We start from the raw sequence: 461,373 nt of genomic DNA on the forward strand, positions 1-461,373 counted from the left end.
CCTCCAAAATGAGCGGAGCGCTGTAGGGAATATTGCCTGCCCAATCCTCCAGAACTGAACCTTCCTCGCGACCTGGAGTGGGAATACGGAACCTCCGAATCGCCCAGCGGAATAGCACATAATACACCAGCCCATACGCCACACCTAACGGAATCAACAACCAGGCATTATGTGACAGATGGAAATTGAGTACGTAATCTATAAAACCCGCTGAATATGAAAAACCGTGATGAATATCCAGTTCAAAGGTAAGCCACATAGCCAGACCGGACATGACTGCATGAACAAGGAACAAATAAGGAGCAGCAAACAAAAAGGCAAACTCGATTTGTTCCGATACACCGGTAAAAAAACAGACCAGGGCAGCAGTCAAAAATGTCTTTTGCACCTTTGGCTTCAAGTCTTCACGTGCTTCCTGAATAATCGCCAGCGCAATGGCTGGAATCGCAAACATCATGATTGGAAACAACCCTGACATAAAATAGCCCGCCGTCGGATCGCCAGCAAAAAATCGGGGTAAGTCTCCCTGCACTATGTTGCCTGACGGTGTTTTATATGTACCCAGTTGAAACCAGAATATATTATTAAGCAGATGATGGAGGCCAAAAGCCGCCAGCACCCGATACAAAATACCATAAATAAACAATCCGAAGCCGCCCAAGCTCAATTCCAGACCTGCTATAAACTGCAATCCTCTCTGAATGAGTGGAGCCACAATCAGCATCAGTCCTGCGAACACGGCGGAGAACAAGCCAATTAGCAGTAAAACAAATCGAGTCCCTCCAAAAAATTGGAGTACCTCGGGCAGCTTAATGCTTTTGAAGCGGTTATACGCCACCCCTGAAATGACACCTAAAATGATGCCAATGAGCGTCGCCGGATGAATGAGTCCGTTTCCAAATCTCAATGTGACCTGATCATATATTGCCATACCAGCCAATGCCGCCAATCCCGCCTGACCTGCCTGATTTGACATGCCGAGTGCTACACCAACCGCAAACAAATACGGCAAAAAATAAAAAATACCGTTCCCTGCCGCATTAGCCATATCAGACACCATTGGAAATCCCCAAGTGAACCAGGGAAGGCTACCGAGACTTAGTAATATAGCAGCAGCCGGTAACACCATCGTCGGGAGCATGACAGCACGACCAAGCTGTTGTAAGGATCCGAGCCAATTCATGGCATTCCTCTCCTTTCTATCCCTGATGGTAAGCCGAATAGATACTTTTGTCAAAGCGATTCTCTTGCTTGATTAAAAATACTTATATACGCTTTAAAGGTCTGGACAACTCCATTAAATGGCCTATTTAAGTTATATTTTGCTTGTTTATCAGCTTGGACCAAGCTATCCTGAAACAAAGGGGGATGGAGCAGCGATTCCATTACCATAACCAATAAAATAAGCGAATTCACCAAGATAATATCATCATAATGGCATACATACATTATATGAATTCCTGTAAGTATAATATACAGTTCCTGACTAAACTTAACCAAGCAACTGAGTGAAAAAAAGTAAAGCCAAATATAGTTTAATTCCACACTAAAAACCTTCTTCCCCGTATTTCATCGGGGCGAAGGTTTTTCTTCATGTCCAGATTATCCTTTGCGTACAGCTTGGGTTACGGAATCCTCTACCTTAATGCAGCGATCCATAATAACCGTCATTCCATGCTCCTGCGCGATGTCAGCGGCTTCCTGGCTGATAATGCCCTGTTGAAGCCACAAAACCCTGGCACCAATGGCAGCTGCCTCACGAGCAACCTCCGCGCAGTACTCACTGCGACGGAATACATTGACCAGTTCCACAGGCTCAGGTACTTCTTCGAGACTTGCATAGCAAGTTTCTCCTAAAATCGTTTGCCCCGCTGCTGCAGGATTAACCGGAATAATCCGGTATCCCCGCTTTTGCATAGCATAAGACACCATATACGAGGTCCGGTCCGATTTATCAGACAAACCCACAACCGCAATGTTGCCTACTTGTTCCAAAATGCTTTTGATCTCTTCTCTTGACGGATTTTCAAAAGCCATCCTGTCCCCTCCTGTTCACTTCTAAAGCTTACTATTATTTTACCCACTCTACAGAGGCGCCAAGCGTCGTCAGATGGTCAAAATATTGCGGATATGATTTGGCAACATGATGCGCATCCTTGATCACCAGCGGTTTCTGGGCCCGTAGACCGACTACCGTCAAAGCCATAATAACACGGTGATCAAAATGCGCGTTGATTTCAACGCCGCCTTCGACCCCCTCCGGTCGGCCATGTACGATAATTTCAGCCTGACGTTCCTCCACGCGAGCTCCGGCCTTGGTCAGTTCGTTCAAATAATCGGTAATGCGATCACATTCCTTGTACCGCAAATTTTCCACATTATAAAAACGGGATGTGCCGTCAGCAAATACAGCGGCAGCCACCATGGCCAGCACAGCATCGGTTGCAGCATCGCCGTCAAACTCGATTGCCTTCAAACGTCCATTCCCCTTCACGACAACTGTGTCGTTCTTGTGCGTCAGCGGTACTTCCATCATACGAAGCACATCTACAATAGCACGTTCTCCCTGCTTGCTCTGTTCCTTTAGCCGATGGATGGTGACATCCGAGTTCGTTACGGCAGCCGCTGCCAGCACCGCGGCACTGCCCGGGTAATCCCCCTGCACTGTATACGTGCGCGGCTGATAAAATTGTCGTCCCGGAACACGGAAAGACATATAATCGTCACTTGCATGAATGATTATACCTGCCTCTTGGAGCACCTCCAGCGTCTGACCAATAACCACCTTGGATTTCAGATCATGCAGCACCTCGATTTCGCTGTCTTCCTCCAGTAAAGGTGTAAGGAATAGCAAAGCGCTCAAATATTGTGAGCTAACCGAACCGGACACCTGAATTTTGCCGCCCTTAGCTTGACCGCCCTGGATACGAATTGGCAACTTACCTTCGCGATGGTCCACTCTCACACCCAATTGGCCCAGCGCATCAATTAGATCATCATGTGGTCGTTTACCCAATGAGTCAGGATATGTATTAACGAAAGTAACATCCGGACATAAGGATGTAATTCCCATCAAAAAACGGAGCACCGCTCCGGCATTCCCCACATTTAACTCCTTCACAGCACGAGGATGGCTACCAAAACCCGTAATGACAATTTTTTCGTCATCCTCTTCCAGCACTGCCCCCAGATCAGCGATACAACGACGCATAGCATCACTATCCTCACTGTGTGCCGGAAAATAAATGGTACTTTCTCCATCGGCAAGCGCTGCTGTGAGCAGATAGCGTGTAGTGTAGTTTTTGGAGGACAAGGCCCCAATCTCTCCCTGCAAGGAAGGGGTAGGTCTAACGATAACATCCATATTGTACATGCTCCTTTTCGATTCAAACCATCCTAGTTTACGTTAATTATACAAGCTGTAGCGTTCATTTCTCTACCCAAAAAAATATACAATATTCATCTAGGTCTTTCGGAGTTTAATCCAGCAGGTTGATTAGTCTCTATCTTTCTTTAGGATTAACCCAATTGACAGCTTAGAGATAGCTTCGCTATCATACATAGAGAGTGTGATGTTTTGCACACGTCAATAACACACGCAGCACCCATTATACATTAGAAAAGAGGTCCAGCCATGACGCAAATCGCCCTGATTGAACCTTCTGAGCTTCGCGCACGCCTGCAAGCAGGAGAGCAACTGCAATTGATCGACGTTCGCGAGGCAGAAGAAGTAGCGGAAGGCATGATTGACGGTGCCAAGCATATTCCGCTCGGACAGATTCCGAGTCGTCTTGAGGAAATTGAACGTACCGGTGAAATTATCTTTATTTGCCGGAGCGGTTATCGCAGCGAACGAGCCTGCGAATATTTACAACAGCTCGGTTATGAAGGCTGCACTAACATGACTGGCGGTATGCTGCAATGGTCACAAGAGCAGTAAAATGCTGCTCACCACAAGAGACGGGATCTTCCCGTCTTTTTGTTACAACCCAAAGCTTAGACGCGGTAATGCGTTAAAATATCTTGTCGTTATCATACCACAGCGCCAAAAGATTACACAATCCTCTAGCTTCATCCTCATCCAATCAACTATCCACGAAAATCAAAAAACGGAAGCTTCTTCTACCACAAGGGTAAAAAAAGCTTCCGCTGTATTACATCGATGCTATCCTTACATATCCATCAATTTATTAGAACCACTGGTGATGGAACACGCCTTCTTTGTCCACACGTTTGAACGTATGCGCACCGAAGTAGTCACGTTGCGCTTGCAGCAAGTTTGCTGGCAGACGCTCAGTACGATAGCTGTCATAGTATGCGAGCGCGCTGGAGAAGCCCGGCACTGGAATACCTTGAGATACAGCCACGGAAATCACCTGACGCCATGCGTTTTGGTAAGTTTCTACTACATTTTTGAAGTAGGAATCCAGCAACAGGTTTTTCAGAGCAGGATCGCGGTCATACGCATCCTTGATGTTTTGCAGGAATTGCGAACGGATAATGCAACCGCCGCGGAAGATCATAGCAATTTTTCCGTATTTCAAATCCCAATCGTATTCATCGGAAGCTGCACGCATTTGAGCAAACCCTTGAGCATAAGACACAATTTTACTTGCGAACAATGCTTTACGTACGCTTTCGATAAATTCTTTTTTGTCTCCGCTGAAGGATTCAGCATTAGGACCGCTCAGCACTTTGCTTGCCGCAATGCGCTCGTCTTTCATAGCAGACAGGAAGCGGGAAAATACGGATTCGGTGATCATAGACAGTGGCACGCCCAGATCCAGCGCGCTTTGGCTTGTCCATTTACCAGTACCTTTTTGACCTGCTGCATCCAGAATAACGTCTACCATTGGTTTGCCTGTTTCGGAATCATATTGGGAGAAGATGTCAGCCGTGATTTCGATCAGGTAGCTGTCCAGCTCGCCTTTATTCCATTCTGTGAAGATTTCATGAAGCTCTTCCGCATTCACATTCAGGACCGATTTCAACAGGTGATAAGCCTCACCAATCAATTGCATGTCGCCGTACTCGATACCGTTATGCACCATTTTTACATAGTGACCAGCACCGTCGGGACCGATATATGTACAACAAGGGTCGCCTTCTACTTTTGCAGAGATTGCTGTCAGAATCGGCTCTACCAGCTTGTAGGCACTTTCTTGTCCACCTGGCATAATTGCAGGACCGTTCAAGGCACCTTCTTCGCCACCGGATACGCCTGTACCAATAAAGCGAAATCCTTTTTCCTCCAGCTCCTTACTGCGGCGCTGTGTATCAGGGAAGTAGGCATTGCCGCCGTCTATAATAATGTCGCCCTTGTCCAGATGAGGCACAAGCTGCTCAATCGTGGCATCCGTTGCTTTACCAGCTTGAACCATGATCAGGATTTTACGGGGCGATTCCAGTGAGTTCACAAATTCTTCAATGGAGAAAGTACCCGTCAATTTCTTACCTTCTGCTTCTTTGATAAGATCGTGCGTTTTTTCGGGAGAGCGGTTAAATACCGAGACGGTGAAGCCTCTGCTCTCAATATTAAGGGCCAAATTCTTACCCATTACCGCCAGGCCGATCACACCAATCTGCTGTTTTGCCATCTGGTTCCTCATCCTTTGCAACATATTTTTTATTCTATATCGCCGCTTTACCGCATTACACTTTATGTGAATCGGAACACGTGCAATTCTATTTTAACGTTTTTGGTGTCAGAAGTGAACCCCTGTCTATTCGCAGATCAAAACACCCCATTTTCATGAGGTGTTCAATTATACTAAATCTACATCATTATGCTTCCATCATCAGCAGTTGGCGGGATAGCGCTTGCAGGCGTTCATGGCAGTTCTCGGCTCTGGTCGTATCTCCCTCTGTCATTGCCGTGAAAAGCTTCTCCAATTCATCATCCACTTGCATTCTGAGCAGCAGCAGTCGGGTCTCTCCCTCATTGGAAATATACATTTCCTCCATCTCCTGCACTGACAGCACTGGTCCCTTCTGATAAATAACGCGTTGCTTAAAACCAGTAACCTCAACCAGACGAATGACCTCACCGAACAAAATATTTTCCACCAAAATATGATGGTCCTTGACTCTTTTGACAATGGCATGGCCTCGGGTGCTTCCAATCAGCTTTTCCAACCACTCCGCCAACTTGGCGTCGCGGATCACATAATCTCCGGCCAACTTGTAGTGCCCTGTACGCAATTGTTGAAAACGAAGCTTCACCAGCTTGCGTCCGGTCCTTACCGACAGCACCAGGTACGACTCATCCTCGCTCCAGTACAGCGAATATCCTTCCGATATCAAATCCTTGATCAGATTATGGATATGCCGACGGCTAAACCGGAGCTCCAAATTACAATATTCTACCTCGCAGCCCTTGTTCACGGCATTCCCTCCTTTTTCAAGTCCGATTCAAGAAGTCCGGCTACAGCAAGCCTGCGGCTTTCCCGCTTGATCTTCCCTTGCTCTATTTTATACTTCATTTTATGTAAGGGTACTTGGTTATTTGACCTATTTTTATGAGTAACAACGCACAATCCTACTTTTGCCTTATACTCTTGTCCCAAACCCGGCCTAAAGTCGGTCAAGCCTGATGGCATTATGCTATAATCGGACATATTACGCCACACGAAATGGCTTAACCCAGTTACAGGAGGAAAAGGTATGACATTCAGTGGATTTACTGCAAAGGACTTTGATGTTTTTGGAATACCGGGGCTGGAGCCTCGCATGGAGGTACTGATTGAACAGGTTCGACCCAAACTGGAAGCGATTGGTGCGGAGTTGGCTCCTTTCCTGACGGACTTGTGCGGCGAGCCTATGCACGTTCATGTTGCAAAGCATGCACGACGCAAAGTAAACCCACCCAAGGATTCTTGGGTAGCTTGGGCGGCGAACAAGCGTGGATACAAGGCGTTACCGCATTTTGAGGTAGGTATGTTTGCTTCACATCTATTCGTCATTTTTGCAATTATTTATGAAAGTCCGAATAAAACTACGTTTGCCCAGGCACTCAAAGCCAACCTGAGCAATGTACGCTCTAACATACCGGATCATTTTTACTGGTCCATGGACCATATGGCTCCGGAAGGTACAGAGCAAAAACAAATGGACGAGAAGGATTTTCAAACGATCATCGACAAGCTACAGCAGGTAAAAAAATCCGAGGTCATGTGTGGTATCCGTATCGACCGGGACGATCCACTCGCCAGTGACGGAGCTGCATTGCTACAGACAGTGCGTTCTACTTTTGAGCGTTTGCTGCCGCTGTACCAAATTGCCTTCTCGAAAGAGTAACCAGCATTAGCTAATCAAGCTGCTATTCAGGCTTTGGCCGTCTTTCTGCGCGGATTACGCGCCAAAGCCAAATGACAGCCGAACATAAGCAGCATTACAACTCCGCTGATGATAAATGGAGCTGTGTGTCCAGCGCGGTCCCACAGCACTCCTGAAACGAGTGGACCGATGACCATGCCGGAGCCTTGGAGTGTCAGAAAAAAGCCCCATACCGTCGCTCGTTCGCTTTCCGGGATCAATTTAGCGAGGAAGGTATTCCATGCAGGTAAAATAAGCGCATAGCCCAAGCCAATGAGCGCTACGGATACGAACACAAGCGGAATGGATCGGACGGCGGAAAAGAAAAACAGCGTAATCCCGGCAAGCAAAAAACCGGCGTGCAGAAAATACTCTGTTCCCAGCCGATCCACCAGCTTTCCGCAAGGAATAAGCGCCAGCACCGTCACCCCGCCGCCCGCGATCAAAAATACACTGTACAGATTCGGCGAAATGCCGAGGTCTGTCCGGGCGTACAGTGTCAATACTGGGCTGATCAAACCGATAACAAACGACTGCAAAAACAGCGCCGGGTAAATTAACGGGTTTACATCAAGTTTTGTTTTGAGAGAGTTGAACGTTTCCTTGATTCCTCCCAGTAGCTGCTTCTTTTGCTTCGCGAGACCGTCGGAGGACACCAAGGCGCTCCGTTGCAGCGCTCCTTTGTCAGCAGATTTTTTGCGTCCGGGCAGCATAAGGGAGACCAGCAATAACAAAATGCTGCATCCTGTCAAAATCATAAACACCATTCCGTAGGAATGACCATAATGTGCCATAGCGAAATTCATAACAAGCGGCCCCATTCCTGTTCCGCCCATGGACGCAATTTCCAATGTGCCCATCGCCGCACCATTGCTGTTATTAGGCCCGGACATTTCAGTCGTTCCAGTCATGACACAAGGCCAGAGCGGAGAAGTGCCCAGACCGAGCAGCAGACAGGCGACTACGAGCCACACTGGCTCTGTCAGCACGCTTAGCATGATCACCGCTACAAGTGTGAACAGCAACGCGGTCGACATCGTTCCCCGGTAGCCGAGCCGTTCAGCTATCCAGCCCGCCGGTGCCCGGAACGCATTGTCACCAAAATACTGGAGCGAAAAGGCCAGACCGATGATTCCGGCTGACAGTCCGAGCGTTTCTCCCATATATACCGGCAGGATAGCTACCAGAAGAGATCCCTTCATAAATTCAACCAGAAATACCAGTACCCATAATTCCGCAAAAAAGGGAGACCATAACCGCCGAGGATTTTTTTCTCTTCCGATTTGTTTCATCTGTCCCACATCCTCTACCTTCGTTTTTTCGTCATAAAGTCCGGGTTGTCTCCATGCTCCTCTCATTCACAAATAAAAGCACCGTCAACCGCTTGCATTCCTACTTCAAACTGCTATACTCAATTTTGTTCTATTATCACTTGCCAGGATTGTCGAAATCCTGCACGAAAGGTTGTGACAACACTAATGAATCAAAGCAACACCCCGCTTTTTACTGCTTTGAAAAAGCACGCTCAGAGCAACCCGGTTCAATTTCACATCCCAGGTCATAAAAAGGGAGTGGGGGCAGATCCGGAATTTCGCGAATTTATGGGGGATAATGCCTTTTCCATAGATATGATCAACATCGCTCCATTGGACGATCTGCATCAACCTACGGGTGTCATCGAAGAAGCCCAAAAGCTTGCGGCAGAAGCCTATGGAGCAGATTATACTTACTACAGTGTACAGGGTACAAGTGGAGCTATCATTACTATGATTATGTCCATCTGCTTGCCAGGTGATAAAATTATTGTACCCCGAAATGTACACAAATCTATAATGTCTGCCATTATATTGTCTGGAGCAAAGCCTGTATTCGTATCTCCGGTCAGTGATGAAAATCTTGGTATTCACCACGGGATTACAACCAAGTCCGTACGCCGGGCACTGGAACGCCATCCTGACGCCAAGGGCGTCCTCGTCATCAACCCGACATATTACGGTGTGTGCGCCGATTTGAAAGAAATAGTTGATCTCGCTCACAGCTATAATGTGCCGGTCCTGGTCGATGAGGCCCACGGTGTACTCATTCATTTTCATCCTGATCTGCCGATGTCCGCCATGGAAGCGGGAGCAGATATGTCAGCTACAAGCGTCCATAAGCTAGGCGGTTCCTTGACACAAAGCTCGATTCTGAATGTGAATACCAAAAACGGATACGTCAATCCGCAGCGTGTGCAGACGATTTTCAGTATGCTGACAACGACTTCCACTTCCTATATCCTGCTGGCTTCTCTGGACACATCACGCCGCAATCTGGCTCTCAATGGCTATGAAATAGCGCAACGTGCGCTTGATTTGGCCGAATACTGCCGTGCAGAGGTCAACAAGATTGAAGGATTATATTGCTTTGGCAGTGAAATTCTCGGTACAGAGGCAACCTATAATTATGACGCGACCAAAATCACCATTCATATTCGTCATCTAGGCCTTACTGGGTACGACGTGGAAAATTGGCTGAGAGAAAACTACAATATCGAGGTTGAGCTTAGCGATATGTACAATATTCTCTGTCTGGTGACCCCCGGGGATACGAAAGAGGACATTGAGATTTTATTGAAGGCTCTGCGTGAGCTGGCTGCTATTCATTATTCTACAGGTCAGCAGCATGAACTGGATGTAAAAATACAGGAAATCCCCCAGCTCTCCCTGATTCCGAGAGACGCTTTTTACGGAGATACGGAAGTGGTACCATTCAAGGAATCTGCTGGACGCATTATTGCAGAATTCATTTATGTATATCCGCCAGGTATTCCGATCCTGCTGCCGGGCGAAGTGATCTCACAGGACAATATTGATTATATTGTCGATCATGTGGAAGTAGGCCTGCCTGTTAAAGGGCCTGAGGATCGAACGGTACATCAAGTGAAGGTTATCGTCGAAACGGACGCCATTTCCTAAGCCTCCTGAGCCGTAACAAGCTTGAAAAATCTTATAAGCATCTTAAATGCTTAACAAAAAAAGCCCCCGATTGGGGGCTTTTTCATCAGCTTACAAAGTTGTAGCAGCCGATAGATCCAAGGTTATTCGTATTGGGCAACCAGCTCGCTGTATGCCTCTTCTACACGTTTCCATTCATCTTCGTCCTCGATATTGTAAAGCACCATTTCTTCGTTTTCTTCTTCCATACGAAGAATAATGCCGTCTGCTTCAGGATTGCCGCGCTCCAGCAGGAGAGCGTAAACGTGATTTTCTACGTCAAAGGTCTCTACCAGCACCATTTCTACATCTTTGCCATTTTCATCAGTTAGCGTAAGAACCATTTCTTCATGTTCGTGGTCATGATCGTGGTTGCAGGCTTCACCGTGTTCATGTTTGTGATCACTCATGGAAATACCTACCTTCAAATTGTTTTATTTTCCCCAGTATCGTAACATGATCAAGGGTACAGGTCAATTTGTGGTATGCCTAATTTATCGCTGTAATGACTTTTTCGGACACCAGTGTATAGCTGCTGTCTTTACTTTCTTTAATGTAGAAACCAACCCGGTAATTCCCTGCTGTTTTAAAATCATACGTAAAGTCGTTGGTACGGAACCAAAAGTTATCCTTTTGTGCTCCGCTGATATCCTGGGACTGAATATCTTTCACGTTACCCGCCGGGTCAGTAATCGCTACCTTCACTCCGGAGATATCCGCTTTCAACGTATCAATCTGACTGAATACATTGAATTTCACTTTGTTGCCTTTATTCACGTTACCGAACACCGTATCGCCCTTAAACAAGAACATGTGTACATTTGGTTGGTCGAAAACAACTTTTCCACCGGACGGATCAAAACTGACAATCCCGTTAAAATCCCGAATGGGCACATACGTTTTGCCATCAATGACAACCGCGCCATCCTTCGACACCTCACCGTTAATAATCAACTTCACTTGGTCCTTGGCGGATTCCGCCGAAATAACGGTCCCTCCCATTATCGAAAAGGCCATCACTAGGGCCATAACTTTTCTCCACTTCATCGCTAGATATCCCTCCATCATTATCTGTTAAATAACTTCTGTCTTACATTTATACCTAGCTCAGTTCCACAAGTTGCGCTAGGCATCACAAATTGTCCAAAGTTTTTGATATGGCGTAAAATCTTTAATTTCTAACAGCATCGATGGTAAGATACGACTGAAGAGGATTTATACACATTTAGCCTGGAGGGTGAAATACGAATGAGCCTGACCATACAAATGCTAGGCACAGGCAGTGCCTTTGCCAAAAACTATTACAACAATAACGCACTGCTGGACAGTGGAGAAGGCAAGCTGCTAATCGACTGTGGAACAACCGCTTCGCTGGCTCTGCACCAAATGGGTGTCCCATTGCCCGAAATTGACGCCATTCTAATCACCCACATTCACGCCGATCATGTCGGGGGTCTGGAAGAGTTTGGCTTTCAAATGAATATCCTACATGGTCGCAAACCTGTGCTTTGTATCGCAGAACCGCTAATTCATCCATTATGGGAAAATACGCTCAAGGGCGGCATGTCACAGCAAGGAATGATTGGCAAGCTGGAGGATGTGTTTGAGGTAAACGTGCTGACGCCTGGTGAACCCACCAGCTTAGTATCCGGCATCGAAGTTGAACTCATTCCTACCCGTCATATCCCCGGTAAAGACAGCTACTCCCTGTTCATTAATGACCGTCTTTTTTATAGTGCGGATATGACCTTTGATCCAGATCTGCTGAATCAACTGGTACACGAGCGAGGCTGTCGCAGCATTTTGCATGAGGTTCAATTACAGGGTGCAGGAGAAGTCCATACGACGTTGGACGAGCTGCTCAGCTTGCCAATCCAGCTTCAAGAGCGGATTCGTCTCATGCACTATAGTGACGACATGGAGCAATTCAAGGAAAAAGCTGGAGTCATGTCCTTTCTGGAGCAGCAGCGCGTATACAACATTGTGGAGCTGGAACGCACAGAGCAAAAATAATACTGGATACAAAGTGAGAAAGCAAAAAGCCGCCGGGTTTCCAACTGGAAAAAGAGCCCGGCGACTTTGGCATATACTTGCGTGTAGTTATGTGCTTAGTGATAGATGCTTGAAATGAACGTCAGAACAACGGCAACTGATCCAAATTATTCGTAGGATCTCCATCAGCATCTCCGCGAATCCGGTTGCTTCCGTCCTTGGCTTTGAAAACATTGACCCCGGCAATCGAGCCTGCTTCAATTTCATTTAGAGCCTGACTGTAATCCAAAACCCGTCCGGTAGATGTCTGAAATGACGTCAGATCACCATCACCGTTTTTACGTACTGCCGTAATTTGTTCCCGTTCTACATTAGCCATGCTGCATCGCTCCTTATCCATAGTGTAGTGGAGGAACTTTTACTAGCATGCACCCTATGCAGAATTATATGCATCTTCGGGCTGCCGGCTACAGCTTTTTGCGCATGCGCACATGTGGAATCCCGGCATCGTCAAAAGGTTCTTCCGAAATCGTCTCGTAACCGAGCTTCTCGTAAAACTTTTCAGCTTGACATTGAGCATCCAGCAGCGAATGCCGCAGCCCCAGCTCACGTGCGCGTTCCTCCAGAGCCAGCAGCAATATACGTCCGTACCCCCCGGAGCGATGCTCCTTGAGAACCGCAATACGTTGCATTTTAGCTGTATCTTCCTCATAATAGGTCAAGCGTCCCGTTGCCACCATCTCACCATGATCAGAGATTAGCAAGTGATGTGCAGTATCCCCCAGCTTGTCAAAATGGTCAATTTCTAGATTGAGAGGAACTTTTTGCTCCTCGACAAACACCTTGGTACGGATCAATATCGCTGCCTGTAGCTGTTCTTCTGTCGTCACACTAATAATTTCTGCGGCCATCATCCGCTCCCCCTTATCACTGCTTCAATTTGCAAACCCACTAAATTTGAATTATATATATAAATGGTAATGAAGTACAAGCTTATTTCTATTTTTCTACTTTACATTTATGGTTAATACATGATATTATCTAATAACCGAAGGACGGTAGCTCAGCGGGAGAGCATTATCTTGACAGGGTAAGGGTCATGGGTTCGATCCCCATCCGTCCTATACGTCAAAAAGCCTTGATACTCAAGGCTTTTTTGTTTGCCTGAAAATAAAAAAGTCTCATAGTTAGAACTCCAAGTGACTTATTGTGTATATCCCCCTCTCTCTTCTTCATTCACTTTATCCACCCGTTATAAAAATCTCTTCCTATCTATGGAATGGAATGAAATAAATTCTATTCCTGATTGAAAGACCCATCCAGCTCCATAGTAGCTTCGCTATGACAAAACTTACATTTAATAAAAATTATTGAAAATATAATGAAAATTAAATGTATTTTTCAGATAACAATGATTGAAAAATATTTTCATTTTCATAAATTTTCTTATGTAAACACTTATATAACCATTTTTCACACAACATACTTGTTCACTTGGTTTAAAATAAGGCGTATACTGGTTCACGAATTGTTCAAGGTTTAACTAAATGTAATTTTCTAGAAAGAAGGAATTAGAAATGCGTGCTTTCCAATTGACTGAAGATGGTTCTATTGAAACCAAATTAACCGGAAAGGAATTGCTGGCTAATCCACTACTGAATAAAGGAGTGGCTTTTACTCTTGAAGAACGGCAGCAGCTTGGACTTGACGGTCTCCTTCCTCCTACCATATTGACTATTGAGGAACAGGTTCAACGGGTTTACGAGCAATTTCAGAGCCAACCGGATAATTTGCGTAAAAATATCGCGTTAAACGATCTGTTTAACCGGAATACAGTCCTTTACTATCGCTTGCTCTCCGAGCACCTAAACGAAATGCTTCCGATTGTTTATACTCCGACGGTCGGTCAGGCTATACAGGAATACAGTCATGAATACCACAAACCCGGCGGTATGTATTTATCTATTGGTAACCTTTCCGCCATTGAAGAAGCTTTTAAAAATTTGAGCCTGGACCCTGAGGATATTGACCTCATCGTAGCCACGGATTCCGAAAGTATTCTGGGAATCGGGGACTGGGGAGTTGGTGGAATTAATATCTCCATCGGTAAGCTTGCCGTGTATACCGCTGCTGCCGGAATTGATCCTAGCCGGGTGCTGGCAGTTGTTCTTGATGCAGGTACGAACAACGAAAAACTGCTGGAAGATCCTTTATACATGGGGAACCGTCACAAACGTGTTCGCGGAGAACAATATGACCAATTTATTGACACCTATGTTCAAACTGCACTGTCTTACTTTCCGAATGCGCTACTGCACTGGGAAGACCTGGGCAATGTCAACGCCCGGAACATTATCAATAAATACGGAAGCAGTATTCTGACATTTAATGATGATATCCAAGGCACTGGTGCAGTTACGCTCGCAGGTGTTATGTCTGGTGTTAAACTGTCCGGAGTCCCACTAAGCAAGCATCGAGTTTTGGTCTTTGGTCCAGGAGCCGCCGGTATCGGTAATGCAGATCAAATTAGTGCAGCCATGATGCTGGAAGGACTATCGGAAACCGAAGCAAGAAGTAACTTCTGGGCTTATGATTACCGCGGCCTGCTTACTAATGAAACAGAAGGACTTTTCCCATTCCAGGTTCCTTATGTACGGGATGCCGCAGAATGTCGTGATTGGGAACGTGCGGAGGACGGCAAAATTCCACTTTTGGAAGTTATTCGCCGGGTGAAACCGACCATTATGATCGGAACCTCCGGTGTTACCGGAGCATTTAGTGAGGAAATCGTTAAAGAAATGGCCAAGCATACAGAACGTCCTATTATTATGCCTATGTCTAATCCAACTCCACTGGCTGAAGCAACTCCGGAAGACTTGATCCGCTGGACTGAAGGAAAAGCATTGATTGCAACAGGCAGCCCTTTTGAACCAGTAACCTATAATAATGTTAAGTTTGAAATTGGACAATCCAATAATGCTTTCGTGTTCCCTGGTCTTGGACTTGGCGCGATTGTAGTGAAATCCAAAATCATCACAGACAGCATGTTCGCCGCCGCTGCCCATGCAGTAGCCGATATGGTCGATTTGTCACAGCCTGGAGCTTCCCTGCTGCCGAAAATCAGCGAGTTGCGTGAAGTATCTGAAGCAGTAGCTGTAGCAGTTGCAGAGGCTGCCGTTCAGGATGGCGTAGCACGTCACCAGCCCGATGATATCCGCCAAGCGGTTCGGGATGCAATGTGGGACTGCAAGTATAGACCAATCAAACAGAATGGCAAAGAAACGGTCCTGGTTTAAGATTAGCGAACAACGTCAGGTTGTACTTGCATACAAACAAAGTAATTATTGATTCCCCGATGTCCGCCATCCATTTGGCGGACATCTTCATTATTGGAGGCGACATCATGGCTACAGGTCATATTTTTATCATTTTAATTCCTATTTTCTTTGTTATTTTAATTGGTTATGTTGCAGGTTTGTTCAAAGCATTTAACCCTGCTTCTTGGGATTATCGGCTTTTATATCGTATTGCTCGTAGGATATCGCTTAATTGCCAAAAAAGCTCTGACCGAATCCTCCATGTTCGCTTTGAATTCAACTCAGCCTTCTTTTGCGTTTATGGGAATACCGGTTCTCGGCAGCTTATTCGGAAGCGCTGCTGTCGCCATTCCGACTGCGATCACTGGCATCGTCGTTAATGCGATTCTTGATCCACTTGCAAGTATTTTAGGAACGGTCGGTCAGCGCAACTCAGAAACGAAGGAACAAGGCAACTTGTTTAAAGTTACTATGAAATCAGTCCTTCACGGACTCAGCGAGCCACTTGCCTGTGTACCGTTGATCGGCGTCATACTCACCCTTTGTGGATTTCAGGCTCCGAAGTTGCTGCAATCCATGTTTGATCAAATCGGCAACGTCACTTCTGGTACAGCCTTGTTTGCCATCGGGGTAACCATCGGAATCAAAAAGATTACGTTCAGTCCCAAAGCAATTAGCATTGCTGTACTGAAAGCCATCGTCATGCCTATAGTCATGCTAGGCATCGCTGTACTCGTAGGACTGTCCCATGAAGATATAACCAAAGCTGTACTGCTTGTTGCATTTCCAGGCTCGGCGGTAGCCGCTATAATTGCTACCCGCTATGAAACGCTGGAAACGGAAGCCGCATCTGCATTTGTCATCAGCTCAGTATTGTCGCTTATTTCCCTCCCCTTGCTCATTTCATTGCTTATATAAGGGGCAGGATTTTCTATAAGCCTCGACGTGATGCAGACATATACATGATCTTAGGGTGCTCGTCTGTTCCTTAATATCTTATTTTTTAAATATTGTCCAAACAATAAAATGAATTATTCATGCCGACAAGCGGTCGTTCCACAACGTTCTTTCGTTGTAAGCCACCGTTGTTATTATGTAGCCTCCCATTTCCTTTTCTCCTCCAAACCCCATTTTTCCCATATGAAAGTGAAAAGAATCTTTGTCGGTTTTTGTCACTATATTTCACCAATATGTAACCGATATTCTCCAAATTTAATAAATATCTAACATTTAGAAAGCTAATTGACGAAATATATAAGGTATAGGTTGTATATTAAAAATATAGTTCAACTTAAAGGAGAAGAAGCACGTGAAAAACTTGAAGTGGAGTACTATGTCCTTTTTTGGTAAAAATCTATTGATTTCATTCCTTAACATCGTATTGATCGGTACGATTCTCATCACATCCAGCTACATACTTCAAAAGAACATTCTGACCACACAGTTGCAAGACCAGGTTAAGGTGTTAACCAAAAAATGGGCAAATGATGTCGATAAAACGAAAGTAGAGCAAGCCTTGACCGAGAAAGATTATAATGGCTCTGTTCAACAGGATTTACGCAAATTTCTCGACTCCATTCACACCTTTTATCCTAATGTTGCCCAAGCTTACATATTTGGTACAGAGTTAAAAGAAGGAGACCAAACCTCCATCATTGGCGTTCCCACAAATCTGGTTCAATCGTTCCAAGATTCCAAAATGAACATAGGGGATATGTATGCTCTTCCTATTGAAAACGTAAACGCCGTAAATGAAATGCTAAAATCGAAAGAATCGGCGTTGAGCAGCTTTTATTCCGACGATTATGGCACATGGACTACCATTGTTTATCCCATTACTGATGCAAGCGGTAAAATTACGAGCGCCATCTACTTTGACGTAGACGCAAGCTCAGTGCCTGCCGGACTTCATAAACTGCTTTTATACGGTGTATCCCTGCTCATTCTGTTCCTTGCTATTTTCTTAACCATTCAATATTTGCTGGTAAAACGTACCCTTTCCCCGATTCGCAGCTTGATGAAGGGCATCGAGGAAGTGAGCGAGGGCAATCTGAATGTTAGCATCAAAACAGGCCAGGATGATCTTGGCATTATCAATCAAAAGTTTAATACCATGATCAAACGTATTAACGATACGATGGTAAAAGTACAGGATACGACGCAAGAGGTTACAGGATCAGCTCAGGAATTGCTAAGTATTAGCGAGAAAAACAGTGAGAATACGAACATCATTAATAGCAATATTCAGGAAATAACCCAAGGACTTGAATCCCAGGATCAAGCTGCGCTTGAAAGCTCCCGGGCTATGAATGAAATGTCTACGGTTATCCAAACCATTGCCGAAAGCTCATCTTCCGTATCAGATCAAGCTTATTCCATGGAAAAACGCTCGGTAGAAGGCAACCAGGTAGCCCAGAAGCTATCTACTCAAATGGATTCTATCTCTACTACAATAGAAAGAACAGTTGATTCCGTTAATGCGCTACAGAACCGATCTAACGAAATCAGTAATATCGTAAGCATCATTACAGGCATTGCCAGCCAAACCAATCTGCTCGCACTGAATGCCTCCATTGAGGCCGCCAGAGTAGGTGAGGAAGGTAAAGGCTTTGCAGTAGTAGCAGGGGAAGTGCGTAATTTGGCTGAGCAATCTCAAGAATCCGCTAGACAAATTGCCGAGCTTATTGGGGAAATTCAAAAGGAAATTGAACAAACGGTAGAAGGAATGAGTCTAGGCGCGAAGGAAGTTCAAGTCGGGCTGGAAGTCACACGTCAGACGGGCGAAATGTTCTCGGAGATTTTGAATGCGGCCAATAATGTATCGTCACAAATTCAGGAGGTATCCAGTGCGACGCAGCAGATTTCAGCCAGTACGCAGGAAATGTCAGCAACCTCTGACGAGCTGTCTTCCACAGTAAGCAAAACAGCAGACAGCAGCAAACAAATTGAGCACACCATTGGAGAACAGGCTGAGTCGATGGCTTCTATCGTCAAAGCTTCCGACAAGCTTACCATGATGTCCGGGGAGTTAGGAGAGCTTATTTCATTCTTCAAGGTAAACCGGAAATCCTAACGATCTACCTTCAATAAACCAACGAAAACAAAGAACCTCTATTCTGCACATTGTGCGGATTAGAGGTTCTTTGACATACTCGTCACGTACTCTAGTTTATAAAGCCTTCCAGCGCTGAGGTTGGCTTACCGTCAGCCTGCCAAGCACCTTTGTTATAGCCCTGATTATAACCTGGGGTTGCAGCCGGCTCCCAATAAAATACTCCCAAGCCTTTGCCGCCCGTGATACTACGAACCTTCGTTTTGATGTCTGCAATAAATGCCTTTGAGGTTGCAGGTTCATTATATTCCATTCCGATTTCACTGATAACAATACCTTTGCCGTATTTTGCAATGAGATCATTGGTATTGGTAATCGTCTGGTTCACTTTTCCCTGCCAGTTCGAAGGAGACGGATACAGAGAAAACCCGATGAGGTCAAACTGAGCTCCATTGTCAATTAAGCCGCCAATATTCCAGGCTAAGGTGGAGCCACTATCCCCGTTTGCCAGGTGTACGATCGTTTTAGTACTGCTGCTTACCGATTTTACAGCATTATTCCCTGTATTGACGAGCCAGGCGTAGTTTTTCATGTTCACTGAGGCTTTGCCGTCTTCCCAGAGCATTCCATTGTTCGTTTCATTGCCGATTTGCACCCAATCCGGTGTTACCCCCTTGCTTTTCATCGTGTTCATAACATAAACCGTATGAGACCAGACCGCATCCATAAGTTGCGTAAATGTAAGATTTCGCCACGCATAAGGTTTGTTCTGCTGCCCGGGATCAGCCCATGAATCGCTGTAGTGCAGCGTCAGCATGACGCTCATACCCAATTTTTTAGCTCGCTGCGCCAGTTCTGCTGCCTTTTCGGCATTCATGTATCCGCTTCCATAATCCTTCATGTCAGGGTTTACCCACACCCGGATACGCACCGAGTTGATCTGATAATCGTCCCGCAAAATTTGCAGCACATCTCCGCGAACCCCTTTTTTATCCTTCCAGGTCCTACCTTGCGCTTCCATTCCTGCTACCCAGCTTATATCTGCTCCTTTGGCAAAAGCAGGGGCGGCCGAGGCCGCACCTAATCCCGCAGAGCCAAATGGATACAAAAAGCTGGATAACAAGATCAACATCACAAATACCATAGTCCGTTTACTTGTTTTCATAAGTCATCCCCCATCTGAATTGTGTACCCCTCATTGTCTCTGACAAATCTACCCAGATCCCTCATTCGGGAAAACGTCAGCCATCACACTCTATACTATTTCCGATTTACTCCGCTCTGTCTTTAGTACCTTAACAGCATAGGCATCCAATAGAACCTTGCCGTCTTCCACCACATGATTTTCGAGCATATCCGCATAAATTCGTCCATCCAGCCTAATCTCTTGCGGCTCATGAGTGAAATTCAGCATGAAAATATAATCATGGACTCCATCGGTACGAATCGCCGTATTCACTCCATGCGGCAACTGAACATCGAGTGCTTTACTAATTCCTGCGCCATCAATCAAACTTCTGTAAAAATGACTGTTGAACGATCCGGTGTTGCGTGAGGCGATATAATAAGCTTTTCCCTGTCCCAAGCGGTTCACCGTCAAGGCTGGGCGTCCTGCATAAAAGTCTGAACCGTATACAGCCAGTACCTCTGCACCTTCCGTATGAATGAGATCGCACAGTTCTACAGCCTCATATTCGCCATGCAGATCCAACTCATTGCCTTCAACTGGCAAAATATGATTACGGTCGTGATCATGCAGCCCGTCAATCTCTTCCGACCAGATCCCAAGCGTCTTACGAAGCGGCCCCGGAAAGCCTCCAAGGAAGCACAAATCATGTTCATCCACAATACCGGACCAATAGGTTGCTACAAAAATGCCACCGCTTTCAACAAACTTTTGTATTCGCTCACCTACACCGCTGCGCACCATATATAGCATTGGAGCTACCACAAGTTTGTATTTGGAGAAATCTGCATCCATATGAATGACATCTACAGGCACACCCTGCTCCCACAAAGCCAAATAATGTGCTTCGGCTGTCTCCTCATATTTTACACCTTTATTACGTGGCCCTTGTGAGTCGTTGACCGCCCAGCGATTCTCCCAATCAAAAATAACTGCCGCCTCTGCTGGTACAGATGTGCCGATAACCTCCTCCAGTTTTTCCAGCGCGTTGCCCACATTTGTCACATCCCCAAACACCCGAGTATGCTCATGCCCCACATGATCGACGACTGCACCATGCAATTTTTCACTCGAACCGCGGCTTTTCCGCCACTGGAAATACTGGACTGTATCTGATCCGTGTGCCACAGCCTGTAAAGACGATAGCAGATGCATACCCGGCCGCTTCAGCTTGCTAATCTCCTGCCAATTCGTCAAGCTTGGCGTACTCTCCATCAGCATCCAAGGCTTCCCGCCCTTGATTGAACGGATAATATCATGCATCATGGCCACTTTGGCAGCCTGACGGCTATCATCTCCCCCACGGTCATGCCACGTTGGATAGCTGTCCCAGGATACAACATCGAGCAGATCGGCAAACTTCCAGTAATTCAATCCTTCAAAAAACTCCATCAGATTTGTGGTGACCGGAAGCGCCGGGTTTGCAGCTTTGAGCGGTATAATCTCATTTTTGATAAAATCTGCGGTCTGATCAGTTACAAAGCGTCTCCAGTCCAAATTCATAGCATGGACCTGCGTTTCACCGTGAGGGGCCGGAGATTCGATTTGACTCCAATCCGTAACCGTATGACTCCAAAAGGTCGTCCACCATGCGTGATTAAGCTTATCCAACGTGCCGTATTTATCCTTCACCCAAACGCGAAATGCCTCCTGACAATAATCACAGTGGCAATCCCCACCAAATTCATTGGAAATATGCCAACCAATGACAGCCGGATGATTTGCATAACGCTCGGCCAGCTTCGTATTCATGATACGTACTTTTTCCCCGTAGACAGGCGACGTAGAACAGTGATTATGACGAAACCCGTGCAAGTTACGGACACGGTTAGCCTCCACACGCAATACCTCTGGATATTTCTGCGACATCCAGGCCGGTCTTGCTCCACTAGGAGTAGCCAAAAACGCATAGATCCCGTTTTCAGCAAACGAATCCAGGATACGGTCCAGCCATTCGAACGTGAATACACCCTCCTCAGGCTCCAATGAAACCCATGAGAATATGCCGACGGACATCACATTACATTTAGCCTGCTTCATCAGCCGAATATCCTCATTTAGCACCTCGGGATAATGCTGCCATTGCTCCGGGTTATAATCCGCCCCATGCAGCATACGTGGAACTCGCTCACTGATTGGCGGGTATTTGATTATGTTTTGCTGTGACACTATAAATCATCTCCTTTTAATCAATGCTGTTTACTCCTTGACAGAACCAAGCGTCATACCTTTAACAAAATACTTTTGTAAAAATGGATATACAATCAGAATAGGGGCTGCACCAATAAAAATTTGCGCTGCATTCACTGTCGTTTGCGAAAGCAACTCCATCTCTTTGGGACTCATACTCATGGAGCTCATATCCTTCTGAATGATTACCGTTTGCAGGAATGTAGCCAATGGATAATCCTTGGCATTGCTCAAATAAAGCAGGCCATCAAACCATGAGTTCCAGTGAAATACCATACTAAACAACGCAATCGTCGCAATAGATGGCATGGATATCGGCAAAAATATACTAAACAAGGTCCGAAAATGACCTGCCCCGTCAATCAGTGCGGCCTCCTCCATCTCTTTGGGTATTCCTCTAAAAAAGTTCAACATGAGGATTACCAGAAATGTATTGACCGCTCCTGGCAAAACAAGTACCCAAAAGCTGTCCATTAGATGAATCTTTTGAATAACCATATAGAATGGAACCAGGCCACCGTTAAAAATCATACTGAATACAAACAGCCATGAATATACGTTTCGGCTACGGAACACAGATGTTTCCTTTGAAAGTGGATAAGCAGCTAAGAAGGTAATGAGCAGCGTCAAACCAGTTCCCAGCACGGTCCGGAGAACAGAAATCCAGATAGAGTGCAGAAAAATAGGATTATTCATCGTCTTCTTGTAGGCTTCTAATGAAAATTGCACCGGCCACAGTCCAACCAGATTGGCGTCTGCTGCTGATTTGGCACTAAATGATACCGCCAATACATGAATCAGCGGAACGATACACAGGATGGATAAAAACACAAGCAAACAAATATTAAACACATTGAAGATGCGATATGCCGTTGTTTTATGATACATGACTCTCCCTCTTTCAGCCTCGTAGAATCAAAATATGCGGTAACCTGCCCATTTGTAAGCAAGTCGATAAGATATCAGAATGAGAACCATACTAATAACGGATTTGAATAACCCAATGGCGGTAGCAAAGCCCATTTCCCCATTAATTAAGGCTGTCCGGTAGACGAAGGTGTCAATAATATCGCCTTTTTGGTATACCAACGGATTATAAAGGTTAAAAATCTGGTCAAAACCGGCATTCAGGACATTGCCGAGTGCAAGCGTACCGACAACCACCACCATAGGAATCAACGAAGGTACAGTGATGTGTAGCGTCTGTCTCCAGCGGCTTGCCCCATCCATCTCGGATGCTTCGTACAACGAAGGATTAATGCCCGCCAGTGCGGCGAGAAATACGATGGTGTTGTAGCCAAACTCCTTCCATATATCCGACACAATGACAGTAAAGCGAAACCAGTTATTATCTCCCAGAAAGAAAATGGGCTGGATCCCGAAACTTCCGAGAATACGGTTCATAAATCCATCTGTAGCCAACAGGTCAACCAGAATTCCGCCCAAGATTACCCACGACAGAAAGTGTGGCAGGTAGACCAGTGTCTGAATGGAACGCTGAAGTCCAACCTTGCGGATTTCATTGAGCAGTATAGCAAAAACAAACGGAATCAGCAGATTGAAAAACATCTTTAATACCGCGATAATGAGCGTATTCCAGACGACCTGAAGACTGTCTTCCCGTTGAAACAAAAAGCGGAAATTGTCCAGTCCAACCCACTCGGAACCGGTTATGCCGAGCCAAGGCTTGTAATTTTGAAAGGCCATCACAATGCCGCCCATCGGAATGTAGCTAAATACAATTAAGAAAATGATGGCTGGCAGTAGCATAATATGAAATGGCCACGTACGTTGCAGACTTCTCATTGCAGTTCCTCCTGTAACTCTCATGTTATACTTCAATTATAAAGACGATTCTACTCTCCCAACAGTTCAAAAAACCAACATACATGGCACAAAAGCAATCATTTTTTAGTCTCACCCGGTGAATGAAAGTCTATCTCGCAAGCATCATTATAATGCATTCATTTCCAATTCATTCTGATAATCTGTATTAAAAAGGCTGCCCGTTTGGGACAGCCTGTTAACCCGTTTTAACTGTTATTACTTTTCAACACTTTTATACCATTCGTTCACTTCATTTGTAATTTGTTCGCCTCCGGCAGTCTTCCACGTCTGCACGAAGGTGTCAAAGGCCGAAATCGGCTGTTTACCATAAATAATTTCATTGAAGGTCTGGTTTTCAATCTTGTCCAGATAGTCCTTTTTAGCCTTCATCGTTGGCGTAGTAGGCCCCGTGAACTGATCCTTCATGGAGATGTCCTTTTGTTCCATCAACACCTTGGCAGCCGCAGGAGTGCCTTTCCCGTAATTAACCATTACATCCTTCTCCAGACGGGTCTTCGCTTCCCCGCCGTTAGCCAAGCTTAACAAAGCTTTCATTTGGGCATCAGGTATACGCGCACCATCACGAACCAGCAAATAACGAACAGAGTTTACATAACCTCCTGCTATTTTGTCGATCGGCAACAGCTTTCCGCCCGCATCCAAATCATAGTCGTAGCCCTTAAACATCCCGTTCGCCAAATCCCCTTCCGATTTGGCATTTGCAAAGTGATCAAACAGGTAATTTTGATAGGTGAAAAAAGCTTCAGGATGCTGCATTTGTTTGTTGATCAGTACGACACCATTGGTGTATTGCGTACCGTGCCGCATGGCTTTACCGTCAGGCCCTGCCGGAATCTTGATCGGCTTCCATACGGCGCCCGGCGCATTTTTGACCGTGTCCTGAAGCGGCCAGCCGCTCATCCAGTATGGGCCCGGGATCATACCTGCTGTTCCCGCGACTGTGGGTTCTGCCGTCTTATTCTCATCCCACAATGCTGCTTCCTGCGGAATATATCCCTTTTTGAGCCACTCGCTAAGCTTTTGTAAACCCGGCTTCATGCCAGGCTGCACGGAGCCATATTCCAGACTGCCGTTCGTACCTTTGTTCCACTGTTGCGGGAGTGTACCGTATGCCCCAAAAATCCAGGACGGGTCACCCATCCAAGTGTTCATGGACGTTTTGAAACCGATGCTGAGCGGAATAACTTTGTCCGGAGACAATCCGTCCGGATTTTTGTTTTTAAAAGCATCCATCACTTTTTCCAGCTCATCCATCGTCTGAGGGGCCTTCATGCCCAGCTTGTCCAGCCAATCCTGTCGTACCCACAACACATAGTCATGATTATAGGCGAAATCCAGCACAGGAATACCCATTTTTTTGCCATCCCGACTATATTGGTTCCATACGTTCGAATCCTGATTCATCGCTTGCTTCCAGGAATCCGAAGCATACTTATCGAACAACGGACCCGCTTCTGCAAACATACCGGAATCGATCATATCCTGTGCCAGTTGCTCATTCTCCGTCCCCAGTACAACGACGTCCGGCATCTCCTGACCTGAGGACATAGCCAAACGCAGCTTGGTGGCAAATGCACCATTCGTATCCGTGACAGACCAGAGTGATTTTACATTAATCCCGAATTTCTCTTTAGCCCACTTCGTCGCAACGTTATTTTCGATAGATTCGCCATTTTTAAATTTTAAGGCGGGATCTACACCCCATACTGTGGAAATTGTGACTTCCGGATTGTATTTTTCTTTGTATACGTTTTCAGTTTTAGCTGTGCTAGCCGCATTTCCATCATTCCCCGACCCTGAGCAGCCCACAAGGCCAACTCCTATTACCATAGTTGCGGCGAGCAACGACAACAGCTTTTTTTTCGAATGAACTCGCATATTGTTCCCCCTTAAAAAAATCATTTTCTACTCTTTTAATTATAAGAGGGCTTTTCTACGCAGCCTATGTCACAAAATAAATATTTCTGCACCTTTCCCAACTGATCTTTACTATTCTCTTCTTGGTCTCATCTTTACTGGTCCCGAAATTCATGCGGAGTCATTCCGTAATGCTTTTTGAACATCTTACTGAAATATTGGGGATTCTGATAGCCCAATTCAGTTGTAATTTCATATATTTTTTTGTTGGAATACTTGAGCAAATAAAGAGCCCGCTCCATTCTCATTCGGATGATATAATCTCCCAGACCTTCTCCGGTTTCAGCTTTATATATTTTCGACAAATAGACCGGATGAAGATAAACCTGATCAGCAAGCGTCTTAACAGACAGCTCCTGACCTTTATCCTGGGAGATGAGCTCCTGAACCTGTTTGACCACATAGCTTTTGGCGCTTTGCTCACTTGCAGACCATTCCGATTTAAGCTTGTTCATCATGGAAAATATCCATTCCTTAAGGTTGGAGAACGATTGAACCATTTTCTGCGCATGCAACGGGTCGAAGCCCGTTTGATCCATCTGCGTAATGAAGCGCCCTTGCTTGTGTGCCGTGTACATAAAGGCGCTCGTAACCGAGATAAACAGCTCATATAAATGTTCGCGGGTATATCCTGCTTCTTCTATCTTCCCAAATACACGGTTCAACTTCGCTTCAGCTTCCTCCCATTGCCTAGACTCCAGTAGATGAGTAAGCGTAGGAGGCATATATATTCCCTCCAGCGACTTGACTGACCTGTGTGACTGTTCTGTCTGCTCATCCACAAATAGCAACGTATCCGCCTCCTCCCGGTGGTTCCAGTATAAGGATCTTATCGCTGTCTGATATGCCTTAGGCAGCTCCTCCGGGAACATAAACCAACCAGTTACCGTGACGTAAATTTCCCCTTTCAAGTAATTGCTCACATTTTTCCGAAAGGTTTCGATACTCGCCCGCAAAATACTACTATGCTCGTCCATACTAATTTCTGTTATTCGCTTCATTTCATGCTGTTCTGGGACATCATCTGATTCTTCCTTATGATGTATACCATGCTTTTCCAGATTGTTATTCCAATTTGATTCTATTAATACAATTAAGCAGTCATGTGGTGCTTTACAGTGCCAGACGTGAAAATCGGGTGCGAACACTTCTTCAGCAATATTTCCAATCGCATACTCGATTAAGGATACTGAATGATAATCCATATCAGAAAAATGCTTGCCCATCTGAATAAGCAGCATACCTGCGGGTTGTCCCGTACGTAACATGATTTCGTACTGGGATAACTTGTCCTCTATCATCTGTACAGACAAATCGCGTCCAAGTACCAAATCGTGCATTAAGTGGGTGCGCAGCACACCAAAATCCGTCCTGCGGTTATACTGTAATTGATGAACCTTATTAAAAGCTTCCCATTCTTCCTTTAGCGAATCGATGGCAGCTGATACACATTTCATAAACTCTTCATCATCCACCGGTTTTAAAATATAATCAAAAGCCTTAAGCTGAAGTGCCTTTTTAGCATAATCAAAATCGGCATAGCCTGTTAGTAGCAAACATCGGATATGCGGCCATCGTTCGTTTACCTCAACAATCAACTCCAACCCTGTCATGCCAGGCATACGAATATCCGTAACCAGAATATCAATATCATACGCTTCCAGCACATCCACTGCTGCTAATGCGGAAGCCGCTTGATGAACCCTCTCAATGCCCAGCGCCTCCCATGGAATCGTAGCCACCAGGCTTTCTGTTACATAGCTCTCATCATCTACCAGTAATATCTGAACCATCAGGTCCCTCCATTTTAACCATATTCGAATTTGACGAAGGTTTGAGCTTGATCAAGCTATTCGCCTGCTCTTCTTCTGTTAACAGCGGCCATTTTAAAACCGCGCGCAGTCCCCCCAAAGGTGACAATGAGAAGTCCAGTCCAGCGTCTTCCCCAAAATGTAATCGCATTCGTTGATGCACATTCCATAAACCATAGCCGCTTTCCTCTTCTACAGGCTTGTCAAGTGCTGATCTCAGGGATGTTATAGCCTCCCTGCCCAAACCGAGTCCGTTATCATCCACAATCAAGCACATATATAGCCCGATCTGTTCCGTTGTAATGCGGATTATACCATCCTCTGCTTGAGGTTCTATCCCATGCAGCACCGCATTTTCTATTAGTGGTTGCACTACAAGCAACGGAATCAGCAGACTGTTAGCCTGTGAAGAAACATGAATTGAAAACGTTAGCCGCGGCATACGCATCTGCTGAATTTTCAAATAATAATGAACAAACTCGATTTCCTCCGATAAAGGTACCAAATCCCGTTCCTGTCTTGTCGTATATCGATAATACTTGGACAAATTATGAGCCATTGCCACGACCGCCTCATGATTACGCAGCTTCGCCATACTTGTAATAAAAGAAAAACAATTATAGAAAAAGTGTGGATTAATTTGTGACTGGAGCTGTTTTAGACGTGCTTCCTTCACATGTAGCTTCTCAACATAAACCTTTTCAAACAGCTCCTGAATCTGTCCGACCATCAAATTAAATTGACGAGATAGGAAAGCAAATTCATGACTCCCCTTCGGACTCAATCGAACAGCATAGTCCCCATCCTTTAATCTCCGAAATGCCCGCACAAGCTGAAGAATCGGCACTTGCACCTGTGAATGAAGCAGATAAGCACCAATGAAGCCTACCAGCAGCAAGCCAACAACGGTTATATAAAATAGTCGATTAGATGTGTAAATCGGAGACATCATATCGGACAAAGGCATGTAGTCAATCAAATACCAGCCCGTCGTTTGCGAAAGAACAGCGTGAACAAGGTAACTCTCTTCTCCAACTTTCACGGTCAGATTATCAACTTCATGCAATCCCATCTTCTCCAGTTTCGTAATCAGCTTGCCTGACAGCTCTTCATTCGCAGTACGATTATAGATCACTCCTACGCCTTTTTTATAATAAAAAGGTTCCTTCCGTCCATCGCCTTTGAAACGGTCAAGCATGTCCTGAATATTGCTGCTGTCAAATTCGACCTTAATAATCGTGTTAGCGGTTTCCGGATTACCAAGTGAAGAAAACGGGGATAATGTATACAACGAAAATATGAACTGATCCTTCCCGTACATCCTTTTTTTAGATACCTGCCAGCCGTTTTTAATCATTTGCTTTAATTCTTTCTGATCATAAAAACCGGCTCCTTTTTCTGATACAACACGTCCAAGCGAAGGTGAATAAATATTCAGACCCGTTCTCCAATTCGATGAGCTTTCTTGAAGTCCAAGCTTGGTTTGGATCCGTTTGACAAGGTTAATGCCATCCAGATTGAGAGTCTTATCCTTTAAAAAAATCGCTTGAAAACTGGCTACGTCAGGATCATGAATCAGCAGATGCGGCCAGGAGGATATCATTTCAATATTCGTATTCACCTGATTTTGGAAAAAAGTCAACTGGTTATAATTAGACTGATTCAGCTCCTTACGTAACACATCTGTCGTTGTCTGGTTCGAATACACATACAGGATTAGCACAGGAATAAGCAATACGATAACGATAGAGACGATTTTAGTATAAAAATTAAGTCTTAACATGTGTTCTACACATCCTCTGCACAAAAAACAGGCATACATAAATGGTATGCCAGAGCCCTGACCTTCGTTGCCATCAGAACATACTATACATTATTAATGGTTGGCGGTGATAAAATGTTTGATGCTAAGCAAATGGAATGGTTCAATCAACTATCCGCTGAAGATCTGGCGATATTAGGTGCCGGCTTCACTACACTAGGTGATTTTTTTGCTTTTTTGGCATTGATTAGAGCCAAACAGGAGCCTAAGGAAAATAATTTTGTGGCTCTGGTTAGGGCCAAACAGGAGCCTACTAAGGGGAAAAAAAAGTAACGATACGATCTCATAACATATTATTTGACGACAAATTTTACGCGAGTTCCATCCTCATACTCATCCAATTGGTGACTGACCCATGATCCTGCCCCACGATTATCCTTAGGAGCTATGTATTTGACATTTGCACCTTTTCCACCTTCTGAGCACATAGCCATCGGCCATTCGTCACGATCGTATCCTTTACGAGTGGGAACTCCTGTAAGCGAATGCTTGCGATTCTGCTCGGCTCCTTCACGGTCAATTGTGCATATGGATGATTTCCCCGCTTGAATGGCTTCCTTGATATGCTGCGCCGTTTCAGGATAACGACCTGACGGAAATTGCAACGTAACCTGAGCCGATGAAGGCGGGTTCTCTCCTGTCGTTTTCGTAAGAAGATTGGCACCTTCAAACCAATACACGCCAGTAGCTAGCAGCACTAGAGTTATAAAACTTAACAACTTTTTCTTCAATTTTCCTCTTCCCTTCAAGCTATTCCAGTGGACAACCTTCAATCAAGGAAATCCCCGAACTTTATTTTCTATAACCCGACTCAATGAGATATCCAGCGGACAAACCCAAAGAAGGCACACCACAGGAAAAGACTGATCAATATTCCCCAAAATAAACCTTTAAAAAGCTTCATACCGCACTGACAACCTTTCCGACTGGGCTTTGCCCTATTATAACATGCCAGAAAGACTGTTGTCGCAACATGCCACGCATATATCTTAACCATAAATATTTTAATTTTAAAACATAATAATCTGAAGATAAATTGGAATCATTCCGGAAATAAGTTCATCCTATTGGAAATGACAATTGTGATATAAAAAAAATCACATTTTAATCAAAGTTTAATGAAAGTTTTCCGAAAATGATGTATAATTATTGACATAATAAAACGTACGAGGTGATCATCATGGCATTATTAAACAGAGTACAGGAGTTAAAATTGCAACTACCTAGCGAGCATCATAGCATTTCACAATACGTGGAACATGCGCTGCATTCAATTGACAGCTTTGTTGAGCAACATCGTCAATTTATAGCCGCTCAGGCTTTGTATGGTGAAAAAAATTAACGGCACGGAAGAAAGACTGTTCCGAGATACCATTTCCGAGATTAAAGCTCAACTGGTGGCCACGCTGGAAAAGACGGTTGAAGACTTCTCACACAAAGGCGACAAACACTGGAAGAACCATTATCAGGACGGCGTAGAATAAGTTGAAAAATAACCCCTGGTCATTGACCGGGGTTATTTTTGCATAAGCGATCATGAAGATTATTTTAACACTCTGACAGAGGTAGCTACAGTCTTACCTTTATAAACCACTTTAATACTGGAATTTCCGTAAGCCAATGCCTTCACCTGTCCTCCGCTAACCTGTACGATAGAAGGCTTGGAGGAAGTCCATACCGCTGAACTTGTCACATTGGTAATTGTGCCTGTGTCATAAACCGCATTCACACTCAGCACATGAGAGGAACCATTAGGAAGCTTCAAGTTCTTGTTACTCAAAACCAGCTTGAGCAGCTTAGGTGTAACCTTGACCTCAATGTTAAACGACTTATTCTGGTATGTGCCCGTAATCGTCGCTGTTCCAATCCCAACCGCTTTGATGGCTGAGCCTTTTACAATCGCCACGGAAGCATTGGATGTTGTCCATTTCACTTTGTTGCTGAGCGTAACTTTTTTACCATCTGTATATGCACCGATGACCTTGACGGATTGACTCCCTTTCAAATTCATTTCAGCGCTTGAAAGGCTTGGCGTCAACGTAGAAATCGTTCCTTCTACGATGACAGGCACTTTCACATATTTATTCAAATACATGGCCTTGATTCCGGAGTTACCGCCGCTTACTGCTTTTACCTTGCCATTTCCCACTGTTACGGCCGCAGTAGTAGCCACCCAGCTTACCTGATTCGTAACATCGAGCGTTCCACCACCAGCCATTTGTGCTTTTACCGTGGGAACACTCACTTCTTGTCCTGCTACCAGCACATACTTTTTCTCGGAAGCGGTCAGCTTGAGCACTTTGTATTGCACAGTTACCGGGATATCCAGCTTGATGGCACCCAATGTAGCTGTCAATGTTGCGCTACCCGGATTCACTGCAACCAGCTTACCGTCTGCGATTTTGACAACACTTTCATTGCTCAGGCTCCACTTTATATCGGATTGTACTGCTTTTTTGGCTCCATTGACCAAGTAAGCAGATATGCTCGGAAGAGCCGTTTTGCTTCCTGTTTCGAGCGATAAGCTCGCTTTGCTTGATACCAGCTTTTCAATGGTCGGCAATACGTTGACCTTCAAGGTCTTGCTCAAGCCGTGATAGGACACAGTAATTACCGAATTTCCTGCGTCCAATGGGCTAATTTTCCCTTGCTCCACTGTGGCAACCAGCGGATTGGAGGAAGTCCATTCTGCAGTGCTGGTGACATCAGTTTTACCTCCGGTAAGGTTCACATCGGTCGCTTTGATCTGAATTGGTGAACTACCCAGAAAGACCGATTGGGAAGCGGATGGACTCAATATTAATGCCTGGGAAGAGGAACGTACATACACGATCGTTTGTGCTTTGAGTTCATCTTTGCTTGCTTTAATGTAAGTCATGCCCTTGGCAAGAGGACGAACCAGACCATCTTCCACTGTAGCCACGGACGGATTCGTGGATGTCCATTCCACATCGGATACTTTTTCTGTACCGCCCGCTGTAAGCGTACCTTGGGCAGTCAATTTCTTCGAATCTCCGCTCACCACCAGATTGATGGGACCAGATGGATCGATTTGCAGCTTGCTGTAAGGCGATTTAACCGTAATCGTTGTGCTTACCGTTTGCTGTTCATATGTGGCAACAACCTTAATTTGCCCTTTTGACACTGGAGTAATAAGTCCCTTATCTACCTTTAATATGCTTGAGTCTCCAGAGATCCATTCTGCCTTTTGTGTAACATCTTCTTTGCCCTTTTCTGTCAATGACCACACTTTTAATTGAGCGGGGTTTCCACCCAGATTAACTGCAGTCGGATTTTGACTGTCCCACTGTACCGTAGAGGTCTTGCTCTCCTCTGCCGCCTGGATCAAACCCGCTGGCAATGCTGCAAATAAAAACATCAGCACAGCAAGTAAGAAGGTACTCCGTTTGCTCATACGTTTCATACGTTCCATTCGTTTCTCTCCCTTAGTTTCAGCTCTATGAAATAGGATATAATTAACAATCCTATTACTTTATCGGTAAACAGCTACTTGATTTGAACCCTTAGGAAGAAAAAAAGGTGGATTATAACAGTTAAAGTTCTCCGTGTAGCGACCTGACCACGAACAGATGACCCTCCTTGGACAAGGTTTGTCCATCATCCAGAACGACATCGTAATCCGTGTGACTGGTCAATTTTGTGTTGTAGGCAATCAGCTGGTCTTCTTTCCAAACGGTCACCGCCGATTGAAAAAGAATGGCATTATCAAACTGCAATGGAACGCTCATCACATAACCGATAGAATTTAGCTTCGCCGGATGACGGCTTCTGCGCTCACGCCCGGGAGGGAGCATCGTAATATACGTTATATTTTCAAAAGGAATAGACAACATCTTCGGGCCTAAAATAACGCACTTGTGCGTGTCATCCCATTTTTCAATCGTGCCGCGCACCTTTTGGGTATGACCGTTGTTGCCGTGATATAAAATGACCTGACGTCCCTTCCATTGACGCATGTCCTCACCTCCAGTGCTAGCGGTTAGGAATCTCCCACCGAATCGGTTCCATTCCATGCTCCAGCAAAAATGCATTGGTTTGCGAAAAAGGCTTGCTGCCGAAAAAGCCCCTATGAGCCGCCAAAGGACTCGGATGGACGGATTTCAAAACCAAATGCTTGCTCGTATTCACAAAGCTTGCTTTCTTTTGAGCATGGCTTCCCCACAAAATGAACACTACCGGCTGCTCACGTTCATTAATCGCCTCAATAACGGCATCCGTGAAACGTTCCCAGCCTATTCCCTGATGAGATTGCGGTTGTCCTTCACGCACGGTCAGCACATTGTTCAGCAGCAGCACTCCCTGCTCTGCCCAAGGAACAAGGTAGCCCTGATTGGGAATGGGGGTGCCGAGATCATCGCGCAGCTCTTTATATATATTTTGCAGAGACGGCGGTGTACGCACACCTGGTCTTACGGAAAAGCTCAAGCCGTGGGCTTGCCCCTCTCCATGATAGGGGTCCTGCCCCAATATAACCGCTTTGGTAAGATGATATGGTGTTAATTTAAGTGCAGAAAACAAATCTTCCTTTGGAGGGTAGACTTTATGTATCTTGTATTCACGTGCTAATGTATACCTCAATTCATTGAAATAAGACTTTTCTACCTCTTCTCGTAAAACTTCATCCCAATCATTACCAAACATAACTCCCGTCTCCTCTCGATATATGGGTCCCGAAATGTTTAAACGTTTTATTCACAAAAAAATAAGCTGGTCTCCCTCATCCGGAGCCAGCTTATTTATTCGTTACCTGTGTTACATGCCGAAGGACCAGGATAGAAACCATACGATAATCAGCTACCGTTGGATCTAAATTCGATTTCCTTATTATAGCATTAACGATAATGGTGTCAAGTAACTGTAAGCCCAAATCCACACGGTACCTCATAAAAATCAAGAGGTTGGCCCAGAATAGTCGGTTAAGCCTTATGAGCTGTTAGATATTCTAGCGCGTTATACAACATAACGGCTGCTTCCGCACGTGTAATCTCACTTTTTGGATTAAACTTTTTACTTGCATCCAAGGTATTGACCTTGTATATCAGCGAACGCTGAATGCTGCCTTGATACGAAGGCTCCAACTTGCTATCATCGGCAATCGTTGCAGGTGCAATTTTGATCATCGGCAGGCTGCCTGATTTTTCCATGCCCTGAATCAGCATATGGGTGAACTCTTCCTTGGTCAGAGTTTTTGAAGGATCGATATTTTGGGGAATCTCCACGCCATTATAATGCGCGTTGATAAAGGCTTCGGCATACCATGCTGTATCCTTAACATGGGTGAACAGTCCGCTGGCCTGTGGCGCCTTATTAAAATCAATAGCGGCCAAACTAAGCTGAAATCCGCCGGAGATTAACTGAATGCCTTGGGCAGCAGTCACTTTAGAGGCGGGGAGAAACTGCGTATCAGAGACCCCTTTGAGCAAACCCTGATTTTGAAGGGAGATGATTTTATCTTTACCGCTTACGCTGTCCAAATCCTTGAACGGATTGCTCGCCGCAAACATTTGACCCCCAAAAGAGAAGGAAAGAAGTGATACTGTGGTCATGGCTGCGAATGCACTTTTTCTCATGTTCATGTCAAGTTCCACCTTGTAGTTGAATTAGGCCGCCCGGCCATTAACAACCTCTTTGACGTAGTACAGGTTGGAAAGGTTGCAAGCGATCTAACAGAGATTCGGATGAAGATTGCGGAATGATCAATTCTTATCTTTTCACACCAATCAGGATGACATCCCCCTCAAAATTATGCATATCGATAACCGTTACATTGTCCTGGAACGCTACCGAAGCTGCTGCAAATCGGCGGTATTCCAGGTCGATAATTGTAAACTTGTATTCTCTAAGATCGGCGTCTAGCTTCAGGACCGTGTTTACAGGCACGTAAATAGCAATTTTTTCGAAGCCTCTGGTTGAGGCAACTCGAATCTCTTCCGTGTTCTTAAGTACTATGTTCCAAGGTTGCAAATCTATCAATCCGTACATCTGAAACAGCCACTTCGCAAATCCATAATCCCACGCTCCCTCAAATTTAAGGGCAGCCTGCCACTCATAGGGGCTGTCAAAACCTTCCCCGGTAACTCCGAAGCGTTTCCCTTTTTTGTGCCAGCTCCATATTCCATGTGCTCCGTAGGTTACGCCGGCTCCCGCACCGGACAAAAGACTTTGCCATGCAGCTTTACGCACGTCGGCACGGCCGAAACGACCGTATTCTCTCCGGCTGTAACCCATCATCTCGTAGCAAGGTTCCGAGTTCAGCACAGGCCGTGTTACCCGCTTGTTGTAGAAGTCCAACGCCAAGGCGTAAGCCTTGGACTGAAACTGCGAATTGTGACCTGATTGGTACATGTAAAAGTCCAAATTAGGATCGTTAATGAACTCATCCGGCACCTCCGCCAGTCTCCCCTGAATGTGCAGAGTAGTCAAGCACTCCGGACTATGCGTCTTCACAACGTGAAGTGCAGTGCGATAATACTCGTTCGCTCGCTTTGACGGGAAGTCGGTATCCCCGCTCACGATATAGATAGGGTGGTACTTTGAGAATCGGTCTGCTGCATAACGCACATACGGTTCCACCGCCTCCAGAGGCATGTTTTTCTCATCACGAAGCTTGGCCGCCCAAGTATCCGGGATATAATTACACCAAAGCAAGACCAGCGCGGGTACAAATCCCTTGCTCACTGCCATCTCGACCATAGTCTCCGCCCTGTCAAAATAGTCTGGATTCAGTGAATAAAAATCGTAGCTCCCGTCCTCAATCTGTGCGAACGGTTCGTGATCCAGATCACTGCCGCTGGCATCCCACTGACGCAACAAATTGATTTGCAGAACATTAAACCCCTGGCTGCTTCTGTAGTCAAGATAATCAGCCCATTCCTCCAGTGAGATATTGGTAAATGCGCTCCAGACGGTATCCGCCAGATAAAAAAATGGAACTCCTTCATTGACAAAGTAACGTTTGTTCTCCGCTATGCCAAGCTTGATCATACGGCTTCCCCCTTATTGCTGTAATGACAGAAAACGGCGAACAGTTCGCCGCTTTCCGTTTTATTGCTCATTTATGAAGTAACGATACTTGCTTGGGCTCCAGCCGTTCCCTCCTGTTCTGACTTCTCCTGTGCTTCGCGTTCCCTGTTCAACGCTTGTTTATCAAGCGTTCTAAAGAACGGATAGTAAATCAACATACAAACGGGAATGAGCAAAAGCTGTGCAGCAGCAAGTCTCCAGCTCCCCTCAATAAAGCCCAGAACAAAAATCGGAGTGCCAAATGCCGGGTAAATTCCGATGGGTGCAGGCAGCAAGCCCGCAGTTGTCGCAAAATAACCGAGGACGGCGCAGACGATAGGAGAAATGATAAACGGAATAGCCAGGAGCGGATTCAAAACAACTGGAATTCCGAAATTGAGTGGCTCGTGAATCGAGAAGAAAGTCCCCGGAAGGCCGAGCTTGCCAATCGTGCGTAATTGCTTGCTCTTGGCCAAGAAGACCAGCAGGAGAGCGAAGCCCAGCATCGGCGCATAGTTTGAGAAGATATACCAAAAAGCCAGCCCGATAATGTTCGGTAGCGGAGCTCCCGCCTGGAAAGCGTCGAGATTGGCAAGATCCAGGCTCATCCAGATCGGTTTGACGATGGCAAGCGTTACGATTGCACCGTGGATTCCGAACATCCAGAGCACCTGCATAATGATGAGGGCGACAATCATAGCCCCCAGTGATCCACCCAGTCCTTCCAGTGGCACTTGCAGATAGGTATAAATAAACTCATGGACCGTACCGAATGACGTATGCATGAACAGACCGGAAACAATAACGAATACCATAGCTACGAGTATCGCCGGAATTAATCCTGAGAATGTTTTGACAACGGTGGGCGGTACTCCTTCGGGCATTTTAATGGTCCAGTTGCGATCGACAATCCAGATATACAATCGGGAAGCCAGCAAGCCAACCAACATAGCAACAAACAAACCCTGCGCACCGAGCCACTGAAGTGGAAGCGCCCGGACTTTATCGAATGTTTGAATCGGCGTCAAAATAAGAAACGAGAGCAGTGCCGTTGCTGCGGGAATCAGCGGGTCCTTGTCAAAAGCTTGCGCCAGTCTGTAGGCGATGAAGAAGACTGCATAAAGGGCGATGATGCCAGTTGTCATCGTCGATCCTAATCCGATAATACCCTTGATCGGTGCAATGAGGTTCTGGTAAGGCTCCCAGGCAAGTGCGGAAAAAAGGGTCGAAAATGCCCCGATAACCAAAAAGGAAGGGTGGACATTAGTCCATTTGAAATAGCGCTCATATAGCGATTTTGCTGAATTTTCCCAGCGTATCTTTGCAACTTATGCGATAGTTTTTTTTCGTTAGCCATTTTCCTTCAACTCCTGCTTTAGACTTTCATCTGTTGAACAATAATATAGAGAGCGCTTCCATTTAAGGAAATCACATTTTTTTACCCATGGAAACTTGTGAATATGGCAATGTCTTCCTTTATAGATTTAACGCTTCGGCAAGTACCTTTTCGCCATTCATCATGCCATAATCCATTCTGTCAATTACGCTTACTTTGATGCCTTTAGGCTCGTATCTGGTTTTAAAATCGTCTTCCAGGTAGCCGACCTGCGGTCCAATTAGGAGTACATCCGTTTTGTCCGCATACTCTTTAAAGGAGCTTTCGGAAGTAGCTCTGATCTCAACCTCAACATTTTGAGCCTGTGCGGCCTTCTGCATTTTCTGTACCAGCATACTTGTAGACATTCCTGCTGCGCATACGAGCGTAATTTGTTTCATTTGTTATTCCTCCCCGATAATGGTGTGATGGATACTGCTGCTTCGTAACGGTTCAATCTGCTGTAAAGTTCCACGATATGCCCCGCCAGATCCTTTGTCGTAATGGCTGACATGAGATGGTCTTGTGCATGCACCATTAGCAGTGTCACTTCATGAGTTGTCCCACCCGCTTCCTGCTGGATCAGTCGCGTCTGTGATTTATGCGCTTGGACCAGCTCGTTTTTGCATTCTTCAAGACATTCTGCTGCCTGCTCCGCATTACCCTTCTCGGCAAAGCTGATGGCTTCCATAGCTTTACTCTTCGCAATACCCGAATTTGTTATAAGTCCCATTATGATTTCCTGATACTCATCCATTGAATTCACCTCATGCATTTCATCTCTTTAGCTTACAGATTCAGTGTATACGATTCTTGCCGACTTCTAAACGCAACTCTTTTCCACTAGAAGCGGAAATGCTTACAATGAAAAAAATAGAAAAACTCCGCACGATGCTTGTCCAGAATCCAAGCAGATGTCGTGCAGAGCTTTATTTTAATACAGTTTATGTTTGACGATAATTTGAGCAAAATCTCCATAGGTTTTGCATTCCAGCATCTGCTGGATAATATCGGAGTCGTCAACCAATCCCATCAGATGCTTATACATTTTCGCCGGGGGCTCGTCACCGTTTTTGTTAATACTGAGCAGGCAGACGAGCTGCACAGGCTTGCCAGACCAATCTATGGGAGATTTCAGTGCACAGACCGCCCATACCGTCCGATTGCTTTGCGGAATAATGGGATGAGGAATGGCTACCAGATTTCCGTAAGCTGTAGGAGCAGCATTTTCTCTTTCCAGCACCAGTCCGATGAATCCCTCGGAAGAGCGGATCAATCCGGAAGCATGCATTCTTTCTCCCAAAAAAGTAATGATCTCTTCCTTTGTGGTGAAGTTCTGTCTTAGAAATACAAGCTCTTCCATAATATAGCGGAAAGTATACTCCCCTTCACCCGTCAGCAGCTCTTCAATCTTATCGATGTCACCGCCGCCAAGCAGAGTCTGGACTACCACGACCGGAACGGATAATGTCTGCGGGATTGGAACTGTGCTTACCACAAAATCAATGTCATGCAGAGGAACCTGCTGCAACTTGTAATACTCGGTCGTGCCAGCAACCTCAAGCCTTTCACCGAACTTGCTACGCAACTTGTAATACAGCAAGCGGGCACTTCCAACACCCGAAGTGCACACGACAAGGCAGCGTTTAGGTCTGTTGTTCATCTGCTGCCTTTCCATGGCGGCTCCGATATGAATCGCCAAATAACCCATTTCTGTCTCTGGTATAGCCATATTCAACTTGCTCTCGATCAGCTTGGCACCTATGACCCCCGCCTGAAAAGCCAAAGGATAATTATTCTTTACATGATCCAGCATCGGATTACGGATATTCATCCCATATTTTACGCGATTCAGTGCCGACTTCAGGTGAAGACATATGCCCATTAACAGTTCTTGATCCCGGCTGATATTCAGGTTAAAGCCCTTGTCAATTTCATCCAGCATTTCTCTGCCAAGCTCATAAATTCCCCGATCCAAGAGCTTCTGAGGCCCCGCCTCTACCGTCTGTTGCTCCGTAATTCCCTCAAACCACTTGTTCCCGGCCAGATGCATGGCGATATAAGCAACTTCATCTTCCGGAAAGGTCAAATCCATTTCCTTTTCAATGTGGCAAACAATATGCTCAGCGGCTCGAAATTCCTCGGTAGCCCGAAAACCTCCCTTTTCATCGGAAAGCATCGCGACCCGGTTCCCATTACGAATGCGCTTGCAAGCTATAGCGATATGAATGGACAGGTTGTTGAAGGCAACATCCGACAAGGCGACCCCGTGGTTCTGGATTTGCTCCATAATAATATCGCGAATCAGTGTCATTTCCCATGGAGATACCATCCTCGACGCAGCCTCCACACCCCCAGTCCTTTCTTCAGAACGGTTGACGATGAATTCAGACATGCAGAAACGTAAGCGAACCTCGTCGCCCCTCAGCTTGACACCGTAATTCGGGCGCTTATCAATGCCGATTCCGTATGCCTGCAGCATATGCTTAACCTCTTTGAAATCATTTTGTACGGTGGATTTGCTAATGTATAACTCATCCGCCAACTCTTCCAGCTTCAAATAATTTTCTGTAAACAGGAGGCGCGAGATTAAATAACGCTGTCGGTATTCAGGAGAATTGGGATCATCCGGTTCGTTATACAGGAACAACTGCTGTAGGAGCGTACGAAAGCTGCGGTCGTCCGTGATTTTCAGTTCATACCCCCTTGAACGAACAGGCTGAATCGATGCTCCATGCTTGGGCCAGAAATTCATCCAGTTCTCTGATATCGCTACGTACGGTACGTGAAGTAACCTGGATCAATTTTGCCAGATGCTCGCTCTTGACAGGAGTGTCCGCAGCCAGCAAATGCTGTAGAATCGAAACCATTCGCGTATTCATTCAAAGTGACCCCCTCCCGTTCTTTTGTCCAAATCTGTCCTCTACTCAGACCTGCTCGATTACCTCGCCTTTAGATACGAAAGTGGCAGGAGCAGCACAGGAATTGCGCTCTACAAATTTCGTATCCACTGTGATTTTTGCCGTAACCTGCGTTCCCTGCTCAATAGTATCGGTCAGGAGATCGACAGCAAGAACGGCCATTCTTTCTTTTTCTACATGAATGGTCGTTAGCTCCGGCGTGACAATGACCGATTCCGTAATGTTGTCAAAGCCGATAATTGAAGTATCCTGCGGCACCCGGATACCAAGCTCGCTCATGGTCTTCATAGCACTGATAGCAATATAGTCGCATTCGCAAAACCAGACCGTCGGTAAAGTTTTTCCGCTCTCCATATAAACAGTTAGCTGCCGATTCAGATCCTGCTGCGATGTAAGAATGGTTGGAGCTACCGCCAGCATTAGTGTCTCCGGAATCTTCAGCCCCCGTTCCATGAGTGCCGCCAAAAATCCGCGTTTACGTTCCTCAAAATTATGAATCCGTACATTAGAAGCAATATATCCGATTGAGGTATGGCCCATGTCGCATAAATAAGCTCCTGCCTGATAAGCACCCATAACATTATTAATCTGGATAAATTGTACGGGAAGCGTATCAAAGCAGGTATCCAGCACAATCAGATTCGGCAGCTTGGCATGAATATCACTGATTTGCTCACGGGTCAGATTGGTCCCCAGAACGATAGTCCCTGCACTGCGTTTCTCCTCTGCAACCATCTGGATATCCCTCTGGAAAAATTCTACGTCGACCGTCGAAAAGATCAAAGAATACCCTTTTTGTCGGCAACGCTCCTCAATAAACTGGATTAATTCTTTAAAAAATGGCTGTTGATAGTATTCCTCAAGGACAATACCCGAATTGGTACACACGAGAAAAAGCAAGGACTTATCACTTCTCGTAGCCGTTATCGTCTTACTTTTGGGACTGTATCCTGCCTCGTGGGCTACCTGGAGAATACGTTCACGCGTATCTGGACCAATTCCCGGCTTGCCACTGAAGGCCAGTGAAACAGCTGATTTGGATACGTTGGGCCAGCTTAGCGATGTCTTCCATTTTCATGCCCTAATTCTCCATTCTCAATAAGATGAACACAGCAGTGAAGTGAATAACTGAAGTTTACACCGAAGTGAGATACGATGCAATATTTAGCTGAATTTATTCATATTTGTTTAGTTATTAGTTTAGTTATACAACTAAATATCACTAAATAGTTCATTGACACCGCTTTAATTCGATGTTACTATGGCTTCGACATAGAAATAGTCATCGAATTTAGTTTTTTTCAACTAAACTTATTACTTTAATTTAGTTAATTCATTTTATTTTGTTCAGCAAATGTTGTTTATTCGAGTACAGAGGAGACATGATCATGAAGAAATTAAAGTTGGGTTATGCTCCGACGCGCCGATTTACGTTCAGCGCCGACGATGCCTTTAAGTACAAAGTGGAAATTCGCAAGAAAATTGAGAGCTTTGGCATGGATATCGACATTGTAGACCTGGAGGGCCTTAATGAGGAAGGCTTGCTGTATGACGACCATATAAACGCGGATTTAATTGCAAAGCGATTCAAAGAGGAAGAAGTCGACGCTGTTTTTTTCCCACATTGCAACTTTGGTACAGAAGATACTGTAGCCCGTGTAGGCAAAGCGCTCGGCAAGCCCGTCCTGTTGTGGGGACCGCGGGATGAAGCGCCGCTCGCGGACGGCATGCGCCTTCGCGACACCCAATGCGGTATTTTCGCCACAGGTAAAGTGTTGCGAAGATTCGACGTTCCCTTCACTTATGTAACGAACAGTTGGGTGAATGATCCGGTTTTTGAAAGGGGCTTTACCAACTTTGTGGCTGCCGCCAACGTTGTGCGTCAGTTCAAGAGCTTGCGCATTCTCCAAATTGGCCCCCGCCCCGCTTCGTTCTGGACGATGATGTGCAATGAAGGTGAGCTGCTCGAACGCTTCGGCATTGAGATTCACCCCATTACCCTTGTCGACATTCAACTGAGAACCAAAAAAATCGCCTCCAGCAACAGCTCTGAGCTTCTGGAAACGATGGATTACATTAAAGAAAAACTCGATTACAGCGAAGTGACCGAAGATGACGTAAAACGGATAGCTGCTTTAAAGGTTGCCATGAAATCTTTCGCCCGTGAGACAGGAAGCAGCGCTATCGCGATCCAGTGCTGGTCCTCTTTACAGGATGCCCTATCTATTATGCCATGTCTTGCCAACGCTATCCTGACTGACGAGCAAATTCCAGTTACTTGTGAAACAGATATCCATGGAGCCATTACTTCCATTATGGTGCAGGCCGCCGCCATGAACACATTGCCGACCTTCTTCGCGGATATTACTGTTCGACATCCCGAGAATGATAACGGCGAACTTCTCTTCCACTGTGGCAATTTCCCGGTCTCGCTCTCCGTAGAGAACAAACCGAAATTGCGTAAGCATTTTCTCTTCGACGACCATTCGCCCGGAACGCATGAAGGCGAAATCCGCGGTGGCGGTATGACTATTGCCCGATTCGACGGCGACCACGGTGAGTACTCCATGTTCCTCGGGCGTGCCCGGGGTATTGAAGGTCCTTATACCCGCGGCTCCTACGTATGGGTGGAAGTAAACGATTGGCCGCTGTGGGAGGAAAAACTCGTAAAAGGGCCTTACGTCCATCATTCCGTAGGTATCCACGCCAATGTGATCCCGGCCATTTATGAGGCCTGCAATTATATACCCGGCCTGACGCCTGATCCGGTCGATCCCACGGAACAGGAAATTCAAAGCTGGCTTAGAGGATCCGATCTCGCCCGTAATAAGCGCCCGAACATTCACGTTTGAGACGTCTAAAGTGACAAAGCCCATCCCTATAATATCTATCTTGAGGAGGACATTATGGAAATCCAGGAACTGAAAGTCAAAGCCGCACAAATCCGCATGGACCTGCTAACCATCATTCACCGCGCCAAAACGGGACATACGGGGGGATCGCTGAGCAATACAGACATTTTAACGGCTTTATATTATGAAATCATGAACGTTGACCCTGCCAATCCAAAATGGGATGACCGTGATCGCTTTATCGCCAGCAAAGGGCATTCCGTAGAATCTCTGTGGTGTATTCTGGCCGACCTGGGCTTTTTTCCAAAAGAAGAGCTGGAGACCTACAGCCAGTTCGGTACCCGACTCATTGGCCACCCGAACAACAAGGTTCCAGGGATTGAAATGAACACCGGGGCCCTCGGCCACGGCCTGCCCATTTCCGTCGGCATGGCATTAGCGGCCAAGCGGGATGACCGTCCTTACCGTGTATTTTGTCTAATGGGAGATGGCGAGCAGGCCGAAGGCTCCAACTGGGAAGCCGCTATGGCAGGCTCTCATTATAAGCTGGATAACCTGATCGGCATTATCGACCGCAACCGACTCCAGATCAGCGGTGCTACCGAAGAAGTCATGGGACTGGAGCCGCTGGAAGAGAAGTGGGCTGCCTTCGGCTGGAACGTCGTCTCTATCAACGGCAACAATATGGAAGAATTGCTTAAGGCATTCAGAGCCGCCCCTGAAGTAGCGGGAAAGCCAACGCTAATTATGGCCAATACCACCAAGGGCAAAGGCGTATCGTTCGCCGAAAATGTCCCGGCATGGCATCACCATGTGCCTAATGATAAAGAGTTGGAGCTGGCTCTCATAGAGCTAAAGGCAACGATCGAAGAATTGACGCAGAAAGGGCAGGTGCATTAAGCATGAATAAAATTCCTAATCGCCAAGTAATCTGTGACACATTGCTGGAGTTGGCCAAAGACGACCGTGATATCATGGTACTGGCCAGCGATTCGCGTGGTTCTGCTGCAATGGCTCCCTTTGCCAATACGTTCCCGGAGCAGTTCGTCGAGGTCGGCATTGCCGAACAGAATATCGTAGGCATGTCCGCAGGCCTGGCCCACAGCGGCAAAAAGCCGTTTGTGACTTCACCAGCCTGCTTTCTCAGTATGCGCAGTATTGAACAAGTCAAAGTTGACGTTGCTTATTCGCGGACAAATGTGAAGCTCATCGGCATTAGCGGAGGCGTCAGCTACGGGGCGCTTGGCATGTCACACCACTCCGTGCAGGATATCGCAGTAGCCCGGGCAATTCCGGGACTGGCGATTGTAATGCCTGCTGATCGGCACGAAACGAAGAAACTGACCGAAGCGCTTGTAAAATATGACGGCGGCGTATACGTGCGAATCGGGCGTAATCCCGTTGAAGACGTTTACGAAACCGATGATTACCCATTTGAAATAGGCAAGGCCATCACTGTGAGAGAAGGCAACGACGTTACAATTATTGGTGTCGGTGAAACCGTGCGAATCGCACTCGATGCCGCCAAGGCACTCAACGACGAAGGCATATCCGCCCGGGTAATCAACATGCATACAATCAAGCCGCTGGATGAAGAGGCGATCATCACCGCTGCACGTGAAACTGGACGCATCATTACCGTTGAGGAACATAGCATTTACGGCGGTCTCGGCGCAGCCGTGGCAGAAGTTGTTGTGCAGAATCACCCGGTTCCTATGAGAGTGCTCGGCATCCCTGATGAGCCAGCGATTGCCGGTAAATCGGCGGAAGTTTTCCACCACTACGGCATTACGGGTGACAATATCAAACAAATTGCATTCGAATTGATTAATAAGTAGAGGGCGAAGCATATGGAGCACAATCAACAATATATATTGGCCATCGACCAGAGCACTTCAGGCACCAAAGCACTCCTTGTAGACCATCAGGGTGCAGTAATCGCCCGCAGCGGGATGGAGCATAAGCAATATTACCCCCATCCCGGCTGGGTAGAGCATGATCCGCTCGAAATTTATGAAAATGTCAAAATAACTGCCCGCAGCGTATTGGAGCAGGCTTGCGTACATCCATCCGCACTGGCTGCGCTGACAATCACCAATCAACGCGAAACGGCACTGGTGTGGGATAAGACGACTGGTCAGCCAATATATAATGCTGTTGTCTGGCAGTGCCAGCGTACGGCGGACCTGTGCGCCGAGCTGAAGCAAGCCGGCCACGAAAGCACCATCCACGCCAAAACAGGGCTTATGCTTGACCCTTATTTCTCCGCTGCCAAGTTCAAATGGATCATTGAACATACGGAAGGAGCTGCCAACCTGCTGGCTGAAGGGAGGCTGCTTGCAGGGAACATGGACAGTTGGCTGGTCTGGAAGCTTACCGGCGGTAAAAATCATGCAACCGACTATACAAATGCCAGTCGTACATCGCTGTTCAATATCCACACGCTGGAGTGGGATGAAGAGCTTGCCCGGCTGTTCTCCGTTCCTTCTTCCCTGCTGCCCGAGGTTAAACCATCTGACGCTGTATTCGGATATACGGCAGATTGCGACCTTTTCAATGAGAAAATACCGATTTCAGGCGTCATCGGGGATTCACAAGGCGCATTGTATGGGCATCTGTGTTTCAAGCCCGGAACAGCCAAAGCAACCTTTGGCACGGGCACCTCTGTATTAATGAACGTAGGGAATCATCCGGTGGATGGCGGTGACGGACTTGTAACCGCTATCGCCTGGGGGGCCGGCGGAACTGTTACGTATGCGCTTGAAGCCATCATCCGGACAACAGGTGACAGCATCAAATGGACGCAGGACAATTTAGGGCTGTTCTCTACCTTTGAGGAGATGCAGCACTTAGTCGAAAGCGTTCCTGCAAACGATGGCGTCTATCTTGTACCTGCCTTTGTCGGAATGGGCGCTCCCTATTGGAATCCCTATGCCCGAGCGGCAATTATCGGTATGAACCGTGGAACTGGCAAAGGACACATTGTCCGGGCTGCGTTGGAGAGCATCGCTTACCAAGTACGGGATGCTATAGAGTTTATTCAGGAACAGTCCGGGATTGAGTTGGTCGGCCTGCGCACGGACGGTGGGGCTTCCTCCAACACTTGGCTGATGCAATTTCAGGCCGATATTCTGGGCAACCTTGTGACCCGATCCACATGTGCCGAGCTGTCCGCCATGGGTTCGGTCTATCTCGGTGGGCTCGGCACAGGCTTTTGGTCCGATTCAGATCAAATCGCTTCCAATCTTAAAATGTATGAAGCATATGAACCAAAGATGGATGATGCTACCAGAGAGAAATATTATACTGGCTGGCAGCGGGCTGTTCAGTCTGTAGTGCAACAACAGCATGAATCTCCCGTTTTATAAATAATCTCTATACTTCATTCCTCATATCTCCCCAAAACAATCCATACAAAAAGGGCCCTTGCTTTTGCAAAGGCCCTGTTATTAAATTACTCACTCGAACGATATAGCTGACTCAACACTTTTACAAACTCACGGGCTGCCGGGGTCGCTTCATCAAAGGAATGCGCGATAATTCCGATATCCCGCGAAATTTGGGGAATGATCTCTTTAACGATTAGTGAATGGGACACCGAGGAAAGCGTAAACTTCGATATAATGCCAATGCCCAGCTTTTTTTGGACCATATGGACTAAGGTTTCAGCCGTTTGGACTGTGAGACTCTCCTGGAAAGGAATTTGCTGCTCATGCAAGGTGTTTAATACAGCAGATTCATGTCCTCCTTTACAGAAGATAAGGTCGTTCCTGTTCTGTTCCAGAGAAACCTCATGTTCTGCTTGCAATGGATGATTCTCCGGTATGATCGCAACCATGGAATCGTGTTCAAGAATATGGACGTCATAATGATCGAATGGAGAAGCTACTATTCCAATTTCAACAGTGCGATCCTCCACCCATTGTTTAATTTGATTCGAGTTTCCTTCCATCAGTTCAATAGTGACATCGGGGTATTGGGAGCGGAATAAGCAGATCGCTTCTGGAAGCAAGTTCGTAGAGGCTGCCGGGAAGGAGCCTATTTTTACTTTACCGCGTAAAAGCTTATTCTCCTGACACGCAAGCTGAACCATTTTATCTTCGATTTCCTTCATTTGTCTGGCCAGACTCAGCATTTCTTTTCCCACTTCGGTCAGTACGAGTCCATTCTGCTTGTCGCGAATAAACAATTTTACCTGCAAAGTATTTTCAAATTGGATCAAAGCCTTGCTAACCGCAGGCTGGGAAATAAACAGCGCTTTGGCAGCCTCCGTCATATTCATTTTCTCCGCAACCTTCATAAACACTTCAAGATGATTCATATTCACAGACATACACCCATTATAACCGTACGGTTATTCCCTCTATGAAATAATAGTATTTCAGTTATATCAAAACATACCTTATGATAAAAAACAACTCCTGCTCCTTATGAGCAGATGTAATGCTTGATAGAAGGGGATTGGAATATGAATTCAAATCTGAATTTTACCGCACGCACTACCAGAGATACAGCTTCATCTAAAGGACTTCCATGGGGCGGGTTACTGGCGCTTGCTATGACCGGATTTATTTGTATTCTCACCGAAACGCTTCCCGCTGGTCTATTGCCACAAATCAGCAAAGGACTGGGAATATCGGAAGCTTTGGCTGGCCAATTGGTCACGTTGTATGCTCTAGGTTCGCTCGCTGCCGCAATCCCGTTGACTGCCGCAACACGGGGCTGGCGACGACGGCCTTTATTATTGCTCTGTATCATTGGCTTTCTCATATTTAACACCATTACGGCACTGTCTTCTTACTATATCTTGACGCTGGCTGCCCGTTTCCTTGCAGGCGTAGCCGCTGGTGTGTTATGGGGGATGCTTGCTGGCTATGCCCGGCGAATGGTGCCGGATGCATTAAAAGGACGCGCCATGGCTATCGCCATGTCAGGAACCCCGCTGGCTCTTGCCCTTGGCGTTCCGTTAGGAACGTTCCTCGGTGCGCTTGTTGGCTGGAGAACGGTTTTTGGTACCATGTCCTTTCTCGCGGTAGTCTTAGTCTTCTGGGTACTCTGGAAACTTCCGGATTTTCCCGGACAGGCTACCCAACAGCGACTCCCACTGAGTAAGGTTTTCACGATTGCCGGTGTACGTCCCATTTTACTTGTCGTTTTGGTTTGGGTGCTGGCGCATAATATTCTGTACACCTATATCGCTCCTTATTTGAATCAGGCTGGACTGTCCTCCCGAACGGATGTGGTGCTGCTTATTTTCGGGATAACTTCGGTTGCCGGAATTGGATTGATCGGTGCATTGATCGACCGCTGGCTGCGTCTATTGGTACTCATGAGTACCCTTGGCTTTGCTGTAACTGCTGTAGCACTAGGAATCGGAAGTCACCAACCTGCTATCGTGTATTTAAGTGTTGCCCTGTGGGGACTGACCTTTGGCGGTGCTGCTACCTTATTACAGACCGCCTTGGCCGAAACGGCAGGCGAGAGCGCAGATGTAGCTCAGTCTATGCTTGTAACTGCTTGGAATTTGGCCATTGGCGGGGGCGGCTTGCTTGGCGGAATTCTTTTAGAGACGCTTGGGGTTCGCTCTTTCCCGTGGACGTTGCTTATCCTTATGCTTCTTGCCTTCGTCGTTTCGTGGGGGGCCAAGGAACACGGGTTCTCTACAAGAAGATATGTGTAGACCTGAAACTCAAGAAACGATATAGAAGGAGAAATTTTGTTTAGAGGTCAGCAGGTGATGGTAGCTTGAAAGTTGCATCATGAGATATGCAGAAGCTAAATGAAACATGGGTTAAGTTAGAAAGAACCTTCCATTCCATCTTGATGGATTGGAAGGTTCTTTTACCAGGACCGACTCCTCTAATATAGCACCTTCTCCAAGCAGCGTGCCAATTCATCATCGGGTAGCGGCTTGCGATGCGTATTCTCCAGGTAGATATGTTTCTCTGTTTCCGCCATTACATATTGTTTGTACCACAGGAACATATCGGGACTATCTCCCTGAATCCGCAGAAATCTCCGCACTGTGTCCGCATGAGAAATGGTGTTATCGAGATTAGTCAACCAATCCGCCCGGTAGAAATGCTCCCATCTTCCAGTCCCTGCGAGCGAGAGCATTTCTCTACCCGTCTGGTAGCTCCAAACGGCTTGCGAAGCTTGTATAAATGCTCGTGGATAATCTCCTTCAAGAAATAACCCGTAAGCGATGCAGATGTTAGCCAGCCCGCGACAACCGCTTAGATGCAATTCAATCTGTACAAGAAGCTGATTATATAGTCTGCGATATTCATCTTCAGGTAATTGTTTCATAATTTGTAGACACCGCTCTCGCAGTTCAACCCAGCCCGGGATAGCCGACTCGGCTTTTTCCTTGAACCAGCGTACCTGCTCAGCAAAAGGTCTTTCTCCAGCAGCCCAGCACAGCCGTTGATCACTTCCTTCTTTGCCTTGCAACCAAAAGCCCATCATTTGCCGCGCTGGATGGTGATAGAATTCCTCCCCCGCCCGATCATCCTTATGCGGGCCATAAACAATAGTACAACGGGAATAATCCCGGTATAATTGGAAAATCTCTTGATGCTGACGACTGTACAACCGCCCGATAAAGTCAGTAAGCTGCTGTTCAGCATCCACGTTACCATACGTCCATAAATTCGCTGCCAAATCCAGAGTATATAAATGTGGCAAAATATTACCTGAATTGACCAACAGATACTCGTCTGCTCCTGCGACAAATGCTGCCGTTAATTCGTCCACAATCAGCTCGGCTGAGGAGGGAAATTGAGTAAGATGGTTCGACGCCTGCAAGTCGTGGAAGGTCACATGATAATATACACCGTTCTTGCCTTCATCCTCCACCTCGGGCAATGCGGGTACACGATGATTGAGATTCCCATGGCGCCGGGATACCATTTTACCGTAACCATTGTCCGCCCATATTTTAATCACCCCTTCGGGGACTTCAATATGACCCTGCTTGTATAACTCGGCAATCTCGCCATACATCGCCATACTGCACACAGGCTGCTCTACAAATTCACTGATCATACTGTACTGCTTGCGAACCACATACGATATTAATTGTCCACGCTTCTCCGGCGTATTAAAGGAAGGATCATTTTCCCAAAAAGGCTTGTCTCCCTGCCCACGAAAAGACAATACCCATACAATTTTCTCTCCCTTTTGCCGTTCAATCGCTTCCTGCCATAGCTGCTCAAACAGCTCGGGATGCTCCTTGTAGCTGGCCTGTTTCCCCGGAAAAGCACGCAAAAACATCTCTGCACCCAGCGGCTCGGCATGATGATGTGTAATCCATAATCCCATTTCTACTGCAAGCTTATGATGAATACCCGTGCGTGGTAAATCCGTTCCCGGTATCACCATGTTGCCACCACAGCGTAGTAACGCTTCAAAAACGGGCTCCCACACCTGCTCCGTTGGCGGATAATCATCCTTCCAGCCAATCAGGCATACCTCATCATTGACGAACCAGCCCCGATAGCGAACCTTGGACGGTATACTGTCATAATCCTGGCTCGACAGGACTATTGTATCCCGCTTGGTCGGAGGGAGTTCCGCCCAGAACCAGAACGGCTCCACACCAAGCACGAAGCGACTGTAATGAAGCAACCCATAAATGATCCCCAGCTCATCACGGCCAATGATATGAAGTACCGTTCCCTTGCCACCTGCAACAAAACGAAGACAATAGCCCTCTGGCCACTGTGGACATCCTTCCTCTTCCTGCGCATAACGGATAATTATCGAGGCCTCTTCTTCTGCTTGCAAGGGCTCTCTGCCAAACACTTGCTTATGATCTCGCGCAATCATTCTCCAAGCGTGGGCAACTGGCACACTTCCGACAGCTTGAAGATTGTATCCGCTTTCAGATGAAATGATCAGAGGTTCAAAGGCTTTCATTTATTGTCATCTCCTATTCAACGATGAAGACTCTTCTTACCTTCATTTTATAGGTTGGTGGCATACTAAGCCCAACGGGACATGAAGATTTGCTAGAGATAAAATGTCCAAGAAAGAGAAATAATTACTATAATCACTTGATAATAGTTGCTATAACAGTATGATAAAAATATCAATGAACCAACGACTAGGGGGCTTATTAGTGAACAAAAGGGAATTTGTAATTCACGATTTATTGAGCAAAATCTACCAAAATCATTATCCTGACTGGAAACTGCCGACGGAAAGAGAACTCGCGAAGCAGTATAATGTTTCAAGGTACACCATTCATGAATCAATCAAAAAATTAAAATACATGGGCCTGGTTAAAGTCGTTCAGGGATCAGGCATCTTCATTGGAAAGAATATTCAGACCAGTCCGCTCATCTATAACTCTTTAACTGAGAACCCATACTCCAACATAAAATCCAAAGTAATCGAGTTGCAAAAGCAACCCGCTACTCCCGAGGACCAACAGATTTTTGGAATAACAAGTAGCGATGAGGTATGGGTATATCAACGTCTAAGAATCGTTAACTATCAAACGATGCAATTAGAGTTGTCCCGATTACCTGTTATTTTGTTTCCAATCCTTACGCACACGGATGCCGAACACTCCATTCAATCCTACGTGAAAAAACATAAATATACGATTTCGCATTACCTAAATACCTATGAGGCAATCGCCCTTAATAAAGAACAGGCTATGCTCTTGCAACAAAAGAGAAAGAGCCCAGCGATGAAAATATCAAGCCGCGGCATTCTTAATAATGGGATTATCTTTGAGATAAGCGAAATCGTAGCCATTGACTATAAATGTACGTATTTGACAGCCTTCAATAACGAGCATCACAAAAGAAGAAGCTTATAGAAGCATTCAACTAAACAGGCAGCTTCTCCAGCATAAGGGTCCCTATATGCTGGAGTATTTTTGTTTTAAGGGGTCATCAGTGTTCCATCTGGCAATCTCGCCTGCGTCCATTCGTGCATCCTGTATTCCACTGGATAATTTTTCGCCCGTTCTTCATTGAATTCCACGCCGATGCCCGGAAGTTCAAGAGGGTAAATGTATCCGTCTTTAGCGTCTATGATGGGCGTAAAGATGCTGCGTGTGTTCTCCTTAATCGGAATATTCTCTTGGATCGCGGCACTGTGCAGGTGAATATTAAGATGAGTGTTAACGGCGATTCCAATAGGAGTAATGTCTGACGGTGTATGCCAAGCAATTCTAACTCCGAATGCCTCGCATAAGGCTCCGAGCTTAAGAGCAGGCGTGATCCCTCCAATTTGAGATACATGGCAGCGAATAAAATCAATCTGCCTGTTGACAATAAGGCTTCTCCATTCTAAAGGATTATTGAACAGTTCCCCGGTGGCTATTGCAGTTGAAGTTTGGGAGCGTATCTGACTTAACCATTCATTTTGATCCGGCGGTAAAATGTCCTCAACAAAGTACGGTTTATAGCATTCGAGGTCTTTTGCAAACTGTACGGCTTGATTCGGGAAAAGTCGTTCATGCACGTCATGCAGGATATGAAACTGGTCATTATATTTTGACCTTAATAGAGCAAACATCTTGGTGGTTGTTCGCATATACTCGTCCTGGTCATAATAGGAACCCTGGGTAGGGTAATCCGGAGCGTGCAAATGCGAAGGATTCCCTCCATAAAAGCCAAGTTGGCACCGGATATGTTTATATCCTTGCTCAAGAATACCATTAATCTCTCGGTATAAATCCTCGATGTTGTCTGCAACTGCATGAGTATATGCAGGTATCGCATCCCTCGATTTGCCTCCAAACAGCTGGTACAAGGGCATATCGGCAATTTTACCCTTAATGTCCCACAAAGCCATATCCACCCCAGAAATAGCGTTATTCAGTACAGGTCCATTACGCCAATAAGAGTTGACCATCATCATATGCCATAAGTCCTCAATATTGTTGGCGTCTCTTCCAATCAATATAGGTTTAAGGTACTCCTCGACGAGGAGTTGAACGGCTTTCGGGCGCTGCTGAAAAGTGGCGCAACCATATCCCGTAATTTTATTATCTGTAGTTACTCTGACGACCACCAGATTATGTCGATCAGGTTTAAGCACAAAACATTCCACATTAGTGATGATGGAAGGGTTCATATGTCTCCTCTTTTCTAAGAATTTCTAGGTTTATTGAAACATGTTTGAAATGCAGAATCAATTTGGCTGGGTAAATTGTCGAATTGTTTAAAAAAACCAATCCAATTTATCATAAAAATCTCAAAAAAAACCTTATGTATCAAGGTTTTTTTATAAAACAAAGCTTATTTTGGACTGCTTTTATTCACCAGACCTTTGTGATACCATTCAGAATGTAAACGGAACCAATACTTTATATTCCTAGGACAGGAGAATTTTAATGAACAAAGTGAAAGCGGTACAAGACATGATTTATGGGGTCGGAGGAGAAAGCAATATTCAAAACGCTTGGCATTGCATGACCAGACTCAGGTTTGATTTAAAAGATAAAAACAAAGTGGACATAGAGAAAATTAAGGAATTGGACCCGGTTTTGGGCGCGCAGTTTAATAATGACCAATTCCAAATCATTCTTGGTCCTAAAGTCGCGGAATATTTTAATATTTTGGCCAGTGAATTAAAGCTAACGGATGTTCAAAAGGAAGATGAGGCAAGCTCTGAAAAAAAGAAGGGGTTTGTTACACTCTTCATGAATATTGTATCCGGCGTGTTTGGGCCTATCGTTCCAGCTATTGCCGGGGCAGGATTGATCAAGGGACTTATCGCAGGGCTGACCGCCCTCCATATCATCTCGGATCAAAGCGAAACCATTCAGATCATTAACATGATGGCGAGCGGAGTATTTACGTTTTTACCGTTTTTCCTGGCAGCATCGGCGGCTAAAATTTTCAAAACCAACGAATATTTAGCGATAGCAATCGCTGCTACCATTATGTTTCCAACGATGGTGGATGCGGCCAAGGCCGGGAACTTTCCTCGTTTCAGTTTTTAGGCTTTATACCTATCCCAGTGTTTAACTACACCGGTACAGTAATCCCGATTATCTTTGCCGTATGGGCGATGAGCCATATTCATAAAATCGTCAACAGGTTTATTCCAGAAGTGTTAAAAACCGTAGTTACGCCAACGTTAACCTTGTTTATTTCGGGCTTCCTTGCATTATCCGTTATCGGTCCCATTGGCATTCACCTAGGCAATGGCTTGGCTTGGCTTGTTCAAGGCTTATTCGGTATCTCTCCCATCCTTGCTGGCGTTGTTGTTGGTGCGATTCGACCTTTGGCCGTCTTTACTGGCATGCATCATGCAATGACTCCGATTGCTTTGCAGAATTTTGCAACACAAGGTTACGATATGTTAATGCCTATGATGTGTATGGCTAACTTTTCAATCGTAGGCGCAACATTTGCAGTGTATTACAAGGTAAACACACCTAAAGAAAAATCTATTATTGTTTCAGCCGCCGTCTCCGGTCTTTTGGGAATTACTGAACCCGCTTTATTCGGTGTTCTAGCTAAGTACAAAAAAGCTTTTCTAGCCGCCATCATCGCAAGTTCAGTTGCTTCGGCTTTTATCAGCTTTTTCGGTGTCCGATTGTATGGATATGTGTTATCGAGTATATTTAGCATTCCCGCTTACTTCGGGCCTTACTTTATCTATGCCATTTCCGGAATGATCATTGCTGTCGCACTCTCCTTTACAATCTGTTATCTGTTTCTAAGCAAAGTAGATGTTGCGAGAGCAAATGAACCTACGCAGCTCAAATAATCGTTTGTCATGGCTTCCAAGCTTTTTTAAGATCAATAAATCGTTTTAAAGTATCTAAGATTATGAGTGGAGCCTGACCTACTGTATAAGTGTTGTCAGGCCCTTCAGTTACTTTCTTTGTTGCCCGTATTCGGCTTTTTGCACCCTCCAGTGGACGTGTGCCAGTATCCAGCGTCACGAACATGGCCGTGTAGTTCGAAGCTCAACAAACGTTTTTCGTTAGGTACAGCTAATATCACAGTCAGCACATCAACATCGACCGAACTGCTGGCCCTCTGTCTTTTGTTTCTTTACAGTAACCAGATGGTTATTAAATAATTGTCGCCTATCGGTCCCGTTGCCCGCGTTCGGATTAATACACCGTAATCTTGACAAAACAAAAAACGCCCCTCCGGATAGTAACGGTGAGGCGTTTCGTTGGCCCTGTATACCTATAACGGAACATTCCGCAGATATACAGGACCTCTTGTTATTTTCGTACATTTAACTCTGATGTGACCGTGGTAAAGCATACTAATGCCGAGGACCGGGATCGAACCGGTACGGTAGTCACCTACCGCAGGATTTTAAGTCCTGTGCGTCTGCCAATTCCGCCACCCCGGCATAAATTTAGGAACGCTATTTTTCATACTTACTTGACTTATAAGTATCGGAGAAACATCCAGCTTATGTACAAAATGGTTCTCGCTATGTAAATACCGTTTTATTGGGCACCAACATATAATACGACAATTTCATCGAGTTGTAAAGTGTTTTTTTCTAAAACAATAAAATTTCTTTTTTGTATAACTTGGGCCCATTTGAATTACAATAATAAACGTCTTTCCAAACTACCAGAAGGGGTGTTACGAATGCGTGAAGGTATGATTCCAGCTGTTCTTGGAACGGTAGTATCGGCTTCAGGCGCTGTGTTGCTGAGCAGTAAGTACAAGCTTGCGGCTACAGGCATTCTCGGTTTCGGACTGGCTCATGTTGTTCTGGGAGCGATTGATCTGATTGAGCATCGCTAGTCGTTTGGGAAGTGCCGGGCGGGAGCTATTTCCTCCCCGGCTTTATTATTATAGCCGCTTTAGCTGCCTTGAGCGTTAACGTTTATATAAAGCGTACAATATGCTTGCACTCGTAAAGGAGCGTGTGATGTATTATGAAAGAAAACATTAGGGAAGAAAAGAATCGCACCGTCGATCAGGTCGAACATGAACAGTCGTTAGATCAGCGCGAGCCAGGCTTTAATCGTATTCCTGACATCAATGCCGATACTCCTGCTGCTACAGATATGATTGATGAAGCTATAAACCGTGGCCTGGACAAGCTTCGTAACGATTTTACAGATTAAAACCTGGGTCATAGGGCACGGGTTACTTAAGTAGCATTTAACTAAACAGCCTTATATAGTGATTCCTAGAGATCACTTGAAAATAAGCATAAACCAGCCAATAATCGAGACCCAAAGCACAACACTAATCAGGATTCCCCATACGATACCTACTGAGAAATTCCCTTCACTCTTCGGTACAGCATGGCCCAAATTTCATTCTAAGCTTCATTTGATTCCAGTTCATAGAACCCCCTCCTTAAGTTCTATTTCGGAATATGAAGCTCATTTATGTAGATCAATAGTCATGTTTTTCAAAAAAATAAAAAAGGGTTTTTTGTCCTATCATCCAGATCGGGGAAAAAGTATTACGGCTATTCCGACCAAGCAAATCAAGCCACCCACGATATCGTACAAATCAGGTGTCTTTTTATCAATCCACCATCCCCATGCAATGGAAAGGACTATAAAGACACCCCCGTATGCTGCATACACACGCCCAAAGGAGGAGAAAACCTGAAAGGTCGCAATGACTCCGTAGACAGCCAAAATCACCCCGCCGCAAAGTCCGACATACCATGTCTTCCCTTCACGCAGCCACTGCCAGATCAAGTACCCTCCCCCAATTTCGGCTATGCCAGCCAGCATAAAAAGTAACGCTGCCTTTAACACCACTTCACACCCCTGTTCTTCTAATCTTCTTGGTTTTATTTTTAGATGTTATCCTTAGAGCACTCGACCTAAAATAATAATCAACGCAATCACGCCAACCAGAATAAGCAGATTGCTGACCTGACGCCATAAGCCAGAGGCTCCCTCAGAGTGAAGCTTCCGCTGGTTCGCATCAAAATTCGCTTTGGCTCCTTCAGCATCTACAGGGCTAGAAAACGGTCGGTTATCTTCATTCATGTGAATGGCCCCCTTATCAATATCACCTTAATGATACCAAACTTTCCCGCTGATTTCGCGTTGATTTTATACTCATGCTTACTGTATATTTCCCACTTCTCCTGCATATTTATGAAGTGTACAACTATGTGTCAATATTTCACTGAATATAGAGTACGATGGCGAATCAAGGCAGAGTAGGTATTTTGACACCTTTTATTGCAGGACGGTAGTTATGGTATAATTTAGTCAACTTAATTAGATTGTAACGAGAGTACAACTACTTGCCTACCTATATTGAATTCACATTCATGAATCCGCACCCGGTTACAACCTGCATATTCTGATTGTAATTTAGGAGGAGGATACCGATGTCCCCAATCATTTTAGCTACTTTAATGTTAACGGGCATGTTTTTATTTCAGGTAGCCATCGTTCTGGGCATCATACACTGGATTTCCAAGTGTAGCCGCCGTCCAGCGCAAACCAAAATGGTTCTTACCATGGGTTTGCTTGCGTTGATTTTCGGCTTCCTTCTGCTGGAAAGCTGGATATATTCACAGGAACCGAACTGGTTGGTTTTCTCCTGTTTGCTAATAATCCTCATTAGCGCATGTATCCAGCTGAGAAAGCGCAAAGAAAACTTGTAATTTCATCATGATGTCATCAAAGGAGGAGCGCCATGAAATCTCACTCAATACGCTTTTGGTTGCAAAGGGTGCTACTGCTACTACTTGTTTTACTATTCAGTGTCTTACAGCAATCGTTCATTATAGCTGATGCCGCTCCGCCTGTTAATTCCCAGGCCTCTGCCAAAGCCAGGCAACTACTCACCTACCTTTCCAATGTGCCGGGGGGTACGCTAATTTCCGGGCAGCATGATTATTTGGAGGCACCGGATGAACAAAATAACAAGCTACAACAAATCAGCGGACAATATGCAGGACTCCATGGCTATGAGTTTGGAGGATTAGCCAATCAGTCCCACGCAGCCTTACAAGAGCAACGTCTGCGTGTTGTGGACAGTGCGATCAGTGGAGCCAGTCTGGCGGGATTGTAGCGATCACCTTTCATCAGGCGTTACCAGGTAAACCGAAAACGTGGAAAAACGTGCAAACCAAGCTCAGTCAGGCGGAATTTAATCGTTACATCACACCGGGTACCCCGCAATATCAACAGCTGATTGCAGATATTGATGAGGTTGCACTCTCCCTCAAAACCTTGCGGGATGCAGATGTGCCTGTTTTGTGGAGACCCTATCATGAAATGAACGGTAACTGGTTCTGGTGGGGGAACAAACAAAATTACGCCAAACTGTGGAATGTGATGTATGACCGATTCGTTAATGTTCATCATCTAGATAATCTGTTATGGGTATGGAGTCCGAATGCACCGAACGTATACAGCACACCGTACAGTCGAACTTTTCCAGGCATAAACAGAGTGGATATTCTCGCAGCTGACATATACAATAATGATTACAAAGCCTCTTATTACACCGGACTGCTCAAGCTTGCACAAGGCAAGCCGATTGGAATTGGAGAAAGTAATATTCTGCCGAGCGCCAATGTACTAAAAAATCAACCCGCCTGGGCTTATGCCATGACTTGGGGAAAGGAACTATCCACAACCAATTCGCAATCAGCGATCAGAACATTTATGAATCAAAATAATATTATCACACGGGACCTTCTCAACGAGGCTCTGCGCTGAAATAACAAAAAAAGCTTCAACTTCGCTCTATGAGTGAAATTGAAGCTTTTTTGAGTCTAACCAAGCGCTTAACTATTTCTAATCACTTCTTCCAGATCAATATCGGCATACGCCTCTTCACCGAGATGCACAGATACAATGGTATAGATCCGCTTGGTCAATCTCGACATCAGTCGATCTCCCGGCGCTACTGAATATTCTTCCCGATAATCTCCAATTTTATGAAAACCGCTGGACATATGGATGTACAAACTGCCTCTTCGTGTTTTACCATGTACCAACATCAAATCTCCTCCTGCTGTAACCATTCCTAATTTCATCTGTTACATGTATATCGGTCAGAATAAGATATGATATAAGTCCGCGTTTAAACCAAACGGGCCTGCCAGTAATATGACAGACCCGTTTTTGCAAAAGATATTTTCGTTCTTTAGGGAAAAACTATCCCTGATAGGATTCTGCAATCGCATTTGCCGCAATGATGGCGTTGTACACGTCAGCAGGACTGACCGGAAACGGCATATTGACCATCGTGTCATTCGATGCACAGGCAGCTTCGGCTACTTGACGCCATTCAGCCTCGACAAACTCCTCTACACCCAGATCACGAAGCGTCAATGGAAGACCTACATCCTTAACCAGTTTGATGACCGTTTCCAGTTCCTCTTTCGGTGCATTTTCCAGCACCAGCTGAGTTAGCAAGCCGAATGTGACCTTCTCGCCATGCTGTGCTTTATGCAGTAAAGGAACAGCCGTCATGCCATTATGAATCGCATGAGCTGCTGCCAAACCACCTGATTCCGCACCAACACCACTCAGATAAATTGTCGCTTCAATGGTATCTTCCACCGCACGAGTATATACTTTACGATCCACCGCAAGCTTGGCTTTCACGGCATTTTCCAGCAATGTATCATAACAGAGACGGGCAAGCCCCAGCCCTGTGGTGGAAGGCTTGTTCAGCACGAGGTTGTCCCCATTGGACTGATAACAAGCCCGCGCTTCAAAATAAGTAGCCAGCGCATCGCCGATGCCAGCTGCGAAGAAACGTGCAGGCGCCGCTGCCAGAATGCCCGTATCTGCGAGTACAACGTCGGGATTGGTTGGCAGGAACAAATACTCATCAAAGGAGCCATCTTTCTTGTAGATAACCGCAAGGGCTGTACAAGGGGCATCCGTAGAAGCAATCGTCGGGAAAATAACGACAGGCAGCTTTTCATAGTAAGCCGTTGCCTTAGCGGTATCCAGCGTTTTCCCGCCGCCGATTCCTATAATGATGTTAGCGCTATGTTTGCGCACCAATTCCCGGTTACGCTCAATTTCTTCTTTAGTACATTCATATTGAAATTTCTCGAAAATGGCCTGATTGCCAGCCGCTTCAATAGAAGCGCCAGCCTCCCTTTGAGCCCTTTCAAGTATAAACTCATCGCAAATAATAAAGGCTTTATCGCCATAATCCTTAATGTAGTCATTTAACGACGAGAGCAGATTTTGGCCAGAAATAAATTTCTTGGGTGAAGTGACGGACCTTACAACGTTTGTCATGTAAATTCCTCCTTAGCTTTGACTCACACCGAAAACACTATGTATCTCAGTATGTGACAACTTAACTATAGACCTCTTTTGACCCTGTTAAAAGACTGTTTATGGAATATTTTATGAACAAATTGTGTATCTCTCAAACTTTAACGCTTTCATTCCATTCGGAATACAGCATCCCCATCATAATACGGTCGTAACTGTTGCCATCACGAAGAACAGCCGAACGAACCCTGCCCTCAAGCTGGAAACCCGCCTTTTCGTAGGTTCGAATGGCCTGTTCATTGTACTCAATAACATCCAGACCGACCCGATTCAAATTTAATTCGTAAAAAGCATAACGAAGAATGAGACGCACCGCTTCCGCACCGTATCCCTTCCCACGGTAGTCCGTATTGCCTATGCCAATCGCCAACTGGCCGATCCGATTATTCCACTCAATCCCGTGAATGGCCACAAATCCGATCAGGACATCATCTGCTAACGTTCTCAACCGGAAATAGACCTCATTCGAACTGGGTGAACCTTCCGATTCCATTTGCTTCAGCGTATAAGGAAGTGCCAAGTCCGTATCCACATTTCGCAGATACTCCGCATCCTCTCCCCATTTGAACATCGTTTCGGCATCTTCTTCCCTGACAGCGGATAGTTTAATCCGGTCCCCATAAAATAAATTTTCGATTGTCATGACACTCCATCTCCTGTTTTATGTTGTCCCATTTTCGCTCTAGCTATTATGCTATTAAACGTCCGCAATATAAGCCCCCTCAGGAATTCAATGTATAAACTTTACAAAACAATCGGACAAAACACAAACAAATAGCCATAAACTATCCATTCATCCTTTTTTATAGAAAAATATCCCTGATTCTGATAGACTATAATCAGTCTAATCCCCTACATATTTGTATAAAGGACCGGGACTATAGTCATGAACAGAAAGGAAGAGTAAGGATGAACAAACAATCCAAAATCATCTCCATCGCACTGGCATCGGCTCTAGTATTCAGCGTTTCTCTTCAATTCGCCCCCACCGTGGAGGCCAAAAAATCAAAAAAATCCCATAAATCAGCTACGCAAAGTTCCGTCTATTACAAAAACTGTACAGCTGTTAAAAAGGCAGGTAAGGCACCTCTCTACAAAGGTGATCCCGGCTACCGCTTAGCACTCGACCGTGATCATGACGGAATTGCCTGCGAAAAATAATCTCTCATTACAATTGAATGGGTATAATGCACAAAAAGACCCTGCGGCCGCAAGGTCTTTTTCATATTCCTTAATATTTAAACAGCATAGCAACCAGCTGATATCCGGCTCCAATTGTCCAGAACAGCACATAATCACCGCGGCGGATGCGACCGGATTCAATCCCTTCATACAAGGCAATGAACGGGCTGCTGGTACCCGTGTAGCCATAGCGATCACCCACATAGATCATTTGGGCATCCTCCAGCTTCAAGTGCTCCTGAATCTTCAACACATTTGCCAGCGAAAACTGGGACAGGCAATAAGCCCGTATATCCTGAGGCGCCAGTCCGTTCTTCTTCAAAATGCGTTCAAGCAGCTCAAATGTAGGGGGCAAGGCCATATTAGCGTCAAACGGAAGCCACTGAATATATTTTCCCGGAGCATCTGCTTGGAGTGTTGCCGCTAATCCCTGAGCCGGGTACAAAATTTTATCTATGTTGACCGGGTCCGTAAAATACATAGAATCCATAAAACCTGTATCCTCTTCTGTACGCTCCAAAATAACCGCACAAGCGGCATCCCCATAATTGGCATAAGTAATTTCATCCTCAGGGCCAGAAACAAGTGAATTATAATCCGAACCAATGATAAGTGCTGTCCTCACGTCAGGACTAGACAGCATGGATCGGCTGGCTTGATCGACAGCCACCGTCATGCCTGCACAATTCGCGTTAGAATCCATGACAACCACGTCATGTCTGGCCTCAATCGCTTGATGAATAAATAGGGCATTCATAGGGAACAGTGACTCTGGGACTTGGGTGGAAAACACGATCATGTCCACATCACGGCCTGTCATTTGAGCCTGATCCAGCGCTTTCTTGGCAGCCGCGATCCCCATCGCCAAACCGTTCTCGTCCGGGTGATCAATAATGTAACGCTTTTTCCTGCCCATATGCTCCATGAAGCGCCGAATATCTTTGCCCTGTTTGCCAAAATGACGGATATAATATTCGTTATCTACTGAATGAGGCGGATGATACACACCCAATGCCTTTATTCTAATATGGCTCATCAGCAGGTTCCCCCTTACACATTCATCTCGCTGTTTGTCACCGCTTCAGAACATTATTGTACGACGATATCTACGTTGTTTAATCCCGCTTCACGTGCTACACGACCGAGTTGCATTTTAATAATCGTTTGTTGAAGGCTGATAACAAAAATCACTTTGGCAAATCCGGTCTCTTTATACCGTACAAAAGAACCTTTCAGTTTTTCTACTTCTCCTGGGCCCAGCAGTGCCAATTGGGTACAGTCTACTTTGAGCGTAAAGCTGGAAGCCTGAATAGAGGAAGTCTTGGATACATACTCATTGACAAAACTATCATACTCAGTCGGGCTAAACACACCGTTCACCGCCATATGTACCGTTTTAATGGTTTGATCCACTTCGATGCTGTAAGGATTTTGACTCATTTCAGTAAGACTCCTTTGAAATCATATTTTTTACTATTAATAGTATCGGAAAAATATGTAGAAATTTTAATATTAAAATAGAGAAATCGACACTAATATATTACAAATTTGTGAATATGCAAAAAAAGCCGCCACTGCTCCTGGCTACAGGGAGCAACTGACGACTAACGAGTTACGTGTTCTTACGTTGAATTAATTTGTAAACGTATGGCGGCCGAGTGAAATGACAGCCGGACGGCTCTTGCTCCACTTGGCTGTGGCAATGGCCGGATTGTAATAAAACAGGGACCCGTTCGTCGGATCAGCACCATTAAGAGCCTGTCTTGCCGCACGATACGCGGTCTTGTTCGGTTTCAGGCGGTATTGACCATCCTGTACAGCGGTGAACTGGCCTGGCTGCAAAATAACGTCCGGAATCGAGCTTGGAAATTCATTGGACTGCACACGATTTAATACGACCGCCCCCACGGCTACCTGCCCTTGAAAAGATTCCCCGCGTGCCTCGGCATAAATAATCCGGGCCAACTGCTCCAGGGCGGTTAAACGCACCTTCCCGAAGGAATCCAGCTTGGCTTGCGTTGTCGCTCCGGCTACACCGTCGGGCGTAAGGCCGTAGTCCCGTTGGAAACGGGCAACTGCTTTACTGGTCAAGGATCCGTAATACCCGGTAAAACCGGCTTTAAAATAACCGAGCGAATGAAGCTGCTGTTGAAGCTCCAGCACCTGCTCACTCTGAGCCCCTTTCGTCAGCGTTGACGATTGCGCTTGTACTTGTCCTGGAGCAACCGACAACACAGCACCCAGCATACATGCACAGGACAGGATCAACATAGAACATTTTTTCATATTCCAGACAACCTCCTCTTTCTTGTTCTGTCCGGTACAACCATTCCGGCCTGTACAACTCAGGGGCGTTTATCCGATGATGTTTCTTGGGCTATAGCTTATGCCTAGCTGCGGAAATGACGCGTTGCTACATACGGAATCGGACAAAGATGCTCTCACACGTCCGTTGCAGTATACCACAAGCCGCATTTACGTATCATCCGGCTCTGGTCCTATGACTGCGCATACAAATAACGTAGCCTTAGCGGACTGACGAGTGCCCCTATCCCTTGCACACAACATTGGGCGAATGCATAGGGTAGCTGTACGATCATCAAATTTTAAATAGCAGAAAGGCAGGAACGACGCGTGGATTCATATATGGATTACACCTCTCCCTCCGCACAATTTACTTATGATTTAAAAGACAATGTTTTATTTCAAAAGGATGCTCAAAACTACATCAACGAGCTTTCGATCCAGCAACTAAATACGTTGGCGAATATATCGCTGCTGGATATTTACCTCAGCACAGCCAACGTCGTAGAGCCTCATTACCACCAAAATGCAGCAGAACTGGTATACTGCGTCTCTGGAGCAGTGACCGTGTCACTAATTAACCCTTTCACCCGCGAGTTGCACCATTTCCCGCTCATACCTGGTCAGGTCGCTAATGTTCCCCAGGGATGGTGGCACTACGAGGTCGCCACAATGGATCATACTCATTTGATAGCGATTTTTAATGCTCCCACCCCTGAATTCATCCTCGGCTCCGACATCTTGCGATTAACGCCAAGCAATATTCTGGCTCATACCTACTGCCTGAATGAGAATAAAATTCAGGAAGCGCTCGCTCCTATCAAAAAGCCTGTGATCATCGGTCCGCCTAATGACTGCAAGCACCAGCAGGCCAAAAAAAACGGGAATACATGTGAGACTTGCCGATACTCCCCCATACCAACAGGTCGCCCCGGAAAGAAACTATGCCCCTACAAACGGATATCCCGGCTTCGCCTTTAACCCTTATCATGAATGGACCTGACCCTGATAAGATCATAAATCCGTGGGAATGCCCTCTCCCTGTATATTAGCCGTTACCGTTACATCATTCCTCTCATAAAATGCGAATGTACAAGAGGGGGTGATTGAATGGACGCTTATTACAACTGCTTGGGCTGTATGAACAGACGGGTACGTGTTTTGACTATGGACGGACAACAGCACGAAGGAACCATCGTGAAGGTGGATCGCAATAATGTGTACTTAAAAGCGGAATCAAACGGGCGTGTTCAAACCTCTGCATTTTATCCTGGCTATGGATATGGTAATCAAATCTTAACCTTGAGCCTGTTCACCCTATTAGCGATTGCTTTAATTTAGTCCACTGCACCCGTCAAGCCCTGTCTACCAAACCGATTGACACCTCATATGACAGCTACCACCCCCGACACTCATCCGTCAGGGAGTGGTAACTGCTATTTGGGGTGTTTTACAATCCAAACAAGTCACTTGAATCCCTTAAAATGCTAAATCCCCCACCAGCTATACACCGGTGAGGGATTTAATACACTCAATTCAAATTAGATCCATAACGACTTGGTGATGATGACCAGCAGAATGAACAGTACCAGGATAGCCCCTGTTGATGTCCAAACTCCGCCTGGGTATCCTTGACCGCCGCCACAACCTCTTTCGCATTCACTCATGGTAAGTTCCTCCTTCAATTCAAGGTACATCATAGCTTATGTATAGAGGCTTCCTATGGACCGGGCTTATCGGCAATGATGTGAATCTTTCCGTCGATTGGGCATCCGCCTACACCCTTTCTGGGCAGGAGCATAAGATATCACAATTAATCCTGAAGGAGTGAAGCAATTGAATCCAAATCAAGCGCTTAATTACAGTACGAACCAACCTTTTCCCCATCACCACCATACCCCTCATCACATCATGGTAACCCCTGTAGACCCGTATGTGGTAGAAACATTAAAATCGGTCATTGGCAAATATGTTGTACTGGAGACCACTCGTGGCAGAATTGACGGTTGTGTAGTGGATTGTAAACCTGATCATGTTATTTTGGATGTGTACGGAAAGAAATTCTTTGTCCGGATCTGTGAAATCGTATGGATTATGCCCAATTAGACGATTAGACGCCAAAAATCCTCGCCGATCCTATGCCAGATTCGCGAGGATTTACTATTGTCATAAGCTTCTGCTATTCAATATCTCCCGCCAGCGAAGAACGGAGTTCATCTATCGTTCCATTGAATTCATTCAAATCCACATTACCACGGATACCCGGAACACTACCTGTGCTACTGTACTGCCAGGCCCACCAGTTATCCCAGGCTGGAACTGCAGTCGGTTTTTGAGTGGTGCTGTATCTGGCTACCCACAATTTATACATAGAAAGTGTAGGATCAAACTTGGAAGCGAAGACATTTCCCGTGTACACGATTGGCAGACGTCCGGTAAGCTTCTCCGTTTCATCCAAAAATGCATGAGCCACTTCACTAATTTGCGCAGGAGTAAGACCTTTTGGGTTATTTTCATAATCCATCACTGGTGGAAGATCCAGACTGCCCCCTGCTGATTCTATAGCCCTGGCAAAATTAGCAGCTTCCTGACGAGCACCATCCGTAGTTGTAGCGTTCAAAAAGTGATAAGCACCGACCAGTATGTTGGCATCCCTCGCACCCTGAACATTTGCTAAAAATTGATTATCTTGATATGCTGTCCCCTCAGTAGCCTTGATGAAAGCAAATGTCTTGCCTGCGGCCGCAACCTGCTGCCAATCTATATTGCCATTATAGTGAGAGACATCGATCCCTTGAGCATGTCCGTCGGAAGAGATGACAGGCTCAGGGACGATTGTATCAGGAGCTATAGTAGATGTAACAGGCTCAGTAGATGTTGACTCCAGTGTTTCTTCTGAATCCTGATTCAAAGAAACACTACTTCCGCTTGAGACAGGTGGGGAAGTCAGAAACACCGTTTTTAACTTGCTGCTCCATGTCACATCAAGCCCTGTCTGTTCAGATACAAAGCGAAGCGGAACATAAGTCGTTCCGTCTTTAAGCAATGGAGCTACCATCAACCCCATTTGATGACCATCGACTGACGCTATGGGGCTATTTACCTGGAGGCTGAGGTTATGATCTCGATCCTGTATCGTTACCGTACTTGTCTTGGGCTCCCAATTGACCTTATAACCCAATTCCTCCACAATGAGACGAAGTGGGACCAACACATTACCTTTTATTTCCTGGATCTGAATTCCCTTCGCAGTACTTAAATCTTTACCATCCAGCTCAATATGTGAACTTGAAGACGTAGCGTGAGTTTCCCCTGGAAATACCCATAAAAACAGAAATAAAAAAGCCAAAAAACAAATTTTCTTCATTATGTACCCTACCATTCTATAAATTTTCACTTATGAAAATCGTGCAATCTAGTATCCTCAGTACCCGCCATTTTGATAGACGCCAATAATATGTAAAAAGTTACGGATAAGTCATCACATATCTCAAGTTTATCATTTACAGCACTAAAAAGTCTCTACCAGCTACATAGCGAGCAGAGACTTCTTTTGTATCCTTATTCACACGGTTAAAAATGTTAAGCCTGCAAGAATGACCGAGGTGATGGACAGCACCAGTAAAGGAAGCACCGCTTTCTCCCGCAAGGTCTTAAAGCTCACATTCAGCCCCATGCCTACCATTGCCATCGTTAGCATAAATGTGGTGATGTGAGAAAGTCCGTTCATCAGACTAGAAGGAACTACGATATATTTTCCCAAAACATAGCTACCGATCAAACTTGTTATGACAAATCCAATGAGAAACCAGGGGAACTCCATTTTCGCATCCGAGTGGATCTTTCCGGTTCGCTTCATCCAGTACATGATCATAAAGCTAAGCGGTATTAGCAAAAAGACACGGCCCAGCTTGGCTAGTAAGCCAATCGCGAGAGCATCCTGTCCGGCAGGTTCAGCAGCTAAGGCCACATGTGCAATTTCATGCAAACTGATGCCTGACCATATTCCATATTGCATATCCGTCAAAGGAAGCCAGGATCGAAGGACAGTAAACAAAATGGCAAATACAGTTCCGACCAAAGCAATGAGCCCTACTCCTATAGCCGTATCCTCATCCTTGGATTTCAACAGGGGAGAGACAGCCGCAATCGCAGCCGCACCGCAGACACCTGTCCCAATACCGAGAAGAAGCGAGAGCGAAGCATCTGCCTTAAAGCGCTTGGCCAGCCACATCGTAAACAGGATGGAAAATACGACGGTACCCATATCACGCAGGAGCAAGCCCATACCGTGATGAATAACAACATCCATATTGAGCTTTAGTCCGTATAATACGATAGCCCCTCTCAGCAATTTTTTAGCCGAAAACTCAACCCCTGAGTGTAAAGCTTCGGGATATCCCCATAGCTGTCGGTATAAGACTGCGAGAAACATGGCGCAAGCCAAAGGGCCTACATAATGAAAGCCAGGTATTTCGTTCAGACCATACCCCACGGATGCAAATATCATGGTCAGTCCAATGCCTAAGATACGCTGGATAAAGCGATTTCGGTTAGAGTGTGGGGAACGCTTTTGTGATAAACCGGAACTTAGTGAACATTTCATGCGCTTTATGTGACTGCTCATGGTGAATACCTCCAATTCTGTCTTCATAAAGCTTAATGCGTATTTTGTCATAAGGAAAATAAATCATTATAATAGTATTCATAAGTAAATACATATGATGAAAATGGAGGAGTTGGCTTTGGATCAATCTTTAATCGTATTTGTTATGGCAGCGGAGAAACAAAACTTCACAAGAACAGCCGAAGAGTTACACATGACCCAGCCTGCCGTAAGTCAATACATTCAAACGCTGGAGCGTACGATGGGAGCCCGGCTTTTGGAGCGAAGTAATAAATATGTGCGTTTAACCAAAGCCGGTGAAATTGTATATCATCATGCCCAGGAAATTATCCGCCTCCACACCCGAATGCAGTATTTAGTGGACGAGCTGATGAATACAGCAAAAGGCAATCTGTCCATTGGCGCAAGCTACACGTACGGAGAGTACGTACTTCCTCATGTGATTGCGCAAATGAGAAGTCAATATCCGCTCATTCAGCCCTCCATTAGCATCGGCAACACTCAGGAAATTGAAAGATTGGTGATCGGCAATCAACTGGATGTGGGGATTATTGAAGGAGAATTTCAGCATGACCATTTGTACATTGAACCGTTTGCAGAAGATGAAATGTATATTGTCGTTCCACATCATCATCGTTTGGCTGGTAAAGCTCAAGTGGGATTAAGTGAGCTACAAGAGGACATTTGGATTCTGCGCGAAGAAGGCTCTGGAACCCGGGAAGCGGCGGAAAAGATGTTTGCACGATTTCAGTTTGCCCCTGCTCATATTATGGATTTTGGCAGCACTCAGATTATTAAAGAGTCTGTAGAAGCAGGCTTGGGCATTTCTTTGCTGTCACAGTGGACAATTCAAAAGGAACTCACCTTGGGCACTTTAAAAGTGTTGGATATAAGCGGCTTCCCGGTCGTTCGAAAATTCTCTTTTCTGACCCCTTCTGCGGTATTTGAAACGAAAGCGGCTACCGTTTTTTTAGAGGTTTTACGAGGTTATAACGTGAAAAGGTGAACCGCCTACTCCGTTTTTATGAAAAAGATCCAAAAGCCCCTTGCTTGAAAGCAAGGGGCAGCAAATCCTGCTCCTTCAATTCCATCGGATGACTGCGGTTGCTTAAACAACATGTGTTGCACTTATATGTTATAGCGGCGGCCCGCCTGCTGCAATCATCAAAAAGACAAAATGTTGGATAGACAACACACTCGTTATATTTTTGTTTTAAGAGGATAGATGGTCTTGCCCATGATACAAAAAGTGGCTAAAATCGGCGTAGCTGCCTTGAAATTGTTGCATGTCGTGGGCGGCAATCCCTACAAAATTCCCTGTAAATCCACCTGATAAAAAGCTGATATTTTGCTTTTCAAAAAGTGGAGTCCAGGTGGGTTCATTCCCGAGATGGTAATAAAATCGTCCTTGGGTTGCATGGACTTCTACGGCCAAATGTATAGGAAGATCCTCCTGAAGTATAATCGCATGGGGAACTAATGTGAATGTATCTGCTTCACATCGCATCATGCGCAGTACTTTCCCTTGTCCCTCTTCATAGCTGACATAGGCATATAGATAATTTTCATCATTTAGATACAGCAGGAGCCCCGCCATTTGCAAATAGCTGACAGGTTGATATTCCAGTGCCGTTTCCACCCGAAAATGATGATCGGTTTGCCGGATGGCAAGCACATGATGATGAAACAGACTTTGAATGGATTCTCCAGCCAGAATTCGAAGATAGCCCGGACGCTGGCTCAGTGAGCACCAACGGTCATCCGCCAGTATGCGCAATGTGTTCCACGTTTTATTTAAAACGGGCCCCTCGAAAAAGTCTTCGAATATAAAGCTGTGCTTCTGCCCTGCCGAGAAATTGGTTCCGATAGGTGCAGGCACTTCGAATTGCGGCGTATGGCCCCCGCCGGTTAATCGCAGCCAGCCTTCATCATTCCAGTACACGTGCTGCAAGGCTGTTTCTCGCCCTAAAATGGCATACTTCCCTTCCAATGGACGAGTACATAAATGAGCCATATACCAATCGCCATCTGGCGTCTGTACAAGACTGCCATGTCCTGCACATTGTAAAGGGAATTCAGGACGATCGCGTGACGTAAGCATCGGGTTATGCGGGTCTACTTCATAAGGCCCGGATAGCTGCTTCGAACGGGCTACGGTTACCGCATGTCCCGTACCCGTTCCACCTTCCGCTGTAATAAGGTAATAATATCCGTTTTGCTTGTAGATATGAGGGGCTTCTGTCTTTTTCAAAGGCGTGCAATCAAAAATTTTCACAGGCTCGCCAATAAGTCGTTGCTGCCTGCTATCGTATTCCTGCATAACAATACCTGAAGATTTATTGCTGTCCAACATGCGGTAATCCCACAATGCATTCAATAGCCATTTACGTCCATCCTCGTCGTGAAATAAAGACGGATCGAATCCACTACTGTTGAGATAAACCGGGTCTGACCATGGGCCATGAATCGCAGGCGCCGTCATCACAAAATTATGAACGTCCTTAAACGGACGTCTGGTGCTCTTCACATCCGTATAGAGCAGATAAAAAAGGTTATCCGCGTAGCTCAGCTGCGGCGCCCAAATGCTGCAATTTTTCGGGTTTCCTTTTAAATCAACCTGATCGGTCAAAATATCTGTACAGTGCTCCCAATGAGCCAAATCTGTGGACTGATACACCCGTACTCCCGGCAGCCACTCAAACGATGACACGACAATATAGTAAGTATCCTCGACTCGTACAATACACGGATCGGGATTAAAGCCTTTTAATATGGGATTTTGGATCATCATGAGAAATTGCTCCTCCTTGCTTCCAAAAAGTGTCTCCAACAAAAACCTGCTCCTTGCTCCACACTTCTGCTCCTGTTTCAAAACAACCCGCCCACCGAACACGCTGCCTACGCAACGAGGCAACATCGGATACACCATACTCCTGATAGCAAACTGTTTTCTCATTTGCAGCATCGTCCCAATTGTCCCAACCCCGTGGATCAATATGTTCGCCCATTTTACAATCCACAAATACGGTCTTGGCATACTCACGCCACGGACGCCCCAAAAATACCGGGGTAATATCAGGCTCTGCGGTTAAGTAGCAATGATTGAATACATAGCCATACGCTTGTCCGTGGGGAGTGGAGGCGGCTGTAACGTAGCTCGTTTGGTTCTCATGATGGCGCAAACTGCGAATTTCGCAATGTTCAAAATAAGCGGTAGCCCCACCAAAAATGAAGTCTACCGTTCCCTCGATATAACATTGCTGATAAAGCTGGCGATAGTGGGCATGATGTTCTTTCAAATGAATGCCGCCAAACTTTAGCCGTTCTTTCGGTGCCGGAGGCAAGGGGCCTGTAAATAATGTATCCTGATGCCCGCGAAAGGTGCAGTTTCTAAAAACCGTTTTATCACAGTGAGCATATACGGCAACAGCCTGTCCAATGGCTTCCCCCTGTCCCGCCGTGTTGGAAATCGTGAGATTTTCCAAAATCAGATGGCTACCGCCTAAAAATAAAGTGGGAGTCGCAAAGGTTCCTATTTCCTCGCCTGCCTCATCCAGCTCCCTGGCATACCGATGCATTCGAATGTCTACCTGTCCGATGCCTATGATATGAAGACACGAACGGTAGATCCGCACCTCCTCCTCGTAGGTACCCGATAAAATATACAGCGTTTCCATTTCGTTAGAAGGCGACTGCTCCAATACAGCAATCGCCTCCTGAATCGTATGAAAATCACAAAAGGATTCTTTCCCTACCAGCATGGTTGCCCCAATCCTTTCATTGGAATTACAGATGTTCTGCTAAAAATGACTGCCACGCCATTCGCATTTCCAAGGTCTCCATATGCCCGCCACCTGCGATCACAGGCTGCCAATGTTCAGGGTGACCTGCTTCCTGGTAAGCTTCCAGCAGTCCTTTCGCCAGATGCTCGACTCCTTCAATAGGACACATTCGGTCATTTTGACCTGTTATGCTCATTCGTGGACGGGGAACAATCCGCTTTTGAATATCCAACGTGGTAAAATGCTTTAGCAAGCCGGGGACATAGGAATAGAAGCCATGGTGATCCAGTCCCCTTTTGGCGATCAGCGTATGGGCATCTACCTGTCCGCAAATATCAATGGTGACCTGTATCCGCTCATCTAACGCTGCCAGCCACCACGCCATCAGACCTCCCATCGACATGCCAATCGTTGCGATGCGGGAAGCATCAACACTCTCTCGCTGGCACATATAGTCCACCAAACGACGGTTATCGTACAGCATCATGCCCCACAGCACCTGGCCCTGCCAGAGCATCTCCTTTACCAGCTCACTTTCGGTTTTGCCCCCACGTTCATTAAAGCCCCACATGTCAATACAACAAGCGCAATAGCCCATGTCTGTCAGGGTTTTGGCAAACGAGGGCTGCTGCAAGTAAGAGCTGCTATGGATAAATTCCTTGCGTCCATTCGTATAATTGCCCCCATGCGAATGGTTGAAAATGACCAATGGAAACGGACTGTTTCCTTGTAGTGGTGTGGCTATATAAGCTGGCACAGGCTCGATTCCGTTTATGTCCAGCAGGAGAGATTCCAGTTGGTATCCCTCTTGCTCCTCTTGCTTTAGCACGGTAGCTGTAACGGGTCGATCTGCCGGAAGATCTCCCAATAATGCTTGCAGCTTATCCACGTGTTCCCTCCTTCCATGCCCCTCCTAAATCAGGATTTTTGCAAAATCCTCAATTAAAAACATTTTGTTCAGAAGGTTGTATCGTCACTTGTTCGATCAGCTTTTCAGGCTGGTTTGTATTTTTCGAATGACAACGGTTGACTTCAACGCCTTCCCCGTTTTCAATATAAAAAGCAGGGCCTTCATGATTCTCAATGGTCACCTGTTGAAAACGGATATCTCTAACATTGCCTAGATAAAAACCACGGTTGTTCATATCTTCGATCCCTGTCATCATGGCAGGACGGCCGGGAATCGCATTTTTCGCCATAGAAATATCAATATTGGAAAATGTAATTTCAGCAATATATTGTTCTGCAAGTCCGTATAAGAATCCAGCAGCCGCATGAACCTGTCGTGCCGTGATATCGGAAAAATGAATCCGTCTAAAGCAAGGCGTTTCATCGGTAATTGGATAGGGATTTTTGTCCCAGACATATTTGTCTTTGCCCCGAGGTCCGCAGAAATAATAGAGATTCAGAATAAATGGACAAATCACATCTTCCATCACAATATTGCTAACGCGAATATCCTCGATGATTCCGCCACGTCCCCGTCTTGATTTCAGGCGGATGCCCCGATCCGTTTGCTTGAACACACAATTGCTGATCGTGACATTACGGATATCTCCACTCATCTCGCTTCCCAGTACGACAGCGCCATGTCCATGCACCATCGTACAGTTGGTAATCGTTATATTTTCACAAGGAATCCTCTCCTGTGTATCTTCGGTTCCTGCTTTGATCGCAATACAATCATCGCCCACATCAATATTGCAGTTACTAATACGAACATTGGAACAGGATTCGGGATTAATGCCATCCGTATTGGGGGAATCCGCCGGGTTAAGAATGGACACATTGTCAATCGTAACGTTATAACAAGCGATAGGGTTTACAGTCCAACTGGGGGAATTTTTCAACATGATATCTTTAATGGTGACCCGCTGACAACGGTCAAAGCTGATTAATTTGGGTCTCGGGTACTGTAACTCCTCGGGATGATTCCGATGCTTTTCCCACCACGGTTGACCATTTCCGTCCAGCGTTCCGCTGCCTGTAACTGAAATATTCTCTAGGTTCTGCCCATAAATACACGACGCATGTACTTCTCGCTGAATGCCTTCCCATCTGGATTCTACTACAGGATAATCAACCAAATCCGTACTGAAGGAAAGAATTGCACCGGGGCTTAAATGCAGCTCAATGTTACTTTTCAGAAAGATTGCGCCTGTCAGATACGTACCCGAGGGAACAAATACCGTTCCTCCCCCGGCATTACTGGCCGCTTCGATCGCAGCCGCAATCGCCCCTGTTGCCAACGTCGTACCATCCTGAGGTGCTCCATAATCTACAATGTTATACATTTGCATCTCGTTCTCTCCTGTCTTCATTTTTTGTGAATACGAAAATGATGTATAGGCTGAACTTAAAAATACACTGGAAAACGGAGTAGGCGGAATGGTGCTGAACAAGCGTCAGCGATGGTAAGCACCATCCGCCTGCGTAGTGGCACTTCATGTACACTGATGTTCAACCTATATCTATATCCTTATTTTTTCGATTTCTTATACGCTTCTTCGTATTCAGTAATAATCTGTGATCCACCGGAATTTTTCCAGTTTTCTACCGCTGCTTTAAATCCGGCTTCATCGGTCTCACCCATAATAAATTTGAACGTAGCATCGGTAATAATTTTTTCGAGCTCAGTTCCTTTTTCATTGGCAGTTACAGAATCCAGAGGAACGGTTGGGTCCAAAACGGCAAATTCGTTATTTTCCTTGATTAATTGATTGGCCAGTTCCTTTTCAGGGTTGGCATCTTTTAACGTGTAAGTTACTTCACTCGGTCTGGAGCTTGCAAACGGCTGTACATCTGCTTGCCACAAATCGGTGTTAATAATTCTGAAAGCTCCTTCATTATCAATGTCATAATGAGTTCCCTTGATACCACCTGTCATGTCCATAAATACTTCTTCATCAATCAAATCATTGACAAATTGAAGTAATCTCTTCAATTGAGCTTCCGTCTTCACCTCGGATTTAGGAAATGCCAGCAAACCGCCAACTCCGCTGCCCTCGGACCAAATGTGATATTTACCGTCTCCATTGGAGATTTTATTTACAGGCACCAATTCAAGCCCCTTTTGCAAGCCTTGTGACAGATTTCTCAAGTTGGTGATATCCACCATTCCCGTATAAATTCCGGTTTTCCCTTGAGCAAATTGCTGCTGCTGATCGGTTTTAGCGGTTACGGCGAAATCCTTCGATATATACCCGTTCTTATATAATTTATTGGAATACTTTATCGTTTCCAAATATTGAGGTGTATCAAATTCCGGCGTAAACTTGCCATTCTCATCTACTTTCCAGCCATTAGGTGTGCCAAAATAAGAGCTTAAGGTTTTAAAGCTGCTGTAGCGCAGATCAGATCTGTCGCCAAAGCCTGTCGTATCCTTTTTGCCATTACCGTCCGGATCATCTTCTGTAAACGCTCTCGCAACTTCGTAAAGCTCATCCAGGGTCGTAGGTACTTTAAGTCCTAAACGATCCAGCCAATCTTTGCGAATAACCAAGCCTGCTCGTGCCAAATTTTTCTGGAATGGAACTCCATACAGAACTCCCTCGATGGAGGCTGCATTTCTAACTTCGGGAGGTATCTTTTTTAAATTGTCATAATCGTCCAAATAACTCCCTACATCCCAGAATAGACCTGATTTCAATGAACTTCGAACTGAAGAATTTGTCATCATCGTAAGAGTCACGATATCCGCCAATTCACCAGACGCCAGCGCTGTAGTGATTCTCTCTTCTTTCGATGCATCAGGAACCCAGTTGAACGTAATCTTGGAATTCGTGTATTTTTCAATTTTGTCCTTAATCGTGTCTGTAGGTGGAGAGGCTGTGTGCAATACATTTAACCAGGTTAATTCCAGCTTTGAATTCGGATCATAGGTTTGGCTGCCTTGATCCTCTGCCCCCTTGTCACCGCAAGCAGCTAAAAAAACACTCATGACCATAAGTACGGCAAGAAGGCCCGATACTCCCTTTTTCATCGATATCCCTTTTTTCATTGTGTTTGCTCCTTTTCTGATCGTATATTCATGCCATATCTTCCTCTTTCACCAGAACCTCTCGCTCTATTTTGCTAAACACCTGATGCGTCATCCACATCACGAGATAACCGATGATACTGGCTCCGGCAAAAGTCAGAATTCCTGGGTACAAGCCTAGAATCAATGTAAAAAGCGCGACAATCGCAACAAAAAGAACAAGTGTATATTGTAAATACGAAAACCCAATCACCACGGACATTCTGATTTTCAGCTTGATCCCTTTCCAATCATAATGAGCCAGTAACGGGAAAATGTACGCCAACGAGATGAGATACAAAAAGGCTCCAATAAGCGTCACTACGCGAACATACCAGGATGAGACATTGACGATATCCACATAGAGCACGTAGCCCACGAGGCTGTAAATCGCTCCAATGATCGCCGCTTCTTTAAAACTTTCTCTAAAGTAACGTACAAACGTGGAGAAAATGGCGACCTCCTCATTCCCCCGAATCCATTGCCTTAAAATACTGAGCATAGCGACAGTAGCAGGTCCCACGCCTATAAATCCCAAGCCCAGGATCGTCGCAACCGTCCATAGCAAATTAAGGTAAACCAGCCGGAGCAAGCGCATGCACCATTTGTTCATGTTTTCTACAAACCGTACCATTCCGCATCCTTCCCGTCGTCATTAGTAAACGCCGTCTTCACCAAATTTCTTGGCCAGTCGATTGGAACCCATGATCAGGATTAATCCCACCACGCCTTTAAAAAGTCCTACCGTCGTACTGAAGCTTAATTGTCCATTCTTTAAGCCTGCTGTATAAATGTAGGTGTCAAATATTTCGGCAACCTCGCGGTTTAATGAGTTCAATAGCAGATACATATGCTCAAAGCCCAAATCCAGCGTGCTGCCGATTTTCAGAATTAACAACGTAATAATGACTGGGCGAATCGCAGGCAAGGTAACATGCCATGTTTTTCGGAGACGTCCGGCACCGTCCATTTCTGCTGCCTCATACAGTTGCGTATCCACGACTGTAATCGCCGATAAATAAATGATGGTAGACCAGCCGAGTTCCTTCCAGATCACTTGCCCCATATAAACGGTACGCAACCATTCCGGGGAAGTTAAGAAGCTGATCTTCTCACCGCCTAGTGCAGCAATCATTTCATTCAGTACCCCGCCGTCTACGGTTAAAAATACATAAGAAATCGAAACAATGATGACCCATGACATAAAGTGCGGGATGTAGATAATCGTTTGGATGATATTTTTAAAAACAAGCTTCCTTACCTCATTCAGCATCAATGCCAAAATGATCGGTAATGGAAAGAAGATCACAATGTTGAGCGCAAACAAAACCAGGGTGTTACGTAATAGCATGAAAAACGTGGGCTCGGTAAATAAACGAATGAAATGCTTCATTCCTACCCACGAGCTGCCCGTGATTCCCAAAAAGGCTTGATAATCCTGAAACGCAATGACCAAGCCGCCCATAGGGAAATACTTAAAAATAATGAAGTACACCAGCCCGGGTAAAACCATCAGATACAGCAACTTATGTTTTTGCATACGTAAAAGATTTTCCGTCGTTCTGTTGTTCTTTTTCTTTTTCATATTCGGTTTCATGTTCGGTGCGGGGACACTTGAAACTTTCATTAGCTCGACCTCCTTCAAACGTTCCTGTATACGTTTTCAAGAGTACGTGATTTTTGGCATTACGCATATAATCATCAAATGATAGCGTTTACAAAACCTTATATACCGCCTATTTTCCGGATTTTCACCTTACCTAATGATTACTACACAACCTAATGATTACCCTCTTTTTTCCATGCTTAGGAGAACACCTCAAGATTTGATTATATACGGAATTCCGCCCTCTTGGTACAGTTTACATGTAAACGATTACGAGGAGGTCAATCACTTGGTGCAAAAATCACTAAAAAAAGAATCGCTGGGCAGTCGTATTTTTACCATCGTAAATAGTACATTATTAATTCTCATTGCCCTCACTTGTCTCTTGCCTTTTCTGAATATCATCGCCAGCTCTTTTGCCTCAACCCAAGAAGTGGTAGCTAAAAAATTCATTTTGTTCCCTGTCACTTTTTCCCTGGATGCATATCGGTATATCCTGTCGACCCCAACGATTTTCAGAGGACTAGGGGTTTCGATCGGAGTGACTGTAGTCGGTACCGTGGTGAGTATGATCTTTACTGCTTTTATGGCGTACGGATTATCCCGAAGATATCTGCTTGGCCGAAATACGATTAACTTCATTGTCGTGTTTTCCATGTTGTTTAGCGGGGGGATGATTCCAACTTTCCTGGTTGTAAAAAGCATGGGGCTCATCAATTCGTATTGGTCTCTGATCCTTCCCGTGGCCATTAATGCATTTAACCTGATTATTATGCGTAACTTTTTTCAGGCGCTACCGGATGATCTGGAGGAATCGGCCAAGATGGATGGGTGTAACGATTTTGGCATCTTCTTTAAAATTATGCTGCCGTTAGCTATGCCCTCTATTGCAACTATTTCACTTTTCTACGCGGTAGCCTACTGGAATACGTATATGCATGCCATTCTCTATATTAATGATTCCGCCAAATGGCCTATTCAGGTCTTGCTTCGCCAAATTGTAATCGTTTCCAGTGGTATGCAGGCAGAAGGAACCTCTGTGGATGTCATCCCACCTGCGCAGACGATTAAGATGGCGGTCATTGTGGTTGCAACCGTTCCTATGCTAATCGTGTATCCATTTGTGCAAAAACACTTTGTCAAAGGAGCATTATTAGGGGCGGTAAAAGGATAAACTGCCCCTTGATTGCTAGTGAAGTTCATTTTAATTCGCTTGCTTCATCTTACGGTATGCTCCGGGCGTGACCTGCTCCTTCTTCCGAAACGAGCGGATAAAGTTCTGCGGATTATGATATTGCAATCGCTCGGCGATTTCTTTAATCGTCATATCCGTCTCAATGAGCCACTTTTTGCCCATTTGCAGCCGGTAGCCCATTAGATACTCACTGAACGTCGTACCGTATTCTTTTTTGAAAATACTGCTTAAATAATTGGGATTGTAATGAAGACGGTCCCCAATGAGCTCCAGTGACAATTCCTGGTCATATTCAGCCCGGATAATGGCGGCAATTTTCTCGGAGAGACAGCGGAATTGCTGGTTCGTCTTCTCCTTCATACTTTTTACCATAGGGGAAATGACTTGCTCCACCAGCATACGCTCGATCTCTTCCGGATTACGAATGTCCAGCAGACGATGGTACAACGCATGATTGTTCTGCGTCAGCAACACTTCGATCCCTAGCAGCTGCTCCAATTGAATGAGGTTATTCACAAACCGCACCAACAGCACCTCAAAGTTCATGGAATGATTGTTCTTTGTCATTATTTCAGTCAATAAGGAATGTACGGTAAGTCGTACTCGCTCTTCATCTCCTATTCGAATGGCGTCAAACAGCTGCGATTCCATTTCCGTCGGATAATGAAGCAGCACCGGGCCTGAAATGACTGTGGAAATGTCTTCGTAAAATATAATGGATTCTTTGCCTAAGTTTAAACGGTGGTGCAAGGCTTGCTTACTCATCTCACAGGCTTCCTTGCTTTCTAACAAATTGTCATACGATTTACTAATGCCGATACTGATGGATACATTCAAATACTCTTTTACGGTTCGAATCAAAAGGGTGGCATCATCCAGCACTTGCTTGTTTATTTCCTGTTCATTCTTTCCTGTAAACATTAAAATGGTCGCCTGGATGTCATCGTTCAAAATGATGGGAAGCATTCGCTGCTGCTCTGGAATGGTTTCTTCTACGATTTTGTTAATAGCCAGCAGTAAAATGTCCTTATCCGAGGGCTCCCGATCTCCCAGATTATCCAGTTGAATCAACAGGGTAATATACATTTGGTTCTCCAGTTGCGGATAGCCCAAACGTGGCATTTTTCGTGCCAATTCCTCGGCTGAAATCCGCCTGCGAAACAGGTTAAGGATCAATTGGGTTTCAAGCTGTGGCATTTCGGACTGAATGAGGCTTTCCAGGCTTTCCTTTTCCGTTACAATGCTGTCAATGGAATCAATAATCCAGTCAATTTCATTTTTGGAAGGCTCATTTTTGAACGAAAAATTAGGATTTTTAGGCAGGCTGCGTTTAATTTGCTGGAATGGCTTTGTAAAATAGACGGCTATGATATACGCCACCACCACAATCAAGAGTGTGAGTACAAGTACCATCGTGATGATCCCGAATTTGGTCGTTTGGAATGCATTCGAAATCTCCTTTTTATCTAATATCGTTAAATACGTCCAGTTGTTATAAGCAGACTTGGCATAAATGACTTGCTGAGCAGGCTGATGCTTCGTTTTTTCCAGTGTCAACATGCCTGAATTGTCGGGTGTAGCCGTAGCCTCTGAAATGTGCTGGAGCTGCTGGGTGGTCAATAATTGTTCAACGGGCTCGGTTTCGTACATTAAATCGCCTTGTTTATTCAGAATAAAAACGGCCATGTGATCCTCTGCTTGAATTGTACGATTTAACGTTTGCAACGAAATATCCGACAGCGCAATGGCTTGCTTCTTTTTGGAGAATACAGGCAAAGTATTTACAAAGCGGATTCCCTTGTCTGTTTTAATCCAGAATAGCCCCTTATCCTGATGGTCGATATAGGTTTTAAATAGCTTCTCCCGTTCTGTTTTCGTCAAATAGGACAGGCTTCCATTGGATATTTTCCAATTCTGATCCAGGCTAATCAGTGAGTATTCCGTTCCTTCTAATCCCATCGTAGCAATATAATTGAGTTGCGAATTCACATTCCGATACGCTACAAAATCTTTTTCTGTAATGGGATGTTTTACGACTTCATCAAATGAACTGGTCGTACTATACGTATTAAAAGCATATTCAATCGTTTGGATTTTCTGCTCCAGACTGTTTTTGATCTGCGTCATGTAGCTTTGTTTACTGTTGGAAACTCTTTCCACAACTGAGCTAATTGTTGTAAAATAGATGTAGCTGCCGAAGCTGGCCACCAACCCTATTCCCAAAACCAGAATCGTAATAAAAATGGTATAGAACATCCTGCCTTTTTTCATTGCGCTCCCCCTTTGGTTCTTTGCATCATACCAAAATTATAGCGCTTTCATAACAAGGTTTAAATCATTTTTTTCACGTGTGCATTTATTTAAAAAACAAACCTGAGCTTAAGCCCACTCTTCAAACAGAAATGTTAAATACCATTACATCCGTCCCATCCCGTTTTATGTTCATCTGGATTAGCTTGCAGAATTTAAAAAAGGAATTTGGAGGTACCTTATGTTACACGTTGTTAGTCATAAAGAACAGATTGTAAAAAAAGAATTTCCGGCAGACACTTCCTTTCTCTCCCTCTATCCAGCAGTGGCCCATGAAGCTCGGCCTTTTATATTGGTACTGCCCGGCGGTGGCTACGAGCACTTGGCTTCACATGAGGGAGAACCCATAGCTCGGTGGTTGAATGATTTAGGTATTCATGCAGGTGTGCTGCATTATCAAGTCGGAGACTTTGAGGTCGATTCCTTGTTGGAGGATGTGGAACATGCCCTGAGGTGGATTCGACAAACGCCCAAAGACTGGCAAGTGATCCCGGAGCAAGTCGGTCTGGTTGGATTTTCAGCAGGCGGGCACTTGGCCTCCATCGTCGCCACCAGAGGGGCGGAAAAACCCGATCTTCTGCTGTTGGGCTACCCCGTGATTTCGTTTCATGATGCTTATACGCATATCGGAAGCCGCACTCATTTTTTAGGTGAACAGCCGACACAGGAGCAACTTGACGCCTTTTCATCCGATCAACAAGTGACTTCACAGACCCCTCCAACTTTTATTTGGACAACAGCTAATGACGCCACTGTTCCGGTCGAAAACAGCTTGTTGCTAGCTTCCGCATTATCCAGAGAAGGCATTTCATTTGAGCTGCATGTGTTTGAGGAAGGGCGCCACGGCTTGGGACTGGCTGAAGATAACCGCGAATGCCAGCAATGGCTCGCTCTTGCGGAAAAGTGGCTCCAAAAACATAGCTATGTTACGGAAGGACAGCGGATCACATCCAGGCTGTTTATCGCTGGTGACTCCACCGCAGCCCAAAAAGGAGCTACCGAAAAACCGATGACAGGCTGGGGCGAACACTTGCAGAGTTATTTTGACCCGTCTGTTCAAGTGAACAATCGTGCGGTTAATGGACGAAGCACTAAATCTTTTATAGCGGAAGGTCGATTGTCTCATATTGAAAAGGATTTTCGAGCCGGCGATTATCTGTTTATTCAATTTGGACACAACGATGAGAAGAAAGAAGATCCCACCCGCTATACCGATCCTGACGGGGACTACCGTCAAAACCTAATTCAATGTATCGAGTCTGCTCGGGAGCGTGGTGGAATCCCAGTACTGTTAACCTCTGTAAGCCGCCGCCGCTTTACCGCAAACGGAGAACCCGATCCGCTTGCTGTGGGTGCTTATCCCGCAGCGATGAGACGAGTAGCCGAGGAAACACGGACACCCCTGCTCGATATTTTTAAAGCCTCTCAGCAGCTTTATCGTACCCTGGGAGAAGAAGAATCCAAGCAGCTATTTATGCATTTACCTGAAAAAGTGCATCCGAATTACCCCGCTGGCGTAACGGATAATACTCATTTTTCTGATGAAGGAGCGCGTCAGATCGCTAAATTGGTCGCTGAAGCAATTAGCCAATGTGCGGAATTGCACGCCTTAAAGCAGCTCATGCGCATGAAAGGAACGAATCAAGACAGCGGTGAGAGACTTGCACACCAACTTGTCAACTGATATCAAGTACTAAAAAGATACAAACACGAAAAACGGACTTAGGGCTAATCACTCTGACGTCCGTTTTTTATTCCGTGTGGGTCAAAGACTATACAGCTATGGAGAATAGTTCAAAAGTACGGTAAGTTAAAAAGCAAATACTTGAATTGTTATATTTTAATTCTTTTGTATTTTATAGGGCTTTAGAATCGTTTTATTGTATTATTTTGACAACATTTTTCGAATGAAGTGAAATCAACAATTTTACATGGTATATTTTAGGAGCTCATATCATACATCAGGAGGAATTTTTATGAATACTAAGAAAATATTATTATCAACGGTCATGTCTTTGGGGCTCATTGGTAGTATCATCGTCCCTAGTGCGTCCGCAGCAGTAGGTCCTTCACCGATAATTACGCCTATTGTAGAAGCTAACGGAGTATACTACAGAACTGCTACGTTACCGCGAAATTATTCCTATGCGCTGTCAAATTATCCGGGGGATACTTATAAAGTGGCAAGTGGAAATGTGACAGTCTCCGCTTCTGGCGTGGTAACAACCACTACTGCAACAACCGCAAGAGTCGAAATTTATGGCGGTAACGGTAAATTGAGAATGGTGTACACTGTTAAGGTGCTCTAAGATTGGAGTAAGTGTTCCTGGGAATGTAGAATCAACGATCATTATCAAAAATGGTGAATCAGTGGGGAGTATTTAAGGCCCTTTTTAAGCGATTTTGAAAATATCAAAAGAAGCACTGTCCGTTTATTAGGGCAGTGCTTCTTTAATGGGGCAATAAGAACTCATATTCTATTTTATCAGTGGAACCCTTTATTAGTTTTCATTGAACTCACAGACTCATGAGAAGTTTTATTTAAATACTCCTCGAATTGAGTGCCACATGCTCAAACGTCCTCTTTTCTAAACTTTCGTGAGATCAATAAAAATACTCCGAATGTCCACTGGCTCCAACAATATTTATTATGTACGGACAGATATAATTTCTTCTAGCTTTACCCAACTGAAATCATCCTCATTCCTCCAATTTCCAACATTTGCTGCGGTGGTTGATGAGATACATACCGTTAAGCTGTCCGTTCTCAACGGAAGCGACCTATGATAAGCTTAGCTTATCATAATTTACTAAATAATAGATATTGGATATTTCATTAAAGGGCAGGATTGTTGAATGGAAAGGATGATCATTTATGAGCGATTTTAAAATAATAGAGGGGCATTTCAACTCTTTTCAAAACTTCGTAAATGCTATAAACGAAAAATCTAAAAAGCAATCTACTTTGCTGATTGGGATAGATGGTTGTGGTGGTTCTGGTAAAAGTACATTCGCATACAAGTTAAAAGAAGAACTAACTAACTCAACTATTGTTCACAAGGATAATTTTTATCTCTCCTCCTCTAACATTTTAAATACACATCCCTCAAAAAAACCTATCGGTGCTGATTATGATTGGAGACGTCTTTTAAATCAGGTACTGGAGCCAATAAGAAATGAAAAGGATGGGCATTATCAACGGTATGATTGGGAGACGGATAAGCTAGCGGAATGGCATACTGTTCCTGCTGGTGGCATTGTCATAATCGAAGGAGTATATTCCATTCGAAAGGAACTGGAGGATAAATATGACTTCAAAATTTGGGTTGATTGTCCACGAGAAATTAGGCTTTCAAGAGGTCTTGAAAGAGACGGAGAGTGTGCTCGTGGGATGTGGGAAGATAATTGGATGATTTCAGAAGACATTTATGTAGAAGCTCATAAACCCTTTAAAAGAGCAGACCTCGTTATTAGTGGAGCTTTATAAATTTCTTATTCAAAGAATGAAACAGGGCACCTCCATACATAAAGGTTCTCTTGTTTCTTAGTTTAACGATCATCACAGGCTAAGTTTTAAGGCGAAGAATTTACGTCATTATAAATGAGCTTATAGATAGTGTCCTATCTGCTCAGCGAAAGAAGATATAAAACAACAAAAAAACCCTTGCTACGCAAGGGTTTTTGAGGAAATGGGCCCTGAGGGACTCGAACCCCCGACCAATCGGTTATGAGCCGACCGCTCTAACCAACTGAGCTAAGGGCCCTCAAAAAAATATGTATATTCACGCTACATTTACATAAAACAGCGGCGTTAATTAATATACAACATTTTCTTGTGTTTCGTCAATAGTTTCTCAAAAAAATATTTTTTTCGGATTCATTTTTCATAAAAAACTAAGGAATAAATCGAACTCCGTAACGTCCTTTACGCGAGCGGTACACCTCCACTGCGCGAGGATCGTTGTAGCCGTACATCCAGCCGTCGTGCTCCAGCCTTTTTGCCAGACAACCTGCCTGAAATTTGGTCGTGTACAGTCTGCCGTAGTAAATCCAATACATCCGAACTCCCTCTTTTCACATGATGGTAGAAGTTAGTGTAACCGGATCGAATTCGAATTACACGGCCTGCATCATAACAATCTGCAACGAGTATGAGTCGCTTTAATAAATGGCCCCGTTACACTTTATATGCTAAGCCTTATTTGCCAAAGGAGGCCGGGTCCTGACGCCACGAACGCAGCAGCTCCAGTTCTTCCTCCTGAATCGTTCCCTCACGCAAGGCAACGTCCATCAGGGCCGTGTAATTGGACAAGCTTTGCAGCTTCACACCTGCTTCTGCAAAGGCTTGAGTCGCTTTATCAAGCTGGTAGCTGAAAATAGCGAGTACAGCTAACGGCTGGGCGCCTGCTTGCTCTACGGCCTGCGCTGCTTTGATGGAGCTGCCACCAGTAGAGATGAGATCCTCGATAACAATAACCTTTTGTCCCTCACTAATCCGACCTTCGATCTGGTTCTCTTTGCCGTGTCCTTTGGCTTTGTCCCTTACATACGCCATCGGCAGATTAAGCTTTTGCGCCACCCAGGCAGCATGAGGAATCCCCGCTGTAGCCGTGCCTGCTATGACTTCGGTTTCAGGGTATTGCTCACGGATCACAGCAGCGAACGAATCAGCGATCAGCTCGCGCACCTCCGGATAGGACATAGTCAGGCGATTGTCACAGTAGATAGGTGATTTAATGCCGGATGTCCATGTAAAAGGCTGCTGCGGACGCAGCGCTACCGCCTGAATTCGTAACAGATGGGATGCAATTTGCTCGGGGATATTATTTAATGTAGTCATACTTGGTTCATCTCCTCAATAATGTGTTCCGCTGCGGCACGCGGGTCTAATGCAGCCGTAATGGGGCGTCCAACGACGATGTAGCTGCTACCTTGGGCGATGGCTTGCCCAGGTGTCACTACACGTGACTGGTCGCCTGTAGCGCTGCCTGCCGGACGTATGCCAGGGGTAATCGTCTTGAAGTCCGCCCCGCATACAGCGCGGATCGCAGGCACTTCCAACGGGGATGCCACTACTCCGTCCAATCCTGCCTCACGGGTCAGTTGTGCGTATCGAACGACCACATCCTGTACTGTACCGGGAATGCCTATCTCCTTATTCATGGTTGTCTGGTCCATACTGGTCAACTGTGTAACTGCTATAATGAGCGGCATAGCAAGTGAACTGTCTGCCAAAACAGCGGCTTCGGCCCCAGCCTTGGCGGCTGCCATCATATTTCGCCCTCCGGCAGCATGTACGTTGAACATATCCACACCCAGGCGGGTGATGCTCTCCGCACCTCCCCGTACGGTGTTGGGGATATCATGCATTTTCAAATCCAGAAATACGGAGTATCCTCTCGACTTTAGCTGCTCTACAAAAGCTGGCCCTGCGCTATAAAACAGCTGCATGCCTACTTTTATATAACAGGGAATACCCTCCAGCTGTTGAATGAGCCGCTCCGCCTGCTGCGCATCCGGATAATCTAACGCGACCATCAGCCGTCCTGCCATCTGCTGAAATGCTTCGTTCATCGTCCTGCATCCCCTTTTCACGTCAATTCGGGTATATTTGCCCGTGATAAAGGACATCCGTCAGCCGAAGCTGATGAATGTCCTTTCCTGTACTACTTATTTCTCATCTTCTATTCGTATCGCGTTAGTGGCTCAAAACCGGCATGGATTCGGATGTAAAGTTAATCGTCTCCAGCATTCTCAGCAAAGCGCGTACGGTATCCAGCGAGGTCATGCAGACGATGCCGTTCTCAACCGCTTCACGGCGGATACGGAATCCATCACGCTCTGGCGTTTTCCCCTTGGTCAGCGTATTAAAGACGAAGTTGGCTTCACCCGTGCGGATCATATCCAGGATGTTCGGGGTACCCTCGCTCAGCTTGTTGATCGTCTTCACTGGAATGTTAGCCTGCTCCAGCGCAGCTGCCGTTCCACCTGTTGCAATAATTTTGTAGCCCAGTCTGTAAAAGCCCTGCATCAGCTCGACTGCTTCTTCTTTGTCCTTATCCGCCACCGTGATGATGATCGCTCCGGTAGATGGGATTTTCATACCAGCACCCACGAGTCCTTTGTACAGCGCTTTGGCGTACTGAATGTCGCGTCCCATCACTTCACCCGTCGATTTCATTTCCGGCCCCAGTGTCGGCTCTACACGGCGCAGCTTGGCAAAAGAGAATACCGGAACCTTGACCGAGACATAATTACTTTCAGGCCATAGCCCTTCTGTATAGCCCGCATCCTTGAGCTTGCCGCCCAAAATGGCCTGTGTTGCCAGATTCGCCATCGGGATATTCGTGACTTTGCTCAGGAAAGGAACCGTCCGCGAGGAACGCGGGTTGACCTCGATCACATACACCTCATCTTGATGAATGACGAACTGGATGTTTACCAGACCAATCGTTTTCAATTCCTTGGCGATGCTGATCGTGATTTCCACGATTTTTTGCTTCAACTCGTCGGACAAGTGCTGCGGCGGATACACCGCGATAGAGTCACCTGAGTGAACCCCAGCCCGTTCCACATGCTCCATAATGCCCGGCACCAGTACCGTATCGCCGTCACAGATGGCGTCAACCTCAACTTCTTTGCCCAGCATGTAACGATCGATCAGCACCGGGTGTTCAGGGTTGATTTTAACGGCTTCTTCCATGTAGCGCAGCAATTCCGCATCGGAGTATACAATCTCCATCGCACGTCCGCCGAGGACGTAGGATGGACGCACCAGCACCGGGTAGCCCAGCGCCTGCGCAGTTCCTACCGCTTCATCTACCGAGATGACCGTGTTGCCTTTAGGCTGTGCAATAGCCAGACGTGATAGCAACCGCTCAAACTTTTTCCGATCTTCCGCTTCGTCGATACTTTCCAGACTCGTACCCAAAATGTTCACGCCTGCCGCACTAAGCGGAGCAGCGAGATTAATGGCCGTTTGACCGCCGAACTGGACGATAACGCCAATCGGTTTTTCCTGCTCGATGACATTCATAACATCCTCGAAGAAAAGCGGCTCAAAGTAGAGACGGTCGGATGTGTTAAAATCCGTAGATACCGTTTCTGGGTTGTTATTGATAATTACTGCTTCGTAGCCCGCTTTTTGAATGGCCCATACCGCATGTACAGTGGAGTAATCAAATTCAATCCCTTGCCCGATCCGAATCGGCCCGGAGCCGAGCACGATGACTTTCTCTTTATTGGATGGAATCACTTCGTTTTCCACCTCATAAGAGGAGTAGTAGTACGGCGTTGTAGCTTCAAACTCGGCTGCGCATGTATCTACCATTTTATAGACCGGGCGCAGGTTGTGACTCAGACGGAACTCACGTACCTCGCGCTCGGTTGTCATGCTGCCACCCGGTTGGCCCAGACTGCGAACCTCGGCGATGGAGCGGTCCGTAAAGCCATTACGTTTGGCCTGATAGAGTGTTTCGTAGGTCAGTTCAGACTCTTCAGCCATTTTAGCTTCGAACTTGACGATGCCCTCTACCTTGTCAAGGAACCACCAGTCAATTTTCGTTAAATCCTGAATTTCCTGCTGCTCCCAGCCACGACGGAATGCCTCAGCTACCAGGAACAAGCGCTCATCATCTGCTTTAATCAGGCGCTCCGTGAGCACCTCATCCGACAGTTGATCGGCTCCCTTAAGATGCAGACGGTGTACACCGATTTCCAGCGACCGTACCGCTTTGTGGATGGACTCTTCGAACGTGCGACCGATAGCCATCACTTCGCCAGTTGCTTTCATTTGCGTGCCCAGCTTGCGATTGGCAGAAATGAATTTATCGAACGGCCAGCGCGGTATTTTGCTCACGATGTAATCCAGTGTCGGCTCAAAGCAAGCATACGTTTGTCCCGTTACCGGGTTCACGATTTCATCCAGCGTGTAGCCCAGCGCGATTTTGGCAGCCATTTTGGCAATTGGATATCCAGTCGCCTTGGATGCCAGCGCTGAGGAACGACTCACCCGCGGATTTACTTCAATGACATAGTATTGATAGCTGTGTGGATCAAGCGCAAACTGCACATTACATCCGCCTTCAATATTGAGAGCGCGGATAATTTTCAGGGAAGCGGAGCGCAGCATCTGGTACTCTCGATCTGACAGCGTCTGACTCGGCGCTACAACGATACTGTCGCCAGTATGTACGCCGACCGGATCAAAGTTTTCCATGTTGCAGACAACGATACAGTTATCATTGCCGTCACGCATGACTTCATACTCGACTTCCTTCATGCCTGCGATGCTCTTTTCCACCAAACATTGTCCAATTGGACTGTAACGCAAGCCAGAGCTTACCGTCTCACGCAGTTCTTCTTCGTTCACACAGATCCCGCCGCCTGTTCCACCCAGCGTATAAGCCGGGCGAACAATAATCGGATAACCGATTTCGTTAGCAAAATCCAGCGATTCCTCTAACGTTGTAACAATGACGCTCTGAGGTACAGGCTGTTCCAGCTCACGCATCAAATCGCGGAACAAGTCACGGTCTTCGGCTTTTTCAATCGAAGTCAGCTGTGTTCCCAGCAGCTTGACGTTTTCACGCTCCAGCACTCCGGCACGAGCCAGCTCCACCGCCATATTCAGTCCTGTTTGTCCTCCCAGTGTAGGAAGCAGGCCATCCGGACGCTCTTGACGGATAATTTGTGTTACAAAATCAAGTGTAATCGGCTCGATGTATACTTTGTCCGCCATGTTCGTGTCTGTCATGATGGTTGCCGGGTTACTGTTGATCAGCACTACCTCGACGCCTTCTTCTTTGAGCGCTTGACAGGCTTGTGTACCAGCGTAGTCGAATTCCGCAGCCTGACCAATCACGATAGGACCGGAACCAATTACGAGTATTTTTTTAAGTTCTGTATTTTTCGGCATATTAGCGCTCTCCTCTCACTGCGGCGGCGATAGCAGCCTGACGCGGTTGCTTTGGATGATTTCTTTTGTGCTCACGGATCATGTCCAGAAAGCGGTCAAACAAGTAGCCGTTATCGTAAGGTCCAGGCGCAGCCTCCGGATGATATTGCACCGAAAACGCGGGATACTTGGTATGCTTAAGACCTTCAATCGTTTTATCGTTGTTATTAATATGCGTCACTTCAAGCTCGGTTCCTTTGATCGAACCCTCATTCACGGTGTAGCCGTGATTTTGTGAAGTGATGAAGCAGCGTCCGCTCTCCAGTTCCTTCACAGGATGGTTACCGCCACGATGACCGAATTTCAGTTTCTCCGTATCCGCTCCCGAAGCTAAGGCAAACAGCTGGTGTCCCAAGCAAATTCCGAAGATCGGATATTCCCCTAGCAGTTCAGCCACCGTGCGTACGGCATGCGGTACGTCTTTGGGATCTCCAGGGCCATTGGACAACTGAATTCCGTCCGGGTCCAAGCGGCGAATTTCCTCTGCCGTTGTATCATGCGGAACCACTACTACGTCGCAATCCCTTTTATTCAGTTCACGCAAGATACCGCTCTTAGCGCCATAGTCAATCAGTACGATTCGCTCCCCGTTGCCAGGGCTGCTATACGGATGAGGCGTTGAGGTCAATGGAACCTGATTACGCAGTTCTTCAATCGTCAGGTCAGCCATCATTTCTTTCAGTTCTTCCACAGGCTGAGTGCCCGTCGTCAAAATGCCCTTCATCGTGCCGTGATGGCGAATAATCCGGGTAAGCATGCGGGTATCGATGTCGCTAATGCCAATGATGCCATATTCCTTCAGCAAATCGTCCACGCTGTATTGGGCACGCCAGTTACTTGGCACCGGCTCGTAACGTCGAACAGCAAAGCCATGCACATAAGGCCGTACCGATTCAAAGTCATCCCGAGTAATTCCGTAATTGCCAATCAGCGGGTAAGTCATCGTTACGATTTGTCCGCAATAAGAGGGATCGGTCAGCACCTCTTGGTAGCCTGTAATCCCTGTGTTGAAAACGACCTCGCCTGTTTTTTCACCGTCCGCACCAAATGCTGTGCCTGTAAACAGCGTGCCGTCCTGAAGCAACAATCTTGCCTGCATCCCGTCTCACTCCTCTGTATGATTTCCTGCTATAAGGTTCTATTTTTTTAGTGGTTTATATTTATTTCACTTCGTCAGCAGACCATACCAGTCTGCCGTCTACCCAAGTTTTCACAGGCCAGCCTTTAAGTTTCCAGCCTGTAAAAGGAGTGTTGCGTCCTTTGCTGGCAAATGTTTGCGGATCAACCGCCTGCTCCTGCTCCAGATCAATCATGGTCAGGTCAGCGGGTGCTCCTTCTTCTAGACGCCCTGTGTCGAGGCGGAAGACACGTGCCGGGTCAGCAGTCATGCGCCGTACCAGAAAGTCGAGCGTCCATTGTCCAGTAGCTACAAATTTCGTGTACAGCAGCGGAAAAGCCGTTTCGAAGCCAACAATACCAAAAGGCGCCAGTTCCAATCCTTTTGCCTTCTCTTCTTCGCTGTGTGCCGCATGGTCGGTTACGATGATGTCGATCGTCCCGTCCTCCAGTCCCTCGATGCAGGCCTGCACATCACGCGGGGAGCGCAGCGGAGGATTCATTTTCCAATTCGCGTCCAGCCCCGGAATGTCTTCATCCGACAATACCAAATGGTGGGGACATACCTCAGCCGTTACCTTGATGCCAAAAGATTTCGCGTGGCGGATCAACCGCACTGACTGCTCCGTGCTAACATGGCATACATGATAGTGTGCCCCGGTTGCCTCGGATAGTAAAATGTCCCGTCCGACGTGAATCGCTTCGGATTCGTTCGGAATGCCTTTAAGTCCGTGACGCTTGGCAAATTCGCCGTCTGTCACCGCTGCTCCTTCAACAAGCGTGTTATCTTCGCAGTGAGCAATAACCGGCATATCCAGCGCTTTGGCCCGCGCCATGGCGTCCTTCATCATTTGCGCGCTTTGCACTCCGACACCGTCGTCAGTAAAACCAATTGCGCCTGCTGCTTTGAGCGCTTCAAAGTCCGTCAGCTCCCGTCCCAGCTCGTTTTTCGTAATGGCTGCGTAAGGAAGTACCTTGGCAAGCCCGGTGTCCTGCCCCTTTTTCAGTACCAGCTGAACCGTATCCGCATTGTCTGTCACCGGGCGTGTGTTCGGCATGCAGGCAATCGTCGTAAATCCACCTTTCACCGCCGCACGGCTGCCCGTTTCAATCGTTTCTTTATATTCAAAGCCAGGTTCTCTCAGATGCACATGCATGTCGATCAAACCGGGAATTACCAGCTTGCCTTGGGCATCGATTTTTTCGACTTGGCTCTCCTGCTCGGATGTCCCTTCTTCCACGAGTAGACTAACTCCAGCGTCCGCATTTACGATTGCTAGGATTTTTCCGTCCGCGATCAGAATAGATTTCAGTTCAGCTTCGCCCTGCTCGTTCAATACGCTTGCGTTCATAATTAATTGGTTCATGTAAAAAGTTCCTCCGCTCAGGTTTTCTGCAACTTTAGCCGCTGCTTGTTATGCTTTGCTTTAACCGTTACCAATGCTAATTCCGTGATCCTGCTGACAGTTTCTACAGCTTCATTGCCCGTTCCATAACCGCCATGCGGATTGGAACCCCGTTTGCCATCTGCGGGAAAATCCGTGATTGCTCGCTTTCCACGACTGCACTGTCGATTTCCACATTCCGGTTCACTGGAGCCGGATGCATAATGATCGTTCCGGGTTTAAGATTAGCTGCTCTTTGCTCTGTCAAGCCGTACTGCTCGCGATACTCATCCGCTGAGCGCAGCATTCCTTCGGCGTGCCGTTCCAGCTGTACCCGAAGCATCATAACCACGTCTGCCTGCAATGCCTCTTGCATAGGTACATATGGAGCGTGCGCCGCAAGATCAGATGCCTGCATATTGTCCGGCGCGCAGAAGCTAACCTGAGCTCCAAATTTTTGCAAGGCCCACAGATTCGAGCGAGCCACACGGCTGTGCAGAATGTCTCCAATGATGGATACCCGCAAGCCTTTTAGCTCGCCGAAAGTTTTGCGCATCGTGTATAGGTCCAGCAACGCCTGCGTAGGATGCTCGTTGTTGCCATCACCGGCGTTCACCAGTGGAACACTGACCTTCTCAGCAAGCTCTTGCAGCACTCCGGCCGGCTTAAGCCGAATGACTCCTGCGTCGATTCCCATGGATTCAAGCGTGCGTACCGTGTCGTAGATGGATTCCCCTTTTTCTACACTGGAGGCCGCAGCGGAAAAGTTCAAAACCTGAGCGCCTAAGCGTTTTTCCGCCATTTCAAAAGAAAAGCGGGTGCGGGTGCTGTTTTCAAAAAACATGTTAGCCGCAAAGCGTGATTGTAGCACTGGAACCAGCTTTTCCGGCTGTGATTCCCAATAATGAGCACGATCCAGAATGGACTCGATTTCATTTCGGCTAAGTTCTTTTAATCCGAGCAGGCTACGTTCTCTAAGTTGACTGGTTGTTGTAATCATGCCTGTTCCCCCCGGTTCTGATTGATCGTCACTTCGTCCTTACCGTCCGTCTCCTGAAGCGCAACTACGATTTCCTCGGATTTGGAGGTCGGGATGTTCTTGCCGATGTAATCTGGACGAATCGGAAGCTCACGGTGTCCGCGATCTGCCAGCACCGCCAGCTGGATCATTTGCGGTCGTCCGCAGTGCATCAATGCGTCCATCGCCGCGCGAATGGTACGGCCTGTGTACAGCACATCGTCGAAGAGAATGACTTTCTTATCATGAACCGATACGTCAGCGGGATTCATCAAAAGCTCTTTTCCATTTCCCTTGGCTTCGGCATTGTTCCCCCGGTCATCACGGTAAGCTGTGACATCCAGCTCCCCCCATGGAATCGGAGCGCCCTCAATTTCAGCGATTTTTGCAGCGAGACGCTGCGCCAGATGAACCCCTCGCGTTCGAATCCCTACCAGCACACAATTGTCAATGCCTTTGTTTTTTTCCAAAATTTCATGTGCAATCCGTGTCAAAGCCCGGCGAATCGCAATTTCATCCATCAGTACATGTGTTTCATGACTCATGCTTCCAGCCTCCTCAGGTTATGTTCCCTTCAGACCTGGTCCCGTGTTCGGATACAAAAAAGACTCCTTGCCCAAGTTTGGCAAGGAGTCTCGTATGAACAGTCTTCCACCGTTCTCCGATCTCTCGGATACACTGAAGACATGCCGCCGCAGCGGATGCACTGATCAGTGATCCATTCACGTTACCTTGCCAGCCTCACGGGACTGATTTAAAGGTGCTATTCAGGATTTCCTTTATCCGGCTTCTCATAGTACAAGATGGCAATCCATCTTTTGGACAAAGTTCATCGCAACTACAAGAAGTATGACAGATTGAAAATCACGTGTCAACACCTGTTCAACCGGAGCCACCGGAAGCACTTAAATAATTATACAACTTTAATGTATAATTATCCATAGTTGTTTTTACATATACCATGCTCAATAACAAAAATAACCGCCAATCAGGCGGTTATGCTTAATCATTATTCAGGTTTGTGAATATCAAATGCAATTTATCATTGTTTACCGACTGCGTAAGGATGCCAGTACATCTTCCATATCGGGAGGAATCGGTCTGCTGAACTCCATGTACTCTCCAGTGGTGGGATGCTTAAAGCCCAATACCGCGGCATGCAGTGCCTGACCGTCCATACGGACTCCTTTGCTACGTCCATACATCGGATCACCGACCAACGGGTGCCCAATAAATTTCATATGCACACGGATTTGATGCGTGCGCCCTGTTTCCAGTTGAAGTTCCAGCAAGGTATAATCCCCCAAACGCTCAATCACGAGAAAATGGGTAACTGCATGCTTGCTGTTACGCTCTGTCACCGTGAACAATTTGCGATCCCCCGAATCACGCCCGATGGGAGCATCTACCGTTCCCTGATCATGACTTAGATGGCCGTGAACCAGCGCTATATATTTACGAGTGACGCTGTGGTCCTTGAGCTGCGCTGCGAGCGAGGCGTGAGCCTGATCATTTTTGGCCGCCATCAGCAGTCCTGATGTATCCTTATCAATACGATGGACGATACCTGGACGCAATTCTCCGTTAATGCCGGAAAGATCATGACAGTGGTACATGAGTGCGTTGACCAGTGTTCCCGAAGAGTGTCCCGGTGCAGGATGTACAACCAGACCACGTTGCTTGTTAATGACAATGACGTCCGAATCCTCGTAAACAACATCCAGCGGAATATTTTCCGGTACAATATCTACACTCTCCGGCTCAGGTACGGATAATGAAATTCGATCACCTTCAGCCAGCTTGTAATTCGCCTTGATCGCTGTCCCGTTCACCAGCACCCGACTGTTCCCGATCCACAATTGAATCTGGGAACGGGACACATCCCTCATTTCTTCGGCGATATATTTGTCTATACGTGTTTTGGCATCCCCGGATTCCGCTGTCCATTCCAGAAATTCACCCTCCAGTTCGTCCTCATAAGACAAACCTGTGGCTTCGCCGTTTTCGTTTACTTCTTTCATGCTATGACTTCCCTTCAATGCTATCACTGCCATTACCTTTGTTCCGACGCGATTCCAATAATGTATCCAAAATAATCAGTGCTACACCAATGACAATCGCCGAATCTGCCACATTAAAAATCGGAAACGTATAGCTTCCAAAATTGAATTGAGCAAAATCAACCACTTCCCCTGAAATAGCCCGATCCAAAAAGTTACCGACCGCGCCTCCAAGTACCAAACTTAATGCAACTGGAAGCAATTTCTGCCCGGCCTTTACCGTTTTCCGCAAGTACCATATGATACCGATCACCACCACAATCGTAATCACGATAAACAGCCAACGCTGGCCTTCCAAAATCCCAAAAGCGGCTCCCCGGTTACGATGGGACGTGATTAGAAAGAAATTGCCGATGACTGGTATCTGCTCGTACAATTCCATGCGCGTAGCCACCAAATATTTGACTCCCTGATCAATCAAAAAAATAATTAGCGCAATACCAAAATAAATCACAGTCCTTCGTCACTCCGATCTGCTTATATCCGTTGTCGAACCCATTTATTGTAGCATAAGCCTTCTCAGATCGTCCACGAATCCCCAAGCTATTGGGCCTGGATTACGAATGAAATCAACTCCAGCGCATTTGATCAGAATTTCCTATGTAAAAGAGGTCTTTCCGGTGCAAACTACAAGGAGCATAACCGACAAAACGTACGCGCAGGTTAAACCTAGAATAAGGAGTGGATTCCATGTCCCCATTGACGGAGCAACAATTGCAGGGATTGCGTAACGAACTGCTGGAACGTAAAAAGGAGATTGAACATCGTTTGCAGGACAACGATCATTATGGACTCGGCGATTCCCAACGCGATCAGACCGGCGAGCTTTCCCCTATTGATAATCATCCAGGTGATTTGGCTACCGAAACGTATGAGCGAGCCAAGGACATTTCCCTATTGGAGCACGACGAATTTCAATTAGAACGTATCGAATCAGCCTTAATGGCAATGGATAAGGGAACCTATGGCATTTGTGTAGCCAGCGGCAAACCAATTCCTTATGAGCGTCTGCTAGCTGTTCCCTATACCATTTACTGCAAAGAATACAGCCCTGAAACGGAAGTTTCCAACCGACGCCCGGTGGAGGAGGAATTCCTCGCTCCCGCATTCGGCAGAACAAGTCTGGATGAGCGTGAAGATCAAAACGGCTTTGACGGCGAGGACGCCTGGCAAATCGTTGAAAGCTGGGGTACATCGAATACACCTGCTATGGCCGAAAGTGGAGAAATTCATAGCTACGATGATATGGAAATTGAAGCCAACGATGATAATATGGGCTTCGTAGAGCCTTACGAAAGCTTTGTAGCCACAGACATATATGGAAAAAATATATCTGTTGTCCGCAGTTCCATTTATCAGCGTTATCTGGATGATGGCGAGGGCGAAGGTCTGCTGGATCCGGATACGCACGAAGAATAGTTAAACCAAATCCTAACAGGTAAACAAGTACCTAGTAGGTGTTTAGCTGCAGTTGTCGTTGCACAATCCGTACAATATCAGCAATATAATCACCGATGATCGGCAAATTCAGCGCTCCCAACACTTGCAACACATAGATAATGGTCGCCGCGAAAAAAGTAAATCCAAGCGCGATACCGAGCCCCCGAGACAGACCTGATATTAAGTTTAGCCATAGCAATCGCCAAGGCTTGTTGAGCAACAGGGCATAATCAGCAATGCGGCTGCGTTCCAGCTGCTGCGACACGGAACGCACCAGCTTTTCTACACGGCTTAGCTGGTCAGCCTGATCACCTGCTGTACCTAGATTTGTGACTACAGCCCCTGTACTTCCTCCGTTCATGCCTTGGCGGCTTCTGCCCTGTCTGCGCCTTGATCGTGCGGTCATGCACAATCCCCCTTTTCCCATACTGCCCTGAACGCAGCAAACGAGCCGAAGCATGTAACGGAGATCATCCATCCGTTTCCAATGCTTAGGCTCGTTTTTTATATGCTGCCTGTTATTGTATTATGGGACAGGGGTCTTGTAATTATTCCCCAATATGCACGCCGATAGTTTTACCGTTCACTTCTACGCGTTCCACAGGCTCGGCTTGACCAAATGTCACTGTCGTTACCAATACGTTCTCACGCAACACCGAATCGAAGTTTTGAATCGCCTGACGTAGCTCACTATCTACATCCAGCGTAAGTGCCACATACTTTTCAATCGGCAGATCCAGCTTCTTACGGTAATCCTGCACCGCACGAACAACCTCACGTACCCAGCCCTCTTGCTCCAGCTCAGGCGTAATGTCCGTGTTCAATGCTACGGTTAAACCATAGCCGGAAGCGGAAGCAAAGCCTTTCTTAGCTTTTTTCTCCACCAGCAATTCCTCGGCTGTAACCTGCAACTCTTCCCCTTCTGGAGAAGCCACGTTCAGCACTCCTTTTTCCACAACCGACCGGGTATCTTCAGCAGACATTCCTTTGAAAAAGTTTTGCAGGAAGCCGACATTTTTGCCGTATTTCTTGCCCGCTACCTTCAAATTCAGCTTCAGCGTGAAGTCTACAAAGCCGCTATCGTCCGTTTCAACATGAATATTTTTCACATTGATCTCATCCTTGATGATTTCCTCATAACCACTCAGATCAAAATCCTGATCCATGGACAAAATCAATTCGGATAACGGCTGACGCGTTTTCAGCCCCGTTTCGTTACGGACATTGCGCGCCAGTTCTACTACGCGGCGAGCCGTCTCCATGTCACGTTCCAGTTCCAGATCAATCAGGGCTTCATTTGCAGTTGGATAATCATCCAGATGAACGCTTTCTCCGTTGCTCAGGTTCAGGTAAATATCCTCAGCCAGCATCGGCGTGAACGGCGCAAGCAGCTTCGCTGTGGTCAACAACACCTCAGTCAGTGTACGGTACGCATCCAATTTATCTTCTGTAAGGCCATTGCCCCAGAACCGATCACGCGAACGGCGGATATACCAATTGCTCAGTTCATCCACGAACGACTCAATCGCTTTGGACGAGTTCAGGAAATCGTTCACAGCCAGTGCTTTGTCCACCACCAGAATCAAGCTGTTGAGACGGGACAAAATCCAGCGATCCAGCTTGTGTGCCGATGGCTTGAACGGATGCTGCGCCGGTTCAAAACCGTCGATATCCGCATACAAGGTCAGGAAAGCGTGTGTATTTACGAGCGTATCTACCAGCTTCGATTTGGCTTCGCCTACAATGCCCTTGGAAAAACGTTTGCTATTCCACGGTGCACTATCGGACAACAAAGCCCAACGGAAAGCATCTGTACCATACTCGTCAATCACTTCCCATGGATCAATCACATTTCCCTTGGATTTGGACATTTTCTGCCCCTGCTCATCCAGTACGTGGCCTGTCGCCATAACTGCTTTGTAAGGAGCTTTCCCTGTAAGCATGGTCGAAACAGCAAGCAAGCTGTAGAACCAGCCACGAGTCTGGTCAATACCTTCACAGATCATGTCTGCCGGGAATTGCTGCTCGAATGTTTCATTATTTTCAAACGGATAATGATGTTGGGCAAAAGGCATGGAGCCGCTGTCGAACCATACGTCGATCACTTCCGGTGTACGGGTCATTTCGTATTTACCGCATGTACTGCGAACCTTGACTTCATCTACATATGGCTTGTGCAGCTCAATGTCAGCTGGTACGTCACCAATCGCACGTTCCCGTAGTTCAGCAATACTATGCGGAGCGAACTGCTCTCCGGTTTCCTCACAAACCCAGATATTCAGCGGTGTGCCCCAATAGCGATCACGGCTGATGTTCCAGTCCACCAATTCCTCCAAAAACTTGCCGAAGCGTCCTTCGCGTATATGACCCGGATACCATTCAACTTCGTTATTGTTGGCAATCAGTTGATCCTTGATGGCGGTTGTTTTGATAAACCAGCTATCCATGGCATAGTACAATAGCGGAGTATCACAGCGCCAGCAGAACGGATAACTATGCTCGTATTTTTCCTTGCTGTACAGCAAGCCTTTTTCCGACAGCATTTTAACAATATCCACATCACAGTCCTTTACAAAACGGCCTGCAAAATCAGTGATTTCCTCTACATAGTTACCCTGGAGATCCACCACATTGATGAATCCAACGCCATTTTCACGGCATACCCGGTAATCATCCTCGCCATACGCCGGAGCCATATGAACAATACCTGTACCGCTGGAGTCGGTTACGAACTTCGCACCCAGAATCTGATTGCCCTTCTCGACTTGGAAATACGTAAATGGCGGAGTATACGTTTGACCTACCAGTTCCGAGCCAGACAACGTGCCAATCACTTCATGATCGCCTTTAATCACGTCTCCGACGAGGTTTTTGGCAACGATGTATACACCGTCTTCCTGTTTTACACGAGCGTATTCCAGATCAGGATTGACGGCAAGTGCCACGTGACTCGGCAAGGTCCAAGGTGTTGTCGTCCAGGCCAGCACATATTCACCACTGCTATGCAGCTTAAATTTGGCCGTGGCACTCAGGTCTTTTACGTCTTTGTAGCCCTGTGCCACTTCATGGGAACTCAACGTTGTTTGACAATCTGGACAATACGGACTTACGCGATGACCGCGATACAGCAGACCCTTTTCGTGAATCGTCGCCAGAATGTTCCACACACTCTCGATATAGTTATTATCCAGCGTAATGTATGGATTATCTAGGTCTGTCCAGTAACCGATAGCTTCGGTCAGATCACGCCATTGCTGCTCATACTCAAACACGCTGGCTTTACATTTTTTGATAAACTTTTCAACGCCGTATTCCTCAATTTCAGGCTTATGGGAAATGCCCAGTTGCTTCTGTACACCCAATTCTACTGGTAGCCCATGGGTATCCCAACCCGCCTTACGTACGACACGGTACCCCTTCATCGTTTGGTAACGGCCAACAAAATCCTTAATCACACGGCCCAGCATGTGACCGATATGCGGTTTACCGTTGGCTGTTGGCGGACCTTCATAAAATACAAAGTTTGGCTTACCCTCACGATGCGTGATCGTTTTGCGGAACGTGTCCTCCTGCTTCCATTTGCTCAGGATGCGCAGGTCGCGGGACCGTGCCTTTTCTTTGACATCTACTCTGTTCATAATGTCATTCTTCCTCTCTGTTCATCAGTTTCTGTAGCATTCTCTGAAAAAAAGCAACAAAAAAGCCCCGTCCCTGTAAAGGGACGAGACTGTGCTCGCGTTACCACCCTGATTCCGTAAACAGACCATTTTCAAAAAGACTGGTCCCGTCACGGCTCTCCGAGCCCTACTCAACTACAGCAGGGCGCCATTGTAACGTATGGCACACGGTGATAGCTTACACACGCCGGATAAAACTCAAGCGCTTCAGCTCACTTCTCAGGGAGGATCTTCGGTCATGTTCTGAACGTTGGCTTGCACCGGAAAAAGGCCAACTCTCTGAGGGACAAAAACATGACGTACTCATTCCCATCAACGAATTACAAATGTTAAATTCATCGGGATATTAAATCAGCAGCTTCGCTGCCCTGAATAACAACCCATTACCCAACGGATAACGTGATATTCAGTATAGTATTTACAGTTATAGCCTGTTTGAAGATAAAAGTCAACCCTGACGAGACCCAATCATCGCTGTCAGAAATGACGATTAATAAATCTCTTTCATTTCACGCTCACGCTCCAGCACTTCGCGTTCACGATTTTCAAGAGCTTCCCATCCGTCCTGACTTAACAAGTCAAGCTGCGCCTCCACCAATGTACGAAAACGTGCCCGGTAAATCGAAGCCTGCTTCTTCAGTTCCTCGACCTCCAACGCAATTTTGCGGGATTTGGACAACGCTTCATTCACAATGCGGTCCGCATTTTTTTCCGCTTCCTTCACGATGAGCTGCGATTCTTTCTTGGCATTGTTACGGACTTCATCAGCCGCTTCTTGCGCCACGATAATCGTCTTGCTCAACGTATCCTCAATGGTCGAAAAATGATCGAGCTTTTCCTGAACATTCAACAGCTGTGTACTCAGTTCTTTATTTTCACGGATAACGCCCTCGTAATCCTTGATCACCTGATCCAAAAATTCATTGACCTGATCTTCGTCATAACCGCGAAGCCGGCGGGCAAATTCCTTGTTATGTATATCCAATGGCGTTAATGGCATGCCGTCCACCTCCTATAAGATTGACAAAAAAACATTTTCCGCGTCACGACGCTCACTATCATCTATCGGTCATCATACCCCGTTTTGTGAATGCTGTACAGAGCAAAATCGTTCCAGTTCTCCGCTATAGCTTAATTCTTTCGACAGAAAGCTCGTGATTCCTGCCTCCAGCTATATAAACTTGCCAATTTTGACACGGAATCTTCCTTTTTTTGTCATTCCATCTGTTTCCAGCACTTTGAAACGCCCAAACCCCTGCATGGAAATAACGTCCCCCGCTTTAAGTGAAGTGGATGGATTCTCCTCCACCTTCCAATTCACCCGGCAACGTCCGGCCCGGATCGGAGTTAAAATCTTGCTCCGGCTGAGCTTGTACACATCACTGGCAATGCCATCCAGACGCAAAGAAGCCACCGTCAGGTCCAGCGGCTCCAATGCAACATCCTTCGTCCGCAGATTTTCTGGAGGCAACAGTTCGGTCCACACATGAACACGATGAACCTGCTGTAAATGCATTGTAATAAAATCGCTGATCTCTGAAGCCACCAATACATGGCACCCATCGTCCAGCACATGAATATCCCCGATTTTTCCACGCTTGATTCCAAGTCCCAATATCGCACCCAAGTAATCACCGTGCTCCAACGTATTAATTTTATGATCATCGGACAAAACGGAAAGAACCTGAATCCCCATATTCTCCTCGTCCAAATACGAATAATCGGGCGCAATCAGCGCCCGCTTTCGTTCCGATGCCTCATAGCCGCCATCTATCCTAATCGTGACCTTGTCTTCCTTCGAAGCAAGCGTCTCCAATATGTACAGTTGACGCGGGTCCAAAAAATCAGTCAGCTTCTGCTCATGATAAGCCCCCGCATGACTGATCCATTCGGAAGCGCGATCTACATAATCCCGTTCATCCGGGTGAAAATGCTCATAAATCTCGGTTCGCATAAGTCCTCCTAGACGAAATTGCTAATTAAAGACATCAAACCGTACGACGCAAAACGCAGAGCAATCAGCGCAACGATGGGTGAAATATCAATCATCCCGAAGATTGGCGGTATAAATCTGCGAAAAGGAGACAAATACGGCTCCACAAACTTGGCAAGTAAATCACCGATTACACTTTCTCTTGCATTAGGAAGCCATGACATCAGGACATATGCAATGATCATGTAAGAATAAATCTGAAATAGCCAACCGATTACCTCGATCAAGAAAAGCTCACCTCATTCTGTTAAGTTCTTGTTCAGTGTCAGCTAGTATTTCCGTAATGGAGCCTTGAATTTCAACCGTATCCGGTGTACACAGGAAAATATTATTGCCCACCTTGGAAATCCCCCCGCCCAACGCATATACAGTACCACTTAAAAAATCAATGATGCGCAACGCCTGATCCTTACGGATGCGTTGCAAATTGACCACGACTGTACGATGGGAACGAATGTGGTCGGCAATTTCCTGTGCTTCATCATAAGAACGCGGCTCATACAGGACAACTTTCACATTTTTCTGTGAATGGATGCTGACAACATTATTGCCCTTCTGGTTCTTACGTTTATCAAAGCTTGGGGTTTCAATTTCTTGATCTTCCGGCGTATTCATAACCTCTCGCTCTACAACTTCCTCTTCTTCCTGAAGTCCCAGGAAGTTCATGAACTTATTCATTACGCCCAATGGAAATCCTCCTCTCGTCCGACCAGTACAGAACCAAGCCGTAACCAGGTCGCTCCTTCTTCAACCGCCACCTCAAAATCATTAGACATGCCCATCGACAGGTGAACAATAGGTTCTCTCGTTAAAGCTTGTCCATTTAACGCATCACGCAGTTCACGTAGCCCCCGAAATACAGGCCGGGTATTCTCCGGGTCTTCCTCATGGGGAGCCATTGTCATCAAGCCGATCACGTCCACATGCTCCAGATCGCGAATTTGTTTCAGAAAAGGTACCACCGCCTCAGAAGAAAGGCCATATTTCGAAGTTTCCCCTGAAATATTAACTTGCACAAAGGCTTTGATCCTTAGTCCAAGAGCAGCCGCCTTCTTGTCCAATTCCTGAGCCAGCGACAACCGATCAAGCGAGTGTATAAATTCAAATTTTCCAATAACATCTTTAACCTTATTGGTTTGCAGATGACCGATAAAATGCCATGTTCCCCGGTCACCCAGCTTGCTCCATTTATCCGCAGCATCCTGCCAGCGATTTTCGCCAACATGCTCCAAGCCATTGTCTAATACGGATGCCATCGCCACTGCTGAAACATATTTCGTGACAGCAATCACATTTACTTCTTCACGCAAACGTCCGCTGCGGGCACATGCCGCTTCCACACGGGCGTTCACTTCTTTAATTCGTTCCTCCAAAGACACGGGAGGACTCACCTCTCTTCCAGACCAATCCAGCTCGCCATTCTCCCTGTGACGCCGCCTTCCTTGCGATACGAAAAAAACAAATCGCTGCGGCTACTCGTGCATAAGGTAGTACATTCGATACGGCTCGGCAATATTCCTGCTTTCATCATAATGTGTCGATTGCATTGTTTCAAGTCAAGGAGCGTTTTTCCGCCGCCTAACGGGAAATAGACAGTACCTTCCCATTTATCATTACCCGGGCAATCATGCTCCAAAACCCGAATTTGGCTCATAACATGCTCATCCACCTCGTATGACTCAGAACCAATGGAAGGGCCAATGGCTGCAAGCAAATCGGACGGCTGAGATCCATATTCGGTCTGCATCGTTTGCACCATTTTCAGCGCAATCTCCGCAACTGTTCCTTTCCAGCCCGCATGCGCCAGCCCAACCACACGCCGCACCGGATCACAAAAATATAACGGCACGCAATCCGCATAAAAGGATGTCAGTAAAATGCCTGGTGCATCGGTCAACAGTCCGTCTGTATCCTGAAAAGCGGATACACGATCCACAAAGCCACGCCCGCGGTCAGCAGCCTTTACAACAGCAACGTGATTACCGTGTACCTGCTCTCCACAGGTCCAGGCTTCAGGCATAAATCCGAGCTGCTCCGCAATAAGCTGCCGATTGCGAATAACTTTCTCCGGGTCATCCCCTACATGAAACGCACAATTCAGACTTTCATAAGGCACTTCACTGACACCGCCATGGCGTCCGGTAAAGCCTGCTGTCAATCCGCGAACCTGTTTCTCCCAGGATTGAATATATAACAACTCCGGCAAAGGATGCGTGCCATCTGCCGTTGACGCGACACCCGTTGCCCCGGTATTTACTACAAACGGTTCCATTCGTTCTCACCTCTACTGCCCAGTGTACCAAAAAGCCGCCGCCGTGTCTTCACATAGCTGTCAAATGCACATATTCCTAAAGCTCAAAATCACTGTTCAAAATCCCCGTCGATCATTTCGTTCCTGGCGCTCAATATATACTTTTTCCTCACCATCACCCTGCGGCTCATGCAGTCCCTCCAATCGTACAAGTACCACATCCGAGCCAATTTTCACAATGTTGCGCCAAGGAATGACCAGTTCACTTCCCCCTCCAAACCAGCCCATAAAACGGCTGCTGCCAGGGACAACAATGGCCTCGATTTTGCCCTGCCGTACATCAATCTCCAAATCACTGATTTGTCCCAATCGTCGCCCATCTACAATGTTAATGACATCCTTTGTTTGAAACTCGGAAATTTTCATGGCCCTTACCGACGTTTCCGGCGTACTCACACGCATCACATCCTTTATTTCACTATATGAGCGAGAGAACCCAAAAAATGTCCTTTAAACGCAAAAACGATCCACACAGGATCGTTTTTATCAGTGTGCCTTCCAAGCTTCTCTTCCCTTAAAACTAAGACTTCACATGCTTTTGCATTTGCTGTATAGCCGACTTCTCTAATCTCGAAACCTGGGCTTGAGAGATACCGATTTCGTCGGCAACCTCCATCTGCGTCTTTCCTTCATAAAAACGCATGGACAATATCATCTTTTCACGCTGGCCCAGGCGATGCATCGCTTCCCGCAGAGCGATTTCCTCAATCCATGAGACGTCCTTATTTCTGTCATCACTGATCTGATCCATCACATAGATTGGGTCGCCCCCGTCGTGATATATCGGCTCGAACAGCGAAACCGGGTCCTGAATCGCATCTAATGCGAACACAACATCTTCCTTAGGCACGTTCAGCGCCTCAGAAATTTCAAAAATCGTCGGTTCCCGCGAATTCAGATTTGTCAGACTATCCCGCACTTGAAGCGCCTTATATGCAATATCTCGCAGCGAACGGGATACACGGATCGGATTGTTGTCCCGCAAATACCGGCGTATCTCACCGATAATCATCGGCACCGCATAAGTGGAAAACTTCACGTTTTGCGAAAGGTCAAAATTATCAATCGCCTTCATCAGGCCGATGCATCCTACCTGAAACAAATCGTCAACAAACTCTCCCCGATTGTTAAAGCGCTGAATCACACTCAGGACGAGCCGTAAATTGCCGTTAACCAATTTTTCTCTGGCTGATCGTTCATTATTTTGCTGAAGTGATGTGAACAGCTCGCGCATTTCCGCATTGGTTAGCACCGGCAGTTTGGCGGTATCCACACCGCAAATTTCCACTTTGTTTCGGGTCATCGTGTCTTACCTCCCAAGGAGCAACATTAATGTACATTATCTCCTGAGGGTGTTTTTTTATTCGCCGTTTCCATCGCTTCCGAATATACCCAAACGTCACACCATTTTGTTGAACTCTTTCCGTAAGCGCTTTATAATACGTTTTTCCAGACGCGAAATATAGGATTGCGAGATGCCTAACAGGTCAGCAACATCCTTCTGTGTCTTCTCTTCCCCGTCCTGCAAGCCAAAACGCAGCTCCATAATCAGACGTTCCCGATCCGTCAGCTTATCCAGCGCCTTATGCAATAATTTGCGGTCCACCTGCTCCTCAATATTGCGGTAAATGGTATCATTTTCCGTCCCCATCACATCGGAAAGTAGCAACTCATTCCCATCCCAATCAATATTCAAAGGCTCGTCAAAAGAAACTTCCGTTCTCGTTTTACTATTTCGGCGCAAATACATTAAAATTTCATTTTCGATGCATCGGGAAGCATAGGTAGCGAGCTTGATTTTTTTCTCGGGATCAAAGGTGTTAACTGCCTTGATAAGTCCAATCGCCCCTATGGATACGAGATCCTCAATGTTGATTCCTGTGTTCTCAAACTTACGTGCAATGTACACCACCAGCCGCAAATTCCGTTCAATCAACATGGAGCGTACTGCTGCATCACCGGAAGAGAGTTTTCCAAGCAAATACTCTTCCTCATCCCTCGTCAGCGGCGGGGGGGAGCGCCTCGCTGCCGCCGATATAATAAATCTCTTCACTTTTTAACCCGAATAAAAATAAAATACGATAATATTGCAACTGTAAAGTCAACCTGATTTTCATCTTGAATTTCATCTGTTCCCACATGTCATTCTCCCCCTTCTGAAAATGGTGCTAAATCTCGCTGCATCCCTTCGTCCGTTACAGCAATAGCCTGATTGCCTTCAGACCTGATCGTGTGTCCACGACCATCGTCCTGCGCTTCAAAGCTTGCTTCCTGCTTATGATCCTCCGGCTCAGCAGCCCCCTCCGCGTGTGCCGTCACATCTGGATGAATGATCGCGCGGTATTTTCCCTCTGCTGACAGCTTCCCCCCATCCAAGCCGATCAGCACCCGATGATGCACATAACGAGCCCCATTCATCACCACCTCTACGCGATCCGGTTTGAGTGCGAGCATAAAGGAGTGGTTACGGTTAATGCCACGATAGGGAACAAGACGAACTCGATCCTGCCAGTTGAACGATTCGTCTCCCAACTCCATCACCAGTTGATCCGCATTTCCCTCAGATAGCTTTTGGAGCCAGGAAGAGGGTAAATATGCCTCCCACAAGGCAGCCTCCATGACCATCACTGGTGACCTGGTCAAAGGATCATGAAGTTGGTTCCCCGTATCCAACAAGCCTGTACACTCAATATGATCCTGTCCGATCCATACCTGCACCTCACCCAGAAATCCACTCATCCTTTCCGCGCGATGCTTTGAAGATTGCACAATACGAAAGAAAAGCATCACTCCGCCAAATGTGCATAAGATAAACCAGAATGCAATTTTCAGCTCAAAGGACATTCCACCTGAAGCCGTGTACCAGATGCCATTAAACAATTCCCCCGTACTCTGGAGTAAATAATGCATCCCCAGAATTCCTCCCGCTGCTACAAAATTGATCATATAAAAAGCACCCATCGTACGAAGATACTTTTGCATGCTGCCAAATCCAAAAGCCACCAACAGCATAATGACCGATAATGCCAGCTTAATCAGGAATGTAAATAAAAAGGACAGCTCCGGCACAAACATCATGACCACATACATCGCACCGATAACAGCCGAAGCAAGCAGCCGCCACCACACCAGACGAATTTTTCTCATCCAGGCGGTAGCCATCAGCAGTACAGCATCAATGAACAAATTGGCCAAAAAAATTAAGTCGATGTAAACAACCAAAGGTTCACCCGCCCAGCGTTTGCAGGATAGGCTTAAGTATAGTAGTCATGCTGTTCAAAGTCTGTCTAACGATGGGGACGGTGACCGACTAATTTTGTCGGAAAGGGGAGAAGCACGGGAAATGGTAAAAATGGAGTTCTTACAATGGAATCAGCCAACGAATCGAATACGAGATACAGAAAATAGAAAGAAGCCCGCATCTCCAAGGAGAATACGGGCTATCCGATTTCAATCTAGTTATCGTTATTATTATTGCGTGAACGGTTACGTAAAAATGTCGGAATATCGAGTTGATCACTGCTCTGAGTGTTGCCGAACGGACGCAAGTTAGGAGAACCCTTCTCCGCCGATTCAGGTGCCGCCGGGTTAGCAGTCGGTTTACGCCCAGGTGCCGGTTGGCTTGGTTTACCTTCAAAGCCAGTTGCAATGACGGTAACCTTAATCTCTTCTTTCAACTCTTCGTCAATGATGGCACCGAAGATCATATTGACCTCCGGATCGGAAGCCGAGGTTACAATTTCAGCTGCTTCATTCACTTCGTATAAAGACAGATTGTTGCCGCCAGTGATGTTCATAATCACACCCCGTGCGCCTTCAATGGATGTTTCCAACAACGGGCTCATAATAGCCTTGCGTGCTGCTTCAGCCGCCCGATTCTCACCAGTTGCTTCGCCAATCCCCATCAAAGCGGAGCCACGCTCCGTCATAATCGTTTTCACGTCAGCAAAGTCGAGGTTGATCAAACCCGGTACAGCGATCAAATCAGAAATACCTTGTACCGCCTGACGAAGAACATTGTCCGCTTCGCGGAATGCTTCCAGCATAGGGGTCTTTTTATCCACAATTTCAAGCAGGCGATCATTTGGGATAACAATTAAAGTGTCTACCTTTTCTTTTAATCCCTCAATGCCCAGCTCGGCTTGATTGGAGCGCTTACGCCCTTCAAATGTGAATGGTCGTGTTACAACGCCTACAGTCAGCGCGCCGCATTCCTTGGCAATTTCAGCAATGACAGGAGCTGCTCCAGTACCTGTACCGCCACCCATTCCCGCCGTCACGAATACCATATCCGCACCTTTGAGTGTGTTCATAATGAGTTCACGCGACTCCTCAGCCGCTTTTTTACCCACATCCGGATTAGCTCCGGCACCCAAACCACGAGTCAGCTTATCACCAATTTGAAGCTTATGCTCAGACTTCGCTAAATGAAGCGCCTGAGCATCTGTGTTGACGGTGATAAACTCCACACCCTGAACACCATTTTCGATCATTCGGTTAACCGCATTGCTGCCGCCGCCTCCGACGCCGATCACTTTAATTTGAGCCAAGCTCTCCATTTCAAAATCAAATTCCAACATACTATTCCATCTCCCCCTCAATGTGCATGGATGGCCCGTCCATGATTGGCATAATTAGCAATGAACGTTATATAAACTCACTGAACATGTTTTTTAAGCGTTCAATCAACCCCTGCTTTTGCTCGCCTTCCGCAACGGGACTGCTCTTGGTTCGGTTGGTCGGCTTCTTGGAACTTCCACCGCTGTTGCTGCTAACGCTGGTCGATCTTCCGCGATAGTAGCGAATGGCATTATGCAAGATGCCGACTCCGCTTGTGTAACCCGGATCCCTTACACCGATAAAGTCTGGTACGGCGATCCTTACAGAAGCGGCCAGTTCGCTTTGTGCCACCTGAAGTACACCAGGCATGGAGACGGTGCCTCCGGTAAGTATATAACCCCCCGGAAGCTCTGTGTAACCCAAGCGCTTAACTTCCGCCTGAATGAGTTGAAAAATTTCCTGCACCCTCGGCTCAATAATGGCAGCCAAGTCCTGCTGATTGAATTCCTTATCGACATTACTGCCGATGCGGGTCACTTTAAAGACGACATCGGCTGCCGCATCATCATACCATGCGCAGCCGTATTTAAGCTTTACTTTTTCGGCTTGATCGGTAAGGGTTCTCAGTCCGTAGGCAATATCATTGGTTACAAATTCTCCGCCGATGGGAAGTGTAGATGTGGCAACAATCGTTCCTTCCTGGAAAATAGCAACATTTGTAGAGCCTGCACCAATATCCACCAGCACCGAACCCATCACCTTTTCATCCTTCGAAAGTGACAATTGTCCGGCGCCCAGAGGTAGCAGCACCAAATCTTTGATTCTCAAGCCGCCCTTCTCAACGCAGCGCAACAGATTATGTATCGGCGTCTTGCCTCCCGTAACAATCGTAGCCTCTACTTCCAGACGAACTCCGATCATACCGCGAGGGTCTTGAATACCTTCAAGGCCATCCACGACATACTGCTTGGCTACCACGTCAATAATTTCTCTCTCTGGTGGTACTGCAATAACTTCAGCTGCCTTGAGCACACGCTCAATGTCCTCCTCACCGATTTCACGGTCCTCGTTGGACACGGCTACTACGCCATGACTATTTTGCAGGCCAATATGGTTGCCTGAAATCCCCACATACACTTCTGTTATTTGAATACCAACCATGCGCTCTGCGTGATCCACGGCGTTACGGATTGATTGCACGGTTTGATCGATGTCTACAATTGCACCTTTGCGAATCCCTTCCGAGTCGGCAGATCCAACTCCAATAATATTAAAGGTTCCATTGTTCATTTCCCCAATAATAGCCCGAACTTTGGATGTACCGATGTCCAAACTAACAATGATGTCATTGTTGCTCAAGTCTGTGGCACCTCCTGACTCCAAAATGAATTTCGTTCTTTGAACACACTCTGTACATATTCAACATACTCCATGCTTTCCCTCTTTTTTCTACAAATTTTTTAGAAGCCAATTTATGGTTGCAGTCACATAAAAATTTGAAGAAAAAAGAAGGAGGCAAGTCTATTACCCATAAAATCAATTCTAGCATTTTTTCACATCACTGAGTAGTATCTTTTTCTTGGGGCTCTTCGCTCGTATCCTGTTTGAACGGAACGTAGGAATCTGCCTCCAGCATTGTGATCAAACCAGGCTCTTCTGTTTCCAGCACCTGATTCAAATAACTGATTTTAGAGCTCAGCAGAGAAACCGTCGTAATAACCTCAAATTGAGAGCGTGTATACATTTTGATGCGGTCTGGAAAAGAGGGTATCGGCGCGGGAATGATTTCCGATATGTCGGCTGTCCATTCCCCCGGAATCCGAGATAACGCATCACATAGCTTTGCTTTGTAGGGATCATCCGATTTCCATTTGGTTAAAATAGGCTTCTCAACCGCAATTCCGCTACTGCCCACGCCTACGCTGGTCCCATTCGCAAGAATGGCGCGCAGGCTCCCATCACTCTGCAACTCGTAAGCAACCGTAGCAAACTCTTTAATATGAACAGCAATGACTCCCGGAAACTGCTTGTCCACTGTTACTTGTTGAATCGACTGAATCTCTCGCAGCTTCTCGGAAATGCCCGAAGAACTGACTCCGAAATACTGATCACCGATAGCCAGACCACTTCGATTAAGCAACTGTTCCTGGGTCGAAAATACATTGCCGTCAAAACGGATTTCAGAAACCCGGCTTAATGAGGAACGGAAAAAGAGAACAGCAAGCAGTACGATAAACAACAAAATGAGCAGTATGGCAATCTTCCGACTTGTTCTTTTCTTCATTCTGTTCTGTTTAAGAACAGGTATTTGAGCGTTTGGCATAGCTTCTCTCCACAAAAGCCTTTGGTCCCTCCGCTAACGGAGGGACATTACAGGCATTAATTTACGAAATCCAACTGCTCCGGCACCGGAGACTGACGGCTCATTCGGGCACCCAGTCCCTGGAAAAGACGCTCGATCCGGTCATACCCTCTGTCAATATGGTGTACCTGCTCGACAATGGTAAGTCCTTGAGCGGCCAGACCCGCTATAACCAGCGCAGCCCCTGCGCGTAGATCGGTAGCCTCTACCGTGGCCCCGTACAGACGGGGAACTCCCCGTATAAAAGCTGCATTCGCATCAACTGTAATATCGGCACCCATCACATTCAATTCATCCACATGTTTGAATCGGCTTTCGAAGACCGTCTCTTTCATCACACTAAAGCCATCTGCCAGAGAAAGCAGAACCATGACTTGAGACTGCAAGTCCGTCGGAAAAGACGGGTAAGGGGAGGTAACAATCCTCTCCACTGCTTTGGGGCGGCTCATGCAACTTACGGTCATTATATCATTCAAGATACCGATTTGAACACCAGCCCGCCTGAGGACATGAATCAGAGCGGACAAATGGGAGGGATTACAGTGTGTCAACGACACACTGCCGCGTGTGGCCGCAGCCGCGATCATAACGGTCCCAGCTACGATGCGATCGGGAATAACCTCATACGTACACGGATTCAAACAGTTGACTCCCGTAATTGTAATCGTATCCGTCCCCGCTCCGATAATACGAGCTCCCATCGCATTCAGGAAGTTTTGAAGATCCTGAATCTCAGGTTCCCTCGCTGCGTTGGTAATCGTCGTTCGTCCTTCAGCCAACGCAGCGGCCATCATAATATTTTCGGTGGCCCCTACGCTCGGGAAATCCAAATGGATATCCGTTCCAGTCAGCTTGCGAGCCCGAAACGTAATTTGTTCTTCTTTTTCCACGATCTCCGCTCCAAGAGCCTTCAGGCCCTCCAAGTGAAGATCAATTTTGCGCTCGCCTATGGCACAGCCTCCCGGCTGGTAAATGGAAACTTCTCCATATCTGGCGAGCAGCGGTCCCATCAGAAAAATAGACGAGCGCATCTGCTTCATCAAATCTTCCGGAATCTGGAACGTTCGGACGGACGACGTATCCACGTATACCGTTTCCTCTTCATGTCGGCATGTACAGCCAAGTCTCTCAAGGATGTGCAGCATGACCTTAATGTCTAATAGATGGGGCACATTCCGAATTTCTACTTTTCCTTGTGCAAGCAAGCTTGCCGCAAGAATGGGTAGTGCCGCGTTTTTTGCCCCATGGATACGTATGGTGCCTGACAAGGGACGGCCTCCCTCAATCACCAATTTGTCCAATGTATCACCTCCGAGTTTACCGCTCACCCACTACGAAAACCTCCGGAACTAGCTTGATGCCGGTTTGAGATGATATTGTACTTTGAATATGCTTCATTAGGGTAAGCACGTCCTCTGCTGTCGCTTGACCGGTATTAACAATGAAATTGGCATGCTGTACGGAAACCTCAGCGCCTCCCGCTTTTAAGCCCTTGAGACCTGCATTTTCAATGAGACGGGCCGCATAGTCTCCTGGCGGATTGCGAAACACACTTCCCGCACAAGCCAGTTGTAACGGCTGAGTCAGCCTACGACGATCTTTGAAAGCCGCAAGAGCCGCCGAAATTTCCTCACGGTTACCCTGCTTCATCCGAAACACCGCCTCTGTCACCATTCCACGCTGCTCATGCAGCACGGAGTGACGATAGCTGAAATGCATTTGTTCGGCATCATACACAGCCAATTCCCCTGTATCCAGCACAATCTCAGCGGACTGGAATATTTGTGACACATCAGACCCATGGGCACCAGCGTTCATGTAGACAGCCCCGCCAACCGATCCTGGGATACCTCCCGCAAATTCGAGGCCGGATAGCCCCTGCTTGCTGGCCATAACACACAGTTTGACTAGTGACACGCCTCCACCGGCGACGATCCGTTCATCTTCAAAACGGACATAATCAAATCCCGGTCCCAGCTTGATCACGAGGCCCCGGATTCCTTTATCAGAAACGAGCATGTTCGAGCCCCGTCCCAACTGCATCCACGGGATTCCGTGCTCGCCAGCCAGCCGCAGTAAAGTTGCTAGCTGCTCCTTGGTATCCGGGATGACAAGAGCATCCGCCGGACCTCCAATCTTCCACGTCGTATATTTGGAAAGCGGCTCATGCTCCAGTACTTTTCCGATATCATGCTCCGCTAATAATGGCATCCATTGCTGCATTGTACTGAAACCTCCTTGTTGCTTGCCCCGCAGGGTTATAAGGCTCTCACCTGACAACCGGCAGCCTGAGTGATGGTCACAATGTATAGGGTATCTTATGTCAATACCATCCGGTGTGTGACAACCGCCCAGTCTGCGCTACGGTCTAACTTTTACGGGCAAGACGCTCCATTTCTTTTACTAAAATATCGGCTGAATCAGGTTTGCCAAGCGCTGACGCTGATTCAGCCATCCGGCTGCGCAATGCCTCATCCTCCATAATCTCCGCAATAGATTGAAACAAGGACGCACCAGTCAAGTCCTTCTCCACAATCATGACAGAAGCCCCTGCCTTTTCGAGTGTACGGGCATTGGCCTCCTGATGGTTGTTCGTCACATTGGGGGATGGAATTAGAATGGATGGAATACCCAACGATGTGATTTCAGCCAAGAAGGACGCGCCAGCGCGATTAACGATTAAAGAGGTACAAGCCAGCACCTCTGGCATATTGTGAATATAGGGAAGCACATGCAGATGATTGGGCAATGATCCGATCTGATTCCGTATGCTGTCCAACGTCTGCTCATAGTAAGATTCACCAGTCACATATACAAATTGGACGTCTTTCAGTTGCGAAAGTTGCGGAGCCATTGCAATCATGGCATCATTGATGGCCTTTGCTCCCCTGCTGCCACCGACCACAAGCACGACCGAGCTGTTCATTGGAACCCCGATGGTAGCAAAGCCCCGGTCCCTGTTAGCCTGACGAACCGTTGTAGCGCGCGGATTCCCGGTGTACAGTACATTTTTGGCTTTGGGGAAAGCTCCTTCCGAGCCCTCAAAGCTGACAGCCACCGTATCCACGTAACGGCTCAGAAACGCATTGGTCAGGCCCGGAATTGCGTTTTGCTCATGAATAATGCTGGGTATCCCCAACTTGGAAGCTGCATAGACGACAGGGCCGCATACATAACCCCCCGTGCCGATAACGATATCCGGCTTGAATTTTTTCAATAATGCTTTGGATCTGCGGACCCCTTTGAAGAAGCGCATAATCGTTTTTATATTTTCCACAGACAGGCTGCGACGGAATCCTGTAATATCAATAGCCTCGAATGGAATTTTTTCCTGGGGAACCAGCTTGCTTTCCAGTCCCCGCTGACCGCCAATGTATAAAAATTCAGCGTCCGGATCAATCTCTTCGCACTGTCTGGCTACGGCGAGCGCCGGATAAATGTGCCCCCCGGTACCGCCGCCGCTCAACACGACGCGCATAAACGTTCACCTCGCATAACGTGATAAATTTAGTAAAATGCCCAGCGCTGTTAGCATCAACGTCAGAGAAGAGCCTCCGTAGCTGATTAAGGGCAGTGTTATTCCTGTCACCGGCATTAAGCCGATTACGACACCTATGTTAATGACCACCTGTACGGCAACCATTCCCACAATGCCTACAGCAAGCAAACTGCCGTAAGTATCCGGGATGGTAATAGCGATGCGCATTCCTCTCCACACGAGAACCAGAAAGAGCGCCAGCACTGTCATTCCACCGATAAAGCCAAGCTCCTCCGCCAAAATCGAAAAAATAAAGTCCGTCTGCGGCTCGGGAACATAGCTGTATTTCTGGCGGCTCATGCCAAGCCCCAAGCCTGCCAGCCCACCAGGTCCAATGGCATACAGCGATTGAATAATTTGATAACCTGCGCCAAGCGGATCGGACCATGGGTCCAAAAACGCAGTGATCCGCTGGAGCCGATAAGGGGCTGCCGCAATCAGGGCCGCAAATCCCGCCGCTCCCGTTAATGCCAGCAAGCCCAGATGCTTCATGCGTGCGCCTGCCGTAAATACGATTAGCATGGACGCCCCCATCATCACCGTGCCTGTACCCAAATCGGGCTGGAGCATAATCAGGCCAAAGGCCAGTCCCATGAGTCCAAGCGGGGGCAACAGGCCGCGAGTAAAGGAATTAATATCATAATCCGGGCGGCTGAGCCAGCGGGCGAGAAAAAGAATCATACCCAGCTTCATAAACTCGGATGGCTGAATGCCAAAAGAGCTGATACCGAGCCAGCTTCGTGCCCCGCCTCTTACTACACCAATGCCTGGAATGAGTACGCCAACCAGCAACGCGAGACAAATCAGCAGCACGACCTTGGCATACTTCTGCCAGATCCGATAGTCTGTTCGGGCAGTGAAGTACATCGCCACAAGACCTAACCCGGCGAACAGCAACTGCCGCTTTACAAAATAGTAGGAGTCCCCGTACTCGTGAAAAGCGAGGACGGCGCCCGCACTGTATACCATAACCATGCCGATGGCTAACAAGCTCAAAATACAGACGAAAAGCCATATATCCGGCGCCGGACGAGATTGCTTCATCAGGAGGCCACCCCTTGCATAAAAGTAGGGGCTTATCCAACCCCCCTACTTACAATTTATGCGCCGCCTCTTTAAAAATACGTCCACGCTCTTCATAGGACCGGAACATATCCCAGCTTGCACACGCGGGTGAGAGCAATACAACATCTCCCAGCTCAGCAAGTTTAGCTGCCTTGTTCACAGCCTCCACGAGCGTAGCGGCGGCGTCCTCCCCATTATCGACGACCTCGACACGCTCTATTCCGGCCTGACGTGCCCGATCTGCAAGCTTATGCCGAGTCTCGCCCAGCAGCACAACAGCCTTTACACCCTCTTGCAAGGAGGGTACAAGCTCGGCATAATCCGAACCACGATCCAGTCCTCCAGCTATTAGTACAATGGGTTGCTTGAAGGAAGACAACGCCATCATCGTCGCTTTGGAATTGGTGGCTTTGGAATTGTTGTAATAAGCTGCTCCGGCATGTTCTCCAACATATTCGAGCCGATGTTCCACTCCACGAAAAGCGCTTAGCGGTTCAGCCAATCCAGACGGTTCCGCTCCTGCGGCAATTGCAATTGCGCAAGCGGCGAGGGCATTTTCCACATTAAAGCGGCCCGGAAGGCCAATTTCGGCCACGCCTATAATTGGATGCACCACACCACTGGCATCGCGATATACGATGCTGCGTTCAATGTCATCCGTCACATCCGGTATGTATGGCGGGTCAGCGAACAACCCTTCCTGCAAACGTTCTGTCATCGAGAACGGAAGCAGTTTCGCTTTGGTATAGGGCACAAGCTCCCGGCAAACAGGATCATCCCAGTTCAATACCGCAGTATCAGCCGCCGTTTGATTGGCGAACAGACGCGCCTTGGACGCAACATAGTCCTTCATGTCCCCATGATAGTCCAGATGGGTTTCAGCCACGTTCAGCAAGCAGGCTACAGCAGGTTTGAAATCCTTTGTTCCTTTTAACTGAAAACTGCTCAGTTCCACCACCATCCACTCGTCCGACCTGGCATCCACAGCGGCCTCACATAATGGCGTGCCGATATTACCAGCCACGATCGGCTTCATACCGGATGCCTCTAACAGCTTACCTACCCAAGTGGTTGTGGTCGTTTTCCCATTCGAGCCAGTAATCCCGATCATCGGCGCTTTGCATAGATGATAGGCGACCTCGACCTCGGTCACGACCTCAATGCCCAGTTCGACAGCTTTTTGCACTGGCGGGGCCGTATAAGGAATACCCGGATTTTTGACAACCAGCTTCACTCCCGGATGGATTAGCCCTTCCGGGTGACTGCCACATAAAACGGAAATTCCCAAAGCCTCTAATTCAGAAGCTTCGGGACATTGTTCCCTGTCTTTTTTATCATTGACTGTCAGCTTGGCCCCGGCCTGATGCAGTACCTTGGCGACTTGCACGCCACTTTTGGCCAGGCCTATAATGATGACCTCTTGATCTCGGTATGTGTCTGGATGGTTCATTTGTCTACAACCCCTTGTTGAGATAAAGTCCGAGTCCTGCCAGCAGCAGTCCTACAGCCCAGAATGTAATAACAACTCGCCATTCGGACCAGCCGGACAGCTCGAAGTGATGATGAATCGGGCTCATTTTGAAAATGCGTTTGCCACGTGTTTTAAAGGAAGCTACTTGCAAAACTACGGACAGCATTTCAATTACAAATACACCACCAATAATAATGAACAAAATTTCGCTTTTGGTGACGATAGCGATGGCACCTATAGCGCCTCCGATTCCCAGCGAGCCTGTATCGCCCATAAATACCTTGGCCGGATGCGCGTTATATACAAGAAAGCCAAGTACAGCACCAATCATGGCCGCTGAGCAAACCGCAGCCGGAAGCGAGGTTGCTTGAATCGCTACGATGGCATAAGCACCGAAGGCAATCGCACTGGTACCGGACAGCAGCCCGTCCAGTCCATCTGTGAAATTGACGGCGTTGCTAATCGCCAGCATCATAATGACGATGAACGGATAATAGAACCAGCCGCTCCAATCAAACGACCAGGAAGTTCCCGGAATGCCAATGGCAGTGCTATGATCGTTACTAATCAGAAGCCAGCACATGATTCCACTGAACAGCAATTGCCCGAATAGCTTTTGACGGGCAGTCAGTCCGAGCGAACGCTTGAAAACAATTTTGATATAGTCGTCCAGGAAGCCGATCAGCCCAAAACCAAGCGTAGCGACCAGCAGGACGTAAAAGTCCGTATTTTTTATCGCCGAAAATTTAAGAAAGGTCAGCGTAAAAGCCACCAGAATAACGATTCCGCCCATAGTAGGCGTACCCGTCTTTTTAAGATGGCTTTGCGGCCCGTCATCCCGGACCTGCTGGCCGAATTTCATTCGCCGCAGCAGCGGAATGAGTATTGGAGCGGCAATGACCGCCAGTATAAACGATACGACGATCGTCAGCAGTAATAATTGAATATCCATGGGAGTCTCCCTCTCGTCAACATCATTTCTGTAGCGGACCGTTTTTCAGCGCATCCACAATTTCTTCCAGTCGCATCCCTCGGGATGCCTTAACCAGCACGATATCATCGGCACGGAGGTAAGCTTGCAGATCTTGAATCAGTTTTTGCTTATCCTCATAAGCATGTACGTCATCAGACGGCATGGACGCTTGCGCCCCATGCGCAATGGACGCCCCCCAACACACCGTAGGTGAACAGCATATCTACGTCATGTTTCGCTGCAAAAAGCCCAATTTCCTCGTGGAATTGCTTTTCCTCGGGACCCAGCTCCAGCATATCGCCAAGCACGGCGATTTTACGTCCCTTTGTTTCGTAACCGGATAACGTCTGAATTGCAGCTTTCATTGAAGCCGGACTGGCGTTATAAGCATCGTTCAGCAGGGTAAGCCCATTGGTGCAGCTCACGACCTCAATGCGCATGCCTGTCAATTTCAAAGCCGACAGCCCTTGGCGCACATGGTCTGCATCCACCCCAAAATGGTGCGCTACCGCCAGTGCTGCCAAACCGTTCACAACATTGTGCTGCCCAAGCAGCGGAAGCCGGAAAGCATCCTTGCCGGATTGGGCCGTCGTGAACAAACTGCCTTCTCCATCCGTAGTTATTCCAGTTGGATAATCATCGTTATCCGCAGACATACCGAACGTGAACAGCTTCAAGCCGTCAGGCTTAACCGTTTCGGGCTCCGCAAGCACTTGCGGCAATAGCGGTTCATCTCCATTGTAAATCAGCAAGCCGCCGGGTTTGAGACCGCTGACGATTTCCAGCTTTGCACGTGCAATTTCCGCACGGGAACCGAGCTGGAGCAAATGCGCTTCGCCAATGTTCGTAATGACCGCTACATCAGGCTGGGCAATATCAGTCAGCAGGCGGATTTCCCCGCGTCCACTCATTCCCATCTCCAAAATCAGGATGTCCGTATCCTGCGGCATGGACAGCACGGTTAAAGGCAAACCGATATGGTTGTTATAATTCCCTTCGGTTTTGTGTACTTTAAAGGTCGTGCCCAACAGAGCGTTGACGATGTCTTTTGTCGTCGTTTTGCCGTTGCTTCCAGTAATCCCTACGACAGATGCACCCGTCTCCCGCAAATATGCGGTCGCAAGACGCTGGAGGGCCGCCAAAGTATCCTCTACTTCAATCGCATTCCCTGCCGGAGGTGCACCGTGATCCTTTTGCCATAAAAAAGCAGCTGCGCCTTCTCCGCTCACAATCTGCTGCACATAATCATGCCCGTCAAACCGTTCACCCGTGAGTGGAACGAACAGCCCCTGGGACTGCGGCTTGCGTGAATCTGTAAAAACGCCCTCAACCATTCGTCCGGCGTCCGCCTCTATGTGAAGCGTTCCCCCGCTCATGGAGGCGATTTGACCGATTGTTCTTTTCATCACTTGGATAAACCCCTTATCGCTTCTTTGGCTACGATGCGGTCATCGAATTCATGCACCGTTTTTCCGATCAACTGGTAGGTCTCATGACCTTTTCCCGCAATCAATACTACATCGTCAGGGCTTGCCATTTCAACAGCTTTATGAATAGCAGCTCTACGATCTACGATCAACTCGTAGCGTTCTGCGGGTATACCTTCGTCAATCAGCCCTTGCTTGATGTCTTTCAAAATGGCTTCCGGGTCCTCTGTCCGCGGATTATCCGAGGTAATAAAAGCATGATCGCTGTATTGAGCAGCAATTTTCCCCATCAAAGGACGTTTCGTACGATCCCGGTCCCCGCCGCACCCGAATACACACCATACTTTGCCAACTGCAAACTCCTTAACGGTGCGAAGCACATTTTCCAGTCCATCCGGTGTATGGGCATAGTCTACGATAACCGCAAATGGCTGACCTGCGTCTACAGGCTCTACCCGCCCATCTACGCCTGCTATGGACTCCAGACTGTGCTTGATATCAGCCAGAGCCACTCCTTCCAGCAAAGCGGCCGTGATGGCTGCCAATGCGTTATACACATTGAACTTGCCCACCATTCGCAGCTCAATATCGGTATCTCCTTTAAAAGTAGAGACATGGAAGGATGTTCCCTTGGCACCTACAGCGATATGGGATGCCTGCACATCCGACTTCTTTTCCACGCCGTATGTAATCACTTGGGCGGCAGTTATGGCCTGAAAATAGGATGAGGCCGGGTCATCCTCATTCAGAACAGCATATTTACTATCCGACGCATCCCGCGAGAAGGTATTCCCCAATCGGGAAAATAACAGCCCTTTAGCCGCACGGTACTCCTCCATCGTGTTATGGTAGTCCAGATGATCCTGCGTCAGGTTCGTAAAAATAGCGGTGCGAAAATCAGTTCCTTTCACGCGCCCTTGCTCCAGTGCATGTGAAGATACCTCCATTGCACAGCATTGGACCCCTTGCTCCGCCATATTGCCAAGATAGCGTTGCAGTTCCACCGCCTCGGGTGTGGTACCGGACATAGGGTAGGACTGACCACCGTAACGCATTTGAATAGTGCCGATCAGTCCAGTGTTCACTCCGGCATCGTTCAAGATTTTTTCAATTAGATAAGTTATGGTTGTTTTGCCATTCGTTCCGGTTACGCCGATCATGCGCATGCGGCGGCTCGGTGAATCAAACATATAATCCGCCAAAATCGCCATTGCGTACCGGGCATCCTTGACTATAAGTTGTGGCACAGGTACATTCAATTCCCGTTCCACAACCAAAGCCGCCGCCCCGGACGCAACTGCCTGCTGCGCATAATCGTGTCCGTCAACCGTAAAACCGGGCAGACACAGAAATAAATCTCCCTGCTGTACCCGGCGTGAGTCCGCCCCGATTCCTCGGCAGTCCACTGTACCGTCCCCCACAATGCGGGAGGCAGCCAGCAGTGAAGCCAATTGTTGAAGCTGCATCTTTCATTCCTCCATTGCTCTCTCGTTAATCATAGTATGGGTATAAAAAGAACCTATCAATCCCCCATATATATACGGATTGTTGATCCCCGCTCCAGCCGGGAGCCTGGCTTTGGTGCCTGACTGACAACCGTCTTGCCTGACCCGGATTTTACGAGCATAAAGTTCATATTCATATCTTCGTATAAATCAGCCACAGTGGCACCTACCAAATCCGGCACCGTATCAATTCGATTTTCCCCGTACTTGTATTCCTTGGCAATCTGATTGGTACGAGGTGGTATTTTCAGAGCAAGCAGCGAATCCCGCAAAATATTTTGCACGATTGGCGCAGCGACTACCCCGCCGAATTGAATGCCCTTTGGGTTATCCACAGCGGTATAGACAACAATTTGTGGATCATCCGCCGGGGCAAAACCGATAAAGGATACAATATGCTCCGAGGATGAATAACGTCCGTTGATCACCTTTTGCGCTGTGCCTGTTTTGCCTCCCACCCGGTAACCCTCAATAAAAGCGGGACGGCCTGTGCCTTTCGCAACGACGCTCTCGAGCGCTTCCCTCACCTGTCGGGAGGTATCCTCTGAAATGACTCTGTGCACCAGTTCAGGCTCTACTTTTTCCAGCACCTTGCCTGTCTCTGGTTGAACCCAGCCTTTTGTAATGTGAGGTTTATACAGATTGCCGCCATTGATCGCAGCCGACACAGCCGTCACCTGCTGAATCGGAGTGACAGATACCCCTTGACCAAAGGCAGTTGTCGCCAGCTCTACCGGTCCTACCTGGGGTAACTTAAATAAAATACCATTCCCCTCACCAATCATGTCAATGCCCGTTTTGCTGCCGAACCCAAAATTGCGAATATACTTGAACAGCGATTCCTTACCTAGACGCTGACCCAGTGTCACAAAGCCTGGATTACAGGAGTTTTCCACGACTTGAAGGAAGGTCTGGCTGCCGTGGCCTCCTTTTTTCCAGCAGCGCAGGCGAGCCCCGCCAACTTCAATGTAACCCGGATCGAAAAAGTGATCGTTTTTGAGATTGACCTTCTTTTCTTCCAATGCAGCGGCCAAAGTAATAATTTTAAAAGTAGAGCCTGGTTCATATGTCATCCAAATCGGCAGATTTCGATTGTAAATTTCAGGTGCATATTGTTTGTATAGCGCAGGCTCATAGCCTGGTCGCCCGGCCATGCCCAATATCTCCCCATTCTTGGGGTTCATTGCGATGGCCAACGCGGAATTAGCCTGGAATTTGACCATAGCCTGGTCAAGCTCCCGTTCCATGATAGACTGTACAGACTTATCAATGGTCAGTTGCAAGTTCAGACCATCCTTTGGTTCAACGTACTTCTCAGAAGAACCGGGCATCAGGCGACCGCCTGCATCGGATAGATACGCAATGCTTCCGTCAATACCGCGAAGCTTGCTGTTGTTCTTTTTCTCTACCCCCGTCAACCCCTGATTATCAATTCCCGTAAACCCGAGAATATGAGCTGCCAAATCGCCATAAGGATAATAACGTTTGTTGTCTTCAGCAACAACGATACCCGGCAGCTTCAAATCACGAATTTGCTGCGCTTTCTCCATCGTAATTTTTCGTCCGCCGGGCTGAAGTTTTTGGCTTGCTGTTCGTTTGGTAATCAGCTTGAGCACTTTATCCTCGCTCATGTCAAGCAAGGGCGCCAGCCTGCGCGCCGTTTCTTCCGGCTCCTTGATCTGCACCGGTATCGCCATGACTGTCGGCGAAGTGACATTATAGGTCAGCGCCGTACCTTGCCGATCCAAAATTTCGCCGCGTTTGGCGGCAAAAGGTATATTCCGGCGCCACGATTCCTCGGCCTTGGCCGAGAGTTCGCCCCCTTTACCCAATTGAACATAGGCGAGCCGGACCGACAAGGCTGCAAACAGTACAAACAATCCCAGCAGCCCCCATACCAGCCTGCGCCGCATGGTCACGTTAGATTTCTTCAAACGCGCTCCCCTCCGTTCCTCCAAATACTCATGACATGTCTTACCTCATGAATATTCAAAAAAACGGACGTTAGAACAAGCTATCAGTTATCCTCACCTTTAATTGCAGCCGCACTTTTTTCATCGGCTACAGCGGAGCTCCCACCCTTGGAAGTCTCCCTGCTTGAGCTTGCACTCGCAGTGGTATCGGTTTTTGAATCGGTACTCGTTTTCGCTGTACTGCCTTTTTGGTTAGATGCTACGTCGGTAGTTGAGTCCGGTGTTTCCTCCGGCTTTACTCCGGTCACGGTTTCTTTAGCCGGCTGGAGCGTCACATTGACGATCCGCTTGCCACTCACCATTTGTGCCTTTTGCGAGACAACATAACCTTCGCCGCTTACCTGAACGCCCACCTTCATGAGCGTCAACACTTGCAGCGTGTCACGCAACGAGACGCCTGTAAAGTCTGGAATGGTCATGTTGGCACTATCTTCAGTCAGCAAATAAATGCGTTGTCCCGGCTTCATTTTGACGCCTGCCTCCGGATACTGGCGGACAATTTTGGAGCCTTTGCCGACCGTTTCATAGGCAATCCCCTGTTTGAGCAATGCGTTTTGCGCATCCTTCTTCACCTGACCGGTTAATTGTGGCACTGTCGGCAGATTCACCGTTTTCACAGCAGCACTGTCTGATTTATTCGCTTTGGCTCCTGTTTTGGGAACTCCCATATATTGCAGCGACTGGGATACGATTTTTTTGAACACAGGGGCTGCTGCCGTACCTCCACCTACCGATTTGTTAGGTTCATCCATAACAACCAGAACAGCTATTTTCGGATCATTCACGGGTGCAAAGCCGATAAAGGACACGACATCCTTCGAATGGTCATACACTTTGCCCACAACTTTCGTCGCTGTACCTGTTTTACCAGCAACACGGTACCCATCAATATAAGCAAGACGCCCGGTTCCAATTTCTTGGTCAGACACGACCTGCTCCAGATAGCTGCTGGTCTGTAATGCCGATTCCTGCGAAATCACCTGGCGGACTTCCTTCGGTTGAATCGTCTGTACTTCCCCTGTATCCGGGTTCGTAATTTCCTTCACCAGATGAGGTTGCATCAACTTACCACCGTTAGCAATTGCCGAGATAGCCGCTACCTGCTGGATTGGCGTTACCTGAACACGTCCGTGTCCATATGCAGCCGTTGCGACTTCGGATTTGTATTGGGTGTGGAACGTAATGGCTCCGCTAGACTCACTCGGAAGATCAATACCTGTTTTCACACCAAATCCGAAGTTGTTAATATATTTCCTCAACCTTTCGCCGCCCAGCTTATCCAGCCCCAGATGGACGAAACCGACGTTACTTGAACGCTTGACCCCTTGAAGATAGGTTAACGTTCCCCAATTTCGACTCACGTCACGAATATCCCATCCCCCGACTCGGATCATACCAGACTGATAGGTTTCATTTGGATTGAACACCTTTTCCTGAACTGCGGCAGCCAAGGTTACAATCTTAAACGTGGAGCCTGGCTCATAGATGGACTGAGTCGCATTATTACGGAAATATTCCATTGAAGATGTGCTCCCGTATGTATTGGGATTGAAATTGGGGTAACTTGCCATACCGAGAACGTCCATCGTTTTGGGATCTGCGGCTACAACCGTCATCGTTTTAGGATTGTATGTTGCAATAGCTTCCTGCATAGCGCCCTCTATATAATACTGAATTGTGTCATCAATCGTCAGCTTTAAATTCTTACCATTTTGTGCCGGTTCATAGATGCTCTCCGATCCCTGAAGAGGAACTCCCTTTCGATCCCGCTGATAAAGAAGCTTTCCGGCCGTGCCCGAGAGCTCTTTATTATAATAGGCTTCCAACCCCATGCCTGCTGTACCATCTTTACGGTAATAGCCAAGAACATGAGAAGCCAGCTTATTTTCCGGATAATAGCGTTTGGATTCCTGAACCGTGTCCACAGCTCCAATCACTTCGTACTTATCCTTTAAATATTCTTTGAACGTATCCACCTGTGCTTTGAGCTCAGGATCTACCTTCCAACCTCCGTTACGGATCTCGCGGTTTTTTAAATATTTACCGTCTTTGTCCTTGGCCGAGAGATGCTTTCTCAGTTCGTCCTCAGGTGTTTTTAGCAGCTGATGCAGTTTGGCTACGACCTCGTTTTCCAGATCATATTCCTGAATGATGCTCGGGTTGACCACTACCGTATAAGCAGGGGCATCTGCAGCCAGTACATTTCCCTTGCGATCCGTAATCGTTCCGCGCTTGGGCTGGATCACCTGGTCTCTTTCCACCTGCGTAACTACCTGATTATGCCAGTATTCCCCGCTCACGACCTGAATCCAAAATACCTTAAGTAGCAGAACAAGAAAAAAGAGGGTAATACATCCCCCTATCAGCAGTGTGCGAAGCTTTATTCTTTTGACCATAGCTCAAACCTCTCTGCGAAAAAATGTACGTCAGAGCATAGCTTGATGCTATGCTCCTAACTAACTATTTGGCAGCCTGCTTTTCCACACGAATTGGCTCTCTTGTCGGCTCGATATATCCCTGTTCCTTTGCCGTAGGTACAATCTGATTTTCCAGCCGTTCCTTCTGAATTTTCAGTTGGGCGATATTGGTCTGTAATTTGGAAATGTCCTTGCTCGCTGTATTAATCGAATAATTGATTTGATAAATGTGCGCGTACCTGCCAATCAGCATACCAGCAATGACAATGCACGCTACAAGTGTCAAAAGATACAGCAGCTTTTCCCGAATCGGCAGCTCTCTGCGGCGTGTAACGACTTTGGTGGTTTCACGATACCGTTGTTGCTGAACCTGTTCCTGACGGGCTCTTTCTTTTACAGCCAAATTACCGCGTGTATAAGCCATGTCGCCTCTCCTTCTCCATTAAATTTACAATTTCTCGGCAACTCTCAGCTTGGCTGACCGGGACCGTGGATTAAGCTCCAATTCCTGCTCTGATGCCACAATCGGCTTACGATTCACCAGCTTCAGATCGCCTATCATTTTGTCCTCCAAAATAGGCAAATCAGATGGATATATGCTTCTCGCCAAATACTCCTTGAAAATATGCTTGCATATCCGATCCTCCAGAGAATGGAACGTAATGACCGAAATTCTGCCCCCTGGAGCCAGGCATTTTACTGCCTGATGCAAAGTATCTTCCAGTGCACCCAACTCATCGTTTACAGCGATCCGCAAAGCCTGAAAGCTGCGTTTGGCCGGATGTCCCCCGGTTCTGCGTGCCGCAGCCGGAATTCCTTCTTTGATAATATCGACAAGTTCCCCTGTTGTGTGAATAGGCTTGTTCTTTCGACGTTCAACCATAATCTTTGCGATCCGGCGTGAAAACTTCTCTTCTCCGTAGTGAAACAAAATACGCGCAATCTCTGCTTCTGGCCATTCATTGACAATCTCGTAAGCCGTCAGCGAGCTACTCTGATCCATCCGCATATCAAGCGGCGCATCATGATTGTAGCTGAATCCCCGTTCCCCCTCATCGAACTGGGGCGAGGACACACCCAGATCGAACAAAATACCCTGGACCTGCGGGACGCCGTCTTTTTCGGGCAATCCCAGTTCGGCCAGCCTGTCCTGCAAGTGGCGAAAGTTGGATTTCACCAATGAAATCTTTCCTTCGTAGGCCGACAGCTTCTCGCGCGCATTGTTCAATGCCCAGTCATCCTGATCAAAGGCAATCAGCCTTCCCTCAGGGCCAAGCTGTGACGCAATGACGGAACTGTGTCCTGCCCCTCCCAACGTGCAGTCCACATAGATCCCGTCCTGCCTGATGTTTAGTGCCTGTGTTGCTTCTTCCTTGAGTACGGTAATGTGGTGAAACAAACGGCTGACCTCCTAAATTACAATTCAAAGTTGAAATCAACCAATTTCTCAGCAATGTCGTTAAATGCTTCTTCTGATTGGCTGAAATATTGCTCCCAAGTGTGCTTGCTCCAAATCTCTACCCGGGTGGACACTCCCAATACGACGCACTCTTTGCTAAGCTTGGCGTATTCGCACAAATTCCCCGGTAAATTTACCCTGCCCTGTTTGTCCAATTCGCATTCAGTCGCGCCCGAGAAAAAAAAACGGGTAAACGCCCGGGCATCGGCCTTCATCAAAGGCAGTGCTTTAAGTTTTTTCTCCATGACAGCCCACTCATCCATGGGATACACGAAGAGGCATTGGTCCAGCCCGCGGGTAACCACGAACAAGGCACCGAGAAGTTCACGAAACTTGGCCGGAACAGTAAGCCGACCCTTCTCATCAATGCTATGTTGGAACTCCCCCATAAACATTGGTTTCGTCACCCCTTACCCCATTCTCCCACTTTGGCCCACTTTCCACCACCTAAGCATAATAGATTCGCTTTAAAAAATCAAAGACCTTCTTTACATTTCCAAAAAGTGATAAACGACAAATCCATACGGTGATGTCTGTTATTGTTGCCACGTATCATAACACGCCAAAAAGCCCCTTATTCCATGAAGACGAACTCCCGACAATATGCATCAGGTTTCGAAACAACATGAAAATAAAGGGCTTAGTCTCATTCATCAAACCAACCTATACAGACACCTGTGTTACACGTTAAAACCTTTGAACCCGGGCATCGTGATCGGCAATGCTCAAGTTATGCATTCCAGCTATCCAGATAGACCTTTTGGTCCTCTGTTAAAGAATCAATTTGGATTCCCAGGCTATCCAGCTTGAAGCGGGCTACCTGCTCATCAATTTCATAAGGTACATTAATTACGGCTTTGCCCAGCTCATTATAACGATCGTTCACATATTTCAAGCCAAGCGCCTGAAGTGCAAACGTGGTATCCATAATTTCCGCAGGATGACCATCCGCCGCAGCCAAATTCACGAGGCGTCCTTCTGCCAGCAAATACATTTTACGTCCATCCTTGAAGCGGTACTCCTCAATGTTGCGACGCACCGTCCTAATGGATTCGGAACGTTTGGCAAGCTCAGGCTTACTAACCTCCACATCAAAATGCCCCGCATTGCACAGCACAGCCCCGTCCTTCATGACATCAAAGTGCTCTCCGGTAATTACAGCTTTGTTGCCAGTCACCGTAATGAAGAAGTCACCCAGCTTGGCTGCTTCCACCATCGGCATCACATGGAAACCATCCATATGTGCTTCTACTGCCTTGATTGGATCAACTTCGGTGACGACCACGTTGGCTCCCAGCCCTTTCGCACGCATCGCAACCCCTTTACCACACCAGCCATAACCCACCACGACGACCGTGCTACCTGCCACAACCAGATTGGTTGTGCGAATAATGCCGTCGAATGCTGACTGTCCAGTACCATAACGATTGTCGAACAAATATTTGCAGTAAGCATCATTAACGGCCACCATCGGGAAGTGGAGTTGACCCTCTTTTTCGAGCGCCTTCAAGCGGATAATCCCGGTAGTCGTTTCCTCCGCCCCACCACGGATGGTAGAAATCAGATCAGGGCGTTCGGATTGCAAGAGGGTAACCAGGTCACCCCCGTCATCAATAATAAGGTCCGGCTTTGTTTCCAGCGCCTTAATTTGCAAGCTTTTAAACTCAGCAGGGTCCGGATTGTATTTAGCCAAAACCGTAACTCCATCTTCAACCAATGCTGCGCAAACATCATCTTGAGTGGACAACGGATTACTACCCGTAATTGTAACCTCAGCCCCGCCCGCCTGTACTACTTTAGCCAGATAGGCCGTTTTGGCCTCCAGATGCAGACAAATGGTTACCTTCAGACCCTTAAAAGGCTGCTCCTGCTCGAACTGTTGACGTATACGGTTCAATACCGGCATATGGGCTTCCACCCAATCAATTTTCAGATGACCCTCAGGCGCCAGTTTAAGATCGTGAACAATGCTGTTTTGCAAAGAATGGGAAGTCATATTTGTTCCTCCTTCATATTTGTTGTAGTTGTTAACATGCTAAATCATACATAAATGACACGATGCGTACCCGTCAGATCGGTCGGCACATCCATAATCATATCGATCAGGCTGAGGCCGTAACGGTTTAGAAAATGATAGATAGTATACACCCGTTCCTGCGGCTGTCCGAACGGAAAAAGTGACCACTCGATGCGATCCCATTGACGAAGCGCTGTTTCATTTTGCCGGAACAGTGCTTCCTGAACTTTTGCTTCCAGATAGGCAATCTGCTCCAGAATCTTCTCACGATTGGTTTCCCCAAGCCGGAGTAAACCTTTTTCAATCAAGCCTGACTGCTGTATCAGCGGTTCGTATATACGGACAAAAGCTTCCTTGGCCCCGGCAAACTGCTCCTGCATTCCAAGCTGATCGTGGGTGACAATCCATTGCTTTTTCCGTTCCTCAAGCCCGTCTCTAACTTCGCCAAAGCTCAATTCATACTTCAACATATGCTTTTCCACACCTGGCTCTACCAACGTAAAGGACATCCGTGGCAGCAGTAATGGCATCTGCATCCCCAGCACGCCAAAGGCATCCCGTGTAATCGCCCAGTAGGCAATTTCTCCTAGTCCCAGCACAGAGGCCAGCACCGGAAATAGTGAGTCCTGCATAAGAGGACGGGTTAGGACATTGTTACTAAAACGTTCCGGGTGCCTGTCTGTCTCTTCGAGCAGTTCTTCGATTGTAAATGCCACCTGACCGCGGCGATCCGTGAACAGCCCGTTTTGCTTGAACAGCAGCAAGCGTTCTTCTTCATGGATATAAAAGAGATTCGCGCCGCCTTCATGGACATCTGCTTGCAAATGATAGCCGTAATCTGCAATCCGTGCAGCAGTCGCCCGGTAAGCTTGCTCCAGTTCATCATTGTGCTGAACCAACCGACGGAAAACAGATGCCTCCAGCTTGCGCAACGAAGGATCAGCAGAATCCAGCAGCACTAATCCGTAGGCGCCGAAAAGAAGTCCCAGCAACTTGGCGAAGCCTTCACTTAATCCGTAAGAATCATTGAAACCATGCTTAATCATGCGTAAAATATCAGCCTTATGCTCTGAGTCAGGCAAGCTTTGCTCTATTTCAGCCATAGCTTTCTTCCACTCTGCGGCATCGACCTTAATCGCACTAACCGAAGAACGACGTTCCGGCTGCTTATTCAGCTTGATTTTGACTGCTTGCGGGTCATTCGCCATTACATATGTATGATTGACCTCATCCCAGTCATGATCCTCACCCGCAATCCAGAAAACGGGAATAACTGGACGCCCCAGCCGTTTCTCCGCTTCCCTGGCCGCCTTAATAATCGTAGCAGCTTTGTAAACGACCAGCATCGGACCTGTGAACAGTCCACTTTGCTGCCCGCCAACTACCACCAGAGCGTCTGGCTGCTCCAGCCGATCCAATGAAGCATGAACCGCCTCGTGTGCGTTGTATTGCTCATTGTATATACGGAGACATGCTACGACATCCTTACGGTTTAATCGCAGATGCTCCGTCTCATCCAGTCGCTTTGCTCGTTGGGCATAAGCATCGGCATGCAGAACATTATATTCATACAAATCGCGTGCGCGTCCTGTACCCTGTATGTAATCTTCTGCCAAAGCCGACCCTCCGCGAAGCTCTTCCGGAATTATTCTCATGGGTCTGCCTCCTGTCTCCACCAAAACCTTACTGCTTGATTGTACCGAAAGCCCTTGTCCGCGTCAAAGCTTCTCACAAAAAAAACCGCCAAGCAAACTCGGCGGTTGGTGCATAAAACAACATCAGGCGTAAGGCTCAGCTACAAAATGTCCTTTGGACACTTCGATCAGCTTGGCATTTTCCAGGTTATAGGCTCCTGACTTATTGCCGGATGCATCATTTGTATGAATTGGGCCAGCTTGATCACCAGGCATAATAATCCGTTTTTTGTTGGCTTCCACTTCCGGATCGGGAATTGGAATCGCCGACAGAAGCATTTTCGTATAAGGATGGATCGGGTTTGCATACAACTCCGCGCTTTCTGCAAGCTCAACCATTTTACCCATATACATTACGGCTACCCGGTCACTGATATGCTTGACCATTGACAGATCATGCGCAATGAACAGGTATGTCAGACCAAGACGCTCTTGAAGCTCTTTTAACAGGTTGACAACCTGAGCCTGAATAGACACATCAAGAGCCGAAATCGGCTCATCACAAATGATGAATTTAGGGTTAACTGCCAGCGCACGGGCAATACCGATACGTTGGCGCTGACCACCGGAAAATTCATGCGGATAACGGGTTGCATGATCCGGGTTCAAACCTACCAGATCCAACAACTCTTCAATCCGCTTTTTGCGCTCTGCACGGCTACCTGCCATGTTGTGAATATCCAGTGCCTCACCGATAATATCAGAAACCGTAAAACGCGGGTTCAAGGATGCATACGGATCTTGGAAGATCATCTGCATATCACGGCGCATAGCTTTCATTTTACCTGATGATAATTTGTAGATATCCGTACCGTTAAAGCGCACGCTACCTGCTGTAGGCTCATATAAGCGAAGAATGGTACGGCCCGCTGTAGATTTACCACAACCTGATTCACCAACCATACCTAGTGTTTCGCCTTCGCGAATATAAAAATTCAGGTTGTCCACCGCTTTGAGCACACGGTTTTTGCCAACATTAAAATACTTTTTAAGACCTTCAACCTCAATTAAATTGTTGCTACTCACCATGATCTCACCTCCTATTTCTTCAGCTTCGGATCAAGCGCATCACGCAATCCATCACCAAAAAGGTTGAACGCAAGCATAATCAAACTGATCAAACCTGCCGGGAAAAGCATACGCCAAGGATAGTACATCCATCCTGTCAGAGCTGATTCAATCATCGAACCCAACGACGCTTGAGGAGCCTGTACCCCTAATCCCAAGAAGCTCAGAAAAGCCTCGGAAAAAATAGCACTTGGAACCGTCAAAGTCAGTGTGACGATAATCGGACCCACAGCGTTAGGCAACAGGTGACGGAACAGCAGGCGGCCTGCACCAGCTCCCATCGAGCGGGAAGCAAGCACAAATTCCCGATTTTTCAGCTGTAGCATTTCACCACGCACAATCCACGACATGTTAATCCACCCGGTCACACAGAGCGCAATAATAATCGTCGTGATACTTGGCTCCAGTACAACGAGCAGCAGGATCGTAACAAGCAGATATGGAATGGAATACAGAATTTCAGAAAATTTATTCATGATTTCATCTACACGGCCACCAAAGTAACCCATAATTCCACCATAAATAACACCAATCAACAAGTCAATCATTGCTGCGGCCAAACCGATAATCAAGGAAATTCGGGCACCCATCCATGTACGGACAAACATATCACGCCCCAGATCATCTGTTCCGAACCAATGCTCCGCCGAAGGAGGAAGATTGGTGCTCAACAAATCATTCGTGCGGTCGTCGTATGGCGAAAGCATCGGACCAACTATCGAAGCAAGTACAATAAAAATCAGAACGCTCAGGCTTGTCATTGCCAGTTTATTTTTACGAAGCCGTTCCCAAGCATCACGCCAAGCGGATAAGCTTTCACGCTGAATAACTTCAGACTGCTTCTCATCCGCTCCGATTTTCTGAAAGTCTTCCGGTTTTACCTGAAGCTTCTCCAAATTCACAGCATTGTCTTTCACAGACATAAAGTTATCCCTCCTTCCCGCCGGTCAGCTTAATCCGTGGATCAATAAAACCGTATGCAATATCAGTAATAAAACGTGCCACCATTAGCAAAATGCCGTAAAAAATAGTAACTCCCATAATCATGGTATAGTCACGGGTCGTAATACTGTCTACGAACACTTTACCGATACCACCAATCCCGAAAATACGTTCAATAACGACGGAACCGGTAATAATATTTGCTGTCATAGGCCCCACATAGGTAACAACCGGCAAAATGGCGTTACGTACAACGTGTTTGAACATTACCGTAACAGGCTTCAAACCTTTAGCCTTGGCAGTCTTGATATAATCCGCATGAAGTACTTCCAGCATGCTGGAACGCGTTAGTCGAGCGATAAACGCAATTGGCGAAGCGGATAAAGCGACAACAGGTAGGACGTAATCCATTGGACCATCAAAGCCCATGACATTAAACCAACCTAACTCCTGTGCAAAGAAGAACTGAATCAACGATGCCAGGACAAAGCTGGGAACCGCAATCCCCATAATCGCTAAAATCATCGCTACGTTGTCAATAAGCCTGCGATGGTATAAAGCTGCGAGCATACCTAGCAAGAGTCCGACAATAATCGACACAATTATGGCGACAAAGCCCAATTTAAGTGATACCGAAAAAGTTTGTCCAATAATGTCTGTAACACTTTGGTTCAACTTTTTCATAGAAATACCAAAATCACCTGAAGCAATATCACCTAAGTATTTAAAATATTGGACATATACAGGCTTATCCAGCCCATATTGCTCCATTAACCGGGCTTGAATCTCAGGAGAAGTCGCTTTTTCACTCATGAAGGGGTTACCCGGAATTGCTTTCATGAGAAAAAACGTCGCAGAGATCAGAATGAACAAAGAAAGCAGCATATAGAAAAATTTACTGATCAAATAACGCGTCATTGCCCGTTTACACCCCCCATAAATTTTTTTCGACACCATTCGATTTTATCGAAATAGAATTGGAATGTCCAACCTACTTATTTGCATGGTTACATGATAATGGAAAAGACCATGACACACAAAAAAACGGGATATATATGGTTGTATCCACATATATATCCCGAAGTAACTATCAAACTTCAGAATTAAGCTTTAGTTACTGTGTAATATACGCTCTTGTGAAATCAATCGCTCCACTAAAGTCAAGAGCTATGTCTTTTACATTCGGTTTCGTTAAAGAAACATTTGAATAGTAATAGACCGGCAGCATAACCATATCGTCTTGAACCAGAATTTTCTCTGCTTTTGCGAAATCTTCCATGCGTTTTGCTGGATCGGTTTCTGTCTTAGCTGCTTCAATCAAAGCATCATATGCAGGATTAGCGTAGCCAGAATTATTATTAGTGTTGCCTGTTGTCCACATATCTAGGAATGTCATTGGATCATTGTAGTCGGCAGACCAACCACCACGAGCAATTTGGAAATTCAGCTTGTTACGTGTTTGAATAAATACGCCCCACTCTTGGTTTTGGGTTTTGATGTCCACACCAAGGTTTTTCTTCCACATATCAGCGACTGCCAAAGCAATCTTTTGGTGACTTTCACTGGAGTTATACAGCAAAGTTACCGGAGGAAGTGTAGTTACGCCTTCTTCTTTCATACCTTCTTGAAGTAATTTTTTCGCTTCAGTAAAATCTTCTTTGAAGAAATCATCTTTGTTCTCGGTACGGAACTCCTGAGAAACTCCTTTGATACCTGGAGGTACAAAGCCGTAAGCAGGAATTTGACCACCCAATGTTACTCTCTCAACAATCGGTTGGCGTTGAATAGCCATCGCAAATGCTTTGCGGATTTTAACATTATTAAATGGTTTTTCAGTTACGTTAAATAGATAGTAATACGTACTTGCAATCCCTTTAGCCTTAAACTCATTCGGCAGTTCTTTTTTCACAGCCGGAATTTGGTCTGTAGGAATTTCACCGCTTGGCATACCTGCATAATCAAGTTGTCCACTTCTATAAGAAGCCAGCTCTGTTGCACCGCTGTTTACAAGAGACATCGTGATTTTGTTCAGCTTGATTTGGTCTTTACCCCAATAGTTTTCACTCTTGGAAACTTCGATCTTTTGACCGCTGTCCCACGTTGTTAAAGTGTAAGGTCCATTGGTGATCATGCTGTCTTTCTGAACCGCCCACTTGTCATTTCCTTTAATAGAAGAATGTACAGGGTAGAAGGTGTAGAAAGAAGTCAAGCCCAGGAAGTAAGGAGTTGGGTGATCCAGCTCTACTTGCAATGTATGGTCATCAACTGCTTTGACACCTACATCTTTAAAGTCTGTAATTTTAGTGCCTTTAAAAGATTTGGAAGTGCTCAGGTTGTAGCCCTCAGCATTTTTTATATAGTACAATTGGTAAGCATATGGAGGTGCTGGAGCCGTAGAAGGATCCAATACCCGTTGCCAAGCAAATACGAAGTCACTTGCTTTGACTGGGTCGCCATTACTCCATTTTGCAGTATCACGAAGCTTGAACGTATAGGTTTTGCCGTCATCGGAAATTTTCCAGGATTCAGCTACGCCAGGAATTTCTTTGCCATCAGGACCCATACGTACAAGACCTTCATACAAAGTTTTGAGAACCGTGTTCGTTTGACTATCCTGAGCCTGTGCCGGGTCAAATGTTGGCGGCTCGGATGCCAGATTAATGCGCAAAATCTGTTTGTCGGCCGGAGCCGGTGTAGTTGAGGTATTTTCTTGCGCGCCCTTGCCATTGTTTTCGTTCTTGCTGCTGGAGCCACAACCTGCGAGCAGTGCGCCAACTGCAAGAACGAGTGTCAAAAGGACTAAAAAGCTTTTCCTTTTCATCTAGCGTTTTCCCCCTAGTTCTAAAGTGGTATATGTTTATAGATTATACAACCAGCGGTCAAAAAAATCTACATCACATTTCTTTAAATTGAGCTTTTTTTTTCAAAAAAACATGATTAATTCATATTTTTTTAGGTTTTCATGTCATGTTATATCACATGTTATTGAATATATTTTTAAAAATGCCAACAATAGTTAATAGAATATAGGCTAATGTCATGGCTATAAAAGTTAATCTCCACACTGCTCTACATAATCTTTTCCCATCGACCTTACCCTTTATTCGATTTTGGGCTCCTCCAATTAAACCCAGCGCCAAAAGTAGCAGCAGTAATATCAAATAAAAACCGAATCTTGATGCAAAAATGACATTAAAGAGCGCCGCGACGGATAGTATCAGAAAAGCCGTGGTAATGTCCATAGATATAAGCAACGACTTCTTTTTTTCCAGTTTAAGTAGGTAGCGGCAAACCGCAAACACGATCAGAAACGGAAAAAAGGGAAGAATACTAAATGTGATGATGGTACCTTGTATGAGACTCAACTGATCACCCCTCTTTTAGCCGCATGCCCTCAATTAATTGCCATAATACCGCATGGGTTGGTGCAGTAACCCCCGCTTGCTCTGCCATCTGCACCAGTTGTCCATTAATGGAAGCAACCTCTGTCATGGAATGTGCAAGCACATCGGCCAGCATAGACGACTGATTCTCTGCCGTTGCCCGGCAAATCTTCATAATCTGATCCCACCATGCGCTGTCACACCGAATACCATTGGCTTCGTACACTTGAATGCCTTCTTCGTATAGCTTGCGCATCATATGTATACGGCCCGGATCGGAAAGCAGCTCTCCATTGGGGATTCGCCATATTGCTGTCAGCGGATTAATCACAGCGTTGATTAGCAACTTGCGGTATATACCGTTCTCGATTTCTTTCGACAAGCAAACGTCAAATCCTGCTGTAAGCAGCCGATTTAGCACATATTGTTCGAAACTCCCGACCTGTTTCTCCTCCAGCTCATCCGGACAGCCAATCTCCGTAGCCCCCAGCCCGGCATACACGACGGATGCTACTCCCATTCTCTTGGCTCCTTCGGTCGTTACCGCAGGGTATACCACCGCTTCAGGATAGGCTTGTCTAATTCGTTCTATATGTCCGATTCCGTTCTGTAAGCAAACAATTCCGATATCGCTTTCTGTATTAGCCGCAGATTTAATCTGCTCCAGCACTTCCCCAATCGCCCCCTGTTTAGTCATTATCAAAATCCACCGTGCCGGAACCTGTGAATTCAAGCGTTGCCAATCTGCCAACGGCGCTACCTTCAATGTATCTCCAATCACATGAACAGCAACCTGTCCCTCTTTTTCAAGCACAGTAATCCCCTCACATGCAATGATACGTGCCTGCTCAAGCGTTCGTGTCCATAGCCTTACTTTTGTACCTGAGGCTGCCAGCCTTCCAGCGAACAACAATCCGAGCGAACCTGCTCCAATAATATCAATCACCTATGTATCGTCTCGCTTCCATCTTTTTTTCTACTATATCATATGCACTCTAGAGAAATACAAAAAACGCCAACTACGGCAAAGCGTGAGTTGACGTTCTATTTAATATTTGCTGCTGTAATTTTGCTACTCAATGCGCTCCAGGTTCCCATTGGCGTCCATTTTGAATCTGGATTTAAGCTCTTCCTCATCCTCAGTGATTAAAGCCAAACGGCGGGCCCGGTCCATAATCTGAATCAAGGCTTTGTAATCATCATTCACGACGCGATAGTCGGTTTGCACCTCATTAACCTCTTTGGACAACCGATCATTAATGGAGCGAAGTTGATTTAACTCCTCTTCCTTTTCACGTAAATCTTTTTCCAGCATCTTGATCTGTCGATTGGTTTCCTGTACAGATCCCTTCCATTGACGCAAAAAACGGATCACTGCGTCGATGGACAACGTATCCTCACTCGTTCCATCCGCTCTGTATAGCCCTTCAGCCGTATCAAGTGTGGCAAAAGCTGCCACCTGAGATACACCAACCGGACTCTGCTTGCGAATATAACTGCGTTTTTGACGTTGCGCTTTAGCAATGCTGATGGCTTCATCATAACGCTTGCGCACGCAACTGTTCCAGCGGAAGCCGCATGCTGCGGAGGTTCTTCCTATTTTTTGCCCAACCTCTTCAAATGCAGCGAGCTGTGTTCCACCTTCCCGGATATGACGCAATGTCACCTCCGCCAGTATCAGATCATCTTCAACACTCCATGCATCTTGTCTTATTGCAGTCATGCCTCTAGCCCTCCTAACAACATCCTGAAATAACCGTCTTCATGAACCGGCCTTACCGGTATTTGAATAGGGTATAAAAGCTGTTTATTCATTTCTATGCCTCTCGTAGAGTTCATAGAATCTATTTGATACTAAATTGTATTTCCATTTCTATAAGAACTCATACGTGGACAAATATAGTTTCGGGTTTCAAGCATCCTCTGGCTGCTGTACAATAAATGAAATGGTTAAAGAATAAGAAAGGCACATATATATTACTGTTAGACTTTTTTCGGTAATACACAAAAGGGGAAAACCAATGATCAGACCCACTCTAAAAATGATAAGTTGTGTTCTGCTGACCATCATTATGATTTGGACCTCCATGTCAGCACATCCTGTTCTGGGAGCTCCTTCAGAAGAGGCAAACCGGATTTTGCAGGATAGTCTGTCAATCGTCGAGATTGATCATGAAATTGAGCGGATCAGCCATGAACAGCAGATGCTTTTACAACGTCAGCAGGAACTCAGGAGCAATCTTGCCACTCAGCAGGAACAGATGACTATGCAAAGGAAACGCGCGGGTTCTGTGCTGCGCTCCTATTATATGGGTGAAAGGGACAAGCTGCTCAGTGTAGTACTGGGTGCCAAAAGTCTAAAACAGCTTCTCTCCCTGTACGATTACTACTTGTTGCTGATTAGCCACGATCAGGATGTACTTCAAGAATACGAGTCCAATTATCGGAATATGCGAAAAACAGAAGAACAGGTCACCCGGGCTTCATCAGATTTGGAAACCGTCAAAACAAACCTGCTGGAACAACGTAAGCGTATTGTCCTGCTTCAGGCGCGTGTAAATGACGGTGTTAACGCCAGCAAGGACCCGGATACTCTACGCAAGCTGATTGGCGAAATGACAGCTTATTGGGAGAATGTAGGCGTCTACGAGGTGAACAAGCATTTTAAAGCGCTGGCTCAAGCGATGCAGGATTTGCCTCAATTTATTCAACAACAGCAAGGAGCCATGATTACAAACGGCAAAGTCATTACGATAAGCATACGTGAGGATGATTTTAACCGTTTTCTGAAATCGGAAAATGAATTATTTAATCACTTCAACTTTTCCTTCGGGCAGGATCGTATTGTTGTAGAAGGCCAACAGGGCACCATGAAATTAAGGGTAGAGGGGCACTACACGGTAGAGAATGAACCACAAAATGCAATTTTATTCCATGTGGATCGCCTGGTCTTTAACGGGCTGGAGCTACCAGATACGACCCGTAACAAGCTGGAAAAGGATTTTGATCTAGGCTTCTATCCGCAGCAACTCATTTCTTATGTCAAAGCTACAGAGGTACGCACCATAGCCGGAGTACTTGAGGTTAAGCTCGAATTGAGCCTGAAGTAAGGCTTTGACACCCTTGTATTGCTATCATAAATAATACATGGACAAAAATAAGAGACCCCGGGATGTTCCCGAGGTCTTCTTATTTACAACAAATACTACGCAGTATATAAACATCCTTATCATGGGGTAGTGATATGAGCTTCTACAGCAGATCGGCTGCCAACTGCGCCAGCTTGGAGCGCTCTCCTTTTTCCAGCATGATATGCCCGCTAATCCCTTCCTGCTTGAAGCGTTCTACTACATACGTCAAGCCGTTACTGGCAGCATCCAGATAGGGGTGATCAATTTGCTCCGGGTCTCCCATCAAGATGATTTTACTCCCCTCACCTACACGGGACACGATTGTTTTGATTTCATGCCGCGACAAATTCTGTGCCTCATCAATAATAATAAATTGTCCAGGTATTGAACGCCCGCGAATATAAGTGAGCGCCTCCACCTGAATGCTGCCCAAGCCCATCAAAATTTTATCAATATCGCCTGATTTTTTGGTATCAAACAAATATTCCAGATTGTCGTAAATCGGTTGCATCCACGGACGAAGCTTTTCTTCCTTTTCTCCCGGTAAATAACCGATATCCTTGCCCATAGGAACGACAGGACGGGCGATTAGCAGCTTCTTGAAGCGATGTTCATCCTCTACCTTGAGCAGACCAGCAGCGAGCGCCAGCAACGTTTTGCCTGTACCTGCTTTTCCGGTAATCGTCACCAGCGGTATATCGTCATTAAGCAATAGCTCCAGCGCCATCCGCTGTTGGGCATTACGCGCACTGATCCCCCACACAGGTTCATTGCTTAAATACAGAGGCTCTAATCGGTCTGCTTCCTGGTTTACTTTCAGCAATGCTGATTTTCCAGTCCCCATCTCGTCCTTTAGAATAACGAATTCATGAGGATATAGCGTATAAGACAGCTCCAATGGCTTAATCGGTAAAAAACGATTGGAATAAAACTCATCTATGATGGACGGATGCACCTGAATTGCCGAGTACCCGGGATATAGCTCACTCAGATCACCGGTTCTGTCGGATAAATAGTCTTCGGTCAGCAGTCCCAACACATCTGCCTTGATTCTCACCAGCACATCTTTACTAACCAGCACCACCGAACGCGGTTCAGGCAGTTCCTGCTCCTCCAACTGATAATTCAAGGCGACCGCCAAAATTCGATTATCGTTCGAAACTTCCCCGAACATCTCCTGAACTTTCAAAAAGCTCCGATGATTTAATTCAACCTTGAGCCTCCCACCTTGCGGAAGCGGAACACCGCTGTGCAGATGTCCTACTTTCCTCAACCCGTCCAGCAATCGTGATACGTTGCGGGCATTCCGTCCAATCTCATCCGCGTTGCGTTTTTTGGAGTCGATTTCTTCCAGAACAACAGCTGGAATAACCACTTCATGTTCTTTGAAGGTAAAGATGGCTTTCGGATCATGCAGTAGCACATTCGTATCCAGCACAAAAATTTTCTTCATTTAGATCCCCTCCAAAGCGGCGTGGACAATCTCGTGTTTCATACCTATACCTATTCACCGGGTAGCCAATACTTGCTGATTCCCTGAAAAAAGACCCCAGCAGCAGCGTTAAACAACGAAAAGTTGGTAGGTAATTAGAGCCTTAGAGCCTGTACACCTTTGGATCAGACACAAAAGGCCCAGTGATCACTCACTGGACCTTACTTATTTCATTCATTTCATTACAGAAAAAGCTAACAACCTTAGACAGCAAACGGGTATGAATGTCAAAACCATATACTTGGCGTGCTACCCATTCAGACATACCTCAACCCCCCTTATGCAATAGAGCTTTTACTCGCTGCGAGTATAACATAAGAGGGAAGAAAGATACACACTCAAGAATTGGAAGAAGAGACAGTATTATTGTCGCTCGCTTTTTTTGATAGCTCCTCTTGCAAGGATTGTCTGGCCAGTTCAAGCTGTTTCTCATCAATATAGACATAAGGACTGCGCCATGTTCCTGCTACCGGATTGTATTTCACATTTTGCTTGGAAATATTCCAATAGGTCTGTACGAGATTTTTCATTTGCTGAGATTCAATATCTGTCATCAAATTCTTATCAACAGATTTAATAATTGCACTGAATTTACTTAGAGCACTGAAGGACTGCATTTGGTCAATTAAGGAATGAAGCACCTGATTTTGTCGACGGTTGCGATCAAAATCATCAGATTCAGCTGTTCTCGGGCGACAGTTTGATTTACGGTAACGAACAAAATCAAGGGCCTGATCACCGTTCAAATGTTGTGCTCCAGCCTTCAAGTTAATGTTAGTACCATCTGCACTGTCACGGTAACACATATTTTTGTCGACCGTAACATCTACGCCACCTAAATTATCCACAACATCTCTGAAGCCCTGGAAGTTAATAACCGTCACATAATCGATGTCAATATTCAAATATTTGCCGACCATCTTCTTCATTTGCTCTTCAGCGACTTCACCAGACTCTTTCTCTCTGGCCTTGAACACCGGATAGTACTCATTCAGCTTACGAGGTTTATATCCATCCAGTTCCAGTCGCGTATCCCTCGGCAACGACACGATTGTAGATGACTTGGTATTCGGATTCAGTGTAGCTACCATAATAACGTCCGACAAATAAGTTGGATGATCAGGGCGGTAATCCGTTCCAAGCAACAAAATGGTCAAAGGCTTGGCCTCGGCCAATTGTGTTTTGGGCACTTCCTTATTGATCCCCGTATCCAAAACTTCCTCTACCTGATTGTATAGGTAATAGGCATAACCGCCAGCCGCCAAGATACCTATAATGAGCAGAAACAGAACAAACTTCATAAACGATCTGAAAAAGCTTTTTTTCTTTTTCGTTTTTTTCGGTTTGGCGGATTTTTTCCCGCTTTGTGTCCGGGGAGGCAATCCGTTAGAAAGATTACTCATGCTTCAACACCTTTTCCTGCGTTTTTAGAAATAAAACTTTCTCCAAGTTTACAATCCTAAAACAGATACAGCGGCGCATCCCGTTGCCGGGCGTCGCCGCTGTGGCCAAAACCAATCCAATCAATTACGAATTTGCTTGTGCTGTTTTACGCTGTTTTTCTGCACGCTCGCGCTCACTTTTGTTCAAAATCTTTTTGCGCAAACGAATAGCATTAGGTGTAACTTCACAATACTCATCATCATTCAAATACTCGAGCGCCTGTTCCAAAGAGAAGATACGAGGCGTTTTAAGTTTTACGGTATCGTCTTTTGTTGCGGAGCGGACGTTCGTCAATTGCTTCTCTTTACAAATGTTAACAACGATATCGTTATCACGTGTATGCTCTCCGACGACCATACCTTCATAAATCTCAGTACCCGGCTCCAGGAACAGAATACCGCGATCCTCTACACCCATCATTCCATAGAATGTAGTGCTTCCATTTTCCGTCGAAATAAGTACGCCTTGATGACGTCCACCGACTTGACCACCAACAAATGGACCATAGCTGTCAAACGCATGGTTCATTACGCCATAGCCACGAGTCAAAGTCAGGAAGTTCGTAGTGTAACCAATCAGACCACGTGCAGGAATCAGGAATTCCAGACGAACCTGTCCGGTGCCGTTGTTGATCATGTTGACCATTTCAGCTTTGCGGGAACCCAGACTTTCCATAACTGCGCCCATGCTTTCTTCAGGAATATCAATGAGGAGACGTTCGATTGGCTCCATTTTCTTGCCATCGATTTCCTTCACGATTACTTCCGGTTTGGACACTTGCAGTTCATAACCTTCACGACGCATGTTTTCAATCAGGATACCCAGATGCAACTCACCACGTCCGGATACGATAAATGCGTCAGGACTGTCGGTTTCATCGACACGCAAGCTGACATCAGTTTCGAGTTCTTTCAGAAGACGTTCGCGGAGTTTACGGGATGTGATCCATTTACCTTCGCGACCTGCGAATGGGCTGTTATTAACCAGGAAGGTCATTTGCAGCGTTGGCTCATCAATCTTGAGTACAGGTAAAGCTTCAGGATGGTTTGGATCGGCAATCGTTTCTCCGATGTTAATATCCTTGATCCCTGCAATAGCCACAATGTCACCAGCGCCCGCTTGATCGGTTTCAATCCGTTTCAGACCTTGGAAACCGAACAGCTTCTCAATACGCGCTGATTTGCTGCTGCCGTCACGCTGCATAACCGTAACCGCTTGTCCCTGCTTGATAATACCGCGGTTTACACGACCAACTGCAATGCGGCCAAGATATTCGTTATAGTCCATCAGTGTTACGAGGAATTGAAGAGGCTCATCTATTTTCTCCGTTGGAGCTGGGATGTGATCCACAACGGTTTCGTACAATGCCTGCATGTTATCATCTTGCTTTTCGGCGTCCAAACTGGATGTTCCGTTCAGTGCTGAAGCATAAACAACAGGGAATTCCAACTGCTCATCACTCGCACCCAACTCGATGAACAGATCGAGTACTTCGTCAATAACTTCGGCTGGACGAGCTGCCGGACGGTCAATTTTGTTAACAACAACGATTGGCGTCAGGTTTTGCTCCAACGCTTTACGCAGTACGAATTTAGTCTGCGGCATACAACCTTCGTAAGCATCAACGACGAGCAAAACACCGTCAACCATTTTCATAATCCGTTCCACTTCGCCGCCAAAGTCGGCGTGTCCCGGTGTATCCACAATGTTAATCAGATAATCTTTGTACGTAATAGCTGTATTTTTTGCCAAAATCGTAATACCGCGTTCACGCTCCAGATCGTTGGAGTCCATGGCGCGCTCCTGAACAGCCTCGTGGTCTCTAAATGTTCCGGACTGTTGAAGAAGCTTGTCGACAAGCGTCGTTTTGCCGTGGTCGACGTGGGCAATAATTGCAATATTGCGAATGTTCTCTCTTGCATGCATGGTTTGTATCCATATCCTTTCCGTATATCAAAATAGTGTCTCTATCCTGAAAGTAATGCTTATCCAAGGCTAACAATCGTTCTTCAGGCCCGCTCCCTGCTAACCCTCTGTATATTTCAGGCTTTGTGCAGGCAGCTTCTCTTTCCGATTCGCGTGAAAACCTTAAAATAAGCGTCAGAAAACATTCCGACGCTCTTATCATATCCATTATATTATAGTTGAAATATGTCATAAAGCAAGACATTATTGGCTGTTCCGTAATTTACCGCCATAAATTTTGCACTGCTTGTCGTTTCACCATTTACGTTTGGTACGATTGTTAACCATCAGCCATATCCCTGCACCGATCAATACAACTGCAACAACATAAATCATTCCGGTCCTCAACATGCTAATAATCAGTAGAAGTACCGAAACGAGTCCCAAAATCATGCTCCCTGTATATACAGTGCGAGGCAGCGTTATATCATTAATAGCGTATTCCCATAATCCAACTGCCACACCCAGCAGTAACAAAGGCCATAGATAGGCCATCAGATGCCAGCCCCATGTATTACAGAGAAAAAATAAAAAACCGTACACCGACAAAATCCCGGCCGGCAGCAGCATAATGGGAGAAACCTTACGCATCATGTACATCGCATGCAATATAATACCAGGTATTAAAATCAGCAAGGGCCAGAAGTTTTGTCCCAAAAAGGAGAAGACCCCCAGTTTTCCCAACAAAATAATCAGTCCTACGGCAATGATGCCCAATCCGATCATACGCTCTTTTCCGGAATTCATCGTGGTCTCCTTTATTTGCTGGATTTTATAGTGTTACAAAAACCGAGTAGATTCCCCGGCGTTTGCAAAAGCTCTATGTCTAGTTTAGCCGATGTTTTCCAAAAAAACTACGTTCAAATACGGCGGGCTTGCAACTGCTGGAATATTCCTGCAATTACAACTGCGGCGGCCAGCAATCCCGGCAACCATGAATGTAAAACTTCCCCAGGCCCGGCTAACCACGCTCCCAGTCTGGGATCACGCAGTAGCATTTCACCTGCCGTGAAAGCCAATATTGCAGATCCGAGTAAAACAAGTACAGGGAAACGGTGAAGCCAGACTGCAATAACGTTGCTCCCCCACACCACAATTGGAATGCTAATTGCAATACCGATGACAATGATGGCAATATCCCCATTTGCAAGTGCTGCAATAGCCAATACATTATCCAGACTCATCACAAAATCCGCTACCAGAATCACCTGTATAGCCTTCCATATGCTTGTTTCTGCTCTTACTCCCACATTATCGTTATTCTCATAAAGCAGCTTAAACGCAATCCATAACAGAAGCAGACCGCCCGCCGCCTGAATAAAGGGTATGCCTAGCAAAAGGACAGCTGCAAAAGTCAACACACAGCGCAGGACAACTGCGGCGAGCGCTCCCCACCATATTGCTTGGCTCCGCTGCCTTGCAGGCAAGTTTTTGCTCGCCATGGCTATAACAACCGCATTATCACCGCTTAACACCAAATTGATCATTAATATTTTCAACAGCAAAATGATATGCTCCATGTGTACAAACACCCCCATGCTACTTGTATGCGAAATAGGACGAGGCTATGCTGTGTACTTGGAATCTAATCATTTCATTCATCAATAGCCATAATTTATTAAAAATCAATACCAGATTTGTTGAGCATAATCCTTGAAATCAGTAGCAAACAGCAATATAATGAATCGTATTTCCGAAAAACGGGTATTAATCATAAACAGAGCATACTGAACTTAGGTTGTTTAATCAGGGAGATGAGAACGATTGACATGTCCGGATTTCAGTTTTTTGGGCTACTGCTTAATGTGATATTTATTGACCTTCTGCTTGCAGGAGATAACGCTATTGTAATTGGACTTGCCGCCCGAAAGCTTCCGCCCGAAACGCAAAAAAAAGCGATACTGTATGGTACCGGAGGTGCTCTACTCATTCGTATAGCCGCCACGATTGTGGTGCTTTGGCTGCTTCAAGTGCCGTGGCTGTTACTCGTCGGGGGTGTAATGCTGATCTGGATCGCATATAAGCTGCTGGTAGATCAGGAGGATCACGCCGAAGTCAAAGCCGGCACGACTTTATGGGGGGCTATCCGCACCATCGTTGTAGCCGATGCAGCCATGGGGCTGGACAACGTAATTGCCGTCGCAGGCGCTGCCCAACAGCATTTGATACTGGTGGTACTCGGTCTGCTGATCAGCGTGCCGATTGTCGTATGGGGAAGTACTCTTTTCATCAAGCTTATTAACAAATTTCCCTGGATCATCTATTTGGGCTCGGCTGTGCTTGGCTATACTGCCTCCAATATGATTACCGAGGAACGCAAGCTGGAGCCATACTTTACCGAGCACCCCGCACTGCGTATCCTGTTTGTTGCCACAGTGATGGCTGGTATTCTGCTCACAGGCTATCTTCAAAACCGCAGAGCCATATCCAGCCGAAAAAAAGCGGTTTTGAAATAATTTTAAGAAAAAACTCATACATCTATAGACAAGGCAGACCCGACTTTAGTCGATGGATCTGCCTTTTTATATACCGCTAAGCGTAGCATCTTAAAAGATTTTAAAACCAATCCTCTTGCACAACTTCCTCTTTACGTCCCTCTATAGCCCCATCTGCCTCAAGAACAACAGTCTCCGTTATAGCCACGGCCTGCTCAATCAAAGTATTTAAATCCCGAATAGAGGCTTCGATCTTTTGAACAACCCATAAATTAGGATTGGTCGTTGGGGATTTGGGAACAAACAATGTGCAGCAATCCTCATACGGCAGGATAGATAGATCGTATGTGCCGATTTGCTTGGCTATTTCCGTAATTTCCTGTTTATCCATCATCACCAGAGGACGCAGCAACGGTAATTCCGTCGAACGCCCAATCACATTCATGCTCGATAAAGTTTGGCTGGCTACTTGGCCGAGACTGTCACCCGTCACAAGCGCCGGCGCGCCTTCACGCTCCGCCAGCATCGTAGCAATACGCAGCATGGACCGTCTCATCAGCGTGATGATTAGATTATCCTGTCCAGTGCGTGTAAAAGCCGTCTGCACCTCCGTAAAAGGTACGAGATGAATCTTGATGCGTCCCGCGTAACCCGCCAATACCCTCGCCAAGTCAATAACCTTTTCTTTCGCACGCTCGCTCGTAAACGGATAGCTGTAAAAATGGACGCATTCGATTTCCAATCCTCTGCGCATGGAGGACCATCCCGCTACCGGACTGTCGATTCCGCCCGAGAGCAGCAGCATAGCTTTGCCGTTTGTACCTAACGGATAGCCTCCTACAGCCGTAATAATATCGCTAAATATATAAGCCGCCTGCTCTCTGACTTCCACCCGTAGCTCGATATCCGGTTGACGGACATCGACCTTTAACACTGGAAACCCGCGCAGTATCGGCGAACCAATCAAATGATTCATCTCATGAGAGGAATGGGCAAATCCTTTCCACACCCTGCGAGCATTTACCTTGAAAGTCGTTCCTTCCGTCGGATTCAACTCACGCATCAAGGCTACAGCGGTCTCAATAATCGTGTCAAGCTCAACAGGAGCCATTTTAACAGGACTGATGGTTGTGATACCAAACACCTTTTGCAATACTTGGATGATCTGCTCATAAGACTCTCCCCCAAGAACTACATAAATCCGTCCAAATTCCTTACGCAGAGAAGCGCCGGGAAACGGCTTGAGCAACAGTTTCACGTGATTCAGTACCGCTTTTTCAAAACGGGCGCGGTTTTTCCCTTTCAATGTAAATTCGCCAAAGCGAAGCAACAGCATATCATAGTGCATTTTAACGTTTCCACCTTTCAAGGGATTCCAATTGCGCCACAGCCTGACGGAGCGCGAGAATAAGCTCGTCAATATCCTGTTCTGTATGTTCATCGCCGAAGCTGATCCGAATACCGCCGGACGCCTCCGCCTCATTGCGACCCATCGCCAGTAATACCCGGCTAGGCTCGGCCAATTTGGAGGAACAAGCCGATTTGGTCGATACTGCCACGCCCAATTGCTCCAGCGTATGCAGCAGCACCTCTGCCTTCATACCCGGATACGAAAAATGGACAATGTGCGGCGCTTCCTGCCCGCTATTCAGTCGCAATTGCGGAATCGTCTTCACTTCTGCGGCTACCCGATCTCTCCACGCAGTCATACGCTGCGCCGCCTCTGCTTGCCGTTCTCCTGCCAGCCGGACCGCCTTGGACATACCGACAAGCAGCGGAACATTTTCCGTACCTGCACGAAATCCCTGCTCCTGGGAACCTCCGCTAAGCAGCGAGAAAAGCTCCAGACCTTCCCGAACAAAAAGCAGTCCGGCTCCTTTGGGACCGCGCAGCTTATGTGCGGACAGGCTGTACAGATCAGCCTTCCAGCCCCGGATATTCACCGGAAGCTTTCCATAGCCCTGCACACCATCAACATGGAACAGTACACGTGGGAACTGTTCCTTCAACGCAACTCCGATATCATGCAACGGCTGTACCCTTCCCGTCTCATTATTGACATGCATAATGCTGACTAAAATCGTGTCTTTACGGATAGCTGCACATACCTGCTTGGCACTGACATGCCCTTCCGCATCAACGGGCAGAGATGTGACCTCAAAGCCCATTTCTGCCAACTGTCTGCAAGCTTCATACACCGACGGATGCTCCGTTGACACCGTAACGATATGCTTGCCTCTGGCCTGATACTGCAAGGCCACTCCCTTAATAGCGAGATTGTTGCTTTCCGTTGCCCCGGATGTGAACACAATCTCCGCCGGATGCACCCCCAAAGCTGTAGCACAAACCTCCCGGGAACGCTTAAGCAGCTTATCCGCATCTTCCCCGTACCGATGCATTGAGGACGGATTGCCGTAGTGGAGTCTCATCACCTCAGCAATCGTCGTAATCACCTCTTCAAAAGGCGGAGTTGTCGCTGCATAATCAAAATATTTCATGAAACTCCCCTTTCTGCCCTGCAACCTCTACAACAAAAAAAGACCAAAACAGGGAAAGGCCACTGTATTACACAGTGACACCCTTTCCCCATATTGATCCCACCTGCGGACCTGTCTGATTAAAATTTTGTTTTTTTCTTTATAAGCTACAGGGCTTAAAACGTATATTTTTCACGTGCATTCTGAATTTTGGCAATATACTTTTGCGTTTCTACCGGAAGCATGTTCAGCACAGCCATCAACTGCTCGTCACTATTCACGCCCAATCGCTGTACCCGTCCGGGGCCTGCATTATAAGCTGCCAAGGCCATATTTTCCTGTCCATTAAAACGCTTAATCTGGTAAGACAAATAACGAACTCCGGCATCAATATTTTGTGCAGGGTCATACGCATCGCTAACTCCCAATCCTTGGGCCGTAGCATCCATAAGCTGCATAAGCCCTTTGGCTCCAGCTGAAGAAGTGACAAGCGGGTTAAACGAAGATTCTGTATCAATGACTGCTTTAATCAGCGACACCGGAACTCCGTATTTATTGCTGGCCTCGTTAATGAAATCATCATAAGCTGTAGGTTTGGTCGGCCCATCGGTTGCTGTGCCGGAAGCAGGATATACCGCCAATGGCGAAGTCGTTCCCCTCGATGGTCCCAATTGAAGCCAGAGCAACCCATTTTCATCCCTTGTAACGTCCCCTGAATTTACACGAGCTGCAGCATCATCTGTCTCCAACTGCCCTGCCTGCTCAAGTAATCCGGAAAAAGCGTCCGTTGTACCCGTTTGTGCTGTGGAACCTATATTACTCAACAACTGCGTATCTATTATGGCCTTGGACACGCGCGGATCTATTTGCATGTGGCATTCCCAACTTTCTTTAGTTGTTATATCCCAAACAGCCTATCATTACTGCTTATGATACAACGTTTTGATATGTACTGCCATACTTTTTAAGGAAAAAAGCTCCGCATCTGTCGAATTGACAGCGGAGCTTCATGGTACTGGGTCAATACAGAATAGATCGCTTATAATTTTACTCGAACAGAGCAAGCGATCACCTGGCTTTTCGTGCCTTCACGAGATCAACGAACAAACGGAATAAAAGCAAAGTAACTTAATGTCGCCAGCGCACCCAGTCCAATCGACCAAATACCTGTTGTTTTGTTACCATTTACATAAGCAAAAAAGCCCAACACTGCAGCAATAGGCCCCAGCACAATAGACCACATAAACAGTGCAGCAATTCCTGCGGCTAGACCGATATAGCCAGAGATACGTCCACTTTGGCTTATGACATGCTGCTCATCCTTGTCCTCATGCCGAGTCACGGCTGGTGAGCCTGGAGCTACCTCAGCCGCATATTCCTCCCGGTGATTGCGACGCTTGGCAGACCGCTCTTGAGTGCGACGGGGGTAGTCCACACGCTCACGGCTAAAATGCTCTTGGTCTTGATGCTTATCAGTTTTATGATCCTCCATAATACACTGCACCTCCAAATACGTAATGATTCGCGGTATGAATTTTTACAGGGACTTTGGTTTAAAAGTGTGGCAACAGGTTGCAGCAGATGTTGCAGCCTGGTCACGTTCAACTGAGCTGAAGCTTTCACCCGCATATTCTTCATCAAATTTTTTTCCTGCATGACTGTCAATTTCTATCATGATCAAATCTGCCTTGCACAAGTTGTTTTCTCCCCAATAATGACAATTGGCTACGCTGCATTTGACTATTGGCTTGGCCTCTTGGCTCATGATTATCACCTCGGATTCATTGTCTCCCCCGTAGCGTTCACCTATGCGCCACGGCATATGGCAGTTGGTGACATACGAAAAAAGCCGTTTCCGGCACCTCCTCCAAACTGGCAGGAAGCAAACAGGAAACGGCTTGCTTGTCTCATATGTTTTTGTTTTCAATTAAAAAAATCTCTGGCTAGATGCTTACGCATGTGTACGGCGAGTCTGCATCCGGCGCTGAGTCAAATAATCACTTTCATAATAAGCAAGATCATCGCGCAATTCTTCAAAATTTTTCGTAATGTCCATGATCACTTCGCGGGCGGGCGTTACTGGCGTTTTACGGAAGCGTATAGCATCTTGTCCCGTATAAGCGTAGCGTCCATCCTCTGCGTAAGATTCATTTTTGGGATAAAAAAAGCTGTTCACGCAGTCATGGTAAACGTTATACAATGCCTTTTCCGCAAAATCGACGTCAAAGTTGGCACGGCGCAAAGCCACACCCAGCTTTTCATAAGATATTTCGGAAAAAACAAGGACATGGCGGAGATCCGACAAAAAGCCTTTGTAAAAGAGTACGGACTCCTCACTGCGATCCACAGCCAGCTCCGGCAGTGCATGCTCATTAAGGAATGCTTCCACCCGTTCCACGGCAGATTTCAGTTTCTCCTGCGCCGACTCACATAATTTTTGTACGTTGACTGCTGACATTAATGCAGCTCCCCCTTATTTGTTGCTTCTTCATCAATTTGGTTACCCGAAAATAGATCCTTCTTAACCGAAAGAGCTATAATTTTCAGTATTTATCCTAACACAAATAAGGATTGAAAGGTATAAAAACATGCCAACCTTCTCACGCTAAACCATAAATTCATAAACTCCCAAGGAGGACGGTCCCATGTCTCGGCAAAAATGGTTAAAACCCCTGATCGGAGCAGCCGCCGGGGTGCTTATCATCACCCTGATGCTGCCTTCCCGAGATCACCGCCACACACCACAGCCCGAATATACGGCAAAAGTGGTGCCACAGCAGGAAAAGCAGCTCAAAAAAGGAATGTTGGCTTTGGACTTGTCCGCTACGGATACCATCACTCGCATGGATGCGAGGCAGGATATTGAATACGTAATGCGAGAACTGAATGATAAAACTAATGATCAGAAAAAGCATTTTGCCCGCAAGCTTCAGCAGTCGCACAGTCATCTTCACACACTGCAATGGATCAATACACGTGACGGGAAGAGCACTACCTACACAGGCAGCAAGGCACAACCTCGTCTGCTTAATCACATTCAAGTCAAAAACAGCCTGGCTGCGGCTCGCCGTTCCGTCCTGCAAAACAAATCTTACGAGTCCGCTGCTTTTCAGGCAGAGGATGGAAAATATTTTGTCATGGCAGAGCCATCGACTGACGGGACATACGGCGTTGCCGCGCTGGTCAGCCAGCAAGTGCTTCGTGACGTGGAAAAGCATCAGCGTAAAAACCTGCGCCTGATCCCATACCCGAAGGAAGGCAGCTACAAAATCGAATCTGTACATCCCGACACACTGCATGATATTACTGTCAAGACGGGACATGACAATGAAAATGCGAGCCATTATTTTGAAAATGAAATCGTCGTTCGCTTCCGCCAAAATCCTGATCAACGGCAATTACGCGATATTGCAGCAGATTTGAACTGTGAGCCAGGCCGAAAGCTCGGTTATACGTATGTGTTCCATTCGAATAACATGAACTTCAAAGAGCTAAAGCAATATTTCTCGCAGAAGTGGAACCCGATATATGCAGAACCTCACTACATGTATCTGACTAATGAAAAAACACCCGTAAAAGCGTCGGATGTCTCTATTCCGAATGACCTGCTCTTTTCCCGCTATCAGTGGAATCTGCCGGCCACTGAAACCAACCGGGGCTGGGCGCTATCCAAAGGCAGCAAAAACGTAGTCGTAGCCGTCGTGGATACGGGAGTAGATATGGACCATCCTGATCTAAAGGGCCAAATCCTAGCGGGACACAACGTAGTCAGCCCGAAGGAAAAGCCTTACGATGACGTCGGTCACGGAACGCATGTTGCCGGCATTATTTCCGCGCTTGTGAACAACGGCGAGGGTGTTGCTGGCATGACATGGTACAACAAGGTTATGCCAGTCAAGGTACTCGATCAGTCCGGCTCCGGTACCACATATTCCGTGGCAGAGGGCATTATATGGGCCGCAGACCATGGAGCCAAGGTCATTAATTTGAGCCTCGGCAATTATGCGCAAGCTGAATTTTTGCACGATGCGATTAAATATGCCTATGACAAGGATATTGTATTAGTCGCGGCCACGGGAAATGATAATACGGAACGGCCTGGCTATCCCGCTGCCTATCCTGAAGTATTTGCCGTATCTGCCACAGACGCGTCCATGCACCGTGCTTCCTTTTCCAACTACGGAGATTATGTTGACGTTATGGCCCCCGGCGCAAGCATAGCAAGCACGTATCCGGGGAACCAATACGCTGCCCTCTCAGGCACTTCAATGGCCAGTCCGCATGTATCAGCGCTTGCGGCCCTCGTTCGTTCCATCAACCCCGACCTGACGAACAAAGAGGTCATGGAATTGATGAGAAACAGCGTGATTGATTTGGGTACACCGGGGCATGACAAATATTTCGGATATGGCCAAATCGATGTATATAAGGCGTTGAAAGCAGCTCAACGTCCGTATGTTCCTTTGCAGTTTTATCCACAGCATTTGGGTGACAAGATAAAATCTCTCTTGAAGATGCTGGAAACGTAAAAAAGTTTCCGTTTGGGCAAAAAGCAGCCATGTACGCTCCATGGCTGCTTTTTTGTAATCCCTTAGCGCTTAGAGCTGCTACGTACCTGACGCTTGCCATTACTGCGAGTATGACTGCGGGTATGACAGCAAGGATCAGAAGGGTCTTTTACAGTCACTGGGAATACATGGTGTGGTACAGGTATAATGTGCGCTTGGTTGATAATTTCAATCGGATGAATAACAGGCACCACTTGTGGGAAAAATTGATGATTTACAAATTGGATCGGCGGGCACACGATCGGTTCGTTAGGGCAATGACTCATAATGTGCAACTCCTTTCGGTGAATTAGTACAGCATATTGCGAAGGGGCTCCCTGTGATTGGATGATTACCCCCTATTACAAATATCCTTACAAAATAGGCCTTCGTTCCATGATGACCGAGCGGTCAAGCAGTTCTCCCAGCAAGCGGCATAACTTGCGCAATCCTGCTTCGAGTGTGTCCTTGGCCGTGTATGAAAAGGAAATACGAATATGATTACTTTCCATACCACCTGCATAACATACCCCGCCGGGTAAAAAAGATATGCCTTCCCGATCAGCTAATCGTCCCAGCTCTGCGATATCAACAACAGGCGGGAGTTTTATCCATATATTAAGACCACCCTCAGGTGCTTGCCAGGTGACTTCTGCAGGGGCAAAGCGTTGGAGTGTGTGCAAAGCAGTTGTCAGACGGTCCTGCATTTGATCTCTTAACGAGACAAGATGGTTATCCAGCCGATGCCTGATGAAAGGTAACAATGCTTTTTGCGTCAACAGAGGGCTTCCCAGATCCGTAGTTGACTTGGCTGCCACAAGGCGGTCCAGCACACTTCCTGTAGCCACTACACAAGCGATGCGACAGCCGGGAGCGACGGTTTTACTGAAGCTTTTAATATAAATCACATGTCCGGACAAATCATGCGCCTTGATGGAAAGCGGCGGCTTTGTTTTGTAGTACAGATCAGAAAACGGATCATCTTCGACGATCAGACAATGATAACTTTGCGCCAGATCCAGAAGTTGCATGCGTCTGACCGTCGTTAAGGTTGTTCCAGTGGGATTATGAAAGGTAGGTATCGTATAGATCAGCTTTGGAGGATGAGTGTCACAGAGGCGTGTCAGGATATCCATGCGCATGCCCTGCTCATCCATCGGAATCATGACCACCTTGGCACCTCGGCTGGTGAATACATCAATCGCACCCGTATACGTAGGAGCCTCCATATAGACGACGTCACCAGGGCCAACGAACGTACGCGCCACAAGATCAATCCCCTGTTGGGCACCGCTTGTCACAAGCAGATGTTCTGCTTCAGTACGGACTCCACGTTCGCTCAGGTGAACTGCAAATACTTCCCTCAGTTCTACATCCCCTTCGAAGGTGCCGTAAACAGCCATCGCATCGGGATCTTCGGAGGATAAACGTCGGGTATCGTCAATGATTTCACGAGTGGGAAGAAGCTCTGGCTGAACTGCCGCAATATGAAATGAATAGGGAACCTGACGGCTATGATTAAAGTTTCTCCACAACTGTGCACGCGGCAAGTAATCAATCAGCGACATTTGCCATGATAAATCCAGCGCTTCCTCACGATGCAATGACACAGAAGGTTCGGCTACATAGCATCCCTTTCCCTGTGTACACACCACAAGATGTATGGATTCCAGCTCCGCATACGCCTTGCTTACAGTTACAGGGCTAACGGAAAGCAGACTGGACAAATGGCGGACAGAGGGAAGCTTTGTACCCTGAGGCAGCAGTCCTGACTGGATACGGTCCGCCAATGTTTTGGCAATCTGTAAATATAATTTAACACTGCTATTGCGGCTGAGTTCAATATGCATCGGAATCGTCCCTCCAGGATCTTGACCATTGGCTTCCATTGTAACATTCAATCACTTGATAGACGACGCGAATCGGCCGAACGAGCTTCTTTTTCCCAGATCATCGATCCCATTCAATGTATTCCCGTCATGGATGCTTCTTTTATTCCATATTTTCTCGAATTGACTTTTTACCCGGGCATCATTATTATCTTATAGTATAAGATAAAAGTTAGAAGGTGTTGTGACCATTGGATTATAAGATATTAGCGAAAGAACTGTTCGAGTATGTTGTCAAATCGCGCAAACCGGCATTAGAGGAACGAGGACACTTCTCACGTGGTGAAATGGGGATTCTCATCTGTCTGAATTTCAATCAGGACGGGGTTACCTCGGGCCACTTGAGCGAATACTTGTCCGTCAGTACGGGACGGGTAGCAACGGCGCTGAAGAGCCTGGAGAAGAAAGGTCTGGTTGTACGCCATACCGATGTCACCGACAAACGTAAGGTGATTGTATTCATTACGGATTCAGGCAAGCAATTTATGATTGACAAGTATAATGAAGGAATCGCATGGACCGAGAGCATTCTCCGCAAGCTGGATGAACAGGATGCCAAAGAATTTATCCGACTCATTAAGCTTATTGTCTCTAAAAGTTGAATTCATATGTAAATTGCACCAAACACCTAAGATTTTCAGATAAAAGGAGAGCAACAGAATGCTGAAGATATTCAAATATCTCAAGAAAAATGAATGGATGCTCGTGCTTTGCAGCCTGGCTTTCATTGTTGTGCAGGTATGGCTTGATCTGAAGCTGCCTGATTATATGGCGGAAATTACGACCAAGCTGCAAACGGAAGGAACGCCTATGTCGGAACTGCTGATTCCCGGCAGTTACATGCTGTTGTGTGCCGTCGGCAGTATGATTGCATCTATTATTGTCGGCTATTTCGCGGCGAAGGTGGCGGCAGGGCTGGCCATGCGTCTGCGTGCGATGGTCTTTGATAAGACCCTATCCTTTTCGATGGAAGAGATGAACAGCTTTTCGACGGCAAGCCTCATCACCCGCTCCACGAACGATGTTACCCAGATTCAAACGGTGGTTGCGCTGGGGCTGCAGGTGATCATCAAGGCACCGATACTGGCCGTGTGGGCCATTGTGAAGATTGCGGATAAAAACTGGCAGTGGACCGCCTCTACTGGAGCGGCCGTGGCTGCCCTGATCCTGATGCTGAGTGTCATTGTTATTTTCGCTCTCCCAAGTTTCCAGAGAATCCAGCGTCTCACCGATAATCTGAACAAGGTAACACGTGAGCATCTGACCGGACTTCGGGTGGTGCGCGCTTATAATGCAGATCAGTATCAGGAGCAGAAGTTCGAGCAGGCCAACGTCGAATTGACGAATACAAACCTGTTTGCGAACCGGTTAATGACGATGATTGGCCCGGGTATGACCTTTATTATGTCGGGTCTGAGTGTCTCTATCTATTGGATCGGCGCTTACCTCATTAACGGCGCGGCCGTGCCGGACCGCATTACGCTGTTCTCCAATATGGTCGTATTCTCCTCATATGCGATGCAGGTGGTCATGGCCTTTATGATGGTAAGTATGATATTCATCCTGATGCCTCGCGCTTCGATCTCTGCCAAACGGATCATGGAGATATTGAATACCGAATCCAGCATCGTTAACGGGCATGAGACGGCTGGAGAAGAGGGCGTTATGGGTCAGGTTGAATTCCGTAATGTCAGCTTCAAATATCCGGACGCGGATGAGCCTGTGCTTCGCAACATTAGCTTTACGGCGAAACGGGGCGAGACGGTTGCCTTTATTGGCGCAACAGGCAGCGGCAAAACCAGCGTAATCAATTTGATTCCCCGTTTCTACGATGTGACCGAGGGAGAGGTGCTTGTGGATGGTGTGAATGTCAGAAACTATAAGCAGCAGGCACTCCATAACAAAATCGGGTATGTCCCTCAAAGAGCCGTGCTTTTCAGCGGTACGGTGGCATCCAACGTTTCGTATGGCAATAACGGAAAAGAAGGAGCTTCGGAAAAACTCGTTAAAGCAGCCATAGGGATTGCCCAAAGCACGGAGTTTGTCGAAAAAATGGACGGTCAGTATCAGGGACGGATTTCACAAGGTGGAGCTAACGTGTCCGGTGGTCAAAAGCAGCGTCTGTCCATTGCGCGTGCCATCTACCGTCAGCCGGAGATTTATATCTTCGATGATTCCTTTTCAGCACTGGACTACAAAACAGACCGGATTCTGCGCTCGGCTCTCAAAAAAGAAACTGACCATGCTACCACACTCATTGTTGCTCAGCGCATAGGCACCATTAAAGACGCTGACCGAATTATCGTACTGGAACAGGGTGAGGTTGTAGGAAGCGGCACACATGATGAGCTGATGGCGAACTGCAGCACCTATCAGGAGATCGCTTATTCGCAGCTTTCGAAGGAGGAACTCGTACATGGATAAGAATGAACACACCGTCGACAGCCAGCATATGAAAACGAAACAGCGAGGTCCCATGGGTGGAGGTCCTGCGGGGGGCATGGGTGCTGGTGGAAAAGCTAATGATTTTAAAAAGACCATCAGCCAGCTTTTATCCTACATCAAGGCCTATGTGCCCATCATTATACTCTCTATGGTGCTGGCCCTAGTCGGTTCCGCCTTCAACGTCATTGGTCCGAGTAAGCTCAGCGATATTGCCAACCTGATCCAGGAAGGAATCGTAACAGGCGTTGATGTGAGTGCTATCCAGAAAATTGTTCTTGTTTTGGTACTTTTGTATGGTCTTGGTCTTATCTTTAACTATTTCCAAGGCTTCATTACGGCGACTGTGTCACAGCGTCTTACAAAGAAGATGCGGACAGAGCTGTCCCGAAAAATCAATCATATGCCTTTAAAATATTTTGATGCTACGAGCTATGGTAATGTGCTCAGCCGTGTGACCAACGATGTCGATACCATCGGACAAACGTTAAACAACAGTCTCGGCACGCTTGTCAGCGCGCTGGCAACCTTCGTAGGCGCCTTGATTATGATGCTGTATACAAACTGGATCATGACCGTTACCGGGATTGTAGCTACGCTGATCGGTTTTTCCCTGATGACCGTGATTATGAAGCATTCACAGAAATATTTTGTAGCACAGCAAGCGGAACTTGGGCCAGATCAACGGTCATATCGAAGAAACCTATGCCGGTCATAACGTAGTCAAGGTATATAACGGAGAAAAAGCAGCCAAGGAAGAGTTCCATGGCATTAACAGCCGCTTATATACAAATGCATGGAAGTCCCAGTTCATGTCTGGCCTGATGATGCCGGTTATGATGTTCATCGGGAATTTCGGTTATGTCGCGGTCTGTGTCGTGGGCGCTTTGCTGGTAAACCAACATGCTATAACGATCGGAACCATTGTGGCCTTCATGGTGTATATTCGTCTGTTTACACAGCCCTTGTCACAGTTGGCACAGGCCGCAACCAATCTGCAATCGGCGGCTGCCGCCAGTGAACGTGTATTCGAATTTCTGGGTGAAGAAGAATTGGCGGATGAGAGCGACAAGACCAAGAAGCTGGACAACGCCAAAGGGGATGTCGAATTCAAACATGTCCGTTTCGGTTATAACGAAGACCGTATGATTATCAAAGACTTCTCCATGAAAGCTGAAGCCGGTCAGAAAATTGCCATTGTTGGTCCGACAGGCGCCGGTAAGACGACGCTCGTGAATTTACTCATGCGGTTCTATGAGCTGAACGGCGGAGAAATCTATATTGACGGAACCCCGATCAGCCAATTAACACGTGAGAATATTCATGAATTATTCTGTATGGTGCTGCAGGATACCTGGCTGTTTGAAGGAACGATCCGTGAGAATATCGCCTTTTCCAAAGAGCATGTTACCGATGAACAGGTGGAAGCCGCATGTAGAGCGGTGGGGCTGCACAGCTTCCTTAAAACACTGCCGCAGGGCTATAATACGGTGCTGGACGACAAAGCCAATCTCTCTGCTGGTCAAAAGCAATTGATTACCATTGCAAGAGCCATGATTGAAGATGCACCCATGCTCATTCTAGATGAGGCCACAAGCTCGGTCGATACGCGTACGGAATTGCTGATTCAACAAGCGATGGACCGGCTTACCGTAGGGAAAACCTCCTTTGTGATTGCCCACCGCCTCTCGACGATCAAGAACGCCGATATGATTCTGGTCATGAAGGACGGTGACATTATCGAAACAGGTAACCATAAGGAATTGCTGGCTAAAGGCGGCTTCTATGCCGATCTATACAACAGTCAGTTTGAACATGCATCCTAATAATAACCAGTCCTTATTGAAAAACAGGGTAGTAGCCACTAATAGCATATCAAGGTAAAAGAGAGACGTGTCTGGATGATCGCTGCGAAGGGCGATCCAGACACGTTTTTGGTGTGCTCAAAAGCTGTCAAGCATTTCAAGCTTGCGCTGAATAATTGCAAGATTTAGTGATAGTGATTTGTATGGTCGAATTTTTTCTTGGGATCAGGATTTTTTCAGCTTTCCATTAGACCAATTAACTGTTATATTCAGACGTTTACTGTTATACTTCATTATTGTTATAATACAATAAATTTCATAGTACAGTATAGAACACAGGAGATGATTGGATTGGAATACAAATTTTCGGGTATGGCTCGTACTCAGGGCTCGTCCATCGTTAGGGACATTTTGAAGCTGACACAGGGAACAGAAGTGTTATCCCTGGCAGGTGGTCTTCCGGCCGATGCCTTTTTTCCCATCGAAGCCGTTGCTCAAGCCTATGAGCGGGTATTCCGTCTCGGCGGTACTACCGCGCTTCAATACGGTCTAACCGATGGATATATTCCTCTACGGGAACGCCTTACAACCATAATGGCATCCCAAGGCATCTCCGTCACCAGAGATAACATCATCATGACGACGGGCTCACAGCAGACTATCGATCTGGTTTCGCGTGTGCTGCTTGATCCACAGAATACTGTATTGGTGGAGTCCCCTACTTATTTGGCAGCTCTTCAGGTGTTTAAGTCCTATGGCGCCAACATTGTAAGTGTAAATACAGACTCCAACGGTATGCAATTAGATGATCTTGAAGCCAAGCTCAAGGACTATCAGCCTAAATTCGTGTATGTCATCCCAACTTTCTCCAACCCGGCGGGGAGTGTATGGAGCATGGACCGCAGAGTAGGCGTTGTTGAGCTATGCCGTAAATACGGAACTTTGATTTTTGAGGATGATCCTTACGGACGTCTCAAATTTGACGAAAACCTTAACTTCCCTACCCTTTTATCCATTGACCAGCAGCAAGGTGGAGATAGTCATGTCATGTACACCTCTACGTTCTCCAAAACCGTTGCTCCTGGTGTTCGTTCTGGATGGCTGGTTGCTGATCAAGCGATTGTCAATAAAGTCTCGAAGGCCAAACAATCTGCTGATCTGCACTCCAGCAGTATCGATCAACGTGCTTTAAATGAGCTCTTGGACTTTTTTGATTTGGATGGACATATTCGTACCGTATCCAGCGAATATCACTCTCGTATGCTACGCCTCACAACACTGATGAAAGAACGTCAATGGGAAGGCATTACGTGGAATGATGCACTTGGCGGCATGTTTATGTGGGTCACTTTACCCGAAGGTTTCCGTTCCGATCGCTTGCTGGAACTGGCCATTCAGGAAGGCGTCGCATTTGTGCCAGGACAAGTATTTTATGCTGATCTGAGCGGCAGTAACCATATGCGGATCAACTTTACGCATACCGATCCTTCACTGCTTCCTGAAGCGGTTAACCGTTTGGATCGGGCATTGAAGATGTATACAGAAGAAAGATTGGAAAAAAGCGTGCGCTGATGAAGGTTGGCAGGCAGGCACGCGAGAACGCTTCGCGAATCATTTGATCTTACGATCGCTGCGCTTCTCCGGATTCAAATGCTCCGCTACGCTGACTACGTGCCTCATCCCCGGACGTTTTTACGATAGAGGGAATGAGTAGATAAAAAAACAGAATGAAATAGACCTAAACATACACGTACGATGCGTAAAATACGGTATACAAAAAAAGGTTCAAGCCTGATTCCCAAAGGAATATGGCTTGAACCTTTTTTTTGTAATTCATTAAATACATTTGGATTCCAAGTTTTCATGCAAACAGTCATTTAAAAGGTTAACATCATACATTTTAAGGTGTTGCAGTGTGGAAAGTTTTCCGTAAGCCGGGTTCTGTGCTATTCGTGGTTCAGACGGGAACTACCCTCCCACTACAAGCGACAATCATCTATCTAGGCCGAATATTGCTATCCGGCTCCAGCGACCAACCTAGACACGCCTCGGGCTAAGGCCGCTTCGCGAAGAAGCTGTGTCCCATTAGGTCTTGCTCCAGATGGGGTTTACCAGGAACGAAGTCACCAGCGTTCCTCGGGGTCTCTTACACCTCGGTTCCATCCTTGCCTGTGCCGCAAGCGGCCATCGGCGGTCCATTTCTGTGGCACTATCCTTCAACTCGCGCTGACTGGACGTTATCCAGCATCCTGCCCTATGGAGCCCGGACTTTCCTCTCGCGGTTCACACCGCCAGCGATTGTCTGTTAAACTTTCCGAACAACATTACATAGTATACAGGGAACGCACGCTCGACACAACCCTAAAAATATTGTAAATTAGTAAGCTTCCTTTATTTGTTCAAATAAAACGGGTGTACCCTCTTTTGTAATGTATCATCTGCCACAAAATAAGTAGAGCGACCCACGTATAACGGAATATGAAGCTTGCTAAATTCAGGTATGCCTTCATCCAGAAAGAGTTCATCGTCCCGGTAAGTTTGCTGTATCTCACCGACAATCCAATCATGATCTCCATAGGTATGACTATCCACCACTTTACACTCATAAGCAAGATAAGCATCCAGCAATACAGGGACATCCACAGAAATTCCGTCCTCATATGCAATCTCGAAATGCTGAAACTTATCTATATCTCTACCGCTAAAGGTACCTACAGCCTGAATCCATTCCGATCTGTGGGCGGGCAAAAATTGAACACCGAAGCCTCCGCTTTTTTCAATCAGACCATGCGAATACGTTTCCTTCCGCAACGAAATGCCATACATGCCCGGTGATGATCCGATATATGTATGCCAGCCAGAAGCCATTACATTCTGAACGCCGTTATGACGGGAAGTAACAATAGCAACCATCCCCGGATAGGCATGGATCGCAGGATCAGCAATTAAAGTTCGCATACAACCTCTCCCCTATGAACTAAAAGTAATGAAACACTTTCATCTTCTCATAGAAGTTAAGCTTTTACAAAAATTGAAAAGGCTCTGTATTCACCTCAGATACATGTACTTCCGTAGAGTATCGGCCTTCTTCCAACCGTTTGCGCATCCATTCTGCGGTTTTAGGCTTCATAATCTTCTCTGCGTTATGACCAGGGTCAATGATGGCAATGCCAGCCATAAGGGCATCCTGAGCCGTGTGATAGTCGATATCACCCGTAACTAAGACGTCAGCTCCTTTGAAAATCGACTTGTTTACATAGCGGCTGCCAGAGCCTCCGAGCACGGCTGCTTTTTTAATTGTACGGCCCAAGTCGCCCACTACACGTACATGCTCGACGTTGAAGCCTTCTTTCACATCATTGACAAACTCGCGTAACGTGCGGGCTTCCTTGAGCTTACCCACCCGTCCCAGGCCAAATGTGCGGCCCTGCAAATCTATATGGTACAGGTCATAGGCCACCTCTTCATAAGGATGAGCTTTGAGCATCGCCTGGACAACTTTGTTGCGCACACCCTGTGGTACAACCGTCTCTATGCGTACCTCTTCGCTGCGTTCCATTTTACCTGGCTCACCCAAAAACGGCTGTGTGCCTTCACCCGGCACGAAAGTTCCATAGCCATCAATGTTAAAGCTGCAATGGCTGTAATTGCCGATATGTCCGGCTCCCGCACCCAGCACAGCGTCCAACACCTGTTGATGATGTGTTTTCGGTACGAAAACGACGAGCTTGAACAATTGCTCCGTGTGGACATCCTCCAGCGTACCTTCACTTTCAATGCCCAATGCTTCCGCCATCCAGTCGTTCATACCATCCTCTGCCGTATCCAGATTCGTGTGACTGATGTAAACCGCTATATCGTTCTTAATCAGCTTTTCATACAATCTGCCTGCAGGCTGATCCGTATTCAATGCTTTGAGTGGACGGAATATGATAGCATGATGGGCGATAATGAGGTCGGCCTTTACTCGGATCGCCTCTTCAACAACCTCATCATTGACATCCAGAGCTACCAGTATGTTTTTGATTTCCTTTTGCAGGCTGCCAAGCTGAAGCCCGATTCTGTCGTCCGGAACTGCCAAATATTTTGGAGCCAGCTGTTCCATATAGCTAATTACCGTTTGTCCTTTGGCAAACATGCAAGTACCTCCTCTAGCTGTTCAATTTGCTTGCGTAATTGTTCCTGCTTTTGCTGCGCCGATTCCTGCTCTGATCGCGCCAACTGCGCAAGCACATTTTGGAGCTTATGAATTTCCAGCTTCCATTTACGGAAAAAGACTTCGTTGGGCTCTCTGACCAGCAACGGTCCAAGCTGTTCCAGCCAATTCTGCGTCAATACTAGCGAGCTACCGGTAAGGGCTAACGGTCGGTATAGCTTTTCCTGCTTCACAGGACTATCCGACACGGGTACAGCCGTCAAAACTTCATATATCTTTCCGTCTTCTTCCATAATATGCTCGCCTGTCAATACCCATTGATGCTCGATCAGCCATCGGCGCAAAATATCCTCGCCTACGTTTGGCTGTAAAATAAGACTCTTCACTGAATCCAACTTGTCTTTCCCCTGCTCCAAAATGGAAGCGATTAAGGCACCGCCCATGCCTGCTATCGTAATAACATCAACCTCATCGGCTGTAATTACGGCCAAGCCGTCGCCTTTTCTAACGGTTATGCGGTCAGTAAGACCTGCTTCGGCGACCTGCTTTTGAGCCGCTCGCAACGGCCCATCATTGACTTCGCCCGCCACAGCTTGCGTTACCCGACCACTGCGCATCGCAGCCACAGGCAAAAGCCCATGGTCAGAGCCAATATCCGCTAATCTGCTCCCGGCAGGAATTTGTTCCATAATATATTGTAATCGTTGAGAAAGCTTCATGACGTCACCCACGTAATCCATTTTTTTCGAGTCCAAAATAAAATTCCTACAACAATAGCCAACTTCAATAAGGCGTACAATACAACATCTCCCGGCGCTTGATGGCGCAGCACGATCATGTCTGCTTCAGGCATGAAAACCAGTGTCATTCCGATAGCAAAATAGACCGAAGCCAGACGTGAAAAGCGACGGTGTACCCACCAGCTTAACCATACCAGCAATGCTACATGTAAAATCCAAAATCCCTCCAGCATTACGTGAGAAGCCGTAGGCCAGTAGCGGCCTATAAGTACTGCGTACACCAGAAGCAGCGCAATAAAGCCACAGTAGTGAAGCAAGCTGATACGCAGAGTTAAGCCCACAAGGCACCATACCAGTCCGCACAGACCGACCAGAACAAGAAACCAAAATTTAGGCTCACCTTGGTGAAGCTGAATAATCCACACACCTGAACCCAGCATAATCACACTGCCCAAGGTACTCAGCATGGCGCTCATGCTCTGCTCTGAAGAACGCCAAACAGCGGCTACTCCATAGCAGATCGCGATTACTGCACATGCCGAGAATATTTGCATTGCCAACGGAAAAGCGGTAAAATAAAAACCGATCAAACAAATGCAGGAAATAATGACAAAACCAAGAAGCCAGGCGATTCCATGCCCGTTTCGAAGATATGTAAGCAGCCCGGTCCCAGTGTGACTTCGGCTTTGTGATGGATTATCGTCCTCTCGATAGAGGTTAGACAAAAAATCACAATATTGCTCAGGGAGAAGCCGACTTCGCCGCCAATGCTCAATTTCATGTAACAGTATTGCCCGTTTTTTCTCTTGGTCCAAGCTTTTCCCCTCCACCAAGGCTGCCATGGGATAAAAAAAGACCCTCTGCGCGCTCCAAGCCGCAGAAGGTCCGCAATGTTACGCTTCTATTCGAGGAAATCCTTCAGTCGCTTACTGCGGCTTGGATGGCGCAGCTTACGCAGCGCTTTAGCCTCAATCTGACGAATACGTTCGCGTGTTACACCGAATACTTTACCCACTTCCTCAAGGGTCCTGGTTCTACCGTCGTCCAAACCAAAACGGAGACGCAATACGTTCTCTTCCCGTTCGGTCAACGTATCCAGCACATCCTCAAGCTGTTCCTTCAGAAGTTCATAGGCAGCCGCATCCGCAGGCGCCAGCGCTTCCTGGTCCTCAATGAAATCCCCCAAATGTGAATCATCTTCTTCACCAATTGGCGTTTCCAATGAAACCGGTTCTTGGGCAATTTTCATAATTTCCCGTACTTTCTCCACGCTTAGCTCCATCTCCGCAGCCACTTCTTCCGGCGTAGGTTCACGCCCCAGCTCTTGCAACAATTGACGAGATACCCGAATCAACTTGTTGATCGTTTCCACCATGTGCACAGGAATACGGATTGTTCTTGCCTGATCAGCTATAGCGCGCGTAATGGCCTGACGAATCCACCAGGTTGCATACGTACTGAATTTAAATCCTTTTTCGTAATCAAATTTTTCTACTGCCTTAATCAGACCCATGTTACCTTCCTGAATCAGATCCAGGAAAAGCATTCCACGGCCAACATAACGCTTGGCAATACTTACAACCAGACGCAAATTCGCTTCTGCGAGTCGACGTTTGGCTTCTTCATCACCATTGTTGATCCGTTTCGCCAGCTCCACCTCATCATCAGCAGAAAGAAGCGGTACACGGCCGATTTCCTTCAAGTACATCCGGACCGGATCATTGATTTTAATACCGGGAGGCAGGCTCAGATCGTCATCGTAGTTAAAGTCATCCCCGTCGTTGTTTTCCGGGTCGTCGTTTTGACGCAATCTGGTAACTTCTTCGTCGTTATCGTTTACAACCTCAATCCCCAAGTCACCCAGCTGCTCATAAAACTCATCCATTTGCTCGGGGTCCTGATCAAACGACGATAGTTTTTCCATGATATCTTTGTAGTTCAGAGAGGAACTTTTTTTACCCAACTCAATCAATTGATCCTTAACCTGATCCAGTGTCAGTTCCGTCTCCAGTTCAGTATGCTGATCATTCGCCATCTTTCGACTCCCTCCTCCCTAGAAACATCCGACCTCTGTGTGTTCATTGTCTCTCTAGGGCTATAATCTCACTTGCAATTTGTGCTGCACGCAAAAAGTCACCTAAGCGCTCAGCGGCTCTCATCTCTTCCCTCTTCAAATCCAGTTGCTCCTGCAATGGAAATTTGCGCACCTGATGAATATAATCGTCCAAAATGTGCGGTGCCCATACGCCTGGAGCATCCATCATCATGATCGAGCTTACGTTTTTCTCCAGCCCATCATCTTGCAAAGATGAAATAAAGCGGCTTGTATCTGGTAACTTTCCTTGTGCGTAATAGGCGTATAGATAAGCAGCAATTGCTGCATGATCCTCAATATTAAAGGCGTCCCCCAGATGCTGTTCTACATACTGTGCAGCTTCTAAATCCTGCATCATCCAGTGAAGCAATCTGCGTTCCGCCACATGGTAAGCCGGCAGCAAATTTGGTGTAACGACCTGCCCTTTTTTATGCCTACCATTATTCCACCGATTTTCGTTATTATCCCCAAAGTCCTGTTTTTTTTGCAGGGACTGGCGGAGTAAATTACATTCTTGCTTTAAGGTTTCAAAATCCACCTTGACTTCGGCTGACACTTCGCGCAAATACACTTCCCGCTCGGTCGGGGATGACAGAGGTGCAATGACATTTAATGCTTCGCGGGAATACGCGATTCTTCCTTCTTCCTCTTGCAGTATATGGTTTTTTTTCAGATATATAAGCTTAAATTTCACCGTTGAAACGGCACTTTCGATAATTTGGCGCTGAAACCTTTCCCCGCCGTATTGCCGGATAAAATCATCCGGGTCCATACCGTCGCTGACCAGCGCTACTTTAACGTGAAGCCCCGCATTTTCCAGCAACGGAAAATTCTTAAGCGCAGCAGCTTGTCCTGCCCGGTCACCATCATAGCAAATAATGACCTCGTCGCACAGTCCCTTTAACATCGTAGCATGATGCTCCGTCAAAGCTGTGCCCATAGCGGCCACCCCGTTCTGCACACCTGCTTCCCAAGCTGAGATAACATCGCCGTATCCTTCAAAAAGGACACTCTGACGAAGCTTGCGAATCGAGGTCTTTGCATGGTGGAGGTTGTACAGTGTCCGGCTCTTGTTGAACAGTTTGGTTTCCGGTGAATTCAAATACTTGGGCTGTCCTTCACCAAGAATGCGGCCCGCAAAGGCAATTATTTTTCCATTTCGGTTCCAAATAGGAAACATAATGCGATCCCTGAACCGATCCACATACCCATCATCCTCATGTCGGGGAGAGATAAGCCCGCCCTTTTCCATCTCAACAGGATCGAAAGAACGCTTCTCCAGAAACTGGACAATCGTATCCCATCGGTTAGGTGCATAGCCAATTTGAAATTGATCAATGATCTTGTCAGTAAATCCCCGTGACCGCAAATACTCCATAGCCGGTTTGCCATGCTCCGTATTCTTAAGGAGAAAATGGTACATCTTAGATGTTAGCTCGTACGCTTGCAACAACCTGTCCAACTCAGGATGCTGATGCGTTGACTCACGTCCCTGCCATTCGCCGAGAGGGATATGACTTTCTTCCGCCATTGTTCTGACAGCTTCGGGAAAGGATAGTCCTTCGATTTCCATCATAAATTTGATGGCATTGCCTCCCGCGCCGCAGCCGTAGCAGTAAAAAATCTGACGATCCGGTGTCACGGTGAATGAAGGGGTTTTTTCGGAATGAAAAGGACAGAGGCCTTTCATATACTTCCCCTGCTTGGTCAAATGCACGTACTTGCTTACCGTATCTACGATATCATGATGTTGTAAAACCGACTCAATGATATCGTCCGGTATGTTGCCTTGTCCAGCACTCATGTTAACCACCTTCATCTCTTTAGCACGTAAATATAATTCGATACCGTTATTCATTCTCCTGCAAGAAGAGTAAAAGTTTTGTCAGTTTATGTTGAAAAACTTCACGATCCTCTGATGTAAACGGTTTGGGACCCTTTCCATAACGTCCTTTTTTCCTTTCCTTGGCAGAAGTATGACGGCGATCGAGCATAAAATCAATCGAATCGTTTCGATACATCGTTCCGCGAAATGACATAACCTCACAGCCTTTAGCCAAAGCGAGTGCCGCAAGACCGTAATCGTTGGTGGTTACAATATCCCCTCGACGGATATGATTAGCAATATAGAGATCAGCGCTTTGGTCGCTCCGGTCCACTTTTACGACGGTCACGCCTCCGCTGCCCTGGATAAGATGATCATATGAAGATACCATAATAACCTGAACATGAAAACGGGTAGCTGTATCCGCAATTTCGCTTTTGACAGGACAAGCGTCTCCGTCAACAACGATCCGCACATCCGATAAACCTCCGGATATTCCCACAAGCATCCCCCTTCTCCATACGGATTCGAGTAAAATACGGAACGGCTGCAAGATCGCTCTTACACCGTTCCGTATATTTATACCCATTTTTTCAAGTTATTCATACTATTACAGCTACGATTAGCCCACGAGTTTGGAAAAATCGGCAAAACGCTTCAGCTCTCTATCAATGGCGGCCAGCAATGCCAAACGGTTATTACGGATCGCATCATCCTCAGCCATAACCATTACGGAATCAAAGAACGCTGTCACCGCAGGAGTAATGGACGAGGCAAGTGCTAAAGCTCGCGTAGCATCGCCTTCCTGCAAGGCTGTATGATAAGATTCATAAACGCCGTACCATGTTTCATAGAGCGTTTTTTCGCCCTGTTCCGTAAATTCACCCGTATTAACTGATGCATGAACAGCTTTTGCAGCCAAATTGCCTACACGGTTAAACGACTCTACCGTTGCTTTAAAGGTATCTCCCGTTTGTACCGCATTCATCAGGGCTGCTCCGCGATCAACGACAGAAGCAACATCATCAAATCCGGCAGCAAGCACAGCGTCTACGACGTCATAACGAAGCGTCTCGGACAACAGTTTTTTCACACGCAAACCAAAGAATTCATGTAACTCTTTACGAATTTCATCGGCAGAACGTTTCATATTTCCAAGGTTGTCGTGTACGTCAAGTGCAATATTGAACACATCAGACAAAGTTGCCGAAAGATTACGATCCAGTAAAATTTGCACAATACCTGCGGCCTGACGGCGAAGCGCATAAGGGTCTTGCGAGCCTGTCGGAATAATACCGATGGAGAAACAGCCGGTGATCGTATCAATTTTGTCAGCAATACTCACAATAGCTCCAGCGTTCGTAGAAGGAACCGTTTCTCCGGCAAAACGCGGCTGATAATGCTCAAATACCGCTCTCGCCACTTCTTCCTTCTCTCCAGCCTTACGGGCATAATCCTCACCCATAACCCCTTGCAGTTCCGGGAATTCATATACCATTTGCGTTACCAGATCAAACTTACAAATATCTGCTGCCCGACTAACCGACTCCAGTGTATCCGGGGAAACCCGCAGCTTCTCAGCTAAAGCATCGGCAATGCGACGAATCCGACGTACCTTGTCTCCAACCGATCCCAATTCCTCGTGGAAAACGATACTTTCCAGCTTGGAGAGCGCATCCTTGATTTCCAGTCTCTGATCTTCTTCATAAAAGAATTTGGCATCAGATAGCCGTGCGCGCAATACTTTTTCGTTCCCTTTGGAAATGACATCCAGCGATTGACTTCCACCGTTACGTACAGTAACAAAGTATGGCAGCAGCTCTCCCGCACGATCCAGCACCGGGAAATAGCGTTGATGCTCACGCATGGAAGTAATCAGCACATCCTTCGGAATGTTGAGGAACGATGGATCAAAACCTCCAAACAGTACCGTCGGCGTTTCGACCAGATACAGTACTTCTTCCAGCAGATCATCCTTAACCGCGATCGTCCAGTCTTTTTCGGCTGCCAATGCTTCAATCTGCTTCACAATAATGGACTGGCGTTCGGCAATATCCACAATGACATGCTGTTTACGAAGCGCCTCAACATAGTCTGCCGGACTTTCCACAACAGTATCCTGCCCGAGAAAACGATGTCCTCTTGTCACATTCCCGGATTGAACCCCGGCAATTTCCAGGTTAACAATATCGTTACCAAACAAGGCGATCAACCAGCGAATTGGACGAACAAACTTAAAGTCATAGCTGGCCCAACGCATAAATTTAGGGAAAGTCATGGCATGCAAAATGTGCAATAAGCCTTCGGACAGCACTTCCGCTGTCGGTACACCTATACTGCTCTTGGTCGCGTAAATATACTCCACGCCTCCAAGCTCCTTGAATGTAAACTGTTCAGGATCAACACTTTGGCTACGGGCAAAGCCGAGAGCTGCCTTGCTCCAATTGCCGGCTTCATCAAGTGCGATTTTGCGGGAAGGACCCTTCACTTCTTCGTTAATATCCTCCTGCTTTTCGGCTACTTCCTTAACCAGCACCGCCAGACGACGAGGGGTAGCATAAGCTTCTACATCACCATGAGCAATACGTGAGCTGTCCAGCCAAGCAGTCATACGCTCCTTCAACTGCTGAATCGCAGCAGGGATAAAACGGGCGGGCACTTCTTCCAAACCGATTTCAAACAGCAAATCCTTAGACATGTGCCGCACCTCCTTTCTTCAACAGCGGGAAGCCGAGCTTCTCGCGTTCCTCCAGATAAGTTGCAGCCACCTGACGGGCCAAATTCCGTACACGCATAATAAATCCGGTTCGTTCCGTTACACTGATTGCACCGCGGGCATCCAACAAGTTGAACGCATGAGAGCATTTCAATACATAATCGTAGGCTGGAAATACAAGATGCTGCGCCATGGCTTTATTCGCTTCTTCTTCATACATATTAAAAAGGGTGAAAAGCATTTTGACATCAGATACTTCAAACGTATATTTAGAATGCTCAAATTCAGGCTGGTGGAAAACATCACCATACGTGATGCCATTAACCCACTCGAGATCGAATACGTTCTCCTTGTCCTGAATGTAGGACGCAAGACGCTCCATACCATACGTAATTTCAACCGCAACCGGACTGGCATCGATGCCGCCCACTTGCTGAAAATACGTGAATTGGGTAATTTCCATACCGTCCAGCCATACTTCCCAGCCTAATCCCCATGCTCCCAGCGTTGGCGCTTCCCAGTTATCTTCAACGAAGCGAATATCATGCTCCAGAGGATTAATACCAAGGCGGTTCAAGCTCTCCAGATACAACTCCTGAATGTTATCAGGCGATGGCTTCAAAACAACCTGAAACTGGTGATGCTGATACAGACGATTTGGATTCTCTCCATAACGTCCATCTGCGGGCCGGCGGGACGGCTCGACATAAGCTACGTTCCACGGCTCAGGTCCAATCGAACGCAAATACGTCATCGGGTTCATTGTGCCTGCCCCTTTTTCCGTGTCATACGGTTGTACAATAATACAGTTGTGCTCAGCCCAAAATTGTTGCAGTGTCAAAATCATCTGCTGAAAATTCATGGTACACACTTCCCTTCCAAATTACCTCAAATGGTGGTGATCATTCTTCGTAAAGCTTCTATGTACAGGGCCGCCGACTTCCAACAAGCCTCGCCAGAGACAGCAAAAAACCCCCGCCTCTACGCCTGTACAGACGTAGGGACGAGAGCTGACTCCCGCGGTTCCACCCTACTTGATTGCAGTCCTCCATCACCAGCCAGACCGTAATCCTCTTTTCCGTGTCCAATCAGATGCTCCCGAGTGCCTTGTTCACGAAGATTTCCCGCCGGGCTTACACCATCCCCGACTCGCTTACTCTAGAGAATAAACTCCGCTACTTTCTCGTTCAATGCCTCTGCTCCCGAAGGAGATATATAGTAAAATACTACACGTTTTCAGCAGCACAGTCAAGGGAGCAGGAGGTTTCACATATCATACTTGTCGAGCTGGTCCAGAAAATTGCGGGATTTCAGCTTGACCTCCAGCTGCGTATCCATGAACTGACGCATGACATGTTTGATTTCCAGCTTGGTCGAGTCCTTCACATCGATGTTGCCAAGCCGGTTTAAATCCATTCTCGCGAACAAACGTAACAACTTCAACGTACGCGGTGTGACACTCAATGCAGCCGGATCAAAATGCTTATAGCCTCGACACAAAACTCCGCCCAGCTTCGGACTGATAAACATATCTTCATCAGCACACTGTTGTCCGCTGGAAATACAGGCATCAAGCTGGGGAGCATATCCGGCCGCCTGCAATATTTTAAATTCATAAATGCTCATGACGATCAGCGGATCTTTGCCGCTCTCCAACGCTTCCAGACATGCTTTAAGCTGCTTAAACCAGAAGGTGCCCGTTTCTTCATCATGTAGTACCCGGTCGAGCAATTCACAGGCATATGAGGCGTAAGCGGCCTTGGTAATATCCTCGCGCAGTGTATGGTGGGATTGGATAATTTCACCGGCATTCAACGTGCCTAAGCCGGTATTTCGAAAAAAAACAAATTCACCATACGTAAACGGCTGCGTTAAAGCGGCATGACGACTTTTGGGCTTCTTGGCTCCTCTGACCAGCACGCCTGTCTTACCGCCGCTTTCGGTGCAAAGCGTAATAATTTTGTTCCCCTCACCGTAATCCATGCTGCGGATGACGATTCCTTCCACCCTGTAAAGCATGCCTCTTCCCCCAAACATTCGCGAAGAAGCCAGTGACTCGCGCTATTCACGGGCTTCTTCATGCTCGTCCGACTCTCCTTCATCCGTGTCTTGCTCCCTTGTCACGGCGCTCTCCCTGTATAACAGATACGCACCGACATCCCCAGTCATCGCAAAATACTTCCACGAAAAATCTCGCAATCGTATTCATCCTTTCTTCGGAAATGACGTTTGCATCTCAAAATTAGAATGATGCGAAGAGAGGTGAAGTATGCGATGAAATAAATGGATTGCGTTAAAAAAGGCTGCTGTATGCGGGGTGGGCCGCCGCTCCGCTACAGCGTGCATACAGTTACACTACCTTTTTTAAAGCATTCATTTTTTCAGTGCTGGAAATGAGGGTAAGGGAAGTGCAAGAGTTAAGCGCCGCAAAGGCCCGGCGCTTGAATTACCAAAGACACTTTACCTTCTGCCTGTGGTAGTGAATAGACAGTCGGGACGGCTTTTTTTATGGTGCCTAAAAGACTAAACATACTTGGTTTAACTAATTTAAAACTCAATTTTAAGGTCCCTTAAGGAACTAAAGCGTGAAATATAACATGCTTTTTAAGCGTCGCGGTGGAAGCCGAGGTCACGCAGTACACGATCCTGGTTACGCCAGTCTTTTTTGACCTTTACCCACAGTTCCAGAAAAATTTTAGATCCCAGCAGGTTTTGGATATCTACACGTGCCTGTTTGCCCACTTCCTTGAGCATAGCTCCCTGCTTACCGATAATAATTCCCTTCTGGGAATCCCGCTCTACAAAGATGACTGCCATAATATGCACTACGCCGTTGTCCTGTACCTTCATGTCTTCAATCATGACTGCAATCGAATGCGGTACTTCCTCACGAGTCATATGCAAAATCTTTTCCCGTACCAGCTCGGCAATGACGAACTGCTCCGGATGGTCGGTAATTTGGTCATCCGGGTAATATTGTGGACCTTCAGGCAAGTATTTCTGAACCTGCTCCAGCAAACGGTTCACATTGTTGCCCATTTTAGCCGAGATCGGCACAATTTCTGCAAAGTCGTACAGCTTGCGATACTGCTCAATCAGGGGCAGCAGTGCTTCCGGCTCAATACGGTCAATTTTATTTAAAACCAGAATAACTGGCGTTTTTACCTGTTTCAGCTGCTCGGCAATAAAACGGTCGCCTCCGCCTAATCCTTCAGCGGCATCAATAAGAAAAAGTACAGCCTCAACTTCGCCCAACGTATTAAAGGCTGTCTGATTCATGTAGTCGCCCAGTTTAGACTGGCGCTTATGAATGCCCGGTGTGTCCAAAAATACAATTTGCGTGTCCTCTGTAGTGAATACCCCATGTATTTTGTTACGTGTGGTTTGGGGCTTGTCCGACATGATGGCGATTTTCTGGCCGATGACATGGTTCATCAGAGTTGATTTCCCTACATTGGGTCTGCCGACAATCGCAACAAAGCCTGATTTAAAGTGTTTCTTAGCCATTTCGTTTCCTCCAGCACTATTAAGCGCCTATTTTTTTGGTTTTTGGGTTAGGTCTTTTCTATAGTATATGATTACAAAAATGTGTTTTTCCATTAAAAAAGCTGACTAATCAAGGTCAACAACGGCCTGTAAAACACAAATATACCAATAATTACAGCAAAAACCGCTGCCAGGAGCACAGCTCCGGCGGCGGTGTCTTTAGCCGCTTTGGCCAGCGGATGGATATCAGGCGAGATTAAATCTATCGCCGCTTCAACAGCGGTATTGATCAGCTCGGCTACGATTACCATGGCAATCGCCACAGAGACGAATAACCAGTCGAGCCGGGAGATGCGCAGGCTTAAGCCTGCTGCGATGACGAGAAACGCCAAGACCACATGTATCCGCATATTTATTTGCGTGCGCAGAGCATACATCACGCCTTCTGCGGCATAACGAAAAGTCATTCTCCAAGGCTGACGTCTCATTACCGTGTCAACCCCACTTGAGCCAGTACCGCCTCTTGCTTGCCCATCATTTCAGCCTCACTAGCTTCATCCTGATGATCATAGCCCAGCAAATGCAGAAAGCCGTGAACAAACAAAAATCCGATTTCACGCTCAATGGAATGACCGTACTCCTCACTTTGAGCCTGAGCTGTCTGAACGGAAATAATAATATCCCCCAGCACATCCGGCACATCATTCAGCGGTCCTTCGTCATCCGGCTCATAGATGATTTCAAGCTCTTCATCCAGTGTTTCCTTCATGGCAAATGACAGCACATCGGTTGGACGGTCGATTCCCCGATAATCCCTGTTTAATTCATGAATTTGCTCATCATTCACGAAGGTGAGGGCAACCTCACCGTCCGTCACCCCTTCCACCTTGCCTGCTTCCTCCAATAGAGTGTTCAGCAAACCAATCAAGGATTCATTAATTACCATATCGTTTTGTTCATTATTCCAAGCTAATTGAAGGCTCATGCCAACCGCTCCTTTTAATTCTAATGCTCCGCCGCACTTCATGCACAAGCCTATTATGCTATGTTTTCCCGCTCTCAGGCTTTGGTCTTTCTTCGGGATACTCAATCCGGGAATGGAAAGTTCCCATCACGGTTTCTTTAAGAGTTTGAGCCACAATATCAAGCTCCCGCATCGTTAGCTCACAATCGTTGAACTGGTGATCATCAAGACGACTTTTAATAATTTTTTCAATCATCGACTCCACCTGTTCCACTGTTGGTTTCCGCAGGGAACGGACGGCTGCTTCCACACTATCAGCAATCCCGACTACAGCGGCTTCCTTGGACTGGGCTTTTGGCCCAGGATAACGAAAATCATCCTCGGTAAAGTCTGGCTCTACGCCCTGTTCTTCCGCCTCACGCAGCGCCTTATGATAAAAATAGTGCAGAAATGTCGTTCCGTGATGCTGCTCGGCAATATCGCGAATCGGCTTGGGCAGCTTGTAATCCAATTGCATTTCCACACCATCACGGGCATGGGCAATAATGATGGACTTACTCAGCTTTGGCTCTATCGTATCATGCGGATTATCCATACCGTTCTGATTTTCAATGAAGTACGAAGGCCGTTTTGTTTTACCAATGTCATGATAATACGAACCGACCCGGCACAACAAGCCGTTAGCACCTATAGCCTCCGCTGCTGCCTCTGACAGATTACCTACCATTACGCTGTGGTGATACGTACCCGGTGTCTCTGTAAGCAGCTTGCGCAGTAGCGGATGATTCGGGTTAGACAGCTCAACCAGCTTCAGCGCTGACAAAATGCCAAAGGTAGACTCAAAAAATGGCATTAGCCCAATAACAAGTATCGCTGTAATCAAACCGCCCGCAAAAGCAAAAGCTACCGCATAGAGCGTCGTCGTTTGAGTCCAGTTGCTTTGGTCGATCAGCGCCAGAGTGAAGACCGACACGGTGCCGAACAAGCATACCATAATTGCTCCCTTGAACAGCGTTGAACGCTGACTGGCTCGATGCGTTGAGAAAATCGACGCAAGACAAACCACAAGGGCAAAAAATCCGAAGTTAAAATCAAAAATTTGTCCTTGTCGGACATTCAAAATGACACTTGCCAATATACTGAATATAACGGCACAAACGAAGGCCAGTGACATATCGAGTAACAACGTTACGAGCATGGCTCCAAGCGCGATAGGCGCCAGATAGCCGAGATAAGACCGTTCACTGTCCTGCAATATGGCGGTTAACATCATTGCGCCTACCGTGATCACAAAAATCAACACCAGCATGAGCAACTGCGCATTGTTATACTTAAAACGGCGTGTTCGTGATTGGAACTGGCGAATATACATAAACAGGCCCAAGGCCAGCATCGCAGACAGCATCAACAGGCCAAATTGCGGCCAATAGTTGATCTTGTCCTTTAGCAGCTCGTTCTCATCCAGTAAGGTATAGATTTCCTGGGTAATAATCTCGCCTTTCTTGACGAGCACTTCACCCTGTTTGATGTAGACTGTCGGTGTATCTTCACGAGCCTGTACCCTAGCGTCCTTCGTAGCTGTATCATCATAAAACTTGTTGGCCGTAATCACAAGCCTTGCAAGCTCCTGAACGACTTCACGAGAGGTGCGCTTGGTAAGCGTACTCGTACTGACCCGCTCGGCCACCTTGGCTCGGGCTGTTTGTGCATCTGTAATCTGATCGTTCATCAATCCGGTCACGATTTCACGGGCAACCGGCCGCATCTCTGCAATATCCTCAGACGTGAGACGCGGAATTTTGATAAAGGTTTCCTCTGGAATCCGGTATGTCTGCTCTTTTGTTTTTTGCAGCACTTCGTCCAATAGCTTTTCCGGGTAGGCATCGGCATTACGGCTATTGTTTACAAAATTTTGCACAAATTCTCGCGCACGCTGAGGAATCTCGTCTTTGTAAATGGAAATTTTATCGGATCTGGAAACCTGGTCATCCTGATTAAGCCGTTCAATTCGGTCCAGAATACCAGTAATCAGGTTATCGTTGCGAATCGGTACAATCGTATACATCGGCTGTACCCGTTCTGCAGACTCTTCCTGAGCCTTTAACGTCGCTTTGCTGTTGGGAAGTTGCATCGGAGCAACAATTTCCTTTTCACTTGGCTGGTTTACCCGAATGTCATAGCGCTCGGGAAGCAGCTTTGAGGCTAAACCGACGTAAAAAAGAACCACTAAAAATAAAAACAGAAGATAGCGTGTTGCCACGCTATACTTCCATCCACTCATTCTATGCTGGAACGTTTTGCCCTTAGACAATTCCTTCGAGGTCATCTGAAACAATCCCTCTCCATCATCTTTTTCAAGACAGCTACGCTGCTTATTTTCATACTTCTGATAGCTCCACTTTCGTGATATGAAGGCTTATCCCTGATTTTCGGCAACCTGGTCGTAAGCCACGATGATTTTCTGAACCAGGGAATGACGGACAACATCCTCTTGTGCAAAATGTACGAAACCTATTTCCTCAATTCCCTGTAAAATCGCATTTGCTTCAATCAGACCGGATTTTTTGCCACGAGGCAAATCAATTTGCGTAACATCGCCGGTGATGACCATTTTGGAGCCAAAGCCAAGTCGGGTCAAAAACATTTTCATTTGCTCCGGCGTGGTGTTTTGCGCTTCATCCAAAATAATGAATGAATCATCCAGCGTCCGTCCCCGCATATAGGCCAGCGGCGCGATTTCAATCAACCCTCGCTCCAGTGCCTTTGCTGTCTGCTCAGGTCCCATAACATCGTACAACGCGTCATACAATGGACGCAGATACGGATCAACCTTTTCCTGCAAATCCCCTGGCAAAAAGCCCAGATTCTCGCCTGCTTCCACCGCAGGACGGGTTAATACAATACGCTTGACCGAACCTTCCTTCAGGGCAGCTACCGCCAGCACCACGGCCAAATACGTTTTACCCGTACCCGCCGGGCCAATTCCAAATACGATATCGCGTTTTTTTATCGTGGTTACATAGTGCTTTTGTCCAATTGTTTTGACACGGATCGGCTTGCCCCGGAAGGTGGTCGTGATTTCTCCCTTGAACAGATCAAGCAATTGATCGGCGCGTAAATCTTTTGCCAACTCAATCGCATAATGGACGTCTCTTTCGGTCAGGATATATCCATTACGAATTAACTGAAGTAGTACATCGAATAATTGTTCGAGCACTTCCACCTCATGTGCGTTGCCAAAAATATTGATTTCCGCCTCACGGGAATCCATTTTTGCGGGAACAGCTGCTTCAATCAATTTTAAAAAGGAATCCTGCGGGCCGAACAGCGCCTGTCCTTCTCCCGCATTGTTCAATGCAATTTGTATGCTGCGTTGTTGTTCTGCCAAATAGCCTCATTCTCCTTGGTTATGAACTAGCGGAAGTTCTTCCGCAATATTCTGTTCCACTTCAAAAAGCACTTTCATATAAACTTTACCATTCTCTCTCTTCTCATGCAAAATTTTTTGGCTCATTATTTTGGTTCCTTTGCCGTATTTGGCTAAAATATTGGCTCGCGCCCCTTCTATTCCCCTATTTTGGGCTTCTGCTTCCGTAAGCTTATCCTCATGTATCTTTGTCTCCCTCACGTTTTCGGTCATCCAACCGACTGGAAGACGGAAGGAGCGCCACGTCAGCGGGTCATGCTCAACTGTGGTTTTATGTGCGGAATAAGGGATTTTCCCATATCCCCATAGCTGCACCGCACGGTTGCCCAGCACAAGATACAGGCGTTCGTGACTGTTTCCAGTATATGTGCTGCTGCGTCGTACCGTCGGACTGCTGATTTCGTACTCATGCCACACGAGGCCCTTAATCTCCCCCTTGGCTACAACCTGCTGCTGATTCTCTTCATCCCCGAGCGTTCCCGAGATAAGAATGGCTCCTTTTTTGACACGTGTATTTTTATGCACGACAGGACGACCTTGCTCGGCAAAAATTTCAGTGACTACCGCATCTGCCTTGCTGATGAGATGACGTGGACTGTAGAGCGGCTCTGGAGTAGGCTGTGAGGCTTCAACGACTTGAATCGTCACCGAGGTACCATGCTTCTCCACACCGATCCAGGATGCCTCAGGGAGCTTCTGCATGAGCGCACGCGAAAGCTTGTCCTGACTGGAAACGCGGAAGCTCCATTGAAAAGGATACAACCCCTCCTGACGGGCAGCCTTGAGTACAGCTTCCGTTGAGAGCTTGTCATTTCCCTTTACTTCAACGTCCCAGATGAGCGAAGACATCAGGAACAGGCCTACCCAGAATACAGCCAGTCCAACCAGAAAAAATTTGCGTTTGGCAAGCCGCGCAACGGTAAAGGGAATTCCCTGTCGTTTCAAAATATGCATTTTGCAGCCTGTCCTTCTCAAAAACGGACGCAGCAGGAAGACGTGCGGGAGCAGAAGGTTCATTTCTGCATGTCTTGTACCCATCGGCCGCACGTTCCAAACAGGTATTTGATGCTCAGTGAGCAGATTAATGAAAGCTTCCACGCTCTCGCCCTTGACAGCAAGGGTAACCGTGCCACGCAACTTTGTTAAAGCGGGATGTTTCATGAGCCTTCCTCCGTTCCTTCCAATTGGATATCCGTAATGTGTCCTTCCACACTTACCTGCTCGGGCACAATAGACGTAATGACAAGCCCATGCCCCGTCACCCGCAACCTGCCTTGCGCCAGCGCAAGTACTAGCCGATCCGGCGTGAAGTCCACGACGCCCCGGTGATTCTCCACATAAAGCTGGCTGCTGCCAATGAGAGTTAACCGCGGCAGGTCAAATAGAATGTCCTGCGGAAGTTCCAGCGTCTCACTGGCCCACTTTCGCAGTTTGCGGCTCATCCGGCTCATACGAGGGAATCTCCTTTCCTGTCATGAAAAAAAATTTGTTTTCAAACGGCTAATAATTGTTTTTATGGCAGCTACGCTGCTGATTTTCGTCTCCTGTTATTGCCATCCGGTGGATCATAGTCATTTTCATGGCAGCTACGATGCTTTTTTAACCAATGCCGATGCCGCTTAGATATGGGCGTCATTACACCAGCGCCACAGATATCTGTACTGTACACTTTATGATCCAGCCGCCATATTTATGAAACGAAACTAACAATTCATCGTAGCTCTGATTTTGCATAGCAAGAGTCTGGATACTTGCAAAATGAAAAATGAAAAAGACAACCCCAATTCAAGCATCGATACGAGATTGTCTTTTCCTGATTTTATAGAGCCATTCTGTTATTTTTCGGAATCATGATTCAAAAGAGAGTTTTTTCTGGAATATAGAAAATAAACGGCCAGACCTATAACGAGCCAAATCAGAAAACGGATAAACGTTTGGCTATGTAAATTCAGGATGAGCGCCCCACACGAAATAATAGCCAAAATCGGAATATACGGAACACCCGGACATCGGAAGGCCCTGGGCAGATCCGGCTGCGTTCTTCGCATCACAATCACAGCGACAGAAATCAGTATAAAGGCTGAAAGAGTGCCGATGTTCACCAAACTCGCCAATTCATCCAGCGGAATCAACCCGCCCATTAATGCAGATAATGTACCAAAAAACAATGTGTTAATATACGGAGTTTTGTATTTAGGATGAACCTTGGACAATACTTTTGGTACCAGACCATCACGCGACATGGCAAACATAATACGGGTTTGGCCATAGAGCATGACCAGCATAACTGTGGTCATCCCTAAAATGGCCCCCACATCCACAATCCCTGCAACCCAGTTCTGACCTGCAACCTGCAAGACGAGTGACACCGGATGGGAAATACCTTCAAACTGCATAAACGGGACAATCCCTGTCATAATCCCGCTGACAATGACGTATAGAAGCGTACATATAATAAGTGAAAAAATAATGCCGCGCGGTAAATCACGAGCCGGATTTTTGGTTTCTTCTGCGGCAGACGAAACAGCATCAAAGCCGATAAAAGCAAAGAATACCAGCGCTGCGGCTCCAAGCACTCCACTGAACCCAAATGGCATAAAAGGCGTCCAGTTATCCGGTTTTACATATTTAAAAGCAACGAAAATAAATAATAAAATCACAGCAATTTTTACAATAACCATAATGTTGTTCATACGTTTCGATTCTTTGATTCCAAAGTAGAGCAAGGAGGTAATCCCCATCAAAATCAAAAAAGCAGGAAGATTAAAATAGGTGGTTTGATCTTTTAAAGCCCCTGGTGCCGCAGTGAATTCAAGGGGGATATGGATACCAAGTCCATTCAAAAATGATACAAAATAACCCGACCAGCCTGCGGAAACTGCACTGGCAGCAAGCATATATTCCAAAATCAAATCCCATCCGATAATAAAAGCCAGAAGTTCCCCCATCGTTGCATATGTAAAAGTATAAACAGAACCGGATACCGGAACGGTGGATGCAAACTCTGCATAAGCCAGTGCTGCAAATAGACAGGCAAGCCCCGCAACCACAAAAGAAATAATCAAACCCGGACCAGCCGTAACCGCTCCCGTGCCAGTCAACACAAAAATCCCCGTTCCGATTATAGCTCCAATGCCAAGCATCGTTAAATCAAAGGCACCAAGCTCTTTTTGAAGTGCTTTTTCACCCCGCGTTGCAGCAAGTAGCTGATCAATGCTCTTTTTTCTGAATAAGCTATTATTCATCCATCCCATCTCCCTAGACATGTAATATATACTTTTATACCTGGGTCACCTCACCTCGAAATTACGTTTATTTTCTCTAAATTTGGAGTAAATTTCCAGAAACACTATCTTTGAGAACATTATATATAAAAACAAATAAATGAAAACCGTTTTCGGAAAGCTCCATTCTTTTTCTTACATTCGATCATTTTGCCTCTGTATTTTTTTCGAAAGTTCAGTATTAAACTAGACACAATGACAGATTTTTTGCTTACAAATGACGTAAGAAAACCTTGCTACTACTGGGTTTATGACATCTTATGTAAGTTCATAAGAGTATTTCTGCTAAACTGATTTCTATTCTGGACTGGCCTATGTATTAGCAAAAAAATAGTCCGCCACCAGCTAAAGCCGGGGCGGACTAAACCATTCATGCAAACTGCTCAAATTGAACGATAACAGCTCTTGTCTTTTTAACGTCTTCCTCCACCCATATAACGCTTGGAACGCGGAGGACCCAGTATTTCTGCCCAGATCACGCCTCTCCGCAGGTCAGCCGCAGTTACTGTACTACGCTCCTGCGGAGCTCCCTCTGAGGCATCTGTAATCTCTCCCGACTCCCTTGCATTGGATATGCGGTCGAGACGTGCCAAAACCGATCTACGCTCTTCTTCCATGGCCCGGATTCGATCCTCCAGAGTAGAACCGTTATCCAGGGAATCCCGATTCGTCTGTTGCTCTGTTTCCGTCCAATCATTCATTTGTTCTTCCATACGCCGAGCTTCCATAACTACACGTCGTTCATCAGGAAACTGACGCTGCAATTCTCCGGCAGTATCCTGCCTTTGCGGCTGACGTTGCTCCTGTCTGTGTTCCGTAGAGAAAGGTCCGGAGGGTGATGAAGGACCGCGAGAGCCGTGGTCGCCACCAAACGTAGGCATGCCCTTTCGCGGCGGCGCTTTTCTCTCTGTGCTTTTCATGCTTTTGCCCAAAAAAGACACCAACGCAAAGCCGATCACAATCAGGATATACAAATGCTCAAAAATCCAGCTCATAAAGTTCATAACTCACCGCCTTACTGCCGTAATTCATCGGCTATATCCCGTTGTTAATCCCGGTTTTTGTTGTCATTTCCCGAGTTTTCATTCGGTTTGCCCAAGGAGCCGCGCATTTGCGTATCTGCCTCAATATTTTTCAAATTCATATAATCCATAACGCCAAGTTTTCCGCCACGCAGCGCCTCAGCCATCGCCAGTGGCACTTCGGATTCGGATTCAACCACACGCGCTCTCATCTCTACGACACGCGCCTTCATTTCCTGCTCCTGCGCCACGGCCATTGCACGCCGTTCTTCCGCTTTCGCCTGCGCAATCCGTTTATCAGCTTCCGCCTGCTCGGTCTGCAGGAAGGCACCAATGTTTTTACCTACATCGACGTCCGCAATATCAATGGACAAGATTTCAAACGCCGTCCCGGCATCCAAACCTTTGGATAGTACCGTTCTCGAAATGGAATCCGGGTTCTCCAGCACGTCCTTATGCGAATTACTGGAGCCGACAGTCGTAACAATACCTTCACCGACCCGCGCAATAATCGTTTCTTCTCCGGCACCCCCGACGAGTCGATCAATGTTAGCACGCACTGTAACACGAGCCTTAACCTTCACTTCGATACCATCCTTGGCTACCGCAGCGACAGTAGGTGTCTCAATGACACGCGGATTAACGCTCATTTGGACCGCTTGCAGAACATCCCGACCCGCAAGGTCAATCGCAGCTGCGCGTTCAAATTCGAGCGGAATGTTGGCCCGCTGCGCAGCAATCAGCGCATTGATCACTCGGTCAACATTACCACCCGCCAGAAAATGACTTTCCAGCTGGTTGATGTTTAAGCCCAGACCAGCCTTGGTAGCCTTAATCAGCGGATTCACAATCCGGCTTGGCGTTACACGCCGTAATCGCATAGCCACCAGTGTAATGATGCCAATCCGCACCCCCGAAGCCAATGCCGAAATCCACAGCATCACCGGGAAAAAACTAAAAAATACACTTAACACAATAATGGCTACAACGGCAATCAGCAAAACGCTGACAATACCCGATTCGAACACTCGCATCATCCTCCATTAATCTAATTCTTCGTTTGTTAGCATGTTTCAGACGCTGGTGTCCGACTTGACCACAATGCGTCCTCCTTCTACTTTGGATACGATAATGGGCATATCCGTAGCGATAAACTCGCCGTTCGTCACGACGTCCACACGTTCGTCAGCGATAAGCACGGTTCCTGCTGGACGAAGCGGTGTCAGACTCACACCTCGCTGTCCCAATAGCACTTCCCGGTTCACAACCGAAGAAAAGCCCTGGTCAGCCGTCAAGCTTTCTTTAAGTATAAAACGGTTCCATATTCCCCGATCCTTGAAAGCAATCCCTATGATTGCCACCACAGCAACGGCAGCAGCAAAGGCTATACCCAATGATATAAAAGCATGCTGCATGTTGTAGGCCGCGCGAACAACTCCGGCGACAAGACTGATGGAACCTAAAATACCCAGAATACCAAAGCTTGGAATGAACATTTCAAGTATAAGCAAAGCCAGACCGATGATAAACAACAGCCACGTCTCGGAACCTGCAAAGCCAGCAATATAATTGCCGAAAAAGTACAAACCAAATCCGAGCACACCTAAAATTCCTGGCACTCCAAAGCCAGGTACGAGTAGTTCAATGACAACCCCTGCGATACCGATAAATAAAAGCAATGTCTGTACAATCGGGTTGGTCAATATCTCGGCTGCTTTTTCAGCCCATGTCCGCTCCACGTGAAATACATCATCCGTGCTATAGCCCATCCACTGGATAACTTCTTGTTCTGAAGAGGCGATGTGATCCGCATAGCCCAGTTTAAGCGCTTCCTCGCTGGTTAAAGAAATGATCTGACCTTTTTCTTTATTAAAGTTCAGCTCCGGTATAGCTACAGCAATTTTGGAGTCTACCATACCTCTCGCAATATCCGGGTTACGTCCGCCGGATTCTGCAGCAGATGCCATGCTGCTCTTCCACCAAGCCACCGTTTTCGGGTCAGTGATAGCTTGCCCTTTGCCGTCCACCAGTGCTGCTGCTCCAATGATGCTGCCCGGCTTCATAACAATTTTGTTTGCGCTTAACGCAATATAGCTCCCCGCAGAGGCCGCTTCGCCTCTTACATAAGCTACGGTCGGAATCGTGCTGTCCTTAATCAGCTTGCCCAGCTTTTCCGCCGTGTCTACACGTCCGCCTGGCGTATTAATATCCAACACAATGAGGCCCGCTTTGGACTCCGCCGCTTCTGTAAAGCCGCGTTCCATAAAACTGCCCAGTCCCTGCTCAATTTCCTGATCCACCGGTATAACAAACACAGCACCGCCTTTCACAGCGGCCGCCGCTGATCCCGAATGGAATAATGGCAACAGCAAAACGGATATCATAATCCACATGGTCCAAAAGATCATTTTGCGGCTGGAGTGGTGATGTTCTCTATGCATTACTCTCCCCCCTTTCGATCTTTCTATGTTATAGCATATCAAATTTTGTCAGGTAAACCATACAGTTTTCAGGATTTATTGTGAAATTCTTGAGTATGTTGCTAATCCTGATGGCTGTCATGTACTTTACGTACCCGATGGACATCACGTTTCAAATGATTATAGATAACGCTTACAAAAAAGGCCCTCTTTATAATAACAGCAGCCTAAAACAAGCGCGGCAGATACAGAAATAACACCCTCTGTAAACAGAGGGTGTTGCGCTTTCCTGTTTGTCGCAGGTTTATTGCAGAAATTGCTGAACCGCTTGGTTCACGAGCTTACCGTCAGCGCGGCCTTTTACCTTAGGCATCAAGGCCGTCATTACTTTCCCCATCTCGGCTTTCGAAGAAGCACCGGTTTCCTGGATGGTCTGCTGTACAATAACTTTAATTTCTTCTTCAGAAAGTTGTTCGGGAAGGTACTGAGCGATGATCTCTATTTCTGCTTTAGTGCTTGTCGCAAGTTCATCACGACCGGCTTTTTCAAATTCATGGAGGGCATCTTTTCGCTGTTTGATCTCACGACTCAGAATATCAAGCACTTCGTTGTCGTCCAAATCCCGTTTCAAATCTATTTCAAGATTTTTAATCGTAGAACGAACCATTCGAATGGTGGAGAGTTTGAACTTGTCCTTACTCTTCATTGCTTGCTTCATATCTTCGTTCAATCGTTCGCTCAAATTCATGATTGCTTAGATCCTCCTAGAACTTTCTCTTACGAGCAGCCTCGGACTTTTTCTTGCGCTTTACGCTTGGCTTTTCATAATGCTTGCGTTTCTTCACCTCAGCCAATACGCCATCCTTAGCAATGGAACGTTTAAAGCGACGAAGTGCAGCATCAATTGTCTCGTTTTTGCGAACTTTAGTTTCAGACACCAGTTTTCCCTCCCTCCGACCAGACCGTCCAAGAGCAATAACACGGTTCATCAAATTTTATTATAGGTGAAACGGAAACCGGGTGTCAACCTATAAGAAAAAATGAATAAATAAAGGATACATATTTCTCCATTCACGCCGTATTACCGAAAGACAAGCACTGTCATTTTTAAGAATGTGAGTCCGAAATACCCGTCAAGGCACCTAATGGGGCACCGCCCAGTAGATGATAATGCAGATGTCCCACCGCTTGCCCGCTATCCGGACCGCAGTTGTTAATCAACCGATAACCGGATTCAGCGATACCCAGTTTTTTCGCCACCTCAACCGCAACACGATGAATCTCCGCAATCAGAGGAAGATCCTCTTCCGTCACAGCATTCATTGAAGGAATATATTTCTTCGGAATAATGAGCACGTGTACTGGCGCCGCAGGCTGGATGTCATGAAATGCAAGCACATTGTCGGTTTCCAGCACTTTTTTGCTGGGGATCGTTCCATCCACAATTTTCAAAAACAAATCGTCCATTCAAAACCCTCCTTTGGCAGTGAGCCGATCGTCAGGTTCGAAAGTGCAGAACCCATGCTCTCGGCATTCAAAGTTATGTATTTCCCACAACCGAATTAAACATATACAGTTATGGTTTGTTATACCTATGTTTCTATATGTATCATAACGGAAAAAGGGGCTTAATACCAGTTCCCTCTTCCCGCTTCTTCTATAATAGCTTTTACCCCTTCATCAATTTGATCCGGCTGAGCACGCGAAATACTGATGCGTAAAAACTTTTCGTGTTCCTTATAATCGGATAAGTAAAATCCTTTACCGGATACCACCAGCACCTTCCTCGCGGCAAGACGCTGTACCAAACGCTCCATGTTCACCGTCCGGGGTAGCTTCAACTGCATATACACTCCCGAGCTTACAGCCGACACTTCAATCACCCCGTCCTGATTATATCGCTCCACTGCCTGGTTTAAAATGCGAATGCGTTCCGCATACAGGCTGCATATCGTGTGCTTGTGGCGTTCATACATTCCATTTTTAATATAAATATCAAGTGCGGCTTGAGATAAGATGGAGGTGTCGACGTATCTTTTGTATGCGCTGAACGTCTTTAAAAGGGTTTCCGGCAAAACCGCCACGCCTAAGCGCAAGCCGGGGAAAATGATTTTCGAGAAGCTTTTCAAATAAATAACACGGTCTGTCTGATCGTACGCATATATAGGATCAAACAGGTGGTCGATTCCCAAATCAGCCATGTAATCATCCTCCACGATGAACACATCGTATTTGGCAGCTAATGCGGCTATAGCCTTGCGTTCCTCTGTGTTGTAGGAGGTCCCCAGTGGATTATGATATCTTGACATGGTATAAAAAAACTTGATGCTCCCGTTCTTAAATTGGTTCTCCAATTCCTGCAAATCCATACCTGCCGCTGTTCTGGCGATGGTGCTGACGGGTATACTCTCTCCCTCCAGAAAACGCAAATAAATATCGTAGCTCGGCTGCTCCACCAAAACCGTCTTTTTGCCGTTTGGAAACGGCATTTTTGCAAGGATTTCCAACGCCTGCTGAACACCAGAAGTGACGATAATCCGCTCCATTTTTGCAAATACCTGATTATCGGCCAAGTGAGAAACAAGCGTATGACGCAATGTCTCCAGTCCTTGCGAATCTCCGTAGGTGAACAGATGATATTTGTACGTATCAATGGCCTGATTCAGACAGTGCTGAAAGTCCAGATACGGAAATACGTTTAAATCCGGGGAGGCCGAAGCGAAATCAATCGAGGCCTGAATATGGCTACGGCTATGACGCAAATCTCCGGAGTTCTCCACCACATAATATCCGCTTTGCGGAATGGAATAGATGGCGTGTTTTTTTTCAAGTTCGGCGTATGCCCGCAAAATCGTGCTTTTGCTGCACCCGTACAACTCTGAAGCATCTCGGATAGAAGGCAGCTTCTGACCCGAGATGTATTGCCCCTCGCGGATTTTAAGCTCTATATCCGATAAAATCGAAAAATATTTTTTCACAATGATCCTCCTGCCTGTTTATTTCACTTCCTACTTCTTTATACGGTTGATATTAACATGCTTTATGGATAACAAGGATGCCCCATTTTATAAAATTGTACCGATACAGTTATGATAATTTGATATCCCACAGGCTCGTCCATTGTTGTACCTTTAGTTCATCGGAGAGGACGTTCGCAAACATGGTCCCGAAGCATGAAAGAGAGGTAGGCAACTTATGGACACCCAAACAAAAGGATTAAAACTGGCTTATTTTTTTGCGGTGCTGAATGCTGCAATTATTGGATTTTCGTTTTTATTTACTAAAATGGCACTGGTGCATGCCCATCCCATCGATACGCTGACTTATCGGTTTGCGGCTTCTTTTATAGTTCTGTCGATTCCGGTGGCCTTGGGGTGGGTCAAGTTATCTTATCGGGGCAAACCCATATTTAAAGCGCTGCTGCTGGCTTTGATGTACCCGTTGGGATTTTTCACGCTACAAGCATTTGGATTACAACACGCAACTTCCGCTGAGGGAGGTATTATGTATGCCTTCACACCCGTTGTAACGATGATCATTGCTTCCCTATTTTTAAAAGAAACAACGACCCTTTTACAGAAGCTGTCGATCTTTTTATCTGTGTTCGGCGTTGTGTTCATCTTTATCATGAAAGGGAGCAGCTTTAACTTGTCCAATTTGGGCGGGCTCTCCATGCTGTTCCTGACGTGTGTAGCTTTTGCCGGATACAGCGTTTTGGCACGCTCTCTGTCGAAGCATTTTAGTCCGGCGGAAATCAGTTATTTTATGATGGGCATCGGGTTTATTACGTTTTTGGCCGTATCGCTCACGAAACATATTCAAGGTGGAACGCTGAGCCAGTTTGTCGCATTGTCCGGCAACGGCACTTTCGTATTGTCCATTATATATCTTGGCGTGGTGGCCTCGCTTATCACTTCACTGACTGCAAATTATGCTTTGTCCAAAATAGAGGCATCGAAAATGAGCGTATTTACCAATCTGTCGACCATCGTGTCTATCGCAGCCGGGGCTTTGGTTATTGGCGAAGAAATAACAGTGTACCATCTGATTGGCTCGTTACTGATCATAGCCGGGGTGATCGGAACCAATTATTTGGGCCGGAAAAAGACAGTACCGCTTCGTGCAGACACGCTTAAGACGTAATCGCTCATAGAGAAGTGAGCTGGAAAAGAATGATTGTCGAGATAGCTGAGGGCATGTTATGAGGTAGGTGGCAGGCTGAGATTAGATTTGGAATGACATAGATCAGGATTTTGCAAAATCCTCAGGTAAAAAAAGAGGCTGTTTCTTCTTGGCGGAAGAAGCAGCCTTAAGTATGTCATGATGACCACACTATGGCGATTAAAAAGGCAGGGGTTTAATAATAAGGGAGCAGGCTGATTGCGGTCAGCGCAGCAAGCGGCAGGATCAGACGGTTAAAGCGCCGACGTCCATATGGGAAACCATATCCGTAGCCTATGCCGGGTACCGGGGCTGGGTACGGATATGGCGGGTAGGATGCAAAGCCGCCGTAAGCACGGGAACCGCAGCCGCAGTTGTTAGGCGGATAAGGAAGATTTACGTTCTCTGCTTCACCCACGGGAACTGCCAAATATAATTTTTCATCATCCACATGCTCCACAATTCCATCATACATCGTTCCATCCTTCACCCATACGCATACGTAGCGGTGCATATGCTGTTGACATAGCGTTTTAGCATCCATTTTTTCTGGTGCAGTCCCTTTTTCGTTGGTCATGCTTTTTTCCATGGTTGTTTCCTCCTAGGCTCTTGCATGTATACCGTATGTTATTCAAAAATGGGCTATGTGCTACATCAAATTGGGCGAATTCCGGCTTGCAAACAAAAAAAGAAGCACCCCGGAGGCTCTTGGTAGAGCCCCTCTGAACGGACGTATGACGGGAAGTTTCCTTCCGCAGCATACGTCCGCCGGGGTGCTGTATGATTAACTTGTCGGCTTAGCTGTATTATAACAACACTTTGAAACTGTATCTGTGATCTGTATCACGTCGCTTCAAAATGTTTCCATAACCACGCGGGAGCCGCCTCCAGCCTGCTCTGCGGGAAGAACGACCAGCTTGCGCGGCAGACGGGCCCGCAGCTCGGGCACATGGCTGATCACGCCGACTGACAGTTGATCGTGATGCAGCTTTTCCAGCGAGGTGATCACCGTGTCCAGCAGTTCAGGGTCCAGCGTTCCAAAGCCTTCATCCAGAAAGAAAAATTGCAGCGGGTATTGGCCGCGCAATTGAATCTGGGCCGACAGCGCGAGTGCGAGCGACAAGGAGGTCAGGAACGTTTCACCGCCGGACAAGGTCGATACCGGACGCTTGACTCCGCCGTTGGCATCGTCACTAATGACAAAGCCACCGCTGGAGTCTACCTCTAGCGCATAACGCTGCTTGGTCAGAAAACGTAAACGGCGTGAAGCCGACTGACTGACTTGCATTAACTGCTCCTCGGCAATGTATTCCACGAAAGCGTTGCCCCGGAAAACGGACTGGAGCTTGGACATCTTTTCTGCCTCGCTGCGCAAATGAGCGCGATTGGACTCCAGCTCCATCCAGCGGACATGCCGATGCTGCAAATCCTCCAAATCACGCTCAGCCTTGGCACGATTTTGAAGCGCCTCTTCGTCACGTGTACGGCAATCACGCAGCTGGGCTGCGGCCGTTTCCCACTGTTCCTCGGTCACTGTTGCTCCATCCAGCTGTTCTTCCACATGCTTTAAACGGGAGGACAGCTCTTTTTCACGTTCCCGGTGCAGACTCGCTGCACGTTCATAACGTGCAGCTTCCTCCGGCCCGAGACAGCATTCCACGACCTCTGCTTCGGTAGCAAAAGGGGAGGCTTCCAGACGACTGCTCCAGCGGGACTCCGATACCTGCCGTCTTTCTTCTGCCGAATCAGATGCCTGCCGGGCAATCAGCGAAGCATGAACGGCTTGCTGCTTGCGTTCCTCCGCTTCAGCGCGGCGGCGTGCGGCGGCTTCGGCTCCGTTTCTCAGCCCTCGAAGGCGCGAGTTCGCTTCTTCCAGCAAGGAAGCCGCAGGGTCTTCTCCAACCCACTTACGAAGCTGGACCATTTTTTCGCGCAGCGAGTCATCTTTATTCTGAAGTCCGGTACGACGGGCAATAATGATTTTGTCTTCCTCGATGATGCTCTGCTGGATCTGCTGAACACGCGCCGCCTTCTCTTCGAGGAAGGTCACGCTCGTCTCCAACCGGGACCGCAGCTCTTCCGCACGCGTATCGCGCTCCTGCATGGCGCGATAACGCTCCGCGGCTTCGCCCAGCGCCACGTCCGGCAGCTGCGCTGCCCATTCGGCGCGTAATGCCCCGCTGCGCGTGGTGCATGCCTCGCGCTTGCTCCGCGCCTGCGTCAGCGCTGCGACAGCCGCCTCTTGCTCGGCAGCTGCGCGGATACGCCGCTGCTGTCCGGCGGCGTCCGCCTCGCGTAACGCGTGCGCCTCCGCAGGCAGCGCACGCGCACGGGCGGCCAGCTCGGCGGCCGCCTGCTCCAGCGCCGCGCAGCGCTCCGCCCAAGCGGCGGCACCACGCGGCGGCGCTGGAGCGGCGGTGGGCGCGGCCGGCTCGCCCGTGGCGGCCGCGCCGCTGGCGTCTGCGGCGGCGGGCTGCGCCAGTAGGCTACGCTGCTCGTGCAGCTGCTGGCGCAGCGTAAGGCGCAGCTCCTGCAAGCCCAGCCGCAGGCGGTGCAGCTCGTCCGGCGCAGCGGCATCCGCGCCATGGGCCGCGGTGGCCGCAGGCGCGGGGTGGTGCAGCGAGCCGCACACCGCGCACGGCTCGCCCTCGCGCAGCTCGGCGGCGAGGTGCTGCGCGAGGCGGCCTAGCTCTTCGGCGCGCAGCTTATGGCGCAGCTGCTCTTCCTCGGCAGCCAGCGCCGACACATCGGCGGTGACCTCTGCCTCCAGCGTGAGCAGCGCCTCGATGCCCTCAGCCGTCTGTGCGGCAAGGGCGGAACGACGTCCCTCCGTCTCAAGTGTCTCCTGCTCCGTCAGCTTCAGGCGTTCGTCAGCCTGGGCAAGCCTTTGTTCCTGCGTGACACAATCCTGCTCTGCTTCGCGTAGCTGCTCATCCGCCGTCTCCAGTTGTTGCAGCCGTTGCACGGCCTCTTGAAGCATTCGTCGTTCATCTGCACGCACTTCATTTTGCTTCAATTCCTGTTGAAGCTCCTGCTGCCGCTTCGATCCTCGCGCCTGTAGCTCTTGTTCCTTGGCGAGTCCTTCGGCATATGTAGCAAGGGTTTGCTCACTCTGCGCAAGCTCCGCTGCCAGACGGTCCCGTTCTGTCCGCAACGCTTCCGTATCACGCTCCAATTGCAGCGCCTGCTCCAACTGGTCGATTCGAAGCAACAGCTTCGATTCCTCTGCACCCAGAGCTTGCCGGGCCTGCTCGTCTGCTTGCACAGACACAACCGCAGCCTCCTGCGCCGATGTTGCCTGCACCGCCGCTTCTTCCGCCGCCTTCCGGCGCTTATCCGCTTCGGCAGCGGCTTCCTTCCAATCTGTCAGCGCAGGCAGCAATGCCTCGGCTGCGGAGGCCTGACGGAGCTTGCTCTCCAGCAAAGCAATGTCCGGCTCCAATGCCGCCAGTTGTTCCAACTCGTTCCCCCGGCGGCTACGCTCTAGGACCAGCTCACGGATTTTGTTCAACGCTTCCGTCTCGCGCGACACCCGTTCCAGCTCACGGCGAGAGGCCTCTGCATGGGCAAAAGCCTCTTTGAGACGCTGCTCTGCCTGTTCAAGCGCTTCGGCACCCGCATCGCCCAGACCCTGCTGCTCCGCTTCCAGCGCTTTCAGTGCAGCGTCATTGTCCTTCACACGGCGGCTCAGCTTCTGTGCGAGCTGGTCTCCGTACTTTTCCAAATGAAACAAACGCTGCAGCATCTGTCTCCGTTCACTGCCCTTTAAAGATAAAAATTCGGCAAACTTCCCCTGTGGCAATACAACAGCACGTGTAAAGTCGTCCATTTTCAGGCCGATATACTCCTCGACACAACGCGTCACGTCCTGCACCTTGTCAGCAAGAACTTCCTCGCCGTCCGCTGTGAACGCGATAAATCGACTAAGCGTATTATTCACCGATACGCCTCCAGCCCGTTTGAATCGGCGCTCCACACGATAACGACGAGGTCCTTGGGCTGACATCAATTCGAACGTAAACGCAACGGACAGCGTATCCTCGGCATGATTCATAATGCCCTGTGTTCCATTCATCGCCCGCTCCACCTTACCGTACATAGCCAACGTAATCGCGTCCAGCAACGTCGATTTACCACTGCCTGTCGGGCCAAAGATCCCGAATAGTCCGGTTTCGGTAAGCTCATCAAAATGGATTTCCTGCGACTCCCGGTAGCTTTGCAACCCCGCCAATTTCAGAAGAATCGGTTTCATACATCCTCCTCCTCGGCCTGGTCCCTTGCATCATCCTGTTCCACCAACTCCAAAAATAGCTGCACCAATCCGTCATCCGGCTGTGCGCCGCCAGTTTGCCGTTGATAAAAAGCCCGAAAAAGCTCGTGAACCGGCAGCTCTGAGCGCTGATGTTCCAGCTGTGCTGCCGCCATTTCAGGATACATCGGGCGGATGTGAATGATGCCTTCACGGCTTTTACGCAGCCGCTGAATATCTCCCAGAGACATCGCTTCCTCCAGCGTAATTTCCAGGTCAATAAAGGCGTCCGCATCCAGCCCTTCGTCCAGCCAGCGATACACCTCTTCCAGACCTCCCCGTGCACGCCATTTCACTAAAGGCCGTCCACTCGTAATGTACAGCTCCTCGACCTGTGCGGGCTTGCCTGCGACCACGTCAATGAGCGTGACTGATTTGGCCTGCCCTGCTTCGGAAAAGCTATAAGCCAGCGGAGATCCGCTATAGCGCATCAGCCCGTCACCCTTCACATATTGGGGACGGTGTAAATGCCCCAAAGCCGTATATTGCGCCCCGATGCTCAACGCAGACGGGTCTACTGTATAGGCTCCCCCGACCTGAATCGGACGCTCCGAATCCGACTCCAGCCCGCCAAGCACATAAATGTGGCTCATGGACAGATTAACGGTATCAGGCCGAAACGCCGTACCGAGCTGTGCCATCAGCATCCCCACACGACGGCTGTAAGCCTCTCGCAACACCGTTTCGTCTCCGTCCTCGGACAACAGCTCATTCAGGCGGGACTCCGAAGGATAAGGCAAGGCTGCGATACATGCCATTTCTCCTGTACGCGGTGTATGAATCCGCACCGCTTCCCCGCTGGGCAGCCCCAGCAACGTAATTCCGCGCTGACTCACTAGCGGCGTAACCGAGGATACCCGTTCCGGCTGATCATGATTCCCCGCAATAACGACCAGCGGTCTTCCTCCAGCCGTTAAACGGGCAGACGTTTCATAAAATAGCTGCTCGGCAGCGGCTGGAGGATTGACCGAGTCGTACACGTCTCCAGCCATCATAATCAGATCTGCCTGCTGATCGTCAGCCATTTTCGCCAATTCTTCCAGGAACGCCTCCTGCTCCTTCAAACGGCTGCGCCCTTCCAGCGTTCTCCCCAAATGCCAATCTCCCGTATGCAAAATCCGCATGCTGTTCCTCCTCTCTCCTTTTCATTTCGTCCATTAAATATTAAATAACTACAACCGCACACTTTCTCCAGCCTCCAGAAAATACAACCACTTCTCAGCAACCCTTGTACCTGTAATATCTTCGATCACATGTGCGTACAGCTCCAGTTGAAAACGATATTGCTCCGTTAAATGAGGCACCGTCCTATATTCGGAAACCCGGTCTGTTTTGTAATCAAGCAAAACCAGCCCTTCTGGCCCTTCAAAAAGACAGTCAATAATCCCGTTCATCAGCACTCTATCATCGTGGCCAGGCTCTGACGTCATGTTTTCCTCCTGTTGCTCGGCTCCTGACTCTATTTCCTGTGCAGACAGCATCGACGGCAAGCTGCGGCTCCAAAAATCAGCGACTCCTATCGTATAGGTGAACGGAAGCTCACGCTGAACATGGGATGCCTCCAGCAATCTGCGACCCAGCTCGCTGGTGAAGAAGCGCAATATTTTATCCGTATCTAATGCCTTTGCCTGAACATCCAGCAATAAGCGCTGGTTCAGCAGACGGGCCTTCGTTTCCTCAATCACCTCGGCGTTCATCACACCACCCAGCGGCAAATGCAGGAACAGCGTATGGTATACCGTTCCACGCTCCGTTGGCGTCAGTTGCCGATTGCCCATAAATTTGGGTCTGCGCAAGTGCAATCGATTTCCCCCAGTCTGAGAATCTTCCATCTCCTCTGGTAACTCTGCTACTTGAAAAGAAGACAGATTCAGCCAATCTTCCGATCCAGCTTCCTGCATCGTTAGCCATCTTTTCATTTCGGTAACCGATGTATTCGCCGCCGTCTTGCTTGCCCGTTCATACGGATAGGACCAGGAAAGCGCAGCGGCAATATCTGCATCAGCCCTTGTTGTCATATCTGCTGGGCTATTGGATACGGAATCGGATGAGAGCCACCTTTTGTCGATCGGCTCGGCATTTTTCAACGCTACCGTCTTCTGCTGACGCTCTTCATTAACAGTCTCTTCCCCAGGGTCCGAATTCAAACGAGAGCCGGAAAGAGTCTCCGAAGCTATGATTCTAAATAGCCAATCCCCGCCCGGCATAGTTTCCAGCCTGTGATAGTCCCCCTCCTGATCCCCTGCCGCTTCCCTCAGTACAGCAGCAGAAGGATGTCGGATCAACGCAGGACCTACCCAGTCCAGATAACTGCGGCCTGCCGCCAGCATATAATCGGGTAAAACTGTCTCCGTATGCTCTTTGGCACGTGCCCAACCCGCAGCGCGTGCAGCAAGATCCTTTACCGTTCCGGTCATAATAAGCTTTTCACGTGGACGCGTAAGCGCCACGTACAGCACCCGCATTTCTTCAGCCAACAGCTCCAGCTGGGAGCGTCGACGGATCGCCAAATTAGGCAGCGTCGGGTAGCTGACCCGATTTTGTTCCTCCACATATTTGGGACCAAACCCCAGCTCCTTATGCATCAGAAACGGCGCATTCAGATCCTGCTGATTGAACATTTTAGCCGTTCCCGCGATGAACACAACAGGAAATTCTAGTCCTTTACTTTTGTGAATCGTCATAATGCGCACAGCCTGATCGGGTTCAGTACCGCCACTGGATGATCCTAAATCACCGCCTCGCTCTCGCAAACGGGAAATAAAGGTCAAAAACCGGAACAAGCCCCGGTTAGAGGTTGAAGTCTCATATTGTCTCGCCCGGTCATATAACGCCCGCAAATTGCTTTGACGTTGGGAGCCGCCAGGCAATCCACCTACCCAATCCAGATATCCCGTTTCCTCCAGCAAACGCCAAATCAATGCACTCAAGCTGCCTTGTCTTGCTTCCTGCCGCCACGCTTCCAAATCGCGCAAAAACGAATGCAGTCGGGCAGGCAACGTATTTCCGCTATTTCTGTCATCCATATCAGAGGCATCTCTCGAATCTCCTGCGAGAAGCTCCAATTCCAGCATGTCGCTGGACGTTCTATTTTCGCTATCCTGTGTATGGTCAGCCTCAGCCGCCGCAAGCAGAGCGCCATAAAATAGTCCGTCCGGCTTCTCCAGCCGGATTTGTGCCAGCTCGTCCTCGGTCAAGCCTACAATCGGTGAACGAAGCACAGATGCCAGCGGGATGTCCTGCTGCGGATTATCAATAATGTGTAGCAGAGACAGCATCACCTCAACTTCCGTTGCTTTGAAAAAGCCTGTCGTCTGCTCCCCGGATGCCGGAATGCCCTCAAGACGCAGTTCCTCTACAATCAGCGGTGCCCATATGCTTGCCGAACGGAGCAAAATGACAATATCACCGAAGACTGCCGGACGCATCGCTTTTAACCCTCTGTCATAAATCAACAGCGGTTGGCCTGTATCTCCCGTCAGCTCCTTAATCCGTTGCGCGATTGCGCGAGCTTCCAATTGTGCCGTTTCCAGCTCCGCAAGCTCAGCCATTTCGCCTTCCTGTAAAGCGGGTTCATCACCCGTTTCGGACAGTTCCGGAGCCTCCGAAAGACCGCGCCCGCCTTTATCAACTAACAGCAGTTCAGGTGCATACGGGGATGTGGCATCCTTTTCCGTCTGTTCAGGATAGGAAGCACCATGCGCCAACCATGCCCGTTCATCGTATTCAATTTCCGCCACATCCACGCTCATGATTTGTCGGAACACCAGATTGACTGCATCGACGACTTCCACCCGACTGCGGAAATTACGCGCCAGATCAACTAAAAAGCCATCTTCCTGTTCCTGCATACCGTATCGCTGGTATTTGTTCAAAAACAGACCCGGCTCCGCCAGCCGAAACCGATAAATACTCTGCTTTACGTCCCCTACCATAAAACGGTTACCCGGCTCTTCACGGGATACCAGCCTGACGATATCCTCCTGTACCGTATTCGTATCCTGATACTCATCCAGCAGTACCTCGTCGAATTGCTCCTTGTATTCAAGCGCAGCGTCTGAAGGCAGCAGTCTGTGCGGAGTGGAGTCGGGATGACGTAATATTTTTAGACAATAGTGCTCCAAATCTCCAAAATCCACCAGCCCTTTAGACTGCTTGTGCTGTTGAAATCGTTCGCCGAATAAAATAACGGTTTCCACCAGTTCGTCCATCAGAGGAGCCGCCGCATGCAGTTCCTCCAAATAGGCTTCTGCTCTCCTGCCGAACAGGGATGCCTTCATATCTATAATCATTTTTTTGGCTGCCTCACGGAGCGCCTTGACCCGTTCCTGTAGTGCAGGCTCAGTCTGATCCTTTTTGACCGGCTTGAGCTTGCCGAAGGCCGCTATCTGAAAGTGATCATACAGCGATGCCCACGGCTGTGTCTCCAGCTCCTGCAATAGTCCCTTCACCATCGCGGTATCCTCTTGCAGCGTCACTGCATAGGGCGCAGGGCCGCCGGGCTGCATAGCCGTTTCATACGCCTGCTCCAGCAGGCTTGCTGCTCCGCGCAGCGAAAGTGCCGCATCCGCCAAAATGCTGCGGACCCAAGGAGTTTCTCCCAAAGCCGCCACATCCTGTACACGGAACGCTGCTGCCGTCTCGCTCAGCCAGTGCTCTGGCTAGGGATGACTTTGCGAAAAATCGTACAAGCGCTGAACAAGCACATACATCGCATCATCTGTACGCTCACCGCTAAACCAGTCCACCAGTCTGCGGAATGTACTGCCTTCATCGTTAGCCTCATACTTTTCCTCAAACAATTCTTCCAGTAGCTCCTGCCGCAGCAATTCCGTCTCATGCTCATTCATAATCCGAAAACCGGGATCAAGAGGAATGGCCTGATAATGCCTGCGAATGACCTCCATACAAAAAGAGTGAAGTGTCGTAATCGAGGCCCGATTCAGCAGCGATAGCTGACGACGTAGATGCTCACTATCCGGCTCCTGTTCCAGCACACGTTCCAAAGCTTCACGTATACGTTGGCGCATTTCGGCGGCAGCAGCCTTTGTAAAGGTCGCTACCAGCAACCGATCCACGCTGAAACCGAGCCGCGGATCGGCGATTTTACGAATAATGCGCTCTACGAGCACCGCTGTTTTACCAGACCCCGCCGCTGCCGCTACCAGCATGTTGTTGCCAGATTCAGAAATCGCACGCCACTGGTCATCACTCCACATACTGCCTTCCGGCTTGGGTATGCCGTTGGTGTCTGATGTACTTATCATTGGTCCATTCCTCCTTTCCCTTCCTGCGTATGACCAAGCAAATCCCAGATCTGATCCTTGCCGGGTTTCCCCCATTGGTTGTAGCCGCTACCTTCCAGACTGTCATCAAATTGACAAACAGGTTTGAAAGAACAGAAGGTACATGCCGTCTCTTGCTGGATACGATAAGGTTCAATCGCCACGTCGCCCTCTGTCATACGTGTCCCAATCGTTCGGATATTATCGCGTACCGAAGCCAGCAGGCTATCCCACTGTTCCGGCGAAGCGACAGACGCACTGCTGTAAAAGCTGCCGTCCGCCTTTACCGCAACTGGCAAAATGGAGGAATACCCCTTGTCCAATGCCGTATCCATTTGCCCAACCACATCCCGATTCGCGAGCAATAGCCCTTTCATCTTGAAGCGTTTTAGAAGCTCCTGACGGGCCTGTTCCGCGCTCAGACCATTCGGCGACTGCAACATCGGATTATGGACGTGAAAATACAGCGTACCCGCCGGATAAGCCGTCTCGCCAAGCCATTCCTCCGCCGCATTCAGCAGCACGTCCAGGTATGTGAGCATTTGCAAGGACAAGCCATAGTACACTTCATGCAGCTTGAGATCCTTTTGGCTGGATTTGTAGTCAATGACGCGTAAAAGCAAGCCTTGTTCTCCCTCTGCCACATCCACGCGGTCAATTCGTCCGACGATTTCCATCACCACACCGTTGTCCAGTCGAAAGGTCAGAGGAGGAAGCTTTTCTCCCGGCCCAAAGCCCAGCTCCAGCTCCAGTGGCTCAAAGCTGCCTCTACGCGCATGTTCACCCAAAATCAGCGAAGCCCGACTCACAATGTCTTTCAGCTTGCGCAAAATGTACCCGTACCGCTTGGAGCTCATTAAAATCTCGCCTTGCAGACGAGGGGCCAAACGCTCCACCGTCGATTCCGCCTCTTGTCGGCATTCCTCTGTACTGAGACTCCCCCAACTTACGTTTCGTTTACGTAAATTCATCGCCATCTCTCCGAGCGCCGCATGGAACAACTGCCCGATATCCGGTGCCTTTAGCCGATACATTTGGCGCTCCTTCAAGCGAAGACCATGGGAAGCAAAATGCGAAAACGGACAAGCGACAAAACGTTCCATACGAGATACGCTGGTACGCAGCTTGCTGCCATACAGACGGCGACTCGTTTCTTTCCGCATTTCGGCATGATTTTCGTAAAAAAGTGAGGTCAGCAACTGACGCAGCTTGTCCCTTTCACGCCCCTGCTGGCCCGCATACCAGTTGTATACCTCCCACCAGGGAGATAAAATCTCTCCACCATGCCGCCATTGCCGGAATTGCGCGATCAGCTGTGGCAATGCCTCGGACGGATGGGAAGCATACTCCCATTGAGTCGCCCATGGGTCCCGAGGCAAAGGATAGGCAGCTAACGGGTGCTCTTCCAGAGCAGGGAACAGTTGACGGACATGCCGTACCAACTCTGACGGCAGCAACGACTTGCCCTCTTCGTCGGTCACGGCATAGCTCATCCACAGACTGCTTCCGGCTGACGTGAGCGCCGTATACGCAAGAAAACGTTCATCCAGCAGACGTCTTGTCATATCCGGCGCCAGCTCTACGCCCCGTTCATTCAAGGCGGTGCGTTCCTGCTCGTTCAGCACGCCATCCTCATGAAATACAGCTGGCATCACACCTTCGTTCATACCCAGCACAAAGACATGTTGAATACCAGCAACGCGTGTACGGTCCGTGTTTCCGACCAGCACCTGATCCAGAGCTGGCGGAACAAGACCCATACGGTACTCTATCAGACCCGTTTCCAGAACATCGGCAAATAAAGAAGTGTCCAGCTTCTCGTCACCCATCATTTCGACGATCTGATCCAACAGCTCAAGCACCGCATCCCATACCTGACGGTGCTCCTTCGCCTGCTCGGGATTTCCCGCTTCCTCGGCCTGATGGATCAAGTTATCCAGCTTATGCCCAATTTCTGCATCCTCCAGCAACAAATACACCGCTTCACACTTCTCAAGTGCAGTCCGGGCCTTACCCAGACGTTTCTCAAACGCACGTAAAGGCGTCACGATCACATCGCGGCACAGCTCCATTAGATCCAGCGTTTCGTCCCGCTGACGGTTCCGCTCCTGTTCCTCCAGCTCCAGCGAAAGGCTGGGTACAGCCTGCCAAGGCCGTCCGTCTGTCCAGCGGCTGCCCTGTATCCCGCAGGCCAATGCGTAATTTTCCAGACGGTCCATATCCTCGCGGCTGACCCGTCCATCCTGTGGCAACAGCAGATCCGTTTTGACCGCACGAAATACATCCTCGTACCGCCAACGCCGCTGGACGATATCCAGCGAAGCCCGAATCATTTCCACCAAGGGATGATGCAATACGCTTCTGCGCTGATCCAGAAACACCGGAACCTCATATTGCTTAAATATCGGCTCCACCCACGGCTCATAATCCTCAATCTGGCGTACAAACAGAGCCATTTCCCGATAACGTGCCCCCTCATCTCGGGCCAGGCGGCGCATTTCGCGCACTGCGCCCTCCAGCTCGACACGTCGGTTCGCTGCGGCATACAGTTTGATTTCTTCTGGCTGCTTATCTTTCCATTGCTCCCGCATCTGTTGCTGCGGCATGGGTCGTTCCTGGTTCCGATATCCCGCACGTCGTTCAAACTCTGCCTCCAGATACGCCAACGCCGGGCGGTCCTTAAATCTCGGAAGCGGATCAGGGCGCAGCAATTGTGTCTGCGTCTCCATCATCAGCTCGTCCGCCATCCCTTTAAGCTTTACATAGGTAGCCGCCGAAGGATGAAACAAATCCAGCTCATGCGGAAGCTGTCCACTCTCGTAGCTACGATTGCAGGTCAGTGCGACCGTCAACGAAGAAGCGTGCAGCATGAGCTGCTCCACCACCTTGTATTCATGCGGCGTAAACCTGCGGTAGCCATCCATCCAAATATCCGCTCCACGTACAATGGACGACTCAGCAATCTGCTCCGCCAGCATACGCAGCGTATCCTCGCCGTCAATATATTTAAGCGTCAGCTCTCTTTCAAAATCCTCATAAATCAAACTGATGTCCTTGAGCTTGCCGCGTAAAATCGGAGTGGATTCCCCCGCAGCATTCATTCGCTCCAGTTGCTCCGGTACAGACCGAGTATCATTCCCGTACTGCTTCAGCTCTGTAAACAGCGTATTTAACCGATCCACAAAGCCCAGTTGGTCTCCCGAATCCTTAAATAAACTCAGTTCATCTTTGCGACGACGAATAATTTTATATAAAAGCATCTTCTTGCCTTCCTCCGTCACAGGTACCAGCGCCGAACCCTCGGTTTCCTGCATGACCAAATAGGCAAGACGATGAAATCCCATGACCTGTGCGCGCACCGTCCCCTGAATACCGTTTCCGGCTTCTGTAAGCAGCGCATGCTCGGAAGCAAATGACGATTGCTCCGGCACAAGCAACAGCATAGGCTTACCTAGCGGTTTCTTGCGTAGCATAGCCGTCATTTCACGACGTATTAACGTGCTTTTCCCACTGCCTGAGCGGCCAATTAACAAACGGACCGACATGATGCGGCCTCCTTTCCGACGAACAACAATCTATTAAACAGTATAGCATATGAGGCAAGGGAGAAAAGAACGTACGTTTGCCATCTTGTAGCATTTTATCCTCCCTCAAAAAACAAACAGTCCCGCAGGTTGGCTTGGTGCATGCCTTCTCTACAGGACTGATTTATTGATAAAACGAGCCTAATCTACTTATTCCGCTATCCCAAAAGGCGGTTAACTGTGTATGAATTCTACAGTTGTGTCCGGCTACGCACCTCAAAAATAGCGAATTTCAAATAATGGCCTTCCTCCACACCCAGAATTTGGGGATGATCCTTGCCAGCCGCTCTCCAATCCACCAGACGGAGGATTTTTCCGGCATCTGCCGCCGCTTCCTTAATCGTGTCCAGAAACAGCTCCGGCCGCATATGGAATGAGCAACTCGCAGTCACTAAATAGCCGCCCTCATTGACCAGCTTCATCCCGTGCAGATTAATATCCTTATATCCCCGCGTAGCTCCTTTGACCGCATTCTTTGTTTTGGCAAAGGCCGGCGGATCAAGAATAACTACATCAAAGGTACGTCCGCCCCCTGCTGTGAGCGGCTTGGAAGTATCCCCCTTTCCCCCGGCCCGCGCGGTGCGTTCCTCTAAGCCTTTAACCTGATTGCGCAAATATTGGAAAGCATCGTCCACGACAAACTCGACGCGTTCCTCAAAACCGTTCAGCTTGACATTATCCCGTGCGCTTTCAATTGCGTGCTCGGAAATATCAAGACAGGTTACTTTTTTAGCACCGTATTTGCAGGCATTGAGCGTAAAGCTTCCCGTATGTGAAAAGCACTCCAGCACGGTTGCACCATCCCAGAATGGGAACTCCACAACCTTGCCGCTTCTGTTCACAGGCTTCATGACCGCTGTGCCAGCGTCACCCTGTTCTGCTACTTCCTGTAGCGTAATTCCGCTGCGTCCTCCCCAGCCCGTCATCAGTGGAGCAATCGCCGCACGATTCTCACGCTGGTCAAAGAAATAGCCTGTCTTCTGGCCCTCTACAATATCGACCTTGATACGCAAACCATTTTCCGTTACCACGACATGACGTGGGCAGTCGCCATATAAAGGCCCTTTGGTCTGTTCCAGTCCTTCCAGCTCGCGGATGGATACATCGCTGCGCTCATATATACCAACAGGGCCAATCACTTCAACAAGTGCATCCCTGATTTCTTCCCTGCGGCGATCCATACCGAGCGTTAATAATTGTACGACTAACACGTCGCCAAAACGGTCTACAATCAGCCCGGGTAAAAAATCAGCCTCGCCGTATACCAGCCGATACGCGTCTCCCCCGGTCACAAAACGTTCACGGTGCTCCAGACAATCGCGGAACCGTTTGGCAAAAAAGCTTTGATCCATCGCTTCCAGCGGCTCGTAGGACATCACACGCACCGTAATTTGCGAGGCCGGATTATAGTAACCCGTTGCCAAATAACGGCCCTGATGGTTTACGATACTGACCAGATCACCCGCCTCCGGCTCACCCTCCACCTTGGCTATTTCATTTTTAAACACCCAGGGGTGCGCGTGTTCCAGCCTTTTTTTGCGGCTGCGTTCCAATATTACTGAAGGCAAAGTCCTTCACTCCCATTCTTGGATTAATCAAAGTGTTAAAAGTGTGGGGTTCGATGGGGCGCGGCTCCGCGATTCATTTGATCTTACGATCGCTGTTGCAATGGGATTCTTGGATTTTACAAATAATTTTAATGGTAAGAATCCCCCTGCAAAGGCGAACGCTACCGCTTCTCCAGATTCAAATGAACCGCTCCGCTACTGCCCGCCTTAATATCGACGTCACACTTTTAAAGCTTGTGAAGTTCTATAAAAATTTTCGTTTTCCTAAAAAACAGCTTGGTCATGCTTGTCATGGCTGTCCTTGACAGATCATAGGCTGTTACATAAGCGTCTCAGCAGTTTTGAAAAGAATTTTTTGCTTAGGTTCAAGTTCTTTATTCCGAGTGAATCACAGGGGAACATCATTCCACTTTAAAGGCAGGTAACAGCGTAGCGGTCCATTTGAATCTGGAGAAGCGTAGCGATCGTAAGATCAAATAGACTACGAAGCGTCCTTAATTGGCCAACGTAAAACGGTTTAGAAAGGGGGAACGCCCGTGTTTATTCATGTTATTTTGCCGCTGTCCGGTGGGCTGCTTATTTTTTTGGGCGGGATGAAGCTGATGGAAGCGGCCCTCCGGCATTTGGCTGGTCCCTTCCTCACCCGCTGGCTAAACCGGGCCACCGTTTCCCCTTGGCGGGGCATGCTGTTCAGCTCAGGCATTACCGCCCTGCTGCAAAGCAGCACCGCTGTCACGGTGCTGACCATCGGACTGGTCAACGCCGGGCTGTTGACCTACGGCCGCACGCTCGGCATCATCCTCGGTACCAATATTGGTACCTGCCTGACCACCGAGCTGATGGGGCTCCAGCTAGGCAAACTGGCTGTTCCACTGCTCTGCGGCTCGCTGCTTTGCTGGAGCACCGCCGTCTTGTGGGGCGAGGCTGTCTCCAGCCGCCAGTATGCGTCTGCCGAGCCACCATCCAGCCCCAATCAACTCAGCCGACCGCAGGCTGTACAATATATCAGCCTCGCCTTTGCCGGATTTTCGCTGATCCTTGCGGGTATCCGAGTGATGCAAACAGTCGGCCCTTGGATTGAGCAGGCCGGGCTGTTCCGCTGGTTTCTTGACCACGCCGCGGCCAACATGTGGTGGGCCTTCGCAGCCGGGGCCTGCCTGACCGCACTGGTTCACAGCAGCGCCGCCGTTATTGGTATGGCGATCAGCCTTGCTGCTGCGGGAGCTTTGCCAGTCGATGTGGGTATCGCCATCGTCATCGGCTCCAACGTTGGCACCTGCGTGACGGCCCTGATTGCGGCTGTCGGCGGCAGCATGTCCGGCAAATTTGTGGCCTGGTCCCACGTGCTGCTGAACGTAGGCGGGGCGTTGCTGTTTATGCCGCTGATCCCTGGGCTGGAAATGGCAGCCGCCTGGATATCTGCTGAGCCTGGAGCCAGGGTCGCCCATGCTCAAACCCTGTTTAACGTGATCAGCTCTCTGCTTGTCTTGCCAATCTGCTATTTACCTGTATGGACACGTTTGGAGAATCGCATGTCTCCCAACATCATCAAACGTTAATTCCAAGCATGGACAGCGCCTTGCTCAAAATGACATCATTGTTGTCATATCCGCCTTGGCGCTGGAGACGCCATGCTTCCTCAGGCGTATGCCATGCAACACCTTTAATTTCTTCAATCTGTGCCTGTAAATCCCCATCCAGTGCTTCTACGAGATAATAATGGACTTCCTTGTCCACTTCCCCGAATTCAGGATGCTGATACGTATAAGCAATCATATCCACATGCTGGATAATCCGTCCGTTCAGCCCTGTTTCCTCACGAATTTCACGTAAAGCCGTCTGTTCGATCGTTTCTCCTTGCTCCATTTTACCTTTAGCCAAGGAGACCTTGCCGTATCGATCGGTTATCAGCTGAATTTCAAGCTGCTCCCCCTGTTTGCGGTACACCACACCGCCGGCGGAAATTTCCTTTTTTTCTGCCATCCTGCAATCCCCTTTCCTTGCGCAACAAGGATTCCGTCCTCCCTGTAAGGAAAGGCGAAATCCTTGTTTGCCATCTCTATGGCCTATTCAGGCTTTTTTTAGTTATTATAGGGCTGCTTGCAGTCCATTCTCCAGCACACGGACCAATTGGCCTTCACTTTCATTAACGCCCGCCTTCGTCAACTTCACGCGGCACACCTTGCCAACCAGATCCTTAGTACCTTCAAACACCAGTTGAATGTAATTGTCACTGTAACCGTGAAGCATGCCGCTATCTTCGGTCCCTTTCGGCGCAACTTCCGGAATGACCTCCAGCACCTGACCGACAAACTTTTCTGCATAAGCCAACTGCATTTGCTCTGACAGTTCAATCAGCTCATGCACACGTGCATTTTTCACGTCCTCATCCACCTGATCCTCCATACGCGCCGCAGGCGTACCGCTGCGTTTGGAATAAGGGAACACATGCATTTCCGAGAAGCCAATTTTTTTCATCAGCTCATAACCGTTGCGGAACATTTCGTCCGTTTCCCCAGGAAAGCCAACAATAACGTCTGTCGTAATCGCCACATCCGGCATCGCCTTGCGAATCATAAGCATTTTATTGTAAAACTCTTCTGTTGTGTATTTGCGGCGCATCCGTTTCAGCACGGTGTCATCTCCCGCCTGAAGCGGAATGTGAAAATGACGTACCAGCTTGGTGGAACGGTTCAGCACATCAAGCATTTTTTCATCAATCTGGCTGGCTTCAATGGAGCTGATACGGATACGCTCCAGCCCTTCTACCTTCTCCAGATCCCACAGCAGATCGGACAGATCATAATTGTCCATGTCGTCACCATAACCACCTGTATGAATGCCTGTGAGCACAATTTCTTTATAACCCGCATGTACCAGTTGACGCGCCTGAGTCATAATGCTCGCGGCATCGCGGCTGCGGGACAAACCACGCGACCACGGAATGATGCAGAAGGTACAAAAGTTGTTGCAGCCATCCTGAATTTTCAAAAACGCACGTGTGTGGTTAGCAAAATCAGGCACATCCATTTCCTCGAACACGCGCGTTTTCATAATGTTGCGCACAGCGTTCACAGGTTGACGCGACTCTTGAATCTCCTGAACAAACGGAATAATTTTGTCCCGATCCTGTGTACCAATAACGAGATCGACACCGGGAATATCCATAATTTCGGCAGGAGAAGTCTGGGCGTAACAGCCCGTCACTGCCACAATAGCATCTGGGTTCCGACGAATCGCACGGCGAATGATCTGACGACTCTTTTTATCGCCGGTATTCGTAACGGTGCACGTATTAATAAGGTAGACGTCAGCTGTCTGCTCATCAAAATCTACCTGCTCATAGCCTTCATTTTTGAACAGCTGCCAAATCGCTTCTGTATCATAAAAGTTTACCTTACAACCCAATGTGTAAAATGCCACTGACGGCATATTAAACCCCTCCCATTTCTCCTGACTCATATAAAATGCAAGCCAATGCAGTCATACCTGCGGTTTCCGCACGCAAAATGCGTCTTCCCAGCCCCGTAGACTGCGCCCCGGCCTGCTCGGCCTCCAGGCTCTCCGCTTCGCTGAATCCACCTTCCGGACCCACTATCAGCAGAACACGCGGCTTGTCCATCGACGTCCATTGTCCTGCCAAAGGCTGAATCACGTCCCGTAGCTGCCGCCCCTGCTCTTTTTCATAACAATAGCATATCAAATCATACTGCGAAAAAGAAGCCAGCAGCTCTTTCCACGTCATCGGCGCACTTATTTCCGGAATCCGGTTACGGTGGCTTTGCTCAGCCGCTTCCTTTACAATCTTGCGCCATCGCTCCAGCCGTTTGCCTTCCTTTTTGGCATCATACTGCACGACCGTACGCTCGGACAAAAACGGGACAAACCCCGCTGCACCGATTTCTGTACATTTTTGCATAACGGTCTCCATCTTGTCTCCCTTGGGAAGACTTTGGGCAATGGTGACCTGCACATGCGGTTCGGAGGTCATCTCCAGCGGCTCGACTATCGTCGCCGTTACACGATCTTGTTCTATCGTATCCAACGCAGCCAGCGCTTCCTTTGATACCCCGTCACTGACTATAATTTTGTCACCACTACGACCGCGCATGACCTTGGCAATATGTCGCGCATCCTCACCCGCCACGATCACATGGTCTTCCAGAAACTGCTCTGCCGGAATAAAATAACGCTGCATTGTCTCTCACACCTATTCTGAAAATAACTGTTATCCATTGGCTTTCTGTACAATATCCGAATAAATCACCAAGCACCATCATATCATCTTTTGCGCCCGCATGACCAGTATGTTGCTGCTTCAATTGTTATACCACCTTCCATACCCGCAAAAAAAGGAGCCGTTAGGCTCCGAATAATCCGATGATGTAAAAAGCAAACTGCAAAAACTGCACATAAATCGTCTGGGAAAGCACGTACAGCGGCTCAATCGTCACCGCCCTCACCTGCGGGATAACAAGGATCAACAGAAAAATAAAGATAGACCACTGCTCAAAATACTGAAGTTTGCGGCGCAGAGGTGTAGGGGCCACATCCTCCACAATCCGGTAACCATCCAGCGGTGGCAGCGGAATTAGATTAAAAATAAACAAAAACAGATTCAAACTAATCAGTGAATTGATAAACAAGTTGATGGCCTGAGCCACCCGCTGATTCTCGATATTCGGCAGCACCTGAAAATGAAGCAGCACCGCATAAATCAGGGTAGCCACAAAGGCAAGCAGCAAATTGCTCAGTGGTCCAGCAGCAGACACGACAATCCCCATAGAACGTGGGCGACTGAAATTGTCACGGTTGACCGGAACCGGTTTGGCCCAGCCAAAACCCCCGATCAGCAGTAGCAACGTACCCATCAGATCAATATGCACTGCCGGATTTAAAGTCACGCGTCCCAGCAGCTTGGCTGTAGGGTCACCGAATTTATTGGCATAATACGCATGTGCAAACTCATGTACCGTAAAAGATATGATCAGAGCCAGCAAGTAAAATGGAAGAACCTCTAACTTCACACGAAAAATATTTTGTAAAAAATCCATGGTTACCTCTTTCTCGCCACAAACGCCAGCCAATCCTCATCCCGGCACGTTTCGGCAATGTCGAAGCCCGCCGCCTTCAATGCGTTTTCGACAACCCCTTCTTTGTTCTTCCAAATCCCTGAAGCGATATAAATACCACCTGGCTCCAGAGCCTTGTACACATCATCAATAAACAGCAAAATAATTTCGGCCAAAATATTAGCGACCACCAGCTTGACTGGCAGTTGGATACCCAGCGTCGGATCGCTCGCATTCAGCACGGACAGCAGATCGCTCTCTTTAATGGTAATGCGATCCTCCAACCCATTCAGATGGGTATTTTCCCGCGCACTAGATACCGCTACGGGATCAAGGTCCAGAGCCAGTACATGCTTCGCTCCCAGTTGCACGGCTCCAATCGCCAAAATGCCGGAGCCTGTGCCCACATCAATGACTTCTTCTCCACCCTTGATCACAGATTCCAACGCTCTCAGACAAAGTGATGTTGTGGGATGCGTTCCGGTGCCAAAGGCCATGCCGGGGTCCAGCTCAATGATTTTTTCATCTTCACTGGCAGGCTCATAGGCTTCCCAAGTCGGTTTGATCGTTAGACGATCCGACACACGCAAAGGCTTGAAATATTGCTTCCAGGCATTCGCCCAGTCATCCTCATTGACCGTTTTCAGCTCATACCGAACCTCGCCAGGGTCAATATCGAATGTTCTCAATTCTTCGACGCGTGGCTCAATTTGCGAACGGATGCCGTCCATCTCAACTTCTTCGGCAAAATAACCCTTGATGGTCGCTTGTCCTTCAGGAATGTCATTCAAGGGCCGATCATACCACTGTCCATAGGACGTATCGCGTGGTTTGTTCAGCGAACCGGATTCTTCAATGGAAACCCCTCCCGCACCTGTTTCGTGCAGAAAATTCGAAATCATTTCGACGGCTTCTTCGGTTGTATGTATTGTAATTTCATGCCACAACATGGTTTTCATTTCCTCCTCATTTCACATGCATACTCTATATTGTACTATATACATGCATAGGAGTTCAAAAAAGCTAGTATCATCGAAGTGCAAAATGTTTTGTAGAACTTGTGCATGTTGCCCACTCTTTTAGTCCAAGCCTCCTTAACTCTAGTACATACAATATAGTATATTCAAAGAAGGAGTGACTTATAATGGCCAAAACCGTTTTGGATTATAATGCTGCTGTCATCACACCTATTACCAATGGGATTAGTCTTCCGGTTCCTATTTCTCCAGCCGGACTAGGGATTGCTACTGCTTCCGTATTTATTGATCCGACTATTCCTGGAGCTGTTAACAATCGGGTAGAATTAAAGGCATCCATAGGCTTGCGTTTTGTTGGTGCGGGCAACATTAGAACACTTGTACGTATATGGAGAGCCGGCAAGGAAATTTATTACGGACTGCAGACTAATCTGTTTGACGACAACATTATCATTAATGTCGAAACGGTAGATGTTGCACCTCTGGGCGTGCAAAACTATCAACTGATTATTGAAAATCAAACGCCTGCGACTACTGCTTTCGTCTCCGGTCCCCTTGTTTTTAGCGCAACAGCCTATAGCGGATAATTAAATAGACAAGAGGATAAAACACAAATAAGACGGGCAATCCCACAAATCATATTTAATGATAGGGATGACCCGTCTTATTGAATTCTACTCGCTGTCGTTTATGATGCGCTCCTGACGACGATCAGCTACTTCACCGCGCCGGATCGCTTCCAAATCCTGAGCATCTGCCTGCTCTGCCGAGAACTCAACATCCTCATTTTTAGCAGATTGTGCACGCTTGATTTTCTCGGTTTTGGTCAGCACTTTATCGAACCGTTTGTTTGTGGGCATCTGTCACAGCTCCTTCCAACGTTTTCACAGCATACCACCCGCTTGTTCCACAATAGACATCGCCTGATGATGAATGGATTCATCCACCACAGCGGTTAACAATATATCGCGGCCTGTCGGCCCACCTTGCCCGCCGTCACTCATTCCGCTGGCAGATGGATCAGCCGCAGCCAGTATCGCTGGAGTTGCATCCGTAAACTCCACTCCCTGCGTCAGTGAGGACAAGCTGCTAATTTGTCCCGCAAATACAGGTAATCCGACGTTGCCCGTAGACTGTCGGGGATAGCGGCTAAATCGGTCTATAGATACATCTGCTGCCCGGAGAGCTTCCAGCTTTCTAGCTGCTCCTTGTGCTTCCTCGGGGCTTTTGAAATACGCCAATATATTTTTTTCACTCATCCCCAAAACTCCCTGTGTGGTATTGAGCGCAACTCCTGTTCAAAAACATAGACAGTTGCGCTTTGCTATATCCTGCTCATTGGCACGGATTTATATTCCCCACGAAGGCTGAACGGAACTAACAACACCGAGTTTAGTATGCTGAAACGGTTGGAAAGTAGCTTGTGAAGATTATAACTTTTGCGGGTGCAAAGCAGCGGCAGGAGCTTTACCTGCCTTGGCTACTCCTGTCTCCCACGCAGCGCGAACTACAGCATCCCGAACCTTAGAGACTACCTGCGGATTAAACACATTGGGTATGATATAAGTTTCACTTAGCTCTTCAGGACTGATCGCATCAGCAATGGCAAGTCCGGCAGCCAGCTTCATTTCTTCATTAATCGTCGTGGCATGGCAATCCAGTGCGCCCCGGAAAATTCCCGGAAAGCACAGTACATTGTTAATCTGATTAGGATAATCAGAGCGGCCCGTAGCCAGAACGCGTACATAAGGCGCTGCTAAAGCCGGATCAATCTCCGGCTTCGGATTCGCCATAGCGAAGACAACGGGATCAACAGCCATGCTCTGAATATCCTTCACACTCAGTAAATCCGGGCCTGACAGACCGATGAACACATCGGCCCCCACAATCACCTCAGATAAACTGCCACTCAAATTGTACGGATTGGTCATGCTCGCATACTCCGTCCAATGTGGATTGCTATATTCCACGCCACGATGAATGGCTCCCTGCCGATCAACGCCAATCAGATTGCGTACACCCGCCTTGAGCAACATCCGAGAGCAAGCCGTACCCGCCGCACCGATACCTGCAAATACGACTTTGACATCCTCTATTTTTTTACCACATACCTTCAATGCATTCACCAGACCTGCTAACACGACGACGGCCGTACCATGCTGATCATCATGAAATACCGGAATGTCCAGCTCCTCTTTTAATCGTCTCTCAATCTCAAAGCAGCGCGGTGAAGAGATATCCTCCAAATTAATACCACCAAAGGCAGGAGCAATCATTTTGACAATTTGAATAATTTCGTCAGGATCCTTCGTATTAAGGCAGATTGGAAATGCATCTACGCCTGCAAATTGTTTGAACAGAACCGCCTTACCTTCCATCACAGGCATAGCCGCCTCTGGTCCGATATCTCCCAATCCTAGCACCGCTGTTCCATCCGATACGACCGCCACTGTATTTTTTTTGATCGTTAATTGATAGGCTTTGGCTGGGTCATTCGCAATTTCCATACAGATTTCAGCTACGCCGGGGGTATAAATCTTGGATAGCTCCTCCATGCTTGCAATCGGCTGCTTCGGTTGGGTCTCCATTTTACCGCCCTCATGTAATTGTCTGATCTCTTCTGTCAAGCTACTCATGCTTCTCTCCATCCTTTCATGTCTGTATATTTTTTCTGTACATTTGTTATAGATATCAGGCTTTTGTATAGACTCATCAGCTCCATAAATTGAGTAACAAGGTTGCTAAAATGACTGTGGCTGCCCCGCCAATGCGTGTTGCTATTTGCGCAAAAGGCATTAGCTCCATACGATTCGATGCAGACAGGATCGCTACATCCCCCGTACCGCCCAATCCGCCACGACAACTGGTCACCAACGCAGCTTCCACCGGGTACATGTTAATCCATTTTCCTGTGAAGTATCCAGCAACAATCAATGCAACCACAACGGATGCGCAGGTTATGGCATAAGGAATCGTAAGAATTCCAATCACACTATCCAAAGGCACATACAAAATACCCAATCCCACCATCAACGGCCATGTCAAGCTTGCCGCAATACATTTGTACAAATGAAAAGCTCCCTGCTCTATCTGGGCCGGCATCGCTTGAATACACTTCATTAAGGCCGCAGCCAGAATCATCAGAATCGGGCCAGGAATATGAAGATACGGCTCCAGCAGTTTACCTACAATAAAGAAAGTACAGGCTAGCAGCAGCCCCCCACCCATCAATGGAAACGAGACAGGTTGTTCCAGACTCACCGAAGATAACTTTTCCCCTTTTTTATCAAGTTTCAACAACTTCCCGTTACCAGAAGTATGAGGATTTTTCTCCGCCATTTTTTTCAAAATACCCGCACCTATGATGGCAACAATATTGCCAATGATTGCGGCCGGGATAAACTGGGATACGAATACCGCTGAATCCTTGCCCAGCACCAATCCATATGAAATGGACAATGGTAGAATCCCTTCTCCAATCCCGCCGGAGATAATCGGAATAATGATGTAAAAAAACGTATGATAGGCGCTGTAGCCAAAAGCCATACCCACCACCATACCTACTGCTACGGCTGCAATGGAGCCTATTATAATGGGGGCAAAAATTTTGACAATTCCGTTCATCAGCATCTTCCGATCCATACCCAGAATACTTCCGGTGACCAGACAAGCGATATAAAAATAAAGAAAATTCGAGGTTTTCATCAGCGTGTGTACAGCACCCATTGCAGATGGAGGAAACATGTTCCAAAATACCATCAACGATGGAACCATGAGTGACAGAATGGCCGGACCGCCAATATGCTTGAGCAGCGGAAGTTTCGCCCCCAGATCACTGAGCAATATGCCTAAAATCATAATGACAGCAAATCCGCCCAGCAGATCGTTCGGAAGTCTCTGTGTAATCGCAGCTGCGTATACAATCAACGCAATCACGACGTAAAGCGGAAGCGGAATAACCCCCACTTTTATCCTGCCCAGCATCCTGATGCCGTCTGCAGGATTTTTACGCCATTTTTGCCACTTTTGAATGACCGGCTGGTTTGTAGCATTTTCCATAAAGCTCCCTCCTTGTAGTGAAGAATGATGACCATGCTTCCATTCTACACTTCGGAAAACGCTTTATTTGGTTTTTAAACTAATCATTCACTTTTGTAATTAAAGTAATCAAAAAGAGGGCTTAAATATAACCGCTCATAATTTCCTCCGCCTGCGGTAAAATTCGATACTGATAAACAGGCCGTCCAATGGTGCCGTATATGGTTTCCATGGCAAGTGCCTCAATTTCCGTCAAAAAAGCAAGATACTTGCGCATAGATACTCTGGATATCCCTGCACTCTCCGCAATATCCTCGGTGGAAAATAACATCGCTTCATGCTGCCGGATACAGTTCCATATCATGGCCAGCGTGGATTTGGTTACTCCTTTGGGTAGCCGGGCCAGCTCTTTGGTCGAGCTTTTATGATAAAGCAGCCGATCCAACTCCTCCTGCGAAAGCAAGCTGCGCTCACGCACGATACTGACGTGCTCCCGATAACCCGTGAGCGCCTCCAGAAAACGGTTAAAGTGAAACGGCTTAATCAAATAATCCACCGCGCCGAAATTCATCGCTTTTTTGATATTGTTCATATCGCTTGCAGCCGAAATCACGATGACATCCACATTCACTCCTGTCTCACGAATAAAAGCCAGCAAATCAAGTCCATTGCTTTCCTGCATATACACATCCAGCAAAATCAGATCAATCGCTTGTTCTTCCAGAAATTCCTTGGCATCTTCCACGGAAGCAGCCCAGCCTCCACATCGAAAGCCCTCTACCTGCTCCGTATATTTGCGGTTAAACTCGGCAACCATCGGATCATCTTCTACAATTAAGACATTAATCATGTTCATCATTCCCCATTATGGTGTATGGAATCTTAATCTGAAAACAGCACCCTTGCTCAGCCGGAATCAGCTTTATGGTTCCTTTTAATCTTTTCACACTTTGCGTTACCAGATAAAGCCCCATTCCCCGTGACTCTCCCTTGGTCGAAAATCCCTTTTCAAATATCGCCTCTACGAGAGGTTCCGGTACACCAGGTCCGTTATCACTTACTACACATGTCAGACAGCCGTTCTTCTGATTTTCCTCATAATAAAGCGTCAAGGTAATCTGCTTGTGCTCCAGAGATTCCATCGCTTCCACGGCATTATCAAACAGATTCCCCAGTATGGTTATCAGTTCATGAATCGTTTGAGTTCGACCGGTTTCAGGCAAATAGCTGCCCGGAGTCAATTCGAAGCTCACACCAACCTCTCTGGCCCGGCTTAATTTCCCCAAAACAAAGCCCGCCATCACCGGGTCCCTAATCTGCCGGGTAATCGAGCCAATCTCCACTTGATGATGCTCAACGGCATCCAAGATGTAATGCTCCAGTTTATCGTACATTCGTAAGTGTACCATCCCCATAATGACATGCAGCTTGTTCATAAATTCGTGAGCCTGTGCACGCAACGCCTCCGTATACAGGGACACTCCTGTCAAACGTTCGGCAAGCTGGTTTACCTCCGTTTTATCCCGAAAAGTTACAATTGCTCCCACAATTCCCCCTTTGACCCGTATCGGAACACTGGTGGTAAGCAAGGTTATTCCCCCCAGCTCCATGTCCTCATCCATTCGTGGAGTGCCTGCCGCCAAAACCTCTTGTAATCGAAAAGCGGACAAATAAGCGTTAATCTCCTGCCCTGAGGACGAGATATCCTCAATTCCCGCTTGTCTGAGCAGACGAATCGCTTCCGCATTCATTAACATAACACGTCCGGATTCATCCACCGCAATGACGCCTTCCTTAATGGACTGCAGCATAGCGTTGCGTTCCTCCAGCAAGCGTGCGATTTCCGGTGGCTCCAGACCAAACAGCATATTTTTGATTTTACGGGCCAGCACAACAGCCCCTCCGGCACCAATTAACATTCCGACGCCAATGGCGATAGCAATAAGGCGGTAATTGCCTCCCTGAGCCCTCAGTACATCTTGCATGGATATACCGACGACGATCGCTCCCAACTGCTTCCCCGTCGAGCTGAATACGGGAGAAAAAGCGCGCATGGACAGGCCCAATGTTCCCTTCGCAACAGATACACTCTCATGACCATGAAGTGCAGTGTATTCATCTCCACCAGCAAAGGCTTTGCCGATCATCCTGGGATCTGGGTGTGTTTTGCGAATACCCTTCATGTCCATAACTACGATAAACTGAACATGATTAGCAGATGAAACCTTCTGCACATACTTCTGCATGGAGGAAGACGAATCAGACTGCTGCAAATGCTCAATAATAAGCGGCGTATGGGAAAGTGTACGTGCGATGGACATCGCTTTTTCCTCCAGTCCCATTTCGGTTTCATGCTCAACTCTCTCGGCAAATAACAAAGTTACAGGCAGGAGCACCAGTGCCATAACCAGACAAACCAGCAGCGTAATCAGCCCTCTGAGCTTGAATAGCGGTTTACCCCGACGCAGCTTAGGCTGTGACTTTTTGATAGAACTCACCCTTTCACGCTTCATGTTAAATCTAAATAGTCCAATATGCTTATACAAAAATGGTTATGTATGTGTTTACGTGAATTTGCATAGTTATAATCTTATACAGCTTCCTTCCACTCTTTCGTATAATAAAAAAGGGAACTACTCCGCAATTGCGGAACAGTTCCCTCCGATTCATGGTTGATGCTCCGCGAGTCTATCCTGGCTTAGTCGCCTCGGAAGGCGCGCTTCACACGGTCAAAAAAGGATTGCTCATTCTCATGTGTCTGCTCACCGCTAAGCGAAGAGAACTGACGCAGCAATTCCTTCTGTTCCTCACTCAGCTTGCTAGGCGTTACCACAACCACCTTAATGTGCTGGTCACCCTGACCTACGCCACGAAGTTTTGGTACACCCTTGCCTTTAAGACGGAAGTATGTTCCTGTTTGTGTACCAGCTGGAACTTTCAGCTTCACTTTCTCGGTCAGCGTCGGAATTTCGACTTCATCTCCCAACGCTGCCTGCGAAAACGTCAGCGGAATTTCACAGTAAATGTCGTCTCCCTCACGCTCAAAGAAGTCATGCGACTTCACACGGAAAACGACATACAGATCACCTGCCGGTCCTCCGTTGACACCGCCTTCGCCTTCACCATTGATACGCATTTGCGCGCCGTCATCCACACCCGCCGGAATGCGGATATGAATTTTACGCTGCTTGCGCACACGACCAGAACCGCTACAAGTGGTGCATTTCTCTTTGATGATTTTTCCAGTACCACCACAGTTAGAGCAGGCCCGACGATTAACCATCCGGCCAAACGGTGTATTCTGCACCACCTCTTCTTGTCCGCTACCGTGGCAGACGGAACAGGTTTGTGGTTGAGTACCCTTTTTGGCTCCGGTACCATGACACGTATCACACGTTTCCGTGCGCTCAATGTTAATGTCGGTTTCCTTGCCGAATACGGCTTCCTTGAATTCGATCGTCATTGTATATTGAAGATCATTACCACGCTGCGGTGCATTCGGGTCACGTCGACCATTGCCGCCACCGCCAAAAAACATATCAAAAATATCGCCAAATCCGCCACCAAAGTCGGCTCCACCACCGAAGCCGCCTCCCATGCCCTGATTCGGGTCTACATGACCGTATTGATCATATCTTGCCCGCTTCTGACCATCACTGAGAACGTCATAAGCCTCTTTCACTTCTTTAAATTTGGTTTCCGCGTCCGCAGCCTTGTTCACGTCCGGATGATACTGACGCGCCAGCTTACGGTAAGCCTTTTTAACATCTTCATCCGAAGCGCCCTTCGCGACGCCCAGCACCTCATAATAATCGCGCTTATCAGCCAATGTTCCACCCCCATGCCTACAACGTGTCTGCACTACATATAAAAGGAAAGTCAAAGGCACGGGATGACCCGGCTTTGACCTTCCCATCATTTCAAGGCAGTACAATCCGTAATATGCTTATTTATTCTGAAAATAACTGATACCCTTCGGCTAATCGTTATTTATCAAGGCAGCTACGCTGCTTCTTTTCATTCAGTATATTATAACGCACCGGTGTACCGTAATGCTACTACCACTACCCGATCCGTAGCTTAGTCTTTCTTCTTGTCTTCGTCAACAACTTCATAGTCCGCGTCAACCACATTATCGCGGCCTTTGCTGTCTGCTGCGCCGTCTTGAGCTTGTTGAGCCTGTGCTTCTTGAGCAGCTTGCTCATACAGCTTCACGGACAACTGCTGAACGATCTCAGTCAGCTCTTCAGTAGCCTTTTTGATGTCTTCCAGGTTGTCAGTTTCCAGCGTTTTTTGCAGATTTTCTTTAGCTGCATTCGCTTTTTCGACTTCGCCTGCATCCGCTTTTTCGCCCAGATCTTTAATCGTTTTGTCTACGGAGTAAATCAGTTGGTCCGCAGAATTTTTCGCTTCTACCAGATCTTTGCGTTTTTTATCTTCTTCCGCATGCAACTCAGCGTCTTTCATCATACGTTCTACTTCCTCGTCGCTCAAGCCGCTGGAGGATGTGATCGTAATTTTTTGGCTCTTGCCTGTACCTTTATCTGTAGCGGATACGTTCACGATACCGTTGGCATCCAGATCAAAAGTAACTTCGATTTGCGGTACACCGCGTGGTGCTGGAGGAATATCTCCCAGTTGGAAACGGCCCAGCGTTTTGTTGCCTGCTGCCATTTCACGTTCACCTTGCAATACGTGGATTTCCACGCTAGGCTGGTTGTCGGCATACGTCGAGAACACCTGCGATTTGCTCGTAGGGATCGTCGTGTTACGCTCGATCATTTTAGTGAATACGCCACCTGCGGTTTCAATACCGAGGGACAATGGAGTTACGTCGAGGAGAACGACGTCTTTCACATCACCTGTCAATACGCCTGCTTGAACTGCGGCACCCAAAGCTACCACTTCATCAGGGTTTACACCTTTATGAGGCTCTTTGCCTGTCAGTTTCTTAATGGCTTCCTGTACAGCCGGAATACGTGTGGAACCGCCGACCAGAACGATTTTATCGATGTCGCTGGCACTCATGCCTGAATCTTTCATCGCTTGACGAGTAGGTCCCAAAGTACGTTCTACCAGACCTTCAGACAATTCCTCAAATTTCGCACGAGTCAGGTTCAACTCCAAATGCTGTGGAACGCCGTCAGCTACCGTAATGAACGGCAGGGAAATCGTCGTTGTCAGTACGCCGGACAGCTCTTTTTTCGCTTTTTCCGCTGCATCTTTCAAACGTTGTACAGCTGCTTTATCTTTGCTCAGGTCGATGCCTTGATCTTTTTTGAACTCAGTTACGAGGTAATCAATAATCACTTGGTCGAAGTCATCGCCGCCCAGCTTGTTGTCGCCGCTTGTCGCTTTAACTTCGAAGAAACCGTCGCCCAGTTCCAGAATGGATACGTCAAATGTACCGCCACCCAGGTCATAAACAAGAATTGTTTGGTCTTCGGATTTTTCCATACCGTATGCCAGTGCAGCTGCTGTTGGCTCGTTGACAATACGCAGCACTTCCAGACCCGCGATTTTACCTGCATCCTTGGTTGCTTGACGTTGGCTGTCATTGAAGTAAGCTGGAACCGTGATAACGGCTTGAGTTACCGTTTGTCCTAGGTAAGCTTCAGCATCGGATTTCAGCTTTTGCAAAATCATAGCAGAAATTTCTTGTGCGGAGTATTCCTTGCCGTCAATGCTTTCTTTATAGTTTGTACCCATGTGACGCTTGATGGACATAATTGTACGATCCGGGTTCGTGATCGCTTGGCGTTTTGCTGTTTCACCTACAGTACGTTCTCCATCCTTTTTGAAACCAACAACCGAAGGGGTTGTGCGTGCGCCTTCCGGATTTGGAATTACAACGGCTTCGCCGCCCTCCATAACAGCCACACAAGAGTTGGTTGTACCTAAGTCAATACCGATTACTTTACTCATCAGACAATTCCTCCTTCTGTATATACGAGGCCCTCAGGCCGAAATTAGTTAAAGCCAATGATGTGTTGCTAATGTATATTAAAAAAGCTACATGCTCACTTTTACCATAGCCGGACGAAGCACCTTGTCCTTCAGCATGTATCCTTTTTGCACCTCTTCAACGACGATGCCTTCCTCATGCTCTTCGCTTTCCACCTGCATAATCGCCTGATGGAAATCAGGGTTAAACGGTTGACCCACCGCATTCATGGCCGTTACTCCCTCAGCCTGAAGCACGCTCTCAAACTGACGGAAGATCATCTCCACACCTTTTGTGAATGACTCAGCCTCTCCTTGCGGTGCTGTTGCCAGCGCACGCTCGAAGTTATCCAGAACAGGTACCAATTCGGTAACCAGCTTCATAGATGCATATTTGGCAAGGTCCTCTTTCTCTTTCAGCGTACGACGACGAAAATTATCGAAATCCGCCTGTGCGCGTAAAAACCGCTGTTGGTGCTCTTCCGCCTCCACGCGAAGCTTAGCCAGCTCTGTATCACTCTCTTGGGCTTCCAGTGCTGCCGCTTCGTTCACCGGCTCTTCCTGCTGGCTCGTCTCAGTGGCTTCCTCTGTGCTTACATTTTGTTGTTTTTCTTCTTGGAACGCTTGTTCTTCCTTCAAAATGTTTCACCTCCTTCAAGTCATAACTACCGTTACATTCATATTTGTATTCAAACTTGTTTGCTGCACTTTATTTCAAGTTGCTGTTACTTTGCAAAAACACGCAGCAATGCACCCGCGCAGGATACATACCATATCCCGGCGCGGAACATGTAGAACCGCAACATGTGCAGTCTTATTCTATTTAAACCGCTGCGTAAGCATTGCGGTCAAATCCTTAGACAGGATACCCAAAATATTAATAACTCTCGCATACTCCATCCGTGTGGGACCCAGTATGCCTATTGTGCCCAACGCTTCGCCATCTACCGCATACGTCGCGGTAATCAGACTGCAATTGGCAAATGCTTCATGATCATTTTCTGTGCCGATACGGACTTGAATTTCAGGCGCTCCGGCGACAGGCGTCATCAGCTTAAGCAGCGTCGGTGTTTCCTCCAGCAGATCGAGAATATGTTTGACCTTTTCAACGTCCTTAAATTCAGGCTGATTTAGCATGTTCGTCGCACCGCTCAAATACAAGCGCTGATCCGATTCATTATCCAGTGCTTTATCCAGCACCTTCATAGCGTCCTCAAAATGAGACACATGCTTCTCCATTTCCTGACCAAGTGCGGTGTAAAGACGTGATTTCAACTGATAAATCGGCACGCCGACCAGCTTGCTGTTCAACAAATTCACGACCTTCTCCATCTCGGAAATCGAAATTCCCGGCGGAATATCCACTGTCTTGTTCTCCACCTGACCGGTATTGGTCACGATAATCGCTACAGCCGTCGTTTCGTTGAGTGGCAATAGCTGAAAATGACGCAATGAAGTATGAAAAACCTCCGGCCCAAGCAGGATGGAAGTATAATTGGTCATATGGGACAAAATACCAGATGCATGCTGGATTACTTGCTCCATTGCATTCAGCTTTTCGGCGTAAAAGGCTTTTAGTTCCCGCGTTTCCATAGGCTTCAGCGTATCCAGTGGTACCAAATGGTCCACATAATAGCGGTAGCCTTTATGAGACGGGATGCGTCCCGCAGAAGTATGGGGTTGCTCCAGATAGCCCTGTTCCTCCAAATCCGACATTTCATTACGGATCGTGGCGGGGCTAAATCCGACATCCTGCCTTTTGGATATGCTGCGGGATCCCACTGGCTCAGCCGAACGAATGTAGTCATCAATAATCGCATTCAAAATGAGTCTCTGACGTTCGGTTAACAAGCGAATCCCCCCTTTTGTTTATCCATAATAGCATGATCGTTCAATGGAATCATTAGCACTCGTTCGCGATGAGTGCTAACTGATAATACAAAAATACCAAACCGACCTGATCATTGTCAAGTCAGATCCGTATTTTCAACTATATAAGCTTCTAGACGGTCAAAAGTTTCTTATCGTGCCACTACGCAGTCGGATAGTGCTTCCCATCGCCACCGCCCCCGGATTTCTTGAATAACCTTATAAGGATAGAAATCCGGGGACAAAAGCGACCGCTTCGCTTGTACAGCACCATTCCGCCTACTCCATTTTGATGTTCATTTTTCAAACTAAGCCTATAAAGCTCTAAAATATATCAATTTAAAAGTAATTATCAATATTACTTGCGTTGAAATAACCTAGTTTCAATTTACTAACTATTTGGTCTTCTGTTAAATTATTTATAACAATTTCTCTTTCGAGATTCTCCAACCAACCAATCTTCATTCGTTTCATAAAAATAGTGAACAAAAATTGAAGCAGTATTACAATAATGACCGAAGCTAAACCATCAAAAATTTGTTTCCACAATATATTATTAAAATTGTAATTTATACAAATATAAATGGTGAGTAGAAAAGTTAGTATGACTTTATACGAATTACTAAATAGAAGCCACATTAGAAATATCAACAACTGCTTAAGAAATTTATAGGCCTCCATTTTAGAACTATTTTGTTCGATTTCCATTTTGATAGCTTTTCTATCAAACTTTCTCTTCTTATTTTCTAAGAATATATAAATAGAAGCTTGCACTGCTTCAAGAAGATATCTTACACAGTATATTGTAAAGTATAAGCTGAAGAAAAAATTTACTGAATGAAAAAAAAGAAAATACCCATTAGATAATAAAAATGACGTAACCAAAATAAGCTGGTATCTCCAAAGAATTTTCAATCCTTTTACATCAGTTGATGTAATCGGGGAACTGTATCTCTTTATTTTTACTTGCCTATAAAAATTATTAAAAAAATCAAAAAATGTGGTTGCTATATTTCCGAATACCACATAACCAATTAAAACAGTATGCCAATTTTTTTGCATTGCTATGATGTCTGGATATATCCAATAAGCAAGACCTAAAACGGCTAAAAGTAAAGTCCAATTGGTAATACCACTTGAAATAATTTTTTGCCGCTCTCTTTCTTGTAGTCTGTTAACATAATCAAGCCAGTCTTTTTGTAATTTCATTCTTTCCATTGATGTTAGGCCCTTCACTTAAAATTAGCTACAAAAATAAAGCTTACCTTTTTGACTTCAACGATTGCACCTGTATCACTGAGACGAATCGCTGCAATCTCGATCCGACAAAAAAACGAACTGACCTGATATTCTCAGATCAGTTCAGCATTTTCAACACTGCAATTTCATCACAATTGTTTTGTTTACTACAGTTAATGCAATCAGTCCATACCTTTTCAGGGAAAATCTCTTTGTCTACCACATCAAACCCGTTTTTTATAAAAAAGGAGACCTCGTAGGTCAAAGCCATAATTTTAGGGATACGCTGCCGCCGTGCTTCTATAATAAGGCCCTCTACGAGCTTGGAGCCGATGCCCATACCTTTATGTCCTTCAGAAATACCAAGTGAGCGAATCTCTACCAAATCATCACCCAGTTTGCATAAAGAACCACAACCGACGACTTCGCCGTCCACTTCTGCCACAATAAACAGCTCCAGTTGGCGCATAAGAACTTCCCTTGAACGTGGGAGCATAATTCCCCGCTCCGCATAGCCGCTAATCATTTGGTATAAAGGCTCCACATCCTCAGGAACCGCACTTCTGCACAATACATCTTTACACACTGAAGCCATCTTGCTCTCCTCCTGCCGCTTGCCGCATATAATGAATAAATATACAACATTACGCATAGAATCGCAATACTTCATTTACCCTGCCGTGACAGAATGTGTTATAAAATGAATGTCCCCGCTTATGGTGTGCAAATGTACCGTTTGAAGCTACGACTTATGAATTTACGGTAATGGAACCGATGAACTCCGCAAATACATCATTTCCGAACAAAATACCACGTTCGCTCAGACGATAACCATCTTCGACTGGTTCGATCAATCCCGCATTCAGCATTTTTCCGAGTGGGGCCGTAAACGTATCCTCCAGTGACTGGCCGAATTGAGCCTCAAAGCGGGACTTCGAGACACCTTCCAGCATTCTCAAACCGACCATGAGAAAATCCTCCATCGCTTCGGCCGCTGGCACCTCAAAGCTATCCAGACGCGGCAGTCCGTTACGGGTAGCCTCCACATAAGGATTAATGCCCTTAATGTTCATATGGCGCTCTCTGCCAACATATCCGTGCGCCCCAGCGCCGAGGCCATAATAGTCCTCATTCCGCCAGTAGGTCATATTGTGCTTGCTCCCCAGACCTGGTTTCGCAAAATTGCTGATCTCGTACTGCTCATAGCCCGCCTCTTTCATGCGACGCATCAGGAGCAAATACATTTCCAGTTCGTCGTCCTCATGTGGAAGCGGAAGCTGATTTTTCTGGTACAGCGTGTGGAATAAGGTGTTCTCTTCAACCTTCAAGCTATAGATGGAGTAATGAGGAAGCCCCAGCTCCAGTGCCCGGCTGACGCTTTCATGCAGCATTTCTACGGTCTGATTCGGTAAACCGAACATCAGGTCAATCGACAGATTGTCCAATCCGACCTTACGTGCATTTTCCAGACTACGATAAACGTCATCTGTATTATGAATACGACCAATGCCCGTAAGCAATTCGTTTTGAAAAGCCTGCACGCCGAAGCTGAGCCGGTTCACGCCGCCTTCTTTCATCACGGTGAGTTTTTCAAAATCAGTTGTGCCTGGATTGGCTTCCATGGAAAACTCAATATCTTCCGACCAGTTCGGGAAGTAGGTACGGACGCTTTTCAGGAAATATTCCATTTCCTTCGGATTCAGCGTTGTTGGTGTTCCACCCCCGACAAAAATAGTTTTAATTTCACCTGGCGGGTGAAGGCGAACTGTATGCTCCATCTCACGTTCCAGTGCATACAGGTATTCCATAACAGGCTGATCCTTGAGCACGTATGAGTTGAAGTCACAGTAAAAGCATTTATTCGTGCAAAAAGGTATATGCAGATAAACCGCTTGAGGCGCGGATGAATGTTCATGTTTGTGTATGGATGCGGTCATACCGATCCTCCTTGTTAGGTGTGATGTGGTGAAAAAAAGTGCGCCGAGGTCGAGATCAACCGCTTCGCTGCTGCCCACCGTCAATCGGCCATTTTTTTACTCCGTCTCTGGATAGCTTGCTCAAATAAAGAACGTCCATTCTCCATGCACGGCAAAGGCCACATGAAAGAATGGACGAATACCGCTTGGGAACAAGCGGACCGTAGTATCTTGCGGTGCATCACAGAGTGTGTACCTAAGTTACTACGGGATCATGCTGTTGGTACTTATTCGTATTCAATTCATACTCACGTTCTGTGATGTACCAAATTGAATATGGTGCTGCTTGTATCAAGCAGCTTTACTCATCTATTTTCAGTACCGCCATAAATGCTTCCTGTGGTACTTCTACGTTACCCACTTGCTTCATGCGCTTCTTGCCCTCTTTTTGCTTTTCAAGCAGCTTCCGTTTACGGGAAATATCGCCACCGTAGCATTTGGCCAAGACGTTTTTACGCATAGCCTTAACGGTTTCACGCGCTACAACCTTCGTTCCGACAGATGCCTGGATTGGCACCTCGAACATTTGGCGTGGGATCAGCTCACGCAGCTTCTCGCAAATGATACGTCCGCGATGGTAAGCGCGATCTCTGTGAACGATGAACGACAACGCATCGACCTGTTCGCCATTCAACAGAATATCCATTTTTACCAGATTGGACTGGCGATAGCCTGAAATCTCGTAGTCGAAGGAAGCGTAGCCCTTGGTGCTAGATTTAAGCTGGTCAAAGAAATCGTACACGATTTCGGACAGCGGAATCTGGTACGTAATAGTTACCCGTGTCGTATCCAGATACTCCATGTTCACATACTCACCGCGCTTGGTCTGGCAAAGCTCCATAACCGTACCTACGTAATCATTAGGCACGATAATGCCTGCTCTTACGTAAGGCTCCTCCACATGCTCAATTCGTCCGATTTCCGGGTAATTCGACGGGTTATCGATCTGGATCGTTTCGCCATTCGTCAGCTTAATGCGGTAAATAACGCTCGGCGCTGTCGTAATCAGAGGGATGTTAAATTCGCGTTCAATCCGCTCCTGAATAACGTCCATATGAAGCAGACCGAGGAAACCACAACGGAATCCGAAGCCCAACGCGCTTGATGTTTCCGGCTCAAAGCTGAGCGAAGCATCGTTCAGTTGCAGCTTTTCAAGTGCCTCGCGCAGATCGTTATACTCGGATGTTTCGATCGGATACAGACCGCAATATACCATCGGATTAATTTTCCGATAACCTGGCATCGGTTCTGGCGTTGGATTTTTGGCATCCGTCACCGTATCCCCGACACGCGTATCGCCCACATGCTTGATACCGGCAACGATAAAACCAACATCACCGATATTCAGCTCGTCCACAATGCTCATACGTGGCATGAAGGCTCCTACCTCGATAACCTCAAACGTTTTATCGGTCGCCATCATTTTAATTTTGGAACCAGCCTTGATGCTGCCATCCACGACGCGAACATACACGATAACGCCTTTATATGGATCATAATGCGAATCGAAAATAAGCGCCTTCAGCGGATTATTCGGATTCCCTTGCGGAGCAGGCACGCTTCTGACCACCTGTTCCAAAATTTCCTTGATACCGATTCCAGCTTTGGCCGATGCGTGTACAGTCTCGCTCGTATCCAAGCCGATAACATCCTCGATTTCCTGCTTCACCCGTTCAGGATCGGCACTTGGCAAATCAATTTTGTTAAGCACCGGCAGAATCTCCAAATTGTTGTCCAACGCCAAATATACGTTAGCCAATGTCTGTGCTTCAATGCCCTGTGCCGCGTCTACAACCAGCAAGGCACCTTCGCAGGCCGCCAAGCTTCGGGAAACCTCATACGTAAAATCGACGTGTCCCGGTGTATCAATCAGATTCAAAATGTACTCTTCGCCGTCATCGGCCTTATAAGTGAGTCGCACTGCCTGGAGCTTGATTGTAATCCCGCGCTCCCGTTCCAGGTCCATCTGATCAAGCACTTGCTCCTGCATTTCACGGGATGTGAGTGCACCGGTGTATTCCAAAATCCGGTCAGCCAGCGTGGATTTACCGTGGTCTATATGTGCAATGATACTAAAGTTCCGAATTTTACGTTGTCTTGCCAAAATGTCAGTCATGCCTTACCCCCACACAATGCCTAGTGTCAATCAGCTTATTATAGCAGTTGTATAGGGGGTCAGCAATATTTCTATTCCGTTACTCCGTCAAAAACAGACACAACCCAGCGAATCCCCTGTCTTGACAGGTTTTGCAGCAGCCCGGCCGTTTTGTCCGCCATGGTATCCACCGAGGTTTGTTCTGCCTTGACAGCCAATAGTTCACGCGGTGTCTCCTGGCCCTGCAAATTGGCATCCTGTGCTGTCGAATACCATTGGCGAGTTTCTCCTGTGGCTTGGGTCTCACCTCGTTCTTGTGGATTAGCTTTGTAAGTAGCCGCTCCCGTTCCGGAGTCCATTACGACATTCCCATTTCTGTTATATGTGCGGGTATACGCACGAGCATCGGCTGCGGGTGTGTCTTCAATAACCGTCTGCTCATATCCAACAACGTTCTGCTGTACTTTGCTCTGAACCGAGTCCCCGACCCATTCAGGACCATATACAGAACGCAGTCCGGAGCCTGCCAGTTGCATGCCGAGCAGGACCCCCGCCCCCATCAGAAGTACAAATCCAAGCGCTTTTTTACGAAAATGTCCAGACATTGCATTTCCTCCTTTCCACCGCCTCAATTAATTGCCATCGTTGCTCTTTTTCGCATCGAACACGTTAGTACCCGCTTTCTGTGCTTTCTGATCCTCCCAGTACACCTCACCGATCATATCCGCCAGAACGTCAGAGGTACGTTTCAATTCTTCCTCGGTATTATCAATCCCGCCAATTTCGATCAAAATACTATGGGAGGACAAGCTCTGATTGTACTCACCGTTGTTGCCTTTACCGCCATCCTTTCCCCATATCCCACGGGAAACGCCGTGATACGACTTTTCCAGCTTCTCATGAATACGAGCGGCGAAAGCTTCATTCTTGCGCCAGTTTTTGTTGTCATGGCCGATAATAAAATACACCTTGGCATAAGAAAGTCCGTTTATCGTTGCTGTCGTTTTGCCGTGACGTTGAGAATCTCTGTGGATATCAAGCAGATAGGTTAAGCTTTTATTTCCAGCCAAAGCTTCCTTGACCGTTTCACGCGAATATTTATAGGAATAATTCCAATTGTAATTTTGAACGTTTTTGGCATAGTCCTTGTTCACATGCAAAGTAGATATCCCTTGCTTCTCCAATCTCTTTTTTACAAAATCTCCTACTCTCGACACATTGGCTGATTTAGAGCCAGAATTAGGATTGGAGCTGGTTTTACTGAGCAAAGGGTTATATGCCTCTCTCGGATGAGAATGGTAGATTAATATACGTTTGGCACCTTTGACTGCTGTATCACTCGGATCATCCTCTTGCGCAGGGTCCGTTTCTGGAGTTGTCGGAAGATCTGGCGTTGTAGAGCCATTGTTCGGTGGATTGGTAGAAGCATCCGGGCCGCCGGGAGCATCCGTCGTTCCCTGATCAGGCTGATAATCAGTAGGCGCCTCCACCTTGTTGTTCCCTGAGCCCTTACGCAACAAAACAGGCGTACCCGCAGACATACCAGGAATTTCGCGAGCTATGAGACTTTTGGGGTCCTGTGGATTAATACCTGTGAGCATTTGGAAAACAAAAGGCGACCATTGTTCACCCGACAACGAAGATTGTTGCTTCTTCTGTACCAAATGAGGTACTTCCATGCCGAGCATATCCGCAAAAAAACCGCTGGAAACCGAGCCTGCAAATCCTTTCATCGAAGACACCGGAGACGTTTGCAAACGATTTTCCGCCAGTCCTCCCAGTCCCAATACAACAAATAAAAGCGCCGAGCCCATAATAAGCAGCACAAGCGTATGTCCCATAGCCAAAATTTCAAGGCCCTTTCTTCTCCATCTTCCGACGTTCCAGGTTTGAATTTTTTTCATGTGGGTCTTGTCCTCCTTCGTCCCGTCGAAGCCCGCCTCATATTCAGAACCTATAGGTTCCAGTCAGCAGCGGAAATCTCTTATACTTCAACTCTATGAACGGAGAACAATTGCTAGAACACAAAAAAATCTCCACCCCCAGGTAAATTCCCCCCCCTTATTACAAGAGATAGGATGCCTGCTAGATAGAGAATTTTGTGTATGAAATATGCTTTTACTAACCCTCATTAATGTGTATAAGCGGCGACATTGCCGGGATCGACAGCTTCATGCAGGGCGGCGTTCAATCCGGTTGCAATAATATTCGCAATATCTTCTATAAATTCATCAATCTCCTTGGGGGTCACAATCAGATCATGTCCCAGCGGCTGAAGTACCTCTCTCACCAATCCCAGTCTCTCAGGCTCTGAAATATCATCCAGCATCCCCAGTATTGCTTTCGTAGAAGCCTTTTCCTTGGCAAAATGTGTTCTCATCAGCTCAATTACGTTATTCACGATGGTCGAAGCGTAGCATACGGTTGGAACGCCGATGGCAATACACGGGACACCCATAATATCCTTGGTGATGCCACGCCGCTTGTTACCAATACCTGAGCCCGGATGAATCCCGATATCTGCCACCTGGATAGTCGTATTGACGCGCTCCAATGAACGTGACGCCAGAGCGTCAATAGCAATAATCAGTTCTGGCTTCGTTCGATCAACGATACCCTGAACAATTTCGCTCGACTCGATCCCCGTTATGCCAAGAACTCCTGGTGCAATCGCACTCACATCCCGATAACCAGGATTGACTTGATCAGGCGTCAGTTCAAAAAATTGACGAGTCACCATCAAATTTTCAACGACAAGCGGACCTAGTGAATCGGGAGTGACATTCCAGTTGCCCAGACCTACCACAAGTACGCTTGCCTTACTGGAGATCCCTATTTTTTGTATAAATTGCTCCATCTCCTTCGCGAATGCAATGGCTACCCGTTGCTGGAGCCCCGTGTCACCTTCACGTAAGCCGGGCACTTCCAGCGTGACGTAATGCCCCTGTACCCGTCCAATACGGTTAGCACCCTCTTCATTAAGCACATCCAGACGCGTGATTTTAATACCGTTATCTTCCTCCACGTCCTCATTGATGCCCGCCAGCGGCATTGGCTGATCTCGTTCCGCCAACTCTCTTGCCTCCAGCGCCAAATCCGTACGTACCGCATACTTCTGCAAATCCAAATCCATCATTTACGCCTCCTTTTATACCATCTCAGGTTATAGTGTGCGAGACACCCGGCAGGTTTATGCACATCCATTTTCATCCTGTAATCTACCCAAGCCCGGAATGTTTTCTTATTGCAATTTGAGGTGTGGCGTGCTAAAATATTTTAAGTTGTGAAACGTTTGTGTTCATAAGTAATGCCTTTACAGGAGGTGAATGTAATGCCAAACATCAAATCCGCTATCAAACGCGTTAAAACAAACGACAAACGCCGTGCGTTGAACGCTTCTCAAAAATCCGCGCTTCGTACAGCAGTAAAAGCTGCCGATACAGCGTTGGTGAATAACGAAGCTGAAAATGCTACTGCTGCTTTCAAAGTAGCTTCCCAAAAGCTGGACAAGGCTGTAACTAAAGGTCTGATCCACAAAAATGCAGCTGCTCGCAAGAAATCCCGCTTGGCGAAAAAACTTAACGCTCTTACAGCTCAAGCGTAAGCAAGAGCTACTTTTATACGTTAATGAAAAAATCCTGACCAGCCTTGGCTGATCAGGATTTTTTAGTTCACCACGATTGGATTCTGCGTTACACTAGTTAACCTTTCATTAAACCGCTCGGCAAACGGGCCGGATTAGACCGAAGCCCCCGCGCCCATTTTCAGCAAAAACATCTCCAGCCCCAGCACCTTGTCAACAACCCCGGTTTTCATACGGTAATCCAGCTCGCCCAAGTCGTAGAGAAGCTGTCGCAACTGCTCAGGACGGAATCTCCGGGCCTGCTCGCCGGCAACTTTCACCCCATATGGATGCAAACTAAGCTGACTCGCAATTTGCTGCTGGGAATAGCTTTGACCCATCAGCTCCTTGACCTGCAACATAATACGAAACTGTCGTGTGATCAAAGCTGCAATCTTGATCGGCTCCTCTTTTTGCTTAAGCAGCTCATAAAAAATACTGAGCGCCTTATCCAGCCGCAAATTAGCCAAATCCTCGACCATCGCAAACACATTTTGTTCCGTGCTGCGAGGCACAAGTGATTCAATATCGGCTGTGGAGATGGTACCCTGCGCTCCCGCATACAGGCACAGCTTGTCTATCTCGGCAGCCAGTGATTGCAGCCCGGTCCCCGTATATTGAATGAGACTTTCAGCAGCTCCCGCCGCCAATTGGACTTCTCTTTCCGCTGCACGCTTATGAATCCATGCCACCAGATCATCTCCACCCAACGGAGTGAAGGCAATAACCGAGGCGTCACTTTTCAGCCTTTTAACAATCTTTTTCCGTTCATCAAGCTTTTCAGCCTGAACCGTAAAAATGATAATGCTATAGTCAGCCGGGTTATCCATATAAGTCAGCAGCGCTTCAATGTGGTGCTCAATCTTACCGCCGTCCTTGCCTGCCGCAAATACACTGGTGTCCCGTACAATAATCAGCTTTTTTGGCACCAAAAAAGGCGCAGTCTCGGCTTCCTCCACGACTACCTCAATCGGCGTCTCGGTCAGATCGTAGGGAATAATGGCAAAGTCACGATGCTCCTCTTCCACCACTTTTTCCTTAAGCATATCGACAAACTGCTTCATTTGATATTTTTCGCTGCCGTAAAGCAAATACACTGGCGAAATATCGCCTTTGCGAATAGCCTTAGCGGCTGTTTTTGCATCCATTCTCCGTACCCCCCATCCATTGATCGTACCCGACATCTGGTCGGAAGGCAAGTCATTATACAAACGAAAGGACCCTGCCTATAGGCAAGATCCCTTCACCACCATCTATATCAACACGGCAGCAGAAAGCTCTAGAAACTTTCGACCGTCGGGATACGACGTCGGTTCATACAATCTATTCTCTGCTTTTAAAAATGTGCCATCTTCATAGCAACTATTTTCCAAAGGTACGCGGAATGGTATACGTATATTTACTTGCTGTACCATCCTGCTCCGTCTCATACATGAAGGTTTGGCTGTCTTCTGACCAGCTTCCTTTGACCCAGGCACCCTTCAAGGTACGCACTTCCAGCGTTGTCCGGTCTACACCATTGTCGGAAAGCTTATACACTTTCAGTTTTTTGCCCTCAATGACCACCGCATAGCTGCCATCAGGCGAATTAAGCTGATCTGTAGACGTCGCTTGGGCGCTAAAGGTGGAAGGATTACTGCTGTCCGGAGAGATCATCAAATTCGATGAAAATCCTTCATTGCGTACCGGGTTTTGCGACGCGGAGGGCTGCTGATCATTAGAAGCTGTATTGCTGCCCATATCTCCCGTCGTAGTCCCCAAATCCTTGGTAACCCCTTTGGAGGTCGTGTCTTTCGACGTATCATTTGAAGCAATCCGATTCTGTAACATCATACCCTGACTGACAGACGATGACGAATCATTAGCAGCCGTGCTGTTGTCATTACTGTCTTCAGTAGTACCCGTACCCGCTATGGGTGCTTTTTCTACTTTTGGTTCTCCTTGCTGTTCAGGGGCAATCGTTTGTTGCTCGGATTTACCCTGCTTTAACTGTTTGTCATCAGACTTAGGAGCATCCGCAGCAAAATCTTGCCCGGCAGATTTTTCTTTTGTGGTCTGACGATCCGCGCTTGGCTGTCCCTGCTGTCGATCCTGACGGGGAGGATGTCCCGCTGGCGCATGCTTCGTTGAATCTTGTTCACCAGTCTGTGGATCGTCATTTTGTGCAGCATCCTGTTTGGAAGGGTTCTTTTCATCATCCGCACTGTTCACATCCAGTTTGCTCGGATCAGATTGCTCCCCTGTGGATGGCTGGGTTGCGTTCGTTCCCTGATCCTCCTCTAACGGCTGCTTGGTCGAATCCGATCCAATAGCTGCATCGCGGCCTCCGCTTCCATTCACCGTACTTGGAACTTCTGTCTGTTCCTGCTGACTCATCACTCCAGGCGACTGGGGATCAAGCAAGCCTTCTGCATCCTGCACCGTTTTCGGTTCAAAATTGAATACTACAATTCCCAGTACAACAGCAGCGGCAGCCACGCCCATCGCAGCTCGCCCACTCATCCGGTTCCACCAAGGTATAGGTTGGGTACGCCGTCTCGGCCCCGGTCCAGGATCGGTAGCTACAGGCTGCATCTCCTGAAGCGCGCTTCCCTGCTCCTCACGTGCGCGGTCAATGGCATCAAGCTGAGGCATGATGGAATCCACCAGGCTGAACGCCGGGGAAACCGCAGGCAATTCCTCCAGCTCGCGGGAGAGCGTCTGAAGAATATGAAATTTTTCCGCACAGTCCGGGCAAGTCGCAATATGGTTCATTAATTGGGACGTCTCTTCTTCGCCCAGCTCATGATCCACATAACGCTGCATCCAATCCATCACCTCTTCCCCACACTTCATCCTGATACACCACCTTTCTGATATTCCTGAAGTAGCCCTTGCAATTGCTGTCTTGCACGATACAAGTATGACTTGACCGTATTAAGCGGCAAATCCAGAGAGTCGGCAATCTCGTTATAAGAGAAATCCTGCAGATATCTCAATACGATCACCGTCCGGTGGTGCTCTGGAAGCTGCTGTATAGCCTCACGAACATCCTGTGCCAAGTAAGAGGTCAGCACCTCGGCCTCCACATTTTGGGGATCGTTGAATATCATGTCGTGCTCGTCAATGGATACCGAGGGCTTCGTCCTCCTGAATTTGTCGATACATATGTTCGTTACAATGCGTTGAACCCAGGTTTTGAACTGCGCCTTTTCCTCATAAGAGTTAATTTTGGAATAAATCCGTATGAGGGCTTCTTGTGAAGCATCCATGGCGTCCTGTTCATTGTTTAAAATGTAATATGCCGTACGGTACACATGCTGTTCTATCTCTCTTAATAGGGTAATGAGAGCGTCGCGATCGCCCGATTGAGCGGCTCGAATGAGTCCCTGCTCTACCACAAAGGATCCCCCTCTCCCTGCAATATTACAGACGTTTCCCCTTTGCAAATTGTTGCAGGATAGACGTCTGACGATAATTTTATTTTTTATAGTGTAAAAAATGTTACCAAAAAGCCCATATTCCCCATTATAGCCTCCCTTAGAATAACAGAAAAAGGGAAGGTCGTCACCTTCCCTTAGCCCTTACTCACATAAATCTGCTGGAATCTGTCGAATTGAACTTGCATATTGTTACTTCTTGGAAATCAGGAAATCCGATATGAGCTCTAACTGGTAATTCAGGGCAATCGGGTCCTGAAAATAAAAGTCGTCAATCGAATACTGATATATTTTCCCTGCTTTAACAGAAGGAAGATTTTTCCATACGCTTTTAGATTCAATATCTTTCCCCTGATCTACTCCATCTCCCCTAATCCCCAGCATCAGGTAATCGGCATCGCCCAGCATCTCCGGTAAAGCCTCCATCGAAATACTGGCCCAGCCCTGTTCGAACGCCGCCTTTTCTACCTTCGCCGGGGCATGAAGCCCCAACTCATCGTAAAGTACGGCTCCTCCCCGTCCGTAGGACTTGCCATAGAGATATAATTCTTTGCCCGTTATCTCAAAAATAGCAATTTTTTTACCTGAATCAATAACATCAGACAAAGCCTGTTTCTTCTCAGCAATCCTGGACGCAAAATCAGCCAGGCATTTCTTCGCTTCCTGCTCCTTGTTCAACACCTTGCCCAGCTCTATCAGACGGTCCTTATAATTATATGTACCATATGGAATGAATACAGTAGGCGCTATTTTTTTCAGATTTTCATAAGCTTTCTCATCATAGGTAATGATCAGATCCGGATTCAGGGTGGTCACCTTTTCAAGGGACAGTGCGGAGCTATCACCGATATTTTCAACACCATTCAAGTATTTTTTATAGTATGGAGCATCGAATACAGTGTCTGGAGCCCCTACAGGTGTAATCCCAAGTGCAAGAACATCGCCTACATAGTCGCCGACCGCTACAACGACACGCTGTGGATGTTCAGGAATAGTAACTGTACCTTTATCGCTTTCATATGTACGTGTGGCAGCTGCATCACCAGTAGACGCAGTTTTGGAATCAGCCGTTGTCCCATTATCCGTTGCCATTCCTCCTCCATTCGTAGCGCATGCGCTCAGTACCAGCATTAATGAAATAATCAACAGGCAAGCCAAAGTTCGGAATTTTAAATAGTTCACAATAGTCCTCCCATTAATAATGATTCTCATTTTCAATACTATTAGATTCTATCAAAGCTCTTAGGTTATGTCCATGCAGGTTGTGTTAATAGCAAAAAGCCCACTCCTTAGAGTGAGCATATGTTTTAGTGTTTTACCTGAGTCGCTCTTGTGCTTATTGATCCAAAGTGTCCAATTGGGCATCAGCATATCGGCTGCCATGCACCTTATTTTTGGGACTCACGGCTTCGATGAGAGCTAAATCTTCTGTGGTCAGTTCAACATCCACGGATGTTGCATTTTCCTCCAAATATTTTACACGTTTGGTTCCCGGAATTGGCAATGCGCCATTCGCTATGGTCCATGCTAATGCTAATTGGGAAGGAGTGCAATTCTTCTCTTGGGCAACTTCTTTAATCTTATCGACAAGATCAACATTTTTCTGGAAATTATCACCTTGGAAGCGCGGCATATATCTGCGAACATCACTAGCTTCAAGATCCTCAAATTTACGCAACTCGCCGGAAATAAAGCCTCTGCTCAAAGGGCTGTAACCCACAAGCGTGATTCCCAATTCTTTTATCACAGGCAGGATTTCATCCTCAATCTCCCGACTCCACAGAGAATATTCGGTTTGTAAAGCAGAGATGGGATGTACCGCATGTGCGCGACGAACTGTAGCAGCAGATGCCTCTGACAAGCCGAGATAACGAACTTTCCCGGTCTTTACAAGCTCAGCCATAGCCCCTACGGTTTCCTCAATAGGAACATTCGGATCTACCCGGTGCTGGTAATAAAGATCAATATAGTCCACACCTAACCGACGAAGACTTTCGTCCGCTGCCTTTTTTACATAATCCGGATGACCATTAATGCCTTCAAAATTAGGGCCAAAAGCAAACTTTGTAGCAATAACGGCTTGTTCCCTGCGGCCTTTTAAAGCTCGTCCCAGTAGCTCCTCATTATGTCCATTACCATATACATCCGCAGTATCCAGCAAGGTGACACCTAACTCTAAAGCGCGATGAATCGTCCGAATCGATTCGTCATCATTAGTTTCACCGTATATTCCAGGAGACATGCCCATTAAACCCAAACCAAGAGATGAAACGACCAAATCACTATTACCCAGGTTACGTGTTTTCATGTAGTTGACCTCTCTTCCAAATCTTCATTTTTTAACTTCGAGATTCATCATAGCACATCAAAAAACACAATTCAAACAAAATATACGTTTTTTGTCTATATTGTTTTTGGAGTGTATAATATATATTCCATTATGGATATCAGTTATAATAAAGCAGGATTGGAGGCTAATGATGTGACCGACGATAGCAAGGTAATAGATAAAAAAAACGAGACATGCATTAAACTCAGCATGAAGCTGGCTCCCTATGTAAAAAAACACGGATTTCAGACATTACGTATGGATGAAATCGCAAAAATTATGGATATAAGTAGAGCAACCTTATATAAATACTTTTCAACGAAAGAAGAAGTTATAGAATACGTTGTGAACAATTTTATTGAGTTTATCAACGAATTGGTTATGGATTCATTGGATACAGATCAATTGTACGGGACTCGGTTTCAGCAGCTTTTTGAAAAATCAATTTTACTTGCTGTATATATTACAGACATTTTTTTAAATGAACTGGAGCACATATATCCTGAGAAGTATGATCGCTTAAGGATAGCGTTGCAGTTCCAAGAACAGCAATTGTTAGAATTTTATGAAGAGGGCATACAAAAAGGGGTGTTCAACCAAGTCAATGGCAAACTATTAATATTGCAGGATGAGCTATTGCGGTCCATGACTGATATTAAATACTTAATGTTAAACCACTTGACGATTTATCAGGTCTTGTATGACTTCTACCAATTAAAAAAGGTTCAATTATTTAAGCCTGAGAAAATTCAAAGCGTAGATGACGCATCGATGATACCTAGAATTGAGCATCTGGCCCAAAAAATCTCCAAGGAACTATACTAAATTCATTGAGAATTAGGTCCATTCCGGTCAAGTTAAAAGCAGGCTGCCACAGCGCCTGCTTGTTTGTATTTGAGAATTTTTCAAACTCCTCATTTTTTGTGCCGCACACTCAATTTGCCTTGGTGCGCACGGATTTGCACCTCTCCCATCGTATCTGTCCGATATATAGCAGAATCAACCGCCGATAAACGACCCAATACCGCTTCATTTGGATGCCCATACGTGTTGCTCGCTCCGACTGAAATGACGGATACCTTCGGTCGCCAGTAGGATAACCATTCTTCCGAGGTGGAATGCTTGCTACCGTGATGTGCTATTTTCATGACGTCTACCACTTGCCTTACAGCCACCGTTTCCCCTTTTGCTTCGGTATGGAAAGGAGAATGAGTTAACTCGGAGAGCAACAACGATTCTGCTGCATCATCCATATCTCCTGTGAACAAAAAGGAAGCCCCCTCCATCTCCAATATCATTGCAACGGAATAATGATTTTGTTCCTTCACAACGGGCAAACTTCCGGTTTCGTCCTCCTGCAACGGAAGCGGATGAATAAAGCGGATTTTCGTATCCTGATCCGGTCTCCACTCCATACCATAATGCGCACCGTACAGCTTGACCTGCTTGTTTACAGCCGTGTTCAATAGCTTGCGGAAAGGTGCCTTGTCTGTCAGGGTGCCGTTCAAAACCAAGGCCGATACTGGAATCTGGTCAAGCACAGCCTGCAATCCCCCAGCGTGGTCATGATCTCCATGCGTTAAAATGACAGCATCCAGCCGATGTACACCGCGCTGCTTCAATAAGGGCACAATCGTATCCTCACCTACCTCGTAGGGGTCTTTTCGCTTACGCCAAGCATTTTTTCCTGTCGTAAAATCCATCGTGCCCCCACCATCCACCAAAATGTGTTTACCACTCGGCGTTGTAATCAAAATGCTGTCGCCTTGGCCCACATCCAGGTATTGAACCATTCCCGTATTCCCATCACCTGGAGTTATATAACCTATACACAGAATGCCAAGCCAGGCAATACCGCTTACGGCCAGCGCCAAATGACTATTACCATTCCACTGTCGACGTGCATATTTGCCTGCTCCTTCAGGCTCATGCTCCGTCTGCAATATAGCTGCCCACTCCGCAGATGCCGCTAATCCTGTATGTATGGGTGATGGCATGGGAACGGATGTGCTTTGTCCCACCAAATTGCGTCCGGCTGAAAGCCTCCCCTTGTCCTTATCCAGTGCTACCTCAAAGCCCAGAGATTCATCTGTTCGCCTTCGAGATATCATCCATGTTTTGAGCCAGTACAGAATACTGTACAAAGCAGCATAATACGCTATGACCCACAGAATGGAGGAAGACGGCCAAATACTCACATAAGTGTCATCCACGTTCATCCATTTTACAAGCCAAAAGGTCAGTTCGTTCAGCTGCTCTGCTGGCCACGCAATGATACGTCCCCCGTCCTCCCATAGAAAGGTGATTCCCATCGCCACCGTTCCCAGTGGAAGCACGATATACGTAATAAGTGGAACAAGCACAAAATTAGCCGCAAACGATAGCAGCGAAAACTGATTAAAGTAGAAGACTGTCATCGGAAACGAAACAAGCTGCGCTGTGATCGTAATCGCAATTTCGCCGCCGATCAGAAGAGGCCATTTGGCGAAAAACGGCTTCATCAGCGGCATATAAATGAGCAGTCCGGCTGTTACCAGAAAAGAAAGCTGAAAACTGACACTAAGCAGGTAATACGGATTCCAAAGCAACATCAATAACGCAGACACACTCAAAATACTAAGCCCGTCCTTGAGCATTCCCCGTCTGGCTGCAAACAGGCCGATCATGGCCATAATTCCAGCCCTCACAACAGAGGGAGAAGCACCTGTCAGCAGTACATAAGCCGGAATAAGCACCATCACGACCGTAAGAGACGTCTCACGACTCACTCGCAATAGCTTGAACAAATACAGTAGTGTAGCTGCATATACCGCCACATGCATACCGGATATCGCTAAAATATGCGTTAATCCAAGCTGCGTAAATTCGTTATACGTTGCCGGGTCCAGCTCATCCGTAACTCCTAGTACAAGTCCTTTCATATATCCTGCGTGATGAAGAGAACCAAATGCCGATTCCATCCGTTGCCCTAATTGCTCCCTAAGCTGATCATTCCACCTGAACAAGGTGTAACGGTTCCACTGCGAAGCTTGCTGCTTCTGTAGCGAAGCGGCCCCATTCCCTTTGAAAAGCCAGTGAATCTCCTGTGTATGCAGGTATTCATTGTAATCAAAGCCGCCAAAGTTCCCCGCTTTTGCAGGAGCCTTTAAGCTACCACGCAGTTGAATTGCATCTCCACGCTGCCATCCTGCCGCCAGTTGCTGTTCCTGTTTGGCAGCCAGCTTGATGTGTACGATAACCTGTTCAGAAATAGCTTCGCTCTTTCCAACTCCGCCCTGAAAAGTGTCATTTTGAGAATCACTTCCCATATTGCTTATTGCATTAATCCTCATCTCAAACTGTGCCCGATCACCGTCTACCTGTACCTCGGAAGCGATGAACCCGGATGCACGAACAGGCACGTCTTCCAGCTTGGAGGCCGATACGTGAAGAGCCTCAGGAATATGGCTCACATTATGCATATCATGCCAAGCCCAATGGAATCCACCTCCGCTCAAGGCAAGCCATAATAACACCACATGCCGGACGGGAATCTTCATCAGTAGAGCCATAAGAGGAAAAATCAACGTGACGCCCGCCCAGAGCAATAGAAGCATACGTCCGGAATACAAACAAGCTCCTGCACTCCCCGTAATCCAACATACCGTAAGGGCTAAGATAGGTCTGCTTAAAACAAGTTTGGCTTGAATACAACCACCTCCCGATAGCAGAATATTGCTCTGTGTCCAAACCGCAAAACAAAAAAGAACCCCTGACAAAATAGCATTCGTCAGAGGTTCTTCCTCGGTTACTCTTTAATTCATCAAGTCTTAATTCATACATTTTAATTCATAACATCCATCAGCGTTTCTTTCGGTGGATGATAGTTATCCAGCATACGGAAGGCAATCCCTTTTTGCTCCATCATGCCACGAACCTTGTCGGTATCCTTTGGGTAAGGTCGGTGGTATACGATCTCCACAATTCCGCTGTTCGCCAGCATGTTGGCACACGTCCAGCATGGCTGGTCGGTCACATATACTGAGGACCCTTCACGATCAATGCGGTCGGTGAACAGCAGCAAGTTCTGCTCCGCATGAATAGTGCGGATACAGCGCTGCTTCTTAACCATTTCATCCCGCCCCTCGCGATGAACGACTTCGTACTCCTCCGAAATCATACAGCCTGCCTCAGAGCAGTCGGGTACCCCGGATGGTGCACCATTATAGGCCGTGCCCAAAAGCTTTTTGCCTTGTACAAGTACGGCTCCAACATGACGCCGCGAGCAGCGTGAACGGGTGGATACCATATAAGCGATATCCATAAAATAGGTGTCCCAGTCCTTGCGTACATCTGTACTCATATCCATCTCTCCCGTAAACACAAGTTACAACGTAAATATATCCGCTAAAGCCATCCTGACAGCCTTGCCACATGTCTACTTATAAGCTGACGTAAGGCTTCATTTTCGCCAACATTTTAGCACCGATTCCCTTCACATGATCCAAATCGCTCACACGCTTGAACGGCCCATGCTGATTACGATAGCTCAGAATCGCTTCGGCCTTTTTTAGCTCCAACCCCTGGCAGTTCCATTAACTCAGCAGCAGTCGCCGTATTAATGTTCACCTTTTTTTCACCGGAAGCGGATGAAGCAACCGGATCGCCTGCTGTATTCGACCTGTTCGTCGTGGCATTCGAGCTTTCAACGCCAGTAACGGAACTCGAATCCATCACCTCAGATTGCTTTATGGTACTGGAGCTTTCGCTTCCATCGACCGATGCACCAGCAGAATCCTGTACAGCCTCACGCTTCACATGGCCAGCTCCTTCGCCACCCGAACTGAGTTCAGCTTTGCCTGAGGCTTCGGCTACAGCACTCTTTCCCTGAGTCTGGCCGCTATTGCTCCGTGACTCATTTTGCTCCGGCTCTACCGCTAAAGCCTGCTCCACCTTATGATTAAGCACCTGCCACTCTTCTTCCGGCTCTGGACGCTGCCCACCAGCAAACAGAATAAGCCCACTGCCGATTAGGGAAAGCACTATTGCCGTTCCAGTCCATAAGCGGTTCATTTCCATTTTGTCCCCTTCTCCACATAGATTTTAGGGAAAGTGAGCCACTCAATACAGCGTCTCAATCGAACAGAGCAAGCCTGTCCTATTCCCGTTAACCGGAGGATGTAAACAACCTCCATACGGTCTCGCTGTGAGCCATTTTCCAAAGAGTGGTACGACCTTGGGCACGATCTAACATGCTCAGACATAAAATTCGTCATGTCGGCCAAGACCGGGTGCATACACTAAGAAGAATGACAGCGTCTATACCGCAAAGTATGAAAGGAGGACGTTGAACGATGAAAGTTGGATTTATCGGGACTGGCAGCATGGGAAGTCTGCTGATTGAATCTTTTATTCATTCCAACGCACTTAAACCACAGCAAATATCAGCAAGCAATCGAACGTATTCCAAGGTAGCCGAGCTGGCCCGTCGTTATCCAGGATTACATGCAGCCCAAAGCAACCGTGAGACGGCAGCGGATAGCGATATCCTGTTTATCTGCGTGAAGCCGCTGGAATCAAAAGCCGTAACGGATGAAATACGCAACGTCATTACAGAAGAGCAAATCGTCGTTTCTATTACAAGTCCGGTACAGCTACGCATCCTGGAGCATTCACTGAAAGCCAAAGTGTCCAAAATTATTCCCAGCATTACCCACCAGGTAGGCAGCGGAGCCTCACTATGCATCCATGGCAGCCGGATTACAGAGGAGGATCGCTCCCTTCTGGAAGAGCTTATGTCCCACATTAGCAGGCCGATTCGGGTTAAGGAATCCCATACACGTATTACGTCGGATTTTTCCAGCTGCGGCCCTGCTTTCCTAGCCTTTTTTATGGACCAGTGGATTCATGCTGCGGTTCAGGCCACGGGTATAGACCGTACGGAACTATGCGCTCTGGCTGGTGAAATGATTATCGGCACAGGAAAGCTGCTTACTGAGGGCGGAATGACACCAGCCGAGTTGCAGGCGAGGGTAGCAGTTCCCGGAGGTATTACCGCTGAAGCCCTCGCACTGCTGGACATCAGCCTGCACAGCGTCTTCCCCGAGCTGATACGGGCCACACACAACAAGTATGAGGAGGACATGCAAAAGATAGACGCCTCCTTCGGCTTAAAGCCGATTAACCCGCAACAATATTGACCAGTTTGCCTGGTACTGCAATCACCTTGCGAACCGTTTTACCGGCCAGCGCCTGCTGAACGTTGTCCAGCGACAGAGCGAATGCCTCCATCGCTTTGGCGTCAAGGTCTTTGGCAATCGTCGCACGCTGCACGATTTTACCGTTCACCTGCACCACAATTTCCACTTCGGCATCCACCGTCCACGCTTCATCATAAGCAGGCCAAGCCGCGTAGGTAATGCTTTCGTTGTGTCCCAGCAGCTGCCACAGTTCCTCGGCCAGATGCGGTGCAAGCGGCGACAGCATTTGCACGAAGTTTTCCATTGCTGCACGCGGCAAACGGTCTGCTTTGTATGCATCATTGGTAAAAATCATCAGTTGGCTGATCGCCGTATTGAAGCGCAGCGCGTCCAGATCCTCGGTTACTTTCTTCAGCGTTTTATGCCAGGTCCGATTGAACTCATCACTGCCGCCTTCATTTGAAATTTTATCGTTCAGGCTACCATCCTCGGAAACGAACAGGCGCCATACACGGGACAGAAAACGATGCGCTCCCTCAACCCCGTTTTCGCTCCATGGCTTAGTCGCTTCCAGCGGCCCCATAAACATCTCATAAATGCGCAGCGTATCGGCGCCAAACGTATTCACAATATCGTCAGGGTTGATGACATTACCGCGTGATTTACTCATTTTTTCATTATTGTTGCCCAGAATCATACCCTGATTGACCAGCTTGTAGAAAGGCTCTTTTGTTTCTACAACGCCAATATCATACAGCACCTTGTGCCAGAAACGAGCATACAGCAAGTGAAGAACCGCATGTTCCGCACCGCCGATGTACAGATCCACAGGCAGCCATTCGCGCTGCTTCTCCTTGGATACAGGCTCTTTATCGTTATGCGGATCAATATAGCGCAGGTAATACCAGCAGCTTCCCGCCCATTGTGGCATGGTGTTCGTCTCACGGCGTGCTTTCAAGCCCGTCTCGGGATCAATAGTTTCTACCCAGTCCGTCGCATTGGCCAACGGGGACTCTCCTGTGCCTGAAGGCTTGATGTTATCCATTTCCGGCAGTACGAGCGGCAGTTGATCCTCAGAAACTGTTTTGATCGTTCCATCTTCCAGATGAATCACCGGAATCGGCTCGCCCCAATAGCGTTGACGGCTGAACAGCCAGTCGCGCAAGCGGTACGTCACTTTTCCTTGTCCTTTACCCTCGGCTTCAAGCCATTCAATCATCTTCGGAATGGCTTCCTCATTCGTAAGTCCATTCAGCGGACCTGAGTTGACGTGCGGACCATCCTCGGTGTATGGCTCTTTAGCCACGTCTCCACCTTGGACAACCTCAATGATATTCAGCCCGAATTGCTTCGCAAATTCCCAGTCACGTGTGTCGTGACCTGGTACAGCCATGATCGCGCCTGTTCCGTAGCCTGCCAGCACATAGTCAGCAATCCAGATCGGCAGCTTTTCACCGTTCACCGGATTCACCGCGTAAGCGCCTGTGAAGACACCCGTTTTATCCTTCGCCAGATCCGTACGCTCCAGATCGCTTTTACGGGCAGCTTGTTCACGGTATTGATTTACGGCATCCTTTTGCTCAGGTGTAGTGATAACATCCACCAATTCCTGCTCAGGAGCCAGCACACAGTAGCTTGCGCCGAACAGCGTATCCGGGCGGGTTGTAAATACCGTTAATTGCTTGTCATGGCCTTCAATTGGAAAATGAACCTCTGCCCCAGTAGACTTGCCGATCCAGTTCCGCTGCATATCTTTAATGCTTTCGGACCAATCCAGCTCCTCCAAATCATCCAGCAGACGATCAGCATATTCCGTTATTTTCAGCATCCATTGACGCATAGGTTTGCGGATAACCGGATGACCGCCACGCTCACTCTTGCCGTCAATTACTTCTTCATTCGCCAACACCGTTCCCAATGCAGGACACCAGTTCACAGGCACTTCAGCTACATAAGCAAGACCGCGCTTATACAGCTGGATGAAAATCCACTGTGTCCATTTATAATAATCGGGGTCTGTTGTGCTGATTTCACGATCCCAGTCGTATGAAAAGCCAAGCGATTTGATTTGACGGCGGAAGTTATTAACATTTTTTACCGTAATTTCACGTGGATGCTCTCCCGTATCCAGCGCATGCTGCTCGGCAGGCAGACCGAAGGCGTCCCAACCCATCGGATGCAGTACGTTGTAGCCGCGCATTCTTTTATACCGTGAAACAATATCCGTTGCCGTGTAACCTTCCGGGTGGCCTACATGCAGACCAGCTCCAGACGGGTACGGGAACATATCCAAAGCATAAAACTTCGGTTTGCCCGGCTCTTCCCCGGTACGGAACGTTTTGTTCTCATCCCAATATTTCTGCCATTTTGGTTCAATACTTTGCGGTTGATAGCCGTGCTTCGGCTGTGTGTCTGTCATTGTCATTTCCTCCTCAAACGGTATGCAACAAAAAAACCTCTGCATCCCGTAGCGTGTCAGCGCTAGGGACGAGAGGTTATATTCCCGTGGTACCACCCTAGTTAGCAGAAAGCGTTCTTCGCCTTCTACTCCCTTTGCACCTGATAACGGAGGTGATCCGATGCGGGTTAATAACAGGGTTCAAGCACCTGTATAGGGCATTCCTGCGTTGGGCGCATATCTCCGAGGCGAGTTCACTTTGCACTGTCAACCGGCTTGCACCATCCGCCGGCTCTCTACATGTCCAGACAAAACTACTATTCCTCATCAGCGATTGTTTAACCGTTAATAATGGCACTATTATATTGAAAACCGCGAAAAAAGTCAAATAAGGACTACATCTGGTGCTAAACACCAACTTCATTCGTTTGCTCCATGACACACGGAGGCAAATGTTTTATAATTAGCTCCGAGCCAGATTGAGATGAGTTGAGATGAGAAAGGTGAGCTGAGACATGGCACAAATTAAAATTTACGGAATAAAAGAAGCACTGAATCCAATCAAGGAGCAACTTTCAGATGTGATTCACTCCGCTGTGGTGGATGCGTTCCAATATCCCCCCGACAAAAGGTTTCATCGTTTTTTCCCGATGAATCAGGAAGACTTCATATTTGCCCACGATCGCTCGCAGGCATACACCATTATTGAAATTAGTGTGTTTGAAGGCAGAACGACAGAGGCTAAAAAGCACCTTATCCAGCTGCTATTCCAAAGAATTAACAATTTAGGCATTGCCCCGCAGGATCTTGAAATTACTATATTCGAGACACCGAAACAGAATTGGGGCATTCGCGGTGTACCCAGTGATGAACTTCAACTGAACTATAAAGTAAACATATAATTTGAAGCTCTTATGCAAAAAGACGCCCTTCATGTCATCATGAAAAGCGTCTTTCTTTGTCCTATATTAGCCTGATAAAGCTTCATTATTTTACAGCAACATAAAATAATCTGGCCGCGTCATCTACTGCTTCTACCCATTCAAAGTCCGCATATACCTTCACATCGCGAAAACCGGCTTTGGACAATTCCGTTTTCATCCAGTCCGGGTCATAGGCACGTTGCACATGAATCTCCTCGAACCGCTGGTATACATCGCGCCCTTCATTTTCTGCTCTCGCAAAAATGCTGAGATGATGCTCAATTTCACAGCGCGGAGTGTCCAACGCACAAGTCCAGATATATGAGATGGAGCGCTCGTCCAGTACAAAAGGCTGCTCATCATCATAACGCACAAACGTCTGGGGATGATGTACATCGAACAGAAAGGTTCCGCCAGGCTTAAGACCGGCATACGTTCTGCGAAAAGTAGCAGTAATGTCCTCTTCCTCCAGCAAATAATTCAGACAATCGCAAAAAGAAATGACAGAATCCACAGGCTCTGGTAAACTCCATTCCCGCATATCCTGCTCTATCCAGCGAATGCTACCCTCACGGAACAAACGCTGTCCTTGCGTAGTCGTTTCCATTTTGCGACGGGCTACTGCCAGCATATCTGAAGACAAGTCGATGCCAGCCACCTCGAAGCCCGAGTTGACCAGTGGAATCGTAATGGAGCCCGTCCCACAGCCCAGCTCTGCCACCGTATGCGGCATACCATGCTGATCCCAGGCCTGCCGAGCAAAACGCAGCCAGTCCGGGTACGGCATGTCCTGCATCAGCTCATCATACACATAGGCAAACTTCCGGTAAGAAGCCATTTTTTATTCCCCATTCCCGTCCTTCGGTTCAGGCATTTTCTCCACCAGATAGGTCCAGTTTTCCTTTTGCGTAACCAGCCCTTCCTTCATCAGCTTGCCCATGGCACGCTTGAAGGCGGATTTACTGATACCAAACCGTTGCTTAATAATATCCGGCGGCGTGGCGTCGGAATAAGGCATACCGCCACCCGGCCGCTCTTTCAAAAAGGCAATGAGACGATCCGCATCCTCATCACGGCCCACTTCCTTGCGCGGCGACATCGCCAAATTCACCCGACCGTCTTCACGAACCAGTGTGACCCGTACCTTCACCTCTTCACCCAAACGAAGCATCCGGTTACGTTCCGAGGAATGGATCATGCCAATCGCGCCAAAACCAAGCACGCCTCCGTCCACCAGGACAAATGTCCCCATCTGAAGCGGCTTGTACACCGTCGCCTGCACCCACGTATTGAGCCATGAATCAGGTGCATGGAAGGACAATGGAGCCAGCTCTTGCTCACCCGCCAGCTTCGCTCGCAGCCTGCCCTGCTTATCATGTTCCATGATAGCATAGACGTAGTCGCCCACCTGAGGATGCAAATCCCGGTTCTCAGGCAACTCACGAATCGGCAGCAGCAATTGACGACCCAATCCCATTTCCAGAAAACAACCCAGACGCGGATGCACATCCGCCACCTGTAGCTTTGCCAGTTCGCCCAACGACAGGAACGGTTTTTTCATGGTAGCGGCCAAACGGTCCTCTGTATCGTGAAAAATAAATACTTCCAGCCGTTCTCCAACCTCAATCTCACGTGTCAGCTCCGTATAATGCAGCAGTACATCCTGATCGCCAACTGTGAGAAAGTAGCCGAAAGGGGATACCTCACGATCTACCATAATCGTGACATAAGTACCAGCAATCAGATTCATACCTTCTCCACAACCTTAGCGTCCGACCAAAGTCTTTCAATGTTATAATATTCACGCTCGTCGCGATGGAAGACATGCACTACGACATCTCCCAAGTCCATCAGAACCCAGCGGCCGGAATCCATTCCTTCGATCCCTTTGATTGTTGTACCTTCATCATGAGCGCGTTTGCGAATTTCCGTCACAATCGCCTGTACCTGAGTATCCGAATTACCGTGGCAGATTACAAAATAATCCGCGACAAGGGATACGCCCCGCAAGTCAAGGGCTACAATATTCATGGCCTTCTTATCTTCAGCGGCCTCAACCGTAATTTGCATTAATTTCTCATTAGTTATGGTCATTCATGAACCTCCGATTTTCTCTGTTTAAGTTGTTGGATCAGATCATTTCGCGACAGTACCGTCAGCGGAAAAATAACCTTTTGCTTCTCCAGCAGCAGTGAAATCGTGGAATCAAATCCAGCGACAAGACCCTGCTCCAAACTTTTTTTCGCCTGTTTGCGGATATGATCTACCCCAGGGAAATCTCGTCCCGGTTCGATATAATCAGCGAGACACACGACCTTGTCCAGCAAACTCATGCCCACACGGCCTGAGGTATGCCAGCGAATGGCATTCCGTATTTCAGAGTCTTCCACCCCATAGTCTCTCGCTGCAACGCAATATCCTACCTCAGAATGCCACAGTTGCTTGTCATGCTGCAAAAGCTCCTGGTCACATTCGGGATGACTGCGAATCACTTCCTCCATCTGCTGAACGGACCAATATTTCGCTACATCATGCAAAATAGCCGCTAATTCGGCCTTATCCGGGTCCGCGCCATACCGCTTGGCAAGCTCCACGGAGGTATGCATGACACCCAGTGTGTGCTTCCAGCGTTTTTCAGGCATTTGACCGGATACAGCCTCCATCAATTGCTCACGGCTGTACTTCATACAAACCGCCCCTTGTAATGTAGTCATGCACACGATCAGGCACAAGATAGCGAATGGTGCGCCCTTCCGCAACACGTTCCCGAATATCCGTCGAAGAAATATCCACCACCGGCATATCCGCCAGCAGCACCTTGTTCTGCAAATAATGCGGTAGTTCATTCAGCGCAAGCTGGAAACCGGGACGCCGGACACCGATAAAACAAATTCGCTGTGCCAGCTCCTCAATCCCCTGCCAATGAGGTAAGTAATTCACCATATCCGCGCCGATAATAAAATAAAAATCTACAGCAGGATGCAGCTCCTGAAGCTCTTTGATCGTGTCAATAGTATAAGATACCCCACCTCGAAGCACTTCAATATCTAACACTCCAAAAGCAGGATGGCCCGCCACCGCTTCACTCGTCATCTCCAGCCGCTCTGTGCCGCTAGCCCCCGCCTGGTGCTTGTGGGGAGGGATATGGGAAGGCATGAACCATACATGGTCCAGCGCATAGGCATCCCTTGCCGCTTCTCCAGCCAGCAGATGTCCAATATGAATCGGGTCAAATGTACCGCCCATAATACCGATTTTCATAGTCTCCTCCCCGCGTGTTTATCCTCTAGGCAGCTCGATTTGCTTGTTATCACGGGATTCCTTGTACAAAATAATCGTGCTCCCGATGAGCTGTACAAGCTCGGAACCTGTTTCCGTAGCCAGTTCTTCCGCAATTTCATGCTTGTCATCCAGACAGTTGTTCAAAATCTGCACCTTCATCAGCTCGCGCTTTTCAATCGCATCGTTAATGTGACGCATAAGATGCTCGTTCGTACCGTTTTTCCCTACTTGAAAAACCGGGTCCAGATGATGCGCCATCGAGCGCAAATACCTTTTTTGTTTACCTGTTAACATGTATACTTAACTCCTTCATAACCACATATGCCATGCGGCAATTCCATAATTTTAGTGTAAAATCCGACTTACGACAGGCTTCTCAGCACAGCCGCTCTCATTTCGTCTACAGCAGGGGCTACGCCCATAAAATACTCAAAGGCCACTGCTCCCTGATACACGAACATGCCCAAGCCTCCGTGTACGGTGCAGCCGCGCTGTTTACGGCTTTCGCGCAAAAATCTCGTTTCCAGCGGGTTGTAGATCAAATCACTTACAATGATTCCTTCTGGAATCAGACTCGTTTCCAGCGGAAGCTCATCGGATAGAGGAGACATTCCTACCGAGGTCGTATTGATCAGCACATCCACCGATGCAAGCACGCTCTCCGCTTCATCGTTAGAATAACCCGTCACAGGGATTGCTTCCGTCGTCCACTCCAATGCCAGCTGCTCGGCCTTATCGCGTGTCCGATTCAGAATAATGACCGATTCCGGCTGTTCCTCCAGTAACGCATGAATCACACCTCTGGCAGCACCTCCGGCTCCGAGGACCGCAATTCTTGTGCCTTTCAGCTTGACCGAAGTCTCTTCTTTGAGGGAACGCACGTAGCCGATCCCGTCCGTATTGTAACCCTTAAGACGTCCGTTGTCGTTCACAATCGTGTTGACAGCGCCGATGAGTCTGGCTCCTTCATCAATCTCATCCAAATATTTCATAACTTCAACTTTATGGGGAATCGTCACATTGACTCCGCGGAAATGCAAAGCCCGAATCCCCTTCATGGCGTCCTCCAGCTGATCGGGCTTGACGTGAAGAGGAACAAAATCCCCCTCTATCCCCGCTGCCTTTAAAGCTACTTTATGCATGAGAGGCGATTTGGAGTGCTTGATCGGATCACCCAATACGCCCAATAATACAAGATCTTGTTCGGTCACTCCAGACTCCCCGCTGCTCATCGTCGTTCTCCCCCATGTTGCAAAATATTAGGCTGCACAAATACATGAACGGCGGCAGGAACCTGAATCTGTTCCTTGCCGCCCGATCACATGGTTCAACATTCGTTAAATCAACGAAGGCCGTAGAAGGACACGGATTCCCCGAGGAGCATGAACCGCTACCAAAGCCCCGTTCTCACTATTGACCCTGATCCATCCCAGACCGGAGATATAAATATCCGATTGAGATTTACGAGGAACGCGGAACTCATGTCTTGTCCATTCCGGCATATCTGCCAACTGATCACGTGTCGGCGGTGACAACAGTTCTCCGGCATGATCTTCGAACAGTTGATCCGCCCGCTCCAGCTTGGTGCGATGAATTTTAAGACTACCGTTGATGTAGCAGGTGAACGATTGATGTTGACCTTCTACAAAATCAAACCTCGCCATCCCACCGAAAAACAAGGTTTGTCCGGGGTCCAGCTGATAAGCAGCAGGTTTCAGCGGCTTGTCCGGCATAATGGCGCTCAAATCCTGCCGGGACACGATTTCACTGAACCGCCAAGGGTACACAATACCCGGTGTATCAATAATATGCTTACCGTCGTCGAGCGGAATATTCACCATATCCAGCGTCGTTCCCGGGTAACGGGATGTTGTTAACTCCTGCTCCATATCGCTATGATCACGGATCAAGCGGTTAATGAGCGTGGATTTACCAACATTTGTTGCACCGACCACATACACATCCCGATTGCCACGCAACTCGGACACCACATCCAGCAGACGATCAAAGCCCTGATTTTTTTTGGCCGAGCACAGAACGATATCGGCCGTGCGAAGTCCTTGCTCCTTAGCCTGCTTTTGCACCCAGTTGAGGACCTTGTTCCAGTTCGTTACCTTAGGCAACAAATCCGTCTTGTTCACAGCCAGTACAACCGGATTAGATCCTACGAAACGTTGCAAGCCGGAAATCAGACTGCCTTCAAAGTCGAAAATGTCCACAATGTGGATGACGAGAGCGTCCTTGTCCCCAATTTGGCTGAGCAGTTTCAGGAACTCATCCTGATCCACAGCTACCGAAGACGTTTCATTATAGTTTTTAATCCGGAAACAGCGCTGACAGATGACAGGCTCGCGTGTAAGCAATTTTTCAGGAATATATCCCGGAAGCTCCGGGCTAGTGGTCTGCATCGTGATACCGCACCCACTACATTTGACAGCAGTTCCGCCGTCAGGTCTTTCAGTCATTCTTCTTTTCCTCCTCAAGCCATAAGCCTTTCTTACGTAACCTTGTGAGCGCGATTCGCTCCAACCGCCGATTAAAGCGGGTCATGATTCCTTCATCATGGATGGATATTGGCAGCACCAGCACCGTGTGCAATCCCAGTCGGTTGCCACCCAATACATCCGTCAACATTTGGTCCCCGACCATTATAGTCTCTTCCGGGGTAAGTCCCATCATACGGATGGCTCTGCGGAAGGACGAGTTGGAGGGCTTCCGTGCGGCATGTATAAATTCAATGTCCAAAGGCGTAGCGAACACAGATACACGTCCCATATTATTGTTGGACACGATGACAAGCTTAAAACCCGCCTGTTTGACCTTCTCAAACCAGGCCACCAGCTCGGGAGTCGCATTCGGCGCTTTTGCACCAACCAGCGTATTATCCAAATCCGTAATAATGCCGCGATATCCTTGAGCATACAAGCCTTCAAGATCAATATCAAAGACGGTATTTACCCGTAATTTGGGCATCAGCATTTCAAACAACGTCGGTCACCTCAGTTTCATACGACAAACTATACCATATTAATAGGGGTTAGTAAAAAGCTATCCGCAACAAACGGACAGCTTTTTACAGAGCATGTGATGAAGATTATAAATCGGCAGCTTTCGAGCCGAGTAAAAAACGGTTTAGCCTTCGTCCTTCTGATCCGACACGGTTTTTCTTTCGTTTCATTCAGTTTGCCTTCCGGACTAACCCTTCTTATGCAACAGGGCCGCTTGCTGGCGGACCTTGTGCCAATCCTCGGCAGTTACCGAGGAAGGACTGTAGCGCGCTTGTTCAAACAGCTCCAGCAGCAGATGCAGAATTGAAGCGCGTTCCGGTGATTCAACTGACCATCTGCCGACCGATTCCCTCAGCGTCTCGTGGCTAGTACGTGCAAACCCCTTACTCCGCATGTAACGGAGCCAGCGCTCGGTTTCGACGATCACCTTTTCGTCCGGGGTCAACGGCTTTCCTTTACGCAGACGCAGCAGATAAAAATGAATATCTGCCCGATTACGCCATACGATATAAGCGCCCCACAGTATGATAACAGCCACTGCCGCCGCTATGATTACAGGATGAATCTTCGTGCCTTCCTCCGAATTGGCCTGCGATGTCTGCGCAGACTGTTCAGGCTCAGGCTGATCTTTCACTTCTGGAGTATCAGGCGTTTTCGAATCCTCCTGCTCCGTAAGCAACGGCATATCAAAGCCCGGCGTGGCTTCTACAGGAACCCAGCCGTATTCACCCAGATACACTTCGGCCCAGGAATGAGCATCCGCGTTGGTAACGGAATAGGAAGACATATTTTCGTTACCATCGCTGGTCGTTGCATCATCCGAAAATGTTTGCTGACCAGGTGCATATCCTTTGACCCACCGTGCCGGAACACCAACGGAGCGGGCCATCATAACCATCGAAGTGGAATAATAATCGCAATAGCCTTCCCGAATCTCAAACAGAAAGGCATCCACAAAATCCTTGCTTCTTTTGCGAGAAAGATCCGGATTGTTTGTATATGCATAATTTCGCTGTAAATATTGCTGTAGCAGTCCGACCTTTTCATAAGGTGTCTTCGCCGATGACGTTACATTTTGAGCCAAATCACGCACTCGCTTCGGCAGCTCATTCGGGATTTGCAAATAGGCTTCCTGCTTGTTCTTTCCATACAGCTCATTAAACGTTTTCTTGCGCAGCTCTTTCTCCGGGATTACAGGTACATGTGACACCAGAGTATACGTTTTCGGATAAGCAGTTCTTCTGGAGGATGAATTCCAAAGCAGTTCTGCCTGTTCCGGTTTCCAACGCAATCCGTCTGCCCGCGAGTCTCTGTCCACCGATTGAACACGATGTACCGAATACGCGCCGAACAAAACCGGATAGCTCTGATCATTTTGCATCGTAATGGTCTGAACGACCTGCTCGGTCGAATGCAGTGTTTCTTGTGTATTTTCCAGCTCTGCCGTCATTGGCACATCATTCAGCGTTTGGTCGTCGTTGTCTGCATCACTCCAGCCCGTACCGGAATACGTTCGCTTCGTCTCGCCCCGCCAGTAGCTTCGCTGGTTCGTCGTGATGGTCATTACGGGAGAGTAGTCAAAATTAAACCCCCCACCCAGTCGATTATCCTGCCGACTATAGCCCGATGCTGTACTCATCCGCTGATTCATAGCCCCGGCTCCATTGTTAATACCAACGGTAGATGAGCTATTTCGCTGGGTCCAAGCCGTATATGGATCCGTTAAGGTCGGCTCTATCTCTGGCATATTCACGCCAGCCATAATAATCAAAGCAAAAATGACCGCAATATTGGCTGCAATTTTGTACGGGTAACGGCGAATGTGTTTCCAGCCTTGAGGATAGTGCTGCCGAAAATACTGCAAATGCTGAGTCACCAGCCAACCCATACCCGCAAAGACCATCCATGCGACTTCTTCCCACAGCACGGTTGGCGTGAACGAATCAAGCACTGCCAGCGCGGCAATATTAATACCCACAAAAACCAGAATGCGCTGCTTCGTCGTAACGATGAGTGGTAACATCTCAATAACAAGCCAAGCGATCAGTGAAAACCAGATATACGGAGACATATTCGATATAAATTGATCCAGACGGTTTGCAAAACCCCCGAAAGGAATAATAATCGAGTAGGACACGAGCGTCCGGTACAAAATAAAAAATAACGTCGCCGCTTTGACGATAAATTCAATCCAAGGCCGAAGCGGCAGCAAAATTTTCACCAGAGCCAGCATCGTAACCGTCGCCAATACAAGCGTTCTTGTCTCTTCAAGCCACAGCACTGAAGCAAAGGACACCCATTGCATGGCAATAATAATAATCCATAAAAATGTAAAAGCCGCAGCCCAGGAGCCCTTCAGCGATTGTAGCCAGTTCTTCATAGCGTCCCTCCCCCCATTACAGCTGGAAGCTCTTCAAGACTCGGAACATGATAACCCTGAATGCCTCTTGTACGAAGCATGCTCATCCATTCTTCTGCCTGTCCCTCACTTGAGCCTTCTCCGATATAAACGTGGCACGGGGTCATCCCCCGGGTATCGACCCAGCGAAGAAGCTCCAACGCCTGATGATCCTTCAACGGACTAATCAGCACAAAATAGCAGCCTTGTGGAAATTGCCGAACACCGCTTTCTACAGCGGCCATAAGACTGCCTTGAGAAGTGGTGTGTATGTCTACCAAATGATGCATCATCCGTTGCCGTTCCATCATCTGCTCACTGGGCTGAAAGACAGTGCCTGTTTCCCCTGCCGTACAAAGACCTACTCCCATCCGCTCCCGTCCGCCATATTCCAGCAATGAAGCGATTGAGGATACGGCCAGTTCAAACTGATCGGCATTTACATAATGTTTCGTGTGTATGTCCAGTACAAGCATCGTTTTCGGAACCGTCTCATGCTCAAATTCCTTGGATTTCCAGCTTCCTGTACGTGCGGTCGCATTCCAATGGATACGTGAAAAACGGTCCCCATATACATAGTCCCGCACTCCGTTAATTTGTGTCGTTTCGCGGCGTGTTCGAGTCTGGACGGTCTGTGGCCCGGACATCCGCGAGCGACGGTCATTTAACTGCCAATAGGGAATGAATACCGTGCGGGGCAGTACCCGAAATTCACCGGGTGCGTTTAACATGCCTTTATGCTCCAACAGGCCGAAGATATCCTCGCTCACACACTCCGTTTGCGCAAAATAATAGCTTCCCCGCTCCAACGCAGGGGTCTGGAAGGCAAGCTGTCCGCTTCCTTTCATGCTGGGGATAACACTGTCCTCAAACGACCAGGATTCACCTGTATGACGCTTGAGCACCTCACGAACAATGATATACGGCAGTGGAAGAAAGCCAGGAAGTCTCAAGCTCAGCTTTACATGCACCTGATCTCCCGCATGCAGTAGCTCCCCGAACTCTGAGCCTTGCGAAAGCTGCCTTGAACCCTGAACACGGCGTACCCCGCTCAACCCGACGATCCATAAATAAATGACTAACAGCGTAACCATGGACAATAGCATGACTGACGTCTTGCCACCCTGAAACAACAGATATAGCAGACATACCACCCATATGGCCATCAGAAGCCAGATGCGGCCTGACAGCCGGAGGAGCCTGCGCTTCCTTTTGACTTTCTTCATTCCCTACGGACGCTCCATTCGCACGGGTACGTTCACCTGCCGAAGGACAGCCTGAAGTACAGACTGGGCGTTGGAGCTGTCGAGACGCGCCTCGGGACGAAGCAGTAAACGATGCGCCAGCACATAAGGTGCCAATATTTTCACATCGTCAGGAAGCACGTAATCACGATTTTCCAGAAAAGCGTACGCCTTGGTGGCCATCACAAAAGCAAGCGCCGCCCGCGGGCTGGCTCCCAGCAGTACCGATGAATGCTCTCTGGTCGCACGTACGATATCAAGTAAATAGGACGTAACTGCCTCGTCCATGTACATTTCTCTGATTTCCTGCTGGATTGCGGCTATCTGTTCCATATGCGCTACCGCCTCCAGTCGATCTGCCGGCTGCCCCTCCTGATGACGAAGCAGCATGTTCCGCTCAGTCTCCATATCAGGATAGCCGAGACTGATTTTGAGCATAAAACGATCAAGCTGCGCTTCCGGCAGCATATAAGTCCCTTCAAAATCAATCGGATTTTGCGTAGCACACAGCATAAAAGGATGAGGCAGCATATGCGTTTCTCCATCCACGGTTACACTTCGCTCCTCCATCACTTCCAGCAAAGCCGATTGCGTTTTCGTCGTTGCCCGGTTAATTTCGTCTGCCAATAAAATATTTGTCATTACAGGACCCGGACGAAAATAAAAGCGCTCATCCCGTGGATGAAATATGGAAACCCCTGTTATATCACTGGGGAGAATATCAGGATTACATTGAACACGGCGGTAATCACCGCGCATGGATTTGGCAAGAGCCTTGATCATTTGCGTTTTTCCCGTACCCGGAACGTCCTCGATCAGAATGTGCCCACCCGCCAGCATAGTCGTTAGCAGTAATTTTATTTCAAAGGATTTACCTAATATGCATGATTCCAGATTAGCTCGGATTGCAGATACAATCTGCACAGATTCTTGACGCACGGGCATAGCCTGTAAACCTCCTAGATAGCAACATGTTTCCTATTATTGTACATGAAGGAGGGCATAGAGTACACTTGAGTCCTTTTCCAGATGTTCGAGCCAGTGCTACAGTTTGGCAGCATTTTGTATGCAGACATATAAAAAAGCCCTCCGGTCATTCAGATCCGAAGGGCTAATTTTTAAGCTTATTTAATTCAGCATTTTGCATCATTCGATTACCAACGCTTAAAAGTACAATATAAGTTTATCCTTTTGGACGTACAACCAGGGCTGCCAAAAAAGAGAATATAATCGCCGAGGAAATCCCTGCACTTGTCACACTAAAAATCCCTGTAATGACACCAAGCCATCCGTCCTTTTCCAATTCGGTTAATGCGCCGTGTACGAGTGAGTTACCAAAACTGGTAATTGGAATCGTCGCACCCGCTCCGGCAAATTTGATAAGCGGATCGTATATCCCAACGGCATCAGCAATTGCACCTGCTACCACCAACGTACTCATCGTATGTGCCGGGGTCATTTTAATGACATCCATCATCAACTGACCCACGACACAAATGGCACCACCGACTAAAAAAGCCCATAGATATATCATACTTTTCCTCCCGCTTCGAAAGCTACAGCATGTGCAATGCATGGAATGCTTTCTCCTTGCTGTGTCGACAAAGGAGACAGCAATGCCCCGGTCGCCACGACCAGTACCTTCTGAAGTTCTCCCTTTTCGAGCCGTTTTAACAAATGCCCGTAGGTTACAACAGCCGAGCATCCGGCACCACTGCCGCCTGCAATGACTTGCTTTTGTTTGTTCAGGTCATAAATAAGTAAACCGCAATCGTTAAATTCCGTCTGACTCACATCAATATTTTGCTTTTTAAGCAGCTCCTTGGTAATCGGCAAGCCTACTGAGGCCAAATCCCCCGTTACAATAAGATCATAATAACCAGGGTCCCGGCCTGTATCTCGAAAATGGGACAACAAGGTATCTGCCGCCGCCGGAGCCATCGCCCCTCCCATGTTAAATGGGTCTTTAATCCCCATATCCGTAACACGTCCAATGGTAGCGCAATCTACCACCGTACCTGACTTGGCATGTCCCACAACTGCGGTGCCTGAGCCGGTGACGGTATACTGGGCCGTTGGAGGCTTCTGTGCTCCGTATTCCGTAGGATATCGGAACTGCTTTTCCACAGTACAGTTATGGCTCGTCGTACCCGCCATTACATAGTCGCCCGCCTCTGAATCCACAATAAGCGCGGCTAAGGCCAGACTTTCCATCGACGTAGAGCAGGCTCCGAAAACACCCAAATAAGGAATCGCGAGCTTGCGCGCTGAAAAGGAGCTACTGATAATTTGATTCATCAGATCACCACTGATAAAAAACTGTACTTCCTCTTTGTTCAAATTGGCATTAATTAACGCTAGCTCAGTAGAGTGCTCGAACAATCTGCGTTCCGCTTTTTCCCATGTTTTTTCGTTAATTTCGAGATTGTCATAAATGTAGTCAAAATCCGTGGACAGCGGCCCCTCTCCTTCATCCGGGCCAACAACGGTTGCACTTCCAACGATGCGCGGTCTGGATTCAAACTTCCAGGTTTGTCCTCCCTGTCTTCTCATAGATGGTTACCCCCTACTCCAAGAAAGGCGTAGATGACACCTACAACGAACGCTGCCACCACCCCGAATACGATAACCGACCCTGCCAGCTTGAACATATTCGCGCCTACACCGAGCACCAGCCCCTCAGAACGATGCTCCAGTGCAGCCGAACACATCGAGTTGGCAAAGCCTGTAATCGGTACAGCGGTTCCTGCTCCCGCCCATTGGGCAAACTTGTCGTACACCCCGAAGCAGGTCAATATGACTGCCAGCAGGATCATCATGGATGAGGTCGGCGGTGCCGCCTCCTTGGCCGAAATGTGCATCCCTGCCATGAAGGCTTCCTGAATTGCCTGACCAATCACACAGATGCCGCCTCCAACCAGAAAAGCCCGCACACAGTTGGCAAAAACGTTTGTAGACGGCTCGTGCTTTTTGGAAATACTCTGGTAGTCCTTTTCATTTATGGACAACGGCGGCGTATTGGTACGAAAACCGCGTTGGCCAGATTTAGCTGGCATCATCCACCACCCCTTATTTGTAAATTCCGCACTTTGCGGTTCGGATTCATTGTGTCCTTATCATTATTAGCTTTATGGGGAATTGTTATGTCAGGAAAATGATATCGTGGACATTCCGTACAAATCCATTCATACTGGATGGATGACGACCACTGGTTAATTAATAAGGAGCGAGGTATAACATCATGGAATCAAAAACATTAGAACTGTTTAAAACCTTAACGGAGTTTCCTTCCATTCCGGGGCATGAGCGAGAGCTGCGGGCATGGGTTAAAGAACGGATATCCGGTTATACGGACGAAATCGTGCAAGATCGTTTGGGTAGCCTTTTCGGCGTGCTGCGCGGTGAAGAGAACGGACCGCGTGTGATGGTTGCGGGCCATCTGGATGAAGTCGGATTTATCGTCAATGGCATTACGGAAAATGGTATGATCCGCTTTCAGCCCGTTGGAGGCTGGTGGAGTCAGGCCATCATGTCACAACGTCTTCAGGTGCTGACTCCGAATGGGCCGATTATTGGTGTCGTTGGCTCAGTATCGCCCCATTTGCTGGATGAATCACAACGTAGCAAGCCCATGGACATCAAGCATATGTATCTGGATATCGGCGTGGACAGCCGTCAGGAAGCGCAAGAGCTGGGTATCGTGCCGGGAACAGCCATTGCGCCGATTTGTGATTTTACTCCACTGGCGAATCCGAAAAAAATCATGGCTAAAGCGTGGGATAACCGCTATGGTGTAGGCTTGGCTATTGAACTGCTTGAAGCGTTACATAAGGAAAAGGACAAACTGCCTAATACGCTGTATGCGGGAGCTACCGTTCAGGAGGAAGTGGGATTGCGCGGCGCACGCACGGCAGCCAACCTGATTCAACCGGACGTTTTCTTTGCACTGGATTGCAGTGCGGCCAACGATATGGGTGGTGATCCGAACGCTTACGGGCATTTGGGTAAAGGCGCGCTGCTACGGGTATTTGATCCGGGTATGATTACACATCGCGGGATTGTGGAATACGTGCAGGATATGGCGGAAACGCACAAGATCAAGTATCAATATTTCATCTCCACAGGTGGGACCGATGCAGGTCAGGTTCATTTAAGCGGAATTGGAGTGCCCTCCACCGTCATTGGCATTTGCGGACGATACATCCACACTTCCTCGTCCATTATTCACACCGACGATTACGATGCAGCCAAAGAACTGATCGTCAAGCTGGTACAAAACCTGGATCGTACGACACTGAATACGATTATTGAACGAGCTTAAGGTATTCTCAGAAAAGTACAATCTATTAAAAACAGTCAAAACACGTTATACATGTTTTGACTGTTTTTTTGATTTAATAGAGCTACAAAATAGAGCGCTTCATATCAAATGCTTATAACGAAGTAAAGCGATAATAACAAGTACAGCCGTCAAGGCAATGCAGATGTTCTCCACCTGCGCCCCTTTGCGCGTTCCGGTACTCATCAGCTTAAATCGCAGCTTCCATTTGAGCGGTGGCAAAGGTTTAATTCCGTTATTCGTCAAGGAATCTGCCAACAAATGCAGCAGATACGCCAAACCACCAGCCAGCCATATGCTGTCACCGTGCAGACGGGTTGTACCGTACAGCAACGCAGTCCATGCGACTGTTCCGTACACCGTATGCGTCAATCCCCGGTGAGGGACAAGCGTACAGATAATCAGCAGGCACCCGGCAATGTAATTCCATGGCGCATATGCTTCCCCATACCAGGCTAAGCCAACCCCAATCAAAAAGATAATAACCTTTCGCATCGATCGTGAAGGCATAAAGGAAGCGCTGATCATCAGTAAAGCCAGAACAAGATTCCACGGCGGTGGAGCCATACGGGTGAAAAATACCCAGCCCGCAGCCCCAATCATCAAAAGCTGTACGAGTCTGAGCATTTTGGTAGGCAACGCACGACTCACGAGCATGGAGTTAGGCTCGTCAATATCCGGCAACAGTGAACCGACTACAGCGGCAGCCACGGCAGCCGGAGTCACTTCGTATCCGTTCAAGGCTAATACCGACAGGGAGACCCCGGTTCCAATAATCAAATGGGCTCTTCCCATCATGGTGCATAACATCCTTTCGTTGCAGCATACAACAGAGTTCGACATCACTCTATTTGAATCAGCATGATTCGATTGTATACGACAAACAAAAGGAGAACAATAGTTCGCTTATTCTATTTAAAGGATATCGTCCAAAAGTCCCGGTCAAAAATTCGCCTTAGAGTATTTTTTGGAACAGTGCGATAACTTCCTCTTTGGTTGGCTGAAACGGATTACTGGGCGCACACGCATCCTTCATCGCATTGTCGGCTAACAGATTCAGGTCCGGGTCCGTTACTCCCAACTCAGACAAGCGTTTCGGAATTCCGACCTCCTGTGCCAACCCACGGATGGCATCCACGACAAATTCAGCACACTCCTCATCCGTTCGCCCTCTGACCGAGAATCCAATCGCTTGAGCGATAGGTCTGAATTTACGAGGAACATGCTGCGCATTGGCCTCCTGTACATAGGGCAGTAGCATCGCATTACACACCCCATGTGGAAGATCATACACACCTCCAAGCTGATGAGCCATCGCATGCACATATCCCAACCCCGCATTGTTGAAGGCCAGCCCTCCCAGAAAAACAGCATACACAAGCTTTTCCCGAGCCTCAATATTTTGACCGTTCTCCACAGCATCAGGCAAATAACGGAATATCAGTTCGACAGCAGCCAGGGCAGTGGCATCGGTGACCGGATAAGCTCCCGGGGTAACCAGCGCCTCAATCGCATGAGTAAGCGCATCCATACCTGTCGCAGCAGTTAATTCGGCTGGCTTACCCACCATTAATTCGGGGTCATTTACAGAGATGGAAGCCAGACTGTTTTTATCAACCATGACCATTTTGACCTTACGCTTCTCATCAGTAATGACATAGTTAATGGTGACCTCGCTGGAGGTACCCGCCGTTGTATTCACTGCCACAATAGGAACGGACGGGCGTTTGGATTTGTGAACGCCTTCATATTCTGAAATATGTCCTCCATTGGTGACAATGATGCCAATGGCTTTGGCCGCATCCTGAGGTGACCCACCACCTACCGAGACGAGAACATCACATCCGTTATCCTGAAACACCTTGACTCCTTCGTGAACATTGTCACAGGTAGGGTTAGGTTGCACACCATCATACACGATATATGGAACTCCATGCTGCTCCAAAACAGCAATAACCCGGTCGGTAATCCCATTTCGACGCAGCCATTTATCCGTCACGATAAGCGCTTTCATAAATCCTTTCTCTTGCAACATCGGTCCCAGATCTCTAAGACATCCAATCCCCATCAAATTCACTGGCGGTACATAAAAGATGTTCCTCCCCATACGTAAACCCCTCCTCTGTGTTAATCGTTCTCCAGTCATCTCTGCTCTCTGTTATCATGCATCTTCTTGATACTACCATCAGATCGAGCAGACATCTGCGAAAAAAAGCACAGTTCAGCAATTCTTTTAAAAACATGCAATAAGGCCTAGAAGCATGTTGACAAACTTTTGCAATATTTTCTTTTTGCCTCAAAAGCCTATTGTACTATTTGAAATATTATGTAATATAGTGTTTATATTTACTATATGAATCTATTAAATGAACAAGGAGGAAATAATTATGCAAAAGAGTTCTGCGATTCGCAAGTTCAAAACGATTGGTCTGGCATCATTGCTAAGTCTTGTTTTGTTCGCTCTCCCCGCTTCTGCTGCTTGGAATGATACATACACGGGGTACGCTACCTATACCGGATCTGGCTACTCTGGAGGAGCACTGCTGCTTGATCCAATCCCTTCCGATGCAAAAATTACGGCTCTTAACCGCACACAACTGAATTATAATGGAATCAAAGCCGCATTGGCAGGAGCATATCTGGAAGTCCAAGGCCCCAAAGGGAAAACAACAGTCTATGTAACCGATATTTATCCTGAAGGCCCAAGTGGTGCGCTTGACCTGTCCCCGAATGCTTTTAACCAAATTGGCAATCAAATTGATGGAAAAATCAATATCTCATGGAAAGTCGTCAAAGCCCCAGTTACTGGAAACGTCTCCTACCGCATTAAAGAAGGCAGCAGCCGGTGGTGGGCAGCTATTCAGGTACGCAATCATAAATATCCTGTCTTGAAACTGGAAGTCCAACAGAACGGACAGTGGCTCAACCTTGAAAAACAGGACTATAACCACTTTCTGGGTACAAACTTAGGGAACCAGCCTCTTAAAATCCGGATTACAGACATTCGCGGTGTGGTGCTGAACGATACCCTCCCGGCCCTAGCAGAAAATGGCACGGGCGATGCCTATATTGTCAAAGGTAATGTGCAATTCCCTGACTGATTGCAGGTATCTTCTCACAGCTTGAGTCCTGTCAGGCACAAATGGGTGCTTCCTACCCATGTGCTGTCCAACTCGTGACAGGCTTTATGTAATCCCCAGGCTGGGAACCGACGCAAGCGATTTTGCGTGTTGGGTTCCTGGCCTTTTTACGAAAAAGTCATTATTTTTCATAAAAAATTAGTTTGTTCACTGTCCTGTTCACAGGAAGGCACGTATAATGAATACATATTAGGGTGTATTTTGGCTATATGCACATAGACAGGAGACCTGCCCACATGAGCAATTTCAAAAAGCATCACAAGCTTCATAGCAAATTGCTGATCAGTATCACGTTATGTATTACGCTGACGTTGCTGGTATCTACCACGGTGTATTATTTTTATTATATTCGGGTGGAGAAGGAGCAAGCATTCGAAGCCAATCATAGCAGCCTGGCACTGAGAAGCAGAGAGGTCATTAACATGACATCTATCGCCCAATCGTTGGCCTTCCAAATGTACCGCAGCAGCACCCTGTCCAAGTTGTTGTATTACCCCAAACCCAATGTATATGATGTAACCGCTGCCATGTCTGAGCTGAACAATTATCTCAATTCTATGCCGTACATTGAATCCATCTATGTGTATAATCCGAAAAGCGACACCTTCTACATTGCATCCTCACGGGGGCAAAACGGGTTATACAGCAAAAGTGAACTGGTTGATACGGATATTATACGCGTGCTGGATCATTATCAGGATTATAAGCCATTTACCCCTATTCCACGCACCTATCCTTTGCTATCTGCGTCAGACTCCGTTGCCGGAGCAGATCAAGCCAGCACAGACATCGCCGCCTATACGTATTTATGCTACGACGCAATCAACTCGAACGAAGCGATGAATTCGGCTGTGATCGTCAATGTATCTGCGACTTGGATGAACAAGGAAATGGCGACGAATCCGGCATCAGGCGGAACGGCTTATATTTTGGACGATCAAGGCAGACTTTTATCCGGCGCGACACTGGCAGACGAAGCATTGAACGAAAAAGAACAGCTATGGCTGCACACCCGAGTCAAAAAACAGGAAACAGGATATTTTGTAGAAGATTTTCACAGTAAAAGATCACTCATTTCTTATACCTCCCAAGACGGATTGGGTTGGCAGTATATTAGTGTCACCCCATATGAAAGCGTTGTCAAAATGGCGAGTGTTATCCGTAATGCGATGCTGTTCATTGCCGCCGTCATTGCATTGGCAGGGTTCGTGGCCTCCTGGCTGCTGTCCAGAATGCTGTATACCCCCATTGGACAGATCGTTGTCCATATGAATTCACTCGAATCAGAGAAACGAAACAGCATGTATACGATCCGGCAAAACATTTTACAGAATATTATTCGGGGGGTTCAATTGCTTCCTGCTGGAGAGGAACCGGAGCGGTTGCTTGAGCTTGGAATCACATTCCAGTTCGACAAAGACTATCGGCTGGTGCTGCTGCGTATAGATGAATATGTCCGGTGGCAAAGCGAACGCGGTCCTGACCTGCTGCCCTATAAGTTTGCCATGATGAATATTGCTTCTGAAATATGCGGGCAGACGTACCAGGTGGAAGCCGTGGATATCGACGAAGACAGCGTCCTACTGCTGCTCAACATTCTTGATCCTGCGGAGCATACGGATACCGTGCTGCTGGAAACCTTATTGCGCCAAATACGCGAAGCTTGCCATGAGTATTTAAAGCTGAGCGTATCGCTAACCTATAGCGCCATCGCAAGCCAGTCGGAACGGCTGCATCTGTTGTACCGTCAGGTACAGGAAGCGTCCATGCACCGATTTTTTCAAGGGCACGGGTGTATCATTGATGCGCAGAACACAATTGAGGCACATGCTCAAAATGCCTACGTATATGCGTCGGATAAGGAGAAAAAATTGCTCGACACGCTGTTATCTGGTCATACGGAGGATGCTCATGGCATGTTCAAGGACTTGCTGATGCATATGGAAAAATATTCGTTTTCCGTCGTGCAGGTGGCCATATCCCGGCTGATGATGAGTGTGAATCATGCCATTCAGCATATGAGTGAGCGTAATGGATTTGCTGCCGAATCTATACCTGAATTGCCGTCCGCAGATCAGTTGGAGACGGCCCTGGAGCTTATCGAGCAATATCAATTGGTCTTTGATCATGTCCGCTCCAACCTATTGGAAAAACGAAACACGAAACAAGAGCGGCTAGTACGGCAAATTAATGAGCGAATAGAGCAAGCCTATGCTGATCCGGATTTTTGCCTCAACCAGATCGCTGAAGAACTGGATATGTCACCGATCTATGTCAGCAGACTATACAAGCAACAAACCATGTCTACCATCGTAGATGTCATTCAACAGCTACGCATTCGCAAAGCCTGCGAGCTGCTGGAGCAAACCGACTGGTCGGTAGCTGACGTGGCAGAACAAACCGGATTTGCGAGCAGCTCTTATTTTCACCGCATGTTCAAGCGTAGCTTGGGCGTGACGCCCACAGATTTTCGTCGTTCTAAAGCAAATGCGCAATAAGGTAGACTGAAAAATGCTTCCGTAAAAAGTTCTGGCTACTGTATGCGGCCGCTCCGCGAACGGAACGTTGCTCCCATCGTCGTTGTCTCCGATGATTTTAGCGTGACCTATCACTCCTTGTAATAGACATTTAAAAAGCAAGCCTCCAACTTCCTGGAGACTTGCTTTTTCTTTTTATCCCAACTGTTAAAATCTCTTTGCCTTGCCCAATTACTTAATGTTCTTCTCCTTCACGTAGGCTTCCCATTGCTTGGTATATTCCGTCTGGATTTTCTCCAGGCCAGCCTGGTTTGCCTTTTGCAAGAAGGTCTGCAATCCTTGATCCACATTATCAATCAATCCAGCTTGGAGCGGATACAGATATTGCTTCTCAACCTGCTCCAAAGCCGCTTTTTCGGCTTGATAGGTCGTATAATCCTCTGCAAAACCGGTAAACACGTCAGGCTTCTGGATTTTATCCAGCTCAGCAAAAATCTTCTTCACCCGGTCAAAGCCTGAATCAAACAGCATGTATTCCGGGTTACGCCAAGCCCAGCTATTCATACCTTCCCGTGAAAAGCCGTTCGTGCTGCCGGTACCTATCATTTGATAGTAACCGTCTTTGACTTCATAGTTTTTGCCTTCAATTCCGTATTGCGTGAGCAGGTTATAGCGTTTGTCCGTGACAAGCTTTTCATAGAAAGCTATTGCGCGTGCAGGGTTAGGACTGCTTTTCGGAATCGCAAAGCCGTTATGAATCGGATGCACTGGAGTTGCATACCCCGTCGTCAGCGGGAACGGATAGTAATCCAGCTTCCAGTCCGGGTGAGACGCTTTGAGCTTAATCACCATGTCATTAAAACGGGTCGGATTGTCACCGAAAATACTCGCTGCTTTACCAGAAGTCACCTGATCCTGAAGCGTATCTTTTACGTTCAGTACGTTTTTAGGAATAAATCCTTTGTCGGCCCAGCGTTTGTAAATGCTCAGCTCTTCTTTTTGCTCATCTGAACCCCAATATTTATAAACCTCTGTTGGTTTTTCATACTTAATACCGATGCCATAAGGCAAAGCCCCTACACTCTTTGTTACCAATTCGGAATAGCGATCATGCAGGTTCCCTTTAATATCGCTGTTCAGAGAGACCGGTTTCATATTAGGCTCATGCTGACGGATACCATCCATATAAGCCTCGTAGCTTTTTATATCCGTAGGTTTAGGCAGATTGTACTTCTCGCGCAAATCCTCACGCCATACAAATCCATTGGTTACATACTCCTTGTATGTGCCAGGCACAGTGTAGATTTTGCCTCCGATTTTAACGCCATCCCACATCTCCTGAGGCACGAATTTTTGCAAGGCAGGTGCGGCCTTCGGCAGCAGATCATCAAGCGGCAGGAATGCACCTTTCTTGGCATACGCCTGATACTGCGTCCAATCTGCAGTGAAGATCAGATCAATCGGCTGGCCTGAAGAGAGCAGCAGCTTATACTTCTGATCCCAGTCCGTCCACGTCGTATAGTTGAATTTGACGGTGGCATTCAAATCTTTTTCCGCCAATTTATTAATCTCTGCTTCAACGGCAGGCAGATCCTTCGGAGCATCACCCAGCATATAAAATTGCAGCTGTACCTTCTGAGATTTGTCATCCGTTCCATCTGATTTTTGTGCGCTGTTTCCACCACCGCCTCCACACCCGGCTAATAGCGCCATGATGACCATAACTGCAATCAGGATGGACATGCGTTGCTTTCTTTTCTTTGTAAATGTCATGTGAATCCTCCTTTTGAAGTGGTTGCTGGTTTAAAGCCATCTATCTTTTAAAAGCCTGGAGAGTGGACGAAAATCATTCGCTTGTACTCAGCCTCGCCTTTAAAATTTGTAGGAAACAAACGTTACTAGCCCCTCAAATAAAACGCTTACAAAATATGCTTTCAAAATGGCATAACGTCAGCACATCATGCCATCTTAGCTGATGACTGTCTACTTTAGCCTTTAACAGCACCAATGGTCAAGCCCTTGACGAAATAACGCTGAATGAACGGGTACAGCAGTAAAATCGGTCCGGTGACCACGATCGCCATTGCCATTTTGGTCGATTCGGTCGGCATATCGTTGGAGAGTGAAACGCCGGTACCTGCCCCCATTTGCGCGATAAATTGCATCGAGTTGATTACATTATACAGATAATATTGCAGCTGGTATTTATGTGGATCATTAATAAAGAGTGAAGACGAGAACCAGTCATTCCAGTATGCCAAGGCCAGAAACAACCCCACGGTGGCAATGCCCGGCGTAGACAAAGGCAGCACAATCCGATAGTAGATTTTAAAATCACCCGCACCGTCAATTTTGGCAGACTCAAACAGCTCTTCCGGCATGGACGAACGAATGAAGTTTTTCATCAAAATGATCAGAAACGGAGTCATCAGCCCCGGGAAAATAAGCACCGTATACGTATCGAGCAGTCCTAAATACTTCGTCAGCATAATGTACCAGGGTACCAAGCCGCCCCCGAACAACGTTGTAAAGTAAATATAGAACGAGAATGCGTTCCGGTATTTAAAATCTTTACGCGCCAGCACATATCCCGCCATCGTCATCAGGAACAGGCCCAACGTCGTACCTACTACAGTTGTAAAAATGGTCACACCGTACGCCCTCAGCACCTCTTCAGGAAAGGTGAACACCGTCCGGTATCCTTCCAGCGAAAATTCCTGTGGAATAAAATGATATCCATCTCTGATAATCGACTCATTACTGGTCAATGATGCCGAAATAATAAGTAGAAATGGCAGTAAACAAGCAATAGAAGCAATAATGATTACCGCATAAGAAATAATCTGAAAAATTCGGGTGTATACATCCTCTTTGATCGCCATCCGTTTGGGTCCTCCTTTCTAGAACAAGGCATATTCGTCGTTCAGCTTGCGGATAATATAGTTCACAGTCATGATCAGTATAAAGCCGAACAAGGACTGGTACACGCCTGCCGCCGAAGCCATACCGACATCAAAGGTTACTTTCAGTGAACGGTACACATACGTGTCCAAAATATCCGTCGTATTGTACAGCACCCCATTGTTGCCGATTAATTGATAGAAGAGATCGAACTGTCCCTTCATAATACTGCCGAGCGCGAACAGCAGCAGCACGACGAACGTCGATTTGAGCATAGGCACGGTAATGTACCAGATCCGTTGAAAAATGTTGGCCCCGTCCATTTTCGCCGCCTCATAGTACTCGTCGCTAATGCCTGTAATGGCCGCCAAATAAATCACCATACTGTAGCCGAGATTTTTCCACAGGTAGAACAGGATAATCAGGAAAATCCATACCCACGGTTTGTTGTATACATCCACACGTTCACCGCCGATTTGCAGCAGCAGCGTATTCAGAAAGCCGTTATCATAATTAAATATGTTATACACGATAACGCTTAGAATAACGAAAGAAACAAAATAAGGCAGGAACATCACAGATTGAGCGATCTTTTTAAAGTAACGCCCCCGCAGCTCATTCAGCAAAATCGCGAGAACAATCGCTAACACGTTGCCAAATAAAATAAATGCTGCGTTGTATCCGACCGTATTCAATGTCAATTTCGTCAGCGTGCCGGATTGCCATAGAAATTGAAAATTCTGAAGTCCGACAAACTTGGCATCGAACAAGCTGGTATTGAAGTCAAACTGGGTAAATGCATAATAGATACCCACCATAGGAATGTAAGAGTTAATGAAGAAAAAGATCAAGGTCGGCAGCAGCATTAAAAATAATATCCGATTACGGATCAGTTCATGGAAAAATCCATTTTTCCTGCCGCTCGCCAGCCTCCTCCCGTTCAGGCGGGAATCTGTCGTGAGCATAGCAGAACTCTTAGGCACAGGCTGATTCAATGTGAGTCACTCCCCCTCTGTATACGTTACCAACAGCATGTTTTGCAGTACCGCCGTCGTATGACCCTATTTTATGTAAGCGCATTCAAAATGAAAAGTGAAGCCTTGCGTACTTCATGAACAAAGGAGTGTCCTAAAGAGTGAACAATTCGGATATTTGTGAAGTATTGTGTGATATAAGGCGCCTGATAGACGCCCAAAACCCACTTATAAAGCATAATTAAACGTTTGAGGTTGCCCTTCACTATCATGTAACTCGAAACGCAGTTCACCGTCATTTTTGTTCTGACCGATAAACTTGATGCCATCTTCCCTGAACCGTTTGACATTTTGAAGCGGGATCAAACTTGCTGACTTACTCTCGCTCTGCGATTCACCAAATAAATGCTAAGCCCGATTAATACCAGACCGATCAGCAGAAAAGCTGTAATCGTTTCGTGCAGCAGCAAGGAGCTGACAAACACCGAGATAACAGGCACCAAAAACGTATAAGACGCGACTTTGCTCGCATCCCCCGAGTTAACCAGTGTGAAATACAGCAACCAAGACAGCGAAATGCCCAACACGATACCGAACAACAGCCCCGACACATAAGGAACATTCCATACGATGTCTGACCAGCTTTCCGTCACTGTTCCGGCTCCCGTCAACACGATGCCTCCCAATGTGCATTGAAATGCGACCAGCCACAGCGAATCCACGCGCTGGTTTACCTTTTTCACATAGACGGTACCCAATGCCCAGCTCACGGCTGTAATAATAGCGATAACTACACCTGCCACAGCCACATGTCCCGAAAATCCTCCGACACTTACAGCCGCGACACCCAAAAATCCGATGACCAATCCAGTCACCTTAAGCCCGGACATCGCTTCACCCAGCCACATCCATGCAAAAATGCCGACCAATACAGGCTGGAGATACACCAGCACAGAAAACAGGCCAGACGGTACGTACATCAGCCCTACCGTTTGCAGACCATAAAACAGTACCACGTTAAAAACACTCGAAATAGCATAGACCCGCCAGTTCTCTTTCCAACGGATACGTTTCCATCTCGGCAGTAAAATCGCTCCTAACAGCAGACCTCCCAGCAACGTGCGCAACCCTGCAAACAAAAGTGGAGGCGTAAACTGCAACGCTACTTTATAAATGGGCCAAGATATGCCCCACAATACAACCAACAGCGCGATCATCATGATCCGCTTGGCTGTCGTTAACTCTCCCATGCTGCTTTCGCTCCTCTATGAAAAAAATGACTGGACCTTATATTTTACGCCTATAGGACAACTTTATCAAACAAAAAATATGCATTGGAAAGCACAACTCCAAACAGAGGAATCCAGTCATTTGCCTATGTTACAATATACCAAACCAAAAAGAAAAATAGAGATTAAAGGATAGGAGGATGTCTGCACTTGATTTATATCATCAAATTTTTATACAGCTTCGTGCTGCCTCCCGGTTTGTTTATCCTCGTGATGGCAGGGCTTGTGATCTGGCTGTGGAAGCGTGCGCGTAAACCTGCTGTCATTCTACTCGTTGTCACACTGCTGCTGTATGGTTCCTCTACCAATTTGGCCGGAGATTTGCTAATCAGCAGTCTGGAAAAGCAGTATCCACAGCCTCGTACCGTTCAAGGCGATGTCATCGTTGTGCTTGGCGGCGGAGCCACAGAGGGAACACCCGACATCAACGGACAAGGTAATCTGCTGGGTTCAGCCGCCAATCGGCTGCTCACTGCGGCACGGTTGCACGAAGCAACGGGCTTACCTATTCTGTTTTCCGGTGGACAGGTATTTGGCGACAGTGGCAACGAAGCGAATATTGCCCAAAGACAGCTTCTGGGGCTCGGTATTCCCACAAAGGATATTCTGATCGAAAACCGTTCCCTGAACACGCAGCAAAATGCCCTCTATACCTCCCAAATTTTAAAGCAGCATCAGCTCACCAAACCCATTTTGGTGACCTCTGCCTTCCATTTGCCACGTGCGGCGCTGGAATTTCAGCGTGCAGGCATGCAGGCTGTGCCTTATCCGACGGACTATCTGGCAAGTGAACATCTGTCACTATATGCCGCCAAGCTCTCCCCGTCTGCTGGAGCCATGGCTACTACTGGAACAGCCCTTAAGGAGTATCTGGGGATTCTTGCTTTGAAGCTTAAATAATGTGACGTATATCTAGCGTATAGGCACACATCACAAACAAGCGCCTTGGCAGCTCGCAGGTATAAACCTGTATGCTACCAAGCGCTTGATTTTACCATGAATCCAAAGAAAATAAAATTGTAGACTGAGAAAATAAAGTATTAGACTGTCGTGGCCTCATTAAGCTCCCTCAATATGATTTAGTTTTCTCACTCAGGCTCATGAATTCGCAGGATTTCACCCTTAGCTAAGTGTGAGGTAAGTTTAATTAGGAGAAAAGAATGGGCTGAAGCCGTTCTCAACAAGCACTATGTAGGAAATGCTTATAGTATTGAACCATTGTTAACTCAAATTGAAGTAAGCCAATACCGAGATATAAAACTACAGTGGCTACGCAATAAGGACAATGAACCCCAGATTACCCCAATTTATTTAAAAGAAGATGTGGTTAAGAGTTTTGTTACAAAGACATCACATGAGCTTAACGACTTATATAAAGAATGGGGAATCGAGTCTCTCTAAGCAAGATATATTTGAGCTAACGGGACACGGTAGTTGAATATCACGCATTGTTGAGCAGGCGTTACAATCTGCTCTTTTTATTAAACTAACGGGCAGTTTAGTGATGGTGGCTACCGCCAAAAGTCTTGGAATCCCTTTAAAGAAGAGAAATACACTTAACATCAAATTTTGGTTATATCGATTTAGAAGAGTTCTACTAGTAAGTCATAAGTCCATCTCCATTTTTCTTCATAATCGGTTCTAAGCGCCGATTTTAATTCCGTGGAACAATTCAAAAAACGGCCGCTGTTCGCATCGTTTGCGACAGGGCCGTTTTTTATTTTTCGTACGCTAGCTTCAAATTGCTCGGCTTTTCATTTTTTGAGAGGCTGTGAAGTAGTATGACCCCTGCAAAGAACAGATTGGGTAGCAATTCGAAGCTACTTGAAGAAAACAAAACCACTCAAAACTATTAACATCTGGAAACTGATGCGAACAGCGGAACTTTTTTATGATTGTTCCACAAAAGAAATGGGACTTTGGGCGAAACAGCAACTGCCGGCCTTCATTAAGGAGAATAATTTGGTTACGGCGCAAGATGCGCAAAATGCGCTGAAGAACCTGTTTGCCGAGACGATCCAGGAGATGCTGGAGGCGGAAATGGAAACGCATCTGGGCTATGAGAAGCACGATGTGAAGGCCAAGGAGACATCAAACAGCCGGAATGGCAAAAGCAGAAAACTGTGGTCAGCGAGTACGGCGAACAAGAGATCTCCGTGCCACGCGACCGCCTCGTCGAGTTTGAGCCACTCGTGGTGAAGAAGCTCATTGTTCAGCGAAGCGACTCAGAAGCCCATTCGGTATCAGGTGAGGATCGGTTCACAGCAACCATCGACTCTCTGAGCCCTCATGATCTGATACATACTTGCTCTTCTTCCACATCGTTCATCCGCATTCCCTGACAACGATCACTTAATAACGGCTTGCATGCACTATTTTTGCCAAACACTCATAGGGTCCCATGGCTTGATCTGATTGCCATATTTTCCGGTCAAAAAAGCTTTCATGTCTTCCAGCTTAGCAGGCACCTCGTTCCAAATTGGAAGGGGTGGTAACCCTCGTTTGCTTTTCAATAGGATATCCACTGTAACATACAAGCGTTCTGGCTGAATCCAATGAAGAAAGCGGGAAATATCAATTTGCTTGGTCAGGGACAAGGAATCAATTTCGTCATTGTAATGCTTGTTGAACTCGCTGATCAGATTCAGGAGGTAGTCTCTCTGCTCCTTCACGAAGTCCAGGCCGCAGATGGCGCCATGTCCTGGAACAACGATTTCGGGTTTAATTTCATCAATAATGCGATCAAGCACTTTAACCCAATTGAGGGTTCCCTCTTCGCTGTATGCCGTACAACCGTTAAACACGACATCGCCGGCGAACAGCACTTTTTCTTTTGGCATCCACAGCAGCAAGTCACTGTCAGAGTGGGCCGGAGCTACGTTGTAAATCATAACTTCCGTATCGCCAAGACGGATGTTGATATCGTCCTTTATCTCAATATTCGGGAGCACCCATTCTACGCCTTCCAGGTCGAATCCTTCAAATTCCGCTGCAAAAAACCGCTCGCCCGAAGTCGATTCCGGAGACTCCTTTCCTCTTCTAATGACGCTGTCCATCCAGGCGATATTTTCGGTGAGACGCTCTCTGGACGCTTCCTTGTGCATAATAATGCAAGCATCTTCAAACACTTTGTTTCCCCAGGCATGGTCGCTGTTATAGTGCGAGTTCACCACATATGCGGGAGAGCCGCCGTTGCTTACTTCCATAAAAGCCTTCCGCATTTCCCGTGCATGGAACAAATCGAAGAATGTGTCATACACCAGCCCTTCACCCTTGTTGATGAACCCGGCATTGGCCCAACTGATCCCGCGATACGGCGAAATACCGGCAAAGACGCCATCTGCGACTTCAAAAAATTTAACGCGAGGTTTTTGGATAATACGTCCATACTTCATAAAAATTCTCCTTTGCGTATATGTTTTTGGGGTAAGGCATACTGACTATGTCTTTATCATATAGCATAGAACAAATGCAAGCAAGTACTTGCATGCATTTGTTCTATGCTATATGATAGTAACAGAACAACATCACACTACATGGATGGAGGAGCTGCAACATGAAGCTAGTAACCTTTCAAGCCAAGACATCCCAGGAACCTTTGTTTGGGCTTGTAATTAACGAGAAATTTGTCGTGTCTTTTGCCGCAATCATGAAAAAGCAGGGAACATTCATTGACAGTCTTGAAAGTATAGACAGCTATCTTCATTATTTGCCGGCAAGTTATGATGCCGCTAAGGAATTGATGCAATATGCTGTTGAACAGTCGCATCAATTCAATGAAAATGAAATCTGCCCGATTGCAGCGGTAAAACTGCTGCCGCCGGTTCCGAATCCGGCTGCGCTTATCGATTTCGGGCTGACGCCAAGACATCTGAGAAATGCTGGCGTAAATCTGTTGCAAAGAGAATATACAGGGCCGGAAAGAGAAGAGCTTAAACGAAAAATTGCTGAAAAATTCCAGAAAGATCCGAATAAAGTAACTTTCAGTTATTACAAGTGTAACCATAATGCATTAATTGGCGATGGGGATACGATTCATTGGCCTTCGTACTCTTCCTACCTGGATATCGAGCCGGAGCTGGCCTTTGTTACAGGGAAGGGGAACTGCATTGCAGGTTATGTTATTTTTAACGACAGTACTGTCCGCGATGTGCAGTGGCCGGATTTCCAGGCGCTGATCGGACCGACGCGCTGCAAAGATTTTGATCGCAGCAAAGGAATAGGACCATTTCTGGTTACGCCGGATGAAATCGACAACCCGCTGGTACTGGATGTGGATGTACGCATCGGGGAGAGACTGCACTGGAAGGGAAGCACATCCGAGTATTCTGCACACCCTGCAAAAGTGATGGAGGAGGTTCTCAAAGTTTTCACGCCGCTCCCGGGCACGATTATAGGAATGGGACGATACCGGATTGCTGCGCAATCGAGACCGAACAATGGCTGTTGCCCTCTGACCGAATCCAGATTACATTTGATAAATTAGGCACGCTCACGCAATTGGTGCCTGATCATGTCAAGATTACGGAACCAAGCCGCTGGGAAAAAAGAAGCGATTTGCCTTAAATAAACGTTTATGAAAATGATGAACCCCGACCCTGCTGCATATGCAAAACTTGTAGTAGAATAGGTTTAACATATGCAAAAGGAGAAATACAATGCAAACATCAGACAGAATCATTGAAGCCGCGACACGGCTCATCAAAAAGAAGGGCTATCGGGGAGTAAGCACCAAAGCCATTGCAACGGAAGCTAAAGTCAATGAATCTACGATTTTCCGGCAATTTGGAAGCAAGCAAGGCATATTGGAAGCCATCATTGAAAGACATTCGGATATCCCGCAATTTGAGAAGCTGTTAAAAGAGGGCGCGACCGATAATCCGGAAGTCGATCTGCTGAATGTAAGTCAGCAGTACCGTTTGTTTTTCCATAAAAATGCGGACATCATTTTGATTGGCATCCGCGACAAAGGAATGCTACCCGAATTGGACAGAGTGCTGGCCGATCCGCCGGTGAAGCTGCACTCCTTGCTGGTTGAATATTTTGAACGCCTGCAGAAGAAAAAAGTTATAGCCAGACAGGATGAGCGTCTTGCCGCCATGTCTTTTCTCTCGATGTGCTACGGATTTCAGATGAGCGAGCTGATTCACCGGCAATATCAGTCCCAACTCGTCACCGAGGAAGAGTTCTACAAGCACAGTGTCTCATTGTTTGTTAAAGGAATTTTGTCTCAGTCATAAGCTTTGTTGATTTATTTAATGATAAGTTTAAACTTATTAAGTTGGAGGATATTTATGAGTAATAATAAAGAAAACGTAATACTCTATATAAGATTTAAAATTAAAAGTGAAAAAAAGGAAGAATTCAAAGAACTATTATCTGCTAATATGAGAGTGATGGAACATGAACCAGCTTTTGTAAGTGCCGTTCTTTCAGATGATATTGATAATTCAAATGAGGTTACTCTTTTTGAAATCTGGAAAGGAACAAATGAAAGTTGGCTAAAAGAAGAACTTCCTAAACCTTATAGAAAAACATATGAGAATAAACTTGTGGATTTAATCGATGAAAGAATAATTAGTTATCTTACACCAACGAATGAGTGGAGAACTAATTTAACAAACAAATAGATAGATTAATTAATAATTTAAAGAGTGACTTGTCTAAAAAACAGGTAGCTCTTTCTCGTTTTAAAGAAAGGACTGAAACAGAGTCTGTAAACTATATTTTGTAGTCTCCCATACCCACTCTTTCTATTGCAGCCATTATTGTGATACGTTAATTAGTTCTTACCATGCTATAATTCTGTGGATGTTATTGAACTAACGGGACACGCTAGTTTAATAAAACAGCGGTAGTCTAAGACTATATTTTCTGGTCTAAGGCTGCCGCTGTCTTTTTTGTTGGAGCCAGTCTAATACTTTATTTTCTCCTGACACCATGAGTCTTTCTTTCATGAGTACTGTGAGAGTTCAAAATCTGTATTTTATCCTACTTTCATGTCTCCGAATCCACTACATATCCTCATGCAGGAAAATTTCCGATATTTGTTCCTCCGATATCACCTTGAAGCCTTCCTTTTTCAGCAAAGCCGAGGTCACGCCATTCCCCGCTATTTTCCGGTTTTCAAATGACCCGTTATAAATGGCGGCTGATCCGCAGGATGGACTGTTTTCTTTTAAAACAATAAGTGTAGCGTTAATCTCCTTAGCTATGTTCAAAGCTTCGTATGCACCTTTAATGTACATCTCACTGACATCGTTGCCCGAGGACTCAACCACCTTGGCTTTACCGTTCAGTACATCCTCCCCCGTCCCGTCCACAATTTCAGCAGGCGGTCTCGGCGTCATAAAGCCCCCCCAACAGTTCAGGACAGATGGTCATAGCCTTCTTTTCCTCTACCAACTTCTGAATATGTACGTCCAAGCTATCCGTCCCGTTATACCGCACCTTCATCCCTGCCAAACAAGAACTTACCAAAATCATCTGCTTCCACCTCATGTCCGTTGCTTTTCACAACTTAAGTCATTTAAGTATAATCAAATTTTCTCATAGAGTCATCGTACGAAAAATAAAACTTCCTTCTTCCATATCAATCAGGGTGCTTCTTCTACCGTATGACATTAAAAATGAAAAAAGCGAAGCTGCTGCCCTCTGTGTGTTCACTACAGGTTTGCATAAACACTTTGTACGGATAAAATGGCAGCCAGCAAAAAAAACAATAAGCCCTCTTATCATTGCACACCTCCATATTCTGTTATTTGTCTATAGAATACGATTTGAAATGTGGAGGTGTGTGAAAATCTTACTTTCTATCCCCATAAATTGTTGCGGAGCAGTTTTCGGAGTACAGGCACGGATGGGCACCTGCCCACATACAATAAACAGATCACAAGCCCGGTAAGGTACCATAAACCGGTAAGTTCGCAACTACCTCAGGAGGTGTCAACCGTGCCCGGACTATTTAGCGCTATCGCTCTGTTCATCAAGGAATTGACGCTACTCGTCTCTTACGTGAAAAACAACGCCTTTCCGCAGCCATTGACTGAGAAAGAGGAAGCCCGACACCTGAAGCTGTTTGCCGAAGGCAACGCGCAATCCCGCAACACACTAATTGAACACAACCTCCGATTAGTGGCTCATATTGTGAAAAAGTTTGATAACACCGGTGAAGATTTGGAGGACCTGATATCCATCGGCACCATCGGTCTGATCAAGGCCATTGAAAGCTTTCAGACCGGGAAAGGCACTAAGCTGGCAACGTTTGCGGCCCGTTGTATTGAAAACGAAATTTTAATGCATCTTCGCTCATTGAAAAAAACACGTAAAGACGTATCTCTCCATGATCCTATAGGGACCGACAAGGAAGGTAACGAAATTACTTTAATTGATATCCTCGGCACCGAGGCGGACGATATTGTGGATAAGGTACAGCTCAAAATAGAGAAGAGTAAAATCTATCGTAACCTGGATATTTTGGATGAGCGTGAAAAAGAAGTGGTTATTGGTCGATTTGGCCTGGAAGCCGGGGGGGAAGAACGTACACAACGGGAAATTGCCAGAGAACTGGGTATTTCGCGTTCGTATGTATCCCGCATTGAGAAGCGAGCGTTAATGAAGCTGTACCATGAATTTTACAAACAGAAGGGGTAATGGGTTCCGCTTAAATAATAACTATTTTGCTATGTATTTTCATTGAAAACGCAAATAAAAGCCTGTAGTGGTTTTCTACACTACAGGCTAAAAATGCTTGATATTATTGAGTATTTTTACTTCGTCAGGACAAGCTCCTCCGCTAGTTGCTCTCTTGGATTGAATTTATTTTCCTACATACTCATCCAAAAAGCGATCTACTCTTTTGAAATATTCAGTGGGGTAATGGTTGATGGCATCGATGTGCTCCGTATTTTGCGGGTACCATACTTCTGCTTTTGGGTTATCTTTTAAGGACTCGTAAATAATTTCTGTATTTTTATAACTAATTTGCTGATCTCCAGTACCATGAATGAGCATAACTGGCTTGTCTTGCATCTTTTTTACCGCATCCATAGGAGATATGGAATCAAGATCAACCTTAAAGGCCCAATTTGCCATCCATGTCGATGTATAACTGAATGGAAACGCAGGTAAACCTGAAAAGAAGGGCAAACCCTCTCTCAGAAATAGACCAGCATTACGAAAAGGACTATCCGCAATTACAGCTTTGATGTCATCACTTTCACTTGCGGCTAGCAAAGAAGTAGCAGCACCCATTGAAAAGCCGATCACTCCAATGTTATCACCCGTATGGTTTCTGGATTTTAAATAGTCTACAGCTCCCAGCAAGTCGTATTTTTCATTGAGACCCAGTGTAATCAAATTACCATCGGATTTACCTTGCGAGCTGAGGTCAAATGCCAATACATTGTAGCCTTTCGGAACGAAATGCTCTACTAACTTTTGGGTCCGCCCTTTGACTAAACGATTGCTCGTATATCCATGGACGACAATAATCGTCTTATTATTTGCTTTACCAGAAAGACCACTTGCAGGGAAGAAGGAACCTCTAATCGTATTATCATTTTTCAAACTCTTGAACTCGACCTCTTCGTAGGGAGTTTTATCGATATTCAATTCGTAGCTGACGTTAGTGTCTCTAGGATGGTGCAACAAGGTGTCTACTACTTTATAAGATATAAAAAATACAAGAGCCATCACAAGCAAAAGCACGATCCCTAGGCTCCATAAAATTTTCTTTCGTTTTTTCACACGAACGTTAAATGTCAGATCAGGTTGTAATGATGTTTGACTCATTCAGACTCCTCCAGTTTATCTTTAGGTTGTATGGGTGCGAACAAATACAAGGCATGCCCCTTCAGATTTTCCCACTCGGGATGATGAATAATACTTTCTCCAAGAGTTAAGCCCACTCCATTAAAGAAAGAGATATAGGCACGAGAGATCATTGCTGGAGAAAAGCTTTTGTTGAATTCTCCCATTAACTGTCCCTTGGCATAGACGCATTCGATCGCATCTGTCATTACCTTTGTACTTTCAAGGACTTTCTGTGTAAGTTCAGGGAATCTTATTCGTTGTCCTAAGACAGATTGAACAAGCCGCAATTCATTTGTATATAAGTAGATGTGGTTGAATTGTTCTGCCACCATGTTCTTAATCAATACGCCCGGCGTCCCCTCTTGTTGTAGACAAGCAAGCGATTTCGCCTGAATATCAGCAAGCGGCTCAAGGACAGCGGCGTAGTATAAAGCTTCTTTGCTAGGGAAATATTGAAAAATGGTTCCAGGAGTCACTCCCACACTCTGCGCAATGATAGCCGTTGTGGTATTAGAATATCCACTTTCTGCGAACAAGACAACAGCTTCTTCAAGGATACGTTTACGCCGCTCCAGTCTTTTTTCTTCATTGATGGGTCTTGCCAAATGTATTCCCCTTTCTTTAAACTAAACTTTAATTAATTAAATGATCATTTATTTAATTAATAATGTATCTTAAATTACGACTTATAGCAAGAGTGAATTTATCTTACTTACGAGCAGGATGAACCTCAACATATAAAAATAAGCCGGAGTGCTGCCCAACATGCGCCTCCGGCTTATTTTTATCAGGTTATTTTGGATGAGTACACGTTCCGCCTTCCTTAAATTTGATAAACCATGAAGATTTGGAGGACCTCATATCCATCGGTACCATCGGATTGATCAAGGCCGCCGGAGGTGAAGAACGTACACAGCGGGAAATTGCCAGAGAGCTGGGGATTTCGCGTTCGTATGTGTCCCGCATTGAGAAGCGTGCATTAATGAAGCTGTACCATGAATTTTACAAGCAGAAGGGGTAAAACATGTTAAGCGCAAATATATGAACTGCTTTAGGGTCCCAATAGGGGCCTTTTTCGTAATTATATCGCTTAAACTCTATCATAAAAACATTTGAACAGTTGTTCCATCTTAATGTTAGGAATACGCGGGGGTTGCTTATACTGTATGTGTCGTCATCAACAGCATTCTAGCAATAACTGTATATACAGCCTTGCGCTCATTTGCGAATTGAGGCAATCCAGTGCTATATCTAACCCGGGTTTACTTCCGTCCATTTGAAGCTATGTAGACGACAATCTCTACCTGTTGATGAGTATTGGTGTGTTTTTTCTGGCAGTCGCAATATGTATTTTAATATTAGGTAATATATTTATTGATAGGTTCATATAAATATAAATTATAATTTCAACAATATTAAATAATTTAACTAATGGAGGAAATCCAACATGACAAAATTTAGTCAGAATCCAAACGATTATTCTTTTTCAATTGATCCTGTCGTTATAGCAGAAGAAAATGTTTCAACTAATGGTGATACCAAAAATACTTTTCCAAAAAATATTTTAATTGATAATAATCTTTCTTGGGAAAGCAGCTTGAGCGGTAGAGGTGGAGAAATTGTATTCAAATTAGATGAAGGCAAAACGATTAATGATATCCTCTTGGCTCAGCCAACCTTTAAAGCTTTTATCCTAACGTTTTCTCTTCATGGTTCTAACGACGGAGAAAACTGGTTTAGATTAGGTGCAGTAGAAGCAGTGCCAACTACTGCAAAAACGACCTATCAATTCAGTAATGAGATTCCTTTTCAATATTATAAAATAACTGTACTTTCATCTGGCCTGAACAATACAACAACCTATTATGGTGTACGATATATTCAGTTAAGAACCGCTTCAATCAATGGCGTTCCAGCCTACAGAAATTCCAATTTAAATCCCGCTATTGCGGAATAAAAATCAATGTGAGCATACTGCATCAATTCCTATATGCACATATACAAAAGAGGGGCTGGCTAATGCCACCCCCTTCTTTTTATTGAATTTTTTGAATCATGTTATAAATCATTTCAGCCGCTTCGGCGCGTGTGATTTCCTGTTTTGCACGGAAGCTTCCATCTGGATATCCTTGTACTAAATTAATTTCGGTTAGACCAAGTACATCTTCTCTGGCCCATTCCACAATTTGAGAGGCATCTGAGTAGATATTGCTTTCTTGTTGTGGCGTAGCCTTGATAACGTTGTTCACCATTTTAGCCGCCTGCTCCCGGTTAATAACGCGATCTGGAGCAAATACCTTGTTACTAAATCCACGAGCGACCTGATCTTTAATCGCTGTTTTCAATAGATCAACATACCACGCTGATGGATTGATATCCTCGAAGCTTAAAGCCATATCCGTTTCGAGCGGTAATTTCAGGGAACGGACGAGCATCGAAGTGAACTCCATACGTGTTACAGGTCTGCTCGGCTCAAAAAGGGTTTGGGTCATACCCTTCACTACCCCCAAATCTGCAAGGGCATTAATCTTATCTTTATTAAATGCCCGTTCAATGTCACTAAAGCGATTGGGCTTCGTTTCGACTGAAGGTGCTTGAATGATTGCTGTTTCAGTCAACTCCTCTACATCGGGCCGTATCGGCTTAACAATCCCCCCACCTCCTGCTCCAACGCCTGAGGCTGAGGCTTCAGTACTCCCCGTTGTTTTACCGTTCGCTTGTTTTGCAATGGTACGCTTTCCTTGGCTGTTTTCTGCCCAAAGCTGAACTGCATACGATTGTTTCTCTTTAAGTTGACTCCAAATAAAGCTTCGATCCTTACCACGATATAATTCTGTTTGTCCTTCACTGGTGAGCACGAAAATATCATTTTTGTGTTCTGATTCCCAGTGGATCATAAACTCGCTATTAGTCGTCTCCGTTTTCGAAAACGCAAATTCTGGAGACGGTAACGTTTCTACCTCGCCTTCTGTCTGTTTACCTTCACCGCTTGTGTTAACCGGTTTAACGGTAATACGATACACCATAGAGCTATCCAATCCGTCTACTTTAAAATGGGGCTTGACCGTATCGCCGATAAGCAGACCATTTTGGTACACATGGTAGGTATCCGCACCAGGAGCTTCTTTCCACGTAACTACCAGATCGGTATCTGTTACATCTTTAAATGTCAGCTCATGATCTGGTATTTGGCCTGGGAGCGCACGATACGTAAATGGAGTCCACTCACCTGCGCCCGTTGTATTGACAGCTTGAATGCCGAACGAATACATCGTACCAGGTTGGATACCTGAAAGCTTGATACTAGTATCCTTGGTATCCACGATTTCACCAGTATCTTTCCGAATTACAGCATATTGATAAGCATTTTTGGCTTCATCCCAGTTCAGCAAAATCTGGCCATTCCCTAGCTCTGTGACTTTGACGTTTTGCACTTGAGGTGGAAGCGTAAGCAGTTCTTCCCGCACAGGCTGACTGAACCCACTACTATTACCGCTGCTCACCTGAAAATCGTATTTTTTTCCACCTTCTAATCCGGATACGACTACACGTGGTTCAGTGCTGTAATAATCCTGGCTATTGATTGTTACTTTATATTTGGTCGCCCCATCGACTGGGTCCCAAACAATGGCAGCATCATGTTCCCGAATATCTACTGCCACAAGTCGTACAACCGATGAAGGTAGCGTTAATGCGTTGATAGTCGTATCTCCGCCTATACCACTTCGATTGTAGGCTCGGATTCGAATATTTGCAGTCCTACCTGCGGGCAATCCATCAAAAGTATAGGCATGGCTTCCCCGGGAAATCCGCACATCTGGCTCATCATTAACATTCAAGATGTATCCGTCAGCCCCCTGCACATCTTGCCAATCCACACTGACAGAATATACATCATTCACCACACTCGCCAGCGTAGTTACCCGATCAGGTAATGTGATGACCCTCAAATGAGCATAATCTCCAAAGCCGGTTGCATTTTCAGCGGAAATGGAATAATCATACTCCGTTCCTGCCTGAAGTCCGTGATCAGCGAATTCAGTATACACATCCTTATAAACAGATGCTTTGTCCCGCTCCAGAGCATAGTATGTCGCCGTGATTACACGATTCCATTTCAAGTCGATTCCATCGTCCTTCACGGTTACATTTTGGAATCCGCTCGGGCTATCTGGCAGGCTTAAAAAAGACACATGCTTGGCCGCACCCTCTCCGGCGGCGTTTATAGCTGATACAGAAACATCGTAAAATTCTCCCGATTTCATCCCCGTAATTGGATTATACACATCCTGTGTAACAGTATCCTTAAATATGACTTCCCCCGTACTAACATCCGTTGCTGTAATCTTATAGTTGTCAGCTGAAGGCACTGGCGTAAAATCAGCCATGATTTGTGCTGAAGTACGAGAAATGGTTCGTAATCGGATCTGATCCGGGGCATCAGGTAACGTTAACACACGAACTCGATTGGAATAAGCATTGCCTCCCACGTGATTACTGGAACGCACTTCATATTCGTATTGACACCCTCCCTGTAGCCCTTTGTCTGTAAAAGAATTTGTCGGATGCGTAACATCCCAAATCTCATTCGTCGTTAAATTCCGGATGGTATAGACGTAACCATCATCAAGGCCCGATGGAAGAGTCCATTGCAGATCGACCTCTGTATTTCGTACGGATGACGCAGAAAGCTCAGCTGGCTGAGGCTGCTTCTGAATGCGAAGTGCTCTGCTGACCGTTTCAGAAATGTTACCCGCCTGATCTTTAACCTTGGCATGAACATACCATTCACCTTCCTTTGAAAGGTTCAACTGAATTCCTGTATCAGCAGCTGCATCCCAATGTTCGGGTACATCAGGGCTGTTCGTGATTTTATACTGCATCGTGGGTGGTTCGATCCCCGAATGCTGGTCAGTATATCGTATCCCCACTTGAATGCTCGTATCCTTCCATTCACGCGAATCCGGTGTCAGCTGGATCATCGGGGGTTCCAAATCAACATAAGATGTTGCGAACACCGGATCACTCCGATTTCCAGCCGCATCCACAGCTTGAGCAGTCACTTTTACGATGCCAGAGCTATTTAATACTCCCGATGAACCAGGAACATAATGGCCAGAGCCCATTTGATATTCGTAATGCACTGCTGAAATATCCGTTCCACCCGAAATAGCAAATTGTACCGGCTTATTGGTGTATCGGGTGGGCATCGTCACCTCGGAAAACGTAACCTCCGGGGGCGTTGGCCTGGTTCGATCAATCATGACCGATTGAGTCACGATTGGACTAGGCACGTCCAGATTATTGATCGTTCGTGCTGATAGTTCGTACAGCCCTTCCGCATTTAGTGTAAAAACGCCATTATATGTCTGCCACTCCCCTGCTGAACTCAAACGATACTGCGTCATCTTGATTCCATTTACAGGATCACTTCCTGAATCAATGGCAATATTCACATTGTTGATCGTTGGACCCACCTCGCTAGCTCGGATAGCAGGAGCAGTCGGTCCCTTTTTATCAATAGTGACTTCCTTGCTTACTTCTTGGCTCACATTACCTACATTGTCTATGGAACGGGCATAAACCGTGCTTTTGCCATCTTGATTAACATGGAATGCTCCACCATAATCTTGCCAACCTTGATTGACAACGCCCGTCACGCGAAATTGTGTATGGGCCAGCCCAGAATAATCGTCCGCTCCTGGCTGCAATGTAATGGTATAGTCATTACTGTTGCCCGTTGCACTTATGATCGGTGGCGTCGGCGGCATTTTGTCTATCCTGACATTCCCGGAAGAAAGACCACTGTACTGGTTGTTCACGTCTACAGTCCGGGCATAGATTGTATTTACACCATGATCATATACAGTAAAGGGTCCTGTGTACTGTTGAAATGCTCCACCATTTAGGCTGTATTCATAGTATTTTAGCCCTTCAGGTGCCACGTCTCCATTGATCCAAACCGTTACAGGTCCTTTGGTCCACCCCGTACTTGCTTGGCCCTCAGCCCCTGCATTAATCTGGGGTAATTTAGGCATCAGATCTGATTTGGGGATGACACGGACTCCAAACTTGGATATTTCATTACCAGTCTGCTGGTTAGTACCCATAGCTCTAAAATACCGAATATCTTTTAACGTAATAGAGTCTGTGATCTCTACCCATTTCCCTTGATAAGAGCTACTGGCATAAAATTTTGTGACATCGGTCCATGTATATAAATTCGTTCCATTAGGCTGCCAACTGTTACCCGCTGCTGCATTAGATACAAATATATCAGTATGGTAAGACCCTTCGATATAAACAAAAATCTTATAATCCGATGTCTTAATAGATCTTCCAATATCAACAAAACGTTCTGTCGGCTGCACCACACCCTCACACTTATATCTTGCTGAACCCGTACCATTATAAACTTCAGTTGCTCCTATCCCATTTCCTGACCATAACCCCCAACTGTCACCCCCACCAGGTAAATTATTTTGGCAAAAAGGTCCACCGATGATCTCTTGGGTAGCAGCTGATACCCTATCTGGAAATATAGGAAAGGCAGTTAACATGATCATTACAGCTAAAAATCCATATGCCCACTTGCTATACTTCCTTACCTTTCGCTTATTTTTTGGATACATACATTTCTCCCTTGCTTTATTTTATTTTCAAAGAGTTTCACAAACTCGTTTCGGCTAAAATAGAAAAAGCACCCCAAACGAAGGCGGTTAAGCCTAAGTTTGAGGTGCTTCCTCAAAGTAACGAGTATGTTTTGAAGTTATTATACTTCGTTCTAAACGTAATGTAAACAGCACGACATCATTTAAAATTCATAAATGCTTGTATTCCACATTATCCCACATCTCGGGATCAGCCTTGAAGCCTTAATTAACGTGAACGCCCAAGTTCCGAAAAAAGCCGCGCAAGTTCTGACTGTAAGAGTCCTGCATAGCGGAAGATTCCTTAAGAATATTTTGCATACTGTTCATAAATGCGGAAGCTGAAGTCGTATCAGCCTTATCAAACCGGTTCTCTATTCGCGTGTTATTTAGCAACTCCGCAATCTCTCCTGTACGTTCCTTATATTTCTCAATCCATTTGGGGTTTTGAGGAACCTTTTGTGCAAAATCTATCAGCTGACTCAGTCCATTCCCTCCACCTTTAATGTCATTGATGAATGCTGTATACTTTTGGGGGTCAGCCTGCTTCATCACTTCCGACAGCTTGACGTAATCCTCAGGGGCACCTAGCGGACGGTCTATTGGAGTCGTGTAACTAATATCTCCGGTCTCTGGATCAATTGATCGTGTCAAAGCAATAGCAGCTATCTGGTTCATGGTTTCCAAAAACTCTTTGGCCTTGTCACCTTCCATATAGTGGTCTGCAATATACTTGGATTGGGAAACTCCCATCTCCAGTAGCACGGTTCGCTGGCTCTCATCTGTTACTGAACCATTGACGATAAAATTGGATTCAATCATACTGTACACCGCATTGGACACTTCTTCTGGCTGACCTTTTAAAACTCGGTTTAATGAATCGTTGATCTGGGTTGTACCGAAATACTTAGCAGACTGTGATACAATAGCTCCTTCAGCCAGTTGCCTACCGGTTTCGCTAATCTCTACGGAGTCTTGAATAACCAATTCGGAGCGTTTTCCTTCATAAAGCTGGGGGGATTGGGCCTGCTTTGCTGCCGGATTTATCCGCAAGCTACTAGTGTTAATAACGGCTCGTTGCATTCTAAGGGGCTCAAAATTCATTTCATTTCCTCCTGTCATTTGGTAACAGGCACTCTAAGTCGTATGTATAATGTAATGTGACCCTGTTTCTATATATATCGGACAAAGCACATATGGAATGAATATATGCTTTGTCCTAAAAAATGAACAAATATTAAAGCAGTTAATCAACCGCCATAAATACTGTAAGCGAAGTGATATACAATATCTGTGTCTATAATCGAAGTACCCCTAACCTGAGCAGCTACCCCTGAGAGATCAAAATAGTGTGTAAAACTGATTGCTCCAGACAGGTATTCCGCAATACTTCCAGTTGAATGTGGCAGGGAAACGGTAACACTAAAGGCCCCATTCTGATCCGTATAAGCTGTGCCTGTACGAGTGCGATTGCCGCTGCCTTCAGTCCAGTTCTGATTCAACCATGTCATATCAACAGGCGCATTTGCAACAGGATAATTATCAGTTGTAGTAACGACACCCTTCACAGTAAAATCACTAGTTCCAGTAACACGGTAATGACGACCGTAAGAATAGGTTGGGTAGTCATTAGGGCCATTTTTAGAAGAGTCGTAACCGTTAATTACAATTTTTCCAGCCCGAAGTACCGGTTTAAGTGTTAGTGTATACAAATGGTCAGCTGAATACTGATTGGTTGTGTATACTCGTACATAGTAGGTTCCAGTATTTAAAGTAACATTGTGATTCGTTTGCGGGAGAAGCACCATCTGGTTGCCGCTGAGAGCTCCATAAACTTCCGCTTTGTAACCGTAGCTTTCCGAGGTACTATCCAGCTTTACATTTAATGCATCATAATTGCGGCTCGCAGGGATCGTGATTTGATACCAGTCGTTATCAATGCCTGAATGGATGGAACGTGAGTTAAGGGAAGATCCACCCGTACTAAAGGTAAAGTTATAAGCATGAAAAGCGCTCTCATCCGGCTCATATGCATCGTAGCTGGAACTTGTATCGACAGTCAGATAGAAGGGAGCATTAATGCTAGAGCCTTTCTTGGCATGAACTGCAATCGCATAAGCCTTTTCGGATCCGATAGCGTTGCGTGCTCCTACGTTTTCGGGAAGTGATGCAGCCCCCTGTTCATAATTGTTAAAATAAGTACCGTAGGTAGAAGCGTCTATTGGATTGGGGTTGATGTCACCTGTCGTCATATCAAACTCGTATAAGTATAAGTCATAATCAAGCTGTGCTGAAAATGGACCATCCAGCTGAGCCTGCAACAATTCGCCAGGCTGCAAATAGATCGGATATAAAAATTGTGTACCTCCCTCTTCTGTAATCGTACCGGAATACGTAGCAGAAGAAGCTGTGGCTGCCGCTGGGCTTGCTTTCAGAGAAGGAACAGTTTCTTTTTTTCAATGAGGGTGTCTCCGGTGTCTTGAAGTTGAGATCTTCCTTCATTGCATACACCGAAGAAGTAATACTGTCCGGCTTGTCTGCCCGCGTTAGCTGCTTAATGACGCTTTCATTTACAGTTGTTAGCTGAACATCGGACTCCGCCTTAATTGCTTGGTCCGATACCCCCTCTGTGCCTTGACTCGCGTTCGCAGTCAACCCGAAAGCAAACAGGAGCATCGTGCTTAGCATAACTGCAATAGCCTTTTTGAACCTCTTCATACTGAAATCCCCTCTCAAATGGTTTAAGGAATTCCCGCTATTCCCCGGATAAACCAGGGTAACTTCTAGGCTGTATGGCTCTATCATAAAACACTTCTAGTTCTAATGGAAGATACTGTGCAAAAAAACATAAAGAGCCGCCTTTTTCGAAAATGGAAAGCCTCAGCAAGCCATTGCGAAAAAAAGCGACTCTTATATATTACTCTACTACGTTAAAAAATGATTAATTTCTAATACTGTAAGCAAAAAGATAAATTATATCCGTTGCACTAATCGAGGTGCCGTCGACCTGAGCCGCTACCCCTGTAAGATCATAATAGTGTGTAGAACCAATGTCACTCAAATATTCTACATTTCTTCCTGTAGATTGTGGAAGGGAAAGAGTCACACTGAATCTCCCGTAATCGTTCGTATACGTAGAAGCCGTTCTGGTACGGTTACCGCTGCCCTCGCTCCAGTTCTGATCCAGCCAAGCGACAGTGACAGGCGCATTAGGAACCAGTTGACCATCCGTTGTTTTAACGACACCATTCACGATCAGGTTGCTGCCTCCGTTAATACGATAATGACGACCGTATGAGTAAGTTGGATAGTCATAATAGCCATTGGAGTTAAAGCTCGTAATTTCGATTTTACCAGCCTTGAGTACCGGTTTCATGGTTAGTGTATACAAATGGTCGGCTGAATACTGACTTGTAGTGTACACTCGCACATAGTAGGTTCCCGTATTCAGGGAAACGTTGTGATTCGTTTGCGGGAGAAGCACCATTTGGTTGCCAGTGAGCACCCCATAAACTTCCGCTTTATAGCCATAGCTCTCCGAGGTACTATCCAGCCTTACATTTACAGCATCATAATTACGACCTACAGGGATCGTGATTTGATACCAATCGTTATCTATACCGGAATGGATGGAGCGTGAGTTAATTGAAGAACCTCCGTTGTTAATTGTAAAATTATAAGCATGAAAGGCGCTCTCATCCGGCTCATATGCATCATATTTGGAGCTTGTAGCCACAGTCAGATAGAAAAGATCATTAATACTTGACCCCTTCTTGGCATGGACTGCAATCGCATAAGCCTTTTCAGATCCAGTCGTGTTGCGGGCTCCTACATTTTCGGGAAGTGATGCAGACCCTTGTTCATAATTGTTAAAATAAGTACCGTAGATGGAATTGTCAATGGCATTGGGATTAATGTCACCTGTCGTCATATCAAACTCATATAAGTACAGGTCATAGTCAAGCTGTGCTGAAAACGGTCCGTCTAATTGAGCCTGCAACAATTCACCGGGCTGCAAGTAGATTGGATATAAAAACTGTGTACCTCCCTCTTCCGTAATCGTACCGGAATATGTTGCGGAGGACGCTGTAGCTGTCGCATTCGCTGATGCTGACTTTGGACTTGCTTTCAGCGAAGGGGTAACTTTCTTTTTCAAAACAGATTTCTGTGGTGTTTGCAAGTTGATATTTTCCGTAATGGCATACACCGAATCTGTAATGCTTGCGGGCTTGTCTGCCCGTGTTAAATCTTTAATGACGCTTTCTTTTTCAGTTGTTAGCTGAAAACTGGACTCCGCTTTAATCGCCTGTTCCGTTTTACCCTCTGTGCTTTGACTCGCGTTCGCAGTCATCCCGAAAGAAAGCAGGAGCACCGTGCTTAGCAACAGCGAAGTTGCCTTTCTGAACCTGTTCATACTAAAATCCCCTCTCGAATGTTTTACTAAATTTCCGCTATTCCCCAGATACATCTGGAAAACTTCTATGCTGTCTATCTCTATCATAAAGCAATTCTGGTTCTAATGGAAGATACTTCTTCAAATATTCTTATTTGTAATCCGTGATAATTTTACACCTCTTTCGGAAGCATACCTGAGGCAATGGACAGAGCACTGAAAATCCCTGTCTACTTTTTTATCCTAAAAATCACGACGAAAAAGGCTCCCCTAATTAAAAGGGAGCCTTCTTTGAGTTTCAAGGTTAATAAACTTGAGCGCACATATAATGTACTTTTCGCAAAACACGTAAAAAGTTATTTTGAGCGCTGTGCTTCAAATCCGCACTCATATAGAGTGCGACCTGCTGTCCTTCTCGGGCCTTCGGGATGTGAACGATTGATTTCAATCCACGCACTCATATAGAGTGCGACCGGGATGCAGTCGCCTATTTTTATCTGGCAAATATTTCAATCCACGCACTCATATAGAGTGCGACTTGATACCTTACCGCCAGATATAAAGCGTGGATTTGAAGAAATTTCAATCCACGCACTCATATAGAGTGCGACCCAAGGACCATAGCGTCATTGCTATCTTTGATTTATTTCAATCCACGCACTCATATAGAGTGCGACTCAACTAAGACAGCATCCATTGTTGTGCTACGGATAACCTATTTCAATCCACGCACTCATATAGAGTGCGACGTGGTTATTTTAGGCTTACCTGTCTCATCAAGTTGATTTCAATCCACGCACTCATATAGAGTGCGACTGTCCTGACACAGGAAGAATTAAAGATAGTCCGCGAACGATTTCAATCCACGCACTCATATAGAGTGCGACGAGGAGGTAGCCTAACGGCTGCCTTTTCCTAAAAATTTCAATCCACGCACTCATATAGAGTGCGACTTCTCGAAATAACTGAGATTGAGTACTTTTTGATGATTTCAATCCACGCACTCATATAGAGTGCGACCACAATAGCGGCTCTATTTGTCTTCGTTTTTCAGCAATTTCAATCCACGCACTCATATAGAGTGCGACTCAGCAATGTCAAAAGCCCGCTTTTTTGCTTCATTATTTCAATCCACGCACTCATATAGAGTGCGACGTTAATCAAACATGTCACGCCAGACACGTTAAGCATTTCAATCCACGCACTCATATAGAGTGCGACGGGGTATATCCCTGGAGCCATAGCGAACAAGGCGATTTCAATCCACGCACTCATATAGAGTGCGACAATGGACAAAGACTGGGACGAATTCATACGTAGAGATTTCAATCCACGCACTCATATAGAGTGCGACGTTTGATCCATCGTGGGATGTGACCGAAAATATGTGATTTCAATCCACGCACTCATATAGAGTGCGACTTATATGATCGGCAAAATCATAGTCGCCGTGGTATTTCAATCCACGCACTCATATAGAGTGCGACTTTACATGGCGGACATCGTACATGTGATAGCCTTCTGGAAATTTCAATCCACGCACTCATATAGAGTGCGACACTTGCCAGCGGTCTCTGATTTCTCGGTGGATCTGACGATTTCAATCCACGCACTCATATAGAGTGCGACAGCGAAAATGCAGTAATTCATACCCTAACGATATCAATTCCACACATTATCGTAAAAACTGATGCCAAATAAGCTTGAATCAACTATTGACTTTTAAGGTTAAATAGCTATTCCAACACTTTTCGACAAATTTCGAGGTGCGAAGGACCCGGGATTTTCATGTGCGCTTGGGGTTCGCACCGAATCGGCTTCTATATGATACCCTACTTTTAATGAGCAGATCAACCAACTTAGTTTCGACACTATTTTACCATAAAAACCCTACCATTCTCTTATTTATACGATATAATAAAAGATATGGATAGTTCTTTTTGACTACAAGGCATATCGAATTACCCATAACATACATAAAAAGGGGAATACAGATGAAGAAGTTAAGCGTATTTATGTTAGTATTATGTTGTTTTTCTATTTTGGCAGCCTGCTCTACCGATCCGGTTAAAAAAGATTTAATTACGTATGTGAATGATGGAATGCTTCCCTTGGCACAAGATGAAAAAGCAGTAACTGACAAGTATGAATCCGTGACCGGAGATAAATACACAGATGATCTAACACTATATAATACTTTAAAAGATAATATTATCCCCGAATATACCAAATTCGTTGATAAGTTAGAAGCTGTAAAGACGGAAACTCCTGAGGTAAGAGCCCTCCACGAAACCTACATCAAGGCCGCTAGTACTCAAAAGGAAGCCTTCATTACGATGGTTGATGCGTTGGATAAACAGGATCTGAACTTAGTCAATGAAAGTAACGCCAAGCTCAGCGAGGGTAGAAAGCTATTCAGAGATTTTCAAGAACAACTCAACACACTTGCCAAAAAGCATGATGTCGAGATGAATAAGAAATAAATTTTAAAGCTCCCGTCAGGGGAGCTTTTTCTATATCTCTTAGGAATACTCGAAGCAAATGACCGCTTTACCCAAATATCTATCATAAAATAAATAGACGGAATCCGCCCCAAATGCTTGAAAATAATATCCCGTGAAAGAACCGATATAGGTAAAAGTCTCGCCATTGGCACATTTAGGTACATGAAGCAAGTTCGTATGTTCGAACTGGAGCATCTCTTCGATAGATTCACCATATTCCTTTATATAGCTTTGGGCCTCTTCGGACTGAAATGCGATATCATCCAATATACCGTTGACTTCAGGGAAACTCAGTCCCCAACCACTCGATTGTTTGTCCTCAAAATCGCGGGTGAGTTCTTCTACAGACTCTTTGGCATCTCCTAAAGAGGAATAAGGATAAATGTTGTTATTTTGCAGGAAAAACGCTTTGCGGGATTGGTAGTCTTGTTCATTAGCTATATACGCACGCTCCACTTCATCCAGAGACATGATTTTCCTTTTCATGCGTAGATATGCTTTATCCCCGGTGGATTTCAGCGTTTCATAGGCAGCTTCCAACTGCTCTTTCTGATGAAGGATAAAATAATCCCAATCCGCTTCGAATTTGTATTTACCATCCATCACATTGAACCCCAGCATATCTTCCTTCGTAAATGTGGTGTGAAATGACTGGGTATCCTCACCTACACTGCCCTCGTGAATTTCTTTTACGGAAACAAAATGCAACCACTCGTCCTGCTCCGGGAACAAAAATTGAAGATTAATCGAGCAAATCGGCAAAAAATGCTTCCGATAATGTTCAAGATCGCCAACAAATACGTCCTCATATGCTGGAAAATGTTTGATGTATTTCTCGGGTATATTCATATTTCCTCCTACATTGTGTGATTATCCGTCAGCTTTTCGACCCGAAACGTTCCTTCATAGGATGTGACGCTGTACAGCTCATCAAACCCTTCTTCGTAGCTCGGAACTTCAAGCTTACTCATGACGCTTTTAATACCGATCTCAGGAATAAGCTCTTTACCTGTTCGTTTCTCATTACGCTTGATGGATCCTACAAAATCGGGTTCAAAATAGTAGCCTATAATTTTAAATCCCTTATTTTTTGAAACAGCTATATATTTTTTCCGTTCCTCGACTGTCGGATTCGTATTGTCTACAACAAAGCGCTGCATTGTTTCGATGGAGGCTTGTAGGTAAATATTTTCCCTGTTCCGTGTTTTAAGCATGTCTAAATTTATTCTCATATGTGTTTTAAAGAAATACTCCTTATAAAATGTCGACTTTCCTGAAGCCTGGATTCCTATAAAAATGACACATTCCAACTCTCACACATCCTTGTCCAAGTAGACATATTGGTAGATGTAGTTTGTTTCTGATAGCCTCACCTTTGCGATACTGTTGCTTGGTAATACATACCCCGCGCTTTTGCCAAACGGAAGATCATTCCAATTCACTCCTTTTTCCACAAACAGCTTATCTTTCGGTTGTTTTCCAAAAACCATGTTGTACTTTGCCAGGCTTGATATCCTGACGTTCGATACGTAACTCATTGCGCTTCTCGTCTTCTAAATGTGCGCAACACGCAGCATCATGGAAGCTTCCATTCCATTTCTCAGCCGCACTGCCTCTGCAATACACCAAGGACAAATGGCTTCATAGGACTGTGAGCCACATCCATTTTTGTTGAATATCCATCTTATATGCATGTCCTCCTCTATGATGTATGGTCTATACCCATTTCCTTGAATTGTAACAAACGGGTTTGAAATTCGCTATAAGTGGGCCGTCTACTTTCTGTTGTGTTGGTTCAATGCGATTACGATGGTGACAATTAATCCGATCAACGCAACCAGCAGCGTACCGAACATCATCATTAATGTCAAAGCATCTTTAACCTCTACAGCCCTCACATCCTTTGCAGGAGACTAGCCAACTGCCCACCCAAGCCATTTTGTCGTCAGCGTAGCAACTATACCTATGGTTTGTTATGTACGGGCATACATTTCCTCTTCTACTCTTTCAATCGCTTGAATCAACGTCATGTGAGGGTCCTCACGCTTATACTGAATGGCCTGCTCGCCTGTACCTCCAGCATCACACCATTCCCAGTACATATGCACATCTACGGATTCCAGAAAATATACAGATAAAGCTTCGACCGGATTCATAGCATACATAGCCATAAAGGTTTCATTCGAGAGTAGCTCATAACGTAGGTATTCATCTTTCATCAGGTAGAGCAGACTCCGGACTGCCTGATCATTCACATTAATGATACGACGGATAAACGCATTGCGTCTTTCAACGGTATTCAGTATGATTTGCATAGCATGACGAATCTGTACAGCTTCCGGACTGATTTTGAGCAGATGAATTAAATCATTAGTGGTTAGATTCGGGTTCCAGGGGGCTGGTTCAATAATCCGTGTCCATGCATCGTTATGCCCTCTTTCAAAAACCTGAATCGCGTCCGAAACATCGACACCGATGGTTTGCCATTTTCGATTGAGCGCATCCACAATATGATAGTAGTGCAGCTCCGCTGCTTCCTGCTCTCCCTTTTCCTGCTCCCACACGGGATTCATGCGTACAATGTCCTTGATCGCTTGCACATTCGCTTTCAGTTTTTCAGTCATAGGTATCATCCTCCATTGAAATTCTGGTAAAATGGCAATAGCAAAGCTAAGGGTATGTTGGATACATCCCTTTGGGAAGATAGCATGTCAATCCCGAATATGCCCTTAAGGTCATAAAATAAATATAACCCTATGGTCATATTTTGTCAACGATGTATGGAGGAAATCCAAATGTTAAAAATCAGAATCAAACTAAAGGAAATTCTCAAAGAAAAAGGTATCACTCAAAAACAATTAGAAGAACTATCCGGTGTTTCACAGGCAAGGATATCCAAACTAAGCAGTGATAACCGACAAGAAGTAAACTTGCTTATGCTTGAAAAGATCGCTCATGCTCTGGAGATCAAAGACATTTCCGTGTTAATGCAGTTTGAAGAAACAGAATAGCGTGGTTTGTGCATGTTAACGTGGGAGTACATTAAGGAGTCTGTTTTCAAAACGGGCTTCTTTTTTGTGTTCCACTTTTTAGAGTGGTGTTCCGAACAGTTCCACGTCTATAAAAATGTTAGTTCATTATGAACCTATTTCCGTTTTACAACCAGCACAAGAAGGCTTGCCAAACTACTAGGGCAAACCTTTTTGTGTATTTTAATGAAAAATGAGGAACGTCATAGCTGTGCTACATGTGTGGTATGAGAAATACGTGCTTTCAATTCACGCTGCTACGTAAGGAGCGAAATTGAAAGAGCAGAAGACGGATATATGGAGTGGAAATTTCAATCCACGCTCCTACATAAGGAGCGACTTGAATCGTTGGGTTCAGTTCTCCGATACGCAGTATATATTTCAATCCACGCTCCTACATAAGGAGCGACAGCACGCGTTACAAAGCCTTACCCAGCTAGGCTTTGTAAACGCTTTTTCGCGAATCTCTTTTTAACTCACCAATAAATGTTAAAAACCACACCCTAAATTCGCTGAATCCCTTGTCTGGCGCGGGGTGCGAGTGTTCCGGGGATTTCATGTGCACTTGGGGTTCGCACTCAAGTCTATGAAACCCATGCCTCGTTCTGTTATAAATTCTTTTTCAATTCCTGATCCTTTTGTTGCTCACTCAAATGCTGTAGTTCCTTGCTGTCATACAATAGACTCAGTTGGGGCTCGAAATTATCACCTTGTAAATCAAGCAAAATTTCTGTATCTTCTATCTCCCATGCTGCCTGATAATGCAATTCACCTGTCGCTACAGCCATTCCCCATTGGCTTGGTGTATCTTTGTATAACTCTCCCTTCCAAAGGGTATCATCACTGCTAGGCTTGCCGTATTTCTCCGTTAGGCTCTTTTTTTAAGTCATTATAATTTTCAATATAATCATTCTTATTCGTATGTTTTTCTGTAACTAAATAACCTGCACGAACCAATTGATCATCCACAAAAAAGTACATGAGTCCGCTTTCCAGTCCCAATATCTTGGAATAATAGGCAATCGACTCATGATCTTCTTCCTCAACCTTCATATCTTCAGATGCCTTTACTTGTTCTTTACTCATCCCCCAGCCTACGTTGCGAAATGAAATTTTACCTTGATATCCCTTGTTTTCAGTCGCTACCGTCTCATGCACAGATGAACTGGCAGAGTCTCCTGATGCATTTGAACTTGTAGCACTCTCTGTACTTGTGGTACCGCTCTTGGAAGTAGTACAGCCCGATAGAACGACTCCTGCTACGCATAAACATAAAAATACCTTTTTTATAAACTGACCCCTTTACCGAATATATACCAAAACTCTACCATGTCTTTGGTAATGGGTCTATAGTAATGATCATACAAACCATTTTTCAGCTATCTATTCCCCAACCATTACGTTATAATGATCTCAACTATTTTATTCCGATGTGAAAAGGGTGATATATATGAGTCAAGCTTCAGCCTCGATTCCCCGTCCGTTGGTCAGGGCTAATCAATGGGTGATTGTGCTGTCTGTGGTCTTTACCTGGATTACAGGGGCGTATGGGGTGTTAGCTATTCCACTGATTGCGGGGTTGCTCGGTGTGCTATTCAACTTCAATCCGGTGATGCGGGTAGCCAAGCTATTTTTAAAGAAAAGCCCATCCTCATATGTGCAGGAGGACCGGGGACAGCAAAGATTTAATCAGCTCCTTGCCGTCTTTTTTCTGCTGGTGGCTCTGGCAGGGTTTACGTTCCAATGGAGTATTGTCGCTTATGTGTCCTCAGCGATGGTGCTGGTGGCGGCATTGGTCGCTATTCTGGGCTTTTGTGTCGGATGCTTTATTCTCTACCAATGGTCCCAATATCAATATCGGAGAAGAAATCACGTATAGATTGCCTTCCCTTCATCCTATTTTGCAACAATCGTATCCTCAAATACAAAAACAGAGATGGCTATATCTTCCTCCACCTTAATATCCGAAAAGAGGTGCAGCAGTCGGGAATCCATGTAATCCTCCAGTTCTTTGTTGAACTGTACGGGATAGATTTTCTGAACCATTTTAGTTCGGGCTGCATGCACCATCTCTTTCCCGGCAACCTCTTGTGCCAGAAACTTTTCAGAAGGGGTTAAATTACCGTACAGCATCGTGATGGCCATGTTATCTACAAAGGTTGTATGTATGCGTTCCGGGCCTTTTCCAAATAGCTCTTTACGTACTTTTCGAATAATTTCGTTAAAACCCGTTTCCTTTCTCATATCGCACCGCTCTCCTAAACCTACTAAAATCCTTGTTACTATTTCCATCATAACCGATTCCTCTCATATAAAACAGAGATTGAAGGAAAGTGATTTTTGGAACATACTTTGTTACCTATTTTTCGTATTGATAAAAAAGTTACCTGAAGCCGATGAAACCTAATATTCATCTAGCATCCTCATCGTATCGAAAACAACTCCTTTTTATACACTCTAACGATATCGTGTGAAGCTCGTCAAATCTTGAATTATAGCTTAACCACAAGCTTCTACGTTGTTTCACCTCATCTGATAATTGGAATGTAATTTTTTGTTCGCTATCTTCAATACGTTCAATTTGGTTGTCTACTGCAAATACATTTTCGGCAAAGCATTTGGAATTTCCATAAATAATAAATATATCTCTCTCATGTAACCCCTGGACTGTTTAATTTGTTACTCTTTTTATTTTTGCTCTAACAGGGACCATGAATGAATGAGAACTTAAGACTCAAATCCCTCCAAAAGGCGAATTTCCCATCACAGAATATGGGAAGAAAATGAACCCTCACCTTGTAAGCGATGGGTGATTGGGGCATAGCTCATGTGCAGCATTTAAACAAGCTTTATGGGGAAGATCCATTTATGGAATCATTCAAAGTTAAAGAAGAGTTTGTCGAGACAAAATAATCCCCAAATAAAATAAAACCTCACAATATGAGCATTTAATCAATATTGCTCCTAATGAGAGGTTTTAAACAATCAACTAGCGTATCCCGTTAGTTGAGCCATAAATCATCGTTTATTATCACTTTGGGAAACTAGATATCCTCTGACGGATTTATAATCGCCAGAACCTGATGATCCTCCCACTCTCCGTTGATCTTTACGTTGCTTCGAGAGATGCCTTCTTTGTGAAAGCCAGCCTTCTCAAGCACACGGATTGATCCTGGATTCCGAGGAGAGGCTTCCCCGACGATCCGATGAAACTTTAGCTCATCGAAAGCGTAGCGAACGACCTGCTTCACCGCCTCCGTCGTATAGCCCTTGCCGTTATAAGCTTGGTCTAGGCTGTATCCGATCATACAGCTCTGAAGCGGTCCCCTCACCACAAAAGATAGATCTATGCTACCTATAATCCGGTCGTCCTCCTTGTGGCATACCACGAAGGAATATCTCCGATCCTCCATCATGTCGGCCTTGCTCTTAATAATCTTCTGGAGTTGGTGCTCCTCTGTATAGTGCTCCTCTAGGTTGTTTGGCGAAAACTTATCAAAGAACTCCCGATTACGCTTGTACATTGCTGTCAATTCTGCGACGTCCGCCTCTTCAGAGAACCGGACGTATACTTGCTGCTCCGACATCTGCACCATCCTTCCAAACTATGATATTGAGAGAATTATATCACAGGATGAAGATTCGGAAATTGGTTTGATGAGCGGTGTATATCAGCATCATTTTTTATTAAAAAATTTTATATTTGAATCAATTTCATAAATGATAAGCCAACGAAATGTATACTACATATAGACAAACTAAACCATTTTGATCTATATGTACTCTTTATTAAAGCTACTGAGGGTATTATGAAATGGATTCATTTAGATATGATATTGACTTTTAAATTCGAAAATCTCATCAACAGCTTGATGATACCCACCTGATTTTTTAAAGGATTCCCTAATATTTGCGACAGAGTTCTTGAAAGATGAGAGACTTAACACATGATCTACGGCTTCACGTAGTTGATTTGCAGTCAAGCTTTGCATTTGTAATTGAATGCCTGCTCCGATATTGGCGACTTGCCCCGCAATGATCGGCTGATCCGCGCTTTGTGGGATAACAATTAGCGGAACTCCGTAATAGAGACCTTCATTGGTACTGTTCATTCCACCATGTGTAATAAATAATTTAGTGTATTGCAGTACATCAGTTTGTGGAACATAATTTTTTACGATGAAGTTTTTAGGAATTTCCCCTAAATCAGAAATTCGGGTTTTATTCCCAATAGACATGACAATAGTATGATCCGTGTTCCCAAATGCCTCAAAACAAAGCTTATAGAAATCAATTGCTTGGTTAAAGACTGTACCCAGTGAAATGTAAATGGGTTTTTTTTCCTGGATTGCAGTTAAGTCGAAGTTTTCTTGAGTTAATCGTGAAGAGATGGATGGACCTACAAATTTATAAGTTTGGTCGAATGCTTCTACATAAGGCTGAAACTCCCTGGTTGTATAAACGATTGTAAGTGGTGCAGGATTACAAAACACTTCGTAAGGAGAATGGATCTCCACATCATATTTTTCCTTCATCATTACCGTCAGGCTTTGAAATTTATCCATTATAGATTTAACTATTTCTGTAGGGACTTGTATAGAAAATTGTTCTAACATTTTATCGAATGATACTTTTGTCTGCGCAAAAGAAGTACAAGAGTTGATTGCAGGAAGCTTAAGAATTTGAGCAAGTAAACGTCCACAACCAAACATGGAATCATGGATGATGTAATCAAAATGCTCTCCTTTGATCTGTTCAAGAACACTTGGTATGACTATATCTGCCGTAAGTAAAAGACCGTTGATTCTTTCGAGTAAATAATCTCTTCCACCTGAGATAAAGGCTTTTATAAATTTTTGATCGTCAAATGTTCGTACTGAAGCTCCTGTCTTCTCAATACGCTCCCGAGAAGCTTCTATAGAAAAGTACACTACCTCTTCTCCACGCGAAATAAGCTCTTGCACAACTCCAATAGTTGGATTGATATGTCCCTCTGATCCACCATTAATAAATAAAACACGGGCCATTTCTACCACTCCTTAGGTATACTGTTCTCTAAATTGTGTAAGAGTAAGGGGCACTGTCCCTACGATTGCTCGAATCAATTAATGGAATCAAGTTTATCATAGTACAATACTTGAAAATCTAGAGGAAAAGGCGAATCTGAGAACACTTCTGTTCCAGCAAAAGTCTGACTACTCACTTAAGAATATCACGACACATGATCCGGTATTTTTTGATTCTATGCAAGGAACATTGTAAAAACGTACAAACAGTGCGCACCGCATAGTTTCGGTACGCAATGTTTGTCATTAAATATAAGGCTTATTCGTAGGCGCCGATGTTCACAGCGGCTCCCTGTACTCTTGGTTTTCCGTCAATATCCAGCGTTCCGATGATGGCACGGTCCGTGTCACCGGCATCGATTGCCGGAGACGAAGACTGAAGATGGAAATCGCCTCCTGCAGCATTCACAAATTTGGGGTCGATGAACAAGGAATGTGCATCGTTGCCGGTTCCCTTTTTATAAGCGGAGAAACCCGTGTATTCTTTATTTTTCCACGTCCAGTTGGCTTCCGAGCTGCCGCCCGGAGCGAAATATAAATTATAATCCACAACATTGCCGGAATTGTTGGTGTATTCATTGTAGATCAGCACATCCGTGGAGCTGGCCACGAAAATATTGTTCTTGATCACGTTGTTTTGCGTATCGTACTGAACGAATAGCTGGCCGCTTCCGCCGCCAAGCGTATCGTTCTTGTACAGCGTGTTGTTCACGATCTTGCAGTTAACCGTCGAGCCGCGCTCATCATCGTAACCGCCCATGGCGATGCCGGTCAGCCGGTTGTTATATATCACGTTGCTGCGGACCGTAATATTGCTGGTGGCTTTGCCGGCATGCTCGGAGGCAATTTCGATGCCGATGTCGTTGTTGTAGCTGTAGTTCTGCTCGATAATGCTGTCCTTGCCGCCATCCACATAAATGCCGCCGGCCGAGTTGTCGTCTTTCTTGTAAGATAGGTTATTATTGGAAGAATTATTGTACACCCGGTTGCCCTTCACCAACCCGTTTCGCGCCTGATCGTAAGCGGTATTCGGCGCGGTTCCCTCAAAGCCAATCAGATCGATCCCGATGTTGTCATTATTGTGAATGAGGTTGTCGGTCACCGCAAAACCATCCACGTTGCCGTTTAAAACGAGCGATTCACTCGAACCCAGCACAAGATTGTAAAGCTCATTGCCGCTGATCGTAAGGTCGTGAATCGAAGCCGGAGCTTTCGTGCCATAAACAGCGATGCCGTGGGCGTCCCGGCCCAGCCGATCTTTGCCGGTCGGGGTGACCGTGTTTTTGATGTCATGGATTTTGTTGTTGGACAGATTAATGAAGCCGCCCGAACCGTGGACATAAATACCTACAGGCACCGCGTTCTTGGAAGCAGTGGTAAAATTGCGGATTTCAAACCCCTGAACGGTAACGTAATCGACATCGGCCAGTTCGATCAGCCCTTGGATCCCGTTGACCGAAAGTCCGGTGCCGTCAATGGTGGCGGTCTCGGTCCCATAGTTGGTGAACACAATGGGACCCTGCGAAGCGGAGCCGGAGCGGGTAATCTTCAGCTTCTGATTGTACATGCCGCCCCGGACGTAAACCTTGCTGCCCGCAGGAGCCACGTCGGCCGCGTGCTGCAGCGTCTTCCACGGCGCGTCGCTCGTTCCGGCGTTGGAGTCGCTGCCGCTCGTGGCCACATAATATTCTGTACCGGCCGCGGAGACGGAGGGAGGCTGCACATTTCCGACCGCTAGACCAAGCCCCAAAACTATGGCTAATGCCAGAAAAATTTCCCCGAGTTTCTTCATAATTCTTCATCTCCCTTTGTTTATTATTGTAAATTATACCACAAATCCACTAAGCCTGTCCCGCTTGCAAACGGAGGACGGCCTCCACAGTCGGCAGACTCCCGGTGCCTCCGATGCCAAGGCGTCGACAGCGCCCCGCAGGCATTGGCGAATCGCAGCATTTCCTCGCTGCGCCGGCCTGCCTGCGATTTTCCCCTGGCCGCCGGTGATCTGATGCTCCATGCCGACCGATACCACCCTATGCTGACGGGTACCCTGGGACGGCGGTGTTGCCAAATCCTCGGCCTCACAATCATGACGGAACCCACTGGACACAAAGACTTTATTTTCTCAAGACAAATAAAACACAGCCTACCTTAATCGGCAGACTGCGTATGTCATGTTCCATACTCCATAGCGGGCTAATCCTTCACCAATCGGTTTGAAAGCATCAACATGATAAAAGAGAACAGAATGATGACGGCTACCCAGCTCCAGGAGAGTGTCATATTCCCGGCCTCGGATGCGGTGTAAATCGCCGTAGACAGGGTTTGGGTCTGTTCGGGAATATTACCCGCAAGCATCAGCGTAGCGCCAAATTCTCCTAATCCCCGGGCAAATCCGAGAATGTATCCCGAGATGAGTGGGCGGTAGGCGAGAGGCATCGTAATGTAGCGAAATACTTGCCATTCGTTGGCGCCTTGTGCACGTGCAGCATGCTCTACCTCGGGATCGACGGCTTCAAAGCCTGCCTTGATCGTCCGATAAGCCAGTGGAAAAGCCACAATTACAGCAGCCACCACCGCAGCTCCCCACGTAAATACAATCGTCTGCTGGAACAGGCTTTCGAAGGCTGTTCCGATCCAGCTTTTCCTCCCCAGCAAGATAAGCAGAATAAAGCCAACGACTGTGGGAGGCAAAACAAGCGGAAGAAGTAAGAGCGTCTCGATCATGCTGATTCCCCTCCGCAGCTTGCAGTTCGCCATCATCCGAGCCACCACGGTAGCTAACAGAAATACAAAGATGCTGGCGGCGACTGCGACTTTGACGGATACGATAACCGGAGGAAGAAAAGCTGACCAATCCAACGGGACCCCCTCCTTTATATATAGATGCTATTTCCCTGTCTTTTCTGTAGGAGCTGAAAATCCGTCCTTACTGAATACGCTCATCGCTTCATCCGTACGCAGAAAATCGAGAAACTCACCAGCTTCCTTGCTGTGTTTCGTTGCTTTTACAATACCTTCCGGATAGAGAATCGGAGCATGCAATTCCTCAGGTACTTCCAGCGCAACGACTGCTTTATCGGATGATTTGGCATCCGTCAGGTAGACAAGTCCCGCATCGGCGTTGCCTGTTTCCACATAGTTTAATACCTGTCTTACGTCCTTGGCGAATACCAGCTTAGGCTCCAGCTTGTCCCATAGTCCGGCCTTCGTCAGCGCTTCTTTGGAATACTGTCCAGCAGGAACGGTAGTTGGCTCCCCAACAGCTACTTTCAAGAAGGATGGGCTTGTCAGATCATGGAGTGTAATGCTTTTGGCCTTATCCTGCGGAACGACTACAACCAGTTTATTTTGGAGCAGTACGCTATCCTTTTCCACCAATGAAGCATCGGTCAATGCCTTCATTTGCTTCATACCTGCCGAAATAAATACGTCAGCGGGTGCGCCTTGCTCAATTTGTTTTTGCAATGTGCCGGATGAAGCATAGTTAAAGGTAAGTTTGATATCCGTATGCTGCTTTTCATACTGGTCCTTGAGTGTATTCAGACTATCTTGAAGGCTCGCTGCGGCAGATACGATGATCTCTGTTTTTGGCGCAGACTGTGTCGGCTGTACAGCAGCCGAAGACGAGCAACCAACCAGCACCCATGCCAACAATCCAACCAACGTGAATATGTACCCGAATTTCATTTTCAACTTACTCTTCCCCTGTCCTATAAATTCCGAAATGGGTATAACGATGTACACCTCATAACGGTTCAACTCTATTGGGTCAGCCCAAATATTTGTGAACAATAGATCTCGCCTCGGCGATGTCCTTCGTGCCATGGATCAGAACGCGTCCATCCTGAAATAGAACCAGCCGATGCGCTCCAATCACTACGGATACCAGATATGGATTATGCTCAACCTTGCCTCCCTGACGTGACAATAGACGCGCCGCTTCATTCAGATCGCGCACAGCACCGGAGGCCGGGCGGATTTGAACCGTATCACGTCCGCACAAAACAGCCGACTTGGATTGATGCTCCGATTGTAAAAAAGGATACACCGGATGCTCGCCACACGTTGGGCAGTCGGCTTTCTTCATCGCGCTGATCTGGATCGCCTGATGCTGATTGTTCCACAGATCAAAGGAAATCAGCTTGCCTTGCAGCGCTGAGTCGTCCCCGGTGAGCAGCTTCAGTGCTTCGGCGCTTTGGTAGGCTGCCACCATCTGCACAGCTGGGCTAATCACACCCGCCGTGTCGCAGGTTGCGCCGCCAAGAGGTACGGTTCCGAGCAGGCAATGCAGGCACGGTGTCTGTCCCGGCACGATGGTAAAGGTCGTCCCGTAGCTACCCACACAAGCCCCGTAAATCCAAGGAATTTGGTGCTTGACCGCGTAATCGTTAATGAGCAGACGTGTATCAAAGTTGTCAGTAGCATCTACGATGAGGTCCACACCTGCTGCAATATCGTCGATTTCTTCCAGCGATACGTCCCGAATTAGTGCACGAATGTCCACGTCTGAATTGACTTGCTGCAATCGCTTCTGCGCTGCCACCGCCTTCGGCATATGATCACGAGCGTCCGCTTCATCATAGAGCTGTTGGCGTTGTAGATTACTCCAATCTACATAATCGCGATCCACCAGCGTCAGTCGTCCGATGCCCGCTCGCACCAGCATGTCCGCATTGGCGGTACCCAGTGCTCCAGCCCCAATGATAAGCACGTGCTTGCTGCGAATATTTTGCTGTCCTGCTGGCCCAATTTTCGTAAACAGCTCTTGTCTCGAATATCGGGCATGAGACGCCTGCGTCTGCGCTTCTGCATCGGCGTCCATGTTCTGATCCTTCTTCATTTCAGACATCGTTGATTTACGCCCCATTAGGGTTCCAACCTCCTAGCTGATGCCCCTTCCATTCCGAGCCGTCCTCCCACACTTCCTTTTTCCAGATCGGCACGATTTGCTTCAAGCGTTCAATCGCATGGCGGCTGGCTTCGTAGCAAGTATCGCGGTGTGCAGCAGAAACAGCAATCACAACGCTCGTCTCTCCAATCCTCACCGTACCAAGCCGATGTGTAATCGCCGTACGTGTAGACGGCCAACGCTCTGCAATCTCGTCACCAATCTGCTTCATCTTGTTCATCGCCATCGGGACATACGCCTCATATTCCAGCAACACAGTACGCTGACCTTGGGTATATTCCCGAGTCGTTCCATTAAAGGTCAGGGAAGCCCCATGGGATGGGTCCTGCACCTTCAAGGTCACCTCATCGGCATCAATCGGATCGTACGTGATCGCAAACAAGCCACATGGCGAAATGACCGTTTCCATCCCTGGTGCGGACTGAAGAAGCGTGATTGTATCTGAAGGATGTATTAGTTCCTCTGGAGAAGCCAGTTTTTTATTATTCGTAAAAAAAGAACCTTGCAGCTGTGAAGACGCTTCCGAATATTGCTCATTCAAGCTTTTTCGAATGTCTGCAATGGTCACCGTTTCCTGCGGTAACTCCAGCGTGATCACGGATTGACCAAGCTGCTCTGCCATACCCGCGAATAATTGAATACGGTATTGCATAACCATTTGACCCCCTTTGCACCTATCCTATCGAACTCGCTTAGCCTATATCGAATTTACCCTCCTGAAACCGGGGGAATGATCGCAATTTCGTCAGCTATACTCACCAGATCCTCCGGTGCGGCATAAGCCTGGTTTTTGGCAACAAAAGAACCCCGCAACTGCGCGGCTACTTCTGGAAAGCGCTCGGATAGCAGGTCTTTTAACGCGGCAATGGTCATCGTTTCCTGATCGGTGGGTACTGTGATGATGGGCCCTCCCATCTGTTCCGCAAGACCGGCAAATACTTGAATATGATATTTCATTTAAATGTTCACCCCCAGAAATGTTCACACTATATTTTAGATTCAACCAGTTCCTCAATCCGCTGGGGATGCGTATATACATTCAGAGAATGATTTCGTATAAAGCCTACCGTAGTAATGCCCAAATCCTCAGCCAATTCAAGCGCAAGCTCTGTCGGAGCCGACTTGGACAGCACCACTTCACAGCCAATCTTGGCGACCTTCAACAAAATTTCAGACGAAATCCGCCCACTGAATACAATGATTTTATCTTGTAATACAATATCATGCTTGAGGCAATATCCATAGATTTTATCCAGCGCATTGTGTCGGCCGATATCCATTCTCGACAGAATGATTCCGTCCTTGTCACACAGTGCGGCATTATGAACGCCCCCAGTCTCCTGAAACGTGTGCGCCGAGTTTTGCATCAAATTCATCAGGCGGAAGCAGTCGTCAAAAGACAGCATGACATGAGTGTCGTTCATTCTTTTTGCCACTTTGGCATCATTCATAAAGTAGAAGCCCTGTCTGCTTTTCCCACAGCAGGAGGTAATGTACCGTTTGGAATGAAAGTTTTGATAGAACTCATTCATCCGCCGGGTTTTGATATGAACAAAGCCTTCTTTTTCCTGAACCCAAATATCTTCGATATCATCATACTGTTGAATGACACCTTCCGAGGCCAAAAAGCCTACTGCCATATCCTCCACATACTCCGGTGTACAAACCATGGTGGCAAATTCCTGCTGATTGATTTTGATCGTCACCGGATGCTCCGTCACCACAGTGTCCTCATCACGCTTGATCTGACCGTCACGATAACGGAGAATCTGGCGTTTGATCTCAGCTGGCTTTTCCATGTGCTCCACTCCCTTGTTTTGGGCAGGCTGGCGTTTCGGTTCACCCGCCGATGTGTGACATTTCAATTTTGGATGCGAATTGCTGCGTATGATTCAGCCGTTCCTCCGAATAGCGGTCTGTACGTCCTCTCCAAACCCGCTCAATGTAAGCTCTTATCTCATCATCGGACTGTTCAGAACGTAGCATCCCCCGCAGCTCATACCCTTGAGAAGCAAATAAGCAAGTATACAAGGAGCCTTCAGCGGAAATTCTCGCCCGTGTACAGGTGGAGCAAAAGGCATCCGTAACCGACGAAATAATACCAATTTCTCCTTCGCCGTCCTGATACCTGTAACGCGTCGCTACCTCGCCTTTGTAATGGGGCGGGACAGGCTCCAGCGGCATTTGCTTATGAATGGTTTCGATGATCTGCTGCTTGGAGACGACCTGGTCCAATTTCCAGCCATTGGTGTTACCTACATCCATAAACTCAACAAACCGCAAAATATGCTTTTTCTTTTGAAAATAGTCGGCCATGGGCACAATATCCTGATCGTTGAAGCCCTTTTGCACGACCATATTTATTTTTACCTGCATCCCCGCTTGTGCTGCCGCATCAATACCATCCAGCACAGCTTGCACGCTGCTTCTTCCTCCGTTCATCCGGCGGAAGCGATCATCATCGAGCGAATCCAGACTGACTGTCACTCTCTTCAATCCTGCCTCTCGAAGCGTTGCTGCATATTTAGGAAGAAATACGCCGTTCGTCGTCATAGCAATATCTTCAACTCCTTCGAGTTGAGTTAACGAATGAATGAGCGAGGACAGGTCCTTTCTCAGCAACGGCTCGCCGCCCGTAATGCGCAGCTTGGTAACTCCCAGAGAGACAAAAATACGGGAAAGCCGGGTAATTTCCTCAAAGGTCAATATTTTTTCTTTTGGCAAAAACGGATAGTCATGGCCAAAAATTTCTTCCGGCATACAATACCGACACCGAAAATTACACCGGTCTATGACGGATATTCTCAAGTCCCGTAACGGACGATTCCATTGATCGTCGCTCCGGTTCGCCATCCCGTTCACCTCAATCCGTCTTCATTAATAATACCTAAACCCTATATTGGAACTGTATAAAATGAACTTGAGAAATTCACATCAAAAACGGAGCAAACGGAATGGTGCTGGACAAGCGATAGCGGTCGCCTGAAAGCTTTCCGGAGGAAAGCTCGCATCGTAAGCATAAACTGTTCCCCAGATTTCCACCATTGTTCGTTCATTCAGGAAATCTGGGGGCAACAGCGATGGGAAGCATCATCCGTTTGTGTAGTGGCACCGTGTGAACTTCAATTCATTTTATACAGAACCAAAAAACCGACATCACAACAAATCCTTCGCCATCGAACACATCGAAGAATCTGCTAAATGCCGGTTAATTTATCTACATCAGGATTCTACGAACCCTCACATCATGTGATATAGAAAAATCAAGCTAACAAGCGCTGCGACAAATAAAGTATACGCGATTCCCCACGCACACTCCATTCACGAATGCTCTGCAATAGATTACATTCTTATTGTTAGCAATCCTCGAACGTTTGTCAATGCTTTTTCGTTTTCTCAAACGATAATCATTATCAATTAAAAAATTTAATAATGTACCGTTGAACTATCTTAAATTTTACGTTATAGTTACACCTGATGACATGCAGAAAATGACATATTCAGGTTATTGATATACAAGCGGTGTGTACCGTCTGTTATTAATACATACGCATATGGCGGATTGGCCTCCAGGACCTAGAGCTTGGTCACTACTCCACCATAAACACAAGTGCTTCATCACGAGCACTTGTGTTTATGGTGGAGTTTTTTTATTTCTAATTTTTAAATTTCAAATCTGAAAGGAGCCTGAACCGTGATTGAGAGTACGATCAAAATTACATTAAACGGACAGGAACTGAAAACCAAAGACAGCGCAACGATTCTTGAAGTCATTAACGAAAATAACATCACCCATCCCCAACTATGTTATGTTCCTGAGGTCGATCCGATCCGCACCTGTGATACCTGTATCGTGGAAGTCAACGGCAAGCTCGTTCGCTCCTGCTCGACACTCGCTGCAGACGGAATGAATATTCAATTAAACTCGGACCGCGCCAAAGCGGCCCAAACAGAAGCCATGGATCGATTACTGGAAAATCACCTCCTCTACTGCACCGTGTGCGATAACAACAATGGTAATTGTTCCTTGCATAATACGGCAGAGCTTATGGAAATTGAGCATCAAAAATATCCATATCAGCCCAAGGTTGATCCGACGGAAGTCGATATGTCCCATCCGTTTTACCGCTATGACCCGAATCAGTGTATTGCCTGCGGCCAATGCGTAGAGGTATGTCAAAACCTTCAGGTCAATGAAACCCTCTCTCTTGACTGGGAAGCAGAACGCCCTCGCGTCATTTGGGATGATGGTGTTGCAATTAATGATTCCTCCTGCGTCAGCTGCGGTCAGTGTGTAACGGTCTGTCCTTGTAACGCCTTGATGGAGAAATCCATGCTGGGTGAAGCAGGCTTCATGAGCGGCATGGAGAAGGACTTGTTAAATCCGATGGTAGATTTAATTAAGGAAGTGGAGCCGGGCTATAGCGGTATTTTTGCCATTTCCGAAGCCGAAGCAGCCATGCGTGAAACCCGTACGAAAAAAACTAAAACCGTTTGTACCTTTTGCGGCGTAGGTTGCAGCTTTGAGGTTTGGACCAAAGGTCGCAAAATTTTGAAGGTACAGCCTACTTCTGAAGGACCTGTGAACGGCATCTCCACATGCGTTAAAGGGAAATTCGGCTGGGATTTTGTGAACAGTGATCAGCGTTTGACCACCCCTTTAATTCGTCAAGGCGACGAATTTGTGGAAGCAACCTGGGAAGAAGCACTGAGTCTGATGGCCAGCAAAATGGGTGCTATTAAAGAAACGTATGGCGGGGAAGCGCTCGGCTTTATTTCCTCGTCCAAATTTACAAATGAAGAAAACTATTTGATGCAAAAGTTGGCGCGTCAGGTATTCCAAACGAATAACGTCGATAACTGTTCGCGCTATTGCCAATCCCCCGCCTCATGGGGGCTGCAACACACCGGAGGCATTGGCGGCGACAGCGGTACGATTAAAGACATTGCCAGAGCAGGACTGGTTATGCTGGTCGGCTGTGCGCCGGGAGAAGGACATCCGGTGCTGGCTACCCGTATTAAACGTGCGCATAAGCTGCACGGTCAAAAGCTGATCGCGGTCGACCTGCGCAAGCATGAAATGGCGGATCGTGCGGACCTGTTCATTCGTCCGAAGCAAGGTACAGATTATGTATGGTTATCCGCTATAACCAAGTACATCATTGAACAAAACTGGCATGACGCAACATTCATTGAAGAGAACGTAAACTTTTATCCCGAATATTTGAAGTTGCTGGAGAACTTTACATTGGAATTTGCAGAGCAGGAAACGGGCATTTCCAAAGAGACGCTGATTGAGGTAGCGACTATGGTCCATGAAGCCGACGGCACTGCCATTTGCTGGGGCATGGGTGTAACGCAAAACATCGCAGGCTCCTACACCTCTATTGCGATTGCCAACCTGCTGCTGGTGACTGGAAACTTTATGCGTCCAGGTGCAGGCGCGTATCCGCTTCGCGGACATAACAATGTTCAGGGTGCTGCTGACATGGGCACGATGCCGGATATTTTCCCGGGCTATCAGTCTGTCACCAACGATGACATTCGTGCCAAGTTCGAAGCGGCATACGGCGTACACATTCCAGGCCAGCGCGGACTGGACAATATTCAAATGCTGGAGGCCATTGAAACTGGTGAGCTGAAAGCGATGTATATCGCTGGAGAAGAAATGGCGTGGGTGGATGCGGACTCCAACCATACACAGGAAATGTTGGCGAATTTGGATTTCCTCGTCGTTCAGGATGTATTCCTGAGCAAAACAGCAGAATTCGCAGATGTCATTTTGCCAGCCGTACCTTCGCTTGAAAAAGACGGAACCTTTACGAACACCGAACGTCGTGTGCAGCGTTTATATGAGGCGCTCAAACCTGTAGGAGACAGCAAACCGGACTGGTGGATTTTCAGCCAATTTGCCAAGCAAATGGGATTTGATTGGAACTACAGCCATCCAAGTGAAATTTTTGAGGAAATGGCATCACTCACTCCATTTTTCTCCCAGTGTAATTATGACGTATTGGAAGGCTGGAACAGCTTCCACTGGGGATCGCCGGATGGCAGCAACACACCGCTTCTGCACACCAACGGCTTTAACTTCCCGGATAAAAAGGCACGTCTCGGTCTTTTCGAATATGTGCAGCCTAAACAATACCCGGCTGAATTCGATCTGACCTTAAACAACGGTCGACTGCTCGAACAATTCCATGAAGGAAATCTGACAACCAAATCGCCGGGTATTCAGCTCAAGCTTCCAAGTGTATTTGTGGAAGTATCGCCGGGATTAGCCGAGGAACGTGGAGTCAAGGACGGATCGCTGGTTCGTCTGGAATCGCCATATGGTGCCGTGAAGCTGCGTGTTCTCATCACCGACCGGATGCATGGAACCGATGTCTACGTACCTATGCACTCCAGCAGCCATGACAGCGCCGTGAACCTGTTAACTGGCGGAGCATTCGATGTAATCACCAACACACCGGCTTATAAACAAAACAAGGTACGAATGCACATTTTGGAGGTAGATGGTCAAAATCCGCTACCACGTATCAACCCGCGCTATAAACAGCGTCATCCGCAAAATGGGGTTGAAGTGGATCGGAAATGGAATCGTCCCGGTTACGTCGATCTGGTGGATCAAAAATAAGGAGGTCGGACTCATGGCTAAGCCTATTTCAATCGTGCGAAAACGTGTGTTGACAGAAGAAGAACGACAAAAGCAATCGCTGGATCAGCTTACTGCTGATCTGGCGGACAACGGGGTGGCATTGCAGAAGACGCTCGAAATTGTGCGTGAGCTGCACGATAGTGGTCTTCTCGAAGCGGCTCAGTCTATGCTGAAAGCCAAGGAAAGCATCGCCAAAATTGCTGTAGGACAAGCGACGCGCAAGCCTGTGACGAATATCATCAACAATTTGATGGGAGCAGCCGGCATGCTGTCCGAGGTAGACCCCGAGTTGATGAAAAAGCTGGTAGGCAGCGTCACTTCGGGCCTGAACGAAGCCGAGCATTTAAAACAGAACAAAAAGACCCGACTGCGTGATCTCATGAAGGCCATGAATGATCCGGATGTAAACCGGGCGATGGGTTTTGGCATTCATTTTCTCAAAGGGCTGGGGAAAGGCTTGTCCGATAAGTAGCTGAACATAGTGTGGAGGTGGATACAGAGTTGCAGGATTATATTCGACGCTATCAGCAGGAGGACGATCAGGAATGCCTTCAGCTATTGCTGGAGCATTGTTGGCCTTATGTGGAAATTTTGGTCGGGGAGCTTGCCACAACAACAGAAACGAATGAGGACACGGTCAGGGAGCTTCGGAAAAAAGGAAAGACGCGCTTCCCTTTTATCATGAGTAAATATCAGTTGGAGGTTCAGCTTCCACTTCAAACGTTCCTTTATAATACGTATCGGTTTTACTTTCAGCAGGTGCTTAACGGCCAAGGATAACAACAGTAAAAGAGAGCTGGCCCCACCACAAACGGGAGTCAGCTCTTTTCCTCTTCCTTTGATACATCCCTACAACCGAACCTCCCTGCCTTGTCTCTCCGTCAAAAATTGCAACAACCAAATACTATAATTGATAAAAACCAGCGTAAAACTAATGACCGAAAACAGCGGAATTGTATGTAAAATGGTAGCATAAACGATCCAAATCAACTGAACCACCAGCAGACAAATACGGAGGATTGTATTGTTGTTTGTTTCCTTGGGGAATAGCAATGTTTTCACATGTATAGAGTAGCCGTTACGATGAAGTAGATGAGCGAAAATTAGGATATGTAGAATGAGGTGAACAACAAAAGCAATGAAGGCAAACACGATACCCGCGGCAAATAAAGCAAGTCCATTTTCCAGATCAGAAAATTCGTCCGCAAGCTCCGGTAACTGCCACATCCAGTACAACATGAATCCATAACAGGAAGCCAACGCAACTAAAATTGAGAAAACATATAAAAATACTTTACTGACAGCAGTCTCCATGTTCAATGTATACTTCCTCCGTCTCAACCAACTTTTACTAGAGTACACCACTCCAAAGCTATCACGCAAATTGGAAAGGCGAAAAAGGCTATTCGGACGCATACCGAATAACCTTTCTGAGGCTACAGCACTTTGTAAAGTAACGCTATGATCTACATTTTATTTTTTATCCACCTGTAATAGGGTCACCGTTTTGAGAGAAACAGCATCTTTTAATTGCTCCTCTGCGATGACCTTGAGTTTAAGCAAACTGGCAATCTTCGAAGTATCCGGTTTGGAAAACAAGCGCCATAGCTGCGGATCAGGCAGTGAATCATACAGCTTGGTATGGTCGTATTCCTTACGGTGCTGCTGTACAACTTTAACGCGATAACTGCCAATTTCCCAATCTGCCACTCCCTGTTCCGCACAATGAGCTGTAATGTCATTACGCAAATCAGTCAGTTCACCCTCAATTTCTTTTTGCTTCTGCTTTAACTGATAGTAGCGACGCACCTTGTTTTCCAATTCCATCACGCTCCTCTGCTTACATATGTATGTTTGCAGTAGCGTTTTAGGACAAGTTTGTGATGTTAGGATATAAGACGTATCTGCAAAAGCATTTCCCGGGTAATGGAGAGACTAAAGATCATCCGAGCTTTATTTAGGCACATTGGCACCTGGGTTTACAGGCCCCGCTCCTTTGGATTCTTCCTTATGTTTCATATATTTGGCCCAGTAAGCCGTGAGAATAGGTACCAAAATAGAGGTAACAATGACCGAAGCAGCAACTAATGCTGTTGCTGATTGTGCTACTGGCAGAAATTCTGGCTTTATATTGGCCACAATGACCGGATTCGCTACCGCTGCACCTGCCGTGCTGGAGGCTGCGATTCCCGCAGTGCCGTTGCCACCGCCGATATATTTGTCTGCCAGGATGAGCGGAATGCCTGTAATGATAATAACGAAAATACCTAATATTATTCCGAGCAAGCCTGTTTGGGCAATGACACTCAGGTCGATGGAACAACCCAGTGCAAAACCGAAGAAGGGAATAAGGGCATGCGTGGCGTTACCAAAATATTTACGGAAATCATGGTCCAAATTGCCCAGTGTGAACCCGACCAAAAATGGCAATACCGCCCCCACAAATGTCTGCGGCTCAAAAACGGCCAGTCCGGTACTGCCCAAAATAAGCATGGTCACTAATGGACCGGATTCCAGCGACATCAGTACGAATGCCCCCGCCTCTTCCTTGGAACCATATTGCTGCATAATGGAGGCGTATAGCCCACCATTCGTCATATCCATGGAGGAAATCAGTGCCAATACCGACAGTCCGGCAAAAAGCCCGCTTTCCACGCCACCGACGGGCAGCAGTTTAGACGCAATGATCGCCACCACCCAAGCGACTGCAATTTTAGTCAATACGAGTGTACCTGATTTACGCAATACGGTACCTGTAGCTCGTACATCAATCGAAGCTCCCATACAAAAAAACCACACCGCCAAAATCGGTACCGTCCCAGTCATTAGGCCCTTGGTGAACGATCCAAAGTAGTCCCCGGCCCAAGGCATAAAAGTATGAACCAATGCGCCTATAAACAGCGGCACCAGCATAATGCCCCCTGGAATTTTATCAATGTTTTGTTTGATTTTCATAACTTCATTCAACCCTTTCGTTTTTGCCAGTGCAAAAACAAGGCCGTTTTACTTGCGGCTCAAGCCAAGTTCGGGAATCAGTCTTGCAAAAGTGTCATGGCTTTCCTTCAACTGTCGTGCGAATGCTTCTGCATCCTTAACACGTAGTCCCAATCCATGCCTACGCATTTCTTCCCTGAATTTCTCCTCTTTCGTCCCCTTGATCAGTGCGTCCGCCAGGGTTTGAGCAATCTCATCCGGCGTATCCTTGGGCACAGCCAGCCCTCTCCAAGTCCCGATAAAATGTACACGCAGCCCAGTAGCCTGCTGTAACGTAGGCACATTTGGAAACGCTTCCGAAATGGTGTCTGCCTGTATCGCCAGTATGCGCAGCTTCCCTTGGTCCACATACTTTTTCACTTCCGCAGGACTGACCGGCACAGCATCCACGAAGCCGCTCATCAACGCTGAAACGGCTGGCCCTGCTCCCTCATAAGGGATATGGGTAAAGCGGACTCCGCTTTTTTGCTCCAGCATCGCAGCAGCAAGGTGCCAGATGCTCCCTGTGCCTGCATTGCCCATTTTCAGCTTGCCGGGATGAGCATGAGCGTCCTCCAGAAATGCTTCGGCCGTCGTCCAGGGCGCGTCCGCTCTAACCGTGATGGCAGAAGGGTCCATATTGGTTTGGACCAGCGGTTTAAAGCGCTCATAGGTGAGGGGCAGCAGTCCCAGATGTGGCAGTGTGGTCAGCTCCGCAACCAGATACGTTACAGTGTAACCGTCCGCCTGCGCCTCAGCCCCTTCCATCAGCCCGACCGAACCGCCTCCACCCGTCCGGTTAACGACGATGATCGGCTGTCCGAGATGCTTTTCGGCGGCTTTCGCCAATGCTCTTGCCGTGATATCCGTCCCGCCACCCGCCGCATAAGGAACGACGAGGGTAATAGGCTTCACAGGAAATGCACCACTGTGGTCATGCAAAGCGTGTTGATCCACATATTCACTGATACTCAAGGCAGAAAGAAAAGCCACTCCCGCCGCAACCAGCACATATTTTTGCCATGGCTTGTTCTTCATTACGTTTCCTCTTTTCCGAAAAATGAACTGGGCCAGTCACGCACCCGTTTTCACCCCCAGACGTTTTCAGCCATGATTTTTGCGTTTACATGAAGTCAATGTACCGCAACGCGGGGGCTACAGCTATCGCTTAATCTTCGAATTTATCTTCCAAATTCCCAAAATGTCGACCTTTTGGCGGATCTGCATATCCATTGGAACATCTGTTGATTTCCCTGAATTTCCCAGGAGTCACTTGTTTATGTTTGCGGAATACACGGATAAAGCTGTTTTCATTACGGTATCCGACCTGATCTGCAATCTCTGCAATTTTCAGATGTGTTTCACACAGTAAAGCGCACGCTTTTTTCACTCGCAAACCAGTCAAGTAGTCGTATACGGTGCTGCCTGTCTCTTCCTTGAACATACTGCTCACTGATGACACGCTCATATGGACCTGATCTGCAATTTCCTGAAGCCCGATATTTAAATGCAAATGATGTTCCATGTAATCCATCATCTCCTGTACACGTACAAATTCCTTGGACTGTCTGTGTCCAGTAAGCTTTTCCCCGATATCAGCCACAATCGAAAACAATTGCTTCTCCATATCTGAAAGATCAAGCGTCAGAATCTGATTCCAGTGGTAATCGACCAGCTGATCCGGCGGCGTCACACTATGAGTCATGCACCATTTCAGCAATTCCTCCATCAACTCATGTACAGACAAGTACACCTGCATCGGAGAGGTCCTGTGAAGACGAAGTTCTTCTCCCCATTGACTGGTCAGCTTTATACTTGCTCCGGCTTCCTGTGACTCTATGGCACGAATGATTTCCACATTCCGGTTTCCCGCCGCTGATGAGACGTGAGCGCCCTCCCTCATGCTGTCCGTACTCATATGCGAACGTCCATATCCCTCATACAAACGCAAACCAAGGGCTTCTTTCCCCTTTACGAATGACTGACGTAACTCATGGATATCGGAGAATGCAGGACCCATTCCTATGGAAATAGTCAGGGGAAGATGCTCATCCACAACCTGAATCAGCCTGTCTGCGCTTTTGCGGAGCAGAATGCTGTCTGTGACATCGGCATCAGCCCCAGTCTCAGTCACAGTTATAGCTTCATCTTCGCTCTCACTTAACTGTAGTAGTACAACGAACCCGCTTTCCTCATCTGGCGCGCTTACCGCCTTCCAGTGAGGTTCAAGCCATTCCAGCAAAATATTATTCAGCGCATATTTGAGCAGCATTTTATCCTCCTCTGGAAAGCTTGCTGCCCAAGTAGAATACCGATCAATCGACACGATCATCACAGCCAAAGAGCTACCGTCCCAATCGGAAAAATACTGCTCCCATTTCATACGCATTTCCTGTATGCCCATTCTACGCTGGATGACATCTTCAATATATTTGGAACGTAGCTCCGGTAAACTTCGCTCCACCACCAGTGATTTGCGATGGAACTCCCCAACCAGCTTGCCAATGACCGGCTCCAGATCATACAATCCACCTTGACGCGTTCCTTTGTAGCCTGAATTCAGCAGGCTATTAATTCTTTTCATAGGGCGAAACGCCGCATAATTGTAATAGTAAACCGCTGAGCAACCCGCCAGTATAGAAATAAAGGCCAACCACAACATCATGTTGCGGGCCAGCTTAACATGTTTCAGCAGCTTGTCCATAGGAACAAGCGATACCAGACGCCAGCCCGTCACATCGGAAAAAGTCTGGTTCGCCATATACTCCATCCCCCCTACCTCCACATAAGCATAGGGGCTCACATCCAATTCTTTCAAAACCCTGTCCATTTCGTTTAAGGGCACTGAAGATTTTAACTTGGGATAGATCAGTTCGCCCTCCAGATCGTACACATATTGCGAGTTGGATAAATGAATATACAGCTTGGAGAAAAAGCGATCGTAATCCAGATCGACCAGCACCGCACCGATGACCCGCCCATCCTTTACCACGGGTCTTGCCAGCGAAAGCAGTTCTACCGTTCCATTTTCATGATTCGTGCCGTACCATCTTCGCTTAATCAGTAATGGCTTCCTTTGAATGTCCCGAATCCAGGGAACCCAAGTCGTATCCGGTGCTTGGTCCCAATCAGGCAAGTAGCCGTATTCGCTGGATACGAGAGCATGATTTTCAAAAGAAATAACTTCAACCGAATGAATCTCTTCATGCGAAGAAAGGGCTTTCAAATATTTTTGAAGCCGTTTGATGACGGAAGCGTTGTTTGATAGCGATTTTTCATCCGTTTGCAAACGTGCAAATGCCTCAACATCCCGGGAATAGGCCGCATCCAGCGCCTTATTATCGGACTCACGAAATGCCCTATTAGTCACATCCAGATTAATTTGCAGCAGTTCTATGTTTGGTGTGTTTAATTCAGTATCCAAACCCTTGCGGTATCCCGAATACGATAGCAAGCCGATCACACTAATAATGAGTGATACGCTTAGTGTGAGCAGCAGAATCAGCCTTGTCTGTTTATTTTTCAGGATCAATCGAAGCTTTAATCGTAGCATTCCCGTAACTTCATCCTTCCGGACTTCGTTTTCCATGATCTCTTGCCAACAACGTATGGGCTAAAATATACTCCCTAAATCTATTTGACGTAAGTTGTGGAATTCCCTGCCTATTAACTCTACAAAGAACAATAAAAAATTTACTATTATTGTAAAAAGACGATTTTAATAAAGAAAAAGCCTCCCTTCATGAGGTAAGGCTTCTTCTTCGGGTTTCGTGTTGCTTAGCCTGTTTTTTCCACCTGAAAACGATCTAGCTCTCGTTGCATCTCCTCACGAATCTGACGAAGCTCTTTCACCTTCTCAGTCGATTCCTCAAAGGAACGCTTCTGCTCCACCGTGGAGGCGGTAATCTCTTCGCTGCCTGCGGCGGATTGCTGGGTAATTGCGCTGATGTTCTCAATAGCTTGCTGTACCTGTATGCTCAGTTCCCGAGATACATTCATATCCGCTGACAGCTTGCTGACTTGGCTGGCAATTTGCTGTACTTTACCGCTAATCTCAGTGAACGATTCCCCGGTAGACGAAGTCGCCTTCTCCTGCTCACGGAACAGCTCCTGACTTTGTGTCACAGAGGTCTTCACCTTATTCATTGCCTGCGTAATGCCCTCGACAGCGGTATAAATTTGCTTCACAGCCGACTCCGATTGATTCGCCAGCTTTTTGACTTCATTGGCAACGACAGCAAAGCCTTTTCCAGCCTCACCCGCGCGCGCAGCCTCAATTGAAGCATTCAAGGACAGCAGCGACGTCTGACTGGCAATCTCGGATACATAGCCGGTCATGGTTGTAATCTCGGCTGCATTGGCCTCCAGCTCCTTGACCGTCTGCTCCACCTCGGACATCGCTGAACGATTTTCTGCTACAATGCGTAGCTGATCGCTCATCACACGTGTACCTTGCTCAATGACACGCAATGCGTCTTCGCTATATGTAGAGGACTGCTTGGTCTCCAACAAATTCGCTTCAAACTTCTGCTGCATCTCATCCACAACGCCAACGGTGGTCGACAGATCCTCGGCAATCTTTTGGCTACCAATCGCCAGTTCCTCTGTCGAGGTGCTAACTTGCGTCACGATTTCCTTCATGGCCTCATTATGCTGGTCAATATCCCGAGCCATCAGATCAACACGATTCCCCGACTGGTCAATAGAGAGCACAATGTTACGCAAGTTCCCGATCATGAACCGGAACGATTCGTTGAGCTCGTCCAGCTCATCACGTCCCTTCGTTTGCGCGAGCTGCACCGTCAAATTCCCATCGGCAATTTGCTTCGCGGCATCCGTCAACTTGCGGGTTCTGAGGGCAAGTTGCCTGGATGTATATGTATTATATAGCCCCACCGCCACCAGAAGCAGAACAGCGCCTACCAAGGCCAATTGCCAAGTAAAGCGGATACTCTTGGTCAATTCCTCTGTATATTCGTCATAACGCGCTTTCGTTAGAATATCCAGCATGAACACATCGTTCTGGATACCCTGTACACGCATCGCATTACGTTTGGATTCAGGGCTGCTTCCCGTGCTCATCGCTTTATCCGTCGCAACCTTCAGTTCGCTAAATTTTGTTTTAACGGTATTCAGGCGTTTTTGCTGCGCTTCGGTCTGCATCATGCCTTGCGAAAGCAAAGTAATCGTTTTTTCCGCCTGACCCAGTTGATTTTGCACATCCGTTTTATTGCTCTCTGTCATGGAAGAAGAGTAGTTTTGCAGCGCCTGTCCTGACTGAATCAAATAAGCATTGAGCTGCTGTACATTCAGCATAGCTGGAACGAGACTACTGCTTTGCGAGTTGATACGGATCAATTGAAAAATAATATAGGCCACTAAAGCCAGGCATGCGATCAGGGAAACCATCGCGTTAAGCACCAGTTTACCTTGCAGTTTCATCAGGAATCATCCTCCGTTTTACGAAAATTTATTGGGTGGGCACAGTAAGACTGCCGGACTTGACCTGTCCCTTCAAGTCATCCAGCAGCTTTTGCTGATCCGGGTTCAATGTCAAAACACGAATAGGCGCCAAACCGATGCCTTCTTTCGCAAGACCGAACACCATATTCTGGTCCGTAAATTTTCTTTGATGATCTGCAAAGCTTTTAACTGCTGTATATATGGCGATATCCACATTTTTAATCATCGAGGTCACTACTGCTTTTTCCGCAATGAAAAACTGGTCGCTGTCGACCCCGATTGCGAACTTTTCCTGCTTTTGTGCCTCCTGTAACGCACCTACACCTGTAAGACCCGCCGCCGCATAGATCACATCAATTCGATCCTGATTGATCATATCGCGTGCAATCTCCGTGCCCAGCTCCGGCTTGCCGAAATCTCCCGCATACGTAGCAGTAACCTGTGCATCAGGCTTAACGGAGCGAACCCCTTCCCGATATCCGGCCTCAAACTTTTTCAACAGCGGAGACTCCACTCCCCCGATAAAGCCTACCTGATCGGTACGGCTCGCCATTCCTGCAACAACCCCTGCCAAAAAGCTGCCCTCTTCTTCTTTAAAAATAATGGAAGCCACATTCGGTAAATCGGATTTTTCATCTACAATTACAAATTTAAGATCCGGATATTTTTTCGCAACGGTTTCCAAACTTTCTTTCACCATGTACCCCAGCCCGATAATCAAATCGGATTTTTCTTGAACAAGCTGTTCAAAAGCAGCATCATATGTTTTGGTCTCGGAAATTTCCCGATATTCAAAAACGATTTTCCCCTCGTCCCGCGCCTTGGCCAAGCCCCGAAAAGCCGCGTCACTGTAAGATTGGTCGCCCAGACCAATATCTGACAATACTATTCCCACCTTAATCGGCTGCGCCTTGTTTTGTGCTACTGGCTGCCCGCATGCACCCAGCAATAAAACAAAAATAGTGACAATGGGAACCCACCTCAATGTTAATAACTGAACCTGTTTCTTCATGACATATCACCTCAGCATAATTTGCAAATCCCCAACATCTTTATATCGGTTATAAAGTCATTTTTTTTCATAAGATTTTCTGTAAATTCATTGTAAATAAAGAATTATAGTTTGGTTATATTTACTATTTTATATATGGAGTCTCTTATAAATGCAGGCATCATGTTAAAAATAAAAGGGACTGAACTACCAGGCTTCATCTCGTCGCCTGGTAGTTCAGTCCCTTTTATCATTTGCTCCTGCTCCATTTGGAGGCAATCACGTCGGCTTTACTTTCTATTAGATTCATGACCTCCTCACGATGTTTAGCCTTGAACAGATCAATCATGTCCACCAGATCGCCGCGATCCAATAGCTTAACTCCGTTAACAGCAGCGAGTGTTTTACAGGATTCCGTGTAGCGTCCGGAAGTGATAACGACAGACTTGTCTGCCGCATAATAACGCATGGAGGTGTAAATTTCCTGCACTGCGCCCAAACCGACCGGATTTTGTACTGCATAACGCTTGGCCTGAATCACGACTCTGACACCTTCACGGTCTGTAAAAACCAGATCCGCTCCAAAATCGCGGCTACTGGTCGTTTTGTAGATGTCCTTATAGCCGAGCGCAGATAACAACCGTTGCAAATAAAGCTCAAATTCCGAGCCATCCTCCATGCGGTCTATATCCTGAATCCCGATTTTTCGCGGGTCCAGATCACGTAAAATCCGATTTCTGCGCCGACGTATCAGTCCTCTGATGATGAGTACAAGTAACAGTAGTAGTATAATGAATCCTATTCCTAATTCCTTATATGCCGATAATTGCTCCAGCAGCATTCCTCTTCCCCTTTTCTACAATAGGCGTGCAGCGGTCGGTGTATTCTCCTTAGCAGGGCATTCCACATCTCACGCTGACACCGTGTTACACAAGGACAGCCCCGCCGGATTCGACGGGGCTGTCTTCATTTTGCCTCAAAGCTGCCTGCATTCTAAACTCCGCACTATTATTCCCTATTCAGCAGCGACTCTCCGGCAATACCCGGCTGAGTCATTTGATACGGGTCCAAAATAATGTCCAGCTCTTCCTCAGTCAGTACATTATACAACAGACACAACTCGCGTACCGATTTGCCAGTTGTAATCGCCTCACGGGCGATGCGTGATACGACCTCATATCCGAGGTGGGGATTGAGCGCGGTAATAATGCCTACGCTGTTTTCGACATATTCACGACACCGCTCCACGTTCGCTTCAATTCCGTCCACGCAATGAATGCGGAAGACATGAAAGCCCTGCTTCATAATTTCCAGCGATTGCAGCAGGTTGTAGACAAGCACAGGCTCCATCACATTCAATTCTAGCTGACCAGACTCGGAAGCGAGACAGATCGTATGATCATTCCCAATGACCTGAAAAGCAATCTGGTTGATGACCTCACACATTACCGGATTTACCTTACCCGGCATAATAGATGAACCCGGCTGACGGGCGGGCAGACTCAGCTCTCCGAGACCAGCACGCGGCCCCGAGGCCATCAGGCGAATGTCATTTGCTACCTTGGACATATTCATCATGCAAATTTTTAACGCGGCAGACACTTCCGTATAAGCATCCGTGTTTTGAGTGGCATCGACGAGATTTTCGTCAGCCTCTACAGGGAAACCACTTACTTCCGCTAGCACCTCCGCGACACGCTGAATATAACGGCGATCTGCGTTCAAGCCGGTGCCCACCGCAGTTGCGCCCATATTGACTGTCAGCAAATGCTGCTTCGTGGCACGGACACGTCCGATATCACGACCCAACACACGCGCATAAGCCTGAAACTCCTGTCCCAGCCGGATCGGTACTGCATCCTGCAAGTGAGTTCGGCCCATTTTAATCACACTGTCAAACTCTTTCGCCTTACGTGAAAACGCCTCCTGAAGCTCACTCATGGTGACCAACAGCTTGTCAATCATACTTAGAACAGCCAGATGGACAGCCGTAGGAAAAGCGTCGTTTGTCGATTGCGCCATGTTGACATGGTTGTTAGGACTAATCTCCTGATAATCTCCACGCTGCTTGCCGATCAGCTCCAACGCCCGGTTCGCAATCACTTCATTTGTATTCATATTAATGGACGTGCCTGCGCCGCCCTGAATCGGATCGACGATGAAATGGTCGTGCAACTGTCCTTGAATCACCTCGTCAGCTGCCTGAATAATGGCCTCCGCCTTAGGACGATGCAAGCGGGTCAGCTCCATGTTTACCGTTGCTGCTGCTTTTTTGACGATCGCCATGGCTTTAATCAGCTCAGGATGAAGCCGTTGGCCGGTAATTGGGAAATTCTCTTTTGCCCTCAGTGTTTGTACACCGTAATAGGCGTCTGACGGCACTTCCTTGGTACCTAGAAAATCATGCTCCAGCCTCATATTCATCGATTCCTCCGCTATATATACTACGATCTTCAATCCAGACCGCCGAATTGGCATAAAGAGAACCTTTAGACGGTCTCCATTTCATTATACGTTCCCATTCCCTTGCTTTTCCAGTCGAATAGCGGAAAAAGCATATTAAATCGTATAACAAGCTATTATTACCTGTATATAACACAGTTATTCGCCAAATACTCAGCAACGGCTCAGGTACGGATTTAGTGGTTTGTAATAAAATCGGGTAGCGTGCAGGTGACCGTCAGCCGATTGGGCATACCCTGGAATCACGCCCGCTTCCACAAATCCGTTAGATTCGTATAGCTTATTGGAAGGATCGCCCACCCTCGTATCCAGCACCATCAGCGTTCTGCCCTGACGCAGCGCCTCCTCTTCCGCAGCCTGCATCAGTTGACGCGCAATCCCAAGCCTGCGCCCAGACGGATGCACCATGAGCTTCGCAATTTCCGCACGGTGAGTTGCGTTGGCCTTTGTAGCCAAATGGAGCTGCACAGTTCCCACAGGCACACCGTCCTTCTCCGCAATCCACAGGACTACACTATCCTGAAGGACACTCTTCCAATAAGCTACTGCTTCCTGATAAGCCATTGGCGGTAAAAATCCAATAGAAGCACCGTCCGCCACCACATCGATCAACAGCCGGGTCAGTGTATCTGTCAGTGCATCGTTCAGAGCTTGAACGGGATAGACTGCTATTTCATTAGACATGGTGATTCCTCCCCGGTGATGTTGATAATAATAAAGAAAGCAAACCATCCTTTAAGGATCGCTTACTTTCCATGGTGTTACTTTAATTTCTGTATGTCTAGCTTTATTTCATCTTATTGCTCTGCCATATAAAAGAGCTCCCACAGGTGCCCATCTATATCCTGAAAGCTCCATCCGTACATAAAGCCGTGATCCTGAGGTTCGTTTGAAGGCTTGCCGCCCGCTGCCAGAGCCTTGTGGACAATTTCGTCCACCTTTTCTCGACTCTCCACCGATAAGGCAACAATCGCTTCTGTTGTTTTCGTTGCATCCGAAATTTCTTTTGTAGTGAATGCTTTAAAACGCTCTTCAACCAGCAACATAACAAATATTTGCTCACTGACAATCATACAGGTTGCATGCTCATCGGTGAACTGCGCGTTAAATTCAAATCCGATTGCTGTGAAAAAATCAATGGACTGTTGCAGATTTTTTACTGGTAAATTCACAAAAATTTGTTTGGCTGTTACTGCCATGACATTTCACCTCTTCATCAGTTATAAAATCAAATTTTCATGCTGCTTCTCCAACAAAAGATAACTTAACTACCGCAGAAAGTCAATCAATCTGACATTTCAATCATTATACTACTGTTCCCAATTCAACTTATCCAGAGTTCGAGATAATACAGCCGCTGCTTCTGCCCTCGTCACCGATGCAGCTGGAGCAAAACGTCCCTTCTCGTCTCCCTTCATAATACCTAAGCCGGACAGCGTGTTGACAGCCGGAGCTGCCCATGTAGAAATGGCTTGTGCATCCGATAATGACGCTGAGGCACTTCCTGCCGCTGTATCTTCCGCAGTCCCGGCGAAGCGCAGGGCTCGCTCTACAATCACAGCCAGCTCCTCCCTCGATACCGGAGCATCAGGTCTGAAGCTGCCGTCTGCATAGCCATTGATCAGTCCAGCAGCGGCTGCGGTACGCACCGAATCCGCATACCACAATTCCGATTGTACATCGTCAAAGCCCTTCACCATGCGATCTGAATGCTCCAGTCCAAGCATACGAACCAGCAGCGTAGCCAGCTCCGAGCGTTGTACCTGACCATTCGGCTTAAAGCGTACGTTCGATAAACCCATCTCACCAGTCTCATGAGCGGTGGACGCTGACTGATTTGCCCCTGCCACAATCAGACGAGTTGCCAAGCGTGAAATGTCCTGCTGCGCCCAATGACCGGAAATATCGCTAAACGATCCGCTTGCATTAGCTTCTCCGCCATCCAGCACGACATAGGTTCCACCCGAACGTCCATACACAGTCAGTTCCTCGCCAGAAGCGGTAAACGGAACCGGATGATAGGACAACTGTCCGGCTTGGTTGGTGGATACCTTCACTACAGCAAGTTGGCTCATATCTACCGTTGCGGGAACACGTAGCAGATAACGTTCATACCCTTTACCGGAATTATCGCTACCTGCCAACGGCTGCTTGCGTCCATCTTCGCTTCGTAACTCCGCCACAACATCCACAGCCTGCACCAGCTTGCGCCCTGCCGGAATATCTGTGCGATTAGTCAATCCTTCGTTCAGCGTAACCGTAAAGCTCAGGGAAATCTGTTGTATAGGCACCTGCCAGGTGTCAGCCAGCTTTTGAACAGACAAACGACCTGTTGCTACTTCATATCCTCCCTGTGGCGTTTCTACTCGCAGGGTGTGAATACGGTCATTCAAAACAGCACCCAAAGCATCTCCGTTTAGATTCACTTCGAATAGCTTAGCATCCGCCTGCTCCCCTGCACGGACTACGAGCGTACCGTTCGCCCCGTTCCGAATCGCATTTAGTATGTCAGCGGCTGGTACCTGTGCGACTGCTCTTTTCAGTCCGTTTTGCTCTGTTACTATGGACTTGGCTTGCACCACATTAACGCCTGACGAACCGTTACCATTCTGCCCGCTATTCGCAGTCTCACCCTGTCCGTTATTCGTCGTTCCACTCGCGTTACCACTACTATGGTTCCCGGTGTTGTTGCTGCCATTGCTCTCCTGCTGATCATCGTCATCATCTTTATTCCGACCACTCTCGCCATCTGTTGGCGGTTCCACTGTTTGGCGTGGCAAGCCAATTTGAGCAACCAATGGATCATGATCACTTACCCGCCCGTCCGCCGCGCTAAAATCCGCATTGATATGAACAATATCCAGCACGGATGATTCACTTATGGACGGACTGACCAACAAATGATCCAGTGTTTGCGAATTCCCCTCATAAATATACGAATACCGCTCCTTCTCATCCAGCTTATCTACCAGATTCGTCAATTCCTGTCCCCGGACCAAAGCGAGCGTTTCGGAAAATTGAAAATCATTTAAATCTCCCAATACGACGATATTCGCCTGATGGTTTTGAGCCAGTACCGACTTCACAAAACCATTCACAATCGTTGCAATCTTCGCCCGCTGTATTTCGCTGCTTCGTACGGGTGGCTGAATCCCTCCGAATGGCGCCAGATCGCCCCCTTTGGAATTAAAATGGTTCGCGATCACGATCACCTGCTGACCGTCAAACTCAAATTCAGCAGCCAACGGCTTTCGTGAGTATTCAAATGCCTCATTCAGCGGATCAATACGACCGGGATTGAGTGAAAGCCCCTGCTCTCCATAGGTCACAGATGTAACCGAATCTCCCTTCGGCTTGTCCATCAGCGTGACACGTTGCGGATTGTAGAGGAAGCCGACCCGGATATTGCCGCCAGGAGCGCCGCCATCCTTATTATTTTCAGGTGCTATATCTGTAAAAGCATACTCCGGTCCTCCATGAGCACGAATCGCCTCAATCAGCACCCGAAAGCTTTCCGAAGCATCTGTGGTGCCGTCATCCTTCTCACCGTTATTGTCCTGAACCTCTAACAGTCCTACAATATCCGGGTGGTTCAAATTCACGGCGATGGCCTGTCCGAGCTGATCAATCCGTTTTCCATCACCGGGATCGAAATTTTCCACGTTAAAGGAAGCGACCGTCAGCTTACGATCATCCTGTACCAGACGTGTGTTGGCTGGCTGGAGACCCCCTGACACAATATCCGGCAGACGCTCCGGCAACAGCTTGAAATTGCTAAAGCTATAGCTCACAATTCCCGTGATGGGACCCGCAAAACGATCCCCTGTTTTCAACGGAACCGAAGGTTTGGCGTCGATCAAAATCCGCTGCGGATTCAGACTTTCTTCGGTCAGCATCAAGCCGCCTGCTTCGGTCAATACCTCGCCTGTGTTCGCCCCGTTATCAATCCTGACCGGGATTTCATAACCATAAGGGCCGATGACTCGTGCATCCTTCAACTCTACGCGCATAGCCTCCAGACTTTCGAAAAAGTCCAATCCATCCTCCTGCGGATCAAACACCGTCATTCCGTCATTATCCACAACAGATGTCGGCATCACACGCCCCTCTTTTCCAAGCAAAATCGGAGATGGCAGTGGACGGTCCTTGGCGATCACCGAAACCGAAGAAGCTACAATTTCCGTGGTCGTCAGGTCAACTGGCTTGCTAGCATAGGTTCTTTCCGTATATTCCTTCACAGAGCCGCTTACCCATACCTCATCCCCAACCTGCACACCGCTGCCAGGCTTGTACACTAAAATGGCCTCGGATGTTTTTTCATCCTGATCCACCTTATCGTCCGCCTCCTGCATAAAGAAGCTGCTTCCCTTCACCATCGTCACTATTCCTTCAACATCCGTTACCTTTTTCCCCTCATAAGGTGAACGATGGGCTGCTCCCTGTATATCATGGATACGGAGCTTATCCGGCACATAGACATCTACGTATACACTTGTCCCAACAGACGTGGGTGATGATTGCACCTCCGTTTCTACGATAGGCGCTGGTTCTGCTGAAGCTTTTCCATCGGACAGTAACCCCAGCCCTCCACCCGACAGCACCAGTGCCACACTGAGCCATGCGACCCCAAACCTTTTTAATTTCCTGGGTAACGTTACTGCTATGTATTCTTGTTTCATTAAAAGACGCGCTCCTCCCAATTTTAGCTATGATCACGCTTACAATATATATTCCATGTTTAAACATACCATAAAATAGTCAAACCAGTACCTGAATTATGTAAAATGAATGGCTCCTGCCGTAGCATAATCTGATCAAATTATTGTAAACTTGTTCTAATACAGAAAAAGGTGGCACATACGCTATGGAGCACTTGCTTAACGATCAGGTTAAAAACATTCAAATCAGCGGCATCCGCAAGATTGCCAATAAAGTTGCCGCATTGCCCGGAACCCTATCCTTAACGATTGGGCAGCCGGATTTCCCTACCCCTCCGCATATTATGGAAGCCGCCCACCAGGCGATTAACGAAGGACGCACCTCCTATACGCCAAATCCGGGACTGCCCGAACTGCGAGAAGCGGCAGCAGCGTTTGTAGCCCATAAATACGGACTGAATTACCGTGGACAGGATGAGGTTATCGTAACGAACGGAGCCAGCGAAGCGCTGGACATTACCCTGCGCACCATTTTGTCACCCGGTGACGAGGTCATTTTGCCTGTGCCCATCTACCCCGGATACGAGCCATTGATCCGCTTGTCAGGTGGGGTGCCAGTGCTGGCTGACACCCGCAATAGCGGTTTTAAGCTAACTGCTGAGGTGCTGGAGCCTTATTTGACCGAACGGACGAAAGCCGTCATCCTCGGATATCCTTCGAACCCAACCGGACGAGTGATGAGCCGCGAAGAGCTGGAAGCCGTCGCAGATTTGCTGAGAGACCGTGATCTGTTTATCATTTCAGATGAGATATACAGCGAACTGATTTACGATGCGTCACACGTGTCTATTGCTGCCCTTCCAGGCATGCGGGAACGCACCATCGTCATCAACGGCCTGTCCAAATCGCACTCCATGACGGGCTGGCGGATTGGTTTTACGCTTGCACCCGCTGCAATTACACAGCATATGGTTAAGGTTCATCAGTACAATGTGACCTGCGCCAGCTCGATCAGCCAATATGCTGCACTGGAAGCCTTGACCGTCGGTGTCGACGATGCACTTCCGATGCGCAAGGAATACCGCAAGCGCCGTGACTATGTTCATGGAAGGCTAATCGACATGGGCATTCCACTTGAAAAGCCCGAGGGAGCCTTTTATCTATTCCCTTCCATCGTCCATTTTGGCTTAAGCTCGATGGATTTCACCCTGAAGCTGCTGGAAGAACATGGGGTGGCTGTCGTGCCCGGAGATGCCTTTTCCTCCTATGGCGAAGGATACATTCGGTTGTCCTATGCTTACGGACAGAATGTGTTGGAACAGGGATTGGATAAAATAGAAATGTTTGTTAAAGGAATTGTGAGGAGTTAAGGTGGGGGAGGCGCTTCGCGGTCCATTTGATCTTCCGATCGCTGTTGCAGGGGGATTCTTTGGATTGTGTAAGACATTTAGAGGTAAGAATCCCCCTGCAAAGGCGAACGCTGCCGCTTCTCCAGATTCAAATGGCCCGCTTCGCTACTACCCGCCTTAAAGTCACCAAATTCCTTTAAGCATGTGGGGCGTAGGCGAAAAGAACAATACTCACCGCTTTGCGCGGTGAGTAAACATAAAACAGGCTCTTGAATCACCTGTACGGGTGATTCAAGAGCCTGTTTTATTCTCCTGCTACTCCCACATCGGCGTGTGGATTCATGGGTACGTACCTTTAAGCACGGCGCAGCGGAGGGGGCGGAATGGTGCTGGACAAGCGAAGCGGTCGCCTTTAAATTCCGATTTTAACCTTTATACTTCAAATCAAAAAAATCGGAATTTAACAGCGATGGGAAGCACCATCCGCTCCCGCAGCGGCCTCTAAAGCTCAAAACCTGAATCCACGCGCCGCCGCTCTCTTATTTTAAATGCATTTTGAATTGCAGGAACAATTCATTGTAATGAGCCAGCATCCGCTTGCCCAGGTTGTCGTAGACCTCCAGCTTATCCGTAATTTCAGATGGTGGATAGAAGCGCTCGTCACCGGATATATCCTCTGGCAACAGCTTCTTTCCATCCTCGTTAGGTGTGGAATAGCCTACAAATTCGGCATTTTGGGCGGCTACATCAGGCTGCATCATGAAATTGATGAACTTATGGGCCGCGTCCACATGGGTGGCGGTTTTCGGAATAACCATGTTATCAAACCACAGGTTGGAGCCTTCATCCGGCACGATGTAATCCAGCTTGTCGTTCTCATCCATGATTTCGGACGCATCGCCGGACCACACAACCCCGGCAGCAGCTTCCTCGTTTGCCAGCAGCATTTTAATCTCGTCACCGACAACGGCCTTGACATTGGGCGCTAATTTCTCCAGTTTCGCTAAAGCCTGCTGCAAATGCGCCTCATTCGTATCGTTCAAGGAATAGTGGAGGCTGTTCAGCGACATACCCACGACTTCCCTCGCACCATCGACCAGCAGGAGGTTGTTACGCAGCTTTGGATTCCACAGACCATCCCAGCTATGAAAATCAATGCCCTTCGTTAGCTCCGGGTTAAACACAATCCCAACCGTACCCCAAAAATACGGCACAGAGTATTGGTTTTTCGGGTCAAACGAAAGGTTCAGAAAATGAGCATCCACATGCTTCAAATTCGGCAGCTTGCTGTGATCCAGCGGGAGCAACAGGTGCTCCTGCTTCATTTTAGCCAGAGCATACTCCGAAGGAACCGCTACATCAAACGATGTTCCTCCCTGCTCAATTTTCGTCAGCATCGCCTCATTGGAGTCGAACGTCTGATAAATGACGGTAATCCCCGTCTCCTTCTGGAACCTTGCCAGCAGCTCAGGGTCGATATAGTCTCCCCAGTTGTATACCGTCAGCGTATTGCCACCGGAATAGCCTTGACTGGAATTGAGCCATGCCGCCACCCCCATCAGACCGAACGAAATGATAAAAATCGACAGAAACACGCGCACAAGCGACTTCATCTAGGTACCCCCATTTCCGCCGCAGGCTCCTTTTTCCCATTCCGATTCGCCTTGCGCATAATAAAGTAGTACCCCACCACCAACAGCACGGTAAACAGGAAAATGAGCGTGGACAGCGCATTGATAGACAGGGAAACCCCTTGGCGGGCACGCGAGTAAATTTCCACTGATAAGGTCGAATAGCCGCTGCCTGTCACAAAAAAGGTCACCGCAAAATCGTCCAGTGAGTAGGTTAGCGCCATAAAGAAGCCCGCGTAAATCCCCGGCTTGATAAAAGGTAAAATGACCTTGGTTAGCACATCCATCCGGCTGGCACCCAAATCCCGGGCCGCATCCACCAGCGATGGACTCATTTCCTGAAGCCGCGGCAAAATCATAATGACCGCAATCGGCACACTAAATGCAATATGGGACAGCAACACCGAGTAAAAGCCCAGCTTGATCCCCACCATCGTGAATAAAATGAGGAAGGATGCGCCAATAATGACGTCCGGGTTCACGATCAGCACATTGTTGAGCGACAGCAGCGTATTTTTGACCCGACGGTTCTGCATCTGGTGAATAGCCAGCGCTCCCATGATGCCAATAATCGTAGCCAGCGCAGACGATAGCAACGCAATGACCAAGGTGTTAATGACAATAATGATCAAACGGGTGTCTGCAAACACCTCTTTGTAGTATTGGAGCGTAAACCCTTCAAATTGATGCATCGTCCCGCCACTATTGAACGAATAATACATCAAGTACAAAATAGGTGCATACAGCACAAGAAAAACGAGCACCAAATAAATATTCCCGAATCGGTTCTTATTTGCCATGCCGCACCCTCCGTTTCGTTCCTGAGGTAATCAGCATAATGATTGCCATCGCCAAAATCAGGAACACCGCAACCGTAGAGCCCATACCCCAATCCTGTGTGACCAGAAAATGCTGTTCAATCGCCGTCCCCAATGTAATGACACGGTTGCCCGCAATCAGACGGGTAATCATAAACAGCGACAGCGCCGGGATGAATACCGCCATACACCCGGATCGCACACCAGATAGCGTTAATGGGAAAATAACCCGTCGAAACGCCGTCCACTTGGAAGCGCCCAAATCACGCGCGGCGTCCAGCAGTGAAGGATTCAACCCTTCCAGCGCATTATAGATGGGCAAAATCATAAACGGCACAAAAATATAAACCGATACAAACACAAAGCTGGAGCTGGTAAACAATAATTGCTGACCACCCAATCCGACCAAGCCCAACACAGCATTCACCGGACCATAAGTACCAAAAATCCCGATAAAAGCATATGTTTTAAGCAATAGGTTAATCCACGTCGGCAAAATAATGAGCAACAGCCACAGTTGCTTATGCTTGGTTCGGGTCAGCAAATACGCCGCCGGATAAGCCACTAACAGCGAGAATACCGTAATCAGCAGCGCATACCAAAACGAGCTCAGTGTCATGTTCAAATAGACAGGGGTCAAAAATTGGGCATAGTTGCTGAACGTGAAATGGCCGTCCACATCAAATAACGAATAGTAAAACACAAGCACAACCGGAGCTGCGACGAACAGCACAATCCATAAATAGTAAGGCAGCAGGTACGCTGCTCTCGTATTACCGGACATGCTGCTCCACCTCTTCATAGGCCTCCAGACGCCGATCAAATTCTTCCTCTGTTTCCCCGAACCGCATCACGTGGATCGCTTCCGGGTCAAAATGGAGGCCGATTTCACTGCCCAGCTCCGCCTTTTTGGTAGAATGCACCAGCCACTCCTGACCGGAATCATCATAGCAGCTAATTTCATAGTGAACACCACGGAACAACTGGGTATCCACCTTTACTCGCAGTTTGCCCTCTGTAACGGTTGTAATCTCCAAATCCTCTGGTCGAATCACAATTTCAATCGGTTCATTCGGGCGTAATCCTCCATCGACACATTCAAACTGCCGACCATTAAACTCCACTTGATAATCCGCAATCATGCGTCCTGGCACAATATTGGATTCCCCGATAAAATCAGCAACAAACCGATTGATCGGCTCATCATAAATATCATTCGGTGTACCGCTCTGCTCGATCTTTCCTTTATTCATAACAAAAATTTCGTCCGACATGGCCAGCGCTTCTTCCTGATCATGCGTTACGAAAATAAAGGTGATTCCAAGTCGCTGCTGCATTTCACGCAAAATATACTGCATTTCTGTCCGCAGCTTCAAATCCAGTGCAGACAGCGGCTCATCCAGCAACAGAACGTCCGGCTCATTGACGATGGCTCGTGCAATGGCGACACGCTGGCGTTGCCCTCCGGACATTTCAGAAATTTCCCGTTCGTCGTAGCCCTCCAGATTGACAAAGGACAGTGCCTGTGCAACCTTCTCCTGAATGGTCTTTTTGTTCATCTTTTTGATTCGCAGACCGAAAGCCACATTTTCGAACACATTCAGATGTGGAAATAATGCATAGTCCTGAAAAACCGTATTGACCTGCCGTTCATTGGCTGGAACACGATTAATCAGCTTGTCATTCAAATAAATCAAGCCTTCCGTCGGCTCTGCAAAACCCGCAATCATACGCAAAATCGTTGTTTTGCCACAGCCGGAGGGCCCCAGCAGCGTATAGAATTTGCCACGTTCAATCTCAAAGCTGACATCAGCCAGCACCGGTGGATCGTTGTCATATTGCTTGGTCACCCGTTCGAATCGGATGATGGTTTGCTCTCCCATAACACCCTCCCTCAACATTCGACTTCATTCCATTTCATTCACTTCATTAAACCTATTTATTCAGAGCCTATCATTGAACCTTGAGATTTCCATGTAAAATAGTCTGTCAATACACGAATCGCCACCCCAATGGCTTCCTCTGCAGGCTCCAGCTTGGCATGATGCAGACCATAAGGCGTATCAACGCCAAGCCAGAACATCAGACCCGGAATCCGCTCCAAAAAATATCCAAAATCCTCTCCGGTCATCGCTTCCGCGCATTCAATGAGCTGTACATCCTGCCGTTCACGGACCCAGTTCATAAATTCCTCTGTCACCTTGGCTTCATTGAACACTTGCAAGTAATTTGAGCCATAATGAATTTCTGCATGGCATTCAAACCCAGCTTCAACACCGCGCACCAGCGCTTCAATCCGTGATTTAACCAGTGTCATCGTATCGGCTGACAACGTTCGGATCGTACCCTCCAGACGGGCTGTTTCCGCAATAATGTTCTGCTTCGTACCGCCGCTGACCTTGCCAATCGTAATGACTGCTGAATCCAGCGGGTTCACATTACGTGCTACAACTGTTTGCAATTGTCCAACCAACTGACAGGCCGCCACCACCATATCATTAGCCTTGTGCGGATATGCCGCATGTCCGCCCGTACCCTTCAAGTCGATGAAAAGCTCCGACGTATTGGCAAATAGGATGCCCGGGCGAGTCGCAATCGTGCCAACAGGATATTCGGGTGCAACATGCAGCGCGACAATTTCATCTGGTAGCCAGTCTGCCAATTCTGCGCTGTCGCGCATCGGCAACGCTCCGCCCGGTCCTTCCTCGGCAGGCTGAAACAATACAACCAGGTCATCCTTGATCGGGTGGTTTGCAAAGTGAGAAACAATACCCAATCCAATCGTCATATGTAAATCATGACCGCAAGCATGCATGTAGCCGGGATGGGTCGAACGGAAATCATAGCCCGTCTCTTCCACAATTGGCAAACCATCCATATCGCAGCGATATCCATATCGACGTGCAGGAGCCGTTCCATGAATCAACACCAGTACGCCAGTACGCCATGTACGAATGTCCAAATGCTCCTGAGGGAGCGTTGCCAAATAATTCAGCAGATACTGCTGCGTTTTAAATTCCTCAAAGCCAGGCTCGGGGATTTGATGCAAATCCCTTCGTATTTGAACAAAAGAACGATAATCGACCGTGCTCATTCCGCTAGTCTGCCTCCTTTATCTAACTCATCAGGCTTATCAGACAAAAGAACAAAAGGACAAAAGCCCGGCGCAGCCGCCGAGCCTTGTCCGTTGTGCTTCGTCCCTAAATTGTGCTGTCAATGTTTCATTCCACTGACAAGGAATCGTTCACCTTTTGTGCATTTAAAACTCTTTTTTCAGTCTTACAGAACGCGCAGGTCCTTCAAGATTTCAGTTTTTGATTTGGTCTTATCGTCGACCTGTTTGATCACGCGTGCAGGTGTACCTGCAACTACGGAATATTCAGGTACATCTTCGGTTACGACTGCTCCAGCTGCAACGACTGCACCTTTACCAATTCGCACACCTTCCAATACGACCGCGTTCGCACCGATCAATACATCATCTTCTACCACAACAGGCTGTGCAGATGGAGGTTCAATAACACCTGCAAGGACTACGCCTGCACCGATGTGACACATATTACCTATTTTAACACGGCCGCCCAGTACAGCATTCATATCAATCATTGTGCCTTCACCAATGGTGACACCGATGTTAATGACTGCACCCATCATAATGACTGCGTTATTACCGATACCAACCATATCGCGAATATACGCGCCTGGCTCGATGCGGGCATTGATGCCTTTCAGATCGAGCATAGGCACTGCGGAATTGCGGCGGTCGTTTTCCACCACATAGTCTTCTTCATTAGCGTTAACACTGTCCAGAACAGGCTTGATGTCGGCCCAATCGCCAAATACAACGCCGCTGTCTCCGGAAATAAAAGCTTGAACATTCTCACCGAATGATGCGGAAGCCAAAGCCCCTTTTACATATACTTTAACAGGTGTTTTTTTCTTACTGTTTTTAATCACGTTGATGACTTCTTGTGTGTTCATTTCGATGGACATAGTAAATCTAACAACTCCTTTATCGCTTCATACGACTTCGCAAGCCGGAATGATCTTATTCTCTCATCCTTTATAGCACAAAAGTGCAGGTCTCGCAATTACAGATTAGACCCTTATAGCTCTAACCTAGCACCAAAAATAACAATTTCCAGCAACATGACTGCCTTAAATTCATGATTCATCCCGACATCAAAGCAGGGTTATTTATTAGCTTGTAGGCTCTCCAACGATGTATAAATGAAGGATTCGAAGCCTTCGGCAGGCTCGCCCTGAGGAATGTTTACCTTCACGATGAAGCCGCCTGTTTTATTTTCTACAACAATATATTGGCGTGTGACCTTCGAACCGTTCGCTTGCAGGAAAAGACGGCTGCTGGTCAGCGTTTGAGGAACTTTGGCTTTATCTATTTTCACCGCTTTACCGACGGAAGCCAGATCCTTTTCGCCTTCCTTTTGAAGCTCGTCCAGATTAAAATCGGAAGGCAGCTTCGTAATTTCAGCGTAATAGTTATCATCTACAGCCAAGGCTACGCGGTTTTGATCAGGAAACAGGGACATGGGGTCAAACACATACAGTGAATATCCCTCTCCTTTTGCCAGTGTAGCTGTCTGCTTTTCCTTTTTCCCTTCAAGGCTAAGCTCAAAAGCTTGCGTTTTCGAGCGTTCACCGCCTACTGCCTGACTGGAGCTGCCGTTTTGTGTGCCGCCTGTTGCAGCTTCTGTTTTTTGTATTTTCGTCAAAATCAGTTGCTTGGCAACCGCGTCGCCTTCCACTGCTTTTTCGTTGTATTCAAATGCGACTGAATCGCCTTCCTCAAGTCCGGCTACCACCGTGTCCAGCCCGTCACCCAACTGGAAAGATTGGGCTTCGCCATTGGTTTCAATTTCAACCGTGTGCGGGTCAGCGGCTCCGTTGTATACGCCTGTCCCCTTTTTGGCCTCCGGCTCGGCGATCGGCTCCGGTTTCACTTGTGGCTGTTGCGTTTGCGGTTGGTCTGCCCCTTGAGGTGCGGTATTATTGGTTTGCGGTTTCGTTCCACAGGCTGACAGAGCCAGCACTGCCACTACAGTTAACAGTATGATTGAAAATGTGTTGCGTTTTTTCATAAAATCCACCTCCACTATGATAGACGAGTTTGTGCGGCAAAAGTTCTACGCAGCTCCATACTTAAAATCCTTCTTCCTGCATCGCTTTTTATATTCCACGCGGATGTCAGGTACGGTATAATGGGCTGTATTAACCTAATTTTAGAGATACCGATGGAAGGAATCGTACACGTATTATTCCTCCTCCGTACTGGATGGAGCTGTCACATGAATCAAGCGCACAAACCGTCATTTTCCTTTGAATTACTGTACATCGTAGGTATTATCGCTATTTCGTTCTCCTCGATCTTCGTAAGATGGTCTGAAGCCGAGGTGTCCGTCATCGCTATGTACCGTTTGTACCTGACCAATCTCGTCATGCTGCCTCTAGTCTGGAAATACCGTACCGAGCTATTCAGCCTGAGCCGCAAGCAATGGATGCTGATCCTCTGGTCCGGTATTGCACTAGGGCTGCACTTCTTGCTCTGGATGGGCTCGCTGCGACTGACCACAGTTGCAAGCTCTACCGTTATTATGACACTGGAGCCGATCCTTGTCATGCTCGGTTCTTTTTTGTTTTTCCGTACAGGCACAAACCGCGCTATGCTCATCGGAATGGGCATGGCCTTTGTCGGCTCACTGGCAATCGGAGCCGGAGATTTTCATGCCTCGGGACAAGCCCTGCTCGGAGATGCACTGTCCTTCTTGGGTATGGTAGCCGTCTCTATCCATATGCTGATGGGCAAGCATTTGCGCGAGCATTTGAGCGCCTTTGTGTATAACTTTTGGGTATTCGCCATCGCTGCTACATCGCTTGCGCTGTATAATATGGTCAACGCCATTCCTTTTACCGGATATGCACCACGGGAATGGGGATTGTTCCTGTTGCTCGCCATAGTGCCCACACTGTTCGGCCATTACCTGTTTAACTGGCTGCTCAAATACATTAACGCCACCGCGGTGTCGATGGCAGTACTCGGCGAACCCGTTATTTCTTCCTTGCTAGCCTGGGTGTTGCTGGGAGAAAAACTTTCTGCCTTACAATTTGGCGCAGGCTTCTTCATCCTGTTCGGGGTATGGGTTTTTATCCGATACGGAACAGATTTCAAGAAGCAAGTCGTCCACCAAAGTGAATTGCCTGACAGTGAGCTTCCCCTTAAGACAGGTTCTTAACTTATTTACCCCATTTTCATGAACGGTACTCAATTGAATAATCTTAATGATAAAAAGGAAAGGCGGAATCCCTTATGAAATCCATTGTATCCAAACGCTGGCTGTTAGCTCGACTATATGAGCCAGATATCATCGTCGCAGACTGCCGTTCTCTGCTCGGACAAGCCGGAGCGGGACGGGCTCAATTTAATGAAGATCATATTCCAGGGGCTATCCACTTCGATCTGGAGGAAGACCTCACGGCTCCTCTGGGTGAGCATGGTGGACGTCATCCTTTGCCGTATGCTGACACACTTGCCGCGCGCCTGAGTCGCGCCGGAATCAACGCAGATTCACGCATCATTGCCTACGACGATCAAGGCGGCATGATGGCCTCCCGCTTCTGGTGGCTACTGCGCTATCTCGGTCACGAGCAGGTATATGTGCTGGATGAAAGCTACAGTGCTTGGAAGGAAGCGAAGTTCCCGGTCACGGCAGACCAGCCGATTCGCATTCCCTCGACCTTTGTAGCAAATGTACAGCCGCAAATGCTCGCAACCATGCAAGAGGTACAACGTGTGTCCGCAGGCTCGGTTACTGTTGGCTCCTATACATTGATCGACTCTAGAGAGCGGCCGCGCTACCTGGGACTGGAAGAGCCCATAGATCAAGCAGCAGGACATATCCCCGGTGCAGTGAATTTCTTTTGGAAAGAGGTATTGAACGAAAAGGGTATATTAAAAAATGTGGAACAACTGGAAAAGCACTTTGCCAGCCTTGACCGGAATGCAGAAATTATCGTGTATTGCGGTTCCGGCGTATCCGCCTGCCCGAATGTGCTGGCCTTGGGCGAGGCAGGATTTAGTAAGGTGCGGTTATATCCGGGAAGCTGGAGCGATTGGATTTCTTATGAGGAGAATCCGGTGGCGACTGGGGAAGAGTAAAAGCGGAAAGATGCATAGCAGTATGTAAAGTCTGAATACATCACCAAGCGATTTCCTAAGTTATATCTTTAGCAGGAGCGGTTGGATTTCTTACAGTGAGAATTCTATTGCGACTGGGGAAGAGTAGAAGGCTTAAGCAGATATACAGTATGTAATTTGGAGTACATCGCTCATGTGGCAATGTACTCTTTTGCGTTGTGCTCAGGAGTATCGAGGTCAACACGGAGTCAACGAATGGGGGTGAACGTACTTACAAAACGGTAATGTTGATTTTGGGAAGCTTTGTATTCTACATTCTGGCCCCCACCTTTTGAAAGTTGAAAGACACTGTGATTTTGCTCGTGGTCGGACGACCACCATCGTCATGCTGGAGCTGTATATTGTCCTACAGCACCTCACGTACATGCGATTCCACTTGATTCACAACCTCACGCGCGAGAAACAGCGAGAACATCCCTCGAGTGGTCCTAAAATCGGGAGAGTCGACAAGGGTCTAATTCACTTCTTGATTCCCGATCGATTATTTCACTTGCAGCCAGATGCGCAATCAGCGGCGCCAGCGTAATCGCAGAATGCATCACCGTCAGATAAAGTCCCTTTATGTGATCTTGGAAGCCCACGATCGGATAGCCGTCTTCAGGCATTGGTCTCATCCCGACCTTTATGCTTTCCAGTTCCAGTTGATTCCCGTCCTTCAGACTGCGACGCAACGTGTCGAACGCTCGCTTACCGACCGCCTCTGGTCCGTTTTCCTCCGACTCGTCGATATAATCTTCCGCAGCCAGCAGCGTATAATCCGTCAGTTGACGCGCTTCAAATTGCGCATTTGAGATTAATGTGCGTATCAGTTTATTCGCAGTTTTCATTTGAATCAGAATGGAAGGCGACGACGTTACCGGCACGGGACAACCTAACGGGTTGCAAAGTTCGGGTATGCCTGTACCTGCGGCCAATACCACGACATCCGACTCCAGAAAACCCTTGGATGTATGGACACCGACCAGGCGGGAATCTTCTTGCTGCAGCTGCGTAACGTTGGTACCGAACTGAACCTTTGCTCCGTACTCCTGCGCTTTGCTCAACAACAGCTCCGTTACCCCTATAGGGTCCACCGCACCTTCTTCGCTGGCAAACATCGCTTCATCCGGATATTCCTTCAGATTCGGCTCCAATGCCTCAAGCTGCTCCCGGTTTAATTTTTGAAAGTGGAGTTGCTCCCTTAGGGGCGGAGTGCCCCAAGTCAGCGCTCCATGCCAGTGAATTTTCAGTTCGGACAGCTCTTGCTGAAGCGTATGATATTCTTCCAAAGCTGCATCGTACAAATGCCAGTATTCGGGAGCCACCCGATGAGTCGTATGTATCCAGGCAAAAGATTTTTCCGTGACTTCACGCGCCGCGGCGGGGTGTCGTTCAATAACGGTTACATCTTGATTTCGTTTGGCCAGATGATAGGCCACAGACGCCCCGACAATCCCTGCGCCAATAATCACGATTTTTTGTTTATTCAATAATGACTCCTCCTTTGTCACCCTATTGTAACATAGGCGTCATGATAATCAGACGTTATAACATATGAGGGCAGTTGGAGCGACTGGGTCCAACGGACTTAGCCTCGCAGGATTGTTCACTGATTCAGCTTCTTCGCTTACAGCTTCTGATGAACCAAGGGCAAAGCCCACAGCGTAGATACATTGTTATCTGGAGTTCCTGTCTTCTTCGAAATACTTCCATAACTTTCTTATTTCATAATCCATTGTTTCATCCGATCTCTCATAGTGCCAGCAATCTCTTTGTCTCTCTTGTTAATCCATTTATGTAATGGGCCCTCAATAAATCCCTGTATTTCTTTTCGTGTTTTATCTAGACTGTCTATTAGTTCTTTATATGAAAATTGTATAGGGAAATAAACATTACTATCGAGTGTTTCTTGATCATCTGGCCAAACATATGCTTGATCACCGATATATGTAATACCTGGGGTAGGATCATGTCCCATCCATGGACTTTGTTTATTTGAAATAGAATAAATAACATTAGAAAAATCTTCTAACCCACAGCAACAGCTTGGTAATATATATTTACTCTCGTCTTCAAAGAAAGCGATCCCTCCTGAAATAGCAACTTCTTCTTGCTGCAGTAATTCATTGAAAGACAAACAAAATGATTGTTCTATATTGATATGATTGTAACCAAATAGAAGAATCAAAAATAATTCAACATCTTGCTCACTTGATTGAGGAGAAAGGGAGATAATTTCTTCTCGAGTAACTTCGTTCGTAATCCATTCAGGTTTATCATAATATGGATCAATTATTACTGGTCTAGTGTAAGGCACTGTTGATTCCCCTTACTTTTATTTATCTTGCAGGAATTTCAGTTAACGTTTCTGTATTCATGAACCCCTAAGGGGTTATCTGCTTGTAATCCCTCTTCGAGATCCATCTCGCTCCGAAGGAGACGTAGCTTGAATATTATATTAAATGAAGTTCTATTCTTCCCTGATTAACCTTCTAAACATCTGCCAGCTTCTTTAATGTAGGAGCTCAAAGTTCTCTAGATCAACATTAAATTTGCCCTTTATTAATATATCTAACCCTAGTAATCCGTTAATGTTATGATATCTAAATGAAGTAAAGTCTACTGGGGTATCCCTTAAGATATATTCTCCTACCTGTATCCCCTCTATCGTTTTGGTAAATGCATGTTCTTTACCTCCGATTCCATAACTGGTTATAATGTCATCTTCTAAGCCGACTCGAATTCCAATATCATCCACTTCATCCTGAGAAGTCAATGTATGACTTGCTCCTGTATCAATAACTACATTATTTATTACTTTCTTCTGTCCATTATAATGAATCGTTATTTCCGTAAATAATAATCCATCTTTATACTCAATTTTCATTTATAGATATCTCCTTAGACCAACATTCTTCCGAACTTTCACTATAACCCGATCCTTAGAAGTATGATAAATCAAGGTCTTCTCTTTGCTATTCAATAATTCTTTAGTTGCTTCTTCATCACTCACAGGGCCAATTACAGCAACATCATCTATGAATTCTTGACTATCTTTCTCTTCAGAATGAATAATTTCGAACTTCACAAATTGATTTGGAAAGATTTGTTGTACTTCCTGCCACTTCACGATTAATCCCTCCAAACGTTTTTAATTGTATTATATCATTTATTTGGCTAGTGGCTTTCAATAGAATTTCACTCAACGTTTCTGTATTCACGACGTCCAAGCGGCTTAAGGACCGCAGGTCTGGGTGGCTCTGCCACTTAGCCGGTTGAATGTGTCCTGTGGATCCACTTCCCTGAAATGCCTCTTCCGGACCAAGGGTCGAGTTTGTCTCGGCCCGCAGCGTTGGATGCAATGTTATATGATATCACAGCCTTCCTCGAATTCACCCACAATTCACTTCTTTATATATTCTTTGAGTATCTATTAATTCTTCATCGTTGAACTCCATTCTATATACATCTGGTTTTGAGGTTTTCATTAAGAACTCATACCCGTATTGATCATCGAAGTATCTCATCATTAATATCATGACCAACCCATGTGTTCCTATTGCTATCTTCTGCCCCTTATAGTTCTTTATTATTTCTTTTAATCTTGTTACAGATCGTCTTTGACAGTCATTTATGGACTCACCAAAAGGTTCCTTATAATAAGGGTCTTTAAACATCTTACTTACGAGTGAGTATACTTCTTTGTCTGGAATAATCGTTTCCTCTCTTGAAAATACAAGTTCTTTAAGATCTTCAAACACTAAAATCTCTTTATCACTTTGTTGTGCCAACTCTTCAATTGTTAGGATTGCTCGAATATATGGACTTGAAATAAATACACTAATTCCTTCATCCTTCAGCAGTTCGGTTATTCTATGGGAATCAAACTTTCCTTTTTTAGTTAATCCTCGAGTTCTTTCATTTCCTTCCGATTTGGATGATTCACTATGTCTAACAAAGTAAATATATGTTTTCATATTTGCCCCCAGGATAACATTCAATTGATATATTCATAGCTATGGTTTCACCTAACGCTGATAATGATACAAGATGGCAGTTTGCTCATTACTTATCAGCGTCTTTAATCCCACAGTCATTTAATGCGATTATAAAGTCAAGCCATGATCTCTTTTATATTACTTTGATCGCACTTTTATATAGGTTTGGATTTGAGAATATTCTGGCATCTCATTCCCTCATTTCATCATTGCGTGTATTTCAACTAACATCTAATCTATGTACTTCGTAAATACTGCACCTTCAAGTTAGTATCTGAACTACATATATGATAACTCACTCAGTTCCACTTGCGAAGAAAAAATTGGTGGAAAAGGAATATTAAGCAGAGTGCTCAAGCTTCCATATCCATGTGATCCAGCAGGCTCTGAATACGCTGGATATTTTTCGTGCTGGCATGCTTATAGCGCTGCGTTATAACTACTACTAAATTAAGCGTTGAGTTTTTACTCTCCCCCACCTCTACGTTACTAAAAAAGAAGTTACATGGCCTAGTCTCGGACTAGTTCAGTAACTCCCTTTTCAAACCCTATTTCAATAGGTAGATTTATTATTCTTTTACCGCCCCGACCACGATCCCGGTCACAAAATAACGTTGCAGAAACGGATACACGAGCAGGATCGGCAGTGCACTGATAAAGATTTGCGAGGCCCGAATGATTCGCTGGGACAGATTGGCGACGGCTTCCGGGTCGAGCTTGGACATGTCGGCCTGAACGATAATCGTCTGCATAAATGTCGCCAGCGGAAGCTTTTCTGAATCTCGAATATAGATGATCCCGTCAAAATAAGAGTTCCAATGTCCGACCATCATGAATAGGGAAACCGTGGCAATGACGGGTATGGAGACGGGCAAATATATTTTGATAAAAGTCTGCAAATGCCCCGCCCCATCAATAAAAGCGGCTTCCTCCAGATCCTTGGGTACGGTACGGAAGAAATTAAGCAGCAGAATAATGTTAAATACCGCAACCAATCCAGGCAGAATCAACGCCAGCAATGTATTCATCAGTCCAAGCTTCAGAATCAGAATGTAGCCCGGAATGAGACCACCGCTGAATAACATGGTGATGACAAAATACCAAAGGTAGATATTGCGTGCACGGAAGACTCGCGTCTCCTTGGAGAGCGCATACGCTGCAATCGTATTTACCACTAACGCAAGTCCCGTTCCAAGTACCGTCCGCTCCACAGACACCCACAAGGAGGAGAGGAAATTGGCATTATCAAACGTCTTAGCATAGGCTTCAAGCGTAAAGCCAATCGGCCAGAACGTAACCAGTCCGGCATTGGCAGGTGCGGATGCGCTAAGAGATACCATGAGCAAGTGATATAAAGGCAGCAAGCAGAGCAGCGAAAGGATGGTCAGGAACACATTATTGAATATGCTGAATACTCGATATGGAATCGTTTTATGGTACATCGACTCGTCATCCTTTCTAGAAAATTCTGTACCCCGCGAATCGGTAGGCCAGTCGGTATGAGATCACGATCAGGATTAAGCTAATAACCGATTTAAATAAATTCACGGCGGTAGCGAAGCTGAACTGCCCACTAAGCAGACCTTCCCTGTACACAAAGGTATCAATGATATCTGCTTGCTGATAGATTAATGGACTATATAAGTTAAAGATCTGATCGAAGTTTGCATTGAGCACATTGCCTAGTGCCAGGGTTGCGATCACGATCCCAATCGGAATAAGCGCCGGGATGGTAATATACATCGTCTGCTTACAGCGCCCCGCCCCATCCACTTCAGCCGCTTCATAGAGTGACGGATTAATACCGGACAGTGCCGCCAGGAAAATGATCGTGTTGAAGCCAAACTCCTTCCAGACATCACTTGCAATGATCGTAAAGCGGAACCAGTTGCCATCCCCCAGGAAGAAAATCGGCTTGATGCCGAATACAGAGGAAAGGAATTGATTGATGATCCCTGTCTGGGCCAGAATATCGATCAGAATGCCTGAAAGCGTAACCCAAGACAAAAAGTGCGGAAGATACACGAGTGTTTGAATGGTTCTTTTGAGCGCCATCTTCCTGACCTCATTCAACAATAAGGCGAAGATAAACGGAATAATCAGGTTCATTACAATTTTGGAGCAGGCAAAAAACAGCGTATTCCACGTAATTTGCAGGAAATAATCATTCTCCCACATGTGCCTGAAATGCTTCAGTCCGACCCATTCAGAATTGAAAAAACCCAGTGCAGGTTTATAGTCTTGAAATGCCATAAGAATCCCGGACATCGGAATATACGAAAAAATAAAAACCATAATGGCCGCCGGCAACACCATCAAGTGGAGAATCCATGGTTGTTTATAGACTTTCTTTTTTCTTCTATTCGGCTTGCTCCCAATGTTCACCTGCGGCACCCGGTTAGCCTCCATATTAGCCTCCATAGCGCTCTCCTGTTCCCAAAAGAAAGTTTTTGTGTGTAATGGGGATCTCTGCTATAAATAGTATCAGGCAATCCTCAGGTCTGACTATATAACATTGTTAGGCTGGATATGGTTTTGTTAGGAATATCGATTGAAGGAGACTTTTATGAATTTATGGAAGCGCTTTATATTATTCCAAGGAACGGCTCGATCCCGGTTTAGTCTGTTTGCCAAAATAAACTGCTTAATCGTGGTTTTGTTCATCCCCATTATTATCATGTATACCTACTCGAACAATGTCACCTACGATGTCGTAAGCAAAGAGCTGCAAATATCCAATACCAAACAGCTCACGTTTTTATCCAGTCAGATCGATTCCCGCATTAATCAGATGATGGATTTCAGTCTTATTCTCTCTAGAGATCCCAATGTCAGAGCATTCAATGGTTTGAACATGTGGGATGATCTTTATGACCAGATGCAGACCCGATATGTCATTCAGGAAAAGATGATGCTTCAATCCGGGGTCACAGATATATGGCCCACCCGATATGCTGTGTATTCACAGCAGAACCAAGATGTCATCGCCAACTACAACAGATCATCAGGGTATGATGAGAATTACCTAAAAAGAAATATGAGTGGCCAATGGACATATGGTGATCATGGTGCGGAATCTCAAGAGGAGCTTCAATCCTTTTACTGGTTCTTTACCGATTCCTTGGCCCAGCCGGGGATGTTGACGGGAAGCAACCTGGTGATTGAAGCCAGCTTCAGTTATGAGAACATTCAGAACATGCTGGACACGTACAAGAAAGGTGGACAAGGCGATCCCTTCTTTTATCACAAAGGGAATTCGCCCATTCTGAACCGCAGTGCAGACAAGCAGCTATCCGAAGAACTCATTCGTTATCTGGATACTCACTCCCCGGAGGACACTACACCGGATGTCGTGAAGCTGAATGGGAAGAACTATCTGGTCAGTTCTGTAAAGTCTTCATATTTGGATTGGCATTTAGTAGATGTGGTCCCACTCTATCAGATCCTGCAACCCATTTCACTCAGTCGGAACCTGTTCTATCTCTTTATGGTTCTGCTATTTGTTGTGGGCATTTCCGCTTCAATACTACTGTACAGAAACGTTCAATATCCGATCAAAAAGCTGATCCAGGGCTTACAGCGTGTGCAGCGGGGAGACTATTCCGTACGTCTGCATAGCAAGGATCAGAATGAGTTCTCATTTCTGTTTCATCGATTTAATGATATGTCTCATCAAATTCAAGATCTGATCGAGAATGTATTTCATGAAAAGATCAGAGCCCGGGAAGCCACGCTGAAGCAGCTGCAGGCGCAGATCAATCCCCATTTTCTGTATAACTGCCTTGGCTATATCATCAATATGGCCCAGATGAAGGATGAAGAAGCGGTCATCTCTATGGCTTATAACTTAAGTGCGTACTATCGCTATACCACCCGAGTGGAACGAGAAACGTCTTCTTTGAAGGAAGAAATCAAGCTGCTCGTCAACTATTTGGATATCCAAAAGCTGCGCAATGGGAGAATTGAATATCATATCGATATCCCTGAGCATATGCTTAGCCAGTCTGTTCCACGTTTAATGCTTCAACCGATTGTGGAAAATTCGGTCATTCACGGCGTAGCGAAGTCGTATTCATCTGGTGAAATCCGAATTAGCGGGGAAAGCTCGGACGGTTTCTGCAAAATTTACATTGATGACGACGGACCCGGCCTGAGCCCGGATCAGTTGGAAGCTCTGAATCGTAAAATGCAGCAGCCGCTGCAGGAGGAGATGGGCTGTGGTCTCTGGAATACGAACCAGCGGATCATGCACCTATTCGGCAATCAGTCATGCCTTATTTTCAAGCCGTCCCCGCTCGGCGGATTCCGAACAGAGATCATCTGGGAGATTCCAACAGAGGAAGAAAATCATAACGATATAAGTTGAACTAAACATTTACACGATAACGGAGAGGGCAGAACAAATCTGGAGAAGCAAAGCGTTCGCCTAAAAGCTTTCTGAAAGAAAGCTACATCGGAAGCATAGGCTTATCTCCGGATTTCCCCTTTTGTAAGGGATTCAAAAAATCTGGGGATAACAGCGATCGGAAGGTGGTTCTGACCGCGCAGTGGTCCCGTGTAAAATCATTCGTTCAACTTATATATACAAACCATCAAGGAGACAAATAACATGCAGATGATCATCGTAGACGATGAAGCACACTGGGTAGATAACCTTTCCATGACCAAACCCTGGCACACGCTGGGGATTGAACATGTGCATAAAGCTTACTCAGCACATGAAGCACTACAAATTATCGATACGCACCCCATTGATATTGTGATCTCGGATATTCAGATGCCCGAAATGACAGGTATTGAACTGATCGAACGGATCAGAGTCCGTGACAAAAAAATAAAGTGTATTCTTTTATCCGGATATTCCGAATTCGATTACGCCAAAAAAGCCATCCAGTACGAGGCCGTTGATTACTTGCTGAAACCACCGACTGACGATGAATTGATGGGCGCCGTTCAAAAGGCCATTGATCAATTAAACACAGAATGGGAGCTCATAAGCTCACTTAAACGAACCCAGTTTACCCTTCGGGAGAATCTGCCCCATTTACGTGGTCGACTGCTCCTTGAGGCCTTACAGGGACATCGATTCGCAGCCGGCGAATGGGAACGGAAACTTGCGAATTACGATCTGCCCTTCCACGACGGAGATTACGCGTTAATGCTTGTACGTATGGAAGAAGAATTCAGGCACTATGACAACAACGATCAAACCTTGATCGAATATGCAGTCAGCAATATGGCTGAAGAGATTATGGGTGAGTTTATGGAAGTCTGGGGCGTGAAGGAGGAACATGGATATCTGGTGTTTCTGATTCAACTTAAAGAGAACGATACCGACATTGGAAAAGAAACTATACTGGAGAAGCTTTCTGTGCAGCTTCAGTCTAAGGTCAAGCAGTTCCTGAAGGGTTCCCTCTCCATCGTCATCACCGAGTGGTTCCCGTTTCCAGAACTGCTATATGACCGCTTTCGGCAGGCCTCGGCTTATTTCCGGCAAATTGTCGGAGATGAGCGCGAATTCGTGATGCGGGTCAGTGACGTGGAAACGCCCGCAGCGCAAGGCCCCCTGGATGTCCTGTATACTCCGCCCTCTTTCATTCATCTGTTGGAAAGCGGGCAATGGGATGCCGCAGAAGAAAAAATAGTAGCCGTCTGTGAGGAGCTGGATGAGAAATGGTCGGAATCGTGGGAGCATTGTATGGAGGCAGGTTTTTTAATTACGGCTTCTTTCACCAATCTCGCACACCGAAATAGGCTTACTCTGGCTACCTTAATGGGTAGCGATATGGAGTGGCTGCAGAGCGGGAAAGCTTTCTCCACCATCAGTAAACTGCGAAAATGGTCGCTTAGTGTGCTCGGCAAACTCAAGGAAGGCACGTCCAACGAAATCAAAGACATACGTTCCGAGTATGTGAAGAAGATTCAGGATTTTACGGATAAAAACCTGCATCTGGATGTTTCCCTCCGTGTACTGGCCGACCATGTCAATCTGCATCCGACCCATTTGTCCAAGATTTATAAGATTGAAACTGGTGAAGGCATAAGTGATTATATCTCGCGCCTGCGCATGGATCGTGCCTGTCACAAGCTGAAAATGACCACCAAAAAAGTATATGAAATCAGCATGGAGATTGGATATATGGACCCTGCTTATTTTATCAAGGTGTTCAAACGCCAGTTTGGGGTCACGCCGCAGGAGTACAGAGACCATCATAAATAGCATGATAGAGTCCTATCGAAACTAAAAAACTCATATAGATGCCATCCCCACCGACTTGGTACAGTTACACTTGTAAAGATCATACACCGTAGGGGGATTGAAGAATGATCAAATTCAAAGCATGGTGGTCGCTGCTCATGGTCATCGCACTTATCACAATTACAGCCTGTGGCAGTGGCGAAACATCCAATGAGAATGCCACGAACGATAATACGCCGGCGGCGGTCGGTTCACCCGAAGCAGAAGCTGCTTTTGCAAAAGGGAAATACGATCCACCCATTGAGTTCAGTTCGGTGTTGATGCCGAAGAAATATGTTCAAGGGGACACCAAAGAAAATAACGTTCACGATCGGTGGATGCTGGAAACGCTGGGCATGAAGCATAAAGATACCTGGTATCCGGCCAATGATGATCAATACAAACAAAAGCTTCAGTTGGGCCATTGCCTCTGGCGAGAAGCTGCCTGATTTCGTTTCGGTACCCACCAATGCGGTATTGACCAATCAACTTATTGATTCCGGTCAATTCATTGCCATCGATGAGTTGTTCGACAAGTATGCAAATAAAATTCTGAAAGACCACGCGGCAGCGCATCCGGAGCTATGGTACCCTTTCACCAAGGACGGCAAGAAATACAATATGCCGATCCTGGAATACACAGATAATGACGACACGCTGCTGTGGCTCAGGGAAGATTGGATGGAAAAGCTGAATCTGGAAGCTCCCAAAACCATCGCGGATCTTGAAAATATCATGGATAAATTCAAGAACAAGAACCCGGATGGCTTAGCACCTAATGAAGTTTTTCCACTCGCAATTTCTTTGAAAAATAATACAAACACCTGGATGGGCTCACTCGATTGGTTATTCGGAGCATACGGCACGGTCCAGGAGCAGTGGAACAAAGACGCCGATGGCAATCTGGAGTACGGCTCCATTAATCCAGGTGCAAAGCAGGCACTCGCGAAGCTTAGTGAGTGGATGGAAAAAGGCTATATTCATACCGACTCCGCCCTGTGGGATGAAGGTAAATCTGCGGAGAGCTGGACGAAAGGCACCGCAGGTATTCTGCCCGGATCCAACTGGATTCCAGACTGGCCAGCCCCCGATCTGTTGAAGAATGTGCCTGGAGCGAAAATTAAAGCTTATCCAGTCCCAAAAGGTCCAGATGGACTCATCGGTACGAAATGGCAGAACGCCGGCGTCAACGCCAGTATTATGATTAACAAGGACGCGAAGCATCCTGAAGCCATTTTCCTGTACTATAACTATCTGCTCGATAACCTGGCTAACCCGGCCGCTGGCAGTAAATATGAATACGGCTTCGCCAAAGGCTACGATTGGGACATCGTGGACGGACAACCGACCAGTGATAAAGAGAAGATTAAAGACTTCTCCAACGAGTTCCCTTTCCTGACGGGCCCGGCACGTATCCCGGATCTGTACATGAAGACACTCGTTAAACTGGCTGATGGGAAGACGCCAGAAACCCCTTATGAGAAACAAATGGCCGAGTTCCGCAAACCCGAAAACTGGGCCGCAGCCAAGGTAGTCATGTCGCAATTAGACATTCGCAAGCAAAACTACTTCACCGGTGCTGCGACACCAACGATGGTATCCAAATGGAACCTGCTTCGCCAGTCCGAAATGGAAACCTTCAACAAAATCATCTATGGCAAGCTGCCGATCGATGCCTTTGACCAATTTGTAGCCAATTGGAAATCCAATGGCGGTGACCAGATTACGCAAGAAGTGAATGAATGGTTTAAGTCGGTGAGTGGGAAGTAAGGGATAAAAATAAGAAACAAATTAAAACAAGCCGAAGCGTGTATTTCTGTCGCTTCGGCTTGCTTTGGTTCAGTTTAAGATCGCTACGCTATATGGGCATTCGGCCTTTCGCTTTCGCCTTCTGCCCCCATAGACTGACTCAGCAAGGAAACCGTGAGCTGAATGCCATCCTGTAATCCTTGTAAGTATAATCTTTTCACTTGTATTAGTAGAAATTTTATAAACTCTTTTATCACCACCACCTTCAATTAAGGCGGGGATCATATTGTTATTGAATAGAAAGAAGCGCAAAAATCAATTTTTGTTTTAATCACCAAATAGATAGTCTTGTCCTTGTATCATTTTCATCAGTTATATATTCAAGAGATTCAAATCCCTGTCTCTTTATGTGTTCATATAAATCTTCAAGTTTTTTATGGTCTTTACAATAGACTGCTATGTACACACTATCAATCACAAGGAGAACTAATTGGCACTCACTCAATAAATATTCTTCATATGACATTACATCAATTATTTTTGTTTCTAATGGATACGCCTTTAAATTCGCAAATATTAAGTAGTACTTCTTATTTTCAATAATCTGTTTTAGTTCTTCTCCTTTCATTCCAATCATCATTTCTGGAAAAAGACTATCTCCTAATTTATCATCAACTATTAAATAAGATTCCTCTCCTCCAATAAACCAATTGAAGGAAGTTATTCCGATTGGTTTTAATATTTCTCCAAGAAAGCTGCCATATGAGTTTGGAATTTCAAAGCAAATGCCTCTTTTCATTTATTTCACCATCTTTACGCAGATTTCTGATAACGTTTCTGTTTTCATGAACCCCGAAGAGGTTGTCTGCTGAAATGATTCCCTGAAATCCATCTTGCAGACCTAGGCTCCATCAGAAGCCGCAGCTTGAATATTATGTTATGCGTTGTAAGTACCCTCTTAAAATACTAGCTAGATTGGGTTGATCCGTCCCTTTGTCGTATTCCTTCAAGTTTATCAGTAGGTAGTCCACTATATATTTGATCAATTTCTCGAGGTTCTGTTATCATTTTTTGGGCAATGAAATTAACTAATTTAAATAGCATGTTAACAGTTGTTCTATCGTCCTTTATATCTATAGTGCCTGGATGAACAGAATCATTACCAATAACTCTCACAATATCTAGTGCTTCTTGAACTTTGGGTGGGAGCCCCAATGCTACCAATTCTTTAATATCTGAATTGATGTTCTTTCCTGGTTGTCCAAGAAAAGCACACAACTTTTGAATACATAGTCTAAGCAATGCTGCAGCTCCACGCGGAGACAAATTTGAAATTGCTCTAGCTTCTTCATAATCTTCTTTGATTTCATCCGGTAAATTTTGGTTAGGAGGTTCTGAAATACCTTGAATAGGAAAAATCATTTTTTCCCCCAGCCAAATAGTAGGAAAATTGCAGTTTTCACAATTCGAAAGTACAAATTGTTCATTTGAAAATTGAAGCCCGAATCCTTCTTTGTTCGTTGCTCCTTTCATGTAATACCAGACTTGCTTTGCGAACACATGACAATTAGGACAATTAAATGCTGATGTTCCTAGCTGAGGAAGAATATACTGAGACTGCACTGTCATTTTCCTTTCTTTTTTCAAATTTACTTGCACTTATTGCATATAACGTTTCCGCATCTATGACGTGACCGGACCTTAGCTAGCTCTTATCTTAGGTCCGGTCGTGTGTTATCTGAATATGCTTCTGTGCTTGACACCTAATAACCAAGGGGCAAAAGCCCCGCAGCTTAGATGCATTGTTATATGATTTCGGCGACATCCTCGATTTCACTTACGTAATTCTAATGTTTTCAAGTCAATAATAAAATTTTGTTGTTTCAGAATATCCAATCCGAGGAGTCCTTTATGATCTTTAGGCAATATACCTACATCTATTTCTATATTTTGAATGCTGTTTGTACCTATTTCAATCCTGTCCATAATTTTTGTGTAGAAAGGAATACTTCCTCCGATCCCGTATGCTTCATATATTGAATCCCCTGTTTCGTAAGTCACACCGATTTCCTCTAAAATATCAGGACTAATTATAGTATGTGAAGATCCTGTATCTATAATTACATCATCTATTCTCAATGCTCTTCCTCTAAATGTAATGGTAAGTGACGTTGTAATTAACTGACCATCATAGTTAATTTTCATTAGTATTACGTCTCACTCTCATTAATGGATCTCTGCGGAGGTGGATCACAAAGTCTTTATTTGATGTATGGTACACTATGTTCCCAGGCTTTACTTGAAAAAACTCTTTATTCGCATCTTGTTCTGATATTGTGCGAATCGGTGCAACTTCATCTACTATTTTTTTGTTATCTTCCTCATGATAATTAATTATAGAAACCAGAACAAATTGGTCAGGGAACAGTTCTCTAACTTCTTGCCATTTCATGTGTTCTACCTCCTACAAATTCGTCCTAATTCTTCTTTTTATCATTTTAACATATGCCGCCGATTTCATATAACGTTCCTGTATTCACGACGTTCAACGGCTTAAGGATCGAAGGTCCGGGTGGCTCTGCCACTTAGCCGGTTGTTGTGTCCGGTGATTCCGCTCCCCCGAAACGCCCTTCTGGACCAAGGGCCTGGCTTGTCCCGGTCCGATGCGTTGAATGCGATGTTAGGCGAGGTAGTTGCCTTCATTGAGCTACTATCATAGTCATTCTTCAAAATGTTTGTAGCGAACATAAAACTCTTTGAAAATATCAAAAAAAATCTTTCGAAGATCCCCTAAATGCTGCTTACCCTTTATTTCTAAGTCTATCTGGGAGCCCTTAAAGTAAATGATCTTTACCCCTTCATCCTCCATATCAATGTATGTTATTATTGAATTCATTTCCTTACTAAGTTCTATAAACCATCTATTTATCGATACAGAATCTCTAAATAACAAACTCATGTCACTAGTGGCTGCAGTTAAAGACACTTCAACCTCATCATTTTGTCCCTCAATTTCCGTGATAGAAATATAAATGCAACCAATTCTGGCTTTACCATCAGGTTTTATGTGCGTTGATATTTCTAATTTGTCATAATGAGGATTCCAACCATAACCACCCTCAAGATACTTTAATATAAATGAATCCACATCGAAATGAATACACGCACAATTACCATAGTCTATAGAACCATGTTTCCTAATATATTCATACAGATCTTCTTTTTCATTTTTATTCATAACTATTTTAAAACTATAATCAAGCCCCATTGAATTCACCTCACGAATTAATATTTATTGCAACTATTTCACCTAACGTTGTTGTATTCGCGACGTCCATTCCCCTTAGATAGCTCTTATCTTAGGGGAATGGATGTATGCTTCCTCGAAATTTCCTCGGGCAGATCAAGGGCCGCAAGGCCCGCAGCGCGAATATTTTGTTAGACGATGTTATTGCCTTCCTTGTACTTTCCATCATTATTCTTTTATTTGTTTTATTATTGTTGGTATTTCTTTGTAAGAATCATACCAAATAATATTTAGACCTAGTTCCTTATAATAATCCTCTTGTAATTCTTGGTTGGCAGTATCGAATTTTTCTATACTCGATACGTTGACGTTTGTTTCAATATCTAATTTGTTAACATACGCTTCACGCTTCATTAAAGCAAAATGTTTACAAAAATCACCTTCCTGCTTTCTTACAGCGATATCAAGTAACCTTCTTAAATTGGGATCGGTCATAGATAACCCAATTAATAAACAGGTATTTTCTCTCAAATAATTTAATTGAACTAAATTTGACCAGTTATATGGATCAAGCATTAAGTTATGATATCCTTCTTCAGAAAAGACAAGTAAAGACTTAGATAAATTATCATATTCATTAGAGTTTCGCGGTAAAAATCCATGTACATGATATATACCAAGCTCGCTTGATGATGGCAAATCAGATTCCCTAAAGACTGATTTAAATCTAATTCTATAATTCTTCAAGTTATATTCTAAGAGATCATCAAAATTATATGTAACAACTCCTCTAACACCGACACCATCTCTTACAGGTAGGCACAATTGGGATATTTCATTTAGTATGTCTGACGTATCAATACAATTCTTATATAAGATCTCTGTCAGTATTTGATTGAATATATTTTCAAGTCCTTTTCGAATATATCTCGCCATTAGCAAAGGAGAATTCCCATTGAATTCCTTTAAGTTCTTTACGATGAAATTTCGCTCTAATTCACTTAGATTGATATCATACTCACCAAGTTTGTTACCGATCAAATTAACTAAAAGATCACTAACCAAATTATCCCATGATGGTATTTTGGCATCCATTGATACTCCCGCACCTAAAAACAATACTAAATCATCATCGTCATATGCCTTCTTTAATTGTTCAATGCTTGTCCTTTGTTTTCTTTTCCAATCATCATTGTTTTTCTTTACGCTTTCAGAAATTTTAGTGTCAATTAATAGTTCAGAAATATTTTCATACGTTTCAAAGACCAGTTGAGGATATAAATTTAATATCTTAGTTAAATCATTTATATCCCACAATTCAAATTTAATATTATAGTTGTTAATAAATTGATCCGAAAATTTCATTCGGTCTGTTTCATCAAGTTCCAGAGTGATAATGAAAATTATATTTCTAACTTGTAAGTTACTTTTAACAATCCTATTAATTAATTTTTCGAAATTCTTATCTATAAATAATTTAAATAAGGAGTTCCTACTTCTATAAAACTTGATCTCAAAAATTGTAGGGCCTTCAAAATCATCAAAGCCTTGAGGTGCAAATCCATCAAACTCAGAATAATAAAATTCATTTTTTAATTGAAAATTTGACACTAGTTCTTTGTTTTGATCCTGTAATATCTATTTAAAATTTTTAGAATTAATGTTTCTAACATTGAGTAAGACTTTCGTGGGTTATTCTCTTCCAGTAAAGATTCAAATATTTTTTTGAATTCCATCTTTTAAATGTCTCCTCTTTGCAATAATTTCGTCTAACGTTCCTGTATTCACGACCCAGCGTATGCTGGGTGTCCGGCGAATGCCGTATCAAGGACGAATGTCCGCAGCGTGAATATTATGTTAGGCGATGGTCGAGAGCTCTTCGATTTACTCAAAGTCTCTTTACAAACTCATCCGACAGTCCACGATAATCTCTACCTTTACCTGATGGAGAATGGCCACGTGTAATTATTTCGAATGCACTATAAACTTTGTTGTCACTGAAGTTGATTTGTTTGAAGTTCTCTCTAAGTGTGAAAATCAACGAACACTCTCGTCCACCTATATCATTATGAGTATATGTATCATCCGTAAATACGACAGAGATAAAATATTCAATATCTGTTTCCTCAATCGATTCTTCTTCCTCAATTTTATATAAAAAATCATCTGTGATATCTACTGTATAATCATCGCTTGTAAAACCATACTTACTTTGAAGTTTTAGATCTTGCAAAAGATTATTAATTTTTTCTTCTATTTGAGAATGAAATTTTGAAGACTCAAATATTAGATATGAACCTACTTCGTTTATTGGAATAAATTCGCTAGGATCATGTAATGATATGTTACTTTTAATTACCTCAATCAGTTTTTTTCTTTCCTCTGCTTTACTTTTCCCTTCCATACAATAGCAAAGTGGCCTCCTAAATTTTATATCAAAAGGGAGGTCGGAATAGTCTCCAAAATCTGTGTTAAAAATGCAAATGATCTTATCCCATCCTAATACTTTTGCTGCATATCCCAATTCGATTAAAACATTTGGATTTGGTGTTTTTCGTTTGTTGTAGTCAGAATTGATAATACTAACATCAGCAATAAATAATTTTGATTTCTCAATTTTAGTGAAAATTGAATCAACAATATGCGGGGTTCCTGGCTCATCCATAGTATCTTTATCTATTCTAAACTCAATGTCGAATTGTTCAGATAGATTTAATTCTTTGATTGCACTCTCGATACAAGTTCCCAAAAAACTTCGATTGGTATTATTAGGTAAATCTGACTACCAAGAATAAAAAATATGATTTTTCATTTTGTATAAATCCTTTCACTTTTACTTGTTTAATTTGACCAGCCTTTCTCGACTTTCGCCTAACGTTTCTGTATTCATGAACCCCGAAGGGGTTGTCTGCTGAAATACCTCTTTGAAATGCATCCCGCAGACCAAGGCTCCAAAGGAGCCGCTGCTTGAATATTATGTTAGGTGATGTCTGTGTCTTCCTCAAAAAACCTTTCAACTAAACTCCCGTATTCCTCTCTAACTTTTAAATAGCAATTATCAACCATTCTATACATGAAATCAAAAGGTATATATGTAGTAAACCATCCTTCATTCCCTTCTTCTATATTCCAGGTATACGAGAGATAAGGCTCTGAAAGTTCACTTCCCGCTTCTATCAGGTTATTATAACCATGCACTGCCGAGTTTCTTAAACTATAAATCAAGTTAAACAATGTAATCTTCTGAAAATATTCTTTGTGTTCTAAATCAACATTATCCAAACTGAAAAATGATGATATCGGAAGTTCTACTCCATTTCGAGTTCTTCCTCTATCTTGTCATAATATTTTTGGTATTCATCCTTACTTATTCTGCCTTTTGAGAAATCATTAATGAACCTGTCAACTTGAATATATTTTAATGTGTCTTGAAAATGTGAATAGTGTTGCAAAAAGTATCTAAAGTTTGATCCATTAAATCTTGCATTGTTTGAAGAGTATGGCTTTTCCACGAAATTACTTAAGAAATCAAGATAAACAAATATTAGTATGCAGGCTTCATCATAATGTTTTGACCCAATTTCGATTATGTTTTTAAGTTTTTCATCAAAGGTGTCAAAATAGCTATATGTCATTAATAACCGTCCCCTCCATACACAGATTTCACTTAACGTTTTGTATTTATGAATCCCGTAAGGGGTTGTCTGCTGAAATCCCTCTTCGAAATCCATCCCCCTGACCCAGGCTCCAAAGGAGCCGCAGCTTGAATATTATGTTATATGAAGGTTGCAACTTCCTCGAGATCTCTAACTAAAATGCCCTTGCATAAAAAGCCTTACCCAGCCAATAAACGCTCTTACATCATCTTGTGTAAATTCACTCCAATTACCGTGAGCCGCTTTATTTCTTAAATCAGCAAATGCGGTTATTTGTTTTTGCGTTAATTTATTGTATATACCTTCCTTTGCCAAATCAGCATTCATTTTATCTAATTTTGGTTTGGCATCAATCTCAATTTGATGACGATCACATAGTTTCCTTAACCCATCTTCTAATATGCAGCCAGTAATAACTGCAGCAGGTTGAAAGTATCCCGCTTCTAATAAATACTCGGACTGCTCAAGAAAATCATCAAACACTTCAGCTTCTATTATTGTTTTCAAGTCAAACAGGAAATCATGTTCAAAATCATCTTTTGCTGCTTTCAAAATACCAAGGATTCTAACCGCTGGAGAGTATGTAATCTTTTCCGCAATTTTATTGATATTTTTTAAGTGAACGCTATCTTTTCCGAATACTCGTTCTATTAAATTTTGAGTACTTGTTACCCATTGAGAAGCTATTTCCGCATCCACTCTATCATCACCAATAACGTTTGATCCAGGACTTTTTCGAGTATTCATTACTTGTTGTCCTAAGTTTAATAACTCTTCAAATCTTTTAACTATTTTTTCATTTACTGTCATCTTTTCATCTCCAGTATTTGGTTTAATGCAACTTTCATATAACGTTCCTGTATTCCTGAACCCCGAAAGGCTTAAAGAAGCGTAAGCGACCGGATCCGGCGGACTTAGCCTCGCAGGGTTGTCTGTCTGAGTTCACTTCCTTGTATTAGCTGCTGGCAGACCAAGGGCCGTATGGCCCACTGCTTGAATACATTGTTATACGCCGTGTTTCTCTTCGTCGATATACCCTTCAATTGTCTCTTTAGATCTTCTAACTTTTCCACTTGTTCTATCGAATTGAATAGTGATAATATCGTCTTTTACTATATCATCTATCATTTCAACAATAATTCCATAATCTATATGATAAAGATGTTTATCTTTATCAAAATCAGAATTTATAAATACTCCAGTATATTCCATTCCATTTTCTTCATCAAACGTTGGAAAGAAAATAAAACTATGTATAAATGAATTGCACATTTGTTTAATTGTAAGTGAACTGTTTGAACAATTCATTAAATCGTAGAATTCACCGTAATCAATAAGATTTAGAAAATCTATTTTTTTCTCAGTTTGTATTCTTTGATATTTTCCACACTTGTAATTTTTCAAAAGTAATTCATCACTTAATTTTCCGTTTTCAACAAGTTTTCTAATAATAAAACTGCAAAGAAAATGAAACTTCTCAAGCCCCATTACAAAGTGTTCAGTATCATATTTTGAGAATTTTATTTGTTTGAGATATTTTTTGAAATTTCTCAATTCCTTAATTAATTCCGCTTTCCAAATGTGGGAGTTCCAAATCATCTCACAATCTCCTTTATTAATTTTTTAGAAACATGGCGTATAACGTTCCTGTATTCATGAACCCCGAAGGGGTTGTCTGTTGAAATGCTTCCCTGAAATCCTTCTCGCAGACCAAGGCTCCAAAGGAGCCGCTGTTTGAATATTATGTTATACGACGGAATCGCTTCTCGAATCTGCCTTCACTATTGGTTTTCTTCAGGAACATATTCAATCAAATCCGATAATTTGCATTTAAATGTATCGCATAGCTTGAACAAGGTTTCCAGCTTTGTTGTTTCTATATTCGTTTCCCTATACAGCTTGTTGATTGAATTCCGACTTAATCCCGATTTCGCCATCAATTCTGTTATATCATCTATTCGATGTTCTGCCATGAGTTCTCTTATATTGCACTTGATTACGGTCATCTTTTCCCCTCCATAATTCTATCTTAACTCCCATATCAGTAATCATCAACGAAAAGCAAAGATTTAACTCTACAAAGTCAAATTTCCTCCTTGTGATTAACTTTACAAGGTTATATAATAACTCTATAAAGTTAATTACAAGGAGGAACAATATATGATTAATGCATTAGAATCTTTGACAGAGCCACTTATAAGAATACGTTTAGAATTACTCTTTGTTGAGCTTCTAGAGTACCATACGGAGTACAATCAGCTTTCTTCGGAGACAGATCGATACTTTAGAACGCTTCGCGAAGCGTTACCCGATCAACTTCAACATACGGTTTTTCTGTACGAAGATGCTCAAATTTCTCTCCAATCCATCTTAGAAAGAAGCATCTACATACAAGGTTTCAAAGACGCTCTACAACTCTTTAGTGAATTGAAAAATTCTAGCATTTAGAGGATCATATGATCCTCTTTTTCTATTTCTATTATTTCTGATTCTGTCGTATAACGTTCTTGTATTCATGAACCCCGTCAGGGGTTGTCTGCTGTAATTCCTCTACGAAACTCATCCAGCAGACCAAGGCTCCGTAAGGAACCGCAGCTTGAATATTATGTTATATGACGGAACATTGAATTGCCCACATTATTCATCATCTGGTAACCACTCTAATAAACGAATTTCAGATCTAAACTTTCCTTCCAACTTATCTTCCTCATAATGATTAATATAATCCAGGGCTCCCTCTAAAACTCCAATACTTAAAACCATGGATAAATTTGATGTTTCTTCTTTATTCGTTTTTATGCTTTTTTGCTTTTGTATTTGTAACAATCTTTCTATCATTTCTTTAAAGCCTCTAAGAGATGTTTCATCTTTATATATAAATTCTCTATTGATATTTACTGTTTCCATTTCATTTTGATATCTTTTAATGATCTCGTTTCGATGTTGGTCTGCCATATTGGCAGCTCTTTGCACCGGTCCAAGTTCGTATTGTGTTCTCCATCTTACAAATAACTCCTTGGATATACCAAGTTCTTTTGAACCTTCCATTGATCAAGATTTCTATTCACTATCATCTCATACATTACTTCCTTTATTGTCTTTCCGTATACTTTTTCAATTCGTTCCTTATGTTCTTTGTTAGTAAGAACTTTATCATTAGACATTAATTTCACTCCTTTAAACATGTTCTCCGTGCTGTCATATAACGTTTTTTGTTCACGAGCCCGAAAGCCTTAAGTGACCAACGGGAACGGGTCGTCAGACTTAGGCTTGCAGGGTTGTCTGGCTGATTCCGTTTCCTCGCTTCTTAACTTCTGCCGGACCGAGGAGCGACAGCGACGATGCGTGAACATGGTGTTATGTGATTTTCATGCCTTCTTCGAGATATCAATCAAATCCCTTGGTTTCTTCGTTATATTTCGCTGCCTTCTTCATTTCATTAATTGCTATCTTTGTAAATTCATTAGATTTAATATATATGTCTTCTATGTTTGAGTGTTTCTCGTTAATTAAAGTGAATAAATCATGAGTAAGCAATCCACAAGTCCAAAAAATTGTAGTCTTTAAGGAAGTATAATGTTGTAATAGATCGTTTGGATCTGATAGTTTAGTGCCTGGTGAGAAAACCCCTAAGTGAAAAAGAGAGCCATACAATGTTCCGTGCAATGCTTCTGAGGCATCCTCATAAATATTAAGCTTGCACATCAACATTATACTGGGTTTTATTTTTGATCTTTCACTGATAATTTCAATTCGTTTATCTAAAGAAACTGGTGTCCAATGCGTTATCTCTTTTCCTGATTTACTTGTAAATCGATTTATTGCTTCCTCTAAATTCGGTAGACTGACTTGATCCTTCCCCGTATACGCAATACTAACCTTGCCTTTAGTTGTTGCAATTGACCTTTCCAATCTTCGATATGCCTTTTGGGTTGTATGCAATTGGAATGAATTAAAATCATCTTCATCGCAAACCTGTAAATACAAAAAATTAACCATTCGCTCAACATAAGACCTGGCTATCATTTATTAAGTTATAGTTACCTAATAAAGACATTGATTTGGAATTATCAATTATTGATACCAATAAGGGATACGCTTGTTTTATTCTCAATTCTTCTACATTGTTCAATTGCCTTAATAGTGCAACTTCTTCGATAAAAAACTTATTCATTTGCTGTAATAATTCTTCTGTAAAGAACGGGCTGTCCTCCATGAATCTTCCCTCTTTCAATTATTTGTTTGCATGAATTTCCCATAACGTTTCTGTATTCATGAACCTCGAAGGGGTTGTCTGCCGAAATGCCTCTTCGAAAATCCTTCCGCAGACCAAGGCTCCAACGGAGCCGCTGCTTGAATATTATGTTATACGACGGAATCACTTCTTCGATTAACCAACATCATTCTTGGTGCTTTAACCTAATCGGTTATTTCTCCACTATGTGCTCCAATAAATCCCCGGGTTGACAACCTAAAGCTGTACATAATTTATCAATCACTTCTAATGATACATATTCATTCGTATTGAGCTTCGCCATTGTAGCAGACGAAATACCCGTCATTTTCAATAAATCCTGCTTCTTAATCTCCCTGTCGATCAACATTTTTTGAAAAGGTTTGTAACTAATCATCTGATATTCCTTTCACACATCAAGTGAATTTTTCTTTAATTATATGAAATTATATTTTCTTTATCAAAAACATCTTCAACATGTATTGACTTAATTGTTTGATATGATAAAATTATATTTAACAAGTTGAACTTTTATTCATAAAATCAAATACATTGGATGGTGTCCAAAATGCATAATTCTTTAGAGGCCTTACTTGATTCACTGATTCATACTCGAATTGAATCTTTATATGGAAAACTTATGAAACACAACTCCAGCTACAACCAGTTCTCATCCGAACGGAATCTCTATTTCAAGCAGTTACATGAAGAAGTACCGGAGAATATACAGAAGACCCTATTCCTTTACGATGATGCTGAGCTTTCTGTTCAAGCTATTTTAGAACGTGAAATTTATTTGCAAGGTTTTAAGGACGCTCTTCACCTGCATAACGAATTACATATATCTTTAGATTGAGAGCCTTCTGGCTCTTTTTCATTTTGATTCTGTCGTATAACGTTCTCGTATTCGCGACGTCCATTTCCCTTAGATAGTTCCTATCTTAGGGGAATGGATGTATCTGCCTGACTCCTCTTCTTCGAAAAAACTCCTGGCAGATCAAGGACCAACGGCCACAGCGCGAATATTATGTTATAGGATGTCAGCGCCTTCTTCGAAATACAAAATCATTTTTTTAACTATCGTTTCCCGTTAACGTCATTCTATGTCTGCTGAGGCGCTCCTGGTGGATAATAATTATTTAGTAACGTTACAGTCATGAAGTACGTAGTAGATTAGGATTTCTTGTACATCCCCTTACAATTATTCACCACCACCTGTAATTTGCTCTTTACCATTGTTCATAATGTATTTGATTCAAATCAAAGCATCTTACATAATTGTCCAATCATTCTCTTTGTGTTCAACATATCTTGGAGATATCAAACAAGAGGAGTTGATATTTTGGTACGTATTCTCGATAAAGCTGCCGTACAACCGCGCCGTAGATTCAACTTAGCAAACTCATTTATTATCCGACGTTCACCAGCAAGATCTCTCCTTGCAACAATCACTTTACGGATTCCAGCCAATTCTCAACCTAACCGGGTAGATTTAGTAGCAACTGTGGGTGTTCGAGGTGTCACTGGCATTGCGCAAATACTCTTTAGAATCTTCCGCGATGGAAGAGAGATTTTCAACACCCAACAAGGCATCGAATCTGCTGGTTCTGAACAAAATTATGCAGTTACGTTCCAGGCGGAAGATAGAAATGTAATAGCCGGTGCCCATGTTTACACAGTCACAGCAGAAAACCTTACTGCAAATACAAGAGCCGATGTTGTTGGGCCTGTATCGTTTAGTGGGTTAGCCGTTAAAACGAGGACATAATACCATATTTGCAATTTTCAGCACTTGAATGATAGCCCTGTAAAAACCTCAATTTTGAGGAATAGGTACTCCAAGATGGAAAAAGAGATAGAAAAGTAATAAGCAGCTCGTTCCTCGTCAGAGGATGGGCTGCTTTTGCTCATTTCCACTAAGCATAACTGCCCGTTAGGGAGTATATTAGTATAAATGCCTTTGTATTGCTTTGAGTAACTAATTGGATATCTTTTAGTTATATGAAATAGCAATGAGTTACTTTGAAATGAAAGCTTCTTTCTGCTCTTAAAATATAGGCTAATTGTATAACCAATTATTCCTCCGAAGACAATACCAACTAATCCTCGATCAAACATTTCCAATATAAATTGAAAATCAATCAAATGCTTACCTACCAATCTAGGATGGTCATTTCGTATAACGTCTTTATGCGTAGTTCCTGACTCCTATGAATTGCTAATATTTGTTTTATTTTTCTTTAAATCTACCCATTACAATGCTGCTGTATAGTCTACCATCAGTAAGCAACTTATCATGTTTTAATACTCCTTCAATTTCAAATCCTTGTTTTGTATATAATTCTATTGCCTTCTTATTTGTCTCTAACACGTTCAATACCATTTTTTGTATTCCAACTGAATCAGCCCATATTATAGACTCTCTTAATAGATTCTTTCCAATTCCATATCCCCAAAATTCTTTTAGTACGCATATTCCAAATTCCACTTTATGCAATAGTCGCTTTAAATTTGTTCCTTCGCACCGCGAAAAACCAACAATGCGATTTTCAATTTCAGCAACTAAGAATAGGTTCCTTGGACTCTCTTGATCTGTTTTAATTATCTCCTCAAATCCGGAGGCGTCAATAAACTCTTCTCCACTTTCTCTGTCCATATTTTCTGTCTCGCTATCAATTTGTAATCGTAGTTCAGACAAGCTTTTTGCATCTTCAACTGCTGTAGATCTAATACGATATTTTAGTTCTTTCACATTAAAGTCATTTGGTTTAATAATCATTACGAATCTTCCCCTAATTGAAATGATCTTATAGTCAGTTCATTAATTATTTTTTTAGGAATTACGCCTAACGTTCCCGTATTCACGACGCTTGGCGTATGCCAAGTGTTCCAGCTGCCTCTACTCCCCCGAAATCCCTCTGCTGGACCAAGAGCGTATGCTCGATGCGTGAATATTATGTTATGTGGAGTTCTATCACTTTTAGGAGAAAACCCATTTTTCCTAATTTCAAAAATAGCATTTTTTTGTTCTACAACGTATTCTTCTTATTTGCTATCTTCGTCGTATTCTTTCAATACTTTATTTTTAATTTCTAATAACATAGTTTCTGAGGGATATATTTTTTTATCAGGAAAATCATTTAGTCTAGTGTTCCATTGGTAAGCGTAAAATTCAGGAGATTGTCTAATAAATTCCATGAGCATATGGTTGGTTTGGAGATTGCTCGAGGCTTGAATATGCATAACATACTTATCGAATATTTGTAACAAAGCAATTCCATGCTGCCTTGCATATTCTGTTGCCCCACTCTGAAAACCAGATGTAGAAATTAATATCCCTTTGTGGGCACCTAAACTTCGTACCTTATCAGCTAGAACCACAATTTTCTCACGTTCCAATGGACGTGTGTAACGCTTACATTCAACAATAACTTTGAAGCTTACAGACAGGGCTATAAATTCAGCAATAATATCAATTTGGTACTCTCCATCACTAGTCTGAACTTTTTGGTTATGAAGTATGGAGAAGTTCTTAAGTGCTTCGGCTTCAGCGTAAGCATTCAATACTTCCAAACAATACTTTTCAAATTCTGTGGCAGAAATACTGGCGACAAATTCACGGTATGGATTGATCATTTCCACCTCACTTTCGATTCCCTTGAACCTATTAATTTTATTTTATTTATATGATATTCTCAGGTTTATATTGGTACTTGATAGAATTTCACATAACGTTTCTGTATTCATGAACCCTTACCACCTTAAGGCTCCGGAGGAGTCGGCCGCGATGCGGTAAGGTGGTGCAGGGTTGTTCGTCTGAGTCTACCCTCAGTTCCATCCTCATCAGGCGAACCAAGGGGCGAATGCCCCGCAGCGTGAATACTATGTTATGTGCTGTCATTGCCATCTACGATTTAACTATAAATCTTTAATTGTTGTTCATACTTATAATTATTTATTGTAATTTGCTTTGGATACCTTGTTGGTGTACAAATCTCATTCAAAATTCCCTGTCCCTCATGGTAATTAATCAAAATACTAGATTTATCATAAAGTTGTCTGAATAGTACTCTGATTTTATCAATATCATCTGAAGTAATCTGAACTCCAAATCTAACCAAATCTAATTGATCATAAGGATCTTTAAATGTATCTATCAGTATAGAATTGCTTGAATCTTTTTTTGATTTAAATAAAAGCACATCACCTGTATTAATTGAATTATCAAAATATCTCTCGTAAATTTGTTTTATTGGAAAATCAATTTTCAAAGTACTTACTATTTCTCTTATTAAAAAATGTTCTTCATAATAGTCGTTATCATCATCAGGATAATAAACCAACTCTGTTATGGAAATGGTAGCAAAAAAATGATATTTCATTTCTGTCACTCCAAACACAAGGATTGCACATAACGTTTCTGTATTCATGAACCCCGAAGGGGTTGTCTGCTGAAATACCTCCCCGAAAATCCATCTTGCAGACCCAGGCTCTAACGGAGCCGCAGCTTGAATATTATGTTATGTGTAGTTATCACTCCATTGATTGACAATTTAATTTACGCCTTCCAACCCATCTCTTTATACAATCTTCTAATCTGTTTTATAAAACTATCATCTTCTCTTCCCTTATTTATAATCTCTTCATCGGTGGTTACAGCCCATCTAAAAATTTGTTCAATACTCCCATAGCTACGTTTAAATCCTTTGGCCCAACTTCAGTATGTTTTCTTTAGTTGGTGCAAATGATAATACTACTCTTAACTCTTCATCTGTCCAAGGTCTCCCCTTATTTTCTGTACTATACGCTTGTTTTTTCTCATATTCAAAAATCAACAATTTCGTTTTGTGGATTACTTGGTCTGTTGTTAGTTCTTCAATTCCTTCATTAAGTAATTCAATTAATCTATCTTTATATTCTTTCTTTTTCATATATTTCCCCTCCATGATCTTTTCAATAATTACACATAACGTTCTTGTATTCACGACGCCCGGCAAATACCGGGTGTGTTCGGGTTCTGCCGGACCGAGGGCGTCTGCCCAATGCGTGAATATTATATTATGCGTAGTTACTACCTTCTCCGAGTCTTTTAAGGCATGATTTCAAACTTTTTTAGCTCTAACAAAAGTAAATCAGAATGAAAAGGTTAAGTCAATTTGTAGTTCCAGAGTTAAAATTAAAATTTTACTTTATACATTCCTTGTTCCTTATAGTAGAGAACTTTGTTAATGCAATGTTCTACTCGTTCTCTATGTAATTACTTCTTCTCAATCCAGACTTCCTTGATAGTCATGCATACTCTTTATGTTTGTCGGGCTTCCAAAATCCAAACAAAAAACGAAGGTTCAAAATAATATTTATAATATATAAATGATAGTTTCTGAGAGCGAATCCTAAATGCAAACGATCATTGTGCCAATTAAACTTCGTTTCCACCTTGGCTCTAACTTTTAATGGTCCTACTATACATACTGATAACTCGGGTTTTCTTATATACATACTCTCAATCTCAACCTCTGAAATTGGAACTATAACTTTGTAACTTTCTAATTCTAACCACTGAGCATGATTCCGGAAGAATGACATTAGTCTCGACTCTGTGTTGTTGTTTTTCTGAGACAGATGAAACCAAGTTTTTTCCTTCTCTTTTGATGCAAGAACCAAAAATTCACCTTCTTGTTGTGGCATCTCTTTGCAATATCGAATAAGGTTCCTTACCTGCTTTTTATCAAGCCACTTTTGGGAAGGATGAGACATGAACACTTCACACATCATACTTATAAAAACATCAAAAATAAGTAATCCAAAAAAGGAAAACAAGACCAGACAAATATCTCCTATCAGTTTATAAGCATAATTAAAAATATAATGATGAATTGCAACAAAGAAAAAAGAAAGAAAAAACGGAAATAATAAGGCGCACAAAACTCTGAGCTTCATTCTCCACATTACGATAAGTCCCCATTTAAAATTAGTTTTAGGTATAATTTTTCAAATGTAGTAATTACGCATAACGTTTCTGTATTCACGACTCCCAGCGAATGCCGAGTGTGTCCGGCAACTTCCTACTTCTCTGAAATCCCTCTTGCCGGACCGAGGGCGTATGCCCGATGCGTGAATATTATGTTAAGCGATGCCATTCTCTCCTTCGAAATTACTATAAGTCTTGAGATGTTACTCCTTCTATAACTTGCATATCTTTTGAAGTAATATAAGCAGTAGGGAAAATAAAACTTTCGCCGTCAATACTAATTGTTTGACTAGGAATTTTTAATTTATTTGAAAGGATATAATCATCACCATCTTTAATTATTGGATTCTCTACTTCATGGTAACCAGGTAAGTCATCTGGATCATAGTAATAAACTTTATATGCAACATCCCTTTCTTCTAAACCTTCAGGTACCATACCAAACTGAGATAACAATACTGTTTTGTATTCAACTTTCCCTTTAGATATGCAATAATCGTATACTTTTTCAATAAACGCTTCTGTTAATTCAAATACACTATCTGACTTATCGGTAACAAACTTATCATGACCAGATACATAATGGTTTCCTACTTGCTTTGGTAATTCTTTATATCTACGTAGATTTAACTTTGCTAACCTTCTGCTCGACAGCAAGTCAAATAGTGATAAGTAGAACTCAAATAGAGTATCCTGTTTGAAATGGATTGAACTCAATCGAGTATTTATATCAAATTCTTCACTTTTTAAGCTGTTTCTGAGTTTATTTCTATGCCATATGATCCCCTCATTGAGCACTACTACCATGTTGGGCCATAGATCATAATCAACTGTTGACTCGTACTCTCGAAGGTTTTGTTCAAGTGATTGCAAAGAATTATTTCCCAAGCTATAAGCAAATATTATCCCAAAGGGACGATTGGCTAAGTTACTTCGTGGTACAAGCTTCTTAAAGGAAGCTATATTTTGGAGTCCTTCAATTAATTTTTGCTTTGAAAGCTTTGATTTAACTTCAATTACTCCATAAACTGATTCACTTGGAAAGACTTGAATAGAATCACCGAATACAATCACTGGACAATTCTCTTTATCATAAAATATCAAGTCGGATTGTCTTGAAATATCACTTGTTGGTCCTATGATCTCTCCAGATCCTATAGCATATTTATGAGGAATTCGACCATCCAAAAGGAATTTTTTAAATGACTCTTCTCTATAAGTGCCAGTAGATCCTGGATGTTTAATTTGTGATGAAATATTAAAATCTGATATTAATTTTTTTGAGGCTTCTCTAAATATCAATTTTACATTCATAAGTTTTACCCTTCGATTTATTATTTGTATTAATGGTTTCGCTTAACGTTTCTGTATTCATGAACCCCGCCAGGGGTTGTCTGCTGAACCCCCTCTTCGAAATCCATCTCGCAGACCTAGGCTCCGTCAGGAGCCGTAGCTTGGATATTATGTTAGCTGATGCCATTTGCCTTCATTGAGTTAGCTTTCAATAGGTATTGTCTTATTGCATTATCTAATTGAGTGTTTTTCTCGATTCCAATAATTCTCACAAAATTCATTAATTTGTTACCCTGTGATTCTTCGAGATCAAAAAGAATTTTAGTTCTTACGAGTTTTTGAAGATTAACTGAAGTTGATAGTCTATTCCGATTTTCCATCCGCCCGTTCAGAATAGATAACATCTTATTAACAGAAGCATTATTTGCTTGTTTTCCAGCAATCATAATGAAACTATCTAATTGATTTGAGAACTTCTTATATTTCAAATAGTTCTTAATTAATTTTAGTGTGACTTCATTCAACTCTACCCACTCATTAATTAAATTATCTTCATTACTCCGAACATTTCTAATTCTTTTGTTTTTTATATCAACATCAGACATTACCAGTTTGTAAATATGATTTTGTTCGAACAAGCAATAATAGGATAGCGCCCAAATTAATGGAGCGACAAATGTCGCTTCCTGATCCCGATCTGGAAATCTGTACTTTACATCATCACTAAATATAAATGAAATGTCATCATTCAATAAAAAATCAATCTCCTCACCTTCACCTGGATCATATTCTCTAATAAACTTCTTAATAGCTAGATAACTACTTGAATCTAAACGTTCATGATCATAATAAAAATCAAGTAAATTAGTTATTGCTGCTCTTGCAGTCGCGCCCTTTCTAATTTCAAGAAAGTTCATAACTTTATATTTAGCAAAAATATCTTTATAGTTACCGATTTCCACATGATCCAATATATAATTTTTCATGTAGAAGTTTAGATCACTTAAATACTGCTTCTTAGTTTTTTCTGATACGCCCTTATTACGAATATCTAGAAACTTCGCAAAATCAACAGTTACTGCCTTCCATTGTTTTATTGAAAATAAGTTATCCACAAAACACCTTCCTGATAAAATAAAATTTTATTCATATTTTAAGTTATTGTTTTGTTAATTGCAAATGGTTTCACTTAACGTTTCTGTATCCACCACGTCCCATCGACTTAAGGCTCCGCTAGGAGCCGACCGCGGTGCGGATGTGTCCGCCTGATTCTATTTCCCTGCCATTCCCCTTCGGGAGGACCGAGGGCCGTCAGGCCCGATGCGTGGATATGATGTTACATGACGTTGTTGTCTTCCTGTAAAATCCAAAAAAAGAGACTTTTTAAGTCTCCCTATACCTTAAATAAATAATTCGTCACTTACTATTTTCAAACATGCCATTAGGTAACGATCGTTTAATATTTTCGGGCAAGAACTCAGTTGTTATCTGACCCAAAGATTTAACTAACTCAGGATTCTTTCTACCCCAATTTAAAGTTTTCGTGACAAAGGCTTTTATCCAATTGACTTTTGTAAATGATTCAAGTTGATTTTTAAGAAATTCAAATTCGATTTTTATTCTCGATAGCTCATCTTCTAGCGGTTAAACACCCTAATTCAGGACAATACACCTCTTATTCGATATCAGATGTAGAATTTCGTTAATTTGCTTTGTTTCTCGCCGCCCTGCACCTGGTTTATCTTATACACAAGATGGTGAGCCAATCAGTGATGAGCAGATTTGTGAATGGATCATGGAGTTCTTAGCAGGCGAAGGCGCGAACTACGGCTATCGTAAACTGACCGTGCTTTTAAGCCGCCGCCATCAACTGAAAATTAACAAGAAGAAAGTTTACCGTCTATGCAAGCGGATGGATGTGCTTCGTCCACAGCGGAAACTCAAGATTAAATTCTCTGGCCCATCGCAATACCATCTTTGGATCAAGCTCATGTTGTCTTGCTATAGCGGTCATGTTGCCGATTTCCTTCCCCTTGGCAACCATCATCTTCTTGAAATTTAGATCATACTGTTTCTTCTTCATTTCGTTCCCCTCCGCCTCAATATTATTGTATCGGAGTAAGGGGTGTACTGTCCAAGTTCAAATAGGGGCTAAATAGACACCAAAAAAAGAGCGGGCTATCTTTTCGATAACCTGCTCTTTTTCTTGATTTTTAGCCTTGCGCCATACTTAATGACATTGGCTTAATGGCACGCCTTTTTATGCACCTATTGTCATTGAATAGTCCTTCATGTTGAACGAACAATCGTTAAGCATTATTACATGATACATATTTCGAGTGGTATCCGGCGAGTCTAGCGGCCATGATGCACCCGCGCAGAAGCACTAACTGAATCTCGGTCAGATCACCAGCACGCGTTTGGCTATGCGCGTGGCGGCTGTGACTTTGTTGTTACGCGCCGCTATTTGAACTTGACGAGATCCTGGAAGATCAGTTCAGCCCAGGTATTGCCCCTGGCCTGGACGAGCGAGCCGCCATCCTTGAGCGGTCCTAGCGCAATCGGCGCGAAACCGAGTTGTTCGGCCAGAACCGCGACCGGCGCCACCGCATTTTCGTCGTCGCTTGACAAAAACACGACGCGGCTGCCGCCATTCACGCTCGGATCAGCGGCCAGAACGGCAGCGGGCAGATGGTTAAAGCCCTTTACGAACCTGGCGCCGGTAAACGCTTTGGCGACAACTGCGGACGACGGCTGACCATCCAGGTCTTCAACGGGAGCATTTGTATTTGTCGCGTCGATGATCGTCTTGCCCTGCCAGGTTGTGATCTGCTTCGCGACTTCGCGATGTTCCCAAAACGGAACCGCCAGGAAGATCGTGTCGGACGCGATTGCATCCTGCAGCGTCCTAGGGACAACGGTGGGGCCGATCGCTCGTGCCTGCTGTATCAACGTCACGGGAGGGCGCCGGCTGGCGACGGTCACATCGATGTTCTTTCTTGCAAATGCTCGGGCGAGTGCTTGGCCTACCGCGCCAAAGCCAATAATCGAATAGCTCATGTTAACTCTCCATTCAGGGGACGTTTTGATCAACCACGGACCCATGTTAATTGGTAACCGGGCGTGAGGGACCGTTGCCCGCGATGCGCCACGCGAGACAATACCCGCTGGACAATCACCGAAATAAATCCCGCTTATTAATCAGGATTCCATACTTATCGACACAACTCGGATCATCTTCGTCAAGTTGACAGACCCCCCACACGCTTTTCGGCGTGATCTCAGATGGCCGATAAGCCGCCGTCGACAGACAAATCCACCCCATTCACGAAGCTCGAATCGTCTGAAGCAAGAAACAGCGCGGCCGTCGCAATTTCCTCAGGACGGCCCATCTTTCCCCGCGGGATCAGGGATTCGAACATCCGCTTCGTCTCCTCGTCGATAGCTTGGTCCTGCATCGGTGTGGCGATCGGCCCCGGGCTCAGCACGTTCACCCGGATATTCCTGCCCTTCAGTTCGTTGAGCCAAGTGCGTGCGAATGAGCGCAACGCCGCCTTGCTCGCCGCATACACGCCGAAACCAGGAAAACCTTTCACCGAAGTAACTGACCCGGTCATGATGATCGATCCGCCATCGTTGAACAGCGGCAACGCCTTCTGGACCGCAAACAGCGTTCCGCGCGTATTCAGGCCGAAGGTCGCATCGAAGTGCTGCTCGCTAATCTCGCCCAGTGGGCCGGCTTCGCCCGTGCCAGCGCTCGCGAATAGGACATCGATCTTGCCCTTTTCCCGCTTTACTGTATCGAACAGGCGGTCGAGGTCGTCGAGATTGGCCGAGTCGCCGCGCACGCCGGTCACGTTCCGGCCAATCAGCTTGACGGCCTCGTCGAGCGCCTCCTGCCTCCGGCCCGTGATGAAAACATAGGCGCCTTCTTCAACGAACCGCTTGGCGCTCGCCAGCGCCATGCCGCTCGATCCACCCGTGATGACTGCAACCTTACCTTCAAGTTTTCCCATGACTTCTTTCCCCTTTCGTGATGTCCGACAGTGTCTCGGTTCCCATTTGCACAAATGTGCTGTATCTTGTGGATCACTGATTCAGATACAGGTTCATCATATATGGATCAGTGATCCATTGTCAAGGCGATTTATGCGAGACTACGCCATAAAAAATTACATCCAATTTGATTATAGTTCCCTTTCGGAACATTAGCAATAATATTTGATAGAATGTTTCCAAAAGGAACATTTATAATGTAATATATTAATAGGGGTGATTTAGGTGGCTACATTCGCCGAGAGATTTAAAATGCTTCGTGAAGAGCGAGGATGGACGCAGGAGCAAGCTGCAGAACGATTGAAAATATCTAGATCTACCATAGCTGGATACGAGTCTGACAAAAAAGGCAGAACACCAAGGAAGGAAACGATCGATAAGATTGCCACTCTTTTTGGGGTTTCTATAGACTTTTTATTAGGTCGCATTAACGAAGAATACAGCGGCCAGTACTCAGATTCTAGAAAATATTTCCGAGCGAGCGCTGTCACGGGCGAAGCCGGCCCACTGGGCGAGATTACCGAGCAGCCATTGTCAAGGCGATTTATGCGAGCCGACGCCAGAAAAAATTACAGCCATCTACTTGCAGTCGCGCGTGACGTCGTCACCGAGCATGGTGCCGACGCGTCCATGCGAGATATCGCCCGCCGGGCCGACGTCGGGTTGGCCACACTGCTTCGCCATTTCCCGACGCGAGAAGCCTTGTTCGAAGCGTTGCTGCGTATGAATGTGGACGCACTGATGCAGCAGGCAGCCGAACTCGAAACGTCGAATCCACCTGACGAAGCGCTGGTGTCCTGGTTTCGCGAAGGGGTGGCATTCGTTCATAGCTATAGCGGCGTTTGCGCCTTGTTGGCGAGCGCCCACGCGGACCCGGACTCCGCGCTTCACGCTTCAAGCTCAGCGGTGCGGTCAGCGGGCGCGCGACTACTGCTCCGCGCTCAGGCCGAGGGAACTGCGCGCGCCGATATGGATGGGGTCGACCTGTTCGCCCTGATGTCGGCGCTCGGCTGGCTCGTCGGCCAGCCCGGATTCGCGCCACGGGGGGATCATCTCTTTCACGTTATTACGAGCGCCATCCTGATAAATCGGCCTAGCAACGGTGTCAAGAAGGCAACGTGTTGAATCAGATTTGCCGACGCATACTTTCCTACCAGGGAAGCCCCGGGGATTCGAACCAGACGGCGGAAAGCTGACTGGAGCCGACACTCGAAGGTCATTACCGCACTCGATCGATTGGCCGCTCCTGGCCGACACCGGAAGCTCGCCTTCACATCGGGGGCGAAAGTCGGCTCAGCATGTCGCCTAGGCTAAACTGTTGCGTAACAGTTACACTGGATTACATTTCTGTCGGAAACTTGCGAAGCCCGCCCATAGCCGCTGTCGGACCCGGACGGGACATTGGCGCGCGCGACACAAGGCGCGGGATTGCGTTGTGACGGAGCCTCACCTAACGTACAGCAAGCGAGAGCGCTCCGATTCTGCATAGATAGCTCGCGCCAGCATTTGTGCCCTGCCGACTTCAGGAGAAAATGATGCGTGGCCTGGTGATGGGAATCGCTATCATCTCAGCGAGCTGGCCGTTTATAAAGGCTCTCGCTCAGGATGACTCGGACATGCCTAAGGAGAGATGGGGAAAGACGGAAGACGGTCACAGCCGAATCACCGCGCGGCAGAGAAACTCAGAAATCGGACTTCGCGACAATTGTGGCCCCTCCTGGTTTCGCCATCGCTATGGACAGGCTGGACAGGACAATACACCTCTTATTCGATATCAGATGTAGAATTTCGTTAATTTGCTTTGTTTTTCGCCCGAATTGACGTTCTTCTCCACACTTCGGGGGAGACCCGCAATCAAAAGTCAGGCTCGGTTAGATTTCGATAAAGTTCTAAATTGCCCTTCTCTAGGGCATCGCGTTGCTCTTTAAGGTGTTGAATCTCTTCACGCAGACGTTCGATGGTTGCTTCCATCTCGTCGATTCCGTCTTGTAGTTGTTGGCTGTACTCGTTCATGCGTGTTGCTCCTTTCTTTACTTATAGCGGCTTAAGATTAAACCTTAATCTGCTTTGGCTTCACAGTGCCTTGTTTCACCGCTTCCATATATTCATACGGGGACAAATCGTAAATGCTGCCGTGGATGCGGATACGATTATAATCTTGTATAAACTGACTTACGACTTCATAGGCCTGTGGATATGTTTCAAACTCATGCCGCTGATAGCACTCCGCCTCTATGATCGAATGATACGATTCGATATGCGCGTTTTTATTCGGCGTTTTTGGCGGGATGCGCTCGTGAATCATGACAAACTCGTTACAAGCTTCCTCAAACAGGTTGCTAATAAATTGCGGACCGTTGTCCGAACGAATGACAGGCTTTTCTGCCTTGTCAAAGAGCTGACGTTTCATCAGTGCTTCCTGCATGATCTGAACGAGATGCTTCGCTTCGCACGTCAATCCAATGTGATAAGTAACTACGGCGCGATCAAACACATCTAAGATGCTCATAAGGAAGAAGAACCGTTGCTCGCCTTGGACCCATCCATACTTAATGTCAGTCTCCCACAGTTGATTAGAGGCCGTTATGACGCGATTGTTGGCAAGTCGCTTGGGATGCTTAATCTTGAGTTTCCGCTGTGGACGAAGCACATCCATCCGCTTGCATAGACGGTAAACTTTCTTCTTGTTAATTTTCAGTTGATGGCGGCGGCTTAAAAGCACGGTCAGTTTACGATAGCCGTAGTTCGCGCCTTCGCCTGCTAAGAACTCCATGATCCATTCACAAATCTGCTCATCACTGATTGGCTCACCATCTTGTGTATAAGATAAACCAGGTGCAGGGCGACCGGCCCTGTGGATTGTTTCTTGGGCTTGCTCTGGCCTATTCACGTATGCATAATACGTTGAGCGTTCTACCTCTAGCACACGCAGTACAAAGCTGATGCTATGCCCTCGTGTAATATACTTCTGGGCGATTTCTATTTTATCCGCAAGTACGGGTTCGTTTTTTTAGTAGGTCTTTGAGAATATCCCTCTCTAAGGCTTGCTCTGCAAAGAGCTTCTTAAGTTTCTCATTCTCTTTCACAAGCTCTGCATAATCTTCTGAAGTCGGTACAAATTTCGCTTGCTTTACACTAGAACCATCCAGTGTATCTAGATCCTTACGATTTAATTCTCTGGCCCATCGCAATACCATCTTTGGATCAAGCTCATGTTGTCTTGATATAGCGGTCATGTTGCCGATTTCCTTCCCCTTGGCAACCACCATCTTCTTGAAATTTAGATCATACTGTTTCTTCTTCATTTCGTTCCCCTCCGCCTCAATATTATTGTATCGGAGTAAGGGGTGTACTGTCCAAGTTCAAATAGGGGCTAAATAGCTAGCATTTCATTGTTTTTCATTTGGTTCTCAATTTGTTCTACATAGACCTTTTCTAGTTTCTCAAGTCTTTCTCTAAAATCCTCAGCTTCGATTTTAGAAAAGTACTTATCTTCAAGAGAATTATAGGTTCTTTCTATATCCTGAAATCTTTGATCAACATCTTCTTTAAATTGTTCAAATTGTCTTATTATTGGTCCTGTCAACAATTCTTCTTTTAAGTTATATAGCCAGTTTTTTATTTCTGAGAAAAGCTCTTTCTTATCACTTGCAGTTTCTTCTTCTAATAATTTTATATTTCCAGGCACCTTTGCTGTCTCAAAATCGTCTTCTAGTGATATTGAAAAATAGTAGTTTTCATCAAATGAATAAATAATAGTTATTGTTCCAAATTGAGTGTCTGTTTCTTCTTCCTGTTCAACTTTAAAATCACCAATGCTAAAAAAATCTGTTTCAAGTTGAGTGTATATTTCCTTTAAAAATGATTTGGTGATTGACAAATTATTTCCTCCTAATTGGTTTTTCTAAAAAAAATATATATAACTTCTAGTTTATTTTCAATATTTTGATGCAACAATGTCATATAACGTTCCTGTATTCATGAACCCCACAGGGGTTGTCTGCTGAAATCCCTCTCCGAAATCCTTCCCCGCAGACCAAGCTCCGTCAGGAGCGCAGCTTGAATATTATGTTCTATGCCGTTACCCGCATCCTGAATAATCTTGAACTTACTTCCACAATTTCTCTTCAATTAAATAATCCATCTCTTTAAAATATTCGATTATTCTTTCGGGTTCCTGTTTGAATCTATTTGAGTAATGAACCCCTATCCCATTTGAATCTGTATAATCAAAACTTAGATATTTAAATCCACCTCTTGGCCCGACATACTTTATGATGTTCCTTGCTGATTTATATTCTTCTAGCCTTTTCTTCTTTTCATCTTCCATTTTCTCTAAATATTTTGGATCTACTATTTCAAGTGAAGACCAAAGAACATCCAATTTACCCAATCCAGGAAAATGCACTCCAGTAAAATTATCATTTGATCTTGACCACATTCCATAATTTCCGATTGTATAACCTTCAGTTCCAGCTATAAGTCCTTTAAGATATTGAGTAAGATCAACTTTTAACTTTACTTGGATTCTCTCATACATCATGAACCCTCCACTCAAATAAATAATTGGTAATGTCATATAACGTTTTCCCTATTCACGAACCTCGTCAGAGGTTGTCTGCCAGAGGCAGACCAAGGAACGAAGTAACCCCGCTTGAATAGGATGTTATCGGATTTCGCTTCTTCTTCGGTTAAATAAACCTCCTAAGGTCTTATAATGACTTCTACTTCCATATCATCGTTTTCCCTCTTTAAATCTGCTTCTATACCTCTTGGATTTGCTATTCTACCTTCTGGATCATAGACAAAGCAAACTAAATACTGGCAGCTAGGATGAGCTTTGTACTTGTGGATATCAATAATTAATTGCTCTCCTAACTCCTTAGATTTAAGCCCCTTTCTGGTTTTCTTTATTTCAATCACTGCTTGTTCTGGCTTTAACAAAAAGTCTACTCTTGAACTACTTCCAGCATAGCTAGGCGTCCATTCTTCCGCTCGAATGTCATCAAAATATATGGCTAACAATGCATGAAATAAATCTTGAACATCATATTCATCTTCGATGGTTAATGAGTCTCTATTTGCATGTCTAGACCTAAGTTGTCTTGAAACATTATGAAATCTATCACATATCCTTTTAACATTTGTAATCCAACTGTCTTCTAGAGAGTAATTTCTATTTTTTTCTATCCCATAATCATTAATTTCTTGTATAAACGAATCTAGAATAGCAGAGGCTTCTTTGAGTCCATTACGATACCTAGTTTCAAATTGTTGATCAGGAGTGGTGCGATTAAAAACAGATAGATTAAATCTAATTCCTAAGAAATCTTTTAAATGACGTGTATCCTCGCCAAAAATTTTGGTTATCACTACTTGGGTGTCTCTGTACCATTTCTTAAACTCGGGTGAAAACCTTGCTACACTTTGTAATTGATTTATACTGTTTTTTTGTCTTTCTAGTTGTTCAGCAGCTTTCTCTTGATTCATAATAAGTCCTTTCTATTCAGCATTTAAGCAATTTCCGATAACGTTCCTGTATTCATGAACCCCGAAGAGTTGTCTGCTGAAATGCCTCTCCGAAATCCATCTCGCAGACCAAGGCTCCGAAGGAGCCGTGCTTGAATTTATGTTATAGGATGTCAGTGCCTTCCCGAATTAGCTCACCATATTTCAAAAATCTATCTTATGAATTTTATAATGGTTATATATTTCATCATCTATTTCTATCTCTCCGACAAACTTAAAATTACTTTTTTGAATAACTCTATTCGATGCATCATTCTCTAGTAATGCAATTGCATTTAATTCTTTGATCTCCGTGTTATCAAATAAATACTGAATTATTCCCTGAACTGCTTGAGTCGTATATCCTTTACTTCTATGTTCTTTTGAAATACCATACATGATTTCTCTGTTTGGTGCTGGAAGATCGTCTTTTATTCCTGAACAACACCAGCCAATAAATTCCCCGGTTTCTTTAAGTACGATCCCTAGCCTCAGTCTAAGATCACCAACATCCAGTCCTTCTTCGACAAGTTTAAGAAATTGATTGTTTTCTGGTATTTCATAGTTCTTCAACCAGTCTAGTCTGACTTCTTTTTCAACATTCCAACCTGGTAAGAACCCATAAATCTCCGGTTGCCATGTAAGTTCATGTAATTGATTTAAATCTTCTAATTGATATTCGCGAAGGATAATGTCTTTACATTCTATTGACAGGCTGTACGGGTTCTTTTCAGAGTGCATATAAATTCTCCTTTGTTTGTATTGATATTACGATGATTCGCACTGATTTCCTATAACGTTCCTGTATCCACGACGTCCCACCGACTTAAGGACCCCCCAGGGTCCGGCCGCAATGCGGTTAGTCGGTGCGGATGTGTCCGCCTGATTCTACTTCCCTGCCATTCCCCTTCGGGCGGAACAAGGAGCCGCAAGGCTTCGAAGCATGGATATAATGTTATAGGAAGTAGAAGCCATCATTGAATTACTCTCATGATTTTAAAACCGGTTTGTTATATTCAGAAATCCCTTTGAAATTAGGTTGTTCATTTATATACTTATTCGTGTAAAATATATTTCATATAAATAATGGGCCCTTTTTATAGGATGGAGATGAAGCATGTTGGGAACTTTTAATATTATTGTGACTTTGTTTGTAACGATAATAGGAAGTATCGTAGTTCCGATACTTATTGCAATTAAGCAAAAGAAGGATAGAGAAAAACTACATTTGAATGTTAGGTTAGCGATAAGTACATTGGGAGCAGGAAAAGAACATCAGTACCAGTATGCAGTAGTAAATACTTCTCAAAGAGTAACCTATATTACCGAAATATACATTGAAAAATACGAATTTGATCAGTTTATCTCTCGAATAAGACATATCTCACAAGTTGTTGGGCCTAATGGAGACGCTCTTAACCGAAATGTTTTACCTAATACGTCTTCAGTAGGGTGGCTACCTGAAGAGGAAGATTACAATAATCCTAATATTTATATTCGTTTAGCCGTTTATACACAAGATTTAGAAGTATTTAAGTCTGATTTTTTTGATTCAAAAACAAATGAACAAATTACTGAATCTGAGATGAAGAAAATTAAAAAGAAATTCAATAGATAAACGATCCGTTTCGGGTCTGTCAATAATTTTGTGTAAACTCTTTTAAGCATAGATTCCCCTGAGGGGGAAAACGCGAATCTAACGCAAGTGTTGACCGACCCGATCGGGGAAAAAGACCGAAAGCTGGAGTAGCATTTCCCCCCAGTTTTGGACACGGCCTATCCATTTTCGAGTGACATCGACGGTGGCCAGATAGAGCATTTTAAGTAGGGCTTCATCGGTAGGGAAAATGCTCTTTCCCTTCGTCACTTTACGAAGCTGACGGTGGTAACTCTCGATCATATTGGTGGTGTAGATGAGTTTGCGGATCTCAGGTGGGTACTTGAAAAAGGTAGCAAGTTCGTCCCAATGGGTCCGCCAAGAACGGATAATCAGGGGATATTGGGCTCCCCAAACTTCCTCGAAACGGTCGAGTTCAAGTAAGGCACTTTCCTCGGTAGCTGCCTTGTAAATGGGCTTTAAGTCGGCTGTTACTTTCTTAATGTCCTTGTATGACACGTAACGGGTGGAGCTGCGGATTTGGTGAATAATACACTTCTGAATTTCGGTTTGGGGATAACAGGCTGCAATCGCCTGAGAGAATCCAGACAGGTTATCCACACAGATAATGAGGATGTCTTGAACCCCGCGATTCTTAAACTCATTCAGTACGCTTAGCCAGAACTTGGAGGACTCATTCTCACCAATCCACATGCCCAGCACATCCTTGTTTCCGTCCAGATCGATGCCAATGACCATGTAGGCGGCCTTGTTGATAATGGCCCCATCTTGCTTGACTTTAAAGTGGATCGCATCCAGATAGACGATCGCATAGACGCCTTGCAGAGGTCGATTCTGCCATTCTTTAATGAGAGGCACAATCTTGTTCGTGACATGGGAAATGAGCGTAGGGGAGACTTCAATGCTATACATCTGTCCCAGATGATCCTGGATTTCCCTAGTGCTAATCCCTTTGGCATACAGGGCGATGATTTGCTCTTCGATACCCGTTACATTCGATGGATGCTTCTTAACGACCAGGGGCTCAAACTCACCCAGGCGGTCCCGAGGAATGGCGATGTCCTGTTCGCCGTACTCACTGACTACCGTTTTACGGCTCTTTCCATTGCGACTGTTTGGAGTGAGTTTCGCCTTCACTTCATGCTTTCCATAGCCCAAGTGGGTATCCATTTCAGCTTCCAGCATCTCCTGAATCGTCTCTGCAAATAGATCCTTTAACGCATGCTGTGCATCTTGCGCGGTTACCAGATTGTTCTCTTTAATGAATTCCCGAAGTTGCTGTTTTGACCAAAGTCCCATGTGTTCTCCCCAACCTTTCTCTTACTTCCATTTTAATGGGTTTGAGAGTTTACACAATATATTTACAGACTCTCCGTTTCCAGATTTTCTTTTGAATTGTATTTTTGAATCGGATCTTTGCTTCTATTTCCTATAACGTTTCTGTATTCACGAACCCCAAAGGGGTTGTCAGCTGTAATGCCTCTTCGCAATCCATCCCGCAGACCAAGGCTCCATAAGGAGCCGCAGCTTGAATATTATGTTATGTGACGTCGGCATCTTCTACGAGTTACTTACGCTTATTCTTTGATTTCTTTGCCATTTTTTTAAACTCTTCATACTTCTCTTTCGATGCTTTAATTTTACTTTCTACTACATATGGGGCATCAGTTGCTAAGTTAGGTAGCTTTTCATTCATGTAACTGTATAACAGTCTTTTCTCATTATCGGTTGGGATTATTGGAGCAACAGGTATAGATAACGGTCTATCATTTTCTTCTTCGAATATACTAGGTATACCAAAAGAAAAAAAATTATGAAAAGCTCTCTTCCTATCTGCCTCTATCTCTTCATAGTTACCATTGGAATTCAAATGAAATCTATCAAATCCAACCATGAGCAATTGGTGTGGTTTCCTATCTTTATTTTTGTAATATAAGATCACCTCAAGTACATCCTCATTTGCCAGTTGAGGTACAGACTTATATTTGTGATCCTTGGGTCGAGCAATCTTTACAATCCTATCTCCACTAGACAAAAATAAATATCTACTTCTAATCATCCATGCCACTCTTTCTATCTTTTATTTGTGCTGATTTCACATAACGTTTCTGTATTCATGAACCCCAAAGGGGTTGTCTGCTGAAATCCCTCTCCATATCATCCCGCAGACCTAGGCTCCCTAAGAGCCGCTGCTTGAATATTATGTTATATGATGGAAATGCTTCTTCGAGATTGCTTACTAACCTGTCCTTATTCACTTCAATTATATATTTTAGCTTTGATTCATCTTTTCTCATGTGTTATCATATTCTTAAAGAAAGACCAAGTGCGGTCAACACTTGGTCAGTACAATTGGCTTGGATGGTCTATTCCCTTCTAAGTCTCAGGTAATAAAAACCCACCTTTGGCGTTCAACCTTTGGGTGGGTTTTTTACTTTCTCTTGTTGTTATTGATATATGTTAAAAGTGCAAGAATGAATGTTCCAAATAATAACATCAGAGTCATCGCATCTTTTACTTCCATGGTCTCACCTCCTTTCGAAGGGAAACCATGCCCACCCAAGATTCAATTGTATCTATATTTTACCTGTATTCACATCTGCGCACAAGCGTTCTTATCTACTTTCTTGCATTTTTCCTTAATTCTATTTGTTGTCCATCATTTCTATCATATAACGTCTTATTTACGAACTTCCGAAAGAATGCTCTCTTCGTCATATTCACGAACTTCGTGAATCCTGCACTTTGCTCCTTATTCCCGCACTTTCTGCGTTTCAATCCTCCAGCCCGTCCATCCGATCCAACGGACTTTGAATCCGCCCAATGTCCCGCCTGCTCACATGTGTATACCGCTCCGTCGTTCGCACACTCTGATGCCCTAGCAGTTCCTGAATATAGCGAAGATCAATCCCATTCTCCAGCAAGTGGGTCGCAAAGGAATGCCTTAGCGAATGGATACTCACCTGTTTGCGAATGTCCGCTTCAGCCAGCGCTTTTTCAAACACTTTCTGCGCTGAACGTTCCGTCAGGTGGCGGCCTTCCCTCTGCCCTGGAAACAGCCAGTCTTCTGGCCGCTCCACCTCTATGTACTGCTCGACCACCGCAAAAGCCGCTTCGGAGAGCAGCGTTTGCCGATCCTTCCTGCCCTTTCCCTGACGGACTTTCAGCACTTTCCGTTCATGGTCGCAGTCTTCAGGACGCAACCTCACCACTTCGCTTACCCGCAGCCCGGATGTATACGTCAGGTACAGAATAGCCTTATGCTTTGGATTTTTCACTACTTTCAACAGACGCATGACCTCATTCAGGGACAGCACATCCGGTAGTTTACTCTCCTTTTTCGGACGAACATAGGCGGAGGATTTGGGCTGCTTTAGCACATGGAGAAAATAAAATTTCAACGCACTGATCGCTTGGTTAACATAAGCGTGCGAAAGACCTTTTTCGAGCAGCACCAGCGCATATTTTTGCACCACCGCATCATTTATGCTTGCTTCGGTCCCTTGCAATCCGGCAAAAAAGCGTTCCGTTTGCGATATGTATGCTTTTATCGTCTTGCTGCTGTACCCCCTTGCTACCAATGCATCGCGCAATTCTTGCCGCTGATCCGGATTCCATTCACCTCGTTCCGAAGAAGAGGGAACCGCATTAGCCAGCGTGTCCCGTCGATCCAGCCATTCCCGGATGTACGGTAGTTCTTTATTCAAGCGCTCGTCGTACTGGAACTTACAAATCCGATACGCTTCCAACAGGCTTTCTACAGCCGAGATACTGTACGGAATCGCCCAGATTTTTTCGTCTGGAACCCATTTCCTGCCTGGTATGGATCGAATCCCTTCCCGCTCCTTGACTCCGTATCGCTCCAAGCGTACGCTGATCGTTTTTTCATCCCGATAAAGTAGGTTTATCTTCATCTCACTTGCCTCCTTAGTATATCAGCCGTTCAAAAAATTGGAAATCTAATTTTGCACAAAAAAAGGGACTTAAGATGGATATTCATCTCAAGTCCCTGATTCTTTCAGAGTAAATTATTGATCCATTAAGTCCAATTTACATTATCATAAAATGTCTTACCTTTATTTGTCCAGTTCCTCCGTCACATCATCCCATAGCACTGCCGCCACCTTCTCCAACAGATACTCCAGCTTCAGGTTCAGTAGCTATCCAATTGGAACTCGCTCTACTCCCCACATAAACAAAAGATGAGCCTGATTATTTGTTTCTCATTTGTTAATACAATAAGGATAAGCCGTTAAAAAGCGCATTTTGTCGCCATTTTTTTCAGATAGACCGCTTGTATTACAATCATATATAAAGAACAACGAATTATATTTGCCATCTATTTTACTCAAATCATGTAATAGTGGAGATAAAAAAGAATCAACAAAGGAAACATCTTTTATACCATTATCTGCCCCATCCATCAGAAAGACTCCTTCAGCAAAATCTTCGTCAAAATCATCTATTTCATGGTCATTTAAAAAATCGCTAAAAACATCCTCATTCTCATCTTCCGGGTATTTAATCTCAACATATTCAAATAACTCATCATCAGAGGCAAAGTGACCGTACCAGACGGACACCATATTTTTTTCAAAGCAATTCATATCTCACCCCGCTAAATTTCAGTTTATACGTTTAATCTATCTGTATCCCGCACCAGCCACCATGCCCTCTACCCCACAACAGCTGTTGAAGGTAAAAAGCCCGCGCTGATCGCGGGCTTTGCTGAATATTTAGTCAAAATCATGCCTAATAGACTTGTTACTCGACCTTAAACTGTTTTAATTCGTCTTGAAGCTTATTGGACAATTGGTTTAATTGTTTGGATAGTTCAGCAACCTGCTCGATGCTATCCAATTGTTCCTGCGTGCTGGCGCTAACCTCTTCGGTTGAAGCGGAATTCTCCTCCGTGGTGGAAGAGATTATTTCCAGCGCCTGCAAAATCTCATCTTTGTGCTTGTGGACTTTGGAGGTGTTGTTGCTAATCTGGATCATTCGCAATTTCAAATCTTCCAAATCCTTGTTAATGCTAAAGAATACTTGCTTGGTGTTCTTCACCGATCTGGCATTTTCTTCTGCAATTTTCAGGCCGTGAGCCGTATGCTCAACCGATACGCTGGTTTTTTCTTCAATCACACGTACCTTCTTGTAGATTTCCTGTGTCGCCAGTGCCGTCTGCTCAGCCAGCTTGCGAACCTCCCCGGCAACAACGGCAAAGCCTTTGCCCTGTTCTCCTGCACGTGCAGCTTCAATGGAAGCATTGAGTGCCAGCAGGTTGGTCTGCGTTGCAATTTGGTTGACCGTATCCACGATGCTCGAAATCTCATGACGGCTCAGATCAATATCCTGAATAATAGACGACATCGCTTGTGTGGAATTGTGATTTTCTTCAGCCCATCTGGATAACTGATCTACTACAGCAAGCCCCTGTCCGCTTTGCTCAGCAGAGATTTGCACCATCGTTTCGATGGCTTTGGCATCATTGGCAATTTCGTCAATTTGGCCGGATAATGCTCCGGTTTTTTGTAAAATGTTATCCGTTTCGATGGACTGGTAGTTCGTCGCATTGGCAATTTCATTGATTGCTGTTGCAGTATCGTTCATCGTGACCGCGGTTCTGGAAGATATGGATTGCAGATCGTGAGAAGACTGATTCAAGACTTGAGCTGAGCCACCCACCATTTGGAGCATGCCTTGAATTTTTTGAACCATGGTGTAAACTCCTTGAGAAATTTGCCCGATTTCGTTGTTGGAATGCGTATCAAACTGAACGGTTAAATCTCCATCTTCAATCAGCTTGATTTTTGCGAGCAACTTCGGTATCGATCTCAACAGATAACGGAGCGTTATATAACAAATCACAACCAGCAGGATGGTGGCTGCGGCAAAACCGCCAATGGTAAGCCAAGTAAAGGCTTTTAATTCTGTGAGCACCTCTTGCTCAGAAATGGTTAAGCCTACGGACCACCCGGTATCTTTACTGGTTGCATACCCGATATAACGACGTTCTCCATTGTCATTAATCAGCTGTACTCCGGACTCGCCGGCAATCATTTTCTTTCCGATCTCCCCAAGATCACCTGTGCTTTCGTTAATCTTTTCTTTCAACACTTTAGTCTGATCGGGGTGATACAAAATATCACCTGTTTTGGATGCAAGAATCGAATAACCAGTGCTTCCAAGCGAATAGCTTTGCATAAGGGCAGGGATATCTTTGAAGGCAATATCAGCTGCTGCAAATCCAATTAATTGGTTACTGTTATCTTTGATCGGATAGAAAATACCCATGAGCACACTACCCGTAGCGACGTCAATATAGGGATCCGAGTAGTATAAACCGTTTGCTTCAACAGCTGGCTTGAAGAACGGACGTTTTTGGATATCGTAATCCGGTTTGGAAGCAGCACCATCATTCTGAAGAAAGAAGCCTTTGCCAGATATTCCTGCAATCCAGGCGTCGGCAAAAGATGGCTCTGCCTTTACAATGGCTGCCAGAGTTGCTTCTGTTTCCGCAGCATATGGAGAAGTTTTCACCATTTCTGACGATTGGGTTGTTTCTATGTATTGCTGAAAAAGGTTGTTCGTTGACATTTGTTTGACAAGCGATCCCTTTTCCTTAAACAACGCATCGAATTGACTGACGATGGCCTGCGTCTTCGTCTGGAGCATGGCCTCTTGCTGCTTGATAAGTATGCTTTGCGTGCTTGCAAACATGAACGTCCCCAAGGTTGCAAAGACGACAACGATAATGACTAACAACACAATGGCTAATGTGTTCGCAATGCTGGATGATCTGAATACGCGCTTTTTAATATTTTGTGACATGCTGCCATCCCCCCGAGGAGTATTGAGCGAAAAGCTCTTAGATAATATGTCGGAAGTTTGCAGTTGTTTTAATAGGTTTTTAGTATACACAATTTAAAGTTTTGCTATCTTCGTCTTACTGCCACTGCTCCAGGCGCATCCACCTGTCCTAATCTATTGGCCATGAATGAAGCTGGGTTTAGTAATGTAAGGTGCTACCCAGGGAGCTGGAGCGACGGGTTTAGCTGGCGAGGAGTGAGTAAGAGGATACAGCGAAAAGCCCGCGGGAGACGCGGGCTTTTTGTGCTGCGGTTTTAGAGACTATGCCGATTCTAAACCGGACGGAATACTGGGACCTAGCTCATTTCGTAATCGCCGCAACAACCTGATCAACCAGCGCTTTCGATGAGATGGGACCGCCAAACGTCCATGTCTTGCTGTCCAATGCATAAATGCGTTTTTCTTTGACAAAATTCAGGCCGTTCCAGACCGAATTATTTTTCAGCGCTGCTCCGAAAACATCATCGTTCGGCTGCACAATATAGATGAAGTTGCTGTCCTGAACGGCAGACAACGCTTCAATGCCAACGGTTGAAAAACCATACTGTTCAAGCTTGTCCGGCTTCCAATCGTTAATCAGCCCGCTCTTCGCCAGTGTCCCGGCGACCACCGAGTTATCCGAAAACATGCGCAGGCTGGCCGCATTTTGATAAGTGAACGCCTGTGTCAGAATGTAGTGGAAATCCGCTTTACCAGCAGCGGCGAGCTTTTCTTTGGCTTCCGCATAATGCTGATCCAACTCCTTCAGCACCTGCTTCGCTTTGTCTTCTTTTCCAAGAGCGACCGCGATGTTGTTGAAAATCTCTACCATTTTGTCATGATCGTAGCCGTTACCGCTATTCAGACTATATTCGACTGTCGGTGCAATGGCTCTAAGTTGATCATAGATAGCTTCATTTCCATCAGCATTGGAAATGATCAGATCCGGCTTCAATGCAGCAATCGCCTCCAGATTGGGCTCGTTGCGTGTTCCCACATCGGTCACGCTGCTGTCCAGAGCCGCCTCTGGAGTCACATATTGCTTGTATCCAGCATTATCCGCATTACCAACGGGCTGAACACCCAGCGCAATCATATCCTCCGTAAATGTCCATTCCAGCACAACAACACGTTGTGCTGGCCGGTCGAGTGTGACCTCGCCACGATTATGCTTTACTTTCACAGGTCCCGCTGCTTCGGCTGGTGTGCTGCCGGAAGTTGACGCCTGACTTGTATCCGATACATTGCCTGCCGCTCCGCAGCCTGCCAGAACAAGCGCAAAAACCAGCAACACTAAAATCCCGCTCAAACCCTTCTTCATAGAACATATTCTCCTCGTGTATGTACATTTTATAGATAATGATAATCATTATCATTTTTTTGAATTATGACGGAGAAATACAATTTTGTCAATGATAAAAGACAGTGTCGAATGGTCAACGGAAACACTGACATGCTTTGCTTTCCGGTTCAGCGCAACGCTGACCCAGGCACTCCTACCACGGGGTAGTTGGTGCCTGGTGTCGTTATATTTTCCGAATGTTAAGAGCTTTGTAAGCATTCCCAGTCCCTTTCCTGCACACAGGAATCCGGATATAGATTTGAATTTATTGCGTTAACCCAATTGCATCGTGGTAATACAGGTATCGTCGTTTTCAAACGTGGAGATTTTGGATTTTGCAATTTTCCCCTCATGCTCCACCGTAACGCTATAGGTTTTGTCACGCGGCAGCCATAGATCAATAAATCCATTGGGCTGGGATTTTATTGAGGTTTTATTCATGACTGAATTTCCATCAGAATCGTGAATCGTTACACTGAACTCTTCATCCTTCATTTCACCTTGACAACCGGTCAGGCTATGGGTTGCACAAGGGTGAGTCTGTTCCATATATGGGGCTATCGAAAGGAAAAACTCGTTATCAGGCAAAACGTAGGCCTTTGTTGTGGTACCATCCTCTGTTATGCTCAACTGACTGGAAGTGATGGAAGCGGACTGGGCCGTTGCCTTTCTTGTACTGAAATCATGCACCAATTGCTTGATATTTGACGCTCCTTGGTTATCTGCTTCTTCTCGCTGGGCATTCCCTGCAATCAGGTATGTCCCTATGGCAACCGCAACTAACCCCGTAGCTATCAAGGTTATTTTTTTCATCTTGAGTTCATCTCCTTGTCCCTTTTTTTACTATTATAAACGAGTGCACATCAGGATGGCAGGATGAACTCTTTATGTCACCATATGCTCACATTCATCTCTGGTACAGGCCGAAAATTAAGCAACAGGCGGTTTTCACTCCATTTTTTATAGAAAATCCTGCACTTCACATAGCCACACCATGTGATCTCCATCCTTGCCCCAATAATCCTTCGCAATGGTGTAGGGTGCGCCAAATTTCCGTAGCCATTTGGTCTGGGCTATTTTGAAGCCGCTATCCAGGCAAAAATGCGTAACTTCCATTTCCTTCAGCCTGGTCATCAAAGCCCGAATTAGCGTCGAGCCTACTCCTTGTCCTTGGTAACCGGGCAGCACATATAAACTTCCCAATGTCCCCACATGTCCGAGTTCATCGTTGGTACATTTCCTGATAGTTTCTCCGCAAGGGCCATAAGAGATCGTTCCAACGACGTTATGGTTATGTTTGGCCATCAGGAAGAACAAGTCTGAATTCAAAGCTGACAAAGATGTACGCAGCAACCGCTTTTTGTGCTCAATCTCCTGCTGCATGTCGTCGATTAAGGCTTCCAGACCCTCCTGTTCAAATGCCGCAGATATGGAACTTTCAAAAACAATATCCGCCGCCTCCAGATCCGAAGGAACAGCGAGTTGAATGCTGAACTGTTTTTTCATGATGTCAAAACTCCTGGTCATTAGTCTTTTTTTTGCATTTGGCCTGATGTAGTGTCGCAACAAATGTCACTTAATGCCTCTTCCCAACCAAGGATTTAACGTCGTTGACGTTCTTTCCTTCACTTTTCAATCACCTCGAAAACAGAACTAAAAGATTCTCCATACTCTGTTATCTTATAACACACCTTTGGCGGTATTTCAGGATATACTGTTCGTTTGCAAAGCTTGCTTGATCGATAAAAAATCTGATTTCAAGCAATGCAGCTAATACTTTCATAAAGAATCCCGGCCTTTTCTTACACAATGCCTTAAAGTATGTAATCTCGCCCGGATTTCTTTCTTTTGAGTACAAAATAGGAATAATTCATTAGTATCAAATGGGAAATTAACTGTTCTGTTGGAGATTGATACTCATTCACACAGTCGAGAAGAACCTGGAAAATCCTATTTTTATCAGAGCTATAGGTCCTCATAAATATCTTTGCATCTACGAAGGCTTATTGAAATCATCGTATTGAAAATCATATAAATCATGACTGCCCATAATAAAATTGACTAATTGGCCTTGTAAGCATTTAATCTTTTCCAGTGCTGCTTGTACATCCATGTCCATCTTACTTTTGTGAATATGTTCATGCAAAACATCAATAAGCATGTGCAAATCACATTTTTGTGAGTTTTCCATTTTGAACATCATTTTATTATTTTCAATCGTTAGACGTTCATAGATATCATCACCTAAACCCAATTCAAATAAAAGATGATGAAGAAAAAACACCCTGTCTTGGGCAATCTCAAATCCATAGGATTCATCTCTAAGATGCGAAACTTGATGTTGATAATAAGATATCGAAAACATTAAAAGCTAATGATAGCAATCTAATCAGACGCTCAGCGTCAGCTTCGTTTAGAAAATCACGGTCTATTGGCACGAATGATGGCCCATTAAATAAATCATGCCAGCGCACCAACGAAATATCATCTTTATCGATCAGGATAGGAATAAAAAAATATTCATGATTTAAATCAGAAATGCGTTCGTTGAAATAAGCTCTTAGTTGATAGTCGTACATTTTAGAAAATGACATTTTTCCTCCTTGCATAGGTAAGGCTTTTTCCTAAAGTTACATGTCGCCATCCCTTCTTTAAATAATCTATCCATTTCAACCTATATTGTAATATTAATCTGGCTGGATCAACAAGACTGCATAATGAATTAATCGTACTGCTTAAATATAGAAACATGTGCTCTTTATTTCTGTATTATGGTATCTTAGAAACGGATAATATGTAGGGGGTTCTGAAAAAAGGCGTATTTAAGTCTCCTGCAAGCAGAGAGGAATGAACACACATGCAACAATTAAGCGGAGCTCTGGCCCGTTTTGTACAACAACAAAACTTGTATAATGAAGCCTACGGGCTGTTCTCTTTTTTGCTGCGCCGGAGCATCTATATCGACAACAGCTAGGCTATCGCTGGATTGGAGCTGGCGAGCTTGTCCAGGAATCCTCCTCGTGGCCGCCCCATCATGTCGTAATCGCCACTTATAATGACGATCCACTTATTGTCGATACTGGGGCAGCCCATTCCCCTGTATATGCTGCGTATGAAGGTGGCGCGCCACAGCAGGTTGCCGACTTTTTGGCTGACTTCTTTACGGCTCTTTCCATCCTGATTGAAGCTGCCCGTACCTTTAAGGGAGAATTAAAAGACGAAGACACATACGAAACCAAAAATGAATTTATCGAGCACGTAGAACCATTGTTGCATCATTTGCTGGGCGAAAATCAAACCACGTATTTATTGCAGGATTTTGCAAAATCCTCATTTGAATACCTATCCCTGTGTTAATAAAATCCTTTTGTACAAGAGAGGTGGGCCTTATATGATTTATATTGCATTGCTGCGGGGCATTAATGTGGGTGGCAACAACAAGATTAATATGAAAAAGCTCAAGGAAACGTTTGAAAAGGCAGGCATGAGCCATGTGACGACTTACATCAACTCCGGAAACATCATTTTTTCCAGTAAAGTTCAATCCAACGAGGAGCTGTCGCTCCAACTGGAGCAGGCGATTCTGGAGGATTTTAGCCTGCCTATCCGGGTCATCGTTCGCAACATGGCGGAAATCCGGGCGATTGTGAAGGCATTGCCGGAGGAATGGTCTAATGATACACAGATGAAAAGTGATGTATTTTTTCTGTGGGATGAAATTAACGATATCTCCGTTCTGGAGAAGCTTCCTTTGAAGCCGGGAATAGGCAATATAATGTATACGCCTGGGGCCATTCTGTTTTCTGTCAGCAGAGAATATATCACAAAAAGCGGGATGACGAAACTGGCCGGCTCCAGTCTGTATCAGCATATGACGGTGCGAAATGTGAACACGACCCGGCAGATTTATAAGCTGATGCAAGCAGCTGAGCAGGAAGAGTTACGTGCATTAGACTCCTGATTGGAAGCCTCCTTCCTAAGCATTTTGTTTTCGTTTAGTAGACAAATCCGAGAGCAACCGTAGAGGATAAAATCAAAAAGGGAGCCTACTTGCGGCTCCCCAACTGCATTTCTTGGATGTATTGTTCCCACTAGACTCTGCCTATCGAACTGGTGAAGTCAACCCTTCATATGGAATACCACTCACCAGACTAGCTTCGTCAAATAGTAAAACCTTCGACCAGTTTATTCAATCGGGTAGCGCTTTCCTTCACCTGATCAGACTGTTGTGCCACTTCAAGAGACTTTTCCGTCGATGAAACCATGTTCTCAGCAATGTGCTGAGTAGATACGGCAGACTGTTCGCTGGCTGTTGCAATCTCGTGGATAGCTCTCACCATGGTTTGGATCGTTGCATTCACCTGCTTAGATGTGGCGTTCAAATCATTAACTGTATTCGTATGCTCAACTACATCATTGTAATATTGTTCTGCCGTATCCTCAAGCAGCTGATAATCCTTGCCCACCTTGGCATGCAGGAAATCCAGTAATTCCTCGGCATTGGTCGTCAGATTGGCTACAGATTGTACAACCTCTTGAGTAACATTCTGAATTTGATCTACCGCCTGCTTGGACCCATCTGCCAACTTGCGAATCTCGTTAGCCACAACTGCAAACCCCCGACCTGACTCACCGGCTCGAGCCGCTTCAATAGATGCATTTAAAGCCAGCAAATTGGTTTGGGCCGTAATTTCCAGAATGGACTGGGAAAGTATACGAATTTGGTCTACCGCCTTGGCTTGTTCCAGCGCTTCCGTCATCTTTTCACTGGCCTTCCGGTAAATCTCTTTGGACGCTTTATTGGACTCACTCGCTTCATACTTCAACGCTTCGGCCTTTAGGCTTGTATCATAGGCAGACTGCGCTTTTTCTTGAGTTTTGTGCGAAATGTACTCTGCCGCCCGCTGCATTTCATCGGCAGAATGATTCATGTTTTCTGTATATGCCGAAGTCTCCTCCATCGCTGCTGATAGCTGTTCGACTGTAGCCGATACGTCTCTAATCCGCTCATTGAGATCGGTCATATTATGATTCGTCTGATCACTTAGCTGATTAATTTGGCGAGATTCATTGATAACTCCCGTAATAACCATTGAGGTTGCATCTGTCATTTGTTGAATGGCACGTGCAATGACAGCGATTTCGTTATTTCCCTTGAGCAGGGTCGGATCAAGTGCTGCCGTTAAATTGCCTTGGGTAATCTCTTCACAGTATTTCGTAATGGTGCTCATCCGAGAACGGATATTCCGAATGGCCGAAAAGGAGATCATACTAAGGACAGCCAGCACTAGAGCCAGAATCACGATCAAAACAATTGTGCGCATTTTTATCTCATTTTGCGTATTTTGATATAAGTTGGCCGATTGTTCATTGTTGTAATCAGAAATATCGGTCAGTATCTTAACAATTGCCGTACTGGATGTATTAATCCGGCCTCTCTCTTCCTTGTCATATGTTCCGGTATTTTTTTTGATTGCCATGATCTGCTCAATATTCTGATAATATGTGTCTATGCTGCTTCTTAGTTCCTCGTACAATTTCTGTTCCTTCGGGTCCAGATTCTTTTGCGAAAATTTACTTAACCCTGATGCAACGCTGTCTTTTCCCTTCTGTACCTGCTTATATTGTTTATCTGTGTACTCCTCATTATCGAGTACTTTGGTGTAGTTGGCCCGCATGTTATAAAAATCACTTTTCACTTCCAGAATATTCGTTTGGTGTTGAAAGCGATCCATATACAAAATACCTTGTCCCTCTTTAGCTTGATACATGCCGAGAACCCCTACCAACGATACAATGAGCAAACCCACCAAGCTGATCATGATCATGGAGACCATCGTTGTCGTTACCTTTAAATCTCTAAATCCTTTTACTTTTTTAGTGCTGTCTGATAGTTTTGTTCTCATCAAAACCCCTCCAGTCGTCTATGTATAATAGATCACGTTGCTCCCATGGATACTATCCCCCAAACCATAAGAATTAAGAGATTACACCGTGATGATATATATATCGGAAGAAAGCGCTTAATATTGTAACAAAAATAACAGTGCTGCTAAAATAAAGAATATTTATCCTGTGAAAGTGAGCTTGGGACAGACAAATCAGGATTTTGCAAAATTCGATTCCAGTCGCTCCGAAGTGCAATATATAGACGAACTAGACCATTTCGATCTATATATTGTTCATTGGAAGTCGCTTATTGGATTTTTGCAAAATCCTCAAATATGACTATTATTTTAGCTTCTCACGAGCTTGGAGAATTTGCTAAACTAAAACAGTAGTCTTTATACCAAACTGGGACATATATCATCAACAAATCAAGAACAATACAGGATAAATAGGAGAGAACCTATTGTGACAAACCTACAAAACAAAAAACAAGTGTATATCATCCATGGATACACTGCTTCACCGTCTGATCATTGGTTTCCTTGGCTACAAGACAAGCTACAGGAAGATGGCGTTTCTGTAGATATATTGGATATGCCCAATTCGCAAGCTCCCCAGCTTCATGAGTGGACCCAACATTTATTATCAAGTATTGAGGTTCTACATAAGGATACCTATTTTGTTGGTCATAGCTTGGGGTGTGTTTCCATATTAAGATATTTGCAGCAAGTAAGTATCCCAGAGCAACTCGGTGGTCTTGTCTTCGTCTCCGGTTTTACCGATCCAGTGCCAACCCTGCCGTCATTAGATGAGTTTACAACTGATAAGTTGGATTATGAGCAAATCATGGACTCAGTAAAGATGCGTACAGTTATTGCTTCAAAGGATGACACGATTGTCCCCTTTGCACTCAGTAAGAAACTAGCGAAAGATATCCAAGCTGATTTCCACGAAGTAGAGCACGGAGGACACTTTTTAGAGCGTGACGGCTTTACTTCCTTACCCATTGCATATCAAGTTTTAATGGATATGATGAAGAGTTGAAAAGCTTCGGGCCCGAATGAATTCCATGGAGTGAGCGTAAAAGGTAACACTTAAATTCGTAAAATACCCCATCGCTTATATTAAGCAATGGGGTACGCCCCTTTTTAACGGTCCCGGGTTACCATATAATTCATTAAATGCTTCAGAAAAGCGATGTTGCGGGGTACCTCTTTCAACGCTTCCATAGCAAGGCAGTAGTGTTCCCACATCTCTTTACCGGCACCTTCCTGACCCAGGATGGATACGAAATTCGAATTGTTGTTCTCAGAATCCTGGCCAACAGGTTTTCCGAGTAAGAGCAGATCTCCCTCCACATCAAGTAAATCATCTTTAATCTGAAAGGCAATCCCCGCGTGATACGCGAATTTCTTCAAAGCAGCAATTTCCGACTCCTTGACCTGTGCGAGCATGGCAGGCATCACCAGACAAGCCTCAAATGCCACTCCGGTTTTGAAAAAGCACACCATATTTAACTGCTCCAGTGTCAATTGCTTTCCTTTGGAATCCAGATCCATCGCCTGTCCCATACACATATCTTCTGCCTTTTGGGCCGAGTATTGTATCAAAGCAAGTACGGTTTCGGCATTGAACTGGTCAAGTGACGATTGTTCCCCAATCGCCTTCTGAATCAGATACAGACCGGTTAATTCCGCGGTAGCGCTATTATGCACCTGATGCAAGGTCTGACGCCCTCTACGGGTAGACGCATTATCCTGAGAAGGCAGATCATCGAAGATCAGGGATGCGGTATGCATATACTCCAATGATCTCAGAAGCGGCACGATTGCCGATGCGTCAAGTCCATATTCGTTCACACCCATTACCCAAGTCAATATAGGCCGTATCCGCTTCCCATCCCCTTCGAGACTGTAATTTGCAGCATCAATAAGCTGCCCTTTCATCGCTGGAATCACATGAGGTTTGGTAATTTTTAATTGGTTGTTAATCTGATGGCGGATCATTTTGAACGTATTGAAAAAGTCTTCCTTTTCCTTGGAATCGTTTTTCAGACTGGTAATCATCTGGTCCCGAAGCAGTTTATCGAAGAAATCTACATTGTCCGCTTTTCGCACCATCTCTTGGATAAGTCGATTGAATTCCGGATTTCCGGATGCAAAGATCTCCATCATTTCATTATACTTTTCAGTACCTACACGTTCTTTATAACGTTTGAGTCCATTCATTGCACGATCCAGTATCACCTCACGGGCCATGGCATCGGAATCATATACGTTATGGATCAAATAGGAAATAACCGCCCAGTATAATTCAAAGGGATTGATAAGATCCGAACGCTGATCATGATATTTTAAATAGTAGGTATAGGGTGTTACCGCACCATCTCTCATATCGTCAACCATATCTGCAAAATCATCAGCCAACTGGTTATAGATACCATAAAAGAATGTTCGTTGCTCAAAGCCCTCATCCTCGGGAGCACCAATCACGGAACGGACAATCAATCGGGACGAAGAAGATTTTAAAATGACAGGTATATAAAGCTCTTCATTGGTGTAATTAGCACGCGTTAGGTCCTTGACACGGTCGATATCCTGGGAATGAAAAAAGACATAGGACTGCTCGAAAAATGTTTGCTGTGTATCCGGCCGCTGATGTTCCTTAATATACTCAAAAGCATCCGAGAGCTCTGAGTGTATGTATTGAATTAACTCCATATTATTTCCGGTCCAATCGCCCAACTCAGGCACAGATCCAGTGAGAAGCGCAGCACGTATCATACGGGAATATTGTTCTTTCTCTTGAGCGGTCAAAACCTGGGAATCGAGAAGATCGTCAATGAAAGGATAGGTTAGACCATAGGAATAACCAAGCCTGATGGCTTCATCCAGTCTGCGAGCACGTTCCACAGGTGACACTTTATCGTCCATCTCTTCCATCACATGCAGAATAACTCCGATAATGATCTTAATCAGTTTGCGCTGGGCTTGCTCGGCATCCATTTCCTTTGGAATATGGGAGGATACGGACCTAAGTTTGTTGATCACCCAAATTGTGGCGGTTTCTATGCCTTCCTTCTGGGCCCACCGATACAACCCGGCCAAATTCATAAATTCTGGTTGGTCTCCCCCGTTTGCACTGGTGGATTGAATCAAGTGTTTTTTGATGTCAGCAATGGCACGCTGAATCCGGGTCTGTGTGTCAGGAGAATCCAGAGCTTTGCCTAGATCCCTCATATAAATATAGGAGACGCTTCGATCCAGGTAATCATCCAATTTGCCTGTATAATTCAGCCATTGAATGTATCTATGATAATCCCGAGTATCAGGTTTTCTCTTTGCCCTCGAAAAGAAGGATAGCCATGAAGAATGATGAATATGATTCCTTTTCCACATTTGGATATCTTCCGTCAGGGTAGTTACATAAGTCTTGTCTACGACCTGTGCATAAAGTGATGCAAAATACTGAACCGCCTTCTGCTCAGCCAGCTGATATCCTGTATTGGCTTGATTTATAAATTCCTCATTCATACGATGCATTACCTCAACTTCTATTTTTGTTAAACATGGTTGCATTTCTTCCCTGACGGGAATGGGGCGGATCATGTTTTTATCTTTATACGGGAAAGAATCTGTGAGGTTACGAAATTATTATGCTGCTTACAAAAATACACTTATTGGCTTCATCAAGCAGATGTACCTTTACTGACTGGTCTGATACCGTTCGAATTATATAGTATAATCGATTTTAAACCGTCTGTTGACTGGCTACCTAGTTATATTATGAATGTTATGAATAGGGGGTTGTGTGATTAATGACAATGGAAGAAGTGCTTATGCTGGAACGTAATGAGACGAAGCTCGTTGGATACTCTGTAACCGCGTCGTTAAATCAAGATCTGGAAACCGGAATTGTCGTAAGATTACGCGAAGAACTCTTTGACAAGCGTCATGAAATTGCAAATCGATTAGATGATGACGGGATTTACTTAGTCCAAGTTTACCCGGACGGTGAATGGACGCCCGATGTTCCGTTCGTAAGTATTGTTGCGGTAGAGGTTAGCGATTTTGCACATATTCCCGAGGGATTAGTTCGTCATACGATACTGGCTGGGAAGTATGTGAAGGTCACTCATAAGGGACCTGAATCCCAAATAGATGGAACCTATGACTCAATCCGTGATAGGGGGATCAGCGCTTCTCGCTCTTTTGATTTCGAGTATTGGACTGATATTCATTCTCTGGAACAAAAGGACAGCACGATAGATATTTATATGCCTTGGGAAGCTTAGTCGATGTAACAAGAGCAGAATGTACTGCTACGCATGTGTTAATTTATATTATTTCGAGGTGTTTTTATGGAGTGGCTGGAAACGATCAGATTATGGAACCAAACGCCGGTTAAGGTACTGGACATTCGTCATTTTACGATGAAGCCTGGAGAGAGATTGAGTTCCTATTCCCTGCCTTCAAGCGGATTTCTATTCGCCAATCAAGGAGAAGCCAGATTAATGCTTGATAGAATTGAAACCTCATTAGCCAAGTTTCAGGTTCTCCACGGCGGAAAAGGAGCACATCTGAATATCTGGTGCTTAAACCAGCCGTTTGAATACTACCTCATTTTATACAAACCCGTTCAAGAACAAGCGGGTCAAAGTCCGTTCGAACGAGAAGATCGGATGGCTCTATTTAGACAAAACTATGCGTTTCAGGCCCTCTATCCGCTCCCCCTGATATCGCTTGTCGAACAAATGAATCACCAGTGGTCTAATAGAAATGAACTGGACAAACTGCAAGTGAATGGATTGTTCTATCAATTCGTGCATGAACACTTTCGTCAACTACAGATGAAGGAGATCAAAATATCCGAGCCGGATCTGGCTACACAAATAGCCCAATATATTCAAGAGCGTTTTCAAAAACCAATCGCTATGGAGACGATGGCTAAACAATTTCATTACAGTACCCACTACCTCGTAAAGGTGTTTAAGCGCAAATATGGATGCAGCCCTATCGAGTATGTCGTTCAAACCCGCATCAACAGGGCCAAATCCTTGTTAGCTGAAACAGATGCTTCCATTCGGGAAGTTGCCGAAAACGTTGGTTATACCAATTTTTATTACTTTAGTAGACTTTTCAAAAAGCAAACCGGCGAAACCCCAACACAATTTAAAATGCATAGCCTTGTTATAAGAAGTTCAACGAATACAAATTTTACACTCAAATCATTCATTGCTCCCGGATCAGGACAACGTTATATTGGTAACAATGATAATCATTATCAACATAACGCTTGGAGAGTGGACGATATGAATGTTAGTTTTAAGCCTGCTTTTGCTGTTACCCTTTTGTTCAGCTTAACATTGCTGCTGGCAGCTTGCAGTGGCACGAGTGACGTTGCGAAGCCAATTGAAACAAGATCGTATACCGATGCACTTGGACGGCAAACGGAAATTCCTGTTCAACCCAAAAGGGCTGTTGTTATTACATACGGCGGTTATTTGCTTCCATTAGGCTTAAAACCGGTAGGTGTCAATCAGGAGATACTCGACCTTTATCCTGACAAGATGGCTGATGTCGCTAGCATAGGCAAAGGAACAGGTAATGTCGAGGCCATTTCCGCATTGGAGCCGGATGTGATTATACTGTCGGATTTTCACGACAAAGCAACCTTTGAGCAGTACCAAAAAATCGCCCCAACCATTGCAGTAGCATGGGGTGGTGATCCAGACGTGGTGAATACACTACGGACGTTTGGCGACATTATGAACCGGAAAACAGAAGCAGAATCCTGGATTGCTAAGTTCGAGAAAAAATTGCAGGGCATTCGGGAACAAACTCACATCCCCATTAAAGCAGATACTACCGCAATCTCTTTCATTATTCACAAGGGAGAGGTACTGCTTGGAGGCGAGGGCGGTACGCTCGGAAAATTGATCTACCAAGATTTCGGTTTCCAAATGCCTGAGCAATTCAAACCATATGCCGATGGCGGAACTGCTCTTTCCATGGAAGCTCTGGTCCATCGTCCGGCTGACTATTTCTTTACTCAAATGACAGATCAAGAGTTGGAGCAAACCATGCAGCTATTCAGCGAGCCTGTGTACCAAACGATTCCCGCTGTGAAAAATAATCACATTATTAATGTTTCCCGTGATAAATGGAACAATGGCCCCTACCTGGTGGATGAGGCGGTCGATTCGTTGATTGAACAAATATCTCAAATTCAGCCATAGGGACATACGGCACCTTCATTGACGTTTTTCAGGGGTAAAATGATTAAAAATAGCGAGAAGCCCAAAAAAATCGGCATCTCGCTATTTGCTATTCATAAAGTTCCCATGTTTCTGTACATAGCTCAATGAAAGAATTTGCAGCATGTCTGCAATCGTCATACCCCAAACTACCAGAATGAGAAAAAAGAACAGGATATTCGTTGTTTCTTTTTTCTTCTCTCATATCAAATAAATAATGATTTCCTCTCCCATCCATCCCAAACGACACAGCATTCGGCATATACTCCGGCAGCTCATAAGCTAGATTCATTTCTCTCAAATCTTCGGTATCGAAAAACTGGAAATAACGTTCTCCATTTTGAAACTCCCCGCCGTTAGAGTATTTCAAAAAATGGATATAGCTGTCCGGAAATTGTCCTTGAGGCAGATGCCAGCTAACAGGATTCAGAGGTTTATATTGATCGTAATATGGAGAAGACTTCGAAAAAGGGTTCACTTGTCTTTCTTTTATTTCATAAATCTCTTGCTCCGAAAGCTTTATGTTCCATGTGTTCAGAAAACGGGATAGTTGTTCATTCGTCACACTTGGACATTTTACAAATTGATGTTCAAAATGAATATTCCAGATGATAGCCAACCTCCGATGAATCAGTGTCTCTTAACCTAAATTATAACGGATATTATACTTGTTCTCCAGACTTCAGCTATTGACCCCTTCTACTCCTCGTCCCTTGCCGGGTTGAAGCTTGCGAACACAGTTCATCAACCGTTAAAGTATGCATGTTCATTCCCCTCTCATTGTCCTAATCTCAACCTTCAATCCACATGCTGAGTCTTTAAGACCTGTGTTTGATCCAAAATCACCCACTGATTCAGCTCGTCGTATCCTTTTACAATTGCTGTGATCTCATGCTTTGGATACGTCCACTCAGGTGGTACCTTTTCCCCATATGAACGATGTGTCTGCCAATCTCCTCCTCATCTTGTGATAAACTTCATTCATACGCCATTCCCGCAAGAATCAACTCCTCCTGAATCCAGCTACTTCTGGTAGACAGTTCCAGCAAGTCGGCAGCGATCTGCTTGATCTGCTCTTGTAACACATGTGGCTGGTCAGTTCCTTCCAGAAAGCGACTCAAGAAATGAAGAAATACATCTACCTTCCTGAGCTGCATCAATACAGGTAAAGCATCAATCTCGGTTTGGGACAGATGAACTCGGCGGCTGAAGCCCTGGCAAAAATCCCGAACTGCTTGTGTCTCCTCCGGTTGTCCCAAAAATCCTGATAAGATGACCGCTGGTTCCATGACCCGAACGTCTAACGTACAAAACTCAAAATCAAGCAATGCAGTCACTTGGCTATGATCGGTATCCTTTACTAACAAATTGGAAGCGTTCAAGTCCCCATGTACAAGCTGATGCGGCAACTCTTCCAATGCATGAAGCGAATCTGTAATCTCTTCATATACTTTTCCTATCCATCGCAGCTCGTCATGCAAAGTTTTTAGAGGCTCAGGCGGATGCAGGCAAATCTCTCGAACGATCTCCTGGTTACACAATGGGTAGGATTGCTGCAAGGCGTAATACGGTCGGTAAACTGGAGCCATATCAAGATTGAAAGTCGCAAGTACAGCAGATAATTCACCCGTAGCCTCGCCAAAGGAATAGGCAAAGCTTGAATCCTGCTCCAGTGGTGATTTGCCTTCTATGTAATCGAACAGACAGACATATTTGCCGCTTTCCTTCTCAAGCTGAGCGAGTGTCTCTCCCGTCACTGTTCGAATTGGTATCGGCACCCTGAATGATAGAGAATGCATACTCAGCGGCTGCAAAACCGCATGCTCAAATTCAATTTTGTCCCTATCTCTGTGTGTATCGTAGACGCGCAGCACCCCGCTTCGCATACCACCCTTAACAAAATACGTCGTATTATTCCAACCCCCGGTTCGTTTCTGCAACGTTCCGTTCCACTCCGGCCAGTGCCGTCTTAGTATCGCTTCCAAGGATGTATCCTCCCTCTTGCCGGAAATAAAGGTATCCAGCAACCTATCATTTCATTAGCCTTGTGCTTATGAATTTGCAGATATTATAACATATAGACGCCCAATTAAAATTGGACGTCTATTACATCATGTAATGGTCATAGCGTTTACATGCTCCTTTGATATCCTTCATTTCCTCAACTGCTTGTTTCGGATATTTTGCGGGGTAGCACCATAAGCCATTTTAAATTTTTTATAGAAAAAACTCATGCTGTTATATCCAACTTGCTTAAATATCATTTCGAACGGCAGGTTGGTATTCACAACCAGAGAATAAGCTGCATTGAGTTTAATGTTGGCAATAAGCTGAGTATAAGTAAGACCAGTTACTTTTTTTAACTTATTACTTAAATACGTACTATTGTAACTGAAATGATTAGATAATTGCTGCAAGCTTAAATGCTGATAATGCTCTTCCATGTAATTCAGAATAGATGTAATATTATTTTCCTGCTGGTTTAAGTGAATATTATGCTCGCTTTCCAATACACGAACCAATTCTCCAAAAACAATCTGCAAATAAGCCTTGACCAATTCCATCGAATCCTCTTGACTGGAAAAATATTCGATTAAGATTCTGCGCAATATATATTGAAGGTTTTCATTATGTTGCGACTCAAAAATAATAAAGTGATTATGGTGCTGATGCTGGAGGACAGAGTTGGCGAGAAATTCACCAATCAGACTTTTTTTCTTAGATAACCGTTGTAAGAACAGGGAAGAAATCGTTTCTCTTTGCAGCAAGATATTAATAAGGATATCGTCTTCTCCCAAAGGAGCGATGCTGTGGGGCACATCCTTATCCAGGACACACACTTGGCCTTCACAAAGCTGAATTTCTTTGCCTGCTATGATTTGATTGCACTTACCTGAATAGACATAGTTTAATTCAATAAATTCATGCATGTGCTCCAGCATCGGAGCAAATCTATTGTGCTTGCTAATATAAATATCATGTTCTCCGAAGAAAAACAAAGCGGGCATACGATACATGTTTTGATTTATATCATAGTATCGTTCGTCCTCCGCTTCTTCGGAAAGATCATTAATAACCTGGTTGTTTTGTTGTTGTAAAAGTTCAATTTCCGTTTTGATTCTCAGCAACTGGTCCAACTCATGAAGATTCATAAACACTGGCTCCTCCTTCATTATATGATGGAAAAACGGGCGGTTCTCCGCCCGTTGAAAAAACTACCTATACCAGATGCCTCCCATTAACTGTGAACTGCCGCCCGAACCTTACTGCCCTTTCCTCTAATAGCGATTCCCAGACAGATGAGTGCAGCAATCGTAAACACAATCGCAGAAACGAGGAAGGAAAATGAGGCGGTTTCATTTCCAAACAACATGCCAACTAACTTGATAACATAAGGCGAAGCAAACGCTCCCAAATTGGAGCCTACCATCGCAATTGAAATGGAAATCGTCTCACTGCCTTTAGGCACGATTTTAGTTAGTATGGTAAAAATATAAGGAATAAACAGCGCAAAACTAAAGCCAATGATAAGCATGGCAACGGTAACCATGGTAACATTCTGAGCAAACCACAGCAGTACAAAACCTGTTGCTGTTAATAGACTGGAGATAAAGGGAGCGTAATTTCTAAACCATTTATAAATTTTACCAAACAAGAAGCCTGCAATCATAGTTGCCAGGGAGAACAGCGTTAACGCCGTTCCTAAAAAACCAGGATTAGGCATATTCTTTTCAGCAATCATAATACCTGTTTTGGTATACACAATCATGATAAAGGTCATAAACAGGAAAAGTGCAGCTCCTAATCCAAGTACAGGTATGGATACTCCGCCGCTTTTGTGGCCCGTTCCTGTTGAACGCTCCACTGTAGGCTCCACACGCTCTGGTTCGGGAATAATAAGAAAGAATAACGACGCAATAGGAATGGTGATAGCATAGCATAAAAAGGCAAACTGCCAGTCGATTAAGGCAAGCTGTCCTGCCACAAAAGTAGCTAAGCTACTTCCTAGCCCTTGAACGGCGCTTTGAAAGCCTACTAATTGGGCACGTTCGTCCCCTTCAAAAAAATCACTAATTAAGCTGACGGCCAGCGAATTGAACATCCCGAGACCTGCACCTAATACCAGACGCAACGCGAGAATCCATGTAATGTTAGTTGTGAACATAGGTAGGATTCCGCCGATGACCACGAGCAAAAGTCCTAGCATGACTGTATTTTTTTTGCCCAATCGGGAAGAGATCGGACCACTCAACAGCACAAACAGCATCATCGTGAAGGATGGAATAGTAACTACGCTTTCAATCAAGGAACTAGAAACCCCTGATAATTGATTCAGCATCATCGGTATGATAGCCGAAATGGCACTCGCTGATGTCAGGACTAAGGAAATGGACAGCAACGCCGTTTTAAACCATACTTTGTTTTTTATATTCATCAAGTTACTCACCTCTAGTCTATGTTATTTAGCCTCTGGTTGCATGGGCAGGAACTTGGGTAGTCTGGCAGTATCTGTACTGGAAGACATACTGCCCTGAACCGACCGTAAACGTAATTTCACGATCTTCGCTCCTTTGGAAAATCGCCTGCTCCCCCGTAATCCCCATTCTCCCAGCCAGCTCCTGTGGTATATAAACAGGCGGATTCTGAATCGACGGATATTGCATGGCAATGGTCTGCTGTAATGCATCCGGCTCCATAACTCCCGGAAGTGTAATCTCAGCCGTCGTATTATGCGGAACGCGAACCGTCATCTGCATTTCTTCATTCACGATTTCCCAATGGACTTCCAGCGCACCATATGGCGTTTCCAGTTCCCCGTGGGCCGAAGTAAGATTAGCAGGCGGTTTAGGAGCTAATCGTGATTTTTTATAACCCGCTTCAAGCACATCGATTCCGGCAATATTTTGGTACATAAAGTCTCCAACTGAACCGTATGAATAGTGATTGAACGAGTTCATATCCGTACTCCAGAACGAGCCGTCCACTTTGATGCTGTCCCAATGCTCCCACATGGTCGTTGCCCCCCGTTCAACCTGATAGAGCCATGAAGGATAATCATTTTGAAATAAAATCTTATAAGCTACATCCGTATAGCCATTGTCGGACAAAACCAGACATAGATAGGGTGTGCCCACAAAGCCGGTATCCAGATGCATATCATTTTTTTCTATGAGCCGTACAAGCTCCTGGATCACTTGCGTTTTATACTTGTCCGGCACCAATCCAAAGTGCAGAGCAACAATCTGTGCAGTCTGGGTATTGGAGGTCAGTTGGCCAGCGTCATCGAAGTAGCGGTTCGCAAAAGCGGTTTTAATCCCCTCATGTAAGCTTTTATATGTGTTGTAATCGGTATAACGATTAAGCAGTCTGGCCGTCTGCGCCAAAATATGAGTCGAATACGCAAAGTAAGCAGTTGCGACCAGTGTTCCGTCGGTCGCCCCAAAATAGCTTCCTTCCTCGCTATCCAGCGCCAGCCAGTCTCCCAGCTGCAAACCGGTATCCCAAAGACATTCTTCGTTCCCCTGGGCACGGATGTAATCCACCCATGCTTTCATACTGTCATACTGCTGAGCTAAAATTTGCTTATCCCCATAGCATTGATACATGGTCCACGGACATATAACCGCCGCGTCTCCCCATGCTGCTGTCGTTTTGTCCATATTATCCGCAAAGGTTCCTTTGAGGACATCCGGCACTACAAAAGGCACTGCCCCATTCTCCAGCTGGTTATAAGCCAAATCCTTCAGCCACTTTCGGAAAAAGGAAACCGCATTCATATTGAAGCTGGCCGTTCTGGCAAAAATCTGTGCATCACCGGTCCAGCCTAATCGCTCATCGCGCTGCGGGCAATCGGTTGGAACATCCAGGAAATTCCCCTTTTGTCCCCACATAATATTGTGCTGTAATTGATTGAGCTTCGGATCGGATGTCTCAAACACCCCGATATTCTCCATATCTGAATGCAGAACAACGCCCGTAAAATCTTCAATTGTAACGCCATCCGGAAAGCCCTCAAGCTTCACATATTGAAAGCCTTGAAAAGTGAAATGTGGCCGAAATATCTCCTTCCCCTTCCCACTGCAAATGTACGTAATCTGCTGTGCTGCATCACGAATGTTATCTCTGTAAAAGTTCCCTTGCTGATCCAGCACTTCACCATGAACCAGCTTCAAAACCGTACCTTCAGGGGCTTCAACTTTAAATTCCAGCCAGCCTACCATATTTTGGCCCAAGTTAAGCACAAGCTCACCTTTGGGGGTTCGAATGAGCTCAACAGGCTTCAATCGGTTCATCACACGGACAGGCTCATTCTCCTGAGCAACCAGATGACTTAATGGGAACGGGACGATCTGCATCATTTTCCGTTCGGTTAAAGAGCTATGTTCGGGTGCCCGCTGCTCAAGTCTGGCATCATAGATTTCGCCGTTATAAATATCCGACATTAAAATGGCACAGTTCGTTGCCTCCCAAGAAGAATCAGAGCAAATGAGTTCAGAACGGCCATCTTCATAACTAATCTCCATTTGAAGTAGCAATGCATTCGTGTCCCCGTAGGTGTCCTTGCGCTTCTGCCAGCCCAGATAACCGCTATACCAGCCTTCTCCCACCGTTGCTGTGATTCGGTTATTTTGTTCTTGAATGGCAGAAGTCACGTCATACGCTTGCACCTGGACACGATCGTTATAATCCGTCCATCCTGGGGTAAAGTAGGCATCGCCCACTTTTTGCCCGTTTAACTCCAGTTCATATAGACCCAGGCTTGTAGCATAAATGACTGCTTTTTTCACTTTCCCCTCAACTGAAAAACACTTGGAAGTGGCAAAAGGAGCTCTTGTCTGAAACTCTTCATTTATGCTCCGCTCCTTCACCGTGATCCATTGTGCTTTCCAGTCCTGCTCATGGAGCAACCCCATCTCCCAAAAGCCGGACTCACTCCATTTCGATTCTTCTGGTTCTGTGTCACCCGCTCCTTGAGCCCACACTTTTACCCGATAATAATATCTTTGTCCTGATTCCAGTGGAGGGCCTTCATATGGAAACAGAATGGATTGATCCGAATAGGCAAAATGATTCCAGATCAGCGATTCAAAAGTGGGATTAACGGATACTTGCAATTGGAACCGTTTTTGTGAAACATACATTTTGTCAGATTCAATCTGCCAACTGAGTCGCGGCTTTTTACAACCAAGTCCAATCGGATTATTTAAATGCTCGCATCTAAGCGCTTTCAATTTTAGCATTCTTATGTCCTCCCTGAGTTCTTCTTTTGTATTTCTATACTTAAATTAAAGCGCTTCCATCGATTATGCGTCAATGTTGTATCCATGCATGTTATATGCTTGATTTACAGGTGTTGAAATTCCACCCCTTATATTGAATCTTAAAATGGATCTATTAGATAAATATGTATGTTTTCAAAGCAGCGCTCATTAAAAAAGCCTGAATCCGTTTGGGGCGAATTCAGGCTTGAATTTTACTATAAAGTATTTTTTTTAGCTAGCTTATGCCTGTCCGGCTATCGCTTGTTCCGGCGTGGAGGTCGGGTACAAGTGGCAGGCGACCTGCCGACCTGGTGCAGCTTCGGCAAAGATTGGCTGTACTTTGCTGCAAATGTCCATGGCTGCCGGGCAGCGGTTGTGAAACGCGCAGCCGCTGGGCGGATTTTCCGGGCTCGGCACATCGCCTTTGAGTACAATCCGGTCCCGTTCCGCTTCCGGATCGGCTACAGGTACCGCAGACATCAACGCCTTCGTATAAGGATGCAGCGGCTCCTTGAACATTTCTTTGGTCGGTGCGAGTTCGACCAGCTTGCCCAGGTACATCACACCAACGCGATCGCTAATAAATTTGACGACCGACAGATCATGGGAAATAAACATATACGTCAGGTCGTACTGTTTTTGCAAGTCCTTCATCAGGTTGAGCACCTGCGCCTGAATGGACACATCGAGCGCTGAGACCGGCTCGTCACAAACGATAAATTTGGGATTGAGCGCCAGTGCCCTTGCAATCCCGATCCGCTGACGTTGACCGCCCGAAAACTCATGCGGGTAACGATGAGCGTGATAAGGGGACAATCCGACCACTTCGAGCAGGTTTTCTACACGCTCCTTGAGCTGTGCTTTGCTCAACTTTTCATGGGTGATGAGCGGTTCTTCCAGCACCTGCTGCACCGTCCATCTTGGATCAAGTGAAGCAAAGGGGTCCTGAAACACCATCTGCATATCCGTTCTGAATTTGCGCAGTTGCTCGTTATTTAGCTTCCGTATATCCGTACCGTTAAACAGAACTTCTCCATCCGTCGGCTCGATCAGTCTGAGGATTGCCCGACCTGTTGTAGATTTGCCACAGCCAGATTCCCCCACAATGGCCAGAGTTTCGCCCTGCTGTACCGACAGCGTTATACCATCCACCGCTTTGACTGCTCCCACTTCTTTGGAAAAAAGTCCCTTTTTGATCGGATAGTGTTTTTTCAGGTTACGTATTTCAAGCAGTGTACTCATGATATCCCTCCTGCTGTAGCAAGCAGCGGCTTTTGTGCCCAGCTTCCACTTCCACAAGCTCCGGGGCCTCTGCAAGGCAAATTTCTTTGGCAAACTGACAGCGTGGTGCAAAACGGCAGCCTTTTGGCATATCGAGCGGGTTGGGAACCTGGCCCGGAATAGAAGCCAGACGCTCCTGATCACTATTCAATTGCGGCAATGATGCTAACAGACTTTGTGTATACGGATGCTTGGGATCTTTAAAAAGCGTTTTGACATCCGTCTCTTCCACCACCTGCCCGGCGTACATAATAACTACCCGATCACACATTTCGGCTACAACGCCAAGGTCATGGGTAATCATCAGAATGGAAGTTCCTTCGGACTTTTGCAGGTCACGCATCAAATCAAGGATTTGCGCCTGAATGGTCACGTCGAGTGCCGTGGTCGGCTCATCCGCGATCAGCAGCTTCGGATTGCAGACCATTGCCATTGCAATCATAACCCGCTGGCGCATCCCTCCCGAGAGCTCATGCGGATAAGAAACGGCTACTTTCTCTGGGCGTGGGATGCCAACTTTAATCAGCATTTCCACTGCCATGTCCTTGGCTTTATGTTTACTTACACCGTGATGGTATCTGGCAGATTCGGCAATTTGTTTACCGATTTTGAACACGGGATTCAGCGAAGTCATAGGCTCCTGGAAAATCATAGCCATCTCATTGCCTCGAATTGAACGCATTTTCCGTTCTGAGTAATCCAGTATGTTTTCGCCGTTAAACCGCACTTCACCAGCAGCTACTTTCCCAAGCCCTTTGGGGAGAAGCTGCATAATGGAAAGGGAAGTGATGCTTTTGCCACACCCGGATTCCCCAACAATCCCGAGTGTTTCCCCTTTGCCAACCGACAGATCGACGCCGTCCACTGCCCGGATGGTACCCGCCGCAGTCTTGAACTCTGTGCGGAGATTGGTTACTTCAAGCAATTGTGCCATGTCCTCTTCCCCCTCCTTGTCCACAATGTATCTTCACGTTTTTATCTAAAAGGAACGAGCCTATTCGGACTTGCCCATCGTTTGCAAATGCTTCATGTCTCCGTACAGCTTGGTGATATGTTGAAATTCTTTTTCCGAATGAAAAGAGCATTGTCCGCGTCCATAGGCCTTGGCTGCTTCGACAGCCACTTTGGCTGCCAGCGCAATATCGCCTTCGTGGCTTGCACCCGTTGCACTGCCTGGTACGGGGGCGGCTGCGGTAATCGCTACACCCACAACCGGAGCCGATGTTGCTACTGCTGGCTGCAAAATGCTGTTGATATGATACAGATCGTTGCCATAAGGTGTGATATCCTGTGTGGTCACGGCAAAAGTAACACACGGTTCGCCGGTTACGGTCTGCACAATATCGACAAGGTCTTCGCTGATCCGCAACACATAGCCCTCGCGTACAGTAGGGGAAATAGCAATACCTTTATGGTTGATGACACGATTCCCTTTTGTGGTATCAATCGACAGAATGGCTTCCATCTCGGGAGTCACTTCATACTGGTTCATAGTCAAAATATCTACTGGCGAATCCATAAATGGAACCGGATCATGCGGCTGGGTAGGTGCATCCGGACAAATGTGCGTACAGATAATCACGTCGCCGTCCAGCACATCACCTTTGGACTGCATAGTCAAAAGCTTGGCTGCTGTTGAAATCGCTGCTGCCGCGCCATCGCCATCAGATACAAATCCGATCATTTCCGGACGTGCTCCAAGTCCGCCAAGACGACCAATTACACCCAGAGTTGGGCAATTGCCACCGCGAATACGGCCGTTTTTCCCAGCAATAACCACTTTGATAAAATCTGTAGAGCCTTTTTCACCCTGAACAGTTGTGACGCTGATGTCCGCTTGACCCAGTTGTTCCAAATAAGCTTTTACTTCCGTCCCGCTGGCGGACGGGCTATCCAAAAGATCATATACCTCGTAAACTTGTTTCATCATACGTCCAGCTCCCCTTAAGCTTCTGTTTTTGTAGTTTTCAGATATTTAAGCGCCGTCAAGGCGTATACTTTCGCGGATTGAATGATCTGCCATACCGGAGCTCTTTCGTTGAAGTTGTGGATGGTTCCCAGGTCGGCAGGTCCATATTGCAATACCGGAATATTATATTTGCGGAATGCACGTGCATCACTGGTTGCCCACTGCAACACGCCATAGGCTTCTTTACCGCTAACCTCAGCGATGGCATCCACAAGATCATGCACAATTGGTTCGGTTGGTGGGGTCCAGTTGGCATTACCGAAAAACCCGAACTGCTTGGGTTCAACGTGAATGTCTACACTAGCAAGTAATTCTTTCGCTCTAGCCAGTACATCCCGGTGGTCTACACCAAAAGGAACGCGGGAATCCACTTGTACCGTACAACGGTCGGCAACCACATTGACTTTGGTGCCCCCCTGGATCGTACCGATGTTCACTGTTACATGGTCAAAGGCTTGCCCATAAGCCGGGTTTTCCCGTTCGCTTACATAACGCTTGGAAATTTCAATGATCTCTTTGACTTCTTCCGGAATGTCCGGTTTGATATCCCACAGTTGTTGCAGGGCTTCAATTCCTCTGGCTGCTTTCAAAATAGCACTTTCACCTGCGATCGGTTGCAGACTGCCGTGACCCGGCGTACCTTCAACGGTAAACTCAAACCAGCAGCTTCCTTTTTGACCGATCGTCGGATTTTGCGGGCCCGAAGGCTCTGCAATTACAGCAGCCGTTCCTTCAATCAGTTTTCTTTCCAGCACCCAAGGTACCCCAAGATGGCCCCCGGTTTCTTCGTCTGGAACAACCAGCAGCGACAATGCGCCCTCAAGTGGTACACCGAGTTTGGATAACAGCGCCACTGTAAAAATCAATCCACCCAAGCCCGCCTTCATGTCCGAAGCGCCGCGGCCCAGCAAATATCCGTCACGGATTTCGCCACAAAACGGGTCAAAATCCCAGCGAGTGCGATCCCCGGCCGGAACAACATCCGTATGTCCGCAGAAGATCAGTTTTTTTCCATCTACGGATTCAGTTCCATAGTCGGAAATAAGATTCCACATATTTGGCCCGGATTCATGTACAGTTGTTTCAATCCCCGCTTCTTTAAGGTAGTCCATAATAAACTGGCTGATTTCACGTGAATCACCTGGAGGATTTTCCGAGGGAAACTGAATTAACCGCGAGCAAAGCTCAAGCAGTTCATCCTGCCGTTTTTCTATTTCATCAAGAACTAACGTTTTCCAATCTGTCATTTCCATTCAACCCTTTCACGTTTTCCATATCGCTAACTGAACCCTTACTTTCCATACAGATCAGCTTCATACTTCAGGTGTAAAATGATAGCCTTCGGCTGTAAGAAACCGAAGGCATCAGGGTAAGATGAGCAACTTACTCTTTATTCAATGAGTAGAATCGGATCACTTCATCCGGGTAGTAAACATATCCAGTGACGTCTTTGCCCATGCCAACAACCCGATTGTATTCATACAGGTACGCCCAAGGCGAATCTTGATTGATAAGTTCTTGTGCTTTGCCATACAGTTCTTTTCGTTTATTTTCATCTTGCTCTTTGCCTGCTTGCTCCCACAGCTTATCCACTTCTGGATTAGCGTAATGGATATAGTTCGAGGAACCACTGCTGTACATCAGGAATCCAAGATGGTAACCCGGGTCATTGACGAAGGAGGTCCATTTGGAGATGTATGCTGTCAGGTTGCCTTCTCGTTGTTGTTCAAGGAACTGTGCACGGGCAACGTTGACAACGTTCATTTTCACGCCGATTTTGGCAAGTTCAGCTTGAATCAACACGGCGTCATCCGCCCAGTCCTGGAAGCCCGAACCCAGTGTCAGGTCGAAATTAAACCCATTAGGGTAACCCGCTTCGGTAAGCAGCTGTTTCGCTTTGTTCAGATCATGCTTATAGCTGTAGCCCGCATCGGTGTAGCCCGGTGTGTTGCTCGCTACGGAACTCTTCATTTGCTTCGCTTGACCATACATGACATCGTCGATTAATTGGTCGTAAGGAATGGCATAAGAGATCGCTTGACGTACTTTTGGATCATTAAAAGGTTTTACTTTGTTGTTCATGGCGAAATACAGAATCCGGTTACTTGCGTTGGATTGAACCTTCAGATCAGCGTTGGTTTCAAGCTTCGCAACGTCCTTTGCAGGAATTTCAATCGCCATATCGACATCGCCTTTATCCAGCAGGAGTACACGGTTGGAGGCTTCCTTGGTAAACTTCATCGTTACTTTACTCAGATTTGGCGCACCTTGCCAGTAGCTGGCATTGGCATTAAAGACGGCTTCTGTCGCAGGGTCCCATTTTTCAAGCTTGAACGGACCGGAGCCTGCCGCATGTGTTTTCAAATACTCGCCATCGCCCTTCTCTTTGACAAGCACGTCATCCACGATAGAAAAGTTATACAAAGACAGAATTTGCAGGAACATATGATTAGGCTGGGACAATGTAATGACAACGGTGTGCTCATCCGGCGCTGTAGCGGTTTTGATAGAGCTCATACCATAAAGGAAGCTACCGGAATCGGAATTTTTAAGCCGCTCCAAGGAATACAGCACAGAACTGGCGGTCAGCGGGTTGCCGCTTTGGAATTTAACGTCTTTACGCAGATGCATTGTATAGGTCATGTTATCAGCGGAAACATCCCATTTCTCAGCCAGCATGGGCTTGATTGCTTCCGTGTCTGCGACTTCACCACTGTCCGTAGATTTTTTGCCGTAGGTCACAAGCTGATCATAGAGCGCAAGCACAAGGGTGTCCGATGTAAGATCACTTGCTTCAGCAGGGTCCATGGTCGACCCTCCCTCCGAGTAGGCAAGCGTAATCGCCTTTGGCGGGGCTGAAGCTTCTGCACCCTTCTCGCCGGATGAAGCGGACGGGCTGTTGGCATTGCTTGCGCAGCCTGCCGTCCAAAGCAACGTAGACAAGACGACAATTAGAGAAAGACCTTTTTTCAACATAGCTTACGTTCTCCCCTTTGGTGATCTATTTATTTTTATTTGCTAGAGCGCAGTCTGGGATCAAGCACATCCCGCAAACCGTCTCCAAGCAAATTGAAACCCAAAATAGCTGTCGCAATTCCAAGACCCGGGAAGGTCACAATCCACCACTCACCGGAAATGATATATGCCCGCCCTTCTGAAATCATCGCGCCCCACTCGGCAATCGGGGGTTTGACGCCAAGACCGAGGAAGCTGAGACTGGCAGAGGTCAGGATGGCAAAGCCCATCCCCAGCGTTGCATTCACAAGCAGTGGAGCAAGCGCATTGGGTAGAATGTGGCGAAACAGGATCGTTCCGTTCGTTACACCAATGGCCCGGCTGGCCTCAACAAACTCCTTTTCCCGCAGAGAAATGGTTTGTCCGTGAATCAGTCTGGCGAATTCGGGTATGCCTACAATCCCCACGGCGATAAGTGCGCTCATCAGTCCTGGTCCCATGGCCGCAGCGATCGCCATAGCCAGTACCAGCGATGGGAAAGCAAGCAGAATATCCATGCAGCGCATAATAATGCTGCCCATTCGACCGCCGTAGAAGCCAGCGATGGCTCCAAGCGGTACGCCGATGATAAATGAGATCGACACGGCGATCATCCCGGTCCATATGCTGATTCTCGCTCCATAAATAACACGGCTGAGAATGTCACGTCCGTAATTATCGGTCCCAAACCAGTGTTCTGCACTTGGCGGCAACAGCTTGTTAGCCGGGTCGGTTACGTAAGGATCATGTGGTACGATCCATGATGAGAGGATCGCGATCAGCGTCCATCCCACAATAAAGATGAATCCGATTAAAGCGAGCTTGTTGCTAAACAACAATCGCCAAAAGGTCTTTCTTTTCGGTATAGCGGCTGCATTGGGCTGAGGTACAGCCGCTTTTGCTACCAAATCACTTGCAGTGCTCATCCGAGTACCTCCCCTTACTTTTTTGCTTCGTGTCATTATTCGTACCGGATACGCGGATCAATTAATCCGTAAACCAGGTCGACTCCAAGGTTGATAAAGCTGTAAATCAACGCACTCACTAAGGTAAAAGCTTGAATGGGCGCGTAATCAGCGGCCAAAATGGAATCCGTCACATAACTGCCGACTCCCGGCCAGGTAAAAATGGTTTCCGTTATAACCGCCCCACCAATCAGATAGCCGACCTGCAAGCCAAGTACGGTAAGTGTCGGAATAAAAGCGTTAATCAGAGCGTGCTTGTAAATGACTACTCCCTCACGCAGACCTTTGGCTCTGGCCGTTCGGACAAAATCCTGCCCGATGACTTCCAACATGCTGGAACGCATCATCCGTGCCACAATCGCCATCGTACCTGTGCTGAGGCAGATTGCTGGCAGGACTAAATGGGATAAACTGCTTTTTAAAGCTACAAAATCACCAGTCATCAAACTATCGATTACATAAAGTCCCGTAATGTTTGTTGGTGGATTGATGTCACCGCTGATTCGGCCCATTGGCGCAGGAGCAATGCCCCATTTGGCATAAAAAATATAAATGAACAACAGTCCAATCCAGAAGATCGGCATACATGCACCGATCAAAGAAAACACACGTGAAATGTGGTCAACAATGGATTCTTTTCGGGTTGCGGCCAAAATCCCAATCGGGATTGCCACCAGGATCGCAATAACCAAGCTTGCCAGCGCCAGCTCGATGGTTGCCGGAAACCGGGTAGCAAAATCACTCGCCACTGATTGCCCGGTGTGATAAGCCTGACCCAGATCACCTTGAAACAATCCAACTACATAATGAAAAAATTGAATGTACTTCGGTTGATCCAGTCCCATGCTACTGCGAATATTTTCAATTGTCTCAGGTGTAGCCTGTTCCCCCGCAAGCATCACGGCAGGATCACCCGGAAGCACTCTCGAGATAATGAATGTAATGACGATAATACCAAGCAGTGCCGGAATCATCTGTATTAATCTGCGTAGTGTGTAAACGGCCACAGCCTGCCCCCCCTTGTTCTTATTCCCTTGTTTTCTTTTTTGTCATCTTTTTTATCATCACTTGTTATTTTGATTAATTGTACTAAGGAACAGGAGAAGGAACCACGTCCTGAATAACTAAAAATAATGACGAATTTTGTCGTTTAAGCACTAAAGTTACATCATATGTAACTTTAATATTTGAATTCAGCAAAAAAATAATGTCACATAACTGACGTCACCACAGTGTAGCGATACTGTGTTATCAGATTAATGTATGTATGTATGTATGATGCAAAAAGATCCTTTATCCAACAGGACAAAGGATCTTTTTGAAATATTCATTTATTTGGTTACGATTTGGCCGGGAGAATATTTTTGTCAAATTCAACTTCAAATAAATACTCATCTAGGTCCACTTTCATCGCTTCGTTAAAAATATTGGAAGCGATCATTTTGCATCCGACTGTTGTAATCAGTACAATTTCCTCATTGGAAAAATGACGCTTCAAATCTTCATAAATCCGGTCTTCGATATGGTTCGGATTATTAACCAAACCTCTGCCATAGTCGATCAATATTTTTTCAATCTCTGTAAATTCAAATTGTTCAAAAGTAAGATTCAAATCTCTAAGCAGCTTGGCATGATAGGTGGAACAAACCAGGCAGTCATTTTCCGTGGAAATGGCATAGCAGTAAAAGTAAATGGCCCGGCTTCCGATAATTTTTTGCAATTCGTTTCGAACCGGGTAAAATTCCATCGCACGAAAGGACGGCATCGAATACAGCAAAGTTTTCACCATATTGGTGATTCTTCCGTTCTTGGATCTTTCCTCATAAAAGTCTTTGGCTTCCGGGGACATATCCTCCACCTGCAGTAAAGGTACAATGCTCATAGGTAACTCCTCCTTCAAAATATTAATTAAAATACGGAATTTGTATTTGCGGAATAGCGTTGATCAAAGACTGTGTATAAGCATGCTCGGGACGGTTGAAAATCTCGTCTGTCGCCCCAAACTCCACGACCTCCCCCTGCTTCATCACCATGACCCGATTGGAAATGCTATAAATAACCTCAAGCCCGTGCGCGATGAACAGATAAGAAATGCCCCATTTCTGCTGCAAGTCTTTTAACAGCTCCAAAATTTGAGATTGAATTGTCATATCCAGGGCAGAGGTCGGCTCATCACAGACTATAATCGTTGGCTCAGCCGCCAGCGCACGGGCAATACCGACACGCTGGCACTGTCCCCCGGACAATTCCTTGGGATAACGCTCCCTGTACGCATTTGGTAATCCGACATCATTCAACAGACCATCAATACGGGTGTTTATCTCCTGCTTCGTGAGACTAAAATATAATTTTAACGGCTCAGCCAAAATATCCTTAATTTGCAATCTCGGATTTAGGGAAGAAACCGGGTCCTGAAAAATATACTGAATATTCCGTTTCGTAGCCTTGGAACGGGTCCTCGTTCCGCTTAGACGCTCGCCATCCAGAGAGATATCGCCTGATGTCACAGGAATCATGCCTGCAATCATTTTGGCTACAGTCGTTTTCCCACTGCCCGACTCCCCAACAATGCCCAGTGTTTCCCCTTTCATCAAGGAAAATGAAACATCCTTTACCGCAGCAAAATCGGTATTGCTTTTCGTTCTGTAGCTTTTATTCAAATGCGCCACCTCTAAAATCGGCCGACTCATGACTCCACTCCCCTTCCTTCTGTAACAGTCTTTACAACACGTCTTTAAAATAAATTCGCGGCATACTGTTCAACAGTTGTTTGGTATAGGGATGCTTGGGATCAGAGAAAATGTCTGTCTTGGTTCCTTCCTCCACCAATTCTCCCTGCTTCATTACGATGACCCTGTCCGCCATCTCATAGACAACGCCCAAATCATGCGTAATGAACAATATGGTCATGGCATACTGCTCCTTCAGCCTGCGGATCAGCTTCAAAATATGAGCCTGAACGGTCACGTCCAAAGCCGTTGTCGGCTCGTCCGCCAGCAATAACTGCGGCTTGGAGGACAGGGCCATCGCAATCATAACCCGCTGTCTCATCCCGCCGGACAGTTGAAACGGATACTGATTTACCACTTCATCCACGTTACGGATTTCCACCTGCCGCAGCAGCTCTTTGGCCTGCTCCAGCGCAGCTTTTTTGCCCATTTTAGTGGATGCGTGTAAACGGATGACATCAACCATCTGCGTTCCGATGGTATAAACAGGATTCAGTGCGCTCAGCGCGTCCTGAAACACCATCGCCATCTGCTTCCCGCGGATTTTAACCATTTCCTTCTCGCTCAGCTTCAACAAATCTTGTCCGTTAAACAGGATTTGACCGCCTGAATATGTCACGGTGGGAATCGGCAGCAACTGCATAATTGCTTTGGCCGTTACACTTTTACCGCTGCCGGACTCGCCTACCAGACAAACAATTTCTCCCTCATAGATGTCAAAGGACAAGCTGGAAAAAACGGAGGTCACTTGTTGATTTTTTTCAAAATCAATTTGTAAATGTTTTACTTCAACGATTTTATTTCCCGCCATGGTGTATCTCCTTGAACAAAGGGAATGTCGGCAAGGCAGAATGCTCCTGCGCTTGCAACTGCTTCAATGCGGCCTGAGCCAGAGCCAGATCGAATATGGACAAGCCAAATCCGTTGAACATTAGCTTTTGTCCGGCATTTTGCCTGAGCGCCGCCTTTTTCAACAAAATATCTTCCAGCAGCGTTACTTTACGCTCCAGCCCATCGTCCTCTCTGGCCAACCGGAAAAGCGACTGACTGCTCGTCATGACCCCTCCGCGAAAGTCATCACAGATAATTCCATCGAATTGTGCAACCGCCGGGGAATCAATATCCCGCATCCCAATGTGCAAATATAAATGTCCATTAACAAAATGGTGGGAATGCAAATAAGGGGTGGCCGCAGAAGTGGCGCCAATGATAATCTGGGCAAAATCCAAACAGCCGGGCAGTTCCTTATGCACACGGCCGGTTATATTCAGGTCTTGGAGCAAATCCGCCACATCCCGGTTCATTTGATCCGCATGTGCAGCATTCCGGCTCCATATGTGTACTTCTTTCAAATGAGGCAAAAAGGGTAGTACACCCTTCAACTGATGCTTCGCCTGAAACCCCGAACCGCAGATAAGCAGAGACGTTGCCATGGGGTCGGCCAAGTATTTGATGGCTGTCGCCGACACCGCTGCCGTCCTTAATCCGCTGACCAGCTCGCCTTCCAGCAAAGCTTCAGGTACGCCTGTCTGCAAATCATTCAATATAATAAGCGGATGCGTGTAAGGCTGGTTGCCAGAAGCTTTAGGAACATGCGAGGTCCATTTGATGCCTGCCACACCTTCCTCTTTTAAATAAGCCGGCAAAGAATAAAAGGCTCCTGCTTCGAGACTGTCCGGAATCATGGCAATTTCCTGCGCACCCGCCGCATTGCCAGCAGCCTTTTGTATAAAGGTGCGCTCAATGATGTGCTGTGCCGCCCTTGCATCGGTAATACCGCTTTGTACAATCTGTTCGCGGGAAATGATAACCATATCCAATCCCTCCCTCCAGCTTTAAATTTCGGCCTTGTCTCTCAACCAGTCACTGAATAAATTGATAGTCAAGATTACGAAAGCAATGACGATACCCGGCAGTGTAGAAAGCCACCATGCGGAGCTGATATAATTTTTGCCATCATTAATCATGCCTCCCCATGTCGGGGTTGACACATCTACACCCAGGCCCAGAAAGCTGAGCGATGCCGCCAACAAGATCATATGGGACATCTGGAGCGCGGCCTGCGTAACAATTGTAAATAAGGTGTTGGGAAAAATATGTCTGCGCATCACCGTAAAGTCGGAGACTCCCATCGCCTTCGCCGCCTCGACATACTCCAGTTCCTTGAGCGACAGCACCTGACTTCGGACCACCCTCGCAAAAGTAACCCATCCCGTAATAGAAAGGACAATAACGATATTCGTCAAGCCTGACCCGAGAACCGCAACCATAACAATTGCCATTAGCATACTTGGAATGGACATTTGAATATCAGCAAGCCGCATCATGAGAGCATCCACTTTGCCGCCGTAATACCCTGAAATAATGCCAATGACACTGCCCAATATACCAGCGATAAAAACAGCAAGAAAACTCATCCATAAGGAGAGTCTTCCTCCATAAAAGAGACGACTGAGTACATCCCTGCCCAACTGGTCAGTCCCCAGCAGGCTGATCCCCGATTGCGAGCTAAAATGACTAAACGGCGGGATCAGGATGTCTTGCAATGACTGTTTATAGGGATCAAATGGGGCAAAAAAAGGAGCAAAGATCGATAATGCAAAAATAAAACAAAGTGACGTTATGCTGGCTACTCCCTTAACGTTCCCCCGAAGCAGAGATTTTCTCTTCATTGTGTTTCCTCTCTTCGTTATTGCACTTTAATTCTCGGATCAATCCAGAGATATATTAAATCGGTTATAAAATTGATCAGGATATAAATGATACTGACAACCAGGATACTGGCTTGCACCAGCGGAAAGTCCCGGTTGCTGACTCCCTGTATAATAAGCTGTCCCACACCCGGCCAGGAAAAGATCGTTTCGGTCACAACCGCTCCTGCGATCATCACACCGAACTCCAGGCTTATGACGGTTACAACCGGCAGGAAGGCATTTTTCAGCCCCCGCCGGAGTATCCGTTGCCGCTTGGAAAATCCCTGCGCCTGACTGGTGGTCATATAACTTTGATTCATAACCTCGATCAAAGAGGCTCGCATCGTCCGGGCAATCGGAGCAATGGGATAAGCCGCCAGCGTAACTGCTGGCAAAATTAGCGATGCCAGCCCCCGGTTGCCCGAGGTCGGCAGCAAATGCAGATTGACCGCAAAGATCATGATCAATACAATACCGATCCAGAATACGGGCAAGGACTGGGTGAGAAAAATCCATATGCTGATCACATAATCAATGAAGCTGTTCTTTTTGTAGGCAGATATGATTCCTGCTGCCAATCCGACAACGATCGCAATCACAATCGCCGAAACGGCCAGATCAACCGTCGCAGGCATTCGCTCCAGTACAAGCTTCAAGGCCGAATCCTTATAATATAAGGAGTTCCCCAAATCGCCGGTTACCAGATTTTTAATATAGTCCACATACTGCATCCATAACGGCTGATTGAATCCCAGGCTCTCCCGCAGCGCGGCTACCTGCTCCTCGCCGGCCTCCGGCGGCAGCATCAGACGAGCAGGATCACCAGATAGACGAATAATGAAAAATACGATGGTAGCCGCACCCAGCACAGCCAGCAGCGATTGTAAAAAGCGCCTAAACACATAACGTTTCAATCAAAACACACTCCCATTCAAGCTCCCATATGTTCTGACAAAACATATTTTACTTGTTGTTGGCCGTGATGGTCGATACCGGCATAGAGCCGTCCACACGTCCATTCCAGTTCAAACGGTCGGATACGCCATAATATTGGTTCTCCTGGTACAGGAAAATTCTCGGCGCATCTTCCAGTACTTCCTGTTCAATTTCCTTATACAGAGCCTTGCGGCGGTTTTCATCCGTTACCGATCTGGCTTCATCCAGCTTGGCATCCACACTCGGATTGGCATAGGTGGAGTAAGACTCCCCGGAACGCAGAATAGCATAGATCGCGGCATCGGCATCCAGCGTGTTCGTGCTGCTCCAGCCCAATACGTACATATCAGATTGCTTACCGGATGGAATCAGCGTGCGATAAACCGAGCTTTCCACGTTATTTACCTTGACATTCACACCAACAGCCTTCAATTGCTCGGCAATCACCTGGGCCACATCCGTATTTTTGATGTACCAGTTTACCGTATCCAGCGTTATAGAGAACCCTTTAGGATAGCCCGCCTCAGCCAACAGCTGTTTGGCCTTCTCCGGATTATATTCATAAGCATCAAACTCGCCGGCGTATCCGAAATCTTTTGGCCCAATCAGACTGTTCGTTTCGACAGCCGCATCCTTCAATACATTTTTCACGATGGATTTTACATCAATAGCATAGTTCAGTGCCTGTCTGACCTTTTTATTGTTAAAAGGAGCCTTATCCGTTTTCAAGCCCACATACACGGTATTGCCTGCTCTTTCCACCGTGGACAGCTTGGCTGTGGAGGAAGAAGTCACCTTGTCCCGATCCTCAGGCGAAACTGCGGTAATAATGTCCACCTCGCCATTCAGCAGGGCGCTTACCCGTGTGGAAGCTTCCGGAATCGAACGGAACGTCACCTTTTTCACCGCAGGCTCGCCGCCCCAGTAATTTTTGTTGGCTTCCAGCTCGACGCTGCTGCCTTTATCCCATTTCACAAATTGGTAAGGCCCGGTGCCAACCGGTTTTTGAGCAAATTGCTCCTGTCCGGCTTCTTCTGCATACTTCGGAGGAACCATTTCAGTCGGATAGCGGTTAAAGCGGGTCGGAACTAACGGGTCCGCTTTTTTCGTAATGACATGAACAGTATATTCGTCCACCACTTTAACTTCTTTAATTGTCGAAATGTAACTTGCGGTCGGAGCGTTATTTTTGGGATTCAGCACCCGGTCGATCGTATATTTTACGACGTCCGCATTAAACGGCTCGCCATTGGTAAACGTAACGCCTTTGCGCAGCTTGAACTCCCAGGTCGTGTCGTTCACTTGACTCCAGCTTGTAGCCAGACCGGGAACCAATTGCTCCTTGTCATCCCGTTTTACCAAAGTGTCAAAAATATTATCTACAACTTGCGCATTTTCCGTCAGAAAGCCGGGATCAAGCCCGTTAATGTCAAACGCTCTCCCGATGGTAATTTCCAACTTCCCATCCTGTGCAGGTTGTGTCGTACTGGTCGTAGAACAGCCTGCAACGATGATGGATAACAGGGTCAAAATAACTAGCAGCTTGGACTTTTTCATGATGTATAACCCCCAAAATAAATTTCTATTCAATAATCCCCAGCATGACGGCATAATCGTGTTGATGAACGACCGATGCCGTATGAATGGACAGGATAACAGCGTGATCTACGGGACAAATAATCCGGTGCGTTTCGTATTCAGGGAAAGAAAGGACTTCGATCAGCGGATCGCCAAGCTTGACCTCGTCACCTGCCGACGCCCTGAATCTCTGTAAACCGGAAGCTTCAAACCTTAATTCTTCAATTTTGGTAACACGGTGCGCGTCGCCCTTCCCCACAACCGAAGCGGGCGTACCCGCCAGTATGTGCAGTTCAGCGAGAATAGCATACAGAGACTGTTGGTGTGCGGCAACCCCTTCCTCTGTCCAATGCGAACCGCCTCCGCTTTCCAGCAGCACAGCAGGAATTCCATATTTACAAACCTCATTGATCAGCATCCCCTTGGCCCGGGATTCACACGTATAGATAGCCGTCAGATTCACAGCCTTTAACGCTGCCAAAGCGGCTTCATAGGCCAAAGTCTGATCGCTGGCCACCATAGCAAACGGGCATACGTCCAGATATTTGCCTCCCCCGTGCAGATCAATGAAGAAATGGGCCGAAGACGTGATCTTCTGAGCAAGCCATTCTCCGTAACGATAGGAATACGTGTCTGTCCGTTCCTGCTGAAACACCCGGTTCAAATTAACGCCGTCCAGCGGACTTTCATTGGTTCCGGCCTGAAAAGCGCTCGGGTTGGTAATCGGACAAACGATAATATTCCCCTTCAAACAGTTCACATCAAGATGCTCTATTAGATGAATGCAAGCTACGATTCCATCGTATTCATCTCCATGCAGAGCAGCCTGAATCCATACTGTTGGGCCTTCTTCATAACCTTTAATCAGAAAAAAAATGGCGGGAACATCCTGGTAGGTATCGTCAATTTTTGCAACTGATTTTCTGGGCTGACTGGAGAGGGCTTCCTCAATCGAGGCATATTTCAAAACATGTGCTGGCTGAAACATAAGCGACGACTCCTTGATTCTACCAAAAGGTGGATATTCACTCATATCATAGTATTCTGCTTTGTTTAATTGTTTTTACGATTCTAGCAGTCTTTTGTCGATTTTGTCAATGTAATAAACTTACTTTTTCACTGTAAATATACCTTCAGGAATCTACCTGCAAAAAACGTAAGCCATATAAAAAGTAAGGTATGACACTATACTATATCCAAGGGTAGCAGATAAACCAAAAAATGGACAAAAGAGAGAGACTTATTAGCGGAATATATGACAAAAACCCCGGAGCAGCAGCATACGGCTGAAGCGGTTTCTTTTAGGCTATATTTGCGATAATTATGCTACAATTTATTTCCTCCCTGAAGGATCTTACCAAGATGTACGAGTAAACTTCAGACCTTTTGTTCCTGAAAATCTCCAGCCTTCCCCATCACTATCGTTAAAAAAATAATGACAAAGAGCCCGCGTGGATTATACAGTGATGAATAGGAACATTAAGACTTTTTAGCTACAGTGCAAGCGAAATAGGCTTCCCGCTGGTTGCCTACGGGAAACCTATTTGCTGATCACATCATCTGATCACTTTTTCCTTTTCTTACCCCCAACATAATGATAGCCATAACAGCTACCAAAACCGCTATGAGAGCAAAGGGAATGTATTTGTCTACCCGGTACAAGGTGGTCGTCAAAATAGGAGCAATGATCGCAGAAATGCCCTGAACAGCAGCCACTAAACCAGCGGCTCCCCCCTGCTGTTCTTTACTGACAGACAGAGAAGCACCAGCCATAAAGCCGGGCATTAGCAAGCCCGTACCTATACCAAACATAAAGAACGCTGCATAGTAAACGATCAAGCTGGTTGACACCAGAAATAATCCCATTCCCGTAATCAGGAACAGAGAACCGAGCAAAATCATCGGCTTAGGCTGCCATTTAAGCCATTTCATCTGAACGATCTGTACGATCAACATGGCTGCCCCGGAAAACATGAGCCCAAAGGAAACGACTCTTGCTGTTTCTTTGGATGAAAGGCCTAATTGATCTTGAAAATAAAATCCTCCTATAACCTGGATGGTCACAATACTAATCATCGTAACCAAACCTGCAAACAAATACATCCGTAGTCCAGACTGAAATGGGTTAATCCGAGCCGGCTTTTGCTGAATAACGGGTTTGGCAGCGGGAATCGCCAGCAGAGCCACTACAAATGCAACAGCGGCAATCACGATCCCAAAATATAAGGGCCATAACAGCCCTATTAAAGTAAAGGCACCTGCAATAGCGGGCCCAAATACCAGTCCAAGCCCATTGGCTGCGCTAATGATAGCCATCCCAGTACCTCGATCTTCTCCCTCCGTCACATCTCCCATATAGGCTTGGGAAGATGACAATACCGCCGGGATAAACCCGCCTATCAAACCGCGTGTAACAATCAGCAGGACTAATAACAGCCACCCGCTGAGCCATCCATTTAACCCGCCAAAAAGAGTAAGCGTAAACAGCAAGCAACTTACACACATCCCTATGAACCCAATCAGGATTACAGGTTTGCGTCCTTTTGCATCACTCAGATTTCCCCATACTGGAGCCATTAAGGCCATGGTAATGGAACCCAGCGATATGATTAACCCGGAATGGCTTTCCCTTAATCCTAATTCACGAATAAGGGGCGGCATAATTGGAGCAATAAGCATGAGCCCTAGCATAGCCACAAATACACTAAAAAAGATGCTCCCTTTTATTCTATTCATCCTCGTGCACTCCTCTGTTATAAATTCTCTCTATGCAGAAGTATACGAGTGATAGCAAAACCCTGCTGCCTATATACGGATTATTCTACGGTTAAACGGATTTTAGTTTAAAAATACTTTCTTTATGGATGATGGCTTCACTCCGTATTCGCGGAAAAATTGCTCTGAAAATGCACTCACATTACTGTATCCTACAGCCATCGCTGCTTCTGTCACATTGCTTTCTTGACTTCGTAGCAGCTTCATCGCATAGTCCAGACAAATGTGACGCAAATATTCAAATACAGTAGTTCCAAAACAAGCCTTGAACCCCTTTTTTAATTTAAAATCGTTTAGGCCAACTTTCTTGGATAATGTGATCAGTGAGGGAGGATCAATCATGCTGGATTCAAGGATTTGCCGGGCCATATGCAGCTCCCTTAAGAATTTGATTAAATTCAATGGCTACCTGCTGACGAGCTACCAACTGTGAGGTCGCATAGTTAAACAACGAAACAGGGATGCCGAGTGCAAATGATGTATATTGCTCATTAAATGGAGGATGAAACCAGGCTTTGAAATCCTGCAGAAAAATAAGTGCCCCTTGCCCCTTCGGGAGTGTATAATCCAGACCAGCCACATCCACATGACGTTGACCTGAAAGCGCAAACTGTAGTTCAATCATTTGTCCACTGGAAGAAAACTGGGTCGGATATGGCTCATAGTAATGAAGAAGAGTATTGTTTTCAAGACCTTCCTGTTGCATAACACTTGCGCATTAGGCCGTCCGAGCAATTCACTACGGTCATAAAGTAGCATATCCAAAAAAGTTTGATTCACCGATTAAATGAGGCCTGAGTCCGAGATCGAAAAATATCCACAGGGGGCTTTATCTAATTGAATATCCATTTCATGACTGCCTTTCTTTCTTCTTTTATCCTTTCTCTATACTAACTCACATCCAAGTAAAATGAAGACTGGAGAGTCAGATTTATAACTTTTAGTCAGGTTATCAATCTAGATGGAAATGTCTTTTTATCGGTAAGGGCATCGCTGAGAATATTAGTTCACCCAATTCTTCCGGAGATTCCTTCATGCCATTCTCAAGCCAGTCTTTCGTCACATTCACTCCCCCATATGCGTTGAATCTGATAGCGAAAAGGATGTCTGGAGGCAACGAAGTACTATTGGTTTTCTTAAGTATATATTTGGTGTGGCATTCAACAGTATAGTCAAAAATATTATTATAAAAAGACAAATGGGTATCATCGTCAAAAGCTTTTTTAAAATAGATATAATCCTCTTTAATAAACTCTACAATTCTCCCGGCAACACGTCCCCAAGACTCTTTCTCTATATATTGTTCAATAATTTTATCTGCCTTATCACTATAAATCCATGAAATTAAATCATATTTACTTGAAAAATGATAATAGAACATCTGCCTGCTGACCTGGCAATTATCAGTAATATCCGTTACGGTGATCGACTGGATCGGATGTTTTTTGGCTAAGTCTATCAAGGATTCAGCAAGAAGTTCCTTAGGAGTTGTTTTTCGAATCATGTTAGGCCCTCGCAAGATGTTTTATTTTATATTGTACACTATTGAGCATCTGTCTAAATTTTTAACACTCTCAAAAATCAGTCTATTATTATTTAATTACCTATATTTTATACTAATTATGTGAATATAATCACGAATAATTAAGGAGGCGTTCCGATGAGCAGTAACTTGACAGATTTGGGCTACAACGGAAAAGTAGTAGTCATTACAGGATGTGCAACTGGAATCGGTAAAGCAACGGCACAAAAATTAATTGGACTGGGCGCACAGGTTTACGCGCTGGATATCAAGGAACCTCAGTTTAAAGTAAAACAATACATCCCTATCGATATGGGAAGTAAAACATCAATTGAACAAGCAGTAGGCGCATTACCTGATACAGTCGATTTCGTTTTTAACTGTGCGGGCATTGCTGGAACCTCTTATGCTGGAAAAACATTTACCCCTAAACAAGTCATGAATATTAATTTTGTTGGAGTCAAGCATTTTGTTGAGCTAATTAAAGAAAAATTAAATCCACATTCCGCCATTGCTATTGTAGCTTCTGTAGCTGCTTTTGCTTGGGAAGCAAAAAAGGAAATTTTGCTGCCGCTTATTTCTTGTAAGACCTATGAAGAAGCACAAAACTGGCTGGATAGCCATTTGTCTGATGAAAAGGTAATGGCACAGAAACCGGAAGAAAACGGAGTTTACTTTTTATCAAAAGAGGCACTCGTGGCCTGGGTGAAATATGTGGCAATGGCTTATTCAGAGCAGCATATTAGAATAAATACAATATCTCCAGGTGCAACAAACACAGCCATGACTGAAGATTTTAATATCATATTTAAAAAAGTGATATCTGAAGATTTTACCTCCGTCGCAGGAATTGCTACTCCCGAGGATCAAGCAAATGCGTTATTATTAATAAATAGTAGCTTATCCAGCTATATTAGCGGGCAAGATATACAAGTAGATTTTGCTGGAGCCACTCAATATCTTTTTCATAAAGGAGAATGACAAAATGAATCCAAAAAAAATTAAAAATGTAACTATTAATGCTTCATTCAGCAGCGAAAATGAAGTTGCTAAAAAGAATATGGATGTCATTATCGACTTTTTTTCTTTATACCTAGGGGACACGGACAAATTTTATTCTCTGTGGGTTGAAGATAATCCGGTTGTCATTACCCCATTTACGACTGATGATGTGGCTGTTTTGCACGATTCTGTTCAAGAAGGCTGGGATGCCGTAAAAGGTTTCTTTAATCCCATTTTTAATGATATGAAAGGGACATTCGAATGGACCATTGATGAGTTTATGGTCGGAGAAAATCCTAACACGATTGTGACAAAAACACGCAGCCACATTGATATCACAGCGAATGGAGCATGGGGAGAAGACAAAAAAATAAAATACAACGGAATCTATGTACAGATCTTTAAATTTGAAAACAATAAAATTAAATCTTTCGAAGAGTATTATGATACTGCACTGTTAAACAAACATTACTCATAATGACTGACTATTAGAAAAAAGTCTCGGCCTGTGATCTACACTTCCATTACGGAATGCACATTTCACAGACCGAGACTTTTTTCATGCTTTATTCTGCGTCAACATCATCCGTTATTTTTTCTACTAACCCTCTCAAGCCGTGGTTGGTTACATTTAATTGATCAATAACATTCATAAATTCCGTTACAAGCTTGGCTTGCTCTTGGGAGGAAACTGCAATCTGCGTGATCTCTTGTTCCATGTTATAAACCGATTGTCTGACAGCTTGCAAGGACTGTTCAATTCGTCCAGTTGCTTCCTTTGTGCCCGTAGACATTTTGCGGATTTCTGTAGCGACAACGCCAAAACCCGCTCCTGCCTCACCCACCCGGGCTGCTTCAATTGCTGCATTTAATCCAAGCAAGTTTGTCTGCTCTGAAATTTCCTTAATGTAGCCGGCCACTTCAGTCACGTTACCGGAATCTTCAACCGCCTGTTTCGTATTGCTCAAGATTTCTTCGGCTGTCGCACTAAGCTCCTCCGAATGGGCCGCCACATGCTGAATCCCTTCAACTAGCTTGCTGGTAACCTCCTCAGCTTGAGTCATCAACTTCTTCAATTGATCTTGATTATCCATACTATAGGTAATACACATTACAGCCGCAATTTCATTCTGTTCATTCTTAATCGGATGAAAATATGAATCAGCAGCGATTCCAAAAACTTCAGCAGCATAACGCTCTCTGGTCTTTTCACCACCCACTAACATTTTGAAGTTTCTGTGGACGTCAGGAAGAGGGTCGCCTGCTTTGAAGTCATACACTAAACTTTTACCTGATTGAAAGAACAGAAACTTTTCTCCATCCATTACAGAAATTGAAACATCTTGTCGTGCAGCTTCTTTGATAAACGGCATAGCGGCCAAAACAGCTTCTACTTGATTCATAATATGTATCCACTTCCTTTTATTTTGATATATGCCCTATCTTATATTTCGACATTTTCATCCAATGTGTTTAGTCAATTTAAAAATACAATTCATTTTCTTCATACGTATACCATGTTCATTTTCTTTTAGGTAGTTTCATGTAAGTTATCACTGCCGAGAATTTTCGCATGTTTTCTGTTACTACTGGAAAAAGATTGTTTTCGTTTCATAATAAATTCAAACAGCGCGTACCGATTGAACATTGGCACGCGCTGGCTGTATATATTTTTTAAGACCCGTTTTTGGGTTCTCTCCACTCGCAAATCAGGCATTAGGATTTAAGATTTAATCCAACTGCTCTCCATTCGTTTCTATCACGTTCTTGTACCAATAGAAACTCTTCTTTCTGGATCTGGCAAGTGTACCGTTGCCTTCATTATCCTTATCAACGTAAATGAAGCCATAACGCTTTTTCATTTCACCGGTTCCTGCACTTACCAGATCAATACATCCCCACGGAGTATAGCCTATCAAGTCTACCCCATCAGCAATCGCTTCTTTCATTTGCTCAATGTGTTGTTTCAGATAGTCAATTCGATAATCATCGCTAATTGAACCGTCTTCTTCCACTGTATCTACGGCACCGAGACCATTTTCAACAACCATTAATGGGATTTCATATCGGTTATAAATGTTATTGAGGGACCATCTTAATCCCTGTGGATCGATCTGCCAGTCCCAAGCACTTGCTTTCAAATGAGGATTCTTTAATCCCATGGATAAATTCCCTCCCACCTTCTCCTGGTTGGGATCGGCACTGACACAAGTAGATGAATAATAACTGAAGGTATAGAAATCCACACAGCCTTCTTTAAGGATATTCTCATCATTTTCTTGCATGGCGATATCAATATTATTTTCTTTAAAATATCGCTTGGCAAATCCGGGATAGGCTCCTCTTACTTGAACATCTGAACACAGGAAGTTGCTCAAGTTATCCTTTTGTTGGGCCAGCAGTAAATCATCAGGATGACATGTAAGTGGATACGAACACATGTAAGCAATCATACAGCCGATTTTAAAGTCCTTGTTGATTTCATGCCCCAGCTTTACTGCCTTTGCGCTGGCAATAAATTGATGGTGCAAAGCTTGATACAGAACCTGCTCATCCTTCACTGTAGCATGGGCAAGCTCTCCATTCCCCTCCGGCATCATAGCCCCAGCCATGAACGCGCCAAAAGACAAGGTTAAGATATTGATTTCATTAAAGGTTAACCAGTATTTCACGACATCTTTGTATCTGTTAAAAAGCACTTCACAATATCTCACATAAAAATCGACGACTCTGCGATCTGACCAGCCATTATATTTTTGGGTTAAATGAAACGGTGCTTCATAATGTGAGATCGTAACCAAAGGCTCAATATTATACTTTTTCAATTCTGCGAATACACGATCATAGAACTGTAAGCCTTGCTCATTCGGCTCTGTATCATCTCCGTTAGGAAATATTCTTGACCACGCAATGGACATTCTAAAGACCTTGAATCCCATTTCCGCAAATAAACGAATATCCTCTTGATAGCGGTGGAAAAAATCAATAGCCTCGTGACTTGGATAGTTCACTCCTTCCTCCAGTACAGGCGTAATTCTTCGTGAAGTCGTATGCGTTCCGGCTGTAATCACATCAGCGGTGCTTAGTCCCTTGCCATCTACATTATATCCACCTTCAAATTGGTTGGCAGCCGTCGCACCTCCCCATAAAAATCCTTGCGGAAATTCCAATTTAGATGTATTTTTCATTGTTAATACCTTCCTCCATATTAAATTAGGATTACACCACGACGGTCAACAGGTCCTCTTGATAATCAATCGACTTTTTCTCTGTTTCAATGACATCCAGATAACTCCCCGTATTAGCAACGATTACAGGTGTGGTCAGGACATAACCTGCCTCTTTAATAGCCTCCATATCAAACTCCATGAGCAACTGCCCTTTTTTAACAGCATCCCCCTGTTTTACTTTAGGATAAAAATGTTGGCCTTTTAATTTGACCGTATCCTTACCTACATGGATGAGGACCTCTACACCGTGATCACTTGTAATTCCGATCGCATGGCCTGACGAAAATAATGAGGTTAATACGCCATCTACTGGTGCAAAAACCTTTCCTTCGGAAGGCTCAATGGCAACTCCTTTACCCAGGGCGCCTGTCGAAAAGGCTTCATCGGTTACTTCAGATAAAGGCTTCACTTCACCTTTTAATGGACTCATCACAGTCTCTTGTTTGACTAAAATTTCTCCTTTAGCTCCTCCTGTTGTGCTGTCTTCCTTATTCGCTTCTTTCACTTCATCATCTTTAAATCCGCTAAAGAACATAAGCAAGAATCCTAATACAAAGCTTACCAAGATTCCAATAATAGCTCCATAAAATCCGCTGTCTATTCCTGCCGGGCTGATATAGCTCGGAATGGCGAAAACACCCAATCCACCGAGGATATACCCTTTCGTTCCCATCATTCCTATAATGCCGCCGCCTACTGCAGCCGCTATACAGCTTAAAATAAATGGTTTCTTGCGTGGTAATGTAATCCCGTAAATCGCTGGTTCTGTAACACCAAAAATCCCCGAGATGACAGCTGGAATGGAAAGTGATCTCAGCTTTGCATTTTTGGTTTTAAACAAAATTGCCAGCACGACACCCGTCTGAGCAAAGGAAGCTCCAAGCGTCGCAGCAAGGATCGGGTCGAATTTGAGCACTGCCAAATTGTTAAGTGCGATCGGAACAAGTCCCCAATGTAATCCAAAGATAACAAACACTTGCCAGAAAGCACCCATGAGTATACCTTCAATAATTGGACTTAAGTTATACACAAAGAGAGTGCCTGCGCCAAGCAGCTGACCAGCCCAAGTTGAGAGAGGTCCAATTGCGATCAGTGCTAACGGAACAATAACTAACAAGGTGAAAAACGGAACCAAAAATGTTCTCACTACGCTAGGGATGACCTTTTTAAAGAAGTTTTCTATTTTTGAGCCTACATAGGTGGATATGATAATCGGAAGAACGGTTGACGCATAGCTCATCAGAATGACCGGAATACCCAAAAATGTTATATACACAGGCGATTCAAATATGGTTCCGCTAAATAAAGTGTACAGTGGTTTCCCCGTTGATGTTATAGCACTAAATGTTGGATAAACAAGCGATGCCCCTATGGCCATACCTATAAAAATGTTGGCATTGAACTTTTTGGCCGACGTATACCCCAGGAAAATAGGAAAGAAGTAGAACAAACAATCACCTAAAGCATTGAGAATTTGATAGGTACCTGATGTTGTGGTAAGCAAGCCCAAAGCTACAAATAAGGCAGTGAAGCCCTTAATCATACCCGTGGCACTCAGGACACCAAGCGTTGGTGTAAATACACCTGAAATCGTATCAATGAATCTATTGAACAAACTCACTTTTTCATCTGATACCTCTTCTGAAGACGCTTCCTGGAAACCGCCTAAAGCAATAACGTCAGCGTAAACCTCCGGTACATGGTTACCTATAACAACCTGATATTGTCCGCCACTTTTTACTACTGTAACAACACCATCCATGTTTTTCAAAACCTCTGTATTAGCCTTGCTTTCATCTTTTAGTTTGAAACGCAAACGTGTTACACAATGAGTTAGACTATTCACATTTCCTTTGCCTCCGACATTTTTGATAATGTCTTTTGCTAATGTCTCATACTTCATCGTAACTTCCCCTTTATTTGTATTTGGCATTTTGCATCCATCTCGAGAGCGTTTCAGCAATATTATAGACTGCCTATATATTGTGCCTTCGAGGGAATTGAACTATTCAAAATAATGGTATTTATAAAAAAGGCGAAACCAAATAGATCAAATTCGATCTAGGTTGGTTTCGCCTGCTTTACCAGTAACAATCCAAGAATTATTTAATTTTGCCTTTGGGTCAAACGCTGAATATGAATCGTTATATACAGCTTCTCCTCATCTGACAATACCGTGTTCAAGTATTTTTCGATCTTCAGCATACAGCCGTAAGCCTTTTTATACTTGGCTTTCACTTGCCTCCACAAAAAATCGTCTTCCAGTTCTGTTTTTTCTTTTTTATTTAATCGCTGAAAGAAGAATCTTAAATGTGTAATAAATCGCTCATAACTGATTGAGTGTTCATCTATGGTGTTATTATAAGAGTATTTAATAATATTTAAGATATCCTGTATTTTTTGAGTTTGCTGAGCAACATCTGCTACCTTATTGTAGGAGCTGTTTACTTGAGCATTTATTAAATGAAGGGCTATATTACCTGCTTCATCTTCTGACAAGCGTTTGCCTGTTTCGTCTTCAATGAACTCCAGTGCTTTTAATCCAACCCCAAATTCTTTGGGATAAAATTTTTTAATTTCCCAGATTAACGGATTTGCATTTTTAAGCCCAACGTCAAACATTTTAAATGCATTGTTCATGTGGTCTGTAAGCGAAACATATATATAATCGCTCAATTGTGCTTCTAATATGCTTTTTCCATATTCAATGATGTCATAGCATAACGAAACATATTCTGAAGGAACATCCTCTAACAATAATTTAAATTTCTCTGAAGCATCTTTCTGTTTAAGCACAAAGACCTTTTCAATTAAATGCTCTTCTACTTGTTCTCCTGCACTCTTTTTGAATGCAATACCACGACCCATAACAACAAACTCATCCCTTTTTGAATCTTTGGCTATTATAGCGTTATTATTAAATATTTTCGTTATGATCATCTAACTGCCCCCTTATCCCACAAAAATTTAAAAAAGGATTTAGTTGCTGGGCGAAATTTCAGATAGGTCACAAGACGGTAATAGCCGATCAAACCTTCGTCATAAATCAAATTAAAATGTATTTGATTTACAACTTCGTGTTATGAAAACGCATTCATATTAAGAGACAAAAGCCTTACGTTTTCCCTGAATGATCTTGAGTGCTCTCAAACCGATCTGATATTCCGTTTTGCAAATGGATATAGTCGGTTAACCACGTCCTATGACATCATTTTTCGGATGTCGATTCGTTGGTTGACGTCATCATCTTTGTTGTTCAGCACTTGTAAGGCTTTATATCACTCACCTTTCTGCGTTATGGCTGGGCCAGATATTCATATCGTGCAGGATATCACAAATCTTGTATTTCTAAAAGAAAAGGCAAAACCCAACACATGGAAATATTAATTCCATGCCTCGGGTTTTGCCTTTTCAGTAACAATCCCAACATCATAATAACATCGAATTTAAGTTTTGCCAACAAAAATGTTTGCGCTTTCTTTTTTGGGGCAGTCACGACAAATACAGCACTTTTTTCTGGTATAAAATGTTAACCGCCAATGTAGGACATGCTAATCTTTTTTCTGTTTTTTGCTGTCTGTTCAGTACGTTCATCGGAATACCGATCTGTGCGTTGTTCCCATACTGAAGTAATCACAGCAAGCAGCTCTTCGTCATTTGTCCCGTTACGAAGCATCTGACGTAGATCCAATCCGCCTGAAGCAAACAAGCACGTATAAAACTTGCCATCAGACGATAAGCGGGCACGTGTGCAGGACGAGCAAAATGATTCAGAAACCGAAGTAATAAAGCCAACCTGCGCGTCGCTGTCTCTATAACGATAACGCTTTGCCACTTCTCCAAAGTAATCCCGATCCATCGGCTCCAGCTCGTACACATTCTTAAGTCGTTCAACGATTTCTTTTTTGGTTAGTACCTTTTTGAAGCTCCATCCGTTGTCATTACCTACATCCATAAACTCGATAAAGCGAAGGGTTATTCCCTGCTCCTTAAAATAAGCGGCCATCGGCAAAATCTCCGAGTCATTAACACCTTTTTGAACTACCATATTGACCTTGATTTCAAAGCCGATTTCTCTTGCATATTCGATCTGCTTCAAAATAACATCAGGCTTAATCCCCCGCCCATTCAACCGCCCAAACAGCTCGGGGTCCAGAGCGTCCAGACTGACGTTAAGCCGTCGTAGCCCCGCGTCATAGAGGGGCTTAGCCTGCTGTCCTAGCAGCACACCGTTGGTGGTCAAGCCGACATCTTCCACTCCGTCAATGGACAGGATTTGGGAGACCAGGTCAGGTAGATTCCTGCGCATTAATGGTTCGCCGCCCGTGAGTCGGATCTTTTTTACACCCAGGGATACAAAGAGCTTCGTCAGCCGGTGAATCTCTTCAAACGACAGACATTCATTTTGGGGAAGAAAGGCGTAATCGTCACCGAAAATTTCTTTGGGCATGCAATAGGAACAGCGAAAATTGCAGCGGTCCGTAACCGATATACGCAGGTCACGAATCGGCCGCTGCAACGTGTCTTTCAGTGGATGAAAATTCATACGCCCCCTCCTTTCTAGTTGTTTAGCATCATTATCATTAGCCGCCGCTGACTGGGGGAATGAAGGCTGCAATGTCTCCATCCTGTAATACATCCGTAGACAACGCATACTCCTCATTTATCGCAATTCGCACAGACTTGATCGGCATATCTGGATATTGATCTGTTATCCAATTGGATAAATCGCCTACCGTTTGGCCCGCCAAATCTGCCAATTCTTCTGTTTTCCCCGTCACCTCACGGAGTCCCGCAAAGTAGTACAGCTTAATCATGACTGATCTCCCCCGGCTTTTTCTTTTGATCTCCGACCCACTGCGTTCCATCTTCCCAAATCTCTCGTTTCCAAATAGGAACTATTTCTTTGATTCGTTCGATCGCGTATTCATTCGCCTCATACGCATCCGAACGGTGAGGTGAAGAAACGGCAATGACAACGGCGATATCACCGATTTGAAGCTCGCCAATGCGGTGCGCGATCGCCACTCGCGTTCCTTCCCATTTCTGTTCGATTTCGCGACCAATCTCTGCGAGTTTTTTTGAGCCATAGGGACATAGGCCTCATAAGCAAGGTATAAGGTCCGTACCCCTTGAGTCCATTCTCGTACGTGCCCTGTAAAAACAGTCACCGCTCCTGCTTCCGGCCTTAGGACATAATCCGCATAAGCCTGCGGGATAATGGGCTCCGTCACGATTTCAAATACACTCATCTTATCCACCTTCCAGCCACCGGACAAGCCACTCTCCGGTGACAGACTCTTATAAATATTTCTGCTTTTTGTATCTACATCTCATTTAACCGAACAGCTGATGATATAGTTTTTGACCGTTGGCAACACTTCGTACACCGTGTATGAGAAGCCTTCCGTTTTTGAATAAAATCATTCGATGCTTAAAAGCATAAAATTCAACGAAATAAGGAGTTCTTTTTACGCTATCTGCTATAAGCCTGCCCATTTTCTCTGCATCATCGAGCGTGATCGGACGATGGGGGTCCGGAAGAACCTGTACCACATCCCGTCCACACAGGGCAGCATACGCCGAGCGGCGTGATGCTGTCAGTGCAGGAAACGTAGGATGTTCTCCACAGGTTGGACAATCTTGGTTACGGATGCGGGAAATCCCTATGTCCATCTGCGTGTTTTCCCATAAATCAAATAGATGAACCTTGCGGCGCATCTTATCACGTCTGCCGCTCAGCCACTTCATGGCTTCTGTACATTGGAGAGCGGCCGTCACCTGGACTGCGGGTGAGATGATTCCAGCCGTATCGCAGGTCTGATTGATCGCTGGCAGCGATGGCAGAAGGCAGCGAAAACAGGCTGACTTGCCCGGCACGAAAGGAAAAACGACGCCTGTGCTTCCAACACAGGCTCCGTAAATCCATGGAATTCCAGCCTTCAATGCGGCATCGTTGATAAGTAGACGAGTTTCGAAATTGTCCGTAGCATCCATCAGCAATATACTTTTGCTGGCAAGTTCTTGAACAAGCTCGGCATCCAAATTATCGAGATATGTGTGCAACCGTACGTCTTCTCGTATGGCTTTCAGCCTTTTTTCGGCTGCCATAACCTTGGGCTGCATTTCCGCGGCGTCCTGCTCCGTGAACAGTTGCTGGCGTTGCAGATTCGACATCTCTACATAATCCCTGTCAACAAGATGAAGCTCCCCAACGCCCGCTCTTACCAGTGTTTCGGCAATGGCGGAACCCAGTGCCCCGCAACCGATAATGGTGACGACAGCAACGGATAGATTACGCTGCCCTTCGCCACCAATGGGTCTAAATAAGATTTGTCTGGAATAACGCTCATTCATTAGATTGTGTCCCTTGATAATACAGCCATATGACGAGGATCAGGCTAGCCAGCGCCACTTGGGAAAGTAGCATGAATCCAATGGAATAATGGCCAGTAACGGCATGAATCGTCGACAACAAGATCGGAGGGAAAAAGCCACCGAGACCGCCCATCATGGATACAATTCCGTTAACTATACCTGCTTGTTTATTAAAATAAAATGGAACTAGCTTGAAAATGACGCCGTTCCCCACTCCAGCACATACAGCGATCGCCAAGCAGCCTACTGTATAAAGGGTGATCCCTGGTGAAAAAGCCAAAAGAATCGCAGCGACCGTATAAACAGAGAACGTACCTACCAGCAGGAACAGGGGCTGAAGCCGATCCGCCAGCCAGCCACCGATGGGGCGGAAGAAAGTGGCAATCGCAATGAAGCCTGCTGTACGCATCCCTGCATCCACTTTAGTCAGCTCAAAATTCGATACCAGGAAATTCGGCAAGTACACCGTGAACGCTACAAATGAGCCAAATGTAATAAAATAAAAGAGCGAGAAAAACCAAAGCTTCTCATTTTTGTAAACGCCTTTAATCTGCTCCATAATTGGCGTCTTTACTTTAGCTTCATGACGATCCCCTAAGAAGAAATTCAAAACGATAAAAACAAGCAGCACAATGAGATATAGCTTCACTGTAGGGGCCCAGCCAATTTGGGTAGCCACAATAGGGGCCGAGAAGGTAGTGATGGCTGTTCCCAAATTTCCTATACCATACATCCCATTTACAAACCCATGCTTTTCCTTTGGGTAATACTTCGGCAGCGAAGTCACCCCAACCGAGAACACAGCTCCTCCAATCCCAAGGAACAAGCCACCGATAATTAAATCCATCATCGTAGAAGCTTCACTGATATAGTAGACGGGAAACAAAAGCAAAATAAAGCTAACGAGAAAAACGATTCTTGCTCCGAAGATGTTGGCATAATAACCAAGCGGAATGCGCAGAATCGAACCAAGTACGACCGGAATCGCCGTGACCATAGCCAATTTTCCGGGTGGAATCACAATATCCTCCGTAATGAACGGCATAAGAGAAGAAATGATAACCCATACCATGAATCCAAGAATCAAGTTCAATGTTTGCAACGGCAACTGCATTTTTCTAATCATTTAACTCACCTTTTCAACGTTTTTTCTGTCGAATTATTGATTTGAATTTTCTGTCCCCATTGTAGCCGCTAGCCGATCTTATCGAATATAGGGGACTCCCCTTTCCCTAACGGGGGAGTCCCTGAAAATAAAAAAAGACGCCTCTATTAAGAAGCGACTTGGTTTGTTCAAGAGATTTTTTCTTTAAAATGTTCTTCTTCATCACCTAAAAGTCCAGCATTTTTTTCTTTAATGCATATTGGACCAGTTCAGGCCGGCTTCTTAAATTCAATTTCTCCATGATTTTCGCTTTGTTCGCTTCCACCGTCTTGACAGAGATGAACAGCTTTTCTGCAACTTCCTTGTTACCGTAACCCTTTGCGACCAGAGGCAGAATCTCCAGTTCCCGCTTGGACAGGATCTCATACGGATCTTCTGATTGTGACGTCGTATCTTTTTTGATGAACTCACGAACGAGAGAAGTAGCCATTTTAGGATGGATATAGGTCCCGCCCCCATGAATGGTTCGTATAGCAAGCAATAGCTCCTCATCTGGAGCATTTTTCAAAACATAGCCTGAAGCACCATTCTTCAAAATATGAAATAGATATTCTTCATCGTCATGCATGGTCAGAATCAGAATTTTAGTATCAGGGTGGTCCTCTTTAATCTTGCCTGTGGCGATCAATCCACTTTCGCCTGGGGGCATGCTGAGGTCCATGATTAGAATATCCGGACGATATTTAGCTACCATCGTATACGCTTCAATGCCATCTGCAGCCGTTCCGACAACCTCCATATCCGATTGGAAGTTCAAAATCATGGAAAATCCGCTTCGTACAATAGCATGGTCATCCGCTAACACAATTTTGATCAAGTCTCTATTCCTCCTCTTGGCCAATCGGAATTTGTAAAAAGACTTTGGTTCCCTGACCAACATTTGAAAGGACGCCAAAACTTCCGCCTACCAGCTCTGCTCGCTCCTGCATACCATATAAACCTAATCCCGTTCCAATAGGATTGCTCCCCTTTTCAAAGCCAATTCCATCGTCCTCTACAGTCAAACGAAGCATATGATCGTGCTCAGTCAAAGAAACTTTAACCATGTCTACCTGGGCATACTTCAAGGCATTGAGAACAGCCTCTTGGCAGACACGGTAAATGACCGTTTCCTTTTCACTTCCATATCGCTTTTGGGGAAGATCCGACACAAATTCAACTACCAGACCAAAGCTTTGTTCAACCCTCTTAAAGTGAGAACGAAATGCCGCTTCAAGTCCAAAATCATCAAGTGTGGCGGGGCGTAGTTCCACAGACAGGTTGCGGATATCATCCAGCAACCGCGTCATGGATGCTTCGGTCTGCTTCATATTTTTTAGGAGCTGTTCATCATTCGTCATGTATTTTAACACCCGTAGTTCAACAACCGCGCTCATCAATTCCTGGGCGACGCTGTCGTGCAGTTCCCTGGAAAGCCGTTTACGCTCATTTTCCTGCGCTTCAATGACATGCTTCATCATTTTGTTTTCATACAATTTTTCCTGCGTCTGAAATTGCGGGGTCAAATCTCTCAACATCAACACCCGTGTTCCATGTTCATAATCAATCGTGTGAAAAGAAGCTGCATAGGGAACCATTCCGTTGCTCTTTGTTTCCAGATACACCTGAAAAGAAGCGAAATCCTTGGATTCTGGCATATTGAAATAACAGTTAAGGCAGGTACGGGGATCCGTTTCGCTTGTATAGCCCCTGCATGTTCCACATAAAGCTCTGTTCTTCCCTTCATAGAGTTGAATGAGGACGTCATCGCCCACAATCTCTTCAGCTGCCGGGTTCATGGCTAGGGTATTCCCTTGCCTATCAAAAAAGAAAATGGCTTCCGTACTGTTCTCAAACAACTTCACCATTAGCGCACTCAAAGAGCCAGTCCCTACAGACAATGTCAATTCACATCACTTCCTTCCCGTTCAACTCTCCAATTCCCCTATGCGCCAAGGCTTCCAAATCACGCATCATGGCTTCGGTCATCAGCTGTTCTTCCCGAAATCCACCAAGCAGTACGCCCGCGACGCGAGCATCATTCCATAGGGGAACAGCCCCGAGACTCTTGAGTTTCTCGGATTGAACGATCGGATAGTTAAACAGGTTGTCTGCCCCCACATATTGATAAACAGATGGAATGAAAACGGATTTCCCGGTTTTAAACACGATTCCTGCTATGCCCTTACCGGATTGCAGCACAATCCGCTTAAAGCGATCATTTAAATTACCGGCTGCATTTTTCCATTTAATTACGTATTGATATTCGGCCGGTTCAACCAGAGCAAGCGCCATGAAATCATAACCGAAATGTTCGCGTATTCGCTCAAGCTCCCTTTGATAATCCATCCTATTATTCATCACTCTCTCCTAATAAAATTAGGAAAGAAGGCAGAGCCCGCTTTCCTAATTCGATTTATGTCTTCTGTAAAGGATATAACTTCTGCGCACATAATTCAACGGAACACTCCACACATGCACAAGCCGGGTAAAGGGCCAAAATGCAAAAATGGCAAAGCCCATAAGTACATGAAGCTTGAAAGATATCGGTACGTCTCTCATGAGTGTTGGGTCGACACGGAATATGAACAAACCGCGGAACCAGATCGAGATGGTCTCCCGATAATCGAATTCCGGCTGTACCGCATTCGTTACAAGAGTCGCAAACATCCCCATGCATACAATGGCCAAAAGCAATACGTTTACAATCAAATCAGACGCTGTACTTAAACGGCGCACATTGCGTATTGTAAAACGGCGAGATGTGAGGATCAACATACCGAGAAACGTTATGGCTCCAAATATTCCACCAATATAAACTGCTCCAATGTGATACAGATGATCGTTTACACCCAGTGCATGCATCCAGGTTTTTGGAATACCCAAACCGGACACGTGACCGAAAATAACCGGGATAATTCCCAGGTGGAATAAAAGGCTTCCGATCATCAATTGTTTCTTTTCAATAAATTCGCTCGATTTCGCTGTCCAATTGAACTGGTCAGTTCTGTAGCGGAAAATATGGCCTACAATAAAGATGACCACACACATATACGGGAAAATGACCCATAAAAACTGCTCTAGCATCATCATTGCGCGGCTGCCTCCTGTTCTACGCAAGCTTTAAGCGTTTCGCGCAGTCCCTTGACCAGATGAAAATACGGGCTTTTCATTTTTTCCAGCGCTATAAGCAAATGATAGGTGCCGTCTTCCAAAATCGCAACGGGCATGCGGAGGTTTTCTGTCGTCTTCGGATCTTGCACCCATTCGGCGGCATACAGAAATTCACACATGAGCGGTAAGTAATCCGGAAGCTCCCCATCCGACATTTCAAGGCCGTACATCTCATACAGAACCTTTAACTTGACTAGCATTTGTCCTCTTTCTTTTGCATCTTCAAACTTGAAGTAAGTCATATATAATGCGCAATTTTTTTTGAAAATCGAAGGTTTCCGTATACATCTCCTGAATCTCTTCGATGCTGAACTCTTGCATAAGAGACCAATACATATTAGCGTGCGTATACGCAGGATGGTCCGGATCAAATGATGCTTCCAGAAAAGCCGGATGAAAATCCAGCTTTTCCGGGTACATGAGTTGTTGGGCGAAAAACCCGAATGAAGGCTTGCATTCATACAGCTTCGCTACATTAATCACGCCAAATACCCCCCGTAGAAGTTTTCTTCAACCATTTCCTTGCCTGTTTTTGAAGGCTCTTCCATCCCCATTGAGCTTGCCAGGCTACAACCGCTACAGCCAGAGCCAGAGCCCATATTTCCCAGAGTGTCGCCATAACCGGCAGATCCTTGAGCCCGGTATGGATTGGCATACCCCTCTTTATGCGACGTCGGAATGACGAAACGGTCCTCATATTTGGCAATTGCCAGCAGTCGATACATCTGCTCGGCCTGCAGTGGTGTCATGCCGGTACGTTCAAGACGGCTTTCATCAAAAGATTGTCCTGTGGACTGGGCACGCATATAGGAGCGCATCATAGCCATCCGCTGCAAGGATTCCTTCACCGTCTGCGTATCACCCGCCGTCAGCATATTGGCAAGGTACTGAATGGGGGTACGCATTTCTTCGATAGCTGGAAAGACCATATCCGGATTCTCGATCGAGTCTTTCCCTTCAAAGTAATTCATGATTGGGCTAAGTGGCGGTACATACCAGACCATAGGCAGCGTGCGATATTCCGGATGAAGCGGGAATGCCAGCTTGTACTCAATGGCAAGCTTGTAGACCGGCGAGTTCTGCGCTGCCTCAATCCAGTCTTCCGAGATGCCGTCTTTTCTCGCCTGAGCAATCACCGCCGGATCACTTGGGTCCAGGAACAGGTCGCACTGTGCTTTATACAGTTCTTTCTCATCCTGCGTAGAAGCAGCCTCGTGAACTCGATCCGCGTCATACAGCAGAACGCCGAGGTAACGAATTCGTCCTGTACATGTCTCGGAACAGACTGTTGGCAACCCGGCTTCCACACGCGGGAAACAGAAGGTACATTTCTCCGCTTTGTTCGTCTGCCAGTTGAAGTACACTTTTTTGTATGGACAGCCTGTCATGCAATACCGCCAGCCGCGGCATGCTTCCTGATCCACAAGCACGATTCCATCCTCATCCCGTTTGTACATGGCGCCTGAAGGACAGGATGCGACACAACTCGGATTCAGACAGTGTTCGCAGAGCCGAGGGAGATACAGCATGAATGACTTCTCGAAATTGAATTTGATCTCTTCTTCAATTTTCTGAATATTCGGATCAAGTGGACCCGTCACATGGGTACCCGCCAAATCGTCCTCCCAGTTTGGGCCCCAATCCAGATTCATTTTTTTCCCCGTTACCGCAGAATGCGCGCGTGCTACCGGAGAATGCTTCTGCTCTTTGGCATTGGTCAAATGCTCATAATTGTAGGTCCAGGGCTCATAATAATCTTTCATTTCCGGCATGTCGGGATTGTAAAAAATTTTGCCAAGCGCTATCTTGGATAGCTTGCTCCCTGACTTCAGTTCGAGCTTCCCTTTGCGAAGCTGCCAGCCGCCCTTATATTGCTCCTGGTCTTCCCAACGCTTCGGATAACCGATGCCGGGTTTGGTTTCCACGTTGTTGAACCACATATATTCCGCGCCTTTGCGGTTTGTCCAAGTTGTTTTACATGTCACGCTGCACGTATGACAGCCAATACATTTATCCAGGTTCATGACCATGGCAATTTGAGCTTTAATTTTCAAGCCAGTTTACCTCCTTCATTTTACGTACCGCTACGTACACATCACGCTGGTTGCCGATCGGACCGTAATAGTTGAACCCGTAGCTAAGCTGAGCGTATCCGCCAACCATCTGGGTTGGTTTGGGATGAATTCTTGTTGGCGCATTATGGCTGCCCCCGCGCGTATCCGTGATTTCGGAGCCCGGCACTTGAATGTGTTTATCCTGAGCATGGTACATAAACATCGTTCCTCTTGGCATCCGGTGGCTGACAACGGCCCGGGCGGTTACAACACCGTTACGGTTGTACACCTCTACCCAGTCATTGTCGGCAAGATCGTGGGCCGCTGCGTCTTCGTTATTGATCCATACCGTAGGACCTCCGCGGAACAGCGTAAGCATATGCTGGTTATCCTGGTAGGTGGAGTGAATATTCCATTTACCGTGCGGAGTCAGATAACGTAGGACAAGTGAATCTTGTCCGCCTTTTATTTCCCGATCACGCGTGCCGAACACCATCGGCGGCAAAGTAGGTTTATAGATTGGCAATGACTCCCCAAACTGCTGGAAAATTTCATGATCTATATAGAAGTGCTGTCTTCCTGTCAAAGTACGGAACGGAACGAGACGTTCAATATTCGTTGTAAATGGTGAATAGCGACGTCCTTTCTTGTTCGATCCAGTAAATACCGGTGTCGGTATAACCTCACGCGGCTGTACCGTGATACTTTGGAAAGTGATCTTTTCCGCTGCCCGGTCGGCCGAGATGTCTTTGAGTTCAACACCGTGAAGCTTTTCTGCCTGCTCATAAGCCTTTTGTGAGACCTGTCCATTGGTCGCGGATGAAAGGTGAAGAATAGTATTGGCCACTTGACGAGCTGTCTGTATTTTAGGCAAACCATCTTTAATGGAATCATCGTAATAAACTCCGTTCAGCCTTTTCAATTCCTCATATTCATCCGCTACGGAGAAGCTGACGCCATGCGCACCTGTTTTCCCAGTAGCCAAATTCGGACCGAGTGAGATAAATTTATCGTGAATCTTAGTATAATCGCGTTCGATGATGCTGAAATTCGGCATGGTTTTACCCGGAGTCGCTTCAATCTCGCCCTTCGTCCAATCCTTTACAAGACCCATCGGCTGTGAAATTTCGCCTATACTATCGTGTGAGAGCGGCGCGGTCACAAGGTCTTTATATATTCCTGGTAGGTACTCTTTTGCCATATCCGAAAAGACTTCGGAAAGCTGGCGGTAAATATCCCAGTCCGCGCGAGATTCCCACAGTGGATTAACAGCCGGATTAAACGGGTGCACGAAAGGATGCATGTCTGTTGACGACAAGTCTGTTTTTTCGTACCAGGTTGCCGCCGGAAGCACGATGTCCGCGTACAATGGAGTTGTTGTCATCCGAAAATCAAGTGCAACCATCAGATCAAGCTTTCCTTCTACATCTTCTCTCCAGACGATTTCCTCAGGTTTCTGTTCTTCGTTCGGCCGGGCAAGCAGGGCATCAGATGCTCCGAGTAAATGTTTCATGAAATACTCTTGTCCCTTCGCCGAACTTGAAATCAGATTTGACCGCCAAACAAAGAGTGAACGCGGGAAGTTCTCGGCTGCCCCAGGATCTTCTACAGCGAAGCGTGTCTTACGTGATTTAATCTCTTCCACAGAATGATTAATGATGTCCTCGTTGGACTTCTTGCCTAATTGCGCAGCCTCTTCGGCGAATAGCAGACTGTTTTTATTAAACTGTGGATAAGAAGGCAGCCAACCCAGACGCGCTGCGAGCACGTTGTAGTCTGCTGGATGTCTGTAACTGACATCCCCGCCAATCGGTGACTTCAAGGTGTCTGTTCCACTTTCTTCGTAACGCCACTGCTCTGTTGCAAAGTAGAAAAACGATGTAGCATTTTGCTGTCGAGCCGTCCCTTGCCAGTCTTTTGCAAAGGCAATCGATGACCAGCCTTCGATGGGACGGAGCTTTTCTTGACCAACATAATGCGCCCAGCCTCCACCGTTTACGCCTTGGGAAGCTGTCAACATGACCAGGTTCAAGATGGACCGATAGATCGTGTCACTATTGAACCAATGATTGATCCCCGCACCCATAATAATCATGGAGCGCCCTTTGGTATCGATAGCATTTTGAGCAAATTCCCGAGCAATCTGCACCACAACAGATGCCTTCACTCCTGTGATCTTCTCCTGCCAGGCAGGGGTATAATGCGAAGCTGCATCGTAATAATCTTTGGCGTTATGAGGGCTGTCACTGCGCGCGACACCGTACTGGCTCATCATCAGATCGTACACGGTTGCAACGTAACGCTCCGAACCATCTGCCAGGCGCACTTTTTTGGTCGGAATTACACGTTTGAACGTTCCATTACCGGCGTTATCAAAGTAAGGGAATACGACTTCTTCCCATTGCTCGCCACGACCTTCCACAGTAAGGGCAGGCTCAACCTTCGTTCCGTCTTCTCGCTCCAGGATCAGGTTCCATTTCTTATCCTGTTCCCAGCGCTGTCCCATCGTACCGTTCGGGACCAGCATCTCCCCTGCCACTTCGTCATATATGACCGGTTTCCAGTCCGCATGCTGAGAAACATCCCCAAGGTCACTCGCCCGTAGAAAACGCCCACCTTTCCAGACTCCTTCGTGTGGATCAAGCAGAATCATGAACGGCATATCTGTATATTGTTTGGCATAGTTAATGAACATGGGTTCTTGGCGTTCTTTGTAGAACTCATCCAGAATGACATGCGTCATAGCCTGGGCCACGGCAGCATCTGTACCCGGATTCGGTGCGAGCCAATTGTCAGCGAACTTCACATTCTCCGCCAAATCGGGAGCCACCGATACGACCTTTGTCCCCTTATAACGTACTTCCGTCATAAAATGCGCGTCCGGCGTCCGGGTAAGCGGTACGTTCGATCCCCACATGATCAGGTAACCCGCATTGTACCAGTCAGAAGATTCCGGCACGTCCGTCTGCTCACCCCAAATTTGAGGAGATGCAGGCGGAAGGTCTGCATACCAGTCGTAAAAACTCAACATCTGCCCACCGAGTAGCGAAATGAACCGGGCTCCCGAAGCGTAGCTTATCATTGACATCGCCGGGATTGGCGTAAAGCCCGCGATCCGGTCGGGACCGTACTTGCGGATGGTATAGATGAGCTGCGCCGAGATCAGACGCAGGACATCGTCCCAGCCGACACGGACATGCCCGCCTTTTCCGCGAGCCGATTTGTAGAGCTTGGCTTTCTCAGGGTCTTCTACGATGCTTGCCCATGCGTCTACTGGATTCGTATGCTCCTTAATGGCGGCTAACCAAAGCCGCAATAACTTACCGCGCATATAGGGGTATTTCACGCGTAATGGACTGTATTCATACCAGGAAAATGTAGCGCCACGCGGGCATCCACGCGGCTCAAATTCCGGCATGTCAACGCCGCAGGAAGGATAATCGATCTGCTGATTTTCCCAGGTAATGATGCCGTTTTTCACAAAAACCTTCCAACTACAGGAGCCGGTGCAGTTAACACCGTGCGTCGTCCGAACCACTTTGTCGTGAGACCAACGCTGACGGTACACGTTTTCCCATTCTCTATTTTTTTCCTCAAGGATTGACCAATTTCCGGAATAACTCTCGATCGGTTTAAAAAAGTTGAGGCTGTATTTTTTCTTCATTGATGATCAACGCTCCTTTTCAGAATGAAAAATCCCAACGCAGTTGCTAGGGCAAGATTCATTCGCTTATTCTCATTATGTAATTCATTGATTCCTGTTCCCATTAGGGAATGTCCTATAGCGCTACAGGAAATCCCTCGTTCTATGGAAAGATACAAAAAAGCCTCCCTCTGCCAAAGGGAAGCTTATATGAAGTGATTAATTGTTCTTTTGGCCCGTTAACAGGAGCATGATAAAAGAAATGAGTATGATGGAGCATGTCCAGGCCCAGGCCATAGGAAGATGACCAGAATCCACCGCAACATAAATGGCCGTCGGAATGGTCTGGGTTTTGCCCGGAATATTTCCGGCAATCATCAGCGTAGCACCAAATTCGCCCAGACCGCGGGCAAAACCGAGTATAAAGGCCGCTTTAAAAGAAGGGAAAATTAAAGGGAAGGTGATATATCGGAAAACCTGCCATTCACTTGCACCCATCGAACGTCCCGCGTTTTCCAAGTCCCGGTCAACAGAAGACAATCCCATTCTCAGCGTCCGATAGACAAGAGGAAAAGCCACTACCACCGCTGCCACAACCCCAGCCCACCACGAGAATACAATTGGTTCGCCAAACCATTGTTCTACAATACGTCCCAATCCACTTTTTCGTCCAAGCAATATGAGCAGTAAAAAGCCAACAACGGTCGGTGGGAGTACCAAAGGCAGCATAAGCAAGGTTTCAACGGCCGTTTTCCCTCTAAATAGCCCCAAACGAGACATTGACCATGCCGCAAACAGGCCTATTATGATTACCAGAATGCTGGATAACAGTGCCACCTGCAACGATAACAGGATAGGAGGCCAATATTCATTCCAATCTATAGCTTGCATGCTCACTTCGGTATGGTAAATCCATACTTAGCCATAATATTCAGAGATTCTTGTGATTGAAGGTATGCATAGAAATCCTCGGCCTCTTGAGTGTGCTTTGAAGCTTTGACAATTCCGATGGGGTACTCAACAGATGAATAGGTTTTAGGGTCCATCTCAAAGGCGATTTTCGCCTTTTGCGAAGTCAATGCATCTGTTTTATATACAAATCCGACATCAGCGTTTCCAGTCTCCACATATTGCAGCACTTGTCTAACATCTTTTGCCTGAACCAGCCTGCTCTGCAATACGTCCCATAGCTTCGTGTTCGTCAGCGCTTCCTGTGCGTATTTGCCTGCAGGGACACTTTCAGGAATGCCAATCGCCACTTTTTTTACCCCTTCCTTGGTTAAATCCGTTACACTCGCAATGTTCATCGTCCCGTCTGCAGGAATAACCGTTACCAATTCGTTCGTCAGCCATGTTTTTTGTTTATCGCTCTCTATTAGCTGCTGATCTACGAGAGACTTCATGTTTTTCTTCGAAGCGGACAAAAACAGGTCTGATGGTGCTCCTTGCTCAATCTGCTTTTCCAGCGCACCAGAGCCACCAAAGTTGAAATTCAATTTGACATCTTTATGAGTTGGCTCGTACAAATTCTGGATTTCTTTGAGCGCATCTGTTAAGCTCGCAGCTGCGGAAATGGTCAGTTCAACAGTTTCAGCCTTTTTCGAAGAATCCTGGCTGGAAGACTCGTTCTGGACCGTGCTGCTAACATTTGAAGCTGATTGTTGCTCCGCACCGCACCCTGAAAGTAATAACACAATGGAAAAAACAAAAAAGAGCGTCTGGCTATGTTTAATAATTTTTTTCATTTTGTTTGACTCCTTAAGTTTAGTCTTTCTTGATATGATGGATTATATTTTGAGCTGCGCCTGTCTCGTACGTTCGATTAATGTGCAATTCTCAAGAAGAATATGATTAAAAATATCTGCTGTACCGGCTCAAAGCCGTTTGTGATCAAGCGTAATTCCTTTAGTATCTCTATCACAGCCTGATGCTCGTCTTGCAGTTTGGATACATACGGATTCAGCGTTAACTGGATCATGTTCTACTTCCCCTTACAACTTGAACTCATCCGGGAGCTCTCTCTTCTAAAGCAGGAAATGCCTTGTCATTAAAAAGCTGAAATCAGCTGTTCAGCCGCTTCTTTCCCTTGAGCGATACAATCTGGAATTCCAACGCCTCCATAACCAGCACCACATAAAAATACATTTGGAGAATACTGAGATAAATCATATCTAACCTTTGCCAGATACTCCTTGTGTCCAATCGGATATTGCGGCATCGATTGATTACACCGACTAACTTCGGCGAATTCCGGTTCCGCTTCCAAGCCCATTAAATCCTTCAAGTCTTTGCGCGCGGCATCCACAAGCTCAGCATCCGTCATCTGTATCCATTCCTGTGCGCCTGCATGTCCGATATATGCTCGTAACAGCGTATATCCTTCTGGAGCAGTATGGCTCCACTTTGTCGAGGACCACGTACATGCTGTGATCTTTTTACCTTCCTTGCGCGGCACCAAAAATCCGGTTCCCTCAAAGGCAAGATGAAGCTCTGTATTTTTATAAGCAAGGGCAATATTGGCTACCGAAACGTAACTGATCTTATTGAGCAAGCTGACACTTGCAACACCGGAAAATAATTTAGCCGCCACAAAGGCTGGAACAGCGCAGATCACTGCATCTGCATCTATGACTTGTCCATGATCCAGGATTACCTGATAACCGTCCTCTTTTCTTACTTCAGCCACACCCTGTCCCATCACAAAATGTACGGTATGCAGCCTCTCCTTTAGCCGCTCCACGATTGTAGATAAGCCTTGTCGATAGGAAAGAAACATGCTTTTCTTGGCGATATCCGGCAGTTTTTCTTGTACAGCCGACTTTCTCCCCGCTCCTTTAGTCATACCTTTAATCAGACTCCCATGCTTCTGCTCCATCTGCTTAAATTGAGGGAAGGTTGACATCAGGCTAAGAGAATGTGTATCGCCAGCGTAAATTCCAGACAGCAGAGGTTCTGTAATCTGATCCAGAACTTCTTTGCCAAGGCGCCGCTTGATAAAATTTCCCAGAGACTCGTCCATATCGCCTTTCTTCGCCGGGATGATTAAATCCAGGGCTGCCCGTGCTTTTCCCAGCGGAGAGATAAGTCCCGTCCGAATGAAAGGGGTAAGCTTCGTTGGAATGCCCAGAATGAAGCCCATCGGCATCGTGTGAAGCTTGCCCTTATGCAAAATGCAGGCAGATTTGGCCTTCGGGTTTGTGGATACCAGCTCTGCTTCCAGTCCCAATTCCATGGTCAGCTCCAACATGGCCGTTTTTCTGGCCAGAAAAGCATCCGGTCCTTTTTCGATCATAAAATCGTTTTGGCGAACGGTTTGCAGCTTTCCTCCCAGCCGGTCGCTTTTCTCAACCAGTGTAATCTCTACCTCCACTTGCTTCTCCTCAGCCAGCTTTTTCACGTAAAAGGCAGCACTTAAACCACTTATTCCTCCACCGAGAACAACGACTTTTTTAGGACTTTTTTTCATAAAAGCTCTTTTCCTTCCTTAGCCCCAGGCATATAGGCACAATAAGGGTCACTCTCCAAATAATCTCCTGTTATTGCAAAAGCCCTTGCTCTGGAGCCTCCACAGACGGTATTAAATTCGCAGATTCCACATTTTCCTTTAAGCAGAGACTTATCTCTAAGCCTGTTCATGATCGGAGAGTGCCGATAAATACGTGCCAGACTATCCATTCGTACATTTCCACATGCAAGGGGCAGGAAACCGCTCGGGTACACCTCGCCGATATGACTGATAAAAACAAATCCATCTCCATCATTTACGCCTTTAGGGGCACGTCCCAAAACATCTGCCCTTTTTTGCTCGAACGTTGCACTGTTCTTACCTGCTCTGTTCTTTTCCTGCAGTACAACCCTTCGATAGTGAGGTGCTTCTGTAGCCTTTACACCGTAAGGCATCTGTTGTTGTATTTGATACAACCACTTCATTACAGCTTCATGCTCATCAGGAGTAATCATATCTTTCTCCATACCACGTCCGGTTGGAACAAGGAAAAACAAGCTCCATAACACCGCCTGCATTTCCTTTACCTTTTCTGCAATTTGCTCCAGATCGTGAAGGTTGTACCGGGACACCGTCGTATTCACTTGAATAGGAATGTTCATTTCCTTCAAATAACCAATTCCCCGCATGGTTGTATCGTAAGAACCCACAGTCCCCCGAAAATGATCGTGAATATCTGCACATGAACCGTCCAGGCTAAAAGCCCACCGTGATAAGCCAACTTGCTTTGCTTTTTCGACCGCTGCTCGTGTCACTTTAGGGGTGGCACTGGGAGTTATGGAAACCGACAGCTTTTTCTCTTCAATTGCATATTGAGCCAACTCAAATAAATCAGGACGCGATAACGGATCTCCACCTGTGAAAACCACCAGCGGATGATTCATTTCAGCGATTTGATCCATCAGTTGCTTGCCCTCCTCTAATGTCAGTTGACGAGGATCAGGCTTATACTGGGCTTCCGCTCTACAGTGAAGGCATTTTAAAGCACAAGCTCGCGTTACCTCCCAAATGACGATAAACGGGTTCTCGCGATAATCTCGTGGTGTTTCCAAAGATATCATTGATGTCTCTCCTTTTTAGAAATATAAAAACAACACAGATACATAGAGCATCAATGAAAATCCAATTTCAGCCATGCCAACTTGTTTTGCCTTTAATTCGAATTTAGGAAGCCATATAGCTCGTAATAATAAAATTAAAAAAGGAGCGACCAAAAATACCTTTATCCAGGCAGCAAACAGCATAATGATCAGATGATAGATGACAGAAGCATAATAGTAGCGTGTATTTTTTCTTTCACGGATGATCGTTTTAACATAAAGAGCAGTTCCTGTAAAGTAAGACACCAAAAGCAAAAATAGCTCCGTGGATATTCCCCAATCCCCTGCTTCTCCAATATGAACAACAGGGTAAATAAAAGAACAAAAAAGTATAATTGCGGCAATGTCATTGAGCAAGGCACGTTCATTTTTCATTTTTGCATAGTACTACATATTAGCCATAAAAAAGAACAGCAGCAGAACTCCATACCAGATCAACGCAGGCTTAACCCATATCAGTGAAGCTAAAAAGGGAAGGAGTATCGCTCCGTATACAACAACTGGTTTTCGGTATCTTTCACGGTTACCTGTTTTGATCCATTGGAGGACAGGAAAACTGAATAAATAGATAAAAAACCAGCACATGAATAGAGGTATATGAATGAATTCCCCTTGAGAAGCCGCTAAACCGAATAAAAATGGAAGAATGAGCATGGCCCATGCTCCATGCTGATTAGGTATGTATCTACTGATCCCCTTCAAACCCTTGATCCTTTTTTCACAATATTTATCATCCTTATTGCTTCGGTTAATCGATGCATCATCCATTCCCCCAAGATTCAATTTTTCACCCTCTCTAATTCTAAGTATTCTATTCAATTGAACCAATCAGGGAGTTCCCTTTTTCTTATGTGGGAATAGCCTAGCCGGAGAAACAACGCTGTTGGCTCATCATGCCATTCATTAAGGGGGCTATCCGGCACCCTCGACAAGACGGCGGAAGTGGAGGAATTACTCAGAATAAAAAAATTAAAAGTGGCACGCCAGGCGGCACACCACTTGATCAAAATTGTTCACTACCGCCAAGGTCACACCTCAGTTGCAGCAGTTTGAAAAGTTGTCCAAGCAGGTTCCTCTAAAATAATACTAAAGCTACATGTACTATACATGGCTTTTAATCAAGAGAGCCACTCTTTCAGATGGAAAAATCCATTTTCGAAGGAGTGGCTTTTTTTGCTAACGTCCGCTAGATTCACTAAAATTATCGTATGCAGCTACAAGAGCTACAACCACGGCTGCCGAGTTGGTCGCAGCCAAGTCAAGATTGGAGTCAAAAGTACCTGCTGCTTCTGCGCCGGCAAGATCAGACAGAGAACGAACAGCCAAAAATGGGACACCAAACTGATACGCTGTCTGGACGACCGCGGTCCCTTCCATATCCGTCACCTTGGCTTCCGGAAACTGGCTGCGAATAAAATGGACCCGCTCCGCTTGATAGATAAAGGAGTCTGCTGTCGTAATCAACCCGGTAACGATCTGCCCCTCAATCTTGGTTTCTGCCAGAGTTTCTGTCGCAAAATCAAGCAGCGCTTGCTCCACCGGATAACTTGCCGGCATCTGTGGCACCTGCCCGTAGGTATAGCCGAACGCCGTTCCATCCACATCGCTGTAAGTCAGCTCGGTCGCCACTACGACATCCCCAACACGAAGCGCTGGATCAAGCCCGCCAGCAGACCCGGTATTAATGACAAGCTCCGGGTTAAAGCGCTCAATCAGCAGCGCCGTAGTCAAGGCTGCGTTCGCTTTACCAATTCCCGATTGCAGCAGAACAACTTCCTTGCCCTGAAGACGACCTGTATAAAAAATTCCATTCGCGATCCGGGTCATGCTTATCCCTTCGATCTGCGCTTTCAAACCTGCTATTTCTTCTTCCATGGCTCCGATAATGGCTATACTCACAGTTCGTTTCTCGCTCCCTCCATGAATTCCCTGCATTTTAGTTTATTTTTTAAAAATGCCCGTTGCGGCTATTCTCTGCACCGCCTCCAGTAGCCGTTCTTCACTGTTCACCAGACTCACCCGCACATAGGATGCTCCGGCAAGACCAAAGCCTTCGCCGGGAGCCACTGCAACATGGGCCTCGTCTAATAAAAAGTCCGCAAAAGAAGCGGAGGTATAGCCCTCAGACACCTTGAACCAGGCGAAAAAAGTTCCTTTGGGTGCGGCTACATCCCAGCCAATACCACGCAACGCCGCAATGAGAACATCACGTCGCCGTTCATATAATGCAGCCAGCTCCCGCACCGGCTCCTGCGAGCCCAGCAATGCCGCCGCTCCCGCATCCTGTACCGCTCCAAAAACAGTGCTGTAGGCATGCGTATGATAATGCTTGAGCGCACCGATGACAGATGCGTTTCCAACAGCAAAGCCGAAACGCCAGCCCGCCATGTTGTACGTTTTGGAAGCCGTATACGTCTCGACACCACATTCCTTGCCGCCGGGGATTTGCAATAGACTGAGCGGCTTATGCCCCTCAAACCCAAGGGCACCGTAAGCAAAATCGTTCATAACCGGAAAACAGTACTCAGCGGCATAGTCCAACGTCTTCGTCAGAAAATCCGTAGTAGCCACGGCGCCAGTCGGATTGTTCGGATAATTAATCATGAGCAATTTGACCTGTTGGGCGATTTCTTCCGGCACCGTGGTATAATCAGGCAAAAATCTATCCTTCTCATGGAGCGGAATCGTATGGATACGGGCTCTTGCCAGCGCAGCAGCGGAAACATATTGCGGGTATGCCGGGTCGGTGGTCAGCAACCAGTCACCGGGATTTAGCAATGCCTGCGGAATCCCCATTACGCCTATGGCGGAGCCGTTGAATACGGCAACCTCCCGATCGGGATCAAGCTCCACCTGATACTCCCGTTTATAGAACGCGGCGACTGCCTCCAGTGTGCTTTTTTTCCCGTGAAAAGGCGGGTAGCCCTGATTTACCGGTTGATCAACTGCTTCCTTCAAAGCGCTGATGATATGCGCCGGTGTCTGCTGATCCGGGTTGCCGGCTGCCAAATTGATTACATCTATTCCTCTGCTTTTATACAGATTCACTTTGTCGTCAATTGCGCTAAAATAGTTGTCAGGCAGCGCCTTGACGAGATCAGAGGATGAAAAAATCACGTTCATCTCCACCTTTTATCCATAAGATACAGGCTGACAGTGCCAGCTCGCAGAAGACAATAAACTCATATTATTTGAAATAGCTTGGCAGCTTATAGCCTTCATAAACCGGATTCGATTTGATGTACTTTTGGAATTCATCCGAATGATACCCCTCAATGATGTCTTTGACGAATGGCTTGTCCTTGTTCTTGCTATCCACAGCGACCACGTTCGTGAACGGGTCTGTCATTTTTTCAAGCTGCAATGCCGAGGTCAGCTTCATTCCATTCGAAACGGCAAAGTTCCCCTGAATAGCGGCAAAATCAACATCCTCCAGTGCGCGCGGTCCCTGTGCAGGGTCGGTCGCCACAAATTGCAAATGATGCGGATTAGAGATAATGTCGTTCACCGAGGTTTGCAGTGGATCAATATTATCCTTTAACGTAATCCAGCCCACTTCCTTTAAAATATTCAGCGCACGCAACATATTGACTGGCTCGTTCGGCAGGTTGATTTGAGCACCGTTGCTGACTTCGTCAAGGCTGGTATGCTTGCTGGAGTACAATCCCATTGGCGGAGTCGGAACCTGCACAGCTCCAATCAGATCAATATTCTCCCGCTTATTCATAGAATCCAGATAGAGCGAATGTTGGAACACATTAGCATCAATATCTCCATTAGCCACAGCTACATTGGGCTGAACGCCGTCTGTAAATTCTTTATATGTAATCTTGTAGCCCTTCTTCTCCAAATACGGAGCCACTCCATTCTTGAACTGATCACTATAAGGACCTGGATTAAAACTGATATGCAGTGTCTTCTTTTCTTCACTCGCAGCATTTCCCGTCGTATTCTTACTGCCACAGCCAGAGATAAAAAGTGCGACTGCTCCCACCAGCAGTATAAATGGAACCCATTTTTTCTTCATTTCGATTTCTCCCCCCTGATATCATCTGTTTTTTGTTGAGCTAGAATGTTGCAGCCCAATCAAATTCCGAGTAATCTTATGTGTTTATAAATACTACAATGATATTTTGATAACTGTCAACAATATTTGATAACACATCTTCTGCATAATAAAAAAAGGACCGCTTTTCGCAGCATGGAAAAAGACGCTCCCATTTCGGAAGCGCCTTTCAACTGTACTATTTACTTCGCCAGATTTAGCTTGGCATCCTTAATATCATACAAGGCTCCTTGATTGCTATCTACGAGCTTTTTCATTTGTTTATTGGCCAGTCCGCTTGCAGGAACTATCGCATTAAAAGTAACGCCATTTTTCTGTAATTGCTCGTTTATTTCGTCCACTGAAAAACGGGCTTTACCCAGCGCTGTATTTTTATCATGTACGGGTGCATCTGTAATGAATATGATGGTTTTGGAATTAGAGCTTTTGGAAAATTTACTTACAGCC

The 461,373-nt window shown here is 46.0% G+C and carries 404 protein-coding genes, 3 tRNA genes, 1 other RNA gene, 21 pseudogenes, 1 CRISPR repeat array and 2 other annotated features (2 of these 432 running past the window's edge); of the genes and pseudogenes, 84 read left to right on the plus strand and 345 right to left on the minus strand.

Features of this window, described 5'->3' with window-relative positions; genetic code table 11:
- From QMK20_RS16160 to aroA, 3 genes are all read right to left on the minus strand, one after another.
- Window positions 1–1,183, minus strand: the 5' portion of a protein-coding gene (locus QMK20_RS16160; protein WP_283652414.1) for a glucose PTS transporter subunit IIA. Its footprint begins 701 nt before the window's first position; only the first 1,183 of its 1,884 coding nucleotides appear in the window; its start codon is at window positions 1,181–1,183; its stop codon lies beyond the left edge, outside the window.
- Between the two features lie 419 nt (window positions 1,184–1,602).
- On the minus strand, window positions 1,603–2,037 hold the full coding sequence (locus QMK20_RS16165) for a CoA-binding protein (protein ID WP_283652415.1): 435 nt from the start codon (window positions 2,035–2,037) through the stop codon (window positions 1,603–1,605).
- A 34-nt stretch (window positions 2,038–2,071) separates the two neighbouring features.
- A complete protein-coding gene (aroA, locus tag QMK20_RS16170; protein WP_283652416.1) occupies window positions 2,072–3,364 on the minus strand; it encodes a 3-phosphoshikimate 1-carboxyvinyltransferase in 1,293 nt (430 codons plus the stop codon).
- Between the two features lie 270 nt (window positions 3,365–3,634).
- Here aroA and QMK20_RS16175 point away from each other — a divergent pair, with 270 nt between their 5' ends.
- Window positions 3,635–3,940 carry a rhodanese-like domain-containing protein gene (locus QMK20_RS16175; protein WP_014282339.1) on the plus strand — a complete coding sequence of 102 codons (306 nt, stop codon included), beginning with the start codon at window positions 3,635–3,637 and terminating at the stop codon, window positions 3,938–3,940.
- A 250-nt stretch (window positions 3,941–4,190) separates the two neighbouring features.
- Here QMK20_RS16175 and gndA read toward each other — a convergent pair whose 3' ends face one another.
- Together gndA and QMK20_RS16185 are read right to left on the minus strand one after the other, a co-directional pair.
- Entirely contained in the window at window positions 4,191–5,597 is a 1,407-nt protein-coding gene (gene gndA, locus QMK20_RS16180) for an NADP-dependent phosphogluconate dehydrogenase (protein ID WP_044648633.1), read from the minus strand.
- Between the two features lie 187 nt (window positions 5,598–5,784).
- Entirely contained in the window at window positions 5,785–6,384 is a 600-nt protein-coding gene (locus QMK20_RS16185) for a hypothetical protein (protein WP_283652417.1), read from the minus strand.
- A 279-nt stretch (window positions 6,385–6,663) separates the two neighbouring features.
- Here QMK20_RS16185 and QMK20_RS16190 point away from each other — a divergent pair, with 279 nt between their 5' ends.
- Complete coding sequence (locus QMK20_RS16190) at window positions 6,664–7,296, plus strand: YktB family protein (protein ID WP_283652418.1); 633 nt, start codon at window positions 6,664–6,666, stop codon at window positions 7,294–7,296.
- 26 nt (window positions 7,297–7,322) lie between these two features.
- Here the strand turns inward: QMK20_RS16190 and QMK20_RS16195 are convergent, their stop codons facing one another.
- Window positions 7,323–8,606, minus strand: a complete 1,284-nt coding sequence (locus QMK20_RS16195; protein WP_283652419.1) for an MFS transporter — start codon at window positions 8,604–8,606, stop codon at window positions 7,323–7,325.
- A gap of 186 nt (window positions 8,607–8,792) precedes the next feature.
- Here QMK20_RS16195 and QMK20_RS16200 point away from each other — a divergent pair, with 186 nt between their 5' ends.
- Window positions 8,793–10,268, plus strand: coding sequence for an aminotransferase class I/II-fold pyridoxal phosphate-dependent enzyme (locus QMK20_RS16200; protein WP_044648638.1), 1,476 nt, complete (start codon window positions 8,793–8,795; stop codon window positions 10,266–10,268).
- Window positions 10,269–10,390: 122 nt separating this feature from the next.
- On the opposite strand, the gene QMK20_RS16205 is transcribed toward QMK20_RS16200, so the two are convergent.
- Entirely contained in the window at window positions 10,391–10,696 is a 306-nt protein-coding gene (locus QMK20_RS16205; protein ID WP_025684269.1) for a DUF1292 domain-containing protein, read from the minus strand.
- Window positions 10,697–10,775: 79 nt separating this feature from the next.
- Window positions 10,776–11,333, minus strand: a complete 558-nt coding sequence (locus tag QMK20_RS16210; protein ID WP_044648639.1) for a hypothetical protein — start codon at window positions 11,331–11,333, stop codon at window positions 10,776–10,778.
- A 201-nt stretch (window positions 11,334–11,534) separates the two neighbouring features.
- On the opposite strand from QMK20_RS16210, the gene QMK20_RS16215 reads away from it, so the two are divergent.
- Window positions 11,535–12,299, plus strand: coding sequence for an MBL fold metallo-hydrolase (locus QMK20_RS16215; protein WP_044648640.1), 765 nt, complete (start codon window positions 11,535–11,537; stop codon window positions 12,297–12,299).
- 121 nt (window positions 12,300–12,420) lie between these two features.
- On the opposite strand, the gene QMK20_RS16220 is transcribed toward QMK20_RS16215, so the two are convergent.
- Window positions 12,421–12,657, minus strand: a complete 237-nt coding sequence (locus tag QMK20_RS16220; protein ID WP_283652420.1) for a DUF3892 domain-containing protein — start codon at window positions 12,655–12,657, stop codon at window positions 12,421–12,423.
- A gap of 88 nt (window positions 12,658–12,745) precedes the next feature.
- Window positions 12,746–13,189, minus strand: coding sequence for a GNAT family N-acetyltransferase (locus QMK20_RS16225; RefSeq protein ID WP_044648641.1), 444 nt, complete (start codon window positions 13,187–13,189; stop codon window positions 12,746–12,748).
- 141 nt (window positions 13,190–13,330) lie between these two features.
- On the opposite strand from QMK20_RS16225, the gene QMK20_RS16230 reads away from it, so the two are divergent.
- From QMK20_RS16230 to QMK20_RS16245, 4 genes and pseudogenes are all read left to right on the plus strand, one after another.
- A tRNA-Val gene (locus QMK20_RS16230) sits at window positions 13,331–13,402 on the plus strand.
- Window positions 13,403–13,855: 453 nt separating this feature from the next.
- Complete coding sequence (locus tag QMK20_RS16235) at window positions 13,856–15,574, plus strand: NAD-dependent malic enzyme (RefSeq protein ID WP_283652421.1); 1,719 nt, start codon at window positions 13,856–13,858, stop codon at window positions 15,572–15,574.
- A gap of 107 nt (window positions 15,575–15,681) precedes the next feature.
- A pseudogene (locus tag QMK20_RS16240) lies at window positions 15,682–16,513 on the plus strand (AEC family transporter).
- A gap of 391 nt (window positions 16,514–16,904) precedes the next feature.
- Complete coding sequence (locus QMK20_RS16245; protein ID WP_283652422.1) at window positions 16,905–18,668, plus strand: methyl-accepting chemotaxis protein; 1,764 nt, start codon at window positions 16,905–16,907, stop codon at window positions 18,666–18,668.
- Between the two features lie 91 nt (window positions 18,669–18,759).
- Here the strand turns inward: QMK20_RS16245 and QMK20_RS16250 are convergent, their stop codons facing one another.
- The 7 genes from QMK20_RS16250 to QMK20_RS16280 form a co-directional block, all read right to left on the minus strand.
- Window positions 18,760–19,812: a glycoside hydrolase family 53 protein gene (locus QMK20_RS16250; RefSeq protein ID WP_283652423.1), complete on the minus strand. Its 1,053-nt coding sequence runs from the start codon at window positions 19,810–19,812 to the stop codon at window positions 18,760–18,762.
- Window positions 19,813–19,902: 90 nt separating this feature from the next.
- On the minus strand, window positions 19,903–21,948 hold the full coding sequence (locus QMK20_RS16255; protein WP_404580036.1) for a beta-galactosidase: 2,046 nt from the start codon (window positions 21,946–21,948) through the stop codon (window positions 19,903–19,905).
- 84 nt (window positions 21,949–22,032) lie between these two features.
- Complete coding sequence (locus tag QMK20_RS16260) at window positions 22,033–22,911, minus strand: carbohydrate ABC transporter permease (protein ID WP_283652425.1); 879 nt, start codon at window positions 22,909–22,911, stop codon at window positions 22,033–22,035.
- Between the two features lie 27 nt (window positions 22,912–22,938).
- On the minus strand, window positions 22,939–23,829 hold the full coding sequence (locus tag QMK20_RS16265; RefSeq protein ID WP_283652426.1) for an ABC transporter permease: 891 nt from the start codon (window positions 23,827–23,829) through the stop codon (window positions 22,939–22,941).
- Window positions 23,830–24,066: 237 nt separating this feature from the next.
- On the minus strand, window positions 24,067–25,749 hold the full coding sequence (locus tag QMK20_RS16270) for a type 2 periplasmic-binding domain-containing protein (RefSeq protein ID WP_283652427.1): 1,683 nt from the start codon (window positions 25,747–25,749) through the stop codon (window positions 24,067–24,069).
- Window positions 25,750–25,883: 134 nt separating this feature from the next.
- Window positions 25,884–27,581, minus strand: a complete 1,698-nt coding sequence (locus tag QMK20_RS16275; RefSeq protein ID WP_283652428.1) for a response regulator transcription factor — start codon at window positions 27,579–27,581, stop codon at window positions 25,884–25,886.
- On the minus strand, window positions 27,556–29,382 hold the full coding sequence (locus tag QMK20_RS16280) for a sensor histidine kinase (protein ID WP_283652429.1): 1,827 nt from the start codon (window positions 29,380–29,382) through the stop codon (window positions 27,556–27,558). The genes QMK20_RS16275 and QMK20_RS16280 overlap by 26 nt, the downstream gene beginning before the upstream one ends.
- 114 nt (window positions 29,383–29,496) lie before the next feature.
- Here QMK20_RS16280 and QMK20_RS16285 point away from each other — a divergent pair, with 114 nt between their 5' ends.
- The gene (locus QMK20_RS16285; RefSeq protein ID WP_044648210.1) at window positions 29,497–29,694 is read left to right on the plus strand and encodes a hypothetical protein; all 198 of its coding nucleotides are present in this window, start codon (window positions 29,497–29,499) and stop codon (window positions 29,692–29,694) included.
- 20 nt (window positions 29,695–29,714) lie between these two features.
- Here QMK20_RS16285 and QMK20_RS16290 read toward each other — a convergent pair whose 3' ends face one another.
- Window positions 29,715–30,152 carry a NucA/NucB deoxyribonuclease domain-containing protein gene (locus QMK20_RS16290; RefSeq protein WP_283652430.1) on the minus strand — a complete coding sequence of 146 codons (438 nt, stop codon included), beginning with the start codon at window positions 30,150–30,152 and terminating at the stop codon, window positions 29,715–29,717.
- A 449-nt stretch (window positions 30,153–30,601) separates the two neighbouring features.
- Between QMK20_RS16290 and QMK20_RS27410 the strand changes: the two are divergent.
- A pseudogene (locus tag QMK20_RS27410) lies at window positions 30,602–30,905 on the plus strand (hypothetical protein).
- A gap of 59 nt (window positions 30,906–30,964) precedes the next feature.
- On the opposite strand, the gene QMK20_RS16300 reads toward QMK20_RS27410, so the two are convergent.
- The 11 genes and pseudogenes from QMK20_RS16300 to QMK20_RS16350 all read right to left on the minus strand — a co-directional run bounded on the left by QMK20_RS16300 (window position 30,965) and on the right by QMK20_RS16350 (window position 41,818).
- Window positions 30,965–32,854: an Ig-like domain-containing protein gene (locus tag QMK20_RS16300; RefSeq protein ID WP_283652432.1), complete on the minus strand. Its 1,890-nt coding sequence runs from the start codon at window positions 32,852–32,854 to the stop codon at window positions 30,965–30,967.
- Between the two features lie 121 nt (window positions 32,855–32,975).
- The gene (locus QMK20_RS16305) at window positions 32,976–33,398 is read right to left on the minus strand and encodes a YolD-like family protein (RefSeq protein ID WP_044648213.1); all 423 of its coding nucleotides are present in this window, start codon (window positions 33,396–33,398) and stop codon (window positions 32,976–32,978) included.
- 16 nt (window positions 33,399–33,414) lie between these two features.
- Window positions 33,415–34,083: a uracil-DNA glycosylase gene (locus QMK20_RS16310; protein WP_283652433.1), complete on the minus strand. Its 669-nt coding sequence runs from the start codon at window positions 34,081–34,083 to the stop codon at window positions 33,415–33,417.
- Window positions 34,084–34,358: 275 nt separating this feature from the next.
- Window positions 34,359–35,018 carry an S-layer homology domain-containing protein gene (locus tag QMK20_RS16315; RefSeq protein WP_283652434.1) on the minus strand — a complete coding sequence of 220 codons (660 nt, stop codon included), beginning with the start codon at window positions 35,016–35,018 and terminating at the stop codon, window positions 34,359–34,361.
- Window positions 35,019–35,145: 127 nt separating this feature from the next.
- Window positions 35,146–36,426, minus strand: a complete 1,281-nt coding sequence (locus QMK20_RS16320; RefSeq protein ID WP_283652435.1) for a glycoside hydrolase family 140 protein — start codon at window positions 36,424–36,426, stop codon at window positions 35,146–35,148.
- Window positions 36,427–36,497: 71 nt separating this feature from the next.
- A pseudogene (locus QMK20_RS16325) lies at window positions 36,498–37,801 on the minus strand (PTS sugar transporter subunit IIC).
- 119 nt (window positions 37,802–37,920) lie between these two features.
- On the minus strand, window positions 37,921–38,220 hold the full coding sequence (locus QMK20_RS16330) for a PTS sugar transporter subunit IIB (protein ID WP_283652436.1): 300 nt from the start codon (window positions 38,218–38,220) through the stop codon (window positions 37,921–37,923).
- Window positions 38,217–38,576, minus strand: a complete 360-nt coding sequence (locus tag QMK20_RS16335; RefSeq protein ID WP_283652437.1) for a PTS sugar transporter subunit IIA — start codon at window positions 38,574–38,576, stop codon at window positions 38,217–38,219. Before QMK20_RS16335 ends, QMK20_RS16330 begins: the two co-directional genes overlap by 4 nt.
- Window positions 38,577–38,753: 177 nt before the next feature.
- Window positions 38,754–40,574: a BglG family transcription antiterminator gene (locus tag QMK20_RS16340; RefSeq protein WP_283652438.1), complete on the minus strand. Its 1,821-nt coding sequence runs from the start codon at window positions 40,572–40,574 to the stop codon at window positions 38,754–38,756.
- Window positions 40,516–40,701 (minus strand): HTH domain-containing protein, encoded by a 186-nt coding sequence (locus QMK20_RS16345; RefSeq protein WP_283652439.1) that lies wholly within the window; start codon window positions 40,699–40,701, stop codon window positions 40,516–40,518. The genes QMK20_RS16340 and QMK20_RS16345 overlap by 59 nt, the downstream gene beginning before the upstream one ends.
- 45 nt (window positions 40,702–40,746) lie before the next feature.
- Window positions 40,747–41,818 (minus strand): annotated as a pseudogene (locus tag QMK20_RS16350) (LacI family DNA-binding transcriptional regulator).
- A gap of 310 nt (window positions 41,819–42,128) precedes the next feature.
- Here QMK20_RS16350 and QMK20_RS16355 point away from each other — a divergent pair.
- Genes QMK20_RS16355 through glpK form a run of 4 tightly spaced genes read left to right on the plus strand, consistent with a single transcriptional unit; the run spans window position 42,129 to window position 46,960 of the window.
- Entirely contained in the window at window positions 42,129–43,592 is a 1,464-nt protein-coding gene (locus QMK20_RS16355; protein WP_283652440.1) for an L-fucose/L-arabinose isomerase family protein, read from the plus strand.
- Window positions 43,593–43,646: 54 nt separating this feature from the next.
- Window positions 43,647–44,492 (plus strand): transketolase, encoded by an 846-nt coding sequence (locus QMK20_RS16360; protein WP_283652441.1) that lies wholly within the window; start codon window positions 43,647–43,649, stop codon window positions 44,490–44,492.
- Window positions 44,493–44,494: 2 nt separating this feature from the next.
- A complete protein-coding gene (locus tag QMK20_RS16365) occupies window positions 44,495–45,430 on the plus strand; it encodes a transketolase family protein (RefSeq protein WP_283652442.1) in 936 nt (311 codons plus the stop codon).
- 12 nt (window positions 45,431–45,442) lie between these two features.
- Window positions 45,443–46,960 carry a glycerol kinase GlpK gene (gene glpK, locus QMK20_RS16370; protein ID WP_283652443.1) on the plus strand — a complete coding sequence of 506 codons (1,518 nt, stop codon included), beginning with the start codon at window positions 45,443–45,445 and terminating at the stop codon, window positions 46,958–46,960.
- An 86-nt stretch (window positions 46,961–47,046) separates the two neighbouring features.
- Here glpK and QMK20_RS16375 read toward each other — a convergent pair whose 3' ends face one another.
- Window positions 47,047–47,925: a LysR family transcriptional regulator gene (locus tag QMK20_RS16375; RefSeq protein WP_283652444.1), complete on the minus strand. Its 879-nt coding sequence runs from the start codon at window positions 47,923–47,925 to the stop codon at window positions 47,047–47,049.
- A gap of 135 nt (window positions 47,926–48,060) precedes the next feature.
- Between QMK20_RS16375 and QMK20_RS16380 the strand changes: the two genes are divergently transcribed.
- Window positions 48,061–49,272, plus strand: coding sequence for an MFS transporter (locus QMK20_RS16380; RefSeq protein WP_283652445.1), 1,212 nt, complete (start codon window positions 48,061–48,063; stop codon window positions 49,270–49,272).
- Window positions 49,273–49,451: 179 nt separating this feature from the next.
- On the opposite strand, the gene QMK20_RS16385 is transcribed toward QMK20_RS16380, so the two are convergent.
- A complete protein-coding gene (locus tag QMK20_RS16385) occupies window positions 49,452–51,512 on the minus strand; it encodes a glycosyl hydrolase 115 family protein (RefSeq protein ID WP_283652446.1) in 2,061 nt (686 codons plus the stop codon).
- Window positions 51,513–51,714: 202 nt separating this feature from the next.
- On the opposite strand from QMK20_RS16385, the gene QMK20_RS16390 reads away from it, so the two are divergent.
- On the plus strand, window positions 51,715–52,422 hold the full coding sequence (locus QMK20_RS16390; protein ID WP_283652447.1) for a GntR family transcriptional regulator: 708 nt from the start codon (window positions 51,715–51,717) through the stop codon (window positions 52,420–52,422).
- Window positions 52,423–52,487: 65 nt separating this feature from the next.
- Here QMK20_RS16390 and QMK20_RS16395 read toward each other — a convergent pair whose 3' ends face one another.
- Window positions 52,488–53,687, minus strand: coding sequence for an enolase C-terminal domain-like protein (locus tag QMK20_RS16395; RefSeq protein WP_283652448.1), 1,200 nt, complete (start codon window positions 53,685–53,687; stop codon window positions 52,488–52,490).
- A gap of 259 nt (window positions 53,688–53,946) precedes the next feature.
- On the opposite strand from QMK20_RS16395, the gene QMK20_RS16400 reads away from it, so the two are divergent.
- Both QMK20_RS16400 and QMK20_RS16405 read left to right on the plus strand, forming a co-directional pair.
- Window positions 53,947–54,558, plus strand: a complete 612-nt coding sequence (locus tag QMK20_RS16400) for a PTS transporter subunit EIIB (RefSeq protein ID WP_283652449.1) — start codon at window positions 53,947–53,949, stop codon at window positions 54,556–54,558.
- A 17-nt stretch (window positions 54,559–54,575) separates the two neighbouring features.
- Window positions 54,576–55,331 carry a PTS sugar transporter subunit IIC gene (locus QMK20_RS16405; RefSeq protein WP_283652450.1) on the plus strand — a complete coding sequence of 252 codons (756 nt, stop codon included), beginning with the start codon at window positions 54,576–54,578 and terminating at the stop codon, window positions 55,329–55,331.
- A 517-nt stretch (window positions 55,332–55,848) separates the two neighbouring features.
- On the opposite strand, the gene QMK20_RS16410 is transcribed toward QMK20_RS16405, so the two are convergent.
- Window positions 55,849–55,934, minus strand: a tRNA-Leu gene (locus QMK20_RS16410).
- A 248-nt stretch (window positions 55,935–56,182) separates the two neighbouring features.
- Here QMK20_RS16410 and QMK20_RS16415 point away from each other — a divergent pair.
- Window positions 56,183–56,341, plus strand: coding sequence for a hypothetical protein (locus tag QMK20_RS16415; RefSeq protein ID WP_013311032.1), 159 nt, complete (start codon window positions 56,183–56,185; stop codon window positions 56,339–56,341).
- A gap of 134 nt (window positions 56,342–56,475) precedes the next feature.
- Window positions 56,476–56,667 carry a hypothetical protein gene (locus QMK20_RS16420; RefSeq protein ID WP_283652451.1) on the plus strand — a complete coding sequence of 64 codons (192 nt, stop codon included), beginning with the start codon at window positions 56,476–56,478 and terminating at the stop codon, window positions 56,665–56,667.
- A 324-nt stretch (window positions 56,668–56,991) separates the two neighbouring features.
- On the opposite strand, the gene QMK20_RS16425 is transcribed toward QMK20_RS16420, so the two are convergent.
- Window positions 56,992–57,318 (minus strand): YnfA family protein, encoded by a 327-nt coding sequence (locus QMK20_RS16425; protein ID WP_283652452.1) that lies wholly within the window; start codon window positions 57,316–57,318, stop codon window positions 56,992–56,994.
- 54 nt (window positions 57,319–57,372) lie between these two features.
- Window positions 57,373–57,555, minus strand: coding sequence for a hypothetical protein (locus QMK20_RS16430; RefSeq protein ID WP_044648234.1), 183 nt, complete (start codon window positions 57,553–57,555; stop codon window positions 57,373–57,375).
- A gap of 350 nt (window positions 57,556–57,905) precedes the next feature.
- Between QMK20_RS16430 and QMK20_RS16435 the strand changes: the two genes are divergently transcribed.
- Window positions 57,906–58,184, plus strand: coding sequence for a hypothetical protein (locus tag QMK20_RS16435; protein ID WP_283652453.1), 279 nt, complete (start codon window positions 57,906–57,908; stop codon window positions 58,182–58,184).
- A gap of 32 nt (window positions 58,185–58,216) precedes the next feature.
- Window positions 58,217–59,247: pseudogene (locus QMK20_RS27415) on the plus strand (glycosyl hydrolase).
- Window positions 59,248–59,315: 68 nt separating this feature from the next.
- Here the strand turns inward: QMK20_RS27415 and QMK20_RS16450 are convergent.
- The 3 genes from QMK20_RS16450 to QMK20_RS16460 form a co-directional block, all read right to left on the minus strand.
- Entirely contained in the window at window positions 59,316–59,531 is a 216-nt protein-coding gene (locus QMK20_RS16450; RefSeq protein ID WP_025685324.1) for a hypothetical protein, read from the minus strand.
- A gap of 157 nt (window positions 59,532–59,688) precedes the next feature.
- Window positions 59,689–60,792: a glycerol dehydrogenase gene (locus QMK20_RS16455; RefSeq protein WP_283652455.1), complete on the minus strand. Its 1,104-nt coding sequence runs from the start codon at window positions 60,790–60,792 to the stop codon at window positions 59,689–59,691.
- Between the two features lie 133 nt (window positions 60,793–60,925).
- A complete protein-coding gene (locus QMK20_RS16460; RefSeq protein ID WP_283652456.1) occupies window positions 60,926–61,474 on the minus strand; it encodes a GNAT family N-acetyltransferase in 549 nt (182 codons plus the stop codon).
- A gap of 350 nt (window positions 61,475–61,824) precedes the next feature.
- On the opposite strand from QMK20_RS16460, the pseudogene QMK20_RS16465 reads away from it, so the two are divergent.
- Window positions 61,825–61,992: pseudogene (locus tag QMK20_RS16465) on the plus strand (excalibur calcium-binding domain-containing protein); the annotation flags it as partial.
- A gap of 70 nt (window positions 61,993–62,062) precedes the next feature.
- Here QMK20_RS16465 and QMK20_RS16470 read toward each other — a convergent pair.
- The 3 genes from QMK20_RS16470 to QMK20_RS16480 all read right to left on the minus strand — a co-directional run bounded on the left by QMK20_RS16470 (window position 62,063) and on the right by QMK20_RS16480 (window position 64,299).
- Window positions 62,063–63,049 carry a ketoacyl-ACP synthase III gene (locus tag QMK20_RS16470; protein WP_283652457.1) on the minus strand — a complete coding sequence of 329 codons (987 nt, stop codon included), beginning with the start codon at window positions 63,047–63,049 and terminating at the stop codon, window positions 62,063–62,065.
- A 53-nt stretch (window positions 63,050–63,102) separates the two neighbouring features.
- Window positions 63,103–63,453, minus strand: a complete 351-nt coding sequence (locus QMK20_RS16475) for a hypothetical protein (protein ID WP_283652458.1) — start codon at window positions 63,451–63,453, stop codon at window positions 63,103–63,105.
- Window positions 63,454–63,645: 192 nt separating this feature from the next.
- Complete coding sequence (locus QMK20_RS16480; protein WP_283652459.1) at window positions 63,646–64,299, minus strand: cell wall hydrolase; 654 nt, start codon at window positions 64,297–64,299, stop codon at window positions 63,646–63,648.
- Between the two features lie 348 nt (window positions 64,300–64,647).
- Here QMK20_RS16480 and QMK20_RS16485 point away from each other — a divergent pair.
- A pseudogene (locus QMK20_RS16485) lies at window positions 64,648–65,320 on the plus strand (cupin domain-containing protein).
- Between the two features lie 107 nt (window positions 65,321–65,427).
- Complete coding sequence (locus tag QMK20_RS16490) at window positions 65,428–65,658, plus strand: LSm family protein (RefSeq protein ID WP_283652460.1); 231 nt, start codon at window positions 65,428–65,430, stop codon at window positions 65,656–65,658.
- Window positions 65,659–65,858: 200 nt separating this feature from the next.
- Here the strand turns inward: QMK20_RS16490 and QMK20_RS16495 are convergent, their stop codons facing one another.
- Window positions 65,859–65,984 (minus strand): hypothetical protein, encoded by a 126-nt coding sequence (locus QMK20_RS16495; protein ID WP_283652461.1) that lies wholly within the window; start codon window positions 65,982–65,984, stop codon window positions 65,859–65,861.
- A 169-nt stretch (window positions 65,985–66,153) separates the two neighbouring features.
- On the opposite strand from QMK20_RS16495, the gene QMK20_RS16500 reads away from it, so the two are divergent.
- Window positions 66,154–66,423, plus strand: a complete 270-nt coding sequence (locus tag QMK20_RS16500) for a YuzF family protein (protein WP_044648245.1) — start codon at window positions 66,154–66,156, stop codon at window positions 66,421–66,423.
- A gap of 73 nt (window positions 66,424–66,496) precedes the next feature.
- Here QMK20_RS16500 and QMK20_RS16505 read toward each other — a convergent pair whose 3' ends face one another.
- Both QMK20_RS16505 and QMK20_RS16510 read right to left on the minus strand, forming a co-directional pair.
- A complete protein-coding gene (locus QMK20_RS16505) occupies window positions 66,497–67,684 on the minus strand; it encodes a GH25 family lysozyme (protein ID WP_283652462.1) in 1,188 nt (395 codons plus the stop codon).
- Window positions 67,685–67,882: 198 nt separating this feature from the next.
- Window positions 67,883–68,944, minus strand: a complete 1,062-nt coding sequence (locus QMK20_RS16510) for a YeiH family protein (RefSeq protein ID WP_283652463.1) — start codon at window positions 68,942–68,944, stop codon at window positions 67,883–67,885.
- Window positions 68,945–69,062: 118 nt separating this feature from the next.
- Here QMK20_RS16510 and QMK20_RS16515 point away from each other — a divergent pair, with 118 nt between their 5' ends.
- On the plus strand, window positions 69,063–69,950 hold the full coding sequence (locus QMK20_RS16515) for a LysR family transcriptional regulator (RefSeq protein ID WP_283652464.1): 888 nt from the start codon (window positions 69,063–69,065) through the stop codon (window positions 69,948–69,950).
- A gap of 207 nt (window positions 69,951–70,157) precedes the next feature.
- Here QMK20_RS16515 and QMK20_RS16520 read toward each other — a convergent pair whose 3' ends face one another.
- From QMK20_RS16520 to QMK20_RS16550, 7 genes are all read right to left on the minus strand, one after another.
- A complete protein-coding gene (locus QMK20_RS16520) occupies window positions 70,158–71,735 on the minus strand; it encodes a glycoside hydrolase family 43 protein (protein ID WP_283652465.1) in 1,578 nt (525 codons plus the stop codon).
- Window positions 71,701–72,705, minus strand: a complete 1,005-nt coding sequence (locus QMK20_RS16525; protein WP_283652466.1) for a pectinesterase family protein — start codon at window positions 72,703–72,705, stop codon at window positions 71,701–71,703. The genes QMK20_RS16520 and QMK20_RS16525 overlap by 35 nt, the downstream gene beginning before the upstream one ends.
- 25 nt (window positions 72,706–72,730) lie before the next feature.
- Complete coding sequence (locus tag QMK20_RS16530; RefSeq protein ID WP_283652467.1) at window positions 72,731–73,615, minus strand: dienelactone hydrolase family protein; 885 nt, start codon at window positions 73,613–73,615, stop codon at window positions 72,731–72,733.
- Window positions 73,616–73,664: 49 nt separating this feature from the next.
- Window positions 73,665–75,026: a glycoside hydrolase family 28 protein gene (locus QMK20_RS16535; RefSeq protein ID WP_283652468.1), complete on the minus strand. Its 1,362-nt coding sequence runs from the start codon at window positions 75,024–75,026 to the stop codon at window positions 73,665–73,667.
- A 179-nt stretch (window positions 75,027–75,205) separates the two neighbouring features.
- Window positions 75,206–76,726: an extracellular solute-binding protein gene (locus tag QMK20_RS16540; protein WP_283652469.1), complete on the minus strand. Its 1,521-nt coding sequence runs from the start codon at window positions 76,724–76,726 to the stop codon at window positions 75,206–75,208.
- Between the two features lie 28 nt (window positions 76,727–76,754).
- A complete protein-coding gene (locus tag QMK20_RS16545) occupies window positions 76,755–77,378 on the minus strand; it encodes a YesL family protein (protein WP_025684614.1) in 624 nt (207 codons plus the stop codon).
- A 21-nt stretch (window positions 77,379–77,399) separates the two neighbouring features.
- A complete protein-coding gene (locus QMK20_RS16550) occupies window positions 77,400–78,371 on the minus strand; it encodes an ABC transporter permease (protein ID WP_283652470.1) in 972 nt (323 codons plus the stop codon).
- Window positions 78,372–78,639: 268 nt separating this feature from the next.
- Here QMK20_RS16550 and QMK20_RS16555 point away from each other — a divergent pair, with 268 nt between their 5' ends.
- The gene (locus QMK20_RS16555; RefSeq protein ID WP_283652471.1) at window positions 78,640–79,524 is read left to right on the plus strand and encodes a carbohydrate ABC transporter permease; all 885 of its coding nucleotides are present in this window, start codon (window positions 78,640–78,642) and stop codon (window positions 79,522–79,524) included.
- A 30-nt stretch (window positions 79,525–79,554) separates the two neighbouring features.
- On the opposite strand, the gene QMK20_RS16560 is transcribed toward QMK20_RS16555, so the two are convergent.
- Window positions 79,555–81,816 (minus strand): helix-turn-helix domain-containing protein, encoded by a 2,262-nt coding sequence (locus QMK20_RS16560; RefSeq protein ID WP_283652472.1) that lies wholly within the window; start codon window positions 81,814–81,816, stop codon window positions 79,555–79,557.
- A 220-nt stretch (window positions 81,817–82,036) separates the two neighbouring features.
- Between QMK20_RS16560 and QMK20_RS16565 the strand changes: the two genes are divergently transcribed.
- The 3 genes from QMK20_RS16565 (at window position 82,037) to QMK20_RS16575 (ending at window position 85,342) form a co-directional block, all read left to right on the plus strand.
- Window positions 82,037–83,539, plus strand: coding sequence for a GDSL-type esterase/lipase family protein (locus QMK20_RS16565; RefSeq protein WP_283652473.1), 1,503 nt, complete (start codon window positions 82,037–82,039; stop codon window positions 83,537–83,539).
- 292 nt (window positions 83,540–83,831) lie between these two features.
- A complete protein-coding gene (locus tag QMK20_RS16570; protein WP_283652474.1) occupies window positions 83,832–84,164 on the plus strand; it encodes a hypothetical protein in 333 nt (110 codons plus the stop codon).
- 566 nt (window positions 84,165–84,730) lie between these two features.
- Window positions 84,731–85,342: a uridine kinase family protein gene (locus QMK20_RS16575; protein ID WP_283652475.1), complete on the plus strand. Its 612-nt coding sequence runs from the start codon at window positions 84,731–84,733 to the stop codon at window positions 85,340–85,342.
- Between the two features lie 203 nt (window positions 85,343–85,545).
- On the opposite strand, the gene QMK20_RS16580 is transcribed toward QMK20_RS16575, so the two are convergent.
- From QMK20_RS16580 to lspA, 11 genes are all read right to left on the minus strand, one after another.
- Window positions 85,546–85,619 (minus strand) — tRNA-Ile (locus QMK20_RS16580).
- Between the two features lie 130 nt (window positions 85,620–85,749).
- The gene (locus QMK20_RS16585; RefSeq protein ID WP_014282411.1) at window positions 85,750–85,914 is read right to left on the minus strand and encodes a hypothetical protein; all 165 of its coding nucleotides are present in this window, start codon (window positions 85,912–85,914) and stop codon (window positions 85,750–85,752) included.
- A 139-nt stretch (window positions 85,915–86,053) separates the two neighbouring features.
- Window positions 86,054–86,695 (minus strand): orotate phosphoribosyltransferase, encoded by a 642-nt coding sequence (pyrE, locus tag QMK20_RS16590; RefSeq protein ID WP_044648414.1) that lies wholly within the window; start codon window positions 86,693–86,695, stop codon window positions 86,054–86,056.
- Window positions 86,692–87,429 carry an orotidine-5'-phosphate decarboxylase gene (gene pyrF / locus QMK20_RS16595; RefSeq protein ID WP_283652476.1) on the minus strand — a complete coding sequence of 246 codons (738 nt, stop codon included), beginning with the start codon at window positions 87,427–87,429 and terminating at the stop codon, window positions 86,692–86,694. The genes pyrE and pyrF overlap by 4 nt, the downstream gene beginning before the upstream one ends.
- A 124-nt stretch (window positions 87,430–87,553) precedes the next feature.
- The gene (gene carB, locus QMK20_RS16600) at window positions 87,554–90,772 is read right to left on the minus strand and encodes a carbamoyl-phosphate synthase large subunit (RefSeq protein WP_283652477.1); all 3,219 of its coding nucleotides are present in this window, start codon (window positions 90,770–90,772) and stop codon (window positions 87,554–87,556) included.
- A 1-nt stretch (window position 90,773) separates the two neighbouring features.
- Window positions 90,774–91,910 carry a carbamoyl phosphate synthase small subunit gene (locus tag QMK20_RS16605; protein WP_283652478.1) on the minus strand — a complete coding sequence of 379 codons (1,137 nt, stop codon included), beginning with the start codon at window positions 91,908–91,910 and terminating at the stop codon, window positions 90,774–90,776.
- A gap of 61 nt (window positions 91,911–91,971) precedes the next feature.
- Window positions 91,972–93,294, minus strand: coding sequence for a dihydroorotase (locus tag QMK20_RS16610; protein ID WP_283652479.1), 1,323 nt, complete (start codon window positions 93,292–93,294; stop codon window positions 91,972–91,974).
- A 103-nt stretch (window positions 93,295–93,397) separates the two neighbouring features.
- Window positions 93,398–94,312, minus strand: coding sequence for an aspartate carbamoyltransferase catalytic subunit (locus tag QMK20_RS16615; RefSeq protein ID WP_025684627.1), 915 nt, complete (start codon window positions 94,310–94,312; stop codon window positions 93,398–93,400).
- Window positions 94,309–94,875 (minus strand): bifunctional pyr operon transcriptional regulator/uracil phosphoribosyltransferase PyrR, encoded by a 567-nt coding sequence (gene pyrR / locus QMK20_RS16620; RefSeq protein WP_283652480.1) that lies wholly within the window; start codon window positions 94,873–94,875, stop codon window positions 94,309–94,311. The genes QMK20_RS16615 and pyrR overlap by 4 nt, the downstream gene beginning before the upstream one ends.
- A 504-nt stretch (window positions 94,876–95,379) precedes the next feature.
- On the minus strand, window positions 95,380–96,351 hold the full coding sequence (locus QMK20_RS16625; protein ID WP_283652481.1) for an RluA family pseudouridine synthase: 972 nt from the start codon (window positions 96,349–96,351) through the stop codon (window positions 95,380–95,382).
- Between the two features lies 1 nt (window position 96,352).
- Window positions 96,353–96,844, minus strand: a complete 492-nt coding sequence (gene lspA / locus QMK20_RS16630; RefSeq protein ID WP_134913499.1) for a signal peptidase II — start codon at window positions 96,842–96,844, stop codon at window positions 96,353–96,355.
- Window positions 96,845–97,080: 236 nt separating this feature from the next.
- On the opposite strand from lspA, the gene QMK20_RS16635 reads away from it, so the two are divergent.
- The gene (locus QMK20_RS16635) at window positions 97,081–97,809 is read left to right on the plus strand and encodes a TraR/DksA C4-type zinc finger protein (RefSeq protein ID WP_283652482.1); all 729 of its coding nucleotides are present in this window, start codon (window positions 97,081–97,083) and stop codon (window positions 97,807–97,809) included.
- A 31-nt stretch (window positions 97,810–97,840) separates the two neighbouring features.
- Here the strand turns inward: QMK20_RS16635 and QMK20_RS16640 are convergent, their stop codons facing one another.
- From QMK20_RS16640 to QMK20_RS16820, 37 genes and pseudogenes are all read right to left on the minus strand, one after another.
- On the minus strand, window positions 97,841–98,236 hold the full coding sequence (locus QMK20_RS16640; protein WP_404518760.1) for a DUF5665 domain-containing protein: 396 nt from the start codon (window positions 98,234–98,236) through the stop codon (window positions 97,841–97,843).
- A gap of 142 nt (window positions 98,237–98,378) precedes the next feature.
- Window positions 98,379–101,468: an isoleucine--tRNA ligase gene (ileS, locus tag QMK20_RS16645; RefSeq protein WP_283652483.1), complete on the minus strand. Its 3,090-nt coding sequence runs from the start codon at window positions 101,466–101,468 to the stop codon at window positions 98,379–98,381.
- A gap of 76 nt (window positions 101,469–101,544) precedes the next feature.
- Window positions 101,545–101,832: a binding site (T-box leader), on the minus strand.
- Between the two features lie 165 nt (window positions 101,833–101,997).
- Window positions 101,998–102,507, minus strand: coding sequence for a DivIVA domain-containing protein (locus QMK20_RS16650; protein ID WP_014282424.1), 510 nt, complete (start codon window positions 102,505–102,507; stop codon window positions 101,998–102,000).
- Between the two features lie 171 nt (window positions 102,508–102,678).
- Window positions 102,679–103,461 carry a YlmH family RNA-binding protein gene (locus tag QMK20_RS16655; RefSeq protein WP_283652484.1) on the minus strand — a complete coding sequence of 261 codons (783 nt, stop codon included), beginning with the start codon at window positions 103,459–103,461 and terminating at the stop codon, window positions 102,679–102,681.
- A gap of 8 nt (window positions 103,462–103,469) precedes the next feature.
- Complete coding sequence (locus tag QMK20_RS16660) at window positions 103,470–103,727, minus strand: YggT family protein (protein ID WP_014282426.1); 258 nt, start codon at window positions 103,725–103,727, stop codon at window positions 103,470–103,472.
- A 7-nt stretch (window positions 103,728–103,734) separates the two neighbouring features.
- Window positions 103,735–104,187, minus strand: a complete 453-nt coding sequence (locus QMK20_RS16665) for a cell division protein SepF (protein WP_025684635.1) — start codon at window positions 104,185–104,187, stop codon at window positions 103,735–103,737.
- The gene (locus QMK20_RS16670; protein ID WP_283652485.1) at window positions 104,178–104,879 is read right to left on the minus strand and encodes a YggS family pyridoxal phosphate-dependent enzyme; all 702 of its coding nucleotides are present in this window, start codon (window positions 104,877–104,879) and stop codon (window positions 104,178–104,180) included. The genes QMK20_RS16665 and QMK20_RS16670 overlap by 10 nt, the downstream gene beginning before the upstream one ends.
- Window positions 104,880–104,887: 8 nt before the next feature.
- The gene (gene pgeF / locus QMK20_RS16675; RefSeq protein ID WP_283652486.1) at window positions 104,888–105,772 is read right to left on the minus strand and encodes a peptidoglycan editing factor PgeF; all 885 of its coding nucleotides are present in this window, start codon (window positions 105,770–105,772) and stop codon (window positions 104,888–104,890) included.
- A 96-nt stretch (window positions 105,773–105,868) separates the two neighbouring features.
- Window positions 105,869–106,207 carry a YlmC/YmxH family sporulation protein gene (locus QMK20_RS16680; protein ID WP_044648401.1) on the minus strand — a complete coding sequence of 113 codons (339 nt, stop codon included), beginning with the start codon at window positions 106,205–106,207 and terminating at the stop codon, window positions 105,869–105,871.
- A gap of 124 nt (window positions 106,208–106,331) precedes the next feature.
- On the minus strand, window positions 106,332–107,114 hold the full coding sequence (gene sigG / locus QMK20_RS16685; RefSeq protein ID WP_007431182.1) for an RNA polymerase sporulation sigma factor SigG: 783 nt from the start codon (window positions 107,112–107,114) through the stop codon (window positions 106,332–106,334).
- 96 nt (window positions 107,115–107,210) lie between these two features.
- Window positions 107,211–107,952 (minus strand): annotated as a pseudogene (sigE, locus tag QMK20_RS16690) (RNA polymerase sporulation sigma factor SigE).
- 1 nt (window position 107,953) lies between these two features.
- On the minus strand, window positions 107,954–109,033 hold the full coding sequence (gene spoIIGA / locus QMK20_RS16695) for a sigma-E processing peptidase SpoIIGA (protein WP_283652487.1): 1,080 nt from the start codon (window positions 109,031–109,033) through the stop codon (window positions 107,954–107,956).
- A 233-nt stretch (window positions 109,034–109,266) separates the two neighbouring features.
- Window positions 109,267–110,391 (minus strand): cell division protein FtsZ, encoded by a 1,125-nt coding sequence (gene ftsZ, locus QMK20_RS16700; protein ID WP_283652488.1) that lies wholly within the window; start codon window positions 110,389–110,391, stop codon window positions 109,267–109,269.
- Between the two features lie 67 nt (window positions 110,392–110,458).
- The gene (ftsA, locus tag QMK20_RS16705) at window positions 110,459–111,730 is read right to left on the minus strand and encodes a cell division protein FtsA (RefSeq protein ID WP_044649278.1); all 1,272 of its coding nucleotides are present in this window, start codon (window positions 111,728–111,730) and stop codon (window positions 110,459–110,461) included.
- A 199-nt stretch (window positions 111,731–111,929) separates the two neighbouring features.
- Window positions 111,930–112,694 carry a cell division protein FtsQ/DivIB gene (locus tag QMK20_RS16710; RefSeq protein ID WP_283652489.1) on the minus strand — a complete coding sequence of 255 codons (765 nt, stop codon included), beginning with the start codon at window positions 112,692–112,694 and terminating at the stop codon, window positions 111,930–111,932.
- A gap of 56 nt (window positions 112,695–112,750) precedes the next feature.
- Window positions 112,751–114,061: a UDP-N-acetylglucosamine 1-carboxyvinyltransferase gene (gene murA / locus QMK20_RS16715; protein ID WP_283652490.1), complete on the minus strand. Its 1,311-nt coding sequence runs from the start codon at window positions 114,059–114,061 to the stop codon at window positions 112,751–112,753.
- Window positions 114,051–114,956: a UDP-N-acetylmuramate dehydrogenase gene (gene murB, locus QMK20_RS16720; protein WP_044649280.1), complete on the minus strand. Its 906-nt coding sequence runs from the start codon at window positions 114,954–114,956 to the stop codon at window positions 114,051–114,053. The genes murA and murB overlap by 11 nt, the downstream gene beginning before the upstream one ends.
- A gap of 145 nt (window positions 114,957–115,101) precedes the next feature.
- A complete protein-coding gene (gene murG, locus QMK20_RS16725; RefSeq protein WP_283652491.1) occupies window positions 115,102–116,211 on the minus strand; it encodes an undecaprenyldiphospho-muramoylpentapeptide beta-N-acetylglucosaminyltransferase in 1,110 nt (369 codons plus the stop codon).
- A 6-nt stretch (window positions 116,212–116,217) separates the two neighbouring features.
- On the minus strand, window positions 116,218–117,315 hold the full coding sequence (spoVE, locus tag QMK20_RS16730; RefSeq protein WP_283652492.1) for a stage V sporulation protein E: 1,098 nt from the start codon (window positions 117,313–117,315) through the stop codon (window positions 116,218–116,220).
- A gap of 49 nt (window positions 117,316–117,364) precedes the next feature.
- Window positions 117,365–118,786: a UDP-N-acetylmuramoyl-L-alanine--D-glutamate ligase gene (murD, locus tag QMK20_RS16735; protein ID WP_283652493.1), complete on the minus strand. Its 1,422-nt coding sequence runs from the start codon at window positions 118,784–118,786 to the stop codon at window positions 117,365–117,367.
- 4 nt (window positions 118,787–118,790) lie between these two features.
- Window positions 118,791–119,759: a phospho-N-acetylmuramoyl-pentapeptide-transferase gene (mraY, locus tag QMK20_RS16740; RefSeq protein WP_014282442.1), complete on the minus strand. Its 969-nt coding sequence runs from the start codon at window positions 119,757–119,759 to the stop codon at window positions 118,791–118,793.
- A 22-nt stretch (window positions 119,760–119,781) separates the two neighbouring features.
- A pseudogene (locus QMK20_RS16745) lies at window positions 119,782–121,189 on the minus strand (UDP-N-acetylmuramoyl-tripeptide--D-alanyl-D-alanine ligase).
- On the minus strand, window positions 121,186–122,673 hold the full coding sequence (locus tag QMK20_RS16750) for a UDP-N-acetylmuramoyl-L-alanyl-D-glutamate--2,6-diaminopimelate ligase (RefSeq protein WP_283652494.1): 1,488 nt from the start codon (window positions 122,671–122,673) through the stop codon (window positions 121,186–121,188). The pseudogene QMK20_RS16745 and the gene QMK20_RS16750 overlap by 4 nt, the downstream one beginning before the upstream one ends.
- Window positions 122,674–122,729: 56 nt before the next feature.
- A complete protein-coding gene (locus QMK20_RS16755) occupies window positions 122,730–124,646 on the minus strand; it encodes a stage V sporulation protein D (protein WP_283652495.1) in 1,917 nt (638 codons plus the stop codon).
- An 83-nt stretch (window positions 124,647–124,729) separates the two neighbouring features.
- Entirely contained in the window at window positions 124,730–127,081 is a 2,352-nt protein-coding gene (locus QMK20_RS16760; RefSeq protein WP_283652496.1) for a penicillin-binding transpeptidase domain-containing protein, read from the minus strand.
- A gap of 64 nt (window positions 127,082–127,145) precedes the next feature.
- Complete coding sequence (locus QMK20_RS16765; protein WP_029517759.1) at window positions 127,146–127,526, minus strand: type VI secretion system membrane subunit TssM; 381 nt, start codon at window positions 127,524–127,526, stop codon at window positions 127,146–127,148.
- Between the two features lie 24 nt (window positions 127,527–127,550).
- Window positions 127,551–128,501 (minus strand): 16S rRNA (cytosine(1402)-N(4))-methyltransferase RsmH, encoded by a 951-nt coding sequence (gene rsmH, locus QMK20_RS16770; protein ID WP_044648183.1) that lies wholly within the window; start codon window positions 128,499–128,501, stop codon window positions 127,551–127,553.
- A 17-nt stretch (window positions 128,502–128,518) separates the two neighbouring features.
- Window positions 128,519–128,956, minus strand: coding sequence for a division/cell wall cluster transcriptional repressor MraZ (mraZ, locus tag QMK20_RS16775; protein ID WP_283656297.1), 438 nt, complete (start codon window positions 128,954–128,956; stop codon window positions 128,519–128,521).
- A gap of 335 nt (window positions 128,957–129,291) precedes the next feature.
- Window positions 129,292–130,557: an adenosylhomocysteinase gene (locus tag QMK20_RS16780; protein ID WP_283652497.1), complete on the minus strand. Its 1,266-nt coding sequence runs from the start codon at window positions 130,555–130,557 to the stop codon at window positions 129,292–129,294.
- Window positions 130,558–130,601: 44 nt separating this feature from the next.
- A complete protein-coding gene (bshC, locus tag QMK20_RS16785) occupies window positions 130,602–132,233 on the minus strand; it encodes a bacillithiol biosynthesis cysteine-adding enzyme BshC (protein WP_283652498.1) in 1,632 nt (543 codons plus the stop codon).
- Window positions 132,234–132,356: 123 nt separating this feature from the next.
- Entirely contained in the window at window positions 132,357–133,301 is a 945-nt protein-coding gene (locus tag QMK20_RS16790; protein ID WP_044648186.1) for an ABC transporter ATP-binding protein, read from the minus strand.
- Between the two features lie 11 nt (window positions 133,302–133,312).
- Window positions 133,313–134,263: an ABC transporter permease gene (locus QMK20_RS16795; RefSeq protein ID WP_283652499.1), complete on the minus strand. Its 951-nt coding sequence runs from the start codon at window positions 134,261–134,263 to the stop codon at window positions 133,313–133,315.
- Window positions 134,264–134,267: 4 nt separating this feature from the next.
- A complete protein-coding gene (locus QMK20_RS16800; protein ID WP_283652500.1) occupies window positions 134,268–135,200 on the minus strand; it encodes an ABC transporter permease in 933 nt (310 codons plus the stop codon).
- A gap of 196 nt (window positions 135,201–135,396) precedes the next feature.
- Window positions 135,397–137,103: a peptide ABC transporter substrate-binding protein gene (locus QMK20_RS16805; RefSeq protein WP_283652501.1), complete on the minus strand. Its 1,707-nt coding sequence runs from the start codon at window positions 137,101–137,103 to the stop codon at window positions 135,397–135,399.
- 154 nt (window positions 137,104–137,257) lie between these two features.
- Window positions 137,258–137,647 (minus strand): DUF3397 family protein, encoded by a 390-nt coding sequence (locus tag QMK20_RS16810; protein ID WP_025685747.1) that lies wholly within the window; start codon window positions 137,645–137,647, stop codon window positions 137,258–137,260.
- Between the two features lie 4 nt (window positions 137,648–137,651).
- Window positions 137,652–138,611 carry a ketopantoate reductase family protein gene (locus QMK20_RS16815; RefSeq protein WP_283652502.1) on the minus strand — a complete coding sequence of 320 codons (960 nt, stop codon included), beginning with the start codon at window positions 138,609–138,611 and terminating at the stop codon, window positions 137,652–137,654.
- 126 nt (window positions 138,612–138,737) lie between these two features.
- Window positions 138,738–139,388: an RsfA family transcriptional regulator gene (locus QMK20_RS16820; protein ID WP_044648191.1), complete on the minus strand. Its 651-nt coding sequence runs from the start codon at window positions 139,386–139,388 to the stop codon at window positions 138,738–138,740.
- A gap of 298 nt (window positions 139,389–139,686) precedes the next feature.
- Between QMK20_RS16820 and QMK20_RS16825 the strand changes: the two genes are divergently transcribed.
- Window positions 139,687–140,775, plus strand: coding sequence for a coiled-coil domain-containing protein (locus tag QMK20_RS16825; RefSeq protein WP_283652503.1), 1,089 nt, complete (start codon window positions 139,687–139,689; stop codon window positions 140,773–140,775).
- A gap of 142 nt (window positions 140,776–140,917) precedes the next feature.
- Here the strand turns inward: QMK20_RS16825 and QMK20_RS16830 are convergent, their stop codons facing one another.
- The 5 genes from QMK20_RS16830 to QMK20_RS16850 form a co-directional block, all read right to left on the minus strand.
- Window positions 140,918–142,249 (minus strand): PhoH family protein, encoded by a 1,332-nt coding sequence (locus tag QMK20_RS16830; protein WP_283652504.1) that lies wholly within the window; start codon window positions 142,247–142,249, stop codon window positions 140,918–140,920.
- Window positions 142,250–142,626: 377 nt separating this feature from the next.
- Window positions 142,627–143,691 carry an LCP family protein gene (locus tag QMK20_RS16835; protein WP_283652505.1) on the minus strand — a complete coding sequence of 355 codons (1,065 nt, stop codon included), beginning with the start codon at window positions 143,689–143,691 and terminating at the stop codon, window positions 142,627–142,629.
- Between the two features lie 124 nt (window positions 143,692–143,815).
- Window positions 143,816–145,657, minus strand: coding sequence for a translational GTPase TypA (gene typA, locus QMK20_RS16840; RefSeq protein WP_283652506.1), 1,842 nt, complete (start codon window positions 145,655–145,657; stop codon window positions 143,816–143,818).
- Window positions 145,658–145,951: 294 nt separating this feature from the next.
- Complete coding sequence (locus QMK20_RS16845; protein WP_283652507.1) at window positions 145,952–146,443, minus strand: hypothetical protein; 492 nt, start codon at window positions 146,441–146,443, stop codon at window positions 145,952–145,954.
- Between the two features lie 113 nt (window positions 146,444–146,556).
- Complete coding sequence (locus tag QMK20_RS16850; protein ID WP_283652508.1) at window positions 146,557–147,216, minus strand: TerC family protein; 660 nt, start codon at window positions 147,214–147,216, stop codon at window positions 146,557–146,559.
- Between the two features lie 249 nt (window positions 147,217–147,465).
- On the opposite strand from QMK20_RS16850, the gene QMK20_RS16855 reads away from it, so the two are divergent.
- Window positions 147,466–148,152: a TerC family protein gene (locus QMK20_RS16855; protein ID WP_404518746.1), complete on the plus strand. Its 687-nt coding sequence runs from the start codon at window positions 147,466–147,468 to the stop codon at window positions 148,150–148,152.
- A 100-nt stretch (window positions 148,153–148,252) separates the two neighbouring features.
- Here QMK20_RS16855 and thiI read toward each other — a convergent pair whose 3' ends face one another.
- From thiI to QMK20_RS16885, 6 genes are all read right to left on the minus strand, one after another.
- Window positions 148,253–149,479, minus strand: coding sequence for a tRNA uracil 4-sulfurtransferase ThiI (gene thiI, locus QMK20_RS16860; RefSeq protein ID WP_283652510.1), 1,227 nt, complete (start codon window positions 149,477–149,479; stop codon window positions 148,253–148,255).
- Window position 149,480: 1 nt separating this feature from the next.
- Window positions 149,481–150,629 carry a cysteine desulfurase family protein gene (locus tag QMK20_RS16865; protein ID WP_283652511.1) on the minus strand — a complete coding sequence of 383 codons (1,149 nt, stop codon included), beginning with the start codon at window positions 150,627–150,629 and terminating at the stop codon, window positions 149,481–149,483.
- A gap of 155 nt (window positions 150,630–150,784) precedes the next feature.
- The gene (locus QMK20_RS16870) at window positions 150,785–151,480 is read right to left on the minus strand and encodes a lytic transglycosylase domain-containing protein (protein WP_283652512.1); all 696 of its coding nucleotides are present in this window, start codon (window positions 151,478–151,480) and stop codon (window positions 150,785–150,787) included.
- A 224-nt stretch (window positions 151,481–151,704) separates the two neighbouring features.
- Window positions 151,705–152,100: a hypothetical protein gene (locus QMK20_RS16875; protein ID WP_283652513.1), complete on the minus strand. Its 396-nt coding sequence runs from the start codon at window positions 152,098–152,100 to the stop codon at window positions 151,705–151,707.
- 45 nt (window positions 152,101–152,145) lie between these two features.
- Window positions 152,146–152,373 (minus strand): DUF1540 domain-containing protein, encoded by a 228-nt coding sequence (locus QMK20_RS16880; protein WP_149093304.1) that lies wholly within the window; start codon window positions 152,371–152,373, stop codon window positions 152,146–152,148.
- Between the two features lie 186 nt (window positions 152,374–152,559).
- On the minus strand, window positions 152,560–153,066 hold the full coding sequence (locus QMK20_RS16885; RefSeq protein ID WP_044648202.1) for a YpuI family protein: 507 nt from the start codon (window positions 153,064–153,066) through the stop codon (window positions 152,560–152,562).
- A gap of 187 nt (window positions 153,067–153,253) precedes the next feature.
- On the opposite strand from QMK20_RS16885, the gene QMK20_RS16890 reads away from it, so the two are divergent.
- Window positions 153,254–155,137, plus strand: coding sequence for a S8 family peptidase (locus QMK20_RS16890; protein ID WP_283652514.1), 1,884 nt, complete (start codon window positions 153,254–153,256; stop codon window positions 155,135–155,137).
- A 62-nt stretch (window positions 155,138–155,199) separates the two neighbouring features.
- Here QMK20_RS16890 and QMK20_RS16895 read toward each other — a convergent pair whose 3' ends face one another.
- Both QMK20_RS16895 and pdxR read right to left on the minus strand, forming a co-directional pair.
- Window positions 155,200–155,442 (minus strand): hypothetical protein, encoded by a 243-nt coding sequence (locus tag QMK20_RS16895; RefSeq protein ID WP_082067272.1) that lies wholly within the window; start codon window positions 155,440–155,442, stop codon window positions 155,200–155,202.
- Window positions 155,443–155,529: 87 nt separating this feature from the next.
- Window positions 155,530–157,005 carry a MocR-like pyridoxine biosynthesis transcription factor PdxR gene (pdxR, locus tag QMK20_RS16900; protein ID WP_283652515.1) on the minus strand — a complete coding sequence of 492 codons (1,476 nt, stop codon included), beginning with the start codon at window positions 157,003–157,005 and terminating at the stop codon, window positions 155,530–155,532.
- A 230-nt stretch (window positions 157,006–157,235) separates the two neighbouring features.
- Between pdxR and QMK20_RS16905 the strand changes: the two genes are divergently transcribed.
- The 4 genes and pseudogenes from QMK20_RS16905 to QMK20_RS16920 all read left to right on the plus strand — a co-directional run bounded on the left by QMK20_RS16905 (window position 157,236) and on the right by QMK20_RS16920 (window position 162,863).
- A complete protein-coding gene (locus QMK20_RS16905) occupies window positions 157,236–157,646 on the plus strand; it encodes a MarR family winged helix-turn-helix transcriptional regulator (protein ID WP_283652516.1) in 411 nt (136 codons plus the stop codon).
- A gap of 58 nt (window positions 157,647–157,704) precedes the next feature.
- The gene (locus QMK20_RS16910) at window positions 157,705–159,468 is read left to right on the plus strand and encodes an ABC transporter ATP-binding protein (RefSeq protein ID WP_283652517.1); all 1,764 of its coding nucleotides are present in this window, start codon (window positions 157,705–157,707) and stop codon (window positions 159,466–159,468) included.
- Window positions 159,461–161,312: pseudogene (locus QMK20_RS16915) on the plus strand (ABC transporter ATP-binding protein). Before QMK20_RS16910 ends, QMK20_RS16915 begins: the two are co-directional and overlap by 8 nt.
- A 330-nt stretch (window positions 161,313–161,642) precedes the next feature.
- Window positions 161,643–162,863 (plus strand): aminotransferase-like domain-containing protein, encoded by a 1,221-nt coding sequence (locus QMK20_RS16920; protein ID WP_283652518.1) that lies wholly within the window; start codon window positions 161,643–161,645, stop codon window positions 162,861–162,863.
- Window positions 162,864–163,206: 343 nt separating this feature from the next.
- Here the strand turns inward: QMK20_RS16920 and rnpB are convergent.
- The 27 genes from rnpB to QMK20_RS17055 all read right to left on the minus strand — a co-directional run bounded on the left by rnpB (window position 163,207) and on the right by QMK20_RS17055 (window position 190,404).
- An RNA gene (gene rnpB, locus QMK20_RS16925) (RNase P RNA component class A) lies at window positions 163,207–163,605 on the minus strand.
- A gap of 77 nt (window positions 163,606–163,682) precedes the next feature.
- Window positions 163,683–164,249: a flavin reductase family protein gene (locus tag QMK20_RS16930; protein WP_283652519.1), complete on the minus strand. Its 567-nt coding sequence runs from the start codon at window positions 164,247–164,249 to the stop codon at window positions 163,683–163,685.
- A 64-nt stretch (window positions 164,250–164,313) separates the two neighbouring features.
- Complete coding sequence (locus QMK20_RS16935) at window positions 164,314–165,429, minus strand: Nif3-like dinuclear metal center hexameric protein (protein ID WP_283652520.1); 1,116 nt, start codon at window positions 165,427–165,429, stop codon at window positions 164,314–164,316.
- On the minus strand, window positions 165,405–166,166 hold the full coding sequence (locus QMK20_RS16940) for a tRNA (adenine(22)-N(1))-methyltransferase (RefSeq protein ID WP_283652521.1): 762 nt from the start codon (window positions 166,164–166,166) through the stop codon (window positions 165,405–165,407). The genes QMK20_RS16935 and QMK20_RS16940 overlap by 25 nt, the downstream gene beginning before the upstream one ends.
- Window positions 166,163–167,002 carry a hypothetical protein gene (locus QMK20_RS16945; protein ID WP_283652522.1) on the minus strand — a complete coding sequence of 280 codons (840 nt, stop codon included), beginning with the start codon at window positions 167,000–167,002 and terminating at the stop codon, window positions 166,163–166,165. Before QMK20_RS16945 ends, QMK20_RS16940 begins: the two co-directional genes overlap by 4 nt.
- A gap of 86 nt (window positions 167,003–167,088) precedes the next feature.
- The gene (rpoD, locus tag QMK20_RS16950) at window positions 167,089–168,222 is read right to left on the minus strand and encodes an RNA polymerase sigma factor RpoD (protein ID WP_014282481.1); all 1,134 of its coding nucleotides are present in this window, start codon (window positions 168,220–168,222) and stop codon (window positions 167,089–167,091) included.
- A gap of 43 nt (window positions 168,223–168,265) precedes the next feature.
- Entirely contained in the window at window positions 168,266–170,140 is a 1,875-nt protein-coding gene (gene dnaG, locus QMK20_RS16955; RefSeq protein ID WP_283652523.1) for a DNA primase, read from the minus strand.
- Window positions 170,133–170,615, minus strand: a complete 483-nt coding sequence (locus QMK20_RS16960; protein ID WP_283652524.1) for a YaiI/YqxD family protein — start codon at window positions 170,613–170,615, stop codon at window positions 170,133–170,135. The genes dnaG and QMK20_RS16960 overlap by 8 nt, the downstream gene beginning before the upstream one ends.
- A gap of 114 nt (window positions 170,616–170,729) precedes the next feature.
- Complete coding sequence (gene glyS, locus QMK20_RS16965; RefSeq protein ID WP_283652525.1) at window positions 170,730–172,805, minus strand: glycine--tRNA ligase subunit beta; 2,076 nt, start codon at window positions 172,803–172,805, stop codon at window positions 170,730–170,732.
- Window positions 172,798–173,685 (minus strand): glycine--tRNA ligase subunit alpha, encoded by an 888-nt coding sequence (gene glyQ, locus QMK20_RS16970; protein ID WP_283652526.1) that lies wholly within the window; start codon window positions 173,683–173,685, stop codon window positions 172,798–172,800. Before glyQ ends, glyS begins: the two co-directional genes overlap by 8 nt.
- A gap of 404 nt (window positions 173,686–174,089) precedes the next feature.
- A complete protein-coding gene (gene recO, locus QMK20_RS16975; RefSeq protein WP_283652527.1) occupies window positions 174,090–174,842 on the minus strand; it encodes a DNA repair protein RecO in 753 nt (250 codons plus the stop codon).
- A 42-nt stretch (window positions 174,843–174,884) separates the two neighbouring features.
- A complete protein-coding gene (locus tag QMK20_RS16980) occupies window positions 174,885–175,022 on the minus strand; it encodes a YqzL family protein (RefSeq protein WP_013372137.1) in 138 nt (45 codons plus the stop codon).
- A gap of 405 nt (window positions 175,023–175,427) precedes the next feature.
- A complete protein-coding gene (gene era, locus QMK20_RS16985) occupies window positions 175,428–176,330 on the minus strand; it encodes a GTPase Era (RefSeq protein ID WP_283652528.1) in 903 nt (300 codons plus the stop codon).
- Between the two features lie 92 nt (window positions 176,331–176,422).
- Window positions 176,423–176,797: a diacylglycerol kinase family protein gene (locus tag QMK20_RS16990; protein WP_283652529.1), complete on the minus strand. Its 375-nt coding sequence runs from the start codon at window positions 176,795–176,797 to the stop codon at window positions 176,423–176,425.
- Complete coding sequence (ybeY, locus tag QMK20_RS16995) at window positions 176,797–177,294, minus strand: rRNA maturation RNase YbeY (RefSeq protein ID WP_283652530.1); 498 nt, start codon at window positions 177,292–177,294, stop codon at window positions 176,797–176,799. Before ybeY ends, QMK20_RS16990 begins: the two co-directional genes overlap by 1 nt.
- A gap of 58 nt (window positions 177,295–177,352) precedes the next feature.
- Window positions 177,353–179,599: an HD family phosphohydrolase gene (locus QMK20_RS17000; protein ID WP_283652531.1), complete on the minus strand. Its 2,247-nt coding sequence runs from the start codon at window positions 179,597–179,599 to the stop codon at window positions 177,353–177,355.
- A gap of 90 nt (window positions 179,600–179,689) precedes the next feature.
- Window positions 179,690–180,661, minus strand: a complete 972-nt coding sequence (locus tag QMK20_RS17005; RefSeq protein WP_014282491.1) for a PhoH family protein — start codon at window positions 180,659–180,661, stop codon at window positions 179,690–179,692.
- Between the two features lie 6 nt (window positions 180,662–180,667).
- Window positions 180,668–181,861 (minus strand): sporulation protein YqfD, encoded by a 1,194-nt coding sequence (yqfD, locus tag QMK20_RS17010; protein ID WP_283652532.1) that lies wholly within the window; start codon window positions 181,859–181,861, stop codon window positions 180,668–180,670.
- Window positions 181,858–182,151: a sporulation protein YqfC gene (gene yqfC, locus QMK20_RS17015; RefSeq protein WP_283652533.1), complete on the minus strand. Its 294-nt coding sequence runs from the start codon at window positions 182,149–182,151 to the stop codon at window positions 181,858–181,860. The genes yqfD and yqfC overlap by 4 nt, the downstream gene beginning before the upstream one ends.
- Window positions 182,152–182,535: 384 nt before the next feature.
- On the minus strand, window positions 182,536–183,945 hold the full coding sequence (gene bcaP, locus QMK20_RS17020; RefSeq protein WP_283652534.1) for a branched-chain amino acid transporter BcaP: 1,410 nt from the start codon (window positions 183,943–183,945) through the stop codon (window positions 182,536–182,538).
- Between the two features lie 452 nt (window positions 183,946–184,397).
- Complete coding sequence (locus tag QMK20_RS17025) at window positions 184,398–184,988, minus strand: hypothetical protein (RefSeq protein ID WP_283652535.1); 591 nt, start codon at window positions 184,986–184,988, stop codon at window positions 184,398–184,400.
- Window positions 184,989–185,032: 44 nt separating this feature from the next.
- On the minus strand, window positions 185,033–186,034 hold the full coding sequence (gene floA, locus QMK20_RS17030) for a flotillin-like protein FloA (RefSeq protein ID WP_283652536.1): 1,002 nt from the start codon (window positions 186,032–186,034) through the stop codon (window positions 185,033–185,035).
- 45 nt (window positions 186,035–186,079) lie between these two features.
- The gene (locus QMK20_RS17035; protein WP_283652537.1) at window positions 186,080–187,447 is read right to left on the minus strand and encodes an NfeD family protein; all 1,368 of its coding nucleotides are present in this window, start codon (window positions 187,445–187,447) and stop codon (window positions 186,080–186,082) included.
- A 283-nt stretch (window positions 187,448–187,730) separates the two neighbouring features.
- Window positions 187,731–188,174 (minus strand): GatB/YqeY domain-containing protein, encoded by a 444-nt coding sequence (locus tag QMK20_RS17040; RefSeq protein ID WP_013311146.1) that lies wholly within the window; start codon window positions 188,172–188,174, stop codon window positions 187,731–187,733.
- A gap of 16 nt (window positions 188,175–188,190) precedes the next feature.
- Window positions 188,191–188,364, minus strand: a complete 174-nt coding sequence (gene rpsU, locus QMK20_RS17045; protein ID WP_005547957.1) for a 30S ribosomal protein S21 — start codon at window positions 188,362–188,364, stop codon at window positions 188,191–188,193.
- 169 nt (window positions 188,365–188,533) lie between these two features.
- Window positions 188,534–188,893: a histidine triad nucleotide-binding protein gene (locus tag QMK20_RS17050; protein WP_014282498.1), complete on the minus strand. Its 360-nt coding sequence runs from the start codon at window positions 188,891–188,893 to the stop codon at window positions 188,534–188,536.
- Between the two features lie 161 nt (window positions 188,894–189,054).
- Entirely contained in the window at window positions 189,055–190,404 is a 1,350-nt protein-coding gene (locus QMK20_RS17055) for an aminotransferase-like domain-containing protein (RefSeq protein WP_283652538.1), read from the minus strand.
- A 217-nt stretch (window positions 190,405–190,621) separates the two neighbouring features.
- On the opposite strand from QMK20_RS17055, the gene QMK20_RS17060 reads away from it, so the two are divergent.
- The gene (locus QMK20_RS17060) at window positions 190,622–191,569 is read left to right on the plus strand and encodes a DMT family transporter (protein ID WP_283652539.1); all 948 of its coding nucleotides are present in this window, start codon (window positions 190,622–190,624) and stop codon (window positions 191,567–191,569) included.
- Between the two features lie 214 nt (window positions 191,570–191,783).
- On the opposite strand, the gene QMK20_RS17065 is transcribed toward QMK20_RS17060, so the two are convergent.
- From QMK20_RS17065 to QMK20_RS17090, 6 genes and pseudogenes are all read right to left on the minus strand, one after another.
- Window positions 191,784–192,176 (minus strand): hypothetical protein, encoded by a 393-nt coding sequence (locus tag QMK20_RS17065; protein ID WP_044645091.1) that lies wholly within the window; start codon window positions 192,174–192,176, stop codon window positions 191,784–191,786.
- 264 nt (window positions 192,177–192,440) lie between these two features.
- Window positions 192,441–195,839: an AAA family ATPase gene (locus QMK20_RS17070; RefSeq protein ID WP_283652540.1), complete on the minus strand. Its 3,399-nt coding sequence runs from the start codon at window positions 195,837–195,839 to the stop codon at window positions 192,441–192,443.
- Window positions 195,836–197,020 (minus strand): exonuclease SbcCD subunit D, encoded by a 1,185-nt coding sequence (locus QMK20_RS17075; RefSeq protein WP_283652541.1) that lies wholly within the window; start codon window positions 197,018–197,020, stop codon window positions 195,836–195,838. The genes QMK20_RS17070 and QMK20_RS17075 overlap by 4 nt, the downstream gene beginning before the upstream one ends.
- A 48-nt stretch (window positions 197,021–197,068) precedes the next feature.
- Window positions 197,069–201,163 (minus strand): annotated as a pseudogene (gene addA / locus QMK20_RS17080) (helicase-exonuclease AddAB subunit AddA).
- Window positions 201,160–204,726, minus strand: a complete 3,567-nt coding sequence (addB, locus tag QMK20_RS17085; RefSeq protein ID WP_283652542.1) for a helicase-exonuclease AddAB subunit AddB — start codon at window positions 204,724–204,726, stop codon at window positions 201,160–201,162. Before addB ends, addA begins: the two are co-directional and overlap by 4 nt.
- 230 nt (window positions 204,727–204,956) lie before the next feature.
- Window positions 204,957–206,333 (minus strand): class I SAM-dependent rRNA methyltransferase, encoded by a 1,377-nt coding sequence (locus tag QMK20_RS17090; protein ID WP_283652543.1) that lies wholly within the window; start codon window positions 206,331–206,333, stop codon window positions 204,957–204,959.
- Between the two features lie 536 nt (window positions 206,334–206,869).
- Here QMK20_RS17090 and QMK20_RS17095 point away from each other — a divergent pair.
- Complete coding sequence (locus QMK20_RS17095; protein ID WP_283652544.1) at window positions 206,870–207,892, plus strand: Na/Pi cotransporter family protein; 1,023 nt, start codon at window positions 206,870–206,872, stop codon at window positions 207,890–207,892.
- Here the strand turns inward: QMK20_RS17095 and QMK20_RS17100 are convergent.
- The 5 genes from QMK20_RS17100 to prmA all read right to left on the minus strand — a co-directional run bounded on the left by QMK20_RS17100 (window position 207,882) and on the right by prmA (window position 212,355).
- Entirely contained in the window at window positions 207,882–208,316 is a 435-nt protein-coding gene (locus QMK20_RS17100) for an NUDIX hydrolase (RefSeq protein ID WP_283652545.1), read from the minus strand. The two genes, QMK20_RS17095 and QMK20_RS17100, sit on opposite strands and share 11 nt — an antisense overlap.
- Window positions 208,317–208,421: 105 nt before the next feature.
- Window positions 208,422–209,765: a tRNA (N(6)-L-threonylcarbamoyladenosine(37)-C(2))-methylthiotransferase MtaB gene (gene mtaB, locus QMK20_RS17105; protein ID WP_283652546.1), complete on the minus strand. Its 1,344-nt coding sequence runs from the start codon at window positions 209,763–209,765 to the stop codon at window positions 208,422–208,424.
- 1 nt (window position 209,766) lies between these two features.
- Window positions 209,767–210,531: a 16S rRNA (uracil(1498)-N(3))-methyltransferase gene (locus QMK20_RS17110; protein ID WP_283652547.1), complete on the minus strand. Its 765-nt coding sequence runs from the start codon at window positions 210,529–210,531 to the stop codon at window positions 209,767–209,769.
- A 163-nt stretch (window positions 210,532–210,694) separates the two neighbouring features.
- Window positions 210,695–211,387 (minus strand): site-2 protease family protein, encoded by a 693-nt coding sequence (locus QMK20_RS17115; protein ID WP_283652548.1) that lies wholly within the window; start codon window positions 211,385–211,387, stop codon window positions 210,695–210,697.
- A gap of 2 nt (window positions 211,388–211,389) precedes the next feature.
- Window positions 211,390–212,355 carry a 50S ribosomal protein L11 methyltransferase gene (gene prmA / locus QMK20_RS17120; RefSeq protein WP_283652549.1) on the minus strand — a complete coding sequence of 322 codons (966 nt, stop codon included), beginning with the start codon at window positions 212,353–212,355 and terminating at the stop codon, window positions 211,390–211,392.
- A gap of 194 nt (window positions 212,356–212,549) precedes the next feature.
- Between prmA and QMK20_RS17125 the strand changes: the two genes are divergently transcribed.
- Window positions 212,550–212,969, plus strand: coding sequence for a hypothetical protein (locus QMK20_RS17125; protein WP_283652550.1), 420 nt, complete (start codon window positions 212,550–212,552; stop codon window positions 212,967–212,969).
- An 87-nt stretch (window positions 212,970–213,056) separates the two neighbouring features.
- Here QMK20_RS17125 and QMK20_RS17130 read toward each other — a convergent pair whose 3' ends face one another.
- The 17 genes from QMK20_RS17130 to gpr form a co-directional block, all read right to left on the minus strand.
- Window positions 213,057–213,242, minus strand: coding sequence for a YfhD family protein (locus tag QMK20_RS17130; protein WP_044645104.1), 186 nt, complete (start codon window positions 213,240–213,242; stop codon window positions 213,057–213,059).
- Window positions 213,243–213,266: 24 nt separating this feature from the next.
- Complete coding sequence (locus QMK20_RS17135; protein ID WP_044645105.1) at window positions 213,267–213,641, minus strand: hypothetical protein; 375 nt, start codon at window positions 213,639–213,641, stop codon at window positions 213,267–213,269.
- 171 nt (window positions 213,642–213,812) lie between these two features.
- Window positions 213,813–215,018: an NAD(P)-dependent malic enzyme gene (locus QMK20_RS17140; protein WP_283652551.1), complete on the minus strand. Its 1,206-nt coding sequence runs from the start codon at window positions 215,016–215,018 to the stop codon at window positions 213,813–213,815.
- Between the two features lie 76 nt (window positions 215,019–215,094).
- Window positions 215,095–216,441, minus strand: coding sequence for a 2-hydroxycarboxylate transporter family protein (locus tag QMK20_RS17145; RefSeq protein ID WP_283652552.1), 1,347 nt, complete (start codon window positions 216,439–216,441; stop codon window positions 215,095–215,097).
- Window positions 216,442–216,562: 121 nt separating this feature from the next.
- Window positions 216,563–217,270 (minus strand): two-component system response regulator DcuR, encoded by a 708-nt coding sequence (gene dcuR / locus QMK20_RS17150; protein ID WP_283652553.1) that lies wholly within the window; start codon window positions 217,268–217,270, stop codon window positions 216,563–216,565.
- A complete protein-coding gene (gene dcuS, locus QMK20_RS17155) occupies window positions 217,263–218,918 on the minus strand; it encodes a DcuS/MalK family sensor histidine kinase (RefSeq protein WP_283652554.1) in 1,656 nt (551 codons plus the stop codon). Before dcuS ends, dcuR begins: the two co-directional genes overlap by 8 nt.
- 200 nt (window positions 218,919–219,118) lie before the next feature.
- Window positions 219,119–220,249: a molecular chaperone DnaJ gene (gene dnaJ, locus QMK20_RS17160; protein ID WP_283652555.1), complete on the minus strand. Its 1,131-nt coding sequence runs from the start codon at window positions 220,247–220,249 to the stop codon at window positions 219,119–219,121.
- Window positions 220,250–220,500: 251 nt separating this feature from the next.
- Window positions 220,501–222,345 carry a molecular chaperone DnaK gene (dnaK, locus tag QMK20_RS17165; RefSeq protein ID WP_283652556.1) on the minus strand — a complete coding sequence of 615 codons (1,845 nt, stop codon included), beginning with the start codon at window positions 222,343–222,345 and terminating at the stop codon, window positions 220,501–220,503.
- Between the two features lie 87 nt (window positions 222,346–222,432).
- Window positions 222,433–223,002: a nucleotide exchange factor GrpE gene (grpE, locus tag QMK20_RS17170; protein ID WP_283652557.1), complete on the minus strand. Its 570-nt coding sequence runs from the start codon at window positions 223,000–223,002 to the stop codon at window positions 222,433–222,435.
- Between the two features lie 180 nt (window positions 223,003–223,182).
- Window positions 223,183–224,214 carry a heat-inducible transcriptional repressor HrcA gene (hrcA, locus tag QMK20_RS17175; RefSeq protein ID WP_044645111.1) on the minus strand — a complete coding sequence of 344 codons (1,032 nt, stop codon included), beginning with the start codon at window positions 224,212–224,214 and terminating at the stop codon, window positions 223,183–223,185.
- A gap of 357 nt (window positions 224,215–224,571) precedes the next feature.
- The gene (locus QMK20_RS17180; protein WP_283652558.1) at window positions 224,572–225,450 is read right to left on the minus strand and encodes a hypothetical protein; all 879 of its coding nucleotides are present in this window, start codon (window positions 225,448–225,450) and stop codon (window positions 224,572–224,574) included.
- Between the two features lie 139 nt (window positions 225,451–225,589).
- Window positions 225,590–226,066 (minus strand): N-acetyltransferase, encoded by a 477-nt coding sequence (locus QMK20_RS17185; protein WP_283652559.1) that lies wholly within the window; start codon window positions 226,064–226,066, stop codon window positions 225,590–225,592.
- A 154-nt stretch (window positions 226,067–226,220) separates the two neighbouring features.
- Window positions 226,221–227,408, minus strand: a complete 1,188-nt coding sequence (gene hemW / locus QMK20_RS17190; RefSeq protein WP_014282526.1) for a radical SAM family heme chaperone HemW — start codon at window positions 227,406–227,408, stop codon at window positions 226,221–226,223.
- 340 nt (window positions 227,409–227,748) lie between these two features.
- A complete protein-coding gene (gene lepA / locus QMK20_RS17195) occupies window positions 227,749–229,563 on the minus strand; it encodes a translation elongation factor 4 (protein ID WP_283652560.1) in 1,815 nt (604 codons plus the stop codon).
- A gap of 71 nt (window positions 229,564–229,634) precedes the next feature.
- Window positions 229,635–230,147 (minus strand): hypothetical protein, encoded by a 513-nt coding sequence (locus QMK20_RS17200; RefSeq protein ID WP_283652561.1) that lies wholly within the window; start codon window positions 230,145–230,147, stop codon window positions 229,635–229,637.
- Between the two features lie 27 nt (window positions 230,148–230,174).
- Window positions 230,175–231,446 carry a stage II sporulation protein P gene (locus QMK20_RS17205; protein ID WP_283652562.1) on the minus strand — a complete coding sequence of 424 codons (1,272 nt, stop codon included), beginning with the start codon at window positions 231,444–231,446 and terminating at the stop codon, window positions 230,175–230,177.
- 227 nt (window positions 231,447–231,673) lie between these two features.
- Window positions 231,674–232,675 (minus strand): GPR endopeptidase, encoded by a 1,002-nt coding sequence (gpr, locus tag QMK20_RS17210; RefSeq protein WP_283656298.1) that lies wholly within the window; start codon window positions 232,673–232,675, stop codon window positions 231,674–231,676.
- A 198-nt stretch (window positions 232,676–232,873) separates the two neighbouring features.
- Here gpr and rpsT point away from each other — a divergent pair, with 198 nt between their 5' ends.
- Window positions 232,874–233,146: a 30S ribosomal protein S20 gene (rpsT, locus tag QMK20_RS17215; protein ID WP_044645117.1), complete on the plus strand. Its 273-nt coding sequence runs from the start codon at window positions 232,874–232,876 to the stop codon at window positions 233,144–233,146.
- Between the two features lie 134 nt (window positions 233,147–233,280).
- On the opposite strand, the gene holA is transcribed toward rpsT, so the two are convergent.
- The 5 genes from holA to QMK20_RS17240 form a co-directional block, all read right to left on the minus strand.
- On the minus strand, window positions 233,281–234,312 hold the full coding sequence (gene holA / locus QMK20_RS17220) for a DNA polymerase III subunit delta (protein WP_134913416.1): 1,032 nt from the start codon (window positions 234,310–234,312) through the stop codon (window positions 233,281–233,283).
- 214 nt (window positions 234,313–234,526) lie between these two features.
- A complete protein-coding gene (locus QMK20_RS17225; RefSeq protein WP_283652563.1) occupies window positions 234,527–235,999 on the minus strand; it encodes an anti-sigma factor family protein in 1,473 nt (490 codons plus the stop codon).
- A complete protein-coding gene (locus QMK20_RS17230) occupies window positions 235,996–236,544 on the minus strand; it encodes an RNA polymerase sigma factor (protein WP_014282534.1) in 549 nt (182 codons plus the stop codon). Before QMK20_RS17230 ends, QMK20_RS17225 begins: the two co-directional genes overlap by 4 nt.
- 231 nt (window positions 236,545–236,775) lie before the next feature.
- Window positions 236,776–237,765, minus strand: a complete 990-nt coding sequence (locus tag QMK20_RS17235) for an iron-hydroxamate ABC transporter substrate-binding protein (protein ID WP_283652564.1) — start codon at window positions 237,763–237,765, stop codon at window positions 236,776–236,778.
- A gap of 154 nt (window positions 237,766–237,919) precedes the next feature.
- Window positions 237,920–238,891, minus strand: coding sequence for an aldo/keto reductase (locus tag QMK20_RS17240; protein WP_283652565.1), 972 nt, complete (start codon window positions 238,889–238,891; stop codon window positions 237,920–237,922).
- Between the two features lie 174 nt (window positions 238,892–239,065).
- On the opposite strand from QMK20_RS17240, the gene QMK20_RS17245 reads away from it, so the two are divergent.
- Complete coding sequence (locus QMK20_RS17245; protein WP_283652566.1) at window positions 239,066–239,737, plus strand: TetR/AcrR family transcriptional regulator; 672 nt, start codon at window positions 239,066–239,068, stop codon at window positions 239,735–239,737.
- Between the two features lie 89 nt (window positions 239,738–239,826).
- Here the strand turns inward: QMK20_RS17245 and QMK20_RS17250 are convergent, their stop codons facing one another.
- The 4 genes from QMK20_RS17250 to QMK20_RS17265 all read right to left on the minus strand — a co-directional run bounded on the left by QMK20_RS17250 (window position 239,827) and on the right by QMK20_RS17265 (window position 243,964).
- Window positions 239,827–242,508, minus strand: a complete 2,682-nt coding sequence (locus QMK20_RS17250; protein WP_283656299.1) for a ComEC/Rec2 family competence protein — start codon at window positions 242,506–242,508, stop codon at window positions 239,827–239,829.
- Window positions 242,509–242,735: 227 nt separating this feature from the next.
- Window positions 242,736–243,254 (minus strand): deoxycytidylate deaminase, encoded by a 519-nt coding sequence (locus QMK20_RS17255; RefSeq protein WP_283652567.1) that lies wholly within the window; start codon window positions 243,252–243,254, stop codon window positions 242,736–242,738.
- A 79-nt stretch (window positions 243,255–243,333) separates the two neighbouring features.
- The gene (locus QMK20_RS17260; protein ID WP_283652568.1) at window positions 243,334–243,471 is read right to left on the minus strand and encodes a ComEA family DNA-binding protein; all 138 of its coding nucleotides are present in this window, start codon (window positions 243,469–243,471) and stop codon (window positions 243,334–243,336) included.
- Window positions 243,431–243,964: a ComEA family DNA-binding protein gene (locus QMK20_RS17265; protein ID WP_283652569.1), complete on the minus strand. Its 534-nt coding sequence runs from the start codon at window positions 243,962–243,964 to the stop codon at window positions 243,431–243,433. Before QMK20_RS17265 ends, QMK20_RS17260 begins: the two co-directional genes overlap by 41 nt.
- A gap of 281 nt (window positions 243,965–244,245) precedes the next feature.
- On the opposite strand from QMK20_RS17265, the gene comER reads away from it, so the two are divergent.
- On the plus strand, window positions 244,246–245,091 hold the full coding sequence (gene comER / locus QMK20_RS17270) for a late competence protein ComER (RefSeq protein WP_283652570.1): 846 nt from the start codon (window positions 244,246–244,248) through the stop codon (window positions 245,089–245,091).
- On the opposite strand, the gene leuS is transcribed toward comER, so the two are convergent.
- Window positions 245,072–247,510: a leucine--tRNA ligase gene (gene leuS / locus QMK20_RS17275; protein WP_283652571.1), complete on the minus strand. Its 2,439-nt coding sequence runs from the start codon at window positions 247,508–247,510 to the stop codon at window positions 245,072–245,074. The genes comER and leuS overlap by 20 nt on opposite strands.
- Window positions 247,511–247,571: 61 nt before the next feature.
- Window positions 247,572–247,829 (minus strand) — a binding site (T-box leader).
- 175 nt (window positions 247,830–248,004) lie between these two features.
- On the opposite strand from leuS, the gene QMK20_RS17280 reads away from it, so the two are divergent.
- Window positions 248,005–248,391 carry a tautomerase family protein gene (locus QMK20_RS17280; RefSeq protein ID WP_283652572.1) on the plus strand — a complete coding sequence of 129 codons (387 nt, stop codon included), beginning with the start codon at window positions 248,005–248,007 and terminating at the stop codon, window positions 248,389–248,391.
- 85 nt (window positions 248,392–248,476) lie between these two features.
- Here the strand turns inward: QMK20_RS17280 and QMK20_RS17285 are convergent, their stop codons facing one another.
- The 15 genes from QMK20_RS17285 to spoVAC all read right to left on the minus strand — a co-directional run bounded on the left by QMK20_RS17285 (window position 248,477) and on the right by spoVAC (window position 261,400).
- Window positions 248,477–249,250 carry a class I SAM-dependent DNA methyltransferase gene (locus tag QMK20_RS17285; RefSeq protein WP_283652573.1) on the minus strand — a complete coding sequence of 258 codons (774 nt, stop codon included), beginning with the start codon at window positions 249,248–249,250 and terminating at the stop codon, window positions 248,477–248,479.
- A gap of 3 nt (window positions 249,251–249,253) precedes the next feature.
- Window positions 249,254–250,162 carry a CvfB family protein gene (locus QMK20_RS17290; RefSeq protein WP_014282544.1) on the minus strand — a complete coding sequence of 303 codons (909 nt, stop codon included), beginning with the start codon at window positions 250,160–250,162 and terminating at the stop codon, window positions 249,254–249,256.
- Entirely contained in the window at window positions 250,159–250,506 is a 348-nt protein-coding gene (rsfS, locus tag QMK20_RS17295; RefSeq protein ID WP_025682016.1) for a ribosome silencing factor, read from the minus strand. The genes QMK20_RS17290 and rsfS overlap by 4 nt, the downstream gene beginning before the upstream one ends.
- Entirely contained in the window at window positions 250,503–251,099 is a 597-nt protein-coding gene (gene yqeK / locus QMK20_RS17300; protein ID WP_283652574.1) for a bis(5'-nucleosyl)-tetraphosphatase (symmetrical) YqeK, read from the minus strand. Before yqeK ends, rsfS begins: the two co-directional genes overlap by 4 nt.
- The gene (gene nadD, locus QMK20_RS17305) at window positions 251,083–251,673 is read right to left on the minus strand and encodes a nicotinate-nucleotide adenylyltransferase (protein ID WP_283652575.1); all 591 of its coding nucleotides are present in this window, start codon (window positions 251,671–251,673) and stop codon (window positions 251,083–251,085) included. Before nadD ends, yqeK begins: the two co-directional genes overlap by 17 nt.
- A gap of 18 nt (window positions 251,674–251,691) precedes the next feature.
- Window positions 251,692–251,988 carry a ribosome assembly RNA-binding protein YhbY gene (gene yhbY, locus QMK20_RS17310; RefSeq protein ID WP_014282548.1) on the minus strand — a complete coding sequence of 99 codons (297 nt, stop codon included), beginning with the start codon at window positions 251,986–251,988 and terminating at the stop codon, window positions 251,692–251,694.
- A 68-nt stretch (window positions 251,989–252,056) separates the two neighbouring features.
- The gene (gene aroE, locus QMK20_RS17315; protein WP_283652576.1) at window positions 252,057–252,926 is read right to left on the minus strand and encodes a shikimate dehydrogenase; all 870 of its coding nucleotides are present in this window, start codon (window positions 252,924–252,926) and stop codon (window positions 252,057–252,059) included.
- 105 nt (window positions 252,927–253,031) lie between these two features.
- The gene (gene yqeH, locus QMK20_RS17320) at window positions 253,032–254,159 is read right to left on the minus strand and encodes a ribosome biogenesis GTPase YqeH (protein ID WP_283652577.1); all 1,128 of its coding nucleotides are present in this window, start codon (window positions 254,157–254,159) and stop codon (window positions 253,032–253,034) included.
- Window positions 254,152–254,682 (minus strand): YqeG family HAD IIIA-type phosphatase, encoded by a 531-nt coding sequence (locus QMK20_RS17325; RefSeq protein ID WP_044645131.1) that lies wholly within the window; start codon window positions 254,680–254,682, stop codon window positions 254,152–254,154. The genes yqeH and QMK20_RS17325 overlap by 8 nt, the downstream gene beginning before the upstream one ends.
- Window positions 254,683–254,889: 207 nt before the next feature.
- Window positions 254,890–257,082, minus strand: coding sequence for a transglutaminase TgpA family protein (locus QMK20_RS17330; RefSeq protein ID WP_283652578.1), 2,193 nt, complete (start codon window positions 257,080–257,082; stop codon window positions 254,890–254,892).
- Window positions 257,079–258,326 (minus strand): DUF58 domain-containing protein, encoded by a 1,248-nt coding sequence (locus QMK20_RS17335; RefSeq protein WP_283652579.1) that lies wholly within the window; start codon window positions 258,324–258,326, stop codon window positions 257,079–257,081. Before QMK20_RS17335 ends, QMK20_RS17330 begins: the two co-directional genes overlap by 4 nt.
- Window positions 258,327–258,329: 3 nt before the next feature.
- A complete protein-coding gene (locus QMK20_RS17340) occupies window positions 258,330–259,289 on the minus strand; it encodes an AAA family ATPase (RefSeq protein WP_283652580.1) in 960 nt (319 codons plus the stop codon).
- A 238-nt stretch (window positions 259,290–259,527) separates the two neighbouring features.
- On the minus strand, window positions 259,528–259,878 hold the full coding sequence (gene spoVAE / locus QMK20_RS17345; RefSeq protein WP_014282555.1) for a stage V sporulation protein AE: 351 nt from the start codon (window positions 259,876–259,878) through the stop codon (window positions 259,528–259,530).
- A complete protein-coding gene (spoVAD, locus tag QMK20_RS17350; protein ID WP_283652581.1) occupies window positions 259,875–260,897 on the minus strand; it encodes a stage V sporulation protein AD in 1,023 nt (340 codons plus the stop codon). The genes spoVAE and spoVAD overlap by 4 nt, the downstream gene beginning before the upstream one ends.
- Complete coding sequence (spoVAC, locus tag QMK20_RS17355) at window positions 260,894–261,400, minus strand: stage V sporulation protein AC (protein WP_283656300.1); 507 nt, start codon at window positions 261,398–261,400, stop codon at window positions 260,894–260,896. Before spoVAC ends, spoVAD begins: the two co-directional genes overlap by 4 nt.
- Window positions 261,401–261,585: 185 nt before the next feature.
- On the opposite strand from spoVAC, the gene QMK20_RS17360 reads away from it, so the two are divergent.
- On the plus strand, window positions 261,586–262,665 hold the full coding sequence (locus tag QMK20_RS17360) for a M42 family metallopeptidase (protein ID WP_283652582.1): 1,080 nt from the start codon (window positions 261,586–261,588) through the stop codon (window positions 262,663–262,665).
- Window positions 262,666–262,764: 99 nt separating this feature from the next.
- On the opposite strand, the gene QMK20_RS17365 is transcribed toward QMK20_RS17360, so the two are convergent.
- Complete coding sequence (locus tag QMK20_RS17365) at window positions 262,765–263,481, minus strand: metal-dependent hydrolase (protein WP_283652583.1); 717 nt, start codon at window positions 263,479–263,481, stop codon at window positions 262,765–262,767.
- Window positions 263,482–263,638: 157 nt separating this feature from the next.
- Window positions 263,639–264,790: an iron-containing alcohol dehydrogenase gene (locus tag QMK20_RS17370; protein WP_283652584.1), complete on the minus strand. Its 1,152-nt coding sequence runs from the start codon at window positions 264,788–264,790 to the stop codon at window positions 263,639–263,641.
- A gap of 280 nt (window positions 264,791–265,070) precedes the next feature.
- Here QMK20_RS17370 and exlX point away from each other — a divergent pair, with 280 nt between their 5' ends.
- Entirely contained in the window at window positions 265,071–265,784 is a 714-nt protein-coding gene (exlX, locus tag QMK20_RS17375) for an expansin ExlX (protein WP_283652585.1), read from the plus strand.
- 275 nt (window positions 265,785–266,059) lie between these two features.
- Entirely contained in the window at window positions 266,060–268,321 is a 2,262-nt protein-coding gene (locus tag QMK20_RS17380) for an AraC family transcriptional regulator (RefSeq protein WP_283652586.1), read from the plus strand.
- Window positions 268,322–268,531: 210 nt separating this feature from the next.
- On the opposite strand, the gene QMK20_RS17385 is transcribed toward QMK20_RS17380, so the two are convergent.
- The 4 genes from QMK20_RS17385 to QMK20_RS17400 form a co-directional block, all read right to left on the minus strand.
- On the minus strand, window positions 268,532–270,073 hold the full coding sequence (locus QMK20_RS17385; protein ID WP_283652587.1) for an extracellular solute-binding protein: 1,542 nt from the start codon (window positions 270,071–270,073) through the stop codon (window positions 268,532–268,534).
- A gap of 215 nt (window positions 270,074–270,288) precedes the next feature.
- Window positions 270,289–271,182 carry a carbohydrate ABC transporter permease gene (locus QMK20_RS17390; protein ID WP_134913395.1) on the minus strand — a complete coding sequence of 298 codons (894 nt, stop codon included), beginning with the start codon at window positions 271,180–271,182 and terminating at the stop codon, window positions 270,289–270,291.
- A gap of 18 nt (window positions 271,183–271,200) precedes the next feature.
- Window positions 271,201–272,196: an ABC transporter permease gene (locus QMK20_RS17395; protein WP_044645144.1), complete on the minus strand. Its 996-nt coding sequence runs from the start codon at window positions 272,194–272,196 to the stop codon at window positions 271,201–271,203.
- 341 nt (window positions 272,197–272,537) lie between these two features.
- On the minus strand, window positions 272,538–273,425 hold the full coding sequence (locus QMK20_RS17400; RefSeq protein WP_283652588.1) for a DMT family transporter: 888 nt from the start codon (window positions 273,423–273,425) through the stop codon (window positions 272,538–272,540).
- A gap of 189 nt (window positions 273,426–273,614) precedes the next feature.
- On the opposite strand from QMK20_RS17400, the gene QMK20_RS17405 reads away from it, so the two are divergent.
- Both QMK20_RS17405 and QMK20_RS17410 read left to right on the plus strand, forming a co-directional pair.
- Window positions 273,615–274,364 (plus strand): YdcF family protein, encoded by a 750-nt coding sequence (locus tag QMK20_RS17405; protein WP_283652589.1) that lies wholly within the window; start codon window positions 273,615–273,617, stop codon window positions 274,362–274,364.
- Between the two features lie 1,011 nt (window positions 274,365–275,375).
- Window positions 275,376–275,668 (plus strand): annotated as a pseudogene (locus tag QMK20_RS17410) (transposase); the annotation flags it as partial.
- Between the two features lie 168 nt (window positions 275,669–275,836).
- Here QMK20_RS17410 and QMK20_RS17415 read toward each other — a convergent pair.
- Entirely contained in the window at window positions 275,837–276,859 is a 1,023-nt protein-coding gene (locus QMK20_RS17415) for an MBL fold metallo-hydrolase (protein WP_283652590.1), read from the minus strand.
- Between the two features lie 161 nt (window positions 276,860–277,020).
- On the opposite strand from QMK20_RS17415, the gene QMK20_RS17420 reads away from it, so the two are divergent.
- The 3 genes from QMK20_RS17420 (at window position 277,021) to QMK20_RS17430 (ending at window position 279,094) form a co-directional block, all read left to right on the plus strand.
- Window positions 277,021–277,950, plus strand: a complete 930-nt coding sequence (locus QMK20_RS17420) for a fumarylacetoacetate hydrolase family protein (RefSeq protein ID WP_283652591.1) — start codon at window positions 277,021–277,023, stop codon at window positions 277,948–277,950.
- A gap of 172 nt (window positions 277,951–278,122) precedes the next feature.
- Window positions 278,123–278,704, plus strand: coding sequence for a TetR/AcrR family transcriptional regulator (locus QMK20_RS17425; RefSeq protein ID WP_283652592.1), 582 nt, complete (start codon window positions 278,123–278,125; stop codon window positions 278,702–278,704).
- Window positions 278,705–278,758: 54 nt separating this feature from the next.
- The gene (locus tag QMK20_RS17430) at window positions 278,759–279,094 is read left to right on the plus strand and encodes an antibiotic biosynthesis monooxygenase (protein WP_283652593.1); all 336 of its coding nucleotides are present in this window, start codon (window positions 278,759–278,761) and stop codon (window positions 279,092–279,094) included.
- A 384-nt stretch (window positions 279,095–279,478) separates the two neighbouring features.
- On the opposite strand, the pseudogene QMK20_RS17435 reads toward QMK20_RS17430, so the two are convergent.
- A pseudogene (locus QMK20_RS17435) lies at window positions 279,479–279,950 on the minus strand (2-thiouracil desulfurase family protein).
- A gap of 465 nt (window positions 279,951–280,415) precedes the next feature.
- On the opposite strand from QMK20_RS17435, the gene sigK reads away from it, so the two are divergent.
- Window positions 280,416–281,117 (plus strand): RNA polymerase sporulation sigma factor SigK, encoded by a 702-nt coding sequence (gene sigK / locus QMK20_RS17440; protein WP_014282571.1) that lies wholly within the window; start codon window positions 280,416–280,418, stop codon window positions 281,115–281,117.
- A 165-nt stretch (window positions 281,118–281,282) separates the two neighbouring features.
- Here the strand turns inward: sigK and QMK20_RS17445 are convergent, their stop codons facing one another.
- A complete protein-coding gene (locus tag QMK20_RS17445) occupies window positions 281,283–282,257 on the minus strand; it encodes an alpha/beta hydrolase (RefSeq protein ID WP_283652594.1) in 975 nt (324 codons plus the stop codon).
- A complete protein-coding gene (locus QMK20_RS17450; RefSeq protein ID WP_283652595.1) occupies window positions 282,254–282,883 on the minus strand; it encodes a TetR/AcrR family transcriptional regulator in 630 nt (209 codons plus the stop codon). Before QMK20_RS17450 ends, QMK20_RS17445 begins: the two co-directional genes overlap by 4 nt.
- A gap of 284 nt (window positions 282,884–283,167) precedes the next feature.
- Here QMK20_RS17450 and QMK20_RS17455 point away from each other — a divergent pair.
- Both QMK20_RS17455 and QMK20_RS17460 read left to right on the plus strand, forming a co-directional pair.
- A pseudogene (locus tag QMK20_RS17455) lies at window positions 283,168–283,299 on the plus strand (sigma factor-like helix-turn-helix DNA-binding protein); the annotation flags it as partial.
- A gap of 426 nt (window positions 283,300–283,725) precedes the next feature.
- A complete protein-coding gene (locus QMK20_RS17460; RefSeq protein ID WP_283652596.1) occupies window positions 283,726–284,235 on the plus strand; it encodes a discoidin domain-containing protein in 510 nt (169 codons plus the stop codon).
- Window positions 284,236–284,314: 79 nt separating this feature from the next.
- Here the strand turns inward: QMK20_RS17460 and QMK20_RS17465 are convergent, their stop codons facing one another.
- From QMK20_RS17465 to QMK20_RS17480, 4 genes and pseudogenes are all read right to left on the minus strand, one after another.
- Window positions 284,315–288,910, minus strand: coding sequence for a fibronectin type III domain-containing protein (locus tag QMK20_RS17465; protein ID WP_283652597.1), 4,596 nt, complete (start codon window positions 288,908–288,910; stop codon window positions 284,315–284,317).
- Between the two features lie 243 nt (window positions 288,911–289,153).
- Window positions 289,154–290,032: a hypothetical protein gene (locus tag QMK20_RS17470; RefSeq protein ID WP_283652598.1), complete on the minus strand. Its 879-nt coding sequence runs from the start codon at window positions 290,030–290,032 to the stop codon at window positions 289,154–289,156.
- Between the two features lie 146 nt (window positions 290,033–290,178).
- A pseudogene (locus tag QMK20_RS17475) lies at window positions 290,179–291,646 on the minus strand (peptidase associated/transthyretin-like domain-containing protein).
- A gap of 223 nt (window positions 291,647–291,869) precedes the next feature.
- The gene (locus QMK20_RS17480; RefSeq protein WP_283652599.1) at window positions 291,870–293,342 is read right to left on the minus strand and encodes a hypothetical protein; all 1,473 of its coding nucleotides are present in this window, start codon (window positions 293,340–293,342) and stop codon (window positions 291,870–291,872) included.
- Between the two features lie 420 nt (window positions 293,343–293,762).
- Window positions 293,763–294,950: direct repeats of the CRISPR family, unit length 32 nt; unit sequence ATTTCAATCCACGCACTCATATAGAGTGCGAC.
- Between the two features lie 365 nt (window positions 294,951–295,315).
- Between QMK20_RS17480 and QMK20_RS17485 the strand changes: the two genes are divergently transcribed.
- The gene (locus tag QMK20_RS17485) at window positions 295,316–295,804 is read left to right on the plus strand and encodes a hypothetical protein (RefSeq protein WP_283652600.1); all 489 of its coding nucleotides are present in this window, start codon (window positions 295,316–295,318) and stop codon (window positions 295,802–295,804) included.
- A gap of 39 nt (window positions 295,805–295,843) precedes the next feature.
- Here QMK20_RS17485 and QMK20_RS17490 read toward each other — a convergent pair whose 3' ends face one another.
- The 4 genes from QMK20_RS17490 to QMK20_RS17505 form a co-directional block, all read right to left on the minus strand.
- Window positions 295,844–296,674 carry a siderophore biosynthesis protein gene (locus QMK20_RS17490; protein ID WP_283652601.1) on the minus strand — a complete coding sequence of 277 codons (831 nt, stop codon included), beginning with the start codon at window positions 296,672–296,674 and terminating at the stop codon, window positions 295,844–295,846.
- Between the two features lie 8 nt (window positions 296,675–296,682).
- Window positions 296,683–297,135: an AAA family ATPase gene (locus QMK20_RS17495; protein WP_283652602.1), complete on the minus strand. Its 453-nt coding sequence runs from the start codon at window positions 297,133–297,135 to the stop codon at window positions 296,683–296,685.
- A gap of 465 nt (window positions 297,136–297,600) precedes the next feature.
- The gene (locus tag QMK20_RS17500) at window positions 297,601–297,723 is read right to left on the minus strand and encodes a putative holin-like toxin (protein WP_283652603.1); all 123 of its coding nucleotides are present in this window, start codon (window positions 297,721–297,723) and stop codon (window positions 297,601–297,603) included.
- Window positions 297,724–297,798: 75 nt separating this feature from the next.
- Entirely contained in the window at window positions 297,799–298,449 is a 651-nt protein-coding gene (locus QMK20_RS17505; protein ID WP_283652604.1) for a hypothetical protein, read from the minus strand.
- 171 nt (window positions 298,450–298,620) lie between these two features.
- Here QMK20_RS17505 and QMK20_RS17510 point away from each other — a divergent pair, with 171 nt between their 5' ends.
- Complete coding sequence (locus tag QMK20_RS17510) at window positions 298,621–298,836, plus strand: helix-turn-helix domain-containing protein (RefSeq protein ID WP_283652605.1); 216 nt, start codon at window positions 298,621–298,623, stop codon at window positions 298,834–298,836.
- A gap of 262 nt (window positions 298,837–299,098) precedes the next feature.
- On the opposite strand, the gene QMK20_RS17515 is transcribed toward QMK20_RS17510, so the two are convergent.
- The 3 genes from QMK20_RS17515 to QMK20_RS17525 all read right to left on the minus strand — a co-directional run bounded on the left by QMK20_RS17515 (window position 299,099) and on the right by QMK20_RS17525 (window position 299,940).
- Window positions 299,099–299,239 (minus strand): hypothetical protein, encoded by a 141-nt coding sequence (locus QMK20_RS17515; protein WP_283652606.1) that lies wholly within the window; start codon window positions 299,237–299,239, stop codon window positions 299,099–299,101.
- A 223-nt stretch (window positions 299,240–299,462) separates the two neighbouring features.
- Window positions 299,463–299,642 carry a hypothetical protein gene (locus QMK20_RS17520; protein WP_283652607.1) on the minus strand — a complete coding sequence of 60 codons (180 nt, stop codon included), beginning with the start codon at window positions 299,640–299,642 and terminating at the stop codon, window positions 299,463–299,465.
- Window positions 299,643–299,700: 58 nt separating this feature from the next.
- On the minus strand, window positions 299,701–299,940 hold the full coding sequence (locus QMK20_RS17525) for a hypothetical protein (RefSeq protein WP_283652608.1): 240 nt from the start codon (window positions 299,938–299,940) through the stop codon (window positions 299,701–299,703).
- A 364-nt stretch (window positions 299,941–300,304) separates the two neighbouring features.
- Here QMK20_RS17525 and QMK20_RS17530 point away from each other — a divergent pair, with 364 nt between their 5' ends.
- Window positions 300,305–300,733, plus strand: a complete 429-nt coding sequence (locus tag QMK20_RS17530) for a DUF4395 domain-containing protein (RefSeq protein ID WP_283652609.1) — start codon at window positions 300,305–300,307, stop codon at window positions 300,731–300,733.
- A 17-nt stretch (window positions 300,734–300,750) separates the two neighbouring features.
- Here QMK20_RS17530 and QMK20_RS17535 read toward each other — a convergent pair whose 3' ends face one another.
- The 11 genes from QMK20_RS17535 to moaA (QMK20_RS17585) all read right to left on the minus strand — a co-directional run bounded on the left by QMK20_RS17535 (window position 300,751) and on the right by moaA (QMK20_RS17585) (window position 311,682).
- Window positions 300,751–301,098, minus strand: a complete 348-nt coding sequence (locus QMK20_RS17535; protein WP_044647337.1) for a Na-translocating system protein MpsC family protein — start codon at window positions 301,096–301,098, stop codon at window positions 300,751–300,753.
- A gap of 800 nt (window positions 301,099–301,898) precedes the next feature.
- Window positions 301,899–302,441 (minus strand): GNAT family N-acetyltransferase, encoded by a 543-nt coding sequence (locus tag QMK20_RS17540; RefSeq protein ID WP_283652610.1) that lies wholly within the window; start codon window positions 302,439–302,441, stop codon window positions 301,899–301,901.
- Window positions 302,442–302,678: 237 nt separating this feature from the next.
- A complete protein-coding gene (locus QMK20_RS17545) occupies window positions 302,679–303,881 on the minus strand; it encodes a macrolide family glycosyltransferase (protein WP_283652611.1) in 1,203 nt (400 codons plus the stop codon).
- Between the two features lie 298 nt (window positions 303,882–304,179).
- Window positions 304,180–305,712, minus strand: coding sequence for a right-handed parallel beta-helix repeat-containing protein (locus QMK20_RS17550; protein WP_283652612.1), 1,533 nt, complete (start codon window positions 305,710–305,712; stop codon window positions 304,180–304,182).
- A 401-nt stretch (window positions 305,713–306,113) separates the two neighbouring features.
- Window positions 306,114–306,779 carry a molybdate ABC transporter permease subunit gene (gene modB / locus QMK20_RS17555; RefSeq protein WP_283652613.1) on the minus strand — a complete coding sequence of 222 codons (666 nt, stop codon included), beginning with the start codon at window positions 306,777–306,779 and terminating at the stop codon, window positions 306,114–306,116.
- A 27-nt stretch (window positions 306,780–306,806) separates the two neighbouring features.
- Entirely contained in the window at window positions 306,807–307,613 is an 807-nt protein-coding gene (gene modA / locus QMK20_RS17560) for a molybdate ABC transporter substrate-binding protein (protein WP_283652614.1), read from the minus strand.
- A gap of 76 nt (window positions 307,614–307,689) precedes the next feature.
- Window positions 307,690–308,769 carry a thiazole biosynthesis adenylyltransferase ThiF gene (locus tag QMK20_RS17565; RefSeq protein WP_283656301.1) on the minus strand — a complete coding sequence of 360 codons (1,080 nt, stop codon included), beginning with the start codon at window positions 308,767–308,769 and terminating at the stop codon, window positions 307,690–307,692.
- Window positions 308,770–308,776: 7 nt separating this feature from the next.
- Window positions 308,777–309,481 (minus strand): molybdenum cofactor biosynthesis protein, encoded by a 705-nt coding sequence (locus tag QMK20_RS17570; RefSeq protein ID WP_283652615.1) that lies wholly within the window; start codon window positions 309,479–309,481, stop codon window positions 308,777–308,779.
- A 56-nt stretch (window positions 309,482–309,537) separates the two neighbouring features.
- Window positions 309,538–309,786, minus strand: a complete 249-nt coding sequence (locus QMK20_RS17575; RefSeq protein ID WP_283652616.1) for a MoaD/ThiS family protein — start codon at window positions 309,784–309,786, stop codon at window positions 309,538–309,540.
- Window positions 309,787–309,815: 29 nt separating this feature from the next.
- Window positions 309,816–310,628: a formate dehydrogenase accessory sulfurtransferase FdhD gene (fdhD, locus tag QMK20_RS17580; RefSeq protein WP_137061797.1), complete on the minus strand. Its 813-nt coding sequence runs from the start codon at window positions 310,626–310,628 to the stop codon at window positions 309,816–309,818.
- A gap of 40 nt (window positions 310,629–310,668) precedes the next feature.
- The gene (gene moaA, locus QMK20_RS17585; RefSeq protein WP_283652617.1) at window positions 310,669–311,682 is read right to left on the minus strand and encodes a GTP 3',8-cyclase MoaA; all 1,014 of its coding nucleotides are present in this window, start codon (window positions 311,680–311,682) and stop codon (window positions 310,669–310,671) included.
- 841 nt (window positions 311,683–312,523) lie between these two features.
- Here moaA (QMK20_RS17585) and fdhF point away from each other — a divergent pair.
- The 3 genes from fdhF to QMK20_RS17600 are packed head-to-tail and all read left to right on the plus strand — an operon-like array spanning window position 312,524 to window position 316,267.
- The gene (gene fdhF, locus QMK20_RS17590) at window positions 312,524–315,466 is read left to right on the plus strand and encodes a formate dehydrogenase subunit alpha (RefSeq protein WP_283652618.1); all 2,943 of its coding nucleotides are present in this window, start codon (window positions 312,524–312,526) and stop codon (window positions 315,464–315,466) included.
- Between the two features lie 13 nt (window positions 315,467–315,479).
- The gene (locus QMK20_RS17595) at window positions 315,480–315,959 is read left to right on the plus strand and encodes a helical membrane plugin domain-containing protein (protein ID WP_283652619.1); all 480 of its coding nucleotides are present in this window, start codon (window positions 315,480–315,482) and stop codon (window positions 315,957–315,959) included.
- A 29-nt stretch (window positions 315,960–315,988) separates the two neighbouring features.
- Window positions 315,989–316,267 (plus strand): hypothetical protein, encoded by a 279-nt coding sequence (locus QMK20_RS17600; RefSeq protein ID WP_283652620.1) that lies wholly within the window; start codon window positions 315,989–315,991, stop codon window positions 316,265–316,267.
- Window positions 316,268–316,336: 69 nt separating this feature from the next.
- Here the strand turns inward: QMK20_RS17600 and QMK20_RS17605 are convergent, their stop codons facing one another.
- The 12 genes from QMK20_RS17605 to QMK20_RS17660 all read right to left on the minus strand — a co-directional run bounded on the left by QMK20_RS17605 (window position 316,337) and on the right by QMK20_RS17660 (window position 332,056).
- Window positions 316,337–316,807: a hypothetical protein gene (locus QMK20_RS17605; RefSeq protein WP_283652621.1), complete on the minus strand. Its 471-nt coding sequence runs from the start codon at window positions 316,805–316,807 to the stop codon at window positions 316,337–316,339.
- A gap of 153 nt (window positions 316,808–316,960) precedes the next feature.
- On the minus strand, window positions 316,961–317,314 hold the full coding sequence (locus tag QMK20_RS17610; protein WP_283652622.1) for a hypothetical protein: 354 nt from the start codon (window positions 317,312–317,314) through the stop codon (window positions 316,961–316,963).
- A gap of 126 nt (window positions 317,315–317,440) precedes the next feature.
- Complete coding sequence (kdgT, locus tag QMK20_RS17615; protein WP_283652623.1) at window positions 317,441–318,442, minus strand: 2-keto-3-deoxygluconate transporter; 1,002 nt, start codon at window positions 318,440–318,442, stop codon at window positions 317,441–317,443.
- A gap of 48 nt (window positions 318,443–318,490) precedes the next feature.
- A complete protein-coding gene (locus QMK20_RS17620) occupies window positions 318,491–319,498 on the minus strand; it encodes a tripartite tricarboxylate transporter substrate binding protein (protein WP_283652624.1) in 1,008 nt (335 codons plus the stop codon).
- Window positions 319,499–319,628: 130 nt separating this feature from the next.
- Window positions 319,629–322,049, minus strand: a complete 2,421-nt coding sequence (locus tag QMK20_RS17625; RefSeq protein WP_283652625.1) for an AraC family transcriptional regulator — start codon at window positions 322,047–322,049, stop codon at window positions 319,629–319,631.
- Window positions 322,050–322,237: 188 nt separating this feature from the next.
- On the minus strand, window positions 322,238–323,902 hold the full coding sequence (locus tag QMK20_RS17630) for a methyl-accepting chemotaxis protein (RefSeq protein ID WP_283652626.1): 1,665 nt from the start codon (window positions 323,900–323,902) through the stop codon (window positions 322,238–322,240).
- 28 nt (window positions 323,903–323,930) lie between these two features.
- On the minus strand, window positions 323,931–324,935 hold the full coding sequence (locus QMK20_RS17635; protein ID WP_283652627.1) for a BMP family lipoprotein: 1,005 nt from the start codon (window positions 324,933–324,935) through the stop codon (window positions 323,931–323,933).
- 229 nt (window positions 324,936–325,164) lie between these two features.
- Complete coding sequence (locus QMK20_RS17640) at window positions 325,165–325,755, minus strand: restriction endonuclease (RefSeq protein ID WP_283652628.1); 591 nt, start codon at window positions 325,753–325,755, stop codon at window positions 325,165–325,167.
- Window positions 325,756–325,922: 167 nt separating this feature from the next.
- Window positions 325,923–327,332, minus strand: coding sequence for an aspartate ammonia-lyase (gene aspA / locus QMK20_RS17645; RefSeq protein ID WP_014282606.1), 1,410 nt, complete (start codon window positions 327,330–327,332; stop codon window positions 325,923–325,925).
- 198 nt (window positions 327,333–327,530) lie between these two features.
- Window positions 327,531–328,061 carry a GNAT family N-acetyltransferase gene (locus QMK20_RS17650; protein WP_283652629.1) on the minus strand — a complete coding sequence of 177 codons (531 nt, stop codon included), beginning with the start codon at window positions 328,059–328,061 and terminating at the stop codon, window positions 327,531–327,533.
- 113 nt (window positions 328,062–328,174) lie between these two features.
- Complete coding sequence (locus QMK20_RS17655) at window positions 328,175–328,576, minus strand: VOC family protein (protein ID WP_283652630.1); 402 nt, start codon at window positions 328,574–328,576, stop codon at window positions 328,175–328,177.
- Window positions 328,577–328,687: 111 nt separating this feature from the next.
- Complete coding sequence (locus QMK20_RS17660) at window positions 328,688–332,056, minus strand: S-layer homology domain-containing protein (RefSeq protein ID WP_283652631.1); 3,369 nt, start codon at window positions 332,054–332,056, stop codon at window positions 328,688–328,690.
- 185 nt (window positions 332,057–332,241) lie between these two features.
- Between QMK20_RS17660 and QMK20_RS17665 the strand changes: the two genes are divergently transcribed.
- A complete protein-coding gene (locus tag QMK20_RS17665; RefSeq protein ID WP_283652632.1) occupies window positions 332,242–333,405 on the plus strand; it encodes an aminotransferase A in 1,164 nt (387 codons plus the stop codon).
- Window positions 333,406–333,923: 518 nt separating this feature from the next.
- On the opposite strand, the gene QMK20_RS17670 is transcribed toward QMK20_RS17665, so the two are convergent.
- The 7 genes from QMK20_RS17670 to QMK20_RS17700 all read right to left on the minus strand — a co-directional run bounded on the left by QMK20_RS17670 (window position 333,924) and on the right by QMK20_RS17700 (window position 340,932).
- The gene (locus QMK20_RS17670) at window positions 333,924–334,997 is read right to left on the minus strand and encodes an ABC transporter substrate-binding protein (RefSeq protein WP_283652633.1); all 1,074 of its coding nucleotides are present in this window, start codon (window positions 334,995–334,997) and stop codon (window positions 333,924–333,926) included.
- Window positions 334,994–335,815 carry an ABC transporter permease gene (locus QMK20_RS17675; RefSeq protein WP_025685655.1) on the minus strand — a complete coding sequence of 274 codons (822 nt, stop codon included), beginning with the start codon at window positions 335,813–335,815 and terminating at the stop codon, window positions 334,994–334,996. The genes QMK20_RS17670 and QMK20_RS17675 overlap by 4 nt, the downstream gene beginning before the upstream one ends.
- A complete protein-coding gene (locus QMK20_RS17680; RefSeq protein WP_283652634.1) occupies window positions 335,805–336,617 on the minus strand; it encodes an ABC transporter permease in 813 nt (270 codons plus the stop codon). The genes QMK20_RS17675 and QMK20_RS17680 overlap by 11 nt, the downstream gene beginning before the upstream one ends.
- Entirely contained in the window at window positions 336,607–337,716 is a 1,110-nt protein-coding gene (locus tag QMK20_RS17685) for an ABC transporter ATP-binding protein (protein WP_283652635.1), read from the minus strand. The genes QMK20_RS17680 and QMK20_RS17685 overlap by 11 nt, the downstream gene beginning before the upstream one ends.
- A 56-nt stretch (window positions 337,717–337,772) precedes the next feature.
- Window positions 337,773–338,927 (minus strand): N-acetyldiaminopimelate deacetylase, encoded by a 1,155-nt coding sequence (locus QMK20_RS17690; protein WP_283652636.1) that lies wholly within the window; start codon window positions 338,925–338,927, stop codon window positions 337,773–337,775.
- A 185-nt stretch (window positions 338,928–339,112) separates the two neighbouring features.
- Entirely contained in the window at window positions 339,113–339,826 is a 714-nt protein-coding gene (gene dapD / locus QMK20_RS17695; protein WP_283652637.1) for a 2,3,4,5-tetrahydropyridine-2,6-dicarboxylate N-acetyltransferase, read from the minus strand.
- 200 nt (window positions 339,827–340,026) lie between these two features.
- Entirely contained in the window at window positions 340,027–340,932 is a 906-nt protein-coding gene (locus tag QMK20_RS17700; RefSeq protein WP_283652638.1) for a hypothetical protein, read from the minus strand.
- Between the two features lie 207 nt (window positions 340,933–341,139).
- Between QMK20_RS17700 and QMK20_RS17705 the strand changes: the two genes are divergently transcribed.
- Both QMK20_RS17705 and QMK20_RS17710 read left to right on the plus strand, forming a co-directional pair.
- Window positions 341,140–342,084 carry a DMT family transporter gene (locus QMK20_RS17705; RefSeq protein ID WP_283652639.1) on the plus strand — a complete coding sequence of 315 codons (945 nt, stop codon included), beginning with the start codon at window positions 341,140–341,142 and terminating at the stop codon, window positions 342,082–342,084.
- Between the two features lie 74 nt (window positions 342,085–342,158).
- Window positions 342,159–343,007, plus strand: coding sequence for a sulfurtransferase (locus QMK20_RS17710; RefSeq protein WP_283652640.1), 849 nt, complete (start codon window positions 342,159–342,161; stop codon window positions 343,005–343,007).
- Window positions 343,008–343,474: 467 nt separating this feature from the next.
- Here QMK20_RS17710 and QMK20_RS17715 read toward each other — a convergent pair whose 3' ends face one another.
- The 7 genes from QMK20_RS17715 to QMK20_RS17745 all read right to left on the minus strand — a co-directional run bounded on the left by QMK20_RS17715 (window position 343,475) and on the right by QMK20_RS17745 (window position 349,432).
- Window positions 343,475–344,515, minus strand: a complete 1,041-nt coding sequence (locus QMK20_RS17715; RefSeq protein ID WP_283652641.1) for an NAD(P)/FAD-dependent oxidoreductase — start codon at window positions 344,513–344,515, stop codon at window positions 343,475–343,477.
- Window positions 344,516–344,745: 230 nt separating this feature from the next.
- On the minus strand, window positions 344,746–345,342 hold the full coding sequence (locus QMK20_RS17720; RefSeq protein ID WP_283652642.1) for a YacL family protein: 597 nt from the start codon (window positions 345,340–345,342) through the stop codon (window positions 344,746–344,748).
- A 195-nt stretch (window positions 345,343–345,537) separates the two neighbouring features.
- Window positions 345,538–345,912 (minus strand): retropepsin-like aspartic protease, encoded by a 375-nt coding sequence (locus QMK20_RS17725; RefSeq protein WP_283652643.1) that lies wholly within the window; start codon window positions 345,910–345,912, stop codon window positions 345,538–345,540.
- Window positions 345,913–346,155, minus strand: coding sequence for a hypothetical protein (locus QMK20_RS17730; RefSeq protein WP_044647366.1), 243 nt, complete (start codon window positions 346,153–346,155; stop codon window positions 345,913–345,915).
- A 262-nt stretch (window positions 346,156–346,417) separates the two neighbouring features.
- Window positions 346,418–347,002 carry a histidine phosphatase family protein gene (locus QMK20_RS17735; protein ID WP_283652644.1) on the minus strand — a complete coding sequence of 195 codons (585 nt, stop codon included), beginning with the start codon at window positions 347,000–347,002 and terminating at the stop codon, window positions 346,418–346,420.
- Window positions 347,003–347,592: 590 nt separating this feature from the next.
- Window positions 347,593–348,465 (minus strand): carbohydrate ABC transporter permease, encoded by an 873-nt coding sequence (locus tag QMK20_RS17740; RefSeq protein WP_283652645.1) that lies wholly within the window; start codon window positions 348,463–348,465, stop codon window positions 347,593–347,595.
- Window positions 348,466–348,481: 16 nt separating this feature from the next.
- Window positions 348,482–349,432: an ABC transporter permease gene (locus tag QMK20_RS17745; RefSeq protein WP_283656302.1), complete on the minus strand. Its 951-nt coding sequence runs from the start codon at window positions 349,430–349,432 to the stop codon at window positions 348,482–348,484.
- 157 nt (window positions 349,433–349,589) lie between these two features.
- Between QMK20_RS17745 and QMK20_RS17750 the strand changes: the two genes are divergently transcribed.
- From QMK20_RS17750 to QMK20_RS17765, 4 genes are all read left to right on the plus strand, one after another.
- The gene (locus tag QMK20_RS17750) at window positions 349,590–351,389 is read left to right on the plus strand and encodes a cache domain-containing sensor histidine kinase (protein ID WP_283652646.1); all 1,800 of its coding nucleotides are present in this window, start codon (window positions 349,590–349,592) and stop codon (window positions 351,387–351,389) included.
- A 243-nt stretch (window positions 351,390–351,632) separates the two neighbouring features.
- The gene (locus QMK20_RS17755) at window positions 351,633–353,243 is read left to right on the plus strand and encodes a response regulator transcription factor (protein ID WP_283652647.1); all 1,611 of its coding nucleotides are present in this window, start codon (window positions 351,633–351,635) and stop codon (window positions 353,241–353,243) included.
- A 104-nt stretch (window positions 353,244–353,347) separates the two neighbouring features.
- Window positions 353,348–353,710 carry a hypothetical protein gene (locus QMK20_RS17760; protein ID WP_283652648.1) on the plus strand — a complete coding sequence of 121 codons (363 nt, stop codon included), beginning with the start codon at window positions 353,348–353,350 and terminating at the stop codon, window positions 353,708–353,710.
- Complete coding sequence (locus tag QMK20_RS17765) at window positions 353,649–355,031, plus strand: type 2 periplasmic-binding domain-containing protein (RefSeq protein ID WP_283652649.1); 1,383 nt, start codon at window positions 353,649–353,651, stop codon at window positions 355,029–355,031. Before QMK20_RS17760 ends, QMK20_RS17765 begins: the two co-directional genes overlap by 62 nt.
- A 310-nt stretch (window positions 355,032–355,341) precedes the next feature.
- Here QMK20_RS17765 and QMK20_RS17770 read toward each other — a convergent pair whose 3' ends face one another.
- From QMK20_RS17770 to QMK20_RS17820, 11 genes are all read right to left on the minus strand, one after another.
- Window positions 355,342–355,809, minus strand: a complete 468-nt coding sequence (locus QMK20_RS17770) for a DUF2691 family protein (protein ID WP_283652650.1) — start codon at window positions 355,807–355,809, stop codon at window positions 355,342–355,344.
- A 167-nt stretch (window positions 355,810–355,976) separates the two neighbouring features.
- On the minus strand, window positions 355,977–356,543 hold the full coding sequence (locus QMK20_RS17775) for a DUF4145 domain-containing protein (RefSeq protein WP_283652651.1): 567 nt from the start codon (window positions 356,541–356,543) through the stop codon (window positions 355,977–355,979).
- Between the two features lie 300 nt (window positions 356,544–356,843).
- Entirely contained in the window at window positions 356,844–357,215 is a 372-nt protein-coding gene (locus tag QMK20_RS17780) for a retropepsin-like aspartic protease (protein ID WP_283652652.1), read from the minus strand.
- Window positions 357,205–357,462 (minus strand): hypothetical protein, encoded by a 258-nt coding sequence (locus QMK20_RS17785; protein WP_283652653.1) that lies wholly within the window; start codon window positions 357,460–357,462, stop codon window positions 357,205–357,207. The genes QMK20_RS17780 and QMK20_RS17785 overlap by 11 nt, the downstream gene beginning before the upstream one ends.
- Window positions 357,463–357,729: 267 nt before the next feature.
- Window positions 357,730–358,278 (minus strand): hypothetical protein, encoded by a 549-nt coding sequence (locus tag QMK20_RS17790; protein ID WP_283652654.1) that lies wholly within the window; start codon window positions 358,276–358,278, stop codon window positions 357,730–357,732.
- Window positions 358,279–358,485: 207 nt separating this feature from the next.
- Window positions 358,486–359,868, minus strand: a complete 1,383-nt coding sequence (locus tag QMK20_RS17795; protein ID WP_283652655.1) for an SIR2 family protein — start codon at window positions 359,866–359,868, stop codon at window positions 358,486–358,488.
- Window positions 359,869–360,145: 277 nt separating this feature from the next.
- On the minus strand, window positions 360,146–360,922 hold the full coding sequence (locus QMK20_RS17800; protein ID WP_283652656.1) for a hypothetical protein: 777 nt from the start codon (window positions 360,920–360,922) through the stop codon (window positions 360,146–360,148).
- A 643-nt stretch (window positions 360,923–361,565) separates the two neighbouring features.
- A complete protein-coding gene (locus tag QMK20_RS17805) occupies window positions 361,566–361,988 on the minus strand; it encodes a hypothetical protein (protein ID WP_283652657.1) in 423 nt (140 codons plus the stop codon).
- Window positions 361,989–362,063: 75 nt separating this feature from the next.
- Window positions 362,064–362,723, minus strand: coding sequence for a hypothetical protein (locus QMK20_RS17810; RefSeq protein ID WP_283652658.1), 660 nt, complete (start codon window positions 362,721–362,723; stop codon window positions 362,064–362,066).
- 195 nt (window positions 362,724–362,918) lie between these two features.
- Window positions 362,919–363,512, minus strand: coding sequence for a hypothetical protein (locus QMK20_RS17815; RefSeq protein WP_283652659.1), 594 nt, complete (start codon window positions 363,510–363,512; stop codon window positions 362,919–362,921).
- 182 nt (window positions 363,513–363,694) lie between these two features.
- Window positions 363,695–363,919, minus strand: coding sequence for a helix-turn-helix domain-containing protein (locus tag QMK20_RS17820; RefSeq protein ID WP_283652660.1), 225 nt, complete (start codon window positions 363,917–363,919; stop codon window positions 363,695–363,697).
- A gap of 154 nt (window positions 363,920–364,073) precedes the next feature.
- Between QMK20_RS17820 and QMK20_RS17825 the strand changes: the two genes are divergently transcribed.
- The gene (locus QMK20_RS17825; RefSeq protein WP_283652661.1) at window positions 364,074–364,361 is read left to right on the plus strand and encodes a DUF6809 family protein; all 288 of its coding nucleotides are present in this window, start codon (window positions 364,074–364,076) and stop codon (window positions 364,359–364,361) included.
- A gap of 189 nt (window positions 364,362–364,550) precedes the next feature.
- Here QMK20_RS17825 and QMK20_RS17830 read toward each other — a convergent pair whose 3' ends face one another.
- From QMK20_RS17830 to QMK20_RS17840, 3 genes are all read right to left on the minus strand, one after another.
- Window positions 364,551–364,961: a hypothetical protein gene (locus QMK20_RS17830; protein WP_283652662.1), complete on the minus strand. Its 411-nt coding sequence runs from the start codon at window positions 364,959–364,961 to the stop codon at window positions 364,551–364,553.
- Window positions 364,962–365,300: 339 nt separating this feature from the next.
- A complete protein-coding gene (locus QMK20_RS17835) occupies window positions 365,301–365,939 on the minus strand; it encodes a DUF5677 domain-containing protein (RefSeq protein ID WP_349362242.1) in 639 nt (212 codons plus the stop codon).
- A 401-nt stretch (window positions 365,940–366,340) separates the two neighbouring features.
- The gene (locus tag QMK20_RS17840; RefSeq protein ID WP_165178541.1) at window positions 366,341–366,544 is read right to left on the minus strand and encodes a helix-turn-helix domain-containing protein; all 204 of its coding nucleotides are present in this window, start codon (window positions 366,542–366,544) and stop codon (window positions 366,341–366,343) included.
- A 171-nt stretch (window positions 366,545–366,715) separates the two neighbouring features.
- Here QMK20_RS17840 and QMK20_RS17845 point away from each other — a divergent pair, with 171 nt between their 5' ends.
- Both QMK20_RS17845 and QMK20_RS17850 read left to right on the plus strand, forming a co-directional pair.
- Entirely contained in the window at window positions 366,716–367,003 is a 288-nt protein-coding gene (locus QMK20_RS17845) for a hypothetical protein (RefSeq protein ID WP_283652664.1), read from the plus strand.
- A 486-nt stretch (window positions 367,004–367,489) separates the two neighbouring features.
- The gene (locus QMK20_RS17850; RefSeq protein ID WP_283652665.1) at window positions 367,490–367,915 is read left to right on the plus strand and encodes an exosporium protein C; all 426 of its coding nucleotides are present in this window, start codon (window positions 367,490–367,492) and stop codon (window positions 367,913–367,915) included.
- A 462-nt stretch (window positions 367,916–368,377) separates the two neighbouring features.
- On the opposite strand, the gene QMK20_RS17855 is transcribed toward QMK20_RS17850, so the two are convergent.
- From QMK20_RS17855 to QMK20_RS17885, 7 genes are all read right to left on the minus strand, one after another.
- Window positions 368,378–368,926: a GNAT family N-acetyltransferase gene (locus QMK20_RS17855; RefSeq protein ID WP_283652666.1), complete on the minus strand. Its 549-nt coding sequence runs from the start codon at window positions 368,924–368,926 to the stop codon at window positions 368,378–368,380.
- A 266-nt stretch (window positions 368,927–369,192) separates the two neighbouring features.
- Window positions 369,193–369,783 (minus strand): restriction endonuclease, encoded by a 591-nt coding sequence (locus QMK20_RS17860; RefSeq protein ID WP_283652667.1) that lies wholly within the window; start codon window positions 369,781–369,783, stop codon window positions 369,193–369,195.
- Between the two features lie 278 nt (window positions 369,784–370,061).
- Entirely contained in the window at window positions 370,062–370,529 is a 468-nt protein-coding gene (locus tag QMK20_RS17865; RefSeq protein WP_283652668.1) for a hypothetical protein, read from the minus strand.
- Between the two features lie 315 nt (window positions 370,530–370,844).
- On the minus strand, window positions 370,845–371,078 hold the full coding sequence (locus tag QMK20_RS17870) for a hypothetical protein (RefSeq protein WP_283652669.1): 234 nt from the start codon (window positions 371,076–371,078) through the stop codon (window positions 370,845–370,847).
- A gap of 358 nt (window positions 371,079–371,436) precedes the next feature.
- A complete protein-coding gene (locus tag QMK20_RS17875; protein ID WP_283652670.1) occupies window positions 371,437–372,096 on the minus strand; it encodes a hypothetical protein in 660 nt (219 codons plus the stop codon).
- A gap of 208 nt (window positions 372,097–372,304) precedes the next feature.
- Window positions 372,305–373,432 carry a DUF6602 domain-containing protein gene (locus tag QMK20_RS17880; protein WP_283652671.1) on the minus strand — a complete coding sequence of 376 codons (1,128 nt, stop codon included), beginning with the start codon at window positions 373,430–373,432 and terminating at the stop codon, window positions 372,305–372,307.
- A 152-nt stretch (window positions 373,433–373,584) separates the two neighbouring features.
- Complete coding sequence (locus QMK20_RS17885) at window positions 373,585–374,526, minus strand: hypothetical protein (protein WP_283652672.1); 942 nt, start codon at window positions 374,524–374,526, stop codon at window positions 373,585–373,587.
- Between the two features lie 608 nt (window positions 374,527–375,134).
- Here QMK20_RS17885 and QMK20_RS17890 point away from each other — a divergent pair.
- Window positions 375,135–375,356, plus strand: a pseudogene (locus QMK20_RS17890) (helix-turn-helix domain-containing protein); the annotation flags it as partial.
- Here the strand turns inward: QMK20_RS17890 and QMK20_RS17895 are convergent.
- From QMK20_RS17895 to QMK20_RS17905, 3 genes are all read right to left on the minus strand, one after another.
- Entirely contained in the window at window positions 375,312–375,494 is a 183-nt protein-coding gene (locus QMK20_RS17895; protein WP_283652673.1) for a hypothetical protein, read from the minus strand. The pseudogene QMK20_RS17890 and the gene QMK20_RS17895 overlap by 45 nt on opposite strands.
- Before the next feature lie 380 nt (window positions 375,495–375,874).
- Complete coding sequence (locus QMK20_RS17900; protein ID WP_283652674.1) at window positions 375,875–376,471, minus strand: NADPH-dependent F420 reductase; 597 nt, start codon at window positions 376,469–376,471, stop codon at window positions 375,875–375,877.
- 221 nt (window positions 376,472–376,692) lie between these two features.
- Window positions 376,693–377,427: an SDR family NAD(P)-dependent oxidoreductase gene (locus tag QMK20_RS17905; RefSeq protein WP_014279382.1), complete on the minus strand. Its 735-nt coding sequence runs from the start codon at window positions 377,425–377,427 to the stop codon at window positions 376,693–376,695.
- A gap of 265 nt (window positions 377,428–377,692) precedes the next feature.
- Here QMK20_RS17905 and QMK20_RS17910 point away from each other — a divergent pair, with 265 nt between their 5' ends.
- Complete coding sequence (locus tag QMK20_RS17910; RefSeq protein ID WP_283652675.1) at window positions 377,693–378,592, plus strand: SbtR family transcriptional regulator; 900 nt, start codon at window positions 377,693–377,695, stop codon at window positions 378,590–378,592.
- 491 nt (window positions 378,593–379,083) lie between these two features.
- Window positions 379,084–379,251: a hypothetical protein gene (locus tag QMK20_RS17915; RefSeq protein WP_283652676.1), complete on the plus strand. Its 168-nt coding sequence runs from the start codon at window positions 379,084–379,086 to the stop codon at window positions 379,249–379,251.
- Between the two features lie 70 nt (window positions 379,252–379,321).
- On the opposite strand, the gene QMK20_RS17920 is transcribed toward QMK20_RS17915, so the two are convergent.
- The 7 genes from QMK20_RS17920 to QMK20_RS17950 all read right to left on the minus strand — a co-directional run bounded on the left by QMK20_RS17920 (window position 379,322) and on the right by QMK20_RS17950 (window position 383,716).
- Window positions 379,322–379,480, minus strand: coding sequence for a hypothetical protein (locus QMK20_RS17920; RefSeq protein ID WP_014279385.1), 159 nt, complete (start codon window positions 379,478–379,480; stop codon window positions 379,322–379,324).
- 37 nt (window positions 379,481–379,517) lie between these two features.
- Window positions 379,518–380,450 (minus strand): IS3 family transposase, encoded by a 933-nt coding sequence (locus QMK20_RS17925; protein ID WP_349361966.1) that lies wholly within the window; start codon window positions 380,448–380,450, stop codon window positions 379,518–379,520.
- Between the two features lies 1 nt (window position 380,451).
- On the minus strand, window positions 380,452–380,772 hold the full coding sequence (locus tag QMK20_RS17930; protein ID WP_283652677.1) for a hypothetical protein: 321 nt from the start codon (window positions 380,770–380,772) through the stop codon (window positions 380,452–380,454).
- A 68-nt stretch (window positions 380,773–380,840) separates the two neighbouring features.
- Entirely contained in the window at window positions 380,841–381,347 is a 507-nt protein-coding gene (locus QMK20_RS17935; RefSeq protein ID WP_283652678.1) for a hypothetical protein, read from the minus strand.
- Window positions 381,348–381,575: 228 nt separating this feature from the next.
- Window positions 381,576–382,046, minus strand: coding sequence for a hypothetical protein (locus QMK20_RS17940; protein WP_283652679.1), 471 nt, complete (start codon window positions 382,044–382,046; stop codon window positions 381,576–381,578).
- Between the two features lie 125 nt (window positions 382,047–382,171).
- Entirely contained in the window at window positions 382,172–382,957 is a 786-nt protein-coding gene (locus QMK20_RS17945) for a PD-(D/E)XK nuclease domain-containing protein (RefSeq protein ID WP_283652680.1), read from the minus strand.
- Window positions 382,958–383,140: 183 nt separating this feature from the next.
- Window positions 383,141–383,716, minus strand: coding sequence for a GNAT family N-acetyltransferase (locus QMK20_RS17950; protein ID WP_283652681.1), 576 nt, complete (start codon window positions 383,714–383,716; stop codon window positions 383,141–383,143).
- 376 nt (window positions 383,717–384,092) lie between these two features.
- On the opposite strand from QMK20_RS17950, the gene QMK20_RS17955 reads away from it, so the two are divergent.
- Window positions 384,093–384,593, plus strand: coding sequence for a hypothetical protein (locus QMK20_RS17955; RefSeq protein WP_283652682.1), 501 nt, complete (start codon window positions 384,093–384,095; stop codon window positions 384,591–384,593).
- 78 nt (window positions 384,594–384,671) lie between these two features.
- Here the strand turns inward: QMK20_RS17955 and QMK20_RS17960 are convergent, their stop codons facing one another.
- From QMK20_RS17960 to QMK20_RS18005, 11 genes are all read right to left on the minus strand, one after another.
- Window positions 384,672–385,892, minus strand: coding sequence for an IS256 family transposase (locus QMK20_RS17960; protein WP_283652683.1), 1,221 nt, complete (start codon window positions 385,890–385,892; stop codon window positions 384,672–384,674).
- A 268-nt stretch (window positions 385,893–386,160) separates the two neighbouring features.
- Window positions 386,161–386,652, minus strand: a complete 492-nt coding sequence (locus QMK20_RS17965) for a hypothetical protein (protein ID WP_283652684.1) — start codon at window positions 386,650–386,652, stop codon at window positions 386,161–386,163.
- 372 nt (window positions 386,653–387,024) lie between these two features.
- Complete coding sequence (comI, locus tag QMK20_RS17970) at window positions 387,025–387,117, minus strand: competence inhibitor ComI (protein ID WP_007431380.1); 93 nt, start codon at window positions 387,115–387,117, stop codon at window positions 387,025–387,027.
- Between the two features lie 250 nt (window positions 387,118–387,367).
- Window positions 387,368–388,507: a tyrosine-type recombinase/integrase gene (locus QMK20_RS17975; protein ID WP_283652685.1), complete on the minus strand. Its 1,140-nt coding sequence runs from the start codon at window positions 388,505–388,507 to the stop codon at window positions 387,368–387,370.
- A gap of 309 nt (window positions 388,508–388,816) precedes the next feature.
- Complete coding sequence (locus QMK20_RS17980; protein WP_149093863.1) at window positions 388,817–389,200, minus strand: immunity 22 family protein; 384 nt, start codon at window positions 389,198–389,200, stop codon at window positions 388,817–388,819.
- A gap of 157 nt (window positions 389,201–389,357) precedes the next feature.
- Window positions 389,358–391,421, minus strand: coding sequence for a methyl-accepting chemotaxis protein (locus tag QMK20_RS17985; RefSeq protein WP_283652686.1), 2,064 nt, complete (start codon window positions 391,419–391,421; stop codon window positions 389,358–389,360).
- A gap of 340 nt (window positions 391,422–391,761) precedes the next feature.
- Window positions 391,762–392,760, minus strand: coding sequence for an ABC transporter substrate-binding protein (locus QMK20_RS17990; RefSeq protein WP_283652687.1), 999 nt, complete (start codon window positions 392,758–392,760; stop codon window positions 391,762–391,764).
- Window positions 392,761–393,054: 294 nt separating this feature from the next.
- Window positions 393,055–393,594: a CueP family metal-binding protein gene (locus QMK20_RS17995; RefSeq protein ID WP_283652688.1), complete on the minus strand. Its 540-nt coding sequence runs from the start codon at window positions 393,592–393,594 to the stop codon at window positions 393,055–393,057.
- A gap of 147 nt (window positions 393,595–393,741) precedes the next feature.
- Window positions 393,742–394,287, minus strand: coding sequence for a GNAT family N-acetyltransferase (locus QMK20_RS18000; protein WP_283652689.1), 546 nt, complete (start codon window positions 394,285–394,287; stop codon window positions 393,742–393,744).
- A gap of 119 nt (window positions 394,288–394,406) precedes the next feature.
- The gene (locus QMK20_RS27715; protein WP_404580119.1) at window positions 394,407–394,472 is read right to left on the minus strand and encodes a hypothetical protein; all 66 of its coding nucleotides are present in this window, start codon (window positions 394,470–394,472) and stop codon (window positions 394,407–394,409) included.
- A 630-nt stretch (window positions 394,473–395,102) separates the two neighbouring features.
- Window positions 395,103–395,375: a hypothetical protein gene (locus tag QMK20_RS18005; protein WP_283652690.1), complete on the minus strand. Its 273-nt coding sequence runs from the start codon at window positions 395,373–395,375 to the stop codon at window positions 395,103–395,105.
- Window positions 395,376–395,928: 553 nt separating this feature from the next.
- On the opposite strand from QMK20_RS18005, the gene QMK20_RS18010 reads away from it, so the two are divergent.
- Window positions 395,929–396,138 (plus strand): hypothetical protein, encoded by a 210-nt coding sequence (locus tag QMK20_RS18010; protein ID WP_283652691.1) that lies wholly within the window; start codon window positions 395,929–395,931, stop codon window positions 396,136–396,138.
- Window positions 396,139–396,172: 34 nt separating this feature from the next.
- Window positions 396,173–396,742, plus strand: a complete 570-nt coding sequence (locus tag QMK20_RS18015; protein ID WP_283652692.1) for a DUF1697 domain-containing protein — start codon at window positions 396,173–396,175, stop codon at window positions 396,740–396,742.
- A gap of 199 nt (window positions 396,743–396,941) precedes the next feature.
- Here the strand turns inward: QMK20_RS18015 and QMK20_RS18020 are convergent, their stop codons facing one another.
- On the minus strand, window positions 396,942–398,687 hold the full coding sequence (locus QMK20_RS18020) for a methyl-accepting chemotaxis protein (protein WP_283652693.1): 1,746 nt from the start codon (window positions 398,685–398,687) through the stop codon (window positions 396,942–396,944).
- A 448-nt stretch (window positions 398,688–399,135) separates the two neighbouring features.
- Here QMK20_RS18020 and QMK20_RS18025 point away from each other — a divergent pair, with 448 nt between their 5' ends.
- On the plus strand, window positions 399,136–399,714 hold the full coding sequence (locus QMK20_RS18025; protein WP_283652694.1) for an RBBP9/YdeN family alpha/beta hydrolase: 579 nt from the start codon (window positions 399,136–399,138) through the stop codon (window positions 399,712–399,714).
- 104 nt (window positions 399,715–399,818) lie between these two features.
- Here QMK20_RS18025 and QMK20_RS18030 read toward each other — a convergent pair whose 3' ends face one another.
- Complete coding sequence (locus QMK20_RS18030) at window positions 399,819–402,212, minus strand: polyprenyl synthetase family protein (RefSeq protein WP_283652695.1); 2,394 nt, start codon at window positions 402,210–402,212, stop codon at window positions 399,819–399,821.
- 275 nt (window positions 402,213–402,487) lie between these two features.
- Here QMK20_RS18030 and QMK20_RS18035 point away from each other — a divergent pair, with 275 nt between their 5' ends.
- Window positions 402,488–402,964, plus strand: a complete 477-nt coding sequence (locus QMK20_RS18035) for a GyrI-like domain-containing protein (RefSeq protein WP_283652696.1) — start codon at window positions 402,488–402,490, stop codon at window positions 402,962–402,964.
- Between the two features lie 66 nt (window positions 402,965–403,030).
- Complete coding sequence (locus tag QMK20_RS18040) at window positions 403,031–404,908, plus strand: ABC transporter substrate-binding protein (RefSeq protein ID WP_283652697.1); 1,878 nt, start codon at window positions 403,031–403,033, stop codon at window positions 404,906–404,908.
- An 88-nt stretch (window positions 404,909–404,996) separates the two neighbouring features.
- On the opposite strand, the gene QMK20_RS18045 is transcribed toward QMK20_RS18040, so the two are convergent.
- From QMK20_RS18045 to QMK20_RS18160, 24 genes are all read right to left on the minus strand, one after another.
- Window positions 404,997–405,536 (minus strand): SMI1/KNR4 family protein, encoded by a 540-nt coding sequence (locus QMK20_RS18045; protein WP_283656304.1) that lies wholly within the window; start codon window positions 405,534–405,536, stop codon window positions 404,997–404,999.
- 367 nt (window positions 405,537–405,903) lie between these two features.
- Complete coding sequence (locus tag QMK20_RS18050; RefSeq protein ID WP_283652698.1) at window positions 405,904–406,911, minus strand: phosphotransferase; 1,008 nt, start codon at window positions 406,909–406,911, stop codon at window positions 405,904–405,906.
- A gap of 168 nt (window positions 406,912–407,079) precedes the next feature.
- Window positions 407,080–408,078 carry an AraC family transcriptional regulator gene (locus QMK20_RS18055; protein ID WP_134913309.1) on the minus strand — a complete coding sequence of 333 codons (999 nt, stop codon included), beginning with the start codon at window positions 408,076–408,078 and terminating at the stop codon, window positions 407,080–407,082.
- An 86-nt stretch (window positions 408,079–408,164) separates the two neighbouring features.
- The gene (locus QMK20_RS18060) at window positions 408,165–409,361 is read right to left on the minus strand and encodes an MFS transporter (protein ID WP_283652699.1); all 1,197 of its coding nucleotides are present in this window, start codon (window positions 409,359–409,361) and stop codon (window positions 408,165–408,167) included.
- Window positions 409,362–409,389: 28 nt separating this feature from the next.
- On the minus strand, window positions 409,390–412,167 hold the full coding sequence (locus QMK20_RS18065) for an alpha-L-rhamnosidase (RefSeq protein WP_283652700.1): 2,778 nt from the start codon (window positions 412,165–412,167) through the stop codon (window positions 409,390–409,392).
- 261 nt (window positions 412,168–412,428) lie between these two features.
- A complete protein-coding gene (locus QMK20_RS18070; RefSeq protein ID WP_283652701.1) occupies window positions 412,429–413,430 on the minus strand; it encodes an ABC transporter ATP-binding protein in 1,002 nt (333 codons plus the stop codon).
- A complete protein-coding gene (locus QMK20_RS18075) occupies window positions 413,414–414,403 on the minus strand; it encodes an ABC transporter ATP-binding protein (RefSeq protein WP_283652702.1) in 990 nt (329 codons plus the stop codon). Before QMK20_RS18075 ends, QMK20_RS18070 begins: the two co-directional genes overlap by 17 nt.
- 60 nt (window positions 414,404–414,463) lie before the next feature.
- Window positions 414,464–415,399, minus strand: coding sequence for a DUF1177 domain-containing protein (locus QMK20_RS18080; protein ID WP_283652703.1), 936 nt, complete (start codon window positions 415,397–415,399; stop codon window positions 414,464–414,466).
- Window positions 415,400–415,413: 14 nt separating this feature from the next.
- Window positions 415,414–416,685, minus strand: a complete 1,272-nt coding sequence (locus QMK20_RS18085) for a M20 family metallopeptidase (protein WP_283652704.1) — start codon at window positions 416,683–416,685, stop codon at window positions 415,414–415,416.
- A gap of 136 nt (window positions 416,686–416,821) precedes the next feature.
- Window positions 416,822–418,414: an ABC transporter substrate-binding protein gene (locus tag QMK20_RS18090; RefSeq protein ID WP_283652705.1), complete on the minus strand. Its 1,593-nt coding sequence runs from the start codon at window positions 418,412–418,414 to the stop codon at window positions 416,822–416,824.
- A gap of 35 nt (window positions 418,415–418,449) precedes the next feature.
- Window positions 418,450–419,358 (minus strand): ABC transporter permease, encoded by a 909-nt coding sequence (locus QMK20_RS18095; RefSeq protein ID WP_283652706.1) that lies wholly within the window; start codon window positions 419,356–419,358, stop codon window positions 418,450–418,452.
- A 35-nt stretch (window positions 419,359–419,393) separates the two neighbouring features.
- Entirely contained in the window at window positions 419,394–420,404 is a 1,011-nt protein-coding gene (locus tag QMK20_RS18100) for an ABC transporter permease (RefSeq protein WP_283652707.1), read from the minus strand.
- A gap of 332 nt (window positions 420,405–420,736) precedes the next feature.
- Window positions 420,737–421,279 (minus strand): carboxymuconolactone decarboxylase family protein, encoded by a 543-nt coding sequence (locus QMK20_RS18105; protein WP_283652708.1) that lies wholly within the window; start codon window positions 421,277–421,279, stop codon window positions 420,737–420,739.
- Between the two features lie 22 nt (window positions 421,280–421,301).
- The gene (locus tag QMK20_RS18110; protein ID WP_283652709.1) at window positions 421,302–422,087 is read right to left on the minus strand and encodes an ABC transporter ATP-binding protein; all 786 of its coding nucleotides are present in this window, start codon (window positions 422,085–422,087) and stop codon (window positions 421,302–421,304) included.
- A 31-nt stretch (window positions 422,088–422,118) separates the two neighbouring features.
- Entirely contained in the window at window positions 422,119–422,937 is an 819-nt protein-coding gene (locus QMK20_RS18115) for an ABC transporter ATP-binding protein (protein ID WP_283652710.1), read from the minus strand.
- On the minus strand, window positions 422,924–423,940 hold the full coding sequence (locus tag QMK20_RS18120) for a hypothetical protein (protein WP_283652711.1): 1,017 nt from the start codon (window positions 423,938–423,940) through the stop codon (window positions 422,924–422,926). The genes QMK20_RS18115 and QMK20_RS18120 overlap by 14 nt, the downstream gene beginning before the upstream one ends.
- Window positions 423,941–423,961: 21 nt before the next feature.
- Window positions 423,962–424,798 (minus strand): ABC transporter permease, encoded by an 837-nt coding sequence (locus tag QMK20_RS18125; protein ID WP_283652712.1) that lies wholly within the window; start codon window positions 424,796–424,798, stop codon window positions 423,962–423,964.
- Between the two features lie 17 nt (window positions 424,799–424,815).
- On the minus strand, window positions 424,816–425,733 hold the full coding sequence (locus tag QMK20_RS18130) for an ABC transporter permease (RefSeq protein ID WP_283652713.1): 918 nt from the start codon (window positions 425,731–425,733) through the stop codon (window positions 424,816–424,818).
- Window positions 425,734–425,782: 49 nt separating this feature from the next.
- Entirely contained in the window at window positions 425,783–427,312 is a 1,530-nt protein-coding gene (locus QMK20_RS18135) for an ABC transporter substrate-binding protein (RefSeq protein WP_283652714.1), read from the minus strand.
- Between the two features lie 25 nt (window positions 427,313–427,337).
- Window positions 427,338–428,321, minus strand: coding sequence for a M14 family metallopeptidase (locus tag QMK20_RS18140; RefSeq protein WP_283652715.1), 984 nt, complete (start codon window positions 428,319–428,321; stop codon window positions 427,338–427,340).
- A gap of 563 nt (window positions 428,322–428,884) precedes the next feature.
- Window positions 428,885–430,069 carry an MFS transporter gene (locus tag QMK20_RS18145; RefSeq protein ID WP_283652716.1) on the minus strand — a complete coding sequence of 395 codons (1,185 nt, stop codon included), beginning with the start codon at window positions 430,067–430,069 and terminating at the stop codon, window positions 428,885–428,887.
- A 102-nt stretch (window positions 430,070–430,171) separates the two neighbouring features.
- A complete protein-coding gene (locus tag QMK20_RS27720; protein ID WP_283652717.1) occupies window positions 430,172–430,477 on the minus strand; it encodes a helix-turn-helix domain-containing protein in 306 nt (101 codons plus the stop codon).
- The gene (locus QMK20_RS27725) at window positions 430,458–430,814 is read right to left on the minus strand and encodes a hypothetical protein (protein ID WP_283652718.1); all 357 of its coding nucleotides are present in this window, start codon (window positions 430,812–430,814) and stop codon (window positions 430,458–430,460) included. The genes QMK20_RS27720 and QMK20_RS27725 overlap by 20 nt, the downstream gene beginning before the upstream one ends.
- A gap of 246 nt (window positions 430,815–431,060) precedes the next feature.
- On the minus strand, window positions 431,061–431,612 hold the full coding sequence (locus QMK20_RS18160) for a TetR/AcrR family transcriptional regulator C-terminal domain-containing protein (protein WP_283652719.1): 552 nt from the start codon (window positions 431,610–431,612) through the stop codon (window positions 431,061–431,063).
- 156 nt (window positions 431,613–431,768) lie between these two features.
- Between QMK20_RS18160 and QMK20_RS18165 the strand changes: the two genes are divergently transcribed.
- Both QMK20_RS18165 and QMK20_RS18170 read left to right on the plus strand, forming a co-directional pair.
- Entirely contained in the window at window positions 431,769–432,611 is an 843-nt protein-coding gene (locus QMK20_RS18165; protein WP_283652720.1) for an SDR family oxidoreductase, read from the plus strand.
- Window positions 432,612–432,615: 4 nt separating this feature from the next.
- Window positions 432,616–433,110, plus strand: a complete 495-nt coding sequence (locus tag QMK20_RS18170; protein WP_283652721.1) for a nuclear transport factor 2 family protein — start codon at window positions 432,616–432,618, stop codon at window positions 433,108–433,110.
- Window positions 433,111–433,198: 88 nt separating this feature from the next.
- Here the strand turns inward: QMK20_RS18170 and QMK20_RS18175 are convergent, their stop codons facing one another.
- From QMK20_RS18175 to QMK20_RS18300, 26 genes and pseudogenes are all read right to left on the minus strand, one after another.
- The gene (locus QMK20_RS18175) at window positions 433,199–434,035 is read right to left on the minus strand and encodes a methyl-accepting chemotaxis protein (RefSeq protein WP_283652722.1); all 837 of its coding nucleotides are present in this window, start codon (window positions 434,033–434,035) and stop codon (window positions 433,199–433,201) included.
- 327 nt (window positions 434,036–434,362) lie between these two features.
- A complete protein-coding gene (locus QMK20_RS18180) occupies window positions 434,363–435,820 on the minus strand; it encodes a glycoside hydrolase family 1 protein (protein WP_283652723.1) in 1,458 nt (485 codons plus the stop codon).
- A gap of 31 nt (window positions 435,821–435,851) precedes the next feature.
- Complete coding sequence (locus tag QMK20_RS18185) at window positions 435,852–437,765, minus strand: beta-glucoside-specific PTS transporter subunit IIABC (protein WP_283652724.1); 1,914 nt, start codon at window positions 437,763–437,765, stop codon at window positions 435,852–435,854.
- A 203-nt stretch (window positions 437,766–437,968) separates the two neighbouring features.
- Window positions 437,969–438,802, minus strand: coding sequence for a BglG family transcription antiterminator LicT (gene licT, locus QMK20_RS18190; protein ID WP_283652725.1), 834 nt, complete (start codon window positions 438,800–438,802; stop codon window positions 437,969–437,971).
- A gap of 589 nt (window positions 438,803–439,391) precedes the next feature.
- Window positions 439,392–440,408 carry a GTP 3',8-cyclase MoaA gene (gene moaA, locus QMK20_RS18195; protein ID WP_283652726.1) on the minus strand — a complete coding sequence of 339 codons (1,017 nt, stop codon included), beginning with the start codon at window positions 440,406–440,408 and terminating at the stop codon, window positions 439,392–439,394.
- Between the two features lie 37 nt (window positions 440,409–440,445).
- Complete coding sequence (locus QMK20_RS18200) at window positions 440,446–440,679, minus strand: MoaD/ThiS family protein (RefSeq protein WP_283652727.1); 234 nt, start codon at window positions 440,677–440,679, stop codon at window positions 440,446–440,448.
- Window positions 440,672–441,114: pseudogene (locus QMK20_RS18205) on the minus strand (molybdenum cofactor biosynthesis protein MoaE). Before QMK20_RS18205 ends, QMK20_RS18200 begins: the two are co-directional and overlap by 8 nt.
- A gap of 85 nt (window positions 441,115–441,199) precedes the next feature.
- Window positions 441,200–442,219, minus strand: coding sequence for a ThiF family adenylyltransferase (locus QMK20_RS18210; RefSeq protein ID WP_283652728.1), 1,020 nt, complete (start codon window positions 442,217–442,219; stop codon window positions 441,200–441,202).
- The gene (locus QMK20_RS18215; RefSeq protein WP_283652729.1) at window positions 442,212–443,366 is read right to left on the minus strand and encodes a nitrate/nitrite transporter; all 1,155 of its coding nucleotides are present in this window, start codon (window positions 443,364–443,366) and stop codon (window positions 442,212–442,214) included. The genes QMK20_RS18210 and QMK20_RS18215 overlap by 8 nt, the downstream gene beginning before the upstream one ends.
- Before the next feature lie 205 nt (window positions 443,367–443,571).
- Complete coding sequence (locus QMK20_RS18220) at window positions 443,572–444,219, minus strand: response regulator transcription factor (protein WP_023989699.1); 648 nt, start codon at window positions 444,217–444,219, stop codon at window positions 443,572–443,574.
- Window positions 444,220–444,226: 7 nt separating this feature from the next.
- Window positions 444,227–445,291 (minus strand): ATP-binding protein, encoded by a 1,065-nt coding sequence (locus tag QMK20_RS18225; protein ID WP_283652730.1) that lies wholly within the window; start codon window positions 445,289–445,291, stop codon window positions 444,227–444,229.
- Window position 445,292: 1 nt separating this feature from the next.
- A complete protein-coding gene (locus tag QMK20_RS18230) occupies window positions 445,293–445,745 on the minus strand; it encodes a GAF domain-containing protein (RefSeq protein ID WP_044647999.1) in 453 nt (150 codons plus the stop codon).
- Window positions 445,746–445,790: 45 nt separating this feature from the next.
- On the minus strand, window positions 445,791–446,474 hold the full coding sequence (narI, locus tag QMK20_RS18235; RefSeq protein ID WP_283656305.1) for a respiratory nitrate reductase subunit gamma: 684 nt from the start codon (window positions 446,472–446,474) through the stop codon (window positions 445,791–445,793).
- Window positions 446,474–447,041, minus strand: a pseudogene (gene narJ / locus QMK20_RS18240) (nitrate reductase molybdenum cofactor assembly chaperone). The gene narI and the pseudogene narJ overlap by 1 nt, the downstream one beginning before the upstream one ends.
- Window positions 447,034–448,612: pseudogene (gene narH / locus QMK20_RS18245) on the minus strand (nitrate reductase subunit beta). Before narH ends, narJ begins: the two co-directional pseudogenes overlap by 8 nt.
- Entirely contained in the window at window positions 448,602–452,276 is a 3,675-nt protein-coding gene (locus tag QMK20_RS18250; RefSeq protein ID WP_283652731.1) for a nitrate reductase subunit alpha, read from the minus strand. The pseudogene narH and the gene QMK20_RS18250 overlap by 11 nt, the downstream one beginning before the upstream one ends.
- Before the next feature lie 198 nt (window positions 452,277–452,474).
- Window positions 452,475–453,152, minus strand: coding sequence for a molybdate ABC transporter permease subunit (gene modB / locus QMK20_RS18255; RefSeq protein ID WP_283652732.1), 678 nt, complete (start codon window positions 453,150–453,152; stop codon window positions 452,475–452,477).
- Window positions 453,149–454,000: a molybdate ABC transporter substrate-binding protein gene (gene modA / locus QMK20_RS18260; RefSeq protein ID WP_283652733.1), complete on the minus strand. Its 852-nt coding sequence runs from the start codon at window positions 453,998–454,000 to the stop codon at window positions 453,149–453,151. The genes modB (QMK20_RS18255) and modA (QMK20_RS18260) overlap by 4 nt, the downstream gene beginning before the upstream one ends.
- Before the next feature lie 42 nt (window positions 454,001–454,042).
- Window positions 454,043–454,218: pseudogene (locus QMK20_RS18265) on the minus strand (iron-sulfur cluster repair di-iron protein ScdA); the annotation flags it as partial.
- Between the two features lie 84 nt (window positions 454,219–454,302).
- Entirely contained in the window at window positions 454,303–455,721 is a 1,419-nt protein-coding gene (hemY, locus tag QMK20_RS18270; RefSeq protein WP_283652735.1) for a protoporphyrinogen oxidase, read from the minus strand.
- Complete coding sequence (locus QMK20_RS18275; protein WP_283652736.1) at window positions 455,718–456,821, minus strand: TIGR04053 family radical SAM/SPASM domain-containing protein; 1,104 nt, start codon at window positions 456,819–456,821, stop codon at window positions 455,718–455,720. The genes hemY and QMK20_RS18275 overlap by 4 nt, the downstream gene beginning before the upstream one ends.
- Before the next feature lie 15 nt (window positions 456,822–456,836).
- Window positions 456,837–457,628, minus strand: a pseudogene (locus tag QMK20_RS18280) (YwiC-like family protein).
- A 408-nt stretch (window positions 457,629–458,036) separates the two neighbouring features.
- Window positions 458,037–458,759 carry a 5'-methylthioadenosine/adenosylhomocysteine nucleosidase gene (locus QMK20_RS18285; RefSeq protein WP_283652737.1) on the minus strand — a complete coding sequence of 241 codons (723 nt, stop codon included), beginning with the start codon at window positions 458,757–458,759 and terminating at the stop codon, window positions 458,037–458,039.
- A 42-nt stretch (window positions 458,760–458,801) separates the two neighbouring features.
- A complete protein-coding gene (locus QMK20_RS18290) occupies window positions 458,802–459,977 on the minus strand; it encodes an aminotransferase class I/II-fold pyridoxal phosphate-dependent enzyme (RefSeq protein ID WP_283652738.1) in 1,176 nt (391 codons plus the stop codon).
- A gap of 70 nt (window positions 459,978–460,047) precedes the next feature.
- Window positions 460,048–460,887 carry a MetQ/NlpA family ABC transporter substrate-binding protein gene (locus tag QMK20_RS18295; RefSeq protein WP_283652739.1) on the minus strand — a complete coding sequence of 280 codons (840 nt, stop codon included), beginning with the start codon at window positions 460,885–460,887 and terminating at the stop codon, window positions 460,048–460,050.
- A gap of 221 nt (window positions 460,888–461,108) precedes the next feature.
- A protein-coding gene (locus QMK20_RS18300; protein WP_283652740.1) for a stalk domain-containing protein crosses the window boundary here: on the minus strand, window positions 461,109–461,373 show its 3' end. It continues 1,841 nt past the right edge of the window; only the last 265 of its 2,106 coding nucleotides appear in the window; the start codon falls outside the window, past its right edge — the gene reads right to left on this strand; it ends in the stop codon at window positions 461,109–461,111.

The sequence above is a fragment of the Paenibacillus sp. RC334 genome (assembly GCF_030034735.1).
Classification (GTDB): Bacteria; Bacillota; Bacilli; order Paenibacillales; family Paenibacillaceae; genus Paenibacillus; species Paenibacillus terrae_A.

What these genes read in the sequence shown, in the direction of transcription:
- QMK20_RS16640 (WP_404518760.1), bottom strand. Translation starts at nt 98,236, where the DNA reads ATGACCGCACGATCAAGGCGCAGACAGGGCAGAAGCCGCCAAGGCATG.
- QMK20_RS17995 (WP_283652688.1), bottom strand. Translation starts at nt 393,594, where the DNA reads ATGAAAAAAATAACCTTGATAGCTACGGGGTTAGTTGCGGTTGCCATA.
- QMK20_RS17480 (WP_283652599.1), bottom strand. Translation starts at nt 293,342, where the DNA reads ATGAACAGGTTCAGAAAGGCAACTTCGCTGTTGCTAAGCACGGTGCTC.
- QMK20_RS16880 (WP_149093304.1), bottom strand. Translation starts at nt 152,373, where the DNA reads ATGAGCCAAGAGGCCAAGCCAATAGTCAAATGCAGCGTAGCCAATTGT.
- mtaB (WP_283652546.1), bottom strand. Translation starts at nt 209,765, where the DNA reads ATGCCGTCAGTGGCATTTTACACATTGGGTTGTAAGGTAAACTTTTAT.
- QMK20_RS16790 (WP_044648186.1), bottom strand. Translation starts at nt 133,301, where the DNA reads ATGGTGAGTAGCAACAATTTAATTGAGGTTGAAGGTCTTAAAAAGTAT.
- QMK20_RS16825 (WP_283652503.1), top strand. Translation starts at nt 139,687, where the DNA reads ATGATCAGACCCACTCTAAAAATGATAAGTTGTGTTCTGCTGACCATC.
- QMK20_RS16355 (WP_283652440.1), top strand. Translation starts at nt 42,129, where the DNA reads ATGAAGAAATTAAAGTTGGGTTATGCTCCGACGCGCCGATTTACGTTC.
- murB (WP_044649280.1), bottom strand. Translation starts at nt 114,956, where the DNA reads ATGCAGCAATGGATGCCATTATTAGCGGAGCATGATATCGGAAAAGTA.
- kdgT (WP_283652623.1), bottom strand. Translation starts at nt 318,442, where the DNA reads ATGAAAATCAAACAAAACATTGATAAAATTCCAGGGGGCATTATGCTG.
- dcuR (WP_283652553.1), bottom strand. Translation starts at nt 217,270, where the DNA reads ATGATTAATGTCTTAATTGTAGAAGATGATCCGATGGTTGCCGAGTTT.
- QMK20_RS18005 (WP_283652690.1), bottom strand. Translation starts at nt 395,375, where the DNA reads ATGTCATTTTCTAAAATGTACGACTATCAACTAAGAGCTTATTTCAAC.
- QMK20_RS17575 (WP_283652616.1), bottom strand. Translation starts at nt 309,786, where the DNA reads ATGAAATATCATATTCAAGTATTTGCCGGTCTTGCGGAACAGATGGGA.
- hemW (WP_014282526.1), bottom strand. Translation starts at nt 227,408, where the DNA reads ATGACCGCATCCATACACAAACATGAACATTCATCCGCGCCTCAAGCG.
- aroE (WP_283652576.1), bottom strand. Translation starts at nt 252,926, where the DNA reads ATGAGCAGCGGGGAGTCTGGAGTGACCGAACAAGATCTTGTATTATTG.
- QMK20_RS18105 (WP_283652708.1), bottom strand. Translation starts at nt 421,279, where the DNA reads ATGAGCATTGTACCTTTACTGCAGGTGGAGGATATGTCCCCGGAAGCC.
- QMK20_RS17255 (WP_283652567.1), bottom strand. Translation starts at nt 243,254, where the DNA reads ATGAGTACAGATGTACGCAAGGACTGGGACACCTATTTTATGGATATC.
- QMK20_RS17660 (WP_283652631.1), bottom strand. Translation starts at nt 332,056, where the DNA reads ATGAAACAAGAATACATAGCAGTAACGTTACCCAGGAAATTAAAAAGG.
- nadD (WP_283652575.1), bottom strand. Translation starts at nt 251,673, where the DNA reads ATGAAAATCGGTATTATGGGCGGTACATTTGACCCGATTCATATTGGA.
- QMK20_RS16855 (WP_404518746.1), top strand. Translation starts at nt 147,466, where the DNA reads ATGTCCGGATTTCAGTTTTTTGGGCTACTGCTTAATGTGATATTTATT.
- QMK20_RS17770 (WP_283652650.1), bottom strand. Translation starts at nt 355,809, where the DNA reads ATGAAAAGAGGCATTTGCTTTGAAATTCCAAACTCATATGGCAGCTTT.
- pyrR (WP_283652480.1), bottom strand. Translation starts at nt 94,875, where the DNA reads ATGAGTCATGAAACACATGTACTGATGGATGAAATTGCGATTCGCCGG.
- hemY (WP_283652735.1), bottom strand. Translation starts at nt 455,721, where the DNA reads ATGAAAAAAAGTCCTAAAAAAGTCGTTGTTCTCGGTGGAGGAATAAGT.
- QMK20_RS16850 (WP_283652508.1), bottom strand. Translation starts at nt 147,216, where the DNA reads ATGGAGCATATCATTTTGCTGTTGAAAATATTAATGATCAATTTGGTG.
- spoVAE (WP_014282555.1), bottom strand. Translation starts at nt 259,878, where the DNA reads ATGATATATCTATGGGCTTTTTTAGTCGGTGGTGCCATTTGTGTCGTG.
- QMK20_RS17980 (WP_149093863.1), bottom strand. Translation starts at nt 389,200, where the DNA reads ATGAATTGCTTTGAAAAAAATATGGTGTCCGTCTGGTACGGTCACTTT.
- QMK20_RS17990 (WP_283652687.1), bottom strand. Translation starts at nt 392,760, where the DNA reads ATGAAGAAGGGTTTGAGCGGGATTTTAGTGTTGCTGGTTTTTGCGCTT.
- QMK20_RS16215 (WP_044648640.1), top strand. Translation starts at nt 11,535, where the DNA reads ATGAGCCTGACCATACAAATGCTAGGCACAGGCAGTGCCTTTGCCAAA.
- QMK20_RS16570 (WP_283652474.1), top strand. Translation starts at nt 83,832, where the DNA reads ATGAATACTAAGAAAATATTATTATCAACGGTCATGTCTTTGGGGCTC.
- spoVAC (WP_283656300.1), bottom strand. Translation starts at nt 261,400, where the DNA reads ATGCCAGCTAAATCTGGCCAACGCGGTTTTCGTACCAATACGCCGCCG.
- QMK20_RS16830 (WP_283652504.1), bottom strand. Translation starts at nt 142,249, where the DNA reads ATGAAGAAAATTTTTGTGCTGGATACGAATGTGCTACTGCATGATCCG.
- QMK20_RS17180 (WP_283652558.1), bottom strand. Translation starts at nt 225,450, where the DNA reads ATGGAAAGAATGAAATTACAAAAAGACTGGCTTGATTATGTTAACAGA.
- QMK20_RS16175 (WP_014282339.1), top strand. Translation starts at nt 3,635, where the DNA reads ATGACGCAAATCGCCCTGATTGAACCTTCTGAGCTTCGCGCACGCCTG.
- QMK20_RS17445 (WP_283652594.1), bottom strand. Translation starts at nt 282,257, where the DNA reads ATGAGTCAAACATCATTACAACCTGATCTGACATTTAACGTTCGTGTG.
- QMK20_RS17200 (WP_283652561.1), bottom strand. Translation starts at nt 230,147, where the DNA reads ATGTCTGGACATTTTCGTAAAAAAGCGCTTGGATTTGTACTTCTGATG.
- QMK20_RS17335 (WP_283652579.1), bottom strand. Translation starts at nt 258,326, where the DNA reads ATGAAGAAAGTCAAAAGGAAGCGCAGGCTCCTCCGGCTGTCAGGCCGC.
- QMK20_RS16490 (WP_283652460.1), top strand. Translation starts at nt 65,428, where the DNA reads ATGGACGCTTATTACAACTGCTTGGGCTGTATGAACAGACGGGTACGT.
- QMK20_RS17205 (WP_283652562.1), bottom strand. Translation starts at nt 231,446, where the DNA reads ATGAAAAAAATTCAAACCTGGAACGTCGGAAGATGGAGAAGAAAGGGC.
- pdxR (WP_283652515.1), bottom strand. Translation starts at nt 157,005, where the DNA reads ATGCATATTGAACTCAGCCGCAATAGCAGTGTTAAATTATATTTACAG.
- QMK20_RS17285 (WP_283652573.1), bottom strand. Translation starts at nt 249,250, where the DNA reads ATGGCTTCTTACCGGAAGTTTGCCTATGTGTATGATGAGCTGATGCAG.
- QMK20_RS17750 (WP_283652646.1), top strand. Translation starts at nt 349,590, where the DNA reads ATGAATTTATGGAAGCGCTTTATATTATTCCAAGGAACGGCTCGATCC.
- yqfC (WP_283652533.1), bottom strand. Translation starts at nt 182,151, where the DNA reads ATGAGCCGGATGAGCCGCAAACTGCGAAAGTGGGCCAGTGAGACGCTG.
- QMK20_RS16460 (WP_283652456.1), bottom strand. Translation starts at nt 61,474, where the DNA reads ATGACAATCGAAAATTTATTTTATGGGGACCGGATTAAACTATCCGCT.
- QMK20_RS16420 (WP_283652451.1), top strand. Translation starts at nt 56,476, where the DNA reads ATGAAAGAAAACATTAGGGAAGAAAAGAATCGCACCGTCGATCAGGTC.
- QMK20_RS18230 (WP_044647999.1), bottom strand. Translation starts at nt 445,745, where the DNA reads ATGAATAATAGGATGGATTATCAAAGGGAGCTTGAGCGAATACGCGAA.
- QMK20_RS17225 (WP_283652563.1), bottom strand. Translation starts at nt 235,999, where the DNA reads ATGAAGTGTGGGGAAGAGGTGATGGATTGGATGCAGCGTTATGTGGAT.
- QMK20_RS17145 (WP_283652552.1), bottom strand. Translation starts at nt 216,441, where the DNA reads ATGGAAAATGCTACAAACCAGCCGGTCATTCAAAAGTGGCAAAAATGG.
- lepA (WP_283652560.1), bottom strand. Translation starts at nt 229,563, where the DNA reads ATGACTGACATTTTGGCAAGACAACGTAAAATTCGGAACTTTAGTATC.
- QMK20_RS17760 (WP_283652648.1), top strand. Translation starts at nt 353,348, where the DNA reads ATGATCAAATTCAAAGCATGGTGGTCGCTGCTCATGGTCATCGCACTT.
- QMK20_RS16250 (WP_283652423.1), bottom strand. Translation starts at nt 19,812, where the DNA reads ATGAAAACAAGTAAACGGACTATGGTATTTGTGATGTTGATCTTGTTA.
- QMK20_RS17815 (WP_283652659.1), bottom strand. Translation starts at nt 363,512, where the DNA reads ATGATTTGGAACTCCCACATTTGGAAAGCGGAATTAATTAAGGAATTG.
- QMK20_RS16340 (WP_283652438.1), bottom strand. Translation starts at nt 40,574, where the DNA reads ATGAATTTCTGGCCCAAGCATGGAGCATCGATTCAGCCTGTTCGTTCA.
- QMK20_RS16525 (WP_283652466.1), bottom strand. Translation starts at nt 72,705, where the DNA reads ATGCTGGTAGGGAAAGAATCCTTTTGTGATTTTCATACGATTCAGGAG.
- QMK20_RS16275 (WP_283652428.1), bottom strand. Translation starts at nt 27,581, where the DNA reads ATGGTTCAGATATTACTGGTAGATGATGAGAGCTATGTAACAGAAAGC.
- QMK20_RS17710 (WP_283652640.1), top strand. Translation starts at nt 342,159, where the DNA reads ATGAAATCCATTGTATCCAAACGCTGGCTGTTAGCTCGACTATATGAG.
- QMK20_RS16575 (WP_283652475.1), top strand. Translation starts at nt 84,731, where the DNA reads ATGAGCGATTTTAAAATAATAGAGGGGCATTTCAACTCTTTTCAAAAC.
- QMK20_RS17755 (WP_283652647.1), top strand. Translation starts at nt 351,633, where the DNA reads ATGCAGATGATCATCGTAGACGATGAAGCACACTGGGTAGATAACCTT.
- QMK20_RS17540 (WP_283652610.1), bottom strand. Translation starts at nt 302,441, where the DNA reads ATGTCGGAGCAGCAAGTATACGTCCGGTTCTCTGAAGAGGCGGACGTC.
- leuS (WP_283652571.1), bottom strand. Translation starts at nt 247,510, where the DNA reads ATGACAGACACACAGCCGAAGCACGGCTATCAACCGCAAAGTATTGAA.
- QMK20_RS17945 (WP_283652680.1), bottom strand. Translation starts at nt 382,957, where the DNA reads ATGAATCAAGAGAAAGCTGCTGAACAACTAGAAAGACAAAAAAACAGT.
- QMK20_RS18035 (WP_283652696.1), top strand. Translation starts at nt 402,488, where the DNA reads ATGACAATGGAAGAAGTGCTTATGCTGGAACGTAATGAGACGAAGCTC.
- typA (WP_283652506.1), bottom strand. Translation starts at nt 145,657, where the DNA reads ATGCATGCAAGAGAGAACATTCGCAATATTGCAATTATTGCCCACGTC.
- QMK20_RS17110 (WP_283652547.1), bottom strand. Translation starts at nt 210,531, where the DNA reads ATGCAGCGTTATTTTATTCCGGCAGAGCAGTTTCTGGAAGACCATGTG.
- dnaK (WP_283652556.1), bottom strand. Translation starts at nt 222,345, where the DNA reads ATGAGTAAAGTAATCGGTATTGACTTAGGTACAACCAACTCTTGTGTG.
- QMK20_RS16635 (WP_283652482.1), top strand. Translation starts at nt 97,081, where the DNA reads ATGTCCCCATTGACGGAGCAACAATTGCAGGGATTGCGTAACGAACTG.
- QMK20_RS18055 (WP_134913309.1), bottom strand. Translation starts at nt 408,078, where the DNA reads ATGAATCTTCATGAGTTGGACCAGTTGCTGAGAATCAAAACGGAAATT.
- pgeF (WP_283652486.1), bottom strand. Translation starts at nt 105,772, where the DNA reads ATGGAACCGTTTGTAGTAAATACCGGGGCAACGGGTGTCGCGTCAACG.
- QMK20_RS17340 (WP_283652580.1), bottom strand. Translation starts at nt 259,289, where the DNA reads ATGCCCGTGCGTCAAGAATCTGTGCAGATTGTATCTGCAATCCGAGCT.
- QMK20_RS17025 (WP_283652535.1), bottom strand. Translation starts at nt 184,988, where the DNA reads ATGAACTTTATGAGCTGGATTTTTGAGCATTTGTATATCCTGATTGTG.
- QMK20_RS18075 (WP_283652702.1), bottom strand. Translation starts at nt 414,403, where the DNA reads ATGGCACAATTGCTTGAAGTAACCAATCTCCGCACAGAGTTCAAGACT.
- QMK20_RS17940 (WP_283652679.1), bottom strand. Translation starts at nt 382,046, where the DNA reads ATGACATTACCAATTATTTATTTGAGTGGAGGGTTCATGATGTATGAG.
- QMK20_RS18175 (WP_283652722.1), bottom strand. Translation starts at nt 434,035, where the DNA reads ATGAATCAAGTAGAAGCTGTTTTGGCCGCTATGCCGTTTATCAAAGAA.
- QMK20_RS16655 (WP_283652484.1), bottom strand. Translation starts at nt 103,461, where the DNA reads ATGCGAACCGAGATTTATGAGCATTTTCACCCGGATGAACGGGATTAT.
- QMK20_RS18250 (WP_283652731.1), bottom strand. Translation starts at nt 452,276, where the DNA reads ATGAAGAAAAAATACAGCCTCAACTTTTTTAAACCGATCGAGAGTTAT.
- QMK20_RS18295 (WP_283652739.1), bottom strand. Translation starts at nt 460,887, where the DNA reads ATGAAGAAAAAATGGGTTCCATTTATACTGCTGGTGGGAGCAGTCGCA.
- QMK20_RS17535 (WP_044647337.1), bottom strand. Translation starts at nt 301,098, where the DNA reads ATGAGAAAGGAAACGGGTTTTAACGAAATTATTCGAAAAGTACGTAAA.
- QMK20_RS16365 (WP_283652442.1), top strand. Translation starts at nt 44,495, where the DNA reads ATGAATAAAATTCCTAATCGCCAAGTAATCTGTGACACATTGCTGGAG.
- QMK20_RS17875 (WP_283652670.1), bottom strand. Translation starts at nt 372,096, where the DNA reads ATGTGGAGAATGAAGCTCAGAGTTTTGTGCGCCTTATTATTTCCGTTT.
- QMK20_RS17650 (WP_283652629.1), bottom strand. Translation starts at nt 328,061, where the DNA reads ATGTCTAATGAAATAGCAGTCTATCCCGTTCAAGCTCTGAACGATGCA.
- QMK20_RS17545 (WP_283652611.1), bottom strand. Translation starts at nt 303,881, where the DNA reads ATGGCCCGTGTTTTATTTATTAATGGTGGATCAGAGGGACATATCAAT.
- QMK20_RS17985 (WP_283652686.1), bottom strand. Translation starts at nt 391,421, where the DNA reads ATGTCACAAAATATTAAAAAGCGCGTATTCAGATCATCCAGCATTGCG.
- QMK20_RS17550 (WP_283652612.1), bottom strand. Translation starts at nt 305,712, where the DNA reads ATGAAGAAACTCGGGGAAATTTTTCTGGCATTAGCCATAGTTTTGGGG.
- QMK20_RS18210 (WP_283652728.1), bottom strand. Translation starts at nt 442,219, where the DNA reads ATGAATGAGCGTTATTCCAGACAAATCTTATTTAGACCCATTGGTGGC.
- QMK20_RS18060 (WP_283652699.1), bottom strand. Translation starts at nt 409,361, where the DNA reads ATGAATATAAAAAACAAAGTATGGTTTAAAACGGCGTTGCTGTCCATT.
- QMK20_RS18085 (WP_283652704.1), bottom strand. Translation starts at nt 416,685, where the DNA reads ATGACAGATTGGAAAACGTTAGTTCTTGATGAAATAGAAAAACGGCAG.
- QMK20_RS17470 (WP_283652598.1), bottom strand. Translation starts at nt 290,032, where the DNA reads ATGAATTTTGAGCCCCTTAGAATGCAACGAGCCGTTATTAACACTAGT.
- QMK20_RS18170 (WP_283652721.1), top strand. Translation starts at nt 432,616, where the DNA reads ATGAATCCAAAAAAAATTAAAAATGTAACTATTAATGCTTCATTCAGC.
- QMK20_RS17240 (WP_283652565.1), bottom strand. Translation starts at nt 238,891, where the DNA reads ATGAAAACACGTAACCTGGGTAATAGTGATTTGGTCGTTTCATCTCTT.
- QMK20_RS18160 (WP_283652719.1), bottom strand. Translation starts at nt 431,612, where the DNA reads ATGATTCGAAAAACAACTCCTAAGGAACTTCTTGCTGAATCCTTGATA.
- QMK20_RS17035 (WP_283652537.1), bottom strand. Translation starts at nt 187,447, where the DNA reads ATGCATAGAGAACATCACCACTCCAGCCGCAAAATGATCTTTTGGACC.
- QMK20_RS18120 (WP_283652711.1), bottom strand. Translation starts at nt 423,940, where the DNA reads ATGGTTATCATTTCCCGCGAACAGATTGTACAAAGCGGTATTACCGAT.
- holA (WP_134913416.1), bottom strand. Translation starts at nt 234,312, where the DNA reads ATGGATGCAAAAACAGCCGCTAAGGCTATTCGCAAAGGCGATATTTCG.
- QMK20_RS17430 (WP_283652593.1), top strand. Translation starts at nt 278,759, where the DNA reads ATGAGTAATAATAAAGAAAACGTAATACTCTATATAAGATTTAAAATT.
- QMK20_RS16430 (WP_044648234.1), bottom strand. Translation starts at nt 57,555, where the DNA reads ATGAATGAAGATAACCGACCGTTTTCTAGCCCTGTAGATGCTGAAGGA.
- spoVE (WP_283652492.1), bottom strand. Translation starts at nt 117,315, where the DNA reads ATGAAGCAATCTCGTCCGGCGCCGGATATATGGCTTTTCGTCTGTATT.
- QMK20_RS16190 (WP_283652418.1), top strand. Translation starts at nt 6,664, where the DNA reads ATGACATTCAGTGGATTTACTGCAAAGGACTTTGATGTTTTTGGAATA.
- QMK20_RS18145 (WP_283652716.1), bottom strand. Translation starts at nt 430,069, where the DNA reads ATGAATAGAATAAAAGGGAGCATCTTTTTTAGTGTATTTGTGGCTATG.
- dnaG (WP_283652523.1), bottom strand. Translation starts at nt 170,140, where the DNA reads ATGAATAACGGTATCGAATTATATTTACGTGCTAAAGAGATGAAGGTG.
- addB (WP_283652542.1), bottom strand. Translation starts at nt 204,726, where the DNA reads ATGTCGGTCCGTTTGTTAATTGGCCGCTCAGGCAGTGGGAAAAGCACG.
- QMK20_RS17905 (WP_014279382.1), bottom strand. Translation starts at nt 377,427, where the DNA reads ATGGGAAAACTTGAAGGTAAGGTTGCAGTCATCACGGGTGGATCGAGC.
- QMK20_RS18140 (WP_283652715.1), bottom strand. Translation starts at nt 428,321, where the DNA reads ATGTTTCAGCCAGCACATGTTTTGAAATATGCCTCGATTGAGGAAGCC.
- QMK20_RS16615 (WP_025684627.1), bottom strand. Translation starts at nt 94,312, where the DNA reads ATGATTACAACAACCAGTCAACTTAGAGAACGTAGCCTGCTCGGATTA.
- QMK20_RS16765 (WP_029517759.1), bottom strand. Translation starts at nt 127,526, where the DNA reads ATGGCTTATACACGCGGTAATTTGGCTGTAAAAGAAAGAGCCCGTCAG.
- QMK20_RS16540 (WP_283652469.1), bottom strand. Translation starts at nt 76,726, where the DNA reads ATGAAAAAAGGGATATCGATGAAAAAGGGAGTATCGGGCCTTCTTGCC.
- QMK20_RS17065 (WP_044645091.1), bottom strand. Translation starts at nt 192,176, where the DNA reads ATGGAAAAAAGCATGACCAACGAAAAAGGGACTGCACCAGAAAAAATG.
- QMK20_RS16400 (WP_283652449.1), top strand. Translation starts at nt 53,947, where the DNA reads ATGAACAAAGTGAAAGCGGTACAAGACATGATTTATGGGGTCGGAGGA.
- recO (WP_283652527.1), bottom strand. Translation starts at nt 174,842, where the DNA reads ATGCTTTACAGGGTGGAAGGAATCGTCATCCGCAGCATGGATTACGGT.
- QMK20_RS17855 (WP_283652666.1), bottom strand. Translation starts at nt 368,926, where the DNA reads ATGATTATTAAACCAAATGACTTTAATGTGAAAGAACTAAAATATCGT.
- QMK20_RS16450 (WP_025685324.1), bottom strand. Translation starts at nt 59,531, where the DNA reads ATGTTGGTACATGGTAAAACACGAAGAGGCAGTTTGTACATCCATATG.
- QMK20_RS17840 (WP_165178541.1), bottom strand. Translation starts at nt 366,544, where the DNA reads ATGATTAGTTACAAACCTTTTCAAAAAATGTTGATCGACAGGGAGATT.
- QMK20_RS17625 (WP_283652625.1), bottom strand. Translation starts at nt 322,049, where the DNA reads ATGGAAAACGAAGTCCGGAAGGATGAAGTTACGGGAATGCTACGATTA.
- QMK20_RS16255 (WP_404580036.1), bottom strand. Translation starts at nt 21,948, where the DNA reads ATGCTGCATGGGGCGGATTATAACCCGGAGCAATGGCAGCATTATCCC.
- QMK20_RS17490 (WP_283652601.1), bottom strand. Translation starts at nt 296,674, where the DNA reads ATGAATATACCCGAGAAATACATCAAACATTTTCCAGCATATGAGGAC.
- QMK20_RS17485 (WP_283652600.1), top strand. Translation starts at nt 295,316, where the DNA reads ATGAAGAAGTTAAGCGTATTTATGTTAGTATTATGTTGTTTTTCTATT.
- QMK20_RS17845 (WP_283652664.1), top strand. Translation starts at nt 366,716, where the DNA reads ATGCATAATTCTTTAGAGGCCTTACTTGATTCACTGATTCATACTCGA.
- QMK20_RS17330 (WP_283652578.1), bottom strand. Translation starts at nt 257,082, where the DNA reads ATGAAGAACTGGCTACAATCGCTGAAGGGCTCCTGGGCTGCGGCTTTT.
- QMK20_RS17250 (WP_283656299.1), bottom strand. Translation starts at nt 242,508, where the DNA reads ATGCTTCTATTGCTCTGGGCGGGCGTCACGTTGATTTTTCCTCTTATG.
- QMK20_RS16495 (WP_283652461.1), bottom strand. Translation starts at nt 65,984, where the DNA reads ATGAGTGAATGCGAAAGAGGTTGTGGCGGCGGTCAAGGATACCCAGGC.
- QMK20_RS18125 (WP_283652712.1), bottom strand. Translation starts at nt 424,798, where the DNA reads ATGAAGAGAAAATCTCTGCTTCGGGGGAACGTTAAGGGAGTAGCCAGC.
- QMK20_RS17530 (WP_283652609.1), top strand. Translation starts at nt 300,305, where the DNA reads ATGAGTCAAGCTTCAGCCTCGATTCCCCGTCCGTTGGTCAGGGCTAAT.
- QMK20_RS17785 (WP_283652653.1), bottom strand. Translation starts at nt 357,462, where the DNA reads ATGAAATGGCAAGAAGTTAGAGAACTGTTCCCTGACCAATTTGTTCTG.
- QMK20_RS16320 (WP_283652435.1), bottom strand. Translation starts at nt 36,426, where the DNA reads ATGATCAAGCTTGGCATAGCGGAGAACAAACGTTACTTTGTCAATGAA.
- pyrE (WP_044648414.1), bottom strand. Translation starts at nt 86,695, where the DNA reads ATGACTACATTAAATAATATCCCCGAGCAAATTGCATCCCATCTGTTA.
- QMK20_RS16315 (WP_283652434.1), bottom strand. Translation starts at nt 35,018, where the DNA reads ATGAACATGAGAAAAAGTGCATTCGCAGCCATGACCACAGTATCACTT.
- yqeK (WP_283652574.1), bottom strand. Translation starts at nt 251,099, where the DNA reads ATGAAGTACAGCCGTGAGCAATTGATGGAGGCTGTATCCGGTCAAATG.
- QMK20_RS17870 (WP_283652669.1), bottom strand. Translation starts at nt 371,078, where the DNA reads ATGAAAAAGAAAGAATATAAAGATAGATTAATTGAATTACTTAATGAA.
- QMK20_RS17370 (WP_283652584.1), bottom strand. Translation starts at nt 264,790, where the DNA reads ATGGGGAGGAACATCTTTTATGTACCGCCAGTGAATTTGATGGGGATT.
- comER (WP_283652570.1), top strand. Translation starts at nt 244,246, where the DNA reads ATGAAAGTTGGATTTATCGGGACTGGCAGCATGGGAAGTCTGCTGATT.
- QMK20_RS16415 (WP_013311032.1), top strand. Translation starts at nt 56,183, where the DNA reads ATGCGTGAAGGTATGATTCCAGCTGTTCTTGGAACGGTAGTATCGGCT.
- QMK20_RS17565 (WP_283656301.1), bottom strand. Translation starts at nt 308,769, where the DNA reads ATGTCTGAAATGAAGAAGGATCAGAACATGGACGCCGATGCAGAAGCG.
- QMK20_RS16865 (WP_283652511.1), bottom strand. Translation starts at nt 150,629, where the DNA reads ATGAAATATTTTGATTATGCAGCGACAACTCCGCCTTTTGAAGAGGTG.
- QMK20_RS16910 (WP_283652517.1), top strand. Translation starts at nt 157,705, where the DNA reads ATGCTGAAGATATTCAAATATCTCAAGAAAAATGAATGGATGCTCGTG.
- sigG (WP_007431182.1), bottom strand. Translation starts at nt 107,114, where the DNA reads ATGACCCGAAACAAAGTGGAAATTTGCGGTGTGGATACCGCCAAACTG.
- QMK20_RS16550 (WP_283652470.1), bottom strand. Translation starts at nt 78,371, where the DNA reads ATGAAAGTTTCAAGTGTCCCCGCACCGAACATGAAACCGAATATGAAA.
- QMK20_RS17820 (WP_283652660.1), bottom strand. Translation starts at nt 363,919, where the DNA reads ATGACCGTAATCAAGTGCAATATAAGAGAACTCATGGCAGAACATCGA.
- QMK20_RS16935 (WP_283652520.1), bottom strand. Translation starts at nt 165,429, where the DNA reads ATGTTTGCCAAAGGACAAACGGTAATTAGCTATATGGAACAGCTGGCT.
- QMK20_RS16895 (WP_082067272.1), bottom strand. Translation starts at nt 155,442, where the DNA reads ATGAGTCATTGCCCTAACGAACCGATCGTGTGCCCGCCGATCCAATTT.
- mraZ (WP_283656297.1), bottom strand. Translation starts at nt 128,956, where the DNA reads ATGTTTATGGGGGAGTTCCAACATAGCATTGATGAGAAGGGTCGGCTT.
- QMK20_RS17950 (WP_283652681.1), bottom strand. Translation starts at nt 383,716, where the DNA reads ATGCACTCTGAAAAGAACCCGTACAGCCTGTCAATAGAATGTAAAGAC.
- aspA (WP_014282606.1), bottom strand. Translation starts at nt 327,332, where the DNA reads ATGAGGCTGGAGCATGATTTTCTAGGTACCAAGGAAGTGCCGTCAGAC.
- QMK20_RS18165 (WP_283652720.1), top strand. Translation starts at nt 431,769, where the DNA reads ATGAGCAGTAACTTGACAGATTTGGGCTACAACGGAAAAGTAGTAGTC.
- QMK20_RS17680 (WP_283652634.1), bottom strand. Translation starts at nt 336,617, where the DNA reads ATGTCCGGTAATACGAGAGCAGCGTACCTGCTGCCTTACTATTTATGG.
- QMK20_RS16470 (WP_283652457.1), bottom strand. Translation starts at nt 63,049, where the DNA reads ATGAGCCATATTAGAATAAAGGCATTGGGTGTGTATCATCCGCCTCAT.
- QMK20_RS18020 (WP_283652693.1), bottom strand. Translation starts at nt 398,687, where the DNA reads ATGAGAACAAAACTATCAGACAGCACTAAAAAAGTAAAAGGATTTAGA.
- QMK20_RS16585 (WP_014282411.1), bottom strand. Translation starts at nt 85,914, where the DNA reads ATGTATTGGATTTACTACGGCAGACTGTACACGACCAAATTTCAGGCA.
- modA (WP_283652733.1), bottom strand. Translation starts at nt 454,000, where the DNA reads ATGAAAAAAATTATTAAACATAGCCAGACGCTCTTTTTTGTTTTTTCC.
- QMK20_RS16930 (WP_283652519.1), bottom strand. Translation starts at nt 164,249, where the DNA reads ATGCGAACTTTAATTGCTGATCCTGCGATCCATGCCTATCCGGGGATG.
- murD (WP_283652493.1), bottom strand. Translation starts at nt 118,786, where the DNA reads ATGAACCATCCAGACACATACCGAGATCAAGAGGTCATCATTATAGGC.
- QMK20_RS17000 (WP_283652531.1), bottom strand. Translation starts at nt 179,599, where the DNA reads ATGACCTCGAAGGAATTGTCTAAGGGCAAAACGTTCCAGCATAGAATG.
- QMK20_RS16890 (WP_283652514.1), top strand. Translation starts at nt 153,254, where the DNA reads ATGTCTCGGCAAAAATGGTTAAAACCCCTGATCGGAGCAGCCGCCGGG.
- murG (WP_283652491.1), bottom strand. Translation starts at nt 116,211, where the DNA reads ATGCGCGTCGTGTTGAGCGGCGGCGGTACCGGGGGGCACATTTATCCG.
- QMK20_RS18065 (WP_283652700.1), bottom strand. Translation starts at nt 412,167, where the DNA reads ATGCTAAAATTGAAAGCGCTTAGATGCGAGCATTTAAATAATCCGATT.
- QMK20_RS17290 (WP_014282544.1), bottom strand. Translation starts at nt 250,162, where the DNA reads ATGAATCTGATTGCTGGTACTTATGTCACGATTATGGTAGATCGTGAG.
- QMK20_RS16395 (WP_283652448.1), bottom strand. Translation starts at nt 53,687, where the DNA reads ATGAACCCTTCCATCATCACTAATGTGGAATGTTTTGTGCTTAAACCT.
- era (WP_283652528.1), bottom strand. Translation starts at nt 176,330, where the DNA reads ATGGCTAAGAAACACTTTAAATCAGGCTTTGTTGCGATTGTCGGCAGA.
- QMK20_RS16760 (WP_283652496.1), bottom strand. Translation starts at nt 127,081, where the DNA reads ATGGTCAAAAGAATAAAGCTTCGCACACTGCTGATAGGGGGATGTATT.
- QMK20_RS17955 (WP_283652682.1), top strand. Translation starts at nt 384,093, where the DNA reads ATGTTGGGAACTTTTAATATTATTGTGACTTTGTTTGTAACGATAATA.
- mraY (WP_014282442.1), bottom strand. Translation starts at nt 119,759, where the DNA reads ATGGATATTCAATTATTACTGCTGACGATCGTCGTATCGTTTATACTG.
- QMK20_RS16625 (WP_283652481.1), bottom strand. Translation starts at nt 96,351, where the DNA reads ATGAAAGAAGTAAACGAAAACGGCGAAGCCACAGGTTTGTCTTATGAG.
- QMK20_RS17400 (WP_283652588.1), bottom strand. Translation starts at nt 273,425, where the DNA reads ATGGGAGAGTTAACGACAGCCAAGCGGATCATGATGATCGCGCTGTTG.
- QMK20_RS16805 (WP_283652501.1), bottom strand. Translation starts at nt 137,103, where the DNA reads ATGAAAAGGAAAAGCTTTTTAGTCCTTTTGACACTCGTTCTTGCAGTT.
- QMK20_RS18095 (WP_283652706.1), bottom strand. Translation starts at nt 419,358, where the DNA reads ATGAGCACTGCAAGTGATTTGGTAGCAAAAGCGGCTGTACCTCAGCCC.
- QMK20_RS16535 (WP_283652468.1), bottom strand. Translation starts at nt 75,026, where the DNA reads ATGCAAATGTATAACATTGTAGATTATGGAGCACCTCAGGATGGTACG.
- QMK20_RS17900 (WP_283652674.1), bottom strand. Translation starts at nt 376,471, where the DNA reads ATGAGCTATTCGATTATTGGCTTTGGCGCGGTAGGCCAAGCACTCGCC.
- rsfS (WP_025682016.1), bottom strand. Translation starts at nt 250,506, where the DNA reads ATGACCATAACTAATGAGAAATTAATGCAAATTACGGTTGAGGCCGCT.
- QMK20_RS17965 (WP_283652684.1), bottom strand. Translation starts at nt 386,652, where the DNA reads ATGATTAGAAGTAGATATTTATTTTTGTCTAGTGGAGATAGGATTGTA.
- QMK20_RS17765 (WP_283652649.1), top strand. Translation starts at nt 353,649, where the DNA reads ATGATGATCAATACAAACAAAAGCTTCAGTTGGGCCATTGCCTCTGGC.
- QMK20_RS16265 (WP_283652426.1), bottom strand. Translation starts at nt 23,829, where the DNA reads ATGAGAAGTCTGCAACGTACGTGGCCATTTCATATTATGCTACTGCCA.
- QMK20_RS16885 (WP_044648202.1), bottom strand. Translation starts at nt 153,066, where the DNA reads ATGTCAGCAGTCAACGTACAAAAATTATGTGAGTCGGCGCAGGAGAAA.
- rpsT (WP_044645117.1), top strand. Translation starts at nt 232,874, where the DNA reads ATGCCAAACATCAAATCCGCTATCAAACGCGTTAAAACAAACGACAAA.
- QMK20_RS17675 (WP_025685655.1), bottom strand. Translation starts at nt 335,815, where the DNA reads ATGGCAAATAAGAACCGATTCGGGAATATTTATTTGGTGCTCGTTTTT.
- QMK20_RS16330 (WP_283652436.1), bottom strand. Translation starts at nt 38,220, where the DNA reads ATGAAACAAATTACGCTCGTATGCGCAGCAGGAATGTCTACAAGTATG.
- exlX (WP_283652585.1), top strand. Translation starts at nt 265,071, where the DNA reads ATGCAAAAGAGTTCTGCGATTCGCAAGTTCAAAACGATTGGTCTGGCA.
- QMK20_RS17115 (WP_283652548.1), bottom strand. Translation starts at nt 211,387, where the DNA reads ATGGATTTTTTACAAAATATTTTTCGTGTGAAGTTAGAGGTTCTTCCA.
- licT (WP_283652725.1), bottom strand. Translation starts at nt 438,802, where the DNA reads ATGATCATAACGAAAATATTTAATAATAACGCTATAATAGCCAAAGAT.
- QMK20_RS17690 (WP_283652636.1), bottom strand. Translation starts at nt 338,927, where the DNA reads ATGAGCACGGTCGATTATCGTTCTTTTGTTCAAATACGAAGGGATTTG.
- QMK20_RS18090 (WP_283652705.1), bottom strand. Translation starts at nt 418,414, where the DNA reads ATGTTGAAAAAAGGTCTTTCTCTAATTGTCGTCTTGTCTACGTTGCTT.
- QMK20_RS17390 (WP_134913395.1), bottom strand. Translation starts at nt 271,182, where the DNA reads ATGGCGATCAAAGAGGATGTATACACCCGAATTTTTCAGATTATTTCT.
- QMK20_RS17525 (WP_283652608.1), bottom strand. Translation starts at nt 299,940, where the DNA reads ATGAGTAAAGAACAAGTAAAGGCATCTGAAGATATGAAGGTTGAGGAA.
- QMK20_RS17100 (WP_283652545.1), bottom strand. Translation starts at nt 208,316, where the DNA reads ATGGCAGAAAAAAAGGAAATTTCCGCCGGCGGTGTGGTGTACCGCAAA.
- QMK20_RS17465 (WP_283652597.1), bottom strand. Translation starts at nt 288,910, where the DNA reads ATGTATCCAAAAAATAAGCGAAAGGTAAGGAAGTATAGCAAGTGGGCA.
- QMK20_RS16270 (WP_283652427.1), bottom strand. Translation starts at nt 25,749, where the DNA reads ATGCGAGTTCATTCGAAAAAAAAGCTGTTGTCGTTGCTCGCCGCAACT.
- bshC (WP_283652498.1), bottom strand. Translation starts at nt 132,233, where the DNA reads ATGAGAATAATTCCGGAAGAGCTTCGCGGAGGGTCGGCTTTGGCAGAA.
- QMK20_RS16345 (WP_283652439.1), bottom strand. Translation starts at nt 40,701, where the DNA reads ATGAATACGCGAATGGTTTCGATTCTACAGCATTTGCTGGCTGCGGAC.
- moaA (WP_283652617.1), bottom strand. Translation starts at nt 311,682, where the DNA reads ATGGCGAACCGGAGCGACGATCAATGGAATCGTCCGTTACGGGACTTG.
- QMK20_RS16780 (WP_283652497.1), bottom strand. Translation starts at nt 130,557, where the DNA reads ATGACTTCCCATTCTTTGCAAAACAGCATTGTTCACGATCTTAAACTG.
- QMK20_RS17655 (WP_283652630.1), bottom strand. Translation starts at nt 328,576, where the DNA reads ATGGCAGTAACAGCCAAACAAATTTTTGTGAATTTACCAGTAAAAAAT.
- QMK20_RS17130 (WP_044645104.1), bottom strand. Translation starts at nt 213,242, where the DNA reads ATGCCCACAAACAAACGGTTCGATAAAGTGCTGACCAAAACCGAGAAA.
- QMK20_RS17125 (WP_283652550.1), top strand. Translation starts at nt 212,550, where the DNA reads ATGGCCAAAACCGTTTTGGATTATAATGCTGCTGTCATCACACCTATT.
- QMK20_RS16605 (WP_283652478.1), bottom strand. Translation starts at nt 91,910, where the DNA reads ATGCAGGCAAGATTGTTGCTTCAGGACGGCACGCTGTTTACAGGCACA.
- QMK20_RS16835 (WP_283652505.1), bottom strand. Translation starts at nt 143,691, where the DNA reads ATGAGTAATCTTTCTAACGGATTGCCTCCCCGGACACAAAGCGGGAAA.
- QMK20_RS16210 (WP_044648639.1), bottom strand. Translation starts at nt 11,333, where the DNA reads ATGAAGTGGAGAAAAGTTATGGCCCTAGTGATGGCCTTTTCGATAATG.
- QMK20_RS16875 (WP_283652513.1), bottom strand. Translation starts at nt 152,100, where the DNA reads ATGGAGGATCATAAAACTGATAAGCATCAAGACCAAGAGCATTTTAGC.
- gpr (WP_283656298.1), bottom strand. Translation starts at nt 232,675, where the DNA reads ATGGATTTGGATTTGCAGAAGTATGCGGTACGTACGGATTTGGCGCTG.
- QMK20_RS16560 (WP_283652472.1), bottom strand. Translation starts at nt 81,816, where the DNA reads ATGAAAAAAGGCAGGATGTTCTATACCATTTTTATTACGATTCTGGTT.
- QMK20_RS17805 (WP_283652657.1), bottom strand. Translation starts at nt 361,988, where the DNA reads ATGGATTTCGAAGAGGGATTTCAGCAGACAACCCCTTACGGGATTCAT.
- QMK20_RS18215 (WP_283652729.1), bottom strand. Translation starts at nt 443,366, where the DNA reads ATGATTAGAAAAATGCAGTTGCCGTTGCAAACATTGAACTTGATTCTT.
- QMK20_RS16435 (WP_283652453.1), top strand. Translation starts at nt 57,906, where the DNA reads ATGTCCCCAATCATTTTAGCTACTTTAATGTTAACGGGCATGTTTTTA.
- QMK20_RS16710 (WP_283652489.1), bottom strand. Translation starts at nt 112,694, where the DNA reads ATGCCAAACGCTCAAATACCTGTTCTTAAACAGAACAGAATGAAGAAA.
- QMK20_RS17630 (WP_283652626.1), bottom strand. Translation starts at nt 323,902, where the DNA reads ATGAAACTGCAAGGTAAACTGGTGCTTAACGCGATGGTTTCCCTGATC.
- QMK20_RS16300 (WP_283652432.1), bottom strand. Translation starts at nt 32,854, where the DNA reads ATGGAACGTATGAAACGTATGAGCAAACGGAGTACCTTCTTACTTGCT.
- QMK20_RS17135 (WP_044645105.1), bottom strand. Translation starts at nt 213,641, where the DNA reads ATGAGTGAAAAAAATATATTGGCGTATTTCAAAAGCCCCGAGGAAGCA.
- QMK20_RS16220 (WP_283652420.1), bottom strand. Translation starts at nt 12,657, where the DNA reads ATGGCTAATGTAGAACGGGAACAAATTACGGCAGTACGTAAAAACGGT.
- QMK20_RS18135 (WP_283652714.1), bottom strand. Translation starts at nt 427,312, where the DNA reads ATGAAAAAGTCCAAGCTGCTAGTTATTTTGACCCTGTTATCCATCATC.
- QMK20_RS17380 (WP_283652586.1), top strand. Translation starts at nt 266,060, where the DNA reads ATGAGCAATTTCAAAAAGCATCACAAGCTTCATAGCAAATTGCTGATC.
- QMK20_RS17420 (WP_283652591.1), top strand. Translation starts at nt 277,021, where the DNA reads ATGAAGCTAGTAACCTTTCAAGCCAAGACATCCCAGGAACCTTTGTTT.
- QMK20_RS17185 (WP_283652559.1), bottom strand. Translation starts at nt 226,066, where the DNA reads ATGGCTTCAGTGTGTAAAGATGTATTGTGCAGAAGTGCGGTTCCTGAG.
- QMK20_RS17610 (WP_283652622.1), bottom strand. Translation starts at nt 317,314, where the DNA reads ATGGAATTGGAAAACAAGGTGCGTCGCTACTATCAGTTAAAGCAGAAG.
- QMK20_RS18000 (WP_283652689.1), bottom strand. Translation starts at nt 394,287, where the DNA reads ATGAAAAAACAGTTCAGCATTCAACTCGCTGTTCCTTCGGATCTGGAG.
- QMK20_RS17880 (WP_283652671.1), bottom strand. Translation starts at nt 373,432, where the DNA reads ATGAATGTAAAATTGATATTTAGAGAAGCCTCAAAAAAATTAATATCA.
- QMK20_RS17635 (WP_283652627.1), bottom strand. Translation starts at nt 324,935, where the DNA reads ATGAAGAAACAGGTTCAGTTATTAACATTGAGGTGGGTTCCCATTGTC.
- QMK20_RS17670 (WP_283652633.1), bottom strand. Translation starts at nt 334,997, where the DNA reads ATGAAGTCGCTTGTGCGCGTGTTTCTGTCGATTTTTATCATTTCGTTC.
- QMK20_RS17960 (WP_283652683.1), bottom strand. Translation starts at nt 385,892, where the DNA reads ATGGGACTTTGGTCAAAACAGCAACTTCGGGAATTCATTAAAGAGAAC.
- glpK (WP_283652443.1), top strand. Translation starts at nt 45,443, where the DNA reads ATGGAGCACAATCAACAATATATATTGGCCATCGACCAGAGCACTTCA.
- QMK20_RS17070 (WP_283652540.1), bottom strand. Translation starts at nt 195,839, where the DNA reads ATGAAACCGATTCTTCTGAAATTGGCGGGGTTGCAAAGCTACCGGGAG.
- glyS (WP_283652525.1), bottom strand. Translation starts at nt 172,805, where the DNA reads ATGTCTAAGGATTTGCTGTTTGAAATCGGTTTGGAAGAAGTGCCCGCC.
- yqfD (WP_283652532.1), bottom strand. Translation starts at nt 181,861, where the DNA reads ATGAAACATCCCGCTTTAACAAAGTTGCGTGGCACGGTTACCCTTGCT.
- QMK20_RS18180 (WP_283652723.1), bottom strand. Translation starts at nt 435,820, where the DNA reads ATGAAAAATACATCTAAATTGGAATTTCCGCAAGGATTTTTATGGGGA.
- spoVAD (WP_283652581.1), bottom strand. Translation starts at nt 260,897, where the DNA reads ATGAGAAGACAGGGAGGACAAACCTGGAAGTTTGAATCCAGACCGCGC.
- QMK20_RS17705 (WP_283652639.1), top strand. Translation starts at nt 341,140, where the DNA reads ATGAATCAAGCGCACAAACCGTCATTTTCCTTTGAATTACTGTACATC.
- QMK20_RS17860 (WP_283652667.1), bottom strand. Translation starts at nt 369,783, where the DNA reads ATGATCAATCCATACCGTGAATTTGTCGCCAGTATTTCTGCCACAGAA.
- QMK20_RS16375 (WP_283652444.1), bottom strand. Translation starts at nt 47,925, where the DNA reads ATGTCTGTGAATATGAATCATCTTGAAGTGTTTATGAAGGTTGCGGAG.
- QMK20_RS16225 (WP_044648641.1), bottom strand. Translation starts at nt 13,189, where the DNA reads ATGGCCGCAGAAATTATTAGTGTGACGACAGAAGAACAGCTACAGGCA.
- QMK20_RS16545 (WP_025684614.1), bottom strand. Translation starts at nt 77,378, where the DNA reads ATGGTACGGTTTGTAGAAAACATGAACAAATGGTGCATGCGCTTGCTC.
- QMK20_RS16205 (WP_025684269.1), bottom strand. Translation starts at nt 10,696, where the DNA reads ATGAGTGATCACAAACATGAACACGGTGAAGCCTGCAACCACGATCAT.
- QMK20_RS17040 (WP_013311146.1), bottom strand. Translation starts at nt 188,174, where the DNA reads ATGAATTTGAGCGAACGATTGAACGAAGATATGAAGCAAGCAATGAAG.
- QMK20_RS17520 (WP_283652607.1), bottom strand. Translation starts at nt 299,642, where the DNA reads ATGGCTGTAGCGACAGGTGAATTGCATTATCAGGCAGCATGGGAGATA.
- QMK20_RS17920 (WP_014279385.1), bottom strand. Translation starts at nt 379,480, where the DNA reads ATGAACGAGTACAGCCAACAACTACAAGACGGAATCGACGAGATGGAA.
- QMK20_RS18275 (WP_283652736.1), bottom strand. Translation starts at nt 456,821, where the DNA reads ATGATATCTTTGGAAACACCACGAGATTATCGCGAGAACCCGTTTATC.
- QMK20_RS16310 (WP_283652433.1), bottom strand. Translation starts at nt 34,083, where the DNA reads ATGTTTGGTAATGATTGGGATGAAGTTTTACGAGAAGAGGTAGAAAAG.
- rpoD (WP_014282481.1), bottom strand. Translation starts at nt 168,222, where the DNA reads ATGGCGAATGATCAGCATACTGAACTGGAGACGGAACTGACACTGGAT.
- QMK20_RS16195 (WP_283652419.1), bottom strand. Translation starts at nt 8,606, where the DNA reads ATGAAACAAATCGGAAGAGAAAAAAATCCTCGGCGGTTATGGTCTCCC.
- QMK20_RS18070 (WP_283652701.1), bottom strand. Translation starts at nt 413,430, where the DNA reads ATGAGTACACTGCTTGAAATACGTAACCTGAAAAAACACTATCCGATC.
- QMK20_RS17800 (WP_283652656.1), bottom strand. Translation starts at nt 360,922, where the DNA reads ATGGATGAGCCAGGAACCCCGCATATTGTTGATTCAATTTTCACTAAA.
- QMK20_RS17640 (WP_283652628.1), bottom strand. Translation starts at nt 325,755, where the DNA reads ATGCTGCTGGAGCAATTATCGGCATATAAGGAATTAGGAATAGGATTC.
- QMK20_RS16165 (WP_283652415.1), bottom strand. Translation starts at nt 2,037, where the DNA reads ATGGCTTTTGAAAATCCGTCAAGAGAAGAGATCAAAAGCATTTTGGAA.
- ileS (WP_283652483.1), bottom strand. Translation starts at nt 101,468, where the DNA reads ATGAACAGAGTAGATGTCAAAGAAAAGGCACGGTCCCGCGACCTGCGC.
- QMK20_RS18110 (WP_283652709.1), bottom strand. Translation starts at nt 422,087, where the DNA reads ATGAGTCGGCCGATTTTAGAGGTGGCGCATTTGAATAAAAGCTACAGA.
- yqeH (WP_283652577.1), bottom strand. Translation starts at nt 254,159, where the DNA reads ATGACTGAAAGACCTGACGGCGGAACTGCTGTCAAATGTAGTGGGTGC.
- QMK20_RS17510 (WP_283652605.1), top strand. Translation starts at nt 298,621, where the DNA reads ATGTTAAAAATCAGAATCAAACTAAAGGAAATTCTCAAAGAAAAAGGT.
- narI (WP_283656305.1), bottom strand. Translation starts at nt 446,474, where the DNA reads ATGATGCTAGAGCAGTTTTTATGGGTCATTTTCCCGTATATGTGTGTG.
- QMK20_RS16455 (WP_283652455.1), bottom strand. Translation starts at nt 60,792, where the DNA reads ATGACAAACGTTGTAAGGTCCGTCACTTCACCCAAGAAATTTATTTCT.
- moaA (WP_283652726.1), bottom strand. Translation starts at nt 440,408, where the DNA reads ATGAATTTTCATCCACTGAAAGACACGTTGCAGCGGCCGATTCGTGAC.
- aroA (WP_283652416.1), bottom strand. Translation starts at nt 3,364, where the DNA reads ATGGATGTTATCGTTAGACCTACCCCTTCCTTGCAGGGAGAGATTGGG.
- QMK20_RS17685 (WP_283652635.1), bottom strand. Translation starts at nt 337,716, where the DNA reads ATGGGAGAGCAAACCATCATCCGATTCGAACGGGTGACCAAGCAATAT.
- QMK20_RS16820 (WP_044648191.1), bottom strand. Translation starts at nt 139,388, where the DNA reads ATGACTGCAATAAGACAAGATGCATGGAGTGTTGAAGATGATCTGATA.
- QMK20_RS16335 (WP_283652437.1), bottom strand. Translation starts at nt 38,576, where the DNA reads ATGGATGAGTATCAGGAAATCATAATGGGACTTATAACAAATTCGGGT.
- comI (WP_007431380.1), bottom strand. Translation starts at nt 387,117, where the DNA reads ATGGAAGTAAAAGATGCGATGACTCTGATGTTATTATTTGGAACATTC.
- QMK20_RS16870 (WP_283652512.1), bottom strand. Translation starts at nt 151,480, where the DNA reads ATGCAAATAGATCCGCGCGTGTCCAAGGCCATAATAGATACGCAGTTG.
- QMK20_RS16235 (WP_283652421.1), top strand. Translation starts at nt 13,856, where the DNA reads ATGCGTGCTTTCCAATTGACTGAAGATGGTTCTATTGAAACCAAATTA.
- QMK20_RS17415 (WP_283652590.1), bottom strand. Translation starts at nt 276,859, where the DNA reads ATGAAGTATGGACGTATTATCCAAAAACCTCGCGTTAAATTTTTTGAA.
- QMK20_RS18030 (WP_283652695.1), bottom strand. Translation starts at nt 402,212, where the DNA reads ATGCATCGTATGAATGAGGAATTTATAAATCAAGCCAATACAGGATAT.
- QMK20_RS16800 (WP_283652500.1), bottom strand. Translation starts at nt 135,200, where the DNA reads ATGACGCGTTATTTGATCAGTAAATTTTTCTATATGCTGCTTTCTTTG.
- QMK20_RS17425 (WP_283652592.1), top strand. Translation starts at nt 278,123, where the DNA reads ATGCAAACATCAGACAGAATCATTGAAGCCGCGACACGGCTCATCAAA.
- QMK20_RS16380 (WP_283652445.1), top strand. Translation starts at nt 48,061, where the DNA reads ATGAATTCAAATCTGAATTTTACCGCACGCACTACCAGAGATACAGCT.
- QMK20_RS16385 (WP_283652446.1), bottom strand. Translation starts at nt 51,512, where the DNA reads ATGAAAGCCTTTGAACCTCTGATCATTTCATCTGAAAGCGGATACAAT.
- QMK20_RS16565 (WP_283652473.1), top strand. Translation starts at nt 82,037, where the DNA reads ATGTTACACGTTGTTAGTCATAAAGAACAGATTGTAAAAAAAGAATTT.
- QMK20_RS17835 (WP_349362242.1), bottom strand. Translation starts at nt 365,939, where the DNA reads ATGATAGCCAGGTCTTATGTTGAGCGAATGGTTAATTTTTTGTATTTA.
- QMK20_RS18080 (WP_283652703.1), bottom strand. Translation starts at nt 415,399, where the DNA reads ATGATGAAACAAGTTTACGAGGTATATGATCTTTTGGATAGCCCGTCC.
- fdhD (WP_137061797.1), bottom strand. Translation starts at nt 310,628, where the DNA reads ATGGAAAAGCCAGCTGAGATCAAACGCCAGATTCTCCGTTATCGTGAC.
- pyrF (WP_283652476.1), bottom strand. Translation starts at nt 87,429, where the DNA reads ATGAACGAAGCATTTCAGCAGATGGCAGGACGGCTGATGGTCGCGTTA.
- QMK20_RS18200 (WP_283652727.1), bottom strand. Translation starts at nt 440,679, where the DNA reads ATGATTAAGCTGTACTACTTTGCGGGACTCCGTGAGGTGACGGGGAAA.
- QMK20_RS16260 (WP_283652425.1), bottom strand. Translation starts at nt 22,911, where the DNA reads ATGTATCATAAAACAACGGCATATCGCATCTTCAATGTGTTTAATATT.
- QMK20_RS16200 (WP_044648638.1), top strand. Translation starts at nt 8,793, where the DNA reads ATGAATCAAAGCAACACCCCGCTTTTTACTGCTTTGAAAAAGCACGCT.
- carB (WP_283652477.1), bottom strand. Translation starts at nt 90,772, where the DNA reads ATGCCGAAAAATACAGAACTTAAAAAAATACTCGTAATTGGTTCCGGT.
- QMK20_RS27725 (WP_283652718.1), bottom strand. Translation starts at nt 430,814, where the DNA reads ATGCAACAGGAAGGTCTTGAAAACAATACTCTTCTTCATTACTATGAG.
- QMK20_RS27720 (WP_283652717.1), bottom strand. Translation starts at nt 430,477, where the DNA reads ATGGCCCGGCAAATCCTTGAATCCAGCATGATTGATCCTCCCTCACTG.
- QMK20_RS17775 (WP_283652651.1), bottom strand. Translation starts at nt 356,543, where the DNA reads ATGAAAGGAGCAACGAACAAAGAAGGATTCGGGCTTCAATTTTCAAAT.
- QMK20_RS18185 (WP_283652724.1), bottom strand. Translation starts at nt 437,765, where the DNA reads ATGAAGTATGAGACATTAGCAAAAGACATTATCAAAAATGTCGGAGGC.
- QMK20_RS16360 (WP_283652441.1), top strand. Translation starts at nt 43,647, where the DNA reads ATGGAAATCCAGGAACTGAAAGTCAAAGCCGCACAAATCCGCATGGAC.
- QMK20_RS16940 (WP_283652521.1), bottom strand. Translation starts at nt 166,166, where the DNA reads ATGAAGCTTTCTCAACGATTACAATATATTATGGAACAAATTCCTGCC.
- QMK20_RS17140 (WP_283652551.1), bottom strand. Translation starts at nt 215,018, where the DNA reads ATGAGTAGCTTGACAGAAGAGATCAGACAATTACATGAGGGCGGTAAA.
- QMK20_RS17700 (WP_283652638.1), bottom strand. Translation starts at nt 340,932, where the DNA reads ATGAAAAAACGCAACACATTTTCAATCATACTGTTAACTGTAGTGGCA.
- QMK20_RS17725 (WP_283652643.1), bottom strand. Translation starts at nt 345,912, where the DNA reads ATGAAAATTGAGTATAAAGATGGATTATTATTTACGGAAATAACGATT.
- QMK20_RS16285 (WP_044648210.1), top strand. Translation starts at nt 29,497, where the DNA reads ATGTTTGATGCTAAGCAAATGGAATGGTTCAATCAACTATCCGCTGAA.
- QMK20_RS17865 (WP_283652668.1), bottom strand. Translation starts at nt 370,529, where the DNA reads ATGAAATATCATTTTTTTGCTACCATTTCCATAACAGAGTTGGTTTAT.
- QMK20_RS17745 (WP_283656302.1), bottom strand. Translation starts at nt 349,432, where the DNA reads ATGGAGGCTAACCGGGTGCCGCAGGTGAACATTGGGAGCAAGCCGAAT.
- QMK20_RS17740 (WP_283652645.1), bottom strand. Translation starts at nt 348,465, where the DNA reads ATGTACCATAAAACGATTCCATATCGAGTATTCAGCATATTCAATAAT.
- QMK20_RS17075 (WP_283652541.1), bottom strand. Translation starts at nt 197,020, where the DNA reads ATGCGGATTTTGCATACGGGAGATTGGCATTTGGGGAGAACGCTGGAA.
- QMK20_RS17830 (WP_283652662.1), bottom strand. Translation starts at nt 364,961, where the DNA reads ATGGAAGGTTCAAAAGAACTTGGTATATCCAAGGAGTTATTTGTAAGA.
- QMK20_RS16280 (WP_283652429.1), bottom strand. Translation starts at nt 29,382, where the DNA reads ATGTTAAGACTTAATTTTTATACTAAAATCGTCTCTATCGTTATCGTA.
- QMK20_RS17810 (WP_283652658.1), bottom strand. Translation starts at nt 362,723, where the DNA reads ATGACAGTAAATGAAAAAATAGTTAAAAGATTTGAAGAGTTATTAAAC.
- QMK20_RS17930 (WP_283652677.1), bottom strand. Translation starts at nt 380,772, where the DNA reads ATGAAGAAGAAACAGTATGATCTAAATTTCAAGAAGATGGTGGTTGCC.
- QMK20_RS17505 (WP_283652604.1), bottom strand. Translation starts at nt 298,449, where the DNA reads ATGACTGAAAAACTGAAAGCGAATGTGCAAGCGATCAAGGACATTGTA.
- gndA (WP_044648633.1), bottom strand. Translation starts at nt 5,597, where the DNA reads ATGGCAAAACAGCAGATTGGTGTGATCGGCCTGGCGGTAATGGGTAAG.
- bcaP (WP_283652534.1), bottom strand. Translation starts at nt 183,945, where the DNA reads ATGAATAATAGCTTATTCAGAAAAAAGAGCATTGATCAGCTACTTGCT.
- QMK20_RS17365 (WP_283652583.1), bottom strand. Translation starts at nt 263,481, where the DNA reads ATGATGGGAAGAGCCCATTTGATTATTGGAACCGGGGTCTCCCTGTCG.
- prmA (WP_283652549.1), bottom strand. Translation starts at nt 212,355, where the DNA reads ATGTTGTGGCATGAAATTACAATACATACAACCGAAGAAGCCGTCGAA.
- yhbY (WP_014282548.1), bottom strand. Translation starts at nt 251,988, where the DNA reads ATGTTAACAGGTAAACAAAAAAGGTATTTGCGCTCGATGGCGCATCAT.
- QMK20_RS17620 (WP_283652624.1), bottom strand. Translation starts at nt 319,498, where the DNA reads ATGAAGAACAAGCCATGGCAAAAATATGTGCTGGTTGCGGCGGGAGTG.
- QMK20_RS16750 (WP_283652494.1), bottom strand. Translation starts at nt 122,673, where the DNA reads ATGCAGCTTCAACAATTGGCTTCACTGCTGGCTGCCTCCCGCATTGTG.
- QMK20_RS17280 (WP_283652572.1), top strand. Translation starts at nt 248,005, where the DNA reads ATGGCACAAATTAAAATTTACGGAATAAAAGAAGCACTGAATCCAATC.
- QMK20_RS16475 (WP_283652458.1), bottom strand. Translation starts at nt 63,453, where the DNA reads ATGAGTCAAAATCCTTACAGCATCGAAGTGGATCAAACCATTAAAACG.
- QMK20_RS16520 (WP_283652465.1), bottom strand. Translation starts at nt 71,735, where the DNA reads ATGATGATCCAAAATCCCATATTAAAAGGCTTTAATCCCGATCCGTGT.
- QMK20_RS16650 (WP_014282424.1), bottom strand. Translation starts at nt 102,507, where the DNA reads ATGCCATTAACGCCATTGGATATACATAACAAGGAATTTGCCCGCCGG.
- QMK20_RS16510 (WP_283652463.1), bottom strand. Translation starts at nt 68,944, where the DNA reads ATGAGCAGTCACATAAAGCGCATGAAATGTTCACTAAGTTCCGGTTTA.
- ybeY (WP_283652530.1), bottom strand. Translation starts at nt 177,294, where the DNA reads ATGAGCCTTCAATTAGCTTGGAATAATGAACAAAACGATATGGTAATT.
- QMK20_RS17665 (WP_283652632.1), top strand. Translation starts at nt 332,242, where the DNA reads ATGGAGCACTTGCTTAACGATCAGGTTAAAAACATTCAAATCAGCGGC.
- QMK20_RS18015 (WP_283652692.1), top strand. Translation starts at nt 396,173, where the DNA reads ATGATTTATATTGCATTGCTGCGGGGCATTAATGTGGGTGGCAACAAC.
- QMK20_RS16990 (WP_283652529.1), bottom strand. Translation starts at nt 176,797, where the DNA reads ATGAGACGTCAGCCTTGGAGAATGACTTTTCGTTATGCCGCAGAAGGC.
- glyQ (WP_283652526.1), bottom strand. Translation starts at nt 173,685, where the DNA reads ATGAATTTTCAGCAGATGATTTTGACACTGCAACAATTTTGGGCTGAG.
- QMK20_RS18115 (WP_283652710.1), bottom strand. Translation starts at nt 422,937, where the DNA reads ATGGCGGGAAATAAAATCGTTGAAGTAAAACATTTACAAATTGATTTT.
- QMK20_RS16505 (WP_283652462.1), bottom strand. Translation starts at nt 67,684, where the DNA reads ATGAAGAAAATTTGTTTTTTGGCTTTTTTATTTCTGTTTTTATGGGTA.
- QMK20_RS17050 (WP_014282498.1), bottom strand. Translation starts at nt 188,893, where the DNA reads ATGGACGATTTGTTTTTGAAAATTGTGGATGGAACGATCCCCAGCAAA.
- thiI (WP_283652510.1), bottom strand. Translation starts at nt 149,479, where the DNA reads ATGCACTATGATATGCTGTTGCTTCGCTTTGGCGAATTTACATTGAAA.
- QMK20_RS16305 (WP_044648213.1), bottom strand. Translation starts at nt 33,398, where the DNA reads ATGCGTCAATGGAAGGGACGTCAGGTCATTTTATATCACGGCAACAAC.
- QMK20_RS17915 (WP_283652676.1), top strand. Translation starts at nt 379,084, where the DNA reads ATGCCTAAGGAGAGATGGGGAAAGACGGAAGACGGTCACAGCCGAATC.
- QMK20_RS16845 (WP_283652507.1), bottom strand. Translation starts at nt 146,443, where the DNA reads ATGAATTCCGGAAAAGAGCGTATGATCGGATTGGGCATCATTGCCGTA.
- QMK20_RS17460 (WP_283652596.1), top strand. Translation starts at nt 283,726, where the DNA reads ATGACAAAATTTAGTCAGAATCCAAACGATTATTCTTTTTCAATTGAT.
- QMK20_RS16610 (WP_283652479.1), bottom strand. Translation starts at nt 93,294, where the DNA reads ATGAACCAATTAATTATGAACGCAAGCGTATTGAACGAGCAGGGCGAA.
- QMK20_RS17790 (WP_283652654.1), bottom strand. Translation starts at nt 358,278, where the DNA reads ATGGGGCTTGATTATAGTTTTAAAATAGTTATGAATAAAAATGAAAAA.
- QMK20_RS17595 (WP_283652619.1), top strand. Translation starts at nt 315,480, where the DNA reads ATGGCTAAGCCTATTTCAATCGTGCGAAAACGTGTGTTGACAGAAGAA.
- QMK20_RS16480 (WP_283652459.1), bottom strand. Translation starts at nt 64,299, where the DNA reads ATGAAAAAATGTTCTATGTTGATCCTGTCCTGTGCATGTATGCTGGGT.
- QMK20_RS17975 (WP_283652685.1), bottom strand. Translation starts at nt 388,507, where the DNA reads ATGAAGATAAACCTACTTTATCGGGATGAAAAAACGATCAGCGTACGC.
- QMK20_RS17385 (WP_283652587.1), bottom strand. Translation starts at nt 270,073, where the DNA reads ATGACATTTACAAAGAAAAGAAAGCAACGCATGTCCATCCTGATTGCA.
- ftsZ (WP_283652488.1), bottom strand. Translation starts at nt 110,391, where the DNA reads ATGTTGGAATTTGATTTTGAAATGGAGAGCTTGGCTCAAATTAAAGTG.
- dapD (WP_283652637.1), bottom strand. Translation starts at nt 339,826, where the DNA reads ATGTCCATCGAAATGAACACACAAGAAGTCATCAACGTGATTAAAAAC.
- QMK20_RS17360 (WP_283652582.1), top strand. Translation starts at nt 261,586, where the DNA reads ATGGAATCAAAAACATTAGAACTGTTTAAAACCTTAACGGAGTTTCCT.
- QMK20_RS16795 (WP_283652499.1), bottom strand. Translation starts at nt 134,263, where the DNA reads ATGTCTGTGAAAGACAATGCTGTGAATTTGGAGAAGCTTCAGGTAAAA.
- QMK20_RS17060 (WP_283652539.1), top strand. Translation starts at nt 190,622, where the DNA reads ATGGACACCCAAACAAAAGGATTAAAACTGGCTTATTTTTTTGCGGTG.
- QMK20_RS16960 (WP_283652524.1), bottom strand. Translation starts at nt 170,615, where the DNA reads ATGCTTGTGGGAATATCCGGAGGTTTATCGGATGTGCGGATCGTTGTT.
- QMK20_RS17570 (WP_283652615.1), bottom strand. Translation starts at nt 309,481, where the DNA reads ATGCAATACCGTATTCAATTATTCGCGGGTATGGCAGAGCAGCTTGGT.
- QMK20_RS17780 (WP_283652652.1), bottom strand. Translation starts at nt 357,215, where the DNA reads ATGAAAATTAACTATGATGGTCAGTTAATTACAACGTCACTTACCATT.
- QMK20_RS17825 (WP_283652661.1), top strand. Translation starts at nt 364,074, where the DNA reads ATGATTAATGCATTAGAATCTTTGACAGAGCCACTTATAAGAATACGT.
- QMK20_RS17265 (WP_283652569.1), bottom strand. Translation starts at nt 243,964, where the DNA reads ATGAACCGCTTATGGACTGGAACGGCAATAGTGCTTTCCCTAATCGGC.
- QMK20_RS17895 (WP_283652673.1), bottom strand. Translation starts at nt 375,494, where the DNA reads ATGAAGAAGAAACAGTATGATCTAAATTTCAAGAAGATGATGGTTGCC.
- QMK20_RS18040 (WP_283652697.1), top strand. Translation starts at nt 403,031, where the DNA reads ATGGAGTGGCTGGAAACGATCAGATTATGGAACCAAACGCCGGTTAAG.
- QMK20_RS17735 (WP_283652644.1), bottom strand. Translation starts at nt 347,002, where the DNA reads ATGAAAACATATATTTACTTTGTTAGACATAGTGAATCATCCAAATCG.